The sequence below is a fragment of the Vibrio sp. CCUG 15886 genome, assembly GCF_028570825.1.
Lineage (GTDB): Bacteria > Pseudomonadota > Gammaproteobacteria > Enterobacterales > Vibrionaceae > Vibrio > Vibrio vulnificus_B.
This window is the reverse complement of sequence record NZ_JAQQBT010000001.1, coordinates 288,358-749,730: the sequence shown is the minus strand read 5'-3', so window position 1 is coordinate 749,730 and position 461,373 is coordinate 288,358. Positions and strand designations below refer to the sequence as shown.

The window sequence follows — 461,373 nt, the reverse complement described above, 5'->3', positions numbered from 1 at the left end:
ATGGGTGAGGTAAACCTTAATGCCCAAGGCGGTGAGTACAGCGGCCGTGTCGTGAGCAAATTGCTTCGAATCGGTTCGGCCATCATAGCCAATCACCACGCCACGAGCAGCGGCATCACGAATCGTCTCGATGAGATAATGTCCGAGTCCTGTCGCGGTTTCTTGAATTACAAGTCGGTTCATGCGATTTGGTCCCGAACCGACTTTTCCACGTAATCCGGCGGTACCAAATTCAAGCCTGCCGCGAAAACGGTCTTGCAATTCTTCCGTCATCTTCTCATCAATGAGGTACTGAAGTTCTTCACGGGTGCGTGGATCCGGATCTCTGGCCAACCAGTCAGTGACTTGTTTTAGCATACGATTTTTCCTTACTCTCTCAGTTTTCTCTAAATTAAATGATAATAAATATCATTTCCGTGATGCCAAACGATTACTGAAATCATAAAAATTTCATTTGTTCTAAAGATAGACAATTTCTCTACCTTAAGTGTTCTTATTGACAAGATTGTTTGTTGTTTTGTGGATATTTTCTTGAAGAAAGCCATAACTGAGTCTAGCTTTTTAACATAAATATAACAAAGAGTGTTGAAATCAGGGTTTTTCCCTTTTTTTACTGGTTTGTTCGGTAGTTGCAGTCCGAAATGATCAATCTCAACGTTGGCGCGGTGAGTCAGAGGAGATAGCTTTTGAAGAAACGATTTCTCACACTGATGGGGCTGTTTGACCTGATGCTAGTCGGCTTCGGTGCGCCAGCCATTGCATCGCAAACAGACTTCAATATGACCCAAGGGGTCACACAGATCAGTCAGCAGGTGTATGAGTTGCACATGCTGATTTTTTATATCTGCTGTGCCATAGCACTGATTGTGTTTGGGGCTATGTTCTATGCCATTTTTAAACACCGAAAATCGAAAGGGGCCGTCGCTGCGCATTTTCATGAAAGCACCAAAGTGGAAGTGATATGGACGGTGATTCCGATTTTGATCCTCGTCGCGATGGCGATTCCAGCCACCAAAACGTTGGTGGCGATGGAGGACACATCTCAATCTGATCTGACGGTTAAAATTACCGGTTCTCAGTGGAAATGGCACTACAGCTATTTCGGGGAAGATGTTGAGTTCTTCAGTTTACTGGCGACCTCGCAAAAGCAGATCGAGGGTCTTGAAGTCAAAGGGGCCAATTATTTGTTGGAGGTGGATAATCCTCTGGTTGTCCCCATCAATCGTAAGATCCGTTTTCTTCTCACTTCTGATGATGTCATTCATTCGTGGTGGGTGCCCGATTTTGCGGTGAAGAAAGATACCATTCCCGGTTTCATCAATGAAGCATGGACACGCATCGACCAGCCCGGGGTATACCGTGGCCAGTGTGCTGAGTTGTGTGGTCGAGCACATGGTTTTATGCCCGTGGTGGTGCATGCCATGGAAGAGAGCGATTTTGAACAATGGCTTGCTAATAAGAAAACCGAGTTAGCCGAAGCGAAGCAAGCAGCAGCATCGGCACTGACGCAAACACTGTCGTTGGATGAGTTGATGGCTCAAGGTGAAGCGATTTACAGCGCGCGATGCGCGGTTTGCCATCAAGCCAATGGCATGGGGATCCCCGGAGCCTTTCCCGCCATTAAAGGCAGTGCGATTGCCACTGGGGATCGCGACAAGCACATCGACATTGTTCTTAATGGTAAAGCAGGAACCGCAATGCAGGCTTTTGCCAATCAGCTTTCTGAGCAAGAGATTGCTTCGGTGGTCACGTATCAACGCAATGCCTTTGGTAATGACACAGGTGATGCGGTGCAAGCGGCTGACGTCAACGCCCATAAAGCGCAGAGTCGCGGGGAGGGACAATGAGTCAATTTGAAAAACCGGTCAAATCTGCGTCGGCAGAAAGTGAACTGTCTAGTGCTGTGGCGGTGGAAAGCGACGCTCATGAACATCATCAACCTTCTGGCATAGGCCGTTGGATCTACTCCACCAATCACAAAGACATTGGCACGCTCTACCTTTGGTTTAGCTTCATCATGTTTTTAACCGGTGGTGCGATGGCGATGGTGATTCGCGCGGAACTCTTTCAACCTGGTTTGCAATTGGTGGATCCGCAATTCTTTAATCAAATGACCACAGTTCACGGTTTGGTGATGGTGTTTGGTGCGGTCATGCCAGCCTTCACTGGCCTCGCCAACTGGATGATCCCGATGATGATTGGTGCGCCGGATATGGCGTTGCCAAGAATGAATAACTTGAGCTTTTGGATTTTGCCTTTTGCCTTTTTAATCCTCATCGGTTCGCTGTTTTTACCCGGCGGCGGCCCTGATTTTGGTTGGACTTTCTATGCGCCGCTTTCGACCAAGTATGGCCCCGATAGCACGGCACTGTTTGTGTTCTCTGTGCACATTATGGGGATCAGCTCCATCATGGGCGCGATCAATGTGATAGTGACCATCGTCAATATGCGTGCACCGGGTATGACCTGGTTTAAGCTACCGATGTTCGTTTGGACATGGTTGATTACGGCGTTCTTGTTGATTGCTGTAATGCCAGTGTTGGCAGGGGCTGTCACCATGGTGCTAACAGATAAGTATTTCGGCACCAGTTTCTTTGACGCGGCAGGTGGTGGTGACCCTGTGATGTTCCAACACATCTTTTGGTTCTTCGGCCACCCTGAAGTTTACATCATGATTTTGCCGTCTTTCGGTATTGTCTCCGCCATCATCCCAGCGTTTAGTGGCAAAAAGCTTTTTGGCTATCATTCTATGGTTTACGCCACCTGCAGTATTGCACTGCTCTCGTTTGTTGTGTGGGCACACCATATGTTCACCACTGGCATGCCGGTATTTGCCGAGCTGTTCTTTATGTATTGCACCATGATGATTGCGGTTCCGACTGGGGTTAAAGTGTTTAACTGGGTTGCGACTATGTGGCGCGGCTCGTTGACGTTTGAAACACCGATGTTGTTTGCGATCGCCTTTATTGTGTTGTTCACCATTGGTGGTTTCTCCGGCCTGATGTTGGCGATTGTTCCTGCGGATTTTCAATATCACGATACCTATTTTGTAGTGGCCCATTTCCACTATGTGCTGGTTTCTGGTGCGGTGTTCTCCATCATGGCGGCGGCCTATTATTGGCTGCCCAAGTGGACAGGGCATATGTACGACCAGCGGCTTAGTTTGTGGCATTTTTGGTGCTCGGTGATTTCGGTCAATATCCTTTTCTTCCCTATGCATTTCCTTGGCTTGGCGGGGATGCCACGACGTATCCCGGATTACGCGATTCAGTTTGCTGATGTGAATCAGATTGTCTCGATTGGCGGATTTGCCTTTGGCTTGTCGCAGCTTATCTTCCTTTGGCTGGTGATTAAATGTGTCAAAGGGGGCGACAAAGCCGCAGCCAAACCGTGGGAAAGAGCGGAAGGGTTAGAGTGGACAGTTCCTAGCCCAGCCCCACATCACACCTTCTCGACACCACCAAAAGTGGATTGAGGTGACATGATGACTGGGGGAAGATCGAACCGCATTCTCACTCTTAAGCTGACGATGGCGGCTTTGGCGATGTTTGGTTTCGGTTTTGCGTTGGTGCCTCTGTATGACGTGATGTGCGATGTGCTTGGCATCAATGGTAAAACCGATAATGTTGCCGTGGCGGCTCCGGTAGGGTTGCAGATTGATACCAGCCGAACCATTCGCGTCGAGTTCATGGCGCATGTTGCACCAGATATGCCGTGGAGCTTCAAACCACAATCGGTCACTCTTAATGTGCATCCGGGGGAAGTGATTCAAACGGCGTATTTGGCGCAAAACCTCAGCCAAGAGATCTTAGTTGGTCAGGCCGTGCCGTCGGTGTCTCCGGGGCAGGGTGCGGCATTTTTCAACAAGATTGAGTGTTTTTGTTTTAATCGCCAACCCATTGAAGGAAATCAGTTGGCACAGATGCCGTTGATTTTCTACGTCGAACCTGACTTACCCGCCGAAATTCACACATTAACGCTCTCTTACACCTTGTATCGCTTACCCGTTGAACAAGCCGACAGAGAGAAACTCGCGCAATTATCTGGACTCAAGGAGGCAACCAATCCACTGCCTCAGGGAGCTGAGCTATGAGTAACAAACATCCGTCATATTATGTTCCTGCCCAAAGCAATTGGCCGATTCTTGGGGCTTTTGCGCTCTTTATGATTGCCGTTGGAGCAGGCATGACCGTTCAAGGAACGCAAATTGAAGGGCCCGTGGGGCCAATTGGCAATGTGATTTTAATCGTCGGTTTTGTCACCTTGCTGTATATGCTGGCAGGGTGGTTTAGCAACGTGATTACCGAATCACTCACCGGAAAATACAGCGATCAGATTGCCCGCTCATTTCGACAAGGAATGAGTTGGTTTATTTTTTCTGAGGTGATGTTTTTCGGGGCGTTTTTTGGTGCGCTTTTCTACGCAAGAATGGTGGCAGTGCCATGGCTTGGCGGGGCAGACAACAATGCTATGACGCATGAGATTTTGTGGCCAAGCTTTGAAGCCCTTTGGCCTCTGACCACCACACCATCTGGTCAAGAAACACAAGCAATGCCATGGCAAGGGATCCCTTTGGTTAATACCATCATTTTGTTGACCTCATCGATTACCCTGCATTTGGCGCATACCAGTTTAGAGAAAAATCAGCGTATGGCGTTGATTGTTTGGTTGGAGATCACCATCGTCCTCGCGGGCTTCTTCCTTTTCTATCAAGCAGAGGAATATGCCCATGCTTATCAGGAAATGGAGCTGACACTGCAATCGGGCATTTATGGCAATACCTTCTTTCTCTTGACGGGTTTTCACGGTATGCATGTGTTCTTAGGTACGACGTTTTTGATCGTGTTACTCGGACGCATCGCCAAAGATCATTTCACGCCGAAAGATCATTTTGCCTTTCAAGCGGGTAGTTGGTATTGGCATTTTGTTGATGTGGTTTGGCTCTGTTTGTTTGTCTTTGTCTACGTTCTGTAATGCTATCAATTTAGTATGGTCTTGGGTTGGGTTCTACCCAACCCGTTGTTAACGCGATCAGCAGAAACAGCACCACCAATGCAGAGAGCATCACTCTGCGCCCCAAATAGTGGCTCATGGATTTCCCATTGGGAGAAGAGTCGGCACGCACCATATGGAATAGGGCTAAACCCAAGTTGGCAATAATGAACAATAGCAGAAGAACCAGTATCAATTTGAATAGAAATATCGGCATAGTGACTCCGAAAGCTGCGTTGATCCGATCGCCCGGCGCCATTGTCGCCGCGTTGTTAACTTTGGTCGTATTTACCCTGTTGGTCAAACTGGGTTTATGGCAGCTCTCGCGTGCAGAGGAAAAATCACAACTTGAAATAGAGTTACAACAGCGTGCTTTGCAAGCGCCGCAGCCCTTACTTGATGTGCTCAATGTAGAACACGCAGCCGCGTTTTCGGTGACGGGAGTGAGAGTGGAAACCAATGTCGCGCCAAGTGCGTTGCCCATCGTGCTGCTCGACAACCAAACGTGGAACGGGAAAGTGGGTTATCTCGCTTATCAGGTGATGGCATTGATGGATGAACCGGGAAGTTATCTGCTGGTGGAGCTCGGTTTTGTCGACGGCGGTTTACAACGCCAATCTCTCCCCAAAGTGCAAGGCTTTCGCGAACCTCTGTTTTTAACCGGGAGGTTGTATCAAAAATCCGTTAACCCATTGAGTGACCAACTCCATTTAGAACCGAGTGATCCAATACGAGTGCAAAACATGGTGATAGCGGATCTCAGCAAGCAACTCAACGTCAGTCTCATACCGACATTGTTTCAGCCTGATAACCTCACCCATTGGCCCTATCCTCAACCTTGGCAGCCACTGAGCATGGGGAGTCAAAAGCATTTTGCCTATGCGATGCAGTGGTTTGCGATGGCGTTGGTGTTATTGCTGATCTCTTCGATGATTTTTGTTCGCTACCTACGCATTCGCCGCAAGGAGGTGTCGCATGATTTCCACACAAAATAGAGGCCGTTTCATGCTGCTGCTGTTGGTTCTTACCTTTGCTTTGCCCGCCATTGTCGCGAAAGTGGTATTGGAACAACATTGGTATCAATCCGGGGTCTCAAACAAAGGGGAGTTGATAGAACCCTATACCACCTTACAAAGTCTCGGGCAGGTGAATCCATTTCATGGAAAAGGGTGGCAACTGGCGTACTTGCTGCCCACGTCTTGTGAAGCACTTTGCCAGCAGCAACTGCATCTCTTAGGCCAAAATCATCTCGCTTTGGGCAAATATCAAGAGAGAGTCGAAGCAGTAGTTTGGGCATTTTCTCCAACAACAACTAATCTTAAATATGAGCAGGTTGTGATAACAAAACAGATTGAAAGCGTTTTGAAACCGGGGGATATGGTGATCGTCGATCCACTAGGTCAGTTGGTGATGCGCTACCGACTGAACACCACCAAGTCACTCATAGAGCAAAATAAAGAAATACTCTCAGATCTGAGGAAGCTGCTTAAACTTTCGCGAGTTGGTTAAAGGGGAGGGAACCATGAATCTTCATCGGATTATGGTACAAATTGCGTTGGTGTTAACCTCGGTGGTGATACTACTTGGTGCTTACACGCGGCTTTCTGATGCAGGGTTGGGATGCCCTGACTGGCCCGGTTGTTACGGCCATCTCACGGTGCCGAATACCGCGGCGGAATTGAGCGTCGTAGAGGATAACTTTCCAGGCATGCTGGTTGAGCCAAACAAAGCGTGGCTGGAAATGATTCATCGCTACTTTGCAGGTAGCTTAGGCATTCTCATTTTCGCCATTACGTTGCTCTGTCTGTTTAAAGCCAAAGCACCGAAGGTGGTGCCGATTGTGCTTTCATTGTTGGTTGTTGCTCAGGCGTTGCTAGGCATGTGGACTGTGACCATGAAACTCATGCCAGTGGTGGTGATGGCGCATTTGCTCGGCGGCTTCTTACTGTTTGTGTTGCTTGCGATACTCTATTGCCAACTCAAACCAACCGAATTTATGGTGGACTGGCAGTTTGTCGATCCAAGACTCCGGTTTTTCTCATTTTTTGTAATCGCTGTGGTGGTTTTGCAAATCCTTTTAGGTGGATGGACGTCATCTAATTACGCGGCACTAATGTGCAGTGAACTGCCGATTTGTGAAGGGGATTGGGTAAGCTACCTAGATTGGAAGAACGCGTTCGATTTTTGGAATTTAGGCCACCACACCTACGAGTTTGGCGTTTTGGAATATCCAGCCAGAATGACCATTCACGTCACGCATCGTATCGGCGCCATGGTCACGTTTTTCTGTGTTATGACCTACTGCTTTTGGCTCTATCAACAAAGCGAACCTATCGTTCAGCAACTGGCCATTGCGATTGGGTTGGTTTTGCTGGCACAGGTGGGGTTGGGCATCAGTAATGTTCTCTATCAGTTACCACTCTCTGTTTCGGTAGCTCACAACCTAGGTGCCGCACTACTGATTATGTTGGTGAGTGTAAGCAGCTACGTGCTTTGGCAAGAACAGCCAGGTATAGAGCTCAATATCGAGGGGTTTAAATATGAGTAAAACGTTATCCGTCGACAAGTCGCAGTTACGTTCTCCATGGAGTACTTACTGGACCCTCACCAAGCCCAAAGTGGTCGCGTTGATGTTATTGACGTCGGTGGTTGGTATGAGCTTGGCACCTCATGAGCACTTTACTTGGCATCAGGCATTGATCGCTTTGGTCGGCATTGCGCTCATGGCGGGATCGGCGGCGGCGTTTAATCATCTGATTGATAGAAGAATCGATGCCAAAATGGCAAGAACGTATCGTCGGCCGCTTCCTAAAGGGGATGTCAGCCCTTTCAATGTGCTGTTGTTTGCGCTTCTCATCGGTTCGTTAGGGTTTCTATCACTAATGCTCTGGGTAAATAGCCTCACTGCCTATCTCACCTTTGCCAGTTTGTTGGGCTATGCGGTGGTTTATACACTCTATTTAAAACGAGCGACCCCTCAAAATATCGTGATTGCAGGTATTGCTGGCGCGATGCCGCCCTTACTAGGCTGGACATCGATAACGGGTGAGTTACATCCTCACGCATGGTTATTGGTGATGATCATTTTCATTTGGACCCCTCCGCATTTTTGGGCATTGGCGATTCACAGAAAAGAGGATTATGCCAAGGTGAACATTCCCATGCTGCCAGTCACGCATGGTGTTGAATACACCAAAACGTCGATTCTTCTTTATGCCATTCTGCTGGCGTTGGTTTGTATGCTGCCCGTGTTGGTTGGAATGGCCAGCTATCTCTATTTATTCAGTGCCCTGGTGCTGAATGTCTGTTTTGTTCGCTATGCAATAAAACTCAAGTTTCGAGCCGAAGAACGTACCGCGATCGAGATGTTTCGTTTCTCTATCTACTTTTTGTTGCTGCTGTTTTGCGCTTTATTACTTGATCAGCAACTGGCCTTGTAAGTCGCTACTCATCTTCTTTGTCTAGTGATGGAGAAGCACGCCGAGAATCGATGTGATGGTTGCTAAGATGGCAAAAAGGGAGCAATTTGCTCCCTTTTGTCATGATGCCACAGGCTTACTGTGCTGGTTGCTGTAGCTCTTGGTACTCAAAGCTAGGAATCGTCACTTCTACACGACGGTTTTGAGCACGACCTTCAGCCGTTTTGTTTGAAGCGATAGGTTGAGATTCACCTGCGCCACGCACCTTAAGCTGCTCTGCTTTCACGCCTTGCTCGACCAAGTAATCCGCGACCGCTTGAGCGCGCTGTTCAGAGATACGTTGGTTCACTTTTTCAGAGCCGGTTGAATCGGTATGACCAACAATTTCAGCTTCTGCATCTGGGTATTTAATTAATACTTCAGCCAATGGAGTCAACGCTTGTTTACCACCAGCAGACAATTTGCTGCTGCCTGTCGCGAATAGCTCTTGGTTGTATTGCTGATTAGAGAATTTGGTCACCCACTCTGGTTTAGGTTCAGGTTTTGGCTCTTCAGCTAAAAGAATCGGTTCAGCAACTGGCTCTTCTTGCTTCACTTCTTCAGCAGGTCTTGGCTCTACTGCCGTTTCATTAGCTGCCGCCGCCGCAGTGGCTGCTGAGCTAGCACCGCCAAACAGATAGGTAATACCGATACCAAAGAAATTCGCGTCCATATCTTTCACGATGTCATCGGACATATCTTGATAACGCTGGTACTCTGCACGCGCCTTAAAGCTTTCGGTTAATGCGTATTCAAGACCCAAAGAGCCTGTAGGAACAAGGTCTTTATCATCGCCATAGATCATGTATGCCGCACCAATTTTGGCAAAAGCATCGAGTTTTTCATTCAGTGGTAGGCTGAATTTAGGCGCCAGTGTGTAAGCGGCCAGTTTTGCTTCAGAGAAATAACCGTTAGAGAAGTTTGTTTCATGTTCACCAAGAAGGTCGATTCCTAGCTCAGCAGAGATATGTTTGCTGAAGTTGTAGCCGTAATAAAGGCCAAAACCTGCGGAATCGTCGTCACACGGAGAGCTTACGTAACAAGCGTCGTCTAGGTTTACATAGCCAATTTTGCCTCCGAAATAGAGATCTGACCATGCTGCGTTCGCTGTTGCTGAGAAAAAACCACTGCTAGCGAGCACCGCGGATAGGGTGACGGCTAATTTTTTCATATATTTTCCTTACTGATCTCAGGCTGAATAATTTCCTTTTGCTCACAAGATGAGCACATTGAATGCGATTAGCGACGATAAGTTGTACGTAATATGCATTCAAGTTGTTTCATTCTAGTAACAAAGTGTTTCGTAACATATACCTAGCCATAAAAATGCATCTAAAGTCTCATTTATGAGGTGAATGGTTGTGAGCAGTTTCCTAGTTTTGAGATCATGAGCTTAGAATTCTCGCTTTATGTAATTATTTTTTTACATTAAGTGTAAAGCGTAAAATTCTTTAAAAATTTGCCTTCTTTTAAAAAAAGTGCTTGCGGTATTGTTTTTCTACCGATAAGTTACTTGCCTATACCAAGAAGAAAGGGCGGTCGGTAGCCGTATCCCTAAAATTTTCGCCCAGAGATAGTGATAGGAAGAAGCAATGTTCCAAACAGATGATGTAAGAATTAATAACGTTAAAGAGTTACTTCCACCAGTAGCTGTTTTAGAGAAGTACCCAGCGACTGAAACCGCTTCTTCGACAACTTTCCAATCGAGAAACGACATTCACAACATTCTCATCGGCAAGGACGATCGCCTGCTGGTTATTGTCGGCCCTTGCTCTATCCACGATCCTGTGGCCGCGGTTGAATACGGCAAGCGTTTGAAAACGTTGCGTGACGAGCTCAAAGGTGAGCTCGAAATTGTTATGCGCGTTTACTTTGAAAAGCCACGTACCACTGTGGGTTGGAAAGGTTTGATTAATGACCCGTACCTTAACGACACCTACAAGTTGAATGATGGTTTACGCATGGGCCGAAAACTGTTGTTGGATCTTACCGATATGGGTCTTCCAACGGCGAGTGAGTTCCTTGACATGATCACACCACAGTATGTGGCTGATTTGATCAGTTGGGGTGCTATTGGTGCACGTACCACGGAATCTCAGGTTCACCGTGAACTGGCGTCGGGTCTTTCTTGTCCGGTTGGTTTTAAAAATGGCACGGATGGCAACATTAAGATTGCAAGTGATGCGATTCGCTCAGCAAGTGCTTCTCACCATTTCCTATCGGTAACGAAATACGGCCATTCTGCTATCGTTGAAACCGCGGGTAATCCAGACTGCCACATTATTTTGCGTGGTGGTAAAGAGCCAAACTACAGTGCAGCGCATGTTTCAGCGGTAAAAGAAGAGCTAGCTACATCGGGTTTACCACAAAAAGTGATGATCGACTTCAGCCACGCCAACAGCTCCAAGCAGTATAAGCGTCAAATGTTGGTCGCCGACGATGTCTCTGAGCAGCTAGCGGCCGGTGAAGAGGCAATCTTTGGGGTGATGATCGAATCACATCTTGTGGAAGGTCGACAAGATCTTGTTGATGGTAAAGCGGCGACTTATGGTCAGTCGATTACCGACGCTTGTATCGGTTGGGAAGATACTGAAACTGTGCTTCGCCAATTGGCAAATGCAGTGGCAGCTCGTCGAGCAAAATAGCCCTATTTAGCCACCCATTTTATTGAGTAAGCCAGCGATTCGCTGGCTTTTCTTTTTCAATGTGATGCGTAATGAGAAGGGCGATAAGAGTCCTGCTTTTGCGAGCCATCGAGAGGGGGCTAACTTCTGTATATTAAATTCACTCATGCCTTTTGTTCTCATTTTAGCTCACACCATATTGATATTAAGAAACTGGATGTGTGTGAAATGTGTTGGTTAGTTTAAAATTTGATATCAACATTTTGTAATAATGAGAAATATTGTGTATATATCTGCCCACAATTACTCTTCATAACAAAAGTTTATAATGTCAGCACTTATTTCTAATTCAGCTCATGAAACCCTCTTAAAAGAGCACGAACAGCTCGTTTCTACGACCGATTTAAAAGGTGTGATCACCTACTGTAACGAGGCATTTTGCCGAATCGCCGAATTCAGTGAACAAGAACTGCTGGGTGAAAACCACAATATTGTGCGTCACAGTGATATGCCCAAAGCGGCGTTTGGCGATATGTGGCAAAACCTAAAGCAAGGGAAAGCTTGGCGAGGTATCGTGAAAAATCGAACTAAGTCAGGTGGTTTTTACTGGGTTGATGCCTATGTGACGCCCATTTATGAAAATGGGGTGATGTCTGGCTATCAATCAGTGCGCGTCAAGCCAAAACGCGAATGGGTTGAGATCGCTTCCAAAGCCTATCACTCTTTACTGGATGCGGAGCGAAATGGCCGGCAGTGGTCACTCAAACTGAATGATTCACTTCGATACGCGATCTTGCTGGGTTCTATCTCGGCACCGGTGCTTGCGCAAATGCTGAGTTTAGATGGTACGTATTCTACTTTGGCCAACTGGATGCCTTTGACTACATTGGCACTGTTGTTTAGGCAAGAGTTAATTGACACACCTCAGCAGTTGAAGGCGCTACAAAGTAAATTTGATAGTGTGAGTCGTCTAATTTATTCCGGCAAAAATCAATTCTCTATCGCTGATTTTCATTTAAAAATGGCGTCTGCTCGCATTCGCACAGTTCTGGGGCGCATGACGGATTCTGCTAGGCCTTTACAGCAACTGGCAGATGATTTGAGTGCGACGACAGAAGAAGTGTCGCAAGCGTTGGGTCAGCAAGCGTCGGATATTCGCCAAGTTCAACAAGCGACGGACTCGATGGAGGTGGCGGCTCAATCGGTAGTGAGTAGCACGCAAGACGCAGATCGACTTATAGAAGCAACGACTCAGCGCTGTGTTACGGCCAAGCAAAGTATCGATCAAACCCATCGGAACTTAGAACAGCTGATGTTACAGGCTGAAAAAGCGACAGCAACAACGTATCAGTTATCCGAACAGGCACAGAAAGTCAGTCAGTTTATGGAGGAGATTGGTGGTATTGCGGAACAAACGAATTTACTGGCTTTGAACGCTGCGATTGAAGCGGCTAGGGCCGGTGAGCAAGGTCGAGGTTTCGCAGTGGTCGCTGATGAAGTTCGTGCATTGTCGGGCAGAACGTCAAATGCCACACTGCAAATTAGAAGCAGTATCGACACCATGCTGGCAACCATCCAATCTTGGCAAAACGACATTCTAGAGAATAAACAGCAAACGGAATCGTGTTCAGAAGTCGCTGCAATCAGCGCTGAACGATTATCGGAGGTGGAGCAAATGATGCGCTCTATGAGCCAATTGATGGCGACGGTAGCAGCGTCGGCGGACAATCAAATGCAGCTCTCCAGCCAGGTGAATCAACACATTCATTCGATTGTGACCACTTCGGAACAAAATCTTGCAGCGACCTATTCAGTGGAAGAAAACAGCCAGAAGCTGAAGTCTCGAGTGGACGATTTCTATCAGCTTGCCTATCGATTTGAAGAGAAATAGGTGCAGCGGTGATAAAAACAACACTCGCCGCTGTTTGATTCGGCGGGTTCTAACCTTTTTTCTGCACACTCTCCACCATGTATGGGTTCGATTGCATCCACTCTTCTCGCCATGCAATAAATTCTTCCAAGGCTATTGGTTTGCTTACACAATAGCCTTGTATTTCATCACAGCCTAGCTCTCTAAGTGATGTAAATAGGGCGTAGGATTCCACGCCTTCTGCCACCACCTGTAACCCTAGACTGTGCGCAAGGTGGATGGTGGAACTCACGATCACCTTATCATTTGGGTTTTCCAACATGTTTAAAACAAACGATTTGTCGACTTTCAATTCATTGACGGGTAGCCGCTGTAGATAGCCAAGGGAAGAATAGCCGGTACCAAAGTCATCGATAGAGAGATGAAAGCCCATTTGAGACAGCTGCAGCAAGGTCAGTTCTGATGTTTCTGGATCCTCCATGATGGCGCTTTCTGTGATTTCTAAACAGAGGCCACTGGCAGGGACATGGTATTCGCTGAGCCAGTGTTGTAAATCATCGAGAAGCTGTGGGTTAATCAAATCCCATGTCGAGAGATTAACCGAGAGAGTTAATTGACCGGAATGAGGCTGCAACTCGTGCCAATGCTGGATCACTTGTTGTACCATCCAGCGTGTCAGTTCTCTTACATAACCCGTTTGTTCAGCAAAAGGGACAAAGAAGAAGGGAGCAAGCAGCCCTTTTTCAGGATGCTGCCAGCGAATCAGCGCCTCTGCAGACGACACCACTTTGGTCGTGGCCATGACTTTGGGTTGAAGAAAGACGCGTAACTCGTTTTGTAATAGCGCTCGCCTCAACTCTGACAACAGAGACAGATTCTCGGGAATGGCGGTGACTAAGGCGCTGTCGTAGAAAACAACCTGTTCTTTTTTGCGCTTGGCGCTGTACATGGCGATCTGTGATGCGTTAAGTAAGCTATCAACGTCCCCGCCATCGCTTGGCCAAGTGGCGACCCCGATAGAGACACTGATATCAATTGGGGTATCGTTGACATAGAAAGGGATATCAAGACGTTGTTTGATCCTTGTAACACTGTCAGCCAGCTCATCACTGCCGGTTTTTATTTCACCCACAAACTCGTCACCACTGATTCGAGCGGCAAAAAGAGGAATGCTTTCCGAGGTTAACGTGAGTCTTTGCGCCATCTCTTGTAACACCGCATCGCCCACATGGTAACCCAATACATCGTTGATGTGCTTAAAGCGGTCTAGGTTGATGGTGATGACCGAAATTGACTTGAGCGATGGATGGGCCAGCTCTTGTTTTAAGTGTTGTCTGAAGTGTTCCCGGTTCGGAAGATGCGTCAAAGTATCGAAGTAAGCGAGTTGAGTGATGGTCTGTTTTTGCTCCTGAAGACGTCCGCGCATTTGATCAAATCCCCGAGTCAGTTGACCAATTTCATCAGGACGCTGTGTACCTTCAATCGTTGCTGTGTAGTTACCTTCGGCCAGCGCTTCGGTTGCTTTGGTGAGTGTGATTAAAGGGCGGATAACGCGATGAGATAAGGCAAGAACGGCAAGAGTAAAGAGCACAATCGCCAATCCAGATACCCATAAATATTGAGACGCCAGCTTGTCAAAGCGAAGGCTTGCCGCATCCAAAGATTCAAGGAAAACAACGTAAATCCAATGCTGATTCGGAAGCTTTTCCGTCAGAGTTTCGGTAACGAAGACTCTGTCGGCGATGGCTCGATCCTGCATAGTTGAACTCGCGGTGGGGCGAGGTTCGGCTAAGGAAGAGAAGTAGGCTTTGATTTGCGCTTCGTTTGATACCACGTAAATGTTTGATGAATCACTGAGGGATGAAAGTAGCGCAATGTCGACGCCAGCCAATTGGCTTGCAAGGCTGATACGCTGGTGGGTGATCTCAAAACCAAACAGCACATAGCCAATAATGCGCGGTGCTCTGATTGGCGCGAGGACAAACTGGGTCGGCTTACCTTTGTAGATCATGAGATGGTATGGCCTAGCGGTAGAAAACTGTTTAATCGCGGTGACGAGCTCTTTGCGTGAGGCTTCGGAAATGTCGTCTTCAGACAGCGCCTGCAACGCCCATTGATGATCGATAAGCACAGCAATAGAGGCATCCACTCTGGCGGCGTTATTTTGCAGTGCTGAGGTAATGGTCTGTTGATCTTGGGTGGCTACCGCAGTGCGAAAGCCAAAATCAGACGCCAGTAGGTCGGCGTTTTCTTGTAAACGGAAACTGGCTTGAATCAATAACTGATCCCATACTCGCTTCGAAACTTCGAGAGTTTCTCGTATCTCTTCGCGAATGTGGGCATCTACCGTCACTTGCACCAATGCGTAACTAACAAATTGAATTGAAATGAGAAAGGCAAGAACGAACGTGATAAACCGACGGGAAAGGCTGGTGCGTAGGTAGTGACCAAATAGCGAATTCACAGATTCCCTCCTAACGCGGGCATCACTATTTCGACAGCAGCATTGTTTGCCGTTAAGCGTGTGCCTTGAGTGACGAGGGGAGAGCCAAAGGGTAACGCAGAATGCCACACTTCAATCTGATACGTATCCGCTGGTTGCTGAGTGAAATGCACTTCGCCATTGTTGTTCGTTTTGGCAAAGAGTGGTGTGTCGGAGACTAAAATCCATGCCAGCATGCTATCGTGAATATTGCAGCCAATCTCGACAACTCCCGCCTTATCAAACACGACGGTTTTTTCTGGCCGACCTGAATAGAGTTTGAGTTCAAATGTTTTTGCGTTTGAGAACGAGTAAACGTGGTGTCGAACTCTATCACGATTAGGGAATTCAACAGCACTGCCTTTGGTGATCACCAATACATTCGGGGTAAAAGTTCGGTGGTTCTGGCTTAATTCGGCTACTGGCATCGGCTGGAGAGACTGAAGAAGCGTGTCTGACTTGAGAAACACGACCGCGTTTTCAAGAGGGTCCCCTTGCTGAGTGAATACCCGTACTGTCAAATCCGCGGCGAAGCCGGGCAAGGAAACTAGAGACAACCACAATAAGTGAATAGTTCGTTTGCTCACGATGGTACTTCCTAAATAGCTCATTTGTGTTTTTGGATCTGTGCATCGCTTTTCGTGACGGCTTGATAGCGGTGATGTTTTAACTATAGATGAAAGATGGCAAACAGAATGTTTGATGCAAGTAGAAAGAAACTTGTGCGCTTTTTTAGCCAGCGGAAAGGAGGGCGAAATAGACTGGCGAGTTAGCCTAGTTCGGTATAGTAAGGATAATAAAAAGCCCCGCTAAATAAAGCAGGGCTTTGAGTTTGATTTGGTCAGAAATCGTGATTACGCGAGAAGTTCTTTCGCTGTGTTCACCACGTTTTCTACCGTGAAACCGAACATTTCGAACAGTTGGTCAGCAGGTGCAGATTCACCGAAGGTAGTCATACCGATGATGCGACCATCGAAGCCAACATACTTGTACCAGAAATCAGCAATACCAGCTTCGATTGCAACACGTGCAGTCACGTCTGAAGGCAGTACAGATTCACGGTAAGCCGCATCTTGCTTGTCGAAAGTATCAGTAGCAGGCATCGAAACCACGCGTACTTTCTTACCTTCTGCAGTTAGTTGTTCTGCTGCTTTCACTGCTAGCTCAACTTCTGAACCAGTCGCGATTAGGATTAGCTCAGGCTTACCATCGCTGTCTTTTAGGATGTAACCACCTTTTGCGATGTCTGCAACTTGCTCAGCAGTACGCTCTTGTTGTGCTAGGTTTTGACGAGAGAAGATAAGTGCTGATGGACCATCTTTACGTTCAATTGCTAGTTTCCAAGCTACCGCAGACTCAACTTGGTCACATGGACGCCATGTGCTCATGTTTGGAGTCAGACGTAGAGACGCGATTTGCTCAACTGGTTGGTGAGTTGGACCATCTTCGCCAAGACCGATAGAGTCGTGCGTGTAAACTTGGATGTTCTGAACTTTCATCAGAGCCGCCATACGCATTGCGTTACGTGCGTATTCCATGAACATCAGGAACGTCGCGCCGTAAGGAACGAAACCACCGTGTAGTGCGATACCGTTCATGATTGCAGTCATACCGAACTCACGTACACCGTAGTGGATGTAGTTACCAGAGAAGTCGCTTGCTTCTAGCGACTTAGAACCCGACCACATGGTGAGGTTAGAAGGCGCTAGGTCAGCTGAGCCGCCCATGAATTCTGGCAGCATTTTACCAAACGCTTCTAGCGCGTTTTGCGATGCTTTACGTGATGCGATGTTTGCTGGGTTTGCTTGAAGATCCGCAATGATTTGGTTTGCTTTATCTTCCCACTGCGCTGGAAGTTCGCCATTTACGCGGCGTTTGAACTCTGCTGCAAGCTCTGGATATGCTGCTTCATAAGCTGCAAATTTCTCGTTCCACGCTGCTTCCTTAGCTGCGCCTGCTTCCTTCGCTGACCATTCTGCGTACACTTCTTGCGGAATTTCAAAAGGACCGTGCTCCCAACCTAGTTCTTTACGTGTCGCTGCAATTTCTTCAGCGCCTAGTGGTGCACCGTGACAGTCGTGTGAACCCGATTTGTTTGGTGAACCAAAACCGATGATAGTCTTAGTACAGATTAGAGTTGGGCGAGGATCTGCTTTAGCGGCTTCAATTGCTGCGTTGATCGCTTCCGCATTGTGACCATCCACTGCTGGGATGACGTGCCAGCCGTAAGCTTCGAAACGCTTAGGTGTATCGTCAGAGAACCAACCTTCAACGTGACCATCGATAGAGATGCCGTTGTCATCCCAGAATGCGATCAGTTTGCCTAGACCTAGTGTACCAGCAAGAGAGCAAGCCTCATGCGAGATACCTTCCATCAGACAGCCGTCGCCCATGAACACGTAAGTAAAGTGGTCAACGATGTCGTGGCCTTCTTTGTTGAATTGCGCTGCGAGCGCTTTCTCAGCCATTGCCATACCAACCGCGTTGGTGATGCCTTGGCCTAGCGGGCCAGTTGTTGTTTCGATGCCCGGTGCGTAGCCGTACTCTGGGTGACCTGGAGTCTTAGAGTGCAATTGACGGAAGTTCTTTAGGTCGTCGATAGATAGCTCGTAACCGCTCAAGTGCAGTAGCGAGTAAATCAGCATAGAGCCGTGGCCGTTAGACAGTACGAAACGGTCGCGGTCAGCCCATTCAGGGTTTGATGGGTTGTGGTTTAGGTGGCCGCGCCAAAGAACTTCAGCGATGTCCGCCATACCCATAGGTGCGCCTGGGTGGCCTGAGTTTGCTTTTTGTACGCCGTCCATGCTGAGTGCGCGGATTGCATTGGCTAAATGTTTACGATCCATAATAAATACCGAATATTATTTGAGTCTAAAGAGGAAATAAGTAGGGGAACGTTTGCGTTCCCCTAGTTTGATTCTGTGTGATTACAGTTTCGCTGCAATCATCGCTTCTAATTTGCCTTGGTCAACGGCGAAGTTACGGATACCTTCAGCCAGCTTCTCAACCGCCATTGGGTCTTGGTTGTGCTCCCATAGGAATTCCGCGTGAGTCATTGGTGCTGGACGCTCTGCTGCGCCTTTAGAGTCAACCAGTTTCTCAACCACTTCACCTTCAGCGGCTTCAAGTTCTGCAAGTAGAGCAGGCGCGATAGTCAGACGGTCACAACCAGCCAATTCTAGGATCTCACCGATGTTACGGAAGCTTGCGCCCATAACGACGGTTTTATAGCCGTACTCTTTGTAGTAGTTGTAGATCTTAGTGACAGACAATACGCCTGGATCTTCTTGAGCTTCAAAATCACGGCCTTCTTTCGCTTTGTACCAGTCCATGATACGACCAACGAATGGAGAGATCAGGAATACGCCCGCTTCTGCACAAGCACGCGCTTGAGCGAATGAGAATAGAAGAGTCAGGTTACAGTTGATGCCTTCTTTCTCTAGGATTTCCGCTGCGCGGATACCTTCCCAAGTAGACGCCAGTTTGATCAGAATGCGATCGTTAGTGATGCCAGCATCGTTGTACATTTTCACTAGTTGGCGAGCTTTCGCTACGCTGCCTTCCATATCGTAAGATAGACGAGCGTCCACTTCTGTAGAGATACGACCTGGGATTGTTTTTAGGATTTCTTTACCGATGTTTACTGCAAGCATGTCGCAAGTGTCTTGGATCTGCTGTGCTTTGTCATCGCTTTGAGTTTTTGCATACTCGATAGAAGCATCGATCAGAGGTGCATACTCAGCGATTTGAGCAGCTTTAAGAATCAGAGAAGGGTTTGTGGTTGCATCTTCTGGTTGGTATTTCTTGATTGCATCAATTTCACCAGTGTCTGCTACGACAGTTGTTAGCTTGCGAAGTTGCTCTAACTTGTTGCTCATAATCGATCATCCTATATAACGGGCTATCGCTCGGTGTACACACCCAAGCCAATACATTTGTAAACTGACTAGCGAATAGTTTAGTGCGATTTTTACAATGCACGCTCTATTCATCAGAAAAAATTTAGCGACCGAACATTTGTTTTGAACATTTGCTCGATGGCTGAGTAAATGATGTGTTCATATTTATCCTAACGTGTAGGAAAGTCAATGGTTGAATGAGCTTTAAGGTGATGCTCATCAACGTTTTTTTTCGCGCAAAATCGAACAAACAACAATTAAACGTTTGCCCTTACTCGGTAAGGTTTAGTGAGTGAAAGTCATTAACAAAATCTTTACTGAGAAAATGTCATTTCAATGAGCAAAAGTTGCGGTTAGAATCGTGTGTAACATATGCTAAGTCAATGAGCATATGCTCAATGGCAGATTAAAATAGCACTCTGAAATGAGGGTGAGAGTAAATATGAGCAGTTCAAACCAAGATATATCGATTGAAAGCACGGATCTTCTGACTGAGATCTCGGTCGCTTACTATCAGGATGGCGCTACTCAGGAAGAGATTTCAAAGAAGTTTTCGGTTTCTCGCGCCAAAGTGGGCCGAATGCTTAAGCAAGCAAGGGACGAAGGGATCGTCGAAATCACCGTGAAGTATCACCCGGTGTTCAGCGCCAAAATTGAGCAGCGTCTAATTGAACGCTTTGGTGTGAAGCGAGCATTAGTCGCGCTTGACCAACCCCACGAAGAAGCACAGCGCCAGCAAGTGGCCGGTTTGGTCTCGAACTACCTGACGAGCACATTAAAAAATGGCATGGTGGTTTCGGTTGGGCAAGGACGAAATGTCTCTGCAGTTGCGCACCACGTTGGTGTCATTACTCCGCGCGACTGCAAATTTGTCTGTGGGATTGGTGGGATTCACCCTCGCGGCGGTATGTTTAACGCTGACCATATTTGCCGCCAGTTAGCGAAAAAATATGGTGGCACATCAGAAACACTTTATGCGCCTGCGTACGCAGAAAACCGTGAGCAGAAAATGGCGTTCATGCAAAACGCGACCGTGAAACAGACTCTCGATCTCGCGCGTAAAGCCGACATCGCTCTGATTGGGATCGGCGACATGAGCGAGAACAGCTATATGGTCGATCTTGGGTGGTTTACACCCGATGAAGTGGTGCAGTCGCGCTTACAGCAAGGTGTTGTGGGGGATTTCGCAGGTTATGACTTTTTTGATATTTATGGCAACGTCGCGAATACCGTGATGAGCGATCGTGTGATTGGTTTAGGTATTGAAGAATTTAGGCCGATCTCCCAAGTCATCGCCATTGCGGCTGAGAACAGCAAACCCTTGGCACTGCTTGGTGCGCTAAGGACGGGAGCTATTGACGTTATTGCCACGAGCGTGAGTAACGCGCTTACCGTACTGAACCTTGACGAGCAGATGCAAGGTAAAGCGCAATAGCAGATCAGGTGGCATATTTTTATGCAATTTGTGCAATAAGGCTGTGAGATTTTATAAATGACTCGCAGCCTGATTTGATTTCTAAGCTGAAAATAATCCCGAGGAGTAGCTTTAAACCAGTTACTTGGAGGGACTTATGAAAAAAACATTGATTACCGCTGCTTTGTTCAGCGCGTTTGCTGGTAGCGCTATTGCGCAAGAAAAAGTGGTTGCGGGTTACTTTGCTGATTGGCAATACGCGAATGCTTCAAATCCTTACACGGTGAAAGATATTCCTGCAGAAAAGCTGACTCATGTTATCTACGCCTTTTTAAGCATGTGTGGTCCTCACACTGGAGCATCAGAGACGGTACAAAAGTTGGTAGCCAAGCAGTGCGAAGGCAAAGAGCCATTCAGTGCGATTGTCGTTGATACCGAAGCCGCCCTAGAAAAAGACTTCGGCAAGGTATCGGTGAAGGTGCCATTCAAAGGCCATTTTGCCCAGCTTGCGGAACTGAAGAAACAGCACCCAGATCTTAAAATCCTTCCTTCTTTTGGTGGCTGGACCATGTCTGAGCCTTTTCATGCGATGGCCAAGGATCCCAAAGCAATGGCGCAGTTCTCAAAAACCGCCGTTGAACTTATCAAACAATATGACTTCTTTGACGGAATTGACTTGGACTGGGAATACCCGGGCGGTGGTGGTTTAACCACGTCCCCTTGGAATCCTGCGACGAAACTGTCTGATGAACAGAAAGCGGCAGAGCGTGATGCTTTTACTTACTTAGTCAAAACGTTGCGTGCCGATCTTGATGCGTTAGAAAAGAAAACCAATCGAGAGTATGAACTGTCAACAGCGGTTGGTGTGGGTGCGAAAGCGGCACAAATCGATTGGAAAGCCGCACAGCCCTATCTCACCAACATGTTTGCGATGACCTATGACTTCCTCGGTGGGTGGGGGCAGCAGACCGGACACACCACCAACTTGCATGCCACAGAACGCAGTTGGTGGGGCATGGGCGCAGATGTTTTCATCAATCAGATGATTGAACTTGGCATTCCAAGTGAAAAGCTCGTGATTGGCGCGGCGTTCTATGGCCGTGGATGGCAGGGAACAAAAGACTATGACGGTCAAGCGCCGAAAGGGGATCTGCTCTCTGAACAAGGGGCGCAATTTGGCACTGGCGAGAATGGCTACTTCATGTTCTGGGATCTGGTGAAGAACTATGGGGAGAAACAAGGCTATCAGTACAACTACGACGAACAGTCTCAAGCACCTTATTTGTGGAACCCAGAGAAAAAAGTCTTTATCTCATTTGAAGATCAGCGCTCGATTAAAGCGAAAGCACAGTGGGCGAAGCAATCAAATCTAGGAGGCATCTTTACGTGGGAACTCTCTGGTGATCCAAGCGGTAAATTGGTTGATACCATGCATGCTGAAATGACAAGCAAGTAAAGTTCAATCATTGGCTTTGATATAAAAACCCGCTGCTTTAGCGGGTTTTTGTTTCGCCGTAATTGGGTAATGAGCGTCTATTTTTCCGTCTGTTCGTCCAGATAGCTTTGCAGTTGCTCGACATTGAGCGGTTTCGCGTAGTAGTAGCCTTGCAACAAGTCGCAACCACATTCCGCCAGTTTGTTCGCTTGCAACTCCGTTTCTACCCCTTCGGCCAACACTGCCATGCCAAAGTTTTTCCCGATAGCGATGATGTTTTTGACCATGTTGAAAGACTTTGCGTCATTCTCGATGTTGTCGACAAAGCTCTTGTCGATCTTCAACTCATCGATGGGCAGATCTTTTAGCATGCTCAACGAGGAATAGCCGGTACCAAAATCATCCAGAGAGATTTTGAGCCCTTGTTGGTTCATTTCATTACAAATGGGTTTGAACTGCTCAAGATCTTCAATAAACAAGTTTTCCGTAATTTCGAGAGTAATGCGCTTTCTATCGAGTCTTGCCGTGTCGATGGTGGTGAGAAGGTGCTCAGCAAAATCCTGCTGAATAAACTGTTTTACAGAGATGTTGATTGAGAGATTCAAGTCTTGACGTTGTGGCAATACATAAGTCGCAATATCACTGACACTGCGTTCAATGATGAATTTACCCAGTTTAACCATGAGTCCTGAGCTTTCGGCAACAGGAATAAACAGATCGGGCGGGACAAAGCCGAGCTCTTCGTCCTGCCAGCGAACCAAGGCTTCGACACCATGCAGCTTGCCAGCCATATCGACCTGAGGTTGGTAAACCATAAACAACTTTTGTTGTTCAATCGCAAATCTTAAACGTTGTTCAACTTTCGTTTTGTATAAATGCTGCTCTTGCATTTCAGTGGTGAAAATATTGAACGAGTTACGCTCTTGTTTGGCACGATACATTGAGATATCGGCGGCGCGAAGTAACGCGTCGAGGTCATTGCCGTGAGTGGGATAAACGGCGATGCCTACGCTACAGCTTAATAGGAACTGAACGTCGTTAATCACATACGGCTCGGCCATTTTAGCGATCATGGTAGTGGCCAATGACTTAAGTAACGCAGGATCGCTCTCTTTTACCAATAAAATGAATTCATCGCTGGCTTCACGCACCAACAAGCGTTGGTCGTTGTTGAATGAACCTAATCGTTGCGTGATTTGTTTTAGAACTTGGTCACCAAAATCGTGACCATGAGTGTCGTTGACACTTTTAAAGTTATCCATATCGATGAACAGCAGTGAAAAAGGCGACGTTTTATTTTTGAGCCAACTGTTTACGTTATTGCGCAAATAGAGTCTGTTTGGCAGGCCAGTTAAGGTGTCGTGTGTCGCTTGCTTGTTTAAGCGTTCAATGGTTTGTTGTTCGTTGTTGGCGATCGAGCGCACTAAGCCGTAAAACGCGAGCTGCAAGATAGTGAAGATCAGCAGGTAGAAGCCGAGTTGGCTGTAAAACTGTTGACGAATAAAATGCATTTCAGTCGCAGAAACGGCCCAAACTTTATAATCCGACAGGTATTTCACTGTCATTAGATAGGAGACTTGGGGGCCATTTGTCGTCACTGTGACGGCTTTTTGAGAAGCTTTGAGTTCCGGTTCGGAAAGCGATAACTGAGAAGCCGCCGCGGCGATGACCTCTTTGTAACGATGATCGTCAATGGGTGCATCGTAACGATTGACGAGGGAGGCGTCGGCAGAAACAAAAGTGCGGTACAAGTCTTCTCGTATCAGGCTCACAATATTGTAGGGGTTCGCATGAATATTGTTGCGAAAAACCAGTGTCGACTCGACTTTTAGTCCCGCGGTCATGACGGCTTCCACTTCACCGTGCTGATTGCGAATGGACTTGCGAATGGGAATCACCAAGGAATCGATGGCATCAAAATAGTAGGTATGCCCCAATACCATACGATTGGAATTGAGCGCTTCGGTGAAGCCGACTTTGGTGGCGGGGTTGGCGATTAAGTTTTCTGCTCGCGCTAAATCGACATTGCTGCTGACCGCGATAAAGTCACCGTTAGGATTGGCAAGGCCAAAACCAGCAATAATAGGATGAATACGCATCAAGTTATCGAGTAGCGGCCGGATCTGCATGGCTGCCGTCCGAGTGAAATCGCTTTGCTCGACTAATTGATGCCCAACCACTTCGAGGAGGGATTCTTGGCTTTTGAACAGTGAGTCGACGGAAGCCGCAAAAAGCTCAAGTTGCAGCAGTTGCTTATCTTGGTATTTCTGTAGGTTGGAATGATAGAAATTATGGCCAAAAAGGATAAAAAGCCCCATGGTAACCACCACGAGGACCCAATATAGCAGCCAAATATTTTTCTTCATTCTAGCCATTCTTTGCCTTCTGTTTGACGCTGTCTTCGTTAAGGTTCAATAGGTAATTGAGGGTTGGCTCCCCATTCCGTCCATGAACCGTCGTAGACAGACAAATTTTTGTAACCGATTAGGTATGCGCCTAATAACAAAATGCATGCAGTGACCCCTGAGCCACAACTGAAAATGATCGGTTTACTCTGGTCTAATGGTAGCGACTCGAAAGCCTCTTGCAAACCAGACAAAGGTTTAATATGGCCTTTGTCCATCAGTTGTGAAAACGGCAAACACAGGGAACCCGGAATGTGGCCACTGCGTATACCTTCTCTGGGCTCTGGGACCTGAGCTAAAAACCGTTCCATAGATCGTGCATCGACAATTGAGGCGGAGCGCAAATTACTGTGCTTCAGAACAATATCGGCATTTAAGAAATAATCTGGATCGATTTGTCCATTGAATGTACCAATCTGTGATACTGCTTCAAAGTTGTCTTGGGTTTCAAAGCCTGCGTCAATCCACGCTTTCAGGCCACCATTGAGCACTTGAACGTTATGATGTCCCATCGCTTTTAGCATCCACCAAGCTCTTGGCGAGGCGTAAGTTCCCGCGTTATCGTAGACCACGATATGGCTATCATTGTTTAGACCGATCTGTTGTGCTTTAGCATTGAAGGTTGCTTGATCGGGCATCATATGAGGCAAAGTACTGGAAAGATCGCAGAACTCGTGGTCGTAATCGAATCGACGAGCACCAAGGATGACCTTTCCGAAAATCTTAGGTTCAGCATTGGGAATCGTGAACTCCATGCTGGCATCTAAAATGACCAAATTTTTTTGATGTTTAATCTCATTCAGTTCACTGGCAGAAATAAGCGGGGACATAGAGTGATTTCCTTATGGTTTCTGGCATTCGATAAAGTGATAGCTAGGTTGCTCGGTGAGCGCATTTGTTCCTTTGGCTAAAAGCACTTGCGCAGGTGGCTGACAATCATTGTCGGGTTTGACCGTTAATCTCAGCACGCTGGAGTCGGGGAGCTTGACCGTTAAATAACGTCGATGCCCATCTAAAGATTGAGTTAACGTATTGCTAAGCAGTATTGTGTGAAGCCTCTCATTGTCCGGCTTATCTCTGAGCAGGTGTTGCAGCGAGAGAAGCAAAACGATGCCTGACAACAGTAATCCAAATCCTTTTATGAGTGGTCTCATCGAATGCTCGTCAAAACAATTGGTTATTAGCGTTTAGGGCCAAGATAAAACAATTTCCTTCCGTTGTAACCATTTCCTTCCATCGCAACCACGGCATAAGTGGAGCGTTAAAAAAAAGCCCTCGACAATAGAAGAGGGCCTTTCAATCACGTCTGGCTGGTGCGTTGTGAATCATCGTTACACACTGGGCAAGCGGGCAGTTTCATGAGATTCATTTCTCGCCAAGACATCATCATGGCGTCAAGGATCAAAATTTTACCGCTTTTTGGGGTACCAAAGTGAGCCAACACTTTAATCGCTTCCATGGCTTGTACGGCGCCTATGATGCCAACGACAGGTGCCATGACCCCAGCTTCGACACAACTCAGCGCATTTGAGCCAAACAGTGCGCTAAGACATTGATAGCAAGGCTCGTTAGCGTTTTGATAGGTAAAAACACTCACCTGACCTTCCATGCGAATCGCAGCGCCGGATACCAATGGCGTTTTGGTCGCAAAGCAGAGGCGATTCAATTGATTGCGCGTCTCCACGTTGTCACTGGCATCTAACACTAAGCTGTGGTTTTTGATCAAAGTTTCAAGCTCAGAGTCGCTAAGACGCTGCGCCACCGTTACCACTTCAATGTGAGGATTCAGCTCTCGTAGCGACTGAGCGGCGGACTCGACTTTTTTACGCCCAATATCAGCATCGTGATGCAAGACTTGGCGCTGCAAATTGGATAACTCAACAATATCGTCGTCAATCAATGTCAGCTTGCCGACACCCGCTGTCGCTAGATATTGACTCGCAGCGCAGCCAAGACCACCAGCACCCAAAATTAAGATGGAACTCTGTTTGAGAGCTTCTTGGCCTTCAAAATCAAACTGACGTAGGATGATTTGGCGGTTATAGCGCAGCATTTCCTGATCGGAAAGAATCTCCACCTTCAGCTCCTAAAACAGGGTTGAGTTAAACAATTCGATATTGACGGTTTCGCCCACTTCAACACGTCCACGCTCTCGCTCTAAAACCACAAAACAATTTGCCAAGCTCATTGAACGAAACGCACCGGAGCTTTGATTTCCTGTTGTTTCGACAAAGAACTGACCATTTTCAATGGTGTAAATACCGCGTTGGTAGTCGGTGCGGCCGGGTGCCTTTTTAAACGCCGTACGCGTTGTGGCAGGGATAGACTCCGGAGCTTTCCATTGCGAATGGCCTGCCAATTTGGCCAGCATCGGCTGAACCAAAACATACATAGTTAAAACGGCTGAAACGGGGTTACCTGGCAGACCGCAGAACCACGCGGTGCTGAGTTTACCAAAAGCAAAGGGTTTACCCGGTTTGATCGCCAGTTTCCAAAAACCGATTTCGCCTAGCTGTTCCAAAATGTCTTTGGTGTAGTCGGCTTCGCCCACGCTTACGCCACCAGAAGTGACCACCACATCCGCTAGTGATTGGGCTTTTTCGAAGGTGGCTTTCAATGTTTCAGGGCAATCAGGAATGATGCCGAGGTCGATGGCTTCGCAGCCAAAGTTCTCAATCAGCGGCTTAATACCGTAGCGGTTGCTATCGTAGATCTGACCTTCCAGTAGTGGTTCACCGAGTGATTTGAGCTCGTCACCAGTAGAAAAGAAAGCAACACGTGGTTTTCTGACCACTGTGACGTGGCTGATGCCTAAAGAAGCAATCATTGGAATATCACGAGGCGTGAGGCGAGCCCCTTGGGCCAAGACTAAGTCACCCGCTTGGATATCGTCGCCTGTTGGTCGAATGTTTTCGTTCGGCTTAATCTGGCACTGTTGGATGACAATACCTTCGTCGCTTACTGCGGTGTTTTCCTGCATGATGACGGCGTCACAGCCTGCCGGGATTTTTGCGCCTGTCATGATGCGAATGCAGCTATTTTGCGGCCATTCCCCGTCAAAAGGCTGGCCTGCAAATGACTTGCCCGCAAGCGGTAGTGGTTGGTTGTGCTCTAAATCGGCAATGCGAATCGCGTATCCATCCATTGCAGAGTTATCAAAAGGAGGCACGTTAATAGGGGAAAGAATATCTTCAGCTAAGACATAACCAAGCGCTTCAGCAAGCGGTAGTTTTAACGTTGTTTGAATCGGTTTAATGCGGGAAAGCATTTTTTCCATCGCATCTTCAATTGGCATTAAGCCAGGTGCATCACAACAGCCCATATTGAATTTCCGTTGAATTATGGTTTTAGCGCACTTTAGCACAAATCGATGAGTGGCACGAATGACCCTCAGTAAAATATGGGTGTAATTATTCAAAAATCCGAGTATCCTTGTCAGCCATCCTAAAGGGGTATTCTTCCCTTTATGAGAGTCTTGAGATGTAAGAGGAAGTGGAATGTCAGGTCTTAGCGAATCCGCCCAACTGGTTAAACAAGCGTTAGAAAAGCGCGGTTTGGAAACGCCGATGGTGCCGAACCAATTCAGTCGTGAAGAAAAGAAAGAGAAAATCGAACACCACATGCGTGAGATCCTTTCTTTGCTTGAACTGGATCTGACCGACGATAGTTTGGAAGAGACGCCAAGACGCATTGCTAAAATGTACGTCGACGAAGTTTTTTCCGGCCTTGATTATCAGAACTTCCCTAAGATCACGGTGATTGAAAATAAGATGAACGTCAGCGAGATGGTTCGAGTGAAAGAGATCACCTTAACCAGCACCTGCGAGCATCATTTGGTGACCATCGATGGCAAAGCGGCAGTGGCCTATATTCCTCGCGGAAAAATCATTGGTTTATCTAAGATCAACCGCATTGTTCGTTTCTTTGCGCAACGCCCTCAGGTGCAAGAGCGCATGACACAACAGATTCTAGTGGCGTTGCAAACCTTACTCGAATCGGATGACGTTGCGGTAACCATCGACGCAACACACTATTGCGTGAAGTCTCGCGGCGTGATGGACGCGACCAGTGAAACCACCACAACCGCATTGGGTGGCATTTTTAAGAGTAACCCAGCGACACGAGCCGAGTTTCTGCACGGTCTGCGTTAATGCAAGTGAACACTCAGTTTGATAAAGGATGGCGAAATGCCATCCTTTTTTGTATTGAGTTAATCGTTAAGCAAGCAGCAATATAAATATTTATGGAATTGCGTGTTGACAGTCACATTCGTTGCTTTTAGTATGTGCGCCCAATGAACGACGACAACTTGTAATTGTTTGTTTTAAAAGAAATACTACGCTAAGTTCAGCTGATCTCGGTCAGTTGTCTTTCTATTTTTCTAATAATAGAAAGACAACAAAATTGAGAACCAGCATGACGACACAAAGCACTATCATCACTTCCTCTATTTCTACTCAAGTACCCGAAAACCATTGGCAAAAGAAAGCCATGCTAAGTGTCGCGTTTTTGATGGCGACGACGTCTGTTGGCCCCGGCTTTTTAACTCAAACCGCTGTCTTCACCAACATCTACAAAGTTGATATGGCGTTTCCCGTTTTGGCTTCGATCTTTATCACCTTTGGTATCGTCATGAACTTATGGCGTATTGTTGGTGTTTCTGGCCTGCGCATCCAAGATATTGCGAACAAAGTGGCGCCGGGGATGGGGTATGGCGTAGGTGTTCTCCTTGCGCTTGGCGCTGTGGCTTTTAACTTTGGTAACGTCAGTGGTGCTGCATTGGGCATCAATGTGTTAACAGGCGTAGACACGACGTGGGGAGCCCTGTTTACGGGATTGATCGGTTGCTTGCTATTTGTGGTGCATAACGCTTCCAAACGAATGGACCAAATGGCGAGATACCTTGGCTTATTTATGATTGTGCTGATTGCGTATGTTGCCATGACAAGCCTACCACCAATGGGGGAAACCCTAAGTGCCGCGGTGATGCCTACGGATATCGGCAGTTTGCTACTGCCTACACTGACTATTGTTGGTGGTGCTGTTGGCGGTTACTACACAGGTGCTCAACGTTTGGTCGATATTGGCTTGAAGGGCAAAGAAAATGTACCGTCTATTACATCAACGGCGTGGGCGGGCATTTCTATCGCAGTGGTTATCCGAATTCTGCTATTTTTGGCGGTATTTGGTGTTATCGCAACAGGTGCGACATTGGACACGGCGAACCCCGCTGCTGATGCTTTTCGACAAGGCGCTGGTCAACTCGGCTACTTCATCTTTGGTTTGGTTCTGTTCGTCGCTTCAATCACATCGGTGGTTGGCAACTCGTACATGGCGATCTCACTGATTAAGACGCTGTTCCCGTTTGTCGCAAGAAACGAAAAATCATGGTGTGTGGGTTTCATTGTTCTAACCTCACTTGGCACCGTATGCATGGATATGCCTATTCTTCTGCTGATGCTGGCAGGTTTAGTGAATAGCATTATTCTCCCTGTTGTACTGGGGACCGTTTTGTTGGCAACAAGACGCAAAGATATTGTGGGGGACTACCAACATCCGATGTACTTGACGTTGACGGGCACAGCGATTGTTATCGTAATGGGGGCATCCAGTTTAACGAACATCGGCAACTTCATCGCGAAGTTTGTTAGCTAGAGGGTACATAGGTAAATAGCGAATGGCCTCAAATGAGGCCATCATTATATTGGATTTTTGTTGAACACCTCAGGCCAATACATCTTAACGTAGCCAGCAGATACCCACACAACAAGCACGGTGGCAATGCTCAGTTCAAGAAAGCCAAAATCATGCAGCCATGCCCATTGAGGGTGGGACTCGGCAAAAAATGCGGTTAAGCGATGCATCGCAATGGCACTGATCACCGATGGGAAGGTAACGGCCGCGATGGAGGGTTGGAACTTCAATCTCAGTAATCGAATGTAGCACAGGTAAATCAGCAGAGTCATGGTAATGGCAATGCCCGCTAAAGCGCCTGTGAGGATAGGGTCTGGCTCTTTGAAGTTCACCAAGTATGCGGCTAGCGAAAGGTTAACCGGAGCGGCCATGATGGCTAATGTTGGCCTTGCTCGTTTAGGCAGAGAGCCAAAAAACACCAATCGGTAGAGAACCAGAGGCAGTAGGAAGAAATAGATCCCAATGCAGACCATAGCCAGTGTTTCTGAAAAGACATTGTGTCCAAATTGAGAACCAGCCAATGAGCTGCTGATCAATCCAACTGGGTAGAGGAACCAGCTTGGCACAATATTGGACATCTTGAAATTCATGATTTGGAAACTGAAAAACAGCACCATCATGGTAAAGTGCAGCAAAACCGCCATAAACCAAAGAGGGTAGGCGATCAACGGAGATACGACCGCCAAATAATCGCACAACACCAACAGCGCCATACTCATCGGAGCCATCAAACTTCCACTCAAAGGATGACGAATATCGTTGAGAAAGGTTTTAGCGTTGGTGGCGTATTTGGCTAATACAGGTAAGAGTAATATCGCACCAAAAGCCGCAAGGAAAGGACGAATAGGTACGCCAACTTCTGGTAAATAGAGCGCCCAAGCTTGACCCAAACCAATCATGCCCAACGCTAATGCAGCTTGAGAAGGGGGAACACTTTGGACTTGAACTAGCCTTCTCCAATTCAGCGAAAATTCCATTTGCGAATTTAACCTCAATTCGACGCACTACCTTTCTTGAGTGAGGATCCGTTCCCACTTAACCATGACTTAATAGAAGAATCAGCACCATTTAACCGAGCATTCAAGAAATCAGATGCGCATGAGAAAAATGGGCTCAGGGATGGTATCAACTTTGTGTGGTTGTTGCTTGGAAAAAATCGAATTCAGCGCAAAAAATCGGGATAAAGTCATTTATCCCGATGCATTATTAGTGAGGAATCTTTACGAGTTTTGCTGCTCTGGTAGATCTTGCTGACGTAGCTTATCGTTCTTGATGGTTCTGTGTAGAAGCTGGCTATAGATAGGTTTACCGCCACAAATTTGCGCACAAATTACCGCGCCGAGACTGGTAATGATCAGTGGCAAAATGAGGTAATAGTTGTTGGTCATTTCAATCACGAGCAGAATTCCCGTAATCGGAGCGCGAACCGTGGCGGCGAATAAAGCGCCCATACCCGCAATGGCGAACATGCCCGGCTCGATGGGAAGATCGGGAAGTAGAATTTTCGCTGTGGCACCAAAGGCATAGCCAAACAGCGTGCCCAATGCCAACATAGGCGCAAAAATCCCGCCGGGTGCACCTGAGCCAAAACAGATTAAAGTGGTCAAAACTCGTCCGACAAAGAGCATCACCAGCAGAGAAACACTGTAGTTGCCGTTAGTGACGTCTGGAATAAGATGAATGCCGCCGCCCGTCAGTTCGGGAACATACAGCAATAGCAAACCAAAGATGCCACCAAGACAGGTTCCGGTGATCAAATAACGTTTGCGATCATTCTTGTGCAAGGCAACGAAGGCGTCTTGTGCAACAGTCACCAGTTTATTGAACAGCACACCAAAAACGCCAAAAAGTCCGCCCAATAACAAAAAGAGCCACAAAGCTTTTAGCTCGGGAGGTTGATATTGCGGCATGGTAATGACCGCATCTTGGCCGTTGATGGCGCGAAACACGATATTGGCCATAACAGCAGAAATAATCACAGCTCGAATAGAGATCAGCGAGTAACGAAATTGTGGGCGCATCTCTTCGACCACGAACATGATCCCCGCAAGAGGAGCATTAAACGCGGCGGCCAAACCACCTGCCGCCCCTGACGCAAGTAAAGAGTGGCGAGTGTCGTCATCTTTCACTCGGAAAATATCCGTGACCATGCGACCAACGGCGCCGCCCATCTGAACAGTAGGCCCTTCTCGGCCCAGCACCATTCCTGAACCCAGAGCCCCCATGCCGCCAAAAAACTTCACGGGAATGACTCGCCACCATCTGACCGGGCGGATATTGTCCATCGCCCCCTCGATTTCTGGGATACCTGAGCCAGCGGCCTCTGGCGCAAAGCGATGAACCAGAAAATACCCCACAAATGCAAGCGCTGCACTGATCAAAATTGCGGCGAGCCAAAGGGGCAACAAATGACCAATTTCACTCTTTAACCACTCCGTCCGAGTCTCAGAAACAAAATGCACGGCGATTTCGAAATAGGTTCCAACCAGTCCTGCCAATACGCCAACCAGTGCCGCAAGGAAGAGCACAGAAATCGGGGTTGATCCGTGTGAGAGAAACTGATTAATCGCGTCCTTGGGTACTTTTACTAATACGGACTGAATGATTCTCTCACGTTTGGTCATTTACCTTCTCCGACACGAATAGTTGAAGCACGAATTATAAGCCTGACCACTGTTACGCCTTAATCAGTAAAGATGCAAATTAGCTTTGCAGAAATCGTATTTAACGATGCACTAAATGTGATGGAGGTATCATTAATAAACAGGTGTATCACTTGCAAATTCGCCAATCTGAACCACACTTAAATCGTAAAGCAACATGCTGCTCGATAAGGAGGGATGTGAGGTTTTACACACAATTTGGATGGAATCAAAACTCTACTGTAGTTCCTCGTTTTTTGTCAGGGATGCATCTATAGTAATCCCAAATCGCAGACTCACGATTGAGTAACGAGGTAAAGGCGCACTGCTAGGTGCGCCTTATTAATTTTAGAGTTGAATATAGTTGTAGGCGATGACAATCTCAGCTCCTGCTGCTGGAATAGCCGTTCCGCGGAAGCTAATACTGTTTGTTTGAGGATAATAAGTCCAACCGTTTACTTTGTCTCGGGTTACTTCTACACCATCGACTTTAACTGAAAGAGACGTGGAAATGACTTTACTTGCGTCGTTTATCCCGAGTTTATACCCCACAGTTGACGCTCCAGCATTGTTCGCAATATCGGTCATAAACTGTTTGTACTCGGTTTTCTCATTGATATTGAGAACCAAACCAAGGCTTGTTTGAGATAAGTCATCATATTGACTAACACGAGCATCACTTGGATCAACTATGGAATACACACGATAGCCATTATCTACAAACAGATTGTTATTGACGTCAAAATCTCTTGTCGGATATTGACTTTCTTCATCACTCATAATGATAACTGACAGAGAGGCTCCTGCTCGAGGGTAACCCGCAACGGCAACAGTTCCTGTAGTTGGAGCTAAAGCCATTTCTGCAAAATAGATACCTCTTTCGTATCCGCTACCGTTTGTTCCGGGTTTAAAGTCTAAGGCAATTTGCTCAGGCTCGTGAGTAAATCCATTCCCTCTTAGAGAGTCATTATCAGTTGTAATTGTTCCCACTTTATAATCGAGACCTGAAGCAGAAATTTCATCTAGAAACGTTTGTGTTAGAGTACTGATCTCATCTTGTTCATCTCCCATACTTCCAGAATTATCGATCACAAAGAGAAAATCTGCTTTTGATACTGTCTGCTCAATAGCAGTGATAGTATCGTTTTGTACTTTGATCGTTGCATTTACTGGCGCACGAACACTTTCAGAGGTGGTTGTATCGATCAGTGTTTCGTATTTACTAAAGAGTTCTTTAGCAATAAGAGTACTCGTCATTACCACATTATCTTTTTGTTCATCGAACGAAAGCACAATGTCGAACTGGAATGCGTTGGTATTTTTTTCGTTGTTATCGGCGACGAGCTGGTCAACAACTCCACCCACTTTGTTGGTTCCGATAGTTTGTAGAATCAGCTGGAGTAAGGCCGTAGTTTGTCTAGTTTCACTTAAGGAAATGTTATAGCGAGCAGATATGTCGCCATTTACCAAAGTTTTTTTCGATATTTCAGTGACGTCGTTGCGATAGCCTAATGTTGAATTCAATGACCTCATTAGTGTGTTAAGGATATCAACTGTTGTTGAGCCCTGTGATAGAGAAGGTCTTTCACTGGTAAAGCCAATCAGTTCTGTACCTACTGGTGTTGGTATGCCTGATTTTTGAATTTGCTGTGGAACTTCTCCATACATAACCACTCCTTTAAAATCACCTGTGATGTTTTGGGTCGAGTAGCCTTCAGGGAGTAGTACCTGAGTATTGTCCATCACCACGGATTGAGTTTTACTCGGCGCTTCAGCAATGGTGACGTTGATTTTTTGTGCATGCAAAGTGATCGAGCCATCTTGATGGACTCTTTTTACTTCTAATTTAGCACTCATTACACCAGATGTATTACCTGCGGTAAGTGCAATGACTTGGGGCTGATTGACTGACACTGGGCTAATGATATTATCGTCACTGTCGTACCAAGTCAGAGTATCATTATCACTTAAGTTACTGATGGTGGCTGTAATCGTTGTCGTTTCACTAGGAAGTATTACGGCAGGAGACGCAACAATTGCATTAATTAAAATGTCAGGTGCGATATATTCGCCGTCACTACATAAAATGTGCTCTTCAGAAATTTCTTGCTCACTTAGTTTGTTATTATTGTCAGCATCAATACCAGCAATAACTAATTGTCCACCTAAATTGCATCGAACGTCATTTTTAGCAATAGATAGAACAGAGACAAGAGCATCATTGTTTACAACTAGGTCTCCATCTATGACCTTCACTCCACTGTTGCAGTATGTGTGGCTTTGTAATACTTCTCCATTTTCAAGTATTTTTGAATCATCTTTATCTAGACCAAGATCTATTTTAATTCCACCTGAAGTACATATGGAATCGTTTGTGGGTACAGGGGTTGCTTTGACCAGTGATGAATATGTTTGTGTTGGTGGTGTTGCTGAATCTGTCGCGCTTGAGTTTGAATCTGAGCCGCCACAACCGTATAAGCCAAACAATGCTATTGATAAAACTGACAATTTTAGTTTCATGGTTTCCTACCTTAGTTATAAGATAGGCTGGATTTTATGGAGCAATATCACATTATCAATGTTTGTTATCGCATAATTAATAATTTTAATGAATGTGTTGTTGTTTATTTATTGCCCGTCTCATGTCAGGGTGGTTTTAGGTGATAGATATATAAATATAAGGAGCGAACCTGTGTTTCATAATATGTCTAGATATTGCTTTTCTCCAATTTTGCTCGCTAGTGTTTTAATTTCTTCACGGATTTTGTCTCAAGAGACTGAATATTCAGTGCTTATCTCACATAGTCTTATGGGGGAAATAGCATTGATCAGTGAAACTACCGTTGTTGAATCGCCATTTTTTGACTGTTCACAAAGCGAAGTAGAAAAAAGGTATTGCGTTGACGAACTGACCTACTATCAGCGACCTTTCTTTGGAGAGTTGCAATTAATGGATTCGAAAAATATCTATATGTTGCAAACAGCGTTTGACTTGATCGCTTGGTCGCAACTGCAGTTGAACCTAAGAAAAGATTTGATGCAGATTGCCGAGGTTTCCGTGTCGGGTGACTCATTCGATGTGCAAGCGCAATTATCGAAAGCCAAGACTCAAGAAGAAAGAAACCTTGTTGATAAAAATTTGGTCATTTTTCTCAATAAATACCGAACGCATTCACAAACACAACGTTGGCTCCCAGCTTCGCAGTATCACCTTCAACAACCCAGCGTGTTAGCCGAAATCAGCCATGATAGCGAATGGATAACCTTGGTGATTACTCGTTTTTTGACGCCAACGAAGAACGAGAAATGAACGCGGCCATACCTTCTTGATCTAAAAATCCATCTGCTTTCTTGTGTGCACGTAGGTACTGATAGCCAATTAAGCTGGCTAATCTTTGGGCAAAACTCATCAATTCGTACTCCAGTTCGAATTCCTTGGGTTTACGCGTTGAGTCGACGGCAAAACAAGTCTAGGATTTAACAAGATAAATAAGGAGTACGCAATGGTAGCGAAAGTTGTAACTGCGCCACAAGGGCCAGAGTTTTCGGAGCTGGTTCAAGGTTATTGGCGTTTGGCTGAATGGAACATGACCCCTCAACAGCGTTTAACATTTCTCAAGCAACATATCGAAATGGGCATCACGACGGTTGACCATGCAGACATTTATGGACAATACGAGTGTGAACGCTTATTCGGTGAAGCGCTGGCGTTAGACAAAAGCTTACGTAGCGATATTCAAATCGTGACGAAATGCGACATCAATTTATGTGGGGCAAAGCACCCAGATCGTAAGGTTAACCATTACGATACCAGCGCTGCGCATATTTATCAGTCAGTGAACAATTCGTTGGAACGTTTGGGGGTTGATGAGCTAGATGTGCTACTTATCCATCGTCCTGACGCGTTAATGGATGCCGATGAGGTAGCAGAAGCCTTCAGTGAGCTGCACAAAGTGGGCAAGGTGAAGCACTTCGGTGTGTCGAATTTCTCTCCCCGTCAATTTGAGTTGCTTCAATCTCGATTGAGTAAGCCACTGGTGACTAACCAAGTAGAAATCAATCCTCTTCAGTTTGATGTAGTACATGATGGCACTCTGGACCAACTACAGATGTTACGTGTTCGTCCAATGGCTTGGTCGTGTTTAGGTGGTGGCGCACTGTTTTCCGGCCAAGGGGAGCAGGAGAGTCGCGTGCGTCAAGAGCTAGAGGCGATTCGCGAAGAAGTCGGCGCACAGAGCATTGATGAAGTAGTGTATGCGTGGGTGAGAAAGCTGCCGTCGCTACCGATTCCTATCATTGGTTCAGGCAAAATTGAACGTGTTCAAAGTGCCGTGAATGCATTGAAAATTGAGCTAAGCCGTGAACAGTGGTACCGAGTTTGGGTGGCTTCTAAAGGCCACGGTGTGCCATAGAGAAAAGAATCAGTGGCGGGTGAACCGTCACTGATTCACACGCGTATAACGCATCGCTTGGGCGAGAAAAGGATGTTCGATGACACTAGGATGTGGAAGTTTAGGTCGAAATAAAACCACTTGGCGGACGTTGAGTTATCTTGCTTTGGCCTTAATTTTATTAGGCTGTTCCAATAAATTTCTATACACCAACCTCGATTGGGTGGTGCTCGAATATGTCGATGACTATGTGACATTGGAAAACGAGCAAGAAGCAATGTTGGACGAACGCTTGCAGCAATTGTTGCGCTGGCATCAAGAAGAAGAATTGCCGCTCTACGCCAAACAACTACAACAGTTGGAAACGATCACCTCGGCACAAGTGTCCGCTGAATTTGTTATCAAACAGCGAGCCGCCATTAAACAGCACACAGTAAGGCTCGCCACGCGGGCTGCTCCAGATATCTACGCTTTAACACTTTCCCTCAGTGCCAAACAAGAGCAAGAGTTGTTGAATAATCTGGCAAAAAAATATCAAGAATTGGATAAAAAATACGGCGGCTGGTCGGAGCAAGAACGTCGGCGTCGTTATGTTGAACGCATTGAAGAGAGCCTAGAGAAGTGGATTGGCCGTTTAAACACAGAGCAAAAAGCGCTGGTGGTTCGTTGGGCCAATGAACTGCAAATCACCACGCCACATTGGCGAGAGCACAGAAATAAAATGTTGGAAGTTGTTCGCCAACTGTTAAATAACAAGCATGATCCCCACTATCTACATGAAAATTTGATGCGCCTTCTGTTGCAACCAGAGAGTTACTATAGTCCTGAGTTAAGCGAGAAAGTGAATTTCAATATTGCGTTAGCCAACCAGTACATTCCCCAAATCAGCCAAACCATGAGCGATAAACAGTGGCGACATTTTCGTTCAGAAGTAAAAAACTGGCGTGACTTAGCGAGTGAGTTGAACAATCAAATAGTCGGGCGCTAACAGACATACACTATGGAATGGTTTGCGTAATATTCCTCGTCAATGACAGAAAAACTGATTCAAAGCAATTTCTCATCTTTTCAAGTGCGTAAGATAGTTGCGTCGGGTTGTTCATACCACACTAACTTGTGCCTTCATTCTATGCCCGACAACTCGTAGAGCAGGTGTCTTCACCATAATGACTATATTCACCACTCTCGTTGGCTAAGAAGAAGAGAATTGCCATGAAACATTTAGTACAAAGATTTATTCGCTATGTGACGTTTGATACTCAATCAAACCCTAAAAAGAAATGCTGCCCAAGCACGTCTGGACAAATGAAGTTTGCAGAGCATCTCAAACAAGAGCTGCTTGACCTTGGTCTCAGTCAAGTTGAGTTGGATGAGCATGGTTACTTGATGGCTAAGCTGCCAAGTAATGTGGCGTACCCAGTTCCAGCGATTGGCTTTATCGCACACATGGATACCGCGCCAGACGCCTCAGGCAAAAATGTGAAACCGCAGATCATTGAAGATTATCATGGCGGTGACATCGCGCTCGGCATTGGAGACGAAGTGCTTTCTCCGGTGCAGTATCCTGAGCTGCATGCGCTACATGGCCACAATTTAATTACCACAGATGGCACTACTTTGCTGGGTGCCGATAACAAAGCTGGTATTGCAGAAATCTTATCGGCCATTGAGATGCTGATTGAAAATCCAAGCATTCCGCATGGCGACATTTGTATTGGCTTTACGCCTGATGAAGAGATTGGCCGCGGGGCGGATTTGTTCAATGTTGAACGCTTTGGCGCAGAATGGGCCTACACCATTGATGGTGGGCCGCAAGGCGAGTTGGAATATGAAAACTTCAATGCATCCAGTGCAGACGTTATTTTTCATGGTATGAGTGTTCACCCCGGGACAGCAAAAGACAAAATGGTGAACGCAATGACATTGGCATCGCAATTCCATTGCCGAATGCCAGCAGATGAAACACCAGAAACCACCGAAGGCTACCAAGGTTTTTATCATCTCAAATCAGCCGAAATGGGTGTGGCGCGATCAGAGCTAGGTTACATTCTTCGAGACTTTGAGCGCGACGGCATTGCTCGCCGTAAGGCGTTTATGCAGTCCCTAGCGGACGATATGAACACTCAGCTTAAGCATGGCTCGGTTGAGATCCGCTTCACCGACAGCTACTACAACATGAAAGAGAAAGTTGAGCCTTTCCCACATGTGATTGAATTGGCGAAGCAAGCAATGGAAGTGTGTGACGTTGAACCTATCATTAAGCCTATCCGTGGTGGAACGGATGGAGCTCGTTTATCCTTCATGGGATTGCCTTGTCCAAATATTTTCACGGGCGGGTACAACTTCCACGGTATTCATGAGTTTGCGTCAATTGAGCAGATGGAAAAATCGGTTCAGGTGATCGTAAAAATAGCCGAACTAACAGCGAAAAAATACGCTTAACGCTTCTGTAAGCATCAAAAAATAGCCCAGCATTGCTGGGCTATTTTCTTAATGATTATTCTCAATAACGTGCCGTTTAATGGCTGAGTGATCAACGCACGCCTTCTTCGCCTAGTTCATCGACAGGAAGCCAATTTACTTCGACACCTGCTTGATTGAACATATCTTGGCTTACGGCAATTTTGTCACCCCAGCGGGAAAGAAAATCTTCCGATTGCTCAGGGCAGTGCACGCGCGAAATGCCCGTTTGAATAATCTTTGCAGCACAATTTGGGCAAGGAAAGTGAGTGACCCAAATTTCACATCCGTCCAAATCACGCTTAGAAAACAGAATGGCGTTTTCTTCGGCGTGCAGTGTTTTGAGGTATTTCAACTCACGCTCGTCGGTGTCGACGCTATCGGAAACACCGTGTGGATATCCGTTAAAGCCAACAGAAACGATACGGTTCTGTTTGGTGATCACCGCACCCACTTGAGTGGATGGATCTTTACTCCAAGAGGCGACTAATTCTGCCATTTGATAGAAGCGTTTTGCCCATTTAGAAATCATTCATTACCCTCTCTTCATTAGGCTGTTGGCTGAATAATAACGTATTTTATTTAAAAACATAGTCATCCCTAATGATATCTGCTGAAAAGCGTTCTCTGCACTCATCAATCCGATGGAGAAAATGGTTCTTTAGCCGGTGAATCTTGCTCATGTCCCTCGTGCTTCAAGGGATTCGGTGTTACATCAGTTCAACAACTCGGTGCAGTTGATAACCTTCTTTTCTGCTCGTTTCAGACCTTTACAGTTTGAAACAGTTTTGATTTTTTATCTGATAGTTCTCGGACAATTCTTGTAGCAAGCTTGCGTATTTTAAACAAAACTCCGTTTTATAAGTATGGTAAATGTATGAAATTAAAACCAATTGTCGGACTTATTGTGGCTTCGGCTCTATTGGCTGGATGCGAGGACAAAACGCTTCAACAGCGTAATACGATGGCGCCTCTGGTCGTGACGCAAGAGGTACTGATGTTAGATTACCAACCCAGCAACGCCTATATCGGGCGTGTGGAAGCGGTTGAAGATACCAACATTACCGCACAAGTCTCTGGCTATCTGAAAGCTCGCCATTTTGAGGAAGGCCAGTTGGTTGAAAAGGGGGCGCTACTTTACACTATTGAACCATCGTCGTTTGAAGCTCAGGTTGCCAGTGCGAAGGCATCACTGGCTCAAGCGAAAGCATCATTGAAGAAAGCGGAGTTAGATCATCAACGTGGCAAGAACTTGCTGCCACGTGGCAGTATTTCGCAGTCGGAATTTGATGCTTTGACTGCTGGTCTTCTGGGCGCACAAGCGCAGCTTGAAGCGGCAAATGCACAGTTGAAATTGGCAGACGTTAACCTTTCTTATACTCAAATTCGAGCGCCATTTTCAGGCCGCATTAGCGATTCCAAAGTCAGCACGGGAGATTTGGTTTCTCCTTCTGCAGGCATCTTAACCACCTTAGTCAGCCTCGATCCTATTCATACCGCATTCAGCATTAGCGAGCGTGAGCGTTTAGCTTTAGGCATTGAAAGAATTAAGGGAGATGGCTCTACACCATCGGCTGGTGTAGAAGTCCAGCTGCAACTGGAAAATGGTAAAGAATATCCGCATTTAGGGCGCTTGGATTACTTAGGTAATCGCATTGATACCAAAACGGGCACCATTGCATTGAGAGCGGTGGTGGCAAATCCCGATCATCAATTGCTGCCGGGTCAACACATCAAGGTCAATTTGCGAGAGAAACAAGCTAAGTCGGTGGTGGTGGTGCCGCGCCGTGCAGTGCAGACGGATCTTGAAGGGCATTTCGTGATGGTTATGACCCTGGGGGAGGTGGCAGAGCGTCGAAATGTCTCTTTAGGCGCACAAGTTGAGCAAGGTGTGGTGATTCGTGAAGGCTTGACGCAGGATGATGTCGTTATCACCCAAGGATTGCAGCGTGTGAGAAACGGCATGCAAGTGCGTGTGCAAACGCCAACCGAATCGAAGCAGTAAGGAGGCGTTATGTTAAGTCGTTTCTTTATTCAGAGACCCAAGTTTGCACTGGTGATCTCAATTATTCTCACGCTGGCTGGTGCCATTGCTCTGGCAGTGTTACCCGTTGCGGAATACCCCAAAATTAGCCCACCGTCGGTGAGCGTGACCGCGTATTACACCGGCGCGAGCGCCGAGGTAGTGGAACAGGCGATTGCGGATCCGATCGAGACCTCGGTTAACGGTGTGGAGAACATGATCTACATGTCGTCCAAGAGTGCCAACGATGGTTCTTACAGCCTAAACGTGACCTTTGATGTCGGCACCGATCCAGACATGGCACAGGTGAACGTGCAAAACCGTGTTGCTCAAATTGAGTCAAAGTTGCCGCAAGAAGTACGCATGGTCGGTGTGACAGTGAAAAAACGTTCTCCGGATTTGTTGATGGTACTGAACTTCTATTCGCCCGACGGCAAATATGACGATCAATTCTTAATCAACTACATCAACCTCAACGTTAAAGACCAACTTGCGCGCGTTAAAGGCATCAGTGAAGTAAACGTGATTGGTGGCGGTGAGTACGCGATGCGCGTTTGGCTTGACCCTGAAAAAATGGCCAATCTCAAGCTCACCACCTCGGATGTCTACTCGGCATTAAGCCAGCAAAACGTCCAAGTTGCCGCTGGGCGTATTGGTGCTGCGCCCTACAATAACCCTCAGGAAGTTCAGTTCAACCTAGTCACAAAAGGGCGTTTGGAGAGCGTTAGCGAGTTTGAAAATGTAGTATTGCGAGCCAATTCAGATGGTTCAAGCGTTTATTTAAAAGATGTCGCCAGAGTGGAATTGGGGAAAAAGTTCTACGATGGTAACGGTAAGTTCCGTGGGCGCGATGCGTCGATCGTAGCACTGTCGCTGCAATCTGATGCCAATGCGCTAGAAAGCGGCCAAGCGGTGATGGAGCTGCTTGAACGTTTAAGTGGCAATTTCCCTGAAGGGATGGCGTATGAAACCAGCTACGACACAACGGTGTTTGTGGCGGAATCCATCAAAGGGGTGGTGAAGACCCTGATTGAAGCGATTCTATTGGTGATTGCCGTGACCTACTTGTTCTTGGGGAGCGCACGTGCAACGTTGATACCGGTTGTGGCGATCCCTGTCTCTCTGATCGGAACTTTTGCGGTTATGCTCGCCACAGGCTTCACCATCAACACCGTCACGCTGTTTGGTTTGATCTTGGCCATTGGTATCGTGGTTGATGATGCGATTTTGGTGATCGAAAACGTCGATACGACGATGGCGAAGGATCCAAGTATCTCACCACGCAAAGCCACTTTAATGGCGATGAAAGAGGTGACCGGGCCAATCATTACCTCTACGTTAGTACTGTTGGCGGTTTTCTTGCCAGTGGCGATGCTGCCGGGTATTACCGGCATTATGTACCGCCAGTTCGCGTTGACTATCTGTATCTCGGTGGTGATCTCGTCGATCAACGCCTTGACCTTAGCGCCCGCACTTTGCTCTTTGGTGCTTAAGCAGGGGGGAGAAAACACCGCAAATTGGTTTAAAACCTTCAACCGTGGTCTCGAGCGCGTCACTGAACGTTATGGCCAGGTGGCGGGATTCTTAGTGAAAAAATCACTGTTACTGGTGGCTTTTTTCATGGTTGCTGTCGCTGCGGTGGCGTTCTTTGCCAAAACCACGTCTACCGCTTTTGTACCGCAAGAAGATAAAGGCATCTTGCTGGTCAATGTGCAACTGCCAGACTCTGCTTCTTTGTCTCGCACCGAAGAAGTGACCAATCATCTTCTTAATATGGTGGAGCAAGAGCCGGGAGTGGATGGTGTGACGGTGGCCAATGGCTTTTCGTTTATGACGGGAGCTGCCGCTTCGAATGGCGCTTCACTGTTTATCAAGTTGCACGATTGGGAAATGCGCAACGGGTTAAATGGTAACCACTCGGCGAATGCGATTGCTCAGCGTATTAATGGCCGAGCAGCAATGGAACTGCCACAGGCAGTTGTGTTTGCTATGGGGCCGCCAGCAGTGCCGGGAATGGGCGCCGCTTCAGGATTTGAGTTTGTACTAGAAGATACGCTGGGCCGAAGTCGAACCGATTTAGCGATGGTGATGGGAGAAATGATCCAAGCGGCGAATCAAGCGCCTGAAATTGCCTATACCTTTAGCACGTTTCGAGCGAATGTACCGCATTACTATGTCGATATTGATCGTGAAAAAGCGCAGCAACTAGGCATTCCGCTGTCGTCGATCTTTCAAACGTTACAGGGCAATCTTGGTTCGATGTACGTGAATGATTTCACTATGTTTGGCAAAAACTTCCGGGTGACGATGCAAGCCGATAGTGAACATCGCAGCAGTATGGACGATCTGTCGCGTTTCCACGTTCGTACCTCCTCTGGTGAAATGGTGCCACTCAGTACACTGTTGAGTTATGAACAGGTGTTTGAGCCAGATGTGGCATGGCGTTACAACATGTACCGCAGTGCCATTATTCAAGGCCAACCTGCGCCGGGCTATTCCAGTGGTGATGCCATTGCGGCAATGGAACGCATTGCGGCAGAGCTGCTTCCTCAAGGGTATACCTACGAGTGGACTGGTATGGCGTATCAAGAAGTATTGGCAGGCAACCAAGCGATTTACGCTTTTGCACTGGCGTTAATTTTCATCTACCTGTTCATGGTGGCTCAGTATGAAAGTTGGACCATCCCGTTGGCGATTATTTTGGTGGTACCCGTGGCGACGTTAGGATCATTCCTTGCGCTGAACTTAACCGGGACACCACTGAATCTCTATGCTCAGATAGGTTTGGTTCTGCTCATCGCTCTGGCTGCCAAGAACGCCATCTTGATTGTGGAATTTGCCAAGCAGCAAAGGGAAGAGAAAGAGGTAGCCATCGATGAGGCTGCCGTTCAAGGTGGTAAATTGCGCTTCAGGGCTGTAAACATGACATCTTGGTCGTTTATTCTCGGGATTTTCCCGCTGATTTTCGCGGCAGGCGCTGGTCATGTGAGTCAAAACTCGCTGGGCATCTCCCTTGTTGGCGGCTTGCTGTGTGTGTTATTGGCCGGTACCTTCCTGATCCCTGGTTTCTATGCGTTAGTGCAAAGAAAGCGGGAGCAAGCACACGGAGGCAGCACCAAGCTCATTCCATTGGATGATGAATAGTGCGAAGAATCTTCTCTTCTGACAGATAGTAAAATGCCCCAACTGAGTTGGGGCATTTTTTATAAGCATGAATGCTATTAACGTTGACGAGTTTTAAACTGAGCGACCGCATTGTCCATCGAATGCGCTTGTTCGGAGACAAGGTCAACTTCTCTCAAACACTCTTGTGCTGAGTGCATGTTGTTTTCCGAAATGGTGTTCAGCTCGGTAATGGAGCCGCTTACTTGGCCCATAACCACACCTTGCTCTTCAATGGCTGAAGCGATGCGTTCAGAGTTGGCCTGAATATTGGTCATATCATTGATGATCTGGCGCAGGCTTGAATCAAGCTGTTCAGAAGCATGTAGGGTTTCTTGGCCTTGTTCATTACATTGGTCGATATCCGACACCACTTTAGCCATTTGAGATTGGATCGCTGAGACCACCTTCGTGATCTCTTCTGTTGACTGATGGGTGCGGCTGGCTAGAGCACGAACTTCATCCGCAACCACGGCAAAGCCTCGGCCTTGTTCTCCCGCACGCGCTGCTTCGATTGCCGCATTCAGCGCCAATAGGTTAGTTTGCTCTGCGATGCCTTGAATGATCTCGACCGCGCCGCCAATTTTTTCGACATGGCCATTCAATGAACCAATCGACTGTTGACTGTTGGCTAAGATGCCCGTCAATTGATCGATGTTTTTCACGGTCGACTCCACGACGTTACGGCCAGATTCCGCATTCTTCGCCGCTTGTTGTACACCTTCCACCGCAATATTGGTGCTTTCAGAAATCTCACCAATGGTTGCCACCATTTCTTGAACAGAAGTGGCCATCGTGCTGGTGTGATCCGCTTGAACGTGGAACTGCTCGATCACGCCTTCAAGCTCAGTGTGCATATTATTAGTGCTGCTGGTGAGCTGAGACGATTTTTCTTGGGAGCTGAAAATCAGCTGTTCGATTTTTTCCAACAAAGTATTCAGTTGTTGGCCAATCATCGTCAACTCATCGTTTCCTTTCAGCTCGCTTCGTAAACCAATGTTGTTGGTTTCAGAAATGGCTTTAATCGTGGTGGCAAGGGCATGGACTTGATTGTTAATCGAGCGAGAAATTTGCAAGATAACAATCACCAGCAGCGCCAGCAAACCGAGCGTGATGATCTGTTTTACCACACCCATTTCTTCTTCTTGAGTGGCATTGGCTTCATTTAGTGCTTTAGAAAACGATTTAAACTGCTCTTCAACTTGGTGGGAGAGATTGCGAACATCGCCCAGCAAACCTTTGTTGTAAGCGACACCAATAACCACACGCTGATTCACCACCTCTTTAGCGGCGCGAGTCAATGTTTGTGTGTTGCTAAGACCGGCAAGGAGGTTCTCTTGCAGATCCCCTTTGAGCGTCGCACTATTAAACTCGATGAGTTTCAATAATTGGTCGGCATCGGCATTCTGTTTCACGGCGTCCAGAGCAGTAACGTAGCTGGCGAGCAAACCTTGCTCGTTAGAAAGCCCTAAGGTTTGAGAAGCGGCAACAAGGGTCTGGAAGCCTTTCTGGTACTTGAGTAAGTCTTGTCTAAACTGGGCGCTGGATGGAAGGTCATTGGCGTCCAAAATGGCTTCCAACTGCTTTTCAGTGTTCACAAATATGTCGACGTTTTTATCAAACGAGCTGAGATATTTTGCGTCGCTTCGCAATAAGAAATCTTTTTCGTTTCGACGTAGGTTGAGGAGACGAATTTCCAAGTCACCGACCAATTTAATGGCCTGCTGTAATTGGTTGGATTTATCCACAAAGTGGTTTGAGGTGAATAGAAGGGTAATGATACCGAGAATGGCTATTGCACCTAACGCATAGAGCTTCTGCTTGATAGTCATACTTAACACCTTTGATATGTAAGCAGTATATGATTTGGCGAGATTATACAGCGCTCACTTAAATTGACTAAATTATTAATAACTTTATTTGCACCTAGCTCTAGTTTTTTATCTTTATAACCCACTGTTAAATGGTTAGTTTTAATTTTGAGACAGTCCCAATACAGCGCCATTACCAAATACTAACCTTAATAGTGCATTTTTCCTTTTTGTTCACTTTTGTCTCTTTCAAAGGCCAATTTTTCATTAACTTTCTACGTACGGATTCCTAAAGACTCTTATAAGTGTAGAATCGTTTAATCAAAAATCACGAAATAAGACAGAATTAACCTCATGAGTGAAATCCCTTTTAACGGCTACACCGGCTTTATTTTTGATATGGATGGCACCTTAATTGACACTATGCCGGCACATCTTATCGCTTGGAAAAAAACAGCAGAGCATTTTCAGTTTCCGTTTGAACAGCAGTGGATCCACAGCTTGGGAGGCATGCCGAGTTTTAAAATAGCCGCAGAGATTAATAAAAAGTACGGTTTATCGCTGGTAGCAATGGATGTTTCTCAATTCAAAATGGCAGCTTTTGCGGTATTGGATGAGCACGGAGACGCGATCGAATCTACACACCGAGTCTTAGAAAAGTATTTGGGTCAAAAGAAAATGGCAGTGGGAACGGGCAGCCAAAGAGAGAGTGCGATTCGTCTGCTGGCCAAAGCCAACTTACTTGATAAATTGGATGCGCTCGTCAGTGCCACAGAGGTGCAGAATCACAAACCGCATCCAGATACCTTTTTGTTGGCGGCGCAGCAATTGGGGCTGCCTGCACATGAGTGTGTCGTTTTCGAAGACACCGAGCTTGGAAAGCAAGCCGCTCATGCCGCGAAAATGGACTGCGTGATGGTGGAAAATGGTGAGCTGGTGTTCTATCCGGTGAACTAAAAGTGCTTTGCAGCGAAAAACCACAATGCCACCTGTTGGTGGCATTGTGGTTTATGGTTTTGTATGCGTTTGGTGTTATTGGATTTCCAATAACTCAACATCAAAGATCAACACACTGGCTGGTGGAATTGGACCAGAGCCGCCTTTGCCATAACCTAAAGTGCTAGGGATAAAGAGGCGGACTTTCTCACCTTCAACCATATATTGAAGGCCTTCTTGCCAGCCTTTGATGACTTGGTTGAGATTAAAACTGATTGGCGAACCGCGCTCAACAGAGCTGTCGAATACGGTTCCATCCGTAAGCATGCCATGATAATGGACTTTAACTTTACTGCTCGCGGTAGGGTGCTTGTCGCCGTGACCTTTTTCTAATATTTGGTACTGCAGGCCACTTTCGGTGGTGATCACACCTTCTTTTTTACTGTTTTCTAGCAAGAATGCTTGGCCTTTTTCAAAGTTCACTTCTGCTGCTTTATGATTGTTCCAAGTGCGATAAATCATAAAAACCGCAAGCACTAGAATGATCAGGGGTAGGATTAATTTAGACACGTAATACCTCTATTCCGTTAAGGTTTGCTAAGCAAAAATTTGATGGTGTTACCGATTTCTTCCGCATTTTGGTGTGCAGAAGTGATGACTTGGTATTTACCGTTGACGATGAAAGTCGGTACTGAGTTGATTTGTGCGACCTGCGAAATCTCATCTGCGTTTTGGAACAACTCAAACATTTTTTCTTGCTGTGCTTTTTCAAGCTGGTATGGGCTTACCAAACCACGTTTCTCAAAAGCGGCTTCGAGCGCTTGCTGTTTTTCCACCCCAGACACTTCCGGCCCCATTTGGACTGCGGCAAAAAGCTCATTCATAAAGTCATGATTTGGGATGTCATTTAGCTGCATCACAGCGGTGTAGAAGATGAAGGCACTGATTTGGGCGCTGTCATTGAAAGTCACATGCAGTTTGCCAAACGTTTTGCCCGTTTGTTCTTGCAACTGGGGAATCACACTTTCCATTGTGCGGCAGTGGCCACAAGTCAGTGAGAAGACTTCGGTCACCTCAGGTAGCTGGTAACTTGTTAGAGATTTCGCCAAGGTTTTGTACTGAACGCCTTCAGTGGGTTGGTTATTGTCACTACAAGCGGCTAACGCCAGCGCAGCAAGCAAAAGCAGTGAGATGTGCTTAATTCGGTTTAGCATAATCAACTCAAAATAGTAGAAAATAGACCTAAGTTTAACGGCTTAGCGGCAAGGCGAAAACCGATAATTTTTGATAACTTGCACTTTGAAACAATATCTCAAAGCTCTGGCGATGCTTTGGCAAGCAATCGCGATGAAAACCGAAGAAAAACCTAAAGATTTTGCTAACTGGTCGATACTATACAAGAGGACTAGTTAGAGCTTTTTGGGTTGTGCTGATGAAAAAACAAAGTTTGTTTGCATGTGTATTGTTGTCTGGGTGTGCGAATTTGATCGTACCGCCAAACATGCTCGATGTCGCACCGAAAACCAATGAGGAGTTGGTTTATCCTGAATGGGGTGGTGAAGAGGTTTCTTCTCCACCGCCTCAAATGATGCAAGCACAGAAGCCTCAGGTACAGTCAGACTCTTTACAATCGTTTCTGCAACGTAATGCGATTCAATACCAAATCTTACCTGGTGATCACATCATGATTCATCTTACGGAGACGATTCATTTCAAAACTGGTTCTGCGGAAGTTTCCCCTGTATCTGCTCGATGGATAGGGCTGTTAGGCAACTATCTGAATCAGAGAAGCGATGTGGATATTGTGATTGATGGCCATGCCGATAGCACGGGGACGACAGGTTTCAACAATTCTCTTTCTGAGCGTAGAGCAGAAGAGGTGAAAAAGCAGTTGTTGATGTCGAGAGTACCGGAATCCAGAGTCTATACTCGGGGTTATGGTGAATACCTTCCAGCCTGCAGTAACACCTCAATCAACGGACGCAAGTGCAACAGACGTGTCGAACTAATGCTGATTGTAACCAAATAACACAGCAGCAATACGAGCAAAAATAAGACGAAAAAAAATGGCAAAAGGCACTTAACGTGCCTTTTTTAATATGCGCCTTGGGCAAAATAAACGCTTAAGGGAAAGTTTTCTCTAAGTACGCCACGATATCACTCGATTCATACATCCAACGTGTTTGACCGTTTTCTTCAATTCTTAAACAAGGCACTTTGATTTTTCCACCGCCTTGCTCCAGTTCACGACGATGCTGTGCATCGTTTTTGGCATCACGCAGCTCGATAGTAACGGATTGTCGTTTCATCGCTCTGCGTACTTTGACGCAAAAAGGGCAGGCGGCAAATTGATAAAGTGCGTAGTGCGTTGCCTGCTCATCGACTTTGCTTTGTGCTTCAGGTGAGCGTTTGAGGCCTTTTGGCGAGAAGAGCGTGTCCACTAAAAGAATGAGTTTACCGAGAAACCAACGAATTAACTGCATGATAGACTTCCGTAATGTTTAAGTGGCGAAAGTCTATCAGGCTTTAAGATGTTATAAAACCGGGTGTTTTATGAGGATAAATGGTTAAGAAATCTCTGCCATAGTCTCGGTTTACCCTGTTGGCGTTGATAGAGTGCTTTGCCTTGGTAGAAACTCTGCATCAACTCACTACGAATCACATCGGCGTCTACAGCGAGAAAAGGAGCCGCGTGTTGCGCCGTTTCTGCTGCGTGATCATTGGCAAGGCTGAAATCCATCTTGAGACGGCCTTGAACGAAAATCCACAAGGTGGAAATCATCAGCAGGTCTTGCAACACCACATCGTTAAACTTGTCGCTGGATTGTGCGCCTAGTGAAGTTTGCAAAACGTCTTTCATGACCAAACGACTTTCCTTGTCAGAAACAAATTGAGCCAGTATCTCAATATGGCTTTTAGTGAGAAGCCCGAGTAAATGGAGCGTGGTTGGCGTTTCGGGTTTGTTTTCACATACTCGTTGAAACAAGGCATTCTGCGCGTCGCAAAATCGTGCCAATGCATCTGGGTTGTTGTTGACGTACTCCAACGTGAATACGCCAGCCTCTGCCAGCGCGTCCTTTAACTCACTCATTGCTTTGCAGTACCTGCCAATCGACTTGTTGATGGAACGAATCGCCATCTATAAACACAGAGTTTCCGCTGATCATGACAGACAGCGAGCTGCCACGTTGTAATTGATTGGCGAGTTGTTCAATGGCATCGGCATCAAATTGGCAAACAGAAACGGGTAACTGCTGAAATTTGCCTTTGTGCTTTTCCCACCAAACGGAAGACTTCTGATTAAAGCTATAAACAAACACGGATTTAGCTTGGCGAGTGGCTTTTTTAATTCTATCGGCCTCAGGCTCACCGACGTCAATCCACACTGCGATCGAATCGTCGAGCTCTTTTTTCCACACGTCTGGTTCCTCAATCGTGGATAGACCTTTGGTGAAAACAAGCTCTGGTTGGGCATGCAGGCAAAACGCGAGCAATCGGGCCGCGAGGCGTTCGACTTTTTCTGATGGATGCAGCGCGGTGGTGATAGACAAGGTATCGAAGTGATCGCGATTGATATCAGTGAGATTGATGCGGAATTTGTAGATGGTGGGTTTAAGAGCCATGGTTTCAGTTACTTATCTCTAGCCATAAAAATAGCCAGCACTATGGCTGGCTACCGTAAAAATGTCCAGTCTAATTAAAGCAGTGTGATCTCTTCTGCTTGAGGACCTTTTTGGCCTTGAGAGATGACGAAAGAAACTTTCTGACCTTCAGCAAGAGTGCGGAAGCCATCACCTTTGATAGCAGAGAAGTGTGCAAAAACGTCCGGGCCGTTTTCTTGCTTGATGAAGCCAAAGCCTTTAGTTTCGTTAAACCATTTTACGGTGCCGGTTACTGTGTTAGACATGTGTAAATCCTATCTCTTTAAAAAACTATTGAGTCGGGTTAGCGACTAGTATTGCTTGTAGAAAAAACTCTATTGTGTCGCACACCGAGGGTTTATATGTAATCCAGCGAAATGTGTAAAACAAAGACTTTCTTTCCCACCAGACAAGAGTCTAGGAGATCGGTTGCAGGAGTCAACGACTCACGCTAGGGAAAGTTAGAATCTTTGTAGCGAATCACTGTTTTGTTTCCAATTAATTAGTCTTTTTACAAAATAACGCAGCGTAAAACAGAGGCTTATTATATTTGTTGGGTTGGTTTGCGATATTTTGCAAAATCTTTGCCTGTCTCATCGGGCCAGTAAATGAAAATATGGCCCCTGTTTAAGTGTGTTTTTTAAGAGCGGGGAATTGACAGTGATGATATTTTGCCTTTCAATAGCGCGACTTTATAAAAGTCTCACCATTTATTTGAGGTAACGATGAAAAAGAAACAAGAATATCTCGCAGAAGTCAGTGTAGACACTGAAATCGGGCGAGGAACCATTAACGATAATGCATTAAAAGCATTAGTGACCAGCCAGCTATTTCGAACCCGTGTGGTCAAAGCGAAAAAAGGCAAAGGCAGCTTCCAACGAAAAGCGAAGCACAGAGGCAAAGAGCCCTATTCAAAGTTGATAAGAGAATCAGTTTTGAATAGGGCTCTTTCTTTATCGGCGCTTAGTGTTCAATTTTTGGTGAGTAAATCGCGTACGCGGTGATTTGTCCGGCCACAATCGCAGAAAACATGAACAGCGCTGAGAGACCAATACTTGGGATTGGTAGAATTGACTGCTCAAACACCGATTGGCTGGCGCTGATCAATACCCGGCTGCCAGGGACCAAAATAATAATGCCTTGTACGATATAGATAGAGCCAGTCAGCTCCATTTTCTTTGCCAACCAAGTGCCGTAAAGGGTAATTAGCACCGTGGTCACCCAAGTGCCTACCACCCAGCCACTTTCAAAACCAAGGTAGAACGGTCCCCACATGCCCAGCATGGCAACAGGTAAGCCAAGTAAGATGTCTATTGGGCGCGCATTAAACAAAATGCCGAGTGAAATTGACAGCAAAAATAGACCGAAGATATGCATCCAAAATGGCACTTCATTGGTGTAGGAAATCGACTCCGCTTGTCCCCATATCGCTTCACCGATATTCAGCCCCATGACAATACCCACAAACAGCTTAATTAAGGTGAGCGCACTTTGGCCAAGTAAACTGGTGCCGGAAATTAAATCGTTAAAAGCCAAACATTCCAAAGAGTTAGCAATGGATAGGCCAGGAACAAACAAGATAACCGAGGCGACACACAGTGCCCAGACGGGGATCGGCAATCCACTATTGGCTAAGTACGCGACACAAATACCAGTAAGTAGGGCAGAGAAAAATTCGACTGCAATAGAACGACGAGAATGGAACACTTGCTGGCAAAGCCATACCAGCAGCCCTAGCAAAAACGCAATTCCCACCGCTTCTAATGTGCTGCCCACCAACATTAAATAGGCCGGTGGTATGCCCATGTTTGCCATCGCAATCACCCATTTGGAATAGCCAACGGGTTCAGGGACAGGTTCATGGCTGGGTTGGTTAATGCGAATAATGGTATTTGCCAGCAAACTTAAGTTGATGGATGCTGGTTTTAGGCGTTTCATGACGACGGTGTTGTTTTCATCAGAAAACTGATAGTTAATCGCGGTTGGCGTCGCCTGAATCATGACATCCACATCATGTTTTTTCGCATAATATTGAGCGTACTTTTCTACTTTGTAAGGCGCACAGCCACTACGATGTAGAGTATCTCCAATTTCAACGATTTTATTAATTCGGTACTGCGTTGGCATGTTAAATTGTGAAACGATCAAAAGTGGCGATAAAGTAGCAGAGACGTTAACACTTAGCGAGATCTTTAGCTCGTTTTTGTCATAAAATAATTTATAAAAATCTCTATTGCTTAGAGTTATTGTTCTATCAATAATTAAAAATTCTAACGTTAACGATATCACTACAAACTCTAGAACAACGTTTATAATTGACATGTCGCTTAATTATTTTAATGGCTTAGTTGTACTGACCATATGAATTTGGCGTGTTCATCAATGAAAAATAGCGGACGAGAATTTCTCCTCCTGACAAGGCGCACTCACTTAAAACAATGATGAAAAAATCCGCAATATTACTGCTTGCGTTCAGCTTAATTGGCCTGTTTTCCATTTTTGTTAGCGCTAAAGAGCAAGAAAGAAAAACGCTTCGAGTCGCCAATTCCAAGGCTTGGAAGCCGTTCTCTTATCTAGCAGAAGATGGGAGCCCTAGAGGCATCTTGATTGATCTCTGGAAGTTGTACGGCGAGCAAAACGGTGTCGACATTGAGTTTTTGCTTGTGGATTGGAATGACTCGTTAACCGCGGTGGAAGAAGGCAAGGCAGACGTGCATGCTGGGATGTTGTGGTCTGAGCCAAGAGAGCTAAGGTTTGATTTCGCTGAACCTATTATGACGATCAATACTCAGCTCTATCTAAGTCAAAGGATCATCACTACTGATCTCAATTTTTTTCTATCTGGAGACGGTAATCGAGGTGTGGGTGTGGTGGAAGGGGGTTATGAAGAGTACTTTGTTCAAACTCATTTCCCTAAGTTACCGCTGGTTAGGTTCAAGAATAACCGCTTGATGATGGAGGCGGCGTTTCGAGAAGAAATCGATGCTTTTGTTGCCGATCTCCAAGTCGCAAATTTTTATATCTACACCACTGCTCAAACCGTCACTTTTATTCCTGCGCTTTATCTCTATTCCGGTGAGATTCGCCCAGCGGTAGCAGAGGGGAGTGCACTGCTTTCGACCATTAACGCCGGTTTTAAGGTGGTGGGGGAAGAATTGATAGAGCGAACGATCACCAGTTGGATCACGGTACAAACCGTCTACCCGAAATTTTTGTTCCCTTCGATACTTGCTCTTTTTGGGCTGACTTCCCTTGCTTACATCATCGTGCTGAAGCGAGCCGTCAAAGCAAGAACCCGCGAATTGCAGTTGGCAAATGAAAACTTGCTGCAACTCTCACAACAAGACTACTTAACCCAAATCAGTAATCGCCGTCACTTCATGGAGCAATTGAAAAACCTTTCACCTGAAGCCGTTTCGGTTTCAGTACTGATTTTTGATATTGATGACTTTAAACGAATCAACGACAGCTATGGTCATGCGACGGGCGATCTGGTGATTCAAAATGTGGCGACGCAGGTGGATGAAACGTTGCCGAGTGACGCGCTTTACGCTCGTATTGGTGGCGAAGAGTTTGCCATTGTCGCGTTTGGTTTGGCGTTTACTGATGCACAAGCACTGGCTAAAAAGGTGTGCCATGTGGTCGAGAAGCTCACATTTAATAACGTTCCCGAAGGCGTGACTATCAGCTTGGGCTGTGCGTATTACCCGTTTTCCAATGGCCATATCGACCTAGGGATGGCTGATAAGTTGATGTATCAAGCTAAGCGGCTTGGCAAAAATCAGGCGTGCGTTGCTCGATTATTTGACTGAGTGCACGCAATTTGAGCATCTAGGAAAGAAGTTGGTGCTGAATTAACCGATTGAACTTATTAGGGCTTTTCTTTTATCTAAGTTGTGGCATAGTAGACCCCGTCCTCACGATGCGCGGGCATCGTATAATGGCTATTACCTCAGCCTTCCAAGCTGATGATGCGGGTTCGATTCCCGCTGCCCGCTCCAATTCTCTGATTCAAAATCAATAACTTAATCTGAATTTCTTAGCTAAGCTAACAGCGTTACTGTTCGATTTTACGATCCATCTTGCTACAGAATTTTGCTCATCCGTTTCATCTCATCACGTTGTTCCTACTCTTCTGTTTTTCAGTCTATCGGTTTGCTATTTCTGGGTGCGATTTGTTTGCTTGGAAGTTATGTGTCAGAAAAAGTGACAGAAACGCAGCTCTGCCACTTTCAAATGCATTTACTATTTAACCATTAAACGCACGGGCGATACGCCCAGAGCTTGAGATGGCGTAAGTCTTGACGTACGCCGGAATAAAGGCCGATTGCCCTTTGCTCAATGTTAGGGTTTCACCGTTCGAGGCCACTAAGGTCAAATCGGCATCAATGGCCATGAGTATCTCGGCGCTCGACATTGTCATGGGTTGATTCTCTGGCTTTGACAGTATCGAAAACTGGAAGTCCTTTACTGGCACGGGAAAGTGATGCTCACAACCGACAATGTGCGCGTGGGTGAGCAAGCTCTCTAAGGGTTTGGAGACAAAATCGGTGCATTTCACCAACTCTTCCACATCCATATGTTTGGACGTTAGACCAGCGCGTAAAACGTTGTCGGAGTTTGCCATGATCTCAAGCCCGGTGCCTTTAATGTAGGCATGAGGTGTCCTTGCGTTTAAGAACATTGCCTCTCCGGGTTTGAGTGTTATCACGTTCAGGAGCAACGGTGCGAACAAGCCCACATCATTGGGATATTGCTCGGCCAGTTCAATGATCAGCCGGCAAGTGGGTTGTTGTTGATTGAGTGAGGCATACGTAACCAGCTGATCGAGCGCGTTTTGTTTACGAAGCTCGCTCATCGAGAGCAGCTCGATAAAAAAGCGTCGTAAGCCAGCTTCATTGGTGTTTTGCTCAAACTGCTCGAGATACGTGTTGATCTCCGGGATGTGACATTGGCGAAATCCCACAAGGATCTCCTCGAAAGGTCGGAAGCCGTTCATCGCTTGATAGTCGGTGAGGGCGTAGACCAACTCGGGCTTGTGGTTGGCGTCTTTGTAGTTGCGCCAAGCGGCATCCAGTGGAATGCCCAATTGCTCTTCTCTTGCAAAACCAGTTTGCGCATCGCGTTTACTCGGATGAACTTGAATGGAGAGGGCGCGCTCTGCTGAAAGGATCTTAAACAGAAACGGCAAATCCCCATATTGCTTCGCGGTTGGCTCAGACAGAAAGGCGACTTGGTCGTGCTGGATCAACTCGGCGAGCGAAAGTGAAACATTGCTTCCTTTAATGCTCGAGCAGCCATTGGGGTGCGTGCCCATCCAAACTTCGGCTTGCGGGCGATGATCGTCGTTGGCAAAGCCAAACAAATCGTGAATAGCAGAGCGGCTTCCCCAGTCGTAGTTTTGGATCTTATTGTCCATTTTGAAGAAGCATTTTGATGAAATTATGTTCAAATTCATGAATTTTACCCGTAGAAAACCCTCCGAACTGAATCGGAAGCAAAAAATTGTGGTGGAAGCGGTGGTGAGCGTTTAGCTCACCTTAAGTAAGAAAGAGGTTGTCTCTATAAGCGCAGTTTGGGGGCCAGTGGTTTACGAGACGGTTGAGCTTGAAGAAAGGGCAGCAACAGTAAGCCGATCACCGCCGCACAGATAGAGATGGTGACGAAGAAACCGGTCCAGCTGTATTCTTCCAAAATCAGTGCAAGCGGGTAGCCAGACAACGCCGCGCCCATGTAGGCAAACAGACCAACAAACCCCGTGGCTGCGCCAGCTGAATCTTTGTGAGAACACTCAGCGGCTGCCATGCCGATAAGCATTTGTGGGCCAAACACGAAGAAGCCAATAGAGAATAACCCCGCCGCTTGAAAGGCAAAGTTGGTTAACGGCATTAACCACAGAGCAGCAACAGACAAGAAAATACCGGCGGCAAATAGCAGATTCATCGGACCGCGGTTACCACCGAACAGTTTATCCGAGCCCCAACCTGCTACGAGAGAACCAACAAAGCCACCGATCTCGAACATCGACAATGCAGCGTTGGCGTTGATCAGAGAGTAATGGTGTTGCTCGGTAAGGTAGAGATTGCCCCAGTCATTGATTGCGGTGCGCACGATGTAAACCAGTACATAGCTAAAAGCGAGCAACCAAATGTATTTGTTGTTGAAAACATAGTGCGTGAGAATTTCGTGATAGCTGAGTCCTTGGCCATGTTTCTCTTGAGCCAGTTCGAGCGCATCATGACGCCACTGACCGACGGTGGGCAGCCCCTGAGTGGTGGGTTTATCTCTTAATCGCCAGCAAACAATAAGGCCAAGCAACACGCCGATAATGCCGGGAACAATAAAGCCTTCACGCCAACTGAAATGAAAAGTGAGGTAGCCGACCAATAATGGGATCAGTGCGCCACCCACGTTGTGGGCGGTGTTCCAAATTGCCCACAAAAAGCCGCGTTCTGAGCGCGAATACCAGGTTGTGAGGAGTTTGGAACAAGAAGGCCATCCCCAACCTTGGAACCAAGCGTTGAGCACCCACAAGATAGAAAGCGCAATCAGCGAGCTGGAAAAACCAAATACGATATTGATAATCCCTGAGGCGATCAGGCCCACACCCATAAAATAACGTGGATTAGAGCGGTCAGAAATCGTCCCGGAGATAAACTTCGATAGGCCATAGGTGATGTAGAAAAGCGTGCCGATTAAACCGAGATCGCCTTTGTCTAAGCCCAAATCAACAATCATGGCAGGCGCGGCGTAGTTGAAGGTTTTGCGAGTGAAATAAAAGCCCGCGTACCCAATGTACATGCCGATCATGATATGCAGTCGCCAGTAACGATAACGTTCATCAACTTGGCTTTTGTCCAAGGGAGCTTGTGTGTAGCTCGGAGATTGAAACAGTCCAAACATACGCGTTACACCTTCGGCAATGTGATGGCAATTTGCGCGCCAGTCACTTGATCGTTGAGAGAATAGATATACATTTTTCCGCCCAAAGCTTGCACACGCTCCTGCATACCGCGAATGCCCATGCCTTTCATGCACTCTTCGGTTTTAAAGCCGATACCGTTGTCTGCAATATTGAGAGAAAACTCGTCCCTAATGGACAGTTCGATAACGATGGACGTGGCTTCCGCGTATTTGGCGGCATTGTTCAGTGCCTCTTGGCACAAACGGAAGAGGGTGACTTTCAAAGTGTCACTGAGCGAGTGGTAATCACCTTGCCAATCGAGTTGAACGCGCGTGCCGTGGTTATCAAATTCCAATTCGCGAGTGAGCTGCTCGACGGACTCCTTCAAATCCAAATCATCCAGCATCTTTGGTCTCAACTTGCTTAAGAGACGCTTAGTGGTGTCGTAGACATTGAGAGAGAGCTGCTCAATGGTGTCGGCACAACGAATGTTCATTTCGAGGTTGTCGATACGTTTGATGATGCTCGCCTGCGTTCGAATCGCGGTAATGTTTTGGCCAATTTCATCATGAAGTTCTCGCGCCACATCTCGGCGTACCGATTCTTCCGCTTGAATCAACTGACGGGAGAGCGTTTGGTTGCGCGATAGCTCTCCGCGCAGTTGTTGGTTGAGATCCTTCTGTTTTTGCACCGCCAAGCCGAGCATGATGCCGGTTAGGGTTTGTGCTGACAGTGATAGCAACAAATCGGTGATTTCTAAGTTGGAAACTCCACTGCGTGCAGCAATCAGCGCCACACTGTTCAGCATGGTGGCCAATAGCGCGCCTTGCCAGCCATAGCGTAGCGCCAACACGATGATCGGAATCGCCATGCAAAACGGCGCGAATCGTTTTAATTCATCCGGCAAACTGGTTTGAATCAAAATACTGGTGATGAGTAACACCGTATACAAAACGATGTGGCGCACCTTAAATTCCACGGTATTGGCAAGCAGGTTTGAGGTGAGCGGAGACCATGGACTTTGAAACAAATAGTTCCAGAGCAAATAACACATAGGCAAGAGCATCAAACCGCCAGTAACGCTGGCAAGCCAGACCATGTAAACCGATTGAACATGAAACCCCACCGCCAGCACGTTGATGGACGCAGTGATGACAATAATGACCGCCATGATCGCCAAATGCTGGTTGTGATCGCCTCGGTAGTATTTCTTCGCTAGGCAGACAACCGGGATGCTTAAGACGCTCGCGACCAACACCATTAACCACTGTGGCTGATCAAGCAATAAGGCCAGCGCAACGGTTAATCCCCATTCCGCTAAGTAGATGGTTGGCCAAAATCGGGTGTGAGTGTGTAGCGTGATGCCAAGTCGCAGCGCAAACGGGAACAGCAAAATAGCCAACTCTGCGTCGTTGACAAAGTAGTAGGCGATCACCCACAGACAAAACCAAGCACAAGCGGTCATGAAAAAGCCGCACAGTGATGTGATGGTGTAACTGCGCATTAAAATGACTCTTGAGAGAACAGTTTTGCCAGCTCGACGTTGTTTTTTACGCCCAGTTTGTCGATGGCGTTAGCACGGTGAACATGAACCGTTTTGTGGCTTAACCCCAGCTCGGCAGCGATGGACTTTACATCCAACCCTCGCGCTAGCAACTGACACACTTCGTTTTCTCTGCGTGTGAGTTGGGTGAGGCTGGTGGCTTTATCGTTCGGTGTGGCGAGCTTCATTGCGATGTCTGGAGTAAGGTAACAACCACCTGCCGCGCTGGTTCTCACCGCTTGGACCAATTCATCAGGGCTGCAACGTTTGCTTAAATAACCTTTGGCACCCAGTTTGAGCGATTTTTCCACCATGGCAGGGGAGTCGTGCACGCTCAACATGATGCAGGCAATGCCGGATGGAATTTCACTGAGTAACGTTAGGCCGCTTTCATCCGCCATTGAAATATCGAGAATCACAACATCTGGCTTGCACGCAGGTAAGCCGATTCGTGCGTCCGCGACGGAGCCAAATTCTCCGACAACGCAAATGTCCGCCTCAAGATTTAATAGTTGGGCAAAACCAGAACGAACAATGACATGGTCATCCACAAGCGCTACGTTAATCATCATAACAACCACATTTCAGCAATACACAAACGACAGCGAGCTCATACGAGCTCAAGTAAAAACGGACTATGATACTAAATCGACATCTTGGTTTTAATGATCTAGCGCGCTTTGCAGGACAAAGCGCGCTGATGAATTAAGACTGGCTGGCCGCGAGTTCAAGTTTCTTCTTGTTATGTCGAATCTTTTTCTCTTCTGCGATAGCAACGAAGGCAAGAAGGACAATACAAATCATTGCTGAGGTATCCAGTGCCGCGAAGGTGCCTTTCCAACCGGTCAAACCAAAGATTGGTGTACCGTCTGCAATCATACCAAGACCAAGTTTGGCAAAGCTGTCACCGATTAGGTAAGCGAAGGTGCCTTTTACACCATCTGCCACACTGATGGCTTTCTTAGGAACAAAGCCAACCGCAGCAACACCGATAAGCAGTTGAGGACCAAACACGAGGAAACCAAGAACAAATAGCGATGCTAGGTACATGAACTCGCTTGTCGCGTGTTGGTAGAACTCAAGGGATACGATGATCAAAGCAAGAGACACACACGCCACTAAAGCACGACGACCGTTCGCCAAGTCAGAAAGGTAACCCCACATTAGCGTACCGACGAGTGCGCCCACTTCGAATAGGGTAAAACCGGAGATTGCCGCTTCTTTTGATAGACCAAGTTCTTGGTACGCGTAAACCGTTGACCATTGGTCGATACCGATACGCACGATGTAAAGGAAGATATTGGCAAAGCAAAGTAGCCAGATCACTTTGTTTTTCAATACATACTCAACAAAGATCTCTTTTTTGGTCATTTGATTTTCTTCAGCTGCAGTATCTTCTTCGCTGACGGCTTCATCAAAAAGTTCTTCAACTTTACCTAGGCCATAAGCCTCTGGTGAGTCACTACCAAAGCGCATGCCGATGAAACCCACGATGATGGCGATGATAGAAGGGAAGACAAACATACCAATGACGTGGCCATCGAATAGGTAGTTAGCACCGAACAGGGCAACACCAGCCGCACCAGCACCACCCACGTTGTGCGACATGTTCCAAAGACCTAGATAAGAACCACGTTTGTTGCGTGGTGTCCACTTCGTGATGGTTGAGTAACTAGAAGGGCCACCCGTACTTTGGAAGAAACCACTGAGCGCGTAGAACGCCACCATCAAGAACAAGCTGGCGCTGCCACCGCCCATGCTGAAGCTGAAACCAAGCATGGCAAGACCAGAAAGGATCAGCATGAAAGGGAGAAACTGCTTGGTGTTTTTGCCGTCAGCGTAGTAGGAAACGACGGTTTTACCGATACCGTAAGTAATCGAAAAACCAAGACCAATCAGACCCAAATCGGTCATGCTTAAACCGTAAGTGGAGATCATGTCGTTTTGCGCGACGTTGAAGTTTTTACGGATCAAATACATGGTCAAGTAACCAATAAATACCACAAGGTAAGATTGGATAAACGGCTTAAACCACATTTTGCGTCTTACTTCGACCGGAAGGTCGAGGGTCGGCTTCCGCACTTGTTCAAGGAATTTTAACATTGTGAACTCTCTTGTCATTGTGTCGTACACAGGTGAACTTTTGTCATTAACTGGCGACGATTCTAGAGAGCGAAAGAGCAAACCACATGAGAGGAGGGCTTAGATCGCCTAGGAAAAATTCCTAGAAACAGCAAAGTTGGAGAGAAAGCGTGAAAAGAATCACATTGAATATAAGAGAGGGATCTGAGAATCAAAGTAAATCAGAGCCAAAGGTGGCTCTGATATTTAACAACTAAAGTACGCAATACTTAGCGTAAGAGGTGGCTTCTTTAGCCGTCCAATCGCCTTTGGATTTTTCATCCATATCTTCACACCAACTCTTGCTACCAATCTCGTTGTTGAGTAGGCAGTGCTTGGCAAAGTCTAGCGTATTTTGTCCATTCCATTCGCTTTTCGGCTTATCGCGCATGTCGTTGCACCAGCTTTCACTGCCTACTTCACTGCAAGCTGACAGGGCGAGTACGCTTAGCAGGGCCAATAATGTTGTTCTCATTGCTTCCTCATTTTTGAGTCAATTTCTTTGGTCGCTACTATACAGAATGGATTGGGGTTTGTGTTAAATCATCGCGAAAATAGGTGGTTTTATTCGCATTAGAGGAATAAAAAAAGCCAGCCGTATCAGCGGCTGGCAAAGGCAGTGTTTAAAAGGGATTAATTGTATTGTTGTTCCAGCGCTTGCGCTTTAACAAAGCTTGGGTGACTGGCGAGTGTATCCGCGTAACGGGCAAGGTTCGGATACTGCTCAAGCAAACCAAATTGCTGCACAATCTCGACAATGAACGAGTTCATGATGTCGGCACCGGAGAGCGTCTCACCAACAAGGTAGTTTTTGCCCTGCAAGCTTTGGTCGAGATAACCCACCACTTTGTTGATCTCCGCATCTGCGTACTGAGCAAGAAACTGCGTTTGCGCGCCATCTTTGGTTAAAAAGACTTTAAGCAGCAAAGGCAAAATGCCGGAGCTTTCCGCAAAATGCAGCCATTGCAGATATTCCACGTACTCAGCGCTCTCTGGTGCTGGAGCCAATCGCAGTGGGGCGTGTTTGGCAATGAGGTATTCGGTGATCGCGCCTGACTCAGCAATCACTTTGCCATCGGCTTCGATGACCGGTGATTTGCCTAGTGGGTGGATCGCTTTCAGCTCTGGTGGTGCTAAAAACGTCACGCTGTCTCGCTGGTAGGCGACAACTTGATAGTCAACGCCCAGCTCTTCCAGCAACCAAATGATACGCTTTGAACGGGATTTGTTGAGATGATGTAGAGTGATCATACCTAGCTCCTAGCGTGGTTGATTGGTTTGGACGACCATTTTGCCGAAGTTTTTCCCTTCAAGCAGGCCAATAAAGGCGTCAGGCGCGTTTTCCAGCCCTTGGACAAGATGTTCACGATAGTGAATTTTTCCTTGTGCTAGCCATTGGGTCATGTCCGCGGCAAACTCACCATAGCGATGGCCGTAATCATCAAAAATGATGAAACCTTGCATCTTGATGCGTTTGATCAACAGTTGCGCCATCAGCATAGACATGCGATCTGGACCTTCTGGCAGTGATGTGGCGTTGTACTGGGAAATTAAACCACACAGTGGAATGCGTGCACCAGTGTTAAGCAACGGCATCACTGCATCAAAGACCTTTCCGCCGACGTTTTCAAAATAGATGTCGATTCCGTTGTGGCAAACTTTTGCTAATTGCTCGGCAAAGTCAGCCGCTTTGTGGTCGATACATTCATCAAAGCCCAGTGTATCTTTGGCAAATTGGCATTTTTCTTCGCCACCGGCAATCCCAATGACGCGGCAGCCCTTGAGTTTACCAATTTGTCCCACCATAGAGCCGACCGCGCCTGTTGCTGCGGCAACCACCAATGTGTCCCCTTCTTTGGGTTGACCAATATCCAATAGGCCCATGTAGGCAGTAAATCCAGGCATGCCCATCACACCAAGTGCATAAGAAGGGTGACTAGGCTGTTTGCCTAATTTGATCAAGCCTTCACCGTTGGAAAGCGCGTAATCTTGCCAACCTGTGTAAGCCAACACCCATTCACCCACTTCAAACTCGGCGTGGTTGGATGCTTCAACTTGGCAAACCGTGCCACCGACCATGACTTCATCGATACCAACGGGTTCGGCATACGATTTGGCATCACTCATGCGGCCACGCATGTAGGGATCGAGTGACAGATAAACAGAGCGTAGCAGCATTTCACCTTGGGCTGGCGTTGGGATGTCACTCTGTGTAAGCGCAAAGTTGTCTGCGGTTGGTGCGCCTACTGGGCGGGACGCGAGCACGATTTGACGGTTTGTAGGTTGAGTCATCTATTCTTCCTTTATTAGACCGGTCGTCTAGTGTTTGTTTCAAAAAATCCCGCCAGCAAGGCGGGGTGTCGATAACGTGTTTGAACGTTACCTTTTGAGTATCTGTTTGGTGCTGGCTAAGCACTGTTCTAAATGCGTTTGATCCTGCATTAACTTATTCAACAAGCTGGCACCTAGCCATTGTTGATAAAGCTGTTGTGCGGTAGCCGTGGCATTGTTTACCGAGATCGAACCATCATCAATGCCAGTTTGTACTGCGCTTGCCAACGCCAGAATAACGCGTTGTGCACCTTGCGAAAGTGTATGACGCATCGCTTCAGATAGGTCAGATACCTCAGCACTGAGCTTCACCACAAGACAGCGATTGGCATTACACACACCATTTTCAATGGAAAGCCAACGAGAAAAATACGAGATAAGGTTGTCAAAACCAGAGTCATTTTGCTGGTTAAAATGCGCCTCTAAGCGAGCAAGGTATTGATGAAAATATTCCTCAATCAATGCTTGGCCAAATTGCTCTTTCGACTTGAAGTAATGATAAAACGAGCCTTTCGGCACGCCTGCTTCTTTCAACAATTGCGACAATCCCACGGCAGTAAAGCCCTGGTTGACGACGAGTTGATAGCCAACGTCAAGAATGTGTTGGCGAGTGTCATTGGTTTTCGTATTCATGAGCGCCACTATAAAGGATATTAGACCAGTCGTCTAGTGTTTAACTGGTGTTTGATCTTATGACGATCAATTTGTTTTCTTTTCTCGTGGTTTGGTAATAGAATAGCGCCGCTTAAGGGAGTAGCCTTCCTCATGGTTTGAGGAGTGAATATCAACAGTCTCCGAGCTTAATGCTTGTGGTATTCACGTTCATCTGTTCTGGCAAGACTTAAGCAAAGTTTGAATTTGGGTAGCAATTCGAACTTTGCTTTGGTTTAAGCCTACCCGTAATGCGAGTAAACACACGAAAGTGTTGGCTTGTCATTGGGTCGTTCAGATGCAGAAACTCGCTTGATGCCTTTTCTCTTTCCCCTCGATGACACGCTTAAGTCCTCTTTCTCGAACCGTTTACTCGCCTGTGTGATTTATCTTTTCAGGATACAAACATGTTATTGGCAAGTGTTGCAATTGTATTGGGTTTTGCGCTTCTGGTTTGGAGTGCAGATAAGTTTGTCGAAGGGGCCGCTGCGAGCGCTAAGTATGCTGGCATGCCCGCACTATTGATCGGTATGCTGGTGGTTGGTTTTGGTACTTCAGCGCCAGAAATGGTGGTTTCGGCGATGGCGGCATTGGATGGTAATCCGGCATTAGCGTTGGGTAACGCGTTGGGTTCTAACATCGTCAATATCAGCTTGATTCTTGGTACCACTGCGCTGATCGCACCGATTGTGGTTCATTCCAACATCATTCGCAAAGAGATTCCGTTGTTATTGCTCATTACCCTATTGCTAGGGGGCATGTTGTGGAATCAAACCATTAGCTTGATGGAAGCTTTAGTGCTGTTAGCGGGCTTCTTTGCCGTGATCGGTTGGTCTATCTGGAGTGCAATGAGAGCGAAAAAAGACGCTCTAGCGACGGAATTTGAACAAGAACTGGATGTACCACAGCTTTCTAAAGGGATGGCGATTTTCTGGTTGATCGCCGGTTTAGTTCTGCTGATCGTCAGTTCAAGAATGCTGGTGTGGGGCGCTGTGAACATTGCTCAGCAATTGGGTATCAGCGATTTGTTGATCGGCTTAACCATTGTGGCATTGGGAACGTCGTTGCCTGAACTCGCTGCATCGATTGTGGCTGCAAGAAAGGGTGAACACGATATCGCCGTGGGTAACGTTGTTGGCTCAAACATGTTTAACTCATTGGCGGTAGTGGGCATCGCAGCCAGTATTGAGCCGATCGAAAATATTGGTTTAGAAGTCTTTTGGCGAGATTGGTCAACCATGCTGTTTGTTACGCTGCTATTACTAGTGACCGCAGTGCGCTTTGGTAAAAAACAGACCATCACCCGAACGGAAGGTGCTGTGCTATTAGGTTGCTATGTGGTTTATAACGGTTACTTGGTTTACGGTGCGTTGTAGGATTTCAACGGTAGATTAACCGCTAGAGCAAGTTGAACAATCCAGTTACCAATCAGAGTTGTGCATGGCAGGGCATGGTTGGTAACTGGAACACTTAAAGTGCATACCGTTTCTCGAATTCTTTCTGTTCCAAAATGTCTTCAATTCGCTTTCGAGTTTGGTGCTGTGTGAGTGGCTTTTGCTCATCAGCGTCCAATGTCTCTTTCTTGCTGGTTTTTTCTTTTTTCTTATCCATTTTCGCTCTCTTTCTGTGTTTTTCTTTGATGCTATCTATTGATGAAATACACCTAAAAGACCGAGAATGCACCTATTTTATTTCCACTGAGTGAAAAAATACTGCCTTGGTTCGATTTTTCACAAAAATCAAAGTTTAAATCGAAAACGCCGAGCTGAGTTTTGAGTGCAACATGTCGCGTTAATATATCACTGTTAAGTTGATGTATTTCTGCAGACCAATTTAAATTATCTTTGTAAATATTAAAGTTTATTTTGAACATGCTTTAAATTTTCTTCCTTTAAGTGTTTTTCACGTAATAGTTGATACCAATGACGTTGGCGAGTGGTTCTACGAGACATAAGTTCTCCGATGAATTTGATTAAATGAATATACAAAACCAATATGACACAGATGTGTCTACTCCTGTTCTGTTGGCAACAAAAAAGTCTTTAAAACTGTCGACAAACAGATCAGAGGTGTCTAATGAAGGTGATTGATTTTAAATGGATTAAACGATGGGGCAGAGCAGGAGATGGCGTGGCCGTGGTGACCACGCCATTAAAATTATAGCGCAGTTACGTTTGCAGCTTGTGGGCCTTTTTTGCCTTGCTCAACTTCAAATGTTACGCGTTGGCCTTCTGCCAAAGTTTTAAAACCTGTTGAAACGATAGAGTTGAAGTGAACAAACACATCGTTACCACCGTTGTCTTGAGAAATAAAACCGAAACCTTTCGTTTCGTTAAACCATTTTACTGAACCAGTTACTTTATTAGACATAGATACCTCTAAGTATTAAATTTTTCGATTAATTAATTGCTGATAACAAAAGCTATTATGGGTATTAAGGAAAAGCTGTCGCAGAGGCTAAACGAAGGGTATCGAAAGATAACTGAGATTAAACTTGAACTAAATCTATCATGAATAGCTCATTTGGTAAGAGCTGATGATTACTATACACACTTTTTATTTATTAGATAGCTTTATTTTGTTTTTAAGCAAATTATTTTTTAGCATGGTTAAAAATAAAAGAGAGGTGCTTTTAAACCTCTCTCTTTTGTGACATGCCTTTGCTGGTTGGTTTTAGCCTTGCTTACGAATCAAGTAATCAAACGCTCCCAAGCTCGCTTTTGCCCCTTCGCCCATTGCGATGATGATTTGCTTGTAAGGCACGGTTGTCGCGTCACCAGCGGCAAATACACCTTCTAGGCTGGTTTCACCACGGCTACCGATCTCGATTTCGCCGCGAGCAGAAAGCTCAACGTCAGAATCTTTTAGCCACTCGGTATTCGGCACAAGACCAATTTGAACAAAGATACCAGCAAGATCTAACTGCTTGATCTCATCAGTGTTGCGATCTTTGTATTTCAAGCCAGTCACACGTTTACCATCACCAACCACTTCAGTGGTTTGAGCCATGGTGATGATATCGACGTTAGGCAGAGAGTTCGCTTTATTGATCAGCACTTGGTCAGCGCGCAATGTGTCAGCAAACTCCAAAACCGTCACATGTTCTACAATACCTGCAAGGTCAATGGCCGCTTCGATACCGGAGTTACCACCACCAATAACAGCGGTTTTCTTGCCTTTGAACAAAGGGCCATCACAGTGTGGGCAGTACGCCACGCCTTTATTGCGATAATCTTGTTCACCAGGGACGTTCATTTCACGCCAACGAGCACCTGGGCTGAGGATAACGCTGTTACTTTTAAGCGTTGCACCACTTTGTAGATTGACGTGAATTTTGCCATCTTCCGTGTATTGCGCGCCCATCAGCTTTTCAGCTTGCTGCTCTGTGATGATATCAACACCGTACTCTTTCAAGTGCTCACCAAGGTTAGCCGCCAGTTTTGGACCTTCCGTGTGTTTGACTGAAATAAAGTTTTCAATCGCCATAGTGTCCATCACCTGACCACCCAAACGCTGAGCAACAATACCGGTGCGAATGCCTTTACGCGCTGCGTAAATCGCAGCGGCTGCACCTGCAGGGCCACCACCGACAACGAGAACGTCATACGGATCTTTGTCATTAAGGCTTGCCGCCGCTTTTTCTGCTGCGCCATCGTCCAATTTGTTAAGAATTTCTGTCAATGACATGCGGCCTTGACCAAACAGCTCACCGTTTACAAAGACGCTCGGTACCGCGAGGATGTCACGCTGCTTCACTTCATCTTGGAACAGGGCTCCATCAATCATGGTTGCGCGAATTTTCGGGTTAATCGCCGCCATCATGTTGAACGCTTGCACCACATCCGGACAGTTTTGACATGAAAGGGAAATAAAGACTTCCACATCGAGTTCTTTGTCTAGTTGTGCAATCTGTTCGATGGTTTCTGCATCCAGTTTGATCGGGTGACCACCTGAATGAAGCAGGGCAAGAACCAAGGATGTAAATTCATGACCCATTGGCAAACCTGCAAAGCGAAGCGCAGTGCTTTTCTCTGGGTTAGTCACCGTCATAACGGGCTTGCGTGTGCTCGCAGCATCATCACGGACAACGGTGATCAGCGGGCTTAGTTCCGCGATTTCATTGGCGAGCGCAAGAATATCTTGTGAGCCTTTACTGTCATCTAGGCTGACCACTAAACGGACGTCTTGTTTTAGATTTGTTAGATACTGGGTTAACTGTTGCTTGATCGCTTGGTCTAGCATACTCGAATACCTTTATAGTTTTTTTAAATTGGAGAGCGGTCACTCTGGATATCAGGGGAGAGTGAGCCGAGCATTTAGGTCGTCAAGTAAAACGCCCGGCCCACTCTTTAACTTAAGGGGTAATCAACGCAAATGGTTAGATTTTGCCAACTAGGTCTAGTGAAGGAGCTAGAGTTTGTTCGCCTTCTTTCCATTTAGCAGGACATACTTCGCCTGGGTGTGCAGCAACGTACTGAGCTGCTTTGATTTTGCGTAGTAGGTCCTCTGCGTCACGGCCGATACCTTCTGCTGTAATTTCAACCGCTTGGATAACACCTTGTGGGTCGATAACGAAAGTAGCACGGTCTGCAAGACCTTGACCTGGGCGCATTACACCAAAGTTGTTGGTGATGTTGCCAGTTTGGTCGCCCACCATGAAGTATTTGATTTTGCCGATAGTGTCAGAGCTGTCGTGCCACGCTTTGTGAGTGAAATGCGTGTCAGTTGACACTGAGTACACTTCCACACCGCGAGATTGAAGCTCTTCGTAGTGGTCTGCTAGGTCACCAAGTTCAGTCGGACATACGAAAGTGAAGTCCGCTGGGTAGAAGAAAAATACCGACCATTTGCCCAATACGTCTTGTTCAGTGATGTCAACGAATTTGCCATCTTTGTATGCTGTTGCGCTAAATGGTTTGATAGTAGTGTTAATCATATTCTTGATTTCCTTTAAGTTTGTTAGGTTTGGCATCGCTTGCCTTCGGGAGGTATATTCCCATTCTGACCCACGAAAGGAAAATTGCTTGTGGCTATTCTATTGATAGGCTTTTTCTATTTTACCTGAGGGATTAAAGGCGTTATTTGAAAAGTATTGCCTATTAATGGCAGTGTTTTGATAGGTGCTATCGGTATGGTAGCGTTGTGGAACCATTCTCTAAAGCGCTTCTGCTCTGCTGGCTTAGGGCTTTCTGGGCTAAGGCTTTCTGGCCAATGAAACTTTTGAGTTCGGTTGCTTGTTGAGCTGACGGCTGATTTGCCAACCAGTTTGGATGAGTACATCAAGATCGACACCAGTTTCTATGCCCAATCCTTGACACAAATAGACCACATCTTCACTGGCGACATTGCCCGACGCCCCGAGAGCATAAGGGCATCCACCTAGGCCAGCCACACTGCTGTCTATCGTATTGATGCCCATCAGTAGCGATTGATAGATATTGGCAATCGCTTGGCCATAGGTATCGTGAAAATGCACGGCAAGGTGTTCACATGGCACTTGTTTCATCACTGTATCGAGCATGGTGGCGACTTTACGTGGCGTGCCTGTACCAATGGTATCGCCAAGTGAAATCTCAAAGCAGCCTAACTGATATAGCGCAGAAGCTATGGAAGCCACTTGGCTGGGCGGGGTTGCACCATCGTAAGGGCAGTCAATGACGGTAGAAAGGTAACCTCGTACGGGGATGTTGAGCTGCTTGGCTTGTGCCATTACAGGTTGAAAGCGCTCTAGGCTTTCGGCAATGGAGCAATGAATATTGTGTTGGCTAAACCCTTCACTGCAAGAGGCGAAGACGGCGACGTGATCCACTTGGGCAGAAACAGCGGCTTGAAAACCCTGCAAGTTAGGTGTGAGGGCACTGTATTGAACTCCCAGACTGCGGTGAATTTGTTCAAACACAGCAAGAGAATCTGCCATTTGTGGCACTCGTTTAGCAGAAACAAAGGCGCCCACTTCGATGCGCGTTAATCCGGTTTGAGAGAGGGCGTTGATCAGCGACACCTTGTTATCGGTGGAAACGGCGTGTTCGTTTTGTAAGCCGTCACGAGGGCCAACTTCAACAATCGTGACGTGTTTAGGCAGGGTTAAGTTCTCTGCAGAGAAGCGTCTCATTCAAGCTCCCTTTTGGCCGGACACCAACTGGGTAACCTTTTGCTGAAAAATGCATTGAGCCCTTCTTGGCCTTCTTCACTGCAACGAATATTGGCGATCATGGCACTGGTTTTGTCGATCAACGGCGATTCGATGGGCATGGATGCGCAATCTTGGCAGAGCCGTTTTACTTGTTGCATCGCTTTTGGACTGTTGTGCAATAGGCGCTGGGCCATCGATTGTGTGGTCTGCGGCAACTGTTTCTCGTCGTTAACCACAATGTGCACCAATCCCATTTCCAGTGCGGTATTGGCATCAAAGGTTTCGGCACTGAGCATGTAACGTCGAGCATGTCGTTGCCCCAAACTTCGGCAGACATACGGCCCAATGGTGGCAGGAATCAACCCTAATTTAACTTCACTCAAACAGAAGCGGCTTTCCGCGGTGGCAATGGCGATATCGCAACAACAAATCAACCCAAGTGCACCACCAAAAGCCGCACCTTGAACACTGGCGATGGTGGGGGCAGGGAAGTGGTCGAGGGTTTGCATCAACTTGGCCAAGCGTTTTGCATCTTCAAGGTTAGCGACTTCGTCTTGCTCTGCCATGGCACGCATCCAGTTGAGATCGGCCCCAGCCGAAAAGTGTGGCCCGTTGGCGTTGAGAATCAAAACCCGCAATTGTGCGTGTGAAGTGAAGGTTTCTAGCGCTTCAATCAATGCGCGGATCAGGTCGGCATCAAAGGCATTGTGCTTTTCAAGCCGATTAAGGGTTAACGTGGCAACCCCTTGCTCATCGATATTGGTTAATAACGCCTGTTTAACCATGGGCTAACTCCCCAACGTGTGACTGTTTACATACGGAAAATACCAAACTCACTGTCACCAATCGGCGCATTCAAGCTTGCGCGTAATGCACGACCAACGATGGCGCGAGTCTCTATGGGATCGATGATGCCGTCATCCCACAATCGCGCACTGGCGTAATAGGGATTACCTTGGCTTTCATAGAGTTCAAGAATCGACTGACGATAATCGTGTTCATCTTGCTCTGGCCAGTGTTCCCCTTGGCGTGCTTTTACGTCACGACGCACCTGCGTGAGCACCCCTGCCGCTTGCTCGCCGCCCATGACCGAAATACGGGCGTTGGGCCACATCCACAACATAGTGGGATCATAAGCCCTGCCACACATGCCGTAATTGCCCGCACCATAGGAGCCGCCGATGATCACGGTAAACTTAGGCACGTCGGCACACGCCACCGCCATCACGAGTTTGGCGCCGTGCTTCGCAATGCCTTCTGCTTCGACTTTTTTCCCCACCATAAAGCCAGTGATGTTCTGTAAAAAGAGTAGTGGAGTTTTGCGTTTTGCGCACAACTCGATGAAATGTGTGCCTTTTTGCGCCGATTCAGAGAAAAGAATGCCGTTGTTGGCCACAATCCCGATCGGGAAACCCAGCAAATGCGCAAAGCCACACACTAAAGATGGGCCGTACATCGCTTTAAATTCGTCAAAGTCGGAGTCGTCGACCATTCTGGCAATCACTTCACGAACATCAAAAGAGAGCCGCAAATTAGCATTGACGATGCCGTAGATCTCATCGGCTGGGTAGCGTGGTTCAAGAACGGCTTTGGGCGCGCATGGTAGAGCGGGGACGTTGCAACTCTCGATGGCTTGGCGAGCCAGTTGCAGAGCGTGTTGTTCATCCAAGGCGTAATAATCCGCCACGCCTGATTTTTTGCAATGCACGTCCGCGCCACCCAACTCTTCTTCGCTGACAATTTCACCCGTTGCGGCTTTGACCAGCGGTGGGCCACCTAAAAATATCGTGCCTTGCTGGCGAACTATGATGGATACATCGGCCATCGCGGGGATGTATGCGCCGCCAGCGGTGCATGGGCCAAGGACAACGGCAATTTGAGGAATGCCAGCGGCCGACATGCGAGCTTGATTGTAGAAAATTCGCCCAAAGTGATCTTTATCGGGAAAGACTTCCGCTTGATGAGGCAGATTCGCACCGCCGGAGTCCACCAGATAGACGCAAGGCAGCTGACATTTCATCGCGATCTCTTGCGCTCGGAGGTGTTTTTTCACCGTGAGTGGGAAATAGGTGCCGCCTTTGACCGATGGATCGTTGGCGATCACCATGCATTCGATGCCCTGAATCTGACCAATGCCCGCCACGACGCCCGCACAGGCGATGGGTTCGTCATAGACATTCCACGCGGCAAATTGGCCGATTTCAAGTAGTGAGGTGTTCTCGTCAAGCAGCTTGGCGATCCGCTCACGAACGGGTAACTTGCCTTTCTCTCGCTGGCGCTGCTGCGCTTTTACCCCTCCGCCTTGATGCACTAAGTTTAAGTTAGCACTCAGCTTGCGCACCAATTCCGCCAAGGTTTGGTAGTTTGATTGATAGAGGGCATCTTCTTTGCGTGCTTTTGTCGGTAAAACAGCCATGTTCCTTCCTTAGCGGGCATCGCTTCGCCTCGCTGACATTAGCGAGATTCGTTAAACAGCTCTCTGCCGATGAGCATGCGGCGGATTTCCGAAGTTCCAGCACCAATTTCGTACAGCTTGGCGTCACGAAGCAGGCGGCCAGTGGGGAACTCGTTGACGTAACCATTGCCGCCGAGCAGTTGAATGGCATCAAGTGCCATCCGAGTGGCCAGTTCGGCGCTGTAAAGGATCACGCCAGCAGCGTCTTTGCGTGTCACTTCTCCGCGATCGCACGCTGCCGCGACGGTATAGACGTAACTGCGTGCCGCGTTCATTTGGGTATACATGTCCGCCAATTTGCCTTGCACTAATTGGAACTCGCCAATCGGCTGGCCAAACTGCTTACGATCGTGAATATACGGAATCACCGCATCCAAACAGCTGCGCATAATGCCGAGAGGTCCTCCGGCCAACACCACGCGTTCGTAGTCCAAACCACTCATTAACACCCGCACGCCGTGGTTGACTTCACCCAACACGTTCTCCTTAGGCACAAGGCAATCTTCAAACACCAATTCGCTGGTGTTTGAGCCGCGCATGCCCAATTTGTCGAGCTTCTGAGCCGAGTGAAAACCGGGGAATGCACGTTCAACAATAAACGCGGTAATGCCATGCGCCTCGGCTTTGGGATTGGTTTTGGCGTACACCACCAATGTGTGCGCATCGGGGCCGTTGGTGATCCACATTTTGCTGCCGTTGAGCACAAAATGATCGCCTTTCTCTTTTGCTTTCAACTGCATGCTCACCACGTCAGAGCCGGAGTTGGCCTCGCTCATGGCGAGTGCGCCAATGTGCTCGCCAGAAATCAATGCAGGCAAGTAATGGGCTTTTTGCTGCGCGTTGCCGTTACGGTAGATTTGGTTAATGCACAGGTTGGAGTGGGCACCATAGCTCAGTGCCACGGAGGCGGAGGCGCGACTGATCTCTTCCATTGCAACGACGTGCGCGAGATACCCCATATCTGCGCCGCCATATTCTTCACTGATGGTGACGCCGTGCAATCCCATTTCACCCAGCTTAGTCCACAAATGATCGGGGAAATGGTTGGCACGATCGATGTCTGCCGCCAGTGGCGCGATATGTTCGTTAGCAAAAGCATTGACCTGTTCTCTGAGCAGATCGATGGTGTCGCCAAGTCCGAAATTGAGTGGTTGAAACCTATCTTTCATAGCGCCTCCTGAGCAGCCATGCGGGTGTTTCACTACCTATCCCGAGGGTGGATTTATCGCACTGGTTAAGCCCGTTTTGAGCGGCTGGCAAGTTCATGCAGTGCGTGTTGGCAGCGCTGTTTGGCTGCATCGAGCTCGCTCATGACCACGCTAATATCGTCGAGCTGGCGCTGCAAAATCGCTTGCTTCTCATCAATGATATTGAGCATTTTGACCAATTGAGTTTCGCTTTGGCGCAGATCATACAGCTCGAACAGTTCACGTATTTCCGCTAATGAAAAGCCGAGCCTTTTCCCTCGCAAAATCAATTTCAGCCGCGTTTTATCACGGCGCTGATAGATTCGGGTGTTGCCTTTGCGCTCTGGTTGTAACAAGCCAACGTCTTCATAGAAACGGATACTGCGCGTCGTGATGTCGAACTCTTTTGCCAGTTCGCTGATTTTAAACGTTTCCATTTCAGACCCCCTTAGAGGTATTTATGCGATGTTGATGAGCCACAGCATGGCACGCGAGGTGTTCATGAAAATTGCCATTGTTAAAAAAATGCTTCTTTACGTTTACGTAAATGTTAGTGCTATGCTTACGTAAACGTCAAGAAAGCCGCCAGAGCGAATTTGAGTAAAACGCGTTTCTCGCGGCAGGGAGCGAATATGGCGAAATCAATTTGGATAGTGGCAGCAAAACGTACCCCGATAGGGCGATTCCAAGGGGCGCTTGCAGCGCTGAGTGCACCGCAATTAGGCGCTGCCGCGATTCATGCGGCGATGGATGCCGTTTCGTTGTCCGCGCAACAAGTGGATGAAGTGTATATGGGCTGTGTGTTGCCCGCAGGGTGTGGTCAAGCCCCCGCACGGCAAGCGGCACTGAAAGCCGAATTGGGTTATTCCACGCCTTGTACCACAGTCAATAAAGTGTGTGGCTCTGGGATGAAAGCGGTGATGTTGGCCTATGATCAGCTCAAAGCGGGTGATAAGTGCTGCATGATTGCAGGGGGAATGGAGAGCATGACCAATGCCCCATATCTATTGAAAGAGTCGCGCAGCGGCATGCGAATGGGCCACAAAACCACCTTCGATCATATGTTTCTTGATGGATTGCAAGATGCCTATGAGGGCCATTTGATGGGCGTTTATGCGCAGCAAATCGCTGACAAACTCAATTACACCCGAGAGCAAATGGACACTTGGGCCATTCAATCGGCGCAGCGTGCGACTCAGGCACAGCACGAAGCGCAGTTCAAAGAGGAAATCACCCCGATTTTTCTCGAAGGACGCAGCAGCATGACGCTGGATCATGATGAGCATCCAACCACCATTCAGCTCGACAAAATTCCCAAACTGAAACCCGCGTTTGCCGATGACGGTACGGTGACCGCCGCCAATTCCAGCTCGATTGCGGATGGCGCAGCAGCACTGATATTGGCCGATGGTGATTGGGCCGAAAAACAAGGCTTAACACCGCTGGCGATCATTCGCGGCCACGCAAGCCATGCTCGCTTGCCCGCCGAGTTTACCGTCGCACCCGTTTACGCGATTGAGCAACTGCTCAGCCAGCTCGATTGGGGAGTCGACGAGGTGGATTTGTGGGAGATCAACGAAGCGTTTGCCGTCGTGACACAAATTGCTATCCAGCAGCTCGGCTTAGCCGCGGATAAAGTGAACATCAAAGGGGGGGCCTGTGCGTTAGGCCACCCTATTGGCGCCAGTGGTGCCCGAATTTTAGTCACTTTGATTCACAGCTTGCGTCAACTACAAGCGTTGGGCACCAATGGCGACGCTAAGTGCCGTCGCAGTGTCAAAGGTGTGGCTGCGCTGTGCATTGGTGGTGGTGAAGCGACCGCTATTGGTATCGAAATTCCCGTGTTTTGAGCGGCCAATACAGCTGTGACATTAACACGATGCAACGAATGAAAACGACGCAATGAACGCAGACGCAAACAGAATCAGGGCGAATGAAACCATAAGGAAAGCCAACATGACCCAATCAGTACCTCTTTTTATCCAAGGTTCGTTTGTCGAATCTCAGAGCAACGAATGGATTGATGTGACCAATCCAGCCACCGGCGAGGTGATTGCTCGTCTGCCTTGCGCCACGCCAGCAGAAATGACCAGTGCGATTACCTCTGCAAGTGAAGCGTTTCAATTATGGAAAGAGGTTGCGGTCTCTGAACGAGCCAGATTGATGTTGCGTTATCAGCATTTGCTCAAAGAAAACCACGATGCGCTGGCGCAATTGCTCTCTCAAGAAACGGGCAAAACCCTTGCCGATGCCAAAGGCGATGTGTGGCGAGGGATAGAAGTGGTGGAACAAGCGGCCAATATCTCCAGCAATATGATGGGAGAAACGGTGGAAAATGTGGCCACTGATATCGACAGCTACTCCCTAATCCAGCCACTGGGTGTGTGTTGTGGTATTACGCCGTTTAATTTTCCTGCCATGATCCCGTTGTGGATGTTCCCGATTGCCATTGCCAGTGGCAATACGTTTGTACTGAAACCTTCTGAACAGGTGCCGTTGACGTCGGTGCGTTTAGCGCAACTGTTTGCCGACGCTGGTGCGCCGGATGGGGTGTTGCAGATCGTGCATGGTGGTAAAACGCAGGTCGATTTTCTTCTCACGCATCCTGATGTTCGCGCCGTTTCGTTTGTTGGCTCGGTGCCGACCGCGCAATACATCTACCAAACCGCCACGCAAAACTTCAAGCGTGTGCAGGCGTTTGCTGGAGCGAAAAACCATATGGTAGTGATGCCCGATGCCAATAAAGCGCAGGTACTCAGTAACCTAGTTGGTGCCTCGGTAGGAGCCGCTGGGCAACGTTGTATGGCGATCTCCGTGGCGGTATTGGTTGGTGATGCCAAACATTGGGTGGCGGATCTCAAAGCTGAGCTGGCCAAAGTCAAACCCGGTGCGTGGGACGATGCCACGGCAGCCTATGGCCCGCTTATCAGCGCCGCCGCCAAGCAGCGCGTGTTGGGCTTAATTGCTGAAGGCAAAGCGCAAGGCGCGGTGTGTGAGCTCGATGGCAGTCAATGCCAAGTGGCAGGATACCCTAACGGCAACTGGGTTGGCCCAACGCTATTTAGTGGTGTCACCACCGAGATGAGCATCTATCAGCAAGAGATCTTTGGCCCGGTGCTGGTGTGTCTGGAAGTAGACAGCTTGGAAGAGGCGATTGCGCTGATTAACCGCAATCCGTATGGCAATGGCACCTCGATTTTCACCGCCAATGGCGCCGCGGCGAGAAAATTCCAACATCAGATCCAAGTGGGGCAAGTGGGCATCAATGTGCCAATCCCAGTACCACTTCCTTTCTTCTCATTTACCGGCTGGCGCGGCAGTTTTTATGGGGATTTGCATGCTTACGGCAAACAGGCGGTGCGTTTTTATACCGAGACCAAAACCGTCACGGCACGTTGGTTTGAAGAGGACTTGCCTAGCGGGCCAAACATGACCATTCAACTGCGTTAGCGGCCAATGCACGCCTTGAGGAATGAGGAAAAGAAAGATGGATTTTGAACTCAATGAAGATCAACGCGCCTTTGCTGACACGGCAGCGCAGTTCGCCCACGAGAAATTAATGCCCAACGCGGCAGTGTGGGATGAGACGCAGTTTTTTCCTGTTGAGGTGCTCAAAGAGGCCGGGGAGCTCGGCTTTCTCAGTCTGTATGCGCCGGAAGAGCAGGGCGGTCTGGGCATGAGCCGGTTGGATGCGGCGATCATTTTTGAACAACTGTCGATGGGTTGCACCTCCACCACCGCCTTTATGACCATTCATAACATGGTCAATTGGATGGTGGGAAGTTTTGCCACGCAGGAAGTGAAATCGCTTTATTGCCAAGGGCTTAACTCAGGTGACTTGCTTGGCTCCTATTGTTTGACCGAACCCAACTCAGGCTCTGACGCCGCATCATTGAAAACCACCGCTACGCGCCAAGGGGATGAATATCGGATTAATGGCGCGAAGGCGTTTATTTCAGGGGCGGGGGAAACGCAAGTGTTGGTTGTGATGGCGCGTACAGGGGGCGAAGGGGCAAAAGGGGTCTCGGCGTTTGTGGTCCCAGCGGATGCGCAAGGGGTCAGCTATGGACGAAAAGAACCGAAAATGGGCTGGAATAGTCAGCCAACCCGTTCTATTACTTTTGATAACGTGCGAATTCCGCTTAATCACCGTTTAGGCGAAGAAGGGGAAGGTTTTCGCTTCGCCATGAAAGGGCTTGATGGCGGTCGTATTAATATTGCGACCTGCTCGGTGGGCACCGCGCAGCAGGCGCTGAATTTGGCCACGCAATACGTTCAAGAGCGAAAACAATTTGGCCACACGCTCGCTGATTTCCAGACGGTGCAATTTCGTTTGGCGGATATGGCGACAGAGTTGGTTGCCGCAAGACAACTGGTGCGTTTTGCGGCCAGCAAACTGGATAAGGGCGACCCAGATGCGACAGCGTATTGTGCGATGGCCAAACGCTTTGCCACGGACGTTGGCTTTAAAGTGTGTGATGAAGCGCTGCAACTGTATGGCGGCTATGGCTACATCAAGGAGTATCCGCTGGAGCGTTTTTTCCGCGATGTACGCGTGCATCAAATTTTGGAAGGCACCAATGAAATTATGCGTTTGATTGTGGCTCGTCGTTTGCTGTCACAGCAATCCAGTTTGCTCTAGCGACTAACAATCCAAGGAGAAAAGGAATGTCTGACATATTTCCACCGAGTGAAAACGGTATTTCACTCTCCCTCAATGGTCATGTGGCAACGATCACCATGGTCAATCTTCCTGCCAATACATGGACGGCAAACTCTCTGATAGAGCTAAAAAAGACGGTGTTAGCACTGAATGACAACAAGGCGATTTACGCCTTAGTGCTGACCGGGGACGGCGAAAAGTTTTTCTCCGCTGGGGCCGATCTTAAATTATTCGCTTCGGGAGACAAGGGCGTCGCGGTGGACATGGCGCGTATTTTCGGTGAAGCGTTCGAGACACTTTCTGCTTTTCGCGGCGTTTCTATTGCGGCCATCAATGGTTATGCCATGGGCGGTGGGCTAGAAGTCGCACTGGCTTGTGATATTCGCATTGCCGAAGAGCAGGCGGTACTCGCCTTACCCGAGGCGAAAGTGGGGCTGCTGCCTTGTGCGGGGGGCACGCAAAACTTAACGGCCTTGGTCGGCGAAGGGTGGGCCAAACGCATCATCTTATGTGGTGAGCAAGTGAGCGCGGAAAAAGCGCTGAGCATCGGATTGATCGAAGAAGTGGTGGCCAAAGGGGAAGCGCTGAGTGCAGCACAAGCGTTGGCGCAGCAAGTGGCCAACCAGTCCCCCAGTTCAGTTTCTGCCTGTAAAAAGCTGATTCAGAATACGCGCCAAGCGCCGCTGTCGATGGGGCTGATACGTGAGCGCGAGTTGTTTATTCAGTTGTTCGACACGCAAGATCAGCAAGAAGGTGTGCAAGCATTCCTCGAGAAACGCGCACCACAATGGAAAAATCAGTAGTCACGCTGAATAGGAGGCACTATGACAGGCCGAGTCAGCTTTGAAGAATACCCTTGTAGCGAAGGCGATTATCGCATTGCCGTTGCCACACTCGAAAACCCATCTGCTCTCAATGCACTGAGCGAAGAGATGCTGGCGGCATTAAAAAACTCCCTGGAGAAATGGCACGAAGATGAGCAAATCATTTGTGTGATCCTCAAAGGCGCGGGTGAAAAAGCATTCTGTGCGGGTGGCGATGTAAGAGCCATGCATCACGTAATGAGTAGCGAGAGCAAAGCGACGGCTCGCGCCTTTCTGACCGGCTACTTCACCTTGGAATACCAGTGTGACTACCTCATTCATACTTACACCAAGCCGATTATTGGCTGGGGGGCAGGCATCGTGATGGGCGGTGGCATGGGGCTTTATATGGGCACCAGCCACAAAGTCGTCACTCCGCACTCGCGTTTGGCTATGCCGGAAATCAGCATCGGCCTATACCCAGATGTGGGGGGCACTTGGTTCCTCAATCGTCTCGATCCGGGTATTGGTCTATTTCTCGCGTTGACGGGCGTCATGGTTAACGCCAGCGATGCGCTGAAGATTCACTTTGCCGATCATTTACTGCTGCCAGAAGAGTTGGATGTGCTACTGGATCAAATGCAACACGCGCATTGGTCGAGCGCAGAGGATCACTACGAAGTGGTGACCGAGCTTTTGGAGAACTTAGCGGAGCACGCGTTGTCGCATCAACCTTCTCACCAGCTTATGCCCTATTTTGAGCAAATCCAGCAGGCGTGCGAAGGGGAAAATGTCACGCAAGTGGTGCAGTCCATTTTGGCTTTGGAAGGCAGTGACTGGTTGAAAGGGGCGCAGCACAACTTGGCACAAGGTAGCCCAATCACTGCGCACATTTGCTATCGCCAAGCGCGAGACTATCACGAACTGTCACTGGCGGATTGCTTCCGCCTTGAACTCGGTATCTCGGTGCAGTGTGGCTTATTGGGAGAGTTCCAAGAAGGCGTTCGAGCGCGTCTGGTTGACAAAGATGGCCAACCGAATTGGCTTTACCCAACCGTGGCCGATGTAGACAGCAGCGTCATTGATGCGCTGTTTACCTCATTGTGGTCGGAGGACGATCACCCACTGGCACGACTGGGGAAATATTAGTCGCTCACAGTGCGCAAAGCTGGTCCCTCAAAATCTTGCCAATCAGGCATTATAAACCGGCGTGGAATGCAGCACGCGCAGAGTCACAGCCAAGCGTAAAGAACATGGAGAACGTTATGCAAAACATCGGCTTTATCGGACTGGGTAATATGGGCGCGCCAATGGCGGAAAATCTGCTTAAAGCAGGCCATCAGGTCAAGGTGTTTGATCTCAACCAAGCCGCGTGCGAGAAGTTGGCGCAGCAAGGGGCGAGCGTGTGCGCAAACCTTGAAGAGCTGGCTCAAGACGTAAGTTGCGTCATCACCATGTTGCCCGCAGGTGAGCATGTTCGCAGTGTCTATCTTGGCACCCACCAAGGCGACAAAGGGTTGTTGGAACTGGTGGTCGAAAACAGCTTACTCATCGACTCATCGACCATTGATCCGCAATCGGCACGATTGGTTGGGGAAGAGGCGGCTAAACGAGGTTTGGATTTTGTGGATGCACCGGTTTCCGGTGGCGTCGCGGGGGCTCATGCGGCCACGTTGACCTTTATCGTTGGCGGTTCTGACAACGCATTTGCTCGCGCCGAAACCATTCTCAAAAATATGGGTAAAAATATCTTCCACGCAGGCCAAGCGGGTGATGGGCAGATGGGCAAAATCTGCAACAACCTGATGCTGGGCATCCTCATGTCTGGGACGTGTGAGGCGTTAAACCTCGGCATTGATAACGGTCTCGACCCGACGGTACTTTCCAACATCATGCTGCAAAGCTCTGGGCGAAACTGGGCTTTGGAGCTTTACAATCCGTGTCCGGGCGTGATGGAAAACGCCCCCGCCAGCCGCGGTTATCAGCCCGGTTTTATGAGTAAATTGATGCTCAAAGATCTCGGTTTGGGGTTAGATGCGGCAGCTAAGAGCCAATCTTCGGTGCCGATGGGGGCGTTGGCACGCAATCTCTACGCGTTTCACAACGCTGCAGGAAATGAGGAGTTGGATTTCTCGAGCCTATTTGAATTTTATGCCAAGAATAACAAAGAGTAAGCGGGTGAAAAGCACCGCGATTTGTTTTAGCGATTGAGGGAATCAAAATGCATCTAAAAGAGAGTGTGATTGCGATTACAGGGGCTGGGCAAGGGTTAGGACAAATGATGGCGGTGACCCTTGCACACGCAGGCGCTGAGCTGGCGTTGCTGGATTTAAACGAAGAAGGGCTACGTCATACTCAGGATCAATGCCACATGCTCGGCACCAAAGCGCTGATTTATCCAATGAACGTGACGGATGAAGGGGAAGTGGAGCGCACCTTCGAGCAGATCGTCGAAGATTTTGGACAACTTGATGGGCTGGTCAACAACGCCGGGATTTTGCGCGATGGCATGCTGGTCAAAGTGCAAGACGGCAACATCAGCAAAATGTCACTGGAGCAGTTTAACTCGGTGATCAAAGTCAACCTCACTGGCACGTTTTTGTGCGGGCGTGAAGCGGCAGTCAAAATGATTGAAACTGGACGCAAAGGGGTCATCATCAACATTTCCAGCGTGTCCCGCGCGGGCAATATTGGTCAAACCAACTATTCGGCATCAAAAGCGGCGGTGGCGACATTGGCTACCACTTGGGCCAAAGAGCTTGCACGTTACGGCATACGCGCTGCGGCGATCGCGCCCGGTGTGATTCACACTGCCATGGCGGATCAGATGAAACCTGAGGCCATCGCCAGACTAGAGAAAATGATCCCCGTGGGGCGAATGGGTGAAGCCAGCGAAATTGCACACACAGTGAAGTTCATTTTCGAAAACGAATACATTACAGGACGAGTGCTGGAAGTGGATGGCGGAATTCGCATGTAGCCAAGTCGAGCGTCACGGCTAAATATCGATATGATTCACTTCGTTAACTTCGGCGATTTTCTCTCCGTCCCAGATCATTTCCAATAAATAGCTCTGGACGATGTCGTCGATAGGCTTTGGAGTGAACAGTGCCCAGCAGGTGCCATCGGCTCGAACGGAAGGGTATTCCACTGCGGCTACTCGCTTCTTTTTCAGTTCTCTGGCTAACTGTTGAGAAGCCACATAACTGTGGGGATCCAAGAATTCGGTTTCGCTGGCACGTTACTTTATGAATCGGAGCGGCTGAGTGAGTGACGACGGGCCCTTCGACATTCGCCCAATATCGCTGTTGATGGTGTTTTACTTCTAGTGCAGCCGTTTGTTCACGGGAAGCAAGGTAAAATGCGCCAAACAATCCATCATTGAAACGCCCGCCTTTGGGGTTGATGTGGGTAACTATAGAACAATGTCTAAGCACTAGGTGGCGAAAACGGACGCTGTCATGACTAAACACAACAAAATAGTGGAGGGGATGAAGGCTGATTGGCTGATTTAAGGCTCAGACTTTTGAATTCTATCCAGAAAAGCGGCTTCTGATTTCATAATGTCGACATACTCGCCACTATCGATCAGTTGTTGTAGGCCCGCATTAAATTCCTGGAGCAGTTGCTTACTGCGTTGCTCATCAAATTTGCTGAAAATGACGTACATTTCCTCTTTTAGGAGGTGTTTGGGATCGAGTCTTATGTATTCTCGCAACTCTTCTGGGACATAATTTTCAAGGATGTACCAACCTCGCTCTACACCTGTCGCGTAGGCATCCAGTCTACCCTTGGCAATTTTCACAAAATTGTCTTCTTCGGCGTTGTTCACTTCGATGTCGACACCGTGTTTCTGTAGAAAAAAAGTAGCTTGATATCCCTGTGTAGCACCTAAGCGATAAGCATCAAGGTCGGTGAGAAGCTGCCAACTAAACTCACTATCTTTGTGGTAAAAAAACTGTATGCGTTGACTGAAAATAGGATTGGAGTAATAGAAATGCTTTATTCTTTCTTCGTTTTTCATCCATGGAAACGAAGCGTCAAATCGGCCTTCGATAGCATATTGATATGATCGAACCCAAGGAAAATACTCCAATTCAATGGTGTATCCGCGGAGCTCGAATGCTCTTCGAACCAATGTCTCAGATATCTTTAATTCTTGTTGGGGAATAGAGCTGGTGTAAGGCTCCCAATCACCAATAGCAAACTTCACCACTTTGTTATTTTGGTCAGCCAGCAAGTGGCAGGGTAAGGCCATTAAAAATGGTAAGAGTATATAACGCATAATCAATCATGAGTGGATTCTAATGTTCTAAGTTTAGTCGCCTTCTTTGAAGATGCCATTACGGGCTTCTCTCCTATGTTTGATGGCAAAACCCGAAATAGTAATGGGCTTTGTTTCTTAATAGTAAATTGTGCTGCATTAAACAGGATTATCCTCTTTTCGGCCCAACTTAGCACACCATGAACAAAGGGATGAGATGTCGAAAGGTGAGGAGCCTAAGATTGAGAGTAGTGATTTATTCATTTAAGAAACAAAGCTATAGCAATGAGCTAAATATGAAATGGACGAGTCGGCTTCATTTTGGGGGGAAGTGACTATACTTTGAGATATTCCAACAACACATAGAGGGAGCAAACGATGCGCTTATTAAGGGAATTTTTATCGGCTCTTTGGTTGAGCGTTCTATTGGTGGGAATGGCACACGCCGACACAGTCAGACTCGCAAACGGAGAATGGGCTCCTTACATGTCAAAATCGCTCAAAGAGGGCGGTTTTATGACCCAGTTTATTAAAGAGGTGTTCGAAAGCGAAGGTTACCAAGTTGAGTTTGAGTATCTCCCTTGGAAGAGAGGGTATGAGGAAACCAAAGCAGGTAACTTTGATGCAACGTTCATTTGGGGAAGGAGTGATGAAAGAGCGCAAGATTTCTACTTTTCAGATACCGTTATTACGCTGAGCACTGCGCTGTTTCAACAAAAAAGTAAACCCATTATGTGGAACAGCCGCGAAGAACTGGGCAAATACCGCATCGGTGGGGTGACGGGATATGCGTATGGGATAGAAGATTTAGAAGAGCAAGGCAAAATCACCGTACAGAGAATCTCTGACGCAGACAATAACTATAAAAAGCTCAGCGCTGGCCGATTGGATATCGTCCTTGAGGATATGGATGTGGGCATGGAATTTCTCAATAACTTAAAGCTTACAGATAAACTGGAGCCCAACAGCAAGGCGCTGGCAGCCCGAGAGTATGTAGTGTTATTTTCGAAAAACTCGCCGAAGGCAAAAGAGTTAAAAGAGGCGTTCAACCGAGGTCTAAATAAGTTGATAAGTGAAGGGCGCCTGGACGCGTATCGCGAAGCATCAACACGTGGTGAGTATAAATAGTACCGTTGAGAGTGAAAACGCGCTTCTAGCGTTTCCACTCTCGGATTTGTTATCAGTGCCTAATGTACGGTATCAAAGGACTATCCGCCCACTTGCTGCTTCCAAAGCTTAGCGTATAAGCCTTGTTGGGCAACTAACTCATCGTGTGTGCCGCTTTCGGCAACTTGGCCTTTATCGAGCACAAAAATGTTATCGGCATGACGAATGGTGTTGAGTCGATGCGCAATACTGATCACCGTGCGGCCACGGCAAATTTCATCCATATTGCTCATGATTGCCGCTTCAGAATTGTAGTCAAGTGCGGAAGTTGCTTCATCGAGCAACAAGATTCTCGGGTCCACCAGTAGGGCTCTTGCCAAAGCAATACGCTGTCTTTGACCACCAGACAGTGCTGCGCCCTTTTCACCCACTGGTTGGTTAAAACCGTGAGGAAGTCCTTCAATAAATTCTAATGCGCCTGCTAATTGCGCAGCGTGGCGAATCTCTTCGTTGCTGGCTTGCGGTTTACATAAACGAATGTTGTCCGCCACACTGCCGGAAAAGAGGATACTCTCTTGCAATACCACGCTCATGTTGCGACGCAGAGAAACGGGATCGGCAATCGCGAGATCCATTCCATCGACCAACACTTGCCCATGCTGAGGAACGTATAAGCGCTGTAGCAAACGAGTGAGCGTGCTTTTCCCTGAGCCTGAAGGTCCAGTAACGCCGATAAACTGCCCAGGCTGAATCTTGAGGGACAAATTGGCCAACACTTCTGGTGCATCCTCGTGATAGCGAAAACGAATGTTACTAAACTCAATGCCACCTTCGAGCTCGGGTACCGAGGCTAAGCCTTGTTTACTGTTCTCTCTTGGTTCATCGAGAATATCGCCCACGCGTCTTAAAGCGATGAGTGTGTGCTGAAAATCTTGCCAAATTTGTGCCAGACGTAAGACAGGTTGCGTCACATGGCCAGCAAGCATGTTGAATGCGACTAATTGGCCGGGCGTGATTTCCCCTTTAAGCACCGCGCTCACGCCCCACCAAAGCAGTAGCGCGGCGGTGAGTTTCTGCACCAACGCGATAGCTTGCCCTGCAACCAGCCCCGATTTTTGCGCGTCAAAGCTTCGGTTTAATTGTTGGCTAAGAATACGTTGCCACTGTTCGAGAAAACGATGCTCTGTAGCAGTGGTTTTGATGGTTTCAATGCCAGTCACGGCCTCGGTCAAAAACGTGGTTGCATTGGCGTCGGACTCGTACTCCGATTCCACTTTTTTGCGGATCAGCGGCCCTGCAATGAGCCACAGTACAAAGTAAATCACCAAGGAGCCAATCACCAACCAGGTGAGCGTGCTGGCGTAATGAAACATCACGGCAAGGAAGACGGTGACAAAAATCAGATCAAGCAGCAGCATCAGTGTCGACCCCGTCAAAAATTGACGGATTTGTGCCATCTCACGCACTCGAGCAATGATTTGGCCGGTTTGACGCTGCTTAAAATAGGTTAATGGCAAACCGACTAAGTGGCGATAAAGCCGACCTGAAAGCTCGGCATTCACTTGGCTGGCAAGGTGGCCAAACACTGTGTTTCGTAAATAGCTGTATGCTGGCTCGGCAATGGCCAATGCCAACATCGCCAGCGCCAGTACGTGCAAGCTGGATAAACTGCGCCCAACCAGTACCTTATCGATGACATTTTCAAACAACATTGGGCTAACGAGTGCAAACACCTGTAACGCGATGGCGTAAAGGAACACATCACGCAGTTGGCTCTTTTGCCGCAGAATCGAAGGCGCAAACCAGCTCAGACCAAATTTGACCTCTTTGCTGCTGAGTTGCTCATCGGCGAGCAACATCACTTTGTGCTTTCGCTGAGATGGGTTTGACGATACAGGCTGTGTTTGCAGCTGTTGCGTCGAGGGATCATAACATGTCCAATGCCCATCACTGACTTGGGTTATCACTTGCCAGCCATGGTTACTCTCGATAAGGGCAGGGAGCGGCAAAGTGTCGAGCGCTTGAGTATGCAGCGTGGTGACTTGGCTTTTAAGGCCCAGATAGTCCGCCGCTTCTCTCATCTCCATGTCACTCAGGTGAGCATGACTTACGCCTAATGCGTGCTTAAGCTGTGAACTGGACGATTTCTTATGGAACTGTTGGCCAGCGTAAACCACGGCCTCGATTCCCCAGTTATTACGTGTGGTTTCTTCTGGTCGCACTTGCCCTATGGTGTCGATATGCTCATTGGCTGATAACGTGGCAGTCATCTCTATCTCTCCCTCAACGCTTCAGCTTGGTACTCGCGAATTGGACTGAGTAGGTAGTCGATAACGCGTCGCTTATCGGTCTTAATTTCAGCAACGACCGACATGCCAGGAGTCAGCTCAACCATTTGACCATCGATGACGATATTGTTTTTGTTCAGTTGTACTTGAGCAGGAAAGACCAGCCCAAGCTGTTCGTCGGTTGTGGAATCACGTGAGATACTCAGCAGCTCAGCGTCGATTGTTCCGTATCGTGTGTAGGGAAACGCATCCACTTTGACCGTGACCGACTGGCCCGGATAGACAAAGCCAACGTCTTTATTGAGGATCTGAACTTCCGCCAGCTGCACGCTGTTTTCCGGTACGATGATCATTAAATTTTGCGCAGGTTGCAGCACTGCGCCTAGGGTATAGACGCTGAGTTGTTGCACGGTGCCATCGACAGGAGAGCGAATGATTTCCAACTGTTCGCGCTCACGCACTTTAGACAGCTCTTGATTCAACGCGGCCAACTGCAATTTTGCTTGGCGGCGCTTTTCCAGCCACTCTCGATGCTTTTGCGCTTTGAAGCCCGTTTGACGCTCTTCGAGGCTTTGATATTGCGATTTCAGCACTTGTAGCTCTGCTCGTTGCTGAGCGACTTGGCGCTGTACTTCTAGTAACTCTTTCTCTTGTTCTAGATACTCGACGTGGCCAATGACTTTAACCTGATTGAGCGTTTTACGCGCAGCCAGACGTTGGCTGATGTTCTCGGTGAGCTGAATTAGAGCGTTGATGTCGCTTTGACGAGCGGCTTGAGAGGTGCGATTGACCTTCATTTCTGCACTGATGCTCGCTAACGTGGCGTCAAATTCTCGTTTCTCACTGAGATAGTTTTCATTGATCAGCGCCTGTTGCTCTGTTGGCAAGGCGGTGAACATTGGGTCTTGAACCAGAGGTTGGTCGTTGAGTAAAGTGCGGTAACGAATGAGTTCATTGGTTTGAAACTCGGATTGAGTGATCAAACGTGTGATGTCTTGATTCACCCCGAGCGTATCCAAGGTCAACAAAGGTGCACCTTTTTCCACCCGCTGGCCATCCCTCACATGGATGCTCATTACGCGGCTTTGCTCATAAGATTGGATAACTTGTGAGCGACCTGAGACCACAAGGCGGCCCGTGGCAGTGGCTTGTACATCCAGTTTCCCCCAATACGCCCAAAGCAACGCAGCCAGTACGCCAATACTCAGTGTTATCGCGGTTAGCCGTGCAAAGGGCGATGGCGGTTTTTGAGCCAAAGCAAGATGCGCAGGCAGAAATTCATAGTGGTGTTCGGCACTTTGGCGAGGTTGCCTTTTGCCCAAGAAACGCTTAATGATGCTGATCATGCGGTGGTTTCCTCTTGTTTGAGCTCTTGCTGAAGCTGCCATAACTGTTTGTATTGTTTGCCGTGGGTGAGTAACTGCTGATGCGAGCCTTGCTCAACAATCGCGCCTTGATGAAGCACAATGATGCGATCGCAATCGCGCACGGTAGACAAGCGATGAGCGATAGTGATCACGGTGCGGCCTCGGGCGATGTTGGCCATGTTGGATTGAATTAACGCCTGAGATTCATCGTCTAGGGCGCTGGTGGCTTCATCCAAAATCAATACTTTTGGATCCGACAGCAGTGTCCGTGCAATCGCGAGTCGCTGCCTTTGGCCGCCAGAGAGAGATTGTCCGCCTTCCGCTAAAATGGTGTCGTAACCCATGGGTAACTTGAGGATGAATTCGTGCGCGCCTGAGAGTTTCGCCGCTTCAATAATTTCTTCTAAGCTGGCATCGGGCTTCGACTGGGCGATGTTCTCACTCACACTTTTGTTAAATAAGAAGTTTTCTTGTAGTACCACCCCCACTTGTTGTCTCAACTGCTGAATGTGGATGTGATTGAGTGGAATGCCATCAATCGTGATGCTGCCTTGTTCTGGACTATAAAGTCGCAACAGTAAGCGAGCTAAGGTGCTTTTTCCTGAACCTGACGTGCCGACAACGCCCAATGTTTCACCCGCTCGTATGTCCAATGACAAGTCGTTGATGGTGGGGGGAATGTCCGGTTGGTAACGAAAGAGGATATTTTTAAACGAGACGGCTCCATGAAGTGTGACAATGTCACTTCCTGTGTGTTGTTCTACTGGCAGGTTGAGCATATCCCCGAGTTTTTCGACGGCGACGCGGGTTTGAATAAATTGCCCCCACAATTCGACCATACGCGCTAGCGGTTGGGCGATGTGATTGGTCATCATATTGAAAGCGATCAATTGACCGATGGTCATTTCAAGAGAGAGTACTTCCGTTGCCCCAAGCCACAAGATCGCCACACTGGTGATTTTTTGCAGCAATTGAACTAGGTGGTTTGAGCGATTATTGAGCTGTTGAACATCGTAACCGGTTGAGACCATTTTTTCGGTTTGTTCATCCCAGCGACGAATAAAGCGCGGCTCAACCGCCAAACTTTTCAGTGTTTCACTGCCTGCTACTGTTTCGGTAAGAAAGGATGTGTTTGCCGCAGCATGTGAAAACTGCTTTTCAATCGCTGCCTGCATTCTTGGTGTTAACCACCAAGCAAGAAGGGCGTAACACGGTATTGTGGCGATGAAAAGCCAAGTGAGCGGGCCGGAAAGTAAACTCATTACATACAGGAAGACGAACATAAACAGCAGTTCGACCGTTAGAGTAAACATGGAGCCAGTCAAAAACTCGCGCACGGTGTCGAGTTCTCGTACACGTGTGACAATCGCCCCGACTTGGCGGGACTTAAAAAACATTAACGGTAGACCAAACAGATGCTTAACCAGTTTTAGTCCGAGTTGTATGTCAATGCGATTGGCCGTGTGGGCATACTGATATTCACGTAGACCACGAAGGACCACTTCGATCACCCCGGTAACCACGAGGCCAAACACCAGCACATCCAGTGTTGACCAAGCTTGGTGAACCAGCACTTTATCCATTACCACTTGGAAAAAAAGGGGCGAAATAAGTGCGAGGATCTGCAGAACAAAAGAGAACAACAGAATCTCACCCAAGACTCGTTTATGCTGAAGAAATTCGGGAATGAACCAAGTGATGTCAAAGCGAGCTTGTGCTTGTTTTATTTCTAGGGACTTTTTGTTCCAAGTCGAGTTAAGTTCGTGATAAGAGACCACTTCCGGACTTTCTTTATTAGGTCTTTGTATTAAACATTTATCTTTATTAGCCTTTGCTAGAATAAATGGTGCACCTTGTGAATCAAATAAAATGGCGGGTGTTTTTATTTTCTCTATGTTTTTAAATTGTGAATGTTTTGTGGTTATTCTTACTTTGTTTGCTTTTTGTATTTTTTCGAGTTCTTCTTTGTAATTATTAGTTTTTGTTAAATTAGCATTTTCTTTAAATTGTTCTCTATTACCGCTGATGATACTTAAATAAAAGTGAATACATATCAGCGTCAACCCTTCATTGTTGGACATAATTAAATTACTTAGCCGATGTTTATTGCAGCGTTTTTGAAGGGGCGGAATCCTATCACCGCTTGTTAACACGATCAATCATCAATTGCGGACTGTTTTGCTCGTTTATTGGTCTTTATTGTGTGTTTATTGCACAAATTTGATTCAAATGAATGATGCATATCACGTTAATAGGTAATCAAGGTGATTGTTACATGAATATGGAATTGAGTGAATAATGGTCGATAAAAATAGAATAATTGCTCTAATATAATCGATTTAAGTCTATTGATGACCACTGTTTTACGATGTAATATTTCGACACAAAATAAACATTACAATAATTATTTATGGCTGAATTCTTATATTTTGCCTTTTAATTGAGCTTGCAGGCGGAGAGTGATTCCTTTTAAAAGGAACAATTTTCGTCTTATCTATATAAAATAAGTAGGGGAAATTTATGACTGAGAAGTTTGTTCAAACAGTATCTAGTGTTAACTACAATAAAGGTGTTTTTTCTCTTTATTTCGTAGGTCAGGATCAAAAAAATATGGCGAATGGCGTAATGGCTGAAAGCGATAATGATCTTGAACTTAAGCAAGTTGTCCATATGCCTGCCTCTGGTTTTATGTATATGGTATCGATGATTAAGAACATGCTAGAAGATCCAAGAATGGAAGCTGAATTTGACAAGCTTGTTGCAGCCGGTTTTCTACCAGCAGGTGATGCTGCGGTAAATCAGGCGGAAGAATCATCAGCGGAAACTCTCGTGGAAGAGAAAGCCGCTCCGAAAAAACGCACTTCCCAAGCAAAAAAATAACAGCATATTGGTTGATATAGGGCAGATGTCTATTACACATCAACCAGCAAATCTCACATTAGCGCAAATGCAACAGATGATAGGTGGTGTCATGCTGCTCAGCCAGCATTCGCCCCTTCATCGTCGCTACGTGGTTGCAGAATGGCAGCAGCGTATTCTGCCTGCTTTTGAGCTAAACCAGTTTTGCTACTACGAAGATGAGCACGGACGCCCAATTGCATTTTGTAATTGGGCGTTTGTCTCTGAGCAGATCCGAGATGAGCTGTTATCTGGAGTGCGTGAAATATCTTCATCCGACTGGCGTTCAGGCCAGCATATCTACATTCCAGAGATGATTGCTCCATTCGGGCATGGCAGAGAGGTCGTTAACGATCTTCGTCGCCGTGTATTTTTACCGTGGAAAGGGCAGAAGGTCTGCACTGTTCGCGGCAAAGTGGATGCTCAAAATGACCGCTGTATCAGAAAGATACAGTGGTTTTCTATTTAACTCCTAAAGAAGAGTTTGGCTTATGGGAAAACCATTTTGGAGAAGTGTTGAATACTTCTTCACAGGGAACTATTCCGCCGACGATGGAAACAACAGTATTGTTGCTATCGGTTTTGGTGGAGAAATCCATGCCTACGGTGGTGATGATCATGTCACTGTCGGATCGATTGGTGCAACGGTTTATACCGGCAGCGGCAATGATACGGTCGTAGGCGGTTCGGCATATCTAAGAGTGGAAGACACCACTGGGCACCTTTCTGTAAAAGGCGCAGCTGGGTATGCAGACATTAATAAAAGTGGCGATGGCAATGTGTCATTCGCTGGTGCCGCTGGTGGTGTGTCGATTGACCACTTAGGTAATCATGGTGATGTCAGTTACGGCGGTGCCGCGGCTTATAATGGCATTACCCGCAAAGGTTTGAGCGGCAACGTCACCTTTAAAGGCGCTGGCGGTTACAATGCCCTTTGGCATGAAACCAACCAAGGTAATCTCTCTTTTGCTGGCGCAGGAGCGGGCAATAAACTAGATCGTACTTGGTTCAACCGTTATCAAGGCTCGCGCGGTGATGTGACGTTTGATGGCGCTGGCGCGGCAAACAGCATCAGTTCACGTGTTGAAACCGGCAACATTACTTTCCGTGGGGCTGGTGCTGACAACCATTTGGTCCGTAAAGGCAAAGTGGGCGATATTACCTTGCAAGGTGCGGGCGCATCAAACCGCATTGAGCGTACACGCCAAGCGGAAGATGTTTACGCGCAAACACGCGGTAACATTCGCTTTGAAGGTGTCGGTGGTTACAACAGCCTTTACTCCGATGTGGCACACGGTGACATCCATTTCTCCGGTGGCGGTGCTTATAACACCATTACACGAAAAGGCAGTGGTAGTAGCTTTGATGCTCAAGGTATGGAATACGCGAAAGCGGAAGAGATCGTTCTCACCGTGGCGCAGATGCACGGCTTGTCGATTGATAACGGCAACAAGTTCCATACGGTTACCGCTGTAAAATCAGAGCGAGAGCCAAATACTTATCTGTTTGCTATCGCAGATGGTACTTACACCAAAATCAACAAAGTTCGTCTCTATAACGATCCAGAAACGGGCAAACTCAAATACTACTCTGAAGCTTGGTTCAAGCGCGGTAATCATTTAGCGGAGCTTGCTCGTTCTGATGTCTCTTCTGCTGGTGGTTTTGAAGTCAATCCAATCAATGGTGGTTACACCCTTTCTAATATTGCCGTTGAGCATCAGCAATCGTTAACCGTTCATGCTGTCGAGAAGGACCTGACCGAATATGAGTGGGTGACCTACGCCAATGGCGCACTGATTGATGCGAAAGATGTGGCATTATCAGAGGCGAAAATGGGCGGTCACGCCATCTCGACCGATGGGACGACAGTCGATGTTCAAGCGGTGAAATCAAACCGAAAACCAAATACTTATGTTTACGCAAAAGTGCTTGGGCCTTACACAAAAATTGTGGTGGTTGAACTTGCTAATGATCCCAAAACAGGGGCGCTTAAGTATCAAGCTCGCTCTTGGTACAAAGAGGGTAATCACACCGCAAACCTAGCCAATGAAGATATTTCGTCTGCAAACGGATATCACTCGATGGGCAAAGGCGGCTACTCACTCAGCGATCTGCATTACAGTGTGAACGCGGTAAGAAGCACCAGCGAAACCGTGGCCGACATCGACGAGTACACCGATCAAACCTTGTTTAAGCCAGCGACCGATAGCGGTGAAAGCTCTGGTGATGTGCGCTTCAATGGTGCGGGTGGCGGTAACGTCATCAAGTCCAATGTGACTCGCGGCAATGTCTACTTTAATGGTGGCGGTATCGCTAACGTCATCCTCCACAGTTCGCAATTTGGTCATACCGAGTTCAACGGTGGTGGCGCGGCAAACGTGATTGTCAAAAGTGGCGAAGAAGGGGATCTCACCTTCCGCGGCGCGGGTTTGGCGAACGTGTTGGTACACCAAAGCAAGCAAGGCAAGATGGATGTTTACGCGGGCGGTGCGGTAAACGTACTGGTTCGTATTGGCGATGGTCAATACCTTGCGCATTTGCTGGCTTACGGCAACATTTCCGTGCACAAAGGCAATGGCAACAGCCGTGTCGTCATGCTCGGTGGTTACAACACCCATACCCAAATTGGTTCCGGTAACGGCTTGTGGTTGGCGGCGGGCGGCTTCAACGTGATGACGCAAGTGGGTAAAGGTGATGTGGCATCGGTACTGGCTGGCGGCGCGAATGTGCTCACCAAAGTGGGTGACGGCGATCTAACCGCAGGTATGTTGGGCGGCGCAAACGTGATTACCCACATCAGCGGCGACAATGAAACCTCGAATACCACAGCCGTAGCCTTGGGCGGTGCCAACATTCTCACCAAAAAAGGCAAAGGGAATACCCTTGCGGTGATGGGCGGTGGCGCAAACGTGCTGACGCATGTGGGTGATGGTACAACAACTGGCGTAATGGTCGGCGGTGCGAACATTCTCACCAAAGTAGGTAACGGCGACACGACCGGCATAATGCTTGGTGTTGGCAACGTGCTAACGCATGTTGGTGATGGCCAAACTCTTGGTGTGATGGGCGCGGCGGGTAACATCTTCACCAAAGTGGGTGATGGAACCTCTATTGCGGTCATGATTGGTGCCGGCAACATCTTTACCCATGTGGGCGAAGGGAATGCTTGGGCGCTGATGGGCGGTTTGGGTAATGTCTTTACCAAAGTCGGCAACGGTGATGCTCTCGCGTTAATGGTGGCAGAAGCCAACGTCTTCACTCACATTGGTGATGGTATGTCGGTCGCACTGATGTTAGCCAAAGGCAACGTTGCGACAAAAGTGGGTAATGGAACCACACTCGCTGCAATGGTTGGTAACGCCAATATCTTCACTCACGTAGGCAGTGGCAGTACGTTTGCTGCAATGATCGGCCAAGCCAACATCATGACCAAAGTGGGCAATGATCTCACCGCGGCACTGATGGTCGGTAAAGCCAACATCTACACCCATGTCGGTGATGGAACCAGCCTAGGAATATTCGCGGGCGAAGTGAACGTGATGACCAAGGTCGGTAACGGCACAACCTTGGCGGCGATGTTCGGTAAAGCCAACATCATGACGCATGTCGGCGATGGTCTAACGGGCGTGTTAGCACTGGGCGAAGCCAATATTGTCACCAAAGTGGGTGATGATTTCATGGGTGTTGTGGCGGCAGCAAAAGCCAACGTCGTGACTCATGTTGGTGATGCAACAACCGCGGCTGTGTTGGCTGGTAAAGGCAATGTCCTAACCAAAGTGGGCGAAGGCACCACGGTAGGGTTGTTGATTTCCGATATCGGCAACGTAATGACCCACGTCGGAGATGGCACGACCATTGGTATTGCCAAAGGCAAGGCAAACATCATTACCAAAGTCGGTGATGGTTTGGGCGTCAATGTCGCTTGGGGGCAAGCAAACGTGTTTACCCAAGTGGGCGACGGTGATCGCTATAACTTTGCCAAAGGTGAAGCCAACATCATCACCAAAGTAGGTGATGGCCAAGAAGTCTCCGTGGTGCAAGGTAAAGCCAACATCATTACTCATGTGGGCAATGGCGACGACTACACCGGAGCTTGGGGTAAAGCGAACGTTATTACTAAAGTGGGTAATGGCCGTAACGTGGTACTGGCAAAAGGTGAAGCCAACATCGTGACCCAAGTGGGTGATGGCGACAGCTTTAACGCACTTTGGAGCAAAGGCAACATCGTCACCAAAGTGGGTGATGGTATGCAGGTGACGGCAGCAAAAGGCAAAGCCAATATCACTACCACCGTTGGTGATGGCTTGAGTGTGACAGCCGCCTATGGTGATGCCAACATCAATACCAAAGTCGGTGATGGTGTCTCCGTCAACGTCGCTTGGGGCAAATATAACATCAACACGAAAGTGGGTGATGGCCTGAATGTTGCCGTGATGAAAGGCAAAGCTAACGCCAATATTCACGTGGGCGATGGCCTCAACATCAATGCCTCTTACGCACAAAACAACGTTGCAATCAAAGTTGGTAACGGCGATTTTTACAGTTTGGCTGTTGCGTCAAGCAACACCAGCAGCAACAAGCTCTCGGCACTGTTTGATAACATTAAACAAACCCTACTTGGTGTGGGTGGTAGCCAAGCAATCAACTACTTGGTTCAAGGTGATGAAGCATCGTCATCCGGTACGCAAAAAGGCCGTGGTGCGATTGCAACACCGGAAATCACCAAGCTGGATGGTTTCCAAATGGAAGCCATTGAAGAAGTGGGCTCGGACTTGGGCGATAGCCTAACCGGCAGTGTCACTAAGGTAGATACCCCAGATCTCAACAAGATGCAAAATGCACTCGACGTTGACGGATCTTCTGATCAAACTCAAGCTCAGAATCTCATTGTGAATGGTGATTTTGAGCAAGGTGATCGTGGTTGGAAATCGACACACGGTGTTGAAGCTTCCTATTCGGGCAATGTCTATGGCGTGAACGGTGAAGGCCACGGCGCACGTGTGACGGAACTGGACACCTACACCAACACCAGTCTCTATCAAGATCTGACCGATCTTACGGAAGGTGAAGTCATTGCTGTGAGCTTTGATTTTGCGAAACGTGCAGGTCTATCGAATAACGAAGGCATTGAAGTTCTTTGGAATGGCGAAGTCGTTTTCTCATCGTCTGGTGATGCCTCTGCTTGGCAGCAAAAAACCTTAAAACTGACCGCGCATGCCGGCAGTAACCGAATCGAATTCAAAGGCACAGGCCACAATGATGGACTGGGCTATATCCTAGATAATGTCGTGGCGAAATCGGAATCGTCGCAACAAGCCAACGCAGTGAGTGAGCACGCGACACAAAATCAAGCGTCGCAGAATGCCCTATCAGATAAAGAGCGCGCAGAAGCGGATCGCCAACGTCTTGAACAAGAAAAGCAGAAACAGCTTGATGCTGTCGCAGGGTCACAAAGTCAGTTGGAGTCGACCGACCAACAAGCGCTAGAAAATAACGGTCAAGCTCAACGTGATGCGGTGAAAGAAGAGTCGGAAGCCGTGACCGCCGAGTTGACAAAACTGGCGCAAGGTCTCGATGTGCTTGATGGCCAAGCAACGCATACTGGCGAGTCAGGCGACCAATGGCGCAATGATTTTGCCGGTGGTCTGCTCGATGGCGTTCAAAGCCAGCTCGACGATGCCAAGCAACTCGCGAATGACAAGATTGCTGCAGCGAAGCAGACGCAGTCTGACAATAACAGCAAAGTCAAAGAATCCGTTGCGAAATCTGAAGCGGGTGTGGCACAAGGTGAGCAAAATCGCGCAGGTGCAGAGCAAGACATTGCCGAAGCTAAAGCCGATGCAGAAACACGCAAAGCCGATGCTGTGGCGAAAAGTAACGATGCGAAACAGGCCGAATCTGACGCACACAGCGCCGCAAACGACGCGCAATCGCGTGGTGATCGCGATGCGATGAATGCCGAAAACAAAGCCAACCAAGCGCAGAATGATGCCAAAGGGACCAAGCAAAACGAAGGCGATCGCCCTGACCGTGAAGGCGTGGCTGGCAGCGGTCTTTCAGGTAACGCTCATAGCGTGGAAGGTGCTGGCGAAACGGGCAGTCATATCACCACTGACAGCCAAACAAACGCCGATGGTCGATTCAGTGAAGGTCTGAGCGAACAAGAGCAAGAAGCGCTGGAAGGTGCGACAAACGCAGTGAACCGTCTGCAAATTAACGCAGGTATTCGCGGAAAGAACAGCGGTAGCACAATCACCTCAATGTTCACCGAAACAAACTCCGACAGCATTGTGGTACCAACCACTGCGTCTCAGGATGTGGTTCGAAAAGAGATTCGCATTTCTGGGGTGAATTTAGAGGGGCTTGGTGAAGCTTCGCATGACTCTGCTGAATCGCTTGTGGCTGCTCGCGCGGAAAAAGTGGCGAATCTATATCGCTGGCTAGACACTGATAATGACGTGGCGACGGACAAGTATGTACCTGTCCCTGGCTTTGAACGCGTCGATGTTGATGTCTCTGATGAAGTCAAGCAGCGCATGATTCAATCTATGAGCGGTTACATCGAACACACCGACAATCAAGTACCGAAAGATCAAGCGGAAGCATTAGCCACTTTGTTTGTTGAATCGACGCTCGATTATGACTGGGACAAACGCGTTGAGTTTCTCACTAAGCTTGAGAGCTATGGTTATAGTTTTGAAGCACCACACGCAGAGAAAAGCATTGTTTCCTTCTGGTCTGGTAAAAACTTCAAGCAATACCGAGACATTCTCGACAATGCCCAGACTGATGGCAAAAAGGTCGTGTACGACATCGATGTTAAAGGCAACGCATTTGCAATCGACCTGAATAAGCATTTAATGCGTTGGGGCGGCCTGTTCCTTGACCCAGATAACGCCGAGCAAAATCAGTTGAAATCATCAATCGATGCAGCAACGTTCAGCAATACAGGTTTTTGGAGTTCGGTCTATGCGACGGGGGCACAAAATGATGTGTATGTCATCGCAGAAGGTGGTGTGCGTCTTGGCAACTATTTCTGGAATGTTGAGCTACCTGCATTACGCCAATTGCAGCGTGAAGGGTTAGTCGGTGAAATTCGACTGCTTGATAAGCCAGTATCCGAGTACAAAGATCTACCAGCAGACCAGATTGGACGCCGACTTACCGATGCAGGTGTTGCCGTTAAAGTACGCTTTGATGCGTTGAGTCACGAGAGACAAGCTGAGCTTTTGGCCGACAATCCAGATGGTTACAAAGCCGATACGCTGGTTGAGTTGGATGTGAAGCTAAGTGCGATCGATAGCATGTTGCGTGAATCTCTACCATTCTATTCACTTCGTACTGAGCGCAACCTCTTAGTGCAAGAAGGCGAAGAAGGATTTGAAGTTCGCTCATGGCCGGGAATCGATGGAAAGAGCAAGACTATTCTGCTTGATAACCCAGAAGATGCAGCTCAACAAAAATCCATTGAGCGCTTTATCTTGGCAAACTTCGACAACTTCGAGCAGATGCCAGATGAACTTTTCTTAGTGGATAACAAGGTGCTCTCGCATCACGATGGCCGCACGCGAATTATAGCGCAAAAAGAAGACGGTGCTTGGACGTACAACACCAATGTTGAACTGGTGTCTGTCACTGAGCTACTCGATGCTGCTCATGTGAACGGTAAAGTTCGCGGTGATAGTTACCAACAAGTGATCGACGCCCTGACGGAGTATCATGCGAGTACGGTTGAACACGCAGATTACGAACTAGAATCTGTGGAAAAACTGCTCAACCTGCGTAAACAGATTGAAGGTTATGTACTCGGGCATCCGGATTCTGGCCGTGTGGAAGCAATGAACTCACTGTTAAATCAGGTGAATTCTCGTCTGGAAGAAGTCTCTGTTCTTGCGGTCTCTGAGCAAAGCATCAAAGCGCACGATAGCTTTAGCCGCCTATATGACCAGCTTGATAATGCCAACTTAAAAGAAAGTAAACATCTGTATCTGGATGGAAACGGCGATTTCGTCACTAAGGGCAAAGGCAACCTAGCCACTATCGATCAGCTAGGTGGTAGCGATGCTGTACTTGAAAAAGTAAAAGCAGCCGTAACTCATGAGTATGGTCAAGTCGTTGCCGATACGATCTTCGCAAGGCTTTCTGCAAACGATCTGGCAAAAGATGGTAAAGGCATTGATATTGCTGGTTTAAACAAAGTACACCAAGCGATTGAACAGCACATGTCGCCAGTGAGCGCGACCATGTACATCTGGAAGCCGAGTGATCACAGCACACTAGGTCATGCCGCATTGCAAATTGGCCAAGGTCGCACGCAGCTTGAAGGTCAAGCCGCTGCTGACTTCAATAAGCAGAATTACGTGAGTTGGTGGCCACTCGGTAGCAAGTCATCCAATATCCGCAATATCTTCAACGTTGCTACAGAAGATCAGCCGGATCTTAAACTACGTTGGAGCGATTTCAGCCAACCTGCTCATCAAAATGACACACTTGAGCACGATATGGCATCGGAAGAAAACGACGGCTTTGGTTTGAAAGATGGTGAAACTAAGCTGAAGCGCTTTATCGAAAAACTCAACGCCGCGAAAGGTATTGATGCTTCATACAAAGATGCTTCTGAAGGCTATGCGAGTGTACTACTGGGCAATCCAGATATGCTTGCATCGACAGGCATTCCAGCGCATGTTTTCCAGCCATTCGTCGACCAATGGAATGACACCAGCTACGACATGATGGACGTAGCAAATCGTTTTGCTGAAGAGCTACAGAAACAAGCTCAGGCAAGCGGTGACACAGCCCTTGTGGAAAAACGTATCGACAACGTGGTTCGTCTGTTTGCTGAAAGAGCGCTAGAAGAAATCGAAGCCTTTAAGGCCAGCCAAGCAGATGAAGGCCGAGTGTTCCGCATTAACCTAGAAGGGTTGGATGTGGCGGCGATGCAAGCTGAATGGAACCGTCTAAGCAACGATCCGGATGCTCGATATCAGTTATTGACCAAAAACTGCTCAAGTACCGTCGCAAAAGTGTTGAAAGCGGGTGGTGCTGACAAACTTATCGGCCACACATGGCGACCTAAGTTTGGTGTTTGGACGCCGACAGAGCTTTTCAACTTTGGTCAGGCGCTGCAGGAAGCTCAGCTTGAAATTGCCGCGAAGAAGCAAAGTCATCAAGTCACTGATGTCCTTGATGCCTTGTCAGGTAATGAGAAGCACAAAGAAAACGTGGCGATTGAAAATGATGGCACGCCACCGCGCGATAAAGAATCTCTTAGCCCACTGACTCGATTCCTCAACAATGAGTTATATGGTGAGAAAGACGCACGTCGTAAGATTGGCGAAATCACGCAAACCTTACTTGACCATGCGGTAGAAAATGGAGAATCGCAGAAAGTTACCCTCAAAGGGGAAGTGGGCCGTCTAACGGGGTATTACCATCAGGGAGCGGCTTCAAGCGAAGGTGAAACAAGCGCGACAAGCGGCAAAGTCGTGTTGTTCCTGCATGGTTCTGGTTCTTCTGCTGAAGAGCAAGCGAGCGAGATTCGCAACCACTACCAAAAACAAGGTATCGACATGCTCGCAGTCAACCTGCGTGGCTATGGTGAAAGCGACGGCGGACCAAGCGAAAAAGGCTTGTACCAAGACGCTCGCACCATGTTCAACTACCTAGTGAACGACAAGGGTATTGACCCAAGCAATATCATCATTCACGGCTACTCAATGGGTGGTCCAATTGCCGCAGATTTAGCACGTTATGCCGCGCAAAACGGCCAAGCGGTGTCTGGCTTATTGCTTGACCGTCCTATGCCAAGCATGACCAAAGCCATCACCGCTCATGAAGTGGCGAATCCAGCGGGCATTGTAGGGGCTATCGCGAAAGCGGTTAACGGTCAGTTCTCAGTGGAGAAGAACCTAAAAGGCTTGCCAAAAGAGACGCCGATTCTGCTGCTAACGGACAACGAAGGTTTAGGCGAAGAAGGCGAGAAGCTACGAGCTAAACTCGCGATTGCTGGCTACAACGTCACGGGTGAACAAACCTTCTATGGCCACGAAGCGAGCAACCGCTTGATGGGGCAGTACGCGGATCAAATTGTCTCCGGTCTGTTCAATGCAGAGCAAGCAGCGGTAGAAGCGGGCGAAGTGCTGAAAGGACTAGAGAAAGACTTTAAACGCTATGGCGATGCGCTGAAACCAGATACGAGCGTACCGGGTAAATCGAAAGACATTCGCACCACTAAAGATTTCCTAAATGGTTACAAAAACGACCATGCAAAAGAAATCGTTGACGGCTTCCGCTCAGATATGAGCATCAAGCAACTGGTGGATCTGTTTGTTAAAGGCAACTGGAGTGCAGAGCAAAAAGGTGCGCTTGCTTGGGAAATTGAAAGTCGTGCACTGAAAGTGACGTTCCAGAACAAGTCTGAGAAGTACAACCGATTGTTCCGTGAGATTGCTTCTGCTGGCGTGGTGGATGCGAAAGCGACTGAACAGCTTGCGCCACAGTTAATGCTGTTGAACCTATCGAATGACGGTTTTGGTGGACGTTGTGATCCACTTTCTAAACTCGTTTTGGTTGCTAAACAGCTTGAAAACGATGGTCAAGTTGGCGTGGCAAGACAACTGCTAGAGAAGATGTACTCTGCGGCAGCGGTGCTGAGCAATCCAACCCTTTACTCAGACAGTGAAAAAGCCAATGCAAGCAAGTTGCTCAGCAGCTTGGCGGCCATTCATGCGAAGAACCCAATGCATGATACGTCGATGAAAGTGTGGCAGGAAAAGCTGGAAGGGAAGCAAGCACTGACCGTAAACGGTGTGGTTGAGAAAATCACTGATGCATCGGCTAACGGCAAACCTGTGTTGTTGGAACTTGATGCTCCGGGGCATGCGATGGCAGCTTGGGCAAAAGGCTCAGGCGACGATCGTGTTTACGGCTTCTACGATCCAAATGCTGGCATTGTTGAGTTCTCATCAGCAGAGAAGTTTGGCGACTACCTAACGCGTTTCTTCGGCAAGTCCGATCTGAACATGGCTCAAAGCTATAAGCTGGGCAAAAACGACGCAGGTGAAGCAATCTTCAACCGCGTGGTGGTAATGGATGGCAACACGTTAGCAAGCTACAAGCCAACCTTTGGTGATAAGACCACCATGCAGGGGATCCTCGATCTACCTGTGTTTGACGCTACACCGATTAAAAAGCCTACGGGTGGAGTCGCGAGCGATCTCGAAGCATTGGGTAATAAAACCAAGGTCGTGGTTGATTTAGCGCAAATCTTTACGGTGCAAGAGCTGAAAGAAAGAGCAAAAGTTTTTGCTAAACCGATTGGCGCATCCTACCAAGGTATTCTCGATCAACTCGACCTTGTGCATCAGGCTAAAGGCCGCGCTCAAATCGCAGCGAGCTTTGAGCTTAATAAGAAGATTAATGACTACATCGCTGAACATCCAACTTCGGGGCGTAATCAAGCGCTAACGCAGTTGAAAGAGCAGGTCACCAGTGCGTTGTTTATCGGTAAGATGCAAGTTGCCCAAGCGGGTATTGATGCAATCGCACAAACAAGACCGGAGCTTGCCGCTCGTATCTTTATGGTCGCGATTGAAGAAGCCAACGGTAAACACGTAGGTTTGACGGATATGATGGTTCGTTGGGCCAATGAAGACCCATACTTGGCACCGAAGCATGGTTACAAAGGCGAAACGCCAAGTGACCTTGGTTTTGATGCGAAGTACCACGTAGATCTAGGTGAGCATTACGCTGATTTCAAACAGTGGTTAGAAACGTCCCAGTCGAACGGGTTGTTGAGTAAAGCGACGTTGGATGAATCCACTAAAACGGTTCATCTTGGCTATAGCTATCAAGAACTTCAGGATTTGACGGGTGCTGAATCGGTGCAAATGGCGTTCTACTTCCTGAAAGAAGCGGCGAAGAAAGCGGATCCGATTTCTGGTGATTCAGCTGAAATGATACTGCTGAAGAAATTTGCAGATCAAAGCTACTTATCTCAACTTGATTCCGACCGAATGGATCAAATTGAAGGTATCTACCGCAGTAGCCATGAGACGGATATTGACGCTTGGGATCGTCGTTACTCTGGTACAGGCTATGATGAGCTGACGAATAAGCTTGCTAGTGCAACGGGCGTTGACGAGCAGCTTGCGGTTCTTCTGGATGATCGTAAAGGCCTCTTGATTGGTGAAGTGCATGGCAGCGACGTCAACGGCCTACGCTTTGTTAATGAACAGATGGATGCACTGAAAAAACAGGGAGTCACAGTCATTGGCCTTGAGCATTTACGCTCAGACCTTGCGCAACCGCTGATTGATCGCTACCTAGCTACGGGTGTGATGTCGAGTGAACTAAGCGCAATGCTGAAAACAAAGCATCTCGATGTCACTCTTTTTGAAAACGCACGTGCTAACGGTATGCGCATCGTCGCGCTGGATGCAAACAGCTCTGCGCGTCCAAATGTTCAGGGAACAGAACATGGTCTGATGTACCGTGCTGGTGCCGCGAACAACATTGCGGTGGAAGTATTACAAAATCTGCCTGATGGTGAAAAGTTCGTTGCTATCTACGGTAAAGCGCATTTGCAGTCTCACAAAGGGATTGAAGGGTTCGTTCCTGGTATCACGCACCGCCTCGATCTTCCTGCGCTTAAAGTCAGTGACTCGAACCAGTTCACAGTTGAACAAGACGATGTGAGTCTACGTGTTGTCTACGAAGATGTTGCTAACAAACCGAAGATCACGTTCAAGGACAGTTTGAGTGGCGCAAATACCGCTCTTCACAACCAAAATGTGAATGACTGGGAACGTGTTGTTGTGACTCCGACAGCGGACGGCGGTGAAAGCCGTTTTGATGGTCAAATCATCGTGCAAATGGAGAACGATGATGTCGTGGCAAAAGCCGCTGCGAACCTTGCGGGTAAGCACCCAGAAAGCAGTGTGGTGGTGCAGATCGATTCAGACGGCAACTATCGCGTGGTGTATGGCGATCCGTCAAAGCTGGATGGAAAGCTACGTTGGCAGTTAGTAGGTCATGGTCGAGATGACTCAGAAAGTAACAACACGCGTTTAAGTGGCTACAGTGCTGATGAGCTGGCAGTGAAATTGGCCAAGTTCCAACAGTCGTTTAATCAAGCGGAAAACATCAACAATAAGCCTGATCATATCAGTATTGTTGGTTGTTCTTTGGTGAGTGACGATAAGCAAAAAGGCTTTGGTCATCAGTTTATTAACGCGATGGATGCGAATGGTCTTCGTGTCGATGTCTCTGTACGCAGTTCTGAACTGGCCGTAGACGAGGCAGGGCGTAAACATACCAAGGACGCGAATGGCGATTGGGTCCAAAAAGCAGAAAACAACAAAGTTTCGCTAAGCTGGGACGAGCAAGGTGAAGTTGTTGCCAAGGATGAACGTATTCGCAACGGTATTGCGGAAGGCGACATCGATCTCTCTCGTATTGGTGTCAGCGACGTTGACGAGCCAGCTCGTGGTGCAATCGGTGACAACAATGATGTGTTTGATGCGCCAGAAAAACGCAAAGCGGAGACAGAAACCTCATCTTCTTCTGCAAACAATAAACTCAGCTACTCAGGTAACATTCAAGTCAATGTGGGTGATGGTGAGTTTACGGCAGTGAACTGGGGCACATCAAATGTGGGCATTAAAGTCGGCACGGGTGGCTTTAAGTCGCTGGCCTTTGGTGACAATAACGTCATGGTTCACATCGGCAATGGTGAGAGCAAGCACAGCTTCGATATTGGTGGTTATCAGGCACTGGAAGGTGCGCAAATGTTCATCGGTAATCGTAATGTGAGCTTCAACTTAGGTCGAAGTAATGATCTGATTGTGATGATGGACAAGTCGATTCCGACTCCGCCATTGGTTAATCCGTTCGATGGTGCCGCTCGTATTTCGGGCGTACTGCAAAGCATTGCCACCTCGGGTGAGGGCCAAGATTGGCTAGCGGCTCAAGAGCAGCAATGGACATTATCTGGCGCCAAGAAGTTCGTCAAAGATATGTCTGGTTTGGATCAGAGCAGCAGTGTTGATTACACCAGTTTGGTTGAACTAGACTCGCAGAACGAGCGAAGCAGCCGTGGCTTGAAGCACGATGCAGAAGCGACTCTGAACAAGCAGTACAACCAATGGCTAAGTGGTAACGGTAATAACGACACCAGCAAGCTCAGCCGCGCAGATAAGCTTCGTCAAGCCAATGAAAAGCTTGCGTTTAACTTTGCCGTGGGTGGTCAAGGTGCGGATATCCAAGTCACGACAGGTAACTGGAACTTCATGTTTGGTGACAACATCCAGTCTATTTTGGATACCAACCTAGGTTCACTGTTTGGCCTCATGACACAGCAGTTCTCTGCTACGGGTCAGGCCAAGACAACCTTCACCTACACGCCAGAAGATTTGCCTCGTCAGCTTAAGAACAAGCTACTTGGGCAGTTAGCGGGTGTAGGAGCCGAGACCACGCTAGCGGATATTTTTGGTGTGGATTACACCGCGTCAGGTCAAATTGTTTCGCGTAATGGTGAAGCTGTCGATGGTGTAGCGATTCTCAAAGAGATGTTGGATGTCATTGGTGAGTTCAGTGGTGATCAACTGCAAGCCTTTGTCGACCCAGCTAAGTTACTGGATAGCTTGAAGTCGGGTATCAACATGGGGGCGGATGGCATTAAGTCTTTTGCTGAAACTCATGGACTGAAAGAGAAGGCGCCAGAAGAGGAAGAGGACAACTCTTCGGTTTCTGTTAATGGTGCGAACGTAAACAGTGCACAAGGCGCGACGGTGGCTGATGGCAGCACTGAAACAGCAGAAACACCAGATCGTGCCTTTGGCTTTAACTCGCTTAACCTGCCGAACTTGTTCGCCACTATCTTTAGTCAAGACAAGCAGAAAGAGATGAAATCGCTGGTGGAAAATCTCAAAGAGAATCTCACCGCTGATCTGCTGAATATGAAAGAGAAAACGTTTGATTTCCTTCGTAACAGTGGTCATCTCCAAGGTGATGGTGATATCAACATCTCCCTAGGAAACTACAACTTCAACTGGGGTGGTGATGGTAAAGATCTCGGAGCGTATCTAGGAGACAACAACAACTTCTGGGGCGGACGAGGCGATGATGTGTTCTACGCAACAGGCACGTCAAACATCTTCACGGGCGGCGAAGGCAACGACATGGGCGTTCTGATGGGACGTGAAAACATGATGTTTGGCGGTGATGGCAACGACACAGCAGTGGTTGCAGGACGCATTAACCATGTCTTCCTTGGTGCCGGTGATGACCAGTCGTTTGTCTTTGGTGAGGGCGGTGAAATTGACACCGGTTCAGGCCGTGACTACGTGGTGACGTCTGGCAACTTCAACCGTGTGGATACGGGTGACGATCAAGACTACTCCGTTACGATTGGCAACAACAACCAAGTAGAGCTAGGCGCTGGCAATGACTTTGCTAATGTCTTCGGTAACTACAACCGCATCAATGCAAGCGCTGGCAACGATGTTGTGAAGCTAATGGGCTATCACGCCGTGTTGAATGGCGGTGAGGGCGAAGACCATCTCATCGCAGCGGCCATCTCTAAGTTCAGTCAATTCAACGGTGGCGAAGGGCGCGATCTGATGGTGTTGGGTGGTTATCAAAACACGTTCAAAGGTGGCACGGATGTGGACAGCTTTGTGGTGAGCGGTGATGTTATCGACAACCTTGTTGAAGACATTCGCAGCGAAGATAACATTGTCTTCAATGGCATCGATTGGCAGAAACTGTGGTTCGAACGCAGCGGATATGACTTGAAGTTGTCTATTCTTCGTGACCCGGCAAGCGACAGTGACCAAGCGAAGTTTGAGCATATTGGTTCGGTGACGTTTAGTGATTACTTTAACGGTAATCGAGCGCAGGTGATCATCGCAATGGGTGAGAAAGACGCGACGGGTGAACGTGAGTACACCACCTTGTCTGAGAGTGCAATTGATGCGCTGGTACAAGCCATGAGTGGCTTTGACCCTCAGGCGGGTGACAATGGATTCATCGATAACCTAGACAGCAAATCTCGCGTGGCGATTACCACTGCGTGGGCAGACGTTGTCCATAAAAAGGGTATAACGGTGTAATATTCACCAACCATTAACATCAAAGCCGCCTGAATAAAGGCGGCTTTTTTATGGCATCAACGTTATCTCATTTGTGGTGTTCAACGAGGCACGAGTATAGAGTCTTAGTTGTTATACCATTCTCTCTAATCAATCCGCTTTTACCTGTTTCACTTCACATAGAAACGTGGGTTGCTGGTGCCCCAAATGGTGTAAAGCTCTGGGAAAATTACCTCGGCGTTTTCTTCCATTTCACCGACAGAGATGTGCTGGTTTTTTTGAGCACCAAAGAGCGTCACCTCGTCGCCGGGTAACACGCCTTTGATATTGGACACATCCACCATCGTAGTATTCATTGAAGCAACGCCCACCACATTGGCGCGCTGGCCGTTGATCAGCACTTGCGCTTTGTTGCCCATTTTTCGTGGGTAGCCATCGGAATAGCCGACTGTGAGGTTTGCCATCACCGCATCATTTGCTGTGGTAAACGTGCTGTCGTAACCCACGGTGCTGCCTGCCGGAAGCGAATGAAGTGAAGCAATGCGAGTTTTAAACGCCACAATAGAAGGGTACTCAGGGTTGGTCGGGAGATCACCATAGAGCACGCCACCTGGACGAACCATATCCAACTGCGCTTCAGGGACATTCAACGCGGTGTAGGAATTGGCCACATGTAGGGTGATCTCTTCACGTTTTAGCCCTGCACTTTCCATTAACCACTGTGCATGTTGGTTAAAGCTTTTTAGCTTTGTTCGTACATCCTCTGCATTGTAATTCGGGAAATGGGTCATGATACCGACCACGGCCACCGAAGGGTGCGTTGCAATGGCGACTGCTTCTTTTTGTCCACGTTCGGTACTCATATCAATACCATTACGGCCCATGCCTCCGTCGTTAAGAGCAAGGTGAACTTTAATGATTTGATTGCGCTTTTCTGCCAACGCTGATAAGTCACGCGCTTGTTGCTCGCTGCCGATCAACTCCTCGATTTGAAGATCCAGTCCTTGTTCAATTTCGCTGTAACTCGCAGAACGAACGCGAATCAGTTGTCCGGTGAAACCACTTTCTCGGACGAGTTTAGCCTCCGCATTACTGGCGATAGCCACGCAGGGAATTTGTTGTTCAAGAATGGTTGGCATCAAACCACGAATTCCGTTGCCATAAGCGTCGGCTTTCATCACCGCACAAATTTTGGTTTGTGGGGCAATGTGCGATTTAAATTGTTCAATGTTGCTTTTGAATTGGCCGAGGCTGATTTCGAGCCAAGCATTGGCCCCAGCGATTTGGCTGGTTTGGTGAACCGTGTTGTCGAGTAAGAGAGGTGCGCTGTAAGAGAAAGCCGGAGTGAGACTGGCGCTAGCGATGGCAATGGATAGAAGGGTCTTTTTAAAGTTCATGTTATTTCCCTAAGAAAAACCCCAGCACTCAGGCCGGGGTGGTTGTATTAATTCAATTTGAAACGACTCATGACGTCTTGCAGCGAGACGGAAAGTTGAGTCAATTCACGGCACGCTTGCGCGGTTTGCTGCGACCCTTGCGCAACTTCTTGCGAAGCCATGTGAATGTTCTCTATATTGCGGCTGAGTTCTTCCGCAACGGAATCTTGTTGTCCACATGCGGTGGCAATTTGCGCGCCCATGTCTGCGATGTTCGCGATGGACTTTTCAATCGAGCCCATTAATTCTTGTGCGTTATTACCTTGCTCAACACAAGCACCGATGCTGGTTCTTGAATCTTCGGTCGCGTGTTTGGCTTGTTTTGCCAAATCCTGAAGTTTCTCGATGATAGACGTGATTTCACCGGTTGAATCTTGAGTGCGGCCTGCCAAGGTTCTCACTTCATCGGCAACAACCGCAAAGCCACGGCCAGATTCGCCAGCGCGCGCCGCTTCAATGGCTGCATTCAGTGCCAAGAGGTTGGTTTGGTCAGCAATACCACGAATCACATCCACCACAACGTTGATCTGGTTCGATTGCGCTTCAAGCTCGGCCACCGTGTCGCCCGCTTTGGCAATGATGTCGGCCACCTCTTCGATCGATACCACCATTTGATGCGTCTCTTTCGCACCATCTTGAGTACGGCGATTCGCGTCGTACGCTTGCGATGCAGAGTCTTCGGTATTGCGAGCAACGTCTGCCACTGCGGCTTTCATTTCAGTCATGGCGGTTGCAACTAACGTCACCTGCATTTGTTGATCTTTCATGCCAGAAGCGGACATTTCAGAGATCTGTGTCATCTCTTCTACTGCACTGCTCAATTGGGTTACAGCGGCAATCACGTTGTCGATCACTTGGCGCAAATCGTCTTGCATCTTAATGGTGGCATCTGCCAGCTCGCCCAACTCATCGTTACCGATCGCGTTACGGTCAAGATCTTGTGACAGATCACCACGTGCAATGGCGTTCGCCTGACGAACAACGATATTCAGTGGCCCACAAATGATACGAGTTAATAGTAGCGTCATAATCACCATCACAGCAAAGATAGCGATATTGCTGATAACAGCAGTGGTGTTTAGGCCGTTAACAGACGACAGAATTTGATTCTTGTTGCTGTCCATTGCGCCTTTGAGAATCATCACCAACTTGTTCACTTCCGTCTCAATCGATTCAAAGGTCGACAGTGAGTTGGTGAGGATTGGATAAGCGGCGTCTTTGTCGCCTGCAAGCAATGCGTCGTTAAACTTATCCATGGTGCTGAGGTAACCACTCCAAAGTGACATCAAACGGTTGTAGGTTTGCTCTTCTTCACCTGGCCAGACGCTTTTTCCATACGCGGCGAGTTCCGTTTCGATCTCTCGACGGATACCTTCGTTACGTGTGATGGTCTGTTTGATTTGGTTTTCGTCGTTCATCGCGAACACCGCAAATTGAGTACGTCGCCAATATGAGATTTTATCTCGTACAGCATCCACTTTTTCCATCGCGGGTAGTGTATCTTCGGTGTAGTTTAATAGCTCGGACTTTACCGTATTGAGCTCTGTAGACAAAAATATCCCGAATGCGATATTGATGACGGCTATGATTGAAAATGCTGCTGCGATTTTCTTGCCGATTGATAGATTCTTAATAAACATGAATGAGTTACCTTCTATGCTTGGTATCAATTATTGCCATTGCAACCTACATCCATATATTAAAAAGTGTGATTTCCTACCAAAATTTTGCGTAATTTATCATTTTTATCATTAGTTGGCGATATTTATTTTGAGCTTTAAATGAAACTTGGTGTTTATCACTTAATATTTGAATGATTGCTAGAGAAATCGGTTTGATTTCTCATACTGCTTTAACCTCAATTCGACTTATTGACATAAGCATAGAAAGCAAAGTGCGCTTCATCCAATCGAAGCGTGTTTAATTTTTGATTCGAGACGGCCTACGCTTCGAGCTTGGTACTTTCTAAACAAGGTGTTTTCCAATCGAAGTATTTTTTGAAGCCGAGTGTTGTGTGGCAAATCGATTTACATATTTTGGTAGTTCGGTCCACCACCGCCTTCTGGCGGTGTCCACGTAATGTTCCCTGACGGATCTTTGATGTCGCAGGTTTTACAGTGTAAACAGTTGGCGGCATTAATTTGCAAATAGGGACCACTTTCGCCTTCGATAACCTCATACACACCAGCGGGGCAATAGCGTTGTGCAGGCTCGTCGTACAAATTCAGATGGCGTTTGAGTGCTGTGTCGAGATCGTTCACCATCAGGTGGCAGGGCTGATTTTCCTCATGCTGAGTGGCGGAAAGATAGAGTGATGAAGGCTTGTCGAAGCTCAATACACCGTCCGCTTTTGGGTACGCAATGGGAGTGACAACGGCGCATTCATCCAAGCAAAGGTGATCGGCTCTATCATCCACAATACGCCAACTGGGGGCTTGCCCGGTGAGAGGATACCAAAGATTTTGTTCAAAGGTATTCAGAGCCCCACCAACGAGCGGCCCATAGCGATGTAGGGCGGCAGAGAAGTTTTTCGTCTGCGCGAGCTCATCATAGAGCCAAGAGTGTTCAAATTCACTTTGATAGTCCGCTTCAGTATTTTGCTCGGGCGATTGCCACGCTTTGAAAATGGCCTCAGCGGCGAGCATGCCCGATTTCATCGCCGTATGACAGCCCTTGATCTTGCCACTATTTAGGGTGCCAGCATCGCAACCAATCAGTAATCCTCCAGCAAACTGCTGCTTGGGCAGTGAATGCAGCCCGCCCTTGGTGATGGCTCTGGCACCGTAAGCGACGCGCTCCGCGCCTTGCAATAGCGAGGCGATAGCGGGGTGATGCTTCATGCGTTGAAATTCTTCAAATGGACTGAGGTAGGGGTTGCTGTAGTTCAGGTCGGTGATCAAACCAACGCAAACTTGATGATTATCCATATGGTATAGAAAGCCCCCCCCTTGGCTGTCAGTGTCACTTAAAGGCCAGCCAGCAAAGTGGGTGACGTGGCCTGCTTGATAGGCTGGACTCTCTTGAGGCAGTTGCCAAATTTCCTTGATCCCCAGAGCGTAGTGTTGGGGCGACTTTCCTTGGTCGAGAGCAAAGTGCTCAATCAGTTGTTTACCCAAATGACCACGCGCGCCTTCGGCAAACACGGTAAAGCGCGCTTTTAGCTCGATGCCTGCTTCAAATCCTGCTTTGGGCTGAAATTGCTTGTCCAGGCCCATGTCGGTGGTAATGACACCAGTGACAATGTCACTTTCATTAATTACCACCTCTTTAGCGGGAAAGCCAGCAAACACCTCTACACCGAGGGCTTCTGCTTGTTTGGCCAACCAGCGGCAGAGATTACCCAAACTGACCACATAGTTGTCACTGCTATTATGAAGTGATTTAGGCACCAGAAAGGCAGGCACTTCAATGTGGTTATGCTCGGTAGTGAGGTAAAGCAGGCGATCTTGCGTGATGGGCGTGTCGACTGGCGCCCCTTGATCCTGCCAATCGGGAAAAAGTTCTGCCAATGCGCGAGTTTCAAACAAGGCGCCAGAGAGGATATGCGCACCCACTTCCGAGCCTTTTTCTAACACACAAATGGAGAGGCTTTGATTGGAGGCTTGGGCGAGTTGCGCCAAACGACAAGCGGCTGACAGACCAGCTGGCCCCGCACCAACGATAACCACGTCGAATTCCATGCATTCTCTTTCCATAATGTAAACCTGCCGCTACAGAGTCGTTCATTGGCTTAAATATAGTCCAGTTGACGTAAACGTAAACTTTACTAAGCTGAAATTACCATGTTGCACAAATGTTAATGCAATAAATCTTCGGACAGTTATTTGACGACATTGAAGTAAAGAGATTGAATAAATGGCTTTTATTTCAAATGGTTGGTGATGTCCATTAAGGAGGCTACGTGAAAGTATTGGTGGGTATCAAACGCGTGATCGACCCTTATCTCAAAGCGCGTGTGAAAGCGGACGGTTCTGGCGTTGAAATGACCAACGTGAAAATGACGCTCAATCCGTTTTGTGAAATCGCGGTAGAAGAGGCCGTGCGCCTCAAAGAAGCGGGCCATGCCGAGGAAGTGATCGTTGTCTCCATCGGTGACGAAAGCTGCCAAGAGCAATTGAGGGCTGCGTTGGCGCTGGGGGCGGATAGAGCGATTCATGTCGATCTCTCTTCTGTGGTGGAGAATGCGCAAAATGTGTTGGCTGTAGAACCGCTCACGGTGGCGAAAATTCTGCATCGTCTGATGGAGCAAGAATCGGTTGGATTAGTGCTGCTGGGAAAACAGTCCGTTGACAGTGATAACAACCAAGTGCCGCAAATGCTGGCGGCATTGAGTCAAAGACCTTGCGCGACGTTTGCTTCCAAAGTCGTTGTCTCTGGTGAGCAGGTCAACGTGACGCGAGAAGTCGACGGCGGGTTGGAGGAGTTGCGATTAGTACTTCCTGCCATCATCAGTACGGATCTGCGCCTTAATGAGCCGCGATATGCCTCTTTACCCAACATCATGAAAGCCAAGAAGAAACCGCTGGATGTGATCACACTACAACAGCTTTCCATTGAGGTTAAATCTCATCAACAATTGCTGATGGTGAACACACCAACAGAGCGCAAAGCCGGAGAGCGGGTGGCGAATGTGGATCAGCTCATCGAAAAATTAAAAAACGACGCCAAGGTGCTGTAGTGCCAGCCGTGATAATGGAGAGAGTAAAGTGATGGAAAAGAATGACATAAAAGTGCTGTTCCTGACCGAGCATAATGACCGGAATATTTGTCCTGAAAGCTTACGAGCCATGAGCGCAGCGTTGCAATTGCAACCTAAGGGCATTACGGCGCTGATTATTGGCCATCAATGTGATGCCGTGGTCGAACATGCACAGCGTATCGACGGAATCGCAGAGATCATGGTGCTGGATTCGCCGGCCTATCAACATCGTTTGGCAGAGAACATTGTGCCCGTGATGGCGCAGTTGAGTGAGCCTTATACGCACGTGCTCGCAGCGGCAACCACCTTTGGTAAAAATATACTACCCGGTGTTGCGGCACTGCGCGATGTTGCTCAGTTGTCGGATGTGGTGGCGATTGAATCGGACGATACCTTTGTTCGGCCAATTTATGCCGGCAATGCACTGGCCACGGTGAAATCACTCGATGCAGTCAAAATGGTTTCTATTAGAAGCTCTGCGTTTGAAGCCCTATCTGACAATGGCTTAGGTGAAAATAGCAGCAATCAGGTGCCAGTTGTGCGACTCGACAAGGTACTGTGCGCCGAAAACAGCCAATTTGTTGGTTTAGAGAAGGTAGAAAGTGAGCGACCAGATTTGCCCAATGCGAGAGTCGTGGTGTCTGGCGGGCGTGGCTTAGGGAGCAAAGCACAGTTTGCCATGGTGGAGCAATTGGCCGATAAGTTAGGCGCGGCGGTGGGCGCTTCGCGCGCAGCGGTCGATGCGGGTTACGTGTCGAATGATCTGCAAGTGGGGCAAACTGGTAAAATCGTTGCACCAGAACTGTATATTGCGATTGGCATTTCAGGCGCGATACAGCATCTTGCTGGTATGAAAGAGTCGAAAGTCATTGTCGCGATAAACAAAGACCCAGACGCGCCAATATTCCAAGTGGCGGACTACGGTTTGGTGGGCGATCTGTTTGACATCCTGCCGGAACTGTTAGAGAAGGTGCAGAAAGACGCCGAAGTTTTTGAGAAGCCCAGTTTGTCGAAACGTAGGGTATTTGACAGGCTTTGTCGCCGATTCTTGCGTGCTTAACTTTGCATTTTCATCATCGATTCTCACCAAGCAAACAAGCAAAAGGGCTTCATCGTGGAAGCCCTTAATTATTAGCTATTACTTATTCGCCTTATTTCATTAGTCTTTATGCACTGCCTGAGCAACAAGTTATACACTGGGTTTTCTTAAATGCTCTGCCAATGCTTTAGTAAAGCGCGCGGCTTCGCCACCCGTACAAGCACGATGGTCAAAGGTGATCGACAAAGGCATTGCTTTGACGGCCACGGCTTTTCCTTCCCGAAGCACCACTTTCTCAATGATTCGACCCGCCCCCACAATCGCCACTTGCGGCGGTGACACCACAGGCGTGGCATAAATTCCGGCGATGGCACCAAAATTTGATAGGGTGATCGTAGCGTGTTGCAACTGCTCACGGCCAATTTTGCGCTCGCGAATTCCTGAAACGGTTTGATTTATCCAGCTACGAATGTCGTCAGGTGAAAACTCATCGGCATGTCGCATCACAGGAACATACAAACCGTGGGCACTGTCCACGGCCACACCAATATTCACGGTATGGTGAACGCAACGTGTGACGGTATCGGCATCAAACCATGCGTTTAATGCCGGTTCTTGCTGGCAGGCGTAAACGACTGCTTGAACCAAACGAACGGTAATGTCTTCTTGACTGCTCCAATGCTCTAACAGCGCTTCTTCAGTAATGGTGACCGCAGCCACTTGCAGATGAGATTCGGTCATCGTGGTCATCATGGTGCGTCGTGCTCCTTTGAGCACTTCCGTACCGGGGCGTTGTTTGCCCGCTTCGTCGTAGACATCGTGATCCATAATCAAACCGGATGGGCCAGTACCAGACACCATCTCCAAGTTCACCCCGAGTTTTTGCGCCAGCAAACGAGCCGATGGCAAGGCGGTCACCCGTTTCTCTGTGGTGTGGTTTTGGTTGCCCCCGATCCAAAAATCGTCCACTTTCACTTGATGCATCTGATTGGACACATGACCCACCACCGTGGCAGCATCTTCGCGTTGTTGTACTTTTTGGTCGCTGTTTTCGGTCACATCACCGTCTTCGATTTCCAGTAACAGCGCACCTATGTTAACCACATCGCCTTCATTGCCATGCCGAGTAATAATGGTTCCTGCCCATGGGGCTGGTACATCAACCGTTGCCTTGGCGGTTTCCACGGTGAGGATCACTTGGTCGACTTCCACTTTGTCACCGACGCTGACGTGCCACTTAATAATTTCCGACTCAGCGAGCCCTTCGCCAAGATCCGGTAGGATAAAGGTTTTCATTTCCAGCCCTCCATAAGCTCACGAGCGGCGAGCACAATATCTTGCTCTTGAATCATGAAGTAATCCTCATTGCGGTAATAAGGCATGACGGTATCCATACCCGTCACGCGTTTAGGTGGTGCTTTCAGCAAGCACATTGCCTGCTCAGCGACGCGGGCAATGATCTCGCCACCCACACCGCCACTGCGACTGGCCTCGTGCACCACCAATAAACGTCCGGTTTTTTCTAAAGATTGGAAAATGGTCGCCATATCAAGCGGCTTGATACTGGCTAAATCAATCACTTCTGCCTCAATGCCTTGTGAAGAGAGCGTTTGAGCAGCTTGCAGAGATTCCACCACGCACGCGCCCCAAGTCACTAGGGTTACATCGCGGCCTTTACGTAAGGTGAAACAGCTATCAAGTGGTAGCGCTTCGCCGTTATCCACCACCTCCGATTTAACGGTGCGGTAAATGCGTTTGGGTTCAAAGAACATCACAGGATCATCACTGCGGATGGCGGCGAGCAGAAGGCCGTAAGCGCGCTGAGGTGAAGAAGGAATCACCACCTTAAAGCCGGGAATATGAGCAAAGAGCGCTTCGATACTTTCAGAGTGGTGCTCTGGGGCGTGAATACCGCCGCCAAAAGGGGCGCGAAACACCGCAGGACAGGTGAGGCGTCCTCGAGTGCGGTTTCGCATTCTTGCCGCGTGACAAATCAGATGCTCCATCGCTGGAAACACAAAGCCTTGAAACTGAAATTCAGCCACCGGCCTCAATCCTTGTGTTGCCATACCCACCGCCACGCCACCAATTAACGCTTCGGCCAGTGGTGAGTCCATTACGCGCTTTAGGCCAAATTTCTGTTTGAGACCGACGGTTGCGCGAAACACGCCGCCGTTGTCTCCCACATCTTCACCAAGCACCACGACGTTTGCATCGCGCTCCATCTCGTGATGAAGGGCGAGGTTGACTGCTTCAACTAGGGTTAGTTCAGCCATGCTTGCCTCCCTGCATGCGCATTGCTTTATTAATTAACATGTCTCGTTGAGCATGAAGCTCGACCGGCAGCGAGGCATAGAGATAATCAAAGGCACTTTCGGGGGCTTGTGGCGGAAGTGAAAGATAGTGTGCGACGGCTTGCTCCACTTGTTGTTTGCAATGGGCTAACCATTGTTGCTCGAGCTCTTCATTCCAAAGCCCTTGAGCGGTTAAATAGGCTTGAAGGCGCTTAATTGGTTCATACTGCCATGCTTGTTTTAACTCATCGGCGCTGCGATATCGGCTTGCATCGTCGGCAGTGGTGTGATCACTCAGGCGATAGCTGATCGCTTCAATCAATGTCGCGCCTTTGCCTTTTCGTGCCCTGTCTAGAGCGTTGTTAACGGCATCATAAACAGCGACCACATCATTGCCATCCACGGTGATGCCGGGAATGCCAGCTCCTTTGGCTTTCTCTGACAACAAATCCGCCGCACATTGCAACTGACGAGGAACGGAGATCGCCCACTGGTTGTTGTTAACGACAAACACCAAAGGCAAATGCCACACGCCAGCGCAGTTGATGGATTCCAAAAAATCGCCTTTGGAGGTTGCACCATCGCCACAGGTCACTAAAGAGGCGTCATGATTACCTTGAATTTTGAGTGCGGAGGCCACGCCAACCGCGTGCGTGCATTGGGTGGCAATGGGGACACAGAAGGGTAGATCGGAACAGTGTAAGTGACTTTCCTCGGGACAAAAATCACTGCCGCGTTCATCTCCGCCCCAATATTGCAGGTTTTTCTCCATACCAATACCACGAACCCACATGGCGGGCATGTCTCGATAGTAAGGAATGAACACGTCAGAAGGTTTGAGCGCGTGACCAATGCCAACCCCAAACGCTTCAGAGCCAAGGTGGGATGGGTAGGTGCCAAGTTTCCCCGTTCTTTGTAGCGCCACCGCTTTGTTGTCGTACGCTCTGGTGATGAGCATGTCACGGTAAAATTGGACAAGACGCTCCCCACTAGCCCAAGAAGGGAGTGGGCTTTGCACATTCCCTTCATAGTCGAGGAATCGGTGCATTGGCAGTGCCTGAATATTCATCTCAAGCTCCTTTTGATAAGCCTATCGCCACAGGAGATAAGCTGACACAAGACTGAAAGAGAATGTCCAATTCACATCACATGAGATGCGCTAGATATGCGCCATTTCTTAAAATTGTCTCCTGTGAAAGCGAAAGTGGCTATTTGATGCTTCTGCATTTATCCACTTCCACAGTGATCCATCTTGGGACATCCGATTTACTGTAAGTGTAATCAAAATGTTAAATTTCGCTAAGATTAGTTTGTTTTCAAGCAGTAAACTCTGCCTTACACCGCTGAGAATTAGGACAATGTTTCAGCTTTGGCATTTGGGCTTGTTAAAATTTGAAGGAAATAACTAGGGTTGACAGAAAACATCTCAGAATATTCGTGAAAAAAAGATGAGTGTTTGCTGTGGTGGAATGAAAAACGCCTTCCGTTGGGAAGGCGCATTATCGATATCGGTTTGCCTAACGCTTACTGAGCGAAGCTCAATAGATGCTGTTTAACTGCATCAGATGTGAAGGCATTGTTGACACTGATAGTGTAGATATCGAAGTATTCCGCTTCTGTCAGTTCAAATGCTTCAACGACTTTACGCACTTCGTCGGTCATCGTGGTGTTCGACACGGTACGGTTGTCAGTGTTGATCGTGACGGCAATACCGTCTTTGTAGAACGCTTTAATTGGATGTTCACTCAAGCTGTTGACGGCTTTGGTCTGAACGTTACTGCTAGGGCAGGTTTCCAGAGCCACTTCTTCCCCTTTAACGAGCTGGTAAGCTTCTGGGTGGTTGTGGATGAAGATGCCGTGGCCAACACGCTCCGCGCCAAGCAAAGAAATCGCGTCATGGACGTTTTGTCCTGCACCTTGCTCACCTGCGTGAATAGTGATGCGGTAACCCAACTCTTTTGCGTATTGTGCGTAAGGAACAAACTCGTGACAGAATCCAGGAACTTCAGAGCCAGCAAGGTCAAAAGCCACAATGCCATCGTTAAGGTGTTTTGCGCCTGCTTCTAAAACCGCTTTAATTTGGTCTTTTGGCATGGTGCGTAGAATAGACAAAATGTAGTTACCGTGGATGTCGTATTGTGCTTCCGCACGTTTCATTCCACGAACCACGCTGTCCATGATGTCGTCAAGGCTCAAGCCTTTTACTTGGTGTAAAAGCGGGCCAAAGCGAACTTCTAAATATTTGACGTTCTCGTTTGCAGCGTCTTCGAATAGCTCAAATGAAATTCTCTCTAGCGCTTCTGCCGTTTGCATGACCATACCTGACAACTCAAAGCGTTTCAGATACTCATCCAAATTTGGGCAAGTTTCTGGTGCAACCATCATCTCTTTGATCACGTTAATGTCACGTGATGGCAGAGTGAGGTTTTGTTCGTCAGCAAGGTCAATAATTGTCTGCGGGCGTACGCTACCATCTAGGTGGCAGTGCAAATCGATCTTCGGCAGGTCAAAGTAATTCATGAGTCTTCTCTTTATAAAATTTCGGATAAAGCGACAGACTTCATAATCAAGAGTTTAAGGCTCTTGGTAGAAACTCCCAAACCATATCATTAGGATTATATGAAGCGTTGATCGCCGAAAGTCTAGCACCTGTTTTTCGCCTCAGCAATGTGACAAAAGGGGCTTTTTCATCGGGATCTTCGATTTTTTTGATAGACTCTATCGATATCTGTTGATTGGAAACGCTCAACAAACCGCTAGAATGAAACAAATTATTTCAAAAGGTTACTCTGTATGTTTCACGCCCATGTTTATTACCCCCTGATTCGTCGTCAAGATGCGTTGAAGATCCATCAGCAGATCCGCAATGAACGCCAAGATGTCACAGCGATATTTCCGCTGGTCGATCGTCTCGTTGGCCCGCATAAGATGCCGATGTTTGAACTGCACTTTCGTGATAATCAACACGGTTTGATTGAATGGTTGGATGCACATCGCGGCGATCTGTCCGTATTGATTCATCCGGTCAGTGACGAGCATTTGCTCGACCACACTGAACGCGCTCACTGGCTAGGCAAAGAACTTGGCATTTTTGAAGAAACGCTAAGCGATTGAAACTCATCATGCTGTTTTTGTGCTTTTGCTCCTCTTTCTCTGTTGGATTTGTGCTAAACCTAGAGTGTGAGTAACAAAAATGGAGAGGGTGACAAATGGACTTGTTTGCAGACCATCGTGCAGAAAATCAACCTCAGGAGCCTACACAGAGCCTTCGCCTATGTAAGCCATGGAAAGTTTTGCTGGTGGATGATGATGAACAAATGCATCAAGTCACTCGATTAGCGCTGAGTGGTTTTCAGTTCCAAGAGAGGAAGTTGGAACTCATCTCCGCGCTATCAGGGCAAGAGGCTCGGCAGATTTTGCAGCAGCAGACGGATATTGCCGTTGCGTTTGTCGATGTGGTGATGGAAACCGAGCATGCGGGCCTTGAGTTGGTTAAGTTCATTCGCGAGCAAATGAAGAACCGCTTGATTCGTCTCGTGCTCAGGACGGGGCAAGCAGGGCAGGCTCCAGAAGATATCGTCATCAAGGAATATGAGATTGATGACTATAAAGAGAAAACTGAGCTCACCACGCAAAAGTTGAAAACCGTTCTCTATTCCATGTTGCGCGCTTATCGCGACCTTTGTTTGATAGAAGAACAGAAAGAAGGTTTGAGTAAGGTGATTCAAGCCTCTGCCTATGTACAAAATACCACCTCTCTGCAGCACTACGCGTCAGCCGTGTTAGAGCAGCTCACTTCATTGCTCAAGTTAGAAAAATCCGCTTTTTATTGCATTGTTAAGCCCGACCCTAACGGCGAGGTTTGCCGAGCCATGACGCTGGCAGCGACGGGTTCTTATGTTGATCTCTATTCAGAATGTGCGTTTGAAAAACTGCCAGAGCTGGTGGCAGAGCGATGTCAGCAAGTGTTGGAGAGCCATCAAACCACGCACTTTGGTGATGCGTTTGTGTTGTATAGCCATGATGAGCAGGGCGTGGACAACTTACTCTATGTGAATCTCAATAAGCAGTTGTCTGAGTTAGATCGACAACTGCTTGAAATCTATATGCAAAATATTGGGCTTACCTTTGAAAATCTTAATTTGTTGCTTGATGTCCGAGAGACCTCCAAGGAGTTGGTCTACAACCTAGCCAATGCGGTGGAAGCACGCAGCAAAGAAACTGGCGCACACGTACAACGCGTTTCGTTGATTTCAGAGAAACTGGCGCAGTTGTACGGACTCAGTGATTTTGAAGTCAATTTGATCAAGCACGCTTCACCGTTGCATGATGTGGGTAAAGTCGCGATTCCTGACAACATTCTTCATAAGCCCGGTAAGCTGGATGCACAAGAGTGGGAAATCATGAAAAAGCACGTCGAATATGGCGTCAACATCTTGAGTAAATCCAAACGACGCCTCTTCGCCATTGCGAAAGAAATCGCTGGGACGCATCACGAAAAGTGGGACGGTTCAGGGTATCCGATGGGGCTGAAAGGAGAGGCGATCCCGATCAGTGGCCGAATTACGGGCTTGGCGGATGTGTTTGATGCGTTAGGGGCAAAACGCAGCTACAAAGAACCGTGGTCTGATGAACAAATTCGCCAAGAAATCGAAGCGCAAAAAGGCAAACATTTCGATCCCCGATTAGTGGATTTGTTGTTGGAAAATTGGCAAGCGTTTATCGATATTCGTATTCAGCATCCTGACTAGCGAGCCCTTTGGTTATCCTTTCTTCTCTCTCTACTCTTTTTTTTCTGCGACCCCCGAGCTATTTAGCTCGGGGTTCTTGCCGTGGAATCAGGCACTTTTTTGAGCAAGCTCTATCTGCATTGGCAGTTCTTTGGGCAGTGTAATCACAAAATGCACGCCTTGGTTTGGCTCTGAATGAAAAGAGAGCTCACCTTTGAGCTTTTGTTTGACTAAATTAAACACCAGATTTAAGCCTAATCCAGAACCGCCTTTTCCTCGCTTGCTGGTATAAAACGGCTCGAAAATCTTTTGATGTAGAGATTGGTCAACGCCGGAGCCGTTGTCTTGATATTCCAATATGACGTTTTGTTCTTGTTCAGAAATGCGGACAAGAATCTCGGGGTTTGGCTGAGTACCGAAGGCGTGATTGACACTGTTGAGGACAAGATTAGAGACGATTTGAGTGAGAACACCGGGCAAACTGTTCATGACCACATCCTCTGGCGAATCCACGACTGGAGCCACAGGCACCTTGCGTGTTTCGGGATGCAGGCTGGCAATTAACGCATCAAGCACTTGTTTTACATTGAACTCGCTGCGGCTTTCGGAGATTTGATCGACCGCCGTTTGTTTGAAATCTCGGATCAGTTTCGCCGCACGGTTAAGGTTGTTTTCCAGCATTTGGCTGCTGTCAGAAATTCTCTGCATCACGTCGGCAAATTGTGCGCTGGTTAAGGTTTGATTGGAAAAGGCTTGATTGAGCTCAATAGAGGCATCTCGAATAATCGAAGAGGCTGTCACGGCGATACCAAGTGGGGTATTGACTTCGTGTGCAACACCAGCAACAAGCCCGCCCAATGCTGCCAGTTTTTCTGATTCCACTAGCTGTTCTTGTGTGGCTTTGAGCTGTTCCATGCTTTGCTTTAAGTCGAGGGTTCTTACCGCCACTTCATGTTCAAGGTTTTGGTTGAGTTGTTGCAGTTCGATCTGCGTGAGTTTGAGGTCTGTAATATTAATCGTGGTACCACGAAAACCGAGAAATTTGTTCTCTTCATATTTCGCGATGGCTTGAAAAAGAAAATGGTAAGTAATGCAGTTTAAGGTGATGCTCTCTTCACACATGGCAAAGTCGTTACGCTTAAGCATGTAACTGGTGAGATTTTTGGCATCAGATAAGGCTTCAATTTCAATCAGTAACGGCTTTTCTAAAGGTTCGATACCCAACTGTTCCATCATGGCTTCTGAACAATATATCAGCCTGCCCAGTTCGTCGGTTTCCCATAACCAATCTGAGGAGACGTGGGTGAAATCCGCCAGCCGCTCTTGTTCCTGTTTGATATTGCGATACAAGGTGGTGACATTGCCAGTGATGCGGTTGGTTTCTTCACCTAACCAATCGAGCTCGTCATCGTTTTCCATGATCCATTGGTAATGCGCAAGTTGAAGCGGATCAGACGGATGGCGTGGATTGTAACGCCGCAGATACTGAGCGATTTCGAAGATCCGACGGTTCACGCTGGCGTGAAAGATCATCAATATAATGTAGCAAACAAAGGCTGTTTTTAACGCGTTGAGTGTGAGGGTCACGAGGAACTGTTTCAGCAAATAGTGATAAATCTCTTGCGCGTCGGATTCAACATAGATGGTACCTATGGTTTCCATATTGCCGTCCATGGCGTTGTAGTAGGTCAGTGGGTAGGTATCGGCAATGGCGCCTTGTTCTACACGTTCTCCTGCGCTGAAAGTGTAGTCTCCCGATTTGATTTCAAGGTAGTCAATTTTCGGTAGGTTCACTAAACCATCGAGCCGTTCTTGCAAGAGCACCAAATCGAATGACCACAAAGACGCCGACAGCAGCCCTGCATGGACGTTTTGAATTTCGTAGTGACGTTGCTCAACATCATTAAACTCTTTGTCGTAGTCCCAGTAGAGCTGGAGCAGGGTGGTAAACAAAGTAAAAAGACCACTCAACAATATCATGATGAGAATGATTCGCCGGCCAATTCGGCTAAACAGCGGATTATTGATACTTTCTTCATAATTGTGTTTACGGCTCATAGCATCCCAGCTTTTCTTGGTCCTAATAGCTTCATTATAGACACCCATGCTGAACTCGATTGAAATAAGCGTAATTCACGAAGTTTGACTACACTCAGTTCATGACGTCATCGAGAGGCCGCCACATGAGAGCCGTTTTAGCGTTAATAATACTGAGTTGGATCTTTGTTCCTGCTTTCGCTTACAGTGCAAAAGTGCTGATCATTGAGAGCTACCATGCGCAGTATGAGTGGGATGAAAGCTATTTGTATGGGATTCGGCAAGAGGTCGGTGAGCGCGCTCAGATAGCCACTTTTGAAATGAACACTAAGCGGGTCCCCAAAGAGCAATACGCCGCAATGGCGGAAAAAGCGTTTGCGAAGTACCAGGCAATGAAGCCAGATATTGTTGTGCTGGGTGACGATAATGCGCTGAGCTATCTCTATCCGTATCTGTATGATGAACCCATTTCCATGGTGTTTCTTGGTATTAATTCCAACCCTCGTAAGCTGTTTGCGGACTATCCCGGACAAGCCAAAGTGACCGGCATTTTAGAGTTGCCTCTGTTTGTGAAAAACGTTGGGGAAATCAAGCGGATCCTCGGTCGCTCACCATTGAAAATTTGGGTGCTGTTTGACTCTGGCGTGACCTCTGCCATTGCAGGGGAATATATTGAAAGCCAATATCAGATGATTAAAAAGAGTCTGGGGGTCGAAGTGGCGATTCATCTTGTCGATACTCAGGCTCATTGGCAAGAGACGGTAAGACGAGCGAAAGAGGAAAACGTCGACGCGATTTTAGTCGGGCTGTATCACACGCTTGTGGATGATAAGGGGAAAAGTGTTCCTTCTGATGAGATCTTATTTTGGACCAATCAACATTCGGAAGTGCCTTTGTTTGGTTTTTGGGACTTTTCGGTTGGCAAAGGAAAAACGGCAGGTGGCGTAGTGCTGTTTGGTGAAGTACAAGGTCGACATGTTGGTCGAATTATCAATCAACTGATTGATGGTCAATCGGCTGACGCGATTCCCATCCAAATTGGTAATCAGGGAAGGCCCCTTTACAGTGATTCGGAAATGCGCCGCTGGAATTTACTCCCCCCCAAAGGCTGGGAGGGAATTGAGTAGTTAAATCACGAGATGGTTATTTAGGCGATTTCGACCAGTTTGTTAACCAGTTTCTCGATCCCTGATGCGGCTTCGACAATCGAACCTGCAAGCATATAAGCTGGGGTAGAGAGTACCTTATGTTGTGAGTCGAAATGCATCTCTTCGACTGAGCACTCAACGTGCTTACCTCCCATTTGATTAAATGCCGCCGCGGTTGCGACATCGCTGCCAATGGTCCCTTCAACGCCCGAAGCGTAGACCATAGGGATAATGGTTGGTGCAATGCACAGATAACCCGCAGGCTTGCCCGCTTGGGCAAAGTCGCGACAGGCTTTGGCGACACTTTCATTGACTTGGCATTCTGCGCCAGAAATCGCGAAATTGGTTAAGTTCTTTGCAGCGCCAAATCCGCCCGGCAAAAGCAGCGCATCGTAATCGTCGACCTTTAGTTTACTGACATCATCAATATTGCCACGTGCGATGCGGGCAGACTCCACCAAAACGTTTCTGGATTCATCCATCTCTTCACCGGTTTTATGATTGATCACATGCAGTTGTTCGATGTTTGGCGCATAACAATGCCAACTTGCACCTGCTTTCTCAATCGCATAGAGGGCTAGAACCGCCTCGTGAATTTCGCTGCCATCAAACACACCACAACCACTGAGTATCACCGCTACTTTTTTCATTTCTTACCTTCCTTTTGACGGAGTTCCGTTTACTCAGCTTAACCAACTTTGCCTGTGAGTGGAAAAGAGCGATATCGATTCTGTGCGGCTATTCAATGTCGACTTTGAGACTTTCATGCTCGATTTCTTGGCGAGGCTCGTCACTGTGCTGAAGGGAGGTTTCTTGTTCTTGATGCTCCGGCTCTTCTTCTTGGTAATAACGGACAACGAAGGGGGTAAGCATGACGCTAGACGGAAGAAAACGTTTCATAGTAACTCCTAACTGACGGGATCGTTTTGTTTATATCGAGTTTGGTGGTGTTTGTTTTTGAACTAGGTCAGTTTTGCAGTAAGCTCTTCGTTTGATATGCCGTTGCTGCGCTAGGGATCACAGATAATGACAACAACCCATCGATACACCTTATTTGGTTTGCTCGCCATTTTATTTTGGAGCTGTTTACTGGCCATGACGCGTATGGTTGCGGAATATTTTGGCCCGTTGGGTGGGGCGGCTCTTCTCTACAGCTTGAGTGCGATTTTGTTGGTGATCGTACTTGGCATTCCAAAGTTGAGTTATTTTCCCAAACGCTACCTTTTGGTTGGTGGTGCCTTGTTTGTCAGCTATGAAATTCTCCTAGCACTGGCGTTGGGTTATGCCGATAGTCGATTGCAATCTATTCAAGTTTCAATCGTCAATTATCTTTGGCCAGCTTTGACGGTGTTGTTTGCGGTGTGGGGGAGCGCCAAGAAAACCAGTTTGTGGCTTTATCCAGCGGTTCTACTGGCCTTTGTTGGTGTAGCTTGGACGGTCAGTGGTGATGATGGTGTATCACTGACAATGATTCAGGCGAATGTGATGGCCAATCCTTTGGTGTTTATCATGGCTTTTGCTGGCGCAATCATCTGGGCGATTTATTGCAATGTGACGCAAAGAGCGCGCTGCAAACATAACGCAATCACGCTGTTTTTTATCGCCACGGCAATGACCTTATGGGTGAAATGGTGGCTCTCTGATTCTGTTCCCTCGTTGCATTTTGGGTGGCAAGGCGTGGGGATTCTGTTTGTTGCCTCGGCATTGATGGCGGGAGGATATGCGTTGTGGAATGTCGCGATCGTTGGCGGGAATATGGTTCTGCTTGCGACAATGTCTTACTTTACGCCAATTCTTTCTTCTTTATTCTCTTCGATGATTCTTGCCGTGAGTTTGCCCAGCACATTTTGGCAGGGCGTCGCTATGGTAACCATTGGCTCGCTGACATGTTGGTGGCTTACCAGAAATAAAAACGCCGTCTAGCAAGACGGCGTCATGTGGAAGAGCAGTGAGTTAGAAAGCGACGTTCACGTTGAGCTGTAATTTGAACGGATGCTTAGAGAGCTGCTTCTTCAGTTTATTTCGAGTACTTTCCAGTTCTGCCAGGGCCAACGTCTTGTTCTTGACATGCAAGTCAACGTTAACGCGTAATTCTTGCCCGACTTTAGCAACACCTGCAAGTTTCAGATGTTGGGAAGTTTGTTTCTCGATGAACTCGATATCACTGCCGACACTTCGACAAAGTTCTTCGTCTGGGGACATCATGAGCAGCTCACGCAAAGCTTCTTTCAACATTCCCATTGGTACTTTGATGAAGTAAAACGACATTGCCAGCATCATGACTGGGTCCGCATAGGCTGCAAATTCAGCATATGGGGTATACGTCACGGCGATGGACATGATAAATCCAATCGTAACAACGGCACTAAGCAACGCATCCATTTGCCACTGTTTTACTTCAGCAGCAATGAGGCCAGAGGAGTATTGGTGACTTTTTCTCGAGATATACCACCAGACATAAGCACAACCAATCACACACGAAGTCTCAAAGAAAATCGCCACAGAGGCATTGACTTCACGACCACCGTTGAATAAATCAAACACGGCGGAATAAAGCGAGTAAGCAACCACCATTAAAATCACTATTGCCTTGATTGCGATAACAATCGGCTCTACGACAGCTTTACCAAAAGGAAACAAACGTTGAGAAGGTGTGTTGATATAGTAAGATGCTGCCAGCGACAATAAAGTTAACAGTAGGCTGACGAGGGAATACACCCCATCAAACATAATTACCAGTGACCCTGCGAACATGCCAAGCACCAATCCCGCGACTGCAAAGCCCGATGCAGCAAGGGCTGAGAAAGTCAGAATACGGTTTTCGTTCTTAGTTGTCCTGTCACACATAAAATATTCCGGTTGCTAAACACTCTGTTATTGTTTGCGTAACGGCGAAATTTTACAAATGAAAAGTCAGTGAATCAAATGTGTCAATTTAATGTATCTTAATATTATCTTTTTAAATCAATATTTTAACTTAACAAATGAGCGTCATTAATATTGACGCTCACTGTGTTCGAGTTAGAAATCGAACAAATAGTCGTTGATTTTGTCTGCCAACCACGACATCGCAGGGTGCTCACTCATGCCGCTGTGGGTCAACATACAGTAATCCTCTTGTGTCAAACCATAAGTGTGTTTAATCACGGCCAGTTTTTGCTCACGTAAATAAAGCCTGATGAGAGGTTCAGGTAAAACGCCCCACGCATCTTCTTGCAAAATCATGTTCAACATATAGTCAAAGCAGGAGAAACCGATGTGTTTGAGTGAAAAAGGGCGCAATTCGGGATTGTCTTTCTCGTTGAGATAAACCATGAGTGCTTGCATTTGCGCGCGTAGATCTTCGTCCGAAACTCGACGCATTTTGGTCAAGGGATGATCAATGCGACACACTGACATCATGCGTATTTTGCCCAAAGGACTATAGGTGATTTTAGGGCTATCAACGCGTTCATAATCTACACCAAATGCAAAGTCGACTTGGCCTGTTTCAACCAAGTTTGCTAAATCTCCGCTCGAGGCCAGCACAATATTAAAAGCCGTTGACGGGTACTGCTTACTCAGTTGGTGCGAAAATTCTTGCCAAATTTCATCGGGTAACGAATCGTCTCTGGCGATCCACATTTCGGCATTAAATACCCCAGAGACATCTGCGCAGGTTTGCTTGATGCGTTGTGCGGTAACGAGCAAGTTTTCACAGTCTTTGAAGATAGCTTTACCGGCTTCAGAGAGGGTAAGTTGGTTGCCTGAGCGTACAAAGAGATCAATATCTAGCTCTTTTTCTAGCGATTTTATCGACATACTTAGCTTGGTTCTGTTGCAGTCGAGATGTCTGGCGGCTTCAGAGACGGAGCCCAATTCAGCAATGCTGCAAAATGCTTCGATTTGTGAAAGATTCATGCTCTACTCGAAAAAATGTACTTGGCGATAGCATAGCGAAAATTCATCCTGCATGCTAAGTCACTTTCGGCATAGAGGAATTTCAATAATAACTCTATGACGTAAGGAATATTTTGAGTTAATCTATCCACGTTGCAAGAAGTAATTATGGAGGCCGTGATGGCACACAATTGGGACGAAGCCGCGAAGGAGTGGGAGAGCAATCCAGCAACGGAACAGTTTTCACAATCTGTGTTCAATCAGTTAAAGGATTTAGTGAGTTTAAACGGCGCTAGAGTCCTTGACTTAGGATGTGGTACTGGCTTGTTAAGCCAAAAAATATCACCACTAGCAAAAGATATTGTCGCTTTGGATTCTTCTGAAGAGATGATCGAAGAGCTTGATAAAAAGCAGTTGCCCAATGTCGAACCCGTTGTCGACGGTTTAACTCGGGGATTGGTGGCGCAACATCCTGCATTCAGAGGGCAATTTGATGTGGTGGTGGCGTCTTCGGTTTGCGCATTCATTGATGATCTGGAAACTGCTTTAGAGGTTTCATATAGCCTGCTCAATATTGGCGGCACGTTTATCCATTGGGATTGGGTCGCGCAATCGGATGAAGAAGGCTTAACGATGCAAAGAGCAGAATCGCTACTAAAGCAGACTGGTTTTGCAGACGTTGCTGTGGCGCCCGCTTTCGAAATGCAGTTTGAAGGGGAGACACACTCTGTGTTTGTTGGTCAGGGGAAACGTTTAAGTTAGCCCACCAAGACCCAAGACGCAAAGTATCGACACCAAACTTAATATGCGAATGACAAAAGGCGAGCCAACAGTAAGGCTCGCTTTTTTTTTGTTACCGACTTTGCTTGTTGCAAAGAAAAGCTTAGCGATAAGCTTGTGTAACGCGTTTTATTTCCTCTAGAACTTCTGGGTTAGCGATCGCCCCGAGGTTTTTCACTTCTTGCCCATTCACCACTTGTTTTACCGCCAATTCGACCAACTTCCCTGAGCGCGTTTTGGGAATATCCGAAATAGCGAAAATTTGACTGGGAACGTGGCGTGGTGAGCAGTGGTTTCTCAGCGTTGAACGGATTTGTTCTTCAATGCTATCGTTCAAGTCGAAACCCGTCGCAGGTTTTACAAACAGCCAGATCTCTTCGCTACGGTTTTGCACTTTCCCCACCGCAATGGAATCGTCAATGCTGTTCAGTGCGTTCACTTGTTGATAGAGCTCCGCAGTGCCGATTCGAACGCCACCGGGGTTAAGTGTAGTGTCACTTCGCCCGTAGAAGACAAATCCACCATGACTTGTCATGATCACATCATCACCGTGATGCCACACATTGGGATACTTGCTCCAGTATGATTGGTGATAACGCTCGCCATCATCGTGCCAAAAGCCCAACGGGAAGTTAGGCAGAGAGTTGGTACACACCAGCTCACCTCGTTGTCCAACGACTGGTTGTCCGGAAGCGTCGTAAACGGCGATAGAGACACCTAAGCCTGCGTACTGTACTTCCCCACGGTAGACTGGCGAGATGGGGTTGCCCAGTACAAAACAGCCACAAATATCGGTGCCACCAGAGATAGATGCAAGGTGAACGTCGGATTTGATAGACGAATAGACAAAATCAAATTGCTCCGGATAGAGCACGGAACCTGTCGAACAGATCGTTTTTAACGTACTGAGATCATGGAATAGTGCTGGCTCGTAATGCGCATGTTGAATCGCTTCTAAGTATTTGGCTGAGGTGCCAAACAGTGTTACTTGGCAATCATCCACCATATCCCACAAAATCGATTGGTCTGGGTAAACGGGGCTACCATCGTAGATCACCAGCGTTGCCCCACTGGCGAGTGTGGACACATGCCAGTTCCACATCATCCATCCACAGGTAGTGTAGTAAAAAACGCGATCATCAGGCTGAATATCGCAATGCAATTGATGTTCTTTTAGGTGATTGATAATGGTTCCGCCCACCGTGTGAATGATGCACTTTGGTTTACCAGTGGTCCCGGAAGAGTAGAGAATAAACAAGGGCGAATTAAAAGGCACACGTTCGTAGATGATACCTTTGGCATCGTAGTTTTCTAATATAGCAGCCCAAGTGGAGTAGTTGGTGTTGTAGTCCGTCTCGGGAGATTCCAAATACTCAATTTCACAAATATTGAGTAAGTCTGGCAGCTGTTCAGCGATTTTGCGGTTCTTTTCTGACATATCGAACGTTTTGCCATTGAATGAGTAACCATCGCAGCAAAACAGAATTTTGGGGTTCACTTGTCCTAATCGTTCGATAACGCTGTCTGTACCAAAGTCGGGAGAGGTGGAGGTCCAAACCGCACCAAGGCTGGTTGTTGCCAGCATGGCAATGACGGTTTCTGGCAAATAGGGAAGATAGCCAGCCACCACATCACCTTTACCGACACCATTGCGAATTAACCATTGCTGCAATATTGAAACGTGATCACACAGCTCTTGCCAAGAGAAACAGGATTCTTCATTCCGTTCATTCCGGAAGATGATGGCGGGCTCTGGCGGCTTTTGGTAAGCGGAAGAAAGTAAGTTTTCAGCGTAGTTGAGTTCCGCTTGAGGGAACCAAAGGTTGTCTCTTTGCGAAAAGTAATTTCCCCATTTTGGCTTCCCTTCACCGACGATACAGTCACCTTGGTAACCAATCACATCGCAGAAGGTCCAGATTTCCATCCAAAACTTTTTATTTTCGACAATCGACCACTGATGCAACTGCGCATAGTTTTCGATCGCTTCGCCTTGCATGTTGATGTGTTCTATGAACTTTTTGAGGTTGCTGGTTGCAATTCTCTCTGGAGAAGGGGTCCAGATAGGGCTTGATGTTGGCATTGTTATTCTCATTGTTAACCATTCATTAACACAAATAAGTTTTATTCTATTTTGCTCAAAAGTCAAACAGTGAACGAGGATACATTTATTTGATATGTAAGGGTTTGAGAGAGTGTTGTAAAGAAAATGTTACACTGGATTTTGCTGGCAAAAGCGTCAGTAGGATTGGAAGTGTTCAGTGCAAAAGATAGGCTTGTTGTAAATGGATTGTTAAATTGAGGCTGTGATGAGTCATTATCATTCAAAGCCCGTCGACTCCGAAGGATTCGTTGAGTGGACGGAAGAAGAAGACGCGATTTGGCAGGATCTGATCACCAGACAACTGAGTATGATTCAGGGACGTGCATGTTCTGCCTATATCGATGGATTAGCGCTACTCGATCTCCCAACCGATCGCGTTCCCCAGTTACCGGAAATTAATCAAGTGCTTGCAGAGAGTACGGGTTGGAGTGTGGAGCCTGTCCCTGCTTTGATCAATTTCGACCGTTTTTTTAATCTGTTGGCTAACAAAAAATTTCCAGTCGCTACGTTTTTGCGAACCAGAGAAGAATTTGATTATTTGCAAGAGCCCGATTTTTTTCATGAAATCTTTGGTCACTGTGCGATGTTGACGAATCCTGATTTTGCCGCTTTTACGGAAACCTATGGCAAATTAGGCGAGCAGGCGACACCTAAGCAAAGAGCCTACCTCGCTCGTCTTTATTGGTTTACGGTCGAATTTGGCTTATTGAGAGAAGAGGGCGAGTTGAGAATTTATGGTGGCGGTGTTCTCTCATCTCCTGGTGAAACGGTGTATGCGCTTGAAGATGAACGTCCAGAACGAGCAAAGTTTGATATCCAAACGGTGCTCAGAACTCCCTATAGAATCGATATCATGCAACCCAAGTATTTTGTGCTGGATGAAATCAACGCTCTTTTCAAATTGAGCAAAATTGATTTAATGAAAGAAGTAGAGTTTGCAATGAGTGCTGGCTTGCTTCCACCCCTGTTTGAACCAAAGGAAACTGTAGATGCTTGATGAATTAAAATGCGAAGCTTGTAGTATCGACGCGATAGCGTTAACGACACAACAGCAGCAAGAATTACTGCTAGAGTTGGAAGGGTGGCACCTAATGGAAAGAGAAGGCATTCCTCAACTTGAAAAAGTGTATAAATTTAAAAACTTTATGCAGGCTTGGCAGTTCAGTAATCAGGTGGCTGAGCTCGCTGAACAAGAGTTTCACCATCCTTCCATTTTGCTTGAGTGGGGGAAAGTAACGGTGACATGGTGGAGCCACTCTATTAAAGGCTTACACAAGAACGATTTTATCTGCGCCGCGAAATGTGATCAGATCATTCGTTAACAAATTGTCGATTTGAGGGTAACGTTTGTGTCCCAACCCTCACCAGCTTGATAGAGTATCCCTTCTCAGTAATCACAAGCGTGTGACTACTTTTCTCTATCAAGCTATTTTTTTTAGGGTAATCGTGCCAAACAATTGCTCTAACTCTTCCAAATTCATAGGCTTTGCCGTGAGGTAGCCTTGGATGTAATCACAATGGAATGTTTTGAGAATTTTTAACTGTTCAAGTGTTTCAACACCTTCTGCTACTACTGAAAGATCAATCGTATGAGCCATGTTGATGATCGCAAAACAGAGTTGGGCAGAACGGTGGTGGACATCATCAACGTGCTTTACAAAACTGCGATCCATTTTGACTACGTCGATGGGGTATTGATTCAGCATCGCAAGTGATGAATAGCCCGTGCCGAAATCATCCAGTGAGATGGTAATGCCGAGTGCTTTGATCTTGTTCAGTACGTCGATTGTGGCTTTGCTATCGGATAATAAACTGGTTTCGGTGATCTCAATTCCTATCAACTCAGCTGGACAAGCAAAACGTGCTAAATGACTGTTGAGACTGTATAAAACTTGCCCGTTGATAAACTGTTTCGCAGATACGTTAATATTAAAACGTGGCAATTCTTGAGCGCAGTAACGCTCACTAAGCTGAGCAACGATATGGCAGGTACGCTCAATCACCCAGTCACCAATTTTGTTGATCAAACCTGCTTCTTCGGCAATCGGAACAAAGTCTGCGGGTGAAATCCAACCATTGTCTGGATGATACCAACGTAATAACACTTCAACGCTGATCAGCTCTTCGCCATCATTGCTAAAAATGGGCTGGTATTTGAGGTGTAACTGTTCACGTTCAATCGCAAAAGAGAGCTCTTGCTCAAAAGTGAATCGTTTAGTGGCTTGAACAAACATATCGTTGTCGAAGAAGACCACTTTACTGTCTTCTGATTTTTTTGCTCGATACATCGCTGTATCGGCTTCGCGCAAAATTTTTGCCAAGGTGTATGAGGAATCCGCAACAGTGGCAATTCCAACACTGACGCCGATTTGGCAAATTTTTTCTTCAATATTATAAGGTTCGCAGATCAACTCTGCGTATCGGCGAGCAATGCGCGCGAGTGTTTCTTGGTTATGCAGGCCAGGTAAGCAGATGACAAATTCATCTCCGCCAAATCGATAACAGGAATCTTGTTTGCGGGCATTGAGAAGCAGCCTACTGGCGACTTGCTTTAAGACCAAATCCCCAATCAAATGTCCCATGGAATCATTGATGACTTTGAAACGGTCCAAATCAATGAAGAGAACGGAAAAGGCCTCGTCAGGGTCTTTGGCCAATTTTTCCAATTTCTTGTTGATATAAGTATTGAGAGCATGCCGATTGTAAAGGCGGGTCAGATTGTCTTCCACCGCTTGCTTTGCCAATGTGCGGTTTTTTTCTTTTGCTAATCGCTTCGAAATTGCCGTCCATTGTTGGTAGCGGTGCAACCATAAACTAACCACAAGAGTGAGTAGAATGACCAGAATAAAGGCACTACCACCATAAAGTATGGGAGGTGATATAAGGTGTTGACTGAGCTCTACTCGTTCCCATTCCCTATGAGATTCTATATGCCAAATGGCTAAGACACTGAAAGAAGCAAGGAGTAATCCTAATAGCCAAATACCAAAATAGACGTGACTAAATCGAGGTTTTTTCAAAAGAGCAGAACCTAATTAATAAATATATAAACAGCGTGAATAGTAAACGTAACGCTTAAGGTTGTAAATGATAGTCGTTATTAATAAAAAAGCTGAGGTTTTAATGGGTTAGCTTGTGTTGGAATTGGTTTGAAACAATTTTCTACGTTCAACTCGATAGCATGGTTGCTGATAAGCATACTTACTGGGATAAATGGCTTGAAAAGGGATGACAAAGCGATTAGTTTTTTGACTCTTTAATCACACTGTACAGGAAGGATAATGAGTTTAAAGGATTTACTGGCTAAGTTGGCTGAAACGCCCGAAAAAGTGGAGTTTCAAGAGGTTATTGATGTCATTGATAGCCATTATGTATTTGTGCCTGCGGCATTTCAAAATGGCGACACACATAACGAAGCGGGCCAAAACAATGGATCATGCAAGATTTTTTCTTTCGCACAATTGAATGAGTTAAACGAAGAACAAACGCTTGCGTGTTTTGGTCGCTATTACCGTCATGATGTATTGTTGCATCCCGAGAACGATGACCATCAAAATATTCGCAATTTCATACGTTTTGGTTGGTCAGGTGTTCAGTTTGACACGGCAGCACTCACAGAAAAGTAGTGACATGAGCGCTGATTGTTTAGGCAATCGGTGCTTTCTCTAAACAGCGTCGACAAAGGCATAGACCTTCGCTAGGTACGCTCACTTCTCTTTCTTCTAGATCAAAACACCAACAGTGTGTTTTTCCTTGGGCAATGTCACATTGCGTTGGTTTCGTACAGCTCGGGCACTCGTGGGTCGCGGTGCGGCCATCGAGCTGAGCCATAATCTCTTCTCTTTGCAGAGGGTTAAATTGAGACCAGTTGGCTATCTCGGTGACTGTGCGCAGGCAACCTTCGCAGATGCCATTATTGTTTTTACAGGCTGCAACACAGGGGGTCTTCATGAATTTCTGTCCTTGGTGGTCATTGCCGGCTAATGGTAAGCTTGTTGCGCAATAAATTAAAGGACCAGAACATGCTTGCCAAAGAAAATCTCATCAAGTTAGCGCGAATTCAAATGCCATTTGGGAAATATGCGGGAAGGGTGCTGATTGATTTGCCTGAAGAATACTTGCTTTGGTTTGCACGCAAAGACGAGTTCCCGCAAGGAGAACTTGGTGAGTTAATGCAGCTCTGTCTTGCGCTCAAAATTGAAGGATTAGATAGTGTTGTTAAACCCCTTAAGCGCGAATTGGATTGACCTTTATTACTTAATTACAAGCTCGGTGTAACCAGTCTTTTCGTCCCAAGCTCGCTCAAAATACAACGTAGGGTAGGCGTGAACAATCAGCTCAACGGTGGTATCAACGAGGCAACCTTCGAGTAGGTGCCCACCGTACACACGACCGTGTTCATCCGCAATAGCAAGATGAACATGCTGATGCTCAGGGGTCAACGTGGCAGTAATGGCGATAATTTCAAAGCATGCTTTCTGTTGGAATTCACTTTGCGCGCCAGCCAACCTAAGTTTCACTTCGCTTAGGCAGCCAGTACAGGCCGCTATACTTCCCGCGGTGATGCCATGCTCTGTCACGATATTGGCAATCGCGCGTTTTAAGTCTGCACCATATTCCAAACGTTTTGCGATGACGTTGATGCTCATTGACGTGGATCCAACTTGATGAGCGCGAGCAGCGTCTGCAGCGCGATTTCTAAATCATCATAGCGTTTCGTTTTGCCCATAACGCGCATTCCTTGCATTTGGTTAAGGACCAACTTTGCCAGAGCGCTTGCAGGAATCGTGGTTGTAATTTGTTGACTTTTTTGACCATTGTCTATGGTGTTCGTCAATACTTCAAGCAGGTGATCAAACAGGCGGTTGCCTTTCTCTAGTACTTCATCGTCATCACCAGCGTGCTCAATCAACGCATTTTGCATAAAGCAACCGCAGCTTCTTTCCCTTTGAATTTGAGCAAAATGATTTAAGAAAGCTTCAAGCTCAGCAAGTGACGCACTTGGTTGACTTACATCACCTAAAGAAGGAAAGGAGATCGATGTTAAGTACATCTCAAGCGCTTCGTAATACAGCTGCTGTTTATCACCAAATGTGTTGTACAAACTGAATCGATTTATTTTGAGCTCATCAACCAAATCTGAAATGGCGGTGCTGGCGTAGCCTTTCCTCCAGAAGAGATCCATAGCTTCTAGTAGCTTATCGTCTCGATTGAAATTTGCCTTTCGTGCCATAACAAAACCTCAATGGATAAAAATTATTCTTGACTGAACGTTTAGAAAACACGTACATTCTAACCTAAACGATCGTTCTGAAAAAGAGAAAGGACTAAAAATGAAACTGTATGAAACAGAAATGACCCCGAGTTGTCGCCGAGTAACGCTATTTTTGGCTGAAATTGGTGCAAGTGTTGAACGTGTCCAGCTCAATGTAAGAGAGGGCGATAACCTCACCCCCGAATTTTTGCAGAAAAGCGTCAATGGTAAAGTGCCGATGCTTGAATTAGACGATGGCACAACGCTGTGTGAAAGTGTGGCAATCTGTCGTTATTTTGATGAGATTCATCCGAATGAAATGGCGCTGTTTGGGCGTGATGCTTTAGAAAAAGCGCAAGTCGAAATGTGGCACCGTGTTGTCGAGTTTCAAGGTCTCTACGCTGCATTCCAAGCTTTTCGCAATATTACGGCTATATATCAAGACAGAGAAACGTGTGTGGAAGCATGGGGCGTAGAATCTAAAAAACGTGTTGAGGCATTTTTGCCAGTATTGGAAAAGCGCCTTTCTGAAAGTCCTTATGTTGCGACAGAACACTTTACGATTGTCGATATCACCGCGTTCATTTTTGTTACGTTTGCTGTAAAAGGGCTTGAGCTTGCGGTCTTTGAACAATTCAGCCACATTGAGAAGTGGTATGAGCAAGTCTCCAACAGAGCGGCATTCCAGCCTTTGTAATTCGGTATACCTACACTAAAACGGCCAAAGCGGGTGACGCTTTGGCCGTTTTTTGTCGGCACCTTAGCCTCTAAAGTCGGTACTGTCGACTTGCTGCAGCAGTTCGTTTGCCTTTTTCATCGCGTTTCGTGCACTGACTGATTGGCGTTTTCTCAGCAGCATATCTGAAAACTTCAGGTACTTGTTGGCAGTTTGAAAACGCAGATCAGAGATGTTTGGGAAATTTGGCGGGAAATCCTTGGCGAGGTTATCGATATCGGCCACCAACTGATCGAGTGAGTTAACGGTTGTCGCGTTTTCAAGCTTTTTATGTAATGAGGTAAACTTGTGCCCATAAAGAACCTGCGCTGCATCATAGGGGTATACCGCCTGCTGCCCATTTTCTTCCGCTTGTTTCCACTTCTCCATGGCAATGACGGCTGAATTCACTTCCTTAGCATGTAGCAATCTCTGCTGAGAAGCTTCATGAGTACTAAAAAACGTCGCGCCTATCGCCAGCAGTTCTGTGAGTGCAATTGAGTTACGCTGCTCAATAGCGTCAATAAGATTTTGCTCAAATACTTCCAATGCCAGTGATGATGGAGTGAGCGGATAATTCTTTTGAATGGAATTTAAATCATTGTTGAGATCAACGATCGATTTCCCATCCTGTTGAGCATCGTATTGACCTTTTTCGAGTACAGAATTGATGTGTCTTTCAATTGACAGCAAGGTTGAACGCTTGCTCGAGCGCATGTCAAGGTTGAGCAATTCAAGCTTGTGGGAATCTGGGTAGTAGATAGCCGCGTGCTTCAGGACAGATTCGACTTGATCGTAATCGGGATACTCGTTATTGCTTTGGTTGAGAATTTCATCAATCTGTTGCTCGAATTTCGCGAGAAGCGTTTGCTTGTGATGCCGCAGTAATCCGGCTTTTAAAACCGGATGGATGGTATCGGATGCGCTAAGTTCGAAGACTGACTCAGGTTGGCTATTAATGATCTGTTGTTGCGTTTGTAGCGAATGAGCCAATTGGCGATTGGTTTCTTCCAACTGCACGATCTGCGAGTTTAAGTGATGCGCAACACCAAGAGAGGTGGATAAACCGAGAACAATCAATGCAGCTATCGCATATTTTGAGTGATTATTTTGGTTGAGTCTCTGTTTCAGTGACTCGGCACTGAGCTTGTACTGACCGCTGGTGTCGGTGAGAATCGTTTTAATATCGGGCCATAGGGTATTTGGAAAACCAGAGGGTTTCTTTAGCGGAATCGCATTTTTCTTAGCCAAATCGATAGGGGTTCGATTATAGGGATGCTTGCAAGAGAGTAGTTCGTATGCGATGCAGGCAAACGCAAACAGATCGTCCTGTCTGCACGGCTTATTACCGCTAATAATATTGAGGGATGCATAATTTGGTGTATATCCCAATACTTGATGATCATCGACTTTACGCTTGGCGGCGTACTGATCTTGTTTGAGGCGTTCAGTTTTTGACACACCAAAGTCGAGCAATTTTACCGTACCGGCTGAATCGATCATGATGTTAGCGGGCTTCAGGTCTGCGTGTACGATATCAAGCGAATGAGCATATATCAGAGCATCGAGTATTTGGTTTAGTAGGACTTTGGCATTAGGAAACGCCAAGCCATTGGGTCTGGAACGCTGAATCAACTGTTCGATGGTCTCTCCATCTAAGTATTCCATCACGATAAAATAAATTTTGTTATCGACGCCAAAATCAAAAACACGAATGATGTTGGGGTGGCTCAAGGTTTGAGTATGCTGCGCCTCTCGGATAAGCATTCGCGCAGTCTCTGGTTGGTCGATGTATTCGTGTTGCAATACTTTGAGTGCGACAAAAGGACTAGCAACTCCAGATGATTCAAGAACTTTATCTTTGGCTCGGTAGACGTCACATAGGCCACCATGCCCAATTAGGCTGTCAATCACGTAACGATTTTTAACTAAATGGCCTTTCTCTAGAGTTTGATAACCGGGAGAATTGTTTTCCCCCGTCACAGTGGTGTTTACCTCTGTTCTTGTTGAGGGGTGAGCTGTTTTTGATTCGGGTCTTTTAGTGTGAGATTTGTCGTTAATACTGTCTTCTTTATTTATTTCTTTAACACTAACTGGTTCTATTCTACTTTTTTCTACATTCTTTTCTGGACCGATTTTTTGTGAACGCGCAATAAATTTAGTCTTGTCATTTTTCTCTTCTTGCGTGTTTTTCTTCTCATTATCAACTGACATATACAACCCCTAAAACGGTAAAGAGTGACATCATATACTCAAAAAAGTTTGATTTGGCTGCGAATTAAAAGCTTTCGTACTAATTAACAGGGGACTAATTCTTTGTAACATCGGTTCTCACTAAAAATTTGAACTGTGTTCTATATTTGTTTTGTTGCATGATTTTGGCTTTGTGTTAAATCAGCAAAATGCTCATTATCGCAAGCAATAAATATATCTAAAGTAGTAGTGCATTCTAATACCGAAAACAAAATCGAGTTTGCATTTTGGGTTTTGTTGATAAATGCATTATTAATAAAGTGGCTAGAGGATGTTATGGGAATAGTGCTTTCGATTACTAGTTTCCACCGTTTTACACCAGAAATAAAAAGTGTGTATTCAATACCCACCAATGAAGAACACTTTTGTATGAAATTTGGTCGCTCTGAGAGCTGTGATTGGGTATTACCTGATCCTGAACGAATTATTTCTGGTGTTCATGGTGAAATAACTAAGTTTGGTAATGATTATCTACTTAGAGATCTCTCTACAAATGGTATTTTTGTTAATAAGTCAGTCAGCCCAGTAGGAAATGGTGTCGAGGTGGCTTTAAATGACAAAGATGTGATTAATTTTGGAGATTATGAAATCGAAGTATCATTTAAAAATAGTGAAAACCATAACGTAACCCAAAGCCACACCAATACTCTGTCACCACGTGAAGTAAATAAAGATCCTGTCAGTGGTAATGACAATTTTATGGATTTTGGTTTTGATGCAAACCTATTTTTGGCAGAAGAAGAAAAGCAGCAGCAAAATCTGTCGCCAGAGCTAGGTGATTTGGATGACTTTCTTGATGCTCCCATATTAAGCCCTCACATAGAGCCGACTTTGAAAGAAGAGAGAGCAACCGACTATCCTCGTGATGAGAAAGTGGCTAAGCGATGTGAGCGTGTTGACTCGGATTTGAATGCCTTTCTCAACGGGGCTGGCATCGATTTAAGCTTAGTTCCAGAACAGGAAAGAGAGCAATGGTTTAATCGATTAGGTCGCTCTTACTCTCTTATGTTAGAAGGTCTGATGCAGACACTGCATAATCGTGCAGAATTTAAACAGGCGAACAAATTAAACCATACCTCTTTTCAGAAAAAGGAAAATAATCCTCTTAAGTTTTCGGCGAATTTAGAAGATGCAATTCACAATCTATATAACAGACGCAGTGCGAGTTTTCTCTCACCGGAAGCTGCAATTCAATCTGCATTCAATGATATAGAAGCTCATGAAAAAGCAATGATAGAAGGTGTTCATGGTGCTGTATCTGGGGTGTTACGACTGCTTGAGCCGAATACCATATCCGGACATGTGTCTCAAAGTGAAAAAAATGGATTGACATCAATATTTTCGCAACTCGATAAAAAACGATGGAAGAAGTATGAAAATATCTATTTTCAAATAAGAAATGAAATTGACATTGATGAGAAAGGGTTTTATTTGGAAGACTTTTCCAAATCTTATGAATCGGCAATAAGAAAAGTAGGGAGAGAATAAATGAAAGCCATGGCAAAAATAATTACCACAATAATAGTGTTTTTATTAGTGGGTTGCAGTGCGGCAAATATGGTTGTTTCTCCCTATTCAAATTTGGAAATAAAGACGGGGTTCAATGTCAATCCAGATATGAATGGCAGACCTTCACCTGTCGTAGTTTATGTCCTTGAACTCACTTCTGATACCTTATTTACGAGTCAAGACTTCTTTTCTCTATATGAAAATACAGCCCAAACGCTAGGTCCGGATCTGGTGAACAAAACAGAATTGTATCTCTCCCCAGGCCAAAAAACACTTTATGAATCTACGATGAAACCAAGTGTTGAATATATCGGCATTGTAGTGGCATATCGAGACATCGAAAATGCAAATTGGCGCAAGGTGATAAAGGTCGACCGCAAGGGCTATAATACCTACGAGCTTTCACTAGATGAATTGTCTTTGGCTATAAAATAATAACAACGTTGGCAGGATATTAAATGAGTGTTTATTCACCGATTGTTTGGAGTGAAGGGATGTTTCTGCGTCCTCAACACTTTCAGCAACAAGAGCGAGCGTTGTCTCATGAATACAAAGGTCTAACGCGTTTAGTGGGGTGTTATGCCCGAGGAATTGAATCGTTTTCTCTCGACAAAGAACAGTTGAAAGAAGGGGTTGTATCGCTAACTGAGTGTGTTGGAATTTTCTCCGATATGACATTCGTTAACATACCTATTAAAGAGCAGCTTCCTGAGCCACTCAAAATTGATCCAGGGATTGAAAATACTTTGGTTCAGCTTGTGATACCTGCAGAAAAATCCCAAGGCCAAAACGTTTCCCATTCCGAGACTTCAATGGTAACGCGCTATAAGGTGGTTGATCACACCTTAACCGATAGCGTATCTGGTGATGAAGAAGTACTTCAACTCGCTGCGCTTAAGTGCGAGTTAAAGGCAACCAATGACAATTTGCCGGGCTATGTCTCTTTGCCACTGGTGAAAATTCGTCATGTTGGTAGCGAAGGTCAAGTCATTCTTGATGAAGAGTTCGTACCACCTTTCCTTAATGTCCACCATAGTTCGCTGCTTACTCGTTATTTGAATAACGTTTTAGCCATGATCAAAATTAGGGCAGACGCCATTGCAAGTCGTCTCGGACAAGGCAAGTCAGCGTCTTCCTCTGCAGTAGATTTCATTATGCTACAAATGCTGAATCGTTATGAGGCTAACTTAAGACATTTATCGAAAGGGAGTGAGCTTCATCCACATGAGTTAGCGACGGCCTTATTGAGCTTAATTGGTGAGCTGTCCACTTTCTCGAGTAAAAATAAGCGAGTCCCTAAGCTTCCCGAATACCAACACAGTAATTTGGGGCCTGTCTTTTCTGAGATGAATCAAATCCTCAGTCAATATCTGAGTGTGGTATTGGAGCAAACTGCGACCAAGATGCCCTTGGATATTCGTCAGTTTGGGATTCGCGTTACGCCATTACCAGATAAAAGTTTGCTTTCACTTTGTCAGTTTGTATTGGCCGTTAAGGCCGATGTCTCTGCCGATGAAATTAGAAAAAAGTTACCAGGACAAATCAAAGTTGGACCCGCAGAGAATATTCGCGACCTTATCAATAATCAGATCAACGGTATTGCCGTTTCGCCACTGAATGTGGTGCCAAGACAGATGCCTTACGCAGCAGGCTACGTCTATTTTGAGCTGGTTAAACAAGGCGCTTATTGGGCTCGTTTAAATGAAAGCGGGGGAATGGCATTTCATGTCTCTGGTAATTACCCAGGGTTAGAAATGGAGCTTTGGAGTATTAACCAATAAGTGAAGCTATGGACGAAACGATTGTAAAACCAACCCCTGGGCGTAAAAAAGCACCGCAGTCGACACCTGTTGCATCGCTTGAAAGCGATAACACGGTTCTCTTTACGCAAAATAGTAAAGAAACGCGTGAAACGAGTATCGTCGCGTTTGGCAATAACGTACTGCTGGCAGAAGCGAATGTCATTGTTTCCTTGCTTGGCCAAATTAGAGCGACGGCCACGCACAGTGATGTCAAACAGTTACGTGAAGCATTTGTGCAAAAAATGCGTGACTATGAAAACCGGTTGAGATTACAAGGCGCAAATAGTAAGCGGATCGATATCGCACGCTACTGTTTATGTTGTGCTATCGATGAAGCCGTCCTAAATACCGAATGGGGAAGTCAATCCGTTTGGGGACACAACTCGTTATTGTCGACATTCTATTCCAATACTCAAGGCGGTGAGCAGTTCTTCATACATCTCGATGAAAGCCTTGCCGAACCCAATAAGCACTTAGATCTGCTAGAAGTCATGTATATCTGCATGAGCTTAGGTTTTTTGGGGCAATTTCGAGTTCGAGAAAATGGAATCGAGCAACATCGTTCCTTAAAAAACCGCGTAATGGATGTCCTTAAATCGCACGGTCGGGACTACAGTCCTTCACTCAACGATGATGCGTTAGCCAAAGTATTGGTTGGTGAGCAGATCGCAGAAAAAGCACCATTGTGGGTTGTTTTATCAATTACCGCAGCTGTGTTAGCCAGTGTGTACATGTACTTAAGTTATAGCCTAAACGAAAAATCCGATCAGACCTTTAGTCAGTTAATGAACTTAGTGCCGAGCAAAGAGATAGAGAACCAGAGTGCGGATTATATTTCATCTCTTGCCGTAGCAAATCAAATCCAACGTTCGTTGGCAACGGAAATAGAAATGGGTTTACTAAAAGTCGATGCATTACCCGATAGAGTGCGTATTACTTTTCAGTCCAATGATCTGTTTGAATCGGGCAGTGCGGAGCTTGTCGCGCATATATTCCCTGTGGTTTCGAAAGTGGCCAGAGCACTCGAGGCGACCAATGGAAAAATATTGGTTGTCGGACATACCGATAATAACCCCATTTTTACCAGTAAATTCCCTTCTAACTGGCATTTATCTCTCGCCAGAGCGACAGCGCTTACCGATCGCTTAGCATCAGCAGGCAAATTGAGTGGGCGTGTCATTCCAGAAGGAATGGGAGAGGCGAGACCTTTGGTATCAAATGAAACCGCAGAAGGAAGAAGCATCAACCGTAGAGTCGAAATCGATCTCCTAGTTCAAACCCAATCAAAAATGGATGCAAACAATGGCAAAGATTAAACGTTTATTGGGGCAAAAATGGCTGATTAGCTTGATCGGGCTTGGGGCAATTTCTATTTTTATTTGGTTTGTCGGACCATTGATCGCGATAGCAGGCATAGAGCCACTGAAATCAGACTTTAACCGTTTGTTGGTTATTGTGGTTTTAGTCTTCATTTGGGGCGTGACGAATGTTGTCCGTCAACAGAAGGAGCGAAAGGAACAAGATGAAAGCATCCAAAGCCTATTAGAGGTGGATGCCCTGACCGATAAAGAAGCGGCGGCAGAAATAGACGTCATGCGCGAAAGAATTGAGAAGGCGATTCAAGTCGTGACGAAAGGTGGAAAGCGTAAGAGTCATCTCTACCAGTTGCCTTGGTATGTACTTATTGGCCCTCCTGGAACAGGTAAAACGACGGCATTAAAAGAATCGGGTCTCGAGTTTCCTCTATCAGATTCAATGGGTGTTGACTCGGTTTCTGGTATTGGCGGTACGAGAAATTGTGATTGGTGGTTTACCAATAAAGCGGTGTTGATTGATACGGCTGGCCGGTACACCACGCAAGATAGCCAAGCTCATGTCGATTCAAAAGCATGGTATGGATTCTTAGGCTTATTAAAGCAATACCGTAAACAGCGTCCCATTAATGGTGCGATTGTTACCGTCAGCATCGCCAGTATGCTCACACAAACTCGCACCGAACGAGGCATGCATGCAAGAGCGATAAAAAATCGGCTACAAGAACTGAAAAATCAATTGGGTATGCAGTTCCCAATCTATGTTGTGTTGACGAAGGCTGATCTCATTGCGGGTTTTAGTGAGTTTTTTACGGAACTGACCAAGGAAGAGCGAGAGCAGTTATTAGGATTTATGTTTCCACCTTCAACAGAAGACGAGCGAGGCGTCATCTCTCTATTTAACAAAGAGTTTCATGACTTACTGGAGAGACTTGATCGCCGCATGATGCAAAGGCTTGAAACGGAGCATGACCTTGACAAACGATCTTTAATTTTTGAATTTCCAAAACAATTGCGTTGTCTTCAAGCGAATCTAGACGAGTTTCTGAACGACATTTTTGCCCAAAACAAGTTTGAAGAATCTTCAATGATTCGCGGCGTCTTTATTGTGAGTTCATTGCAAGAAGGCACGCCGGTTGATCGTATCATGTCTGAAACATCCCAAGGACTAGGGTTGGGCAAACCTCTACTGCGGTTAAGTTCCAAAGAATCAAGTAGCTATTTTGTCAAAAACTTGTTTGAAAACGTCATCTTTAAAGAACAGTTTTTAGGGACGGTCAATCGTCATCATCAAAAGCAAAGTGGCTGGATTCGAAAAGGCGTCTACTGCTCGTGCCTAGCGCTGTCTGGGGCTGCCATCACTCTGTGGATGATGAGTTATCAGTGGAACAATCAACTCATTGATGAAACGGATCGTCAAGTAGCTGTGGTGAATGACTTACTTGCTAAGTCTGGTCTGGACTTCGAAAACGACTTGATCCCCTCGATAAACATTCTCAATCACATCATGCGTTTCCCTATGGGTTACAGACAGCAAGATGACGAGAGAGATCGTGTGACATCGTTTGGTTTGTTTCAAGGTGAAAAAATTGGCCAATCAGCTAAGAGTGCTTATCACCAAGCACTGACAAATTACTATTCATCTTATGTTGAATCGGTACTTCTCAGTGAAATGAAGAACAATGAACAGCACCGAGAATATCTGTACGAAACACTCAAAACATATTTGATGCTCTTCAACGATGACAAATTTGAGCGTGAACATGTTCTTGGTTGGTTCAATTATTTCTTTGAAAGGCAGTATCCCGGTGAACTGAATGAAGATTTAAGAGAGCAACTCTACGCTCATACCGAGAACTTTTTGTCGCAGGCAGACAGAGGCTTATATATCAACAACGATTCAGTAACCGCTGCCAGAATGGTTCTAACAGAAATGTCGTTGTCGGAAAGAGCCTACCAAAGAATGAAACTGCAGTTCCTTAAAAGTCATGTGCCTTCATTTCGTTTAACGGACGTTCTAGGGGCTAGGGGAGTTGAGCAGTTTGAGCGAAAAAGTGGCAAGCCATTATCGATGGGGATTTCTGGTTTCTACACGTACAACGGTTTCCATAGCATCTTCCAATTGCAACTGGGTCGTATGGTAAAAGCCTTGATGGAAGAAAACTGGGTGTATGGGGATGAGATCGACGCCCAAAACATCGACCATGATCTCGCTTTGCAAGGTGTGAGAGAGCGCTACTATCGTGACTATGTCTATGAATGGAAGACACTGCTCAATGACATCCAACTCAAAGCGGCACCAAGTTTGAAACTAAGTTTAGAGCAGAGTATGGCATTAGCGGGCTCTGAGCGACCAATTGAATCGCTGCTTAAAGCGGTACAAAAAGAGGTGGCATTAACGAAAATTTCGCTAAGCAACAACGAAAAAGCGGCGGCTGAAGTCGCTGGTAAAGTCGCCAAAGTGAAATTTTCAAATACGGCAGACAAACTTGATTTATATCGTCCGGAAGAGGGCAATACGTTTGATATTGCGCTTCCTGGAAAAGAAGTGGAAGCCGAGTTTGACGATCTTGTTAGGATGACAGACCAGGACTTTGACGATATTCATCTTGCACTGAGCGGTTTAAAAAGTTATTTGGCCGATCTCTCTAGCTCAGGAAACAATCAGAAAGTCGCCTACAAGAGCATCTTAAATGGCACTGTGACAGGAGAAGTTGCCGCGTCAATTGAACATGCTAAACAGCTTTTACCCGCTCCGTTTAACAACTGGCTAGGTGAACTTTCCGAGGAATCGGTCAAGTTAGCGGAAAAAGGATCGCGATCTCACCTTAATACGCTATGGGTTAACAAGGTTCTTAAACCTTATGAGCGCAGCATCAAAGGTAGGTATCCCTTTGAGCCAAGAGCGAAAACAGAAGTGACGTTAAAGGACTTCAGTCGATTCTTTGGCTATGGCGGAACACTTGATGCGTTCTTTGTCGAATACTTGGAACCGTTTGTCGATACGTCGAGAAGTGTGTGGCGCTTCGAGAAGGAAATCGGTGTCAGTCAAGAAACACTCGCTGTATTTCAACGCGCAGATCGCATCCGACAGTCATTTTTTGAACTCGACAATACATTAAAAGTCGATTTTGCAATGAAACCGATATACCTAGACCAACATATAACCAGCTTTGTACTGGAAGTTGGGGGGCAGAATCTTGCATACCGACATGGGCCAGCAAGAGTAAAAAATCTCTCTTGGCCAGCTAAGCGTTCAGCAACAAGAGTGGTTTTCACACCACCCGATTCGATTCGTGAAATTGCTTATACCTATGAAGGTGAATGGGGCATTTTTAAGTTGCTTGATCAATCTCTGAAAGCAAGGCCGCAATCTCGCAAAGACAACATCGTCATGATTGATTTGAAAGGCAACAAAGTTCAACTGGAATTGATTCCTAAGAGTACGATGAACCCATTTTGGTCGAGTGATATGGAGAGTTTCCGATGTCCGCAAACGCTATAACACCAAGCTGGGGCTTTATAGGCAAAATTCCTGCGAAAGGGGATTTTATAAAGCAAGACTTGCCGAAACCTTTTGCGGATCTTTTCCACGACTGGCAGCAGGCGATTATCGCCGTTAGCAAAGAACAGCTACAGGAAACATGGCAAAGCCATTTTCTAAACGCGCCAATTTGGCATTTCGCATTGGACAGTGGTGTAACCAATGACGCCACGATCATCGGAACGATGATTCCTAGCGTAGATGCTGCTGGACGGTACTTCTTTTTTACATTAGCCAGGCCCGTTCTTGGTGATGCCGTGAGCTATTGGAGCTGTCGAGATTGGGCCAACGAATCGCAAGAGCTGGCGTTAACCGTGCTGGACGACCATTTTACATTCGACGTTTGGAGTCAGAAACTACAGTCCGGTACAGAGTTAATTAACGCTATTTCGACAGAAACGTTACCGGTTTCCCAAAAGAAACTGAGCGGAGAAAACCTCTTTATTAAGGAACATACAGAAACCAATGTGATGAGTTTGCTCTCTCATGTTGTTCGACAGCAGTTCCCTAAACCGTGCTACTGGTGGACGGATGGTAATGATGCCATCGAGCCGATGATGCTCGTCATGGATGGTTTACCTCAAATTGGCAAATTTGCCGCAATGTTGGATGGACAGTGGCAGAAATGGAATTGGTAACGGTGATCGAATGAGTTGGAGTTTCTTTACATTTTCCAAGACACACGCAGGTAAAGTCCGCCCTTACAACGAGGATGCGTTGTTGGATATGACCGCAAGGCGTGTATGGGTTGTTGCAGATGGGATGGGTGGGCATTCAGCTGGCGATGTTGCGAGCCAAATGCTTGTCGATCGCATTGAAAGATTTGTTCTCGACACACCCGATTTCGGCATCGATGAATTGCGTCAGATGATCGAAGTGGCCAATAGGGAAATTTTCCAGTACGCCCAAGTTCACCTCGATGGCAAAACCATGGGTTCCACAGTTGTGCTGTTGTTCCTACAGGACGGTTATTTCCATTGTCTGTGGGTTGGTGATAGTCGCATTTACCTACTCAGAGACAATCTCTTGGTACAAAAGACGCGAGATCACAGCCAAGTGATGGAGTTAGTTGAGCAAGGACTGCTAGCGGAAGAAGATGCAGAAAAGCATCCTTTAGCCAATGTGATAACGAGGGCGGTTGGCGTCGAAGAGACGGTGAGAATTGACCAACAGTCGGGGCAGTTGCTTCATGGCGATCAGTTTCTCCTTTGCAGTGACGGTTTGACTAAAGAGCTTAGTAATAGCGAAATACATCAGATTATGTGTGCAGACTCGGTTAATCAGTCAGGTCTTGCACTTCTTCACGCAGCGTTAGTGCGGGGGGCAAATGACAATGTTACATGCGCATTGATCAAAGTGGCCAAAGAAAAGCAATTGGTTCAAGAGGGCGTGTCTCATTCCTCTGATGCAACGGTGCCAGTTTATGCAAGAAGGAGGGTGTAATGAGTCATCACTATGAGGACTTCACTTGGTTTGAGCCTGCCTTACTGCCAATTTCTGACGAGCAGCCAGCAGGTGTGGATCCAAGAAGTGATATTACGCCTCAGTCACTCTATTACCGACTGAAAGACCAGAGAATGCAGGCGAGAAATATTGAGCGAAATGCCATTATTGAAGAAGAGCCTATTCTTAACTATGCCAACCTCTGGCAAGTGTTTCTTGATGAAGTTCCGCAGGCACTGACGTCACAAACCAAAGATCTCGAGTACGTGGCATGGCTTATCGAAGCGTTAACTCGCCTTGATGGTTTTAAAGGAATGGCGGTTGGCTATGAGCTGGCCACCTACTACTTAGAAAATTATTGGGCAGATCTGTATCCAATGCCGGATGAAGATGGCCTAGAAACAAGAATTTCGCCCATCATCGGCCTGAATGGCATTGATAATGAGGGGACGCTCATTTTTCCGTTATCGTGCATACCCATGACCGAAGGGCTGTCAGAACAACCTTATGCGTATTGGGAGTATCAACAAGCTTTGGACTTGGAGCGCTGTGATGAGGATAAGAAACGAGCCAAACGCGATCAGGGTGTCCCTGAGTTATCTGACATTACCCTAGCCGTCAAATCGTCGAGCAGTCAGTTCTACCAAAGACTGATAGAGGATCTAAATAGAGCGATAAGTTCTTTTGAACGATTTTCACAGGCTTTGGATAGTGCGTGTGAAGAAGTCACCCCAAGTTCCTACATTTCTCGAAAATTAGATGCAATACACTCGGCAATTATGCATTTGGCGAGTGACAAAATGATCAAGGTTTCAAAAGAAACGAATTCAGATGAACCATCGCACTCTGCTTCTAGTCACGAAGGCGAGAGCGATGGACGAGGGCAGGGCGAAGCTAATTTTCAGTTATTGGCCGCTAATATGCACTCTCGTGAACAGGCCATAGTGCAGTTGCAACGAGTGGCTGATTTTTTTCGTGAAACAGAACCACATTCACCCGTTTCATACACGATTGAACAAGTGATTCGATGGTGTGGAATGTCTTTGCCAGAACTCCTGGCAGAGCTTATTTCCGATGGAGACGCCAAGAAAGGCTATTTCCGTTTGGTTGGCATAGCAGACAAAAATGAGTAATTAAAGGGAGAACGATATGACTAGTATCCACTCGAAATTATCGCGAGTACGGAAGCCACGTGTTCATATTACCTATGATGTTGAAACAGAAGGCACATCACTGAAGAAAGAACTTCCGTTTGTAGTGGGTGTGATGGGAGATTTTGCTGGCCAAAATACTGAAGCCCTCAAACCACTAAAAGACCGTCGTTTTATTCAAATTGATCGAGACAACTTTGATGATGTACTCAAGAAAATGAGTCCATCAGTGGAGTTTAAAGTGAAAAACACGATGGTGGATGACGGAACGGAATTTGCGGTCAATCTGCAGTTCCAATCGATGAAGGATTTCGAACCCGCCTCGATTGTTAGACAAGTTGATCCGCTTCGTCAATTGATGGACACACGCAATAAATTGCGCGACCTAATGACGAAAGTTGACCGTTCAGAAGAGCTAGAAAACGTGCTTGAAGCGGTTTTGAACAACACCGACAACCTATCTAAATTGGCTGATGAACTCAAGTTAGGCCAAGAAGAGAAAGCGGAGTAAGGGACTGCACAATGACAACACAGCTTGAAACCCAATTAGACCCTACCGTTGAAGGCCAGAGTTTTTCCTTCCTCGAACAAGCGATTGGCGCGACCAAACAAACGGAAGCGTCGAGAGCAGAAGAGTTAATCAAAACATTAACAGAAGAAGCTTTAAAAGGTACGGTAACGTGGAACAAAAACCTAACCGTGACGTTTCGTGAAGCCATTACCGCTTTGGACAAAAAGATTTCTGAACAGCTGTCTGCGGTGATGCATCACCCTGAGTTGCAAAAGTTGGAAGGAACGTGGCGTGGGTTGAATTATCTGGTGATGAATTCGGAAACGAGCTCCACGTTAAAGATTCGTATGGTGAGTATGACCAAGAAAGAGCTGCACAAAGATTTGAGTAAAGCAGTGGAGTTCGATCAAAGCCAGGTCTTCAAGAAAGTCTACGAATCAGAATTTGGTAGTGCTGGTGGTGAGCCATATGGTGCGATCATTGGTGACTATGAATTTACGAATCATCCAGAAGATATTGAAACGCTGCGTCTTATGTCGAATGTTGCGGCCGCCGGTTTTTCTCCATTCCTTTCTGCCGCCTCACCTGCGTTGTTTGGTTTTGACGAATGGACGGAATTGTCGAAGCCTAGAGATTTAGAGAAAGTATTTGAGTCGCTCGAATACACTCAGTGGCGCGCATTCCGTGAAAGCCAAGACTCACGCTTTGTCAGCTTGACGATGCCGAAAGTCCTTGCTCGACTTCCTTATGGACAAGCGACATCGCCAGTCGAAGAGTTTGGTTTTGAAGAGTTTTCCGTAGACGAAACCACCGGAATTGCGGTGAATGCGCAGCACAACGACTACTGTTGGATGAACTCGTCGTATGTACTGGGAGCGAAGCTCACTGACGCATTTGCCAAGTATGGGTTCTGCACGGCAATTCGTGGTGCTGAGGGTGGTGGCCGTGTCGACAATCTGCCAACGCACTTCTTTATGAGTGACGATGGCGATCCGGATATGAAATGCCCGACCGAAATTGGCATCACTGACCGTCGCGAATCCGAGTTAGGTAAACTGGGCTTCCTGCCTTTATGTCACTATAAGAATACCAACTACGCCGTATTCTTTGGTGCGCAAACCTGCCAAAAACCAGCCAAATACGATTCGCCAGATGCCACTGCGAATGCTGCAATTTCTGCGCGCTTGCCTTACATGATGGCGACCTCTCGTTTTGCGCATTATCTCAAGGTCATGGCGCGAGATAAGATTGGTAGCTTCATGGAAGCAGAAGACGTTGAGTCATGGCTAAATCGATGGATCCTTGGCTACGTCAACGCGTCGGAAGGCGGTGGTCAAGAGATCCGTGCGAAATACCCGTTGGCGGATGCGCGAGTGCAGGTCAGAGAAGTTCCTGGCGCACCGGGTGCTTACAACGCGGTCGCGTGGCTTAAGCCTTGGCTGCAAATGGAAGAGCTTACAACGTCTCTCCGTTTGGTAGCGAAAATCCCTCAGTCTGGCGGATAAGAGAGGCTAGGGGCTGGCATAACAAGCCAGTCCCTCATATTGATATGAATTTCATCGAAATTGAGCAGCTTTCCCACGATTTACCGACACCAGAGTCTGCTTTGGAGAATGGTATTTGGATGGCGCATTTTCTTGATGCAAAGACGATGACGCAGATGGTGGGCTATTGGGTTGAGATTTCTGGAGCGAAAACGAAACAAGAGTTTGTTCACAGCATCATCAGTGCCATTGAATCGATTGACAGGGAAGTGAGCGCTCAACTGGATGAGATTCTGCATCACCGACAAATGCAAAAGCTTGAAGCGACCTGGCGAGGCTTAAATTACCTTGTGCAGCAGAAAGATCACAATGCCGGAGATCTCGTAAAGGTCAAAGTCCTATCTTGTACATGGGAAGAGCTGAAGAAAGACAGTGAGCGAGCGATAGAGTTCGATCAATCCGCGCTGTTTAAGTTGGTCTATCAAAACGAATACTCGATGCCAGGTGGAGAGCCGTTTGGTTTATTGATTGGCGACTATTATCTCTGCGGCGGTCAAAATGCCATGGTGGTTGAAAGAGAAATCAACATATTAAGGAAAATTGCGCAGTCAGCAGCGGCGGCGTTTAGCCCTTTCATCATGTCGGTCGAACCGAGTGTTTTTGGTTCAGATTACTTTGAAAACATCGCATCGATGACGAACGTCTATGCCCAATTTGAGCAAAACGAATACGTGAGTTGGAAACGACTACGAGCCGAAGAAGATGTTCGGTTTATTGGTTTAACGCTACCCAACCTTTTATATCGTCAGCCATATCAAAGTGACGGCTCGAGATCGGATTCTTTTGTTTATAACGAACGAGTTCGAGATTCGCACCAAGATTTGTTGTGGGGAAATGCCGCCTATTCTTTTGCCGCGGTCATTGTTAGAGCATTTCAAGAGCACGGTTGGTTTACACACATACGTGGACATAAAACAGGGGACTACTCTCAAGGCATTATCCAGCCTCCTTCTTTATGTCAGGTTGATTTACCAGGAAAGGGAGGGCGATATCGCGCACCTCTCAACTTAAAAATAACGGAAAAAAGAGAGCAAGAGTTGGCAGATTGTGGATTTATCCCTCTGTCTCCCGTCGCTGAAACGCCTTTTGTTAGCTTTACGTCGAACATCTCTTTGCACAAACCTCAGCAGTTTGCTTCCAAGGGAGCCAGTGTAAATGCACGTTTGTCTTCGATGTTGCAATACACCTTATGTGTTTCAAGAATTGCTCACTATTTAAAAGTGATGGGAAGAGATCGGATTGGCAGCTATCAAGATGCCCAATCGATAGAACGAGATTTTCAGGCGTGGCTTCATAAATATACCACTGCGTCTGATGAGGCTTCGGATGAACTGAGAGCAAAATATCCGCTTAACGAAGCCAAAATAAAAGTCACTGAAAAGCTAGGTAGCCCAGGAAAATATTATTCGGTGATCCACCTACGGCCCCATTTTCAACTGGATCAAATGGTTTCATCGATCAAGTTGATTACGGAGTTGTCTCCTGAGCATATTGTATAAGGAAATAAACATGTCAGATTGGCAAGACCACCTCAGTCGAAGCGAGCTCGAACTCGCCAAAGAAGCGCTGATTAAAGAAATTAAATTGGCGCCCAAAAACGCCACTATTCGCAGCAAGTTTATTGAACTGCTATGCATCATGGGCGAGTTTGAGCGCGCGGATGAACAGTTAATGCAGTCCATTAAGTTGTTTCCTGAGTATTTGCCCGGCGCAAGCCAAATTCGTCATCTGGTTAAAGCTGCTCAAGCAAGAAAGGACTTTTTTGCAGGCGCCGCATCAGCGCAATTCATAGAGGGTACCGAAAAACTGGGTGAAACGATTGTTCAGTTCATTTTGGCGCAAAAAGAGAACCACAATGAGGAACTGCTCTCGGTGTGTGAGCGTGCAGAGCAATCCCGTCAAGCACTCCAATTTGAAATTAATGGTGTGCGCTATGATGATGTGAGAGATCTCGATGATCGATTGGGGGGCTTCATTGAGCTCTTTTCTTCCGCAGGTAACTATTTCTTAGTTCCGATGGACCATATCCATTACTTGGAACTTAAACCCGCCACCAACATGTTGGAAACACTATGGCGACCATGCGAGTTCGATATTCAAGGACTTGGCGAAGGTGAAGCTCATTTCCCAATGACGTACGTAGATTCCGAAAGTGGCAACCAAAAACTGGGCAGAGAAACGGACTGGAAAAATGTTCTAGGTACGGATCACTGCATCGGTCAAGGGCAAAAGATGTGGTTAGTTGGTGACAATGCGCTGGCTTTGAGCCAATTAGAACGAGTCGCCTTGGCTGTGGAAACCACGATTGAATGAGTGAAACAGGTCTAGTCCCATCCCTCATGGATAAATTGACGGACAGTGATCCTCTGAGCAGCATTGATAGAGACTTTCCATTAACGCGACATGCGTTGATGGATTCACTCAGACGAGATCTTGAATCATTACTGAACAGCCGTATCAACTGGATGACGTTGTCAGATGAGCTACGTGAAATACAGACGTCTATCTTGCGATATGGTTTGCCAGATTTCTCATCAATGCCATTTAGCAGCGCGGATGGGCAACAGGTTCTGTGCCAACGAGTGAAAGAAACCATTCAACAGTATGAACCTAGGCTCAACTATGTGTCGGTCGCCATTGCAGAAGACAAAAATCCGTTAGATCGAATTTTAAAACTCAGAATCAAGGCGACCTGCATGATTGATAATAACGAGCAGGAGTTGGTTATGGATTCGGAAGTTGAGCCCGTCAGTCTAGGGATAAAACTGAGTAGAGCGAAATGAGTGAAGATTTTCTGAAATACTACAATCGAGAACTCGCGTATTTGCGTCATAAAGGCCATGAATTTGGGGAACAATACCCTAAGATTGCCGCTCGATTGCGAATGAATGATGAAGTCGTTGAAGACCCTCATGTCTCAAGGCTTCTCGAAGGGTGTGCTTTTCTCTCTGCTCGTATACGACAAAGCTTGGATAACGCGTTTCCACAGCTAACCGAAGCGTTAATTGGGCAGCTATTTCCCGATTTTCACGCCCCCATTCCGTCAATGTCGATTGTTCAGTTGAAAGGAACGACCTCTTCGTCGTCGGCGTTTACGGTGGCCAAAGGGGAACGCGTCACGATCACGGCACCGGGATACCAAGAGTGTGACTTCAAAACATGCTGTGCCACACAAGTTCATCCTTTTGATGTCACTGACGCCCAGTTTGAAAATGCCCCTTTTAGCGGCACAGAATGTCGTATGGAGCTCGCTGCCAAGTCAGTGCTCAAACTCGAAATTCAATCGAACAATGCTGAGTTGAGCCTATCCACTCTGGATGATTCATGCCTGCGATTCTATCTGAGTGGTCAACGACAAGCGGCTCTGCAGCTTTATCAACAAATTTTTCAATCCTGCATTGGCCTAAGCTTGGTACAAGGAGGTCGATGCAAAAAAGAGCTCACGCCACGTCACATACGTTCATTGGGCTTCGACGACCAAATACAGGCGGTTCCATACAGTAAGCGTAGCTTTTCTGGTACGCGTCTATTGATCGAGTACTTGCACTTCCCCGAAAAATTTCTCTTCTTTGAGCTGACAGACTTAGATCTCTCAGTCCTCGCTAGCGAACAAGGGAAAGTGGAAATCTGGCTCTATTTTGCAGAGGGCAACGACTGGTTGGAGAAACAAGTCTCTGTCGAAAATATCGCCTTAGGAGCGGTTCCGGTTGTCAATCTTTATCAAGCGAAAATGAAGCCAATGAGGGTGCAAGCCTCTGAATATGAATATCAACTGCATCCAGAGCACTGCGATCCAGAGTCGAGTGAAGTGGTCAGTATTGATGACGTTACTTTAAGAAACTGGAATAAGGTCTTCGAAAACTTGCCCCCTTACTATGCGGGGACGCATACCCACTATCAAACGCAATATGATCTGTTCTGGTTAATGCGTAGAGAAGATAGAAACTGGGCTGGTGGTTTTGATGAACCCGGGCGGGAAGTGTTCGTATCACTGGTTGATCGTAAGCACCAATTGTTTGCCCCCGATGCGAAAGAAAGTTGGTTGATGTCGATCGACACGTGGTGTTGCAATCGTAATCTCCCCGCCAAAATTCCGTTTGGTGGAGGGCTTCCTTTGGTCACATTGCCCGAGAGTCAGGACAATTTTAGTTGCGTTCGTTGCTTAACCACGCCAACCGAAACCATTCGCGCCGAAATGGATGAGACGACTCGATGGCAGTTTGCAAAACTGATTACATTGGATCATTTCTGCAATCAACAAGGAGCGGAAACGCTTAAGCAAATCTTAAACTTGCTGGCTTTTAGAGGTTCGCCAGAAACCAAAGCATTGATCGATTCAATTAAAGGTATGTCGACAAAGATGACGACTGGTCGTGTGGTACAAAATGGTCGGGTCGGCTTTTGCCACGGCAGCGAAATCACCTTAACGATTTCCGATCAGATTTTGTCTCGAGAACAGATCTTTTTGTTAGGAAACGTGCTATCGAGTTACTTCTCACAATTCGCTGAAGTCAACACGTTCACACGGCTACTGATTAAGCTCTCCTCCACTGGGGCGTTATTCCATACATGGCCATCGATGGCGGGAGAGAGAGAGCTGTTATGAAAAGTGAAGATTTTCTCGCTGAGATTGAATCGCTACCTCTCTTTACCGCGATACATTTGATCGAGACTCATCTACTGCAGGCAGATAGTCATCTGGGTTCTGATGCGTTACCAAAGAATGAAAAAATCCAGCTCACAGTCTCGCAACGTTTAGGTTATGAGGCGCGAGAGCTGATAAATGTCGTGTCAAATTGCCAGAGCAATAAATTAACCTTACAAACCAACATCATCGGTTTAACCGGTGAGCAGGGGGTACTGCCGAGTCATTACAGCGAGCTGGTTATGCAAAGGGCGCGTGAAAATGACACGGCAATGAAGGATTTCTTCGACATTTTTAACCACAGACTGCTCTCTCTCTACTACCGGTGTTGGCAGTCATACCAATTGCCCGCACAACTGCGAACGCAAGATAAGAAATCAGCGGCGTCGCCCATTCAGACCGTCCTCTCCTCTCTGACTGGCAACCAGGACGATGAAGCGATTTTCTTTGGCGGTATGTTTACGTCAAAGCGCCGAAGCCGTGCATACATCAAAAGCGTCATTGAGTTTTATACCGGATGTGATGTGCGTTTGCATGAGTTCAAAGGTCGCTGGTTTGACATTAGTGAAGCAGAGCAAACTCGCCTTTGCAGCCGTGATAGGCCGGAAGGGCAGCACGCACAACTGGGATTGGGGGCCATGCTTGGTAAGCAAAGCTGGAACATGAGTTCTGGATTTGATGTCGAGTTGATTGCAAAGGACCCTGATTCATTGGCGGCGTTACTCCACACCGAACGATTGGGTGAGACCAAGCATTTGATGTGCCGCATGTTGGGGACGAGTAAGCGTATTCGTTGGACTTTAACCGCTCGTAGAGCACAACTTCCTAGCGCTAACTTAGCAAAAGGAAGAGGTCGATTAGGCAAAGGCAGTATCTTAATGCCGAGCCTATCGAACGCAAATAAACAAATAACGATAACAATTTAAAAAGGATTTAAGAATGGCATCTCTTTCACTATCCGCGTTAGTTGACAAGTTAACCCCTGAAGCGAAAAGAGCATTAGAGCAAGCCGCTGCTTTGGCAAGCTCAAGAACCCACCACAGTATTGAAATGACACATTGGCTGCTTACGCTAGTGCAAAGTGCTGGGCCTGATGAAATCGAACTGTATCGTTCGTTTAAGGTTGATCTGAACCAACTGCAGACAGATTTCACTTTGCAATTAGAGAAGTACAAAACGGGCTGCCAAACTGTACCGGGGTTGTCATCCCATACGGTCACCATACTACAGAATGCGTGGATGACAGCGACGATTGCGTTTGAAGCAGAAAAAATTGCTGCTGTTCATTTGCTTCATGCCTTCCTCTCTGACGACACGCTGTTTGCCCTATCTTCGACAGTAAGCAAAGAGTTAAGCAAAATTCAACCTAGCGCGTTAATCGAATACGCACAGACTCATGTTGAACTGGCTAATCAAATTCCCAACCACAGAGCTTCTACACAAGCGTTGGATCAATTTACGATAGATCTGACAGAGCAAGCAGAGCTGGGGCAAATTGATCCGGTGATTGGTCGCGATGATGAAATTCGGCTGATGACGGATATTCTTCTGCGACGCCGTCAAAATAACCCTATCCTGACGGGTGAGGCGGGGGTAGGTAAAACCGCCGTTGTCGAAGGACTTGCGCTAAAAATCGCTCAAGGGGATGTGCCTCCCGCGCTTAAAGCAGTGAGAATTAAATCACTTGATTTGGCGCTACTCCAGGCCGGTGCTGGTATGAAGGGCGAGTTTGAAAATCGATTGAAGAACGTGGTCAAAGAAGTCAAAGAGTCTGCGGTACCTATCGTACTGTTTATCGATGAAGCGCATGGATTGATTGGGGGAGGGGCGCAGGCTGGTCAAGGTGATGCTGCGAACATACTTAAGCCCGCCTTAGCCAGAGGGGAGCTACGCACGATCGCCGCAACCACATGGGCTGAATACAAAAAATATGTAGAGAAAGACGCAGCTCTGACCCGTCGTTTTCAAGTGGTTAAAATAGAGGAACCTTCACCTGAATTGGCGATAGAGATGCTGCGTGGCCTCGTTCCTGTCATGGAAAAACATCATGGCGTCCACATTACTACCGAGGCACTCAAGGCTGCCGTCTTTCTTTCTTCTCGCTACATTAGCGGCCGTCAGTTGCCAGACAAGGCGGTATCGGTTTTAGATACCGCGTGCTCTCGTGTTGCTTTGAGTCAAAACTCGATACCAGGGCTGCTTGATCAGAAATACAAAAAACGCCAAATGATAGAAGCTCAACAGCTTCAGCTCACCAATGAACTTGCATTTGGTCATTCTCATCAAACAGCTCTTGACGAACTTGAGAGCAAGTTGTCGCTCCTTCAAAATGAAATTCACCAACTAGAGACAACGTGGCGAGATGAAGAAGGCGCAGTCAAGCAGGCCAAAGCGCTCCGTGATTCCATTTTGGCAGAACCATCTGCAGAGAAAGCCAATCAGCTGCAATCCATTGAACAGCAGTTATCGTCTAACCCGATGCCTTTGGTGTTTTCGCATGTTAACGAAGCCCTAATCGCTGAAATTATTGCAGGCTGGACAGGCATACCATTAGGCAAACTAAAAAGCGATGAAATAAAAGCGATTCTAGACTTACAGCAACATCTGCAAGAGCGAGTGGTCGGCCAAGATCACGCGTTGAGTAAAATGGCGGAAGTGATCAAAACCGCGAGAGCACAGCTCAATGAAGAATCAAAACCTAACGGTATCTTTTTCTTGGTAGGCCCAAGTGGTGTCGGTAAAACGGAATCTGCGTTGGCCATTGCTGAGCAAGTGTATGGTAGTGAAGAAAACATCACCGTCATTAACATGTCTGAATTTAAAGAAGAGCATAAAGTCTCGTTACTGCTGGGCTCTCCTCCGGGCTACGTTGGGTATGGCGAAGGTGGTGTGCTAACGGAAGCCGTAAGAAGAAAACCTTACAGCGTCATATTGCTTGATGAAATGGAGAAAGCCCATCCGGGTGTACAGGATATTTTCTATCAAGTGTTTGATAAGGGCATGATTAAAGACGGTGAAGGGCGAGACATCGATTTCAAAAACACCATCATTATCATGACTTCCAACTCTGGGACGGAAACAACAATGGAGTTATTCCAAGATCCAGAGCTTGCTCCGGATCCGGAGGCACTCAAAGAAGCGCTACGAGATGATTTATTACAGGATTTCAAGCCCGCTTTTTTAGGTCGAGTGAATGTCATTCCTTATATCCCTTTGCACCGTGATGTATTGGAGAAAATCACCGCGCTGAAACTCTCCAAAATTCAGAAGAGGATAAAAACAAACTATAAAGCAGAAGCGGTGATCAACGATCGCTTAATTAATAGTATTGTTGACAGCTGCAATGAAACGGGCAGTGGCGCGCGTGCTCTTCAAAATGTGATTGAAAATAAGGTGCTGCCTAAAATATCTGAATCCGTATTAAATGCCATTCTTAATGATATAAGAATAAATAAAATTGAGATAGAAGGTGAAGTTGATGACTTGTCTATCTCAATCGTCTAATACTTTTTTATGATTTTTAGTTAATTGAGAATTGCATCTAACATGTTTAACAGATGTTCGTTATTCACTACAAAATAGCGAGCATCTCAGTTATAAAAGTGTGTATTTAATTTTACCTATTTAATACATTTATTATTAATTCTAAAGTTCTTATTCTAGTAAGAAAATCTGACTCTTTTTTGAGTTTTATTAATCAAATGCTATAGGAGACTAGCATGCAGTCAAATACCTACCTGAAATATGCTGATATTAAAGGTGAAGCTACCGCAGAACAGTACAAGGATATGATTACTCTTCTTTCAGTTGATTGGAGTGTAGGTCGTGAAATTTCTTCTTATACTGGCACCGCAATGGATCGTGAAGCAAGCTCTACTCGTCTTTACGATATGACCATTACCAAACTTCAAGACAAAGCATCCCCAGATCTGTTCAAAGAAGCCACGATTGGTAAGGGTAAACCCGCTGTATTCCATATCACTAAGCAGGGTGAAAAAATCGAAGAAATCATGAAAATTCAACTAACGGATGCCATGATTTCTAACTATGCAGTGTCAATTCAAGACGACCGTCCAATTGAAACAATCACCATTTCTTACACAGAGATGATGATGACGGTGACGCCTACTGATGACAAAAACAACACATCTGCTCCGTTGGTATACGGTTACAGCGGTGTTAAAGGTCAACAAATGTAAATCATTTGGAGGGTTCGAAAGTGCCCTCCTTATTTGTTTATAAAGAAGTTTGTAATGAAAAAAGCGACTCAAGATAATAAATTTATAAATATTTCCACGCCTTATGGGAAAGATGCGATTATTCTCAATTCTTTTGAATATAGAGAAGAAATGTCAGAGCTATTTTCATTGCGAGTTTATGCTTATTTTAATGGTCAAAAAGGCGAACTGAATCAAATCGTGGGTCAGCCAGTTATTATCAAAATGGATAATAATAGCCAAGTCATGTTGGAACCGAGATACTTCCATGGGTTTGTTGCAAAGGCAACACTAGCAGGAAGCCGAGTGACCAAATTTGAAGATGGTGAAAATTACAAAAACATTGAGCTTGTTGTTGTGCCAAAATTGAATTTTGCGGACTACAAAATCAACAGCCGAATCTTTCAAAATAAAGATATAAAAGAAATCATTTCATTAATTCTTGGTGAGCATGGCGTCGACTTTTCTTTTTCTCTGACCAAAAGCTATGCCAAGTATAACTACAAAGTTCAGTACGAAGAATCGGATCTACAGTTTGTTAAAAGACTCTTATCTGAGGAAGGGCTGTCGTTCTGTTTCAGCCATACTAAATCTTCACATGTGATCGAGATATTTGATGATGCCAGCTATTACAAGCCAGGTGCTGAATTTTTAATTGATTTCAATTCAGGTACCGCAGAGTTGGGTCATATCTCTTCGTGGCATGAAGCTCAATCGATGGTGATCACGCGCAGTCACAAAAGTGGCTATGATATGAAAAAGCCAGCTTCACATCCTAACAATACGGCAAAAGGGAGCGAATCCTTATTTACCGTTCCGAGCAGCGAGCATTATGAATATCTGGGTGAAGCGGAGTCGGGTGATCAGTACAAAACGAGAAATACCCACACGATCGAATCATTACAGCAAAACGCATACGTTTGTTCTGGAGAGTCGAGTTGCCGCTCCTTTGCGGTCGGCAGAAGTTTCAAATTTGGTAAGCATGAAGACCCTAGCCGAATCGGCAAAGAGTTCGTGCTCTCATCGATTGTTATCAACGCTGCTGTTTTCAACCAAGTAGGTCATGGTGGCCCTTCAAATCAAGGTGTTAGGAGTTATTTTACCTGCATTGAGTCAGGGAAAGTGCATCGTCCGGCGGTGAACTTTGTGAGGCCAGTTATTCGTGGAATCCAAACTGCGGTTGTGACAGGTAATAAGCAAGGTGAAATCTACGTCGATAAATATGGGCGGATAAAAGTTCAATTTCACTGGGATCGTGAAGGTAAGTTTGATACGACGAGTTCGTGCTGGATACGTGTCGCACAACAAATTGCAGGGAATGGCTGGGGAAGCTCATTTCTGCCACGAGTAGGGCAAGAGGTCATCGTTGAATTTATCAATGGGGATCCGGATCAGCCAGTGGTGACAGGGTCTCTTTACAATGGGACGCAAGCGCCACCTTTTTCGTTGCCAGAGAAGAAAACCCAAAGTGGTTACCGTAGCCAGTCTGTGGAAAAAGGGGCGAGTAACTTCAACGAATTACGCTTTGAAGACAAACCGGGTGAGGAACATGTCTATCTTCATGCGGAAAAGAACTTCCAAATGGTCGTCGAAGATTCCGCTGATGTCCTAGTTGAAAATAATAAGACCCAGAAAATTACCAACAACCTAACGGAGGAGGTTGGACAAAACGCCTCTGGGAAGATTGGGAAAAACTATTCACTCGATATTGGCGAAGTCCTTTCTCTGACCGCAGGCAAAAGCATTGAAATTAAAGTGGGCGGCGCTTCGATTCAGATGTCGAGTTCGGGGGAGATCAATATTAAAGGCAACAAAATAGCCATTAATGGTGCCTCGATTGCCTTAAAAGCTGGCCAGATTTCACTGAACTAGGAAGAACACATGGGTAAACCTGCATCTGTCATTGGTTGTTTTCACGTTTGTCCGAAAAAGACAGGGAAGATTCCCCATGTTGGAGGCCCTGTCGTCACGGGCTCGCCGAATGTGAAAATAGGAGGTATACCTGCCGCGAGAGAAGGAGACAAGCTGATATGTGTTGGCCCTCCCGACAGTATTTCAAGCGGTTCATCGTCAGTAAAAATTAACGGCAAGCCAGCCGCTCGGATGGGTGATAGCACTTCTCACGGTGGCAAAATATTGGTTGGCGTACCTACCGTGTTGATTGGAGATTAGATGGCGCTCGAACTTAATCCACACGCTGTTTATGTTGGCTCTCACAATCTGGCGACTCAAGATAATTTAGGAACGATTGAGCCACCTCAATGGTGCGATGATCTGTTTTATTCTGGAAATAGCTATAAAACATTCGCACATCAATCAGCGTCTCTATTGGTTCGTTTGGAGGAGCTGATTGCGCATTATTCAGTAGACATTTCTAGGATCCCGAAACAAGCGACGATTTTCTTCTTGCTGCCTGAACTAGCGACACAAGATGAGGTACTGAAGCTGGTGAAGAAACTCAACGAGGTACTGGGTGACACGCCTAGCGGTCAGCGTTCTATATTTTGTTACCCCTATGGGAATGCCTCTTTTTTGGTTGCCTTCGAGCGTGTCATGCATTGTCTTGAGCGCCATGAGTGCTGGGTGCTGTCTGTGGATACTTCGTCTCTATTTTGTGTAGGCAGTGAATATCAACTTTTTGAAGACATAAAAACTGACTCATTACTCTTGGTGCATATTGCACGCTCTACATACGGTCTAGAGCTATCGAAAGTTCAGTTTGACCGTTATTCCAGCCATTATGAAAGTGGCATTCCCAGAGTGATGGCGTCGTTGTCTCAAATGTGTCAAAGAGAATTAACAGAACTCATGTTACCTCTAGACGGTGCTGATATGCCTATTTGGCATTCCCAGCTACACCGTTTTTCGCCTTGGGTAACAGAAAACACAGGCTATTTGTTCTCCAGCACATTGGTGGGGCAACTCGGTGCTGGAACCGGGTTATATAAGGCGCTTCATGCCTATCAAAAACAGTTGCAAGACCCACATAAACCCTTTCATGTCTTACAGATTGATGCTGAAGAGCAGGGGTTAGCTGTGGGTATTTTGTATCGTTGGAGCAGTCGTTCGGAAGATAAGTAAATGAATGGACAACGGATAGTCAAAATCTCTGCCTACGATGGATCGTTACACTATTTCTCAGACCAGCCAATCGCTGAAGGGAAGACACTGCACTTCCCGACAGAGTTGGTTGCTCAACAGTTTGTCGAAAAATTTAAGCTTGCTTCGTTAGAAGACATCGCCGAGGTAAGCGGTTGGTTGGGAGATAATATACCCCAAAGTCCCTTTCGCGATGAAAAAGTCTTTGAAGATTACGTCACGTCACTGAGTGCGGCACTGGCAGCAAGAAGGCTGCATGTCGTTCAGTTTGAAAGCGTGACGCCAGCATCATTCAAACCAACGATTTTAACACCACCACCTCAAGACCAAGCGTCAAAACCCGCGTCAGATGGGAAAACAGAGAGCCAAACCAGTGATGATAAAACTTGCGACGAAGCGCAAGCCGAAAGCAGTAAACATCATGAAAAAGCCGGCGATCCGGTTTCTATGGTGACGGGTGAAGAAATCCTAACACTTTGTGACTTAACACTTCACCATCGATTGAGTTTTTCTCGCACCTATCGTTCCTCGTTTTGTCTTTTAGACACTGGCTTAGGGCATGGTTGGCGACATTGTTTCGACTATCAAATCCACGAAGTACACTCTGAAAAAGGAAAGCTAACGGGTTGGCATTTTTGCGATGAGATAGGCGATGTCATTGCGTTTCCTGTCGTGAACCAAGGTGCGGTGAGTTACCAAACTTACGTAGGAGCAAGTTGCTTCCATCACGAAAATGGTTATTTGCTGGTCACGTTAGCGAATGGTACCCAGTACAAGTTTGAACGGAAGAATGAAACTTGGTTAATTAAACAAATCAGAACGACAGCCATTGATCTAATTGATCTGGATTATTCCTCAAAACAGCGTTTGGTAGGCATTCGCTATAACAAACAGCACTGCGCAGAGCTTCAATATGATCGAAGAGGCCATCTGGTTGAAGTCCGGCTCCCCGATTCCGGGAAGGTGCTGGCGAGCTATCAATATGACGCGCAAGACAATTTAACGGCGGCAACCAATCAGCATGGTCAAACAGAAAGCTACTTCTACTCAGAGAGTCATTTGCTCAAAAGAAGGCAGCGTCAGTCGGGATTTAGTCACTATTTTGAGTGGTCAGCAGAAGGGCCGGAAGCCAAATGTCTTCGTAATTATGGCGATGACGGCACTTACGATTATCAATTTCACTACCAAGATGAAACGTCAAGTTATCGCGATACCTTGGGGCATCAATGGTCATTTGAACACAATGCCCATGGCAAACTAAGCTCAAAACGCAGCCCAGAAGGGCGTGAGTGGCGCTGGGAATACGATGACAACGGACGACTCGTGCGCGCGATACAACCCAGCGGTGAGACGGTGTGCTACCAATACAATGCATATGGTCAGAAAACAAAAGAGCGTCATTCCAGTGGAGCCACAACAGGTTATCAATACAACGCACTAGGTCAGCAAACGGCCATTCGTTATCCAAACGGCGCATTAGAGCAACGCCAGTACAATATATTAGGTTTACTGACGGCTTTGAGCGATGCAAACGGTAAACGGACGGATTGTCGTTATGACAAGTTTGGACGTCTGATCGAACGTAAAGCATCGGATGGTGAAAGCCATCAATGGTGGTGGAATGATGCCCATCAGATGATCGCTCATCAAGCCAATCAAACATTGCTACGTTACAGTTACAACCAAGAACATCGGCTCGATGGCATTGCATTTCCCAACGGAATGGTGACCGCATTTGAGCATGATACCTATGGCCATCTGACCAAAACCTTTACCTACAGTGAAGAGGATGACTTACAGCATGAAGTGCGTTACCGGTATGACGAATGCGGCCGAGTAACACACCTTATTACCCCTGCAGGGACGAGTACGATTGAGTGGGGCTTGCTGGCACAGCCGAATGCAATCATCCGCCCCGATGGTGGAGAGCTTGCTTTTCGTTATGATGGAGAAAGGAACCTCGTTGGAATTTCTCGCAGCGATGCATGTGATTTTCTGTTTACGCTGTCGCCAGACGACTATGTCACTGAAACGCAGAATTTTGATGGTGTCACTACTCAGTATCACTATGATTTAGCCGGAAGACTCTCCCGCTTAGAAAGTTGCGAACGTCAAGTTGTCTTTTCCTATGATGCTGAAGGCAATCTTTGTCTGGTCAAGGCGGGCGCGACACATGGTGTGTCGGAAAACCGATACCAGTTTAGTCACGGGTCGCAACTGCGTTTGGCAACCAACCAAGCGTGCACTATTCAGTACCAATACTCGTCTGGTGGTCAGCTATCTCAACAAATTCAGGGTCAGCACAGGATTGGTTATCACCATAACGCATCAGGGCAACTTAGCCAGTTGCTTCTAGCAGATGGCAGTCAAGTGAACTATGCGTATACCGTGTACGGTCAATTAGCGGCTATTTCAATGGGTGAGAAGCCGCCTTGTGTGCATTTTGACTATGATTCCATGGGACGAATCTGCTCGGTTTACTATGGACAAGAGCAAGAACAGAAACGGTTTGATGGTATTGGCCGACTGTCTCAACAACAGTGGAACAACCGAAGCAGGAAATACCATTATGATACCGCTCACCAGCTCGCCATTATTATCGACAGTGTACAGGGTGCATCACATTATCAATACGACAGCCTAGGTCAGCTCACTCGCGCCAAAACCGCGCATCAGGAAGAAACCTACCGATTCGACAGTTTTGGCAATCCAAGTGAAGCGGATTGTCTGCTAATGGGTGACAGATTGGTGGAACACAACGGTTGGCGCTTCCAGTATGACGCTCATGGCAATCAGATTTGTGCAGAGGGCGAGGGGAGCGCGCAGTATCGATGCTTCAACGCACTCAATCAGCTCGTACAAGTCGACAGTGATGGGGTACTTTCTCATTTTGAATACGATGCGCTGGGGCGTCGTAGTCGCAAAGTGACAGAAAGTGGCACTACCGAGTTTATCTGGCAGGGGAGCCAGTTAATTGGTGAGTATCACAACGGAAAGTACCGTTGGTATTTTTATTTGCCCAATAGTCACACGCCAATCATGCTGGTGGAAGATGAGCAATGCTACTTCTACCAATGTGACCAAATTGGCACACCTTTGGCTCTGGTGGATGAACAAGGCTCGGTTGTTTGGCAAGCCCGTTACGACATATACGGACGTGCGCACATTGAGGTGGAGAGCGTTGGCAACCCGCTCCGTTTTCAAGGGCAATATCACGATGTGGAAACAGGGCTTCATTATAACCTTGCCCGTTACTACGACCCAAGAACCGGGCGCTTTATTCAGCCAGACCCGATTGGGCTTTTAGGCGGCATAAACCATTATCAATATGCCCCCAATCCGGTGATGTGGGTAGACCCGCATGGCTTATGTCCCAAAGAGGACGCTCCTGCAATAAAAGCCGGCGTGAACGATACCCAGCCGCAACAGCCAATGTTTTACGCGATGGGCTCAGGCAATTACGCCAGTGCGGTGAAAACAGCCAGCCCGACTTATCAGTTACATGCCATAGCGCCAGATGCTGTTCAGCAAGTCGGCATTGATTATGCGTTGGGTGCGACAGAAATGCTGGCGGCAGGTGCTTACAACACAGCCGTTGACGCGGCGGCTGGCTTAGCTGGGTTAGCGCAACTCGCATTTGGTGATTTAGAGCAATCTTCTGCGCTCATTCAATCGATTCAAGAGAAATATAGCTATGTTCCGCAGTCTCGGGGCGCACATCAAATTATTAACAACGTATCTGGATATGTTGAAGCCTATGCAGATACAATGGAAGGGCTTGGGAGTGCAACACTAGAACATACAGGTTCCCCCTTGGCGGCAACACTCGTGCAGTTAGCCCCAGAAATAGTGATGACCGCATGGGGCGGTAGAGTTGCTATGAAGTCTGTGGGGAAAGGGGTAGTTCCAAACAAGGCTTTAGTATCTCCTGCAGAAGTTAACTGGAATAGTTCCAGAGCCTTGGGTATGGAAATCAGTGACCCAAGAGATTATGCAGTTGGCCAGCAAATGTTTGAATCTTTGCAACAAGCGGGTGTGTCCCCAGATAGGGCATTGCTTATGTCTAGGGATATGTTGGAGTCTGGCGTAGACTTACCTTCTACGGTATCACTACAGCAAGGTGATCAACTATTTAAGCTAGTTCCAACTGGGGCTCCACCGAGTGGGTCAACTCCATACTTTGTGACCAGGGATGTACTGGAGCGTTTGCCTAATAACCCTCAAGCTATTGGAGAAATGCTTGGATTGCCACAAGTTCCAAGCAGTTTTGAGTTATATTCAATTACGGCAAAAAGTAATGTTGATGTTTTCCAAAGCCAGATTGCAAAATTCTCTGTTAACAGTGGAGAGTATTTGAGAAGCGGCGGAGAGATTCAAACATTAGTGACAAGACGTGATTTATTTACAGAAGCTCAGCCTTTAAATCGTTACATAACGGGTCAATGATATGTCAGAAGATAAACTTAAACGGCTAAAAACAGAGGGACAATTGCTAGAACAGATTCTTAAGCAAGAGTCTAGTTCTAGTGAAAATGCGGTTGTAGCTTTGAAGGAGCTTGAAGGTGTATTTAACCAAGTTAAGAGTATGAATCAATATTATGTATTGGGGCGTATAAGGCTTGATCGTTTGTTTATTGAGGGTGACTTAGCCAATAATATTGAGTTAGCTGATTGTTATAGTCGATTTGCGAATTTGGCTGAGGGACTTGAGGTGTAGTTCCAGACAAGCTTGATCGACCAACAATAGGTACACTGATTGATGATCAGGTAAGACTTGTAGAAACAGACAAGGGCTTTGTTGCGTAATTCGAGGGAACTAAATCAGAAGGTTACGATCTGATCGGTTAAGTAAGTTAATTCCCCTAGTCTCATGCCGAAACCTCGCTACAAAACAACGAACTGGAAACAGTACAACAAAGCCTTAATCAACCGTGGTTCACTCACTTTCTGGATTGATGAAGAAGCGATAAGAGAGTGGAAACAAAGCAAACAAAAAAGCGTGGAAGACCTCGTTTCTTTAGCGACCTGGCGATCACAACTGCGTTGATGATGAAGCGTATCTTTTCAATGCCGTTACGCACTCTGCAAGGATTCATTGACTCCGTATTTCTGCTTGCTCGTGTTCCATTGCAGTGTCCACATTACACCTGTATCAGTCGCCGAGCTAAACAGGTTGAAGTATCATTCAAACCTCAAACGTCTGGTGTGATAAGACATTTGGCCATCGATGCTACTGGTCTCAAGGTTTACGGCGAAGGGGAATGGAAAGTCAAAAAGCATGGCACAGACGGTAAACGCAGAGTTTGGCGAAAGCTCGATCTTGCCGTTGATACGAATACCCACGAAATTATCGCTGCGGAATTGAGTTTATCGAACGTGACTGATGCTGAAGTGCTGCCAAATCTACTTAAGCAAACACGCAGAAAGATCGTTGAAATATCAGGTGACGGTGCTTATGACACCAAGGCCTTTTACGAAGCTATCCGTATAAAGCGAGCAGTCGCACTCATTCCTCCACGAGACGGAGCCGCATTCTGGGAGCGAGGTCACCCCCGAAATCTTGGTGTGGCCTGCCAGAAATTGTATGGTTCAAATAAACACTGGAAACAGAGGTATGGTTACCACAAGCGTTCTCTGTCAGAAACAGCGATGTATAGGGTGAAGCAGTTGCTAGGTGGAAAATTAAGTCTGAGAGACTACAACGCTCAGGTTGGTGAGACTTACGCCATGATAAAAGCGTTAAACAAGCTTACAGGGTTAGGTATGCCTAAAACTTGTCGTATTGGCTAAAAAAAGCGCAAAATGAAGTCGCTTTACTTTTGTACTGAATTACGCAACAAAGCCGGAAACGGATGGAAAATAAATGGGCGGAAGCACTTAGTGGAAACCCACCTAAAGAAGTTAAAGTTGAGATAAACTCGATTTTTAAAGGCGAAAGCAAAAGGCCCACTGCATTTGAAATAATATATGAAATTGATGGTAAAAAAGTGAAGCGTTTTTTAAGGAATATGCCCAATGGAAAATAGCGTAGAAAATTTGTACTTAACCATAGCTCAATCAATTGTCAATTCTATAGATGATGATTGGTCAATCTCAGTAATTCGAGCAGAACTTACAGAGGGTTCTATCGAATTTCAAAGTGAATACATTCCAACCTTATCACCTGAACAGCCAAAATATTTCGATGTTCCTTTTGAAATATTTGAAGCATTTGAAGAGCTTCATGCAGTAACAAGTGGAACTGATAACAATTGGAACAGAGCTACATTTAGCCTCGAACCCTCAGGAAGTTTCAATATTGACTTCGAGTGGGATCAAGCCCTTGCTGATGACATCGAAAGCTTGAACAACGAATAATGACTTATTTGTTAATATCTAATAACTTCTACTCTCAAACAACATGAATGCCGCAAAGTCTGCTAAGTCGGTTGGCGGGCTTAGCTTTAACGTTTGTCATCCAACCTCAAAAGTCCCCAAATAGTTAGTTTTTGAGATGAGTACTCTGCGTTACTGTCAATGGCTCCGTTGTTTGGCAAGCACGTTACGACACATACGGATGTGTGCACATTACGACGAAGAGTGTTTGTAGCTACCTACATTTTCAAAGACACACCATGGTTAATTGGAAACGACTATTTTCAACAATAAGCAAAGTATCTTCCGTATTAATGATTACTCTTCTTAGCCTATTAATCGGCTGCAAGTTTGAAGGAAAAGATATGAAAGCGGATTTATTTTTTGATGCGAAGATGGTCATTTTATTACGTGCGATTCAACGGCATGATGCCGCAGCAGCTAAATCAATGTTAGCGCAAGGCGTTGAGCTGAACGTACGCGGAAAAGAAGGCATTACACCATTACTGTGGCTTATCATGCAAAAAGACCTCAGTGCCGTTGAACTGGCATTGCAACTGGGGGCGGACCCTAATTTCCCTGCCATGATTGAGATTAACCGCACTGGGCCTAAACCCGCGCAGCCTTTGGCAATCATTGCGGGTGATGGAGACAATCAACTATTTAGTTTATTACTAAAATACGGCGCTAGCCCGGACTCCCGAGACGAATCTACTGGCAGACCCGCTATCTTTGGCACCATTGGACATGATAATTGGCAGCAATTCGGCCTACTTTTAGAGTACGGTGTCGATATCAATGCGAAAGATAGAAGCAACAGTAATAGCGCCCTGTATGCTGCCGATTTAGGTAAGTATGACTTTGTTTACAAACTTATTAACGAAGGTGCATCAGCAACAGAACCATCGACAACAGGCGCTTCAGTGGCATGGCGTGTACATTTAGCACTCGAAAAGAACGCTAAAAATCCAGCTTTTAGGGGGAGTGAAGATACCCACAAAACGAAAGCCTTGCTCGAAGAGAGAGGCGTTGTGTTTCCACCACCCACTCCCCAAGAAGTACGAGAGGCGTTAAAGCAAGGGCAATAAAGATGCATTAGCGCGTCGTAGTCGCAAAGTGACAGAAAGTGGCACTACCGAGTTTATCTGGCAGGGGAGCCAGTTAATTGGTGAGTATCACAACGGAAAGTACCGTTGGTATTTTTATTTGCCCAATAGTCACACGCCAATCATGCTAGTGGAAGATGAGCAATGCTACTTCTACCAATGTGACCAAATTGGCACACCTTTGGCTCTGGTGGATGAACACGGCTCGGTTGTTTGGCAAGCACGTTACGACACATACGGACGTGCGCACATTGAGGTGGAGAGCGTTGGCAACCCACTCCGTTTTCAAGGGCAATATCACGATGTGGAAACAGGGCTTCATTATAACCTTGCCCGTTACTACGACCCAAGAACCGGGCGCTTTATTCAGCCAGACCCGATTGGGCTTTTAGGCGGCATAAACCACTATCAATACACCCCCAATCCGGTGATGTGGGTAGACCCACATGGTTTATGTGCCAAAGAGGACGCTCCTGCAATAAAAGCCGGCGTGAACGATACCCAGCCGCAACAGCCAATGTTTTACGCGATGGGCTCAGGCAATTACGCCAGTGCGGTGAAAACAGCCAGCCCGACTTATCAGTTGCATGCCATAGCGCCAGATGAATACAAAGGTGCTGCACTTGAGGCAATACACTTGGCGCTTGATGGTGCCGGTATGGCTCCTGGAATTGGCATTGTAGCGGATTTAATTAATGCGGGGCTGTATGCGCTGCGCGGCGACTTTTTGAATAGTGGCTTGTCTTTATTGTCTGGCTTGCCAATCGTTGGGCAGGGAGTGACAGCGGCAAAATATGGCAACAAAGCACTAAATGTAGCTACGGAGACAGCAGCAAAAGGAAGTGATAGCCTAACATCAGCTGCCAAGCAACTGGATGGTTCGAAAGGGAATGAGTTGCCGGGGGCTCAGCTTGCAAAACGCGTTCGCAATCCAATTCTTGATAAGCATTACCAAAGTCTTGCAGAATACGAAACTAAGTATCAGAAAAAACTTGATGATGCGCTAGCAAACGGTGCTTCTGCTAGAAAAATTGGTGCCTATAAAGCCAGACTCACAGAAGTAAAAGGTGAACGTGCTGCCAGTGCCTATATGGAAGAGCACTTTGCCAAGCCTCCACCGCCAGCACAAATGGAACTGGGATTTGGGCCAGGCCCCGGCGTTGACCAGGTTTGGGCGAAACGTGATAATGACGGTAACGTGCTGGAGTACTTTATTGTTGAAGCCAAAGGGCCGGGGGCGAAGCTGCAAGAAACCCAAACCAACGGTATGCAAATGTCTGACAAATGGATTAAGAATAACCTCAATCGCATGAAAAACTCCAAGAAATACCCTGAAAGAAATCAGCTTGGTGATGACTTGTTAGATGCTGAAAAAAACTACATTGAGGTAAACAAGTTGGTTATTGAAGCTGTTGAAGAAAACGGAAAAGTTACCGGTGGCAAATTACAGCCCTTACCAAAGGAGTAAATAATATAATGCTTAATTTGAATAAAATAGAACTTAGTGAGTTAAATGAATACATTGAAAAAAACCCTAATTACATTTCACTAGGCCTAGAAAAATTTACGGATTCCAACAGTCAGGAAAAATTAAAGAAAAGAGCAGTCTTCAATTTAACCTCTTGTTATGTTGAACTCGCCTATGCGAACTACGCCCTTGAAAGCTATTCTGACGTCAAACCCAATCTGATTAAAGCGGCCCCCTTTGCTTTTTTGCGCGGGTTCGATAGTGAGCTAAGAACGCACAATAATGACTGGACAATTCAGCAAGAGCTCAATATCTGCTTAATATTTGGCGATGCTGACATTATTAACAAAATGTCTAAACTAGCAAATAGCTATAAACCTAGCAGCATCATGCACAACGCGTGTTATTTGTATGACCTTTTACTAATCAAAATCGGCACTCATCAACCGCTTGAGCTGAGTGACATTGATGACGCTTTATCTGAGGCTAAAAACACCAAAAACAAAGATGTTCAACAATACATTTACTCCTTAATCGAGGCCATCCAAGCACTGACCACGAGCAACCAAACGTTATGGCAAGAGAGTATTGATAAAGCCATTGCTTGGCATACCGATGAATGTAAGTTTGGTGATTATAAAGATATGCTTGACGGCTTTATGTGCTTAAACGCTCTCACGATGGCAAAACTCGGTAAAGAGTTACATGGCTGGCACTGCACCACCAACTCGTTATACTTGCCTTTATTTTTAATTGATTAAACGGATTTAAACCAAACAATGAGCAGCTTAATTCACCTATACCTTGTTGATGAAGATGATTACCCAACCTCAGCATCAGGCTCTCACGAAGATATCTATCAAACGCTAGTAGAAATTACCCAAGAAGAAGGCATTCGCTGGCAAACCCTTGAACTCAATATGCGCGGCTTTGAGCCTGCCCTGCAAACATGGGACGCCGTCGCCGGTAACAGCAGGCTTTTGCTCATCGCCACCTTTAATTTTTACCCGCATAAGTTGTTACCACCTGACGCAGATACCAGCGGCACCTTTGGCTTTTTCCCTGCCGACATGGTGCGTGATTTATTCACAGTGATGGAAGAAGAATACGATTTTGATATCGACAGCGAAGAAGGCCAGCAACTGATTGCTGAAATAGAAGAAAATGAGCTTGAAAAGCTTAATTTCGATGCTTACGAAATGGTAAGAGACAAATACTTCGTCACCTTTAGAGATGCCACACAACAAGGAAAAAGTATCGTGGTATTAATAGAGCAATAGGCTTGTACTTGCGACTAGCTGCAATCTTTCTACTTTGGCTCTGACAGACACACAACACACCATTGTTTAGCAAGCGCGTTACGACACATACCGACGTGCGCACATTGAGGTGGAGAGCGTTGGCAACCCGCTCCGTTTTCAAGGGCAATATCACGATGTGGAAACAGGGCTACACTACAACCTTGCCCGTTACTACGACCCAAGAACCGGGCGCTTTATTCAGCCAGATCCGATTGGGCTTTTAGGCGGCATAAACCATTATCAATATGCCCCCAATCCGGTGATGTGGGTAGACCCGCATGGTTTATGTGCCAAAGAGGACTCCCCTGCAATAAAAGCCGGAGTGAACGATACCCAGCCGCAACAGCCAATGTTTTACGCGATGGGCTCAGGCAATTACGCCAGTGCGGTGAAAACAGCCAGCCCGACTTATCAGTTACATGCCATAGCGCCAGATGAATACAAAGGTGCTGCACTTGAGGCAATACACTTGGCGCTTGATGGTGCCGGTATGGCTCCTGGAATTGGCATTGTAGCGGATTTAATTAATGCGGGGCTGTATGCGCTGCGCGGCGACTTTTTGAATAGTGGCTTGTCTTTATTGTCTGGTTTGCCAATCGTTGGGCAGGGAGTGACAGCAGCGAAATATGGCAATAAAGCACTAAATGTAGCTACGGAGACAGTAGCAAAGGGAAGTGATAGTCTGACATCAGCAGCCAAACAACTGGATGGAACGAAAGGGAATGAGTTGCCGGGGATTAAGCCTAAACGCCTAGAAATGAACAAACATAAACCACCTTGTTTTAAGCCGGGTGATGATCTACTCAAAGCTAAACGCTTTTCAGGTAATAAACCAAAACTTGAAAAAGAATTCTATCGCCAGCTTAAAGATCAGCAGACAGGCATTAATAAAATGACTGTTGGTAAATACTTACAAAATAGGCAAGTTCTCAAAGATTTAATTGATGAACATGGTCACAAGAAAGCGCGTCGAATTTTAACAGGTGGCAGTAAAGCACAAAATGCAGCGAGAAAAGATTACACCAAGGAAATTCGAGAGTCTCTAATAAAGAGTTACCGTAAACAAGGGAAGTCAGCAAGGGAAGCTGAACGGCTTGCGATCACAGAAACAGAAAAAACATTAGAGGAATTAGCAGCACTCCACGATCCTGATATGATCGCAGGCGGTGATGATAAAATAAACCGTTTGGGTAACACAAATGTAAACTCGTCGCTTGGTTTGCAGTGGTCAAAAGCAGGCAGGATAACAGGTATTGACGAAGCGGCAGAGAAAGCTTTAACTGAGTTTGGTCCAAATGCGCAAATGAATGTAGAACTTACACGATGCAAATAAGGTAAATAAAAATGACATCCTCATTTAAATTAGACGAAGACTTTGAATACTTTTTGGAAAAGTTTTCAACTCCGTTTGAACAAGTGCCATGTAGCACAGAGATTATTAATAGATACAAAGGTAAACTTCCTTCGCGTTTGCTAGAATACTGGCGAGAATATGGGTTTTGTGGTTTTCATGATGGAATTTTTTGGATAGTAAATCCAGAAGATTTCGAGGACATAGTAGATGAATGGTTGTCACCAACAGATATTCCTGATCATGACATTTACCATGTATTTGCTCGTAATGCCTTTGGTGATTTATTTCTTTGGGGTGAAGAAACGGGTCAGAAATATAAGCTTTCGACTTCAAAAGGATGGATTATAGAGCGCGAGGGAGATCCAAGATCAGAGCATAACTCTCGCATCGAGTGGTTCTTTGGCGGACAAACAATCGACTTGCATGATATTGATGATGAGGACGATAATCCCCTCTTTGAACAATGTGTGAAAAATTTAGGTGCGTTAAAATCCGATGAAATTTTTGGCTTTGTACCCAGTTTAATTGCTGGTGGTGAAACCAAGTTAGAAAATATTCACAAAGTGAATATTTTCGTTCATTTATCACTATTAGCTCAATTTGGCCAAATTGAAGTTCTGGACAAGAATGCATTACGTAAAAAAGCCTTTGGCTTATAAATTGAGAAGACTCCGATGTGGCTAGAATATTATTCAATACCGCTTTAATAATTTAGAAATGATAACAAATTCAACAACATAAACCTACTTAACTTAGTGAAAAAATGTATGCTTTTGAATCGGTTTTTTTCTTAGTGGATAATTAATATCGAGAGTGCCTCTAAAGTGAACAGTTTTGCGCATAAAAGCACAATATCTTCCGCTCTTTAACAACACGGATGTTGTTGAGCCTGTCAAATATATTGGCAGGCTTAGCTTTAAAACTTGGCTCTGAGGAGTCCAAGTTTTAGGTTGAGTGAAGATATGCATAAGGCGAACGCCATGCTCGAATAGAGAGGCGTTGTGTTTCCGCCACCCACTCCCCAAGAGGTACGAGAGGCGTTAAAGCAAGGGCAATAAAGATGCATTAGCGCGTCGTAGTGGCAAAGTGACTTGGCGAGTATCACAACGGAAAGTAGCGTTGGTATTGTTATCTGCCCAACAGTCACACGCCAATCATGCTGGTGGAAGATGAGCAATGCTACTTCTACCAATGTGACCAAATAGGTACACCTTTGGCTCTGGTGGATGAACAAGGCTCGGTTATTTGGCAAGCCCGTTACGACACATACGGACGTGCGCACATTGAGGTGGAGAGCGTTGTCAACCCGATCCGTTTTCAAGGGCAATATCACGATGTGGAAACAGGGCTTCACTACAATCTTGCCCGTTACTACGACCCAAGAACCGGGCGCTTTATTCAGCCAGACCCGATTGGGCTTTTAGGCGGTATAAACCATTATCAATATGCTCCCAATCCGGTGATGTGGGTAGATCCGCATGGCTTATGTGCCAAAGAGGGCTCTCCTGCAATAAAACCCGGCGTGAACGATACCCAGCCGCAACAGCCAATGTTTTACGCGATGGGCTCAGGCAATTACGCCAGTGCGGTGAAAACCGCTAGCCCGACTTATCAGTTACATGCCATAGCGCCAGATGAATACAAAGGTGCTGCACTTGAGGCAATACACTTGGCGCTTGATGGTGCCGGTATGGCTCCTGGAATTGGCATTGTAGCGGATTTAATTAATGCCGGGCTGTATGCGTTACGTGGCGACTTTTTGAATAGTGGCTTGTCTTTATTGTCTGGCTTGCCAATCGTTGGGCAGGGAGTGACAGCGGCAAAATATGGCAACAAAGCACTAAATGTAGCTACGGAGACAGTAGCAAAGGGAAGTGATAGCCTAACATCAGTTGCCAAACAACTGGATGGGCCGAAAGGGGTTCACCCGATAAAAGCTCGTATGAAGCCTTTCAAGGTGCCATGCTTCAAACCCAGTGATACATTACTTAAGAAAAACAAAGACAATATAAAAAGCTTTGAACAGAATTATGCAAGGCAACTGAAGCATCAAGAAAATGGGTTAAACGATTTAACCATTGGTGAGTACTTAGAAAACCGTGAGCGTTACCGAAACATAAAGCGTAAAGGAACTGGTTCAGCTCAAAGTGATTTTAGAATGGAATTCGAAGATGATTTATTAGAATCCCTTGAAGCATCATACGGTAAGACAAAATCACGCGTGGAAGCTAAAAAACTAGCCAAGCAAAGAGCTACTGACATTATGGCCAATTTAGCTGCATTACATGACCCAGATATGATAGCTGGAGGCGCAGATAAAGTCTCGCGCATGGGCAGAAAGGATGTCAATGGTTCTCTAGGGCCACAATGGGCGAAAGCACCTGCTGGTAGTGTCAAAGACGCAAAAACCCGCGTGCAATTAATCGATGAGCAAGTAGAAAAAGCATACAAAAACCTAGGGGCTGATGCTAAGTTAAACATCCAGCTTGAACGCTGCCCGTTAAATAAAAAGTAGAGAAATATGATAGAAACTAACGATGAAGATTTAGCTTTTTTCTTAAGCGAACTTGGCCAACCAACTAGAGTGATACCCGCTAGTCAAACAGACATAGAAAAATATCGCGGTAAGTTGCCTGAACAACTGCTGGAATATTGGAAAATTCTTGGCTTTAGTGGTTTTGCTGATGGCTTGTTTTGGCTGACTAACCCTGCTGAATATCAAGACATTCTTGATCGTTTTTTAGAAGATACGCCCTTTGAGCAGCAAGATGTTTATTACGTTATTGCCCGTAATGCTTGGGGTGGATTAAAATTATATGGGGAAAAAACCGGTCATTCGTTAGAGATCAGTTCATATCTTAACTGGATGCGAACAAAAAAAGGGAGTGAACATGACATTAAAGTAGGAAATGCTAACCAAACTATAAAAGACTTTATAGCGTTACAAGATCCAGATCGTCTAGACATTAAAAACAACCAAGGCAAGCGGATGTTCCCTGCCACATTTAAAAAACATGGTGCTCTCAACGCAAATGAAGTCTATGGCTTTGCACCATTCCTATTTGCAGGTGGTGAGAAAAAGATAAGCAACATTGAAAAGTGTAATATTTTTAACCATTTAAACTTGATTGCTGATATGGGTGAGATGGAAATAATCGATATGGCTAGCCTCGTTTCAAGAGCAATATAAACAAACCAGGTGGATAAATGAAAAGTCTAGAAGATATTTATGGCGATATTGCCTCACACGTTATTAAACAAATTGATGAAGAATGGAAATCTTGCATTATTAACGCAACTTTCATGCTTGATGTTGCCGAATTCGATATTTTCTACATGAATGAAAATGGGATAAACAATGATCTTGATGGAGGCTATAGTCTATTCAAGCTTTTTGAGCTGTTGCACGAAATAACGACCGTAAACCCTGATAATAACTGGAACAGAGCAATATTTACTCTCGAGTCGACTGGCGATTTCAATATTGATTTAGTATGGGATCAAGCCCTTGCTGATGAAATCGAAAGCTTGAACAACGAATAATGACTTATTTGTTAATATCTAATAACTTCTACTCTCAAACAACATGAATGTCGCAAAGTCTGCTAAGTCGGTTGGCGGGCTTAGCTTTAACGTTTGTCATCCAACCTCAAAAGTCCCCAAATAGTTAGTTTTTGAGATGAGTACTCTGCGTTACTGTCAATGGCTCCGTTGTTTGGCAAGCGCGTTACGACACATACGGACGTGCACACATTGAGGTGGAGTGCGTTGGCAACCCACTCCGTTTTCAAGGGCAATATCACGATGTGGAAACAGCGCTACACTACAACCTTGCCCGTTACTACGACCCAAGAACCGGGCGTTTTATTCAGCCAGACCCGATTGGGCTTTTAGGCGGCATAAACCATTATCAATACGCTCCCAATCCGGTGATGTGGGTAGACCCGCATGGCTTATGTGCCAAAGAGGACACTCCTGCAATAAACGCCGGCGTGAACGATACCCAACCGCAACAGCCAATGTTTTACGCGATGGGTTCAGGCAATTACGCCAGTGCGGTGAAAACAGCCAGCCCGACTTATCAGTTACATGCCATAGCGCCAGACGCTGTTCAGCAAGTCGGCATTGATTATGCGTTGGGTGCGACAGAAATGCTGGCGGCAGGTGCTTATAACACAGCCGTTGATGCGGTTGTTGACTTAGCGCAACTCGCATTTGGTGATTTAGAGCAGTCTTCTGCGCTCATTCAATCAATCCAATAGAAGGCATGCGTCGAAGTCCTCAGACCCTAATTTCGGGTGATAATCCAATTTTGAAAGAGGTTTACCGTGGTAAATATTGGGAATACAACAAACAATAGTTTGGATTCGTTAGATCAGGAGTTAGTAAAGTTAGGTGTTCCCAAAAATTACTATTCTCTAGGTCTAGAGAAAAATGAAAGAACATGCGTCATCGAGGAGGAAGGCGTTTGGCTGGTTTATTATTTTGAAAGAGGGAGTAGGGAGGGTTTACATACGTTTTCTGATTTCTCATCGATGAAAACATATGTGCTTGGAGAGTTAACCAAGTAAGGTAAGTTGTTACAAAAAAAGCAGTTCTTCCTGACAGTCTGGAAGAAGCTAAAATTGCTGAGAGCAAGTCGCGGAGAAGGGGTGTTAGCCCAAGTATAGCGATGCTGAGCTAGCAGAACTCGCACAATATGGTGATGTTGGTAGTGAGCGATTTCAGGTGCGCTTCACGGAAGAAGGCTTTCTCAATGACCGTAATACCCCCGACATTGCCTTGATCGGGAAAATGGGTATGGTTATGAAGACCGAAAGTGGTGAAAGTACAATAAAAAAATGCCAGCTGTATTCGCTGGCATATTATTGGCTCACATTGATGGTGCAGTGTGCCACTATCGAGATTTAAACTGGATTAGAACTGAGCTTGAATCCAAATCATTCGGTGGTCTGAAGAGACGTCTTTACCATTGCCAAATTTGCCAATTCTCGGGTCATTAAACAGCTTGCGCCCCTCTTCGTATGATGCCGCCCAGTACACTCCTGAATTGACCACATTCAAGTTGGCAGATGGCAGAACATAGTCAACGCCAAGACCAAATGTTGATGTGATGCGGTTTGGAATAGGGTGGGTGGATTTACTATCAACCGCATGTTCTGCAGCGCCATAGCTAGTTGGGTATAGGTTACCGTTCATGACATTCTGGTTCACTAATGGATCATTATGTAATGCCTGCATAATGTCGCTAAATCCATCGCCGGCTAAGGGATCAAGGTTTTGATCTCCCATCATGATGAATTTAGCGCCTGTTGCGAGACCGCCTGTTTTCCCAGAATCGTCGTAGAAGTATGCTTTGCCTTGGATATAGTGATGCCAGAACTGCACTTCGGCACCATTTTGTGCCTTGTTCTTGCCTGGATCAAACACAGGTGGCGTCGGGTGAGACATTAGTAGGTGAACCACTTCATCCCCTTTTTCGGTTGGAATGATGATTGGAGCATCAACGTGGTTTTTCGATGACAGACGGACTTCTTGCCACTCTTCTGTCGTGTACCAAGCATCACCACATTGCATGCCATCTGGAATTTTCTGAGAACCGTCGCAAATGGTAATCGTTGGTATCTGAGCGCCTTCCATATCTTTCCACTTAAACGTTTGGAATGTTCTTGTGTTATCTGTATCAATTTTATACTTCGACATTAAGGCAAAGGCGTATTGGCCATGATAGAAGCCAAAGCCCCATGCGTCGCCGGGAAGTTGGCCAGCAGTACCATTATTGTCTAGGTCGAAGGGGCTGACTAAGCCAGTATTCGTTGAGTACGATTCGGCATAGGGATATTCAATCGGCTCTAAATTTGCGTTACCACCAGCGCCATCAATGCTTTGGGCCACAGAAAGATAGTTGTTTTGAAAGCCCACCAGTGCTGCTTTATTTTCACCAGTGCCATCATTGTTGTATTCAGCCATTAGCAATACATCAGGTCGATTTTTTTGGATGATTGCAGCAACATTTCGGATTTGGATGACTTTTTCTGCTCTCACTTTATCTTGTTCTGCGATGCTGCCATCTAAGTAGGATGTGACTAACAGATGTTGCTGTTCTGGCGCTACTTGCATTTCATCCACGAGATCTTTAAAGGTGTTTCTATCAAACGAGAGATTAAAAGTGGCAATTTTTACCTCTTTAGGATGCACATCAATGTAATCGGTATCGTTGCTACAGCCTCCAAGTAATGCAGTGCTAATGAGGAAAGCGAGGGTCGTTTTAGAGTGTTTCATTCTTCTGTTATACCTTATTGTGATTTCGGGCAAATACTAAGGTTATCAATAAGTTCTGTAAGCGATGTGTGTCACATAAAGATTTTCAAGTTTGCAGTTGAATACATAATTTGTGTGATTGCTGCAAATAAATGCATCACTTTCAACAGCAAAAGGTTATATCCAAATAGTGGAAGAGGTTTTATCGTTGTTAGAACGTTGGGGGGGGCTTGGATGACAAACTGCATCTTGAGTCTGAACTATGAGCAACGCGATAGCGTGAATACAGGATGCATTAGGAGGATAAGGGGTTATCTCGAGTATTAAAAGAGGATGCTCATGAGCATCCTCTTTTAATGAAGGGCCTAAGATGACATGGTTAACGGTGGGACCGGAACTTCAAGAAAGCACGCAATGACTCGATATAACTCGCCTTCAGCGACGCTAACTTGACCGTCGGACTCAATGGCTAATCGGCATGCCTTAACAAATGCTCTTCTATCTGCAATCTTGAGTTGCAAGAGTAACTCTAACGCAGCACGGCTTAACTTCCAGTTATGATGGGCGGGTTCAAGAGGGTGTGATGCTAGCCCTAATAGTGCAAGTGATTGATTATAAGCGCTTTGCGCACTCATTGGATCGGTGTGGCACACCCACGCTAATTCTCTGAGCAACCACACCACACTCTCTTGGAGTTGCTTGATTGATTTACGTTGAGGCGCTTTACCAAAGGAGGTTAGGAGCTGCTTCTCCAACAAATTGACGACGCACCACTCTGCGAGTGAGTAGTGATCATCCACGAGGGCAAGGTCACGCAATACTTGGCAGAATCGCGCTCTTTGTCCTTCACTGAGCGCTTTCAGGGCAGGAATTGAAAGCTCAAGAAGCGGTAAGCGCAAATGAGCGGGAATGTCATGATCCAACCAAGGGAGCAGTTGAGGCTGAGAGGCTGGCGGTACATGGCATTTTATCATCTCTCTTTGACGGTCACTTCCATCATGAATTAAAGCGAAGGCAATAAAACGTGCGCTGTAGGGTTCACGAGCAATGTCGATCAACGGTTGGGGCAATTGACCAATGAGTTGTTGACCAATTTCGCTGAGTTGATCAGAAGATGGCACTTCTTCTACGTATTGCGAATGTTGTTGAGACGAAAATCCACTCGACATTTGGCTGTCAAAGGCTGGGGCCTGTTGCGATGATGCCCTTTTAAAACTGCCGTCCCACTGAGGTTCAATACGTCGAATTCTTTCTTCTAGAGGTGGGTGAGTTGCAAAAAATCCCGACAGTCCAGAAAGTTGGGCTTGCCCAAACATCATATGGCTAAATTCACTCGTGGAACGAGCATCGAGTGTTGAGCCATACGAATAGCCGCCAATTTTTTTTAGTGCACCAGCGATCCCTTGATCATTACGAGTGAATTGCACGGCACTGGCATCTGCAAGAAACTCACGTTGCCTTGAAATCGCCGCTTTGATCATTGAGCCAAACAGAGTGCCAAGCCAACCTAAAACCAAGCAGACCAGTGCAATCATAAAAATGATGGCAAAGCCTTTGTCTGAATCGGATGAACTACGTGATACCCGGCTTGAGCGAGGCATGTTGTCGAGAACCAGATGACCAAAGTGCGCGATACAAGTGATGCCAAACAATATGCCGATTAGACGTGTATTCAGGCGCATGTCACCGTTTAATATATGACTAAACTCATGAGCGATGACCCCTTGCAGTTCATCTCGGCTAAAGCTGTCTAGTGCACCCTGAGTGATACCAATTACGGCGTCATCAATGCTCATTCCAGCAGCGAAGGCATTGATTCCCCGTTCGTGTTCCATCAAATAAACCGGCGGCACAGGAACACCTGCGGCAATCGCCATCTCTTCAACGACGTTCAAAAGTTGACGATGTTTGCTACTCGTGGTGTCGGTTGAAATGAGTTTCCCACCCATACTCTCGGCGACACCACGCCCCCCATTGGATTTGAGATCTGAGAGGCGAATTAAGGAGCTCATAGCGATGACAAAAGCGACACCGGCAAAGCAAATGAGACTGTAGCTTACCGCAGTGTGCGGATCGAAAGGGGCTTCTGTTACCCCCAAATAGATCGCGATCGACAGAGTACTCACCAAAGCAGTGATGGTGAGCACGGCAAAGATAAACAGAAAAACCAACAGCCCAGTGCGCTGCCGAGCGACATCTTGATGCTGAAAGAAATCCATTAGAAGGTCACCTTAGGCGCTTCTTGAATCGCTTCACTGTCGGCAAACTCAAGGAGTTTTCCATCAAGGAAACCAAACATATTTGCAAATAGCACAGGGGGGAAGGTTTGTTTGTATGTGTTGTAACTGGTGACGGAGTCGTTAAAAGCTTGGCGAGCAAAGGCGACTTTATTTTCGGTGCTGGTGAGCTCTTCTTGGAGCTGGGCCATGGTTTCATTCGCTTTCAGTTCTGGATAGGCTTCCACCACGACATTGAGTTTGCTTAGTGCATTTTGTAATACCCCTTCCGCTTGGCTGAGTAAGCTGATCGCAGAGTCGCTGTCTGGCGCAGCGCTCGCCGCTTTTAAACCTGAAAGTGCTTGGTTACGAGCTTGAATCACACGTTCAAATGTCTCTTTCTCGTGTTCCATATACCCTTTAGCGGTGTTTACGAGATTCGGGATAAGGTCATAACGTCGTTTGAGCTGCACTTCGATTTGGGCGAAGCTGTTTTTAAAACGGTTTCGCAAAGTCACTAACTTGTTGTAGATGCTGATCGCGTATACAACGATCAGCAATGTGAGAACAATAAAAACGATGAATGTAGTCATGATAAATCCTATTTGTCTATGCTTTGGTTTTTTTATATAACTAATTGACATGAAAGGCAAATTTCGAATCTTATACCGTATTGCAACCGCGACTGATTGCACATTTATTTCTATGAATAAGTCGATATTTTCCCAACATGAAAAAGGCCAAGCAGTAGAGCTTGGCCTTGAAGAAAACAGAGGTAGGATGAAGAATATGAGGCGATTAGGCGCTCATTGGTACCAATATCATTGTGCCAAGGATGACGGTAATCAAGCCCGCTAGCACAGGAACAGAGGTGCGTTTTACTACTTCAAATGGGCTGATGTGTGCCATACCAGAGGTAGCCACTACCACGCCAGAAACAGGAGAAATGGTGCGACCAAGGTTAGAGGCTTGCAACATTGGAATAATCAAGAATGCTGGATTCAGTCCCATTTTTGCGGCCAGAGATGGGGCGAGCTCCACAAACGCGTAGAAAGGGGCATTACCCGATCCCGTTGCGATAGCGGCTGCAACCGTAAGACCAGTCAAAATCAGCATGAGCGCGATACCACCTGCACCTGCGGTTTCTGCAAGATGAAGAAGGTTGTCAATCGCGCCGATCGACATAAGGCCTTGGGCAAATACGCCAGCGGCAACTAATAACATCACAACGCCTTTGAAGGCATCTGCCATGCCGTCGTAACACGCATCGAGATCTTCAAGTGATTTCTTACCATCAAACTTGTTCACCACGTAGTGAACCAAAGCACCGATAAAGATCGACAGTACAACAATGGTATAGATATCGAGGCTTAATCCAGGAATGGTGCGGCCATTAAATAAGAAAACACCAATGATCGGTAGGAATGGAAGCAGCGCATAGAATGCAGGTGCATCGGCTTTGATTTCCGAAACATCGATCTTTTCCATTGGGGTGTTGTCTTTCTTATCAAGGTATTTGTTCCAGAAGAAAGCGGCGACCGACATGACAATGATTGCACAAATGGAGACAGGCAAAACGGTTTGAACTGCAAAGACATCCAAAGCGAGGCCTGATTTTTCCGCAGCAATAACAACGTCACCAGAAGTCGGGGACAAAATGATCGCGGCGGGTGACGCACACACGGCCGCTGCCGCCGGGCGAGAAATCCCCATTGCAGTCATCATTGGGAAAAGGGTTGCCATCAAAAGCACACCCAGACCAGTTGCAGAGCTCACGGCAAGAGACATTAAGCACGCAACAATATAGGCGGCTACCAACAAAACGTAAGGCGATTTAATGACGGAAAGAGGTTTAGAAAACTGTTTTACAACGACATTATTCGCGCCGATATGTGTCATGTAAGCGGCGAAACCGCAAAGCAACATGATCTGCATCCCTAAACCGCCACCCCGATTTTGCAGCATAAACTTCACGTACTCTAATGAGTCTGTGATCATGTTACCTGTTGAGGTGATTTTGGCAGGCAAGACAGTGTGGCCAAGAACGCCTGTTAGGATCAGTAGAAGAACACCCGCGGTCAGTAGCACACCTGCCGCTTTGTAACCCTTGACAATGAAGTAACCAACCGCAACGGTCACTACCAGTCCAATTAAGAGCTCTAGCATAGAAATCTCCATGAAATATTAAAAAATGAGGAAGAACTGTTTCAATATGTGTCAATGAATGTACAGAAAAGCGTTCTGTAGCACGAGGGCTAGTTGAGCTTTGAATGATCTAAAGCAAATTTTGCTTTAATAAAACTCAATAGAGAGATGTCATGTATATTGGTGGTTTAAATGGTGTTATATGTTGGTGAAAGTGATGCGTGCAATATATGATAAATATCAAACTTGTTCGATTTACATCAATACGGGCGCAAAGATCGGCACAAGAGTTAAAAATAAGGCCAAATGAGGTAACTCTGTCATTTGGCCTTAAATATCATCAACAACGGCTGAAACTGCCGAGCGTTAAGGGCAGGGTAGGACTTCCAGTTCGTATTGTGCATTTGCTGTTGTCGGTGGCGCATAGCGAACGCCACATTGTGTCATGCTGGCATTGGCATCACCACGTACAGCCACCACCACTTCTCGTGGTTTAGGATTGTTCTCGTCATAAGGGTGGCGAAGTACTTGCCAGTCCGAGCCTTCCCCTTTGAGATTCGCGACCACAATGGTTAAGCCAGTGTCATCGGCATCAGGATAACCATATAGAAATGTACAATGCTCAGAGCCACCAATCTGGCAATCCGTAAAAGGTAAGCTGGTTTTTGGGGTTGGCGGTGTGACATCTGGGTCAGTTGCACTGTTCGAGATGAAACGATAATGCTCTAAACCCGCCATGGCCATTTTGCCGTATCCCATTGCCAAACCAGCAGCGATGGCGCCTCGCATGCCTTCTAGCCGTGCCACTTTGGCATCGTCTTGAAGGTTTAAGAATCTTGGTGCCACAGTCACGGCGAGTATGCCCAATATGACGATGACGACCACCAATTCGATCAGAGTGAAACCCGCGTGTTTTTTCATCCGTACTCCACTACTCAGATAAAATGTCGCTTCAAACAAGCTCAAAGCGAACGGCGGAGCGATTATATTCCTCTGATAGAAATAAAAATAGAGTTGAAACTCTAAGTTGAGTATTTGCAAGTGTATTGTTTTGATGACAAGTGGAGATGAGCAGAAACGAAAACGGAGGGAAACCCCTCCGTGAATTCAAATGACCACACTAGGAAAGTGCGAGGTCGACAATAATGGCGTGTTTCGCGCTATTTCCCGCCTATGCTCAAGCGAGAGAAACGTACCTTTGGTGCGAAGAACGAGCCGCCGTCGTTGGATTCAAGTACCGACCCTAACGCATCAACCTCTTTCAACATTTGATAGAAATTACCTGCGACCGTAATGCCACGTACGGGTTGGATTCTTTGGCCGTCTCGACAAAGGAATCCGCTTGCGCCAAATGAGAAATCGCCACTGATAAAATCTGCGCCAGAGTGTACTCCTTGCAGCTCAACAAGCTCGAGATACTCGCCAGCAGTGACTTCTGAGAAGCTACTTGTGCCAGCGTTAATCACTTTATGGTGTGCTGAAATTTCCAAGCCTTCTTTTGGTCCACGTGATGCATGCCCAGTGTTTTCAACACCAAAGAAAGAGGCCGTTTGACTGTTGTGCAGCAGAGAGTTGAGTTCACCATCGCCGATCAATACCAAATCACGCGCGGCAAAACCTTCGCTGTCAAAGCTATGGATACGGAACCCGCCTTCTACATAGGCTTTACTGGAGAAAGAAATAAGTGGACTGGCGATCACGCTGCCAACCTTATCGCGCAGAGGGCTCAAGCCTTTCATCGCCACAGAGGCAGAAAAACAAGCTGAAAATGCGCCAAACAATTCGCTTAGGGCATCAATGTCGAAAATGACCGCATAGTTATCCGTCGCCACCGCTTCGCCATCGAGCAGATCTTTGGCGAGTTGGTAACCTGCTTCAATGCAATACTCGGGATCGAGATCGATATAACGTCGGCCAATGCTCATCGCCCCCGCCATAGATTGCTTGCCCTCTTTTTCAAACAGCGTGTAGGCGTAAGCCGAGTGATAACGTTCCGCCTGCTCGCAAAGTGTCCCTTGGCTGTTTGCAATCAAAATCTGCGAGCGGTTATCGCTGTAGCCGTTGTACGGCGAGCTTGTTGCGTGTGGGCGGCTTACGACACCTTGCTCCAAGCGCAAGCTCAAAGCGATTTTGTCATCGACTGTGGCATCACACTCTTGATTAAGCTCCGCGTAGTCGCTGATGATTTGATTGCCGACCACGCTGATTTTTTGGTGAGGGTCAATCTTGGCGTATTTGGCACTTTCTAACGCATTATTAAGCATCATGTCGAGGCTTTCTGTTGCGAGAGACTCAGAGTAACTGGTTGCTACACGGTCATCTTTGACCACCCGAATACCGATAACCTGTGAAGTACTGACTTTGTATTCATCTAGCTGGCCTTTGTTGGCTTTGAGCGAAAAGTTGTCATTGGCTTGCGCGATGATGTCCGCTTGTGCGCCACGCTTTTGGGTTTCCGCCAAAAGATGATCGATGGCGTTAAGCAGTGTTTGTTTCTGACTCATTAGTTACCACCTCCAACGAGAATCTTATCCACTTTCAACGAGGGCTGGCCGACGGTGGTCGGAACTGAGCCACTGACCGAACCACACATACCAGGTGCAAGAGCCATGTCTTTACCTACCATGCTGATCTCTTTGAGAACTTTGGGCCCGGTGCTAATGAGGGTCGCGGTTTTTAATGGTTTAGTGATTTTTCCATTTTCTATGAGGTACGCTTCACGTACGGCGAAGTTAAATTCACCTGTACCGGGTTGAACCGAACCACCGCCCAACTTTTTCGCGTAAATGCCTTTCTCAATGCTTGAGATCATCTCATCGAAAGTACTATCACCTTCTTCAATAAAGGTATTTCTCATGCGAGAGGTTGGTGCGAATTTATAGTTTTGGCGTCGGCCTGAGCCCGTTGGCGCGTAACCGGTTTTTAGGCCACCCATTTTGTCGACCATGAAGCTGGTAAGCTTGCCATCTTTAATAAGCTGAGTGCGTTGAGTCTCCATGCCTTCATCGTCAATATGAATCGAGCCCCATTCGTTGGTCATGGTGCCATCGTCGACGGCGCTCACAGCAGAATGTGCGATCATTTCGCCCATTTTGTCATGGAAAACAGACGCTTTTTTGGCAACAGAGGTGGTTTCTAGTAAGTGACCACAGGCTTCATGGAAAATAACGCCACCAAAACCGTTGCCAATCACGACGGGCATTTCACCAGAAGGGCAGACATCGGCATTCAACTTCACCAGTGCTTGTTCTGCCACTTCTTGTCCTAGTGCTTTGGCGTCCAATTGCTGGCTAAATTCCCAGCCCATTAATGCGCCAGGGCCTTCCATACCAACGCTTTGCTCGCTGCCATCTTGGGCTACAGCGTTTGTTGCAACACGGGTATAGTGTCGTGTATCACCGATATGCAAACCTTCTGAGTTAAAGATCTCAATTTGCTGCTCACGTTGTAACACTGAGCCCATGAACTGCGTAATCTTGTCACTTTGTGCTCGAGCGGCAAGATCCGCTTGATGCAAGAAGGCAATTTTTGAATCCAAATACGGGTCTTTGCTGAGTGGCTGATGTGAGACGTGTTGTACGGGATATCGAATGAGATTCAATGAGCCAGCTTGAACGATTTGATCGCGCTTGTCTTTTGCCGCGAGGAGGCTAGTCACGCGTTTCAACTCACTTTCTTCGGTGCTGTTGGTAAAACCATACAGGACTTTATGGCCGAAGAAGAGTCGGATACCAATACCAAAATCGATACCAGAGTTTATTTTGTCGACTTCCTGAGAGTTGAATTGAATGCTGTTTGTCTGATGATGTTCGACAAACAACTCTGCAAAGTCGGCCCCTAGAAATAGGGCATGATCAATAACCGCTTTCGCGGTAACGGGGTTAAGCATGAAATCTCCTTGCTAGATTATCCGGAATGTCATTTCTCCGGAGCAAATAATGTTTTGACTTCAGCGTAGTCAATCTGCCAGAGAATCTTAACATTTTATTAAAGTATTTTTGTCCTGAAGCTAAGTGTTTTACTCTAATGCGATCTGGATCTTACGCCATAAAGTGACGATTAGTAAGAAAAAAGCTCGGCAAAACAGCGTCCTAAAAAGATAAAGGCTGGCAAAATGCCAGCCTTAAAGGATTAAGTCATTATAGACTGTAGGGGAATTACTGCTGCTTTTCTAGGAAAGCAACCGCTTTATCCGGAAAATCGGTGAACAATCCATCCACTTTGACTTGGTTGTAAAAGACGTCGAGCATACCCTCGAAATCGGTCGCATAAGGGGCAATCCGACCAGGATCGGCACGGAAGGTGTAGGGATGAACCGCTAGCCCTGCTTGTTTGGCTTCATTCATGAGTGGTAACACAATGATGTTCTCTTTCGTGGATTTGTCATCGACCAGCATCGGTTTCCAAGGGCCAATTCCTTCCGCGTATTTCGCGACTTCTTGCATCGCACCGGGTTTAAACATCCAATCGTAGTCATAAGGTGATGCTTGGTTGCCCTTATACACCATGGTTTCGTTCCAGTCTGTGTAGGCCATGAGCTGAACCAATTTTAGGTCCATTTTCATCGCTGGCATCAACTCATCGTTAATGCGTTTTAGTTCAATCGGATCGAAACACTGCAAATAGACTTTACTGTTCTTATCGGTATAGCCATACGCTTTCAACGTATTAAGAACCGCTTTACTGATGTCTTTACCTTCGTGACGATGGAACCAAGGTGCTTTGATCTCAGGATAAATGCCGATGTTATAGCCTAGGGTTTTGTTTAAGCCTTGAATCAGCTCAATTTCTTCGGCCAGTGTCGGGACAGTGAAATCAGACTTCCACATAGGGAAGCGAGTTGGGTAGCCCTGCACTTTGTTGCCTTTATCATCGATGTTGAAGCCTTCGGTCACTTTCAAGGTTTTGATTTCAGCCAAAGTGAAGTCGATGGCGTAGTAGCGGCCGTCAGCACGTGCGCGATTGGGGAATTTCTCAGCAACATCGGTCACGCGATCCAGGTAGTGGTCGTGCAAAACAACCAATTGGTCGTCTTTGGTCATGACAACATCTTGCTCGATGTAGTCAGGCTTCATGGCATAAGCCAAGGTTTTCGCTTCCAGTGTGTGCTCAGGCAAATAGCCCGAAGCACCACGGTGAGCAATAACAAGAGGTTCGGCAAAAGCAGAAGTGGTTAACAGGCCAGCAAGGGAAAGAAAAAGAGGGGTAAGTTTCATGATGAGTTCCTTGTTCTGATAGCGATATTTTGGTTGGGTATATATCAGAGGCGCTTATGGTGACGGAGGAATATGAATGCTCCATGACACTCGCGCTTATTTCTTTTCTACTAGAAGCGGTTGAGGTTTTGGTTCGCTTTCGCTCGTGGGTGTCACTCACTTTCCGTCTGCCTGCCACTCCGAGTAGTCTGGACATAAAAAATGGCCCATCAGTTCGACTAAGCAAAAAGATGGGCCTGAGGAAGTTCAGTTACGCGATGGCTTCTTGTTCTTTTTCCTTCTCTTTTTGTTTGGCATCATGATGGGCTTTTTCACCCAGCAATGCGTAAGTCAAACAAACGATAGAAGTGATACAAGAACCAACCAGAATAATGAAGCCGCCATCCCAGCCGAAATGGTCTACGGTGTAACCTAATACCGCGTTGGCTGCCACGGCACCCCCTAGGTAACCAAATAGACCAGTCAAACCTGCTGCTGTACCTGCCGCTTTCTTCGGAGCAAGCTCAAGCGCATAAAGGCCGATAAGCATGACAGGACCGTAGATCAGGAAGCCGATTGCTACCAGCGCCGCCATATCAATACCTGGGTTGCCCGCTGGGTTAAACCAGTAAACAAGAACCGCCAGAGTGACAAGGAACATAAATAGGATGCCAGCTGGTGCGCGGCGGCCTTTGAACAGTTTATCTGAAATCCAACCACACAATAGCGTGCCTGGAATACCCGCCCATTCGTATAGGAAGTAAGCCCAAGATGATTTATCTACCGTGAACTCTTTCGCTTCTTTTAAGTACACTGGCGCCCAGTCCAATACACCGTAACGAATCAAATAAACGAAAGCATTAGCAATAGCTATCGACCACAAAAGTTTGTTTGAAAATACATACTTAAAGAAAATTTCTTTTGCGGTCATCTCTGTTTCATGAGACGTGTTGTAATCATCTGGGTAGTCGTTTTTGTACTCTTCAATTGGCGGTAGGCCACAGGATTGTGGAGTATCACGCACGGTGAGCCAGATGAATACTGCGACGATCATGGCGAAAAATGCCGGCACATAAAACGCAGTGCGCCAGTCATCATTAAACATCCACAAACCAAATAGGAAGATAGGACCAATCAAGCCACCACCGACGTTGTGTGCCACGTTCCACACTGAAACGATCTCACCACGCTCTTTACGTGACCACCAGTGCACCATGGTGCGCCCACACGCAGGCCAACCCATACCTTGGAACCATCCGTTGAGGAACAGCAAGATAAACATTGCCGTGATGCTGCCAGTTGCCCATGGCATAAAGCCGAAGCAGAACATGACCAAGGAAGACATCACCAAACCCGCACTTAAGAAATAGCGAGGATCAGAACGGTCAGAGACGCTGCCCATTAGAAACTTAGACAGACCATAAGCAATGGAGACGGCGGCCAAAGCCACACCAAGATCGCCACGGCTAAAGCCTTGCTCAATCAGGTAGGGCATCGCCAAACTAAAGTTCTTACGGACAAGGTAGTAGCCAGCGTAGCCGACGAAAATACCGATGAACAATTGCCAGCGTAGACGTGAGTAGGTGCTGTCGAGCGAGTCGCTGGAAACGCGATCGATATGCGCCTTAGGTTTGAATATACCAAACATGGAAAGCCTCTTATTGTATTTTGCGATGGTATCGAAAGGAGCCCGAAGTAAGGTGTAGGGTAATCAGGAACTCATTTCGTTAGTGTGCGAACGAGCAAACGGTTTCGTTCGAAAGCGTGGGAATTTTCGTATTCTATGAAAGTAATTTCTGTGAGAAATGTTACATTTCAATTAATTAATTTACAAAATAGAGTATTAACTTGAGGTTATGGATTGCTGATCTCACTTTCAACAAAGTTCGAAAATCCAAAAAAGAGACAAATCGAACGATAAATGAGCAAACGAAAGCAAAAGGTCACTGGCTAGACCGTAGAGAAGAAAACAAACTCAATCACGTAGATCGGGATAAAATGAAGGAAAGTCGATGACGAATAGATGGCGAATAAAGAAAAACGCTCCCTAATATACGGGGAGCGTTTGGTTATCGCTAAGGCAACAGAGCCTAGAGTTTGACTTGTTGTAATGTGGGTTTCCAACGCGCCTGATTTGCTTCATTTTCAGGGGTTACTTGAACATTACGACCACCAACAATATTTAGAAGGTAGCGAGTATTACTGCCATCAACATAGCGGCTAATGAGCTTATCGCCTTCCCAATACCATTTCTGTGCTAAGTTCGCACCACACTGTTCGACTGTGAGCGTTTTGTCAGCGTTTACGGTCAAACAACGATCGGATGCCACTCGGCTACGATAACGTTCTTCTTTATCTAGGCCCCAAACTTGGTTCCAACTGCCGTGACAGCTCCAGCCGTTAACCGAACCACCCGCAACCGTTTTGTCACCGTTCTCACCATAAACATCTAGGCAGAGATCGTTGTTGCTCAATGACTGCAGTGTAACGTGTGCTTCCGCTTCAAACAGTGGATGATTCCAGTCGATGCGAATACGTTGTTTCACAGTACTGCTGTTGGTTGACGAGCCCGCAGAGCCGTAAACCGAAAACAGCGCTGAAGGAAGAACGGTACCAAAGCGTGCACGATAGTTGAGTTTCACGCCCATCTCAAAATCCGTTACGCCAGTTTCAGACACGGGCGCTTCGTACAAAACGTCATAGTTCGGTTTGAAGTTGGAATAAGAGATAGGGTTGAACTTCGTCTTATCAAATACCCAGCCACTGCCCCAGTGAGCGGCGGTGAAATAGCATCCAAGCTCTTGGCGGCGCAGTTCATCACATTCCCCAAATTCACGCTCGAATGAAATATCAAAATCACTCAATGATGAACGGTTGTTGATGCGATAGTCTTTTGTATCAAACACCAAGGTCTTCGAGTAGTTGTAGGTAAATGAGCCACTGACTTCGCCACCCACTTTCGGGCCGTCTTTGTTCACTTCCGCACCTACTTTGCCGTTAATACCGATGGAGTAACCGTAAGTATCGCGGTGTTGGTAGTTTTTGTTCTCATTCTGCGGTAGGTCACGGGCTTTTTTCGGTGTGTAACCAGAAACGGGTTTCACCCAAAGGTCGTAACTGCTGGCGAATGGACCAATGTAAGTGCGGCGGTTTGCCCAACTCTGGAACCAGCTGTGATCTTGCTGTAGCTCGTTAACCAAATGAATACCCGTGCCAGGCTTGTCGGCATCGACGGTGAAACGGACAATTTTGGCGTCAGGAGTAAAACCATCTGACGTTGCCGATTGTACCGAGCGCATTTGTGCCACATTGACGCGAACATCGATGGAAGCACCCGCATTACACCAGTCTCGTGTGGCGTTGAAATCACCGCTTGTGTGCAACACACACTTAATCTTTGAGCTGGTGATGTAAATAGGTTTCTCAACAATCGGCACATATTCTTGTGCGCCAACCTGTACCGCGGTAGCTAAAAGAGAAAGGGTAAACAGAGTCATTTTTTTCATCTTATTTTCCCTCAGATTGGAAGCGGTCTAGGGCATGAGTGAGAGAAAGTTTAACGCTCTCTAACTCGGCTTGGGGATCGTTGATTGGGTTGTCATTCTCGTCGGTGACATCGCTGACAATCGCATTGACTAAGGCGTCGCCTTGATAAACCCCCGTAACCACAACAGGCGCTGACAGTCCTAAACCAGTGAGTTTTTGGCTCCAATCAAGCCTTGCGTCGTCACCAGCAATTTGAGTCAAATCAATCACCACGGTGCTACCGGAGATGATATGACTTTTTGCTTGAGTGATTTCGTCACCGGTTGCTGTTCCTACATTGACATACAACACATCATTACTGTTTAGCTGGCCGTTAAACAGCGTGACATTTTGTTGGTACTGATCGGCAATGGTTTGTGAAAGCTCACTTTCGCTGCCCAAAATTTGAACATCAGCAAAAGTATTCGCCGCAAACAAACAGCAGAGTAGGGTAAGGCGTCCTACATTTCTATTTTTGTTATTAAGCATAGATTCCTCATTACGAGTAAGGGTTATTATTGTTATTTTCTCCATAACATTAATATTTGTATGGAGATTGTTTGGTTCGTCCTTGAGAATAGATATGCACCAAAATCCTGTTGGCTATTTATTAATAATCCTGAAAATATTTCATATAAATAAAATAAAAGTATTTTTTGGCTCACTGTCACAAAATCAACAGATTAATATCTGATCTATTATTGTTTTAAAAGTGATCTAATATAAGCTTACTCTAAATTTAATTTATTGATTAATGTGGGTGTTGTTATTTTATCTTATTGTTTTTATGTGATTTTTGCTTTTGGTTTTTATGTGTAAGATTTGACTAAAAAAGAGGGTGGTTAATTAGTTGTTTTTAATTTAACTATTTCTTAATTATTGGCTTGAATTTTTAAATTGATAAAAATGAAATCTATTTATTCATATTTGTCATCACTAAATTATTTAATGCAGAAATTCATTTTTAGAATTATTGCTCTAAAATAAGTTTGTTTTTATTCAATGAAAAAGCGAAATAGGTTTTGATTGTTATTTCGCTATTTTTGGTATGTTTTAACTCTCTTAAGTCCTCAGGAAAAATTTACGGGTATAGTGATTGGATGTTGAACGTTGGATGTTGAAAGTTAAGAGCTTGGTCATGATTTATTTTTAGCTTCGAATTTATAATGTGCGGGAACACTGGCATCGAGGATGCCCAATCACTTTTGTGTGAGGGCGGTGACAGGTGTTGAGCTAAATCAATAACAAAGAGCAGGATTACAATGCTTAGAAAACTTTCTTTAAAAAACAAACTCGCTGTTTCAGCGAGCGCTGCCATTATTGTCGGGGGACTTTTGGTTGAAGCGCTATCATTTAACGCTTCGCTAAATCGGTTGGAAGTCGAGGTGCAACAGCGCTTGACCAGTACCACCGCGTCATACAATCAATATGTAACGGACTGGCTACTGTCAAAAGAGCGAGCGTTAACGGCGCTATCCTCTGAAGTCGACAAACAGTCCATTGTGACTCATTTAAAACAGGTGAAAGATTCGGCCAGTTTTGACAATGTCTTTCTCGCCTACCCAGATGGTGCGCAAGACAACGCGAATGGTGTGGTTTTACCGCCGGGGAACGATGATCCTCGCCAATGGGGTTGGTATAAAAACGCCATGGCGAATCCAGCTAAAGTCTTTATGGATAACCCAACTGTCGCCGCGGCAACCGGGGCAAATGTGGTCTCATTAGGTAAAGCTCTTTCATTGCATGGTCAGCAAGTGGTGCTGGGCGCGGATGTGGAAATCACCGACATTCTTAACAGTATGGCTAAGGTAATCTTACCCGGTGAAGGTTATATGTTCATTGCCAACCAGCAAGGCAATGTGTTTACCCACTCCGATACCAAGTTGCTGAATCAACCAGTCAGTCAACTTGGCTTGAAGTTTAATGACATCACCCAAGCTGCGCGAGACGGCAAAGATATCTATGTGGATGTCTTTGGTGAAAAATCCGTGGTGTATGCAAAAGCGATAGAAGGCACGCAACTGACGACCGTGAGTGTTATCAATTACAACTCGTTGGTTGAGCCGTTGTTTGATGCTGTCATCGGCCAAATTCTGGTCACCGCGGTGGTGGTGATTGTGTGTACGCTACTGTTCAATATGTTATGTAATTTGCTGTTCCGTCCACTCAATAACGTGTCTGTTGCGCTTGAACAGATCGCCAACGGCAGTGGTGATTTAACGCAACGTATTGTGGTTGAAAGCGACGATGAAGTGGGTAAATTGGCTCATAATTTCAATACATTTGTCGCGAGTTTACAGCAACTGATTGGCCACATTCGCGAGCAGTCTCATCAGCTTACTCAACAGTCGGATAAAAGCACTTATCGAGCAAACAGTGCAGTGAACGAAATTCATCACCAACAACAAGAAATCACCATGGTTGCGACGGCGGTGACTGAACTGGCCAGTGCCACGCAAGAAATCGCATCGCATGCGGAGCAAACCGCGCGCGCAGCACAGGATTCTGCTGCCAGCACCAACGATGGCCATGCCTTGGTGCTGCATACCAAGTCTTCGATCAATAGCCTAGCGAGCGAACTGGACCAAGCGAGCAACGTGATTTCGGATCTTAATCGTCATGCTCAGGAAATTTCGACCGTACTTGCCACGATTCAAGGCATTGCGGAGCAAACCAACTTGTTGGCATTGAACGCGGCGATTGAAGCGGCTCGCGCTGGGGAGCAAGGGCGTGGCTTTGCGGTTGTGGCGGATGAAGTGCGTGTGTTGTCGCAGCGTACTCATTCTTCGACAGAAGAGATCAAATCCACCATCGATGCCTTACAACAAATTACGCATCGTGCAGTGAACTTGATGGAAAACAGCTCGAAGTTAGCCGGCAACTCAGTTGCTGATGCGGATAAAGCGACGCAGGCATTGGAAGAAATCAACACAGCGGTCACACTCATTAGCGACATGGCGACGCAAATCGCCACTGCGGCTGAAGAGCAAACCCATGTGACCAGCGAGATCACCCAAAACATCACGTCGATCAAAGATGTGGCCGATCAGTTGGTAGTCAGCTCGCAAGACAGCTCCGTGGAGTCGAACCAGCTAAAAGAGCAAGCAGAGGAACTCAGCGCGAAAGTGGCCACGTTTAAGTTGTCATAACTATTTGTTCTTAAAAGAGTATGTTTAAGAAATAAAACGGCGTCTTCGGACGCCGTTGTTTTGAAGCAAGATCACACAGTGATAAATCAATCAAACTGGTTGAGTATAAATTTAGAGTTAAAACCCAGAAATTTGTAAAGCGAAACGTATATTCTCAGTTATTCAACAATGTTTATAACTACAATGAGAGTCAACTATGCAATTTAGTTTGAAGAGGAAGATGGTTTCCTCGGTTGTTTTGGCTATTGCAATCACATCTGCCACTTTACTATTCGTCGGATACAAAACGTTTAACACTCACAGCTGGCGTGCGATTGAAAGTGAGAGTCGCAACACGCTTGAAGCGCATGCCAAAGGCATTGCCGATTGGTTTCATGATAAGCAATTGGCGGTGAAAGGTTTAAGAGAAGAGATTGAACGTAACCCAAACCTGGATATTGTGCCTCATCTACGTCAAACCCTTATCGCTGGCGGCTTTGGCTTAAGCTACTACGGTAACGAACAAGGTGAAATGTTTCGTCATGATCCTTCGCTAAACAAACCCGGCTACGACCCGCGTGCGCGTGGTTGGTACAAAGAAGCAAAAGCGGAAGATCGCGCGATTACCACTGCGCCTTATGTCAGTGTGACCATGCAAACTTTGGTCGTTACTTTGACAGATCCAGTGCGTCAAAACGGCAAGTTAATTGGTGTAGCGGCATCCAACCTTGCGTTGGATAAATTGATCAAAGACGTGCTAGCGATTCAAGTGCCAGGGAATGGTCAGGCCATTCTGGTCAACCGTAAAGGGGCGATCGTGGCACACCCAAATAAAGATGTGCTGCTGAAACCCATCCATGAGATCGCTTCTGAGCTGAATATTACCCAACTGATTCAAGCGGCAGACAGCGATACCGCCATCTACGCGACAGTGAATGGTGCTGAGAAAGTGATCATGGCGCAGCCGATCGAGTACACAGACTGGTTACTTGTGATGGAGATGGACAAAGCCACGCTTGAAGAGCCGATTACGGACATGCTGTTTAGTCAGGCGTTAATCGGTTTGTTGGTCTTGGTGATCATGGCCGCTGCAACCTCTTGGTTTGTTGCAAGACAGTTGATCGAACTGGGGCGTGTTAGCGAAGCGTTGGCGGATATTGCCGAAGGTGATGGTGACTTAACCCGTCGTTTGCAAGTGACCAGCCAAGACGAAGTGGGCCAACTGGCTGAGAAGTTCAACAAGTTCGTCGACCGCTTGCATGTGATGGTGAAAAACGTGCGCGACGTTTCTGGAGCATTGAACCTCGGAGCTGACGAAGCAGCACGTACTGCAACCCAGCGCAGCAACAGCATTCGCCAGCAGCAAGATGAAATTACGATGGTGGCCACCGCGGTAACGGAAATGGCGTCAGCGACGGCGGAAATTGCAGGCAACGCAGACAACACCGCGAAGAATGCCAACCAGTCGGTGGAACTGAGTCAGCATGGTTTCCAACAAATGACCAAGAGCCAAGATTCTATCCACTCATTGGCGAGTGAGCTCAACAGTGCAGTCGAAATTATTGGTGAGCTGGAAGCACATGGTCAGCAAATCTCGACCATTCTTGCAACGATTAGAGACATTGCAGAACAGACCAACTTGTTGGCGCTGAATGCGGCGATTGAAGCGGCGCGTGCTGGTGAACAAGGCCGCGGTTTTGCGGTGGTTGCTGATGAAGTTCGTGTTCTGTCTCAACGTACTCATGCCTCAACAGAAGAGATCCAAAGCAAGATTCAAGGGCTGCAAAAAGCCACAAACGATGCGGTGTCTGTGATGAAGCAAAGCCATCAATTAGCCGAGACCAGTGTTGCGGATGTGAATCTAACGGGCGAGAGTTTGACTGCGATTGGTGAAGCAATTCAAACCATCAGCGATATGGCAACGCAAATTGCGTCGGCGGCTGAAGAGCAATCGCTGGTGACCGCCGATATCAATGGCAACACGGAGTCGGTGCGTGAGGTGAGTGATCGACTCGCACACGACGCCATCGACGCGGTTGAACAAGCCAAACGTCTGCATGCGCTTGCGGGCGACTTGGATAGAGAGATTTCTCGCTTTAAGTTGTAACGTCGAGCTTCTAGAACCATTGATTGGAATAGTAATGATAAAATCGGCACCTCAGGTGCCGATTTTTTTGTGTCATACTCGCTCTACGTTTAGAGCATGTACATGCGCGCGCTGCGAGCTGGAATTCGGAAGGTGTGGTAACGCGAACTCACGGTTTCAGTCACGCCAGTGAGTGTATCTGTGTAAGGCTGATACCAGTTGAACTCATGCTGATAGGTGTCAACGGTATGAGAACGCTCTTCACCGCATTTATTAATGCCGACCACCCCTTGTTTACCGCGCTTAAACATCAGTAGACACTGGTCGCTGTACAGCATCGTCATCTCTTGCCCTTGCATTTGGTTATGGAAGCGCAACATGTTCTTCATCAGGTCACGGTTCCAAACGCCTTCCCAACGGCGATTGTCGCGATCTTCGTTATCAGGTAAGTTGTCGCTGTAAATCAGAGGTGTGCCGCCATCTTTACCGAGGATATAAGCGTAAGCCAACTCTTCATCTTTCGGATCCATGATTTGATAACGGAAACCGTCGTTCGTTGGGATGTCGTGCGTGATGGTAAAGGTAATTGAACGTGCGTTTTCAAGCCCTTGACCATAGGCTTGTGGATCATGAAGCATATTCATGCCACCGCTGTAGGAGAAGGCGTTGCGAATAGAGGCAAACAGTGGGAAATCGTAAGCCGAATGGTTGGTGGCGTTGAGATAAGGCGCTAAGAAATTCTCATAGCTGGAGTCGCCTTTGCCACCACTGGTGATCACTTCACCAAATACGTGCATTCCGGCGGTAATCTCTGCAGTGAAAATCTGGTCGATTTGATATTGGCTCATGTGTTTAACCGCATCAATGCGGAAGCCTTTCACACCTAAACCTTTTAGCGCATTCAAATACAAACGTTGCTGTGACACCACCCAGTTGTTCGGATCTAAGTCTGGCAGCCCTCGGTCACCAGCACCGCCACAAAGACGCCAGTACTGAACATTGCCGGCATCATTCCAATCGCTAATACAGCCTTCTGGGTGGAAGTCAAAGCCAGAGAATAGGTTTTCCGTTAAATTGCCAAAAAGCGTTTGGTCCGCATAATAACTGGTGTTAGCTGCGTATTGTTGCAGCACTTCACTGCCAGGGTAATTTAAGTCTTCACGCTTCCATGTTTCATTGGCCATATGGTTAAGCACCACATCGGCATACACATCAACGCCGACCGCCTTCAGAGCATCAATCATGGATTTTAAGTCACTTTTGTTGCCAAGTGGGGAATCGATCACGCGCAGATCTTGCGGTTGATAACGTGCCCACCATTCATTGCCACTCGATTTCAGTGCTGGCGAAATCAGCACTTTTTTATAACCCGCCGCCGCGATTTGCGAGGCGTTTTGCGTGACGTCGGAGTACTTCCAGTTAAATGCATGCAAAATGGCGTCAGCATTGGCGGTACTGGAGAGGCTGCAAGCGATGGCAGCAGAGAGAAAAACGAATTTTGACGGTTTCATAGGGTATGTCTCTTATTATCGGTATGACTTCAAAAGGGTTTGCCTGCGTGAAGTGTGGTCGCTTTAACGGTGTGACTTTAAGCAACAACGCTTAGTAGCTCGGCGTCATTAATGATAAAAAATCCATAAATAATATGAATATCATTAATAGGTGTGCGGAAGCTAAATCACACTGTGTAGGGGTGGGATTTATAAAATTGTGCACTTGCATTTATTTTGCACACTTTGCCAAATGTACAATTTGTGTTAATGCAAGTTGTTGTATTTAAACGAATTGATCAACATCACTTTTTGTATGCATCTAGAGCTAGTCATCACTTGCGTTCTCGGTTAAGGTTACGGCCATTAACCCTTTCTTGGCGAACGAGATGAGTCTTTCTTTTTCAAATATCCAACGTTCACAATTGCCCGATATCGAGGCGATGGAAAAACAGTTATTCGCTCAACACGGTTATCCTGCGTTCTTTTTACGTCAAGCTTATGATTGCTGGCGTAGTGGTTTTATTGTGGCTGAGTGTGAACATCAGATTGCGGGGTATGTGCTGATTGTACCTAAGGCAGACAAGTGCAATGAAGCTTGGATGCTGTCGTTGGCAGTATCGCCAGCTTACCAAGGGCAAGGAATTGCCAAACAATTGGTGAAGTATGCGCTGGCGCGTCAGTCGCATTACCAACAAATCTATTTGACGGTTGCGCCAGACAATCTGCCAGCGCGCGCCATCTATCAATCCTGTGGCTTTGAAATCCTCACCGAGGAAGAGAACTATTTTGATGATGGTGAAAGCCGTTTGGTGATGTGTCGCACAGCGTTTAACACAGTCTCTACAGGTGCACAATAAGGCAACATTGTGCACCGCCATTGTGCATTATCAGCATGGGCATGGTGATAACAGTAAGCTAATTGATTGAAATAATTACACTGTTTGGTTTGGCACTTGCTTTGCTATTACTTTTTACAGTCACGCGTCGCGCGCTGAACAATAAAACAAACTAAGCAACGTCACGGCAACGAAGCCTCTTCTGGAAACAGAAGGGGCTTTTTTCATTTTAAAGGAGTTATCTATGCATGGATGCAGCAAAACAACGTGTCCTTACTGTGGGGTAGGTTGTGGTGTGGAGGTGAAGCCAGATGAGCTGGTGGGAGACAAAGAACATCCTGCCAATCATGGCGCATTGTGCGTCAAAGGCGCGGCGTTGGCGGAGAGTTTAAACATGCCGAGCCGTTTGCTTTATCCCAAGCTCGCTGATGAGCAAATCAGTTGGGAGCAGGCGAGCGATTGGATTGCGCAGCGAATTCATCAGGCGATGGAAGAATACGGTCCGGATTCTGTGGCCATGTACGTATCAGGGCAATTGCTGACCGAAGATTACTACGTTGGCAATAAGTTGATGAAGGGCTATGTGGGCAGCGCAAACATCGACACCAACTCGCGCTTATGTATGTCCTCTGCGGTCGCCGCTCATGTACGAGCGTTTGGTGAAGATGTCGTCCCCGTGAGTTATGACGATCTCGAACATGCGGAGCTGATCGTGATCAGTGGTGCCAACACGGCGTGGACCCATCCCGTGTTGTTTCGCCGCATTCAGCAAATCCGTGAGAACAATCCAAACGTCAAGTTGGTGGTAATTGATCCACGTAAAACCGTCACCGCAGAGCAAGCGGACCTGCATTTGCCCATCGCCAATGACAGCGATGTCAGCTTGTTTCATGGTTTGCTTGCTTATTTGCTCGAGCAGCAAGGCAGTGACAAGGGCATCGATACCGAGTTCATTGAGTTACATACCCAAGGGTTTGCCGCGCTACAGGCTGTAGTCTCGAGCGGGGCATATCAATTGGAGCAAGTGGCGTTTCACTGTGGCATCGAAGTTCAAGCGCTGCGCACTTTCTATCAATGGTTTTCACGCAGCAACGCGACGATGACGCTGTTTTGCCAAGGGGTCAATCAAGCGCAAAACGGGGTGGATAAAGCCAATGCCATCATCAATGCACATCTCGCCACGGGGCAAATTGGTAAGCGCGGCGCAGGCCCCTTTTCGTTGACGGGCCAGCCCAATGCCATGGGGGGAAGAGAAGTGGGTGGGCTCGCTAATCAGTTGGCGGCTCACCGAGGTTTTGATCCTGATTCCATCCGTGCTGTGCAGCAGTTTTGGCAATCGCCGCGCATTGCAGAACAACCCGGTTTAAAAGCGCTGGATCTATTTAAGGCTGTCGAGCGAGGGGAAATCAAAGTGTTGTGGATCATGGCCACCAATCCGGTGGTCTCAATGCCTGATAACCGATGGATACGCCAAGCGCTCGAACGATGCCCGTGTGTGATTGTGTCAGACATCACTGCCGATTCAGACGTTGCACACTACGCTGATTTGCTGCTACCCGCCGCTGGATGGGGAGAAAAGCAAGGCATGGTCACCAATTCTGAGCGGCGAATGTCGCGTCAGCGTCGATTTATCTCCCCACCAGGAGAAGCTAAACCCGATTGGCAAGCCATCTGTGAAGTAGGCGCGCGTTTATCGCTAAAGTTGCAGGCGAAAAATGGCTTTGCGTTTGACTCTGAAGCGGCGATTTTCCGTGAGTTTGCAGGGCTCACGGCCATCAATAGTGACAGCCATTACAAGTTGGATCTCGCTCAATATCAGAATCTCAGTGACGAAGCCTACGAGCAGTGGCGCCCAACCCAATGGGGAGGAGAGTCACCCTACGCGGATGGTCGCTTTTCTCATCCCGATGGCAAAGCCAGATTCGTCGCCGTGACGGAGTTGGCAAACAGCAGTGATGAGCCTATAGGCAGAGGGCTCTGGCGCTTAAATAGCGGACGTCAGCGTGATCAATGGCATACCATGACACGCACGGGTCATATTGAGAAACTGGCTGCAAGCGAGCTTGAGCCTTCCGTCTATCTAAATCGTCTGTCGGCTGAAAAGCTTGAACTGCAAGCAGGAGAGCTGGCATACATCACCAATCCGCAGACTCTGCAATCCCTGTTGGCTAAGGTGGTCATTGATGAGTCGATGGCGTTTGGTGAGCTGTTTATGTCCATGCATTGGGCTGGACGCTATGGCGGTCAGAGCCAAGTCAACGCTGTGGTCAGTGCCACGGGCGATCCCATTTCGGGCCAGCCTGCGTTTAAATCCAGCCTTGTTGAGGTAGAAAAAGCACCGGTCGTCAGCTTTGGTGTGATGATCAGCGATTTCTCGCCTGCGATAGCAACAGACTATTGCGCATACCAACATCAAGACCAATCCGGAGTATGGCGCGTTGCAAGCTTAACGCTGCCACCACAGCAACTGGCGGAGATAAATCTGCCGCCGGGTAGTCAGGTTCGCCGCGTGACTTGGCAGCATGAACTCGGTTGGATCACACTGCAACTGCAAAGTGACACAGACGAAGCAAACCAAGCCAAGTTGCAAGCGGTCTTCATCGCCTCTTCACAGCCACTCAAAGCGGACTATCAACAGTTACTAAAGCTCATTGGTGAGCCCATCAACTGGCAAGCACTGATGCAAGCGGGCTTCGCCACACGAGTTAGCCAGCTTGTGTGCAGTTGTCTGCGCGTGACGGACAGGCAAATAGAACAAGCGATTGAGCAAGAGGGCGTGACTACGCTGACGCAATTGCAAAACCAGCTCCAGTGCGGCACCAATTGCGGGTCGTGCATTCCGCAGCTCAAACAATATTTTGCCCCTGCCATCGCGCAGCCAAGCCGTTAATCCACTCGGCAACGAAGGAAAGCATTATGGATACAAGCATCAGCACTCAATTACGCGATCGCAGCTATAGCGAACATGCGATTTGTTACCACTCATCACGAGGTTTGCAAGCCAAGAGTCACCCAACGTCAACTGGGGCAGCCGCATCGGGTTTTGTCTACTTAGTCGGCGCAGGGCCGGGCGATCCTGAACTGCTGACGGTGAAGGCGGTCAACGCGCTGCAACAGTGCGATCTGTTGGTTTATGACCGCTTGGTCAGTAAAGAAATTCTGGCACTGGTGCCAGAGCACGTGGACAAAATTTATGTGGGTAAACGCTGTGGCGAGCCGAGTCTAAAGCAAGATGAGATCAATCAGATCATCGTCAGCTTTGCGCAACTTGGGCGCAAAATCGTTCGGCTCAAAGGGGGCGACCCCTTCATCTTTGGCCGTGGCGGCGAAGAGGCGTTAGCGCTGGTCGAGCACAACATTCATTACTGTGTGGTTCCCGGCATCACGGCGGCCATCGGCTGCGCGGCGAGCTGTGCCATTCCGCTCACGCACCGAGAAGTTGCGCGCAGTGTTACGCTCGTGACTGGTACTGTGGTGACGGGGTCACTTCCTGCTTGGTCTGCAATTGTTGGAGCGGGGCAAACACTGGTGTTTTACATGGGGTTAGAATCGGCACGCGCGATCGAACAAGGTTTGCTTGGGCAGGGGGTTCGTGCAGATTTCCCTGTCGCTATCGTGACGCAAGGTTCGACACCTGAGCAGAAAACGTACGTGACAACCCTGGCCACGTTGGAAAAAACAGCAGTGGCGCTAAAAGGGGTGAGTCCGGCATTGATCATTATGGGGGAAGTCGTCAAACTGCGGGAAAGATTAAAGACCACCCTTGCGGCAGTCGCGCCCATGGCTAACGCCTCATTTGTTAATGAGTGATTGATGAATGAGTGTCGCAGCCAGAAGGACGACCGCAGCTAAGCAGCAAAAGAACAACGAGGAAGTATGAGCACAATTTTGGAATGTATCCGCACGGTTGGACGCGGTGAGCGTGGACGCAAACCCCTGACGTTTGAACAAGCCTATCAAGTCATGGATGAGTATCTCGATGGTCAAGTGGGTGATGACCAGATGGCGATGCTGCTGATGCTGATCCGCGTACAAAATGAGACTCGCCAAGAGATCGCGGGATTTGTTAAAGCTTTCCAAAGTCGAGTACCTAACCTTGGTGCAGACATTGATTGGCCTTGTTATGCGGGAAAACGCGCCTCTGCGGGTAAGCCTTGGCATCTTCTTGCGGCAAAAATTTTTGCCAATAATGGCTACAAAGTTTTGCTCCACGGATACAACGACAAACCCGCAGGGCGTGAACATGCAGAGCATTATTTAGAGGCGGTAGGTGTGCGTGAGGCGGGCTCTACGCAAGAAGCGAAAACAGTGCTTGAGCAAGATGGTATCGTTTATCTGCCGCTGCGAAATTTTGCGCCGATGGCGGAGAAAATGATTGGTTGGAAAAGCCGTTATGGTCTGAGAACACCGATCAACACCGTGGTTCGAGCGCTTAACCCAGGCGGGGCGAAAATCGGCCTGCGTGGCAGTTTCCATCCCGGGTTCCAGCAGTTGCACGCGGAAGTGGAAGATGAAATTGGCTATACCGAGCACGGCGTGATCTCATTTAAAGGCCAGTCGGGAGAGTCGGAGTTTAATCCCAAAGTGAGCCAAACCGTGTGGTTCAGTGGTCAGGAAGGGGTCACCTCTCATTATTGGACTGAGCAAATGTGCTCAGACATCGCGATTGTGCAGAACTGTCCGTTTGCAACGCCGGACGACGAGAAGAACCTGATGGCCAACACCATCGTGGCAACCTTAGCCGCGCTGCTGTTTACCGAACTGCAAGATCGAGAAGCGGCACTGGAAAAGGCGCATGATTTTTGGCGTCAATACTGCGCGGCGGTCAATATCTCGGCCTAGTATCGCAGCCTAGTTCGCGGCAACTTACCGCGCGGGGATATTTGTCGAATACAAGGGTGTTAACTATCTTTAAAGCCAAACGGTGCCTATTTCCCCCGTTTGGCTTTTCCATTTCTAGGAGTGAACACCATGGTTGGCAAAACATCGAATTCAGCAACAAAGCAACCCATCCCACAAGAAGCCTTTGATTGGTATGACGAGTATGCGCACGGCAAGATTGACCGCCGTGAGTTTTTAAATCGCCTAGCCGGGTTGGCGGTGCTTGGCTTTAGCGTTGCGACATTAACCGAGGCACTGCTGCCGGATTACGCAAAGGCGGAGCAAGTGTCGTTTAATGACCCCGATATCAAAGCCAGTTATCAAACGTTCCCCTCACCAAAAGGCCATGGCGAAGGCAAAGGCTATTTAGTGGTGCCAACGCAACTGACCACGCCGCTACCAGTGGTGCTCGTGGTGCATGAAAATCGTGGCCTCAACCCCTACATCAAAGATGTCGCACGCCGTTTAGCCAAGCAGGGGTTTGTCGCTTTTGCACCGGATGCATTAGCGCCTGTCGGCGGTTATCCGGGTAATGATGACCAAGGCCGTGAGCTGCAAAAGAACCTCGATAGAGCAAAAATAGAGCAAGATTTCATCGCCGCGGCGCAATACCTCAAAACGCATACTCTGAGCAATGGCAAGCTAGGAGCGGTTGGTTTCTGTTTTGGCGGCTATGTGGTGAACATGTTGGCGGCCGTTATGGGTGAACAGTTAAATGCTGGGGTACCGTTTTATGGCACGCCAGCAGACAAATCGTTACGAGCCGACATCAAAGCGCCCCTTCAACTCCATTTCGCCGAACTCGACCAACGAGTGAATGCCACTTGGCCTGACTATGAGCAAGATTTAAAAGCCATTAATGCTCGCTACAACGCCTTCATCTATCCGAAGGTCAATCATGGCTTTCATAACGACTCGACCGCCCGTTATGCGCCAGAAGAGGCAGAGTTGGCTTGGCAAAGAACCGTGGAGTTTTTCCGTCGCGAGCTCAAATCCTAGTAGCGCATCGCCACGAATCCATTAATCCACACAGCCCGTTAATCCACACGGCCAAGGTCAGTCTGCCTTGGCTGTTCTTTTTGCACTGTTTTCGTTCTATCGATGGGCGCGTTCTCCAAGGTGGCACATTCCTTGTTATGTCATAGTGAAATAACGAAAACGACAAGGAATGTCTATGACGAAAAAGCCTTATCAAAGGACGATGATTGTTTGCTGCGATTCATTAACACAACAAGCGCATTTAGCCGAGCGATTGGCGAAAGAATATGACCAAGTGCTGGGGTGTCAGCTTGGGCAATTGGAACATATCCTGCGGCGAGAAGCTGAAAGCTGCGTCGTCGTCGGATGGTCCGCCCCTTGTGCTGAAGTGCGGTTGATCATTGAGTATTGTCGTCAACAAAAGCGGCCGGTTCTGGTCTTGTTTCGTCAAGTTTTTTCTCAACAATTCAATCAGTTAAAAGATTGTCACGACTGTGTGTTTTTACCAGAAGAAAACACTTTGCCCTTAGCGCCTTGGATCGACTACGCCGCGCAACTAAGAGAAAGTTACTTGCTGGTGGAGGAGAAAGTGGCGCTTTTAAATGACAAATTGCAAGAGCGAAAAGTGATTGAAAAAGCCAAAGGTCTACTGATGAAGTTTCAACAAGTGGACGAAGAAACCGCCTATCAAGCGATGCGTCGTTCCGCGATGCAAACCAGTCAACCCATGCTGCAAGTTGCGAAAAACGTGATTGCGACGTTAACCACACTGTAAGGTTGTTCTACTACTTTGGGGGTAAGAGAAAAAAGTGCAATTGGTGCGACGTGCACTAAATCAAAGCAGTGATGCAGGAAGCAGCAAAGAACATAACGATAACATACTGATTTTATGTAAATATATCGTTGGCACACTAATTGAATAGCTTTATTTAGACACATTGTTGAATGGCGAATCTCAATTATCAACGGCGGTAATTGCAGAGAAAGCAACGGCGCTACGACTCCTCGGAGTCGTGGCGCTTTTTTTTTGGAGAAAATCGATGAAAAAGAGATGGACAGTTGGCGTATTAACAAGTTGGTTGGCGTTTGCTTCACCGGTTGTACTCGCAGAAGTCGGCGAGGCTGAAAAAGAGGACTTAAAGTTTGGCTTTATCAAATTGACCGACATGGCACCGTTGGCGATCGCTTATGAAAAAGGATTTTTTGAGGATGAAGGGCTGTATGTGACGCTAGAAGCGCAGGCCAACTGGAAGGTGCTGCTCGATCGCGTGATTGATGGTGAACTGGATGGCGCGCACATGCTGGCAGGCCAACCACTGGGTGCCACCATCGGCATTGGCACGCAAGCCAAAGTGATCACCGCATTCAGTATGGATCTCAACGGTAACGCGATCACCGTGTCGAACGATGTTTGGCAGCAAATGAAACCCAATTTGGCCAAAGGCAGTGACGGTAAACCCGTTCACCCCATCAAAGCCGATGCCCTTAAACCTGTCGTAACAAGTTACCGCGACCAAGGCAAAGCGTTCAATATGGGCATGGTGTTTCCCGTTTCAACGCATAACTACGAGCTGCGCTACTGGCTCGCGGCTGGGGGGATTCATCCTGGCTATTATGCGCCGCATAAAGGCGACAACAGTGGCCAAATTAATGCCGATGTGCTGCTCAGCGTTACGCCGCCACCACAAATGCCAGCCACCATGGAAGCGGGCACCATCAAAGGCTATTGCGTTGGCGAACCTTGGAACCAACAAGCGGTGTTTAAGGGCATCGGCGTGCCCGTGGTGACCGACTATGAGATCTGGAAAAACAACCCAGAGAAGGTATTTGGTGTTGCACAAGATTGGGCGGAAAAGTACCCCAATACCCATATCCGCGTGGTCAAAGCCCTGATCCGTGCGGCGCATTGGTTAGATGAAAACGATAACCGCAATCGCGCCGAAGCCGTGAAGCTGCTTTCACGCAGTGAGTACGTCGGCGCCGATGCGGAAGTGATCGCCAATTCCATGACTGGCACGTTTGAATACGAAAAAGGCGATAAGCGACAAGTGCCCGATTTTAATGTGTTCTTTCGCTACAACGCCACCTATCCCTACTACAGCGATGCGATTTGGTACCTCACACAAATGCGCCGTTGGGGACAGATCGAACACCAGAAACCGGACTCATGGTACATGGACATCGCCAAGCAGGTGTATCGACCAGAGATTTATCAACGCGCGGCAGAAGCGTTAATCGAAGAAGGGACATTGAGCGCCAGCGATTTTCCTGACTTTGCCAAAGAAAGTGGTTTTCGCCCACCGCAAACTCACTTCATTGATCAGATCCACTATGACGGCCGTAGCCCCAATGCGTATCTGCAGCAGTTCGCCATTGGCCTGAAAGGCGCTGAGTCACTTTAACGCATCAATGAATAACAAGGAGTCGTTATGTCAGGAAATGTTATTTCGCTTATTCCCAGTTCACAGGCGGTGGCGGACAAAAGTCGGCTGATTCTGCTGCCCATGATTGGCTTACTGGTGTTTTTGTTGGCGTGGCACTTAAGTGCACGTCAAGTCGAAACGTCGCTTGGCACATTGCCAGGTCCGGTGGATACCTTTCAACAGTTTTCTAATTTGCTCACAGAGCACCACAATGAGCGCGAAAAGGAGCAGCGCTTTATTGAGCGGCAGGAGCAACGCAACGCAGCCAAGCTGGCAAAAGATCCTACAGCGGAAGTGAAAATTCGCCCATATACCGGCAAACCGACCTTTTTCGACCAAATCATCACCAGTTTGGTGACGGTGGCTTGCGGGTTTATGTTGGCAAGTCTCATTGCCATTCCACTTGGCATTATTCTTGGGCTGAACCAAGGGCTCTACATGGCGTTCAACCCAATCATCCAATTGTTAAAGCCGGTTTCACCTTTGGCGTGGTTGCCGATTGTCACCATGGTGGTCAGTGCAACCTACGTCAGTGATGACCCGCTTTTTGCCAAGTCTTTCGTCAACTCGCTGTTTACCGTGGCGTTATGCAGCTTGTGGCCAACCTTGATCAACACAGCGGTTGGCGTAACCAGCGTCGATAAAGATCTCCTCAACGTGAGCAAAGTATTGAGACTTTCATGGTGGCGACACATCCGCATCATTGTGCTTCCATCGGCCATCCCAATGATGTTTACCGGATTACGCCTTTCGTTGGGCATTGCATGGATGGTGTTGATCGCCGCAGAAATGTTGGCGCAAAACCCAGGGCTAGGAAAGTTTGTTTGGGATGAGTTTCAAAACGGCAGCTCTGATTCACTTGGCCGCATCATGGTGGCAGTGATTGTGATTGGCTTGATTGGTCTTCTGCTCGATCGCGGCATGTTGCAATGCCAGCGTTGGTTGTCGTGGAACAAACAGATGTCGTTAAGATAGGAGTCGGCACTATGTCTAAATCGTTTTTAGAACTGACGCAACTTGGGATGCGCTTTCCTACCCCTCAAGGGGAGTTTATCGCGCTGAAAAACGTCGATATGCAGATCCAAAAAGGGGAGTTCATTTCACTGATTGGCCATTCTGGCTGTGGAAAATCAACCGTGCTGAACTTGGTCGCTGGGCTGCACCTGCCGACCGATGGTGGTGTGATTGTCGATGGTAGAGAAGTGAGTGGCCCGGGGCCTGAGCGCGCGGTGGTGTTCCAAAATCATTCACTGTTGCCTTGGTTAACCGTTTATCAAAACGTTGAGTTGGCCGTTAAGCAGATTGCCCAAGGTCAGAGCAAAGCGTGGGTGAAAGAGCAAGTGCACCACTATTTGGATTTGATTCAAATGGCGCACGCCGCCGATAAAAAGCCGGATGAAATCTCAGGCGGTATGAAACAGCGGGTGGGCATTGCCCGAGCGTTGGCCTTACAACCTAAAGTGCTGCTGATGGATGAGCCGTTTGGCGCGTTGGATGCGCTGACTCGTGCGCGATTGCAAGATGCACTGATGGCCATTCAAGCCGAGCTCAACAACACGGTGATCATGATTACGCACGATGTCGATGAAGCGGTTTTGCTTTCCGACAAAATTGTCATGATGACCAATGGCCCCGCGGCGACGATTGGTGAAATTCTCCCGATTGAGTTGCCAAGACCACGTGATCGCGTCGCTTTGGCGGACGACCCGCAATACCAACACTATCGCCAAGCTGTGTTGAGATTCTTATACGAGAAACAAAGCAAAGGCGAAGCGGCAACGGCGCGCACCGCACAACACTCGCAAGCAAAACCGATAAAAACAGCCTGAGGACAAACGCATGGAAAGCATAGTGATCATTGGCAATGGCATGGTAGGCCATCAACTGGTAGAGCAGCTCGTCGCCACTGGCAGCCATTTAGAAAAAAGAATTATCGTGATTGGGGAAGAGCGATTCGTCGCCTATGACCGCGTTCACCTCTCGGCGATGTTTTCAGGACAAAGCCACCAAGACTTATTACTCAGCAGTGAAGAGTGGTATCAGAAGCATGGCATTGAGCTGATATTGGGCGTTGCGGTGGTGGGCATTGACCGACAAAGCAAAAGAGTCACATTGGAAGATGAAAGCCAACTGAGTTATGACCAATTGGTGTTTGCTACCGGCTCTTACCCATTTGTGCCCCCGATGGCAGGGCGTGAGCGCAGCAAGGTGTTTGTCTACCGAACCTTGGATGATCTGTCGCAGATTAAGCAAGCGTGTCTTGGTGCGAAGAAAGGTGCCGTGATTGGAGGAGGGTTACTTGGTTTGGAGGCGGCGAATGCCCTAAGGCTGCTTGGTTTAGAAACGCATGTTGTTGAATTTGCGCCACGCTTAATGCCAGTCCAACTTGATGAGGGTGCAGGCGCGGTGCTGAAAAGCAAAATTGAGCAACTTGGCTTAACGGTGCATACCTCAACCGCCACCGAAAAAATCATTGATGGTGAAACGGCTTACCATCGCATGGTGTTCAAGGATGCCCCGCCGCTGGAAGTGGATGTGATCGTGTTCTCGGCGGGCATTCGACCGAGAGACCAACTGGCTCGCGATTGTGGCCTTGAGCTGGGCGAGCGCGGTGGCATCGTGGTCAATAACGCGTGCCAAACCAGTGATAGCGAGATTTACGCCATTGGCGAGTGTGCACTGTGGCAAGGAAAAATCTTCGGCTTGGTGGCACCTGGATATGCGATGGCGAGAGTAGTGGCGCAGCAACTGAGAGGGGGCAGCGAGGCTGAGTTTAGCGGCGCAGACATGAGCACCAAGCTCAAATTATTGGGGGTGGATGTGGCATCGATAGGTGATGCGCATAAAGCCACACCGAAGGCGACGGAAATGGTACTGCACGATGCGGCTGCGGGCATCTACAAAAAATTGGTGGTGGATCAAAGTGGCACCACCTTGTTGGGCGCGATCTTAATCGGCGACAACCAAGATTATGATGTGCTGCTGCAAAGCTACTTGAATAAAACCCCACTGCCGCAGCCTGCGGTCAGTTTGTTGTTTGACGCCAGTGCGCTAAAAGGGGATGTCAGTGACAACACGGTGATCTGTTCATGTCACAACGTTACCAAAGGCGATCTGATCAGCGCGATTCAGGCGGGTGCGCATGAGCTTGGCGAGTTAAAAGCACAGACCAAAGCCGGTACTGGGTGTGGCGGTTGCAGTGCCATGGTCAAATCGGTGCTTGATCAGCAACTGAGCGTGATGGGCTTAGAAGTGAATACCCAGCTTTGTGAGCACTTTAGCCAAACGCGGCAGGCGCTTTATCACATATGCCAAGTCGAGAAAATTCGCGATTTCGATAGTTTGTTGGCGAAGCACGGTAAGGGGCATGGTTGCGACATATGCAAGCCCACTGCAGGGTCGATTTTCTCGTCATTATGGAATGAGCACATCATGGAGCCGGAACATTCACCTTTGCAGGATTCCAACGATGCGTTTATGGCCAATCTGCAAAAAGACGGTTCTTACTCTATTGTGCCCCGTATCCCTGGTGGCGAGATTACCCCAGAGAAGCTCATCGTGTTAGGGGAGGTGGCTCGCCAGTACGACCTCTACACCAAAATCACCGGAGGTCAACGCGTTGACCTGTTTGGTGCTCAAGTGGAGCAGTTACCGGAGATTTGGCAAACCCTGATCGATGCTGGATTTGAAACCGGCCATGCTTACGGAAAATCCGTGCGCACGGTGAAATCTTGTGTCGGTTCAACCTGGTGTCGTTATGGCGTGGATGACTCAGTGGGTCTAGCCATTGAACTTGAGAATCGTTACAAAGGACTGCGAGCGCCGCATAAACTGAAGTTTGCTGTATCAGGGTGTACGCGTGAATGTGCTGAAGCGCAAAGCAAAGACATTGGCGTGATCGCGACAGAAAAAGGCTGGAACTTGTATGTGTGTGGTAACGGTGGCATGCGTCCAAGACATGCTGATCTGTTGGCGGCTGATTTGAGTAAAGCAGAGCTGATTAGGCTGATCGACCGTGTGTTGATGTTTTACGTGCGCACGGCGGATCGTTTGCAACGCACCTCCGTGTGGTTGGAGAATCTTGATGGCGGATTGGATTATCTCAAAAGCGTCGTTCTGGACGATTCGCTCCATCTGTGTGAGCAACTTGAGCAGCAAATGGCGCATGTCGTGGACACGTATCACTGTGAGTGGAAGCAAACCTTAACCAATCCTGAAAAATTGATGCGTTTCAGACCGTTCATTAACTCAACCCAGCAGAGCACGCTATTGGGCTACCAACGTACGCGTGGCCAGCGTATTCCTGTCAAACTGGAGGATTAAGCGATGCAAACTAAACAATTTATCTGCCATCTCAATGAACTGAAAAGTGACCATGGCCATCCTGTGTTATTGAATGATGAGCAAGTGGCGATGTTCTATGTGCCTAAGGAGGGGGTGTTTGCGATACAAAACTGGGACCCGATTGGCAAAGCTTTTGTATTAAGCCGCGGCATTGTCGGGGATATCCAAGGTGAGCTCTGCGTTGCCTCTCCGTTGTATAAACAGCATTTTTGCTTAAAAACAGGTAAGTGCTTTGAAGATGATGCGGTCAAGCTAATGACATGGCCAGTGCTGGTGGAAAACGACGCCGTTTACGTTCTAGGCTAGTGCTCCGAGCGACCTAAAACGACAACAAAAAAGACAATAAAAAGGCCAAGTGAAAACTTGGCCTTGGTTTTTATCTGCTGGATAACGTTCAACTACGGCGTGGGAGCCTCAATAAAACCGTAGTCAATCAGGGCTTGCTCAGATTCAGGGTGGATAAAGAGCCCATCCCAAATCTCACCTTGAGAACCAATGGTGTTGCCATTCCATTCTGTCGAGACAGTAAAGCCTTTGACGTTAAACTGAATACCATTACTGTAGGCAAAGCCCATGTAGGTGGTATTGTTTTGCGTCACTTGGTTATCGTCAACGAAGGAGTAGCTCAAGGCTATGATGCCATTTTCAGCGTCATGTTCTTCCCAAGTAAACTGGATATTTTCATCCGTGCTGACAAACGTACCAGTTTTATTGGCTAAGAACGTGAGTGTGCCATCTTCATCTTTCATTACCAATTGTTCACCAATGAAAGTGGAGGTGAATTTGGCCGCGCGATAGGCGGTATCATCCACACAACCTTTCAGTGCATCAGCGTAGGTGTCGAAGGAGAAGAAGGTGGTTGGCACTTCGTTCACCTCATCCCAGTCACTATTGGAGGTTTCGCAATAGGTAAATGGTTGGCTGAGATCCACTTCTTGATAGAGACCAAGTGAGATTTCACCCGTTTCTGGATCAAACGTTGCCATGGAGAGAATGCCATCTTCATCCACATCCATGATAGCGCGTTTGTAATCCCAGATATTCTGAGCGTCGTCGCCAAACTCAAGCGTGCCTTCTTGGTTTACCATCCAATATTTCGTGCTTGGCGTACCATTTTTGAAGCGTAATGCTTCGTTGTTGGCGGCATACGCTTGGACTCGCGTTTCCCCACTGCTATTGACGCGATAAAGTACCGCACCTTCAGGATCCATCACGGGTAACTGACAGTCGGCGATTTGCGCTTGGAAATCCGCAAGGGTTGCACCAGAGGCGACTTCGGTGATTGGACACCAACCGGGTAGATTAACCGCACCAATCAAGGCTTCTTTCGCGGTTTCGTTCAGTAGGTAGCCCTCATCATCGTCTTCACTTTGTCCTGCAAGTAGATAGTCGCCGCTATGAACAATCCCACCGTACACAGAAAGAATGAGTTGTTGTGAGTCGTTATCCCAAACGTCGCCCCATGCTTCAACCACACTATCCGGCACGCTATAGCGAATGATGGTTTCACCGTTGACAACCACTTGACTCCACGTGCCAGTGCCGTTAATGGTGACTGTTCCAGGGGCTTGAGTACTTTCGTTCCACCAATCAAGCGTCATAAAACGCGTCGTACCATCAGAGACAAACTGGACACCAACGTGCATGCCAATTGAAATGCCTTTCGCGGTATGTACATCGTCACCCGTTTGAGAAATGTCCGCTGGGGCGACTTGAATTTCCGTTAGGTTGGTGGCGTTATGACCGTCGTCACTCGTATTGCCGGATGCTCTCCAGAACCAAGGTTTGAACCATAGGAAGTATTGGTCAACGTCAGCAGTGAGTTTAACGATGCCCCCTTCCGCTCCTTCTGGGAACACAGCGTCTGCGTCTACGTAATCACCGAGTTCACCAGAGTGCTCAGCCATGTTGAGGCCACTTAGGTCTTTAACGTAACCATAAGCAGTATTTGTTAGGCTTGGAACCTCTTCCGGATACACCGAAACCGCATCACTGTTGATGGCGATAGCGTAAGTGTCGTTGAATGTTTGCCATCCATTTGGACCCAATACAATATCGTCTTCATCGTTGGCATCAGGCTCGTCGGCCACTTTACGACCATCAGGCAACATTTGATATGCTTCGGTTACCGTACCTATGTTGTTGGCCAAGGTGAATTTTTCAACATAAATTTCGACGCTTTCGGTGCCAGTAGCATCGTTGTACTCATGATCAGCCCATAGTGCGTAGAACATAGAGTTGTTTTGCATAAACTGGATAACTTGTTCTATCGGGTTGAGATCAGGCACGGTTGGGTTGCTGTCATCGACGTCCAAGATACCGTCGTTGTCATCGTCGGTGTCTGCATTATTACCGATGCCATCTTTATCTGTATCTATCGTTTCCTCAGGGTTGAGCGGGAACGCGTCGTCACCATCAAGTGCACCGTCGTTATCATCGTCAGTATCGGCGTTATTACCAATGCCATCTTTATCGGTGTCGAGAGTTTCTTCGGGGTCTAACGGGAACGCATCGTCAGCATCGAGGGTGCCATCGTTATCATCGTCGGTATCGGCATTGTTACCAATTCCATCGTCATCAGTATCTGTTGTTTCCTCTGCGTCGAACGGGAAAGCGTCTTCGACATCGAGGGTGCCGTCGTTGTCATCATCCGTATCGGCATTGTCGCCAATATCATCTCCATCACTGTCTAACCATTCTTCGCTATTGTCTGGTGCCCAGTCTTGACTGTTGGCAACGCCGTCACCATCGCTATCATCTTCGAATGTGACCGTGCCCGTTTCTGGGTCAAACGTGCCCACTTTGTCATCGAGGTTGAGCTCTTCACCTTCGCCCAGTGCTGATTTCTCTGTTTCAATGTGCTCTTTGGTTTCGGTGTTGACGGTTTGCGCTTCGGTTAGAAATGTACTCGTGGTTGTGGTTTCTTCATCTGCTTCTGATGCAAGCTCCTCTGGGGTTTCCGGTAGTACGCCAGAAGAAACCAGTGTTTTCGCGCCGAACGCGGCTTCGACATCGTTATCCTCAATGTAGTCACCAAGTACGTCATCGCTCGTGATGCCAAGTTGAGTGGCGACGGTTTGGACTGCTTCATCTTTGGTTAAGGTTTCGTCACGTTCGAGTAAAACATGAACCATTGTAGAAAGTGGGGTAATATCTTGTTCACCAGCTGGGGCAGACATGACGTAATCTGTAGCGATCGTGTTACCGGTGTCTTCGTCTACGGTTTTCCCTTTGATTGCTTTTACCACGATCGGGTAGCTTTCAGGGTTATCTATTCCTGTAACATCTAGGGTCGCCTTACCTCCGGCGCCAGTGGTCGCTTTTGGTTCACCGGTATCCCAAATGAAGTTCTTGTTTAAGTCCAACCAAACCTGTGCATTTTGTAAGTAGCCATCGATTGCTGTTACGGAGTAGGAGCTGGAAGAGCTTCCTCCAGAGGAGCTTGAGCTTCCCCCGCCACAGCCCAATAGGCCAACGCTGACACTGAGTCCTAGTGCCATAACGATTTTGTTTTTATTCATAAGCCACCCTTAGCTTTACTGTTTAGCCATATAAACCGTAGGAATGCTTTTAAAAGGCGTCAAACACAAAATGGCTTAGAAAGTATGAGAGGTAACTTTGAGTTTTTTAAGTAAAATATATTTTAAAACAGTTGGTTATAATTTTGGTTGAGTCTTTGCTTTTTTAGTAAATGATTGATAAGTCAATCATTGGTTTATTTTGATCGGGTAACCAATTTAGGCAAAAGTTTGAGATTTATCACTAAATGTATGCTACTTTCGCCGTAATTTTCAGCAGCCACGATATCGTTTTCCTGAATGAATATGATAAGTGTTTGAAGTTTTAGACAAATGAATCTACGCCATTCGATCTGATGAAAAACAAATCGAGGCTGTTGTAGTGAACCGACAAAGAGAGTCGACATTGATATGCACAAAAAGCTCGCTTTTTCTCTATTAATTTTACTTCTTCTCGCTTTGTCTATCGTGACTTGGGACGTGTTTGTTGATCAAGATACGGCTTCATATCCCCAAACCCGCTCGGTAAAAACGTTAGCCTCCCCCGAAGAGCAGCTCAAAACCTTTTCTGCTCATCATCCGTTACTCAACATCATGCCATTGGTTCAGATAGAACCCGATAAAGCGCAAGCGTTACTCGCTGAATGGGAGAAGGGGACAAAGTGGGAAACTCAGCATCACAGTGCAAGAGCGGATCTAGAGCATATTTATACCTTGCTGATTAAACGTGAAATCGCCAAAACACAACAATCTCAAGAGCGAGTTGACCAGTTAACTGGCCAGTTAGAGCAGTTTGCGTCTCAACGAAAAATGGCTTGGTTGAGTGCCCAGTTGATTATCGAAAAAGCGGGACGAGAGTTGAAGCAAGGCCAGTTTGATGAGGGGTTAAAACACGTCGAACTCGGTATGGCGATGGCAAATGAAAACGGCGCCGATTTCCTGTTACTGGAAGGTTTTAACACCTTGGGTATCTTGTACAATGCCACCAATCAACTAAAGCGCTCACAATTGGCGTTTTACCAAGGGTTAGAATTAAGTGCAAGGTTTCCTAAGAGCGCGTTTATTGGCCGTTATCTTAACAACTTGGGGCTGCTTTATGTTCATTTAGAACAGTGGGATAAGGCATTGGATTTTCTCCAACGGGCCGAAACATTCTATGAAGCGATCGGTGTAACTCAGCCCAATCGCCAACTGGTGATATTGCTTAATCAGTCGTTTGTTTACCAACAGCTTAAACAAAAGGAGCAAGCCAAAGCCGCGTACGATAGGGCCTTACGTTATTTTGGCGAGAACACCTCGACGTATTATCGGATTTTGAAACTTAAAAGTGAGGCTCGGCTGTATTTGCTTGATGAAGAGTTCGAACGTGCGATTGATGTCGCCATCGCCTGTGTCAAGCTCGATGCAAAAAATACCTATCCTTTGCAAAATGGCATTTGCACTTATATTCAGGCGGAAGGCTATCTCGCGGGTAAACAGTTGGATGCGGCGCAAAGTGCAGTGGATAGTGCCATTGCCACATTTGAACATTTACAACATGCTCGTTGGACCATTCGTGCCCATTTATTACGGGCCAACATTCTCGAAGCTAAAGGGCTGCATGCAGAAGCGTTAAGCCTTTATAAGAAGTATTACGCCCAAGAGAAACAGCAAATTATTGGTGAAGTTCACGCTCTACAAACCTCCTTTGAAGTACAAGAAGTCGCGAAAGAGCGCGATCTATACGAAGCGCAAAATCAGCTGCGCGAATTAGAGCGTAGTTTGAATGAGCAGCGTCAGCGCATTCTAATGATTTGGATTGTGATTGTCGGGCTACTCTTGCTTTTGGGAGTGCGCAGAATGGCCATTATTCGTAAGCACAACCTTCATCTACAAACACTGTCTTATGTGGACCCGCTGACAGGGGCCAACAATAGACGTTTCTTCCAAAGGGAAATTGAAACACCAAGTCTGCTCAATCGTGCCCACCTCTATCGAATTGTCCTTGTTGATCTTGACTGGTTTAAATCCATCAACGATACGCATGGTCATGAGATTGGGGATTTTGTCCTCGTTGAAACCGCCAAACGCATCAAACAACAGTTGGCATCCGATGAGTTGTTTGTACGCTGGGGTGGTGAAGAGTTTCTTCTGGTACTCAAAAATGACGATGATCTTCCTTTACGTTTGCAAAAGCTGGTGGAGTCGATTCGGACTTCCGATTATCAATTGAAAGGGAAAAGTTACAACATCACTATTTCAGTAGGGGCGAGTGAACCTTGCGGTCTCAATGAGTTGAAAAACAGCTCTGACGCCTTTGTTACCGCGGATATGTGCCTTTACCAAGCGAAAAGTTTGGGACGTGATCGCGCGATTACCCCTGAGCAAATTAAGTGAGCGCGACAAATCGCGACGCACTCTCTTTGGGACTAATGGGACTGGGCAAGTTTAACTTGTTGATATGCCTGAATGATGCGCTCAACCTCTTCGCCATGGCCACGCTTTAATCGTTCGTAATGAGCAATGGTTTTCTGTTGGTAGCGTACAGCCAAGCGCGAATCGGCCTCATGCCATAACTGTTCACCAGTGACACTGATTGGCGTGGTAACTGTTGGAGCATTACTGATGTGTAAGATTTCGTAGAAGCGTCGATTGTCTTCGACCAGTCGCTCCGCGATAAGCCGGAAGTTCATACCGTGCAATGCGTCTCGCAAAGTGTAAAGGTGATGGACAGGGCAGAGCAGAAACTCCAACTCTGAGTGTGGATGGTTATCCTGAATACGCTTAACCAGATCTAAAGCCAGATCCCCACCAACGCCTGCTATGATGATCAAATGTTTACCAGTGTGCTTGGCGAGAGGTAGATCACCCACGTCCATGCAGTGCACTTGCCAATTCGCAGCCTGTACATCGCCAAATTGCGCAAGAGTGTGAGAGATTTTGTCGGTCAGTGTTGGGACGATGTCAACGAAGTGAACTATAGTGCTTGGAGAGCGTCGTAGCAGTTCAAAACCAAGGTAGCCATGATCACAACAGCAATCCCAAATATGGTCATACTCTTGATTCACCATTTCAGCGATAGCTTGAATGCGTTTGCTCAGTTTCAAATGGGCTCTCCGGTGTGTTGCTTAATCGTTGGGACGCGGATTGTAAAATGATTTTAGAAAGAGACGAAGAGAAATCGCAATGCCAGTTGAGCTTTAGTCATGGCAAAGTACAATACAGACAGCAAGTAGCCATCGCAGAGCGGAGATAACGATGAACAACAAGGTTCCGGCGAATATCATTACGGGTTTTCTCGGTGTAGGAAAAACCACCACCATTCTCAATTTACTGAAAGAAAAGCCAGCCAATGAAAAGTGGGCGGTTTTGGTGAATGAGTTTGGCGAGATTGGCATTGACGGTGCAATGATGACCGACAGCGGCGCGCTGATCAAAGAAGTACCGGGTGGCTGTATGTGCTGCACCGCAGGCGTGCCGATGAGTGTTGGTATCAACACATTGTTGCGTCAAAAGCCCGAACGTCTGCTTATCGAACCAACAGGGCTTGGTCACCCGAAACAAGTGATTGCCACATTGACGTCTGCGCAATATGAACCGTATGTCGATCTCAAAGCGACCATTGCGCTGGTGGACCCACGTAACCTAAGCGATGAAAAGTACCTGAGTAACCAGAACTTTAATGATCAACTCGACAGTGCGGATGTGGTGATTGGCAGTAAAGTGGACCTTTGTACTTCGCATGACATTGACGTTTTCAATGATTGGGTGACCGACCAATCGCCTTCCAAAGTCTTTAGTAAGTTGATTCATGATGGTCAGTTGCCGATAGAAGTTCTGGATATTGAACGTGTTTACGGCAGTGCTTCAACGCATATTGAGCCGCATCACCACCATCATGCGGAGATGGAGCCACAGTTTGAATTGCCACCTGGTCGTGCTTTTGTGCGCAAAGAGAATAAAGGCCAAGGGTATTACAGCTGTGGTTGGTTGATTGGTGCTGAATATCGCTTTGAGTTTGAAGCGCTTTTTTCAATGTTCTCTGCATTAACTGCAGAGCGAGTGAAAGCGGTGGTGAACACAGATCAAGGCTGTTACGCTTTTAACGTCGCCAATGGCGTTGTGTCGGTGAATCAAATGAGCTTGGAAGGATTCGAATCCAGAATCGAAGTTATCGACTCGCAGCTAATGCCATGGGATGAGCTTGAAACGATCCTGCTGAAATTGGCGAATATTCACGGATAGAAAGTGAATGAATCGTGTGAAAGCCAGTGATTTTCATCACTGGCTTTTTTAATGGCTAGAGAACACCCGTCAGATTCGGCTCACCACGGAAGATGATTTTGTCGTGACCACGATGAATCCCGAAAGTGACAACGGTTGAAGGATCTTCTTCTCCATCACTTGTTTTGTCCCAATCGTATTGCAGCCAAGGCAAATTGTTTTGCGTTGAAGTTAAATCCAACCAAAAGCGAATCTGTTCGCGAGCAGGGACTTTTTGTGTTGCTTTGATGCCTTCAGTACTTCCGTAATGCATCTTGCCGATACCAGCGAGATAGGCGTTGTTCTCAAGGCTGTGTGACCAAATGGGTTGATGGTAGTGTTTTGCGCCATCAGCGAGAGTGAAATGGTCATGTTTGTTGTTCACAAACTCACCCGCTCGCCAATATTCCACATCCAATGGTACGACGATGGTTTGTCCCTGATATCCACCCACATCTTCAAAATTGAGCCGTCCAAATCGCACATCGGGTTGAACGGGCAAAATATGCGTGTCGTCGTAAAAAGCCACAGGGTCCGCGTTTTCAAGATAGACGAGGCCAATTTTGCTTACTGCAGAGTCAGAGTAGGTGTTAAAAGGCCCATCAGGGTAATTTTGGCCAATGTCGTCCTTAAGCCAACAAGCGCTGTTGGCGCAATGATCCTGTTTCACGATGCGAATGCGGCCGATACTGCTGCCTTGCGCCTCGCGCCATTGAGTAGGCGCAAGAGAAGGCGTGACAAACCGCTCTAAGTGATCGCCGAGTTCTGCCAGTTCAAAGTGCGCCGTGGTTGAAAAATAATGGTAGTTGGCGATGGGTTCTTTAAGGCTATTTAACGCGTCGATATCGACGATCACCTGATCAAATGGCTGATTCATGTAAGCAAAGGTTTGGCTATTTGGATAATCCCACTGTTGGTTATGTACCTTAAAATACTTGGGATAGAAACGCCCAATGTAGCGATAACCTTGGTTGACCTTCATTCCAAGATAAGGATCAACGAGGTCGGATTGCACTCTGAGGCTGCCAACTTCACGCCATCGCAACCCATCAAACCAATACGCACCATTGGTAACGTCATCATGCGCTCTCTCCATTCCTGAGTCGCTTTCCAGCAGTCGAGTTTGAGCTGTCGCCGTTTCGACTGGTGTTGCCTGTTGACTGCTGAGTTTTACCCGCGCAGCAGGGGCGTTGGACAGATAAAAGTTGTGCGTTACTGGTGTAGAGCAGAGCGCTTGAGTGTTAACTGCCTGGGTGAGGCTACCATTGGCGACCCATTGAATAGGCATGAGATTGAGAGAAAAACGTTCGCCTGCAGGAAGGAAAGGCGAACCGCCTAGCGCATCGCCAGATTCAAGGGCTCGATCGCCTTCGCAAATAGCGAGGGTCCAAGGGCGAACTTTGAGTGATAAACGACCAGATACTTTGTTCTTTCCTGATGGCGGGCACTGGTCGAACCCAGCACAGTCAAAAGTATCGTGGATGTTTAACGCAAATAGCCCAGACTCAGAAAGTGAAATCGTATTTTCACTTATGCCGCTGGTAAATATAGGTTGATAGACGCGTTCACCATCACGACCACCCTGTTGTTTTGACGGCGTAGTCACGGTGTGAGTGATGGTCGGGTTGCCGTGATAGCTGCTCGCAACAACGGGGTTCCCTTTGTCATTACAGGCCAACAGTCGAACACCTAAAGGCTCTGGTTTTGCCGCAACCAGAGCGAGTTCGTTGATGGCTTGGCCAGAATTAGGATCATACGTTTCAAACATATAAGGCGTGAACAAGAAGCGCACAGTCTTGCGCTTTTTGGGCTCACCATTTGGGTACACGCTTAAGGTGTAATGCCTATCCAACTTGATGGCGCTGATGTTCTTAGGTCGAACGACAAGGCGAAGCTGCCCCTGACTGGAGGAGACAAAGTTCGGGTAAGCGCCGGAACCGATGCCATTGGCGATCACGACATCAAATAATGCGGGATCAGAGACCTCAGCAAACATGCTGACGCTGGCTAATTCCCCATTATTGGAGGTTGTTATATTGAACTGAGGAAGGTTTTCTCCACACATCAACGCCATGTCGTTTTCAGGGCTAATGACAAACTCGTAATCGTGATCAACCGGGGGCTTGATCTCACACAATGGGATACTTTCTGGCACAGGGCACGCTGTGTTAGCCCCTTGGTTGGAATAATCACAACCGAGATCGCTTATACCACAGTAGTTTTCCACATTACGAATATTGGATTGATGGGCGGTGATCTCGCCGCAAACGACGCCGTTTTCCACCAAACCACTTTGGAGCAAATTGAGCGCCGTTTTTTGCGCGTAAACCGCACTACCGGAGAGATCTAAATGTGCGCTGCTTCCTTGAGAGTGTATTTGGCCATAGACATCGATGTTGCGGAGATCAAGCTTGTTGAGGGAGGTGATATTTCCTACAACGTAATGCGTCGCCTTGTTCGAAGTAATGAATATCTGGTGCCCTAGAGAAGCAATATCGCCGCATACATTGGTGTTGTTCAGAACCACTTTGTGATGGCCAAAAACATCACCATTGATGATGTTATGATCACCATGTGTCATCACATCCAAGCCTTGAGTGGCAACATTTCCATCCACCTCTGCGTTGGTCATATGAATGAAATTCTGTGAGTTCAAATCACCAAATATTTGGCTGCGATGGTACTCCTTAGGTTGAGGACCATGACTCGGTTGCAAAATGGAAATGCCGGTAGATAACGCCGTGATTGAAATACGCTTATCTGGCGAGCCGACTTGGTTGTTACCATGCAAAATTGCGCCGCTAAACGCAGAGAGTGTCACGCCATTCTTAGGCGCTTTCGAAGCAATCAGCTTCGCGCCATTTGGTAGTGAAAATTCGCCGTTGCAACGGAAAATATCCCCCTGCTGTGACGTGCTTTGGTTACAAAGTTGGTTAAAGTGTTCTGCATTATAAAGATCATACTCGAGCGCATTGCTGGTAAAAGGCAGTGAAATAGACAACGCGAGCAAATGCCATTTGGACATCTAAAATTTCCTACAAACTTAATGGAAACAATGGCAGTAAGCGAAAAATAGTGTTTATATTTTGTGTTTTGTATTGTTTTTATGGGCCGAATTTAACCATGAGGTCTGACCAATAATCAATACTATACCGTTTGTTGTTCTGTGTTTTTGGGCCGATTAATTGTTGAAGAATGTGTCTGCGGTGGTGAATTGCACCAAATTTGACCCATTTGCCGCAGAACCATTTAGAATCAGGGAAGCGTATTTTTCAAAATCCTAAAAAATTTTCACTAGATTGAGATATATCACTCATTTTCATGTAGAATGTGCGGCCATTTGTATCGGCGAACCATTATTGTCTGTTTAAGGAAACGCTCAATGTCATTTGCATCTCAAGGTTTTGCTCCGGAAGTCGTGAAAGCGCTCGAAGAGTGCGGTTACGAAAAGCTAACCCCAATTCAGCAAAAAGCCATTCCTGTTGCACGTCGCGGGCACGATATTTTTGCTACCGCTCAAACAGGAACGGGTAAAACAGCGGCTTTTTCTCTTCCACTGATCCAACAATTGCTCGAAAGCGGAAAGTCTGCTTCGCGTAAAACGGCGAGAGCACTGATTTTTGCGCCAACTCGAGAGCTGGCAGAGCAGATTGCGGATAACATTAAGGCCTATACCAAGTACACAAATCTCTCTGTGGCGGCGATCTTTGGTGGTCGAAAAATGTCGAGCCAAGAGCGTATGCTTGAGAATGGCGTCGATATCCTCGTTGCGACACCTGGTCGTCTAGAAGAGCACATCGAGTCAGGCAATGTGTCAGTGGCCAACATCGAATTCCTTGTCTTTGATGAAGCTGACCGTATTCTCGATATGGGCTTCATCAACGCTGTGCGTAAGATCATGTTGGATGTTGAAACCAACCCACAAATCATGATGTTCTCAGCAACCACATCAAGCCAATTGAATGAATTGTCCAAAGACATTCTTCGCAAGCCAAAACGTATTGCGGTCGAGCGCGAAAACACCACGGCGCATACGGTAGCGCACGTGTTGTATCCTGTTGATCAAGAGCGTAAAACAGAACTGCTTTCTGAGTTGATCGGTCGTAAAAACTGGCAACAAGTGTTGGTATTTGTTAACTACAAAGAAACGGCGAACGACATTGTCAAAGAGTTGAAGCTCGACGGCATCAAAGCAAATGTGTGTCATGGTGATAAAGCGCAGAGTGCGCGTCGCCGTGCGCTTGAAGAGTTCAAAGAAGGAAAAGTTCGTGTGATGGTTGCGACCGACGTGGCGGCACGCGGTCTGGATATTGAAGATCTACCACACGTGGTCAACTACGACATGCCGTTCTTGGCAGAAGACTATGTTCACCGCATTGGTCGTACTGGTCGTGCTGGAAAACAAGGTCATGCGGTCTCTTTTGTCAATCGTGAAGAAGAGCTAACGGTGGTTCAAGTTGAAAATCTGATTCAACAACGTATTCGCCGTATTGAATTGGCGGGTTACGAGCCTAAGAGCCGTGAAGCATACATTGATAAGCTCAACAGCAAGCCATCATTTAAGAATCGTCAAGGCCGTCGTAACAACGCGAATGAGCCAACGGATCAAGCGGCAGCGGAACGTCGCTTAGCGATGATGAAGCGAATCAAAGCTCGTCGTAACTGATGAGAGAACAGAAATAGAAAATCACCCGCGAGGGTGATTTTTTTTAGGCTGCATGATGAGCAAACTCAGTAAGCTGCTCCAATTCTTCTAAGATCGCTTTGCACTCTCTTGAGAAAATCAAGCCATCGCGAGAGCCAATCAACTGAATGAGTGACACTTTGCCAGAAACAATACATTGGCGCAGCGTTCTCAGTACCATTTGAATATCCAGTGTATGGTGATTATCGATATTGGCTTTGGTGACAAGAGAAGCCAAATCGATAGAGAGAACGAGCTTGTCACAATGGTCGATAAAGTTCCCAATTTGTTCTTTCACATCATAACGATGACGGAAAGAAAATTCTTTCTCCGTAAGCCAATTGGACCCGAGATCTTCCGCGTACTCAAACAGCTCGTTTGCAGTTGATTCTTGACTGACGCCAACAAAAAACGCTCGGCTGTTTGGGTAGCGAGTGAGCGCAAAATGGTAGGCGGAACCTAACTTCACATCCAGCGTCGATTTCAGTCCCATGTTGTGGTTGATGTTCATTAAACCAACTTCTTCATGTCCTGCCAGTACGACGGGTAGGGCAGAGAGCAGGGTTTCATGGCAATTGGTCAACACGACAGGGATGGCATGGCGCGAGACCATTTGACTCAACGTTTCTTGATAATGCCCGTTTTCGACATCGTGATGACTAAAATGCGAGCACAACGCAATATTGCGCTTTTGATGGCTCTGATAAAGCCATTCGCTTGCGTTTTCTAAGCTCTGTTGGGCAGATTCAAACTCTACTAATGTCATCGGTTTGATGTACTCACTGACGGTGATAAACGAGTACGGATAGTGATGATGTTGAACTGTATGGTTCTTTTGATAGCGTTTGAAAAAGCCTAACATGACTGCATTACCTTTCTGGTGGAAGCGCTCTCGCTGCCTGCAAAACATGTAAAATGATACGCTGCTTATCCGCTTCAACTCGATGAGCTGGAGCCATGACGGAAACCGCTCCGATCAATTTACTTCCTTTCATTACCGGGGCGCTGATGCCAGACACGCCGGGATCTATTTCTGATGTGCTGACGGCATAACCGTTTTTACGAATCATCTCTAATTCGGTTTGCCACTCGTTTAGACGAGCTTCTTGGCCGAAGTAGCGTAAAATCCTTTCACATCGTTCAGGTGGCATAAATGCCAACATGACTTTCGATGAGGCGCCACGCAGTAGAGGTTGACTTTGACCCTGGACGTAGCTACAGCGTAGCGCCTGCATACTCTCTTTTTGACGAACGCACAAAGCGCGATAACCCACGGGCACCATGTACGCCGCCAACTCGCCGGTTTGATGCTGCAAACGCGCCAAAATTGTCTCGACAGATTCAAGACTGTGTTGAGATGTTTGGTAACTACGCATCAAAAGTAACGCGGCGGGTCCCACGATAAAGGTTTTTTCATGGGCACTTTCTTCAATCAGGTTCCACTCTTTTAGGAGCTTTAAATGGCGATACAAGCTGCTGAGCGGAACAGCAAGCTGTTCACTTAAGGTCTTGGCTGAAACGGGCTCGTCGTTCACCGCGACCTGCATCAGCAGTTGTAGGGTTTTCTCATTAACCTGATTGGCGTTCATCTTGTTGTCTTTCATCATTTTTTATCGTGTACAAATCTATAACACAAATATAATTCTTATTAGATAGGAAAAGGAATGAAATAAATTTATCTTTTTCTCGAATGGTGAGAATTTATTGTAAGGGAGTAAGTTAAGGCCAAACGCGAGAGTGACAAGAGCGGCGATGAATAGGCAAAGAAATAAGAAGAGAAAAAGCATAGAAAAGGGGCCGCAGCCCCTCAATATAAACAGTGAAAACGCGAGTTAGATCTGTTCGTACAACTCATCAAACTGCGCTTCGGCAATGCGATTGCGGCCAGTACGTTTGGCGCGATACAAGGCTTCATCGGCCTTTTTTAGAAGCAATCGTGGGTTGGTGTCGATTTCTGGCACGATGGAGCAAACGCCGAGACTTGCCGTTACGTATGGCAAGGTTGCATGATGGCTATGGGTGATACTTAGCTCTTCTATCGTGGTGCGAATGCGGTTAGCAACGTGTTTCGCGCCTTCCATTTCTGTTTCAGGCAATATTACGGCAAACTCTTCACCGCCAATACGCGCGATTTTGTCGAGACAGCGAAGCTTCATGCTACGAATGGCTTCCGCAATCATACGTAAGCACTCATCTCCTTGTTGATGGCCAAAGGTGTCGTTGTATTTCTTAAAGTGGTCTATGTCAAAAATGATCATCGAAATAGGGACACTTGAACGTTGTGAGCGGTGCCATTCGTCTTGGAATATCTCTTCAAAACGACGGCGGTTATTCAGGCCTGTTAAACTGTCTGTGGTTGACAGCAATAATAATTGTTCGTTGGTCTCTTCGAGTTGCTGCTGCAACTCTTCCAATTCGGCCAATTTCTGATCGAACTCTAAGGTTTTTTTCTTAAGCGCATGTCGCTGCTCGTAAAGCTCGAGAAAAACACGCACCTTACTTTGAAACACCAGGGTATTCAGCGGCTTTAATAAGTAATCAACAGCGCCATGCTCATACCCTTTAAAAATGTGTTCATCGGCCTTGGATGCAGCTGTGACAAAGATAATTGGGATATTGCGCGTCTTGCGATTACCACGCATCAACTCGGCGACTTCAAAGCCATTCATGTTTGGCATTTGTACATCAAGCAGGACCAGGGCAAAGTCGTGGTCTAAGGTATGAGCAAGCGCTTCTTCGCCTGACGTGGCACGCACCAAATTGACATCAAAGCATTCTAGTAAACCTTCTAAAGTCAGTAGGTTTTCGATTTTGTCATCAACGATGAGTAGGGTTGGTTTATCAGGCATGTTCAGCAATCACATAAAGTATTTAAATAATGACCAATATCTTCCAAAGAAAGGATGTGGTCGACATCAACGGCAGCCATGGCCGCGGCAGGCATGGCTTTCGCTTCTGCACTATCAATGGATTGGACTAGGGTTAGTCCACCCAGTGTTTTGATTTTTTTGAGACCTAAGGCACCGTCGGAATTAGCGCCTGTCAATACGATACCGATCAACGCGTTTCTATAATAATCAGCCGCCGTTTCGAACAGCACGTCGATGGAAGGCCGTGAAAAATTGACGGGCGGATCGACCGACAGTGCGATACAACCATCGGTCTCTATCATCATATGGTAATTGGGTGGTGCGATGTACATGTTGCCGTTTTTGATTGGCTGCTTGTCTTCTGCCTCATGGACCGACAAATGGCTCTTGCTATCAAAATGGGCGGCAATGTAACTCTCAGGAGAGGCACTGATATGCTGAACCAACAAAATAGGGATACAAAATGAATCCTTAAGTCGCTGTAATACCGTTGCAACGGCGGCCAATCCTCCAGCGGATGCCCCGATTACAACTGCTTCATATTTGTGCCTACAACAATCCATGCTTACCTTATCCGTTTCTTGCGATAGATCTTTTCTTTTTCGGAGACCAGATCAAACTTGTCCGCGATAGAAGAAAAACGCATTGATTCTTTAGAGCCAAGACATAGGAAGCCCCCCGGCATCAAACTGTCGTAAAACAGACGAAAAACTCGGTCTTGAAGCTCACGATTAAAGTAGATCAATACATTTCGGCAGAATATAACATTCATTTCCCCAAAAACGCCATCGGTCGCCAAATTGTGAGGGGTAAACAAAGTTTTCTCTCTCAGGGCTGTCTTCATGATTACGCTGTCGTAATCCGCCGTATAGTAGTCAGAAAACGAAGCGCTTCCTCCAGCAGCTTGGTAGTTGGCCGTGTACTGACGAATCAGGTCCATCGGGTAAATGCCTTGCTTGGCTTTCTCTAAAATCGCTTCGTTGAAATCGGTCGCGTAGACTTGCGCGCGATCCTTCATGCCTTCTTCTTCCAACAAAATGCCCATTGAGTACACTTCTTGCCCAGCAGAGCAGCCGGCATGCCACACTTTGACAAAAGGGTAGGTTTGCAAGTGCGGGATGATCACCTCACGCACTCGTCGATAGAACCAAGGGTCACGGAACATTTCGGTGACGTTGATGGATAAGTCCAACAGCATTTGGTCGAAGAATCGCGGCTCATTGATCACTTTGTGCTGCATTTGCGAATAATTCGACATGCCCTCGATGGCGCGTCGATACTCTAATCGACGCTTGGTATGGGCAAGCGAATACTCACGAAAATCGTAGCCATATTTGCGGTATATCGCTTCAAGTAACAACTGAATTTCCAGTTGTTCGTTTGACAATTCAGTGACGCTTTCCATATCAGTACAACCAGACTCTTAACATTGAAAGTAACTTATCGGTATTTACCGGTTTCGCTAAATAATCACTTGCGCCCGCTTCGATGCACTTACTTCTGTCGCCTTTCATGGCTTTCGCCGTCAAAGCAATGACAGGCAGCTTTTCATACACTTTTTGTTTGCGGATCTCTTCCATTGCTTCATAACCGTCCATCTTCGGCATCATGATGTCCATGAGCACCACATCGATGTCTGGGTTTTCTTTGAGCTTGTCTAGGCTCTCTACGCCATCGCGTGCAATTACGATGTCCATTCCTTTGTCTTCAAGAATGCTCGATAGCGCGAAGACGTTTCTCATATCATCATCCACCAGCAAGACTTTCTTGCCCGTTAAGACGGACTCTTTGTTGTGCACGGCTCTTAAAATACCGCGTTGCTCACTAGGCAAGTTAGCTTCTACACGGTGCAGGAAGAGGGCAGATTCATCCAAAAGACGCTCTGGCGACTTCACTCCTTTGATAATAATGCTCTCTGCATAGCGATTGAGTTCGCGCTCTTCTTCTTTACTTAGCTCGCGTCCGGTGTAGACGATAATCGGTACTCGAGCAGCCGTTTCACTTCGACGAATACGTTCAAGTAGCTCAAAACCGGTCATGTCTTCCAAGCCCAGATCCAACACCATGCAGTCGTAGCGATTGGACTCCAATTCTTCGAGTGCTTTTTCACCAGTTGGAACCGCCACGATATGAATGTCATCTTCACCGATTAGCTGGCGAATAGACTCTTGTTGGATGGCGTCATCTTCAACCACCAACAAACGTTTTACGGGTTTAGAGAGAATATCTTCGATATTACCAAACGCTTTTTCGAGCTTTTTCATATCGACTGGTTTGGTTAGGTAGCCAATTGCTCCCATGCGCAGTGCATCGAGGTTTGCGTCATTGGCAGACATAAAATGAACCGGGATATGGCGCGTTTCAGGGTTTTCTTTGAGTCGCTCCATGACGGTCCAGCCATCGATGCCAGGTAGGCCGATATCAAGAATGATGGCGCTGGGCTTATAGTACTGAGCAAAGTGCAGGCCCGTTTCTCCGGTTTCCGCCACAATGCATTTGAAGCCACGTTCGCGGCCAAAATCACGCATAACGCTGGCGAACGCACGATCATCTTCAATGATCAACAAAGTACGATCTTCTGGCACCACGGTTTGTCGGTCATCTTCGACATAGCTATCGTTGTCCTGTTTGATGCTGTCCGCTTTTTTGAATCCATTCAATTGGGGAACGGGCTCTTTTTCAACAGAGGGTGCATCTTGAGCAGGAGGCGTTGGCTCTTCGCGTTCAACAACGTCCATTGGCTCCATTGGAGCTAAGCTAATCGGCGATAGGGTCGGTTGCGATTCAGAGTCTTTGACTTCATAACGAGTAGGGAAGATCACCGTAAAGATGCTGCCTTTTCCTTCTTCGCTCTTGAGGTGAATACGTCCGCCAAGTAAATGCGTCAACTCTTTCGAAATCGACAGGCCTAGCCCTGTACCGCCATATTTACGACTGGTACTGCCATCGGCTTGCTGGAAGGCTTGGAAGATAGCCAACTGCTGCTCTTGTTTAATGCCAATGCCGTCATCTTTGACAGAGAATGCGATCAACGCTTCACGAGGTTTATCGAGCAGCTTCGCTTGTTCAGGAGAAGGCAAGGCCATATTCAATGTCACGGCACCTTCGTGCGTAAACTTGAAGGCGTTGGTCAGTAAGTTGCGCAAGATTTGCTGTAAACGCTGAGCGTCTGTTTCAAGCGTTTGTGGCAAGTTTGGTGCGCAAATCACTTGGAAGTCCAAACCTTTATCATCGGCGATGTCTTGATAAAGTCTCAGAAGATCTTGTTCCACCGTTTGTAGGGGCACGTCTTCAATGTGCAGATCGATCTTGCCTGCCTCAACCTTTGATAGGTCAAGAATTTCATTGATTAGGGAAAGAAGGTCTGAGCCCGACGAGTTAATGGCTTTGGCTGATTCAATCTGCTTCGCTGTTAAGTTGCCGTCTTTGTTATTGGCAAACAACTGAGACAAAATCAGGATGCTATTTAGTGGAGTGCGAAGTTCATGGGACATGTTGGCCAAAAACTCAGACTTATATTTGCTGGCAATTTCCAGCTCTTTGGCTTTCTCTTCGACAACAAGTTGCGCCTGATGAAGTGCCTCGTTTTTCTCCTTCATTTCTACTTGTTGCGATTCTAGCGCTTTAGTGCGTTCTTCCAACTCTTCATTGGTCACACGCAGTTCTTCTTGTTGCGCTTGCAGTTCCGCTTCAGAAGCACGCAGAACTTTGGTTTGCTCTTCTAGCTCTTCGTTAGTGACGCGAAGTTCTTCTTGCTGCGCTTGCAGTTCTTCTTCCGAGACGCGCAGTGCCTGTGTTTGCGCTTCGAGATCTTCATTCGCTTTGCTGAGATGTGCTTTTTGCTGTTGCGTCTCTTCAAGCAGGGATTTAATCACTAAACGCGCTTTTGTGGCGTTGAAAACGATAGCCAAATTGCCCACGACTTCGTTAATAAAGCGTCTCTGAATAGGGGAGAATTCATGGAAAGCGCCGAGTAACACCGTGCCGATCAGTTGCTTATCCACACACAGTGGAATGGCTAAGAAATGCGTTGGAACACAATCACCCGCGGCGAAGTTGTAAACGGGTGCCTCGTCTGTAACTTGGTTAAACGCAATCACTTGTTGCTCCAAGCTGGCTTGGCCAACCATTCCTTCGCCAATTTGAATGCGATTGAAATTACCGGCGCGATCAGAAAACGCGTAGGAAGCATTCAACTCAAGTTGCCCATTCTCGAAGAGATAGAAGGCGCCCAATTGGGCATTCAGATGACGCGTGAAAAAACGAATAAATCGGTTAGACAGCTCGCTCAGCTCAATATCGCCACGAAGTTCATTATCTAGCGTTTCTTTCCCCGATTTTAGCCAATCAAGATCACGCAACTGTGAAGCCATGTTATTGAGTGAACTCCCTAACTCACCGAGTTCATCTTTTCTATCAATAGTCAGCGAGGAATCGAGCTTTCCTTTGGCAATGTGCTGCGCGAAATCCATACTGGCCAACAAGGGCGAAGTTACGGAGTTGGAGAATTTGATCGCAACAAAACAGATCAACACAAAAATCATCGCAGTAATAATGGTCAGCGCTTGATAGATGCGAGTAATTGGTGTGGTGACTTCATCTTGATTGATCTTTGAGATCAAATACCAATCGTAGCCGGGTACTTGAATACGATTAAATGTGACCAAAACAGGGCGGCCAGCACTGTCGATGTATGTGCCTTGGCCTCCAGTGTCACCTGCTGAACGGGCATCTGTCCAATAGTCGAGATCGTAGCCAAGTCGAAAGCCGACCACATAGCGGCCATTGCCCATGGTAACGATGTCAGATCGCAGGGTAAATTGATTGCTGGTGGCGTCGAGACCCAAAAGGTACGATTCGCCCGTTTCACCCATTCCGACTCGCGAGTCGACGATTTTAGTCACCAACTGTGGGGAAACTTGCATGGCTGCAATGGCAATCAAATTGCCGTCGTGATCGAGGATTGGGGCAGAAAAGTAGGCAACATATTGCCCTTGTGCCGCTTTACTTTTTGCAAAATCAGTAAAATATGTCGTGCTCTTTGCCACAGTTTTGGCCCACACTTTCGCCAGTGACGGATCGGTGTTTTCGTAGCTTAAGCTGTTCGCATTGATGCGGCTCTTATCGTGCAGAGCGTAGAGGATCTTTCCTTTGTCTGGGGAGAGTACGAAAAAATCATTGTAATCATAGGCGCTGGTGAAAGAGCTGATCACAGAGTCTTCGACTTCTTCAATCGAGTAGTTGACGCTAACCCCTGTCGTTAACCCCATCGCGAAATCGCGCAGCTCGTCTGTGCCAGCTAAAGTGCCAATATCGAGTAATCGTTTTTCAAAAAAGGTATCAATCGAGGCGCTTCTTAGCGTCTGAATAGCAAGCAATTCTTGGAAGGATTTTTTTATTAGGGCTTCCGATGCCATGCGGCCACTGAAAAGGGTGACGCAAACCATGGGTAAAATGCCAAAAATTATTAAGAGGGCAATCAATTTAGGACGAATACGTAAGTCCGCAAAGCTAATCATTTCAACATCACTATAATTACTGTTATACAACAAGTTTCTCTTATCTTGGACATCCGTTCAATTACGCATGCAACGAGGCTTGATAAGGATCTTGTTTTCTGTATCTCAAATCAATAACTACTTGATAAAGTTCTCAATATATGAGCTCGAATGTGCGAGTAATATTGGGTTAATCAAAGCGGTTTTTCTCTTGTTTACAGGATGAAAACAGCTCGCTCGCTGTTTGGCATGTTATTTGAACGTAATTATTTGGTGATGAAAGGGGCTTTGCATACTTGTGACCGCACAAAAATACGCAAAATAGTAAATAAAACTAGAGTTTTTACTCGTATTGTCTAAAGACAATAAAATAGTGTTTTATTTCTATCGTTATGTTTTTAATGGATTATTTGACTTTGAGATAACAGTTGTGCGCCCGAAAGTATTTGCAAGGTTATGTGAAGTAATTCAAAATTAACTGGTATAGCCAGTTTGAAGATTATGAACCAAGGTTTTTATGAAAGTCACAAATCTATTTAAAGACAAAGTAGACGCATTTTCTGCGCATCATTCTGAGTTTATTAATTGGATGTCTCCAACTCTTCGTGAGTACTGGGGTGATTTTCTAGGAAAGGCGCAAGGAAGTTTTCTTTTCTCGAAAGTACGCGATCATCAGCAGCCTGCGGTGAATGAAGAAGTGTCATTGCCTGAGCCGATCGTACTCAAACCAGAAGCGCAGCTTGTTTACAACGAGTTAAGTGAAAAAATAGGTCAAGTGATTCATGTTGGTGATTGGATTCATGTTGATCAAGAGCGTATCAATCAATTTGGTTTGGTGACAGAAGACATGCAGTGGATTCATACGGATCCTGAGCGTGCAGCGGTAGAGTCGCCATTCAAAACCACCATCGCTCATGGCTTTTTAACATTGGCTCTATTGCCGAAGTTGACCGATTCAGTTAATCCTGAAAATAACCTCTTCCCGACGGCGAAGATGGTTGTGAATATTGGCTTGAACCAAGTGCGTTTCCCATACCCGGTGAAATCGGGTAATAACTTACGTGCTTCAAGCACACTGACCAAAGTAACCCCAATCAAAAAAGGGTTAGAGATAGAGCGTGAAATCAAAGTGGAGATCGAAGGCGTTCGTCGTCCTGCTGCTGTAGTGGTTTCTGTTATTCAGCTCCATTTTTAAATTTTTGGGTCTATCGATTCTATAAAGAGCGCTCAAAGCGCTCTTTTTTATTGCGTTTTTCTTGGCTTCCGATTTTCCGCCACGTCAACCTGATGTCCCCATACTGAGAATGCATTAAATTAGTGCGTCTTTTACTCAGTCTTTGTTCGTAACTGCCCGCAAGTTACAAAATTTCCGAATTTCAAACTGATACGCTCCAAAGCAGTGACTTATATCAAGGAGTACATATGATCGGTTTTGAACCCATGGCCATTTCGCCCCATCTGGGATGGTTGCTACTGTTGATCCTAAGTTACCCTTTCATACTTGTGGGAATACAATTGGCCGTGTTCGATATACGGGTGAGAGCGAAAGTGAATCGCTATTTCAATTGGGGATTTGTGGTCGTGGTGGGCGCTTTACTGTTTTTTCACATGCAAACGGAAGTGGTTTACGGAAAATATTTTTTAGATCTTTGGCAATCAAAGTGATGAACTGCGTATGGAATGATGGAAAATCATGATTGCTAGAACCTAGAACCTAGAACCTAGAACCTAGAACCTAGAACCTAGAACCTAGAACCTAGAACCTAGAACCTAGAACCTAGATAAGAGAGTCGGCTGCTTTAAAATCACTTTGTATGACAAAGCAACAAATCGATCCGATATTGTCCAATCAACACAAAGAAACGAAATTATTAGTTGATCTCTCATGAGAATACGTTAAAGTGCACCCCGTTCCCGAGACAAGCACGGGCAACACAGTAAGGCGCGTTGGCAGAGGGGCTATGCAGCGGATTGCAAATCCGTGGACCTCGGTTCGACTCCGGGACGCGCCTCCATTATTTAGAAAAGCCGACACTGAGTGTCGGCTTTTTGCATTTAAGCACTTTTCATCTTTTTCCTTTTTTCAATTGATTCGTGAGAGTTTGCTCTACTCTTAGGGGCTCGCACGTTGTCATCTTTTTGATTGCTCTATACATTCCCATACAAATAGGGACATGAATAATCAATAAAACAGTGTACATTAACTTGGTTCTATTCATTTTATCTATGTGCACTGATGGAAAATTATCTATGAAATATACGCCGCTCGCACTTTCACTTGCCGCGCTATTCGCTTTGGGGGCAGGGACTCCTTCTCAAGCCTACGCGCAATCTGTCGCTTGGGATCAAGCAAACGAGACATGGTTAACGCAATCGACGGATCACTTTGTTATCCACTTTAGAAATGGCCATGAAAAGCAAGCCGCAAGAGCGCTTGATTTGGCTGAACAATCCCATAAAGAACTGGTGCCATACTTTGGTTACGAGCCGAAAGAAAAAACAGAATTGGTGTTGGTGGACGAGGTGGATTATTCAAACGGTTGGGCGACGGTGGTGCCTTATCCACAAATTCGTTTGATTATGAGTCCACCAGATGAAGCAAATGGCTTGGAAAATAACGATGAGTGGATGCATCTCCTCATTAAGCATGAGTACGCGCATATCATGCACATGGAAATGGGCGGCGGCGCGGTCAACGTTTTTCGTAAAATATTTGGTCGTAACCCATTTCTTTATCCTCACCTCATGACGCCTTCTTTTATGCTCGAAGGGCTTGCGGTTTATCTGGAAACCAATGAACAAGCTGGCTATGGGCGCTTGCAAGGCTCTGGTTATGACATGGAAATGAGAATGGAAGTCGCCTCTGGTAACGTGAAAGATCTCAACCAAGTTGCCGTGGCAGCAAGAGAATGGCCGCTAGGCTACAACTATTTGTACGGTGCCTATTTCGTGCAATACCTAGCCGATAGCTATGGTGATGCTAAGGTGCAAGAATTTTTGCAGGGTTACAGCCGCAAGCTTATTCCGTTCTTTTTGCTCAACAGCACGGCGAGAAAAACGTTTGGGAAGGATTTTGAACAGCTTTGGTCTGATTTCCAAGCTCATATATATGAGAAATACCAAGGCGATCTTGCCACCATGATGGAGCAAGCCGTCATTGGTGAGGGGAAATATACCGCCCCATTTATGCAAGTGTTTACCACAACGGACAATGGTGTTTTGGTTAACGTCGACAATGGTGATGATGCGAGTGAATTGATGCTGTTGGGCGATGGCAGTGATGAGCGCGCGGGAGCCTCACTGACTAAAACGAAAAACATCAACTCGCTCGATTTCCATCCTCAAAGTGGGGTGCTGGCGACGCGCTCTATCGCTTATGCCGATGGTCGAGTGCTGAGCGATGTTTATCTCTATCAAGATGATCGTTGGCAAGCGTTGACAGAGAAGCAGCGTTTTCGCAGCGCTAAATGGCTCCCTGATGGCCAGCGCTACTTAGCCACACGTAAGGTGAATGGTCTCAGTGAACTTTGGTTAATGGATGCGCAACAACCAGAAAGCGGTCAGCAAATTTGGCAAGGCACGATGGGTGACGTGTTAGGTGGATTTGCCGTGTCTCATGATGCTCGTTTTATCGTGGCGAGTGTCAAACGATCGAGTGAAGGTTGGAACCTTGAAAAATTTGACTTAGCCGCGTTGCAATGGACCCCGCTAACGCAATCTCGTGCCGTCGAAAATTCACCGGCATTTACCCCAGATGGTGAAGTGCTGTTTAGCGCCGATTACGACGGTGTGTTTAACATCTACTCGCTCGACATAGTGTCTGGCGAAATAAAGCAGTTGACCAGTGAAGTGGGTGGCGCGTTTACACCACAAACCCGCCGTAATTCAGGTTTTGTTTATCAATCGTATGATGCCAACGGCTATACCTTGAAAGAAAAATCGGACAAGGTACCAGTGACCACTTTCACGGTTGCCGACAAAGATGGCCAATATCATTATGTCGATCCCGTTGAGCAGGTAGCGGAAAAAAGTGAGATCAGTGACTACTCTCCTTGGTCCAGCTTGCGCCCAAGAACGTGGTTGCCGATTGCAGCTCAAGATGAAAATCAAAAATTAGCCGGTTTCATCATTAATGGTGCCGATGCATTAAGTCGTCATCAATATCAATTGGGTTTGTCATGGGATTTTGAAAACGATCTTGCACAGTTCAATTTGGGGTATTTGTATGATTCGCGTTGGCTCGTTCAAGCATCGCGTACACACGATTTCACAACATTTAAGCAAGGTACAGCAGAAACCTATCGAATAGAACAAAGTGACAGTGCGTTGATCCAACGTAATCACATCTTTACTGCTTTTGAAGACCAACTCAGTGTTGCTGCGGGCGTTTACTGGGATAAAGACTCAGAAGCGAAAGCGCCATCTTTTGGTGCGATCACGCCGTATCGAGAGCAAGAAGAAAGCTTGGTAGGGCTGGCCGTCACTTTTGATAATCGCGAAAGCTATCTTAATGTGCCTGGAGTAGGTTGGGGGCATTACCTCGATGCGGTTGTGGAAACTAACGACTGGCTAAGCAGCGACTACCAAGGGGAGAAGTTTCAGGCGCAGTGGCAAATGACATTCGATTTGCCTAGAAGAAGCACATTATCACTTCGCCTTGCGGGTGGCTATGCGGATGAAAAAGCCAAGCCTTTCCGTTTAGGCGGCTCTGATCAAAGTGACGAACATGCCCTGTTTGGCCGCGAGTCACAGTCTCTAAGGGGATATGATGAAAACGTGCAAAGAGGCGATCGTTATTTCACACAGCGACTGACGGCAACCACGTGGTTAGCACGCGTAGAGCGCAACTGGGGGCTTTACCCAATTGGTTTGGGTGATATTTCAGCTTCGGTGTTCGCCGACTCAGGGACGGCTTGGAGTGAAAAAACGAGTAGAAATCAGCTGAGTGGAGCGGGTTTGTCAGTCACGGTTGAAACGCGTCTGGGGTACAATCTCGTGCTGCCGATCACCTTAGGGTATGCCCATGGCTTTGATTCGGAACTGGGTAAAGATCAGTTCTTCTTCTCGGTGGCGGGTCAGTTTTAAACAGCAGCGAGAACCAATTAATAAGGCAGCGTTACGCTGCCTTATTTGCTGTTGCGATAAAGGGGCTAGACAAACTGCTTCATCAAACGCTGTAAGTCTTCAATACTGTCCACTAAGTGGCTGGTGCGTTGTACAGAGCTGTGGGACGACTGAGAAGTATCGTCAGCGAGCTGCTTAATGTTGACGATGTTGCGATTGATCTCTTGCGTTACACTGGCTTGTTGTTCTACCGCAGTGGCGATTTGATGGCTGCTGTCTGTTACCGCGTCCAATTTATCGCGAATAACGGAAAGAACATCGCCTGTTGCATCGGCTTGTTTCTTACAATCCTGAGACAAATCAAACCCCGTATTCATTGCTTCTACTGCCTGTTTGGCCGTTGTTTGAAGCTGATTGATCATTGCATGGATCTCATTGGCACTGCTGCCCGTTTTTGACGCCAAATTCCTAACTTCATCGGCCACCACGGCAAAGCCACGGCCCGCTTCCCCGGCGCGCGCGGCTTCAATTGCAGCATTTAACGCCAACAGATTGGTCTGCTCAGAGATGGTGGTGATCACTTCTAAAATACTGTCGATTTTCTGAGTATGGTTCGATAACTGCTCAATCACGGCTTTAGAGTGTTCCAGCTCTTTGGCCATGGCATCCACCACTCGTATGGTGGTTCCAATACTCTCCAAGCCTGTTTGAGACGCCTCATTGGCTTCTTCCGTAAGCATGGACGCGGCAGACGCCGCATTCGCCACCTCATTGATCGAGTGAGTCAGCTCCTCAACGGCGGCGGCCACTTGCTGCGTTTCGTGGCATTGTTGATCCAAGCTGGCACCGATGGACTGAATGGTGGCAAATTCCTCTTCTGCTGAGATCAGAATTCCGCCGGAAGTTTCAGTGGCACGAGCCGTCACCGCGCGCAATTCCGCCTTTTTCATCATTAACGCCAACTCGATTTGTGAGTAATCGTCAAAGTGATTGGTATAAGGCTTCTCCATGAGGGGATTATGATAGGCATCGTGAGCTAGGGTTCGAAGATTGCTAAATCGTTTCGCTTGGTAGAGAGCGTTCGCCCCCAACAGTAAAGCACAACCCCCGCTTAGAGTGAGCAAGACGTTAGAAGCGGTGAGAGTGCCAGCAAAAATTAAGCTCGCAGTGGCAAAGGAACCAAGAGTAGAAAGGTGGTGGAAAGTGAGCCTTGGTTTTGCACGATGTTTATTCGCTCGTAGCTGATCGTAAAGCGCCTGTGCTCGTTCTACTTGCTCTGCGCTTGGTTTAGAACGGACGGATTGAAATTCAATGATGTCGCCATCAGCACTTTTGATCGGCGTAACGAATGCTGAAACCCAGTAATGTCTGTCATCACTGCATTGGTTTTTTACTAACCCCATCCAGCTTTTTCCTGAGCGTAAGTATTGCCACAGCTGAGCAAACGCTTGTTTTGGCATATCAGGATGACGAACCATGTTATGAGGATTGCCAACTAACTCCTGCTGTGAGAACCCGGCAATATCACAAAACTCGTCGTTAGCGTAAGTAATGATGCTGTCTGGGTTGGTGGTTGAGATTAAATTGGCACGTTCTGAATAGTGTTTGTTGAGCGTAGATTGGGTGGTCATTTTGATTATTATTTCTCTTAGAATGTGTGATAGAGCAAGTCGTGGAAAGGTGCTTATGAATACACCAGTGCATATGATACAGCTCGAATAATCGTTGTATTTATGACCTGAATCAAAGCTTTAGAGATATTAACAAAATGATTATTAAAAGGTGATTCGCTTCAACTTGGTGTGAAAAATAGAACACTTGAAACAATTTGTTACATTGGTATCGTGATGTCGATCGTATCAATTGTTCGTTTTTGATCACTGACGGCCAATAAGATGGGATAAAGTGTGAAAAAATATTACACAAAATTTGCTTTAATACGATCTTCTTTTCTAAATATCGTTGTACATCTTGGTATAAAAAGCGTCCAACCCTACATTTTCAAGGGTTTATTCATCTAACCCTAAAGTGTCTACCCCTTTAGAGTAGTTTAATTTCGTAATTGATTTACATCATATTTTCATTTTCTTTCATAATTAACAATGCGCTCAGATAAGAACCTAACCCTTAGGAAGTATTATGAGCAAGTTGAAGCTAGTGATTGTCGGTAACGGGATGGTCGGCCACCGTTATATCGAAGATCTGGTTGATAAAACGGATGTTTCTCAATACGACATCACCGTATTTTGTGAAGAACCACGCGTCGCGTACGATCGCGTCCATCTCTCTTCTTATTTCTCACATCACACTGCAGATGAACTCTCATTGGTGAAAACGGGCTTTTATGAAAAGCACGCGATCAAAGTGCTGCTAGGTGAGCGCGCGATCAATATCAACCGTGAAAAGCAAACGGTGTATTCGAGTTCGGGCCGTGAAATTCAATACGATAAGCTGATTCTTGCGACAGGTTCTTACCCATTTGTTCCACCAATCAAAGGCAATGAAAGTAAAGATTGCTTTGTTTACCGCACCATCGAGGATCTAAAAGCCATCGAAGCATGTGCGAAGAAGAGCAAAAGCGGTGTGGTGATTGGCGGTGGTTTGCTTGGTTTGGAAGCGGCGGGTGCGCTAAAAGCCCTCGGTATGGAAACACATGTTGTCGAGTTTGCCCCTAAACTGATGGCTGAACAGCTGGATCAAGCGGGTGGTGACCAACTTCGTCAAAAAATCGAACGTATGGGCGTGAAAGTCCATACCAGCAAAAACACCTTGGAAATCGCCGCGGAAGGTCAACAAGCACGCAATGTGATGCGTTTTGCCGATGGCACTGAGCTTGAAACTGACTTCATCGTGTTCTCTGCGGGTATCCGCCCTCAAGACAAATTGGCTCGTCAAATGGGCCTAGGTATCGCACCTCGTGGCGGTATTGAAATTAACGATCACTGTCAAACCACAGACAGCAATATCTACGCCATTGGTGAATGTGCATCATGGAATAAGATGTTCTATGGGCTGGTTGCGCCGGGCTACAAAATGGCCACCGTTGCCGTGGATCATCTACTAGGCAACGTTGACAGTAAGTTTGAAGGGGCGGACATGTCTGCCAAGCTCAAACTGCTGGGTGTCAAAGTAGGCTCGATTGGCGACGCTAATGGTCGCACTCCTGGTTGTAAGAGCTACGTTTATCAAAACGAAGAGCTTGAAGTCTACAAGCGTTTGATCGTTTCAGCAGACAACAAGAAATTACTCGGCGCAGTAATGGTAGGTGACACGTCGGATTACGGTGACTTACTGCAACTGATGTTGAATGAAATTGAGCTGCCACAGCATCCAGATACTTTGATCCTGCCAGCGCACGCTGGTGCTGAGAAGCCAAAACTCGGCGCAGATTCACTGCCAGATTCTGCGGTGATCTGTTCGTGTTTCGATGTGACTAAAGGCAAAATCGCGCAAGCGGTGGCTGACGGTCATCACACCATCGGTGACATCAAAGCGGTTACTGGTGCAGGTACTGGCTGTGGTGGCTGTATTCCACTGGTTACTTCGGTATTAAACGCCGAGCTTGCAAAAGCGGGTGTTGAAGTGAAAAGCGATATCTGTGAGCACTTCGCGTACTCTCGCCAAGAGCTGTTCCACCTCATTCGTATCGAAGAGATCAAAACTTTTGATGAACTGTTGGCCAAACACGGCAAAGGCTATGGCTGTGAAGTGTGTAAGCCAGCAGTGGGTTCAATTTTGGCGTCATGCTGGGGTGAGCACATCCTGAAGCCTCAGTTAGTGAAGTTGCACGACACCAACGACAACTTCCTCGGCAACATGCAAAAAGACGGCACTTATTCGGTGATCCCACGTATGGCGGGTGGTGAAGTGACGCCACAGGCACTGAAAGTGTTGGCGGAAGTGGCGGCCGAGTACAACCTCTACACCAAAGTAACGGGTGCTCAGCGTATTGGTCTGTTTGGTGCACAAAAAGACGATCTTCCAGCCATCTGGAAAAAACTGATTGCCGCTGGCTATGAAACTGGCCAAGCGTACGCCAAAGCACTGCGCATGGCGAAGACCTGTGTGGGTTCAACCTGGTGTCGTTACGGTGTTCAGGATTCGGTAGGTCTTGGTGTGTTTATCGAGAACCGCTACAAAGGCATCCGCACTCCGCACAAGATGAAATTTGGCGTATCAGGCTGTACGCGTGAATGTGCGGAAGCGCAGGGTAAAGACCTTGGCATTATTGCCACCGATGCAGGTTGGAACATGTACGTGTGTGGTAATGGCGGTATGAAGCCTCGCCACGCCGATTTGCTGGCTAGCGATCTAGACCAAGAAACGCTGATCAAATACATCGACCGTTTCATGATGTTCTACATCCGCACTTCTGCGCCACTGCAGCGCACTTCTGTGTGGCTAGGCAACATGGAAGGGGGTGTGGACTACCTACGCCAAGTGATTGTTGAAGACAAATTAGGCATCAATGAACAGTTGGAAGCGGACATCGCGAAATTGGTGGAAGCGTATCGCTGTGAATGGAATGAAACCATTAACGATGAAGCTCAGCTAACACGCTTTGCGCACTTTATTAACTCAGACAAGCGTGATGAAAACGTCGTGTTTGTTTCAGAGCGTCAACAACATCGCCCAGCAACGTTTGCAGAGAAACACCCGGAGTTGAAAGGTGACATCTTGCACGTAGCGGTAACGGAATAATAGGAGAAGCAAACATGGCTTTCGAACAAGTATGCGACATTAACGACATTATTCCAGGTACGGGTGTTTGTGCCTTGGTCAATGGGCAGCAAATTGCGCTGTTTAGACCAAGTGAAGAAGAGCAGGTATTTGCTATCAGTAACATGGACCCATTTGCGCGCTCAAACGTGTTATCTCGCGGTTTGATTGCCGAGCACAAAGGTGAGCTTTGGGTTGCGAGCCCACTGAAAAAGCAGCGCTTTAACTTGGCAACCGGTGCGTGTATGGAAGACGAACGTTTTAACATCAAAGCATATCAAGCGCGCGTCAATAACGGCATTGTCGAAATCTCTGCTTAGCTAAGCGTTAGGTGAGCTGATACGAGATTCAATAGCACAAAGGTTTCTTGTTCCCTTAACGGATTTTTGTAGGGAAAAGACGAAAATGAACAGGAAGCCTTTCTCTATTCAATCTTTCACTTTTAATTTTAACTTTTATAAAGGGACGCATTATGTCTGACTTAAGACCTGCAGAATTCGTACAAACCATGATCGATGTTGGTGAAGCGAAAGTAAAAACCTCGACCCGCGATTTGGTTTTACGCGGTATGATGGCAGGTATCATTCTGTCGTTGGCGGTTGTGGTGGCGATTACAACCATTACGCAAACAGGCATTGGCATTGTGGGCGCGTTAGTGTTCCCTGTGGGTTTCTGTATTCTCAGCCTTATGGGCTACGACTTGGTGACAGGTGTTTTTGGTCTTGCACCGTTAGCCAAATTTGAAAACCGTCCGGGTATTACTTGGGGCCGTATCTTACGTTGTTGGGGCCTTGTTGGTCTGGGTAACTTGATTGGTTCACTGCTAGTGGCGTTTTTAATTGCGCTTTCGCTAACCATGAACTTCAGTGTTGAACCAAATGCGGTTGGTCAAACCTTTATTAAGGCAGCGACTGCTCGTACAGTCGGTTTTGAAAACCTAGGTGCTGACGGCTGGATCACCTGTTTCGTGCGCGGTATTTTGTGTAACTTGATGGTGTGTCTGGGCGTGATTGGTAACCTTTCTGCACGTACCGTTGCAGGTAAAATTGCGGCAATGTGGCTACCTATCTTTATCTTCTTTGCGTTGGTTTTCGAACACGCGGTAGTGAACATGTTCCTATTCCCGCTAGGTATGATGCTGGGTGCGGATTTTGGTATCGCGACTTGGTTAAACTTCAACCTGATCCCAACCATTCTTGGTAACATCGTAGGCGGCTTGCTGTTCACCTGTATTCCTCTGTACCTGACTCATGCGAAAACAGCACCAGCGATTGATGTGACTGAAAAGCAAACTGAAATCAATGCAGAACCTGCGCTGAGCATCAAATAAACCATATCGCCCTGAGGTGTTTCCTCAGGGCGACGATTCAACACTGAGAAAACCGCCAACACAGTAACCATCATTCATTCGTTTTGCTGATAAAAAGTAAACATTTCCCTCACAGAGAGGCGCTGAGTGGTACTCTTTATCATCAAATTTATTCAATAGGCTCAACCATGACGCTAACTTCTTCATCCTCATTGCAAAATCAAGGTTTTGTTTCTCTTGTCGGCGCGGGCCCTGGCGATCCGGATTTGCTCACGGTAAAGGGCTACCGAGTGATTCAACAAGCGGAAGTGGTGGTATACGACCGTTTGGTTTCACCGGAGATTCTCGCGTTAGCCAACGAAAAGGCGGAAATGATCTACGTGGGTAAGAAGCTTGATTTTCATTGTGTTCCGCAAGAAGAGATCAACCAAATTCTGGTGAGAAAAGCGTTGGAAGGAAAACGCGTGGTTCGCTTGAAAGGGGGCGATTCGTTCATCTTCGGTCGTGGTGGAGAAGAGCTTGAAGAGTTAGCGGAACATGATGTGCGTTTCGAAGTGGTGCCAGGCATCACCGCAGCGGCGGGGGCAACGGCCTATGCAGGTATTCCACTTACCCACAGAGATCACGCGCAAAGCGTGCAGTTTATTACTGGGCACATTCAAAAAGATGGCAAAGAGATAGAGTGGCCATCATTGGCGCAGGCCAACAACACTTTGGTGTTTTATATGGGGTTAAAGCAGTGCCGCTATATCGCGGAGAAATTGCTTGAAAACGGGTTGGATGCGTCAACGTCGTGCGCGATTATTGAAAATGGCACCCGTCGCGAACAGCGCGTATTGACGGGCACCCTAACACAACTCCCTGAATTGGCCACTCAAGCAATCAGTCCCGCGTTGATCGTGGTCGGCAGCGTGACTTCGCTGCATGACAAACTCAAGTGGTTTTAACTCCATTTATATTGCACAGCGGCTTGGATTCCGCTGCATTTCTTGCTGGCGAAGAGGCATTTGGTCAATCACCTTTTTCAACAATGTCCAATCCGTCTTTTCGCCCCAACGCAACTTCTCCCGTCCATCTTTGCCGACTAAAATCCCGGTGTGTTGACCTTTCGGGATATCATAAAACGCATTGAGTACACTTAAATCAAAGGCGTCTTGTGCCCAAACGGGAACGGTACTGCCATCTTCTTTGATAACTAAGGTAACGATGTCGCGTTCCTGCAAAGAGCACTCCTCCATCAGGGTTTCCAGCAAAAATTGTTGAACATACTGATCATGAGACGGGGCAAAAAACATAATGCTCCTGTGCTGCCATTTTTCGGAATCAGCCGGATACGAATGAGCCAGAGCACTGAATAAAATTAAGACGATCGACCAATAACGCATACCGCTCCCTCGTAAGATGTTTTACTTACTATACGTAAGCATAGCTAAATGGATTAATTTCGTTTTTCGCCTCGCTTTTTCGCCGGCTATCGAATAGGGTTAGGACTACATTTTTTAGAGAGTAAATGCGTGTTATGACCAGTAAAGTGGCGATTTTTGTCGACGTTCAGAATATTTATTACACCTGCAAAGAAAAGTACCGCAAACATTTCGATTACAACCGTTTTTGGCAGTCGGCCACTCAGGGTAAACAAGTGGTGGTCGCTCATGCGTATGCGATTTCAAGTAAGGATCCGGGTCAACGTCAGTTTCACCACATTTTGCGGGGTATTGGTTTTGACGTAAAACTGAAGCCATTTATTCAACGCTGGGATGGCAGTGCAAAAGGGGATTGGGATGTGGGCCTCGCGTTGGACGCTTTTGAGCATGCGCCAATGGTGGATGAGGTCATTTTATTATCTGGCGACGGCGATTTTGAAATCCTTGTTGAACGCATTCAGCAAAAGTTTGGCAAAAAGGTCACGGTTTATGGCGTGCCGGGCTTAACAGCACAAAACCTACAAGCGGTCGTAGACAAATATATCCCAATCGAAGATGAGTTACTTTTGCCTTAAAATACGGGTACACCATTGAGGTCAGGTTTTTAGCAGCTCTTTTTAGGTACCGCTTGCTAAGGATTGCGCGACACTGGTTTCGCGTTACTCATGCCGCTGCAGCCGAACGGTCGACAACACGTTGGAGATGGCAAAATAAACACGGATTTACTATTCATACGATTTGGTATTGCGAGAAAATTCCGTTACAATGCGTCGCATTGATAATGCGAATAAATATCATTTATTGTTTTGGTAGTCACTTTAGGTAACAAAAACGTCTATGTCTGGATATAAAGCAGGTGCTGCGTTACTTCTTTGGGCCGTAAGTTCTGGCGCGATGAGTAACGACCTTGAACAAGCACAGAAAATTCAAAATCGTACTCATACCGCGGCCAGTAAGAGCCAAAGCGTTATAAATGCGAGTGCCGATAAAAGTCAGTTACTGCAAGCAGAGATTGAAATCCTAAAGGAAGAAGTTCGTAACCTAGAGCTCTATCAGCGTCACTTGACCAGCATGATTGCCAACCAAGAACAAGAAAAGAGCAGCCTAGCAAAACAGATTCAAGACATTCAAGTGACTCGTCAAGGCATTGTACCGCTAATGTATGACATGCTGGACACTCTCAAAACAACCATCAATCAAGACATGCCGATCAAATGGCAGCAACGCCAAGAGCGTATTGAAAAACTGGAACAGATGATGGTCCGCGCAGATGTGGCGGATGCAGAAAAGTTTCGCCGCATTCTAGAGGCGTATCAAATTGAGTTGGATTACGGCAGCAAGTTGTCTGCTTACCAAGCTCCTATTACGCTCGCCGATGGTAAGCAGATTGAGGTGGAACAACTGCATCTTGGTCGCGTGTCGCTTATTGCTCGCACTCTCAATGCCAATCAGTTCTGGTATTGGGATCAAAACCAACGTCACTGGTTATCGCTAACCACCATTCCTAGCACAGATGTCAATCGTGCCTTTGATATTGCCGCTCAAAAAGTCGCGCCCGCGATGTTGAATATGCCCGTTGCATTAGCGACAGCGGAGGCCAACTAAATGAACAAATGTCGATTAATCTCACTCGCTTTACTCGTTTCGTTGAGCCTCCCATCATTTGCTCAAACGCAATTAGTGCCAAAAGCAACTCAAGAAAGCCACCAACAACAGGCAGAGAACCAACAGCGTGAAAATGCGTTTCTTAGCCAAGAGCAGCAATTGGCCGAGTTAAAACGCCAACTGGAACAGCAAAAATCGACGTTGGAAGAGAAAAACGCGCTACTTTCTAGTCAGTTCAGCGATAATGAAGTGACCTTGTCACACTTGGAGGAAGAGCTTCGTGTCGAAACGGGTTCGCTTGGCGAGTTATTTGGTGTTGTTCGCCAGCACGCGAAAGAACTCAAAGCCGATCTCAACGACGCAGTCACCGCGATTGGACAAACAGAACAAGTTGAAACGGTCAATCAAATTGTCGCGGCACAAACGCTGCCCGATATAGCGCAACTTAAAACGCTTTGGCATGTCATGCAGCAACAAATTGTGGCAAGCGGTGAAATGCGAGCGCTTCAAGTAAACCTTATCAATGCTGAAGGTGCGGTTGAACCCACTGATGTTATGGCGTTGGGGAATTTCGCTTTGCTTGCACCGCAAGGTTTCGTTAACTGGAAGAGCGACAAAGGTTTTGCGATTCCTTATGCCAAACTTCCTGAAGGCGCGCCGACACTCGACACGCTTCGTTCACAGCACGAGATTTCAATGACACCTGTGTTGATTGATCCCACTCGCGGGGTGTTGCTCGAGCAATACGCGCATTCGCCAAGCCTTGCCGATCGCTTTGCAGCGGGTGGCGTGGTTGGCAAAGTGATCTTTGCCTTGCTTGCGGTGGGGCTCGTTATCGCTTTGTATCGCGGTATTCTGCTGCTGACCACCAAAAGCAAAATTCGTCTTCAACTTAAACAGCCGAATCAGTTAGGTAATAATCCGCTTGGCCGTGTGCTTGCGGTGTATGACAAAGACAGGCCACGTAGTGTCGAAGCTCTAGAACTGCGCTTGTTAGAGACCATAGTGGATGAGCAGACCGGGCTTGAAAAAGGGCTTTCGATGCTCAAATTGTTGGCGGCTTTGGCACCGATGTTGGGGCTGCTTGGTACGGTGATCGGTATGATCGAAACCTTCCAAGTGATCACTCAATTTGGTAACGGTGATCCAAAAGTCATGGCCAGCGGCATCTCGATGGCTTTGGTCACCACCGTGCTAGGCTTGGTGGCGGCGATGCCGTTGTTGCTCGCACATAACGTGCTCAGTGGTTGGGCGGAAGAAATTCGCAGCATCCTTGAAAAGCAAGGTATTGGTTTGGTGGCACAACAAGCAGAGCAGCAGTTACCCAGCCTCACGCCTACCATGGATAAAGTCGGCAACGCGGCGTGATCATCATGGACCTTCATTCCGATATTTGGCCAGAACTACTGACTTCATCTTCATGGTGGAATGCGCTCTATTCCTTCATGCAACAAGGCGGAGAAGTGCTCTGGTGGTTAGCGGCGGTCGCGGTGATCTTTTGGCTGCTGACCATCGAAAAATTGCTGTTTATCTACTGTGCTTACCCTCGTTTACGTGCAGATACATTGCAAAAATGGCAAATGCGACACGATCACCTTTCATGGTTTGCTCGCTCGCAAAGAGAAGCGTGGTTAGATGACGCGCATCAGCAGTTATTCAAACACTTGGCCTTTATCAAAGTGCTGGTGGCCATTTGCCCGATGCTTGGTTTACTTGGCACCGTGACAGGCATGATCTCCGTGTTTGATGTCATGGCGACACAAGGCAGCAGCAATCCAAAGCTCATGGCTTCTGGTATTTCATTGGCCACCTTGCCAACGATGGCGGGCATGGTGGCAGCGTTAGTAGGTATGTTTGTTCACGCTCGCTTGGTAAAACTGTGCCAAAACCGAGAAGTGAAATTAGAGCAGTCTTTGAGGAGTGACTCATGAGATTAGGCAGACGTCAAAGTAAAAGCGACGAAGCACAAATTGACCTAACTTCAATGCTCGATATTGTGTTTATCATGTTGATTTTCTTTATTGTCACGAGCTCCTTTGTACGTGAGTCTGGTGTCGAAGTGAATCGCCCTCAAGCGGCCAACGTTTCGGCGCAGAAAGATGCGGGTATTTTCGTTGCGATCACCGCCGCCAATGACATCTATATCGATAAACGTATGGTGGACGTAGAGCGCGTACAAGCGAGCATTGAACGCCTGTTGCTTGAACAGCCGGATGCTTCGCTCGTGATTCAAGCGGATGAATACGCCTACAACGGCGTCGTCGTTAAAGTGATGGACGCAGCCAAAGCCGCTGGGGTGAAAAACATCGCATTAGCGGCGGAGAAATCGTAATGATGCGTTTTGTGATCGCGTTTCCCGTGGCGTTAGCGCTGGTCTTTGCCTTATTTTCCGCCATGGCGTTGCTCGTCAATAGCGGCAAAAAGCAAGCAATCGATCAGACGCCTTCACTGAGTTTCAACATGGTGATGGTAGAGCAGGATACCGAAGTCACGAGAAGGCAGCGTAGTGTTCCGCCGCCGCCCGAGATCCCTGAGCCGCCACAACCGGAAACGCCGAAAATGACGCAAACTCCGATGCAAGTGACGTCGACACAGGTTGCGACGCCCAATATTGATATGCGCTTTAATGTCAGTGGTTTGGCGGTTTCTATCCCTGCGACGGTCAGTGCGCCAACGCAAAACGCCACCAATACCACCAAACAGTTGATGCCATTAAGTCGGGTAGAGGCGGTGTATCCGGCTAAGGCGAAGAAGCGTCGTATTGAAGGCTATGTCATACTCAAATTTGATATTGATGAAACAGGGCGAACCAAAAACATTGAAGTGGTGGAAGCGCAGCCAGCGCGCTTTTTTGAGAGAAATGCGATGGATGCAATTAAGCGTTGGCGCTACCAGCCACAGATTGTGGATGGACAAGCTCAAACCATTTACGGCTATACCACTAAGATAGAATTTAAGATGGCACAGTGATGAAAAAACGGATACTGACATTACTGCTCACTCAATGGTTATGGCAACCCGCTGTTTTGGCGGCCTCTGGTACCAATGTCAGCCAGTACACCGCACGCGTGATGCAAAATGCACAACAGCTTGCAGACAATAATGCGCTCGCAGATGCCATCGCGAAGCTCAATAGCGCAGAGGTCTCTCGGCCGGATGATGTGGCAGCGCTATCAAAATTGTTGGGGATCTACTATTGGCAAGCGGAGCAATTCACGCGTTCGATTGCTTCGTTAGAGAAAGCGCTATCGTTCAAATTATTCACGTTTGAAGAAGAGTGGGTCACGCGACGCATGTTGACGCAACTCTATCTGACGCAAGGTGATTATAAAAAGGCGATTCCTCAGCTCAACAAACTGCTCAAACAGGTGCCTGAAAACGAGAGTGCTGCGGAAATTTGGCGTTATCTCGCGCAAGCCCAATACAGTGTTGAAAACTGGCGTGAGACCATTGTTGCGACAAAAGGGTTTCAGCGGGTTGAGAAAAAACCAGATACAACGATTCTCTCGCTAGCGCTTGCCGCTCATGTTCAGTTAGAACAATGGAAGTCCGTGATTCCGTTGGCCAAGCAGCTCATTGCTCTTGAGCCGTCGAATAAAAACTGGTGGCTACAAGCCTACAACGCTTACTTAAACCTAGGGCAGGGGAAATCTGCGCTCGATATGCTGACACTCATAGAGTTGCAAGGGCTTGAACTCAACGAGGCGGAAACGAAATCGCTGGCCTATTTGTATGCAGCGCAAGGTATCTATCAAAAAGCGGCACAAACCTTGGCCAGAATTGAGAACTCACAGCAAGATCCTAAGCTCATCAAGTTGCAAGCTCAGTATTGGCAAGCGGCAAAAGAGTGGCAACAAGCGCTCGAATTTTGGCAACGGTTAGCAAAACAAGAGAGCCAGTACCAGTGGGAAGTGGCGCTATTGGAAAACCAGCTGCAGCGCTATCAACAAGTGCTGATTTCTTTGGCTGAAATGAACAATCCAAAGCGTCAGTTCGACGCGCAGTTACTCAAGATAAATGCGCTCTATCGACTTGAAAGAATTGATCAGGCGTACGCACAAGCAAAAAAAGCGGATGCTTTACGTTCTACAAAGCAGACGCAGAATTGGTTGAAGTTTTTGAGTCACAAACTGAAAAGCAGTGAAGCCAAACTTGATAAAGCGAAGGGTGAGCAAGTAAGCGAACGTGAGCATCTCACCCAACAACGCAATGTGGTCGCCGACAAAAACGCCGATTCACGTTCCTAGCTAACGCCTCACTGTTTAGCGACAAATAAAGTTTAGCGACAAATAAAAAAAGAGCGGTATCATTTCAGGCTTGATATCCGCTCTTTGTCGTTATGGGTTATAGGTTACAACACGGTGGTTAACCGATGATCATCTGTCCTAGCAGATAGCCTAAACAGCACGCGCCAATCACGCCAATCAAACCAACCGACATAAAGGAGTGGTTGAAATACCACTTACCAATTTTGGTGGTTCCCGTGTTATCAAAGTTCACCGTCGCGATATCTGACGGGTAGTTTGGAATAAAGAAGTAGCCGTATAGGGCAGGCATTAAGCCAACCAACAAGGCCGGTTCCAAACCCAGACCAAGACCGACAGGAAGCATCATGCGCGCTACAGCGGCTTGAGAGTTCACCACAACCGAAACAATGAACAACGCCAGTGCGAATGTCCATGGGTAGTTGTTTACCATCTCCACAATGCCCGATTTGAATTGCGGCATCGCGTATTGGAAGTAGGTGTCAGACATCCAGGCAATACCGAAGATGGCAATTGCCGCAACCATGCCCGATTTGAATACCACGCCATTTGGCACGCTGCGTGGGTCGGTCTTGGTTGCCAATAAAATGATACCGCCGAAACAGAGCATCATCATTTGAATGACCACGGCCATACTGATGGGTTTCGAGCCTTCGCCGATGATGCGAACTTCAGGAATCATCGCGATAACCACAATGGTCAAAATTGACAAAATGAACAGTAGAACCGAGTTGCGTGCTGCTGCAGGTAGATGCTCATCCAACGATGTCGCGGTGGTGTTGAGGATCTTCTCGCGCCAAACAGGATCTTTCAAACGTGCTTGATACTCAGGATCGTCTTCCAACTCCTTGCCGCGTTTCATGCTGTAGAGTGACATCAGCAACGTACCAAACAGCGTCGCTGGCACGGTCACAAGCAGAATAGAAAGGAGCGTAATCTCATGATTGATATCAGAAAGCTGTGCAAGGTAGTACACCACTGCCGCTGAGATTGGCGAGGCCGTAATCGCGATTTGTGACGCAACGGATGCGGCTGCCATCGGACGCTCAGGTCGAATACCATTTTTCAGTGCAACGTCACCGATGATTGGCATGATTGAGTAAACCGCGTGGCCAGTACCCAACATGAATGTCATGGTGTAGGTGACAAAAGGGGCAATGAGGGTAACGCGTTTCGGGTTTTTGCGCAGCATTCTTTCAGCAACTTGCAGCATGTACTTCAAGCCGCCCGCCGCTTCCAAAATAGACGCACAGGTCACGACCGCCAGAATGATCAGCATTACCGTGACTGGCGGGGACGTTGGAGGCATTTTGAAAACAAAAACTTCAATCACCAAACCGATGCCGGAAACGACCCCAAGACCGATACCGCCGTATCGAGAGCCGATGTATAACATCAGCAAAAGGAACAGGAATTCCAAATACAACATATTGTTTATCCTTAACGAAATATTGGTGATTTCATTCTCGCGCGTTATACAAAAAAAATAGTAAACGCGGTTCACATAACACTTTTATGCAATTTTGGAATGCAATTTCTCGGTGTTAACTCACGGAAAATCGGGCGTTCGTAAAGGTCAGGTAAGGAAGGTGTTAATGGATAATTGAGAGATTAAACAGATAGAGTTAACAATGGTGAATTTGTGTTCAGGCGATGTTTAATACAATTACTTAGTGATGTGTTTGCTTTTTGTAACGTGTGGACCGTATTTTTCTTTTTGTTTAGTGATTTGTGCTTCAAATTGCCATTAAAGCTAACAGTTTTGATTACTAATTTGCATAAGAACGTGATTGAAACTGACTTTATGAAACCCATAGATAACATGTGGTTAAAATCGTGATATGCATCCTTTGTCTATTCAATTAAACAGGTAAAAATCAGCGTTTCAGAAAAACATGACTCAGTTGGCTTTATTTATAAAAATGGATGCTTAAATGAAATTAAGTAATTTGTCTGTTAAGTACAAACTTCTATCGCTTGTCTTACTCGCGGCGTTATTAATCGCGGTCACTTCACTCTATAACCTCAATGAACAGCGAAAAACATCCCTCGCTGAACGGGAAAGCAAACTCAGTGCTCAAGTCGAAACGGTAGCGAGTCTGATAGAGCATTATCGCACTTTAGCCAAAGAAATTGGTTTGGATGAAGCGCAGGCGCAAGCGAAAGAGGCGGTGAATCAGTTGCGCTACGATGGGGATAATTATTTTTGGATCACCACACCGCAACTGCAGGTCGTCGTGCATCCTGTTAAGCCAGAACTCAATGGGAAGAGTGCTCGGGATTTTAAAGATGGCGCGGGTAAATTTCATTGGCGAGAGATGGCGAGCGTCACGTCCACGCAAGGGCGAGGTTTTCTCGACTATCAATGGAAAAGCCCTCAAGGTGAACTAAAAGAGAAAATCTCTTATGTCACGCTGGTGCCAGAATGGAACTGGATCATTGGCTCGGGCATTTTGGTTGCTGATATTCACGAAGCGTTTTACCTGCAAATGGCTAAGGCGGCCCTCGTTGCGGGTTTGATGGCGGCCGTTCTTCTCGCGATGGGGTACGTTATTTCTTCCAACATCGTCCTGCCTCTTAATCGATTGATTGAGAACACCAATAACATTGCTGATGGTGATCTTCGTGTCCGTTTGAATGCAAAACGCAAAGACGAACTTGGAGTGATGAGCAATGAAATCGATCGAATGCTGGAGAAACTGCAGTACACCTTAATTGCGGCTCATGAGGCTTCCGCACAATCGGCGTCGATGGCACAGAATATTGCACAGGCAAGTGAAGAAGCCGCAACCAGTGTCGGCAGTCAACACGCTCAGTTAGAACTGCTTTCAGCGGCAATGACAGAGATGAGCACCACGATTGCTGATGTCGCCAACAACGCGGAAAACACAGCGCATACGACGGGTGTGGTGACGACGCATGCAGAACAAAGTGGGGAATCGATGAGCAAAACGGCAGAGACGATCTCGCACGTCTCTCAGGAAATTTCTGCCGCCGATCAACTGGTGACGGAGCTGAAACTTGGCGTACAAGAGATCAGTGCCGTTGTTAGCGTGATTCGTGAAGTCTCTGAGCAGACAAATTTGCTCGCGCTAAACGCAGCGATTGAAGCGGCGCGTGCTGGAGAGCAAGGGCGCGGGTTTGCGGTGGTGGCGGATGAAGTGCGTAACTTGGCCTCACGGACTCAGCAATCCACCACGGAGGTACAGCAAACCATCGATCAGTTAACCGAACGTACCGCACGCACCGTCAAAGCGATGGAGCGCAGTAACAGTAAAGTTGAGCAAAGTGTGACAATTACGATTGAAACGCAAAAACAGCTGTCTCTAATGGTTGAAGAGTTGGTGAAATCCAATGATATGGTGGCGCAAATTGCCGCAGCCTCTGAGCAACAAGGCTTGGTCGCGAATGAGATGACGGAAAATGTCACCAGTATTCACTTAGCTGCGAATGAAGTGATGCAATCGTCCCAGTTACTTGCACAAGAAAGCCAGTCGATGGCCGCTGCAGCTGAAATTTTGAATGACCAATTGCGTTACTTTAAGGTGTAAGCCTGTTCAAAGTTACCCTGAAATAAAAGAAACAACGAAAAAGAGAATGAAAGAAAAACCGCTCAATTTGAGCGGTTTTGCTATTCTGTGGCGTTAAGCGTTTCAGCCTCGGCTGAGTGCTTTGCGTCTGCGCTATTTTCCATTGCGTCTAACTTTTCCATTGCATCTAACTTGGCGCGCTCTGCTTTGGAAATATAGCGAGGCTTGTTGCTTTTGTGCAGTTTAGCGTTTTGCTTTTTCTGCTTGGATTTTAAGATTTGATTGATTTTCTTTTTGCGGTTCATGTTTGCCCCCGTTAAAGGTGGCAGAGAATAATCATTTGTGCTGAAAAGTACAAGCGAGTTTGATTTAGATAAATGAAAACAATTCTCGAACAGACCTAAAATTGACAATGTTATTGATAAGAATTGGAAGAACGATGACTTCAAACATGCTGATGGGTGCACTGGCGACAGAATTTAAAACAGTGACTGCGATGATCAAGATTTATTGCAAAGATCATCACCAAAGCGAAGGGCTGTGTGATGAATGCCAAGCGTTGATGGAGTACGCCGAGGTGCGTTTGGATAGATGCCCCTATGGTGAAAATAAGCCGACCTGCAATAAGTGTCCCATTCACTGTTATAAGAAAGCGCAAAAAGAACAGATGCGTTTGGTAATGCGTTACGCAGGCCCACGTATGTTACTTGTTCACCCCATACTGGCCGTGAGGCACTTGCTGCATGAAAAAAAAGCGGTGCCAGAGAAGCCGGCACCGGAGAGTTCAAACCGGCACAAACGGTTGGCTAGCAAGTCGTCACCACAGTCAGGTTCTTGATCCAGAATTTCTGTGTGTAGCGACGATAACAAAGCGCCAGCTTGACCACTTCTTCCGCTAACATCAGTGAGTAAACCACTTTAAACTCCATGCCTGCGATGAACGCAGCAAAAGCGCATAAGGGAATACCAGTCATCCACATGGCGATAAAGTCCATTCTCAAACAGAAGACGTTGTCGCCACCTGCGCGGATGATGCCGTTGATGATGGTCATGTTCAGCATACGAATCCAAATGCCACAGCAGAGGATAATTACAGCGGGTGCGGCAAGTGGGCGTAACTCCTCAGTATTCAAATTGAGGCCAGCGAGAATCCATTCACGGTTTAACAACATAAACGCACCAACGGATAAACCAACAATAAACACCACTTTGATAAAGTACGCTGCCATGGCTTGAGCGCGTTCAAACTCATTTCGCCCTAAGGATTGGCCAATCAACACAGAGCAGGCGACGGACAATCCAAAGAAAATCGCATAACAAAGAGATTCAAATGGCCCCAACATGCTAAATACGGCCAGTTCGGTCGTTCCCATGTGACCAAAAATAATTTGGTAGGCCATGGTACCAATACCCCACAGCACAGCGCCTAACGTGACTGGCAGAGCTAATCGTCGATAGGACAGCCATAAAGAAGGTCTTTCAGAGGAGGCTTCGGTCGTTAACAACCAATGTTGCTTTAATTTCATCAAAGCCAGCATCAATAAGACTTGGATTGCGCGTGAAATCGAGGTGGCTAATGCTGCACCTGCTACGCCCATCGCCGGTATGCCAAATCCACCCTTAATCAACCAATAGTTCAACGCAATGTTAATCACAATGGTCAATGAACCGATGATAAGCGGAGTGACGGTGTCACCGGATGAGCGCATGCTTGATTCAATCACAATCACGATGTGGGTTAACAACAGTACTGGGAACGCATACCAAAGATACACGGAGCCGAGACCAATAACGGTTTGGTCATTGGTTTGGAGCATCATGATAAACTGTGAACCCAAGGTGATCAGCAGTGTCACCGGGATCAGGACTTTTAAGCCAAAGCTCAGCGCAATGAGAGACACCGCTTTTGCACTTCGTGCATCATCTTTGCCCCAATACTGAGCCACTAGCGTGCCATTGGCTGATGCCAAACCTGCCATAATCATGATGGCGATAAAGTGCCATTTTGAGGCAATTCCCACAGCGGCAGTTGCTTCTTTACCAAAGTCGCTTACCATAAGCACATCGGCTAAAGCCAAGATAGCCACCAATGCACTTTGAATGGCAACGGGGAAACCTAGCTTGGTAATGGTTTTCAATAGACCTTCTGGCAAGGTTTTTGGATTATTTGTCTCTGAGTGAAGTGCGTTCATTTTCTCTCCTCTGTTGCGGTGGGAATATATCGGGATTGCTGAGGAGTTAACATGTTTGAAAAATCACAAAACCTGTGCGAATCCGTCATTGATGGCTATTTGCCCAAGCAGGAATGGATTGATGAGGTCTATCTGGCCGACCGATGCAAAGAGCGTTTTCTGACACAGACCGAAATTCCTGAATGGCAAAGCGCCGAGATTTTTATGGCGGGTATCGCAGAGCTAAGAGATGGCTACTACGTTGAGCGTTATGGCGTTGGCGTGCATACCTTGCTTTTTACCTTGAAAGGGGGCGGCGTGCTGATCACCAAAGATCGAGTGTGGGAAATTGCCCCTTACAGCCTCACGATTCTGCCTGCCCATACACCGTTTCGTTTTGAAATGAATCCCCGATTAGGCCATTGGGATATGATTTGGCTGCTACCTAAACCAACGGAAAAGTGGCAACACATTGAGCGTATGGGACAAACGGTGGTCAGTTTTCATGAAACGGAGTTAATTTGGTCGTTAATGTGTTTGTTGTATGGCGAGATAGGTGGAAGGCCCAGTTATCGCAGAATGTTGGTTAGCGAGGCTGCACGTATGTTACTGGTTATTGAACCTACGATTTCAACCTCTCTCTCACGAGTGCAAACATTATTCAATGAGGTGGAAAGTCAGCTGCATTTACCATGGAGCGTTGCGGATATGGCGTCACGCTGTTTTATCAGCGAGGAGCAGTTTAATCGCCTGACTAAGCAGTTATTTGGTGTCTCCCCGCGTACGCGGCTTATACAACTTAGAATGGAAAAGGCAGCCGATCTCTTGCGTTACAAAGAGTGGACGATAACCATGATTTCTCATCGTTTGGGATATAAAGACCCTTACAACTTCACCCATAGGTTTAAGAAATACTTTGGCATATCGCCAACTCACTTTCGTAAAAATCAGCAGTAAACGCGTTATTCGCCGAGAGACACCACTTTGCGTGTTTTCAGGGCGGCAAACAACATGTAGATCGTTGTGGGTACTAGAATGGCAAAAAGGTAGCCAAGCAAGCCATGAGGCTGAGTCATGAATCTACCAGCCAGAGCAGGGCCAACCACTGAGCCAACGCTGTAACTGAACAGCATCACTTGAGTGGCGGAAACAATGAACTTGTTGTCCAACTGTTGGCAGCCAAGCGTAATCGCAACGGGATACAAAGCAAACACCGCCATGCCTAAAATAAACAGTGCCACCGCGAGGACAATCGTTGAGCTGGTAAGCAAAGTCATACCGATGGCAAAGACACCCACTAAGCAGTAAAACGCCATCAGCAGCGTTTTGCCTGTCCACTTGCTGAGTAATGTCACTGTGGGTTGAACCACCATTCCGCCGAGGATAACCAGCGCCATTAGACTGCCGATCTCGCTATGAGAGATATGACGATTTGCCAGCTCTAGCGGCATCAAACCGTAAATGGCGCCCAAAGTGAGGCCGGAAACAATACAACCAATCACCGCAGCATGGTTAAGGTTGATGATCTGTTTAAACGACAGGCTTTCCGACTCGGCGCTATTTGGTTGAGTGGTTCTGAAACAGAGCAACGTGATGACTGCCAGTGACAATGTCACGCAAATAGTAGCAAAAGGCAGTAAACCTTGGGTACCAAGGAAGGTAATACCGATTTGCCCAAACGCCGTACCACCGTAAAGAGAGATCATATAAAAGCTCAAGCGTTTCGCACGCGAGCGCTCGTCACCATCAAGCAGCCATGATTCCACGACAACGAAGATACCCGCTACGGTAATGCCCGCTATAAAGCGGGCCGCCAGCCAAACCGGGCTAGAAGCGAAGAAAGGTAAAACAACGATCGTGGCAATAAAAATAACCAAGCAGCTAACAAAGGCAAACTTGTGGCCGATGCGTTGAACCAAAGGCTCAAAAAACACAGATCCTAATAATAGGCCAGCGTAAAACGCACTAGCGAGCCAACTGGCTAAAGAAACGGGAAGTTGATATTCACTCGTGACCAGTGGGATCAAACTCATCAAATACCCAGACGCAATAGAGTAGAGCGTTAAAGCAATGATTGGTATAGCAATACCGAATGATTTGTCACTGTGTTGGTTCACGCGTTGTAATCTCCAAATTTCACATGGTTGTTGATGAAAGTGGCGCGACTATGCGACTAAAAAACAGACATGTAAAATTAGAGATATTTGTCGTCAGGGATGTAAAATTTTATTGATGTGCTGGCTGGATGTTTAAGGGGAAAATATCGATAACTTGAATGTAAGCCAGGCAAAAACAGCGCTTGCCTGGCATTACGATTACTTAGTTAACGCTTGATTTAGCCATTGGTCGAACTGGCTTTTAGGCAGGGCACCGTTAATCACATCCACACGTTGACCGTTTTTAAATACCATCACGGTTGGAATGCTGCGAATTTGAAATTGTGCTGCGAGTTGCTGTTCGATTTCGGTGTTGATCTTAATGAAACGGACTTTGCCTTTGCGCTCTGCTGCGACATCTTGGAAAACAGGAGCAAAACCGACACAAGGATTGCACCATGGTGCCCAAAAATCGACCACGACAGGTTGATCGCTTTGAAGCAAATGGGCGAAATTGTCGTTGGTCCCTTCGATAGGTGCGCCGTCGAGTAGATCAGATTTGCATTTACCACAGCTCGGGTTATCTGATACACGCTCGACAGGTAAACGGTTCATACCGCCACATGATGGGCAACGTGAATGAAAGGTGGACATACTTTACTTCCTTTACTGATTTAACTTTTTATATCCTGCTGACTTGAAGTGAAGGCAGTATTGGCTGCTATGGCTCGTTTCAGAGCAAGGCGTTTCACCATGCACATAGCGCCATTTTTGCCACCGACTGGCCACAGCAAGTTGTTTAGGTATATATATGGGTGACAAGTGCCAAGTTCAATGAGGGAATCAAAACTGGACTTACCAGCTCCTTCGATAAAGCGTATACTTGCCGATACCACATGACCTGATGTCAGGTTATTAAATTCCAAAACAACAATAAATAGGTCTAAGATGACAAATTATTACGCGGAAATTACCGGTTGGGGGAAATGTTTGCCACCAGCTGTCTTGTCAAATGACGATCTGAGTACCTTTCTTGATACGTCGGACGAGTGGATCCGAACTCGTACTGGTATTGAAAATCGCCGTATCAGCCATGTAAATACTTCTGACTTAGCCACCGTAGCAGCAAAACAGGCGTTAGCGCGTGCAGGCATTACGGCTCAAGATATCGATTTAATTATTGTTGCGACTTGCTCGCCAGATTCTCTGATCCCTAACATTGCATCAATGGTGCAAAAGAACCTTGAAATTGAAGCGGCCGCGGCGTTTGATCTTAACGCGGCATGTACAGGCTTCGTGTACGGTTTGGAAACAGGAACGCGTTTAATCCAATCTGGCGCATACCGTCATGCATTGATTATTGGTGCAGAAAGACTGTCGTTTTACATTGACTGGGCAATGCGCGATACCGCGGTGTTGTTTGGTGATGGTGCTGGTGCGGTGGTGCTGTCTCGCACTGAAGAAGCGGTTGGTTTGCAAAACGCCAAGATCGGTTGTGACGCACAAGGTCGTGACATTCTTTCTGTGCCTAAGTTTGGTACTTCTATGGATCGTTTTGCTGCAGACAACGGTTACTGGGATTTCAACTTTGTCGGTAAGGAAATCTTCAAACGTGCGGTAAAAGGCATGGGAAGTGCTGCGGCTCATGTTCTTGCACACGCAGGGATGAGCAAAGATGACATTAATGTGGTGATCCCACACCAAGCAAACATCCGTATTATTCAAACCTTGTGTGACCTTTCTGGTATTGATCAAAGCAAAGCGTTTGTGAACATTCAGAAATATGGCAACACCTCTGCTGCCACTGTGCCTATCGCATTGTGTGAAGCGGTAGAACAAGGTCACATCAAAGCGGGTGACAACATTCTGTTAGCGGCATTTGGTGCGGGTTTGACGTGGGGTGCTGGCTTAGTGAAATGGGGCCAACGCGTCGAGGCAATCAGTGAAAGTGATGCCGCCTTACCTGAGTGCGACAAGAGCGCACTAGAGCTATTGAAAAACGCGATTGAGCTATGTAACGCTCGCAGAGATAAGTAACTCTCTAATCAAAAACAAATAGGGAACCATTTTGGTTCCCTATTTTTATTCTCTATAAATAGTCGTGCTTTATAAAAAACCGAGATCACCGTCTGGAAAATTAGCGAGATTAGGAAGTATATAACGCATCAATTGATCATCGTGAACCCCCATCCATTTTGCCAATGTCCCATGTACCTGATCGGCAGCGATGCGTGGAATTAAGCGACCTTTCGAATAATCATCCTCACCATCAATTTTCAACGTTGGCCAGTGACCAATGGCATTTTCACTGAGTACACCTTTCCCCATAATAATTTGGTGTCCTCCCCAACCATGATCGGTACCGTTACCATTGCTCGCCATGCGACGCCCAAAATCGGACATAGTAAAAGTGGTGACGCTGTCACTCAGTTGATGTTCCCCCAAAGCCTGGTGCAGAGCGTACATATTGTCGCTGAGGTCTTCCAGTAGAGCTGGGTGTTGAGTCAATTGCGTATCGTGCACATCGTAGCCAGTTTGTTTTACAAAGTAGATTTGGCGACTTTGTCCCAATGCTTGATGTTGGCTGATAAGCTTAAACACAGTATTGAGCTGCTTACCGAGATCAGACGAAGTAAACATCGGGTTATCGGGCACTGAATCGAGTGTTTGGCTTAAAGTATGGCTCACCGCTCGTGAGTGATTGACCATGCGGCGGAACTGACGTTGGAAAGGTGACTCACTCTCAAAGGCCAGCATCTCGTCATAAAGATCGCTAAGCCCAGAATCGGCAAGGCCATTTAACTCTACAGCACGATCTTTACGAAGCACCACTTGCTGATATTCAGAGGCACGTAGCCACAACGAATCTCCGTGTACGCTGTATAGCGGTGTCACACTGCTTTGGCAAGACAGCGCGTCCAATAACCGGCCTGCCCAACCCAGGTTTATGCCTGAGTTGGCGGCACCTCGCATCCACTCATCGGATTGCGAATTATGGGAAAACAGTTGCTCTGGCAACATGGCGGTGCCATCGAGAATTTGCTGTTTTGTTGTGGGTTGACACAGGATCCCGGAATTAAGCACCACATTGGCGTCACCTTGGTTAAACACGTTAGCAAGCTTACTCATCGCAGGATGCAGTCCCAATGTAACGGGTTTGCCTTGGTTGTCTTGCGCTTTGAGTGACAGAGGAATGATCTGTGATTGGCTTAGTGCAAGGTTGCCACGAACATTTTTGTATTGCAGGTAGTGTTCGTTGTCTTTTGCCAATACAGTATTGATCGCATCATTGCCACCAGCAAGGTAGATACAAACCAATGCTTTGAAATCCGATCCAGCATGAGCCGGGAGTGAAAAGCCAAAAGTGCCAGCAAAACTAAGCGTTGCTGAAGCGTGTAAAAAATGTCTGCGTGAAAGTTTCATTTTCTTATCCTCACTTTTGGATAAAGAATTCTTCGCTCGATAGGGCGAGGAATAGAATCTGTGAAAGCTTGGTTTTGGCGACATAGCTTTCTGGATAGTCATTTAGCGTGTTCAGCAATAGGCTTTTTAAGGCATCTGACATCGCATCACCAAATAAACGCTCATTGATAAGATCGACCAAAGCCTGATGCTGATCTAAACGCTCGTAATAAGGAGCTAGGTTCATGCTCATGGTCGGATCGTTATTACTCTTGATGGCGTAGTACATGTAGTTCACGACTTGGGTGTAGACGTTCCAATCTAGAAGCTCAAACTCTGGCGCGACTAAGCCATTTTGCTCAAACTCCCCTTGAGGTGCGAAGTCTGGAGAATAAAAGTTAAATACGGAAGGCGCACGTAAGCCACCTTGATTGGCCACATTCAAAAAGGTTACTGCGTTAATAAGCCTGTCGCTGGTGGGGGTGAGCTCAAAGGCTCGATGAAATTGGGTTAACACTAAAATCGGCTCTTTGATTTTGCTCGCGCCGGCTTGGGCTTGCGGATCGGTCAGGATGGCGGAAAGCACCGCTTTGAGATCCCCACGAACCCCGGCGCCATTATTGGCAAACACATTGGCAACACGCTCGATGTACTCGGGACTCGGGTTTGAAGTGGTAAACCGCTGAATCAAAAGTCTCGATATAAAGGGAGCTACGTTAGGGTGCTGAAAGATAATATCCAGTACCAAATCAAGTTCGGCTTCTGGTTGCATGCCTGCAGGAATGGTGTGGCCTAAAAACAACTTTTCACCACTATCGTGCGTACGTGCATTGGCCTTCATTGGCAGCAGGTAACTATAGTCCGATCTCGACCAGCCAGTCAGCGCGCGTGCCAACTCCTGAATATCGTGCTGATGATAGGTGGCGAGTCGCTTACCGTTGGTGGTTTTGAATGAACCGTCCATATTGATCTGATACAAACCAAGAGTGAACAATTGCATGAGTTCGCGAGCGAAATTTTCGTCGGGTAGAGCACCGGTTGAGGTATTTTCTTTTTTACTGCCCATCATTGATAGGTAGCTACCCATGACTGGACTAATGGCGATCTCTTTTAATAACTCACGATAATTACCAAATGCATGCTCACCCAGTTGGTCATAATACTGGCTAAGTGCTTGAGCTCTTGAACCAAACTGTCCGCCATAACGGGATACCACAACAATTTGGCTTAAAGCAAAAGCCATGCGTTGCCGTAATTGATCTTCCGCTTGTATCGAAATTTGATACCAAGCGTTTTCACGATTGGCCTGTTCTCCTTTCGGGAATGGCGTTAAGTAAAGGGTTTGATGTGAGGTAAATGGCAGTGAAAATTGATATTCAAGCCATGCTGTAATGCCCAGAGAATAAAGCTGTTGTTGATTTTGTGGTGTCGGCCCAAAGGTGGTTTGATATAAAAATTGATATTGTTGTTGCTTGGTAAGATTATTGTTCTCACCGGCTATTACGACAGGTATAGAAATTAAAAATAAAATACCTAACAGCAGAGCATTTTTAATATTAATGATCTGACGTTGTCTCATAATTGACTCTCTTACCATCCAAAAATGGTAGCGTGGTTTTTAGCTCTATGAGCTGTAAAATAAACTACTAATCATTGGAAGCGCTTCTCCAAAATTATAGAGCGATAAAAAGAATGCAGTGCAATTTTTTGTAAAAAATAAAGTAATTTGCTCTATCTTGCTGTTTCTTAAAGAGTGTGCGGTCTTTTCTAAAATACTAGTGTCTATTGATGGTATTAGAGTCGACTTAAGGAGTGATAGCAATCGTACGAAAGTACCAAATTTCGTTATATTATTTGAGCTTAATAAGAATGTAATAAAAAATAAGGGAAGCGATGCTTCCCTTATTTAATGCACTAATGAAATTAACATTTAGAGAACATATAAGTTCGGTAGCCACCCAGTAAATTACGGGCTTTATAGCCGTTATTCACCAGTTGTCGATAGGCGACGTTACCACGCAAGCCCACTTGACAGTAGATGATGATCTCTTTGTCTTTTGGTAGTTCATCCATTCGTTGGCGAAGTTGGTCCACCGGAATATTAATCGCACCAGGCAAATAACCGCCTGCTTGCAGTTCACCAGGGTTGCGCACATCAAGCAGTAATTGGTCATCGTTCAGGTGTTCAATCTCATCAAAATGAATCGCTTTTGCGTCGCCTTTGATTAAGTTGTTGGCGACAAATGCTGCTTGGTTGATGACATCTTTTGCACTGCCGTAAGGAGGCGCATAGGTCAGTTCAAGATGCTGAAGTTGTTCAACCGTCATTCCCGCGCGTTGAGCGACGGCCATGACATCGATACGTTTGTCTACACCGTCTTTTCCGACGGCTTGCGCACCAAAAATTTTGCCGGTTTTCGGATCAAACAACATTTTAAATGACACGATTTCAGCGCCTGGATAGTAACTCGCGTGGCTCGCGGTATGGACGTAGACTTTTTCGTACTCGATACCATCGCGTTTGAGTTGTTTTTCGTTTTTACCTGTTGATGCAACGGCCAAATCGAAGATCTTACAAATCGCGGTGCCTTGAGTACCTTGGTAGCGCTCACTGCGGCCAAGCATGTTGTCTGCTGCCATGCGACCTTGACGGTTTGCTGGGCCAGCAAGGGGGACAAGTGTTTGTTTTCCTGTCACAAAATCTTTTTCTTCTACTGCATCGCCAACGGCATAGATAGAAGGATCGCTGGTTTGCATCATGTCGTTGGTGTAGATGCCGCCGAGCTCACCAATTTGCAGGCCTGCTTGCTGAGCCAGTTTGGTTTCTGGACGGACACCAATTGCCATAATCAGAACATCAGTGTTTAACGTATCCCCTGTACTCAGGCTCAGCGCCAAATGGCCGGAAATATGCTGATGTTGGATATCTTCACCCGCATTTTCGCTGGCAACATGATCATTGGCGATATACTCAACGCTGGTTAACGCAGTACCTAAACGTAAATCGATGCCTTTGGCGCGAATTTCCGCATGCGCAAATCCGGCCATCTCGCGATCAACAGGAGTCATCACTTGATCAGCCAATTCGAGTAACGTGGTCTTAATGCCTAATTGATGGAAGGCCTCCATCATTTCTAAGCCGATAAATCCACCTCCAACCACCGTGGCATGTTCAACGTTGTTGGTTTGAATCGTTTGAATGATGCGATCCATATCAGGAATGTTGCGCAAAGAATGGGTAAGCGGGTTATCGATACCAGGAATCGGTGGCACAACTGGCCCAGCTCCAGGGCTCAATAGAAGGAAATCATAACTTTCAGCGTATTCGCTACCATCGATTAAGTTTTTGACGGTGACCGTTTTTTCGTGACGGTTGATCGCAGTAATCTCGTTCATGACACGTACGTCAACATTAAATCGTGCGAGAAAGCTCTCTGGTGTTTGCAGAAGTAGCTTGCTGCGCTCTTTGATATCGCCACCAATGTGGTAAGGCAAGCCGCAATTCGCAAAAGAGACAAAAGGACCACGTTCAAACATGATTATCTGTGCATCTTCACTCAAACGACGTGCTCTAGCTGCTGCTGAAGCACCACCTGCGACGCCACCAACGATCACGATTTTAGTCATAATATTCAACCTCTGATTTTAGGATTGGACCGAATTGTAGAGTGAAAAGGCAAATAACTCTGACAACTCGGTCAAATAAAACGAATTACTTAAGGCCGAGCTTTTTAAGGAAAAAGACGGCTGGGCAAAAGCCCGTAAAGGCACTTTGAATCAAATTCAGGCCTACAAATACGGTCAACCAAACAAAATTTTCGTGAACGTATTGGGTAAGAACTAGGGATAGCAACACCATGCTACCGGCCAAAATGCGAACTCCGTTTTCAATCGTCATAACAAGCACTCCTCGTTGTTGATAGGCATACCATACATACTTGAATTAGTAATGTCTAATAAAAATAACTCTAAATGTAAAATATCTAAATTAGTGTTGACTAATGTTTGTGTTTGCGTAAGATTTAAACCAATGCAGGGGAGGTGGTTGTGATGAGCAATGACAAAGTAATTGATTTAGAACAGATGAGAGAGAGCGCGGAAAGCGTTTCTGAGCTGTTAAAAATAGTCGCGCATCCTGAGCGATTGATGGTGTTGTGTCAGCTAACAAAAGGTGAAATCGGTGTGGGTGAGCTTCAACAAAGCTCAACGTTGAGCCAATCCGCATTCTCACAGCATCTCACCGTCTTACGGAAACATGGTTTAGTCAAAGCGCGCAAAGCGTCTCAGCAAGTTTTTTATTCTTTAGCTGATCCCCGAATCGAAAAGTTGATCGGCAGTTTACAGTTTATTTTTTGTTCCTAATTTTGCGAGGAAGATATGACGTTTGTAGTACCTTGGGAGTCGTTGGCAGGAGGCATTTTACTTGGCATTTCTGCCTTAACCATGTTGTTGGTTAACGGCAAAGTGGCAGGGATTAGCGGTATTTTGACGGGATTACTCACCCCTAAATCAAGAGATTTTGCGTGGCGTTTGATGTTCGTCGTCGGCATGGTGAGTGGTGGTGTTCTGGCCGTGACTTTCGGTGCGGCGAGCGCATCGGTCGCGTTACCCACATCAGGCGTATTAATCGCTGCGGCTGGGTTGTTAGTGGGCATCGGCACACGTTTAGGAAATGGATGCACTAGTGGTCACGGGATCTGTGGCATTGGCCGTTTATCAAAACGCTCTATCGTCGCAACGGCGATTTTTATGGCGGTAGCTGCCATGACAGTTTTTGTTCGACTTCACTGGATTTCTTAAGCTAGGGCATGAATAAAATGAATAATTTTGTCTTTCGATTGACGTCATTGATGGCGGGTATTTTGTTTGGTTTGGGGATGGCGATTTCAGGCATGACGGACCCCAATAAAGTGATCGGTTTTCTCGATATCGCAGGTCAATGGGACCCAAGCCTTATGTTTGTGATGGGCGGTGCATTGGCGGTGTTCATGCCTGGTTACTTCTTGCTGATACGCAAACAAAAGAAACCACTCAATGCCGAGACATTTTGTTTAGCCAGTCAGCAAACCATCGATAAACGTTTAGTCGCGGGTGCAACGATCTTTGGTATTGGGTGGGGCTTAGCTGGGATTTGCCCTGGCCCTGCTGTGGCCAGTTTGGGGCTTGGTAACATTCAAATCGTGCTTTTCTTTGCAGCCATGATGGTGGGATTAGGTGTCACCAACTTACTGATTTGTTTTAAAAATGCGCGAGAAGTCAAAACAGAACTTGCATAACAAGACTATGCTGGCGTAAAGATCAAGGGAGATTATCTATGCAATGGTTTAAACACTCAGCACTCGCAATGGGATTGCTTTCTGCTGTGCCAGCGATGGTGCACGCTGAAACCTACATCACCGAACTGAAGACAGTGGAGCAATCCGTTGTCTTTGATGGTGTTGTCCAGCCCGTCAATCAAGGTACTGTAGCAGCGCAAACCTCGGGTACAGTCGTAGCGTTGAATGTGGATGTTAACGACTTCGTCAAGCAAGGGACGGTGTTGTTGGAAATCAGTGCGGTGCAGCAGTCGGCGGCGCTGGATTCTGCTTTAGCCCAGTTGGCGAGTGCCAAAGCGCAAAACACGGAAGCTCAAGCTCAAGTAAAGCGCTTTCGTCAGTTGATGCCAAAAGGAGCCATCTCCCAAGATCAAATGGATGCAGCGGAATCTCGCGCCAGAAGTAGTGCGGCTGCGGTCAAATCTGCAGAAGCCGCCGTTGCGCAAGCGAAAGAATCTCTCGGTTACACAAGTGTCACTGCACCTTATGATGGCGTCGTGACCAAGCGTTTTGTTGAGTTAGGTGAAACGGTGGCTCCGGGCACACCTTTACTCAGTGGGTTCTCGTTACAACAACTTCGTGTCGAAACACAGATCCCGCAGGATTATCGCGCTTATGTTAAAGAACCGACTCAGTTTGTGATTGATAACGGGGCAGGTGAACAGGTTTCACCAAGCTCTTTCAATCTTTTCCAATACGCAGACTCGGCTTCTCATAGTTTTCCGATTCGCTTAAACCTACCGGAAAATCAGGCAAATTTCGTTCCTGGTTCTTGGGTTAAAACTCGTTTTACCTATGGGCAAAGAGCACTTTTATTAGTGCCTAAGCAAGCGGTGATCCGTCGTGCAGAACTGAGTGTGGTCTATCGGCTTGATGACAACAATAAACCCATCTTGAATCCGATCCGTTTAGGACAAGAGTTTGAGGATAGCTATGAAGTGCTTTCCGGCCTAGAAATCGGTGATCGAATTACCACGGACCTCATCAACGTCAAAGGTGAATAGTATGGATACACGACTCGGAATTTCGGGTCGCATTGCCGCGGCCTTCCAACATTCAGCCATGACACCTTTGCTCGCATTGGTGGGGTTATTGATGGGGTTATTTGCTGTTATTGTCACACCCAAAGAGGAAGAACCACAAATAGATGTGACTTTTGCTGATGTGTATATCCCGTTTCCGGGCGCATCTCCTCAAGAAGTGGCCAGTTTGGTGACGACGCCTGCTGAGCAGGTGATCTCAGAAATTCAAGGCATCGATAAGATCTACTCCTTTTCTCAGCCTGATGGCGCGATGATCGTGGCGATCTTTGATGTTGGGGTCACGCGTAATGATGCCGTGGTGCGCATCTACAACAAACTCTATTCAAACAAAGACTGGATGCCACAAGGTGTTGGTGTCGGCGAACCCGTGATAAAACCTCGCGGTATCGAGGATGTGCCCATTGTCACTGTGACCTTATCTGATAAATCAGGGCATTATACTGGCCAGCAACTCACGCAAATTGCTCACGGGCTTGAAACAGAGCTGAAAAGAATAGAGGGAACTCGCGATATCTACACTGTGGGCGCGCATTCCACTATTGTGGATGTACGTCTAGACCCCGTCAAAATGAACGCTTATGGCATTAGTATTAGTCAGCTAAACCAAGTGTTGCCATCTGCGAATCGACGCTCACCGATGCTTAGCTTAACTCATGATAATCAGCAAATACCGTTACAGATCGGTGAGTTTCTCACCCATGTTGACCAGATTAAGCAGTTGGTGGTGGGTGTGGCGAATGGCGCGCCAGTCTATTTCTCGGACATTGCTGACATTGAACTTGGGGTAAACACGCCAACGCAAAATGTGTGGACTAGCGATAAGCAAGGCCTTTACCCAGCTGTGACATTGGCAATCGCGAAAAAGGGCGGCGAGAATGCGGTTGATGTTGCACAAACGATAGAAGATCGCCTAGAGGTTTTGAAAAATCAGTTGATTCCGCATGACGTTGATATCGCCATCACACGTGATTACGGAAAAACCGCAGCGGATAAAAGCAACACGCTGATAGGCAAACTTGCTTTTGCAACCACGGCCGTGGTGTTGTTGGTACTGCTGACGATGGGGTGGCGCGAGGCTCTGGTTGTGGGTATTGCAATCGTTGTGACCTTGATGATCACACTCTTTGCCTCTTGGGCTTGGGGATTCACGCTCAATCGTGTCTCTTTATTTGCCCTGATCTTCTCCATCGGCATTCTTGTGGATGACGCCATTGTGGTGGTTGAAAATATTCACCGTCATATGTCGATGGGTAAGAAAAAACTGGCAGAGTTGATCCCCGTAGCGGTGGATGAAGTGGGTGGGCCAACGATATTGGCAACACTGACGGTTATCGCTGCGTTGCTGCCGATGGCGTTTGTTTCTGGCCTTATGGGGCCCTACATGAGCCCGATTCCGATTAATGCTTCAATGGGGATGTTGATTTCGTTAGCTGTGGCTTTTGTGGTTTCTCCTTGGCTGTCGGGTAAGCTGCTGAAGTCAGGACAACACGAAGAGTCACACAAAGCCGATTCTATCTTCCATAAAATCATGTCGCCGTTTATTACCGCCAGAGCGCAAGGGCGCAATCGCTTCTTGTTATTGCTCGGTATTGTCGGGCTGATTGCTGCATCGGTGGCGTTGCCAGTGATGCAGGCGGTGGTGTTGAAAATGCTGCCATTTGATAACAAATCCGAGTTCCAAGTGGTGCTCGATATGCCAGAAGGCAGCTCGTTGGAGAAAACACAACGTGTGCTTTTTGAAATGGCGCAAAGTCTTAATGACGTGCCCGAAGTGAGCGATTATCAGATTTACGTCGGTAGCGCCGCGCCAATCAACTTTAACGGTTTGGTTCGTCACTATTTCTTACGCAATCAAGCTCATCAGGGGGACATTCAAGTGAACTTGTTGGATCGCCGTGAGCGAGACAGAGACAGCCACGAGATTGCCAGTTCAGTGCGTCCAATGCTTAACCAGATTGCCAGTCAGTTTGGCGGTAAAGTGAAAGTGGTGGAAGTGCCGCCGGGGCCACCCGTTTGGTCACCCATTTTGGCTGAGGTGTATGCGCCTACGGCAGAATTGCGTGCAGAGGCTGCGCGCCAAGTCAGAGACATTTTCCGAGAAACGCAAGATATCGTCGATGTCGATATGTACTTGCCTGAAATTCATCAAAAATGGCAAGTGGTGATCGACCGAAGTAAATCGGCCAATTTAATGGTGCCCTATAGTGACATCGTTGATGCTTTGGCGACGGCAGTCGGTGGTAAGCCAATAACTTATCTGCACGCTGAACACAGCAAGTATCCAATCCCCGTGATGATTCAAGCGAATGAAAGTGCGAAAGTGCGCCTTGAGCAAGTGTTAAACATGCAGGTCGTTAGTCAAAGGGGCAACCGATACCCATTGTCTGAGCTCGTGAGCATTCGTCAAACCAAAATGGAAGACTATATCGTGCACAAAAACCTTGTGCCTATGGTCATGGTGGTGGCGGATATGACTGGGGAAACGGACAGTCCGCTCTACGGTATGGCGGCTTTATCAGGAACCTTGTCTGAGCGTATGCCGCTAGAGCAATACTTCATTCATCAGCCAGATGGCCTTCAAGGTATTTCCATCATGTGGGATGGCGAGTGGACCATCACTTATGAAACCTTCCGCGATATGGGGATCGCCTATGCCGTCGGTATGGTGCTTATCTACTTGCTGGTGGTGGCACAGTTTAAATCCTACTTAGTGCCATTGATCATCATGGCACCCATTCCACTGACCATTATTGGTGTGATGCCTGGGCATGCTTTGTTGGGCGCGCAATTTACCGCAACCTCGATGATCGGCATGATCGCTCTTGCGGGGATTATCGTGCGAAATTCAATTTTGCTGGTCGATTTTATTAACCAGCAAGTGGAAGAAGGGGTTGAGTTTGCGGAAGCGGTGATGCAATCGGCAGCGGTTCGGGCGAAACCGATTATGCTTACCGCGTTGGCTGCGATGATTGGAGCTGTGTTTATCCTTGATGATCCCATTTTCAATGGTCTGGCAATCAGCTTAATCTTTGGTATCTTCGTTTCGACGATTCTTACCTTGATTGTGATTCCAGTGCTCTATTACGCGGCAATGAAAAAGCGCTTTGTCTAGGTGTTTGCGTGCGAACGAAATTTAACCGTTGAAGTGCAACAGACCCGAGTAATCAACGAACGAGAGCCCCGACGTCGGGGCTCGTCTCTTTATTCCCAATTTCTTTGTTTCTAATTTCTTTATCTCTCATTTTTTCTCTATTTCTTTCTCTTTCTCTTGCTCATCATGATGATGGGCTAAGGTAAGGTCACTGTGGTTGAGACCGGGCAGTGATCGCTCAATTGATACTTCAACACATCGTTGCTGGTAAACAACCTCTGTTCTGCTTGTGAGGCACTTAAACCTTCGCTGACGATGATGTGGTCGATAAGTGAACGAAAAGAATGAACCTTATTGGGTTGTTTTTTGGAGCGAACCTTACAGTTTGCTTTGGTGTCTTCCGTCAACAAATGAATTTTGCCGGCACTGGTGAGTTCATTCATCAGCCAGTCATTACGATAAGCAAGGTTATGGTTGAAGTCACCAAGGACAAGATAGGTTTGTTTGTTGCTCTGCCTTTGGCTAATCCATTGGCCAAGTGCTTGGCTTTCAAGTCGGAGTGTTCGACAAGCATCATTGCCTTTATAGGCTCCACTACACCCGGCCTTGAGATGAACGTTTAACACATGTAGCTCATTTGAGGTGTTACCAATAATGACATATGAGGCAAAGCGCAACTTACTGTTGCCTTTGTTGAGTTGGATGTCACCGACGTCGCGAAAAGGAATGCCTTTCTTGATGGCAAATCCCGTGTATTGATTGATGTCATCGAATTGAAAACGCTGATAGCGCGGATTAGAGCGATCCGAAAACAAGATCTGATAGTTGGTTCCGACGACTTTTTTAATCGCGGCCAAGTCATTGACTTCCTGAAAGGCCAAAACATCGCTGTTGGTTTTTTGGAAGTACATTGCCAATTTGGCGAAATCTTCTTCATTACGGTGACTTTCTTTGACTCGTGCTGAAGGTGTGGATGAAAGCCATTCCATGTTCCAACTGGTGAATGTCATTGGTTGAGCAGCCAAAAGGGGCGTTGGCAAGAGTAAATAAACCAAGCCGGTGAAAAAGAGACCAAGCGCGTGCTTCAACATACGTAAATATTCCCTGTGTTTTTAGGCAGCCTTTATCATACAAGACCTCCAAAAATTTCAAGTAGAAATCGCCACATTTTTGCAATTTTCATGGTTTTCTTTATATCTGAGATCTCAGCCAATAAGATCGATTTGATCTTAATCCATCATCTTATTTTGTTGATCGAAATCAATACTTTTGCCTAGTGCTTTTCGTTTAATACGCCACAATATATAGTGCCAGTCGAATAAAAAATAACCCTATATAGTGTGTTTGTGGATAACTCTGTGAGTATGCTTAGGGTAAGGAGAATAAAGTGAAACCAATCGTAATCAAGCGTGATGGCTCAAGGGCTCCGTTTAGCAGGGATCGCATTCAGGCAGCAGTTGAAGCGGCCGCGGAAAACGTTGATAAAGAAATTGCTATTTATGCGCTCAATGTGGCGTTGGCAGTTGAGCTACAGCTAAAAGATCACGATGAAGTTCATATCCACGAAATCCAAACCCGCGTTGAAAACGAGTTGATGCAAGGCCCATACAAGTCTTTAGCTCGCGCGTACATTGAATATCGTCATGACCGTGATATTGCACGCGAGAAACAAAGCACCTTAACACGCGAAATCGAAGGCTTAATCGAAGAAAGCAACGTTGACTTGATCAACGAAAATGCCAACAAAGATGGCAAAGTGATTCCAACCCAACGTGACTTGCTTGCGGGTATTGTGGCGAAGCACTATGCCAAAACGCACATTTTGCCACGTGATGTGGTTCAAGCGCATGATGAAGGTGATATTCACTATCACGATCTCGATTACGCGCCGTTTTTCCCAATGTTTAACTGCATGCTGATTGACCTAAAAGGTATGCTGACTCACGGCTTTAAAATGGGTAATGCGGAAATTGACACGCCTAAGTCAATTTCAACCGCAACTGCGGTGACTGCGCAAATTATCGCGCAAGTGGCGAGCCACATTTATGGTGGTACCACCATCAATCGCATTGATGAGATCCTAGAGCCGTATGTTAACGCGAGTTACGAAAAGCACTTAAAAATTGCCCAAGAGTGGGATATCCATAATCCAGAAGGTTTTGCCATCGCACGAACTGAGAAAGAGTGTTACGACGCATTCCAATCTTTGGAGTACGAAGTGAATACGCTGCACACTGCAAATGGCCAAACACCATTTGTGACGTTTGGTTTTGGTTTGGGTACAAGTTGGGCATCGAAATTGATTCAACAATCCATTTTGAAAAACCGTATTGCGGGCCTTGGTAAAAACCGCAAGACAGCGGTATTCCCGAAACTGGTATTCGCCATTAAAGATGGTCTGAATCATAAACCAACCGATCCAAACTACGACATCAAACAATTGGCGTTAGAGTGTGCTTCTAAGCGTATGTATCCAGATATCTTGAACTACGACAAAGTGGTTGAGATCACCGGTTCATTCAAAACGCCAATGGGCTGCCGTAGCTTCCTAGGTACCTACGAAGAGAATGGCGAGCTGATTCACGAAGGTCGTAACAACCTTGGTGTGGTAAGCCTTAACTTGCCAAGAATTGCACTAAAAGCAAATGGCGATGAAGAGAAGTTCTATGCGCTATTGGATGAAAAACTGAAGCTAGCTCGTCGAGCTCTCGAAACGCGCATTAGCCGTTTAGAGAATGTTAAAGCTCGTGTAGCACCAATTCTATACATGGAAGGTGCTTGTGGTGTGCGTCTGAAAGCCGATCAACCTATCGCAGATATTTTCAAACATGGGCGTTCGTCCATTTCGTTAGGTTACATCGGTATTCACGAAACCATTAACGCGCTGTTTGGTAATCAAACTCATGTTTACGATGACAACGAATTGCGTGAGAAAGCGTTGAACATTGTTAAACGCATGAAGAAAGCGGTAGAAGCGTGGACGGAAGAAACGGGCTATGGCTTTAGCCTGTATGGCACGCCAAGTGAGAACCTCTGTAGTCGCTTCTGCCGAATCGACACCAAAGAATTTGGTGTGATTGAAGGCGTGACAGACAAAGGTTACTACACCAACAGCTTCCATTTGGATGTTGAAAAGAAAGTAAACCCATATGACAAGATCGACTTCGAGATGCCGTACCCTGAAATTTCGAGCGGTGGTTTTATCTGTTATGGCGAATTCCCTAACATGCAAAAGAACATCGAAGCGTTAGAAAATGTGTGGGATTACAGTTACAGCAAAGTGCCTTACTACGGTACCAATACGCCGATTGATGAGTGCTACGAGTGTGGTTATACCGGAGAATTTGATTGTACGAGCAAAGGGTTTACCTGTCCGAAATGTGGCAACCATGACTCATCCAAAGTATCGGTCACTCGTCGTGTTTGCGGTTATTTAGGTAGTCCAGATGCGCGCCCATTTAACTTCGGTAAACAAGAAGAAGTGAAACGTCGCGTAAAACACCTGTAAATAACGCATTAGGTTTCATCCGTTATTCAATGAGCCAACCCCATCCGGTTGGTTCATTTTTTCCAGAGGTCAATATGAATTATCACCAGTATTATCCCGTCGATGTGGTTAATGGACCAGGTACGCGATGCACGCTGTTTGTTTCAGGCTGTGTTCATCAGTGTCGTGGTTGCTACAATCAATCGACGCAGCGTTTAGATTCTGGTGTGCCGTTTACCCAAGAAGCGGAAGATCAAATCATCGCGGATCTTAATGACACTCGTATCAAACGCCGTGGTTTATCGCTCTCTGGCGGGGATCCATTGCATCCTGCAAATGTGGCCGATATTTTGCGTTTGGTAAAGCGCGTCAAACAGGAATGCCCGGAGAAAGACATCTGGGTTTGGACGGGATACACTCTTGATGAGCTCGACGAAGCTCAACGACAAATACTGCCATACATCGACACATTGATAGACGGCAAGTTTGAGCAAGACAAAGCGGACCCAAGCTTGGAGTGGCGGGGAAGCGCGAATCAAATCATTCACTGCTTTAAGCTGTAAGTCAGGTCTAACCAGTCAACTAAGTGTTAAGATTCAACCACCTTGGCGGTTTAGGCTGACTCTTGAAGGTGCGAATTCGTTATGACTTTAATTTCTATTCGCGCTCACTTATATCGCTGACTACACTCTACGTATATTAATTCAAACATTTTCGCTCAGTTGGTTCTTTGGGGATGCATTTACTCAGGAGCCGCTGTCGCGGTCAGGTTTGAATATGAAAATTGCTAATAAGATTATCTTGGTCTCAACAGCGTTGTGCGCACTGGGCGTCATTTTTACTGGTGCCATAGTTGGTTTAAAATCTGCAGCCCTTTCTGAACAAGCACTTATCACAAGAGCGTCGCAACAACTGGTTTCCGTACGCGAAATTAAGAAAAGTGAAATTGAAAGCTACTTTGAACAAATTCACTATCAAGTCGAAACCTTAGCGGATGACATTGCGACTAAAGACGCAATGAAAGCCTTTACTCAAGCGTTTCAAACGTATCCTTCTCAACAGATCGCATCGCAAGACGTCAATGCTTTGCGTAATTACTACAGCAATCAATTTGGGCAAAAGTACCGAGAGCTTAATGAAGGGGCAGTTGCCAATGAAATTAGTATGCTTGATCAAATTGGTGAGGTGGGTAAAGCACTTCAAGCGCGATACATTGCGATCAATCCGAATCCACTTGGCGAAAAACACCAATATCTCAGTGATACGCTAGGCACTACTTACGATCAAATTCACGCCAAATATCACCCTTCCATCAAACACTTTTTAGAAGCTTTTGGCTATTACGACATCTTTTTCGTCGATAACGATGGCAATGTGGTTTATTCCGTCTTTAAAGAGTTGGATTTTGCCACCAATCTTAAGCAAGGGCCTTATTCGAACACAGGCATTGCAGAAGCCTACAAAAAAGCGGCGGCTTTGAGCAAAGGTCAATACTATCTTGATGACTTCAAACCGTATTATCCCTCGTATGAAGCGGCCGCCTCATTTATCGCCACGCCAATAATGGAAGGTAATTCGCGCTTAGGTGTGCTGATTTTCCAAATGCCAGTGGATGTGATCAACAACATCATGACCTTCAAGGGAAATTGGGCTGCATCGGGTTTGGGTGAGAGTGGCGAAAGCTATCTCATTGGCCCAGACAAAAAAATGCGTAGCCAGTCTCGCTTTCTGTTGGAAGCGCCTGACGACTATTTGGCTGTAATGAAATCGGCGGGTGTTTCGCCGCAGCTGCTGGCACAGATTGCCAGCAAAGGCTCGACCATCGGTCGACAAGAAATCGACAGTGATGCCGCACGTAACGCGTTAATGGGCAGGTCGGGATTTGAGATCATCGACGACTATCGCGGGGTGCAAGTCATGTCTGCGTACAGTCCGGTTACCGTTGCCGGTTTGAAGTGGGCAATATTGACCGAAATTGACTACGACGAAGCACTCCAGGATTTAGCGATATTGGAAGACTCGGTGAGAAACACCGTTTTAATGAGTATTGTGGGGATCATTGTCGTTTCAGTGCTGCTTTCTTATGTGTTAGGTAACAGTATCTCTCGGCCTATTCGCCTTGCTTGTGAAAAAGTAGAGCGCATTTGTGGTAATAACGACTTAACTGAGCGACTTGATGTCCAAGGCAAAGACGAGGTCACTGAGCTTTCCGCGTCACTCAACCACTTGTTCTCGCACCTACAGCAAATGATCGGCCAGTTTTCCAGCGCAACGGATACGTTGAGCAACAACTCCCTCAATATAACTAACAATATGCAAGCAACGCGTCAGGCGGTTGCCGAGCAAAACGCGAAATCCGATTCTGTGGCTACCGCAGTCAACGAAATGAGTGCGTCGATTGCAGAAGTGGCGCAGTTTGCCAATCGCGCCGCCGATTATGTTAAAGGGGCGAATGAGCAAGGCGTGAAAGGTGTACAGGTTGGCAACGACTTGGGGGAAGAGATCGGTAAATTGCATGACGAGATGCAGGTAGCCGTCGAAGCCATTGGTCGATTAAGAAATGAAAGTGCTTCGATTGCTGAGGTGCTCGATGTGATTCAAGGTATTGCGGAGCAAACCAACTTGCTCGCTCTGAATGCGGCAATTGAAGCAGCGAGAGCGGGCGAACAAGGGCGAGGTTTTGCAGTCGTCGCTGATGAAGTACGTTCGTTGGCTGGTCGGACTCAATCTTCGACAGAAGAGATCCGTCAAAAAATCGATGCGTTACAACGTGAAACAAACAGCGTGTCGCAGTGTATCGATAATGCCAACAAAACCGTCTCGCGTGGGGTTTCAACCTGTAAAACAAACACCGAGATGATTGAACAGCTTGTCTCAATGTTAGAAGAAATGAACGAGATGAATATCCAAATTGCGGCGGCAACTGAGGAGCAACGAGCGGTCACAGAAGACATCAGCAGCAGTATTACCTCGATCGCCGATGCTTCGGTTTCCGTCAATGAAAAAGTGACTCAGGTGGATGATGTGTCACGTCAACTTGCTGATGAAGCCAAAGGGCTGAGTCAGGAAATGTCGAAGTTCCGTTTTTAGAGACGCCTTCTACAGAGAGAGAATTCGACACGGAATAAAACGCTATCGGTGAGTGCCTGGAAGGCAAAGGTGCGCTTGCTGATAGCGTTTTATTCTTTAATTACCGTCGTCAGAAAAAATATGTTTCGAAGTTAGACGCTTTGATGTTAAGTTTTATCGCACTATCTGGAGATAACTCCGTAACTTGAATTTCAAAGGGTTGTGACTTTCATGTTCTCTCAATTACCAACACCAGCTTTAGATCCTATTCTTTCTCTAACCGTTGCTTTTCGTAACGATCCGCGTGACCAAAAAGTAGACCTTGGCATTGGCGTATACAAAAACAACAAAGGCGAAACGCCAATCATGCGTGCGGTGTCCCAAGCGCAAAAAATCGTTGCTGATACACAGACAACCAAGTCGTACGTCGGCCTAGCGGGATGCGAAGAGTTTAACCAATCGATGGTGAATTTATTGCTTGCGGGTACTTCCGTACTTGACCGAGTGAGTGCGATTCAAACACCGGGAGCCAGTGGCGCACTGCGTATGCTCGGAGATTTGATGAAAGTGGCACAGCCAGACACCACCGTTTGGATCTCTAACCCTAGTTATGTGAACCATAAGCCAGTGATGGAAGCTGCCGGGTTGAAAGTGCGTTATTACCGCTACTTCAGCCCAGAAACAAAGCAAGTCGACATCGGCCAGATGTTAGATGATCTTGCTACTGCAGGTCCAAAGGATGTCGTACTGCTTCATGGTTGTTGTCACAACCCAACGGGAGCAGACATTGATTTTGCTGCTTGGCAAGCCATCACCGATTTGGCAGTAAAGAACGGTTTCACACCCTTTGTTGATATTGCCTACCAAGGCTTTGGTGATGGCCTTGAAGAAGACGCAAAAGGGCTGCAGTTCATGGCTGACCGTGTTGAAGAAATGCTGATTACCACTTCATGTTCGAAGAATTTTGGTCTTTACCGTGAACGTACTGGCGCGGCCATTGTGATTGGCAAAAACGCAAAAGAATCATCAAACGCGAAAGGTAAGTTGCTGACACTCGCACGCTCAACTTACACCATGCCGCCTGATCACGGTGCTGCATTGGTCAAAACAATCCTACAAAATGTTGAACTTACAACCACTTGGAAGCAAGAATTGTGTGAAATGCAGCAACGTTTGTTAAACCTGCGTCAAACTTTATGTAATGAATTGAGAAATCAACACAATACGTCACAATTCGACTTCATTGAAAGCCACAAGGGTATGTTTACTGTGCTAGGCTTTACACCTGAGCAAATGGGAACGCTACGAGATGAATATGGAATTTATGGTGTAGGTGACGGGCGAATTAACATCGCTGGCCTTACAGAAGCTCACATTCCATACGTGGCAGACGCGATAGTCAAAGTCTCACAACGTTAATGCAGGTGATTGGATGAAGAAATTGAAACTTATTTTGCCTTTACTACTTAGCGGCGGCTTAACTGCTTGTGCAGTGACACCAGCAACGGTAGATGCTTCAGCAGAAAATAAGTCGGAAATTAAAGAAGAACCAGTAAAGCAGACAAAGCCTCAGCCCAAACCAGAGCGCCCAGTGCTTGAACTTAAAGCCCATAAAACATCTGACGGGAAGTTGATTCTTGGTGAAGAAGAGTGGGTGTACGTTCCGGGGTTAAATGAGGTGTTTAAGTCTCGAATTGATACTGGAGCAACAACTTCATCCATCAGTGCGGTTGATTTGGTTGAGTTTGAGCGTGATGGCAAAGATTGGGTTAAGTTCAAAATCGAGCATGATGGCATCAATAGTAACGAAATAGCGTTACCTGTTGAACGCTGGGTTCACATTCGCCAATCCAGTGCGGAAGGAACGCAAAAGCGCGCTGTCGTGCTAGCTTGGATTCAAATTGGTGATCTCAAAGAAAAAACCGAGTTCACGCTAACCGACAGAACGCATTTAACTTTCCCTGTATTGCTAGGGCGCAGCTTCTTCAAAGACGTCGCAATTGTCGATGTTTCACAGAAATACGTTCAAGATAAGCCGACAACGAAGTAGCAGAAAGCGAACACGATAAGTACTACGAACAAAGGGCCAATTTGGCCCTTTGTTTTCGCTCAACGCTTGTTATGTGTAGCTTCTAAAAAGAAACTAGAAACTAGGCGATAGCAGGCAGTTAGAACATAAAGTTGACCGACATTAGGATCTGATGTCCATAAGTGCCGTTATTACGAAGGTCTGCCCCGATAGAAAGTTGTTGAGTTGAATGGAATCGAGCGCCAATACCGACAATAGAGTTGTTACTGTCATTGGAGATCAATTGCCCCAATCGTCCATGAACTTCGACATTTTGCATCAACCAAACACGAGCACCAATGTTGACTTCGGTTTTCCATTCATCACCGATTTTATCGCTCGATTTGTTTTTAATGTTGTGAATCAGCATTTGGCCATAAATATCGGCAAACTGCCCCATAGGACCATTAAAACCAATACCACCAGCAAGATCCCAGTCCCCACTAAATTCACTGTCAAAGCGTCCGACAAAGTGTGTATTTTCCGTGAAGTAAGTGTTGAACTCCGCACCGAAAGTGCCTGGGCTTGACCCCATACGCACCTCAAACATGTTGTAGTTGAAGTTGTTTGCACTTGCTGTTATTGGGAGCAAAGTACATACACCCAACAAGGTTGTTTTGAGAGCTTTACCTAGCATGAGATCTCCAAAGCCAAAAAATTAACGCCCGTATTTTACAAAAAAAGCCTGCAAATAGCAGGCCAAACTTAAAAATAATATGACGTAAATGAGTGTATTAAGCGAAAAAGCAGCGTACTCGTACCACTCTGGCTATTTGGTGTGTTAAAGCAGCGTCAAACTATCGACTTCAATCTCAGGGGTATTGCCGCCCTCAAACTCACCAAACAAGCGCAGGCGTGTATTGCTGTTAATGGTTTGTGTAAAACGAATATCGTCATCGAGTTCAACTTGAATCTCGGCGCTGCCATCGGTGAAAATATAGGTATCTTTATTGAGTTGACGGACCAAAGTTCCTTCAACGACGACATCTTTCTCCGTAAACATATTTGAATCTTTCAGCAGTTCGGAAACGACCGATACATTCACCGGACCGTCAAAACTGATACCTTGTACTGTTGAAGAGTTGTTGGCGAGCGCGATGGCTGGTGTGGTTGTCAAAGCAGCGATTGCGATAATAAGTGTTTTGTTCATGTTCTTTTCCTATGTTTAACCGAGGTTGTTTCGATAAGGGTATTAGAACAAAACAGATTTGAATGATTGCTTAGCGCTTGATTCATATTGGATTCATTTTCTAAAGTGTCAAAAAAGGCTAAAATAGGCCTCCCTTGAATAGCGACGATAAAAAATGGAAGCAAAAGTAACCACGCTCATGGTGCAAGGCACTACCTCTGATGCGGGAAAAAGCGTATTGGTGGCAGGTCTCTGCCGCGTATTGGCTCGTAAAGGCGTAAACATTGCCCCTTTCAAACCACAAAATATGGCCCTCAATAGTGCGGTGACGAAAGAAGGTGGCGAAATAGGCCGAGCTCAAGCTGTTCAAGCGCAAGCGTGTCGCATTGAGCCGAGCGTTCACATGAATCCGGTTTTGATCAAACCCAATAGCGATACTGGCGCACAGATTATTTTGCAAGGTAAGGCATTGACCAATATGGATGCCTATGGCTTCCACAATTACAAAAAAGTGGCGATGGATACGGTGATGGACTCTTTCGCTCGTTTAAAAGATGAATATCAAGCCATCATGATCGAAGGAGCCGGCAGTCCTGCTGAAATCAATTTGCGTCAGAATGACATAGCCAACATGGGCTTTGCCGAAGAAGCCGATGTCCCAGTGATTATCGTCGCTGATATCGATCGCGGTGGCGTTTTCGCACACCTTTATGGCACCTTGGCATTGCTCTCTCCATCGGAACAAGCGCGAGTGAAGGGATTCGTCATCAACCGCTTTCGTGGTGATATTAAGTTGCTTGAATCGGGTCTCGATTGGCTCGAAGAGAAAACAGGTAAGCCCGTCATTGGCGTTCTGCCATTTCTTCATGGATTGAATCTCGAGGCAGAAGATGCGATTACCTCACAACAAGCGCTCTCTGATGAGGTTAAGCTAAAAGTCGTGGTTCCTGTGCTGACGAGGATTAGCAATCATACGGATTTTGATGTGCTCAGACTGCATCCCCAAATTGACTTGCGTTACGTGGGCAAAGGAGAGCGATTAGAGCACGCGGATTTGATCATTTTGCCTGGTTCCAAATCAGTGCGTGATGATCTTCGATACCTTCGAGAACAAGGATGGGACAAGGATATTCTAAGACATTTGCGCTTTGGTGGTAAGGTGTTAGGGATCTGTGGTGGCTACCAAATGTTGGGGGAGTCGATTAGCGATCCGTTTGGTGTGGAAGGTGAACCAGGTGAAAGCGTAGGGCTCGGACTCTTAAAAACGCGCACGGAACTTACCCAAGATAAGTGTTTGATTAACACTAAAGGGCAGTTATCACTAAACGGAAAACACGTTAACGTGACTGGCTATGAGATTCACGTTGGGCGATCGCAAGTGAATGAATATCAACCGATCACCAAAGATGATGGCCAGCTTGAAGGCGCACTAAGCGAATGCGGGCAGATCATGGGCAGTTATCTACATGGTTTCTTAGACTCCGAAGCCGTATTAGAGCTGATTTGTGAGTGGGTCAATGGAGTGCGAATCAAGGCTCAGAATCACCAACAACTTAAGGAGCAGGCGATAGACCGAATCGCCGATGCCATTGAAGAACATTTGGACCTGAGTCAATTGGGCATATAGGGAGCGAAGTATGATGAACAAATGGCTGAGTTTACTGCTACTAATGCTAGCGCCTGCGGTGAGTGCACAACAAACAACGCGCGTTTATGCCGCATCGTCACTGACGAATGCCATCAATGATGTGATAGAGAGTTACGAACGTCAGAACCATCACAAAGTACAGGCAATTTACGGTGGCTCCTCATCCCTCTCAAGGCAGTTGCTCAGCGGTGCACCGGGTGACATTTTTATCTCTGCCAATAACCAATGGATGGACTACCTGGTCCAACATAAGGTTATTAAAAGCGACAGTGTCACTAATTTGCTTTCCAATGAGTTGGTTGTTATTACCAATAAAAACAACAATGTAACTCTTGATGTTTCATCCAAAGCCCAGTGGCAGAGGCTTCTAACAGGCAATTGGCTCGCCCTAGGCGATACCAACTCTGTACCTGCTGGTATGTACGCCAAACAAATGTTGCAAAATGCCGATGTGTGGAATGCGGTGTCGAGCCATGTCGCGCCGAGCAAAAACGTTCGCTTAGCCCTAGCGTTAGTAGAGCGAGATGAAGCAAAGTTAGGCATCGTTTACCAAACTGATGCGCGAATGTCACAGAAAGTGAAGATACTCGTGACACCTGAGCAAGCGCTCTACGATCCCATCACTTATCCTGCTGGGTTGATCACTCAATCCGAATCCGCCAAGGCGTTCTTCAATTATCTTATGGGTCCAGAAGCCACTGCCATATTTCAAAAGCATGGCTTTACAACGTTGGAGAAACCGTGAGCGACCTCGAATACCAAGCGTTAATACTTAGCCTAAAAGTAGGTTTTTATACGGTGATCTGGTTACTGCCATTTGGCGTGTTTTTCGCTTGGCTATTGGCACGAAAATGCTTTCCGGGCAAAACCCTACTTGATAGCGCAATACATCTTCCTTTGGTTCTTCCTCCGGTTGTGATTGGTTATTTGTTGCTTATTGCGATGGGGCGCCAAGGCGTGCTAGGAAGTTGGTTGTATGAAATGTTTGGCTTGTCATTTGCGTTTAACTGGAAAGGGGCGGTATTGGCTTGTTGGGTCGTTGCGCTGCCTTTGATGGTGCGTTCTATTCGAATCAGTTTAGAAAGTGTCGACAGCAAACTAGAGCAAGCAGCGGCGACGCTCGGTGCATCACCAATAAAAGTCTTTCTCACCATCACATTACCTCTGATGCTGCCCGGGATCATTTCGGGATCGATGTTGGCTTTTGCACGCAGTCTCGGAGAGTTTGGGGCAACCATCAGTTTTGTTTCCAATATTCCTGGCGCAACACAAACTTTGCCTCTTGCCATGTTTAATTTTATCGAGACACCGGGTGCAGAAGCGCAGGCGGCAAGACTATGTGTGATTTCAATTGCTATCGCACTGTCTACTTTATTGGTATCAGAGTGGTTGAACAAAAAAGCCAAACGACGATTGGGAGCAAAGTGATGAAGGGTCTCCAAGTTGCGTTCAAACAAACGTTGGGTCATGTTGTTTTCGATATCGAATTACAACTTCCGAGCAAAGGTGTTAGCGCGATTTTTGGTCGTTCTGGTGCAGGTAAAACGTCAATCATCAATGTGATCAGCGGACTAACTCAGCCCGAACAAGGGCGTATAGCGCTGAACTCGGACGTGCTGTTTGATTCGGTTTTAGGTATTAATGTCCCCGTACACCAACGGAATATTGGTTACGTATTCCAAGATTCTCGTTTATTTCCTCACTACCATGTTGAAGGCAATTTGAAGTATGGCATCAAACAGTTTGATGCAGATATGTTTGATAAAGTGGTGACGTTGCTCGCGCTACAACCATTACTAAAACGCTATCCTGCTTCTCTGTCTGGCGGTGAAAAACAACGCGTTGCGATTGGCCGTGCACTGTTATCATCACCCAAGATTCTATTGATGGATGAGCCGCTGGCCTCGCTCGATATGCCGCGGAAAAAAGAAGTGCTTCCCTTTCTTGAGAAGCTTTCGGAAAGCTTCGAAATACCCATTGTGTATGTCACCCATAGTCTGCAAGAGATCTTGCGACTAGCGGATCACCTCACGGTGTTGGATAGAGGTCAGATTGTCGCTTCCGGTGTGTTGTCGGAAGTGTGGTCTTCGCAAGCAATGCGCCCGTGGCAATCATTCTCCGAACAAAGCACTTTGTTTAATGCCAACATTGCAGAACAGCACCCTCAATACGCCTTGACTCGTGTCATGTTGTCGTCAACAGCGTCGCTGTGGGTGCAAAAGATTGACGCGCCCCTCGGTAGCGATATTCGTCTCCAGGTGCGGGCGAATGATGTTTCCATTACGCTCGTTCAACCGCAGAAAACCTCAATTCGTAATATTATTGAGGCGAAGGTCGAGCGCGTTGAGAAAAGACACCCTGCAGAAGATAAAGAGAGCATCGCGGTTAAACTGGCGTTGACCCAAGATTGCTTTCTATGGGCGACCATTACCCCGTGGGCGTTGGCCGATCTTAATCTTAAACAGGGGGACCGTGTTTTTGCACAGATCAAAGGGGTGAGTGTGACTCAAAGGGATATCGCACTCACACATTAGTCTATTGATGTCATGAATTTCTTGGTGACAATGTCACCTTTTGTCGCTTCTGACGTTTTTTAGAAGAGAGCAACCCGACAATTTGCGGCAGAAGTGACATTAAAATCATCCCGGCCATGAGGGAAAACTGATGAAAAGTATAAGATTCGCCAACCAGCAGAACCCCACACACGATACCAGCAACAGGATTTGCAATCCCGCCGAACGTAAAATCGACCACAGACATTCGTTGTAATAGCCAAACGTACAAGCCATATCCCAGCGCCGTATTCATTAAAACTATCCAACCGAGGCCAATGAAATTTTGGCCATCTAACTGCTGCCATGCTTGATAGTAGGGAGTGGGCTCAACAACGAACTGAGCGAACGATGCAAGCGACAATACAATGCCACCAAAGATCAACTGCCAGGTAAGGATAAGCCACCAGTGCATCTCTGTTCCGAGTGATTTGGTGATACGACTGCCAATAATAATGCAGAAAATCGCAGACAACATGGCCAACAATCCGATGGGACTAAGAGCCAAGTGGCTAGGATCAAACAAGAACCAAGCAAAACTAATCAATCCGAAACCGCATAAAGCTTGAACTTTACTTGGCGCTTGTTTGGCGACAACCCAATGAAAAAGCATCGCGAAAACAGGCACTGATATCATGCCTACACCAGAGATTGCAGATGGTAGCGTCAACGCCATCACAAAAATGAGTGCAAAAAAGGCCGCAATGTTGATGCTTCCAAGTTTAAGCAAGGTGATTATTTGGTGACGATTCGGCAACGTGGGTTTAACCAATAGTAAAAGCAATCCTGCGGGGAGCGCTCTTAACGCACCCAGTAACAGCGGTGGCCAGTCAGCCAACGTTGCTTGTGTAACAGCGTAGGTCGTTCCCCAAAAAAAGGCAGGTATCATAGCGATAAGTATGTTCATATTAAATATCTTTACATTGAGATAATTAAACTCAATGTATGCCTATTTTTGATGAAAGTAAAGTATCTTTATATTAAGATATCTCGCAAGCTAATGATTGAGATAAGATGATGGATGCAATTGATCGTGTAGTAGAGCAATGGGATAGAGAGCGACCAGAGTTAGATACCGAGCCTATGGCTATCATGGGGCGCATATTCCGCATCACCAAATACTTGGAAAGCGCAGTGGGTGAGGTGCATAAACGTTACGATCTCAAGATGGGCGAGTTTGACGTGGTTGCGACTCTGCGTAGAAGTGGCGCGCCATATCGTTTGACGCCATCGGAGCTATTGGGGTCTTTGATGCTGACCTCAGGGGCAATGACCAACCGTTTAGATAAGCTTGAGCAAAAAGGCCTGATTTTACGCCAACACAGCAAGGAAGATCGACGCAGCGTTACTGTTGAGCTTACGGAGCATGGTTTGGTGACAGTGAATAAGCTGATAGAAGAGCATGTCGCGATTCAACATGCGCTATTAAAGAATCTTTCAAAGCCTCAGAAGCAAGCTTTGAATGCTGTGCTTAAAGAGTGGTTGGGGCAGTTCGAATAAGATAAAAAAAGCTGCTCATGTGAGCAGCTTTTTACATTACTTAGCGAATACGTCGCGGAAATCGCGTTTCAGAATAGGGTCGCGACGCGCTTTCTTAAGCTGTTTTACCATGTCCTTAACACAATTAAAGAGCACGTGGTCTAGCAGTTGAGCGCGGTAGGCATCTTTCTCTTCTTCACTCATGCCTTCTGGAAGATTCATTGTAGGGAACTCTTCCATCACGTTAACGCCGGCGAACGCTTGGCTTACAGAGATCAGTGCGTGGAACTGTTCAAAATTGTCTAGTACGTTTTGCGCGCTTGCTGGTAGTGAATCCCAAGCTTCACGGACGGCTTCTTCAGAAACTTCATGGATAGACGTTACCATCTCAAACATTGCTTCTGGAACCTGGTCAAACTCGATAACCTGACGTAATTCAGGTGAAATCGTTGCTAGGTCGATGGGTTGTTTTTCTGGAGTATTTGCTTCTGACATGACACGTCTCTCATTTAAAAAAGCGGAATAGTAAGGTGATCTTCAAAAAAGTCAACGTATTACGGTATAAGCTGGATGAAACCAGCAAGTTGATATGATATACCTTTAGTAACAGATGTGAAGTCCGATAGAGGAAACGATGATATCAACTGGCTCATCCATGCGCATTATGCTGGTCGATGACGTGCAACTCGATAGAATGCAGCTTGCCATTCGCTTGAAACAGCTTGGGCATATTGTCGAGGCGGTTTCGAGTGGTAGAGAAGCATTGCGCTTGTACGAAGAGTTTGACCCTGAGCTGGTTTTGCTTGATATCAGTATGCCAGAAATGGATGGCTTTGATGTTTCCAAAGCGATTCGCACTCAGTTTGAAGAGTGGGTACCCATTATATTCCTCAGTAGTCATGAAGAACCTGAAGTGATCGCAAAAGCGATAGAAGCCGGGGGAGATGACTACTTAACCAAGCCAGTCGATAAATTGGTACTCAGCTCCAAGTTGATCGCGATGCAGCGTATTGCACATATGCGTCGAGAGCTAAAAAAGAAAACCGCGAAACTGGCTGAGCTAAATGCGTTATTGCAACAGCAGGCAAACGAAGATGGCCTAACGAAGATATACAATCGCCGTTATATCGATGAGCAGTTGGGGCAAATGTTAGGCTGGTACGGACGGCACCGTTTACCAATCAGTGTCATCCTTTTGGATATCGATAACTTCAAATTGTTTAACGACAACTATGGCCATATTGAAGGGGACAAATGTCTTCAAGCCACGGCGAATACAATTAAGAGTTTGTTTCAACGTAATGCTGACTGTGTTGGCCGCTACGGCGGTGAAGAGTTTGTCGTGTTACTTGGTGGCAGTGATGCAGAGCAAGCCGTTAAAGCTGCGGAAAGAATTCATAAAGCGGTTGCGGACCTTAGTTACCCGCATGCATTTTCTGCTGTATCTGATGTTGTTACCTTGTCACAAGGTGTCTACACTTTTATTCCAAATGGTAGGGAAGAACTGCAGACAATTTATCAGTTTGCTGATAAAGCGCTTTATCAAGCCAAGTTAGAAGGTAAAAACCGTTACGTGACTTTCAGAGCATCTTAATTATGCTACGTTTTCCTTTTGCTGTGAGTACCTCAGTTTTTGCCATAATCTTGCTGCCTTCCTTTGCATTGTCTGCCCAAGAGCTCAATGACCTAATCCAAAAAGAGCTGGAGCGAAACTTTGCAACGGCCATTGTTCTTACCGACAGTGATGTTTTTACTGTTGGCTTTCACGACTTTGACCCGAATGAATGGCTAAATCTCGACAATGAAGAGCTGGGAAGTGCCGATTCAGTCAATTTGCGCAAAAAAATTGGTGTATCAACGCTCCCTTTTGAGTTTGCCTTGTACGAGGATCCCGACAGCCAAATAAAACACAGCCTGCAAGGTCGTTTATCTGCCCTAGGCATTGAACAAGACGTTTCTATTGCAGACACTATTGTGTCCGATAGTCATCGCGAGTATGTGCTTGGCGCGTTTCTTGAGTACACAAACTCGCGACAACTGAGCGAAAACTGGACTTTTGATGCTTCCATTGGGGCTCATTTAATGTATTACCGCAGTGACTATACCTATCGCAGCGATGCATTGGCGGATTATAAAAGTGTCATCGATGGTTATTTGGTTAATACCGATGCTTGGGCTTTGGTCGCTGAACCTAATGTACAAGCCAAGTACTTACAAATGAAGCCTTGGGGAAAGTGGTATTACTGGAGCTCGGCACATTATTTTTATGGCCAAGGTTGGGGCGAAGCAAACAGAGGGCAGGTTGGTAACCCAGAAGGTTGGTATTGGGTTAACGGTGTCAAAATGTTCTACGACTTCGAAAAGTGGGGACGTGCAGTTCAATCTGTTTATACGAGTTTTAATCGGGTTGATGTTGGAGGCGATACTTCCGAGTCGTTAGGTACGCGTCACTATTATGAAGCGAGTGTTGGATGGTTAATGACACCGCCTTTCAAAACGCAGTGGGTAGACAATGTTGGTATCGGCTTAAGCCTTAATTATGGTAGTGCCCTGAAGGGCGGGAGTTTAGTGCTCTTCTTTAACCAAGATTGACGCCATAAATTTCAAATATTTGGCAAGGGAAAGAGTCTGACAAATCGGTATTTATTCGACCTTCGTCATGACTTGGTTTCTACCTGCTTTCTTCGCTTTATACAAGGCTTCGTCTGCCAAGCTACGAATGGTATCTGGATCTTTCGAAGAACGGCTGTCTGACACACCAATACTGACCGTTACATTGACCGTGTTCATTGTATTTTCTTGAGTTCCACGACGTTTCTTTCCTTCACTCGCTTTGCTTGGGCGTGTCGTGTCATTCCTTAAAACGAGATCGTAGTTCGCAATATCTTCTCGAATGTCATCTAGGTAACCTTGTACTTCTTTCGAGGTTTTCCCTTTAAATACCACGGTAAATTCTTCTCCGCCATAACGATAAACCTTTGCTCCGCCCTTAATTAAGAGCAAGCGAGAGCCAACAAGTTTCAAAACGTCATCGCCAGTGTCATGCCCATAGGTGTCGTTAAATTTCTTAAAATGATCCACATCGATCATGGCGATAGAAAAACGTCGACCTAAGTGTTTAACGTCCATTTCTAACGCGCGGCGGCTTGGTAGCTGTGTCAGCACATCGATAAATGCCAGCTCATGACTGGCCTGGACCACATGCATAATCAGCAAAATTCCTGCCAAGGTGAACATGGTACTGGAGATGAACTTCACATCAAAAAACGTAAAGGTGGTTGAAGCTAAGAGCAAACACGTATAAATCGACACCTCAATAGGGCGATTGTGCTTCAGAACCAAAATCGCCGTGGCCAACACGATGGCAGTGCAATAGGCCACAAGCAAAAGAGGCAATTTTGAAATCGCAGCGACAGAGAAGAGCAATCCATTATTCCAATGCTCAAAACCTGCTTCTTGAAAGTAGCTAAGGAAGATGAAAGACCAAACTGTTAACACGCCAAGGACCAATCCGTAAGTGGCAATGGACTTGCTGTGCATGCCTGAAGCGTTAAACAGATAGACGACAAAACAAGCCACTGGCAGTAAGAAAGCAAGTAAAGAGAGCTCAAGTAAAACACTCCCACTGCTTAACGGAATTTGCAGGCGGTTTTGAATAACAAAGTAGGTAATGATCATTGCCATTGCGATCATCGCAATGCGGCCTTGTTTGAATACACTACAGAGTAAAAAAACGGTCCCGAGCAAGATATAAGGCAAGTTTGCAGCCAACCCCCAGTTTGCCTGTGTCATGACGATGATGTTATCCATCCCCATTGCCACAATCCCGAGTAAACCGACGGGAAAGAAGATTTTAAACTGAGCACTACTAACTACCGGAGACGTCATTAACCGCTGACTTCCTATAACACTAACGAATGGGTATGAAGAACCTAGTAGAATACGATTATTTCTGGATTTTCCAAGCCTTTTGCTAAACTTAAGTAGTGATTTATTGATAATGACAGTAAAAGTGAATGACAAAGCTTGGTTTCAAAAAGTCGCTGCGTATACTGTTGATGTACCGAGCATAATAAAAACAAGGAGATGCTTTAATGCAAATCAGTGTCGATGTTCATAATTACATGGAAACTCTGGTTGGTCAGGTTCTCGCTCAGGATGAGTATGTGAGTAAGTACACGTCGGAACAATTGGCCGATTTAGCGTGTTTAGCGCTTGTGCAACTCAAACCTGTTTATATCCGCTTTGATATCGATTTTTTATCTGCACTACCTGAAGAGAGGCTGGTTCAGTTCAAACACAACAGTGAAGTTGCCGTTAAAAATGCGGAAAGCATGATCGTTGAAGATAGAAGACAACATCGTTCAGACGATATTCCCGTGGTTTTCTCTCACGTGAATTACGATGACAACGCGCCGCTTGAATGGTTTGAGAAACCGATATTGAAATTCAACAAACCACATGAGTGAGGAATAATGGGGTTATTTTCACGCCTGTTTGGGTCTTCAAAAGATAGTGAAGCAAAGAAAGAAATTGAGCCAATTGAGCATAAAGGCTTTCTGATCTATGCCGAGAGTTTACAAGAAGGCGGTCAATTTCGCGTTGCTGGTAGAATTACCAAAGAGGTAGAGGGCGAATTAAAAAGTCATCGATTCATCCGATCGGATGTTTTGACCTCTGAAGCAGATGCAAACGAATTGATGGTCAAAAAGGCGCAAATGTTCATTGACCAGATGAGAGGCGAGATATTTAGCTAAAAGTTTCTCGGGTTTTGATTCCTGTCATCATCACAAGAGCCATTAGTGTTTATGCTGGTGGCTCTTTTTGTTTTTTACGCAAAAATTTAATCTATGTGGTTGTAAAATAACCAATAATTCAAGGTCTGGTAGGACCTCTGTCTTGTTGATATGTCGTTGTTTTATTTCGCGGGGTGCGTAGAGTTCCTTCATTACATAGGGTTATATGTAATGAAAATTTGTATTTTAACTACAAAACACTTGAAGTCGCATCCTGCGTTAGATACAAAAAGATGATTAACAAGGCCAATAGTCAAGGAATAGCTATGCAAATTGGTGTACCAAGAGAACTACTCGCGGGAGAAACGCGAGTCGCTGCTTCGCCAAGTTCGGTTGAGCAGCTAATTAAATTGGGGTTTGACGTTGTTGTCGAAACCCAAGCGGGGGCGTTAGCCAGCTTTGATGATTCAGCATATGAATCAGCTGGTGCGAAAATGGTTTCTAAAGAAGAAGCTTGGAATTCTGAGCTGATACTTAAAGTCAATGCGCCAATTATCGATGAAGAGAAAAGCATTGACGAGATTGCGTTGATCAAAGAAGGCGCAACGTTGGTTAGCTTTATTTGGCCAGCTCAAAACCCTCAGTTGATGGAACAACTCTCTAGTAAGAACATCAATGTGCTGGCTATGGATGCGGTGCCACGTATCTCTCGTGCTCAGGCACTGGATGCGTTGTCTTCAATGGCCAACATCGCCGGTTATCGAGCGGTTGTTGAAGCAGCACATGAGTTTGGGCGTTTCTTTACAGGGCAGATTACTGCTGCAGGTAAGGTACCACCAGCGAAAGTGTTTGTCGCCGGTGCGGGTGTTGCTGGTTTGGCTGCTATCGGTGCTGCTGGTAGCCTAGGTGCTATTGTTCGTGCTTTTGACGTTCGTCCAGAAGTTAAAGAACAAGTGGAATCCATGGGTGCAGAGTTTCTTTCTGTTGATTACCAAGAAGCTGCTGGTTCTGGTGACGGTTATGCGAAAGAGATGTCTGATGACTTCAACAAGAAAGCTGCGGAGCTGTATGCTGCACAGGCGAAAGATGTTGATATCATTATCACAACCGCACTGATTCCAGGTAAGCCAGCGCCTAAGCTGATTACCAAGGAAATGGTAGATAGCATGAAAGCGGGCAGTGTGATTGTTGACCTTGCTGCTGCTAACGGTGGTAACTGCGAATACACAGTCGCAAACCAAGTTATCACGACGGCTAACGGCGTAAAAGTGATCGGTTACACCGACATGGTTGGTCGTTTGCCGACTCAATCTTCACAACTTTATGCAACAAACTTAGTTAACCTTTTCAAACTGTTGTGTAAAGAAAAAGATGGCAGCATCAATATCGATTTCGAAGATGTTGTACTACGTGGTGTCACGGTGGTTAAAGATGGTGAAATCACCTGGCCTGCGCCACCAATTCAAGTTTCTGCTCAGCCTCAAGCCAAACCAAAAGCGGTTGAAAAGCCAGCACCAAAAGTACAAGAGCCCGTTTCTCCAGTAAAAAAACTGGCTGGACTTGCAGTGGGTGTCGGTGCATTCGCATGGATTGCATCCGTTGCACCAGCCGCTTTCCTCGCACATTTTACGGTATTCGTTTTAGCCTGTGTTGTCGGGTACTACGTGGTATGGAATGTCACACACGCACTTCACACTCCGCTGATGTCGGTAACCAATGCGATTTCGGGGATCATCGTTGTCGGTGCCTTGTTACAGATTGGCCAAGGAAATGGGGCAGTAACGTTTTTGGCGTTTATTGCTGTGTTGATCGCGAGCATTAATATTTTTGGTGGCTTTACGGTAACCAAACGCATGCTCGAAATGTTCCGCAAAGATAAATAATAGGGAGTAACCAATGTCTGCAGGATTAGTACAGGCGGCCTATATCGTTGCTGCACTATTTTTTATTCTGAGCCTTGCTGGTCTATCTAAGCAAGAATCAGCAAGATCAGGGAACTACTACGGCATTGCCGGTATGGCAATTGCGCTACTTGCAACCATCTTCAGTCCTAGTGCGGAAGGTTTTGCTTGGGTCATTGTTGCTATGGTGATTGGTGGTGGTATTGGTATCCACTACGCTAAGAAAGTTGAAATGACAGAAATGCCAGAATTAGTGGCCATTCTACATAGTTTTGTGGGTATGGCGGCTGTTTTGGTTGGTTACAACAGCTATCTTGAACCACCTGCGCCAGTCTCTCTTGACCCCGCGGGAATGCACGCAGAACACGTAATTCACTTAGTTGAAGTATTTTTGGGCGTGTTCATTGGTGCGGTAACCTTTACTGGGTCGATTGTCGCATTCGGAAAGTTACGCGGTATCATTTCTTCATCGCCACTTAACTTGCCTCATAAACACAAGATGAATCTCGCAGCTATCGTTGTTTCGACACTGCTTATGATTCACTTTGTTAACGCAGACGGCAGTATGTTTGCCTTAATTGTGATGACGCTGATTGCTTTCGCATTTGGTTACCACTTGGTGGCATCGATCGGTGGTGCGGATATGCCAGTTGTGGTCTCTATGCTGAACTCTTACTCTGGTTGGGCAGCTGCCGCGGCAGGTTTCATGCTAGCAAACGATCTGTTGATCGTGACTGGTGCTCTCGTTGGTTCTTCAGGTGCAATTCTTTCGTACATCATGTGTAAAGCGATGAACCGCTCGTTTATCAGCGTTATCGCCGGTGGCTTTGGCCAGGAAGTCGTGATTTCCGGTGATGAAGAGTATGGTGAGCATCGTGAAATCAATGCAGAAGATGTAGCGGATATGCTGAAAAACTCCAAGTCAGTCATCATCACTCCTGGATATGGCATGGCAGTAGCACAAGCTCAATACCCAGTTCACGAGATCACAGAAAAACTGCGTGCGCAAGGTGTGAATGTTCGTTTCGGTATTCACCCAGTAGCGGGTCGTCTACCTGGTCACATGAACGTGTTGCTCGCTGAAGCAAAAGTGCCTTATGACATCGTTCTGGAAATGGATGAGATCAATGACGACTTCTCAGACACGGATACCGTGTTGGTTATTGGTGCGAATGACACCGTTAACCCAGCTGCGCTAGAAGATCCAAACAGCCCAATCGCCGGCATGCCAGTATTGGAAGTTTGGCATGCAAAAAACGTTATTGTTTTCAAACGTTCAATGAATACTGGTTATGCTGGAGTTCAGAACCCATTGTTCTTTAAAGAGAACACATCAATGCTCTTTGGTGATGCCAAAGATAGCGTGGATGCGATTTCAAAAGCGTTATAATTTACCTAAAAGACGAAGGCCAGCTGAAAAGCTGGCCTTTTTGTTATTTTTCTAATCGATCCAATCAAATACCGAATCCCACAAATGTAAACTTTCATGAATATGTTGTATATTGGGGGCAATAATAACGACGTCGTACAATGTTTTGATTAAAAAACTCTGCTTATCATTGCTGCTTTCTGTGAACCTAGTACCCAGTGCTCTGGCAGACTCTTTGCCGGAGCGCATTGATTTTTTCACAGAGTTATTTGATTATGATTCCGCAAGCAAAACATACGACATCCGCGATTTACAGTCGTCATTCCCTACTAAACTTCTTTCGCCTGACTCAATGCTGCCGCAAACGGCGAATTACCCACTGAAAGACATACAACAACTGTATCAACTGTCCAAAACCTGCAATGGCAAGCTACCACTCAGCCCATTGATCACGGAGCCATTAGTTTTCACTCGTTCAGTTTGTAAAGGGGTGAAGCTTAATACTCGCTGGTTTTCTCGTTCGGCATTGATTCATCCGGGTGGCGGGACTTACGCCGCTCGCTACATTCAAAAGTTTCCAGAAGAGCATGAAAATCTAAAAAAATTCATGCACATCAAGGAACGAATGGATGAGGAAGGTAACGAACTATTAAGCAGTCTGAGAGCAATGGATGATGAAACCATCAATGCTTTGATTGCTGGTTCGATCATGTTTTTAGATAAAGATGATCTTTGGCTAAGGCGAGGGGACTATTACCACGTATTCGACAAGAGTGTTTGGTCTACCAACGTTGAAACTGCGGGATTGTCCTTAAGTGTTCGCGCGGATAACGCAAGTTGTTTTGTTCAGCGAGGAAATATTTGCTGGGATGTAGAAGACCATTCGCAAATCTTACGTTTCTCTATGATCGTATTGGTTATTGCCAATATCATGCTGGTGGCCGGATGGGCAGTGTACCGTTGGAATAGCAAGCGCCAAGAGCTGAGAAGTCGTATGTTGGTACTTCAGATTCTTACACATGAACTTCGCACTCCGATTGCCAGTTTATCACTAACGGTAGAGGGCTTTCGTCGAGAGTTTGAGCACTTACCGGAAACAGTTTATGATGAGTTTCGACGTTTATGTGAAGATACTCGCCGACTAAGACAACTAGCCGAAGCGAGTAAGGATTACCTCCAGTCGGATAACCAGCAGCTTGCGACCGATTGGATTCCTTCTGTAGAAGAGTGGTTGCTTTTTAAAATTGAAGACGAGTTTCCAGAAGGTGTTGAGTTTAAAATTAACCAAGATGTATCAGCAAAAATTAATGTCTATTGGTTAGGAACCTGCGTTGATAACTTGATTAGAAACGCAGTGAAATACGGCGTTGCCCCCGTGACACTGGATGTACAAACAGGTGACAGTAAATTAACAATCCGAGTCACCGATAATGGCAAACTCACCAGCAGGGACTGGTCACATTTACGCAAGCCATTTGTCAGCAAAAGCGGTTTGGGACTTGGCTTAACAATTGTTGAATCTATGGTCGGGCGAATGGGCGGTAAAATGAAGCTCGTTGGTCCACCAACTACGTTTATTTTGGAGATACCTTGTGAAACAGACGTTGCTTCTCGTTGAAGATGATAAAAACCTAGCAGACGGTCTATTAGTAAGTTTAGAGCAGGCCGGTTACGAGTGTTTGCACGCCGAGCGTATTTCTGAAGTTGAATCGCTTTGGCCTCAGGCCGATCTGGTGATCCTTGATAGACAATTACCAGATGGCGATTCTATTTCGCATTTACCTGGCTGGAAGAAAACTAAGAACGTGCCAGTGATTTTGCTTACGGCACTGGTTACTGTAAAAGATAAAGTCGCAGGCTTGGATTCCGGTGCTAACGATTATTTGACCAAACCGTTTGCAGAAGCAGAATTATTTGCGCGAATTCGTGCCCAGCTTCGCTCACCTGAATCCAGCGAGCAAGGGAGCAGCGACAAAGTAGAGACAGAAAACCTAGTCATAGATAAATCGACTCGTGAAGTCTTTTTTAAAGGTGAGCAAGTTACTCTGACAAGAACAGAATTTGATCTCCTATTATTTTTGGCGAGCAATCTAGGTCGAGTCTTTACTCGCGATGAGCTGTTAGATCATGTTTGGGGTTACAACCACTTCCCAACTACTCGAACCGTAGACACACATGTATTGCAGTTGCGACAGAAGCTTGCAGGCTTAGAGATCGAAACACTTCGCGGTGTTGGCTATAAGATGAAAGGTTAATGCGTAAGTCACTTTTAGTTCCATTCTTTGCCATTTCACTTACTCAACCAGTCTACGCTGTAGACTGGTTTGAACAAAACACCCCTCTTACGCAAGCACACCAACATCTGTTGGAAGATAATTTGCCCGGCATGTTCGAGTCGTTAGTCGAAGTATGGCAATCATCACCAACAGATACGTTGAAAGAGCATTTAAACAGTTTGTTAATCCAATCTTTGAATAGGGATTGTGGCAAATCGCTCACTAAGAAAACGCTGCCGAATTGGTTGACTGGAGTCAAAGTTATCAGGCAAACCATTCAAAGCCCAGGAAGAGACACCTATCGTTTAGTGATAGATATCCGAGCCAATGTCGAAGTAAAAAGCCTCGCGGTGAGAAAGTGGGTCGATCGAAGTGTCTCATCAGATAGTGTTTTTACTGAAATAAGTGGTGACGGTGTCACAAATGGCGACGACGAAAAACAATATCAGAAGCGCTATAACCTCACTGGTAAGCTGGACTCAGGCCTTTACCAATTAGTGGTTCAACCAGCAGGGCAAGAAGTGTGGAGTGGTTGGGTGATATTGGGAGAACCAATTGCCCCACAATATGTAAGATGGTCATCAAAAGAAAATTGGACCGTAGAAAAAGTTGCTTTAAACAACCCATACTGTCCACTGCCCGAAATGAATGTTGGTTTGTATGACTATGTTGATGGTCAGTATCAACGAGTTTGGAATAAAACCTATGAATCTGACTATCCGAATAGTCTCGAATTAGAGGGGATTCCAAACGAGCGTTATGTACTCGCGGTTAGTATGAACACAAAACGTTGGCAAGGTGAAATCCTCGTTGAGCAATCACAAACCATCAGCCGTACATACGACATTACACAAGAATAAAAACTTGAAAAATCTTTAATCCTGCCGATATTACTAGAAAAGGAATCTAAGGGTTGTCTTAGGATGAAATTAAACAATCGATATTTATACGCAACGATGCTTTTTTGTGGCACAGCAAATGCCGCTAATTATTCAATCGAAGCACGAAGCGACGCTATGGGTGGAGTAGGTACTGTTTCCGCCACTTATCTCACAGCGCCCTTTTTTAACCCAGCTCTTGCTGCTGTGTACCGACGTAATGATGATGCTGGCATGCTTATTCCCAGCTTTGGTATCACTTATAATGATCCGCATGATCTTGTAGATCAAATAGATAATTTAGGAAAACTCATTGCAGCTGGTAGTCCAGATGCGTTGCCCGCCCTAACTGCGATTGATGGTGATCAACTAGATCTTGAACTTGGCGGAGCGCTGGCAATTGGAATACCGAATCGTTTCTTATCTGCAACGATTTATGGAAAGCTCTATACCGAATCTTTTATCACGCCTAAAGTAGCAGCAGGTCCAGATCCTGATAATAGCTACGTACAAGCAGTTTCTGTATCAGTAACTGAAGTCGGCGTTTCACTGGCCAAATACCAAACTTTCCTTTACCAGCATATGGCTTTTGGTGTGACACCAAAACTTCAACGAGTTTATACCCACTCATTTGCTTCAACATTTGCCAATTTTGATCTTGGAGATGTTAGAGAAAACGAAACCGGCGAAACAATTTTCAATTTAGACGCTGGTGCTTTGTGGTTTTACGGCCCATTTCGAATTGGTGTGGCTGCAAAAAATCTTATTGGAAGAGATATCCAAACTAAAGCTTATGACTTCACAGGCACAACACCAGCTACGGCGATTCCTTCGTACGACTACAGTATGAGACCTCTTTATACTGTCGGGGCAGGGATCGTTGCTGATTACTTTACCTTATCAGTTGACTACGATCTTAATGAAGAGAAAAAGTTTTCATCATTTGATGACAATAGCCAAATGTTGAGAGCGGGTTTTGAAATTGATGTCTTAAGACAACTGCAGATTCGTGGTGGTTACATGAAAAACATGGCACGCGATGTAGACGATACAATTACAGCCGGTATTGGTCTTTCACCTCTCAATTTATTTGAAGTGGATATCTCCGCCAGATATACGAATGAAAACGCGATGGGGGCATCCATCAATTTTCTTGCCACCTATTAAGCATCTCGTTATAGTCGGCTCCTAAACAAAGGAGCCGATTTTTTATGTTTGACGATCTCCCACCGCTATCTCATCAAGAACAACAAAGAGCAGTCGAAGAAATCCAGAAGCTAATGGCTGAAGGCATGAGTACTGCCCAAGCGATAAAAATCATCGCGGAAAAGATTAGGGCAGAGCACAAAGCTCAAAGTTCAGAGTAAGTATCTACTTTCTCTAAATCAACCAATGAAACGAAGCAGAACCTTTTGGTTCTGCTTTTTTTTGACATTAAAAAACAAGTAAAACTTTTACCAATTACCTTTACCTGAATCTTTAGGTGGGTGGTGTAATTTGATGCTGGATAGGGGTGTGATGATTTATTTTCTTATATATCAACAGTTTGCGTTGGTCTATTTTGCTGTTCTGATACGGCGTAACGTCCGTTATGTAATTAAATTACAGAGCGAGTTTGTGAGCAGTAATTGGTGCAGCATAAAATGTTGGGAAGTGCACTAAGTTACGCTGTAAGTACTTACTCTTATGTGGTTCCTTTATAATTCGAGATTAGAGTGTCTAAACTTTGAAAATTTAACGAATGTCTAAAATGATTAATGAAAAAAATTCGGTATTGAGAAAGAGTGAGAATTGATCAAAGTTGATCAAATACGCTGGTGTGAGTTGAGTCGTGCTGGGTTGAATTGAATAGGTAATGATTAGCAGTTTATCTTGAGTTGCTAGGCGGTACATCGCTTAAAACATGGCTAGTTGTTTTTGCTTTTCCTGATTCACGCGAAAAATCGAATGCTTATCGCAGTAGAACGCGACGGGCTTGCCGTATTCATTAAGATATTCTCTCGTTGTTAGCATCTAATCAAAGGCCGACTCGGCTTTGCTGAACCTTAAGTTCATCAGGCGGGCAGTCGTATACGAGCAACGTGCGCGAGACTTTGAGCTCCTAAAGTGGAGCGTCGATTAAGTGTGCACCTGATATGACAAACAAAACAGCTAGAGTAACTGCAGCATCAACTAGCCGTAACTGCCTTGTACTGATGAAAGACAGAACCCCAAATCGATAAATGTCTTTTTCACTCGTCGTAATCAACATCGGCTAAAGCCTCGAAAGCAAACAATGTTGTTAATTTTAGGAGGACATTTTAAAGTGGCTAAACCGGACATTACTAACTGGCACTTACAATTATAAGTGCGCATTATGTACGTTATGTTAAATGCAATATAACGCTACGTGAAATGTTTGAACCTCTACCACCCTTTACTGGTATTGTTGCGCTTATATTCATGATTAAACATAATTCCTATTTACCATAAAATACCTAATATAGAACCTTATTAATCAAAGATTTAAGGTTCTATATTGGTTGCTCTGATTGCTGATTCATTATGTCGATTAATGTGAACTGGTCACTTTGAATGAGATTAAAAAAGGAGCTTTGAAAGCTCCTTTGAAATTAACCACCGGCAAGTTTTACTTTCATGCCTTTCTTTTCAAGATGCGTTTTGATTTTGTCACGAGCATCACCTTGAATCTCTATGTTGCCATCTTTAACACTACCACCACAACCACAGATTTTCTTCAACTCTGCGGCGAGAAGCTTCAATGGAGCATCATCGAGGTCCAAGCCAGTGACAACGCAAACCCCTTTGCCTTTTCGGCCTTTGGTTTCTCGTTGAATTCGAACAATACCATCGCCTTTTGGGCGTGAAGCTTTAGGTTCTTCTGGTTTGATTCGGCCTGTTTCTGTTGAATATACAAGAGTCATTACTATTTCTTCTGTTGTTCGGCCTTTTGTTTCGCGATCAAATAAGCTTCTATATGTCGCTGAATAGCCGCTTTGGAACCTTTAATGAGTTTGCCATTAAAGAAACAATACCAAGCGTTTGGTTCACCTGTATCGTTTTTAATGGCAAAACCATTAAAGTTTTCTGCCTGAGGAGAGCCTGTCGCTTCTTGCTTTCTGTCAAGCGAAGAAAACTCTCTAGGATCAATGATCGATGCAGTATCGCACCACCAATCAATGCTCTTTTTCACTGCACTTAAGCTTCCTTGAAGCACTCGATTCTTAATCTTTACTTGCCAGATGTTCGTATCATTTGGTGCAGACTGTAAGTTAAAACCACGGTAATGAGATATAGCCATGTAACTGAATCATCTATTAATTAAGTCTTACTATAATCATAATAGTAATCAGACGCTTAGCAAGTATAAAATTCTTATAATAGCGTGCTTTGGTGCAATGAAATGAAAAAAAACCTTTTCCACCATGAAGATACTCTTCAATCAATCACATATTAGTAGGTGTATTGTCTGGTTTTTAAGGTGCTATTTCGTAAAAAGAATGACGGATTAGATAATTGAATTCCCATGATTTACTGATTATAAAACGGCGCTTTTTGTTGAAAAACAATGTTAAAAGCGCCGATTTTCTTTAATGCTTAAAGTGAGCGTTCAATGCAGTCCGCTAGGAATTCATGAAACTTATGTCCATTGTGTTGGAGCATTTTGGGGAACATGGAAATTTTTGTCATTCCAGGAAAGGTATTCACTTCATTAAGGTAGATCTCTCCTTCACTGGTTAAGAAGAAATCGATTCGAGACAAATGACGAAGGTTCATCTGACGAAAGACTTTCTCGCTGCACAGTTGAATCGTCGCTAGCTGCTGTTCGGTTAAGTTTTTCGCTTCCACTTCTGTGATTGAATGGCTACCCGCACTGTATTTCTCATCGTAGGAGTAAAAAGCGCCGTCTGGAGCAATAATTTCACCTGGCTTTGAAATATGAAGTTGACCGTTCATCTCATATGCGGAAACTTCTAATTCTCTTGGTTTTACTGCCTTTTCAACCAATACCTGATGAGAGAATCCGAACGCTTTATCAATGGCATCAGAAAGCTGCTCTATTTTGGTTACACTGTAACAACCAACAGATGACCCCTGTCTCGCCGCTTTGACAAACAGTTTGCCCCATTTATCGAATGCCTCTCTACTGAGCTGGTGAGACTCTTCGTTGTTCTCTGTTAGGAAAAGATACGGTGTGTTAGGAATGCCAATCGCGTCATACCATAGTTTCGACGTGATTTTATTGAAGCTGTTACTGCTAGCTTCAGGCCCACAGCCCAGATAAGGAATACCTGCAAGCTCAAAAAGTGATTGAATATCCCCTGTTTCACCCGGAAAGCCATGAATACAAGGTACAATGAAATCGATGTGTATCGATTCATTAAACTCATCGCTTTTCACGCTTTTCGTATGGATATCGAGATACACAAGTCTCTCTTTTTGGTCAAACCAACCTTCGTTCTTAATCTCAACCTTTAGGACATTTACATTCTCAATTAAGCCAAGTTGTTGCTGAAGGTATTCAGAAGAAAGCAGCGAAATTTCGTGTTCTGAAGAACCACCGCCGCATAAAAGTAGAACATTTCTCATCATTGTTAAATCTTTCCGTGATAGAAGACACGCTGTCTCAATGATAGCGATACCTTGCTATTCGTACAGTCATTTATTGGTAAAAAATGGCTTTTACCCACTGAATGACTAGTTGTTGTACAAAAACGAAAGGAGCGCTAGGCTCCTTTCGTTTTTATGTCGTTGTCACTTAGTTTAGTTTGTTGAGTGTTGGGTATTCAGAGTTTTTGATGGCATCAATGCTTTTTACAAAAGGCTGCAATTCTTTAAACTCTTGGGGCAATTGTGCAATGGCTTTCTTTGCTTCAGTGCTTGTTGCGAAGTCACCATATAATACTGTGAACCATTTAGTACCATTGACAATCTTATAGTTTTCCCAAATAGGCTGGCCGTCTTTAGGCAGTTTAGAAGCAAAGTAGTCAACTTTTGCTTGAGAGCCGACAGCAACAACTTGAACCGTGTAACCAAAACGCTGCATTTTGTCTTGTTGCTTTTTGCTCGGCGGGACTATCTTCACTGCTTTGGTGGTTTCGGACTGAGGGCTGAGTTTAACGACTTTTTTCTCTTCAGTTTGTGGCTCCATTTTAACCACTTGCTGCGGAATACTCACCTCTTGAACGGTTTCTTCTTGTGCCATCAAAGGCTCGGGAATAGGTTCAATTTTAAATTCTTCGCGGTGGCTCTCGGTCGTTACGTTAGCAACGTAGTTATCTGACGCACAAGCAGACAGCAAAACAGAAAGAGTGATAATGGCAACTTTTTTCATGGAATGACTAACTCTTAAAAAATTTATCTTAAATCATGCCGATAGCGATGCAGAGAATCAAGCCTAGATGTCAATAATCCGCTTAGAACATGTGACTTATTACACAATCTACATACGGCGTGCTGTTTTTGTAAGCATAGTTCTATTTATAAACATTTCACTATCGACGATTTTGTTTATGATGAACTCCACAAGGTCATGCGACGAAGCAGGGAGAAAGCCAAGTGCATAAGCTACAGAAACTGTTTAAACCCACTTCAATCGCGGTTATTGGTGCGTCACAACGTCACTTAAGTGCAGGTAACATAGTAATGAAAAACCTGCTTCAAAGTGGGTTTGATGGCACGATTATACCGGTCACGCCAAGATACAAATCTGTCGCTGGTGTTCTCGCCTACCCCTCTGTTACTGAACTGCCGCTTGTCCCCGACATTGCTATTCTGTGTACTCGCTCAGAGCGCAATGTAGCGCTCTTTAAACAACTGGCAGAAATTGGTACTGAGTTTGTCATAGTGTTGGCGTCAGATACAGATTACCCCCATCAAGACGATCAGTCTGTCGCCGATGCGTGTTTGCGCATTGCGCGCGAAAGTAATATGCGAGTGCTTGGACCAAACAGTCTTGGTTTGATCCTACCTTGGCAAAAATTTAACGCCTCCTTCTCTCCTGTAACGGCAAAGCCGGGAAAGATAGCATTTATTTCTCAGTCTGCCGCAGTGTGTACAACAATTTTGGATTGGGCCAATGACAAAGAAATTGGTTTTTCCGCTTTTGTTTCGATTGGTAATGGTCTCGACATCGATTTCGACGAACTGCTTGATTACCTTTCGACAGACAGTAAAACCGACGCCATCTTGCTTTATGTTGACTCAATCACTGATGCACGACGATTTATTTCTGCAGCCCGCGCAGCCTCGCGTAATCGACGCATTCTCGTTTTGAAAGGCGGACGTTCGATTCTTGGTCGAAGAGCATTAAATAAATCGGGCGCGGATACACTTGATATCGTTTATGACTCAGCTATCCGACGCTCGGGAATGCTTCGAGTCAACAACACACACGAACTGTTTGCAGCAGTAGAAACCCTCACCCATTCGGTACCATTGCGAGGCGAGCGACTTGCCATTATTACTAATGGTGCGGGGCCCGCATTAATGGCCGTCGACACACTATTTGAACGAGGTGGGCAGTTAGCCAACTTATCTTCGGAAACGATAGAGATGCTTTCTCAGCATCTACCAAGTAGTTGGTCCCACAATAATCCTATTGATATTGTGGGCGATGCGGATAAAAAACGTTACGTTGCAACTATTAACGCCATCCTTGATAGTGATTGTGCAGATGCAGTCCTGATTATGCATAGCCCTTCTGCGGTTTCAGACTCCGTAGAAACAGCGCAAGCGATTGTCGATGCAATACAGAGTCATCCGCGACACAAGCGTTTCAATATATTAACGAATTGGTCTGGTGAACAAACTGCAAAGCCAGCCCGCATGATACTCACTAAAGCGGGAATACCAACTTATAGAACACCAGAAAGCGCGGTTGTGGCTTTCATGCATTTGGTGGAATACCGCCGCAATCAGAAACAACTGATGGAAACGCCGACAACCGCAGAACCATTGCACGTTTCCGACGTCAATGCTGCGAAAGCGTGGGTTTCAGAGCATTTAGTGGATAAAGAAACAGCCCAGCTAGATACCCACCAATTGGGCAGTTTGTTAAAGCTGTTCCACTTTGATGTTTTGCCGACCTGGATTGCAAGTGATACCTCCGAGGCCGTGCATATTGCCGAGCAAATCGGTTATCCCGTTGCGGTGAAGTTGCGCTCTCCTGACATTGCACATAAGTCTGATGTCCAGGGCGTCATGCTGAATCTGCGTAATAGCCAAGAAGTAGCGTCAGCGGCTGACGCTATTCTCGATCGTACAAAACTTGCCTACCCTAGCGCCAACATACATGGGCTACTGGTCCAAGGCATGGCTAAACTTGCCGGAGGGGAAGAAATTCGCGTAAAAGTCATAACGGACAAAGTGTTTGGTCCAGTAATTCTACTTGGTCAAGGAGGTTCGGAATGGAGCGAAGCTCGTGATGCAACGGCAGCGTTACCGCCTCTAAATATGACGCTGGCACGCTATCAGATTGTGCGCGCGATTAAAGAAGGCCATATACGCCTACAAAAACTGCCTGAACCAATGGATGTTCTTGGACTGGCAAAATTTTTGGTTCGCATTTCTCAAATGGTGGTTGAGCTTCCGCAGATTAAAGAACTGGATATTCATCCAGTTCTGGCAAATGGCGAGCATTTTACCATCTTGGACGCGGATCTGACCTTAGAGAACTACCAAGGCCACGGTCAAGAGCGCCTTGCTATACGCCCTTTCCCTGCTGAATTTGTAGAAACCATGCAACTGAAAGATGGAGAACCCATTCTACTAAGGCCGATATTGCCTGAGGATGAACCTTCGCACGCTGAGTTCATCAATAATGTTTCCAAAGAAGATCTTTATAAGCGATTTTTCAGTGATGTCGGTGAATTTAATCACGAAGCCTTGGCGAATCTGACCCAAATAGATTACGACCGAGAAATGGCCTTTGTCGCCGTATCGTTTTCATCCGGAGAGGCAAAAATCATTGGCGTTGCGCGAGCCTTGATTAATCCTGAAAATACGGAGGCGGAGTTTGCGATATTGATTCGTTCTGATCTAAAAGGCAAAGGTTTAGGAAAAGTCCTGATGAATAAGATCATTGATTATTGTCGTCAGAAAGGCACGAAGAAGATGACTGGCATGACCATGCCAACAAATCGTGGCATGTTAACGCTGGCTCAAAAGCTTGGTTTTAGCCTGGATATCCAATTTGAAGATGGCGTTGCAGATATGGTGTTGCCACTGAATCCCTGAGCGGATCGACGAGAGCGGCTGTCAAAGCCGCTTTCTTCACATCAACGTTTATTTTAGCTTCCAGTTTTTCTTCAAATATTGAATACACCAGGATTTCGCTTCTCCCATTTGGTTGCGCTTCCAAGCCAGAATGATCTCTAGATGTTGCTGCTCTGCACCTTCGATTTCCTTGAGCTTGCCTGCTTCGATCAATGGAGTTGCGATATCTGTGGGTAGTGTGCCGATTCCGAGGCCAGTGACAAGCGCATCAACTTTGGCTTGAAGATTAGTGACGGTTAATCTCGGTTGTTTCTGGATGATATTGACCGTAATAGCCGGTTGCTCACGTGCAGTATCGGCGATAGCGATAATGCGATACTTCTCTCTTGCTGTATCATTAAACTCACCACTTCGTTTGTGGACGTAGTGATTGGGTGCCGCCACCCAAGTCATACTCATTTTTCCAATGGTGTCTGCTTTCACGTCATGTGGCAGGACTTCTAGTTTTGGACACACGAGCAAATCTGCCCTGCCGGATTGAAGGGATTCCCAGCAGCCTGCAAGAATTTCTTCCTGTAATCTGACTCTGGTTTTACTCACGTTCCCTAACGCATCTACAAGCGAAAAAAAATGGTGAATACCGATAATGCCATCATATGCGATGGAAATATCCAGCTCCCAACCATTGGCTAGCAGTGTCGCGTCGTTAACAAGTTTTTCTGTTGCAGCGAGAATCGTGCGGCCACGTTCTAAGATAAGTCGACCAGCGTCTGTGAAATTCGCTTTGTGGCCAGAACGATCAAAAATCATGATGTCTAGATCTTGCTCAAGCTTTTGAATTTGATAACTCAAAGACGAAGGAGCGCGATCAAGCTCATTGGCAGCGGAAGCAAAACTCCCTCTTCTGTCGATGGCATCTAAGATATGTAATGCTTCCAAGGTTATTGGGCTTTGCACTTCAACTCCTTTGGTGATCAAGATCACAGATGTGAATTTTGTAAAGTGGCGTTATAAATTCATCATTCTCAGTATATCGTATTGATATTCTGCAATTTTTCATTTTAAGAAACACGGAACGACATGAGAGCTATGGTTAAAAATATTTTTACGAATGATAGTAATTATCATTAGCATCCAATATCATAGCGACGATTATTCGCCTACTATGGATTTAAGGTAGTAAAAATGTACAACAGAACGTTCCTTTCAGCCTCAATACTATTCGCTCTCGCTACGCCAGTACAAGCACAAGATGCTGGTTTATTTGATGAAGTTGTTGTTTCTGCAACGAGGACAGAACAAAGCAAGCAAGACGTATCTTCCTCTATAGAAACGGTTTCCTCTGACGATATCGACGCTCAGTTAGCCAAAAACCTACATGATGCCCTTATTTACACCCCCGGTGTCAATGTAACAACATCGAGTCGATTTGGAATTTCGGGGTTCAATATTCGTGGAATGGAAGGAAGCCGAGTTAAAGTAGTCGTGGATGGTGTCTCACAAGTTACTCCTTTCAACCCAGGCGCAAACGTTCAAGCTATCTATCCAAATACTGTTGAATTAGATACGCTTACTTCAATTGAAATCAATAAAGGTGCATCTTCTACCCTATATGGTTCTGATGCGCTCGGTGGTACTGTTGTACTCCGTACCAAGCAGCCTGCCGATGTATTAAATGAAGGCGATGGTACGCACTTCGGCATCAAATCCAGCTATTTCTCAGCCGATACACAATTTAAAAACACACTTACTTGGGCAATGAGAAGAGGTATATTCGAGACGATTGTTATAGGTACATACGCGGATGGTAATGAGCTGCAAACGTACTCAGATGATGCGGATATTGATGGTTCAATGCGTGGAACAGCTAATCCGGCGGATAAAAAGCTGTCTAATCTTTTGGCGAAAGCCTATCTCAATATTGGTGAGCACAATCGTGTAGGCGTAGTTTATGAACAATATAAACACGAATATGACGAAAATAACCGATCCGGCAACTACACGCTGAACTTCGGTCCTACCCCTGGCATTACGTATTCAAATTCACGCAACAATGATGAAGCAACTCGTTCTCGAGTGGGTTTAACTCATGATTTCAATGGTAACGCTGTTTTATTTGACTCATCTAGTGCCGCACTTAATTTTCAGGTGAGTGAATCAATTAACGGCAACTTTGCTCATATCACTGATCATACGGGTAAAGTCGGTTACAGCGGAAATAGAACACGAGAACGAATCGCCAAAGAAGAAACGGTTCAGTTTGATGCTCAATTTGACAAACTCTTAGTGCTCGATGGTTCGACACATGAGATTACGTATGGTTTGAACTTTCAACATACTGACTTTTCGCTAAACAATGTTGACTATTTTCATGACAACAACACATCAAAACCAGCAAACACAACGGTTCCCAACGCGAAAACGGTAAAAAATGGACTGTTTATCCAAAACAATGCATTCTTGCTGGATGAGTCTCTTGTGGTTAATGCTGGTGTGAGATACGACTCGTTTGAAACAACACCAGAGTATTCCGCCAGTGCAACGACAAAGCGTGACAAAAATAGCAGTGATGCCATTACTGGAAAGATCGGGGCCGTGTATCACTACAACGCCAACATCAGTAATTTCGCGCAAGTTAGTCAGGGATTTAAAGCCCCAACGGTTGAACAACTTTATTATGAGTATAATACGGGTGCGGACTTTGTCCCAAATCCGGACTTAAAAGCGGAACGTAGTACCTCTTATGAAACTGGCCTGAGAGCAAAAAATAGCTGGGCTCGCATTGAACTTGTTGGTTTTGTTAACCAGTACAAAGATTTTATTGATGAACAAGATCTAGAACGTATCGATCCAAACAAAGAGCGTTTCACCATCGTGAACCGAGATCGCGTTGAGATTAAGGGCTTAGAGTTTAGCTCCGATGTTTTACTTGATGAAGCGATAAATGCGCCGAGAGGTATGTACAGCAAGCTAACGATTTCGTACGCCAAAGGTAAAGATAAATCGACAGGTAAGGCCTTGGATTCGGTCGCACCATTAACTACGGTGATAGGTCTTGGCTACGATAATCACAATCGAAATTTTGGTGGTATAGCGAATGTAACGCTTGTGGATAGTAAGGACGATTGGTCTGACGAGGATAGCTTCGACAGCGCTGGTTATGGTGTTATGGATATCGCTGTATATTATAAACCAATCACCGATCTGACATTGCGTGCTGGTATTAACAACGTTTTTGATAAAGAGTATTGGACATACCAAGACGTTCGAGACATTACGTCAAGTAACAACAAAGATATGTTCTCACAACCTGGGCGAAATTGGGCTGTCAGCGTTGACTACAAGTTCTAACCAACGACAAAAACAAAAGCCAGCATTTGCTGGCTTTTTAAGTTTCATTCAAAAATGTACAAAGAGAAAAAGTTGATGAATGATAACTTATTGTTTTGACATTTCTTTTTTTACCATCACAACAGAAGCAACGATAAAAGCAACAATTAGAGCAAGTTCCATAGGATCCTCAAAGAGAAACAAATTTTTTATCACAAATTAAATTCCATCTAATTGTAACAGTTCATCAACAAGATGCGAGCGATTTGCTCAAAAGTTGCGGTATTTCCGATTTAGATCAAAGTTTATTCCGAAGTAACGTCGCTTAAATATGCCTCTCCGACCTCAGAGCCGATCAAAATCGCCTGCCCTTTGCCAGACTTCTTAGCCTTATACATTGCGGTGTCAGCGCTTTTTAAGATCCTTTCCATATCCTTCTCTTGTGGACCTACCAATTTAACGCCAATGCTACAACCAACTTGCATCGTTTGATTCAAATACTCAATGGGTTGGCGCAAGCTTTCTAAAATACGTTCACTCAGTAAAGTGACGGAATGATTATCTGCCCGCTTAATCAAAAGAACGAACTCATCACCCGATAATCGCGCGACTAAATCGCCACTACGAACTTCGTTAAGTAACCGTTCTGATACAACCTTTAACACATGATCGCCAGCGTCATGACCAAAGGTATCATTGATGAACTTAAACCCATCTAAGTCCATATAAAGTAAAGCAAACTCGCTGTGAGTAAAGTTGCACAACTTCAATTCATCTTCTAGCGTACGATGCAATTTGGCACGATTTGCAAGGCCCGTTAATGCATCATGGTGGGCTAAATACTCCAGTCTTTCCATTTCTTTTACGCCAGACAGATCCGAGAGGATAATCACCATGTCAAACACCTCTTGAACACCGACTTTTTTAGAAATTCGGCTCACTTTGGCGAACATTGGTATTAAATTGCCATTGTAGTGTTTTTCCAGCACCTCACCTTGCCACTGTCCGTAATGCTCCAGCGATTCTTGGATGGTTGGCATAATGGTTTGGATTTGTTGCCAGTCAAACGCTTTTAATAATGACTTCCCAATGAGAATTTCCTGTGGATAGCCCAGCATTCGTGTCACAGCCGGGTTTGTCATGGTGATGAGTCCGTTATGATCAAGTACCACAAGTCCGTCTTGGCTGTTTTCGAATACACCAGCAGCGATGCGCTGACGATTCAACGCGGTTTCAATTTCCGTTACATCTTGAATTGAAAATAGGGTCGCCCTCCTCTTGCTTAATATCCGTGTTGAAATTTTGACCAGTAATTTGGAGCCTGTTGGTAGCCTGCATTCAACTAATCGTTCCTCTAATGGACTCTTGCTAGTCAACGCATTGGCGACGAACGAAGGCTCTTTGCAAAGCATGAGTTCGGAAAGCTTGTGTTGCGCAATACGTTGTGCGTCTGATTGAAATAGCATCCGTGCAGCAGCATTGTGGTGCAATATATCGCCATGTTCATTGACAACTAACAACGCGGTTTGAACGGCTTCAATCACATCCGTTGCAAATGCTTTTTCGTGTTCCAATCGATCGAGCGTGTGATGCACTTGGCTGTCACGAAGAGCAAGGCGCTGACTCATCGCATTAAAGGCGTTCACCAACTCCCCCATCTCATCGCTGGACTGAGATTCCAGTGACCCACCCTTTATTCGTCCTTCAACCAAATCTTGCATTGACTCATTGAGTTTATACACCGGGTCAATCACGACTTTTTGCACAATCAAATAAAGAGTACTTCCGGAAAGCAGTAATATGGCCAAAAACACCACACTACTTTCGAGTAGCCGCGTGAGCATTTGTTCAAGCGTTTGAGTTGATGCGGTGATACTGAGCGTCGCTATCGCATTTTGTTCAACGTCTATTCGTTGGCTATAGGTTATATAGGTTTCGAAAGGATATGGAAGAGATAAAACGTGGTTATCGACGTTAACAGGCACGTCACGCTGGTAACGAGCAAGCACATCACCTTCAAGAGAACGAAGTTCAACAATCAATATGCTCGGATCGATAGAAAACGAATCTAGAATCTCTTGCATCACTTTTTGGTCGTTGAATAACACGGAAGCCTGTAAGTTTTGTGCTGCGCCGTAAGCAAGAATAGAGATTCTATGGTTTTGCAACTGTTGATCTTTTTCGTAACTCGCCCAAAAGTGAAAACCTTGTGCGATAAGAAAAATCAGCGTGCCGAACAGCAAAATGGGCAACAATAATTTATTTTTGATGGAAAGGCTTTTTAGCGAACACATCTTTTAGCCTCCTTTACATCGGCGATTCGCATGAGCGAAGCATCAACGGTAAAATCTTTCTCCTGCAATGCCCTTTGGCATATTCCTATCGCTGCACGCCCTTGTGCTATTGTCAGTTCAACCACGCCACCTATCTTCAAAAAGTCTTTCTTGTCGCTTATCGTCACCGTGGTATTGGTCTGTGCTTTCAGTATCTGAAAACGCGTTTTTTCATGAAAGTAGATAAAGTCACACTGTTTTAGGTTGTTGCTTATGAGGAACTGACGAGATGTGTTCTGCTTGTTCTCTAGAATCATTTCTAATGCTTGTTGCACTTTCTTATCGCCTTTAATACAAAAACGTATCGGCTCGTCTGGTGATCTATCTGGCCAACGAACAAAGTGAGAGGTTCGATAAATTGCAGCTGCTTTGAGTTGTGATTCGGATGGAATTTCGGAAGCAAATACTTTTTGAAAACAGAGCAATAATGCTAGCGTGAGCAAAGCAACGTAAAAATGAAAAAATGAACGAGAAATCAACAAATAATGATATTTAGGATGGCGAGTAAGGTGATTAATCAATAAATTGGCTTTCATAGATATCTATCAACTTTTGCTCTATAGGTTACAAATAGGTGCGAAACGCTTCGACATCCCCCTAATACCACTGTTCAATTGATAAAGGATGAGGTTGATCATTGCCATTCAGCGCGTTTTCAGCCAACTTAAGTAAATTAATAGCAAGGATGGTTCAAATAATAGTGGATAAGCAAAGAGTAACGTTAAATTGCGACATGGGCGAAAGCTTTGGAAATTGGAAGATGGGATCCGATGAATTAGTGATGCCTTGGGTTGACATGGCCAATATCGCTTGTGGGTTTCACGCTTCTGATCCGAGTGTGATGTCGAAAACCGTCGCATTGGCAAAACACTACAAGGTCAAAATAGGCGCTCATCCTGGATATCAAGATTTGGTTGGGTTTGGTCGACGCTCTATTCCACATACACCAGCTCAAATCAGCGAGATCGTGCTCTACCAAGTAGGAGCCTTAAAAGCGGTTTGCCAATACCACGATGTACCTCTTCATTACGTAAAGCCACACGGTGCGCTTTATAACGATATGATGGAGAGTGAAGCAATTTTTCGCGCGATTTGCGAAGCGGTATCGATTTTTGGCATCCCTTTGATGATTCTTGCCACGAGCGACAACCAACGTTACCTCGATATCGCTGACATTTATGATGTTCCTTTGCTATTCGAAGCATTCGCCGATCGCCAGTATCAAGAGGACGGAAAACTCACGCCTCGAAGCCAAGCTAATGCGGTCTATCATCAACCCGAAGACATTTATAATCAGGCGCTACAAATCGCGACATACGGCAGTGTCAATACCGCCAATGGCACTCGATTGTCTTTGGAGGCCGATACCATTTGCGTGCATGGCGACAATCCAGAATCCATCGCCTTAGTGCAACGAATTAGCCAAGCGATAGCCAAAATGTAAGGAGAAACTTTGAATAATAAATGGTTCACAATTTCCCCAGTTGCCGAATGTGCATTGATGCTTCATTTTGATGATGCGATTTCCGAGCAACAAATAGGTTTATATGCTGGAGCCATTGGTCAGCAGCTTCAAATGGCAGTAATGAATGTTGTCCCAGCCTATCATACGATTCTGGTAGAATATTTGCCTTTTCGACTTGATGAAGTCTCCATCATTTTAACAATCGAAAAATTACTGAATGAGATAGCCGATAAGAGGGTTGCCACTTCTTCACAACACCATGTTATTCCCGTCCTTTATAGTGAAGAAACGGCGTTAGATCTGCCTCGGTTTGTCGAAAAAGGCGTTCACTTGGAACACTTAATTTCACTCCATACCACTCCTTGTTATTCCGTCTCTGCGATTGGTTTTACACCTGGTTTTGCATTCCTCTCGGATGTGGATGAGCGCATTTCACTTCCGCGCCTTAGCTCTCCTCGCCTACAAGTGCCAAAAGGAAGCGTCGCCATTGCAGACAACAAAACCGCCATTTACCCAAGCGCAACGCCTGGTGGGTGGAACATCATTGGTCGAACGCCACTGGAGGTTTATCAACCTAACCATATTCCGATTACACCTTTTAATATTGGTGACACTGTCGCGTTTAAAGCCATCTCTGAGAAAGAATTTTTGAATTTAGGAGGGATGCTATGAGCGAAACAGGATTAAGAGTCATTAAAGCTGGCCCATTAAGTTTAATTCAAGACTTTGGCCGTTTTGGCTTAGCGCATTCTGGCGTGACACAAGGCGGACCGGTGGATGATTACGCTTACAGTTGGTCAAACTATTTGCTCGGTAACTCGGTCAATTGTAGCTCTATCGAAATCACCTTTGGCCAGACTGCGTTTGAAGTGATGAGTGATTGCCATTTGGCAATTTGCGGAGGTGATTTGTCAGCCACGCTGAATGGCCAGCCGCTTAACAATTGGAGCGACTTCGTTGCACGTAAAGGGGAAATTCTGATGTTTGGCTTACCCAAAAACGGCCTAAGAAGTTACCTTTCTGTCAAAGGCGGCTTTGATGTTGCCCCCCATCTTGGCAGTAGCAGTACGGTCGTTCGCGATCACCTTGGTGGTTTGTCGGCCAATGGCGAAGCGCTCAAAGCGGACGATTACTTAGCGTTCAATCCCCATGTACTGCCAACACAAAAATCTCGCGCACTCACCTTTCGTTTTAAACCGGATTACAACTTGCCTCTTAAGCTTAGAGTGATTGAAGGGTTCCAAGTAGATGATTTTGATGATCATGAGCGAGAACGTTTGTATCAAACCCGATTTGAAGTGGACACAAATTCCAACCGAATGGGCTACCGATTGGCTGATGGGAAAATTACGCCGCCCTACAGCGGGATTTTGTCTGAAGGTATTACTTTGGGCGCGATTCAAATTCCCCCCAATGGCCATCCCATCATCTTGTTGAACGATCATCAAACCATTGGGGGCTATCCGAAAATTGGCTGTGTAGCTCGTATTGATCTTCCACGTTTGGCTCAAGCCAAACCGGGTCAGGAAGTCCGTTTTATTAAAGGTGATCGTGAAGGCTTACAAGACGTTTGGTGCCAATGGGCCAGATTTTTTGGCTATTAATCTGGCCTCTAAGTTACAGGTTTTTATAAAGCCCTTCTCCCGTCGTTTTCGCAAGAGCGACGGGATAACCACGTAATTGAGCCAGTTCAATTGCTTTCTCTTCAATCTCTTGTGGACTCAATGTCAGCGTCACTGGGTGTTGCCCCTCAATATCAAGTGACGGTGTTACACCAAACCAATGTTGGGCGGTTTTCTGCGCTGCCTGTAACGTTGACGATGCTTTCACTATCTCTATGCACGCATAGTTGTTTGCTGAAAACGAGACATCTGCAGCTCGTAAAGTGACGTCATTACCTGGGATTTGCTGAGCACCAAACAAGGCCTTGCCAGCGGCTTGTGCGTTAGAAAATGTAGGTACAAATTGGCTCATATGTTCAATCGCACCTTGGGTTCGCGAGATGAGAATCTCTTTATTCCAGCCTTGTTGAATTTTTTTCACATATTGCAGTGGCAAACGAGGTTGAGATGAGCCTTCTTCACTGCTGACTAAACCGTCTTTAAACAAGGTGATGTCTTGTGTCATACCATGCAGCTGAAAATAACCGTCGCCGTAAGGTGTCAATTGGGCCATCCCCTGTGGCGTGCCTCTTGGGCCATGAAAAATCACTTCAGGCCATTCTTCGTTACACTTGGGCCATTGGGTGACATAAGCCGCCTTAAATTCCACTAAGCGTTGTGTTTTCACGCCAATATGATCGTCCAGCGTCCCGGTTTCAAATCCACAGGCATTCACCAAGTAGTCAACCGTGAGCGGCTGAGAGGTATTGGAACAAGTCAGTTGCCACTGTTTGCCGTCCCATTGACATGTCCGCAACTCGCTATTGCATCGCACCTCGGTTGCAGGAAACTTGTCTAGAGCTAGACTTGCAATGGCTGACAACCTAAAGACACTCCACCCGTACTCTTGCACCATAACCACGGGATACTTGAGACTGTTTAAGTCTGCGTGTTTTGCAAACGGAATCATCCATTCATCCATCGAACGCGGATTCTTTGGTTGAGTCATTGACGCTAATGCTGCCAATTGATCGCGTGAGTAGAGTTTGTAATAGTCTTCAGGCTTACCAAGTACTTGGTTACGGCAATCTTGCTCAACAAGTGCTTTGTATTCGGTGGCGACCGCTGCCAAACGAGGAAGAAGATCGTTTGGCTCGCCGTCATCAGAATGCGGAATCGCAATGACCGTAGGACGAATATTGATGCTATGAGGAAAAAGTCTTACGCTTTCGATGGACTGCCTGAGCAGTTCAATACATTGTTCGGTCGAAATTTCACGATACAAATTACCACCTGCGTGCAAATGACAGATAGGTGGACCATTAACCAACGATGGCCCTTTTTCGAGCAACGTGACTTTATAGCCGAGTTCAGAAAAGTGTATTGCCGCTGTAGCACCCGCTACACCACCACCGACGACTGCGATATGGGTATCGCAATTAGGCGTATTTAACTTATTCATTTATAAACTATCACTATGAATTCTGACGTCAGATTCTACCCCTGTTCGAGCGTGAATAAAATCACAAATTCCCTGAGGTTACTGGCGGTTGACGCTTTTTTATTCGCTTTATTTTTTAGCGACGAAGACAAAAGATTTTTCGCAAAAAAAGCTTGACGAGATTATGTTGATTCTTAAATAAATTTGATTTGTGAATAACCCCTCTTCGCTAACTCAGATGCCTCAACGACTCGGCAAAGATTGCACTATTTTGGGCATTCACTTATCCCAAAAGTTATCCACTGATTTTGTGGATAACTGGGATAAGTGAAGTGTGCAATTAGGCGTAACTGTTGTTAACAGGCGTCAATAACTGCTTGATTAAACTTAAGACAACCGCGAACAACGTCAGTAACGCCAACAGTGGCAGCATTACCCATAACTGCGGATGAATTTGAGTGGAGAGCTCGAAGCCAAAGTGCATAACGCCTGCGACGGCCAACTCTGCACCGAGTGTTGCCACCAAGCTCGCAATGATGGCCATCAAGCCAAATTCCGCCCAGATCGTCTGAGTTACCCGCTTTTTCGATGCACCTAACGTACGATACAAACGAATTTCTTGTTGACGCTGCGATAAACTCAACCGGAGCAAGGTAAAGATCAGCATAACGCCGGCAATAACTCCCAAAATGGCGAGTATCGAGATCGACCAAACAATTTGCTCGATCAGGCTTTGAATTTTCGTCGCCATAGTCCGAATATCAAGCACGCTGACTGTTGGGTGCTGACGAGAGAGTTGGTTAAGAATCCCGCCCTGATTTTCTTCAATTCGATAGCTCACTAAGTATGAACCTGGCATGTTTGCCATCACATCGTTTGAGAAGATGAAATAGAAGTTTGGCTTCATGTCCCGCCATTCTACTTTCCGTATTGTATTGACGGTTGCCTTAATAGGCTGACTGTTGATCACAAACGTCAGTACATCGCCGATTTTGATGCCCAGCTCACTGGCAACTTCGGATTCTACTGAGACCGCATTTTTGGCTTGCCATTCACCTTGCAACACTTGGTTATAGTTTGGTAGCTGATCAGACCACGTCAGGTTGAGCTCACGGCTGATCGCATCGCTTCGCTCTTGGCGACCTTGTTGCTGATCTTGTTGGACGTCGACACCATTAATTTCGGTAAAGCGTCCACGAATAATGGGATACGCTTCAGAGCGTAACACTTGATTTTCATCCAGTGCGTTTAAGTAGCTCTCTTTTTCATAGTCAGCGATATTGAGCGCAAAAACGTTGGGCGCATCCGCAGGTAATGTACGTTGCCAATCAAGTAGCAAATCAGTCCGAACTAGCCAAATGATCGCCAGCAACATCAAAGAAAGTGCAAATGCCCCCAATTGCAAGCCACTCGCCAATGCAGAGCGATTTATCCGGCTTAATGCGAGCTTAATCGGCGTGGCCAAAGGAAAACGCATCAGCCCCCGACTGACCAACAGTCCAAAGGCAGCGAGTACCACAAATAGAATCAAAATTGCCGCTAAAACAACCCATACCATTACGTTGTTGTAGTAATTGACTAACATCGGCACCACAGGAACCAAAACCAGCCACCCACTTTTGCCTATTTTTTGTTGCGAACCGTCATCGGGTTGCATCACGCTAACAGCCGAGGTTTTCAATAATGATGAAAGCGGGATCCCCAACGACGGTACAGCAATACAAAAAGCCGTTGCTAATGACACCAAGAACGGCTCAACACCAAAGCTAGGCAATGGTTCTGGAAGCAGATCTTTGAGTGGAATTCTCAATAGCTGTTCAAGCCCCAGCCCGATGAGTAAACCAACCAGCGCGGCAAAAAGAAACAGCAGTAACAATTGAATGGCCAACCAGCGAATAATCCAGCCGCGTTGCGCGCCAATACTTTTTAACATCGCGATGGTTTGCTTTCGCGTGACAACGTAATTTTGACAAGTCAGCACCAAAGTCGTGGCTGCCATAATGATGACAATCGCAACCGTTAGAGAGAGGTATTGGCTGGTACGCTCAAACACTTCGCTAGAGCGATCCGCATTTTCTTGGTCTCGCCAACGATCGCTTGGGCTGAGCTCTACAGCGGATTTAATCGTGGTTAACGACGGCCTTTCACCAACCAGATAGACGCGATATTGAACTCGACTACCTACTTGAATCGCACCCGTTTTATCAACGTCTGACTGATGAATGTAAACCGCAGGCATTTGTTGGAACGGGTTAAAACTTAATCCAGGTTCCGCCTCTATCACGCCAGTGACCGGAAAATTGGCATCACCAATGGTGACAACGTCACCCACGTTGACCGACAATCTTTCCATAACTCGACCATCAAGCCAAAGCTCTCCTGGTTTGACGTGTCGTTGTTTCTCTTCGCCGCGAGATAAAACCAACTCTCCGAGCAGTGGATAACTTTCTTCAACTGCTTTTACGGTGACTAACTGCATTTCGTTGTCGCTAAACGCCATAGTCGCAAAACGAGTCATTTTCGAGGCTTGCACATCTTGCGCTGCGATGGCCAGATCGAGCGTTTGCGGTATCGGATTGGCAGAAACGAAAACGGTGTCCGCTGTTAACGCATCTTTGCCCTGCTTAACAATCACTTGTTCCATGCGAGTAGCCAGCGCGGACAACGCAAAAACAGACGAGATGATGAGAATCAACGCCACGCTTATTGGCCACAAATTACCGTGCCGAATCTCTTCGAGGCTCCAAAGGGTTAACCTCCGATTGAGAGAGTACTTAATCATATTACCCCTCTCCAACAAGTTGGCCAGCATCCATTTTAATGACCTTCTGACAACGCCTGGCCAGATTGTCGTCGTGCGTCACAAGCACTAACGTCGTACCATGTTGTTGATTCAGTTCAAATAACAGATCGATGATTTTTTCTGCGGTGTGTTGGTCTAAGTTGCCGGTTGGTTCATCTGCAAACAAAATTTTAGGTTGAGTCATGAATGCGCGAGCTAAGGCAACGCGCTGTTGCTCGCCACCCGAAAGCTGGCTTGGGAGATGTTGAATACGAGAAGCCAGCCCTACCGAGGCCAACAGCGCTTTGGCTCGCTCGTGGTCTTCTTCCTCACCTTTTAACAAACATGGCAACGTGACATTTTGTAGGGCTGTTAAGCTAGGGATTAAGAGAAAACTCTGAAACACAAAACCAATATGTTCGCTACGAATTTGCGCTCGTTGTTCATCATCGAGCTGAGATAATGCTTGTCCTAACAACGTGACGCCACCGGAGGTCGCCACATCTAAACCAGCCAGAAGCGTCATCAGAGTAGACTTACCGGCACCAGAGGTACCGACAATCGCAACGCTTTCACCTTCTTCAATGACAACATTTACATTTTTAAGGATTGTTAACTGCTCATTATTAGTAGAGACTTGTTTACTAACGGATTCCGCTTTAATTACTGGAGATGGCATGGTCAGATTGTTTTCCTTACTTATTATGTTTTTCCTTTCAAACGTCGCACACGCAACCGAGAAAGTGTTAATTCTTGGTGACAGCCTAAGTGCAGGATACAACATGTCTGCAGAGCAGGCTTGGCCTAATTTGTTACCAGAAGCATTGAATACATACGGAAAAAACGTAGAAGTGATCAACGCCAGTATCTCTGGAGACACAACCGGCAATGGATTATCTCGTCTGCCTGAGTTGTTAAAAACGCACTCACCAGACTGGGTGCTTATTGAGCTGGGGGCCAATGACGGCTTGCGAGGTTTTCCACATAAAGTGATCTCTTCAAACCTTTCGCGAATGATTCAATTAAGCAAAGCCTCAGACGCTAAAGTCGCACTGATGCAAATTCGTGTCCCACCGAACTATGGCAAGCGCTACACCGATGCATTTGTTGAACTCTATCCTACGCTTGCCGAACATCATCAAGTGCCACTCCTGCCGTTTTTCTTAGAGCAAGTGATCGTCAAACCGGAGTGGATGATGCCTGATGGCTTACATCCAATGCCCGAAGCTCAGCCTTGGATCGCTCAATTTGTTGCAAAAACGTTTTACAAACATCTCTGATTTTAATGGCCTAGCTCAAATCATTTTACGTTTCTTTACGTTAGCCTAATGCAATCCTCCCCGAATCAGGAATAGTGCATGCGTATAGAACCGATTATTCAAGGCGTTGTTGCTCGTTCTGCTCATCCTTTTGGTTGTGAAGCAGCAATAAAAAAACAGATAGCATTTGTTAAAAATGCACCACAGATTTCACAAGGACCTAAACGTGTCCTTATTCTCGGTGCGTCTTCTGGTTTTGGCCTTGCCGCTCGGATAGCCCTAACTTTTGGTGGTGCACAAGCAGACACCATCGGTGTTTCATTTGAACGAGGCCCTTCTGAAAAAGGAACAGGCAGCGCGGGCTGGTACAACAATGTTTTTTTTAAACGTGAAGCTGAAAAAGAAGGCCGTATTGCAATTAATATTGTTGGTGATGCTTTTGCTTCCGAAACTCGTACCCAAGTGATTGAGGCGATCGAAACCTATTTCGAAGGTGAGGTTGACCTCGTTATCTACAGCCTCGCAACAGGCATGCGACCGATACCAAATCAACCGGGTGAATTTTGGCGAAGTGTGATTAAACCTATTGGCCAAACAGTGACCGGAGCATCGCTCGACTTAGAGCATGATCGCTGGATAGATACCACCCTCGAATCGGCTACAGAAGAAGAAGCATTGCACACCATTAAGGTCATGGGCGGTGAAGATTGGGAAAGCTGGATCGACACGCTTATTAATGCCGAATCCATTGCTCAAGGATGCCAAACCATCGCGTTTTCCTATGTAGGGCCTGAAATTACTCATCCAATTTACCTTGATGGTACCTTAGGGCGTGCAAAGATCGACCTTCATCAAACTAGCCATTCTTTGAACTTGAAACTGGCCAATTTTGACGGCGCAGCGTACGCCACGGTTTGTAAGGCATTGGTGACGAAAGCCAGTGTATTTATTCCTGCATTGTCCCCTTACCTGCTCGCACTTTATCGAGTGATGAAAGACGAAAAATGCCACGAAGGATGCATTGAGCAAATGCAGCGCTTATTCGCAACGAAGTTTTATGGGCAAGACCACATCAGCGTTGATGGTGAGCGATTGGTCCGGATGGATGATTGGGAACTGGCACCACATATTCAAAATAAAGTGAACCAGATTCTAGAAAAAATGGATGCCAATAACTTCCAAGTAATTGGTGATTACCAAGGATTTAAAAATGAGTTTTTACAGCTCAATGGTTTCGGATTTGAAGAAGTCGACTATTCACAAGACATTGACTTACAAACAATTTTGAAATTAACGCCTTAGCCACACAGTGTTCCATTATTGAGATTCAATCTTTTATTTACCCGTCCCGAACGATTTCGGGACTTTTTTTTGGGTAACGCTAACTCTAGCCCCTATACTAACAAGGATGTTTGCCGTCATTATAAATTTAAAACATGAGCTCAAAGCTCATTCAAACAAGGATGTTTGCTCAATGGCAAAATACAGAACGTTGGATTATGAGATTCCAGAAGCAATGCAAGAAAGTTGGCAGAGAATTGTCAACCTATTGGCGTATATCGTTGATGTCCCCGCCGCATTGATTATGCGTATCCAACCCGAACACATTGAGGTGTTTTCCTCCAGTCAAAGTTCATTAAACCCTTATCATCAAGGAGATAGCGAATCGCTAGGCCATGGTCTTTACTGCGAAACCGTGATTGAAGACAACACGGAATTGCTGGTGCCTAACGCTCTAAACGACAAGGAGTGGGATCACAATCCCGATATTAAATTGGGAATGATCGCCTACTGCGGTTTGCCCTTGCTTTGGCCAAATGGTGAGGTGTTTGGCACCATTTGTATGCTCGATGACAAAGAAAACAACTTTGGCCAAACATATCGAGAATTGCTCGCTGGTTTTCAAACTTCGATAGAAGCGCAACTGTCTGTGGTCTACCAACATCAAAAATTACTGCGCCTCAACGAACAGCTAAAACAACGAGTTGATAAGCGTACAACCAATCTTGCTCAACTTAGTTTTAGCTTAAACCAAGAAATTGACCGTAGAAAAGCCGCAGAACAGCAAGCGCACTATCAGAAACATCATGACCACGGTACAGGCTTTCTGAATCGATGCGCGTTAGAGCAGCATTTACAGAGGATGTTAGACGAATGGCATCTTGGGGATTCCAGTTTGGTAGTGATCCATATCGGATTCACCAATGCCCGTTCAATTCAAACCAAATATGGGTTTGCCCTATTGGATGATTTGCTGAAAATCTACCGTAACCAAATCGGTGTCATTGAATCTGTCGATTCCATTACTGGCCGCCCAAGCTCGCATGATCTTGTGATCGCGATTCGTGCGGATGACGTTACTGATATCCTCGACAACCTGCTTAACCGGATCATCAATGCCGGACAACGAGGCTTTAAAGTGGGCGAAAGCGAAGCGCATTTGCACGCATTCATTGGTTTAGCGGTGGCGGATTCAACAACCGAAAGTGCTCAACAACTGTTAAGGCATGCCAATCAGGCCATGGTTTTGAGCAAAGATTCTGGCCAGCAATACGCATATTTTTCGGCAACTCACGCAGATGCCTTACTTCACCACAATCAAATCGAAAGCTACTTACTGCAAGCAGTAAGAAACGACGATTTAACGCTCTATTTTCAGCCGAAAGTTTGCCCTCAAACGCATAAGTGGATCGGCGCAGAGGCGTTGTTACGTTGGAGCCACCCTGTTTTGGGGGACATTTCCAATGAAGCCCTGATTCATATGGCTGAGCAGAATGGGCTGATCTTTGAAGTCGGTGCGTTTGTATTACGCTCTGCGATCGAAAAAGCAAAAGAGTGGTCAGCGATCGTGGAACATTTTCGAGTAGCGGTGAATGTGAGTGCGATTCAACTTAAAAATCCCCTCTTTGCTGAGCAAGTTCAGGAGTTGCTCATCGCCTATCAACTTCCGGCGCAATATCTTGAACTTGAGGTAACAGAAAGCGGTTTGATCAGTGATGAAGTGGTGGCACGTGCTACCTTAGAGCGGTTGCATGAACTAGGAGTGACATTGTCACTTGATGACTTTGGTACTGGCTACGCCTCTTTCAGTTATTTGAAAAAATATCCGTTCGATGCGATCAAAATTGATAAGAGTTTTGTTCAGCATATTGATAAGTCGGAAGAAGACAAAGAGATCATCCGTTCAATTATCCATGTGGCTAAAAAGCTCGATTTAGAGGTGGTGATGGAAGGCATCGAATCCGACCTACAAGAGGATTTCTTGATCCGCGAAGGATGCGATATTGGCCAAGGATTTCTGTATGGCAAGCCAATGCCTGGCAGTGAATTTGTTCAAGGCTTATACAGTCAGAACTTTTTAGGCACCCCTCGCTTCGCGTATCACACATAATTGCATCGCTTTTAGGGATTATTTCGACAAGCAGACGCCACACACCATATAGTTGCTTTACTCTTACGTCGGCGATTTCTATAATCGCCGCTTTTCTGTTTCTAAAAGGCTGTTTGTTATGGACCAGTTGATTGCAAAACTCAAAAAGCTTGAAAAGCAAAATTATCGTGCATACCAGCAAATCAAAGGGCAGTACAATTTTACCGATTTTGATCTGTTTATTGATCATATCCAATCTGACCCTTACGCTTCTGCTTCACGCTTCCGCGCTTTTCGTGCTTGGTCCTTAACTGGGCTTTCTTGGTTAAAAGAGGAGTCTGCAGCGTTCCAACTTGGCGCAAGAGATTTCATTGCACGTAGCTTCGCCGAATTCGCCAAGCAAGAAAACGCCATCGCCATTTCTTTGCATGGACAAACCGTTTTAGACAGCACTTCCGTATTATTTACGGAAGAAGGGATTGAACTGCGTTTTCGAGTCAACCTGCCCGCTGAAGGCCGTGACATTCTGGCAAAGAAAGCGATTAATATCATTACCTTCCACTTACCGAAGTTTATCCGTCGTTCCACCATCGAACGTGAACTTGATAAAGAGGCACTATTGACGCACTGTCAGGTTGTGGAAGACCAAGAGGCATTACGCGAACAGCTTGAGGTCAATGGCCTTGTTTCATTTGTTGCCAATGGAAGTATCTTGCCTCGAGTGGCTGGTAACTGCGATCTACCAATGAAAGACGCCGTAGAATTCACCGCACCAGAATCACTGCAAGTCACGTTACATGCACCAAATCGCGGCTATGTCACTGGCTTAGGGATTCCGAAAGGGATTACTTTGATTGTCGGTGGTGGTTTTCATGGCAAATCTACCCTGCTAAATGCCATTGAACGTTCGATCTACAATCACATTCCTGGTGATGGCCGTGAATACATTGTCACCGATGGTTCAGCAATGAAAATTCGCGCTGAGGAAGGCCGCTGCGTTCATCATTTGAATCTTTCCAACTACATTAATCATTTGCCAATGGGCAAAGATACTGCAGACTTCACCACGCAAGATGCATCAGGTTCCACCTCTCAGGCAGCGTGGTTACAAGAATCTGTCGAAGCGGGCGCTTCAACGCTATTGATTGATGAAGATACATCAGCCACAAACTTCATGATTCGCGACGAGCGCATGCAAGCGCTTGTGGCAAAGGGTGACGAGCCAATCACACCGCTGGTGGATCGTATCGGTCAATTGCGCGATGAATTGGAGATCTCCACCATCATCGTGATGGGCGGGTCAGGCGATTATCTGGATGTTGCCGACAACGTTATCCAGATGCATGACTATCAGGCATTAGATGTGACCGAGAAAGCGAAAGAGGTGATTCAGTTGCACCCTACTCAACGTCACAACGAATCTGAGGCACCTTTGGTGACATTCCCTCCTCGTGCACTCCATTGCTCTGCGTTGATGAACATTCTAACGGATGGAAAGTTCCGTGTGTCGGCGAAAGGTAAAGACAGCCTTCGCTTTGGTAAAGAGTTTACAGACCTCTCCGCGCTTGAGCAGTTAGAGTCAAGTGATGAAGTCAATGCGATTGGTTGGGTTTGGTATCAGCTTGCCCAACACGCTGGATGGAACTCAAACCCCGCTAAACAGATCAACGAATTATTGGGCGATGCTTGGTTCCAGAATATGCCTCAGCATGGTGATCTCGCCAAACCACGTCCAATTGATGTGATGGCAGCTTTAAATCGCATGCGAAAGTCACAGTTTCGTAACAACCATTAACGGATAACGTGTGTCCATAAAAAGCGCAGTTTATACTGCGCTTTTTCTTTAGTTATTCTTAACTATCAGTGAGATGGGCCATCTGTGACATTTACCATTACAACCGAACGATTGATTCTGCGTGATTTCACGCCTCACGATGTTGAAGCGTATTTTCAACAGTGCCAAGACCCAAAATACCAACGTTTTTATTCCGATGAAGATTGCTCAGCAGAGAAATGTGCATTCTTAGTGAACTTATTCTATGAGCAAGCACAGCAATCTCCTCGGCAGGCCTACCACCTTGCTGTCACAGATCGCTTTACTGGCGAGTACATGGGTATTGCAGGACTGAGACTGGAAAATGATCAACAAGCCTCAAGTGGTTGCGGTTTAAAACGCACTTTTCATCACAGTGGTTTAGCGGTAGAAGCGATGTCTGCCCTACTCGATTTCGCTTTTAACCAACTGAATGTCCATCGGGTTTACGCCGAAACCATTGCGAAAAATCGCCCAGCAATTAAGTTATGCCGTCAACTTGGTATGACACAGGAAGCGGAATTCATAGAAAACCGCTTCTTTAAAGAGACTTGGTGGAACACGGTGGTGTTGGCAGTTCGAAAATCGCAGTGGTCACCCAAATAACTCAAAGATAACCAATAGACGTTATTGGCTCCGAGTGGCTATTGGGTGTCAGTGGCGTAAAACGTTCCACGCTTCGCACAGCACGCGAAATCGCTCTGCATTGCCGTTGTCACGGTCTGGATGCCAACGCAGCGCGAGCCTTCTCCAACGCTTACGAATATCAACGGCCGTTGCGTGTGGATCGAGTTCAAATAACTGCAACGCTTTTTCTCTGTCGATGGGTTCTCCTTCATGGTGCCCAACAAAACGACGATAACGCGTCCAGAACTCGTTCAAAAGACGTTTAACTTCCCCTTCATTCGCTTCGTAATTTTGCCACTGGACGTAGTATTCTCTTAAAGGATCATCGACGTCTATGGTATGGCCAGCGCAGGCGTGACTCGACATCAAAACGATGTTCATCGCCTCGACTTGGAGCCAATGGTCTGGGTAAAGCGTTTCTTGTAACTGATAAAGCGCATTCATGATCAAAAAGTTGCGCTTAAAAAGATCTTTGTCGGGAGAAGGATCAAGTTGGTGAATCAATCCCAGCTCACCTAAATGTGAAGCGAGAGTGTGTACCTTCCAGCCACTTGGCTGCTGACGTAATACTTCTAAAATCGGCCATAACAACGGGTTTTCCATGTAGGTTTGGAAAGTGGCCGCCAAATTCGTTTGCTGCATCCTATTCGCCTATCTGAATTTGCTTGCTCCTTTTATTCAAAGTCAGGATAGCCAATTTGTCGAGCAAGATTTCATTTTGACTGTCAGTTCGTGAAGCAGTGTTGAAAAAAAGAGACAGCACATTGGCTGTCTCTCAAAGTCTGTGATGTGAAATAAGGCTTAAATCACACCAAGCTCTCTTAAACGCTCCATCAAATAGCTATGCGCGGTGTAGCGCTCAGAAAGAACTACGTCAGGTTTAGGATGAAGGAACAATGGCAGTGAAATGCGCGACTGTGTTTGACGTTCACCCGTAGGGTTGATTACACGGTGTGTTGTTGACGGAAAGTAACCACCTGACGCCTCTTGTAGCATGTCGCCGATGTTAATAATCAAGTTGCCAAAGTCACACGGCACATCAATCCAGCTGCCATCTTTCGCTTTCACTTGAAGGCCAGGCTCATTTGCCGCTGGTAATACGGTCAACAAGTTGATGTCTTCATGCGCAGCCGCGCGAATAGCGCCCGGCTCTTCATCACCCGTCATTGGTGGATAGTGCAATACACGCAATAAGGTTTTGTCACTACCATTGATCATCTCAGACAAAGCAACAGAAAACTTTTCCTGAACCTCTTTTGGTGCGTGGGCTTCAACCCAGCCTAGCAGTTCGGAAGCAAAGGCATTTGCGCGCTCATAGTATTCCATGATTTCTGCTTTGAGCTGCTCTGGCATTTGACCCCAAGGATAGACGTGGAAGTATTCCTTGATGTCTTTAACGCTATGCCCTTTCGCCACTTCAGAAACCGACGGTGGGAAGTAACCATCTTGTGTTTCAACATTAAAATGGAAATCGTGCTTTTGCTCCGTTGAGAAAAACTCGTACCAGTTCTTATAAATCGATTCCACCAACTCTTTCGGAATTGGGTGATTTTTCAGGACGCCAAACCCAGTTTCGCGCAGCGATGTGACAAATTGTTCTGCTGCATCATCAGCAAGATAATCGACAGTTTCCAGTTTCATGACTTCACTTTCTTTTTGTTTTTTGAATTAGAGTCCGGATTCTAGTGGTACAAGCAAATGTAAATCAAACTTTAATGAAATGTATTTCCGCAAACGGTTAAATGTTGTGCCAACGCGCAAGCTATCAACACATTTCGTAATCGATATACCCGCTTACTCTCTCTAATTACATCGCCCAAACCATCAGGGTGAATGGTGCGTCACACAAATTAATTGAACAATGTTCAATAAGCTGTCATCATTTGACGCGATTTACGCGAAAACTAAGGGAATAGAATCACGATGAAGAAGGAAAACTTAATGACAAAACAAAATCCTTTGCTGCTCTTGACGCTCGGCTATGCTGTCATCTTCGTTTTCTCTGCGGTATCGCCGACCTCTCACGCAGTGTGGATTGCCGAAATCATTCCAGCCGTTGCCATTCTTGCGACGATCATTTGGCTCAGTCGACGCTTTACCTTCAGTCGCACCGCTTACTTACTGATGTTTGTATGGCTTTGTCTACACACCATCGGGGCAAAATACACTTTCGCCGAAGTGCCATTTGATTGGTTCAACCAAATGATTGGCTCAGAAAGAAACAACTATGATCGCTTGGCCCACTTTACTATCGGCCTTTACGCTTATCCCATTGCAGAATACTTGGTGAAACAGCATAAACAGTCGTTCACTTTTGCTTCTTTGTTTGCCCTGTTCGCGATTATGAGCTTAGCCGCTGCCTATGAAATTATTGAATGGTGGTATGCTGCCCTCGCCGGTGGTGACGAAGGCATCGCTTTTCTCGGCTCTCAAGGTGATATCTGGGACGCACAGAAAGACATGCTGTGTGACACCCTCGGTGCACTTACCTCGTTAATGCTTTTGCGTCTCCAAGGTGTTGGCCGCGATCCAGCTTAAATAGGGCTGAAAGCCCGCGGCGATGTCGAGTTGTACAATTTGCGGCACTTCGTAGTTGTGCAACTCACGTATCGATTCTTCCACCAGCGTATAAAGCGATTTTTTGCTTTTTATCACCAGCAGCGTTTCACTGTCGTGGCAAACCTCTTCTTGCCAAACATAATGGCTAGTCATCGGTATTTCTTGAATACACGCAGCAAGTTGTTTGCTCAATAGCGCCTTAATGATCGCATGTTTGTTCTCATCATCATTGGTGGTGGTCAACACCACACAAAAGTCATGGTTTGAATCACTCATAATGCTCTCTCAATAACTGGATAAATTGCGTTGTTTTTTCATCAAGTTCGCCTTTTGCGGTATAGATTCCGACATTACCGAGTTGCTGGCGATTGATCACCAACGTTTCGATTTCCTTTGCGGCCATCCATTCGCACATACGATCACTATAGGGCATGATCGCATCGCTGCACTTTAATAGGTCTAAACTTGCGAACAATGAGTCAACATCATAGATTGCTCTGTCTTCTAGCCTGGATGCTGAAAGTTCAAAGGGTGATGTCATGTGGTCAGCAAGCACTGAACGGTGACGGGCATGATCGGGCGTGACACGCAGCAGCGGATAGCCTTTCTGCTGTTCGAGGCGCTTTTCATTCTCTTTCGAGCGAATTTTCAGTAACGGGTGGTCACGACGCACAAAGTAAGCCTCGTTGTCTTGAAATAATGGGATGAAATGTACCTTACAACGATCATGAAGGCCTTGAACTTCATGGCCAACAAAAAGGTCCAACTCCCCTTGAACCAGATGATGCATAAGCGACAAGTTGTTACCAAATTCGAGGTGTAGCGAGGTATTGGGAATACGCTCTTGATAGGTTTCTACGCTTTCTTTGACAAATAGCTCCCACCAAGCCTCACCCGTACCAACTTTTAGCTTACCAAAATGACGCTGCTGCATATCGGTAAAACGGTGCATCAACTGAGCGTGTTTTTCTTGCTGCTCTTGGGCATAAGATTTAAACATCCGGCCATATTCCGTCAACTCGACACCTTTGGATCGGCGATGAAATAGAGAGACACCAATATCACTCTCGAGCTTTTTGATGGCGGCGGTCAGCGTTGGTTGGCTAATATGCAGTTTTTCCGCCGCTTGTTTGATATTCAGTTCATGAGCGACGGTTAAGAAATAACGGTAGTTTTTGTTCATGGTTCATCTCTCGCACAGCACACATCATCGGAGCGCACGGCGTTAAACGGTGAAGATCACATTTCTGCTGGCTAATTTATCCTCAATTGAACTTAGCACGGCATGCGTTGCTGATGATATAAAAAAAACCTATATCAAACCAAGTGTAATCTATTTTTATTGTGAACTCAGAAAGACTACATTGACACTAACAAAAAGCTTAAAGAGGTTTTAGCGAATGGAAAACAAATGGTGGCACGATGCGGTGGTCTATCAAATCTACCCGCGTAGTTTTTGCGACTCAAACAACGACGGCATCGGTGATTTAAATGGCATCATCAGCAAACTCGATTACCTGAAAACACTTGGCGTAAACGTGCTTTGGCTCTCGCCCGTGTATAAGTCGCCTATGGACGACAACGGCTACGACATTTCTGATTATCAAGATATCGCTGCGGAATTTGGCACCATGGCCGATATGCAAAACTTACTTGCTCAAGCAAAAGCACGTGATATCCGCATCGTAATGGATCTTGTTGTCAACCATACCTCAGATGAACACCCTTGGTTTGTAGAAGCGCGTAAATCGAGAGACAACCCTTATCGTGACTACTATATTTGGCGTGAGGCAAAACCAGATGGCAGTGTGCCCGATGACCAAGGTTCGATTTTTGGAGGCAGTGCTTGGCAATGGGATGAAGCAACACAACAGTATTACTTCCATCTATTTTCTAAGCGACAGCCGGATCTCAATTGGGAGAATCCTAAAGTCCAGCAGGAAGTACACAAGATGATGAACTGGTGGATTGACCAAGGCATCGGTGGATTTAGGCTCGACGTTATCGACTTGATTGGCAAAGAGATCGACAAAGGTATTACTGGTAATGGCCCAAGGCTGCATCCACTATTGCAGGAAATGAACAGAGCGACATTTGGCGACAAAGATCTGCTGACCGTTGGCGAAACATGGGGAGCAACCCCAGAAATTGCAAAATTGTATAGCGATCCTGAGCGTCATGAACTCTCCATGGTGTTCCAATTTGAGCACATCACGCTCACTTGGCAACACGGTGACAAATGGAACCCTATTCCTCTTGATCTCAAACAATTCAAACACGTACTGACCAAGTGGCAAACCGAGTTATCGAACCAAGGTTGGAATTCCTTGTTTTGGAACAACCATGATTTACCTCGTGTGGTCTCGAAATATGGTGATGACAAACGTTATCGTGTTGAGTCAGCGAAAATGCTGGCAACGGCGTTGCATTTCCTCAAAGGCACGCCTTACATCTACCAAGGTGAAGAGATCGGTATGACCAATGTCGCGTTTGAGTCGTTAGATCAATACAAAGACATTGAAACGCTAAACTTCTACAAAGTGAAAACAGAATCAGGGGTGTCACATCAACATATGATGGACGCGATACATGAGAACAGCCGTGACAATGCTCGCACCCCAATGCAGTGGTCCGCATCTCAGAATGGTGGCTTTAGTCAGGCGAAACCTTGGATTGAAGTGAATCCGAACTATCCAGAGATCAACGTGGAACAAGCCTTGGCAGATTCAGATTCCATTTTCTATCACTACCAAAAGCTGATTGAACTGCGCAAAGAGCACCCAGCGATCGTCTATGGCGATTTCACCCCACTGTTTGCAGAGCACGATAGTGTGTTTGCTTATGTCCGCTCACATCAAGATGAGCAACTGCTGGTCATCAACAACTTTAGCGATCAAGATATTTCAATAGCGTTGCCTGAGAACTTGCAAAACAAAGAAGTTAACTGCCTGATTTATAACTACGATTCGTTGTGCATGCTCGGAGTGACATTGTCACTAAAGCCGTATCAGTGCTACGCATTTAAACTTAGATAAAGTGATATTCAATCAAATCAAAAAGGGAAACCACGTGGTTTCCCTTATTTTTACTCTATTTCAGCTTGGCTTTCCCACCAATAATTTTATAAGCGGGTGTGCCTCTGATGAGGCTATCACGCGCAAACTCACTATCACAGTTGGGGCAATGGCATGCTTTTTCACAGTAATTGTCGATGATACGCTCTTTAAAACATTTCACTAAAGCACCCTTTCCTCCTTTTCGATATTTAAACAGTAAGGCGCGACATTTACTGCAAATAATCTCAACCGTTCGTTCGGGGGCTTTTTTGTTTGGCTTGGCCATCAGTTATCTAATTCCGGTTTCACCCACACTTGGCTGAAGTCAAACCAGCCTAGCGCATTGCACTTCGCGTTTTGCAGTGCACCACTGTGATCTTTATTAACCCCTAGCCAACAATGGAACATCGGGATAACTTGGCAACTACGCACTAACTGTCGACCGATTTCACGTGCGGGAAACTCTTCGCAGCCTCCTTCCCGCCACAGGTCTACGAGTTGACTCCAGCGTGCAAAGTCACCATCTGTGCTCATCGACTCAATGTTGCTGTAATCCAATAACCAACCCGCCAGTGCGTCATCGCGATTCGTCGCAATACCCATGGCTTTGATCCAAACATCCACACACTCAGGTTCTTGCAAAGACGCATCGTATTTCACGAAATCTACATCGATGTGATAGCGCTTAAGGATGGTCTTAATGGTTTTCGCGATCACAGGAAACATCGGATGCTGAGCTTGATACGCCACTGAAATTCGTTCTAGCTCTGTCGGCGGCTCTATATTGGGTTTCGGGTAAAGATCGATCCAGCCGGGTTTGATACCAAACGCTTGCAGCAATCCGAGTTCGATCACTTTCTCTTGCGGGACGTAGCTAAACAGCTGATAGCCGTTCAGAACGGAAGCTAAAAACTCCGCCCAACGGGGATCTTTTGCTACACCACTACGCTTATTGAGCAATAGAAAAGTGCAACCGGGGTCGAGTTCCACTTCATCTGATAACGAGGAAGCGTCCATGATGGGTTTGCTTAAGCTTGGGTAGACCATCGAAGAGTACGCTTCGTCAATCACCCACACTTCCACTTGGTCCAGTAGCGGACGAAAGCCAAAATAGCCGTCAAATGCGCGAAGAATTAGCCTTTTATCGTCGTTCGATTGAACCATATAGGGGCCCGTTCCGACTGGGCGAATGTGGTAATCCTCACTGCGCAGCCTTTCAGGCAACAATATCTTGGCTTGAGACTCACTCAGCGCCAAAGGCAGATGAAAATCGTCTTTAAACAGGTGAATATCCACCACCCACGGACTGGGTGTGGTCACAGATTGAAGATGAGAAAAAAGGTTGAGTCTGCGCAGCTCTAGTAAGCTTTCGATCACCATATCGGTGGTTAGCAGCTCACCATTGTGAAAGCGAACACCCGGTCGCAGGTAAAAACGCCAGTGTTTGGCACTGCGCATTTCCCATGTATGTGCCAGATCGGGTTGCAAAACGTCGTTATCATCGAGCTTGGTTAAGCCACTAAAGATTTGCCGTGCAATGTGAATTTCCGTTCTACGCATCTGTAAATGCGGATTGAGCATGGAGAGTGGTCGGTAATAAGGTAGACGAACCACCTGTTCCCCTTCTCGGTGCTGCAAACCAAGATAGCCTTGGATCACCTGTGTGAGTTTTGCCGCGTCGCTGTCTAATACTTCTAGCGCTTGGCCAATTTTCCCTTCTTCTAAATAGCGCTTGGCAAGATTTTCACTCACGTCTGCTTTGCTACGCTTAAAAATAAGCTGGGAGAGCTTGCCTCGCCCTGCCGCGGGATGCCACTCAATCCAGCCTTCTTCTTCAAGTTTGTTTAGAACGATGCGAGCGTTGCGACGGGTGCAGAACAGAATTTCAGTGATGTCTTCAAGCTGAACATCGCTGTTTTTACCGTCGAAGTGTTGGAAAAGCGTTTCAAATTGGACTCTTAGACGCGGGCTACTCATAAAATGGGAAATTTCGTCGTTGAATTCGGTAGCCCTAAGTTTCCTTATTTTTGCTTAACAGTGCAAACGATTTTCACGCATCGATTGCAATGCCTAATTGCTGCGAAATTTCAATGAGTTGAGATGCAGAATCTAACTTGATTGACCATTTACACTCCGCACCGTTCGCCACCAAAACATTGGCGCCACGACCAATCAGTTGAACAGCATCGACCTGAGCGCTTAAAGTGACACTGTGACCACCTTGCAGCCTCACAACGACTTCATGTGGCGTGACGATGATTTTACCGTGGCTAAATTCGATCACCATATTAAACACCACGCTCTTTGTGCTGTTTAACCGCTATGGTCAAACGGCTGGTGCAAACCAATCTCTCACGTTCATCTGTAATCGTGATTTGCCACACTTGCGTTGATACACCGAGATGGATTGGCGTCGCCGTACCAATCACATAACCACTGCGCATCGGGCGAATATGGTTGGCATTAATATCAAGCCCAACACAATAAGAACCGGCAGCCACGCAAAAATTGGCCGCTAAAGAGCCGAGTGTTTCAGCAAGCACCACCGATGCGCCACCATGTAACATCCCGAGTGGTTGATGAGTAAAACTGCAAACCGGCATGGTTGCAGTCAGAGAGTTTTCGGTAAACCCGGTGTATTCGATTTGTAAGTGTTCAATAAGCGTATTTTTTGAGGTTGCGTTTAGGGTCGCTAAATCGATCGGTTTTTTCCAAATGCTCATTCTTTTGCCAGATTTTCGTTACAATTGGCGCTAGTATATACCCAAAATTATCGATATGGAGATTGTTATGTCATCGTGGTTGAAAGCTTCTGCACTCATCGTCGTTGCTGGGCTTACTGCTTGCACTTCTTCCCCTACTGGGCGTAATCAACTGCTGATGTTTTCAGATAGTGAGATGTCCACACTTGGTGCGAACTCTTTTGAGCAGATGAAAAAAGAGATTCCGATTAGTCAAAACAAAGCGACCAATCAATATGTGCAGTGTGTTGCCAAAGCGATTACCGACACCATTCCCCCTCAACCCGGTTTCAAAGAGTGGGAAGTGGTGGTATTTGATAGTGACCAAGTGAACGCTTTTGCCCTGCCAGGGGGAAAAATTGGCGTTTATACTGGCTTGCTGAATGTCGCGGTTAACCAAGACCAATTGGCGACGGTCATTGGCCATGAAGTGGCGCACGTGCTCGCAGAACACAGCAATGAACGTCTCTCTCAAAGCCAGCTTGCCAATGCCGGATTACAGTTGGCCAACGTTGCCATAGGTGCGTCTGAGTATAAGCAATATCAACAAATTACCATGGCAGCGTTGGGTGTGGGCGTGCAATATGGGGTAATTTTACCTTACGGCCGAACCCAAGAATCCGAAGCCGATATTGTCGGCCTAGAATACATGGCAAAAGCAGGATTCGACCCAAAACAGAGTGTGGAACTGTGGAAAAACATGGCGAAAGCCTCAGGCGGAAACCAACCACCTGAGCTACTTTCAACCCACCCATCTCACAGTACGCGTATCAAAGATTTGCAGGACAAAGCCAGTAAATTGCCCGTTTACCAAGGTAAATCTCCGAGCTGCAAAGCTTAAACGTAAAGAGCTCCGTAAAGGAGCTCTTTCTTATTGGAAATACGACACTTTTTCTATAAGCAACGGATTAGCTAGGAGCCAAGGATCAATAGCGGTAAACGCATCAAATCATCACCGGTTGCCGCAAAATACCAGATGATCGCGACAAAACCCGCCACAGACATAAGATACCAAGCAAATGCAAAGCACTGGCCATAACGCGTCAGAGGAAGAAGATGGCTATGATGTCGGCCACGCCATTCCATCACAATCTCTAACATCCCCATAATGAGCAGAAAACCAAACAGCGTTAAACCTAATGCATAGGAAAGATACACACCCGCAGCCGCGGTGAGTACCCCGCCGACGAGCCCCACCCAACTGTTCATCGAAAACGTGATGCTTTTGAGAATATGCCCACCATCTAATGGGAGAATGGGCAGTAAGTTAAACAAGTTTAATAAGGCGTTAAACACCGCTAGCGCTGCGAAAAAAGCCTCGCCCGTCAGCCAATAGGTCACCACCAGAATTACGCTGAGGATCAGACCAAAGAACGGCCCCATAATGGAAATTACCACATCCTGCCAACGGGTATTGATCTTATCGTCGCTGAGCGCCATACCGCCAAAAAACGGAATTAGGTAAAACCCTTTGGTTTGCATGCCAAAGTATTTCATTGCACGAACATGGCCATATTCGTGAATCACCAAACAAGCAATCAACGCCAGCGCAAACTGGAATGAAAACAGCCATGAATAGGCTGCCAAACTCATTGAAGCAAGGGCAACTTTGATGATCTTGGCACTTTTAAGTGCTTTCATGCCCAGAGAAATCAAGCCAATAAGACTAAAACGGCGCTCTTCTTGGCGTGGTTGCACAGGGACTTGCTGCTCGATGTCTTTTTCGTTTCGACTCCCCTGTATCACAAGCTGATCATTGACACCACATTGGTAGTCCAATTGGAATGGCTGCCACGTCAATTGACCTTTGAGCTGGCAGTTTAGCGTCTCTTCGCCCGCCATAAGTTGAAACTCATGAACAAACTCCCCTTGTTGTCCGTGCGTAGCATCACGCTGAGAAACCAGAGTGTTGTCCCAAAAAAGCTGCTGCCAACCTGCCATTGAGCCTTCAAGTCTCAACGAGCGCCCAAGAAATTCGATATTTAATAATTCCAACGTTTACTCGGCTATCCAAATAGACAAAGGCCCCATTATGCCTGTGCACAAAGGGGGTTAAAAGCGCCCTTCTTCTGAACAGCGCACAATTTGAACAGATAGCACGCTATTTCCCCATAAAATAATCAAAATGTTTCTGGTCAAACCATTCATTGAAAAAATATCTCCATAATACATCGCCTTAGAGATACAGACTTGATCTATGCATCAAATTTACTGTTTAAAAAGCACACTAACTTTGACACTTTCGCTTACATTAAATTAACATCCATGTTACATAATAGAATTAATACTCAACTCAATAAGTCGAGTTGCATAACAAACAACAATTACAAGGACATCTGTCCACAATCACACACCCTAGGAGGGTCAAGGATGAACAAGAAGAACTGCTCTCTGCTGACGATATCGATATTGTTTGCCTGCCATGCTAATGCCGCTGGTTTTCAAGTTGCGGAACATTCAGCGTCTGGTCTTGGTCGAGCGTTTTCCGGTGAAGGGGCTGTTGCTGACAACGCTTCGGTATTGGCGAGAAACCCAGCTGCGATGACACTATTTGAAAACGCACAGTTTTCTGGTGCCCTGTCTATCGTAGATCCAGAGGTCAATGTTTACGACAAAACGAATGGCGAACAATCTGATGACGTTGCGCCTTTGCAACTTGTTCCAGCAGCCTATTACATCAGCCCTATTAATGAGAAGTGGGCATGGGGTATTGGTATGTTTACCAACTACGGTGTGGCGACTGACTACCCAGACGACATTTCAGCTGGCGACATGGCTGGTGATACGGCGTTAGTTTCAGTGGGGATCAACCCCAATATCGCCTATCGCGTTAACGAAGCGTTGAGCGTGGGTGCGGGTGTGAATTTTGTTTATGCGCACGCAGAGTTGACTCGTCACAAGGGTTCTCTCGCACCTCTGTTTGGATCGACCGATAAATCAGAAAACTTGATCGGTATGACTGGCACGACCTTTGGTTACGGCTGGAACGTTGGCGCACTATACGAACTCAGTGAAAAGACGCGCTTTGGTTTGGGTTATCGTTCCAAAGTCGATCTGGATTTCGATGATGGTGAATTCAGCAGCTACGACTCAGGCATCGCCACAGCCCCTAAAGTCGATGGCCGTTTACAGATCAGCCTACCTTCCATCATTGAAGTCTCGGCATACCATGAATTTAACGAACAATGGGCGATGCACGCCGGTTGGCAACAAACCGAATGGAGCACATTCACCGAGCTAAAGGCAACGTCTCCACAGTGTAACGATGGTACCGCTGGTCAATGCTTCTATAAACCAGAGCATTACGAAAACAACAATCGTTATTCACTTGGTGCAACCTATCAAATGAACGAAAGCTGGACTCTTCGCGCAGGCTTAGCATTTGATGAACAAGCCGGTGAAGCAACCCTCAGCATTCCTGACAGCGACCGTTTCTGGTACAGCGCAGGCTTAACTTACTTGATGAGCGACAACATGACGATCGACGCGGGCTTTGCACTGGTTAAGAGCCGTTCTGGTTCATTCAAAGAAACCAACGCAGCAGATGAAGTGCTTGAATTCGAAGCAGAAGGCACGGCTTACATCAGCGCGATTCAAATGAACTACACCTTTAAGTAATTAGGATTGATGGAGTATAACGATGAAACATACCTTTAAATTATCGCTACTATGTTCAGCAATCCTACTTGCGGGTTGTGGTGACAACACAGAAAGCTCAGGCACGACAGGTTCAGTGACTTTTGAACCAAGCGTTCAGGAGTTGTTGGGGCGCGATGCGTCAATTAAGTTCGCCTTGAAAGGAACATCTGCGGCGGTGCCGCTACCCTCGTTCTTGCTGTTTGATACCAATGATCACACCTTGAATATCCCACTTAGTGCGGGTTCTTCTAAAGGCTTGGATAACCCTCAAGTTGCAATGGGCGAGTCGGATGGTTGGAGTACCATTATGCCATTTAGCATCCCTCTAAACCTTGCTGATGGTGTCACGCTTCTCAACGATTTGATCATCACTCCTAATGGCACCCCATTTAGCCAAAACCTAAATGCTGGTATTCGTGTGGCTAAGGTTGATGTCGATCTTGCGACTGGCGCTATGACTAATTTTACTGCCCTAACTCCGGGTGTTGATTTTCTTGCGGTCACAACCGATCTGAAGAGCATTAACGTTGTTCCTCTCAACGGTTTGGATCCTGCGTCAAACTACATCTATGCACTGACAGAGTCGATCAAAGACAGTAACAACAATCCGCTCGGTACATCCAGCTCCTATGCCAGCTTGAAGAGTTCAATGGCTCAGTCTGGTCTATTGGCGACACCGCAAAAAATTATCTGGAACATTGAAAAAACCTTCGAAGATAACGCACAAGTTACCAATAAAGATGAAATTGTTTACTCTTCTTGGTTTACGACTGCGTCAGCCGGTAATGTAATGCAGGGAACAAAAGCAGCGATAGCTGCTTCAGCAAATCCTGCTGTTAAGCCGGCTGGTGTTTGGAAAGGCACCGCGAACCCAAACAACCTCTCCGTTGACGATCTCAACTCGCTTTACAGCATTGATGCTCAAGACGTTGGTTCGGATTTTGATGTAGCGGTGAGCAATGACCCCATATTTGTCAGTGCAGTTGGGCAAGACAAAGCCGACTTATTGGCAAATAGTTACAAACAGCTGATCAATCATCCGGCGCTGGATTCTATTCAAGTGTTTCGTGGAACAGTCAAACTGCCCTACTTCCTGAGTGATCAAGTTGATGGTAAAGAATGGAAGACGCTTCCTTGGCGTAGCGGTATGCCAAGTGTGTTTAAGATTCTAAAGACTTTGAGTTCAGGTTCAGACGCAGATAAGGCTGCAATCAGCCAGCAGTTAGTCGATTTAGGCTTTACGGATCTCCCAGCTCAGCTCTACTCCACACCGCACCAAGCGCTGCTTGTGGGGGCGAAACTGACATTAGCCGATGGTACTCAGCTTGACGCCGATCGAATTCTGACGAGATACAGTGCAGTGCCGCAGATCCGTGCAGTCAAAGAAGTGCCTTTCATCATGTTTGTTCCTAAAGGTGCTGGCGCAGATAATGTACCTCTACTGCAATATCAGCACGGAATCACCAACCTAAAAGAAAGTACTTATGCATTGGCACTAAGCCATATCAGTACCGCGATTCAAACGGGCAAAACCCCTTATGCATTAATTGCTATCGATCAGCCATTGCATGGTCAACGTGCTTTGTCCGATGGGACCGTAACGACGCCCCAGACACCGACTGTCTTTATGAATCTTGAATACTTGCCAGTGGCAAGAGACAACATTCGTCAAGGCGCAATCGACGGTTTAGGACTGAGATATGCACTCAATTACGTAAATCCAACAGAAGTTGCTTTCCAGACAGTCAATCAGTCGGATGTTTCCCTGATCGGTCATTCTATCGGTGGCATTACTGGCATCAGTAGCTACGCTGTTGCTAATACCTCGGTCAATCCAGTGATTGATCCGATGTTTGCTTACAAGACAGCAACATTAGCCAATCTAGGTGGCGGTATTGCACCATTTTTGTTTGAGTCTGGTTCATTTTCACCCATCATCAAGCACAGCATCACTGCGGCGGCAGTTCCAAGTTACTTAAATTACTACGCGAATACATGTCCGACCAAAGACAATCCTGGCACATGTTTCAACAACTTCTATAGCGCGGCGGATGCCGAAGCGAAAAGTCAAATCGATAGTGCATTGACCTCATTTACTTACGCTGCGCAGACCGTGTTGGACAACGTTGACCCATTCAATATGGCTTCTCAAGTGAGCGGTTCTTTGTTGGGCATTCAATCCAATGGCGATGCAACCATTCCCAATAAAGTGTCGAAAATTCCGACCGCAGGGACAGAGCCTTTGTTTAAGAAACTAGGATTAGTAAACACAGCGACCAATGCTTCTGGTTCGCGTGTTGCGTCGTACTTTGATTCGTCATCTAACGCAGCCCACTCGACGGTGATTGCGCCGGAAACGGATGAAGAAGCATTGGCTCACAGTGAAATGAGTTCTCAAATCGTTCAGTTTACGCTCACCAAAGGCAACAGTGACGGTTTGTTAGCAGTCGACGCAGCGTTTTTAGATGCCAGCAAGTAAATCATAAATTTCAATGTTCGAATCATGCCCAGTGTTACCTGTAATACTGGGCATTTTATTGGAAGCCATATAACTTGATTGCTCCTCACTTAAACCAAATCTTCTTTTTGGGTTGGAATATTGTAAAATCCCCACTTAAATTGGCGAAGACCCTTTTAATTCTCAGGATAAAGTGGATAATACCGCCTCAAGTTAATACTACTAAGGTGAGTTCTTATGTCTATCGAAGCAACTCTGCTGGATCGTTGCCAGTCTAAATGTGAATTGTGTTCTTCTGAATCTTCGCTTACTGCTTATGCAGTACCGCCTCACGGTCACGTGACCGTTGACACAGCCATCATGGTTTGTGACAAGTGCCTTAGCGAAATCGATGAGCCAAAAGACATTAATCACTGGCGCTGCCTTAATGACAGCATGTGGAGCCAGGTTCCTGCGGTACAAGTGACTGCATGGCGCCAATTGACTCGCCTAAACTCTGAAAGCTGGGCTTTGGACGCTCTTGACATGATGTACATGGAAGAAGAGATCAAGACTTGGGCTATGAAAGGAATGTCTGCGGACGACAAAACCGTTGACTGTAACGGCGCTGAACTGAAAAAAGGCGACGATGTTACGGTTATCAAAGATCTGCCAATCAAAGGCACTAACCAAGTTATCAAACAAGGTACCGTTATCCGTGGCATTAGCCTAAGTGACGATCCTAAATTGGTTTCTGGTAAAGTGAATGGCGGCCAATCTATGTACGTTATCGCGGAATACTGCCGTAAAAAGTAATGTCTCGCTAACGCTAAATGATCTTGGGTGTTCGAATGAACACCCATTTTTTATCCCATGAACGTGACGCGTTTAATCAGTCCATTTTCCACTTCATAAGCGGCCACCACCTTAATGCTGCGGTTTATTTCCCGACTTGCCAAATCTGAAGATTCCGCCAACTCATGGTCGACCAAATATTGCTCATGAACGATACGTTTTAACGAGGTCGCACGTAAATACGTTAACCCGCCAAACTTCTCGCCATAACGTTTGATCAAAGTCTCCCTACCCGAATAAAGCAACCCTTTTGAAAAATGGGCAATTTCAACCTCTGGGTGATACGTGGCTGCAAAGGCCTCAATATCACGGCGGTTGTATGCTTCGAGTTGTCGCTCAACAATATCAATGGTTTGCTGTTCTTGCTCTGCGTACATCGGTTGTCCTTTCCAACGTTATCATTGTGTCGCTACTGCCTAAAACCCCAAACACTGTCGATCAATTTAATCATCAGTTCTTTTGATACCCCTGATTCATCCAGCTCAGGCAGATATTCAACAAAGTCCGCTCCAACAAATTTTGGGTGGGCCGCTACAGCTCTCACCAGATACAACGCTTCTCGCGCTGACAACCCGCCGACATTCGGTGTGGCACAAGCACGAAATTGCGCTCCATCCAACGCATCATAATCAAAACTCAAGTAGATGTGGTCATAATGGCAATCAAGATGGGTGAGCAGCATATCGACGATGGTGTGGATACCCTTATGCTCAATCATATCCATCGAATAATGGGAGATTTGCCATTGGGTCATCAATTGTTGTTCCGCTGGCATTAAATCCCTTACACCAATCAAGTAAACATCGCTGGGCGACAAGGCAGATGATGTTTCGATCTGCCAGCCATTATGTGGATATTGGTTCATCAGTAGCGCGATGGGCTTACCGTGAAGATTACTCGCCAGTTGGTTGTTGCAATCGGCATGCGCATCAACCCAGATCACTGCAACTCGCTTCTCTTGTTGGTGTTGATAGAAATTGAGCGTGGCCTGCACCGTGCCGACCGCAATCGAGTGATCGCCGCCAATCGTAATCGGCACTCGCCCCTGCTGATAGCTTTTAAGCAGCCTCTGTTGTAACTCACTGCTATAAAGAGCCAAGGCTTGCTCTTTGTTATCGGATGCCAACATGTCGAGCACATCAGAAGAGGCGGCAACATCCCCGCAATCGTTGATATCCGCATCCCAGCGATTATTGCGAATTGCTATCCACTGAGATAAGCCTAGCCCTGTTTTTTCATCCAACTGGCGAAATTGCTCGACAGGGTTCTGACTTGTAACGTAACAACCAAGCTGATTGAATGGCGCACCAATGATGTCATAGCGACGTGCCCTTGGTGTAACTTGAGTTTGGTAAGACACTTGATAACAACGTTTTGCCGAACGTGTAATTTCGGCCCAAGCAGAAATGGCTGTGCGTCGTTGATGCTCATCGAAAGCAAACTGACAGGTGAATGCTTCCTCGACGTGAAACAAGCAAGGATTGACAGGATCTTGGCTTACACTAAACGTTAAGCAGCCCGGTTCCTTGCGTGTAAGTTCCATGTGTAGAGGCAGTGCCTGTATCACCTTCTCTAGGTCGGCTTCATTAACAATTATGTGACCCTGTAATGAAATCATTCTCCACCCTGTTCTTTCACTATGCTGCAACAGACTGAATTAGTAGCACATTCTCTAAAAGAGTCGACAAGAACATTCTCTTATCGGAGAACAATGAGAGTCAGATCCACCTAGTCCAACACGTTTAAAAGGCGATACTAGAATATGGCAGTTCTGGATGACGCATTCTTCTTTTCGCTTCTAGCAACTAGCGATTCGCTAGCCACTTGGATTTCGGTCCAAATACGTTGATCAAAGCACCTGTTACAATCAATGAACCACCCAACAACGTCCAAATTGAGGGAACCTCATTAAACAGTACAACGCCTAACAAAGCCGAAAAAACGATCTGTACGTAAGAATAAGCAGAGGCATTACCTGCAGTTTGAGTTTGCATCGCTTTGGTAAGACCAAACTGGCCAACTTGAGTGAAGATACCCACCAAAATCAGTATCAAAATCAGAGTAATATCGGGCACGACAAAGTCGTCACCAATGAGCATGGCTGACACTGGCAGTGCGACTAAAGGAAAATAGAAAATGATCACAGAGCTGTCTTCTGTGCGGCTCAGTTTCCTGACTATCACGTAGGCAATCGAACTGCCAAACGCCCCCAATAGCGCAATACCCACACTCAACATCGGTAACTCACCGACACCCGATGCATCAAAGCTTGGGTAAACCATGGTGAAAACCCCTAATAAGCAAAGCGTGATACACGCAAGGGTCGCAGGCTGTACGCGCTCTTTCAAAAAGAGTACCGCCAGTAACGCAGTGAAAACGGGGTGTACGTACTGAAGAATGGTCGCTTCCGCCAAAGGTAATGCCGTTACGGCATAGTAGACACACATCAAAGCGAGCGTTCCGACTGCCCCGCGAGCAAACAACCAGCGTTTGTTGTTCCCCCAAACCGATATCCCTTTTCGTTTGACATCCAGATAGCTGATGATTAGTGAAACCAAAGCACGGGCCGCGACAATTTCAAACAAAGGAATACCGTGTACACTCACGTACTTAACACTGGCAGACATTAGAGCGAAGCCCAAAGCCGATAGAATCATGTAGCGGACGCCAAGGGGAAACGCTGACTTCAAATTCGATAACATAGGAAAACTGATGTGGGAGAAACAGGAATATTCACTCTACCACAGCGAGAAATTTCGAGTAAGAGCGGGATGCGTTAGCATTAAGCATGAATGCCATTATTTTTTGCAAACAAAAAGCCGGCATAAATGCCGGCTTTCAACTTTTGATTAGACTTAGCGGTACATACCGATGTCTTTTTGTAGATGCACTGGTAGCTCATCTGCGTAGTAGTTACTCTGAGTCGAGTTGTCTACAAAAAGAATGTCCAATAGGTGAGCAATCAATCCTTTGAAGTTAACCGAATAGGTTTTCTTATCCATAGAGGTTGGTAAAGCTACAGAATTCATTTGCATTGCTTGTGCCATGATTGCCTCTCTTAAATCTTTCAACGTACTTCGTTTCGATGGTTGAATCTTAGTGCTTTTTTTTGCGCTCAAAAAATGACTATTTTTCTACATTCGGATTATATTTTCTAATGAAACAAGTGCGCAACAAATTAAAATCGTAAACAATACGCAACGATGAATAATTATGCAAAACCAAACCACCCCGTCTGCATATTCATCATTTCCAAGCATTCAATCAAGACCTTAGGTCACAATTCGTTTACATAATTTATTTTCATTGGCGGTAGTGGCTTTATAAATCCGCATTATTTGTATTAGATATTTTCAGGCTTTTCTCATTCATTTCGATGTCCTTTTTGTTGGCAATAACAGAGGCAACAACGGCCGTTGTCATCACAATAAGTAAGAATGAGAGCGACCAGATGGTCGGAATTTCATACGCCGTGCCCACCAGCAGCATTTTGACCCCAATAAACATCATAATCACAGCCAAAGCTGGCTTTAAATAGATGAACTTATCGATCATGGCTTGCAGTACAAAATAGAGTGAACGTAAGCCCAACAGCGCAAATACATTGGCAGCTAACACCAAAAACGGCTCACGAGTGACCGCAAAAATTGCGGGAATGGAGTCTAGCGCAAACATCACATCCATAACGGCTATCACTCCGATTACAATCAACATCGGGGTTGCCCACCACTGACCGTTTTCTCGGGTGAATACCGCGTTGCCATGATAATCGTTTGTGACGTTGAAAAAGCGTCTGATCAGCTTTTCTGGCATTGGACTTAGTTCTTCTTCTTCCTCTTTATCTCGTGCAAGCTGAATCCCTGTCCAGATGAGGAAAGCGGCAAACAAGTAAAGAATCCAATGGTATTGAGCCAGCAACTGTGCACCTACCGCAATCATTATGGCACGTAACACTAACGCACCAATCACCCCCCAGAGCAAAGCGCGAGGTCTAAGTGATTCGGGGACTTTGTATTGGGCAAAGATGATGGCAAACACGAACAAGTTATCCACACTCAACGATTTTTCGAGCAAATAACCAGTAATGAACGCCGTCGTTGCTTCTTGGTGGGTGTACAAGCTGTCTGGCGCGTAAAAATCCCAGAAATGGAAGATGGTGGCCGCAAACAGAAACGCGAGCAAAAACCAGAATAGGCTCCAGCCCACCGCTTTCTTCATTGAAATGGCACCACCACGCGTTTGCCAAATATCGAGGCAAACCATCGCAATGGTGAGCAGCGCAAAACTGCCATACATGAGATCAGTATTGGACATTAAAGATGACGAGGTGTCGAATAGGGACATAATTTCCTCCAATGCGGAAGAAAACCCAATCGTCCGAGCCCTTCCGCATACATGACAAATCGGCACAGAATCGTTCCTAATTCTGTACTGTGTATGAATGCGTTGGTCTCGTTGAAGTGAACTGGAATGCTTTCTCTGTTTCTGTTGATGACAAAGAAACAAAGAGAGGATAACTCACCTTTATTTGCCGGAAAGGCTTTGGCCTAACGAGATGACGACAAATAAACTTACGCTAACTACTCCCCAAACGTTCGATATTGTAATCCCACAAAACTTCCAAGGCTAATGCCAAGCGCAAGTTTGGGTAATTTTGACATTATCCTGACAAAAGAAAGGAGCACAAAAGCGCTCCTTGATTCTCTCTTAGGCGGCTCACACACCATTTAGCGGCACGAGATAAACAAGTGTTGACCAAATTGCGATCCACCCAACCACCACCGCTGTATCCATCCAATCTTTCCACATAAGCGCTCCCCCGCTGTTAAGCCAAAGAAGCTGAGCAAAGTTTATACCAAGTTTGATGAACTAGACGTGGCGAGCACGATCTTGTTGATTTAACACGTTCGGCAAATCCGAGAGATACTCGATGAAACAGTCTGCCATGGACAAATTACTCACCCAGCCTTCCCCTTTCATTTGGCGTATCGCTTCGTAGCCCTCTTTTCCTTTCATCGTATATGCAGATGAACAGCCTCGATACCACTGTAGCGGAGAAACTGGCTGCCAACGCCCATCTAGACAAATTTGCAACGCTTCGATGCGATGGCCTGCTGGATTTTGCGGACAATAGCGATAGCTTAATCCGTAAGTGTATGGGTAACTGCCCGACCCGGTTCCTTCTACTCCATTATTGGTCGCGTTGTTGATTGCCCCTTCTAATGCAGCGGCAATCGTCTTCCCCTGTACGTCATAACAACCAATAGGAACGGCAAAAGGCAGTAATTTGCCAGCCACATCGGCGACCGAAACATCGCCCGAATTTAGTGAGTTTCTTACCCCACCGGCGTTATGAATGGCAAACTGAACCTGACGTTGACGTTTGTTTAACGCATGAACAAACGACGCCGCGACCATTGGCGCCAGTTCACTGGGACCGACTTCATCGGGAATACGAACATGGCGAAGTGCGCGATCGGTATGCGCGATAATCGTCTTCTGCAGTTCACGTACGCGAGGAATGTATTTATTCTGCATCAGATGCTGAATATCAGGGTCTTTCTTGCACACGACAACATTACATTGGCCATCAATAAAATCGGCGGCCTGATTGTACCAATCCTCATCACTTTGCTGATTCAGTCCTGGGTCTAAGAACATGCGTCGACCAATCAACAACTCATTGCGTCCAACAAAGCGCTTTACACTGCCATCGGCGGCAAACTCAATTTCACAATGCCCCATAGTGAGCGCATGAAACCCTGCCTGAACCACATAGGTATCGTTAATTTTTAAACCATAGTCATCATCTTTACCCAGTCCAATTGCACTAAAGTCACCCTGTAACCTATGGCTATGACCACCAACAATCAAAGCGATACCCGATACTTTGCTGGCAAGTTCTATGTCACCCTCATAGCCTAAGTGACTGAGTAAAATGATTTTATTAATGCCCAGCGATTGCAACAAGCGCACAGTGGCCGTTGCGGTTTCAACCGCATTCTCAAAAGGCGTGTCAGGATCTGGGTTAGCAATGTCTGCCATTTTATCCAGTGATAAACCAAACAGCGCGACCGGCTCACCGTTGATTTCTTTGATGATATAGGTCGCCGCACGCGTTTCTGTATCAAAGCTTCGAATATTGTCGGCATCACTGATTTTTAGCGTTTTCTCATCACTCTCCGCGCTGAGATTCCAGTTTCCTGCTAACAATGGGAAATCAATCCGACGGACAAACTGCGCCACTGGCTCATTGCCCATATCTAACTCGTGGTTACCCAAAGCCATTGCATCAATACCCATTGAGTTGAGCAGATCGGCATTGGCTTTTCCTTTGAACAGGGAAAAGTAGAGCGTTCCTTGGAAACAATCTCCCGCATGGACAAATAGAAATCCTTTATTTTGTCGTTCTGCTTCTTGCTTGATTTGTTGCGCGCGGGTCGCAATGCGAGCGAAACCACCAGCACTGACGTAAGGCTCGATTTGCGCATCTTGGAGTTGGATTTTGAGTTGTAATGACGTTGGCTCAAAGTAGGAATGAGTGTCATTGATGTGTGCCAGTTTCAGCGTGACTGGCTTATTTGTTTTTATCATAGTCACCTTCTCTTTCTTCATCCCTTTATACTTAGAGCAGAATGATGACAGAATCGTGAATTTTATGAAACTGTTATGCAAAGAAATCGTCGGGAGCGCGTAAAGCATCACAGCTAACTTTCTCTATTTGCTCAACAAATCATCAGTCAAATGAAAAGTGTGACACCATAACAAACAGCCAGCTTAATTTTGTCATATTCTTTCTATAAGCGCCTTTCACTTTACATTCAAATAATTACGGCGCGCATGGAGGAGAGTTATGCTTTTAGAACGAATTGAAATCTCCGGTTTTCGCGGCATACGGCGGTTATCTCTTTCTTTTGATGAGCTCACTACCCTGATTGGTGAAAACACTTGGGGCAAATCGTCACTTTTGGACGCTCTTTCCGTCGCTCTTCCAACGGATGCTGAGTTATACCAATTCGAGATGTCTGATTTTCACGTTGATTATTCCATCTCTCATCCTCAAACACAGCATCTGCAAATTGTGCTGTGCTTCCGCTCTACCGATAGACATGAGACAAAAGCAGGACGTTACCGCCGTTTAAAACCAGTGTGGTGTAAAGATGACAATGGCGATCATCGAATCTTCTATCGCATTAGTGCGACCCGAGATGGTTACGACATCACGACACACTACGCATTTTTAAATAACGACGGTTCAACCAAGGCGCTTCATCACTCCGAAAAGATCGCTCAAGAGCTCATGTCTCTGCATCCGGTCATTCGCTTGCGAGATTCTCGCCGTTTCCCTGAGTTGAAATCCGATGCCAACGGCAAAAATGCGCGCATCGAGAAACGCATCGACAATACCTGTCGTCGTTTATTGGCGATACCTGGCCATGTTAACAAAGGGGAAATGCGCAGCAGTTTAAACTCAATGCATTCGCTGGTTGAGCACTACTTCTCTTTTAAAAGCATCAACCGAAATGATCCGCGAAAGCCTCGTGATGGCCTGTTTTATAACGCCACTTCGGCAGACAAAAACTTAAGTCAGTTCATACAAGAAACCAACAATAAGCAAACACGCCTGTTGTTGATGGGATTGCTCAACGCTTATCTGCAAGCCAAAGGGCCTGCCGACCTCAGACGTTGCGCCCGCCCTATCTTGATCATCGAAGATCCAGAAGGCCGTTTACACCCCACTCATTTGGCCAGAGCGTGGAGTTTGCTGCAGATGTTACCGATGCAGAAAATCCTCACCACCAATAGTGGTGCATTGCTTGGCTCCGTACCACTTCATTCTATTCGGCGCTTGATTCGACAATCGGATAAAACCGTGGCAAAAAGTATCCATCCGCAACGTTTTAGCGTAGATGAGCTGCGGCGGATTGGTTTCCATATCCGTTTTCATCGTTCGGGGGCCCTATTTGCTCGTTGCTGGTTGCTGGTGGAAGGGGAAACGGAAGTTTGGTTGTTCAATGAGTTGGCCAATCAATGTGGCTATAATCTCGCCGCAGAAGGCGTGCAGATCATCGAGTTTGCCCAATCCGGGTTACGCTCACTGATCAAAGTAGCGAAAGCAATGGGGATTGATTGGCATGTGGTGACCGATGGTGACGCAGCAGGTAAAAAATACGCCGCGACGGTGAAAGGCATGCTCGGACACGATCAAGAACGTCACCGACTCACCGAGTTGCCCGATCACGACATAGAACATTTTTTATATAATCATGGCTTTGATAAATTCTTTAAGGATCTTATCAAAATTCCTTATGAACACCCTATTCCAGCGAAAAAAGTAGTGACCAAGGTTTTGAAAAAGCACGCCAAGCCCGATCTGGCCTTATCGATTGTGTCCCACTGTGAAGAAAATGGCATTGAGTGTATCCCTGTATTACTGCGTTGGACACTAAAGCGCATTGTGACCATGGCCAATGGCAACACCTAACCCATGCTTAGCTTAGATGGCGCGGCCTGTTGGCGAACGACACACAAAGGGCGCAACAACAGAGATATAGAGTGGCTGAAACATAAGCAGGAATAAAAAAAGCGCATCAAACGATGCGCTTGTACCAAATATCATAAATTTTGATAGCGAATACAAAGCGGGATTCAAACTCAGCATTCTAGATACAAATAAGATCGGGGGGGCTACCTCATGCTTGTCGAGCAAGCTGTGCAGCGGCTGATTTCTGGTGTAACCACAAGCCAGAGGCTTTCATCAAGTATCCAAACACACCGCCTAATAACAGAGATGGCACAACTAGCTGCCAATTGCCATCTGCTGCAAACGTTGCACAAGAACCGATGAAAGTACCGGGTATATAGGCCAACCAAGTTTGTTTCGCTTGAATACACATCGCAAACGCCACCACGGCTGTAATGACATAACCTAGAATTTCTAGGCCAGCATACGTGGAGCCATATATGATGACCATCGCCCAAAAAACGCCAGACATATTTGTCAGCAAGCTTTCCGCTAGCCCTTTCAACCCAGAATTAGGTGAAGCGAAGTAGCTGGTACAACCGAGAAAGCCCGCCCATGATAAAAGGCCCAGTGAGATGGCAATCCATCCCCACAATCCAGACAAAATACCAGTGGTTAATGATATAGCGACTAATGTACTCATTGTTTGCAACCCAAACTTGTTGGAGCGGCCTGTGCCTACTCACATATCAATCAGGCAATGAATACTAGGCGAAATCTCGCCATATAAACATGAGAATGATCACATATGGAGTTGCAATAATTTAACTGTTGCACGTAAAACATGACGCAACCGTTAAATCAACAGATTTAGAAAATAACCTAATTTCGCTTTTCGCTTATAAAACCGACGGTTTTCCTTTCATCATTCGCAATCCTTCACGCTTAATGCATTCTACTAGCGGGTTTTCCGCCATATCTGCGCGCCATATAAAAGAGAGCGTTCGCTCCATATGGAGGTCCGGAACATTCAGTGCGACCAACCTTCCTGCCTCAATATGACGTTCTACGTCGAGATAAGGCAAGCAAGTCAGATAGGAGCCGTTTTCCACCAAGCTTCTGAGTACTGGAACGTGTTCGTATTCGCGCCACACATCAAGATCTTCAACCAAATGGTGAATCGAGCTATCAAAAATCTTGCGCGTACCTGAGCCATGTTCTCGTAATACCCATCGAGCTTGTTCTAGCTGCGCCAAACTCACGGTTTCACGTTTGGCAAAAGGGTGATTCGCGGAGGCAACGACGGTTAAATGGTCACGGCACCAAACTTCTTGATGCAGACGGTTGTCATCACAGCGCCCTTCTATAATCCCTAAGTCATAACGGTAATCCAGTACGCCTTCGATAACCCCATTGGTACTCTTCACCCCAAGAGAGATACGCATCTCAGGAAAGTCATTATCAATTATGCTGATGAGGTCTGGCACAAGGTGTTCTGCAGGCGTTTGACTCGCCCCTAAACGAATCTCTCCGCTCAGTAAATGTTGCTCGTAGAAACCCATTTCTATTTGTTGAGCATCTTGGAGCAATCGCTTCGCTTTTGGCCTTAACCACATGCCCCAATGGGTCAAAGCCATTTGTTTTCCTTGTCGCTCAAACAAAGGCCGGCCCAACATCTTCTCTAATTGTGCAAGAGACATACTGGTTGCCGATTGAGTTAAAGCGAGTTTGTCAGCCGCTTGGCTCACACTTCCTGTATCAGCGACCGCATCAAAAACGGCCAACTGTTTTAACGAATAACGCAAGTTTTGTTCCCCTAATTACTACAGCAATACATCAAATTGATGAGCAATGGGTTTCATTTTACGCCTCTCTTTGGGCATATCAAATAATTTGATGAGAAAACTAAAAATTATCAATTTTACCTGTAGCTGTTCAAGCGCTTAATCTGATTGTGCGGTTCGGGAACACCGCACTCACTAACAACGTCAGGGCTTTCAACATAACCAAGAACAATATTAAGGAGTATCAATGAACTCAGATAAAAGGAGTCAACATGTCAGTGGCTACCTCTGAAAACACACAATACTTTTCACCCAAAGAAATGATGGCAGAAGCCGAGAAATTTGCCCTCAGCAAAGCCAATAAAACCAGCGCCATGACGTTAGGTTTGGCGATTATGGCTGGCGCTTTTATCGGTCTCGCGTTTCTTTTCTACATCACGGTGACAACAGGTAGTGCCAACGCGGGATGGGGTCTTAGCCGCTTCGCTGGCGGTTTGGCTTTTAGTATGGGCTTAATCCTGATCGTGATCTGCGGGGGGGAACTGTTTACCAGTTCAGTATTGTCGAGTATTTCGTGGGCAAACAAACAAATCAGCTTTACGAAAATGCTGGCAATCTGGGGCAAGGTTTATATCGGTAACTTTATCGGTGCAATGTTTCTTTTGCTTCTGGTAACAGGTGCAGGTTTATACCAAATGGACGGTGGTCAATGGGGTTTGAATGCGTTGAATATTGCTCAGCACAAACTTCACCACACCACGATTCAAGCATTCTCTTTAGGGGTGCTATGTAACCTGCTGGTTTGTCTCGCTATTTGGTTAACGTTCAGTTCTGCCAACGCGATGACTAAAGCCGTAATGACCATGTTGCCGGTCGCCATGTTTGTCAGCAGCGGTTTTGAGCACTGTGTCGCCAACATGTTTATGGTGCCACTAGGTATCGTGATTGCCAACTTTGCACCAGACGCGTTTTGGGCACAAGTCGGAGCCAATGCAAGCCAATATGCGGACCTCAATATTGGTCACTTTATTACTGCCAACCTTATTCCCGTGACTTTGGGCAATATCGTCGGCGGTGCTGTGTTAGTCGGCTTAGCGAACTGGTGTATCTACCGTCGCCCAGAACTAAAAGCAGCAAAAATCAGCACAATTACACAAACAACACACATTACGTCAGTTAAGGAATTTACTATGAAAAACGCAGCAGTAGTTAGAGACATCATGGATGCACAACCAGTGGTACTAGGCGTAGAAATGCCAATCGCAACCGCACTTGATACTCTTTTAGACAATCATATTATCAGTGCACCTGTGGTTGATATTGAAGGTCGTCTCGTCGGCTTCCTCTCTGCACACGACGTCATGGTTGATCTTTGGTGCCAAGATTACCTACCAAGCACTGGCCAAAAAGTTGTGGATTTGATGAGCCGTGACGTGGTCGCGATTGATGTCAATGATCGTTTGGTCGATGTGGTTGAATTCCTTTGCATCGACAAAGAACAGTTATACCCAACCTCTAGCATGGGCATCGCTACTCGTATGACATCACTGTCACTTGAAGAACGTGCGAAAAGCATGAAAGTGAACAAGCCTCATGTTCTGCCTGTTCTAGAAAATGGCAAGTTTGCCGGTGTTGTGTCTCGTCAAGAAGTGCTGAACGCGTTGCGTCCAATTTATGGTGAGCGTTTGAATCTCGTAGAAACGCGTCAGTTAGAAACGGCGTAACGAAAACAGTAAACAACTTGGCTTAAATAAGCAGAAAGCCTCCATTGGAGGCTTTCTTTTTGTGCTTTCTTATTGTGCACAGCAACGTAATCTCATGCGAAGAAATTACTTCTTAATGCCTTCTACGTGCAATTCCATATCAACGTAGCTTGAAGTCCCCATCACTGGGATATTGAAATCAGCAAGCTCTAGGCGAGTCGTACCGATAAAGCCCGCACGTTGGCCACCCCAAGGGTCTTGACCAGCGCCAACAAACTCAGCAGCAATAGTAATAGGCTTTGTTACGCCGTGGAGCGTCAAATCACCCATCACATCCAGTTTACCATCACCTTTATCCATCACTTTGGTGCTAGTAAACGTGGCAGTATTGAATTTGCCTGCATCAATAAAATCGCCGCTACGAATGTGCTTATCACGCTCTGCATGGTTAGAGTCTAAGCTACGGGTATCAACGACTACGTTTACTTTCGACGCAGCGATGTTGTTTTGATCGTAAGAAAAGTCACCAGAGAAGGTATTAAAACGACCTTTAATAAAGCTATAACCAAGATGGCTCACTTTAAAGTTAATAGACGCGTGTGCCCCTTTGGTATCAATAACGTAATCAGCAGCGTTTGCAGCAAACGGCACTGCCATCATCAACGCTAAACCTGTCGCAATAACTGACTTTCTCATGTTCGAGCTCCTATCATTTTTCTTAATGTATTGTCCTTGTCGACAAAGTGATGTTTTAAAGCGGCAAGTGCATGGAGTGCAGCAAGGCCGATTAATGCCCAAGCAACATAAAAGTGAATCGCTCCTGCTATATCAGACTGATTAGCGAACAACTCACCGGCTGCCGGGACGGTAAACCAATTAAATACTTCTATTCCGCGTCCATCAGACGTCGAAATTAAATAACCAGAGATAAACAGCACCATCAGCAATAAATAGATCGTATGGTGTGCTGCTTTTGCGGCTGCTACTTCGGCTTTTTTACCTTCGATGGTCGGTGATGGCTTCACCAATTTCCATACCAAACGAAACAGTGTCAAAACGAGTAGTAAAACACCGACAGACTTATGCCAATTCGGCGCAACGCGATACCACTCGCTGTAATATGACAAATCAACCATCCACAAACCGACGGCAAACATACCAACGATAACCGCAGCCGATACCCAATGAATCAGCCGAGCAATGGCGTTGTACTGCGTCACATGATTTTCCATCGTGTTATCCAACCTTATAGACAATAGAGAATGAGAATAGGTAGCAGTACGCAATATAACCTTTCCCCTACAAACTGAGTGAGATTATTTACCAAGTTTTACAAACGGGCTACCTGTGGCGGTGGAACAACTTGTTCGAAAAAATTGAAGGAACTTTTCATTATTTGTTCGTCATTGACCCATCTCCCCTTTTAGCGCCTTGTCTCAAATCAATTCAGTTATTGAAACAATCAGTCAGCATTGAGGAAGGTAAAAATATGATGTTTTGATCAAGAACTTGTAAGCGAATGTTAGTTGCCTGTTTTTAAACATGCTAACCTCAAAAACGTGATGACTGTTTCGATTTCTATAAGGACATATCTTGCTACTCGACCTTGTGATTAAAAGCGTCAACAACTTTCAGGACGATTGTTTAAAACTGTGTGAAAAGCACTATCCCGCCGTACATAACCAAGGTATGAGTGAACACCACTTAGGATTGGCTTTTGCACGCCGTATGCAGAACACGTTTAAGCAATTTGCTCATGAAAGCGTGATTGAGCCGCTGGAAAAAGTGGATGTGGGCGAGTTGCCACACCAATACCGGGTAACATCAGAAATCGGCACGGTTTGGGTGTTATCTCACCATATGGTCAGTGCGGGCAAAACATGCCGAGACAATTTATTGGCCGATGTCACTGAATGGCAAAGTGAGTACGGGTTTGCAATACAACCCAATGATTTATTGTTCCTTATCGGTGATCACTGGATCAGCCGTAGTAAAACAAGCCGTGAACTTCTTTATTGGTGGATGGGTGAGCTACCAGACCAAATCAACGAGTACAGTGAACAAGGAATTTCGCTCTACACCAGTGATTCACAGCTGACTCAATCATTAGAAAGCCGTTTCAACATTTCTCCTTGTTACCTAAAGTTTGGCCACCCGCTAAGGCGCTCAGGGAACAAACAGATGGTGCGTAAATATGTGCAATTTTACGCAGTACTCCAGTGGTAAATCGATCTAACTGCGCAAATCACCCCCAAGTTTTAACGCTTATGCAACACAAAATTTGAGCTGCTTCGACAATTATAAGTTTGGCATGCAACTTTACTTGATAAGCAAAACAAGCGCGGGTTAGATATTAACTTTAGAAGTATTAATTAGGGTCAGTTGACCTAGAGGTTCATTGAACCAAAGTATGTGGCTGTGCATCCATTAGAAAGTTAGACAAAGATTTGACTCAGCACAGAACACTGTTTTTCGCATGGTAGGAACAAGGAGCTGTTCTACCACTAATTCGAGCCGTAAGATGAACACGTTAACTGCAGAGAAGCTGAACGAGTATATATTTTCTGAGCAGGGTGGACAGTTTGTTTCACGCTATAAGGAAATGACACTTCGAAGTGTTTTTCAGCCAATTTACAAAAAAGACCTGACTGTTGTGGGCCTTGAAGCACTGGTCCGAATCCAGTGTGATGACGGAAGTATTATCCGTCCCGACCATTTTTTTCATTCCGATGAGATCTCACCAATCGATAAGCTCAACGTTGAACGTTTGAGCCGCATCATGCACATACGCAATTTTGCTCAATCCAGTTATCGAGATAAGAAACTCTTTCTCAATGTATTGCCACATGCGGTTGAAAGACTGGCGTTAGAAGAGCTGAGCTACCATTTTTTGCTAAAAACCATTCGAGAAGTCGATCTGTGCCCAGAGCAAATTGTCATGGAACTGATTGAAATCAAAGTGAACTGTGAGCAAGAACTTCAATGCGCGACTCGTTCTTTGAGTAAAAACGGTTTTTGGTGGGCCATTGACGACTTTGGCATTGCGGCCTCCACTCAGGAGCGCACGCGCAATATCCTGCCCAACATCATTAAACTTGATCGCTCTTTGCTTCAGCGCTATGAAGAAGGCGATACCAACTTACTGTTGTGCGCATTGGCTTTTGCCCGAGAAATGGAATCGCTAACCGTGATTGAAGGGATTGAAACCGAGCAGCAGCTTAGCCTGATGAAATTGTTGAATCTGGATATGTACCAAGGTTACTTTTTGGCGATGCCGCAATCTCTTGAAGAAGAACCCGCGTTTTCTTTGGCCTCCTTTGGCTAGGGTTAGTAATAAAATAGGTCGGAATGGTGTGCCCGTTCCGACCTAACTTTTTGTGCTCTAACTTTTGTGCGTTAACTTAAGCGATAAGTCCGAACAGCAATCAGCGCTTTTTACCACGGCCTTGGTGAATTTTTAACTTTTGCTTAAGCTTACGTTTTTCTGCTGAACGACTAGTGCGCTTGCTAGGTGTATCTTCAACGTAGTTCTCTTTTTCACTGGGCTCAAATCCCGCTAACCATTCTTGAGGTAAACGGGTATCCAGCAGATTTTCAATCGCTTGCAGCAAGTATTCTTCATCTCGTGACATAAAAGATACTGCGAGCCCCGTTTGCCCTGCTCTCCCCGTTCGGCCAATTCGGTGCACGTAATCTTCTGCCTTGTAAGGCATATCGAAGTTTACGACTTGCTCTAGCTGAGCAATATCCAAACCGCGTGCGGCAACATCGGTGGCGATCAACGCGCGTACTTTACCCGATTTAAAATCATCCAGAGCTTTCTGACGTGCACCTTGCGATTTATCGCCATTGATGGAAGCGGCCTTGATGCCATCCAGCTTTAATTCACTCACCAAAGCATCGCTGCCTTGCTTAGTTTTGGTAAATACCAGTACTTGCTGCCAATTACGAGAGCCAATGAGATACGCCAACAACTCGCTTTTGCGTTTTTTGTCGACCGGATACACCATCTGCTTAACGGTGTCGGCGGTGCTGTTGGCAGCGGCAACTTGAACTTCGACGGGCTCTTTCATTAAACGATAAGCCAATGCTTTGACACGTGTTTCAAACGTAGCGGAAAACAGCAGCGTTTGACGCTCTTCAGGCATTCTTTTCATAATGCGCTGAATGTCGGGCAAAAAGCCCATATCCAACATGCGATCGGCTTCGTCTAACACCAGCATTTGCAACTGGTTCAATGAGGTTTTCTTGGTAAAAAGATGATCCAATAGACGTCCAGGCGTCGCAATGAGGATATCAACACCTTTTGCCAATTGTTCTTGTTGAACACGGATACTGGTTCCACCGTATACGGTAACGATAGCCAACTCAGTGTGTTGCGCATACTGTTTCAAATTGTCGAACACTTGCTGCGCCAGCTCTCGGGTTGGCGCTAAGATCAGTGCTCTAGGATGTTTGGGTGCCGTTTCTTCTCGCGACTGTCGTGACAACATTTGGATCAGTGGCAAGCCATAAGCGGCGGTTTTTCCTGTCCCTGTTTGAGCGGCAGCCAGCACATCTCTACCTTGCAAAAGATGTGGAATCGCTTGCTGTTGAATTGGTGTTGGTGTGTTAAATCCTAGCTGAGAAAGATGATCGCTTAACGAAGAATCAAGTCCAAGCTCAATGAAAGTATTTGTCATTACGGCCCCCAAAAAATGAGCGCGGATTGTAGCAGAGCCAGATAAATATCTCTATCTACAAGCCAAACTCTTTCTGTTGGTTGCAGCTAAATTGCAATGTGTCGGCATAAAGCGTTTCGAAGGCGCTAGAAAAATGCTCATATTCGTCTTGCAATGTGGCGTGACATTCAGACAGTGGCGACAATCTGGGTCGACGCTGTGACATTCTGTGCAGCGCAAACTCGATATTGTCCATCTCACGATATGACTGCAACCACTTGCCTTGCCACATGCGTTGATTCAACAGTAAAAAAGAGGGTGGCAGATCTTTGGTGCCGTGTTTGGCCACTTCTCGTTGCGCGTAATGCACAAACGAATCTAAAGAGATATCGCTGTATCGGTGCCAATGCATCGCAAGGCAATGATCCCAAAACATGTCTAAAGCGATTAACGCAAAACGTCGCTGCTGTTTTGGGAAACGTTTTTTGCACGCTCGTACGATACCGTGTGTATCAACAAACTTATCGATGGCGCGATGCAAACGAATCCCTTGCACGATTTCCTGTGAATATTGTTTGCTTGGGTCACCCTTGGCGAAGTCGCCCAGTAAGTTGCCTAACATGTCACTGTTGGCAACGTCCGCTAAATGTAGGTGGGCAAGGTAGTTCATTATTGTTTATCAGGGGGGAATCAACAGACATCGCTGTCTGCGTCATTCTCTTCATTTGGGTATTGCGACAAATCGATTCCAATTTCCATCGCGTCCAGCCACTCTAGTGTCTCATCATTTTTTAGTTCAAATTCTGACATGACCACTCCTTAGTATGTGTGGGGAAATAGTGTGTAACAGGTTGCATCACGCAAACCTTCTTTATACATCCTGTTATATGTGGTTATACCGCAGCGATCACAATATTAAAATGTTACATATCATTAATTGCATACAACCTTGAGCTTCCTCTCATAAAATCTTTCGGTATCACTATAACTTTAGCGACGAATTGATCTCAATATGGAGCAGATATGAGAGAAGTTGAATTTAGGACCATCGACCGCTTGTTTATCAAAATGTCGATCAATGACAAAATCTGGGTCATCGTCACCCTGTTTATCCTCGCCCTATCCTGTGTTTCAGGTGCCCGTTATGTTAACCAACTCGAGCAGATAGAGGTGCAGGCTAAAATCGCCGCGCAAAATCGCTTACAAGGGATCGTCAGCCATCCTAACAGTGACGCCATTTTGGCCATCAGTGGCGTATCTAAAGCCGCAAGTGCAACTGATGCAAAATACAAAGATGGCATGACTACCGTGTCATTAAAAGGAGCCGATGGTCAGTTTTATCAGCTTACTGCGAATACGAAACAATCTGATGAGAAGGCAAGATCCTCTGCCCTCACTACCTTTTTGCTAAGCTATTTGTGGCTCGCTCCTTTCGGTTTGTTTTGTTATTGGGTCGCAACTTTCCTTGGTGGCGCGCTGTGGGTCCTCTACACCACGACACAGAAGATTGGTGAGGGCGATTTAACCTCTCGTCTCGGCTTCCATCCTGGTCGTGATGAATTTGGTACCATTGGCTGTGCGCTAGACAAAGCCATGGACACTCTGACCGATCTAGTAAAAAGTGTAAAAGAGAATGCAAACACGATGGGTGAAACCAGTGCTTCGTTTGAAAAAGAGATGAAGCTCAGCGAAACGCAAATCCAAAATCAGTATTCCTCATTAGACTCAGTGGCGACCGCTATGGAGCAAATGACCGCTTCAGCCAAAGAGGTCTCTTCGATTTCTCAGCAAGCGACGCATCAAACGGAGCGCGATACCCAACATATTGAAGGCAGTCATAAACGCGTTGTATCCGCGATTGCAGAGATTGATAAGCTTTCTAGCTACATTGAGCGAGCATCGACATCAGTATCCACGTTGAATGACAACACGACACAAATCAATGATGTGATCACCACCATCAATGCCATCTCTGAACAAACAAACCTGCTGGCACTTAACGCAGCGATTGAAGCGGCGCGAGCGGGTGAACAAGGGCGAGGTTTCGCCGTAGTTGCAGACGAAGTTCGAACCTTAGCCAGCCGAACTCAGGCGGCCACCGTTGAAATTCAAGCCATGATAGAGAAGCTGCAAACAGAGAGTCAAAACATCGCTTCGATTACCGCTCAAACGGTCAGTCAAGCGAAAACCAGTAGTGATTTGATTGCAGAAATTGGTACGGACGTTAAATCGATTGCCGACTCAGCGAAAGTGCTGATGGACATGAGTATTCAAATTTCCACCTCTGCTGAAGAGCAAAGTGCGGTCGCTAACGACATTGCCTCAGAGCTCAGCGATATTCGCAGCCAATCAAATACGATACGCACCGTCGCACAGCAGTCGTCATCGGGAGTAGCGAATCTCACCAAGGCCACCATCTCACTGTCACAAATCCTTAAACAATATCGAACACAATGACAAAAGCTCCTTCGGGAGCTTTTTTATATCCTTGAGTTGTTTTATTCGTTTTGGAGCATGTTTGTTTACGCCGTACTTCTTATTGGGAATAAGCATTCAATTTCATTTTCGGCTCAAGAAACAAATTGCAATGAAAATATCTAACTTCTCATACAATACTGGGATATCACTCTCAAGAACTTGTTTATTAGAGTGAAAAAATGCCCTGTTATTAAACATTTCGCTATTCTAATAGGGCCTATTTTGCTGCTGGTGATTAAAAAATGAATACTTATAAATATATCGACGTAACCGAAAATACCGTATGCCCACTTTGTCAACACGATGAGTACTTCATCTCTGGAGATGGGGAAAAGTTCACATGTGCATCATGTGGTTTCCATACAAAGAACTTCAGCGCCATTCGTTGTCTCCAAATGGCACCTATTTATCAAAATCGACCTGCTTACGTGCATTCCATCAGTAACAGTTGTCACTAATTTGATTCTTGACGAATAATCTCTATCAGTTCTTCCAAATGCCCGATCTGTCTGACTCGGGCATCTGTTATTTGGTTAATGTCATAACCGTTAAATAACTGAAACGTTCTCATGCCTGCATTGATACCGGCTTCCACCCCTTTCGGCGTATCGTCGACATAGATACACTCATCCGCTGCAAACCCCATATGGAACGCACTGTACATCAAAAGATCAGGATCTGGTTTCCACGCATTCGCTTCAAATGCCGAATACATTTTCCCTTCAAACCGTTCTAACAATCCCGTCAGCCTTAAAGAGAGCGCGATCTTGTCTTTCGGGCCATTCGACGCAACACAATATTCAATCTTTTCTCGTTCGAGAAAATCGAGCAAGCTTTCAGCCCCAGGCATCACCTGCAATTTCTCGTTAAACAAGCGGTTTAACTCATTGCGATAAGCAGGCTCTAGTAAATCTAACGATATTTCGAGCTCAGCCAATGCCATCGCATCGGAAAGCACATCAGCCAGTTTCCCACCGCGAAACTGAGCAAGGCATTGTTCTAAGGAAATATGAGAGCCAAATTGTTCAAAGACATTCACGAGAGCATGGCAGCACAGCTTTTCACTGTCGACCAAGGTTCCGTCGCAGTCGAAAATGACGCATTTTATTTTTGTTTTTATCATTCGCATTCCCCAGTTTATAGAAATCAGCGTGAACGAAGGGCGTTCACTTAAATTCCCTTTACTATATGAAGCAAAGTGCTCAGAAAACCGGAGTTCTCCGACAAAAATCATAATCTATGTCGGAGAATGATCATAAATGCGCAGAGTGTAGCGAATTTAGCTCGCCTGCTTGAATTCATTAAGATTATCTGGATAACAGTTTCGAATCTCGACAAAATGGTCGATGTTGTTGAGTAGCAAATCCGTTAAGTACGGATCAAACTGCTTACCTTTCTGCTGTTCAAAGAAGTCGATCACACGATGAATGTCCCAAGCCGCTTTATAACAACGCTCACTGAGTAACGCGTCAAACACATCAGCAATGGCAGTAACCCTTGAGAAAACATGAATTTCATCTGCTCTAAGCTGATATGGATAGCCGTGGCCATCCCAGTGCTCATGATGCTGTAACGCGACCAATGCGGCTAATTTCATGATCTTAGCTTTGTTGTTATTAAGGAGGCGATAACCTACTTCACAATGGGTCTGAATCACTTCTCGCTCTTCTAGGCTAAGTTTACCGGGCTTGTCCAGTATGGCTTCGGGAATGGCGATTTTACCAACATCGTGCATCGGGCTAATGATTTCTAGCATCTCCAACTCACGGTGGCTCAATCCGCATAAACGCCCTAACCCAACGGATAATTGCGCGACACGTTTAACATGGTTACCCGTTTCTCCAGAACGTGTTTCAATGGCTTCACCTAGCACATGGATCATCTCTTTTTGCACTGCTAATGTCCTTCTCTGCAGAGCAACAATTTTGCGATTTTTCAAGTTGATCAGTTTTTTCTGCTGAATCGTCATGTACTGCATGGCGATCACCATAGACAACGACAAAATAATCACACCCGCAACCAGCAATACCTGTCGATGTTTCACCAAATAAGAGACGGGTTCATTCAATAACGTGGCGTTAGACGGTAACTTATCTAAATCGATGTCGTACTTGTCTAGTGCGTTAAAATCAAAGACAAGTGAGGATGGTCTTTCATCCATCATCGCCTCTGGCAAGGTGTAGCCCATTTGCTCAGCCAGCATCAACATGCCCTGATAACCAAATTTCTCTGAACAATTAACGTAGCCACCGACAATGCCTGGCTGCCCAAGATAGAGGTCCCACAAAACAAAAACCGGTGCTCGGCTACTGTCGCCTATTGTGTTCGAGATTTTTTTGTAGGAATGAAATACGCCAGAACTCAGCTCCGTGTTGTAGTGCGTGAGTAACACCGCATCGTCCGGATCAATCTGAGCTAAAAATTGGCTGGCCTCGTCGAGCGATTTATCTGAGATGTCGACAAGTTCAATGTTTGCATGCTGACGCATCGAATGATTAAGGTCGGCGCGAATCAGATCGGAGGTAATACTTTTGTCCGCAAGATAATAAAGTTTTTGAATATTGGGACGAAGGGCTTCAATCAGAGCGAGGTTTTCATCTAAAAGGTCTTTTTCATAAATGACTTGGAAGTTGTGCTTACTCGATTGACTTTGCCACTGTGTATCATTGATCGCAACGGCAACGACTGGGTACTGTGTGAGCTGCTGTGAAAAGTACGTCTGTGCAAAGCGCAATGCGTTATCATCGGTGACCAACACACCATCCCAGTGATAACCTCGATATTTCGCGGTCATATACTCAGCGGTCTTTTGTAAGTAGTCCGCAGAAGAGATTCGTTTGGTGTCAAGATATTCAACGGATAAACGAACATCACCGTCAATACTGTCAATGGCTTTCTCAATGCCTCTCTGCATCTCTTGAGTCCATTGATAAGAAGCATCGTAGGAATGGAGAATGAGCACTTGGCGCGTTTGCCATTGTGTCGAAGCGAATGCGGAATTCATCAACAGCACAACAACGGACATCAAAATAAGCCTAAGCGTTCTCATATGCATCCCAAGTAATAAATGGTGGGGATATGATAGTGGCTGATTAGGAACTTATTACGACATTGATCAAATTTCGATGAGAATTTTCTCTACCGCTGACATTTCTTTGGTGACTTTTTCAAGCAAACAGCTCAAATAACCCGCAACTCGTTCTTTATCGAAAGCTTGTTTGTACACGATATCGGAAACCAAAAGTTCTGACTCCAAACGCGTCACCATCGCTGCGCCTACTGGCTCACCGTGAGAGAAACTCACATAAAGATCGTGTTCGGGCGATAGAATGATTTGCGTTAGAAATTCAACAATTAACGATTGTTCACTTTCGTCAGACCAACGCTTACTTTGCAGCAGTGCAAACATAATGGTCAGACGGTGAAAGTCGACCAAGTAGTGTTCCATCTCCTCACATTCGGTCACCGCGATAGAAAATGGCTCGGTAATGCGCTGCTCGGCAGAAGCGCGGTAGAGTTGCAATCCGTCAATACTTTCTTTGGTGGGAAACTCACAATCAACTTGATCGGATAACCACTTGTTCTTTTTATTCGTTATTGCCGGAGTTTGATTCGACATGATTAATTCCAAATATCACAAATTTTTGGTGTACAGATGGTAGATTTCGGAGGTGCTGAACACCCGGCAAGTAAGCCTAACGAAATCAACAGCACAACACATGTTCTCTTCATACTGATAACCTCTTCGTTTTCCTACTTTCCTGCAAGGCTCATACCATACCATGCGGTTAAGATTGGTTCTAATCAATTTATGATTCAAACGTTTGCATGATGCAAGTTTGACCGAACTAGTTAGAGACAGCTGAGGGTCAAAACTGGTAAGGTAAGATCATTCAGTTGACAAGGTCAAAAAGGATAAGACGATGAAATTAAAACTACTTACCGCTGTTTTCGCGACAACAGCCCTGCTTTCAGGGTGTGGTGGCAACGAGGTCGGTGACGTAGGCTTGGGTTGGTTTACCCTAAAGGACATTAAAATCACCTCGCTACAAGATGAAGTGGTCACCGGCGTAACGTGTCACATCGCTTCGATTGAGGCAAACTTAAGCCTATCCGATCCGAGTGACAGCTCTATCTCTTGCCGCCAGACTGGCAGTATTACACCGGAAATGATCGCTAAGATCGACAAAAGCTCGTCCGGCGAAGTGGTGTTCAAGCAGTCAAAAAGTATCTTTTTTAAAACAATGAAGGTTCGTCGTATTTACGATCAAAAGAACCAAACCCTACTCTACCTTTCGTACACAACCAAAGAAACCGAAGGTAGCTTCAAACATAGCTTATCAACGGTCCCACTTTGGGGGACTGACGCCTACGTTGATCCGAGCAAAACAGAAGCACTAACTCAATAATATCTGCACAAAAACCACTTGGCCGAACAAAAAATGTTCGGCCAATTTTTCGCGTAACAAAAAGAGCCTTGTTTCAAAAAATCTGTGATATGATGCGCCTCTTTTTTCTCAATCTATCACTAGTATGAAGTTTCCTGGTCAGCGAAAATCTAAACACTATTTCCCTACAAACACTCGAGATCCACTCGTTACTGAACTTAAAGTGGCACCTAAGCTCTACCGCCCAACCATCGTTGGTGTTGGTCAGACAATCGTAGATATCGAAGCGCGTGTAGATGACGCATTTTTGGCGAAATATGAGTTAAGTAAAGGACACTCGCTAGTTCTTGAAGAAAGTAAAGCTGACGCTCTCTACGAAGAGTTAGTAGAACGTGGCCTAATTACTCACCAATACCCTGGTGATACCATTGGCAACACCCTTCACAACTACTCAGTCTTAGCAGACAGTAAGTCTGTTCTACTGGGCGTTATGTCGAAAAATATTCAAGTTGGCTCGTACGCCTATCGCTATTTGTGTCGTACATCTTCTCGCATGAACCTCAACCACCTACAAACGGTGGATGGCCCTATTGGTCGTTGCTACACCCTTATCTCTGAAGATGGTGAGCGCACCTTTGCGATCAACGAAGGCCACATGAACAAGCTCGCTCCAGAGAGCATTCCAGAAGAAGTGTTTGAAAAAGCAGCAGCGCTCGTGGTTTCGTCGTACCTAATGCGAGGTAAGCCGGAAGATCCAATGCCACAAGCGGTACAACGTGCTATTGAATACGCGAAAAAGCATTCCGTACCCGTCGTACTGACTCTCGGAACGAAATACGTGATCGAAGGCAACCCTGAATGGTGGCAAGAGTACATCCGTGAAAACATCACGGTTGTGGCGATGAATGAAGAAGAAGGCCAAGCTCTGACCGGTGAATCTGATCCACTGAAAGCGGCCGATAAAGCACTCGACTGGGTTGACCTTGTCCTTTGCACTGCGGGTCCAGACGGCCTTTACATGGCAGGTTACACCGACAACGATGCGAAACGCGAAACGACGCACGACCTTTACCAAGGTGCGATTGAAGGCTTCAACATGTACGAATTTAGTCGTGCAATGCGCCGAGCTGAATGTAAAGAGCCAATCCGCGTCTACTCCCATATTGGCCCTTACTTAGGTGGCCCGGCCGAAATCAAAAACACCAATGGTGCTGGCGATGGCGCACTCTCTGCCCTTCTTCACGATATGGCGTCCAACGCGTTCCATCTGAAGAATGTCCCGAACTCAGAGAAACACCAGCATATGTGCCTGACCTATTCGTCATTGTCACAAATTTGTAAGTACGCAAACCGAGTCAGTTATGAAGTACTGACCCAGCATTCACCTCGCCTATCACGTGCTTTACCAGAACGTGAAGACAGTTTAGAAGAAGCTTATTGGGATCGATAGATTCCGTACTTAATGCTCTTAAGGCTGCTATTATGCAGCCTTTTCTTTTTGATCTAAGCCAATTTTTCTCAAATTAAACTAAGCTGTAGCACAACTAAGCTTATATAATACTTTACTCAATTATGCATTTAAGTATCATGCCACCGCAAACGTTTGCGTGATTGTTAGATAAGGGTTTTGCATGCTTTCAGATATCGATATTTGTCGTACGACACCTCTTAAACCAATTGAACAGATTGCCGCAAAAGCAGGACTGCTGGCAGATGAGTTTGAAACTCACGGTTTATATAAAGCGAAAGTGTCTGCCCGATGTGTAAAACGCCTTGCTGAGCAACAAGATGGCAAACTTGTTTTGGTCACGGCAATCACACCAACCCCACTTGGAGAAGGCAAAACCGTCACCACTATCGGTCTAGCGCAAGGGTTACAAAGCCTCAATCAATCGGTGATGGCGTGTATCCGTCAACCTTCTATGGGGCCTGTTTTTGGTGTAAAAGGGGGCGCTGCGGGTGGTGGCTATTCACAGGTCGCCCCGATGGATGAACTTAATTTGCATCTTACTGGCGACATTCACGCCGTTACTGCGGCGCACAATCTCGCCGCAGCTGCCATTGATGCCCGCATCTATCACGAACAGCGCGCTGGTTATCAAGCCTTTGAAGCTCGCACCGGGCTTCCTGCATTAAGAATTGACCCAGATCGCGTGGTTTGGAAACGCGTAATGGACCACAACGATCGCGCACTGCGTAAAGTTCGCGTTGGAATCAATGACGAAGGCAAGACCATCAACGGATTTGAACGTGAAGAAGGCTTTGATATTTCAGCCGCATCTGAACTGATGGCAATTTTGGCGTTGTCGAAAAACCTTCAAGATATGCGTGAACGTATTGGTAAAGTGGTTCTCGCTTACAATCTGGATAGCGAACCTGTCAGTGCAGAACAGTTACAAGTGGCAGGTGCGATGACAGTAACGCTGAAAGAAGCGATCAAACCGACGCTGATGCAAACGCTTGAAGGTGTGCCTACCCTTATTCATGCGGGTCCATTTGCTAACATTGCACACGGGAACTCATCCATCATCGCTGATGAGATTGCCTTAAAACTGTCGAGTTACGTTGTCACCGAGGCCGGTTTTGGCTCAGATATGGGGCTTGAAAAAGCATGCAACATCAAATCTTCAACTTCGCACAAAGCCCCCGATTGCGTGGTGATTGTTGCGACTTTGCGCGGTTTGAAAGCAAACTCAGGGCTGTATGACCTAAAACCTGGTATGCCATTACCAGACGCCTTATTTCAACCGGATCGCGCTGCGCTGGAATCCGGCTTTAGTAACCTAAAATGGCATATTGATAACGCGCAAAAATACGGTTTACCAGTGGTCGTTGCTATCAATCAGTTTCCACAAGACAGCGCAGAGGAGCTTGGGCAACTCAAGCTTTGGATCCAGCAACTGCCACTCAATGTTCGTGTCGCGATCAGCGAGGGCTTTGCCAAAGGTGGTAAAGGCATGGAGGCGGTAGCTCGTGAAGTGATTGAAGCATGTGATGCGCCAGCAAACTTTCGCCCACTGTATCGAGCAGAGCAAACGCTCGAGGAGAAAATCATCACCGTTTGTACTAAAGGTTACGGTTGTGGTGAGGTGCAATTTAGCGATACCGCAAAACAGCAGTTAGCTCTTTATCAAACATTAGGATTTGGCGAGTTGGCCGTGTGTATGGCAAAAACCCCCCTTTCTATCTCGTCCGATTCCTCTCTCAAAGGTGCACCAAGTGGATTTACCATCATGGTCCGTGAAGTTAGGCTCTGTGCTGGCGCGGGTTTCGTTTACGCGCTCACTGGTAATGTGATGACTATGCCAGGTCTGCCAGACATCCCCGCTTTTATGGCACTGGATATCGATGAAAATGGCGATATTGTTGGCCTAAGCTAAGCCACGATTTCAATATCACATTATTTATCTCATTGTTGAGGATCCTATTGAGCCCCCTTAAGCGCCTTGCAACAAGGCGCTTTTTGTTCGAATCTAACGCATACTAGATTGCAGAAATTCTTTTATTTTTCAGTTTATTACTCCGATAACACTGAGAAATCCCACCCAAAGCCTTGTCTAGCACAGCCCGTGCAAGCCACTCGTTTAGTACTTGTGATTTTCTGCTATTTACAGTGTAAAACCGCTAAGCGCCAAGATCTTAGATGCCGACCTTTTTTATCATTGCGACGCACTAACACGGTGCATGCCCCAAGCTCACTGCTTACTTTTTGTGCACAACAATGGATTATTTAATGAAAACGTCATGATTTCTCAATAAAAAGGTTTTGGCTCAATTCTTGTACTAATCTCTATGATATTGCACACATTCAGGGAGAATACGCATGCAGGACATTTTGACAGTGATACTGGCCGGAGGCATGGGATCACGACTCAGTCCATTAACGGATGACAGAGCAAAACCCGCGGTACCATTTGGTGGAAAATACCGCATTATCGATTTCACGCTTACCAACTGCTTGCACTCCGGCCTGCGTAAAATTCTCGTCCTCACCCAGTACAAATCGCATTCGTTGCAAAAACACCTTCGTGATGGTTGGTCCATTTTCAATCCTGAACTGGGCGAATACATCACCTCCGTACCACCACAAATGCGCAAAGGTGGCAAATGGTACGAAGGCACAGCCGATGCCATCTATCACAACTTGTGGTTGCTCGAACGCAGTGAAGCCAAGTACGTCATGGTGTTATCCGGTGACCACATCTACCGAATGGACTACGCACCGATGCTGGAGGAACACATCGCCAATAATGCGGCGCTGACGGTCGCTTGCATGGATGTAAATTGTAAAGAAGCCAAAGCCTTTGGTGTCATGGGTATTGATGAGCGCCATCGCGTTCATTCGTTTGTCGAGAAACCGCAGAATCCGCCCCATTTACCCAATGATCCCGAGCGAAGCTTGGTCTCGATGGGGATTTACATATTCAGTATGGAGGTGTTGCAGCAAGCACTGATAGAAGACGCCGACGATGACGCGTCATCCCATGATTTTGGTAAAGATATCATTCCTAAACTCATCGATACTGGGTCTGTGTTTGCCTACAAGTTCTGTGGTAGTAAAGGGCGGGTAGATAAAGATTGCTATTGGCGCGACGTGGGCACCATTGATTCCTTTTATCAGGCAAACATGGACCTTTTAGAGCCGATTCCTCCGATGAACCTCTACCAAAAAGACTGGGGGATCCGTACCTATGAACCCCAATATCCACCAGCAAGAACCGTTTCTTCAGGCAGCGGTAATGAAGGAATTTTCATTAACTCGATCATTGCCAATGGTGTCATCAACTCGGGAGGATCAGTGCAGCACTCCATCGTTTCTTCCAATGTACGCATAAACGACAGTGCAACGGTGGTCGACAGCATCATTTTTGACGATGTTGAAATTGGTGAAGGATGCCAGTTGGTCAACTGCATCATCGACAAACATGTCAAAGTCCCGCCCTACACTCAAATTGGCTTGAACCGCTTAGAAGACGCACAACGTTTCAAAATTTCAGAGAATGGCATTGTTGTTGTACCTGAAAGCTATCAGTTCTAAATTCACTAAGCTTCTGTTTAACAATAAAAAACACCCCAGAATCAATCTGGGGTGTTTGTTTGTAGTGCAATGAATTATGGACAGGTTACTTCATCCCAAAACCAGTTGGTTTGTGTTGGAGACTCCCAAACCCCTGGGCTGTTTTTCGCAACAAAACACTTACCGTTAAAGGTCACTGTTTCGCCATTATTCACTTGCGTTACACCTGGTTCCCATTGGATAACCGTACCGCTACCTGTATTGCCACCAGTGTCACCACCTCCGGTGTTACCGCCGCCAGTATCACCACCACCCGTATTGCCACCGTTGCCTGCAGACAAATCAGCAACTGGCAGATCAGGTTGTTCAAACTTGAACGCGTAGTCCACACCGTTGATGTTCACGCTGTAGTTTGCCGGACCAGAAATTGGTAGGTAGTAAACCATATCCAACTCGTAAGTCCCGCCTGCTGGTAGCTCTTTCCACGCAGGAAGCGAGAACGCCACACGATGCATTACGCCATCCAGACCACCTATGTTGTTCGCACGTGTGTGACCAGAAGCAATCACTTTCAGGCCACCACCAGATTGATCTTTCGCGTTATCTGGCGCCGACACTGGAATGTCGAACTGGAACTCAGTGCCGCCCGGAATTGCTGTACCGGTATTGTTGGTAAAGGTCACTTTCGGGTTGATTGGGTAGTTTTGATCACCCACTTTGAATCCACCGACAGAAACAGCGATGTCCAGTGTCTCTGAAGGAATTGCGCCCGTTGCGACCGTGTTGCCGTATGGGGTTGCTGACTTAAACTTATCGTAGATAGCTTTGGTCATCGAGTTACCCATGTGGAATTCACCGTTGCCCGTGGCACATGCCTGCTCGGTTTCATCGATGGTCGTGCGGTTGCCATTGGCATCAAGCACGTAACAGTTATAGTCACCCGCCAGTTCCCAGAACATGATACCGCCGATCTCTTTATCGATGACGTAGTCGGCTTTCACGCTGACAGACGCTTTGTCTTCCGTTGATAGGAATACCGCTTTTTCCGCGTTCCACAACCAAGGCGCGACAGCTACACTGTCGTAGTTACGAACATAGCTACCAACCAGTTTATCTTGCGGATCGTTGACTGGATCAAGTTTGTACGCTGACGCATAGGAACCAAAGATGCCTTTTTCTAGGTTCTTCGCATGCCACATTGGGTTTGAACCCGCGCCCATTTCGTTACCTTTTGGATCGGTGTCGTGCCACATGTTGTCGATACCCATCGCACCATGGCCACAGTTATTCTTCTCACCTTCACCTGTACCCGGAGCACACTCAGCCTGGTTTGGTAGCGCCGCTCGGCCCCATAGGCCATTGGTACCACCCGTCACACCTTGCCAACCACGAGTATAGTAAGGCACACCGATGTTAATACGGCCTGCTGGCATTGAGCCACGGAAGTAGTGGTATGCCCAGTCTGTATTGAGGTAACCGATGCCACCATATTGTGCCGTGCCGTAAACATTCCACTGCGCTAATTCTGAGTCTTCACCTGTATCGTACAGCGCCGCGTTGTGGCCAACATGATCGTTCCATGCACCGTGTAGGTCGTAAGACATGATGTTGACGTAATCGAGGTACTTAGTCACATCAAACGTTTCCATACCACGCAGTAGGTAGCCCGAAGATGGTGCAGCGATGGTAAGCATGTAGTGAACGCCATCTTGTGCAGACGCTTGGTCAAGCTTTTCACGCAATACGCGCATTAACTCTTGGTATGAAGCCCATAGATAAGCACGACGTGGTTCCATGAAGGCTTTATCATCTGGGTTACCCGCACCCGCCATTGAAGTTGGGTACTCATAATCGATATCCACACCGTCGAACTTGTACTTACGGATCATTTCGACCGCTGAGGTGGCAAATTTCTCAATGCCCGCATGGTTGATGGAACCATCCGCATTGGTTGTCATAGTGTAGAAACCACCGTCTGCGACACGTTTGCCATCCGCACCAAAGTGACCGCCCGTTTCCGCCCAACCACCGATAGAAATCAGCGTCTTAACGCCATATTTTTCTTTGTAAGTGGCTAGCGCACCAAAGTGACCTTTGAAGCCCAGAGTCGGATCGATTTCAACGCCCGGCCACTCTTTTCCTGTTGCAGCGTTAGTCGGATCGTTCACGTCACCAACGTTGACTTTGCCGTCAGAGCCAATGCTGACAAACGCGTAGTTAATGTGCGTTAATTGCTCCCACGGAATATCTTTAACCAGATAAGCCGCTTGTGGGTCATCACCGCTACGCCAGCTGGTAAAGTAACCGATCACACGACGTGGGTGGTCTGCCCCCATCTTCTCACGACCTTCTTCATCGTAAATCGTACAGTAAGGCACATTAACGCCTTCTGTTTGGTACAGGCCGTCAGGGCGACACGATGCCACTGGTGCCACACCGTTGACTTTCAGCGTCTGTGCAGAGGAATCCGTGGTTGCACCAAGGTTATCCGTCGCACGAGCAAAGACCGACAAAGAGCCAGCTTGAGTGGTGGTATAGTCAAGCGTATAAGGAGCGGTTGCTACCGTACCGACAAGTACGCCACCAACAAAAAAGTCTACTTTTTCAACAGTACCATCGCTGTCTGCTGCATTTGAGGTCAACGTGACCACTGCACCCTGCTCAACCGTGGTTGCAGAAAGTGCAAGATCGACCGTTGGCGCCGTATTGCCAGGCTGAGTGGATTCCACTGTCAACGTCACGTTGCTTGGTTGGCTTACCGCGCCTTTATCGTCATAAGCGACAGAGCTGAAAGTATGAGCGCCTGCGGTTGCAGTCCATGACGCGGAGAATGGTGCCGATGTATCTTGACCAACCACAACGCCATCAACCAAAAACTCAACTTTGGCGACGGTGCCATCTTGATCCGCTGCCGTTGCTGCAAGAACAACGACCTCACCTTCTTTCACAACATCCGTTGCAACAGGTGAGGTCAAAGCGGTGGTGGGAACTTGGTTAACTGGGTCAACTGGGCCATTGTCACAAGCACCGAGTGCTTTCCATTGTGCCCAATCTCCCGAGAATTCTGCTGGGTTATTGTTTTGTGTCCAGTAACGGGCTTCATAAGCGCTACCCTGATACTGAACCTTGTCTCCGCCGTTATAAATGGCGGAAGAGTTCCATTCTTGTAGAGGTGAACAATCAACAGCCGCGTAGCTATTGAATGCCATCAGACATGAAGCAGTCAAAGTACTGAGTGTAAACACATTCTTTGCTGCCTTTCCGTTTTTAAAACGCATACAGGCTCTTCCCTTAAGTTGTTGTTTCGCCGTTTAAATCATCATCAAAAGCAATCCCTTGATGACTTATATTTCGCTGTAAAATAACTTAAGTACAGTTTGAAGATTTCACACCTATCAATTGCAATAATTGAACATTGACTCGCAAGAAACTAGTGTAATAGTGCAACGGCTACACTCTTATTTTGTACCGATAACTAATTTCTGATTAATTTTATAGAACATAATAAATCGCGTTCACTACCGATAAATACTTAATTTTTAAAATATGTCACTAAATATCGCTTCAATATCGGCATAATATTTGTGCAAATTGTTTTATATATAAGAATGCCACTTACAATCTCATTCATTTGATTGACACACTTTTATGCACTTTTCGGCGTTTCATTGAAATGGCGTTTGTATTCACGGCTAAATTGTGAAGTGCTGTTGTAACCCACTAGACGTGCGGCATCATTAACTCGCTTTCCCTCTAACTTGATGAGATCCCGAGCTTTATTAAGCCTTACTTTCTTGATGTATTGAATCGGAGACTCCAGCGTCACGCTACGAAAAGCGGTATGAAAGGCGGAAATACTCATGTTCGCTTTAGAGGCAAGATCTTGCACCGTCAATGGCTCCGAGTAGTCTTGGTGAACCTTATCCAGCACTTGTGCGATTCTCGAATAGTTGCCCTCAGCATGTGCCAGCTCAAACAGCACATAGCCTTTAGGGCTCAGTAACGCACGATAAACCACCTCTTCTAGTAATGATTGGCCTAGCACTTCAGTTTCAAGAGGATCACACAATCCGCGCATTAAGCGCTTGCAAGCGTTAAGCATGCTCGCTTCCATTTTCACCGACTTCAAGCCGCAGCTTTCTTCTTTGCCACTGCAAATATTTTGGTAGCCGTGCTTTTCTAGCTTCTGAACCATTTGGTGCAGCAAAACCATTGGTACATCAACAGAAATCCCCAGCAAAGGCTTATCGTCATCCGCAAACGCTTCACATTCGAGCGGCATTGGCACCCCCACCACCAAATAATCGTCTGCGCCATAGCACACAGCATGATCACCAATATGAATATTTTTGTAACCCTGCCCGAGTACAATAATTCCAGATTGATAAACAAATGGGTGCCGTGGATTACCTCGGCTGCTTCGATAAAAACGAACCCCAGGTATGTCGGTAGGAATGATCTCTTCGAGCTTTTCAAGGCCTTTGACATCAACGTATCGCTGCATCAGTTCTGCAAGGGTTTCCATAGCGCACACTCTCACTTTGTAGTAATAGGCATTTAATTTAGAGTTTTGAGGCTATAAATATCAAACTCACAGTACTATTATGCACACAACGAACACAACTCCAATAACGATGTGAGGTTAACAATGAAGTTTACTTATTCCAACCCTACGCAAATCTTCTTTGGCCAAGGTCAGATCCAAGCGATTACTCAAGCGATTTCCCCTGAGAAAAAAGTGCTCGTCATTTATGGTGGCGGCTCAATTAAGAAAAACGGCGTGTATGATCAAATCGTGGCGGCTCTAGACGGCTATCATTGGCAAGAATTTTCCGGCGTTGAACCTAACCCAACCAAAGAAACACTGGACAAAGCAGTGGCTATCGTAAAAGAAGACAACATCGATTTTATTCTCGCTGTTGGTGGTGGCTCTGTGATCGACGGTTCTAAATACGTAGCGGCATCTGCCCATTACCACGGTGATGGCTGGGACATCCTCACCGGTAAGCATCACGTTACGTCAGCAACACCACTGGGCGCGGTGTTAACACTTCCGGCAACAGGTTCAGAGTCCAACTCTGGCGCAGTCATTACTAAGGCTGAAACCCAAGACAAACTCGCGTTCTTGAGCCCTTACGTTCAACCGACCTTTGCTGTAATGGACCCAGACGTGATGAAAACACTGCCTGAAAAACAACTACTCAATGGCATCGTTGATGCTTGGGTACACGTTTGTGAACAGTACATTACTCGCCCATCCGGTGCGATGGTGCAAGACGCCTACGCAGAAGCATTGTTGAAAACGCTGAAAAATCTCGGTGATCGCTTTGCAGAGCGTGACAGTGATGAATGGCGCGCAAACCTGATGTGGGCAGCAAACCAAGCCCTTAACGGCTTAATTGGTTCAGGTGTCCCTCAAGACTGGGCGACGCACATGGTTGGCCACGAACTGACGGCACTTTGGGGCGTGGATCATGCGCGATCGCTCGCCATTGTTCAGCCTTCTCTGCTTCGCAATCAAATTGAGCACAAACGCGCGAAGTTAGAGCAAATGGGCCGTGAGGTCTTTGGTTTAGAAAACGGCGAGCAGCTAGCAGAGCGTACGATTGATGCTATCGAAGCCTTCTATCATTCCCTTGATGTCTCAACAAAACTCACTGAGCATAAAGAGAGCAAAGAAGAGGCGATCGAAGCGGTGGTCACACAACTGACCAATCATGGCATGGTGGCACTGACAGAAAACCAAAGCGTGACACCAGAGCAAGTTCGTAAGATCCTTGCAGAGGCGATCGCCTGATCCCCTTCACGTCTATCACTCAAGACTAATAAAAATCCGGCATTCGTATGCCGGATTTTTTTAACGCGATTTGTAGTTATCCTTATCGATATCGTGCTTTTTCATGCGCAAATAGAGCTTTTTACGCGGGATCTGCAGGTACACCGCTGCTTCCGTCACTTTTCCGGAATGCAAAAACAGCGCATCTTCAATGATCTGCTTTTCAAAATCGTCCACCAGCGTATCCAATGGTGATTGAAGCTCGTTTTGGTTCACCAGCCGCTCTTTCCCTGTCAGTTTGACAATGCCAATGGCATACAACTCTGCGACATTTCTTAACTCACGCACATTTCCTGGCCACTGATGATTACGCAACAACGAAAGATAGCTCGAATCAACGGCGGGCATCGGCTTACCCAATTTCTGGCAACTGTGCTTAAGAAAGTGATGGAAAATAGCGGCGATGTCATCCGGCCGATGGCGTAAGCTCGGCACTTGAATCGCCCCTTGATTGAGCAGATAGTACAGCTCGGGTAACAACTGATTTTCCGACATCAGCTGTTCTGGGCTCGCGTCAAACAGGGTGATCACCCGCGTTTTGCTGGCACTGCCACGCTCTTGCGCTAACAGCAGTTGGACAAATTCTCGCTGCGTCTTTTCATTCATCGATTGAACGTTCTCAATCACCAAAGTAGCCACGCTTCCGCCATGGAAATAGCGCGCGATGGCCTCTTTGTCGTGGTCAGCGGTGAGATACAGCTCTTCCAACGTTTGATCTTTACGCGGCTGGCTCATGTCATGCAGTAGATGAGCGATGCTGTGACGGCCTGAGCCCGATTCGCCACATATCACCACATTGGTGTTGATCAAAGCAAATCGCGCGACGTGCTGACGAATTTGCTCAATTTGCGCCGACTTACCGACGAGTGCTTTGCCAACAGACTGCGACACGTTGCTCTTTTGCGCGGTGTAAGCTTGGCGCTCCTTGAGATACGATTTCACTTTCGTGAGCAGATCGGGCGGAGAAATCGGCTTTTCAAAAAACTCACAAGCGCCTTTTTTCAGTGCGTCCACCGCCATCGGTATATCGCCATGCCCAGTGATGACCAGCACCGGAATGTGTTCATCAATCTCTTTGATGAGCGCCAGCAGCTCCATGCCATGCATTTGTGGCATATACATATCGAGTAAAACTACACCGGGCCAATCTTCAGTGAGATATTGGCACGCTTGCGTCGGATCGTTCACCAGTTTCGCGGTCAAACCAGAAATGGACATCAGATGCGCGTACGAGTCGAGTACATCCTGATCATCGTCAACCAAAAGCACATCATATTGATTAATCGTCATGAGGCATCTCCAATACCACCATGGCTCCACCTTTTGCGTTGGAAGCCAAGTAAATGTTTCCGTTATATTTTTCTATGATTGATTTACAGATGTTCATACCAAGTCCGAGACCGATTTCTTTTGTAGTCGTAAATGGGGTAAAGAGGCGATCAACAATGTCCGGCGCAAAGCCCTTACCGTTGTCGCATACCGCAATCGCATGGTGCGTTTGCGTGGAATACAAATGGCACAGTTCAATCACACGCTCTGCACCATTGGCTTCGCTCAACGCATCGCAACTGTTCACCATCAAGTTGATGAGTACCTGTTCGTAGGCGACCAAGCTGCCCTGCACCATCAGGGTTTTATCTAACTGGTTGCGAATTTGAATTTGCTGCCTTTTGGCTCGCGTGTTAACGAGCAACATTGAGTGCTCTGCGACATCGTGCAGTTCTATCGATGCTGACGTTGGCTCGCCATCCGATTTCTTCGCAAAGTGACGCAAACCATTGACGATTTTACTCATGCGCTCTTTGAGGCTTTCGATGTGCGTTAATGACGTTGCGACCTGTTCACTGTCCGCCTTCTGGTTAAACAAATTGGCGCTATAAAGATAGGTAGACATCGCATTAAGCGGCTGATTTAACTCGTGCGCCAAACTGGTCATCGCTTGCCCTACCACCGCCATTTTTGCCGCTTGAATCAGCTCGGATTGCGTTTTCTTCAAGTGCGATTCCGCTTTTTGACGCTCTTGAATTTCCAGCTTGAGCTGGCGATTTCGCTCCGTCACATCGCGGGTTTTCTCAGCCACTCTTTGCTCTAAGATGCGATTCGCCTGAATCTGTTCGGTTACGTCGGTGATGGTGATGATCACTTTTTCACAATGACCGTGAGTAAATAAACTGAACTCGCAATGTAAAAAACGCCCATAAGGATCATCAGCCAATGACATGGTGAGTTCACTTCGGCACTCGCGCATTAAGGTGGAATCTGTATTAAATTGTGCGCGTAACGCCTCAAACCAATGCTCAGGAAACGCCGACCAAATCGGCAACTCAGTAATGGCGTCGTCTAGATCCAATAAGCGTCTAGCGCTAACGTTCGCCGATTCAACCCAGCCACCCAAGCTGACGGTCATCAGACTGGCGCTGGTGTTGTTGATTAAGCTCAGGGCGTTGGTTCGCTGCATCTCTTTCACTTTGTCCCCGTATTCGATCAGCTTGGCACTTAAGCGGCCAATCTCATCGTTGCCGTCAACACGAATGGGATGGTGTAAATCATCATTGATGATTGCATCAATGCTGTTACTCAAATTGGCCAAACGTGCCACGATACGCTGATAAATGAAGTAGTATGCCAAAATCAAACTGGTGAGGATCGACACCGCAAAGCAGATGAGCAAAACACGGTTACCCACATTAACCATCTCAGTGGTGTCCTGTTTAACTTCGTAAAATGCTTTATCTGCCGACGCAACGATGCCACCAATTTGGTTGTGAATCGTCCCGATTTGGCGATCAATATCGCGCTGCTGCACTTCAATTCTCTCGCGGATGGAAACGTAATCGAGCAGTTGCTGGTGCAAGAAACCTTCAATTTGCAGCAAGGTCGTTAACTCACCGACTAACTGTTGGTATGCGATAGACGATGGCCATTCAAAAATGGGCTGACTCAAACGATGAAGCTCTTCGGTACGATACTGAATCACTTTCATGCCGTTATTCACATGCCCCAACTGCGTTGCGCTCACCACATCTAACGCCAATTCGTAAATCGTGGATTCGAGATCCAATACCTGTTGAATCACGTTCAGCTGTTTAAGTAACGCATCGGTTTTGGCCTGTTTCTGATTACGTGACATCTGCCAATCTATCTCTTGGCGTAAAGGCATCAGTTCGGTGCGGATGTCTTGATGAATCCAATCAAGTTGCTCTTTCAGTAGATCAATTTTTCGCTGCGCATCAATGCGTTTAGACACCAGATAACCATAGAGGTCAATACTGCTCGCGAGCGAGGTGTACGACTCAGCAAGGGCACTCAGCGAGTCATGCGTGGCTTCGTCGGCGCGTTGCACGCGTTCCACAATCTGCTTGGTATCGCTTAATTGCTTACTCAAGGAAAGTAAGTGGTTGTCGAGTTGAACTTTGCTTGTTACTCGTTCGATCTGAGAGATTTTACGTCGCACTTCACTGCTTTTGCTCTCAAGCAAATAACTGGCGTTGTAGCGCGGCACGTTTTCTTCCAACAACCCGCTGACTCGCAGATCGAGCTGATTCCAAGTCATCCACGCAATGACACAAACGAGAGTCAACAGCAAGGTACTACCAGTAAACGCGGCGACCAGTTTTACCCCAATGGTGTTGTATCTACGCATCTATTCTTCACCCTGCTTTTTTAGCGTTTGCAAACGTTGATTTGCTGATGCTAATTGGCGATGAAGCGCGCCGCTGACACGATGGCTAAACTCCGCCATCACAGCCTGAGCATAGCCATCGTCCGTCATCTCTTGCTGGGAAGAGAGAGCCAGTTGCTTGCTCACTTCTAGCACCTCTGCTTCGCTCACTGGAATATCAAAGGCAAGTTGACGAATAGACTCGAGCTGCGTTAACACAGCAGGGTTATCGGCGTACGCCTTACGCAGTTGAATAATGGTTTGCCACGTGTCTTTTAGTTCAGGTAGGCGCTTGGTGATGGCCAAATCAAACAGGCGATTGGTCAGCACTTCTCTTTGCATAATCGCGCTAATGTTCAATGCCGGGTGATCACCATCTTTGCGCTCGGTATCATGCAAAGAGAATTTGGCGAAACTGTTTTTGCCTAACGACGCTTGCATTGGAGCAGAAAGCAGCATCGCCATAAAATCGTCCACCAAAGGATCGGCGCTGGCGCGTTGCGTTTTGGCAATGTACGTCGGCATCAGAGTAAAATCCGATTCAAACGCAAAGCCGACATGGTCAAATTTTCGCTGGATCAACAAAGCATAGCTATCGATGGTTGGGCCGAGACCAAATTGCCCTTTTGCAATGTAGTCGCTCACGCCAAAGCTGCGCGAAGAGATGGTCGCTAAGTTGGCACCAATGTTAATCAAGATGCGCCAGCCATCCTGCCAACCGTATCGACTTAGGATGCTTTCTACCATCATTTGTGTCGTGCCAGAGCGACTTGGCGTACTCATGGTGATGTGACCAAAATATTGAGAACGGGTGAGATCGATAAACCGCTCAGGGATGTTCAGTTGGTGTGCTTGCAGGTAATCGCGATTCCACACAATACCAGCACCCGAATAACCAATAGTCAGTACCTGCTGCTGAGGAGGCAATACATAAGGCGACATCCAGCTTGGTAGGGTTTCGTGCTGAGCAACATCACCAAGGCGCTCACTCTCAGAAAGTTTCTGCATCAGAAACGGCGACGAGCTCAAAACTAAGTCAATATCCTGCATATAGGTTTTGCCCAGCAGTTGGATACTCGATTCACTGCGACGGTGAATAAAACGAACTTCTGCATCAGGGTGACGCAACTTGAACTCATCAATTAGGATGGACAACGGCTCTTGGGAAAACGTCGTCAATACAACGATCTCTTTGTCCGTCGATGCCGCACTGGCACCAAAACAGACCAAGCTAAACAACCAACTAAACCGACCTAACACGGCAAATCGCTTTTTACTCACCATCGATAACCTTAAAAATTGTGCGTTCAATCAAAACTCTACACTTTACTGAAAATCACTTGAAACCCTGACTGAGTCACTACTGACGCAATTTTCCCTTCTTGCTAGTAATTTTATCAGCAATCGAACAGCAAACGTTATGCGGTTAGGTTCACTTTTGACTCATCGTTTAAAACAAATTGGGTCAAATGTGCCCCAAAAACGCCCTTTTGTACGGATGAACGGGCCGATTCATCATGCTCCCGACAACACATTTTTGTTGATTTACATGGAGAGCAATCATGCTTAATTTCTTTAAAACTCGTCCGGATGCGCCGTTATCAGACAGCTCCAACGAGGGAATGCTAAAGCGCTACAAGAGCTACCAATGGCAGGTATTCTTAGGCCTTATTTTTGGTTACGCCGTCTTTTACGTAGTACGAATGAGTTTGGGTGTTGTGAAAAAGCCCATGCTCGATGCGGGCATCGTGACCATCGAAGAACTCGGTATCATGGGTTCGGCGTTCTTCTTCACTTACGCCTTCGGTAAGTTCTTAAACGGCTTCCTATCTGACTACGCCAACATTGGCCGCTTTATGTCGTGTTCCCTACTGGTATCGGGTGTACTCTCGGTTGTGATGGGGATGAACACCGTTGGCTTCTTCTTCGTTCTGCTTTGGGGCTTAAACGGTTGGTTCCAATCAGTGGGTTCCGCACCTTCGTGTGTATCGCTTTACCAATGGTTTTCGCCAAAACAGCGTGGTAGCCGTTACTCCATTTGGGGTGGTTCACGTAACATCGGTGAAGGTATCACTTGGATCCTAACGGCGACACTAGTGAGCTACTTCGGCTGGCGTGCAGGTTTCATTGGCGCGGGTATCGCTGCGGTCGTTGCTGCATTGATCATGCTGAAAGTACTGAAAGACCGTCCACAAACTTACGGCTTGCCAGATCCAGGTACTGCGTTTGGCGAAGGTACCGAAATCAAGAAAGCGAACGATCCAAAAGAAACACGTCGTGCGCAGATGTTTATCCTAAAACAACCTGTGGTATGGCTGATTGCCCTGTCTTGTGCGGCGATGTACATCTCTCGCTACGCGATGTCTTCTTGGGCGGTATTGTTCCTACAAGAAACAAAAGGTTACTCACTGATTGACGCAGGTTTTGCCATGTCAATGTACCCAACGGCGGGTCTAGCGGGTGCGATTCTGTCGGGTATCCTTTCAGATAAAGTGTTCAAAGGTAACCGTAACATCCCTAACCTACTGTACGGATTGGCAAACATTGCCGGTATGTGTTTGATGTTCTTTGGCCCAGATAACCGTGTTATCGACGCAGTGGCACTGAGCATGATCGGCTTCTCTATCGGTGGTCTAGTGGTATTCCTTGCGGGTCTGATTGCTTGTGACCTGATGCCGAAAAACGCGGTTGGTGCGGTAAAAGGTTTGATTGGTCTCTGTTCTTACATTGCAGCGTCAGCTCAAGAGCTTATCTCTGCATCTCTGATCACCATCACTGAAGTCGATGGCGTAAAACACTACGACTTTGGTAACGCTCAGTACTTCTGGCTTGCCGCTGGTGTGGTATCGGTTCTACTCGCACTGACGGTATGGAATGCGAAGAAAGTGGTCGATATCGACGAAGAACAAGACAAAAAGCTACAAACACGCACAGCTTCTTAATGTTCATTGAGCAGGGGCGAAAGCTCCTGCTGTTTCTCTTACCCCTTTTTTAGTCTCGTCGTTATAGGAATTGAAGATGTGTAAAACCAAAATCGTCGCTACGCTCGGCCCAGCCAGTCAAACACGCGAAAAACTCACTCAACTCATCCAAGCGGGCGTGAATGTAGTGCGCTTAAACTTTTCGCACGGCAGCGCTGAAGAGCACATTGCCCGTGCTGAAATGGTACGTGAAATCGCGCAAGATCTTAACGTCAGCGTTGGCGTACTCGTTGACCTACAAGGTCCAAAAATTCGTATCGCTTGCTTTGAGCAAGGCTCAATTCAGCTCAAAGCAGGTGATCCTTTCATGCTCGACGGCACACTCGACCGCGAAGCGGGCACGCAAGAACGCGTCGGTTTGGATTATCCAGAGCTGATCGATGACCTGCAAGTCGGCAATATTCTGCTGCTTGACGATGGTCGTATCCAGCTCGAAGTAACGGCCGTTGATACGCAAACTCGCCTAGTTAACACCATTGCATTGAACGGGGGCAAACTCTCAAACCGTAAAGGAATTAACTTACTCGGTGGTGGTCTTTCCGCCCCCGCGTTAACCGACAAAGACAAGCAAGACATTCTTACCGCGGCCGAACTAAAAGCAGATTTTCTTGCCGTGTCGTTTCCTCGTAACGCTGACGATATCGAATACGCTCGCTCCCTTGCTCTGCAAGCAGGCTGTCACGCACACATCGTCGCGAAAGTAGAACGTGCTGAAGTGGTTGCCAGCGAAGAAGCGATGGATGGTGTGATTCGTGCCTCCGACGTCATTATGGTGGCACGTGGCGATTTGGGCGTGGAAATTGGTGACGCGCGCCTGCCTGGCGTACAAAAAGCGCTGATCGCTCGTGCGAAGTACTTAGGCAAACCAGTTATCACGGCAACCCAAATGATGGAATCGATGATCGAGAATCCATTACCAACACGTGCAGAAGTTTTAGACGTTGCCAACGCGGTACTCGATGGCACCGACGCAGTAATGCTCTCTGCTGAATCAGCGGCGGGCTTGTACCCAGTTGAAGCGGTTGAAGCCATGGTTCGAATTGCACAAGGTGTCGAACACGAAACCAGTTGTGCACAAGGCTGTTGGGATAAGCTGCACCACCTGTGTAACGACGCGGGCAAGAGCTTTGCTCTCTCCTCGATGATCTCGGCAACGAAAGTACACAAAGATCTTGGGGTCGCTATCGTGACTCAACATGGTGAAACGCCACTATTGATGTCACGTTGTCAAAGCCAAGCAACCATTTGGGCGGTCTCGAACAAACCTGAATTGCTACGTAAACTGGCGATTCTGCGCGGCGTAACCCCGGTTTATCTACCCACTTTGGACAAACGCGGTGACATTGCGCATCAACTCATCAGCCTACTGGGTGCTGATGCCAAACAGAAGCAAATCTCATCCATCATGATGACCCAGTTAGAATCCGTTGAAGGCGTGGGCGATATGAATGTCTGCCGCTTACTAAACCTAAACGAAACACCCATAACAACCGCCATTGCGGCATAACCATTTAATCACCCCCCTCCTGCTCCACAGGGATCTTGGCCTGCCTTTTCGGCAGGTCCTTTTTTTGCATCTAGCGTCCCTTATCCACTTTGCTTTTTTCGCTTCTAAAAATATTTCGCCTCAAATTTGTGACAACCCTAAATAAAATGGCATTCAGTCTCGCGTTTGGTCAAATTTTATTATGTACTAAGTTAGAAACGACCTATGATTTTTGAACGCAAATCAAATTTACGCGTTCGCGATAAACCACAGTTGTTTTGTTGCTTTACTCAGTTGATCAAAGTGTTACATTTTTCAGTAGATATTCTTTAGGGTTGTGAATATGCAGTTAATCACTCAATCAGACTACGAGCAGTACATTCGTCAAAAGGACGATGGTGATTACATAATGCGGCTAAACAACCTGACCTTTTCGAGCGTTTTTCAACCAATATTCAATCAGTTAATGCAACTTATTGGCTTTGAAGCTTTGTTGAGAATTCAAGACGAGAAACAGAATTTCATCCGGCCAGATCGTTTCTTTGCCGATCCTAATCACAGTGATGAATACATTCTTTCGGTTGAATTTCTCTCTCGTGCCATTCACATTCGCAACTTTTCTAAGCACTACACGGCGAAAGGTGTGAAGCTTTTTCTTAACGTGATGCCCAATTCTTTGATCACCATGACCAAAGACCTCGAATACGTCGACAGAAGCCTCTTATTTCGCCGACTAAAACAACTTGGTATGGCACCGTCTGATGTCACCTTTGAAGTCATTGAAGAGCTTTGCTATCAGAACGACGATTTACGCGAAGCCGTGAAAGTACTGCGTTCCAAAGGTTTTCACTTTGCGATTGATGATTTTGGCGCCGGCCATTCCGATGAAAAACGCGCCGTTGAACTGACACCCGACTTGATAAAGATCGACCGCGGCTATCTATTAAGTTATTGCGCAGGGCAACAAGAGGAGTTACTTCACGCACTCAACCTTGCACAACGTATTGGTGCCAGAGTGATTGTGGAAGGGGTTGAGGAAGAAGAACAGTATCAAGCCATGCGTGAACTGGGGCTGGAATTTTATCAGGGCTATCATTTTGGTCGCCCTGAGAAGATCGACTACTGGGCAGCGCAGCCTATCTCCTTAGCGGTTGACGATGATCATCGCTAGCTGAGAGCGTCACCGCTAGAAGCAAGAAGCCCAAGATTCAAAAAAGCCGCGATTGCGGCTTTTTCGTTTAGCTACTGACCCGACAAGGTTAGAAGAAATCGATCGAATTGCGGCCACTCTTCGGATCGCGCGTCGCTTGAGGCTTTTCTGCTTTCTGGCCTTTCTTCGCTGACTGTGACAAGGCTTCTTTCTGCGCTTTACGCTCTTTATGTGCGGCTTTTCGCCCAGTTGATTTTGGACCAGTGCCTTTGGGTTTGGCATTTTTGCTTTGGCGAGATTTCTCTTTACGCGCAGCTTGGGCTTGTTTTTGCGTTTTCTTGTCGGCTTTCTCTTGCTCGGTTTCAGGTTCGGTAACAGGCGCGTCACACACGACCACATAGTACTCTTGGTTGAATTCAAAGAAATCACCATCGTACATTTTACGACGTTTGCGGGTTTCGAGTTCGCCATTCACGGCCACATACCCTTCAGCAATCACATGTTTTGCTTCGCCACCACCACTGACTAGATTGGCGATCTTAAATACTTTGTAGAGTTCGATAGGCTGAACGGAAACTTCGACGCCAATGGCTTCAATTTCAATTTCTTCACCAAACTGCTCTTCTTCGTATTCGTGATCTTGGCTTAGGTGTTCTTGGCTCATGGGGGTACCTCGCAAAAAATTTGCCGCAGTTTAAACCCTCAAACCACAAATAGAAATAACTATTACGATTTCTTCAGCAAGGATTTGTCCCCCTTAAGGCCAAGTAAGCTAAAGTTATAGAACGGTAAGAGCAAATGGTTGTGGTATGGAAATCAGCACAAAAGCGAAAATCACCTTGGTCAGTGTACTCTACCTAAATGCTGCTCACCTTATGGCCAGCGAGGAAGTCATTCCCGTCACCATTTACAGCGACGATGCCTATCCCCCATACAGCTACCAAATCCAAGGGAATGCCGTTGGCATCTATCCTGATATTCTCAGACACGTTTTTGATCAGATGCCTCAATATCGTGTAACCATCAAACCCGTGCCTTTTGTGCGCGGTTTACGACTGTTGGAAACCGGGAAAGGCTTTGCCCTTTTTCCGCCCTACTATTATGAGAATCGACGCCCTTATATTCACCCTTACTCTAAGCCGATTCTCAAAGAACAAGTGGTGGTTTACTGTCACAACGAAGTGATGTTAAAAAACGTCGCTGAGTTAGCCAAATGGCCAGAAGACTTTTATGGGTTGACCATAGGCATAAACGCAGCATTTTCTATTGGAGGTGATGCGTTTTGGATGGCCGCGCATGATGGCAAACTCAAGATCGAAGAAGCCAAAGACAATCAAGAAAACATCTTGAAAATGCGCGCTAAGCGCGTCGATTGCTATATCAATGATCGCCTTTCGATCGCGTGGGAAATTAAACGCCTAAAAGACGTAGGGCGCATCGACCACTCGGAGTATTTCCCACTGGCAGCGTTTGTTAGCGAAGAGTATGGTTATTTGGGCTACAGTGCCTACGCTGAGCGATTTCCTTTCAAAGAACGTTTTACCACACAGTTCGACCAAATATTGCAACGTCTTCAAGGTTCGGGCATTGTGGAGCAAGTCATCAGAAGTTACGTCGACTAGGAATTCCGCATTTTGATTACCATTGCCAGTTGCAACCTATTTAATTTTCTCGCTCCTCCTGGAGCCTATTACGAGTTCAGCAACATTCTCACCGACAACGAGTGGAACAAGAAAACCACTTGGCTCACACAGCAATTACAAGCAATGAACGCAGATGTGGTTGCCTTTCAAGAAGTGTTCAGTCCGGACGCGCTCAACACTCTGACGAGCGAGTTTGGCTACCCATATTTTGTCTGCCTAGATACGCCTCATGTCACCGACGAGTTTATCTATTCCAAACCCGTCTTGGCGATAGCTTCTCGTTGGCCAGTGATTGAAAGCCGTTTGGTTCGCTTTAAGGATTGCTTTGGGGATTATTCTGAAAATAGTGACAGCGTAACTGGAAGTAAAGAATTTAGTCGACTGCCCCTGCACGCGGTTATTGAAATGCCGATCATTGGACTATGCGATGTCATCACTCTGCACCTTAAATCACAACGCCCAACCCGATGGCAAACGCAGCAGATCGAAAAAGCGGATGATACGCCACCTTCTGATCCGGTTGGCAGTTGGTTATCCACCGTGCAACGTGGTTGGGAAGCCGTGCTACTCAGCCAATACATCAAGAAAATTTACGCCAGCCATGCTCGTCCGATGGTGATTATGGGCGATTTTAACGCCAACATAAACAGTACCGAGCTTAAGCCGCTCATTGATGAAAGCAATACACCCTTATTGAAAGACGTGCGTGATTGGCTACGCGAACAGCCTATTTTCACCGATGAAGCGCAAAAGGCGACTCACTATCATGGCAGCCAAGGTTTGATTCTCGATTATCTGCTGCTCTCTGAAGAATTTGCTCAACAAAACGCGCAGCAAAGGGGCAAAATCACCCATCTTGTCGTTTGGGATAAACATCTGGTCAACCCCAGTTTTGAGATTGACCAATTTGCTAGTGACCATGCGTTTGTTGCTGTTACGATCGATGCGTTGGACGCCTAATCACTAGCTTGCCTCGCGATGAGATTTAAAAGCGACGCACAATTTTACGTGGGATCAATTCAACGCCCGGTTTGTAGCGTTTCGCTGAGGCATTGAGTGCCAACTCCAGCGCGCTGTCGGCGATCAATTCAAATTGCTGCGGCAGTGAGTTCACTTTAAACGGTAAGAAGTCCAGCAAGCGGTTATCACCGAATGTGGCCAGTTTGACTTTATTGACCAGTTGCGGTTGTTCCAATAGCACATCCAACACCCCTTCTAATAAGGTGTACGAGGTGGTCACAATCGCATCCGGAATGGTGTCTGCCAACAGCCAGGCGTGCATAATGCGGTAGCCCTCTTCGCGGTAAAAGTGCTCACCGTAGCCCGATTGTGCTTGTTTACCCATCTTCTTCACCGCAGAGAGATAACCTTGGTGGCGCTCACGTGAAATATTCAACTCGGGCAATGCGCCAATCAACCCCACGGTTTGAATCTCGTCACTCATTAAAGACGATGTCAGCTCAAACGCAGCACCAAAATCTTCGCTGACCACACAACTAAAGAATTCATCGTCTAACGGACGGTCAAGCGCTATCACGGGTGTACCTGACTTTTGCATCGCCAGGTAAAATTCATTGGCATCCGCCATACTGGTTGCGACAAACAGTGCATCAATGCGTCGGCTCACTAAAGCATCGGCGACCTTGCGCTCTGTTTCAGGATCATCATCCGAACAGGCAATCAGGATTTGATACCCCGCTTTACGTGAATTTTGTTCAAGCAGCTTAGCAAGGCGTGCGTAACTGGTGTTCTCTAAATCCGGAATGATCAAACCAAACGAGCGCGAGTTTCCTGCTCGAAGTGACGATGCTGCGTGATCGGGACGAAAATTGTATTCCTCCACCACCGCCATCACTTTCATCTGCGTTTTTTCGCTGATGCGGTATTTTTGCGCCTTACCATTGATCACATAACTTGCCGTTGTTTTCGAAACACCTGCCAACTTGGCTATTTCATCCAGTGTCATATTACCTACCCTAATCTGTGCGCCTGATCATAGATTCGAATTCCAGATCTTAGCGTCTGTTGAATTATACGCTGAATCGATTCAGTATAAAAGCTGAAAGGATTCAGCAAAATCTGCAAATAGACATACATCACCTAATTGAATGATTTTGTCGAATTGAACAGCATTCTCGGTATTGAACTCGTTGGCCGTGTCCACGTTGTAAATAAAAGTGCCGTTTGCTGAATTTTTTTAAATCAATTGCTGAATCGGTTCAGCTTAAGTTAAGCAACAGTTAAGCAACGCTGTGAAAGTGCTTAACGCTCCAAATCTAAGGGTCTGCTTTTAACCAAAGACGTTTTTAGGCAAAGACAGTCTGTTAAGCAAAGCAGACTTCTTAAACAAAGAAGACCTCTCACACCGTAGAGAAACAGGTTGAACCGAGAGAAATGACGACGCGATACGCTAAGAAGGCAACATGCTCAAATTAACTTCATCAGATATTACGCTCCAGCAGAGCGCCGACAACAAACTTGATGCGATCAAAAGCATCGCTGCCGCTCTCACCGCAAAAGGATTAGTTGAGCAAGGTTACGTCGAAGGTATGCTCAACCGTGAAGCGCAAAACTCCACATTTTTGGGTAATGGCATTGCCATCCCTCATGGCACGACTGACACGCGCGATTTGGTGCAAAACACCGGGGTGGCCGTACATCACTTTCCTCACGGCGTCGATTGGGGCGATGGCAACAAGGTTTACCTTGCGATTGGTATCGCGGCGAAATCCGACGAACACTTAGGCATTCTCAAGCAACTGACTAAAGTGCTCAGTGCAGACGGCGTAGAAACGCGTTTGCAGCACGCCACAACGAAACAAGAGATCATTGCTTTGTTGAATGGCGAAGTTCAACTTGAAGCCGACTTTGATGCCGCCAGCATCCAACTGCTCTTCCCTGCCAGCGACATGATCCAGATGAGCGCGGTTGCCGGTGGTTTGATTAAAAACAGCGGCAATGCAGGTAGCCCATTTGTGGCAGAGCTCGTCACCAAAACCCCGACGCATCTGGGCAAAGGTTTGTGGCTTGTTGGGAGCGATGCCAGCGTCACTCGTACTGCCGTGTCGTTTGTGACGACTGCGAACGATTGTGAGTATCAAGGCACACCCGTAAAAGGCTTACTGGCATTTGGCGCTTGCAACAACGCGCACCAAGCGATACTCACCAACCTAACTCAACTGGTTTATCAAGGTCAGCAAGAGACGTTACTCAGCGCGAATGCCGAACAAGTGATTGCCATGCTGACAGGGGAAAGCGTTGCCAATACCTCTCAAGAGCCAGCAACGTCCGAGAATACCGCGGTATTTAAAATCAAAAACGCACACGGTCTGCATGCGCGCCCTGGTGCCATGTTAGTGGCAGAAGCGAAGAAATTTGAATCCACCATCAAAGTGGCAAACTTAGATGGCGACCGCTCAGTCGTCAACGCGAAAAGCTTAATGAAAGTAATCGCGCTTGGCGTGAAACACGGTCACCAGTTGCAATTTACCGCGGAAGGCCCAGATGCTTCTCAAGCACTTGAAGCAATTGGCGCAGCGATCGCCTCTGGTCTTGGTGAAGGTTAAGGTGCTGCTATGACCACTCAAATGACCAACAAAGTTGTCACTATTACGCTGAACCCCGCGCTGGATCTAACAGGATCATTAGAGCAGTTAAACATTGGCTCAGTCAGCCTTGTGAATCACAGCAGCTTGCACGCGGCTGGCAAAGGGGTAAACGTCGCGAAGGTGTTGAGCGAACTCGGTGCACAAGTCACTGTGACAGGGTTTCTTGGCAAAGATAACCCTGAAATGTTTAGCCAACTGTTTGCCGATATCGGTGCAAGCGATCAGTTTGTGCGCGTCGAAGGTGCAACGCGCATCAACGTCAAATTGGTCGAAGCCGATGGCCGAGTCAATGACATCAACTTCCCTGGCGTCACGGTGAACGAACAAAACATCGTTGAGTTTGAGCAGCGCTTAACTCGCCTGATGACGGATCACGATTACTTTGTGTTTGCAGGCAGCCTACCTCAAGGCGTGACGCCTGAGCAGTGCGCAAAGTGGATAGCGTTACTGCAAAATGCAGGCAAGAAAGTGCTGTTTGACAGCAGCCGAGCCGCGCTAAAAGCGGGACTCGACGCCGCACCTTGGCTAATCAAACCCAATGACGAAGAACTCAGCGAGTTCGTGGGAAAAGCACTGCACAGCGCTGACGAATGCCAGCATGCTGCACAGAGCCTTGCCAACAAAGGCATCGCCAACATCGTTGTCTCTATGGGGGCGGACGGTGTGATGTGGCTTCATGACGGTCAATGGCTACGCGCCATGCCACCGAGAATGTCTGTGGTGAGCACCGTTGGCGCAGGCGACACCTTAGTGGCCGGCTTATGCTGGGGCCACATGCAACAAATGCCAAAAATGGATTTACTGAAATTTGCCACTGCACTGTCCGCGATGGCGGTCTCGCAGGTTGGCGTGGGATTAACCAGCCAGCAAGAGCTGGAAAGCATACAACAAAGAACGCAAGTTCAATCGCTTGACGACGTGCAGAACTCTGCTATCGCAAGCTAAGAGACATAAGGTTACTACTATGAAAATTGCGATTATTACTGCCTGCCCTAGCGGCGTAGCAAACAGCATTATCGCTGCGGGATTACTCGAACAAGCAGCGAAAAGCCTCAACTGGGATGCATCGATTGAATGTCAATCGAGCGTCATGCCAACCACACCACTTTCTGCGCAGCAAATTGCGGACGCGGATGTGGTTGTGATTGCTGCCAATACCCCTATCGATGAAAGTCGTTTCGTTGGCAAAAAACTGTATCGCTCAGAGATCAGCGCGGTCACCAGCGACGCCAACGCCTTTTTACAAAGCGCGGTCGAGAAAGCGCAACTGCTGCAAGCCAGCGCTGGCATTCAACCAACAGTGCAAACTGCGGCGAAGAAAATTGTCGCCATCACGGCTTGTCCAACGGGCGTTGCACACACCTTTATGGCGGCAGAAGCTCTAGAGGAAGAAGGCAAACGTCGTGGCCACCAAATTAAAGTGGAAACGCGCGGTTCTGTGGGCGCGAAAAACCAGCTAACCGAGCAAGAAATTGCTGATGCGGATCTGGTGATCATTGCAGCAGACATCGAAGTGCCACTGGATCGCTTCAACGGCAAACTGATGTACCGCACCAAGACAGGCCCAGCATTGAAGAAAACAGGCGAAGAGATGGACAAAGCGTTCGCTCAAGCAACGGTTTATCAACACACTGCTTCGGCTGGTAGCAGCAACGCTTCTGAAGAGAAAAAAGGCGTTTATAAGCACCTGATGACGGGCGTCTCTCACATGCTTCCTGTGGTCGTGGCAGGTGGTTTGATCATCGCTCTCTCTTTCGTTTTCGGTATCGAAGCGTTTAAAGAAGAAGGTACATTGGCTTCGGCACTCATGACCATCGGTGGAGGCTCCGCTTTCGCACTGATGATTCCCGTTCTTGCTGGCTTCATCGCGTTTTCAATTGCAGATCGCCCAGGTCTGGCACCAGGTCTCATTGGCGGTATGTTGGCAAGCTCAACTGGCGCGGGTTTTCTTGGCGGTATCGCGGCGGGCTTTATTGCCGGTTACTCAGCGAAATTCATTGCAGATAAAGTGCAACTGCCACAATCAATGGAAGCGCTCAAACCGATTTTGATCATCCCGTTCATTGCGAGCTTGTTCACTGGTCTCACCATGATTTACATCGTAGGTGGCCCGGTTTCCAGCATCATGTCCGCGATGACAGAATTCCTCAACAACATGGGCTCTGCGAACGCAGTGCTGCTGGGTGTGATTCTTGGCGCGATGATGTGTTTCGACCTTGGCGGTCCTATAAACAAAGCGGCTTACACCTTTGGTGTTGGTCTACTGGCTTCTCAAACTTATGCACCAATGGCAGCCATCATGGCGGCAGGTATGGTACCTGCACTGGGTATGGGCTTAGCGACATTCCTAGCGAGAGACAAGTTTGAACCAAGCGAGCGCGAAGCAGGCAAAGCCTCTTTTGTCCTTGGTCTATGCTTTATCTCTGAAGGTGCCATTCCTTTTGCAGCGAAAGACCCAATGCGTGTCATCCCTGCTTGTATGGCTGGTGGCGCACTAACCGGTGCCCTATCCATGCTGTTTGGTGCTAAATTGATGGCACCTCACGGTGGTCTGTTTGTACTGCTGATTCCAAACGCGATTACTCCAGTACTGATGTACCTAGTCGCTATCGCAGCAGGTACTGCATTAACCGGTTTTGGTTATGCCTTCCTGAAAAATCGTGCTGAAGCAAAAGAAGCAGCAACGGCCTAAGTTTTATCCTTACCTTGATGCCAGTTCCCCCTCGAATTTGGCTTTCAACACCTCCCTTGCGGAGGTGTTTTTTTATACCTCGTCCGTAATGACAAAACCATACATATCAATACTTTTCAGTTAAATCAGCAACTTATAATATACGTCGCGTAGGGTGCGGAGGTTATTGATGTAAACAACCTTTCTATCACTTGTATCAATAATAAGACTTGTATCGCATAAGTCGCGCCTTATAATGCACACCGTTTTATTGAACATAACAGAGTGAATTACAAAATGAAAAAAGCTGTATTTTTGTTAGCTGCTGTCTCTGCATTTGCGCAGGCAAACACCAACGACATCGAGAAGAAAGATGTTTCTGGTTTCTATCTAGGTGGTGGTATCGGTACGACAACCGCATTCGACGATGGTGTGGGCACAAACGATTTAAACCTAAAATCAAACGATTCAACGTACAAACTGTACGGTGGTTACCAGTTCAACCGCATTGTGGCAATCGAAGCGCAATACACGCGTTACGGCGATATTTACAGTAAAGACGACGCAGACCGCCACATGGTAAAACCAGAAAGCATCGCGTTGATGGCAAATCTTGGTTACACCTTTGATAGTGGATGGCGTCCTTTTGCAACAGTGGGCCTTGGCCGCACTGAACTCGATTTTGGTCCTCTATCAAAGACAGAAACCTCATTCCGCGCTGGTGTGGGTGGCGAATACTCACCAAAAGCAATTGAAAACCTCAACTTCCGCGTAGCCTACGAAGTGGACAGCTTTATGTTCGATAACGGCCCACGTGATGACATCAACATCGTGCTTGGTTCACTTTACGCAGGTGTGTCATACAAGTTCTAAGCCTTCAACAACGTTTAGTTGAAAGCTAGGAAACCGCATAAAAGAACAATTTCTGATTCTTACACGGAACAAGAAAGCAAAAACAATGCGGAAAAACGATTTGGGGCAGTCACACTGCCCCATTTTTTATCGATAAAATTGTGCCATTGGTAAGTCGGATTAAGACTTTGCTGGCTTGATGCCAAACAAAATAGCAAACATAACGGGCACGACAACTAAGGTTAGTACCGTCGCGAAACCCAATCCGGCCATGATAGTAATGGCCATAGAGCCAAAGAACGCATCAAACACCAACGGAATCATACCAAGTATGGTGGTCAATGCCGCCATGCTGACAGGGCGAACACGGCTCACCGCGCTGTCGATGATGGCAAGATACGGATCTTTCCCAGAATCTAGTTCCAGATTTATCTGATCCAGCAACACAATGCCATTTTTTAGAATCATACCGCTAAGGCTCAACAGGCCAAGAAAAGCGGTAAAACTGAACGGCATGTTGGTGGCTAACAAGCCAAACGCCACACCAATGATAGACAGCGGCACCGTGAACCAAATCACCAACGGTTTTTTGAACGAATTGAAAAGCAACATGGTGATGATGAACATCAACAAATAGCCCATTGGCAGTGAACCAAACAGCCCTTCTTGCGCATCTTTCGATGATTCGTATTCCCCACCCCACGTGATTTCATAGCCATGTGGGATAGGCAGCGCCATCACTTTAGGTTGCACGCGGGCAAACAAACTTGCTGCCGTGTCCTCGCTTAGCACATCGTGGTCAGCCAACACGGTCAACGTGCGTTTACGGTCGCGACGTTGTATTAACGGCTCCTCCCAATCTAAAGTCACACCATCGATGATTTGATCAACCGGAATGTAGCTTTGCAACGATGGGCTCCAGATGCTGACGTTTTGTAGCGATTCAAAGTCCACTCGTTCTGTTTCTGGCAATCGCACCATAATCGGCAAAATATGTGTGCCATCTCTGAGTAGACCCAATGTGCTGCCACCAAAACTCATCTGCAAGGTGCTCGACAAATCTTCTTTTGAGATACCTAAACGGCGCGCTTTCGATTCGTTGAAAATCGGCACGATTTGCTTCGTTCGCTCACGCCAATCATGGCGTATATTACGAGCACCCGGATCGGTATGGAGAATGTCTTCCACTTGAACCGCCAACGCTCTAAGCACTTGCGGATCCGGGCCAGTAATGCGCGCTTCAATCTTAGATGCCGGCGATGGGCCAAACTCCATCAGCTTTAATTGGAAGGTTGGCTTATCAAAGGTTTTGGCTAAGCGGCTATCCAGTTCGTTAAGCAGCACAAACATGGTGTCGCGATCCGTTGTTCGCACTTGAAATTGCGCATACGCTTCGTAGTTCTTGGCCGGCTCATAGGTCAAAGCAAATCGCTGCAAACCCTGACCAATCGATGCTGATACAAAGTCGATGTTTGCTTGTTGGCGAATGTAACTTTCCACTTCACTGGCTTGCTTCATGGTTTCACGAATGTCCGTCCCTTCTGGCATCCACATATCCACGTAAAACATCGGCGTGTTCGATGGCGGGAAGAACTGCTGCTTAACATTACCAAACGCCACTACCGCGCCAACGAGCAAGGCCACCATGCCTGCGACCGTCAGCCAACGAAAACGCAACGCCCACTTTAGCGACGCGCCAAATGCGACAAACAACCAACCTTTGTATGGGTCTTCTTCATCGGCAGCGAGCGTTTTGTCTTGCTCTTTCAAGAGCAGATCCGCCAGAAACGGGGTCAGCGTGATAGCGGTGATCCAGCTTAAGAATAGCGAGAAACACAAAACCCAGAACAGCGACCCCATGAACTCACCCGTTGCGTCCTGTGATAAGCCAATCGGCGCAAACGCGGTGATGGCAATCACGGTCGCCCCCAACAATGGCCACTGAGTTTGTTTCACAATGTCGGTCGCGGCTTGGATTTTTGTGCGCCCTTTCTTTAGGCCCACCAAGATCCCTTCCACCACCACAATGGCGTTATCCACCAGCATACCTAGGGCGATAATCAACGCCCCTAGCGAGATTCGGTGCAGTTCAATGTCGTAATGGTTCATCAGAATAAATGTGCCAAATACCGTCAGCAGCAACACCAAGCCGATGATCACCCCACTACGAAGCCCCATGGTGAACAGCAGAACAATAATCACGATTGCCACCGCTTCCGCTAGGCTGATCACAAAGGCTTTCACTGAATCATCCACTTCTTGTGCCTGATTGTAGAAGTAGCTCATGTCGATGCCTGCTGGTTTGATGCTTTCTAGGCTGGCCAGTTCCGTTTCAATACGCTGGCCCACTTCCACCACATTCACGCCTGAAGCAAATGAAACGCCGATGTTGATCGCTTTCTTACCGTTAAACAGCAGCACATTATCGGGCTTTTCTTGAATGCCGCGGGTAATGGTCGCCACGTCTTTTAAGCGAATAAGATTCCCAGTATCGCGGCCATGAATGATCAGATTTTCAAGCGCGTCGACGGTGTTCAACGTGCCGCTTGGGCGAATCATCAAACTCTCGCCATTGACCATCACTTCACCGGCAGAGACCACGTTGTTCTGCTTATTGAGTAAACCGGAAATGACGTTCATATCAAGGTTAAGCGCCGCAAGGCGATCGAGGGAGATTTCAACAAAGAGTTGCTCTTGTTGATCGCCTGCGATGTCCACTTTGCCCACACCATCAATCAGTTCAAGCTCACGAGTCAGTTGGTCAGCGTAGCGTTTCAGTTCCACATAATCGTAATCGTCGCCCGTGAGCATCAGCATCACACCGTATACGTCACCAAAATCATCAATAATTTGCAGAGATTGAACACCTTGCGGTAGCGAGGGTTGCAGATCATTGATTTTACGGCGCATCTCATCCCAGATTTGTGGCAGCTCATCAGGGCCGTAATCCATCTTCATGCTCACCATGATCTGCGACAGACCATTCGATGAGGTGGACGTGATCTTATCGATGTAAGGCAGCTTGCGGATCTCTTTCTCGAGCGGATAAGTCAGCTCTTCTTCAACCTCTTTCGACGTCGCGCCCGGGTACGTAGCAATGACCATCGCATCTTTAATGGTGAACGCAGGGTCTTCCAAACGCCCCAATTCTAAGAATGACGTGACCCCGCCAATGGCGAGAATAACGATAAACAGCCAGCTGATGACTTTGTTCTTGATGGAATATTCCGCAATGCTCATTCTTGTTCCTTCTCTACCACATCCACGTGTTTGCCTTCGCGCAACTTGCGTAAATTCGAGTTCACCAACACATCACCTTGTGCCACTCCCGATGAGACAATCGCCCCATCGCCGTGGATTTGTTCAATGGCCACGGGCACTTTAGTGACCGCGTCACCATTTAATTTCCAAACAAAGAACTCCCCTTCATGACTTCCCGCTTGCAGTGCTGTCATCGGAATGGTGTAGCCATCAATGGCGGTAATGCCCGCTGCCGCCATATCAACCAGCACGCTGACACTGGTACCAGGCAGGATCTCACTTTGCTGCAACGGCTGTGGCATCGATAAGTACATTTGGTAAGTTTGGGTTTGCGCATTCGGTTCACTGGTGTGTTCCAAATAATTGAGTGCGAACGTTTTCTGCACGCCAGAAAACGTCGCTTGGGGCTGGTAATCCATACTTTGTGTGTTCGGGTTCACCAAAGCTAACACGTTGTCGGACAACTCAATTCGCACGTACACCTTGTCGTTTTGATACAAACTGACGATCGGTTCACCAATCGCGACGCGCTCAAAACGTTCTTTGTACACGTCCGAGATCTTACCGGTGAACGGGGCAAACAATCGGGTGTAGTTGAGTTGGTTTGTTGCGTTGTAAAAATTGGCTTCAGCCAATGCTTTGCTCGCCGTGAGCGCATCTAACTCCGCGTTAGAAATCATCCGTTTGGCGTAGAGCTCGTTACCACGTTTCAGCTGACGAATCGCCAAGTTGTATTGCGCTTGTGCATCGTTCACTGCTTGTTTTTCTTTGCTGTCATCAAGCTTAGCGATCATCTGACCTTGCTTGACGAGATCGCCCGCGTTGACCAATACATGCTGAATTTCTCCTGCACGGCGAAAGGCGATCGGTGTTTGCTCGGCGGGCACAACTTGCCCCTTAAAGGTGCGATACAGGCTCTTAACAGGCGCATCAACAGAAACGGTTGAAACGTACAATGGCTGCTCATTAAACGACTGTGGCTGGGAATCACACCCTGTCAGCACGGCCAACGCTATTGCTGAAAGTAGTAATAAAGGACGTTTCATTAGATACCCTCCTCGCGTACCCACGCTTTGACGACTTGGCCTTCCACCAAACGCTCGACACCCGCAATGACCACGTAGTCGTTGCTGTCGAGGCCAGATTCCACGCCACCATGAGCATTTAAAGAGAGCGTCACTTTGTTGACTCGCTGCGTCTCACTGTCCATCACCCACACCTCTCCTTGCGAGGCCTGTTTTGTCACCCACGCGGTGTTTGGCAGCATCACCGCGCTGGAGAGGTTTTGCTTAGCAATGTGGACTTGCCCCGTCATTCCCGTTAACAAATTGCGATCTTCTGGTCTGTCGATGGTGACGATCACTTGGTAGCTGTTTGTGTCTGGGTTTGGTCGAGTTGAGATCTCTTTAAACTGACCAGAAATGCGCTTATTGGGTTCGCTGTCCATCGTCACCCATATCTCAGCATGTTTGAGCGCCGCCAGAGAAAGCGATTCAACATAGGTCACAGGCAGTGCAAACGACACATCCAACACACTGTTGTCAATAAGATTGAGGATCTCTTGTTTTTCCGCCACCAGTTGATGAGGTTTGACATAGGTGTAAGAAACCACGCCATCAAAAGGCGCGTGAATTTTGGTGTAACTGAGATCGGTTTTGGCTTGCTCCCAATTGGCGAGCGCCGCTTTGTATTGGGTTTCTTGCTGATCATAGCTATCGGCGCTGACGAGTTTTTTCTCATACAGTTGCTTAGCGCGTTGCCATTCCGTCTTCGCCAGTGAGTATTGCGCCTGAGCGGCGTTAAGTGCCAATTGCAAATCTTTCGGGTCAAGCGTCACCAAAACATCACCTTGGCTCACCTCTTCCCCCATCTTGACCAACAATTGCTTAATTTCACCGCCCACTTGGAAAGAAAGCTGAGCGCGATACGTTGCGTCGATTCGCGCTAAAAAGGCATCCGATTCAGCAACGCTCAGATCGTCCACCGCCAGTAACTTAACGGGTTTGATCAGAGGATCGGCAGGCTCCGATATGGCTTTGTCGCAGCCCGTCAGCAGTGTTGATAGACCAAGCATCACCACAACAGCGACAGACGTGCGTGTTATCTGGGGTTTGCGCACTGAGATTCTCCATTTCTTTATTTTGCTATACAGGTGTGCAGTATATGGAGAATCAAAAAATGATCAATATATTTTCCACATGGACAATATAAGAATTGGTCAAATTGTCTCGTTTCTGGTAAAAATAGGCGCGTTGATGGATATCTGAGAAAACTCGAACGATGACTGAAAGAAAGCAAGGTCGAAGAAGTGCCGAAGCGGCCGAGCAAACTAAGTGCATGATCCTTAAAGTAGCAGCCGATATGTTCTGCGAATTGGGTTACGAGCGCATATCTCTGCGAAACATCAGTGAGAAGGCAGGCGTGTCACACAGTTTGATTCGCCACCACTTCGGTAGCAAAGAGAAGATTTGGCAAGCCGTCAGTGATGGTATGGACGAGTTTTTGCAACTCTACATGGCTGAACTCATCAACCAAATGCCAAAAGAGATGCCATCAAACCGAAAAATTTATCTGTTTATGGTGCGCATGCTTGCCTTTGCTTTGGTCAATCCTCACCCAATCCAAATGATTGCCGATGCGATCCGCCAGGGTGACGACGCCCTACTGCAATACTTCCTCAGATCAAAAGACGAGTTCGCTGAAATCTTTACCAAGCTATTTGCCGACTACAATGTGGAATACCCAGAAACACCCATCGATCAATGGGAATCCAAATGGCAGATGCTGATCTTCGCTCATGGCGCCATCACACTCGCTCCGATGATGAAAGAGACGTGGCCTGACGATGCGGAAAACCGTGATCAAATGCTGATCAATCATTGGGAGCTATTTAATACCATCATGGCGAACCAGTTTGGTGTAGAAAAAGCACAAATGATTCACCCAGCGAAGTTGAACGATATCGTCATCGATATGTTCTGCCCAATTGAAGATCTCACTCCTTAGAGCGCTTCAGCGAAAAAATAGACTCCCGAACACGAGTCAAACAGGCATGCAGTAGGTAGCACATCAACAGCCATAGCCCTACTGCGCCGCCCCCCGAGGAACTGCCGAAACTCATTGGGGCCTCTTCATTGTTGCCAGATGACCCTGTGTCATCGACACTGCCCGTGTCGCCATTCATGTAATCCAATCGCATCTGTTCCGTCACGGTCACTTTTGCCGTTTCATTGCCTGCCAATACACTGTCTATCCAGCCGGCGTAATCGGTAATTTCGGTAAACACCGACGTCACGGCCCAATTGGGATCGCCGCAAATATTTGGGCCAAAGCTGGTCACGCCCACTTGCATCATCACCCCATTGTTCTCCCAATACACTGGCCCACCGGAGTCACCCTGACATGTGCTGTTTTTCAATTGGCTGCTTTGGCTAAAACCGCCATCAAAACAGATCTGCTTGCTGGACAAATAATTTCCGGCGGAAAACACATTGGCACACTGAGTGTTACTGATGTACGTGAGTGGTGTTTCTTGCAGTTGCGATTCGCTGTCAAAGCCCGAGCGCGTATTGCCATGCCCTACGGCAAAGAAAGTTTCCGAGGCATTGCGGTACACCTCATTTTGCGGACGTCTAATCACGTCATTGACCGAATCAATATTCATCGACGTTTCTAGCTTGAGAATGGCAATGTCGTTTGGAAACAGCGTGGAAGAACTGTTTGAGAAATTATCGGGATAGAAAATTTTCGCCACTCGGTGGCGCTGAATGTTGCCAAAGGGATAGTCGTTTTCATCTTGAAGCTGTGGCACCACCACCAGAAACAGCGCTAATGAGCCCAACTCTTCCACACAATGGGCAGCCGTTAGCACATGGTCGACATCGAGAATGGTGGCTCCACAAGAAGCACCAGAATAGTAACCGCCATCGTATTCAAGGGAATCGTAGAAAAGACTGGCAAAGGAGGCGTATCGGTTTACATCAACGACCGTGCCATTGACGATGCGGCTTTCCACTTCACCCGCTATTGTCGCTGCGGAGAAAAGTACAGAAAGGAAGGAAAACTTCGCTAAAGATTGTGCTGAAAACATAACACCGCGCCCCTATGTTAGAAGCGCGGTGCCAATCATTCGCAAAAATAAACGTCGTATTTGCGGTAACTTAGCTCAACGCTTCATTAACCACGGTAGTAGCGTTGTGGTACAAACGGCATTTTCTCTACCGTCATTGGTAGCAGTTTGCCACGAACTTCAGCAAACACTTCAGTGCCGATTTCCGTTAGGTCTGAACGTAGGTAAGCCATGGAAACTGGCTTGCCCGCATTTGGACCTGCGGTACCACTGGTTACTACACCCACTTTATTACCTTCTCCATCAAACAGCTCTGCACCTTCACGGACTGGTGCTTTGGTTTGACCAACCAGACCAACACGCTTGCGAGATACATCCTTGGTTTCAATCTGCTTAAGGATGATGTCTGCCCCTGGGAAGCCACCTTCACGCTCACCACCTGCGCGGCGAACTTTCTGAATGCCCCACAATAGGCTGGCTTCTACTGGCGTGGTGGTTTCATCAAGATCATGACCGTACAAACACAAACCACACTCTAGACGTAACGAATCACGTGCACCAAGACCGATCCATTCGACTTCTTCTTCCGCGGTCAATGCACGAGCAAGCGCTTCTGCTTTGTCTGCTGGTATAGAAATTTCGTAGCCGTCTTCTCCAGTATAGCCGCTGCGAGAGATGATGCATTCTACGCCAAGCAATTCAAGCTTTTGCACGTCCATAAACAGCATCTCAGCCACGGCAGGTTGGAAGCGGCTCAACACCTCAACCGCTTTTGGACCTTGAATAGCAAGCAATGCGCGATCGTCAATGATTTCAAGTTCAACGTCTGATGGAATATGCGCTTGCAGATGGTTGATGTCTTGCTCTTTACATGCAGCGTTGACGACAACAAACAGATGATCACCCAGGTTAGCCACCATGAGGTCATCCATAATGCCGCCCTGCTCGTTGGTGAAAAACGCGTAACGCTGTTTGCCTTCACCCAAATCAACGATATCCACTGGAACCAGTGACTCAAGAAACGCTGCTGCGCCCGCACCGTGCAGTCTTAGCTGCCCCATGTGAGACACATCAAACAGGCCTGCCGCTTCACGCGTGTGCAAGTGTTCTTTCTTCACACCTAACGGGTATTGAACTGGCATGTCGTAACCAGCGAATGGCACCATTTTCGCCCCCACTTCAATGTGCAATGCGTGAAGTGGTGTTTTAAGTAGTACTTGGTCTGAGTGTTCTTGAGTCATTTTCGTCTCCATTAGCTAGACCCATCACAGCGATCTATCAGCAATTAATTGTCCAGATTTCCACTCAAAGGAAACTGTGTTTCCAATAATAAACACGTGTTGTGCTAATTTGCACGTTCAACCTACTGGGTCCTGCTCAAAATGTGACTTTTAACAATTTAATCACATTAAGCAGCCACAAAAAAAGCGCCGCATTGAGGGAATTATCATCAGAGCGGCGCTATTCTAATCTTGTTTCAAACAAAAGCAAACGTTTGCTTTCACTATAGGAAATTTACATCTTTTTAAAACTATTTTGCTGTCACCCACAAAATATGCGCATCTTCCTCACTAACGGAGACCAACATATGCCCCATGTTCGCATCGTAATAGACGCTGTCGCCTTCGCTCAGCACCACAGGCTCATAGAACTCAGAATAGAATTGCACCGCGCCAGATAAGATCAGCAAGAACTCTTCGCCATCGTGACGAACCCAATCGCCATACTCTTCAAACGTGCGCGCATGCACCACACTTTTAAACGGCATCATCTTTTTATTCGACAGCTGAGTGGCCAACAGCTCGTGCTCGTAAGTTTGTGTTGGGTGCGGTTTCCCTTGCCCCGCCAACGTTATATCACGACGACCAGTAGCAACCTTTTTCCTTGGAGGTTCAAAGAGTTGTGGCATGTCAATTTTCAAACCGTGCGCGAGTTTCTGCATTGCTTGAAAGGTAGGAGAAATCTGTTCGTTCTCGATTTTGCTCAGTGTTGAACGCGCCAAACCGGTTCGTTGGCTGGCTTCTTCAAGCGTAATGCCAAGGCGTGAGCGCACTTCTTTAATGCGTTGGCCAAGCTTCAATGGCTCGATATTTTGCTCTTGCGATTCTTTCGCTAATGTCAGGGACGGGTACTCGTCATACAATTCTTCCGACATAAATCCCTCATGTTTCTTATACGCTTCCTGTTTACAAAACATTGTGCATGAAGCGTAAAGTGGAGAAAAGTCCACCAAGTTAAATAAAGCGTGCTCCTGTTAACAAAATCCGAATCTCTGTTTCCTATAGGAAATTTTTGTTGATTGTTCACTGAACAACGGGTATGTTACCGACTTGTTAGATGAAGAGATGCTTTTTCCGCTTGAAATAGACAATGGATTTGATGCTATTCAGCGGCCTTTTGAACCCATTTGGGACGGAATTCACTCTGTTTGGTGTGTGAAAACAAATCACAAAAACAGCGCCAAACGGTTGTTATAAAGGACGGTCGGATCGTAAAGCAAAGACGCCGATTCGACGGATGATTGAAAGGTTATCTACCATGAATAGTCATTACCAAAATCACAGCTTGGAAAACTTTTTCTCGACTAACTTGTCTGCAACGGATGATGCCGTTTTTGCTGGTATTCAAGCCGAATTTACTCGTCAAAATGAACAAATCGAATTGATCGCTTCTGAGAACATCGTGTCTAAAGCGGTCATGCAAGCACAAGGCACCTGCCTCACCAATAAATACGCAGAAGGTTACCCAGGCCGTCGTTACTACGGTGGTTGTGAACACGTTGATACCGTGGAAGCCATCGCTATCGAACGCGCGAAAAAACTTTTTAATTGCGAATACGCAAACGTTCAACCGCACTCTGGCGCTCAAGCCAACGGCGCGGTGAAACTGGCGCTATTGCAACCTGGCGACACCATTATGGGCATGTCGCTCGATGCAGGTGGCCACTTAACTCACGGTGCGCGCCCTGCTCTTTCGGGCAAATGGTTTAACGCCGTTCAATACGGTGTTGATAAAGAGACGCTCGAAATCAACTACGATGATGTTCGCGCACTGGCGGTAGAACACAAACCAAAAATGATTATTGCTGGTGGTAGCGCGATTCCTCGCGTGATTGATTTTGCCAAGTTCCGTGAAATCGCTGACGAAGTTGGCGCGATTTTAATGGTTGATATGGCGCACATCGCTGGTTTGATCGCTACAGGCGCACACCCTAGCCCACTGCCTCATGCACACGTGGTGACCACCACCACACACAAAACGCTACGCGGCCCACGCGGCGGCATGATCCTTACCAATCACGAAGAAATCATTAAGAAAATCAACTCTGCGGTATTCCCTGGCCTACAAGGCGGCCCGCTGATGCACGTGATTGCAGCGAAAGCAGTGGCGTTTGGCGAAGCACTCGGCCCTGAGTTTAAAACTTATATCGATTCGGTGATCGATAACGCAAAAGTTCTTGCTGAAGTGTTGCAAACTCGCGGTTGTGACATTGTGACTGGCGGAACGGACACGCACCTAATGCTGGTTGATCTTCGTCCTAAGGGATTGAAAGGTAACAAAGCAGAAGAAGCACTAGAGCGTGCGGGGATCACATGTAACAAAAATGGCATCCCATTCGACACAGAAAAACCTATGATTACATCGGGTGTTCGTTTGGGCACGCCAGCGGGTACAAGCCGAGGCTTTGGCGCAGAAGAATTCAAATTAATAGGTCACTGGATTGGTGACGTTCTCGACGGGTTAGTTGAAAACCCAGAGGGCAACGCAGAAGTAGAACAACGCGTGCGTAAAGAAGTAAAAGCACTCTGTTCACGCTTCCCACTTTACCAGTAACCACAAATTTAAATCCTAATACGATATTTTGGAGATTATGCAATGGACAAAACACTGAAGTTTACAGAAAGCCACGAGTGGGTTCGCGACAACGGTGACGGCACTGTAACTATCGGTATCTCTGAGCACGCTCAAGAAATGCTGGGTGATGTGGTATTCGTCGAGCTACCTGAGCTTGAAGCGGAAATCGAAGCGGGTGAAAGCTTTTCACTGGTTGAATCCGTAAAAGCGGCGTCAGACATCTACGCACCAGTAACCGGTGAAGTCGTTGAAGTGAATGAAGAGCTTTCTGATAGCCCAGAGCTAATCAACGAGGAACCGTACGAAGGCGGTTGGATTGTTAAGGTGAAACTGTCTGATCCTTCAGAGCTTGATAATCTGAAAGATGCAGAAGAGTACCTAAACTCAATCGAAGAAGATTAATAAAGGAATTTTGATATAAAGCTGCCTCCTCCCGTGGGCAGCTTTTTTTCAAGGCTGTGTTTTTAGCGTTAACGCTTTCTCAGCTCTCTTGAAGGTAAAGGACCATGACTGAATTACTTCAAAGCCTCAACACACAACACGAGTTCGTTGGTCGCCACAACGGACCAAACCACGCCGATCAACAAAAAATGCTTTCTACCATTAACGCAGAAAGTCTAGATGCGTTGATCGCACAAACCGTTCCAGCACAAATTCGCCTTGAAAAGCCAATGCAACTGGCAGAAGCGCAAAGCGAAGCAGACATGCTGGCATCGATCAAAAAGTTCGCTGATTTAAACCAAGTTAAGCGCACTTTCATTGGCCAAGGTTACTACAACACCTTCACGCCAAACGTTATTTTGCGTAACGTACTGGAAAACCCAGGCTGGTACACGGCTTACACGCCATACCAACCAGAAATTTCTCAAGGTCGATTAGAATCATTGTTGAACTATCAACAAATGGTGATGGACCTAACGGGCATGGACATCGCAAACGCCTCTCTACTCGATGAAGCCACCGCAGCCGCAGAAGCGATGACGCTTTGCCAGCGCGCTGGTAAGAGCAAGAGCAAAGTCTTCTTCGTGGCAGACGATGTTCACCCACAAACCATTGAAGTGATCAAAACTCGCGCAAAATACTTCGGCTTTGACGTAGTGATCGGCAATGTTGATGCACTCCCACAAACAGAAGCCTTCGGTGCCCTACTTCAATACCCAAGCACAACGGGCGAAGTACGCGATCTCACCGATGTCATCGCGCAAGCGCAAGCCAACAAAACACTGGTTTCAGTTGCTACCGATCTCCTTGCTTCTGCACTTGTGAAGCCAGCCGGTGAAATGGGCGCAGATGTTGTCATTGGCTCAGCACAGCGCTTTGGCGTACCTATGGGTTACGGTGGCCCACACGCAGCCTTCATGGCAACGCGCGAACAGCACAAACGCACCATGCCAGGCCGTGTGATCGGTGTTTCTATCGACGCCAAAGGCAACCAAGCACTGCGCATGGCAATGCAAACACGTGAGCAGCATATCCGCCGCGAGAAAGCGACCTCGAACATCTGTACGGCGCAAGCACTGCTTGCCAACATGGCATCGTTCTTTGCCGTGTACCACGGTGAAGAAGGCATCCGTACCATCGCGCGCCGCACTCACCACATGACGGCCATTCTTGCTGCTGGCCTAACCAAATCCGGTTACGAGCTTGCGCATAACGCGTTCTTCGACACCATCACCATCAACACTGGTGACAACACTCAAGCGCTTTACGCTAAAGCACAAGCGGCAGACATCAACCTACGTCTGCTTGACGGCCAAATCGGCATCAGCTTTGACGAAACCACTACCGTGGCAGACATCGACGCACTATTCGCAATTTTCGATGTGAAAGAGAGCGTAAACGCACTTTCAACCGACATCGCAGGCAACGAGTTTGCCGCAATTCCAGAAGCGTGTCGTCGTACTAGCCGTTTCCTAACTCACCCTGTGTTCAACACTCACCACAGTGAAACACAGATGATGCGTTACCTAAAACAGCTAGAAAACAAAGACTTCTCGCTTACTCACGGCATGATCCCACTGGGCAGCTGTACGATGAAGCTCAACGCCGCCGCAGAGATGATCCCGGTGACTTGGCCTGAATTTGGTGCGCTTCACCCATTTGCGCCAATTGAGCAAGCTGCGGGTTACACTGCACTGGCTGAAGATCTCAAAGCGAAGCTGTGTGAAATCACTGGCTACGATGCGTTCTCACTACAACCAAACTCGGGTGCTTCTGGCGAATACGCTGGCCTTATCGCGATTCAGCGTTACCACGAGAGCCGTGGCGAAGGTCACCGCAACGTGTGTTTGATCCCAAGCTCCGCGCACGGCACCAACCCAGCAACGGCTGCAATGGTTTCGATGAAAGTGGTGGTGGTGAAATGTGATGAAAACGGCAACATCGACCTTGTCGACCTTGCTGCGAAAATCGAAAAACACCAAGAAAATCTATCAAGCATCATGATCACGTACCCTTCAACGCACGGCGTTTACGAAGAGCAAGTGAAAGAAGTGTGCGAAATGGTTCACGCGGCTGGTGGTCAGGTTTACCTTGATGGCGCAAACATGAACGCGCAGGTTGGCCTAACGTCTCCGGGCTTTATCGGTTCAGACGTTTCGCACCTTAACCTACACAAAACCTTCTGTATCCCACACGGTGGTGGCGGTCCGGGTATGGGTCCTATCGGTGTGAAATCGCACCTAGCACCTTTCCTACCTGGTCACATCGAAAACGGTGTAGAAGGTAAAGAGTTCGCAGTTTCGGCAGCGGATCTCGGCAGTGCATCAATTCTGCCAATCTCTTGGGCTTACATTGCAATGATGGGCGCAGATGGCCTAACAGAAGCAACCAAAGTGGCGATTTTGAACGCGAACTACGTGATGGAGCGTCTGCGCCCGCACTACCCTGTTCTTTACCGTGGCACCAATGGCCGCGTGGCGCACGAATGTATTATCGATATTCGTCCGCTGAAAGAAGAAACAGGCATCAGCGAAGAAGACATTGCAAAACGTTTGATGGACTACGGTTTCCACGCGCCAACCATGTCGTTCCCTGTAGCAGGCACACTGATGGTAGAGCCAACGGAATCGGAAGATCTGGAAGAGCTAGACCGTTTCTGTGACGCGATGATCGCCATCCGCGAAGAGATGACCAAAGTGAAGAACGGTGAATGGCCACTGGAAAACAACCCTTTGGTTAACGCGCCACACACGCAAGTAGACCTAATGGAAGAGCAATGGGATCGCCCATACCCACGTGAAATCGCGTGCTTCCCATCTGCTGCGACTAAGCGTTCTAAATACTGGCCAACCGTGAACCGTGTAGACAACGTCTACGGTGACCGTAACCTAGTATGCTCATGCCCAGGCATTGAGAACTACGAAGAGTAATTTTGTAGTAACTGAAATAGCAAAGGCGAACCGATGGGTTCGCCTTTTTGTTGTAGATCACTTTGCATCTTAGCAAGTTTGTCTCGCTGGGAAATCAGTACCCATCTTGAGATCAATGCAAGCGAGCCAGTTACTCTTTGTCTTGCCAAAGAGTAACCAGAAAATTGCTTTTTTCCTTTGGTGCTGGCCGGCACGGTTTTAGGCGTTCCCGACGCCGAAAACCTAAAATTTCGTCCTGAAATTTTGCCTAGTACCGTGAATGCCTTGGCTAACTCGTTTTTGGACAGGAATCCGTTAGAGTCCGAGTTCTAATCCGTTTACTTCGGATAACTTTAGTTGAGGCAAAATAGAGTAAATGGCTTTGCCGTGCGAGAGCATTTGGCTGCTGACGCAGCCAAAATCGATGCTTAGGCCTATTGGCCAGCTGAAGGCAGGGCAAAGAACCTGCCCCAGTCTCAATTTTTTCCACTAACATATTTAGCTTTCTCGAAAATATCCTTTTCTCTCGCAATCAAAATCAAGGAAAAAATCGAAGGTCACGCATAATGCGAAGCGTTCGCTATACTGCCTTCGCCCATTATTCTATCAACTATTGAAGATAGGCTCTACCGGCACAACAACGCCAAATTTTTTCAGTTGAAGGAACTTTGAACCAAAAATCTCCGTCGGAATTTTTCGTTGGAGCAAACCAAAGAAATTTTCATCATGTGTCGATATTATGAGCTGCTTGTCAAACTGCAAGCATATACTACGTAAAAGGTCTATCGTCGAAAGGACGTTAATCGAATCCATTGATTGGATTGGATCATCGATCAGAATAACATCAATAGGATTTCCTTCATCATCTGTCGCGTGGAGCGCATTCGCAAGGAATACACTCAAGCTCAGAATATTCGTTTGGGCTGCACTGAAATAGAGAATTGGGGATATCATTCCATCTGCCCCATCGCTTACTAAAATGTTTAAACTTGGCTTTTCCGTCTCAAAGCTAACTTTGAACTCTACTTTTTTGAATGTAGGATGTGGGTCTATTTTCTTGTAAATAGCGTTGATAAGATCTTCGAAGAAGAAGTTATTAATGAGCACTTCTAGCTTTTCTATTATGACCGCCCTTTCTGCAACTAAAGCCTCGTCAACTTGATTTCTCCGTTCTATCTGCCCCTCTAAGGCCTCCAATTCTTTCTGAGTAGATATGTGTTTTATGTAAGGCTTGAATGAGGTCATAAGTTCCATTAGCAACTTAACACCACTTAACAACTTTTCTAGGTCATGAGCACGAATCTGACAGTCGTCAGCCTTAGTTGTTATTAGCACTTTTACTTGCTCTAATGTGTCATCAGGGCGAATGCTAATAATGTTGGATAAACTCTCATAAAACGCATTAACTACCGATTGAGAACTGGTAAGAGCTACCTCTAAGGCTTCCTTCTCTTTCTTCAAATGTGAAAAATCCACCCATGTTCCATCTGCAATCATCTCTTGTTGTAAGTCATGGCACTGACTTACTAGGGATTCACATGAAGTTCTATATCCTTGCACAACTGCATTAAGCTCATTTTTTTTCATTTCGCAGTGCTTGTTTATCTCTTGAGCAGCAATAGCATTTTCATTTAGATATGCCAACACTGAGACATAAACATGAGCACTGCTTTTAGTCTCCATCTCAGACTCTAACTTACTGTACTCAACGCGCTTGGCTTTAAGCGACTCATTAGCTACTTGAATTTGCGCAGTTAAGTTTTCTTGTTGTTGGGTCAGATTAGGCCGCTTCACGGATAATTGATAAAGCTCTGCCTCTACTCTAGTTACAAGCTCTTGATTCGAAAGCCCCCAAACTGATCTGTCTAGTTCAGCATTTCTATGCTCTAAGTTCTTGCTCTCACCTTCAAAGGTATTCTTATCTTGCTCAGCTTTAGCAAGTTTAACTTCAATTTCATATAACTTATTGCGAAAGCCTGTGAGTTGCTGAGCCTGTGATTCAACCGCTTGCTGCGTAATTTCTTGAATTTCACCTCTAAGTTCTTTCTCCCGAATTGAAGACTGTGAGATTTTTTTAGAGTTTTCTTGACTCAGTTCAGACAGCAGATTTTGGCTCTTAACTTTATCTATAAGTTCCCCTGGAGATGAATGAGGAGTTGTACATAAAGGGCAAATATGAGAAGGCTCAACACTAAGATAATCCAAGCCTATGGAAATCAACCTTTCATGTAATTCCATCTGTTCTGTTAAGGCCTTCTGAGTAGCATGCAAGGTCTGGTTATGTACTTCGAGCAAATCAAGAGCCGCGTAACATCTTCCAAGCTGTTCTATTTTTTCTTTTTCAAAAGCCATGACTCCCATACTTCCAGCTAATAAAAAACTAGATGTAATCTTTAAAGCTGATAATTCGCTCAGTTCACGACTCAATTTATCTTGCTGGGCCTTATCTACCTGGATTTCATTATTTTTATCGGTGATTTGCTGATTTAAAACATCGATCCGTTTTCGATTATTCGATAGCTCCGCATAAACTGGACCAGAGTTATCCAACGAGCTTCTAAGCTGGGAAACTCTGTCGTCATCTATCTTAAGCTCGTTATTTAACTCTGTTAGGCTCTTCTGAAAGCCAGCTAATTCAGCATTTAGTCTGGAGCATTCTTCAGTCAAAGCGCTTTTAGTTTTAGTTATCTCTTTAAGACGCAATTCGGTTTGTAAAAAACACTCAGCACTCTCAGCTATTTCAATCAGACGATTTAGACGCACATTCGCCTGTTTCTGCTCCTCTACACATTTCTCGTACGAGTCTAATAAACCTTTATACTTGTCAGCGTCAGTAACACCTTTCAAAAGCCGGGCAAGTTTAGTTTTTTGCTCTATTTCATAGCCCGCATGAAGCTCTATTTCGGGTATTTTGTTTAACCTTTCTGACAATACTTCAAGCATTTTACTATTGGCATGGATTGATGTGTTCAGTTCATGCTGTCGCGAAACAAGGTTGGCATCAAGTGTATGAACGGTCTGAAGTGAAAGACTCTCATCAGGTAATACAATGCTTTCACCCATAGAGTTGAGTTCAGTCGCAACTGAATTAAACTGCTCAAATATAGAAAGATCAATTGGTTGCTTCAATTCCTCTAGCAAAGATTTACGTTTCTTATTGAGGGCACTTAGCTCAGATTTATTATCATTTATGAGTGCAGACAACTCCTTGCGAGCAGTCTCAATATCGCCACCAAAGCTTTCCATGAACTTGGAGTAGCGCTCCTGTGGCTTTGCTTCCCGAAGAAATCTATCAATTTCGTCTTGGCTAAGAATTACACGTCGAAAGAAATCATTTTCTCGTTTTTCGTCATTTCCTATACGCAAATCCATCTGATTCTTACGAATCTTAGAAAGCTTACGCTCAAAGACGTTCTGACCACTTGTAGTTACTACTACTTTGGTATCTACACTTTCATCTACATACTTGTTTCGTAGAATCTTTAGCCCTTCATTTTGGCTTTTGGTAGACTTAGCTGCGCTTAGATTATTTGCTTTATTATATTCTCCACCAAGCCTTTCTAAATGATTGGTAACAGCCCACTCTACTGCATCATAAAAAGAGCTTTTCCCAAAGCCATTTGGAGCATAGAGCGCAACAAAGTTAGCAGGCTCTTCTCCATCATTTGTAAAATCAAAAGTTCCATCTGACTTTAACTGGTAGGCTCGAAACGCCTCAATCTCAACTTTTTTAATTTTCATTACTGTTCAAACTTTCAACTATTTTATCGATCATTAATGCTCGCTTATCTCTAGACTCGCTTTTAGAATCTAAAGGAGCGCCACGATAGTAGTTTTCTAGATACGGTAAATCTTCTTCTAGCTGGAATGATCGACTTTCGAGTGTTAGATCTGAACCCAATAACTGTTTCTCTAGCTCAATAATTAACTGTTCAATGTCTGGAATTTCTTGAAAATCATCCAGTACTATTTTACGCGCAGAAAACTTGTTATTTTCGATTTCATATTTTTCCCATACGGGAATGCTTTCAACAGAAACAAACGCCAAATACATGTTCCAGGCATCAAAGCCACCTGAGTGTTGATGATAGACGGCCACCATATTTTGGATAGATCGCCAATTTTCTATGATGTCATATGCTGTATCACATACGCATACAATACAAGATATAAAAGAAAGACGATCATCAGAACAAAGCATATAAAACTGAATGTTTTCATATTGGTCAGATAAAAATCCTAGGTCAATTTCTTTAATTAATAATTTCACTTAGCTTTTCTCTCAACAAATCCGATTGCGACTTACCTGCTTGTAAGTTTGGATATTCATCTTCAATATCTACTACGCACTTATTGCGAAGACCTTCTAAGTGGGTCAATTTGAAGCTCGTAAAGATCGCACTTTCAGTTGAATCAATAACAGGGAATGGACCTTGATTTGGCACAACCGAGATGTCGCTTATAACCTTTTCTAGTCGAAATGTTGGGGGCAATACTCTTGCTGCTGGTTCAGGAGAAGCAACGATCAAAGTCCCATCTTTATCTAAAAGCCTGCGAGCGGTTTTGAGTAAGTCTTCCAAGCGACTGACCCAGTTAGTACCATTGCTTGTATATACTAACCGACGCTTCCGCTCTAAACCTCTCAGATAGTCATCATCTGCACTCCCTGATTGGTCAATCAATACACAAATGACTAAGAACTCCAAATATGCCACCCACAATTCATAAGTTTTAAGTTCCCCAAGCATTGTAGGATCGACTAAGAGGTCAGAATGATATTGTTCCATTACTTTATAAGGTGGAAGTAAACCATTTTTGATTAAATAATCGGCTGCTCCTTCAAGTTCTAGTTTAAGTTTAGATACGTTATTTGGATCAATAACATTAAACGAGAATATCCTGTCCCGCATATTTGAAAAGCACTCCAAATAGGCAGGGATCATTGGTGCACTTGAATACGCAGTGGTTAATTCTTCGAACTTTGCAAGACTGTGGCACTGAGAACGACCATACTGTTGCTCACGACCAGTACCATCCATTTGAAATTCAACACCGATGAGCAATGGTTTATCACCTTGAACATGATAAACGCCACCACCAGACATTCCTCTGATCGTTGTTGTTCCAGGTCCACCGTCAAGAGACATAATAACAAGTTCATTAGCCACACTAATCTTATGCCCAGTATATTCTTTAATAGGATCCGCGGAGTTTCTCTCTGTTTCTGGGAACCCGACAAGGGTAAGTGGGGCACGGTCACTCAAGTCTGAAGCAGAAAGGCATTTTTGTGACAATCTTTCCTGATAATCTACTTTTAAAATTGCAAAATCATAACGCTCGGACTTTGACTCTCTCCACTCTTGAGGGATGAGTACAGATAAAACTCCAAGCGGTTCATCTTGGTAATCATGGACAACGATATCACCCTGTTTTTCTGGAATTACATGAGCAGCAGTCAGTACATAAGAATAATCTCGTGTCATTGCATTTACTAATACGCCACTACCACCATTCACTTTGACACAGTATGACTGCATGATTTCAGATACTGTCATATTATAGTTGGATCTCCTCACCCAACGCCTCTAGACGAGAGGCATAGCCTTCTACTTCATGGTCTAAGAGCAGTGGCTTGATCACATCGCTGTAATTGAAACAAATCTGACCATTTGTTTCCTTAATAATCCTAGCGATGGTTCTTTTGTTTGGCAGACCATGCCTCGAGCCATTGGTCGAAATTACGTAACGAGGTGACTGAAGTAAGGAAAGAAACTCAGAACTAGTATTGTATTGACTACCGTGATGTGAAACTTTCACAAGGTCAAGGTGAAGCTTATTTGTCTCACTAAAGCCTAATTCTTTGAGATTCTCCACTATAACTTGGTCGTGAGCATCTCCAAGAAAGAGCATTTTTGTTTTATCGACTTCCAACAAGAATGCGATTGAACTGCCATTGTAAACGGATGAGTCTGACTCAAATTCGTCCGCAGCCCAAATTTCTTCTAGAGAAAGCTGGTAATCATTATTGTGACCTGCTGTAGCACCTGACTCAACTTCAGAAGGCCATTTATGCAATAACCGCTCTAGCTGATCTCGCCCGGGAGACAGTACTGTCAATGTGAACGGACCAACAGCATGCTTTTGCCCTGCCATTATGAGAGGAGCTCGGTTACATCCAGTTTCATAAAGTAGTGTTTCAAGCTCTTTTCCCTGACGTACACTTGTTTGAGGAGAGTCGTCGGCCAGTAGAATATTATTCTCAGAAATCTCAGGGACATCGAAATGTTGTGTAATCAAGCGAGATGAGTTAAACCAAATTGATTTGACGAGTTCACAAAGGTAACCAGGTGTTTCAAAGCCTTTTATCAAACCATGAATATGGTCGTCATCAATATGAGTCAGTACCGCAAGATCGATGTGCTGCCCTTTACTTTTGAGATCATCTAACGCTTGGCAAAGTGCTCCGTCATAACGCTGCCTCAAGCCATATTTAAAAGTCGTTGATGTCCCTCCGTCAATCAAAATATTAACAGTACCCGAAGCATCCTCATGACTGACTAAAATGCAATCTCCATGATTTGCTTCAAGAACCCTAACAGAAACACCCATAAATACCTCTTATGTTTAACAGCTAAATTGCTATTAACTTCATGGTGCATGAATATACCACAGAGCGCATAAATTGTGATCTGATATAGATCTCATCAGCGTTTGACTGATTAGGTTTGCAGCGAAATGCCGCTATTAACTAATTGTTTCAAATAATTTTTGTGAATGACTTGGTCTATACAATGCAAACTCCACTCCAAAAGGACCAGCACGAGTTTGGGCAAAACCAAGTTACCCCATCAGACTCATTTCTCCACAATGTAGCTAAGGGTTACGAATGGTGTCACCCCATCCAATGCTGTGGTTGTCTTCGTCATGTGATTGTGGAGCTAGAATGATAGAAAGCTGATCAGACGGCTTTGTTAATTTGTTCTTGCTAAATGATAGGATCAACTTCTTTTATAAATAAGGCGCTTAGTTATCTCAAATAGTGTTAGATTTTTTCAATTAGCGACGCGGCAATTCGCTTGAATGAGGCAAAGCAGGTATCAAAATCATGGGGCTCAGTGTTAAACACCATTGGTGTGACAAAGTCCTGAAAACGTTGGCGGAAAATGGGATTTTCCTCAAGCTCTTTGAGGCCAAGTTGTAGCTCTTGTTTAGGGTTGGCAACAAACTCTGCATGTTGATTGCCAAAGCGGGCAATATCTTCTTCCAAGACCGCTTTGAATAGGCCGTCAATCGAGTTGAGTTCAGACATTGTGAGCTTTGTTATGCAATGCACATCGTAGATATGGCGAACTAGAGCAACATCATCGCTTCGCTCCGTATTGCGTTTTACCGACATGGTACGGCGCAGCATCGAAATGATTTTTTCAACCAACGTGGCATAGACAGAGACGCAATCAAATGAACTCACTTCGTGCGGTTGTTGGTACAACTCTGCAACCAGTGATTGAATGCTGCGCGACTCCACGTCCAGTAATGGAATGGTTTCGATTAACTCTAACTTAATGATGGGACGAAGACAGGGAACTTGACTAAACTGTTGCGGATATCTGAGTTCAAATTCAACGTAACGGTACTCATCTCGCACAGATCGCGTTTCAACGGTAAATCGTTCTGAATGAGTGATCGCCTGTTCAATCTCGTTAACCCATGCCTTTCTAACGGCTTTCTTTTTTGCACGACTCAGTTCATCAAACGCTTGGTTGGGGATGAGTTTTATATCCACATCTTCCGACATTCGTAGAATTTTAACGTTTGATTTCGCCAACGCCGTGCCACCGGAAAAGACCATTTGATGATATTCAGGAGAAACTTTTGCTAGCTCGGCAAGTAAGGCAACGACCCAGAAATCTTTTTCAATGATGGCAGGGTTTCCGAGCTCAAGCGCGTCGGAAACCTCAAGAAATTGTTGTTTTAGTGCGTTCATACTAACTTGGCAAGTTCAACACACGGCTACCAACCACCAGTTTGCGATTAAACTGTTTTGGGTTCCATGAATAGTGAACAGAGGATGGAATTTGGGTACTCGCACCTGAAAGACTTTGTTGCGATAGACTATCCATTTCAAAATCAACGCCTTTCATTTTAAGAATTTCACGCACAAGAGCATCGGTGCCACCTGGCTTGGTAGGCATAGGCTTACCAGTGAGGCTATTGATTCTTGCTTTGGTATACAAACCATAGCCAAGCTTCATTAGCTCCCCTTGCTGTACAAGCTGCCTCAATGCCCGACCTATTTGGTCGTAACTTGCAAATCCGTCAAAGTCTTTGCGTTCAAATACATAACGTCTTGAACGCTTTATCTTTTGACAAATGCGGTCTACTGCTGTCATTTGAACCTCCTTACGTACAATAACCGCAGTATAGCTGACCGTGCACATTCAAGGAATAGATACGGCATAGTGCTATGAAAAAAAACGGCATGATGAGATACAAACATTGAATCTAACTAACTGTTTTTAACTTAATTTTGATGCAGTTCATTTTAACTCACCTTTAATAATTAAAAAGAATGACCTATTTCACGAGTCGGTACTCTCAGAGATACTTAATGCAGCTTCGATTTAAAGACGAGTACGAATTCGCCAGACTAAGCGCCCCTTCCCTAGCCTCTCTTCCCAAACTCGCTTACTATGCCAAGTACCCAATAGCTTTGTGAGTCATTCATGAGCAGCAAAAACAATAAAAACCTCGGCATTCTTCTTAAACTCAGTACCTTTGTTTCACCTTATAGATGGCGGGTTGCTGCCGCTTTGGTGGCGCTTGTCGCCACGGCGAGCCTTACCCTTTCTGTTGGGTATGGGGTGCGTATGCTTATCGACCAAGGGTTTGCCCAGCAATCGTTGCATGAGCTCACCAATGCAATTCAATTTATTGTTGGCGTGACTCTGTGCATTGCGATTGGCACTTTCTTTCGCTTTTATTTGGTCTCATCGGTTGGGGAGCGTGTCAGCGCCGACATTCGCCTTGCGGTGTTTAACCATGTGATAACCTTGCACCCGAGCTACTTCGAGACTAACAGCAGCGGCGATATTATGTCGCGCCTCACCACAGACACCACCTTGCTGCAAAGCATTATTGGCTCGTCGTTTTCCATGGCGATGCGCAGCGCGCTAATGTGTGTGGGGGCGATCATCATGTTGTTTGCCACCAACTTTAAACTCACGCTGATTGTGCTGGCTTCCGTGCCATTTGTGTTGGTGCCGATTTTGTTTTATGGCCGACGCGTGCGTGCCCTCTCTCGCCAAAGCCAAGATTCAATGGCCGATGTGGGCAGCTACGCCGGAGAAGCGATAGAACACATTAAAACCGTACAAAGCTTTAGTTCTGAGCAACATGAAAAAGCCGCCTTCGCGGTTGAAGTTGAAAAGGCGTACGAAATCGGCAGACAGCGTGTAAAACAGCGGGCGATTTTAATCTCTGGCGTGATTGTGATTGTCTTTAGTGCCATTGCAGGCATGCTTTGGGTTGGTGGTAGTGATGTGATCCACGGAAAGATGTCGGCAGGCGATCTCGGCGCTTTTGTCTTTTATGCCATTATGGTCGCCTCTTCCACCGCCACCATTTCTGAAGTGCTTGGCGAGCTGCAAAGAGCGGCGGGCGCAACCGAAAGGCTGATTGAAATCCTGCAAGTGGAAAGCGACATTAAAGCGCCTAGCCATCATCTATCTATCCCCGCAGACATCCCTGCCGAAGTAAGCTTCGATTCGGTGAACTTCAACTACCCTTCTCGCCCCAATCAGCCTGCGATCAAAGGCTTAAATCTCAACGCGGAACAAGGCAAAGTGCTGGCCTTAGTCGGCCCATCGGGCGCAGGAAAAACCACGTTATTTGAACTACTGCAACGCTTTTACGACCCACAACAAGGGCAAGTGCTGTTGGGTGGTATCGATATTCGCCAGTTTGACCCTAACGAGCTACGCCAACAAATGGCGCTCGTGCCGCAGCAACCTGCGTTATTTAGTCACGATGTGTTCCATAACATTCGCTACGGCAACCCAGACGCGACTGACGAGCAAGTGATTGAGGCGGCAAAAAAAGCGCACGCGCACGAATTTATTGAAAAGCTGCCAGAAGGTTATCACAGCTTTTTGGGTGAGCGCGGGGTCAGGCTCTCTGGCGGGCAAAAACAGCGCATTGCCATTGCTCGCGCGATTTTAAAAGATCCCAAAATTCTCTTGTTGGATGAAGCCACCAGCGCACTGGACAGCGAAAGCGAACACCACGTTCAGCAAGCACTTGAAGCGTTAATGAAAGGCCGCACAACGTTGATCATCGCGCATCGCCTTTCCACCATTCAACACGCCGATAAAATCGCCGTGCTGGACAATGGCGAGTTGGTCGATATCGGCAATCATCACGCCTTGATGCAAAGCTGCGAGCTATACCAGCGCTTGGTCGCATTGCAGTTTAAGCATCTGAATTAAAACATTGTTATTAAAACACATTGTTTAGCCCGCGGTAGCTCGTGGGCTTTTTGTTTTATTGGCAAGGCATAATGGCTTTGCTAAGACGACGATAGAGCGCGAATGCGTCACTTTTTGAAGTCAGATTCCCCAACGCAAATTGATAGGCCAATTCTAGATCGTCACTTTGATTTGGATAATATTCTTTCACCACTCGTATGCACAGCGATAAGTCGGTGTACCAGCTTCCGTCGTTCTCCGCCACAAAGTAATACGCGGCACGCACCAATTTCTTACCGAGCACTTTTGCGATGTTTGCTTCGCTCATATCCGCAAAATTTGGGGCCATTTGTTGTAAAAAATGCGGTAAGTCGCCATTTAACGCGAGCGCAATCTCTAGGCTGGGTTTGTAGGGTTGAAACTGAACCGACAAATCGTTCCCCCAAATGCAGCAACAGTAATGCTTTAACCAAAATTGCCAGTGATACTTTTCTTGTAGCGTGAGGATGTCATTTAGGTATCCAGGATCGATATCAAGTTTACTCACTTGTGGATACGCTTTGGCAATGGCCGCCGAAATCGTTTGGAAGATCGCGCGTTGGGTTTGGCTGATGGGCGTTTTTAGCACGATGGATATATCGAGATCGGAGTGTCCCGCTACGGCATTACCCCTCGCGACACTGCCATAAAGATAGATGCCATCAATTTGATCCGGAAGCCGAGACAACAATTCTGCCACCACCGCATCGACAACCGTTTTGAATTCAGGCTGGATGTGTGTTGGCGAATAGGCATTGAGAATAAAGCCCCGTTTATCGAGCCCTCTGTCTTGCTCCTGCATGTGATTTCCCTTGTTGCGTTGTGAGAGGTATTAAGTGTCAATCTGAAGCGATATCGCTGATCCTAATTATGCTGCACTTTTGTTGCCCATGACCACCGAACGGAAGCAGCGAAATGTAATCCACAAATGATCGAACCCGTCTTAAACGTTGCCACATTGCTTTGCATTGATGATTCCTCGGTACCATTAACATTTCGCTCCTAACTTCGCTCGTCATCCTCGCGAATGCTGGGAACCATCGTACAACAAGTGCCACAGGTCTGTATTACCGCTGCGTTGACATCTTGCTGTCGATTTGTGCTATTGCGGGAGGTGCACTTGCAAACGCAGCATACGGTGGGCACCGATGAATGGATTCCCGCGTGCACGAGAGTGACGACAGGCGATGTGGCTCGATGTTTTAGTGCATTTTCGTTGCTGCTGTCCGTTTGCGATTGCTCAAACGGTATCGAGTTCCCTTCTGTTTACCACCCGTTATCGACATGTCGGTATCGCTCTTTAGGCGTTTCTAACGGTAATATCACCACCGGAAATGGTGCATAAAATAAGGCCCGCTTCTTTTGAATCGGCTTCTGTCAGGCGCTTTCCTTGGGCATTCCAGATAGAACTTTTGCCACAAGTTACCCAGCCGCCCGTCGGTGAAATATGGTTGCTCAATAAGACAGGAAAAGCGTGCTCTGAAGCAATGTCAGAGAGGATTTTGGCATCCGTCTCATAGCCATTTTCAGAGATCAGCGCACTGACGAGGTAAAGGCCAGCACCCAGTGCTTTTGCTCTTTGGGCGTGTTCTGCATGAGTAAAATCCGCACAAATTGCCAAGGCGATTTGCTGCTCTTTGACGTTAAAAACGTAATCCGACGAGCCTGACGAGCAAAACTGCGCCTCACCTTCGTGCAAATATTGCTTGTCATAATATTCCACCCTGCCATCTGGAATGCAGATCACCGCACCGATTGTCGGCTTTGCAGCGTCATCATGGCGTAATGGGCAACCGGCAATCACGATGACGTGATGTTCAACGCTCGCTTGAGACAACGACTGAATGCTTTCCGCCTCAGGCAACAGCGCCAACTCGTTCGCTAAATCGAGCTCATAGCCAGTCAGGGAAAGTTCTGGAAACACCACCACATCGGCATCGTGCTCTGCAGAACGTTCAATCATATAAATGTGCTGTGCAAGGTTGCTTGGGATATCCCCTCTTACCACTGGAATTTGCGCCAAACTTATCGTGATCGCTGCGTTCATGTTTTCTCCCTTTTTCACGCCCAACACAAGGTTGCCATGGTGCCGACTTTTCATTCACAACACAATTTCAAATCAATGCGTTAATTCACAAATAACAGACTGATTCACGGAAACAACAAAGCCGAAAAAACAAAAGGCGAACCCAATGGCTCGCCTTTTGTTTTATACCCAATTAACACCGAATCATTATTACGCTTCAGGGTTCTCTTTGGCGTTGATTTCCGCATACGTGTGCAGCAGATCGGTCAGTGTTTTCACCCAAGCAAACACATCATTGGGTGTGTTTTCGAGCAGTTTTTCGACTTGTGCGCAGTGCGCTTCAAGCGTGATCGCTTCTTCCAAACGAAATGAGATGGCGTAGAAATGCCAAAGCACAAGGCGAGTCATACGCTCACTGTTTTGTTTGGCGTTTTCTGAATCATCAAACGCTTGCTGAATTTCACTCAGTGCGATTGCCGTCATACGCAACATGGCATCAAGACGCGCCGACAACATGCGGTCTTCACTATCCACTTCTTCTTGATCAAAAGTAAACAGTTCGCTCATCACGTCTTCAGGTACCATTTTACTGATCATGCGCACGCTGAACTCTTCCAGTTCATGACGAGGCATGGGGACAAGACAATCGAAGGTGTAATCACGAAGCATAAAATCACTCTACATCAGTTATCACTTTTAGTGTGCGCATTCTAAGTGCTCAAATTTCAATTACCACTGTTTATTACTATTGACCCCAAAAATGGCCAATACTCAGCGATTTTAGTAACGAGTTACTTCAGCGGATCGTTATCCGGCAACGCGGCGTGAATCCAGAGTGCTAGGCGGTGCTTGATGTTTGCGCCATCGAGCTTGCTGTCGGGTAACGGTGCGATTTGTTTGGCATCCACTAAGAATAGGTAGACAGCTTTTACACGCACGGGTTGAGGTGATTGAGGTAAATCGAAGCCCTGCATTTTGGCCATCTTACCGCCTATCTCTAAGGCCTTTTTCACTAACTTTTCTTCGTTATTCAGCTTCGCGGTTTTGGACATGCTTTTCACCTATTCTTTTTCATCCTGCAAGGAGTATATCAGCGCTGAAAACACACGGTTTTATTCGGCGTTAAAATTGAGCGCAGCACGACAGAATAAAGGTTGTTTTTCGATTTATCGCTCGTAGGTTTGTACAAGATAAGAGCAGCAGGTAACAGGGTAAAGCGGCCCAATGTTGCTGATACATTGGGCCATAAAGCACTTACGGGTTATTCATGCATCATCGCGGTGGCAAGCGCAAATCGATTCCACGCGTTGATCATGATGATCTGCATCATTGCTTGAGCTAAGCGCTCTTCTCCAAGTAACTCAAGGCAGGTCTGATAGACACTATCTGATACGCCAGCATCGGCAATTTTTGTCATGTCATCTGTTAGGTGAAGCACTGCTCGCTCTGCCTCATCAAACAGTGGCGACTCTTTCCATGCAGACAATGCAAACAGCTTTTGCTGAGCGATCCCGTTTTTCAGAGCCTCGGTGGTGTGCATCTGAATACAGTAAGCACACCCGTTGATCATTGACGCTCGAATTTTGATGAGCTCTTTAAGCTCAGTAGATAATGCGGTATCCGCAAGGTAGTTTTCTATTCCTAACATTGCCGTTAACGCTTGAGGTTGTACTTGAGCAAGATTGATACGTTTGGCCATTTTCCCATCCTTATTTCAGTGATAAATACCGCCTTAGTGCGATGGGGTTATTGTGCAGAATTCGATATTTCGGTGGAATGGGTATAAAATCTCAATCAGTTATGCATAAAACGCAAAGGTAAACACGTGCTAGAGTTACTCAAAGTGTTTGATCAGGTGGTCGAGTCTGGCAGTTTTTCTCAGGCAGGAAGATCGCTAAATATGGCCCCCTCGTCGGTGGCAAGAAATATTGATAGCCTCGAAAACAGAATCAAAACGACACTGTTTAAACGCAGCACGCGTCAGTTGATTTTGACCGAGGAAGGGCAATATTTTTATCAGCAATCGAGCAAGATCCTGCGCGACAGCGATAACTTATTGGCGGAAATGAGAGGAAATCATGGTGTGCCTGAAGGAATACTGAGAATCTCGGTATTCGAAAGCTTCGGCAATTTATGCCTCACTCCATTAATTCCAGAGTTCCTCGAGCGCTACCCCAAGATACAAATTGAACTTGAGCTGGATAACAAACTTGTGGATTTAAACAGCGACAATGTCGATATGGCGATCCGTATTGGCACCCCACAAGACAGCCGACTGAAAGCTCGGCACTTGCTAACCAATTACACCGCGTTGGTTGCTTCGCCTGCATATATAAATACGCACTCCCCCATAACACAACCAGAAGATTTACAGCAGCACAATTGTCTATTGATAAGTCACGAACGGCAGCGGAATTATTGGTACTTCCGCCAAAAATCGATCACTAGAAAAGTCATGGTCGCTGGCAATTTGATTTCAAAAGGCGGCTCTCCTCTTTTATGTGCAGCGCTGCAAGGTACTGGCGTACTTCTGTTGTCGAAGTGGATGCTCAAACCCTATCTGGAAAGTGGGCAGTTAGTGGAATTACTGCCGTCCTGGACGGCAACGCACGGTGAGCTAGGCAGTGGTGAGATCTTCGCTATCTACAAAAACACGCAATACCCCAAACCTCACCTGCGTGTGTTTTTGGACTTTTTGCTTGAGAAGCTTAAACCGATGCAAGAAACATTCAGTTCAAGCCAACCCCTGTGTGAACGATTTTTCGGCTATGGTCGATCTCTTCGTGAATCACGCCGTTTGGTCGCCAATCTTTGGCAAATGATAACGTGTGCTCCGGCCACCAGCGTCAGATTTAATCAGGCAGCCAAGCTCAACAAGCGCGGCCAAATGCCTTGTGGCGGTGGGTTTACTCACTTTCGCAACCTTGTGGTATTGCGATGTGTTGATCCCCTCAGGGAAATCACCATCGAGCATTCGATTAAGCACTTTGGTTTGTTCACTCAACAACCGTGTTTGGTCGATGTGTCGCCAGTAATTGGTTTTAAATACCGTTTGTTCAATCTCTTTTAACGCAACATCAAAGGTTTCATTCAGCGTGTCTAAAAACCAACGTAACCACGCGGTGATGTCCAAATCCCCTTTCTGCGTTTGCTCTAAGATCTCGTAATAGCTTTTTCGGTTAGCAAGAATCGCTACCGACATGGCGTAAAAGCGCACGGATTGGTGCTCCGCTTGTGCCAGTGCGAGATCGGTCAGCACTCGAGTAATGCGGCCATTGCCATCATCCAATGGGTGTAGTGTGACAAACCAAAGGTGGGTGATGGCGGCTCTTAATAGAGGATCGAGTGAGGTATCCCTCTTTGAATCGTTAAACCACTGTATAAACGTGTTCAGTTCTGCGTCTAAGCACGCTCTACCCGGTGCTTCAAAATGGACAACGGGTTTGTCTATCCGTCCAGATACCACTTGCATGGGCGTTTCGCTTCTTAACTGCCCACCAATAACAGGATTGAACAGCGTGTATCCTTGGGGGAATAACAAGGCATGCCAATGCAAGACGCGTTCTAAAGTGAGTGGAACTTCGAGGTTATCGACCGCATCGAGCATGATCTCTGCCAGACCATCGGTCTGTTTCGTTGTCGGGAACGGATTCTCTTCACTGATGCCCAATTTGTTCGCAAGTGAAGAGCGCACAGAAAAGGCGTTGAGTTTTTCCCCTTCTATCGCGCTAGAGTGCACAATGTTGGCGAGCAAGGTATCCAGCATATTTTGGGTTTGATCAAGTGGCTGACAGAGCATTTTCCCTAACAAGATACCTTGATTTAGGCGTGTGGTTCTCACAAGCGGCTCAATCACACTTCTGTCCCACTCAAATTCAGGCCATGACGCCTGTTGCCAGATCCACATAACGGCTCCTTGATTCGAAAACCCTACATATTCGAATCACATTATGATTCGATTAATGCTTTTTTTCAAATCATATGGTGATGAGATTAAGTGTTGCATTCACATCAACCACCCTGCGCTTGTCGGAAAGCGCTTAATCGAAAAGCTGACACCGCCAGCGCGTTACTTGGAGCCACTTAGTGAATTGGAAGCTGCCTCTCCGGACAGCGTCGGTTATTTGAAGAAAATGCTGGCTCAGATGCAGGCCAAAAATGAAACACAAAGCTTTGGTATTTGCCGTACTTGCCGACACCACGAAGATCGCCCGGGCAGTACCTTTTATTGTCGCCTAACCGAACTGGAGCTCGATAAGAAGTTCGGCGAGTTGATCTGCTGGTAGCATCAGTATCAATCTTGAATTAGTATGGCGGATACTCATATTCGCCTTTATTTCAATCAGTTAAAATACGTCCTCTCACTTTTACCTATCACGAACAGTAATGCTTTGGGTCACCATTAATCACTGCGATTGCTTACTTTTCTTGCGCATCTTTCAAACACATTAGCAACATTCAAAATTGGATCTTAACCTTGCAGATCATTCGGTTGTTCGAGAGTGGGAAAATCCTACACTGATCACAAAATTTACCACTTGGACAATATAATGAGCGACACTATCGCGAACAAAAGCAAATCAAAATCCAAATTGACCAAAACCCTTTTTCTTGCTGCTTGCGCCATTGCCTTTGGCGCGATGTATCTTTCTTGGCAATATTCCGATAGCCATCCAAGCACCGAAGATGCTTACGTTAGAGCGAAGATCCTCTCGGTTGCTCCTCAAGTACAAGGCCAAGTGGTTGCTGTGGAAGCGAAAGATTTCCAAGCCGTGAATAAAGGCGATTTACTGCTGAAAATTGACGCCCGCCCATACTTATTGGCCGTCAAACAGGCTAAAGCAGCGTATCAGTTAGCCGTTCAGCAACACGATGTGGCGGACAAACAAGTGACGGAAGCAGTCGCAGGATTAGACGCAGCGCGCTCCAACTTGACGGAAGCTCAGTTGGAATACAAACGTATTGATTCTCTCGTGACGCGTAAATTGGCTTCTGCTCAAGATCTCGATACCGCTAAGAACAAACTGGCTAATGCTCAAGCCAGCCTAGAACAAGCGCGGGCATCGGTCGAAAAAGCAATTGCGAACCGTGGTGAAGAAGGGGCTGAAGCCGCAGTGGTTCAGCAAGCGGCCGCTCAATTGGCTCAAGCCGAGTTAAACCTGAGCTATACCGACATCACCTCGCCTGTGGATGGGATCGCTGGCGAAATCAACACGCATGTGGGTTCTGTGGTGGCAGTGGGACAAACGCTGTTTCCGGTGATCATCAAAGACAGCTATTGGGTACGCGCCAACTTCAAAGAAACGGACCTTACCCATATTAAACCCGGCATGGAGGCAGAAGTGGTGATCGACATGTATCCAGATCGGGTTTGGAAAGCAACGGTCGAAGAACTTTCTCCAGCCAGCGGGACTTCTTTCTCTTTGATGCCACCTGAAAACGCAACGGGTAACTGGGTCAAAATCAAGCAGCGCTTCCCTGTTCGTTTGGCGCTTGACGTGCCAAAAGACGCCCCTCAATTACGCGTGGGAGCCAGTACTGAAGTAACGGTTGATTTGCAAAGTCACCCACTTTGAGTGCTGAGCGATGAATAATCAAATAACAGCAGACAAACGGGGAATTGCCACCGTCGCCGTGATGCTATCTGCCATCATGGTGCTGATTGACATGACCGTGGCCAACGTCTCCCTTTCACATATGATGGGTGCGCTGGGCGCAACCGCAGACCAAATCACTTGGGTGCTGACAGGCTACAGTATGGCGGAGGCGATCTTCATCCCGATGACCAGTTTCTGGGTCTCTCGATTTGGTGAGCGCAAAGTGATGCTGGTGGCGGTGATTGGCTTTGTGATTGCGAGTGCCCTATGTGGCCAAGCCACCTCACTCGAAGAAATGGTGCTATTTCGCATCATTCAAGGTGCGTTTGGTGCATCGGTCATCCCACTCGCACAATCGATGCTGGTGCAGATCTACCCTTCGGAGCAAAAAGGCAAAGCGATGGCGATTTTCTCCATCGGTATTTTGTTGGGGCCGATTCTCGGGCCAGTCGTAGGCGGAATCATTACCGATAACATCAACTGGCGTTGGATTTTCTACGTCAACCTACCCTTTGGGCTGGTATGTGCGACGCTGATTTATCGCTACATTCATATCAGCAACAAAACAAAGCCGAATTTCGATTGGTGGATCATCGGCTATATGGCGCTCGGCGTTGGCGCGCTTCAATTTGTGCTGGATAAAGGCAACGACGAAGATTGGTTTAACTCACGCATGATTCAAACCGCGGCGTTACTTGCCGTTATCGGCTTGATTATGTGGGTCTATCGCAGTTGGAAAACCAAAAGTCCGATTGCGCCACTGTGGTTGCTGAAAGACAAAAACCTTATGGTCTCCTCGTTGATGATTGCAGTTGTCTCGATGGCGATGTTCGGCTTGACCACACAGCAACCCATGCTGTTGGAGAGTCTGTTGCACTATCCCGTTTCGACTACGGGCATGTTGATGGCTCCGCGAGGGTTGGCGTCAGCAGCCATGTTAATTCTAGTGATCAAACTCAATCCGCAATTTGATCCTAGATTGAAGATCATCTTCGGCTTAACTTGCATCGGTATTGGCAGCTACTTGATGACCTTGTACTCGTTGGAAATCGATACTTTCTGGATCGTGATGCCCAGCATGATTCAAGGCATGGGTTTGGGATTAACCTTCTCTACCCTATCCACATTGGCGTATCTGACACTACCCAAAGAGCAATCGGTCGCGGGCGCCAGTATCTATAATTTGTTTCGCACCATTGGCAGCTCGTTTGGTATCTCCATCGCGACCACTTTTCAATATCGCGACAGTCAACAGCAATGGCATGCGTTGGGAGAAGGCATCAATCCTTATAATCCGGTACTGCATGATTGGGCGGCGCAGCAAGGGCTCTCTATTACCGATCCCGCGGCGCTTGAGCAGTATCAGACCATGCTGCATCAACAATCACAAATGGTGGCGTTCATTCATACCTTCCAGCTCGTGGGGGTCATGTTCGTTATCATGATGCCAATGCTGATATTGATACGTTCGAAATAATCCTTAAATAGAGCGTATAAAAAACGAACCATCGGGTTCGTTTTTTTATCGCTTGCTGCAAATACGTCACAGGATTGTCGGCACATCCGCCAATCATGACTTCAAAGATGCAAGAAAGCTTATTGATTTTGTTTAAAAAAGCGCTCTGCAGAAGCAAACAATGCATTACAGTGTTTTTCTTGCTGGCTATATTCTTCACTTCCCTTGGACATGGATTCTAATAGCGCTTTAGCTTCATGGTATTCTTTAACCATTTGTTCAAACTTGGTTTCATAACCGCTTTTTTTATTATGATGTTTTACGCGTTTTTTACTCATTTATTTTTCCTTCATCGAACATCATAATAACTCATAATTTAAATATATTTTCGTCTACAGACTGTTTATAAACTCAACTCTAACTAGCGCCCTACCGTATAAAAACGAGAGAACACAAAATCGTGAGTCGCAAACGCCCAGATGAAAATATATGATAACAATCAGCAATATACCGATCGTTTAATATCAATAAACCATCAATTATTATGATATAAAAACTGAGGCTATTTAATGGAAGATAAAGAAGAAGTAACTACAGATGTAATATAACGAAAGGAATCGAAAGAAAACTAAGAATAGACTTGAACTATATATTTCATAAATAACACATGTTTGAAAACCATGTGCACTATACTCCGATCATTCGAAAATGATAGAAATTTCTCTGATTAAATTTCTGCTGCTTTTCCTTTTTAAAGAGTTCAAAAGTCTATGAACTCGCCACTGCCTAGCTGAAACGACAAGTAGCTTGGGCAAAAAATGGCATGACGCTGAAATGGCAACCTAAAAAAACGCCAGCAATCTTGCTGGCGTTCTTTAAATTCGTTCAATTAGGCTGGAAGACGTTGCCCTGGCGCTTTGGTTTTTTTCTGGCGGTAACTGAACCATAGGTACGTCACCACAATTGAGAAGAACAAGTACGAAAGCGAGAAGATGAATGGCGAGCCAATCAAATCTTGTGATAGTCCCCAAAATACGCCAATAACCGTCACTGCTAACTTAGACAGCATGCCGCAAAGCAACAGGAAAACCGCCAGTTGAGGGAAACGCGAGCTGCGGAATGCAAACCAGTAACAACTGCCTACCGCCAGAGATGAAATATAGAGACCAAACAAGAAAGAGTGGATGTGGTCAGCAGAGGCATAACCCGCCGTAACAGATATCAGTAGAATAAGGAAAATCTTCATATACACCTCGCTATAAAAGCCTAAAAAGCATCCTTTCAATATTGCAATCTCAGTTTCCGCTATATTTTGCCAAACTAGTTTCAGAGATCAAGAGGCCAAACCTGTACAAAATGCGTACAAACATTAATCAAACCAACTGATTTTACATATGATTAACACAATGATTTTTAAGAATCCTTTGTCTACGGCATTTCGAGAGAAAAGTGTAAATTTAGAAAAGGATTGTTACATTCATTTAACAGCAGAAAATATTTTGTCTTTTTTTTAGCAATGTGAACTCAGTACCATATCAACTCTCTTCCGCATATCTAAGCCCCGTCAGATAAGCGCTCAACATCCAAAGATCACAAGATTTTCACAAACGAGTGTTAATTCAGAAAACTCTGTAACAACACTTTTTTAACGTATCAAAATATTTTCAGATCTGGCCTTAAAAAGAGATTCCAATCACAAAAGGATTGGTTATAATCCGCGCTCATTGCGTTATCTGTTGAAAAACGCAAACTAATTTTGAGTTTAACCACCTTTTTATTCGCCCCCTTTTGGTATTACCAGAAGCAACACTGAGAACAAAAATGAGCAAGATTGATAAAGCTATGCGCATCCTGCTTGCAGGATTCTGTATCAACCTTTGTCTTGGCATCCTGTATGCTTGGAGTGTATTCAACAAAGCACTAGTGACTGAGTCAGGCTGGAGCGCTGCAGAAGCGTCTGCCCCTTACGCAACCGCAACGATCACGTTCTCTATTTGTCTTCTTGTTGCTGGTATTCTTCAAGACCGCATGGGGCCACGTATGATTCTTATCCTAGGTACTGTTCTTACAGGTCTAGGCATGATTGCATCTGGTTTTGTTGACTCACCACTGATGCTCAACATCACGTTTGGTGTGATCACCGGTGCGGGTATCGGTTTTGGTTATGCTTGTCTATCTCCATCGGCGATGAAGTGGTTCCACGCATCGAAGAAAGGTATGGTTAACGGCATCATCGCAGCAGGTTTTGGTCTTGCAGCGATCTACCTTGCGCCACTGACTTCAGCTCTGATCACGAACATGGGTATTCAAACCAGTTTTATGATTCTTGGTGTTGGTGTTCTTGCTATCGCGGTACCTCTAGCGGCAACCATCAATAACCCACCAGCAGATTACACCCCAGCAGAGCCTAAAGTAAAAGAAGGCCAAGCACCTAAAGCGGTGAAGAAATCTGATGACCTAACGTGGAAAGCGATGCTTAAAACGCCACAGTTCTACGCACTCTGGATCATGTACGCATTTGCAGCGTCTGTTGGCCTGATGATCATCGGTAACATCACCACCATCGCAAGCGTTCAAGCAAACCTGCCTAACGCGGTTTACCTTGCGTCTATTCTTGCGGTATTTAACTCAGGCGGCCGTGTTGCTGCAGGTATGCTTGCAGACAAGATCGGCGGCGTACGTACGCTTCTTCTCGCGTTCGTTCTACAGGGCATCAACATGGTTCTGTTCGCAACGTTCCAATCTGAGTTCACTCTGATCATTGGTACGGCTATCGCAGCAGTTGGTTACGGTACTCTTCTAGCGGTCTTCCCTACTCTAACCGCAGAATTCTACGATCTGAAAAACTACGGCACTAACTATGGCGTACTTTACACAGCATGGGGTATTGGTGGTGCGATTGGTGCTGCAGTGGTTGGTTTCTCTATGACCAACGGCACTGGCTACACCTTGGCTTACACAATTTCAGCCGTAATGATGGGCGTTTGTATTGTGCTTGCACTGGTAACGAAACCACTTTCAGAAGCGAAAGTCGCAGAGCTGAAAAAGGCGTAATTACGCGTTGATTTGAACATGAAAAGGCTTAACCTACGGGTTAAGCCTTTTTTATTGTTGGTCGTTTATGGAAAACAGCGTTGAACTCGCCCCGGATTACTATCTCGATAACTTTTTTAAGCTTACGCGCCACGCGCTGCAGTGGTACCAGGATTTGCTGACAACAGACGAACAGCAATGGCTTTTGGCGTTCACTGAGCTTGATAAGCGTGCGCAATGCCTTTTGGTGCGTTTGTACAGTCGCAAAGGCTGTTGGTTTCGCAGTGATAAACTGCATTATGCTGAAATTCCCCAACTTGATCACACCCTAGACATACTCAGCCAAGGCGAGTTTGTCGAACTCTCTCCTGTACTTTCTCACCAAGAGCTCGCTCTCTACTTACTGACAAAGCCAGAGCTGCTTTCGCTCTACCCTCATCTTGCCAAAACGCAAAAGAAAGAGGCACTGGTCAGTTGTCTAAGCGACGGCGTCTTCACTCAGTTTAAGGAATTAGCATTCACCGTTATCAAGCTTAACTCCGCTCACATGATCGACCTGTTACTAACGTTGTTTTTTGCAAACACCCATCAAGATCTGAGCCAATTCGTTTTGGATGATCTCGGTCTGCATCAATTCGAAGCTTACCAGTTGAGTAAAGAACGGCGATTCTTCGATAGCCGAGAACAGATTGACCGCTTAATCGACCTTAGCGAACTTTCGAACCGTTACTGGCTTTGTGATAGAAAACAGAAGGAGAATCTGGAGCAACTGCTGGCAGCACTGCCTAGCCCTGTGGCACATCCCTATGTCGACCGTAAACGCGAACACCTGCTTAATGACATTGCCCGAGATTTTGAACGGTTTGGTGAGTTCACCACGGCGCTAACACTGTTTGAACAAACCACACTGGCGCCGAGCCGAGAACGCCGTGCGCGTATCTACGATAAACTGGAACAGAACCAGCCATTTAGTGACATTGTCACCGAAATGCTCACCCAGCCAATTGACGTCTCTGAATTTGAAGTAGCCCAGAAGCTAGAACAGAGACTAAAACGCAAGTTGGGCGAAAAACTGCCGCGAGCCAGCAAGCCTCAATGCGACGAATACCGCCTCTCGCTCGATCTGTCGCAACAACGCGTCGAACTCGCAGCGTTGACGCATTTTGAGCGTTTAGGTTGGCAAGTGTTCTACAGCGAAAATGCGCTGCTCAACGGTTTGCTCGGGCTCACTTTCTGGCCTGCCTTCTTTGCTCCCGTCGAAGGCGCCTTCATCAATGCCTACCAACATCGCCCTCTTGATTTGTATCATGACGATTTTGCGCACAAGCGTGCCGCCGAAATCGAACAGGCGTTTACTCAGTTATTAACCGGTGATAATGCGTTTATTTTGCAGCGTTTTCGCGAGAAACAGGGAATTGCGAACCCACTGGTGCAGTGGTCAGCACTCTCAGAAAGCCTACTTTTGCATGCCTTAGAGAGCATACCGCGTGAAAGTTTGGTGGCGTTATTTAAGATCCAGCTCAGTGATTTAAAACTCTACCGCAATGGCATGCCCGATTTGATCGCTTTCAAAGATGGTGAGTATCAATGGATTGAAGTCAAAGGGCCCGGTGACAAACTGCAAGATAATCAGTGGCGTTGGATACACCATTTCAAGCAATTAGCGATTCCTTTCGCTGTGTGTTACGTAGAGCATCAAGCTGCTGAGGCAGACTAGCCGCGCGCCGACATTTTGCGCTCGTCTTTTTTCTGTTTGATCTGGTCGATCACGTACTCTGGTGCGACTTTTTGCAGCTCTGTCAAACAGAGTTCTGTCTTGGGATTGTCGTACCGTGCGTAGATATCGCACACCGCATAGAGTTGCTCTGGGGCTCCTGATATTAAGTAGGCTTGTTCAAAAGCACCAACCGATTTCTGCAAATCAAACGGCTCTTGCAACACACCATTGAGATACCAGTAGTAGCTGTTGTTTTCGGCCATGTTGGCAGCCAATTCCATCTCTTGCGCAGCCCCATTTTTGTCATCCAAACGAACCAACGTCAGCGCTTTAGAATAATGCAACGCCGCATTGCTTGGATGTCGTTGAATAGCGTCGTCTAGCGTTTCTATCGCCTCACCATCGTTTTTCTGTGCACGGTAGTTATCTGCCAAGCTGAGCCAAACTTGCGGGTTATCTGGCGTTTGCTCAGTCAGTTGCTGATAGAGTGGCTGCGCTTTGTCCCACTGCTTATACCAACGATAAACGTCCGCCAGCAGCAATTGAGAATCGGTGTCTTTTTTCTGCGCCAAATAACGAATAAGCGCCTTTGTCGGGGCATTTAACGCTTGCTGTTGGCTCTCACTGAGATTGCCATAGTCACGCAGCAAATTCGCCGTGGCCGCCAATCTCACCATTTCGGTGTCATCGGTGAGCAATGGCGAAACCATGCGCCAACGGTGAACAATATTGTATGGGCCAGCACCAACAATGGCCGCTTCACGTAATGCTGGGTCACTTTCTTGCAGGTTACGACTGACCGCCACCAGCGCGTTTTGGCTTGGGTAATTGGCCAGATTTCTGAGCGCGCCTACACGCAGCTCGGTCGGCAAGCTTTTGTCTTGCGCTTGGTAGGAGAGTTTCGACACCACTTCCTGAGGAGAAGTGGCGTGAGTGAGCTCATGAGTTGCACTTTTACCTGCGCTTTCCCCTGCACTAGGCGACTGCATAAAAGAGACATCATGCGCGCTTACTTGCGCGGTGAGGCCCAAGGCCGCGAGTAAAAGAGTGTGGGAACGTGTCATCATTTTTACCTCAAAGCAGGATCTCAAAACTTAGTCTCAAAACGCGGTGTGCGGCTTGCCAACTGGTGCATCGCTTGATCACTGTATTGACCGTGAACCACCGGATGGCCCGTGGCGCGTAAAACATACGCCAGAGCTTTGTCTGCGTGAGCGAAAAACTTTTTCCAACCCGCACAAAGATAGTTAAGCCCCGGCTCACCCTGTTTCGTGCGGATAAAACGGTTTTTCGGACATTCACCAAAGCAAGCAAATTGATACTCACATTGTTGGCATTGGCTGGTTAACGAACGCACCTTGGCGTAACCAAATTTTTGTTGCTCATCGCCATAGGCCAAGCGCTCTAATGACTGCTGATGAATGTTGCCTATTTTATATTCGGGATAAACATAGTGGTCACACGCAAACACATCGCCATTCGGTTCCATGGCTAAGCCTTTGCCGCAAATTTCTCCTAGTGTGCACAGCGGGTTCTTTCGCCCCATCCACGTTTCGACACTGGCTTCAAAATATTGCACAAAAACCTTACCGATATCGTGTTGAATCCACTCATCGAAGATGGCAATGAGAAAATTGCCCCATGCCTCGTCTGCGACACACCATGGCTCCATTACTGAATCTTTGTGGCCGGGAATGAGACGCTTATCTCCTTGCTTGAGCTGCGCTTGCGGTTGCCATGTTTGTGGGGCGGTTGTACGAAAGCTTTTCTGCTCGACAATTGGGATAAATTGCATTTGTGGCGAACGCACCTCATCTCGTAGAAAGCGATACACTTCTAACGGGTTACGGCTGGTCAAATTGTTCACACAAGTTAATGTCGCGAACGGCACTTGATGTTTGTGCAGCAGCTCCACCGCGTTCATCACTTGTTTAAACGTGCCTCGTCCCGCACGGTTGGTGCGGTAGGCGTTATGCATCATTTCAGGGCCGTCAATGCTCAGCCCCACCAAGAAATTGTGCGCTTTAAGAAATGCACACCAGTCGTCATTCAGTAAGGTGCCATTGGTTTGCAGATCGTTGGCGATGGTTACCCCTTCTGGCTGGTATTTGGCTTGGAATTCAACAATTTTTCGGAAGTAATCCAAGCCAAGCATCGTCGGCTCTCCCCCTTGCCATGAGAAGATGATTTCAGGCGTATTTTGCCCTTCAATGTACTGACGAATATAGGTTTCGAGCGTCGCCTCATCCATCACGGGCGTACAGCCCTTCTTATACTCAAGTAAGTCCTGTTTACTTAGGTAATAGCAGTACGTGCAGTCGATGTTGCAGGCAGCACCAATCGGTTTTGCCATCACGTGTAAACGCTTTGATGCTTTACCATTAAACTGTGGGCCCTGAGTAATCTGCATAATTCACCTTATTTCTTCGCGCTGAGCGCCAAGTCTTGTTTGAAGAAAATATCGATAAATGCATCTTAAAAGGCTTTCCGAACAAGGGCTTGTTATACCCGTTATAACCTTTTTTCATGGCAACAATGCGTAAGCTGGAAGCTCGCTGACTTAAGGAGCATTTCGGATGACTTTATCGCCTCGTCACTGGCTTTTTCCCCTATTTCCTCTCACGGTGGCTTTGCTGGCCAACGGCTGTAGCTCAACGCCCCATCCCGTCGCCATGGCCATTAACCAAGATATGGTGTTGGTCGAAGGCGGCACTTTTGAGATGGGTTCTGAACATCCCAGTGCAAAGAACTCTGAAACCCCTGCGCATCCAGTGACAGTGGATAGTTTTTACCTTGCCAAATTCGAAGTCACTCAAGCGCTATTTGAATCGGTGATGGGTTCTTCACTGAGCTATTTCCCAAATCCAAACGTTCCCGTCAACAACTTAAGTTGGCAGCAAGCGAACTACTTTATTGAACGCTTGAACACCCTGACAGGCGAGCACTACCGCTTACCGACGGAAGCTGAATGGGAGTTCGCCGCTCGCGGTGGCGTGCATAGTCAAGGGTTCACGTACGCAGGCTCAAACAACATTGATGAGGTGGCTTGGTATGCGAGTAATGCCAATAACCAAGCTCATCCGGTGGGATTAAAGCAACCCAATGAGCTCGGACTCTATGACATGACGGGCAACGTGGGGGAATTTGTCATCGATGCTTTTGACGCGGGTTACTACAAATACGCCCCAAGCCACAACCCAAGTAATGCCAAAGAAGAAACGGCGGGCTTGGCGCATAAATCCGTTCGCGGCGGCAGCCTCTCTTACGCCGCAGACGAATCGGAAAACTTCCGACGTGATTTCGCCAGTCAATCGATACGCATGGCCGATATGGGCCTAAGACTGGCAAAAGACATTGATTGATCGACAACATCAAAGAGGACGACAATGAAAGCAGTTTGGCTCACTGGCGCATCGCTACTTTGCGCTTTCACCCCCAATGCAATCGCGGCAGCAACCGAAAAGCCAGCCTTAGTATTGCAAATTACCGTTGATGGATTGCGTGGCGATTTACTCGACCGATACAAGCATAACTTCGCGGAAAAAGGCTTTCGCTATTTGATGGATGAAGGGGTCTATTACACCAATGCGCACTATCAGCACGGCAATACCGAAACCATCGTCGGTCATGTGTCGCTAGCAACTGGCGCGCCGCCGTCGGTTCACGGTATGGTTGGCAATGTATGGTACGACAGACAGAAAGAGCGCCTTGTTTACAATGTCGAAGATGAAAACTACGCCATGCTCAATAGCCATGCTGGTGTCAACAAAGCGACCGAAATCGACCCAACTCAAAAAACCGCGCTGAAAGATGGCCGCTCACCACAACCCATTTTGACGACGACGTTTAGTGATGAACTGGCGCTCTCTTCCAACGGCAAAGCTAAGGTGTTTTCGGTCTCCGTCAAAGACAGAGGCGCAATTTCATTGGGTGGCCATGCTGGCAAAGCGTTTTGGTTTTCCAAAGCAACCTCAGAATTTGTCACCAGCAACTATTATTATGACCAGACACCACAATGGGTGACTCACTGGAATGCCGAGAAAATTCCCGCACAATACTCAGGTCAAAAATGGTCACTCACTCTGCCGCAAGAACGCTACACACTCCAAGAGATCAGCCAAGAACATAAGGTGGACCTTGCTGGTTTTGCCCGCACTTTCCCCCACCCTTATGGCCCAGCCAGCTTTAAGTATTTTTCCACCATGCTGACCTTGAGCCCGGCGGGTGATGAGATCACGGCCAACTTCGCACAACGAGTGTTGGAGAAAGAGCAATTAGGTAAGGGCGACACCACCGATTATCTTGCGGTGAGTTTTTCGTCAAACGATTATGTGATTCACATGTACGGTCCTAACAGTCTGGAAACCGAAGATAACTTGATCCGGCTTGATCGCACCTTAGCGAAGTTGTTTGACGCAGTGGATAAGCAGGTAGGATTGGACAATACGCTGATTGTTCTCTCCGCTGACCATGGCGTGCCCGAAGCATCACCGAATGCTCGTCAAATTGGCTTGCGCCAAGCGCAGTATTTCGACCAAAAGACACTGTTCTCAACCCAAATAGAGCAGCGTTTAAAGCAAGAATTTGGTTTAAGTAAAGACGCCATTCGCCTCTACGCGCAGCCTTACATCTACCTTAACCATGAGGTGATTGCCAAGAGCAAGGCAAGTTTAGCGGATGTGCAAGCGCTGATCGCCGAAGAAGTCTCGAAGGTGGAAGGGGTTGCTTACGCCATCACCAGCAGCGACATCGAAAACAATCGAGTCGTGGATAGCCGCATAACGAAGTTGATCAAAAACAACTATCACCCACAACGCTCGGGCGATATCTATTTGGTGTTTGGTGCTCGTAGCTACATCAATGATATGGACGGCTTAACCATTGCATCGACGCACGGTTCGCCATGGCGTTATGACACGCATGTGCCAGTGATTTTTGCCGGCTATGATGTGAAAGCGCAGCGCGTTTCTCGAGCGATCACTCCGTATGACGTTGCGCCAACCTTATCCAATAAGCTTGGTATTACCCAGCCCAGTGGGGCGACTGGTCAGGTGCTCAGTGAGGTAGTGAGAGAGGTGGTGAGATAGGTGGCAACGCCTTAAGCGCGCCATGCAAACCGGCACAAAAAAACGGCAGGGATGGTATCATCACTGCCGTTTTTCTATTTGCTATCGTTTCAACACCTTAACTGCCGCTTTGAGTTGATTTCGCAGCCATTGATGCGCACTTTCGCTGCTGCGGCTTGGATGCCAAATCGCACATAAATCGTAAACATCGTGATCAAAAGGCAAAGACACCGCTTTGATGTTGTAGGTCCCGGCAAAGGCATTAATGGTCGACTCTGGCAACATACCAATGTACTCACTGCCGTGGATAACGGGTAACATTTCCAATGCCCCGGACGCACGATAGACAATTTTTCGTTGCGCTAAATCGGCAATATCTTCTGCACTCATTAAGCTTTTGCGCGCGTGCCAGCGTGAAACCACCACATGCTCTTCTGCCAAAAACTGCGCGACGGAACACGCGTCAGCAATACGTGGATGATCCGCACAACAGACCACCATTAATCGCTCGGAAAAAATGGGCTCCACTTTTAGGGGCGTCCACCCTCTTGGCGCCATGTCGATGATCAAATCGTAACGCTGCAATCGCAAGTCACTTTCGTAATCTTCCGTAAACAGGGGGTGCACTTCCAAGGAGATGTTGGGTGCGTGCTGACGAATTTGCTTCAAAAGCTGTGGCATCAACTCGTAACTGGCGACCGAAACACAAGCAATCGAAAAAATCCGATTGGACACTTTGGCTTCAAATTCACTGGATGCGGATAAGGTCGAGGTGAAGTTTTTAAATGCTGTCAGCATTGCTGGATAAATGTCCACGGCGAAACTGGTGGGCTCTACGCCAGATGGGCTGCGGTGAAACAACGGCTCATCGTAAATATCACGCAAACGTGCCAGCGCTTTGCTCACCGCAGGCTGGCTAATATCCAAACGCGCCGCCGCTTTCGAGAGATTCTGCTCTTCAAAAATCGCAACAAAAATAGGGATGAGATTCAAATCGGTATTTTTCATGGCAAACCGGGAACACAAACGAATGGCCCAATTTTACCCAACCCCACGCCATGGCACGATGAGCGTGCTGTAAAAGTTAGTGACAGAACGCATTTTAGCGAGATTTAACCCGTCATTGACCCAAACTGAGCCCATCTCCGCTAGGGTCCACTCGACAAGGCCGTGCAGTTGAAAGCGATTCTTAAAAACAGTCGTTACAAGCGCTAACGTAGAGCGACGATTCTTATTCTATTGCTATGATTTCTGCCCATTCTTTTTCGCTTGATTATTTTTCGCCTGCTGCTGGCGGTGCAAATTAGGCAATGCCTTGGGCAAAGAAATACGCCAGTAACCTCGTGACTTTGCTTGTACGCCTTGCCAAAGCTGCTTCATCAGAGAAACGTCTTCTACACCTTGATGAAACTGCGCCGTGCTCTGTTGCCAAGGTGTTGAATTATGCGCTTTAGCGATCTGCAATTCGCCATCATTGACTCGTAACTGCTTGTACAACAACGCCCGAACAGCCGGCCAACGCTTGGCTTTAAGCAAACGGCGAAACACCAACCATGTCGGCAATGGCCGCGAACGATAATGGCGTTTCACCATGACGATCACCGCCATAAAGCTAAACAGGAATAATCCGCCTGCGACAAGCCACTTTGAGTAGGCACGGATAAACGACTGAAACGTATGTTTCGCATGAAAGGTGTTGCCTTCAATCACCACAGTCTCCAGCGTCTGGCTATCACTGTTCCACCACTGAAATTGGCGATCAGGTAAGTTCAAATCCCCACCTTGCTGAATCACATACACCGTTTCTTCTGTGCGACTCGAACGATAGTCACCCCTTATTTGGGTATCCTCAAGACGATTGGGTTGAGGATACGCTTGATAGCGAGGCGTGGATTCGTTGCTGAGAAGTTTGGGGAGCAACACAGAAAGGCTATCTTTGGCGCGAATGGTGATGGTTCTGGTTATGGCATCCCCGACTTTCAACGGTTCCGAGGAGATTTGCCATTGCTGCTCTACCTCAACGTCACTGGCACTAAACCAAGCCGATTGTGGCTGTATCAATCCCGAAGGCATAGAAGCGTCAAACGAAATCGGCGCAGTGTAGAGCGTCCCCGAGACGTTTTCTCCATTGGGCGCAGAGACTTGCACGCTCACTGCTATGGGGGGAACGACAAAGCGCCCCGACGCCTGCGGGTAAAGCGTGATTTCCCAGCGCTGACGCGACCACGTATGGCCGTCCTTACGCTCGGTATAGTTGGTTGCCAACGGATTACGTTGCTTAGCGATGACGTTCGGGATTTCAACGTGACCAATGCGAGTGCCCGCGGTAAACCAGCGTGGTGTCGCGACTTCGATAGTCAAAATCACCTGCTCATTAACGCTGAACACGGGAAGCGTTTTCGTCTCCTGCGCCTTCGGCGGCTGGCCAACCCAAGCCAAAAGCTCAACATGGTTGCTGCGCTGCAAATCCTCAATATCCTGCGCGCACGTTGTCGCACTCAGCACTAGGCTAGAAAGGGTGAGAAACATCGCCATTAGCCACTTATGTGGAAACGGAGTAGCAAATTTGGCGTACATCATCATTGCTTTTGCTCCTGTTGTTCGAGCGTTGTGTCACTTGTTTTAGCCCCTTGATGCAATTGAATTTGGAACTTAGCCGCTAGAAAGTATTTGGGGTCAGCTTCCACACGTTTTAACCATTTGTCTGCTAATGCATCACTTCCCAAGATCTCGTTTGCATTTAACGTTTCTTTAAGCATCATTTCGGCAACGGTTTGCTCGTCTACGCCGTCAGCTGTTTGGGGATTATCCCCCAACTCGATCGACTCTTCTGGGCCATCCGTTGAACCTGCTTGGCTTGCACTGGTGCGATTGATTTCTTCAACAATGCCACCAATCACGCGAAGATTGTGTTCCACGTCAGCTCTTAACTTGCGGCTCAAGGTTTCTTTATCCGCAAGTGACTGTAACAAGTTACGCGCGGCCAAGTATTCTCGCTGGCGAGCCAGCGCGCTGGCTGCATAGTAAAGTCCGAGGTCTTTGGCTTCATCTGACGGATTGTTTTGCATGGTTAAAAACGCGCTGTGTGCTAAGGCGTATTCTCCTGCGTAGTAATAGGCCGTGCCTTTGCGTAATGGGTCATTGAAATGTTTGGCGGCTTGCAAGTATTGCCCTTGGTTCCACCATCGTTGACCTTGCTGATCAGGAGTGAGCCAGAGATCCCACCACCACTGCTCCGTCTTATCCCACATCGTCTTCATGTGTGGCTGAGCTGTTTTTTCCACACTGAGCGAAACGGTTTCTGCCATGGCATTAGGCGTTGCAAGTAGCGACGTAGACACCATAGCCACCAAGCACCATTGCACTAACCAACCTTTACGAAACCAGAGCATCATAATGATGGCGATGGGTAACAACAGCGGATAACCCATATCTTGCCACGGCATCGACGAGTCACCATTGAGCTGCATATTCCGTTCAACGTATCGGTTGAGGGTTTCAATATCACGATTATCGACACTGGTTTGCACTAAACGCCCCCCCGTCGCGTTAGCCAATTTGTTCAGTGAACCTAAATCCAATGGATTGTCGGACACAACATTTGAATTGCCCGCCGCCAAGATCAGTAATTGATACGGTTTTTCTGCAAAATACGCTTTGTACGCGTCGATGGTGGCCGGATTTACCCCATCACTCACTAACAGTACGCTAGAGCCAGCTTGCCCTTGCAGTTGTTGATCAATCAGAGGCAATGCTTTTTCCGCAAGCTTACCTTCTATGGGCATAATCTCGGGGGTGATTGCCGCTAGAAACGGGTCAAAGACTTTACTGTCTTGCGTTACGGGCATTGCAACATGCGCAGAGCCAGCAAACACCACTAACCCCGTGCTGCCTCCTTTTCTTGCGACTAACAAATCGCGAATTTTCTGTTTTGAGCGTACTAAGCGACTGGGGGGAAGATCATTTTGTAGCATCGAGTCGCTGTTATCCAATATCACCAGCAGGGTGCCTTTGTCCTCACCAAATGGTGAGGCTTGGCGCTGCCAAGTAGGGCCTGCACAAATAATAATGGCTAAGGTGACATTGACCACCAATAACTTGAGTGGCAGCTGCTTGCGCCAGCCGTGTTCACCTATCGTTAACACTTGGCGTAAATGCGTTGGCAAAATGGCTTTCCAACTCGGAACACTCTCCTCCCGCCACCTCATCCATAACAGTAGTAACATCGGCACAAACGCCAATAACCATTCCGGTCGCAGGAAGTGAAACTGAGAGAAAAACGGCGTCACTGTCATGCCGAATAAAGAGGTATCAAGCATGGTGTTCCCCCTGTTCATTTTCCACCGTTGTTGCTTTGACCTTCGCGTTGCCTATCCGTCGCTTCAACGTCACCACACTAAACGCAACAAGATAGAGGCCCACCACGATACCCATTAATCCATGATGCAAGCTCTGCTTAGGGCGATAGGTGATGCTTTGGTACAACTGCGGCTCGAGTTTACCGATATCATCGTATGCGCTAGCCAACTCGTCGCGGTTCAAAGCTTGAAATGCTTTGCCGCCAGATTCACTGGCAATGCGTTCGATCGTTTGCAGGTCGAGTGCACTTTCCCCGACCGTACTGGGATCGCCCATCGCAATCACATGAATTCTGACCCCTTTTGCTTTAGCCACCTTGGCCGCGTCTATCGGTTCAACAAAGCTTCCGGTGTCATTGCCATCCGTGAGCACGATCGCCACTTTTTGCCGGGGCTTTGAAGACGCCGCTTGGCTTGGTTCACTTTGCTCAAACACCTTGATGGCCAAACCAATGGCATCGCCCAAATGCGTACTCTGCCCTGCCATTGCAACATCGGTTTGGTTGAGCAGCGCTAACCATACTTTTTGATCCGCGGTGAACGGCGTTTGCACAAAGGCAGCATCTCCAAACAAAATCAGACCAAGACGATCCCCCTGTCTGGTTTTAGCAAAATCCGCCAGTACCTCTTTGGTGGCATCAAGACGAGAAATTTTTGCACCCGACGCACTGGTAAAATCCTGCTCAGCCATAGAGCCAGAAAGATCAACCACCACCATGACATCGCGGCCCAAACTTTCGCGTATTTGCGGCGCGCCCAAAATGGTCGGTTTGGCAAGCGCACTGACCACCAGTAACCAAGACAAGACTAAGGTGGCACGTTGCCAACCGCTGGGTGTTAACTGGCTGGCGCCTTCTGAGGGCGTTTCCCCCATGGCTTCCACCAGCTGATGAAAGAATGGCACCTTAATGGCGGTTTGTTTGGTGCGGTACGCTGGCACAAAGTAATAAACCACCAATGGCAGCGGTAACGCCAGAAACCACAGCGGAGAGTCAAACTCGAGATGAAGAAAACTCAACATTGACGATAGATAATCAACCATGACGCCGCCCTTTTAACCATTGCCATGGAGACAACGCACTGCGTTGTTCAACACTGGACGCCTTCTCTTGATGAGATTTGACCCAAAGTGCCGCACGCTCTTTCAGTGTTGCTCGCGCTGATTCATTCAAAGGCACATTCGGGTTCACGGTGCTTTGCACCCACTGTATTGCTAACTCATCGTCAAAGAGGGGTTGTGTTGGCATAAGCTGATTCAGCGCAGCCAAAAACGCATCGCCAAACAAGCGGGCATAGCGGCTGTCATGGTAGATCAATACCTGTTTTACAATCGAAAACAGTTCGCTCGTCATGGCAGGATCTTTTGGATCTAACGGCACGATTGCCTGCAAAGCTTCCGCGCGATATCGGTTATCCCAACGAAAACGGGCGTATCGATAACCAATGTAGAGCAGCACCACGCCACCAATGATGGCCAACACTTTCCAACCCACCGTTTGTGGCAACCAACTGACACGCTCGGGCACCGCCACATCGTGCAGTTCACGCAGAATATAGGTACTTGGTGGTGTGTGTTGAATCGTCATCTATCGCCCTCCTACCCATTTTTGGAAGTGCGCAATGTGCTCGCCTCTGGTGTCCAGTTCGATGTGGGGCAAGTTTTTCATCGCCATGAGTTGTGCGAGCGACTGGCGCTGCTGTTGTGACTTTTCCGCCAAGCTGACACTGGCTGTGTCGATTTTGGCTTTGCTATCCATATTCAGTTGATAGCGTCCATCACCAATCACCCAGTTAATGCGAGCAAGCTCTGGTGGCAGGGATTGTTCAAGTGGATCCCCCACCATCACAACGAGAATATCGTTGTGCTGCTGGAGTTGCTTTAAATGGTCAAGATGATGAGTTTCACAGTCACGCCAATCACTGATAAAAATGAGGGTCGAATGCCTTGGCTTGACGCGTTTGATCAGTTCAAGCCAATGACCAAATGAGACCGAGGTGGAGTCCGTGGACTCGACGTTGAGGCTCTGATTTATCTGCGCTAAACGCTTTAGCTGCGCTAACAAATCATTTTGCGCGCGCTTCACTTTGCTGAAGTACAACTCTTGATGCGATGCAATGACAAAGCCGACACGATCACCATCTTTCAATGCTCGCCAAGCGCACATAGCGGCAATTTCCGCTGCCACCACCGATTTCATTATCTCGGTCGAGGCAAAGAACATTCCGCTACGCTGATCGACGCACACCAACACATTGCGATCTTTTTCTTCCGTATAACGACGCACGTGGGGCTTTCCGGTACGCAACGTGACTTTCCAGTCGAGATTACGGATGTCGTCACCAAGCTGATAATGGCGCAACTCTTCAAAGTTTAAACCTCGTCCCCGAAACAAGGAGCGGTGCCGCCCAGAGAGCACGCTGCCAGCCCTAAGATGCGGCAGCAAGCTAAAGCCGTCGGCTTGTGCTTGCAAACGGACAAGCCTTGCGTAATCACAGTAGACTCGAGGGTCGAGTCCTTGAGGCTGAGGGGCGATCGTTGGCTTGACCATACTTGGTTCCCCCTATCCGATTTCGACGCAATCAAGCAGCGCTTGCACCACCGCTTGATGATCAACACCATCGGCAATCGCATCATAGGACAGTGAAAAACGATGCCCTAGCACGCATGGCACCATTGCACGCACGTCATCAGGCGTGACGTGGTCACGTCCTTGCAACCAAGCGTAGGCACGAGCGCACTTATCCAGCGCGATTGACGCGCGAGGGCTCGCCCCCACTTCAATCCACTTTGATAAGGCAGAATCGGCATAGCGCTCTGGTTTACGCGTCGCCATTACAAGTGCCACGATGTAGTTTTCGACCAATTCAGACACCGCGATGGTTGGCAATTGTCGACGGGCTTCTAACACTGTATCGGGGTCAATCGGTTGCATCACTTGATCACCACCGACTTCTTTCTCTCCCATCTCTTCGCTGCGAACTAAACGAATAATGTCTCGCTCAGCCTCATCTTCTGGGTAGTCCACCGTGACTTTCATCATGAAGCGGTCCATTTGCGCTTCTGGGAGAGGATACGTCCCTTCTTGCTCAACGGGGTTTTGCGTGGCAAGCACCATAAAGAGCTCTGGCAGTTGGTGCGTTCTGTCCCCTACCGTTATCGTGCCCTCTGCCATCGCCTCCAGCAGTGCTGCTTGGACTTTCGCCGGTGCTCGGTTCACTTCATCGGCCAGTACAATGCTGTTGAAAATTGGCCCCGCTTGAAAATGGAGCTGAGGCTTACCCTCGCGCTCTTGGTACACTTCTGTGCCCGTCACATCGGAAGGCAGCAAATCTGGCGTAAATTGGATGCGGCCAAAGCTGGTGTTAAGCCGCTTCGCCAGCGATTTCACCGATCGCGTTTTGGCGGTGCCGGGCAATCCTTCAAGCAACACATGGCCGTTAGTCAGTAATCCAATCACCAACGCCTCAACCACATGCCTTTGGCCAATGACGCTTTTTTCCGTTTGTTGAATGAGTAGATTGATGGCTTTCTGTGCGTGATTCATCGGCGTTTTCCGGTTTTGTAAACGAAAGGAAGAGATTGAAATCAGTATAAAAACAATTTGAATAACTAAAGGTTATAACGTCTATATGCCCCTTGCGGCGCGCTGCTATTCACGCCGATCATGAGGGGCTTTGAGGATTTGAGTAATGCCAACCAACATTGGCAATGCATAATCAAAAAAGGCTTTGATGCCCGGACACAGGTAGTTCAATCCAACTTCACCGTCAGGGGATTTGATCAAGCGATTCTTAGGACATTCACCCCAACAATATTGAAGATAAGGGCATTGCAGACAATAGCTCGGCAGCGACTCTCTTTTGGCCATACCAAAGGTGTACTGACGCGTTGACATGGCCAGCTCACTCAAATCATGCTGCTGAATATTGGCCAGTTGGTATTCGGGATACACATAGTGATCGCAACTGAACACGTCACCATTGTGTTCTATCGCCAAGCCTTTGCCGCAGAACTCTGATGTCACGCAAAGTTGCGAAGGCAATCCCATCACTTGCGCAACAGCGGTTTCAAATAGATTAACGAGGACACGTCCTAAATCGTTATTCACCCACTCTTCAAAGGTCGCAATAAGAAATTCTCCCCACTGCTGCGGGTCCACGGACCAATCTGTGACCACAGACATAGGATGCCCAGGCTTGGCCAGTTCACTGCCCACGACAGGGATCATCTGTTCATTCCAAAATTGCGGCGCTGTGGTTTGAAAACCATTGGCTTCGACAACAGGTGTAAATTGGAGATACGTGGCACCCAACTCTTGGGTAAGAAAACGATAGACCTCGCGTGGGTACTGAGCATTGTGGCGATTCACCGCGACCAAAGCGTTAAACTTCACCCCGTATTTTTTGAGCGTTTCAACCGATTTCATCACCAAATCAAAGGTGGGTTTTCCGCTTCGTGTTCGGCGGTATTTGTCATGAATTTCGCGCGGACCATCGATCGACAGCCCCACAAGAAATTGGTGTTCGGCTAGAAACTGACACCACTCATCATTGAGCAAAATGCCGTTTGTTTGCAGATCATTTTCTATGCGAACGCCAACTGGCTGATATTTTTTCTGCAGTTCAACCACTTTGCGAAAGTAGTCGAGACCGAGCAGTGTCGGCTCTCCACCTTGCCATGAAAACACGATTTCATCGCCATCCTGGCTGGCTATATAACTTTTGATAAACGTTTCAAGTAACTCCTCACTCATCTGAGGCTGTTTCTTTTGATGCAACAACGCTTCTTTATGAAGATAGAAACAATACTGGCAATCAATATTGCATTTGGCACCGCCGGGTTTCGCCATCACATGAAAACGACGTTGATAACTTTGATTGGCTTCAGGCTTCGCCGCGGTTTTCAAGGGCACAATAGGCATCGCAGTTGAATGACGAGGAGTGACTTTTTGCATCAGTATTTCTCTTTTCTGCTGTCTGAGTATGGGCAAGACGATAAATTAAGAAGAGATAGCCTCTCCTTTTCCAAAGAGGCTATCGGTTAGACAGGGTTATTTGGGTACAAATGAACCCGGCGCCATGCGAGGTGGGTACGCTTTGAATGTTCCCATGACTTCTTGAACTTTCTCAATGGCTGGCATCATGAGGAATGAGCGTTCATACATCCAAGTGTCATATCCCATACCTGTGTCTCCACGTTCGAACGGGTCGATACTCAAGTCGAATATCTTAGGTACACGCAGTTTGGTGAAAGGCTTCTGCCAAATCGCGAGACCAGTTTCATTCTCTTGGATCATGAAGTGGTATTTGTATTTGCCGTAGCGCAGTGCCAACAGATCCCCATCATCACTCCAATAAACGAACTCATTGCGTGCGGATTGGTCGGTTTTACCCGTAAGGTAAGGCAATTGGTTGTAACCATCCAAATGCACCTTGTAGCTGATATTGTCGACTTTTTTGCCTTTAAGTAGCTCTTCTTTGACCTTGCTGTTGCCTGCCGCTGCCACAAGTGTTGGGAAGAAGTCCTCAAGAGACATCATGCCATTGAAGGTTTCTCCAGCTTTGATTTGGCCCGGCCATTTGATGAGCGCAGGAACGCGGAAGCCACCTTCCCAACCGGTATTTTTTTCACTGCGGAATGGCGTCATGCCGGCATCCGGCCACAAGTTGATCATCGGCCCATTATCAGTGGTGTATACGATGATGGTGTTGTCATCGACACCCAGCTCTTTGATTTTATTCAGTAGGTGGCCAATTTGATCGTCATGCTGCTTGACCCCATCTGCGTAAAACCCCGCACCCGTTTTGCCTTGATACGCTTTTGGTACATGGGTGAAGTTATGCATACGTGTGGTATTGAACCAAGTAAAGAACGGTTTATCCGCTTTTACTTGTTTTTCGATAAACTGCTCTGCCGCTTCGAGGAATTCGTCATCCACCGTTTCCATACGCTTGCGCGTCAGTGGCCCTGTGTCTTCGATCTTTCCATCTGCGTAGGAGTGAATGACACCACGCGGGCCAAATTTTTTCTTGAACTCGGGATCTTTCGGGTAGTCGACATTTTCAGGCTCTTCTTCTGCATTTAAGTGGTACAAGTTGCCAAAGAACTCATCAAACCCGTGATTGGTTGGCAGATGTTCGTCGCGGTCACCTAAGTGGTTTTTACCAAACTGGCCTGTCGCATAACCGAGTTGTTTGAGCATAGTGGCGATGGTTGGATCTTTTTCTGAGATACCTTGCGGTGCGCCTGGCAGACCCACTTTAGATAACCCAGTGCGCTTAGGCATTTGACCGGTGATAAACGCAGAGCGACCTGCAGTCGAACTTTGCTGTGCATAAAAGTTAGTGAATTTGGCGCCTTCTTTGGCAATGCTGTCGATGTTTGGCGTGCTGTACGCAAGCATGCCACCGTTGTATGCGCTTAGGTTCCAATAACCGACATCGTCACCAAAGATAACCAAAATATTGGGTTGTTCGGCTGAATATGCGGCGGCAGAGGCTGTACCGACCGCGAGAGCACAAGCATTCAACACGAATGTCTTGCTGAGATTTTTCTTACTGTTGGGCATAAAAACTCCATTACTCCGCTGGTTGTTGACACGTTTTGGACAAAACAAAGATTTAATTAATATAAATATTGTTATTTTGCGGATAAATAGAGTTAAAATTCGCTTTAGCATAAATCTGATTTATGAGTAATACTATGGATCTCAACTTAATTCAGACCTTTTTGGTGGTCGCGGAATATCAGTCCTACACCAAAGCCGCCGATCATTTGGGCTTAACTCAACCGGCGGTGAGCGCTTCCATTAAACGCTTAGAAAAGGTGGTCAATAAACAGTTGTTCGTTAAGAAAGGACGCGGCATCGAGCCGACCGCTTCGGCTTATCAACTGATCCCTAAATTCCATCAAGCCATCAGTATCGTAGACAACGCAATTTCTGAGCGTTCCGCTTTCCAAGTCTGTTGCTCTGAAACTCTTTTGCATAGCCTAACGCCGATAGAACATACCGTGTTCCACGAATCTCCACCGGAAAAATATTTGCTGTTTGAACAAATCCGCCAGCAGAAAATGGATCTCATCATCGATACCGTCATCACCAAAGATTCCTCTTTCGTGATCGAGAACGCCTACCAAGAGCCCGCTGTCGTCATTTGCCGTCAGGGCCACCCTCGTATTCAAGGACAACTTAGCAAAGCCCAGTTTTACCAAGAGAGCCATTGTCTGTTTTCCGGTAAATGGAACAACACCACAGGGTTTGAGCAGCTCGCCAACGAGCCTATTGAAGAACGGATTGTGGAAATTGTGACGACGTCACTGTCGAGTATGGCACTCTATGTCGCCCAACGAGATTGCCTCGGCGTGGTCTCTCGTTCGTTTGCCTTAAAATGGAGTAAGGCACTGAAACTGCAAATTCTCGATTGTCCAATTGCTATTAGCCTGATTCCCTATAAGTTCATTTATCATAAGCGCGAGCTAAACAACCCTGCTCACCAGAGGTTGAGAGAGAAGATAAAAGCGCAACTCGAACAAGCACACGCCCATCCCATAGAGCTATAAACACAAGCGTCGAAATCACAGCCGCTTTCGACGCTCACTTAGGCTGACACAACCCGGTTGTAAAAACGTGATTGAGCGTTCATTTTTCATCATAGCGATCGGCACGGCATTCCACCGCTCTCCTTGTCGATGAAGGCGTCAAGCGCATCGCATAACCATTGGTTATATTGACTATAAAGCGACAATTTCCAGCCACATCATTAGCTTATTAGCCATCTTAATGCAGGAAAACCTCGTTTTTCTGCTTCCTCTACCCCTTATTGGAGTTTCTATGGCAAACCAAATAAGCAAACTGGCGATCGGTATTGGTGTTCTTGCAACCTCTGGTGCCGCTGCAGCTGCAGACAAGCCAAATATTCTGGCCATTTTTGGCGACGATGTTGGTTACTGGAACATCAGCGCCTATAACCAAGGCATGATGGGCTATCAAACGCCGAACATTGACCGCATCGCCAACGAAGGCGCACTGTTCACCGATCACTATGGTCAGCAATCTTGTACCGCTGGCCGTGCCTCTTTCATTACTGGCCAAGAGCCGTTTAGAACAGGGCTGTTAACCATCGGTATGCCCGGCTCAAAACACGGCATTCCTGATTGGGCACCCACCATTGCAGATTTGTTGAAAGAGCAAGGCTACATGACCGCGCAGTTCGGCAAAAACCATTTGGGCGATCAAGACCAACACCTGCCAACCAATCACGGGTTTGACGAGTTCTTTGGCAACCTATACCACCTCAATGCCGAAGAAGAGCCAGAGACTTACTACTATCCAAAAGATCCTGAGTTCCGCAAAAACTACGGCCCTCGTGGCGTGATCAAATCTTATGCTGACGGCAAAATTGAAGACACAGGCCCAATGACGCGTAAACGTATGGAGCACGCAGACGAAGAGTTCTTGGAGTCCTCGCTCGCCTTCATGGAAAAAGCGGTAAAAGCCGACAAACCGTTCTTCATTTGGCACAACACCACGCGCATGCATGTTTGGACGCGCCTTCAAGAGAAGTACCAAGGTAAATCGGGTGTGAGTATTTACGCAGATGGCATGTTGGAGCACGATGACCAAGTGGGCATCCTACTCGATAAGCTCGACGAACTGGGTGTTGCTGACAACACGATTGTTATCTATTCAACCGACAACGGTGCAGAAACCGTGACATGGCCTGATGGCGGCGCAACACCATTTTATGGCGAAAAAGGGACAACTTGGGAAGGCGGTATGCGTGTTCCTCAACTTGTCCGTTGGCCTGGTGTCATCAAGCCAGGAACCAAAATCAACGACATGATGGCCCACCAAGACTGGTTGCCAACCTTAATGGCAGCCGCAGGTGTACCGAATGTGAAAGAGAAACTCGCCAAAGGCTATAAAGCGAACGGTAAAGAGTGGCGTGTTCATATCGATGGCTATAACTTTAAGCCTTATTTCGAAGGCAAAGAGAAGAAAGCCCCGCGCGAATCGCTTCTTTACTTCACGGCTAACGGTGAACTGAACGCCATTCGTTGGAACGATTGGAAGCTAAACTTTGCGGTAATGGAAGGCGATATTTCAAACGCGATTCGCTTCTCTCCAAACTGGCCTCAAATCATCCACTTGCGTGCAGACCCATTTGAGAAAGCGCCACACGAATCGGGCATGTACCTACGTTGGATGGCAGACAACATGTGGTTGTTTGTACCCGTTCAAGACGTTATTGGGGATTTCTTCAAAACATTGCCTGATTACCCAATGCAACAAGGTGAAACGATGAACCCTGCGTCCATCAGCTATCAATCACTGGGTTTGCAAGGAAAGATGAAGCAACTTGAGCAACTGCAAAAAGAAGTGCAGAAAATCAAGTAACCTTATCTCCCCTCTCTATCAGCCGCTCCAACGTGAGCGGCTTTTTTTGTTGTATGGGCCGTTGTATGGGCAAAAAATGGTGCTAAACAAAAAAGGCCCAGTCACTCAAGTAACTGGGCCTATCAATCAGCAGTAAAGAGCTGTCATTACAGCAGTTCAACCGACTGCTGGGCAATCACAAATTCTTCATTGGTTGGGATAACCATCGCTACTGCGTTTAGTAATGCCGATGTTGCAATCACACCTGCGTTGCCAAAACGAGCATCTTCGTTACCTTTTTCATCTTCAACAAAACCAAGAAGTTTCAGATTCTTAAGGATCTCACGACGAATTGGTAGTGAGTTTTCGCCAATGCCGCCAGTGAAGATGATTCCGTCAAAAGAATCTAGCGCAGCTAGGTATGACGCAATGTATTTCGCGACACGGTAGGTGAACACTTGGAATGCCAGCGTCGCGCCTTCGTGGCCCTGTTCCATCGCTTCTAGAATGCCACGAGCGTCGCTAGTTAGGCCGGATACACCTAAGAAGCCAGAGGCTTTATTTAGCGAGTTGAACACTTTCTCTTGAGACCAACCTTTCTTAAGTAGGTATTCAATGATGCCAGGGTCTAGGTCGCCACAACGGGTACCCATCATGAGACCAGAAAGTGGCGTGAAGCCCATAGAGGTATCGACAGATTCACCATTGTTAATCGCACACACTGAAGCACCATTGCCAAGGTGTACAGAGATGAAGCTAGACTCTTCAATTGGCTTGTTCAGCATTTTCGCTGCTTCACGACTTACGAAGTAGTGGCTGGTGCCATGGAAACCGTAGCGACGAATGCCGAAATCCGTGTACAGCTCGTTCGCAATAGCGCCTGTAAACGCGCGCTTTGGCATAGTTTGGTGGAAAGCGGTATCAAACACAGCAAACTGAGGAAGTGCAGGAAAGGCTTCCATCGCCGCACGAATACCGATAGCACCCGCAGGGTTATGCAGTGGAGCAAGATCGGCAAGCTTCTCGATCTCTGCCGTCACTTCTTCATTAATACGTACTGTCGATGTGAACTTCTCACCACCGTGTACAATTCGGTGCCCTACAGCAACGATATCTTTCGTCAAACCTAATTCTTCAGTCAAACCAACCAGTTTGCCGATAGCGATTTTGTGGTGGTTATCTTCACCTTCAATGGCAATCTCAGTTTTTTCGCCAGAGTATTTCCAGCCCATGCGAGCATCTTCAAGACCGAAACACTCACCCAAGCCACTCAACACGGCTTCACCAGTGACAGAGTTAATAACTGCAAACTTGAGAGAAGAGCTACCCGAGTTGATAACCAATACGAACGAATTAGACATTAAGTTTATTTCCTGTTGTGGAGCGGAATATAAGGGACCGACGCCAAGGCGCGATGTTCATTCATTGTTGAAACCATTATTCAATAATTTTTGAATCTTTCAACTATCTTTTAGTTCAATTATTTAGGTCACGACTTTTTTGTTGATCTACCGCAATTTTTGATTTTATTTGAAGCGAAAAATTATATAACAGTCGTGCAAATGGCATCATATGTTATAAGCATTCATCGCCCTCAACTTATAGCAATGTTATTCACTTAATCCCATAATGGTTCGGTTCTTTGAAAATTTGAGCGAAAAAAAACCGGGTTATCACCCGGCTTTCTTTAAATCGTATTGGATTAGTCTTCGTTGCGACGTGGACGACCGTGACCACGTTCACCACGATGGTTACCACGGTGATCACCACCACGGTTGCGGTCAAAACGACGCTCACCGTCACGGTTACCACGGAAACCACCTTCGCGACCACCTTCACGGTTACCGCGGTAGCCACCTTCACGACCGCCTTCGCGATTGCCACGGTAGCCGCCTTCACGACGACCGCCTTCGCGGAAACCACCTTCACGGCGAGCACCATCACGACGACCACGGTTTTCGTTGAAATCGTTGAAATCACAAACAACGGCACCCACTTCTTTCTGACGAATACGCAGTTTACGAAGTTTGCTTGCAGCTTGTGTGCTCATCGCTTTTGGTAGCTGAACAAACGTGTGCTCTTGAGCCAGTTTGATTGCACCAATTGAACCTTTACCTAAGCCAAGTTCGTTTGCCAGTGCGCCTACGATGTCTTTCACTTGAACACCTTGCTCACGGCCAACTTGAAGTTGGTAAGTATCCCAATCTTGGTTGCTGTTAAAGCTTTCACGACGACCGCCATTGTCACGATTTTCACGACGCTCACGACGGTTTTGCTTATCGCGCTCAATCGCTTCGATCATTGGGTCTTCGCCAATGTAGAATAGCGGACGTTTGCCTTGCTGACGCTTCAATAGAATCGCCGCTAGAACGCTTGAGTCGATCTCTAGACGCTCTTCTAGTTTTTCGATCAGCTCTGCGAACTTATCAAGCGCTTTATGCTCGATGTCAGCTTGAAGCTCAGCGGCAAGTTTATCTAGACGCGCTGCTGCAACTTTGTCACGAAGTGGCAGTTGGATCTCTTCCATAGAAGACTTAGTAACACGCTCGATAGTACGAAGCATGCGAATTTGGTTAGTGCGAACAAGAAGGATCGCTTTACCTTGACGTCCTGCACGGCCAGTACGACCGATACGGTGGATGTATGACTCAACATCGAATGGGATGTCGTAGTTAAACACGTGAGTAATACGTGGCACATCTAGACCACGAGCAACAACGTCTGTCGCAACAAGAATATCGATAACACCTTGTTTGATGTGATCAACTGTGCGCTCACGTAGAGACTGAGGAATATCACCGTGTAGTGCTGCTGCTTTGAAGCCGCGTGCACATAGCCAATCCGCTAGACGCTCAGTGTCTTGACGAGTACGTACGAATACGATTGATGCATCTGTCTCTTCTGTTTCTAGAAGACGAGACATTGCTTCATCTTTTTCTACGCCTTTAACAACCCAGAATTGCTGTGCAACTTTATCTACAGTGTGGTTTTTACCTGCAACGTCGACAGTGACTGGATCACGCAAGAAGCGCTCAACAATGTTTTTCAGCATTGGAGGCATAGTTGCAGAGAACAGTACGCGTTGTGCAGATGATGGAGCGTGCTCCATGATTTCCGTTACATCGTCAACGAAACCCATGTTTAGCATTTCGTCTGCTTCATCAAGAACGAAAGTATGCACTTCACCTAAGTCTAGGCGTTCGCGGTTGATAAGGTCTTGAACACGGCCTGGAGTACCCACGATAACGTGAGCGCCATTCTTAAGAGCACGCATTTGATCAACGATAGATGCACCACCGTAGATCTCTAGCACTTTCAAACCACGGATGTTTTGACCAAGGTTTTTCATCTCTGCCGCAACCTGGATCGCTAGCTCACGAGTTGGAGCCAGTACGATTGCTTGAGGTTTACGCTGTGCGAGATCAAGTTTGTTGAGAAGAGGCAGAGAAAATGCTGCCGTTTTGCCCGTACCCGTTTGTGCTTTACCTAGCGCATCCACACCTTGTAATAGATGAGGAATCGCAGCTGCTTGAATCGGTGTTGGCGAAACAAAGCCCATACCATCAAGAGCGGAAAGGATAGCATCATTCAGCTCTAAATCGCTGAATTGAATTACAGAATCTTGCATTGGGATCCTACTGTATTAATTGTAAAAATGGGTCCCACAAGCTCTTCTCATTCGATACTGGTCCATTCAGATGCTGCTTTTTAATTCAAAGCAACACAGTACTAAAACGCTACAAGCCATTGGGGACGACTTAAGGGAGGCGGATTATTCCCTAAAAGCATAAAAAAAGCCAGAAAAAATTGAATTTCATCACAATTATTTCTTTGAATTCTCTTCACATACGCTTGCTACTCGCTCAGCCCCCGAAAAACAAGGCTTCAAGACGAATATTATTTGCACAATTTTTATCGAGACTGGGGGATTAAACCGGGTTTTGGTAGCAATAACGCGGCGCAATGATTATAGTGTGCCCAATTTCAAACATAAGTTTAGTAAAGATGTTTCAAGATAACCCACTTTTAGCCCAGCTTAAGCAACAAATTCAGGAAAATCTGCCAAAGAAAGAAGGCACGATTAAAGCAACCGAAAAAGGTTTTGGCTTTCTCGAAGTCGATAGCAAGACAAGTTTCTTTATTCCACCAGCCTACATGAAGAAATGTATGCACGGTGATAAGGTGATCGCCATTATCCGCACCGAAAACGAACGCGAAGTTGCCGAGCCACAAGAGCTTGTTGAGCAGATGCTAAATCGCTTCATCGGTCGTGTGAAAATGTTCAAAGGCAAATTGAATGTTGTTCCTGATCATCCGCAACTGAAGAAGATGTCTCTCAAAGCCAAAACGAAGAAAGGTCTTAACCCTCAAGAATTTGCTGAAGGCGACTGGGTTGTCGGCCATTTGATCCGTCACCCACTAAAAGATGACAACGGTTTCTTCGTGGAAATCAGCGAAAAAATTACCGATGCCGATGACAAGATCGCACCTTGGTGGGTAACGCTAGCGGAAAACGATCTGCCTAACTCTGAGCCTGCAGGTATCGACGATTGGCAAATTAAAGACGATGCGGATCTTGAACGTATCGACATGACACATATCCCTTTTGTGACCATCGATGGTGAGTCAACAAAAGACATGGACGATGCGCTTTACGCGAAGAAAAACGATGCTGGCGATTTTGAATTGACGATTGCCATTGCCGATCCAACCGCTTACATCACACCAGATGATGAAATGGACAAGGTTGCACGTGAGCGTGGCTTTACCATTTATCTTCCAGGACGCAATATCCCGATGTTGCCTCGTGACCTTGCTGATGAACTGTGTTCGCTAATCGAAGGTGAAATCCGCCCTGCCCTTTGCTGCACAGTGACCGTCAGTAAAGACGGCGTGATTGGCGATGATATCCAGTTCTTTGCGGCAAACATCAAGTCGCACGCCCGTTTGGCGTATGACAATGTCTCCGACTGGCTTG

366 protein-coding genes, 2 tRNA genes, 10 pseudogenes and 1 riboswitch (2 of these 379 cut by a window edge) are annotated in these 461,373 nt (G+C 46.6%); of the genes and pseudogenes, 199 read left to right on the top strand and 179 right to left on the bottom strand.

The genetic code is table 11. From position 1 onward, the window contains the following. Positions 1–357 carry the beginning of a phospho-sugar mutase gene (locus PQQ36_RS03160; RefSeq protein WP_225470342.1) on the bottom strand. 1,350 nt of this gene lie to the left of the window's left edge, so 357 of the gene's 1,707 nt are visible here — the first part of the coding sequence; the start codon lies at positions 355–357; its stop codon lies off the left edge, out of view. A gap of 353 nt (positions 358–710) precedes the next feature. On the opposite strand from PQQ36_RS03160, the gene coxB reads away from it, so the two are divergent. The 4 genes from coxB to PQQ36_RS03140 are packed head-to-tail and all read left to right on the top strand — an operon-like array spanning position 711 to position 4,974. Continuing rightward, positions 711–1,847 carry a cytochrome c oxidase subunit II gene (gene coxB, locus PQQ36_RS03155; RefSeq protein WP_225470432.1) on the top strand — a complete coding sequence of 379 codons (1,137 nt, stop codon included), beginning with the start codon at positions 711–713 and terminating at the stop codon, positions 1,845–1,847. Further along, positions 1,844–3,475: a cytochrome c oxidase subunit I gene (gene ctaD, locus PQQ36_RS03150; protein ID WP_011081510.1), complete on the top strand. Its 1,632-nt coding sequence runs from the start codon at positions 1,844–1,846 to the stop codon at positions 3,473–3,475. The genes coxB and ctaD overlap by 4 nt, the downstream gene beginning before the upstream one ends. Positions 3,476–3,481: 6 nt before the next feature. Continuing rightward, a complete protein-coding gene (locus PQQ36_RS03145; protein ID WP_225470341.1) occupies positions 3,482–4,093 on the top strand; it encodes a cytochrome c oxidase assembly protein in 612 nt (203 codons plus the stop codon). Further along, entirely contained in the window at positions 4,090–4,974 is an 885-nt protein-coding gene (locus tag PQQ36_RS03140) for a cytochrome c oxidase subunit 3 (RefSeq protein WP_225470340.1), read from the top strand. Before PQQ36_RS03145 ends, PQQ36_RS03140 begins: the two co-directional genes overlap by 4 nt. Before the next feature lie 10 nt (positions 4,975–4,984). Here PQQ36_RS03140 and PQQ36_RS03135 read toward each other — a convergent pair whose 3' ends face one another. Continuing rightward, entirely contained in the window at positions 4,985–5,209 is a 225-nt protein-coding gene (locus PQQ36_RS03135; RefSeq protein WP_015728103.1) for a DUF2909 domain-containing protein, read from the bottom strand. Between PQQ36_RS03135 and PQQ36_RS03130 the strand changes: the two genes are divergently transcribed. Genes PQQ36_RS03130 through cyoE form a run of 4 tightly spaced genes read left to right on the top strand, consistent with a single transcriptional unit; the run spans position 5,208 to position 8,432 of the window. Continuing rightward, positions 5,208–5,987, top strand: a complete 780-nt coding sequence (locus PQQ36_RS03130) for an SURF1 family protein (protein WP_409374495.1) — start codon at positions 5,208–5,210, stop codon at positions 5,985–5,987. The two genes, PQQ36_RS03135 and PQQ36_RS03130, sit on opposite strands and share 2 nt — an antisense overlap. After that, a complete protein-coding gene (locus tag PQQ36_RS03125) occupies positions 5,968–6,501 on the top strand; it encodes a hypothetical protein (RefSeq protein WP_225470338.1) in 534 nt (177 codons plus the stop codon). The genes PQQ36_RS03130 and PQQ36_RS03125 overlap by 20 nt, the downstream gene beginning before the upstream one ends. 13 nt (positions 6,502–6,514) lie before the next feature. Beyond that, entirely contained in the window at positions 6,515–7,540 is a 1,026-nt protein-coding gene (locus PQQ36_RS03120) for a COX15/CtaA family protein (RefSeq protein WP_225470337.1), read from the top strand. Then, on the top strand, positions 7,533–8,432 hold the full coding sequence (gene cyoE / locus PQQ36_RS03115) for a heme o synthase (protein WP_011152381.1): 900 nt from the start codon (positions 7,533–7,535) through the stop codon (positions 8,430–8,432). Before PQQ36_RS03120 ends, cyoE begins: the two co-directional genes overlap by 8 nt. Positions 8,433–8,547: 115 nt before the next feature. On the opposite strand, the gene PQQ36_RS03110 is transcribed toward cyoE, so the two are convergent. Further along, positions 8,548–9,621 carry an OmpA family protein gene (locus PQQ36_RS03110; protein WP_011081503.1) on the bottom strand — a complete coding sequence of 358 codons (1,074 nt, stop codon included), beginning with the start codon at positions 9,619–9,621 and terminating at the stop codon, positions 8,548–8,550. A 421-nt stretch (positions 9,622–10,042) separates the two neighbouring features. Between PQQ36_RS03110 and aroG the strand changes: the two genes are divergently transcribed. After that, on the top strand, positions 10,043–11,095 hold the full coding sequence (gene aroG / locus PQQ36_RS03105; protein ID WP_011081502.1) for a 3-deoxy-7-phosphoheptulonate synthase AroG: 1,053 nt from the start codon (positions 10,043–10,045) through the stop codon (positions 11,093–11,095). Positions 11,096–11,402: 307 nt separating this feature from the next. Next, on the top strand, positions 11,403–12,965 hold the full coding sequence (locus PQQ36_RS03100; protein ID WP_072615671.1) for a methyl-accepting chemotaxis protein: 1,563 nt from the start codon (positions 11,403–11,405) through the stop codon (positions 12,963–12,965). A 49-nt stretch (positions 12,966–13,014) separates the two neighbouring features. Here the strand turns inward: PQQ36_RS03100 and PQQ36_RS03095 are convergent, their stop codons facing one another. From PQQ36_RS03095 to tal, 4 genes are all read right to left on the bottom strand, one after another. Continuing rightward, positions 13,015–15,408: a putative bifunctional diguanylate cyclase/phosphodiesterase gene (locus PQQ36_RS03095; protein WP_225470336.1), complete on the bottom strand. Its 2,394-nt coding sequence runs from the start codon at positions 15,406–15,408 to the stop codon at positions 13,015–13,017. Further along, positions 15,405–16,013, bottom strand: a complete 609-nt coding sequence (locus PQQ36_RS03090; RefSeq protein WP_273660315.1) for a methylamine utilization protein — start codon at positions 16,011–16,013, stop codon at positions 15,405–15,407. The genes PQQ36_RS03095 and PQQ36_RS03090 overlap by 4 nt, the downstream gene beginning before the upstream one ends. Positions 16,014–16,280: 267 nt before the next feature. Continuing rightward, on the bottom strand, positions 16,281–18,272 hold the full coding sequence (gene tkt / locus PQQ36_RS03085) for a transketolase (protein WP_273660312.1): 1,992 nt from the start codon (positions 18,270–18,272) through the stop codon (positions 16,281–16,283). An 81-nt stretch (positions 18,273–18,353) separates the two neighbouring features. After that, the gene (tal, locus tag PQQ36_RS03080) at positions 18,354–19,304 is read right to left on the bottom strand and encodes a transaldolase (RefSeq protein WP_011152375.1); all 951 of its coding nucleotides are present in this window, start codon (positions 19,302–19,304) and stop codon (positions 18,354–18,356) included. 463 nt (positions 19,305–19,767) lie between these two features. On the opposite strand from tal, the gene PQQ36_RS03075 reads away from it, so the two are divergent. Beyond that, positions 19,768–20,760: a sugar-binding transcriptional regulator gene (locus PQQ36_RS03075; RefSeq protein WP_015728093.1), complete on the top strand. Its 993-nt coding sequence runs from the start codon at positions 19,768–19,770 to the stop codon at positions 20,758–20,760. Positions 20,761–20,896: 136 nt separating this feature from the next. After that, on the top strand, positions 20,897–22,195 hold the full coding sequence (locus PQQ36_RS03070) for a glycoside hydrolase family 18 protein (RefSeq protein WP_043877553.1): 1,299 nt from the start codon (positions 20,897–20,899) through the stop codon (positions 22,193–22,195). Between the two features lie 77 nt (positions 22,196–22,272). On the opposite strand, the gene PQQ36_RS03065 is transcribed toward PQQ36_RS03070, so the two are convergent. The 5 genes from PQQ36_RS03065 to moeA form a co-directional block, all read right to left on the bottom strand. Continuing rightward, on the bottom strand, positions 22,273–24,549 hold the full coding sequence (locus PQQ36_RS03065; protein ID WP_225470334.1) for a bifunctional diguanylate cyclase/phosphodiesterase: 2,277 nt from the start codon (positions 24,547–24,549) through the stop codon (positions 22,273–22,275). A gap of 29 nt (positions 24,550–24,578) precedes the next feature. Then, positions 24,579–25,409, bottom strand: coding sequence for a sulfurtransferase (locus tag PQQ36_RS03060; protein ID WP_045619334.1), 831 nt, complete (start codon positions 25,407–25,409; stop codon positions 24,579–24,581). Between the two features lie 12 nt (positions 25,410–25,421). Further along, entirely contained in the window at positions 25,422–25,733 is a 312-nt protein-coding gene (locus PQQ36_RS03055) for a hypothetical protein (protein ID WP_225470333.1), read from the bottom strand. Positions 25,734–25,879: 146 nt separating this feature from the next. After that, positions 25,880–26,656: a molybdopterin-synthase adenylyltransferase MoeB gene (gene moeB / locus PQQ36_RS03050; RefSeq protein ID WP_053542514.1), complete on the bottom strand. Its 777-nt coding sequence runs from the start codon at positions 26,654–26,656 to the stop codon at positions 25,880–25,882. A gap of 9 nt (positions 26,657–26,665) precedes the next feature. After that, positions 26,666–27,901 (bottom strand): molybdopterin molybdotransferase MoeA, encoded by a 1,236-nt coding sequence (gene moeA / locus PQQ36_RS03045; RefSeq protein WP_225470332.1) that lies wholly within the window; start codon positions 27,899–27,901, stop codon positions 26,666–26,668. Between the two features lie 175 nt (positions 27,902–28,076). Between moeA and folE the strand changes: the two genes are divergently transcribed. Next, positions 28,077–28,730: a GTP cyclohydrolase I FolE gene (folE, locus tag PQQ36_RS03040; protein ID WP_011081489.1), complete on the top strand. Its 654-nt coding sequence runs from the start codon at positions 28,077–28,079 to the stop codon at positions 28,728–28,730. A gap of 265 nt (positions 28,731–28,995) precedes the next feature. Then, positions 28,996–30,234: an NRAMP family divalent metal transporter gene (locus PQQ36_RS03035; RefSeq protein WP_273660311.1), complete on the top strand. Its 1,239-nt coding sequence runs from the start codon at positions 28,996–28,998 to the stop codon at positions 30,232–30,234. A 44-nt stretch (positions 30,235–30,278) separates the two neighbouring features. On the opposite strand, the gene PQQ36_RS03030 is transcribed toward PQQ36_RS03035, so the two are convergent. From PQQ36_RS03030 to PQQ36_RS03020, 3 genes are all read right to left on the bottom strand, one after another. After that, positions 30,279–31,250: a TDT family transporter gene (locus PQQ36_RS03030; protein WP_011081487.1), complete on the bottom strand. Its 972-nt coding sequence runs from the start codon at positions 31,248–31,250 to the stop codon at positions 30,279–30,281. A 243-nt stretch (positions 31,251–31,493) separates the two neighbouring features. Then, entirely contained in the window at positions 31,494–32,897 is a 1,404-nt protein-coding gene (gene clcA / locus PQQ36_RS03025; protein ID WP_011081486.1) for a H(+)/Cl(-) exchange transporter ClcA, read from the bottom strand. A 366-nt stretch (positions 32,898–33,263) separates the two neighbouring features. Next, the gene (locus tag PQQ36_RS03020; protein ID WP_015728089.1) at positions 33,264–35,435 is read right to left on the bottom strand and encodes a vWA domain-containing protein; all 2,172 of its coding nucleotides are present in this window, start codon (positions 35,433–35,435) and stop codon (positions 33,264–33,266) included. Between the two features lie 304 nt (positions 35,436–35,739). On the opposite strand from PQQ36_RS03020, the gene PQQ36_RS03015 reads away from it, so the two are divergent. Beyond that, positions 35,740–36,225, top strand: coding sequence for a hypothetical protein (locus PQQ36_RS03015; protein WP_225470330.1), 486 nt, complete (start codon positions 35,740–35,742; stop codon positions 36,223–36,225). On the opposite strand, the pseudogene PQQ36_RS22590 reads toward PQQ36_RS03015, so the two are convergent. Further along, a pseudogene (locus tag PQQ36_RS22590) lies at positions 36,188–36,298 on the bottom strand (XRE family transcriptional regulator); the annotation flags it as partial. The gene PQQ36_RS03015 and the pseudogene PQQ36_RS22590 overlap by 38 nt on opposite strands. 120 nt (positions 36,299–36,418) lie before the next feature. Here PQQ36_RS22590 and PQQ36_RS03010 point away from each other — a divergent pair. The 3 genes from PQQ36_RS03010 (at position 36,419) to pepT (ending at position 39,748) form a co-directional block, all read left to right on the top strand. After that, positions 36,419–37,327, top strand: coding sequence for an aldo/keto reductase (locus tag PQQ36_RS03010; protein WP_011152359.1), 909 nt, complete (start codon positions 36,419–36,421; stop codon positions 37,325–37,327). A gap of 79 nt (positions 37,328–37,406) precedes the next feature. Continuing rightward, on the top strand, positions 37,407–38,294 hold the full coding sequence (locus PQQ36_RS03005) for a DUF6279 family lipoprotein (protein WP_225470329.1): 888 nt from the start codon (positions 37,407–37,409) through the stop codon (positions 38,292–38,294). A 224-nt stretch (positions 38,295–38,518) separates the two neighbouring features. Beyond that, positions 38,519–39,748: a peptidase T gene (gene pepT / locus PQQ36_RS03000; RefSeq protein WP_273660310.1), complete on the top strand. Its 1,230-nt coding sequence runs from the start codon at positions 38,519–38,521 to the stop codon at positions 39,746–39,748. 91 nt (positions 39,749–39,839) lie between these two features. Here pepT and PQQ36_RS02995 read toward each other — a convergent pair whose 3' ends face one another. Next, the gene (locus PQQ36_RS02995) at positions 39,840–40,298 is read right to left on the bottom strand and encodes a dCMP deaminase family protein (RefSeq protein WP_015728084.1); all 459 of its coding nucleotides are present in this window, start codon (positions 40,296–40,298) and stop codon (positions 39,840–39,842) included. A gap of 345 nt (positions 40,299–40,643) precedes the next feature. Here PQQ36_RS02995 and PQQ36_RS02990 point away from each other — a divergent pair, with 345 nt between their 5' ends. Together PQQ36_RS02990 and vmeZ are read left to right on the top strand one after the other, a co-directional pair. Continuing rightward, on the top strand, positions 40,644–41,771 hold the full coding sequence (locus PQQ36_RS02990; RefSeq protein WP_225470328.1) for an efflux RND transporter periplasmic adaptor subunit: 1,128 nt from the start codon (positions 40,644–40,646) through the stop codon (positions 41,769–41,771). A gap of 9 nt (positions 41,772–41,780) precedes the next feature. Then, entirely contained in the window at positions 41,781–44,933 is a 3,153-nt protein-coding gene (vmeZ, locus tag PQQ36_RS02985; RefSeq protein WP_072603790.1) for a multidrug efflux RND transporter permease subunit VmeZ, read from the top strand. Between the two features lie 77 nt (positions 44,934–45,010). Here vmeZ and PQQ36_RS02980 read toward each other — a convergent pair whose 3' ends face one another. Further along, on the bottom strand, positions 45,011–46,783 hold the full coding sequence (locus PQQ36_RS02980) for a methyl-accepting chemotaxis protein (RefSeq protein WP_026130893.1): 1,773 nt from the start codon (positions 46,781–46,783) through the stop codon (positions 45,011–45,013). Positions 46,784–47,116: 333 nt separating this feature from the next. On the opposite strand from PQQ36_RS02980, the gene PQQ36_RS02975 reads away from it, so the two are divergent. Continuing rightward, positions 47,117–47,719: a beta-phosphoglucomutase family hydrolase gene (locus tag PQQ36_RS02975; protein WP_225470327.1), complete on the top strand. Its 603-nt coding sequence runs from the start codon at positions 47,117–47,119 to the stop codon at positions 47,717–47,719. Positions 47,720–47,794: 75 nt separating this feature from the next. On the opposite strand, the gene PQQ36_RS02970 is transcribed toward PQQ36_RS02975, so the two are convergent. Both PQQ36_RS02970 and PQQ36_RS02965 read right to left on the bottom strand, forming a co-directional pair. Beyond that, positions 47,795–48,268, bottom strand: coding sequence for an FKBP-type peptidyl-prolyl cis-trans isomerase (locus PQQ36_RS02970; RefSeq protein WP_061058015.1), 474 nt, complete (start codon positions 48,266–48,268; stop codon positions 47,795–47,797). 17 nt (positions 48,269–48,285) lie between these two features. Then, positions 48,286–48,912 (bottom strand): thiol:disulfide interchange protein DsbA/DsbL, encoded by a 627-nt coding sequence (locus PQQ36_RS02965; RefSeq protein ID WP_225470326.1) that lies wholly within the window; start codon positions 48,910–48,912, stop codon positions 48,286–48,288. A 218-nt stretch (positions 48,913–49,130) separates the two neighbouring features. Between PQQ36_RS02965 and PQQ36_RS02960 the strand changes: the two genes are divergently transcribed. After that, the gene (locus tag PQQ36_RS02960) at positions 49,131–49,727 is read left to right on the top strand and encodes an OmpA family protein (protein WP_225470325.1); all 597 of its coding nucleotides are present in this window, start codon (positions 49,131–49,133) and stop codon (positions 49,725–49,727) included. Positions 49,728–49,821: 94 nt separating this feature from the next. On the opposite strand, the gene PQQ36_RS02955 is transcribed toward PQQ36_RS02960, so the two are convergent. The 4 genes from PQQ36_RS02955 to PQQ36_RS02940 form a co-directional block, all read right to left on the bottom strand. After that, positions 49,822–50,181 carry a glutaredoxin family protein gene (locus PQQ36_RS02955; RefSeq protein WP_015728076.1) on the bottom strand — a complete coding sequence of 120 codons (360 nt, stop codon included), beginning with the start codon at positions 50,179–50,181 and terminating at the stop codon, positions 49,822–49,824. A 68-nt stretch (positions 50,182–50,249) separates the two neighbouring features. After that, on the bottom strand, positions 50,250–50,789 hold the full coding sequence (locus PQQ36_RS02950; RefSeq protein ID WP_225470324.1) for a hypothetical protein: 540 nt from the start codon (positions 50,787–50,789) through the stop codon (positions 50,250–50,252). Then, positions 50,782–51,321: a YaeQ family protein gene (locus PQQ36_RS02945; protein ID WP_011081468.1), complete on the bottom strand. Its 540-nt coding sequence runs from the start codon at positions 51,319–51,321 to the stop codon at positions 50,782–50,784. The genes PQQ36_RS02950 and PQQ36_RS02945 overlap by 8 nt, the downstream gene beginning before the upstream one ends. A 74-nt stretch (positions 51,322–51,395) precedes the next feature. After that, entirely contained in the window at positions 51,396–51,605 is a 210-nt protein-coding gene (locus tag PQQ36_RS02940; RefSeq protein WP_011081467.1) for a cold-shock protein, read from the bottom strand. Positions 51,606–52,064: 459 nt separating this feature from the next. Between PQQ36_RS02940 and PQQ36_RS02935 the strand changes: the two genes are divergently transcribed. Beyond that, positions 52,065–52,343, top strand: a complete 279-nt coding sequence (locus PQQ36_RS02935; RefSeq protein ID WP_011081466.1) for an alternative ribosome-rescue factor A — start codon at positions 52,065–52,067, stop codon at positions 52,341–52,343. On the opposite strand, the gene PQQ36_RS02930 is transcribed toward PQQ36_RS02935, so the two are convergent. Next, complete coding sequence (locus tag PQQ36_RS02930) at positions 52,303–53,466, bottom strand: threonine/serine exporter family protein (RefSeq protein ID WP_072615662.1); 1,164 nt, start codon at positions 53,464–53,466, stop codon at positions 52,303–52,305. The two genes, PQQ36_RS02935 and PQQ36_RS02930, sit on opposite strands and share 41 nt — an antisense overlap. A 311-nt stretch (positions 53,467–53,777) precedes the next feature. Between PQQ36_RS02930 and PQQ36_RS02925 the strand changes: the two genes are divergently transcribed. Then, positions 53,778–55,151: a transporter substrate-binding domain-containing diguanylate cyclase gene (locus tag PQQ36_RS02925; RefSeq protein ID WP_058645627.1), complete on the top strand. Its 1,374-nt coding sequence runs from the start codon at positions 53,778–53,780 to the stop codon at positions 55,149–55,151. A gap of 114 nt (positions 55,152–55,265) precedes the next feature. Next, a tRNA-Gly gene (locus PQQ36_RS02920) sits at positions 55,266–55,340 on the top strand. Positions 55,341–55,588: 248 nt separating this feature from the next. On the opposite strand, the gene manA is transcribed toward PQQ36_RS02920, so the two are convergent. The 9 genes from manA to PQQ36_RS02875 all read right to left on the bottom strand — a co-directional run bounded on the left by manA (position 55,589) and on the right by PQQ36_RS02875 (position 64,871). Continuing rightward, a complete protein-coding gene (gene manA, locus PQQ36_RS02915; protein WP_182291672.1) occupies positions 55,589–56,797 on the bottom strand; it encodes a mannose-6-phosphate isomerase, class I in 1,209 nt (402 codons plus the stop codon). Between the two features lie 104 nt (positions 56,798–56,901). Continuing rightward, positions 56,902–58,242: an MFS transporter gene (locus PQQ36_RS02910; protein WP_011081462.1), complete on the bottom strand. Its 1,341-nt coding sequence runs from the start codon at positions 58,240–58,242 to the stop codon at positions 56,902–56,904. Between the two features lie 5 nt (positions 58,243–58,247). Beyond that, positions 58,248–59,747: a signal transduction histidine-protein kinase/phosphatase UhpB gene (uhpB, locus tag PQQ36_RS02905; protein ID WP_273660309.1), complete on the bottom strand. Its 1,500-nt coding sequence runs from the start codon at positions 59,745–59,747 to the stop codon at positions 58,248–58,250. Beyond that, entirely contained in the window at positions 59,747–60,355 is a 609-nt protein-coding gene (gene uhpA / locus PQQ36_RS02900) for a transcriptional regulator UhpA (protein WP_026130890.1), read from the bottom strand. Before uhpA ends, uhpB begins: the two co-directional genes overlap by 1 nt. 136 nt (positions 60,356–60,491) lie before the next feature. Further along, complete coding sequence (gene uhpT / locus PQQ36_RS02895) at positions 60,492–61,889, bottom strand: hexose-6-phosphate:phosphate antiporter (RefSeq protein WP_011152339.1); 1,398 nt, start codon at positions 61,887–61,889, stop codon at positions 60,492–60,494. Between the two features lie 232 nt (positions 61,890–62,121). Further along, complete coding sequence (locus tag PQQ36_RS02890) at positions 62,122–62,382, bottom strand: DUF3012 domain-containing protein (protein ID WP_011081458.1); 261 nt, start codon at positions 62,380–62,382, stop codon at positions 62,122–62,124. Positions 62,383–62,540: 158 nt separating this feature from the next. Beyond that, positions 62,541–63,158 (bottom strand): glutathione S-transferase family protein, encoded by a 618-nt coding sequence (locus PQQ36_RS02885; RefSeq protein ID WP_045598129.1) that lies wholly within the window; start codon positions 63,156–63,158, stop codon positions 62,541–62,543. A gap of 9 nt (positions 63,159–63,167) precedes the next feature. Further along, complete coding sequence (locus PQQ36_RS02880) at positions 63,168–64,199, bottom strand: NADP-dependent oxidoreductase (protein ID WP_111416273.1); 1,032 nt, start codon at positions 64,197–64,199, stop codon at positions 63,168–63,170. Between the two features lie 87 nt (positions 64,200–64,286). Next, entirely contained in the window at positions 64,287–64,871 is a 585-nt protein-coding gene (locus PQQ36_RS02875; protein WP_011081455.1) for a TetR/AcrR family transcriptional regulator, read from the bottom strand. A 425-nt stretch (positions 64,872–65,296) separates the two neighbouring features. On the opposite strand from PQQ36_RS02875, the gene PQQ36_RS02870 reads away from it, so the two are divergent. Then, a complete protein-coding gene (locus PQQ36_RS02870; protein WP_011081454.1) occupies positions 65,297–66,265 on the top strand; it encodes a calcium/sodium antiporter in 969 nt (322 codons plus the stop codon). A gap of 94 nt (positions 66,266–66,359) precedes the next feature. Here the strand turns inward: PQQ36_RS02870 and PQQ36_RS02865 are convergent, their stop codons facing one another. The 9 genes from PQQ36_RS02865 to PQQ36_RS02825 form a co-directional block, all read right to left on the bottom strand. Then, positions 66,360–66,500, bottom strand: coding sequence for a hypothetical protein (locus tag PQQ36_RS02865; RefSeq protein WP_167524325.1), 141 nt, complete (start codon positions 66,498–66,500; stop codon positions 66,360–66,362). A 546-nt stretch (positions 66,501–67,046) separates the two neighbouring features. Next, positions 67,047–67,259, bottom strand: a complete 213-nt coding sequence (cspE, locus tag PQQ36_RS02860) for a transcription antiterminator/RNA stability regulator CspE (RefSeq protein WP_011081453.1) — start codon at positions 67,257–67,259, stop codon at positions 67,047–67,049. Positions 67,260–67,562: 303 nt separating this feature from the next. Next, on the bottom strand, positions 67,563–69,131 hold the full coding sequence (gene ahpF / locus PQQ36_RS02855) for an alkyl hydroperoxide reductase subunit F (RefSeq protein WP_273660305.1): 1,569 nt from the start codon (positions 69,129–69,131) through the stop codon (positions 67,563–67,565). 136 nt (positions 69,132–69,267) lie between these two features. Further along, entirely contained in the window at positions 69,268–69,825 is a 558-nt protein-coding gene (gene ahpC / locus PQQ36_RS02850; RefSeq protein WP_011081451.1) for an alkyl hydroperoxide reductase subunit C, read from the bottom strand. Between the two features lie 258 nt (positions 69,826–70,083). Continuing rightward, positions 70,084–71,001, bottom strand: coding sequence for a hydroxymethylglutaryl-CoA lyase (locus PQQ36_RS02845; RefSeq protein WP_273660304.1), 918 nt, complete (start codon positions 70,999–71,001; stop codon positions 70,084–70,086). Continuing rightward, positions 70,998–71,807: an enoyl-CoA hydratase-related protein gene (locus PQQ36_RS02840; RefSeq protein ID WP_017791000.1), complete on the bottom strand. Its 810-nt coding sequence runs from the start codon at positions 71,805–71,807 to the stop codon at positions 70,998–71,000. Before PQQ36_RS02840 ends, PQQ36_RS02845 begins: the two co-directional genes overlap by 4 nt. Before the next feature lie 26 nt (positions 71,808–71,833). Continuing rightward, the gene (locus PQQ36_RS02835; RefSeq protein WP_017790999.1) at positions 71,834–73,438 is read right to left on the bottom strand and encodes a carboxyl transferase domain-containing protein; all 1,605 of its coding nucleotides are present in this window, start codon (positions 73,436–73,438) and stop codon (positions 71,834–71,836) included. Between the two features lie 38 nt (positions 73,439–73,476). Further along, the gene (locus PQQ36_RS02830) at positions 73,477–74,646 is read right to left on the bottom strand and encodes an isovaleryl-CoA dehydrogenase (RefSeq protein WP_015728057.1); all 1,170 of its coding nucleotides are present in this window, start codon (positions 74,644–74,646) and stop codon (positions 73,477–73,479) included. 65 nt (positions 74,647–74,711) lie between these two features. Further along, positions 74,712–75,101: a MerR family transcriptional regulator gene (locus PQQ36_RS02825; RefSeq protein ID WP_011081446.1), complete on the bottom strand. Its 390-nt coding sequence runs from the start codon at positions 75,099–75,101 to the stop codon at positions 74,712–74,714. A gap of 195 nt (positions 75,102–75,296) precedes the next feature. Here PQQ36_RS02825 and PQQ36_RS02820 point away from each other — a divergent pair, with 195 nt between their 5' ends. The 7 genes from PQQ36_RS02820 (at position 75,297) to PQQ36_RS02790 (ending at position 83,110) form a co-directional block, all read left to right on the top strand. After that, positions 75,297–76,514 carry a thiolase family protein gene (locus tag PQQ36_RS02820; protein ID WP_108653476.1) on the top strand — a complete coding sequence of 406 codons (1,218 nt, stop codon included), beginning with the start codon at positions 75,297–75,299 and terminating at the stop codon, positions 76,512–76,514. Between the two features lie 106 nt (positions 76,515–76,620). After that, the gene (locus tag PQQ36_RS02815) at positions 76,621–78,114 is read left to right on the top strand and encodes a CoA-acylating methylmalonate-semialdehyde dehydrogenase (protein ID WP_182291666.1); all 1,494 of its coding nucleotides are present in this window, start codon (positions 76,621–76,623) and stop codon (positions 78,112–78,114) included. 37 nt (positions 78,115–78,151) lie between these two features. Further along, the gene (locus PQQ36_RS02810) at positions 78,152–79,306 is read left to right on the top strand and encodes an acyl-CoA dehydrogenase family protein (protein ID WP_182291665.1); all 1,155 of its coding nucleotides are present in this window, start codon (positions 78,152–78,154) and stop codon (positions 79,304–79,306) included. Positions 79,307–79,332: 26 nt separating this feature from the next. Further along, positions 79,333–80,130: an enoyl-CoA hydratase gene (locus PQQ36_RS02805; protein WP_225470321.1), complete on the top strand. Its 798-nt coding sequence runs from the start codon at positions 79,333–79,335 to the stop codon at positions 80,128–80,130. 21 nt (positions 80,131–80,151) lie between these two features. Then, on the top strand, positions 80,152–81,279 hold the full coding sequence (locus PQQ36_RS02800) for an enoyl-CoA hydratase/isomerase family protein (protein ID WP_182291663.1): 1,128 nt from the start codon (positions 80,152–80,154) through the stop codon (positions 81,277–81,279). Between the two features lie 116 nt (positions 81,280–81,395). Next, complete coding sequence (gene mmsB / locus PQQ36_RS02795; protein WP_045598102.1) at positions 81,396–82,304, top strand: 3-hydroxyisobutyrate dehydrogenase; 909 nt, start codon at positions 81,396–81,398, stop codon at positions 82,302–82,304. A 47-nt stretch (positions 82,305–82,351) separates the two neighbouring features. Then, complete coding sequence (locus tag PQQ36_RS02790) at positions 82,352–83,110, top strand: SDR family oxidoreductase (protein ID WP_011081439.1); 759 nt, start codon at positions 82,352–82,354, stop codon at positions 83,108–83,110. An 18-nt stretch (positions 83,111–83,128) separates the two neighbouring features. Here the strand turns inward: PQQ36_RS02790 and PQQ36_RS02785 are convergent, their stop codons facing one another. The 3 genes and pseudogenes from PQQ36_RS02785 to PQQ36_RS02775 all read right to left on the bottom strand — a co-directional run bounded on the left by PQQ36_RS02785 (position 83,129) and on the right by PQQ36_RS02775 (position 84,415). Then, positions 83,129–83,350, bottom strand: coding sequence for an RES family NAD+ phosphorylase (locus PQQ36_RS02785; RefSeq protein WP_250647428.1), 222 nt, complete (start codon positions 83,348–83,350; stop codon positions 83,129–83,131). Between the two features lie 88 nt (positions 83,351–83,438). Next, positions 83,439–83,567 (bottom strand): annotated as a pseudogene (locus PQQ36_RS02780) (RES family NAD+ phosphorylase); the annotation flags it as partial. Positions 83,568–83,641: 74 nt separating this feature from the next. Next, positions 83,642–84,415: a substrate-binding periplasmic protein gene (locus PQQ36_RS02775; protein WP_223370890.1), complete on the bottom strand. Its 774-nt coding sequence runs from the start codon at positions 84,413–84,415 to the stop codon at positions 83,642–83,644. A gap of 357 nt (positions 84,416–84,772) precedes the next feature. On the opposite strand from PQQ36_RS02775, the gene PQQ36_RS02770 reads away from it, so the two are divergent. After that, positions 84,773–85,522 (top strand): substrate-binding periplasmic protein, encoded by a 750-nt coding sequence (locus PQQ36_RS02770; RefSeq protein WP_043921138.1) that lies wholly within the window; start codon positions 84,773–84,775, stop codon positions 85,520–85,522. Positions 85,523–85,602: 80 nt separating this feature from the next. Here PQQ36_RS02770 and PQQ36_RS02765 read toward each other — a convergent pair whose 3' ends face one another. Genes PQQ36_RS02765 through rtxB form a run of 3 tightly spaced genes read right to left on the bottom strand, consistent with a single transcriptional unit; the run spans position 85,603 to position 91,237 of the window. Beyond that, complete coding sequence (locus tag PQQ36_RS02765) at positions 85,603–87,771, bottom strand: type I secretion system permease/ATPase (protein ID WP_182291662.1); 2,169 nt, start codon at positions 87,769–87,771, stop codon at positions 85,603–85,605. A gap of 2 nt (positions 87,772–87,773) precedes the next feature. Continuing rightward, on the bottom strand, positions 87,774–89,135 hold the full coding sequence (locus tag PQQ36_RS02760; protein ID WP_015728048.1) for an HlyD family type I secretion periplasmic adaptor subunit: 1,362 nt from the start codon (positions 89,133–89,135) through the stop codon (positions 87,774–87,776). Further along, positions 89,132–91,237: an RTX toxin T1SS ABC transporter subunit RtxB gene (gene rtxB / locus PQQ36_RS02755; protein ID WP_165386943.1), complete on the bottom strand. Its 2,106-nt coding sequence runs from the start codon at positions 91,235–91,237 to the stop codon at positions 89,132–89,134. Before rtxB ends, PQQ36_RS02760 begins: the two co-directional genes overlap by 4 nt. Before the next feature lie 439 nt (positions 91,238–91,676). Between rtxB and rtxH the strand changes: the two genes are divergently transcribed. From rtxH to rtxA, 3 genes are read left to right on the top strand one after another with little or no spacing between them, the layout of a single operon-like run. Further along, a complete protein-coding gene (gene rtxH / locus PQQ36_RS02750) occupies positions 91,677–92,036 on the top strand; it encodes a protein RtxH (RefSeq protein WP_011081432.1) in 360 nt (119 codons plus the stop codon). 25 nt (positions 92,037–92,061) lie between these two features. Beyond that, positions 92,062–92,523: an RTX toxin-activating lysine-acyltransferase RtxC gene (gene rtxC / locus PQQ36_RS02745; protein ID WP_039507923.1), complete on the top strand. Its 462-nt coding sequence runs from the start codon at positions 92,062–92,064 to the stop codon at positions 92,521–92,523. 22 nt (positions 92,524–92,545) lie between these two features. Next, a complete protein-coding gene (gene rtxA, locus PQQ36_RS02740; RefSeq protein WP_273660302.1) occupies positions 92,546–108,166 on the top strand; it encodes an MARTX multifunctional-autoprocessing repeats-in-toxin holotoxin RtxA in 15,621 nt (5,206 codons plus the stop codon). A gap of 149 nt (positions 108,167–108,315) precedes the next feature. Here the strand turns inward: rtxA and alr are convergent, their stop codons facing one another. The 3 genes from alr to PQQ36_RS02725 form a co-directional block, all read right to left on the bottom strand. Continuing rightward, on the bottom strand, positions 108,316–109,542 hold the full coding sequence (alr, locus tag PQQ36_RS02735; RefSeq protein WP_182291660.1) for an alanine racemase: 1,227 nt from the start codon (positions 109,540–109,542) through the stop codon (positions 108,316–108,318). A 47-nt stretch (positions 109,543–109,589) separates the two neighbouring features. Then, complete coding sequence (locus PQQ36_RS02730) at positions 109,590–111,221, bottom strand: methyl-accepting chemotaxis protein (protein ID WP_011081428.1); 1,632 nt, start codon at positions 111,219–111,221, stop codon at positions 109,590–109,592. Positions 111,222–111,608: 387 nt separating this feature from the next. After that, on the bottom strand, positions 111,609–113,276 hold the full coding sequence (locus PQQ36_RS02725; protein WP_273660301.1) for an electron transfer flavoprotein-ubiquinone oxidoreductase: 1,668 nt from the start codon (positions 113,274–113,276) through the stop codon (positions 111,609–111,611). A gap of 206 nt (positions 113,277–113,482) precedes the next feature. Between PQQ36_RS02725 and PQQ36_RS02720 the strand changes: the two genes are divergently transcribed. Continuing rightward, on the top strand, positions 113,483–114,259 hold the full coding sequence (locus PQQ36_RS02720; RefSeq protein WP_206628855.1) for an electron transfer flavoprotein subunit beta/FixA family protein: 777 nt from the start codon (positions 113,483–113,485) through the stop codon (positions 114,257–114,259). A gap of 31 nt (positions 114,260–114,290) precedes the next feature. Then, positions 114,291–115,253: pseudogene (locus PQQ36_RS02715) on the top strand (electron transfer flavoprotein subunit alpha/FixB family protein); the annotation flags it as partial. A 216-nt stretch (positions 115,254–115,469) separates the two neighbouring features. Here PQQ36_RS02715 and PQQ36_RS02710 read toward each other — a convergent pair. The 4 genes from PQQ36_RS02710 to add all read right to left on the bottom strand — a co-directional run bounded on the left by PQQ36_RS02710 (position 115,470) and on the right by add (position 120,133). Further along, complete coding sequence (locus tag PQQ36_RS02710) at positions 115,470–116,615, bottom strand: dihydrolipoamide acetyltransferase family protein (RefSeq protein ID WP_072611110.1); 1,146 nt, start codon at positions 116,613–116,615, stop codon at positions 115,470–115,472. After that, positions 116,612–117,595 carry an alpha-ketoacid dehydrogenase subunit beta gene (locus PQQ36_RS02705; protein WP_011152306.1) on the bottom strand — a complete coding sequence of 328 codons (984 nt, stop codon included), beginning with the start codon at positions 117,593–117,595 and terminating at the stop codon, positions 116,612–116,614. The genes PQQ36_RS02710 and PQQ36_RS02705 overlap by 4 nt, the downstream gene beginning before the upstream one ends. Further along, a complete protein-coding gene (pdhA, locus tag PQQ36_RS02700) occupies positions 117,588–118,682 on the bottom strand; it encodes a pyruvate dehydrogenase (acetyl-transferring) E1 component subunit alpha (protein ID WP_263139870.1) in 1,095 nt (364 codons plus the stop codon). Before pdhA ends, PQQ36_RS02705 begins: the two co-directional genes overlap by 8 nt. A gap of 455 nt (positions 118,683–119,137) precedes the next feature. Then, positions 119,138–120,133 (bottom strand): adenosine deaminase, encoded by a 996-nt coding sequence (gene add / locus PQQ36_RS02695; protein ID WP_273660299.1) that lies wholly within the window; start codon positions 120,131–120,133, stop codon positions 119,138–119,140. Between the two features lie 23 nt (positions 120,134–120,156). Continuing rightward, positions 120,157–120,256, bottom strand: a riboswitch (purine riboswitch). Between the two features lie 150 nt (positions 120,257–120,406). Between add and PQQ36_RS02690 the strand changes: the two genes are divergently transcribed. After that, positions 120,407–120,727: a DOPA 4,5-dioxygenase family protein gene (locus PQQ36_RS02690; RefSeq protein WP_011081419.1), complete on the top strand. Its 321-nt coding sequence runs from the start codon at positions 120,407–120,409 to the stop codon at positions 120,725–120,727. A gap of 95 nt (positions 120,728–120,822) precedes the next feature. Continuing rightward, on the top strand, positions 120,823–122,364 hold the full coding sequence (locus PQQ36_RS02685; RefSeq protein WP_065091221.1) for a DUF3369 domain-containing protein: 1,542 nt from the start codon (positions 120,823–120,825) through the stop codon (positions 122,362–122,364). Positions 122,365–122,451: 87 nt separating this feature from the next. On the opposite strand, the gene PQQ36_RS02680 is transcribed toward PQQ36_RS02685, so the two are convergent. Beyond that, positions 122,452–124,449: a PAS domain-containing sensor histidine kinase gene (locus PQQ36_RS02680; RefSeq protein WP_263139873.1), complete on the bottom strand. Its 1,998-nt coding sequence runs from the start codon at positions 124,447–124,449 to the stop codon at positions 122,452–122,454. A 77-nt stretch (positions 124,450–124,526) separates the two neighbouring features. Between PQQ36_RS02680 and PQQ36_RS02675 the strand changes: the two genes are divergently transcribed. Then, a complete protein-coding gene (locus tag PQQ36_RS02675) occupies positions 124,527–125,507 on the top strand; it encodes an ABC transporter substrate-binding protein (RefSeq protein ID WP_225470314.1) in 981 nt (326 codons plus the stop codon). A 20-nt stretch (positions 125,508–125,527) separates the two neighbouring features. On the opposite strand, the gene elbB is transcribed toward PQQ36_RS02675, so the two are convergent. Further along, positions 125,528–126,178, bottom strand: a complete 651-nt coding sequence (elbB, locus tag PQQ36_RS02670) for an isoprenoid biosynthesis glyoxalase ElbB (protein ID WP_011081415.1) — start codon at positions 126,176–126,178, stop codon at positions 125,528–125,530. A gap of 88 nt (positions 126,179–126,266) precedes the next feature. Continuing rightward, positions 126,267–126,428: a hypothetical protein gene (locus PQQ36_RS02665; protein ID WP_011152296.1), complete on the bottom strand. Its 162-nt coding sequence runs from the start codon at positions 126,426–126,428 to the stop codon at positions 126,267–126,269. Positions 126,429–126,554: 126 nt separating this feature from the next. Here PQQ36_RS02665 and yddG point away from each other — a divergent pair, with 126 nt between their 5' ends. After that, positions 126,555–127,451 carry an aromatic amino acid DMT transporter YddG gene (gene yddG / locus PQQ36_RS02660; protein ID WP_045619390.1) on the top strand — a complete coding sequence of 299 codons (897 nt, stop codon included), beginning with the start codon at positions 126,555–126,557 and terminating at the stop codon, positions 127,449–127,451. Between the two features lie 30 nt (positions 127,452–127,481). On the opposite strand, the gene PQQ36_RS02655 is transcribed toward yddG, so the two are convergent. Continuing rightward, positions 127,482–128,375: a cation diffusion facilitator family transporter gene (locus tag PQQ36_RS02655; protein WP_225470313.1), complete on the bottom strand. Its 894-nt coding sequence runs from the start codon at positions 128,373–128,375 to the stop codon at positions 127,482–127,484. A gap of 174 nt (positions 128,376–128,549) precedes the next feature. Next, entirely contained in the window at positions 128,550–129,428 is an 879-nt protein-coding gene (locus PQQ36_RS02650) for a LysR family transcriptional regulator (protein ID WP_011081412.1), read from the bottom strand. 147 nt (positions 129,429–129,575) lie between these two features. On the opposite strand from PQQ36_RS02650, the gene PQQ36_RS02645 reads away from it, so the two are divergent. Next, positions 129,576–130,169 carry a class I SAM-dependent DNA methyltransferase gene (locus PQQ36_RS02645; protein WP_322788925.1) on the top strand — a complete coding sequence of 198 codons (594 nt, stop codon included), beginning with the start codon at positions 129,576–129,578 and terminating at the stop codon, positions 130,167–130,169. Positions 130,170–130,290: 121 nt separating this feature from the next. Here PQQ36_RS02645 and PQQ36_RS02640 read toward each other — a convergent pair whose 3' ends face one another. Further along, a complete protein-coding gene (locus PQQ36_RS02640; RefSeq protein ID WP_225470311.1) occupies positions 130,291–132,267 on the bottom strand; it encodes an acetoacetate--CoA ligase in 1,977 nt (658 codons plus the stop codon). Between the two features lie 226 nt (positions 132,268–132,493). Between PQQ36_RS02640 and phhA the strand changes: the two genes are divergently transcribed. Both phhA and PQQ36_RS02630 read left to right on the top strand, forming a co-directional pair. Next, entirely contained in the window at positions 132,494–133,285 is a 792-nt protein-coding gene (gene phhA / locus PQQ36_RS02635; RefSeq protein WP_011081409.1) for a phenylalanine 4-monooxygenase, read from the top strand. Continuing rightward, the gene (locus tag PQQ36_RS02630) at positions 133,278–133,610 is read left to right on the top strand and encodes a 4a-hydroxytetrahydrobiopterin dehydratase (protein ID WP_011081408.1); all 333 of its coding nucleotides are present in this window, start codon (positions 133,278–133,280) and stop codon (positions 133,608–133,610) included. Before phhA ends, PQQ36_RS02630 begins: the two co-directional genes overlap by 8 nt. A gap of 99 nt (positions 133,611–133,709) precedes the next feature. On the opposite strand, the gene PQQ36_RS02625 is transcribed toward PQQ36_RS02630, so the two are convergent. Further along, entirely contained in the window at positions 133,710–135,308 is a 1,599-nt protein-coding gene (locus PQQ36_RS02625; RefSeq protein WP_225470310.1) for a putative bifunctional diguanylate cyclase/phosphodiesterase, read from the bottom strand. A gap of 261 nt (positions 135,309–135,569) precedes the next feature. On the opposite strand from PQQ36_RS02625, the gene PQQ36_RS02620 reads away from it, so the two are divergent. Then, a complete protein-coding gene (locus PQQ36_RS02620; protein ID WP_011081406.1) occupies positions 135,570–135,914 on the top strand; it encodes a HopJ type III effector protein in 345 nt (114 codons plus the stop codon). A 19-nt stretch (positions 135,915–135,933) separates the two neighbouring features. On the opposite strand, the gene PQQ36_RS02615 is transcribed toward PQQ36_RS02620, so the two are convergent. Further along, positions 135,934–136,239 (bottom strand): cysteine-rich CWC family protein, encoded by a 306-nt coding sequence (locus PQQ36_RS02615; RefSeq protein ID WP_011152290.1) that lies wholly within the window; start codon positions 136,237–136,239, stop codon positions 135,934–135,936. A gap of 71 nt (positions 136,240–136,310) precedes the next feature. Between PQQ36_RS02615 and PQQ36_RS02610 the strand changes: the two genes are divergently transcribed. Beyond that, positions 136,311–136,535: a DUF3820 family protein gene (locus PQQ36_RS02610; protein WP_015728024.1), complete on the top strand. Its 225-nt coding sequence runs from the start codon at positions 136,311–136,313 to the stop codon at positions 136,533–136,535. Positions 136,536–136,541: 6 nt separating this feature from the next. On the opposite strand, the gene PQQ36_RS02605 is transcribed toward PQQ36_RS02610, so the two are convergent. Together PQQ36_RS02605 and PQQ36_RS02600 are read right to left on the bottom strand one after the other, a co-directional pair. Continuing rightward, positions 136,542–136,937 carry a PPC domain-containing DNA-binding protein gene (locus PQQ36_RS02605; protein ID WP_015728023.1) on the bottom strand — a complete coding sequence of 132 codons (396 nt, stop codon included), beginning with the start codon at positions 136,935–136,937 and terminating at the stop codon, positions 136,542–136,544. Further along, positions 136,934–137,521, bottom strand: coding sequence for a TetR/AcrR family transcriptional regulator (locus PQQ36_RS02600; RefSeq protein ID WP_015728022.1), 588 nt, complete (start codon positions 137,519–137,521; stop codon positions 136,934–136,936). Before PQQ36_RS02600 ends, PQQ36_RS02605 begins: the two co-directional genes overlap by 4 nt. Positions 137,522–137,621: 100 nt before the next feature. On the opposite strand from PQQ36_RS02600, the gene PQQ36_RS02595 reads away from it, so the two are divergent. After that, positions 137,622–138,239, top strand: a complete 618-nt coding sequence (locus PQQ36_RS02595; protein WP_015728021.1) for a glutathione S-transferase — start codon at positions 137,622–137,624, stop codon at positions 138,237–138,239. A 63-nt stretch (positions 138,240–138,302) separates the two neighbouring features. On the opposite strand, the gene PQQ36_RS02590 is transcribed toward PQQ36_RS02595, so the two are convergent. Next, the gene (locus PQQ36_RS02590) at positions 138,303–140,471 is read right to left on the bottom strand and encodes a serine/threonine-protein kinase (protein WP_273660298.1); all 2,169 of its coding nucleotides are present in this window, start codon (positions 140,469–140,471) and stop codon (positions 138,303–138,305) included. 315 nt (positions 140,472–140,786) lie between these two features. Here PQQ36_RS02590 and tagH point away from each other — a divergent pair, with 315 nt between their 5' ends. The 37 genes and pseudogenes from tagH to PQQ36_RS02405 all read left to right on the top strand — a co-directional run. Continuing rightward, a complete protein-coding gene (gene tagH / locus PQQ36_RS02585) occupies positions 140,787–141,998 on the top strand; it encodes a type VI secretion system-associated FHA domain protein TagH (protein ID WP_015728019.1) in 1,212 nt (403 codons plus the stop codon). Continuing rightward, on the top strand, positions 141,999–142,454 hold the full coding sequence (gene tssJ / locus PQQ36_RS02580; protein WP_011081398.1) for a type VI secretion system lipoprotein TssJ: 456 nt from the start codon (positions 141,999–142,001) through the stop codon (positions 142,452–142,454). Positions 142,455–142,477: 23 nt separating this feature from the next. Then, the gene (gene tssK, locus PQQ36_RS02575) at positions 142,478–143,800 is read left to right on the top strand and encodes a type VI secretion system baseplate subunit TssK (RefSeq protein ID WP_225470309.1); all 1,323 of its coding nucleotides are present in this window, start codon (positions 142,478–142,480) and stop codon (positions 143,798–143,800) included. An 8-nt stretch (positions 143,801–143,808) separates the two neighbouring features. After that, on the top strand, positions 143,809–145,137 hold the full coding sequence (tssL, locus tag PQQ36_RS02570; RefSeq protein ID WP_015728017.1) for a type VI secretion system protein TssL, long form: 1,329 nt from the start codon (positions 143,809–143,811) through the stop codon (positions 145,135–145,137). Further along, the gene (tssM, locus tag PQQ36_RS02565) at positions 145,115–148,639 is read left to right on the top strand and encodes a type VI secretion system membrane subunit TssM (protein ID WP_225470308.1); all 3,525 of its coding nucleotides are present in this window, start codon (positions 145,115–145,117) and stop codon (positions 148,637–148,639) included. The genes tssL and tssM overlap by 23 nt, the downstream gene beginning before the upstream one ends. After that, complete coding sequence (tagF, locus tag PQQ36_RS02560; RefSeq protein WP_130247120.1) at positions 148,621–149,316, top strand: type VI secretion system-associated protein TagF; 696 nt, start codon at positions 148,621–148,623, stop codon at positions 149,314–149,316. Before tssM ends, tagF begins: the two co-directional genes overlap by 19 nt. Before the next feature lie 10 nt (positions 149,317–149,326). Next, positions 149,327–150,121 carry a PP2C family protein-serine/threonine phosphatase gene (locus PQQ36_RS02555; protein WP_225470307.1) on the top strand — a complete coding sequence of 265 codons (795 nt, stop codon included), beginning with the start codon at positions 149,327–149,329 and terminating at the stop codon, positions 150,119–150,121. Next, positions 150,121–151,254, top strand: a complete 1,134-nt coding sequence (gene tssA / locus PQQ36_RS02550) for a type VI secretion system protein TssA (RefSeq protein ID WP_225470306.1) — start codon at positions 150,121–150,123, stop codon at positions 151,252–151,254. Before PQQ36_RS02555 ends, tssA begins: the two co-directional genes overlap by 1 nt. 16 nt (positions 151,255–151,270) lie before the next feature. Further along, entirely contained in the window at positions 151,271–151,783 is a 513-nt protein-coding gene (gene tssB / locus PQQ36_RS02545; RefSeq protein ID WP_011081391.1) for a type VI secretion system contractile sheath small subunit, read from the top strand. An 11-nt stretch (positions 151,784–151,794) separates the two neighbouring features. Continuing rightward, positions 151,795–153,288: a type VI secretion system contractile sheath large subunit gene (gene tssC / locus PQQ36_RS02540; protein ID WP_011081390.1), complete on the top strand. Its 1,494-nt coding sequence runs from the start codon at positions 151,795–151,797 to the stop codon at positions 153,286–153,288. Next, positions 153,219–154,826, top strand: coding sequence for a type VI secretion system contractile sheath large subunit (gene tssC / locus PQQ36_RS02535; protein ID WP_225470305.1), 1,608 nt, complete (start codon positions 153,219–153,221; stop codon positions 154,824–154,826). Before tssC (PQQ36_RS02540) ends, tssC (PQQ36_RS02535) begins: the two co-directional genes overlap by 70 nt. A gap of 10 nt (positions 154,827–154,836) precedes the next feature. After that, positions 154,837–155,640: a type VI secretion system accessory protein TagJ gene (locus tag PQQ36_RS02530; protein ID WP_225470304.1), complete on the top strand. Its 804-nt coding sequence runs from the start codon at positions 154,837–154,839 to the stop codon at positions 155,638–155,640. Next, positions 155,637–156,110, top strand: a complete 474-nt coding sequence (tssE, locus tag PQQ36_RS02525) for a type VI secretion system baseplate subunit TssE (RefSeq protein ID WP_011081387.1) — start codon at positions 155,637–155,639, stop codon at positions 156,108–156,110. The genes PQQ36_RS02530 and tssE overlap by 4 nt, the downstream gene beginning before the upstream one ends. Continuing rightward, entirely contained in the window at positions 156,107–157,933 is a 1,827-nt protein-coding gene (gene tssF, locus PQQ36_RS02520; RefSeq protein ID WP_225470303.1) for a type VI secretion system baseplate subunit TssF, read from the top strand. The genes tssE and tssF overlap by 4 nt, the downstream gene beginning before the upstream one ends. Next, complete coding sequence (gene tssG, locus PQQ36_RS02515; RefSeq protein WP_108679038.1) at positions 157,930–158,898, top strand: type VI secretion system baseplate subunit TssG; 969 nt, start codon at positions 157,930–157,932, stop codon at positions 158,896–158,898. The genes tssF and tssG overlap by 4 nt, the downstream gene beginning before the upstream one ends. A gap of 13 nt (positions 158,899–158,911) precedes the next feature. After that, positions 158,912–161,476: a type VI secretion system ATPase TssH gene (tssH, locus tag PQQ36_RS02510; protein ID WP_225470302.1), complete on the top strand. Its 2,565-nt coding sequence runs from the start codon at positions 158,912–158,914 to the stop codon at positions 161,474–161,476. Between the two features lie 215 nt (positions 161,477–161,691). Then, positions 161,692–162,171, top strand: coding sequence for an Hcp family type VI secretion system effector (locus tag PQQ36_RS02505; protein ID WP_011081383.1), 480 nt, complete (start codon positions 161,692–161,694; stop codon positions 162,169–162,171). 54 nt (positions 162,172–162,225) lie between these two features. Further along, positions 162,226–164,061 carry a type VI secretion system Vgr family protein gene (gene tssI, locus PQQ36_RS02500; RefSeq protein ID WP_273660297.1) on the top strand — a complete coding sequence of 612 codons (1,836 nt, stop codon included), beginning with the start codon at positions 162,226–162,228 and terminating at the stop codon, positions 164,059–164,061. A gap of 9 nt (positions 164,062–164,070) precedes the next feature. Then, a complete protein-coding gene (locus tag PQQ36_RS02495; protein WP_011081381.1) occupies positions 164,071–164,361 on the top strand; it encodes a PAAR domain-containing protein in 291 nt (96 codons plus the stop codon). Further along, on the top strand, positions 164,362–165,270 hold the full coding sequence (locus tag PQQ36_RS02490; protein WP_273660296.1) for an NAD/NADP transhydrogenase subunit beta: 909 nt from the start codon (positions 164,362–164,364) through the stop codon (positions 165,268–165,270). Next, positions 165,271–169,734, top strand: a complete 4,464-nt coding sequence (locus PQQ36_RS02485; protein WP_225470301.1) for an RHS repeat-associated core domain-containing protein — start codon at positions 165,271–165,273, stop codon at positions 169,732–169,734. Position 169,735: 1 nt separating this feature from the next. Then, positions 169,736–170,005, top strand: a complete 270-nt coding sequence (locus tag PQQ36_RS02480) for a hypothetical protein (protein WP_015728008.1) — start codon at positions 169,736–169,738, stop codon at positions 170,003–170,005. Positions 170,006–170,158: 153 nt separating this feature from the next. After that, a pseudogene (locus PQQ36_RS02475) lies at positions 170,159–171,078 on the top strand (IS5 family transposase). Positions 171,079–171,140: 62 nt separating this feature from the next. After that, complete coding sequence (locus PQQ36_RS02470) at positions 171,141–171,314, top strand: DNA/RNA non-specific endonuclease (RefSeq protein ID WP_225454683.1); 174 nt, start codon at positions 171,141–171,143, stop codon at positions 171,312–171,314. Continuing rightward, positions 171,304–171,645 carry an immunity protein YezG family protein gene (locus PQQ36_RS02465; protein ID WP_040110842.1) on the top strand — a complete coding sequence of 114 codons (342 nt, stop codon included), beginning with the start codon at positions 171,304–171,306 and terminating at the stop codon, positions 171,643–171,645. Before PQQ36_RS02470 ends, PQQ36_RS02465 begins: the two co-directional genes overlap by 11 nt. Before the next feature lie 257 nt (positions 171,646–171,902). Beyond that, on the top strand, positions 171,903–172,730 hold the full coding sequence (locus PQQ36_RS02460) for an ankyrin repeat domain-containing protein (protein ID WP_206629739.1): 828 nt from the start codon (positions 171,903–171,905) through the stop codon (positions 172,728–172,730). 1 nt (position 172,731) lies between these two features. Next, positions 172,732–173,358 (top strand): annotated as a pseudogene (locus PQQ36_RS02455) (RHS repeat-associated core domain-containing protein); the annotation flags it as partial. Positions 173,359–174,224: 866 nt separating this feature from the next. Further along, a complete protein-coding gene (locus PQQ36_RS02450; RefSeq protein ID WP_072603821.1) occupies positions 174,225–174,977 on the top strand; it encodes an Imm49 family immunity protein in 753 nt (250 codons plus the stop codon). A gap of 18 nt (positions 174,978–174,995) precedes the next feature. Beyond that, positions 174,996–175,496, top strand: a complete 501-nt coding sequence (locus tag PQQ36_RS02445) for a hypothetical protein (protein ID WP_206629801.1) — start codon at positions 174,996–174,998, stop codon at positions 175,494–175,496. A 61-nt stretch (positions 175,497–175,557) separates the two neighbouring features. Continuing rightward, positions 175,558–175,953 (top strand): annotated as a pseudogene (locus tag PQQ36_RS02440) (RHS repeat-associated core domain-containing protein); the annotation flags it as partial. A 54-nt stretch (positions 175,954–176,007) separates the two neighbouring features. Continuing rightward, a complete protein-coding gene (locus tag PQQ36_RS02435) occupies positions 176,008–176,850 on the top strand; it encodes a polymorphic toxin type 15 domain-containing protein (protein ID WP_337249688.1) in 843 nt (280 codons plus the stop codon). Between the two features lie 11 nt (positions 176,851–176,861). Further along, the gene (locus PQQ36_RS02430) at positions 176,862–177,530 is read left to right on the top strand and encodes a GAD-like domain-containing protein (RefSeq protein ID WP_045598015.1); all 669 of its coding nucleotides are present in this window, start codon (positions 176,862–176,864) and stop codon (positions 177,528–177,530) included. A 431-nt stretch (positions 177,531–177,961) separates the two neighbouring features. Beyond that, positions 177,962–178,507, top strand: a pseudogene (locus PQQ36_RS02425) (RHS repeat domain-containing protein); the annotation flags it as partial. A 54-nt stretch (positions 178,508–178,561) separates the two neighbouring features. After that, on the top strand, positions 178,562–179,386 hold the full coding sequence (locus tag PQQ36_RS02420) for a polymorphic toxin type 15 domain-containing protein (protein WP_307796336.1): 825 nt from the start codon (positions 178,562–178,564) through the stop codon (positions 179,384–179,386). A gap of 6 nt (positions 179,387–179,392) precedes the next feature. Continuing rightward, positions 179,393–180,061 (top strand): GAD-like domain-containing protein, encoded by a 669-nt coding sequence (locus PQQ36_RS02415; protein WP_061058067.1) that lies wholly within the window; start codon positions 179,393–179,395, stop codon positions 180,059–180,061. Between the two features lie 17 nt (positions 180,062–180,078). Further along, complete coding sequence (locus PQQ36_RS02410) at positions 180,079–180,414, top strand: hypothetical protein (protein ID WP_072614785.1); 336 nt, start codon at positions 180,079–180,081, stop codon at positions 180,412–180,414. Between the two features lie 149 nt (positions 180,415–180,563). Next, positions 180,564–181,130 (top strand): annotated as a pseudogene (locus PQQ36_RS02405) (RHS repeat-associated core domain-containing protein); the annotation flags it as partial. A gap of 658 nt (positions 181,131–181,788) precedes the next feature. On the opposite strand, the gene PQQ36_RS02400 reads toward PQQ36_RS02405, so the two are convergent. The 11 genes from PQQ36_RS02400 to PQQ36_RS02350 form a co-directional block, all read right to left on the bottom strand. Further along, a complete protein-coding gene (locus PQQ36_RS02400) occupies positions 181,789–183,153 on the bottom strand; it encodes an endonuclease/exonuclease/phosphatase family protein (RefSeq protein WP_015728003.1) in 1,365 nt (454 codons plus the stop codon). A gap of 344 nt (positions 183,154–183,497) precedes the next feature. Then, the gene (locus tag PQQ36_RS02395; protein WP_015728002.1) at positions 183,498–185,351 is read right to left on the bottom strand and encodes a M48 family metallopeptidase; all 1,854 of its coding nucleotides are present in this window, start codon (positions 185,349–185,351) and stop codon (positions 183,498–183,500) included. Next, positions 185,351–185,941 carry a LemA family protein gene (locus PQQ36_RS02390; protein WP_011081368.1) on the bottom strand — a complete coding sequence of 197 codons (591 nt, stop codon included), beginning with the start codon at positions 185,939–185,941 and terminating at the stop codon, positions 185,351–185,353. Before PQQ36_RS02390 ends, PQQ36_RS02395 begins: the two co-directional genes overlap by 1 nt. A 205-nt stretch (positions 185,942–186,146) precedes the next feature. Beyond that, complete coding sequence (gene dcuC, locus PQQ36_RS02385; protein ID WP_015728001.1) at positions 186,147–187,514, bottom strand: anaerobic C4-dicarboxylate transporter DcuC; 1,368 nt, start codon at positions 187,512–187,514, stop codon at positions 186,147–186,149. Positions 187,515–187,859: 345 nt separating this feature from the next. Beyond that, positions 187,860–188,414: a type II secretion system protein gene (locus PQQ36_RS02380; RefSeq protein WP_011152267.1), complete on the bottom strand. Its 555-nt coding sequence runs from the start codon at positions 188,412–188,414 to the stop codon at positions 187,860–187,862. Between the two features lie 239 nt (positions 188,415–188,653). Next, on the bottom strand, positions 188,654–189,997 hold the full coding sequence (locus tag PQQ36_RS02375) for a TldD/PmbA family protein (RefSeq protein ID WP_015728000.1): 1,344 nt from the start codon (positions 189,995–189,997) through the stop codon (positions 188,654–188,656). Further along, positions 189,997–191,382 (bottom strand): TldD/PmbA family protein, encoded by a 1,386-nt coding sequence (locus tag PQQ36_RS02370; RefSeq protein WP_015727999.1) that lies wholly within the window; start codon positions 191,380–191,382, stop codon positions 189,997–189,999. The genes PQQ36_RS02375 and PQQ36_RS02370 overlap by 1 nt, the downstream gene beginning before the upstream one ends. A gap of 268 nt (positions 191,383–191,650) precedes the next feature. Beyond that, positions 191,651–192,709, bottom strand: coding sequence for a glycerophosphodiester phosphodiesterase (gene glpQ, locus PQQ36_RS02365; RefSeq protein ID WP_011152264.1), 1,059 nt, complete (start codon positions 192,707–192,709; stop codon positions 191,651–191,653). A gap of 250 nt (positions 192,710–192,959) precedes the next feature. After that, on the bottom strand, positions 192,960–194,336 hold the full coding sequence (gene glpT / locus PQQ36_RS02360; protein WP_011081362.1) for a glycerol-3-phosphate transporter: 1,377 nt from the start codon (positions 194,334–194,336) through the stop codon (positions 192,960–192,962). Between the two features lie 442 nt (positions 194,337–194,778). Next, on the bottom strand, positions 194,779–196,194 hold the full coding sequence (locus tag PQQ36_RS02355; RefSeq protein ID WP_011152263.1) for a leukocidin family pore-forming toxin: 1,416 nt from the start codon (positions 196,192–196,194) through the stop codon (positions 194,779–194,781). A 1-nt stretch (position 196,195) separates the two neighbouring features. Beyond that, complete coding sequence (locus PQQ36_RS02350) at positions 196,196–196,747, bottom strand: cytolysin secretion protein (RefSeq protein ID WP_273660295.1); 552 nt, start codon at positions 196,745–196,747, stop codon at positions 196,196–196,198. A gap of 728 nt (positions 196,748–197,475) precedes the next feature. Between PQQ36_RS02350 and PQQ36_RS02345 the strand changes: the two genes are divergently transcribed. After that, positions 197,476–199,362, top strand: a complete 1,887-nt coding sequence (locus tag PQQ36_RS02345) for a methyl-accepting chemotaxis protein (RefSeq protein WP_011152261.1) — start codon at positions 197,476–197,478, stop codon at positions 199,360–199,362. A gap of 196 nt (positions 199,363–199,558) precedes the next feature. Then, the gene (locus PQQ36_RS02340; protein ID WP_011152260.1) at positions 199,559–201,448 is read left to right on the top strand and encodes a methyl-accepting chemotaxis protein; all 1,890 of its coding nucleotides are present in this window, start codon (positions 199,559–199,561) and stop codon (positions 201,446–201,448) included. An 89-nt stretch (positions 201,449–201,537) separates the two neighbouring features. Here the strand turns inward: PQQ36_RS02340 and PQQ36_RS02335 are convergent, their stop codons facing one another. Beyond that, entirely contained in the window at positions 201,538–202,938 is a 1,401-nt protein-coding gene (locus tag PQQ36_RS02335; protein WP_011081357.1) for an alpha-amylase family protein, read from the bottom strand. A gap of 368 nt (positions 202,939–203,306) precedes the next feature. Here PQQ36_RS02335 and PQQ36_RS02330 point away from each other — a divergent pair, with 368 nt between their 5' ends. From PQQ36_RS02330 to nirD (PQQ36_RS02280), 11 genes and pseudogenes are all read left to right on the top strand, one after another. Further along, on the top strand, positions 203,307–203,777 hold the full coding sequence (locus PQQ36_RS02330; RefSeq protein WP_108694685.1) for a GNAT family N-acetyltransferase: 471 nt from the start codon (positions 203,307–203,309) through the stop codon (positions 203,775–203,777). A 223-nt stretch (positions 203,778–204,000) separates the two neighbouring features. Then, positions 204,001–206,646, top strand: coding sequence for a nitrate reductase (locus PQQ36_RS02325; RefSeq protein WP_176301622.1), 2,646 nt, complete (start codon positions 204,001–204,003; stop codon positions 206,644–206,646). Positions 206,647–206,672: 26 nt separating this feature from the next. Continuing rightward, the gene (gene cobA, locus PQQ36_RS02320) at positions 206,673–207,566 is read left to right on the top strand and encodes a uroporphyrinogen-III C-methyltransferase (RefSeq protein WP_273660294.1); all 894 of its coding nucleotides are present in this window, start codon (positions 206,673–206,675) and stop codon (positions 207,564–207,566) included. 63 nt (positions 207,567–207,629) lie between these two features. Continuing rightward, positions 207,630–208,598 (top strand): annotated as a pseudogene (locus tag PQQ36_RS02315) (glycosyl transferase family protein); the annotation flags it as partial. A 129-nt stretch (positions 208,599–208,727) separates the two neighbouring features. Continuing rightward, positions 208,728–209,636 (top strand): dienelactone hydrolase family protein, encoded by a 909-nt coding sequence (locus PQQ36_RS02310; protein ID WP_011081352.1) that lies wholly within the window; start codon positions 208,728–208,730, stop codon positions 209,634–209,636. Positions 209,637–209,811: 175 nt separating this feature from the next. Then, positions 209,812–210,390, top strand: coding sequence for an ANTAR domain-containing response regulator (locus PQQ36_RS02305; RefSeq protein WP_045622506.1), 579 nt, complete (start codon positions 209,812–209,814; stop codon positions 210,388–210,390). 265 nt (positions 210,391–210,655) lie between these two features. Next, positions 210,656–212,017 carry a CmpA/NrtA family ABC transporter substrate-binding protein gene (locus PQQ36_RS02300; RefSeq protein ID WP_237282529.1) on the top strand — a complete coding sequence of 454 codons (1,362 nt, stop codon included), beginning with the start codon at positions 210,656–210,658 and terminating at the stop codon, positions 212,015–212,017. Between the two features lie 27 nt (positions 212,018–212,044). Next, the gene (locus PQQ36_RS02295; RefSeq protein WP_065091185.1) at positions 212,045–213,013 is read left to right on the top strand and encodes an ABC transporter permease; all 969 of its coding nucleotides are present in this window, start codon (positions 212,045–212,047) and stop codon (positions 213,011–213,013) included. A gap of 11 nt (positions 213,014–213,024) precedes the next feature. After that, positions 213,025–213,867 carry an ABC transporter ATP-binding protein gene (locus PQQ36_RS02290; protein WP_011081348.1) on the top strand — a complete coding sequence of 281 codons (843 nt, stop codon included), beginning with the start codon at positions 213,025–213,027 and terminating at the stop codon, positions 213,865–213,867. 10 nt (positions 213,868–213,877) lie between these two features. After that, positions 213,878–216,361, top strand: a complete 2,484-nt coding sequence (gene nirB / locus PQQ36_RS02285; RefSeq protein ID WP_273660290.1) for a nitrite reductase large subunit NirB — start codon at positions 213,878–213,880, stop codon at positions 216,359–216,361. Positions 216,362–216,364: 3 nt separating this feature from the next. Then, positions 216,365–216,688, top strand: a complete 324-nt coding sequence (nirD, locus tag PQQ36_RS02280) for a nitrite reductase small subunit NirD (protein WP_045597989.1) — start codon at positions 216,365–216,367, stop codon at positions 216,686–216,688. A gap of 92 nt (positions 216,689–216,780) precedes the next feature. Here nirD (PQQ36_RS02280) and PQQ36_RS02275 read toward each other — a convergent pair whose 3' ends face one another. Then, entirely contained in the window at positions 216,781–219,903 is a 3,123-nt protein-coding gene (locus tag PQQ36_RS02275; RefSeq protein ID WP_273660289.1) for a hypothetical protein, read from the bottom strand. Positions 219,904–220,311: 408 nt separating this feature from the next. On the opposite strand from PQQ36_RS02275, the gene PQQ36_RS02270 reads away from it, so the two are divergent. Beyond that, a complete protein-coding gene (locus PQQ36_RS02270) occupies positions 220,312–222,276 on the top strand; it encodes a tetratricopeptide repeat-containing diguanylate cyclase (RefSeq protein WP_273660287.1) in 1,965 nt (654 codons plus the stop codon). A 32-nt stretch (positions 222,277–222,308) separates the two neighbouring features. Here the strand turns inward: PQQ36_RS02270 and PQQ36_RS02265 are convergent, their stop codons facing one another. Continuing rightward, on the bottom strand, positions 222,309–222,986 hold the full coding sequence (locus PQQ36_RS02265; protein ID WP_061058080.1) for a tRNA (adenine(22)-N(1))-methyltransferase: 678 nt from the start codon (positions 222,984–222,986) through the stop codon (positions 222,309–222,311). A gap of 151 nt (positions 222,987–223,137) precedes the next feature. Here PQQ36_RS02265 and PQQ36_RS02260 point away from each other — a divergent pair, with 151 nt between their 5' ends. Next, entirely contained in the window at positions 223,138–224,124 is a 987-nt protein-coding gene (locus PQQ36_RS02260) for a CobW family GTP-binding protein (protein WP_015727986.1), read from the top strand. A 55-nt stretch (positions 224,125–224,179) separates the two neighbouring features. On the opposite strand, the gene PQQ36_RS02255 is transcribed toward PQQ36_RS02260, so the two are convergent. After that, positions 224,180–227,167, bottom strand: coding sequence for a DUF6701 domain-containing protein (locus PQQ36_RS02255; protein WP_108677630.1), 2,988 nt, complete (start codon positions 227,165–227,167; stop codon positions 224,180–224,182). A 357-nt stretch (positions 227,168–227,524) separates the two neighbouring features. On the opposite strand from PQQ36_RS02255, the gene PQQ36_RS02250 reads away from it, so the two are divergent. Further along, positions 227,525–228,808, top strand: a complete 1,284-nt coding sequence (locus PQQ36_RS02250; protein ID WP_011081340.1) for a DEAD/DEAH box helicase — start codon at positions 227,525–227,527, stop codon at positions 228,806–228,808. A gap of 43 nt (positions 228,809–228,851) precedes the next feature. Here PQQ36_RS02250 and PQQ36_RS02245 read toward each other — a convergent pair whose 3' ends face one another. The 6 genes from PQQ36_RS02245 to PQQ36_RS02220 all read right to left on the bottom strand — a co-directional run bounded on the left by PQQ36_RS02245 (position 228,852) and on the right by PQQ36_RS02220 (position 237,215). Beyond that, complete coding sequence (locus PQQ36_RS02245; RefSeq protein WP_011081339.1) at positions 228,852–229,688, bottom strand: arginase family protein; 837 nt, start codon at positions 229,686–229,688, stop codon at positions 228,852–228,854. Between the two features lie 7 nt (positions 229,689–229,695). Continuing rightward, on the bottom strand, positions 229,696–230,430 hold the full coding sequence (locus tag PQQ36_RS02240) for an IclR family transcriptional regulator (RefSeq protein WP_026130873.1): 735 nt from the start codon (positions 230,428–230,430) through the stop codon (positions 229,696–229,698). Between the two features lie 228 nt (positions 230,431–230,658). After that, the gene (locus tag PQQ36_RS02235) at positions 230,659–231,675 is read right to left on the bottom strand and encodes a GGDEF domain-containing response regulator (protein ID WP_011081337.1); all 1,017 of its coding nucleotides are present in this window, start codon (positions 231,673–231,675) and stop codon (positions 230,659–230,661) included. Positions 231,676–231,677: 2 nt separating this feature from the next. Continuing rightward, positions 231,678–232,259: a chemotaxis protein CheB gene (locus tag PQQ36_RS02230; RefSeq protein WP_026130872.1), complete on the bottom strand. Its 582-nt coding sequence runs from the start codon at positions 232,257–232,259 to the stop codon at positions 231,678–231,680. A gap of 2 nt (positions 232,260–232,261) precedes the next feature. Next, positions 232,262–233,101, bottom strand: a complete 840-nt coding sequence (locus tag PQQ36_RS02225) for a CheR family methyltransferase (RefSeq protein WP_011081335.1) — start codon at positions 233,099–233,101, stop codon at positions 232,262–232,264. Position 233,102: 1 nt separating this feature from the next. Continuing rightward, on the bottom strand, positions 233,103–237,215 hold the full coding sequence (locus tag PQQ36_RS02220) for a response regulator (protein ID WP_273660286.1): 4,113 nt from the start codon (positions 237,213–237,215) through the stop codon (positions 233,103–233,105). Positions 237,216–237,711: 496 nt separating this feature from the next. Between PQQ36_RS02220 and PQQ36_RS02215 the strand changes: the two genes are divergently transcribed. From PQQ36_RS02215 to PQQ36_RS02200, 4 genes are all read left to right on the top strand, one after another. Beyond that, on the top strand, positions 237,712–238,389 hold the full coding sequence (locus tag PQQ36_RS02215) for a MaoC family dehydratase (protein WP_011081333.1): 678 nt from the start codon (positions 237,712–237,714) through the stop codon (positions 238,387–238,389). 227 nt (positions 238,390–238,616) lie between these two features. Next, complete coding sequence (locus tag PQQ36_RS02210; protein WP_011081332.1) at positions 238,617–238,859, top strand: hypothetical protein; 243 nt, start codon at positions 238,617–238,619, stop codon at positions 238,857–238,859. A gap of 276 nt (positions 238,860–239,135) precedes the next feature. Next, positions 239,136–239,209: transfer RNA gene (locus tag PQQ36_RS02205), tRNA-Cys, on the top strand. Positions 239,210–239,444: 235 nt separating this feature from the next. Next, positions 239,445–242,279: a hypothetical protein gene (locus tag PQQ36_RS02200; RefSeq protein ID WP_243357182.1), complete on the top strand. Its 2,835-nt coding sequence runs from the start codon at positions 239,445–239,447 to the stop codon at positions 242,277–242,279. A 65-nt stretch (positions 242,280–242,344) separates the two neighbouring features. Here the strand turns inward: PQQ36_RS02200 and PQQ36_RS02195 are convergent, their stop codons facing one another. Continuing rightward, the gene (locus PQQ36_RS02195; RefSeq protein WP_225470286.1) at positions 242,345–243,889 is read right to left on the bottom strand and encodes a methyl-accepting chemotaxis protein; all 1,545 of its coding nucleotides are present in this window, start codon (positions 243,887–243,889) and stop codon (positions 242,345–242,347) included. 508 nt (positions 243,890–244,397) lie between these two features. Between PQQ36_RS02195 and nirB (PQQ36_RS02190) the strand changes: the two genes are divergently transcribed. The 4 genes from nirB (PQQ36_RS02190) to cobA (PQQ36_RS02175) all read left to right on the top strand — a co-directional run bounded on the left by nirB (PQQ36_RS02190) (position 244,398) and on the right by cobA (PQQ36_RS02175) (position 249,233). Then, positions 244,398–246,959 carry a nitrite reductase large subunit NirB gene (gene nirB / locus PQQ36_RS02190; protein ID WP_040110814.1) on the top strand — a complete coding sequence of 854 codons (2,562 nt, stop codon included), beginning with the start codon at positions 244,398–244,400 and terminating at the stop codon, positions 246,957–246,959. 14 nt (positions 246,960–246,973) lie between these two features. Beyond that, positions 246,974–247,297, top strand: a complete 324-nt coding sequence (nirD, locus tag PQQ36_RS02185; protein ID WP_011081328.1) for a nitrite reductase small subunit NirD — start codon at positions 246,974–246,976, stop codon at positions 247,295–247,297. Between the two features lie 152 nt (positions 247,298–247,449). After that, positions 247,450–248,307: a formate/nitrite transporter family protein gene (locus PQQ36_RS02180; RefSeq protein WP_011081327.1), complete on the top strand. Its 858-nt coding sequence runs from the start codon at positions 247,450–247,452 to the stop codon at positions 248,305–248,307. A 167-nt stretch (positions 248,308–248,474) separates the two neighbouring features. Then, entirely contained in the window at positions 248,475–249,233 is a 759-nt protein-coding gene (gene cobA / locus PQQ36_RS02175; RefSeq protein WP_273660285.1) for a uroporphyrinogen-III C-methyltransferase, read from the top strand. Between the two features lie 6 nt (positions 249,234–249,239). On the opposite strand, the gene PQQ36_RS02170 is transcribed toward cobA (PQQ36_RS02175), so the two are convergent. Then, a complete protein-coding gene (locus PQQ36_RS02170; RefSeq protein ID WP_011081325.1) occupies positions 249,240–249,671 on the bottom strand; it encodes a DUF4174 domain-containing protein in 432 nt (143 codons plus the stop codon). A 125-nt stretch (positions 249,672–249,796) separates the two neighbouring features. On the opposite strand from PQQ36_RS02170, the gene PQQ36_RS02165 reads away from it, so the two are divergent. The 7 genes from PQQ36_RS02165 to PQQ36_RS02135 all read left to right on the top strand — a co-directional run bounded on the left by PQQ36_RS02165 (position 249,797) and on the right by PQQ36_RS02135 (position 255,562). Beyond that, positions 249,797–250,285: a LabA-like NYN domain-containing protein gene (locus PQQ36_RS02165; protein WP_011081324.1), complete on the top strand. Its 489-nt coding sequence runs from the start codon at positions 249,797–249,799 to the stop codon at positions 250,283–250,285. A 262-nt stretch (positions 250,286–250,547) separates the two neighbouring features. Next, positions 250,548–251,315 carry a DUF3450 domain-containing protein gene (locus tag PQQ36_RS02160; protein WP_273660284.1) on the top strand — a complete coding sequence of 256 codons (768 nt, stop codon included), beginning with the start codon at positions 250,548–250,550 and terminating at the stop codon, positions 251,313–251,315. Further along, positions 251,316–252,683, top strand: a complete 1,368-nt coding sequence (locus PQQ36_RS02155; RefSeq protein ID WP_273660283.1) for a MotA/TolQ/ExbB proton channel family protein — start codon at positions 251,316–251,318, stop codon at positions 252,681–252,683. A 5-nt stretch (positions 252,684–252,688) separates the two neighbouring features. Continuing rightward, positions 252,689–253,246 carry a MotA/TolQ/ExbB proton channel family protein gene (locus tag PQQ36_RS02150; RefSeq protein WP_103193978.1) on the top strand — a complete coding sequence of 186 codons (558 nt, stop codon included), beginning with the start codon at positions 252,689–252,691 and terminating at the stop codon, positions 253,244–253,246. After that, complete coding sequence (locus PQQ36_RS02145) at positions 253,243–253,647, top strand: ExbD/TolR family protein (RefSeq protein WP_011081320.1); 405 nt, start codon at positions 253,243–253,245, stop codon at positions 253,645–253,647. Before PQQ36_RS02150 ends, PQQ36_RS02145 begins: the two co-directional genes overlap by 4 nt. After that, complete coding sequence (locus tag PQQ36_RS02140; protein ID WP_273660282.1) at positions 253,647–254,285, top strand: energy transducer TonB; 639 nt, start codon at positions 253,647–253,649, stop codon at positions 254,283–254,285. The genes PQQ36_RS02145 and PQQ36_RS02140 overlap by 1 nt, the downstream gene beginning before the upstream one ends. Continuing rightward, positions 254,285–255,562: a tetratricopeptide repeat protein gene (locus PQQ36_RS02135; RefSeq protein ID WP_273660281.1), complete on the top strand. Its 1,278-nt coding sequence runs from the start codon at positions 254,285–254,287 to the stop codon at positions 255,560–255,562. Before PQQ36_RS02140 ends, PQQ36_RS02135 begins: the two co-directional genes overlap by 1 nt. Before the next feature lie 118 nt (positions 255,563–255,680). Here the strand turns inward: PQQ36_RS02135 and PQQ36_RS02130 are convergent, their stop codons facing one another. Next, positions 255,681–257,009: an anaerobic C4-dicarboxylate transporter gene (locus tag PQQ36_RS02130; RefSeq protein ID WP_011081317.1), complete on the bottom strand. Its 1,329-nt coding sequence runs from the start codon at positions 257,007–257,009 to the stop codon at positions 255,681–255,683. Between the two features lie 505 nt (positions 257,010–257,514). Between PQQ36_RS02130 and PQQ36_RS02125 the strand changes: the two genes are divergently transcribed. Next, on the top strand, positions 257,515–259,131 hold the full coding sequence (locus PQQ36_RS02125) for a methyl-accepting chemotaxis protein (protein WP_040110806.1): 1,617 nt from the start codon (positions 257,515–257,517) through the stop codon (positions 259,129–259,131). An 80-nt stretch (positions 259,132–259,211) separates the two neighbouring features. On the opposite strand, the gene PQQ36_RS02120 is transcribed toward PQQ36_RS02125, so the two are convergent. Then, positions 259,212–259,415: a DUF2986 domain-containing protein gene (locus PQQ36_RS02120; protein ID WP_273660280.1), complete on the bottom strand. Its 204-nt coding sequence runs from the start codon at positions 259,413–259,415 to the stop codon at positions 259,212–259,214. A gap of 107 nt (positions 259,416–259,522) precedes the next feature. Here PQQ36_RS02120 and PQQ36_RS02115 point away from each other — a divergent pair, with 107 nt between their 5' ends. Then, positions 259,523–259,948 carry a nitrous oxide-stimulated promoter family protein gene (locus PQQ36_RS02115; RefSeq protein WP_040110805.1) on the top strand — a complete coding sequence of 142 codons (426 nt, stop codon included), beginning with the start codon at positions 259,523–259,525 and terminating at the stop codon, positions 259,946–259,948. On the opposite strand, the gene PQQ36_RS02110 is transcribed toward PQQ36_RS02115, so the two are convergent. Beyond that, complete coding sequence (locus PQQ36_RS02110; RefSeq protein ID WP_040110804.1) at positions 259,917–261,302, bottom strand: MATE family efflux transporter; 1,386 nt, start codon at positions 261,300–261,302, stop codon at positions 259,917–259,919. The two genes, PQQ36_RS02115 and PQQ36_RS02110, sit on opposite strands and share 32 nt — an antisense overlap. A 51-nt stretch (positions 261,303–261,353) precedes the next feature. Between PQQ36_RS02110 and PQQ36_RS02105 the strand changes: the two genes are divergently transcribed. Continuing rightward, positions 261,354–262,238: a helix-turn-helix transcriptional regulator gene (locus PQQ36_RS02105; protein ID WP_026050834.1), complete on the top strand. Its 885-nt coding sequence runs from the start codon at positions 261,354–261,356 to the stop codon at positions 262,236–262,238. Between the two features lie 5 nt (positions 262,239–262,243). Here PQQ36_RS02105 and PQQ36_RS02100 read toward each other — a convergent pair whose 3' ends face one another. Together PQQ36_RS02100 and trxC are read right to left on the bottom strand one after the other, a co-directional pair. Beyond that, on the bottom strand, positions 262,244–263,398 hold the full coding sequence (locus PQQ36_RS02100) for an MFS transporter (protein ID WP_011081311.1): 1,155 nt from the start codon (positions 263,396–263,398) through the stop codon (positions 262,244–262,246). 198 nt (positions 263,399–263,596) lie between these two features. After that, positions 263,597–264,031 (bottom strand): thioredoxin TrxC, encoded by a 435-nt coding sequence (gene trxC, locus PQQ36_RS02095; protein ID WP_011152214.1) that lies wholly within the window; start codon positions 264,029–264,031, stop codon positions 263,597–263,599. Positions 264,032–264,325: 294 nt separating this feature from the next. On the opposite strand from trxC, the gene PQQ36_RS02090 reads away from it, so the two are divergent. Further along, entirely contained in the window at positions 264,326–265,414 is a 1,089-nt protein-coding gene (locus PQQ36_RS02090; protein ID WP_011152213.1) for a ketoacyl-ACP synthase III, read from the top strand. A gap of 69 nt (positions 265,415–265,483) precedes the next feature. On the opposite strand, the gene PQQ36_RS02085 is transcribed toward PQQ36_RS02090, so the two are convergent. From PQQ36_RS02085 to PQQ36_RS02070, 4 genes are all read right to left on the bottom strand, one after another. Further along, positions 265,484–266,800 carry a DUF1501 domain-containing protein gene (locus PQQ36_RS02085; protein WP_108678608.1) on the bottom strand — a complete coding sequence of 439 codons (1,317 nt, stop codon included), beginning with the start codon at positions 266,798–266,800 and terminating at the stop codon, positions 265,484–265,486. A 10-nt stretch (positions 266,801–266,810) separates the two neighbouring features. Next, positions 266,811–268,376 (bottom strand): DUF1800 domain-containing protein, encoded by a 1,566-nt coding sequence (locus PQQ36_RS02080; RefSeq protein ID WP_337249686.1) that lies wholly within the window; start codon positions 268,374–268,376, stop codon positions 266,811–266,813. A gap of 326 nt (positions 268,377–268,702) precedes the next feature. Then, positions 268,703–270,406: an FAD-dependent oxidoreductase gene (locus tag PQQ36_RS02075; protein WP_263138892.1), complete on the bottom strand. Its 1,704-nt coding sequence runs from the start codon at positions 270,404–270,406 to the stop codon at positions 268,703–268,705. An 85-nt stretch (positions 270,407–270,491) separates the two neighbouring features. After that, the gene (locus tag PQQ36_RS02070) at positions 270,492–270,677 is read right to left on the bottom strand and encodes a YgaP family membrane protein (RefSeq protein ID WP_011081305.1); all 186 of its coding nucleotides are present in this window, start codon (positions 270,675–270,677) and stop codon (positions 270,492–270,494) included. A gap of 152 nt (positions 270,678–270,829) precedes the next feature. Between PQQ36_RS02070 and PQQ36_RS02065 the strand changes: the two genes are divergently transcribed. From PQQ36_RS02065 to PQQ36_RS02045, 5 genes are all read left to right on the top strand, one after another. Further along, the gene (locus PQQ36_RS02065; protein WP_038941075.1) at positions 270,830–271,141 is read left to right on the top strand and encodes an ArsR/SmtB family transcription factor; all 312 of its coding nucleotides are present in this window, start codon (positions 270,830–270,832) and stop codon (positions 271,139–271,141) included. Between the two features lie 15 nt (positions 271,142–271,156). After that, complete coding sequence (locus PQQ36_RS02060) at positions 271,157–271,579, top strand: YeeE/YedE family protein (protein ID WP_011081303.1); 423 nt, start codon at positions 271,157–271,159, stop codon at positions 271,577–271,579. 8 nt (positions 271,580–271,587) lie between these two features. Then, positions 271,588–272,055, top strand: a complete 468-nt coding sequence (locus PQQ36_RS02055; protein WP_045597947.1) for a YeeE/YedE family protein — start codon at positions 271,588–271,590, stop codon at positions 272,053–272,055. Between the two features lie 95 nt (positions 272,056–272,150). Beyond that, positions 272,151–273,098 carry an efflux RND transporter periplasmic adaptor subunit gene (locus tag PQQ36_RS02050; RefSeq protein WP_273660599.1) on the top strand — a complete coding sequence of 316 codons (948 nt, stop codon included), beginning with the start codon at positions 272,151–272,153 and terminating at the stop codon, positions 273,096–273,098. Position 273,099: 1 nt separating this feature from the next. Beyond that, the gene (locus PQQ36_RS02045) at positions 273,100–276,249 is read left to right on the top strand and encodes an efflux RND transporter permease subunit (protein WP_273660278.1); all 3,150 of its coding nucleotides are present in this window, start codon (positions 273,100–273,102) and stop codon (positions 276,247–276,249) included. Positions 276,250–276,425: 176 nt separating this feature from the next. Here the strand turns inward: PQQ36_RS02045 and PQQ36_RS02040 are convergent, their stop codons facing one another. Then, positions 276,426–277,319, bottom strand: a complete 894-nt coding sequence (locus PQQ36_RS02040) for an endonuclease/exonuclease/phosphatase family protein (protein ID WP_017789179.1) — start codon at positions 277,317–277,319, stop codon at positions 276,426–276,428. A gap of 296 nt (positions 277,320–277,615) precedes the next feature. Between PQQ36_RS02040 and nrdD the strand changes: the two genes are divergently transcribed. From nrdD to PQQ36_RS02015, 5 genes are all read left to right on the top strand, one after another. Then, positions 277,616–279,736, top strand: coding sequence for an anaerobic ribonucleoside-triphosphate reductase (nrdD, locus tag PQQ36_RS02035; protein ID WP_045622460.1), 2,121 nt, complete (start codon positions 277,616–277,618; stop codon positions 279,734–279,736). Between the two features lie 74 nt (positions 279,737–279,810). After that, positions 279,811–280,278, top strand: coding sequence for an anaerobic ribonucleoside-triphosphate reductase-activating protein (nrdG, locus tag PQQ36_RS02030; protein WP_011081297.1), 468 nt, complete (start codon positions 279,811–279,813; stop codon positions 280,276–280,278). A 214-nt stretch (positions 280,279–280,492) separates the two neighbouring features. Beyond that, the gene (locus PQQ36_RS02025) at positions 280,493–282,805 is read left to right on the top strand and encodes a methyl-accepting chemotaxis protein (protein WP_273660277.1); all 2,313 of its coding nucleotides are present in this window, start codon (positions 280,493–280,495) and stop codon (positions 282,803–282,805) included. Between the two features lie 210 nt (positions 282,806–283,015). Beyond that, positions 283,016–284,203: an amino acid aminotransferase gene (locus PQQ36_RS02020; RefSeq protein ID WP_011152202.1), complete on the top strand. Its 1,188-nt coding sequence runs from the start codon at positions 283,016–283,018 to the stop codon at positions 284,201–284,203. A gap of 13 nt (positions 284,204–284,216) precedes the next feature. Beyond that, positions 284,217–284,834 (top strand): ATP-dependent zinc protease family protein, encoded by a 618-nt coding sequence (locus PQQ36_RS02015; protein WP_011081294.1) that lies wholly within the window; start codon positions 284,217–284,219, stop codon positions 284,832–284,834. A 118-nt stretch (positions 284,835–284,952) separates the two neighbouring features. On the opposite strand, the gene PQQ36_RS02010 is transcribed toward PQQ36_RS02015, so the two are convergent. Continuing rightward, positions 284,953–285,489 (bottom strand): hypothetical protein, encoded by a 537-nt coding sequence (locus PQQ36_RS02010; RefSeq protein ID WP_015727953.1) that lies wholly within the window; start codon positions 285,487–285,489, stop codon positions 284,953–284,955. A gap of 144 nt (positions 285,490–285,633) precedes the next feature. Beyond that, positions 285,634–286,002, bottom strand: a complete 369-nt coding sequence (locus PQQ36_RS02005) for a YgiW/YdeI family stress tolerance OB fold protein (RefSeq protein ID WP_011081292.1) — start codon at positions 286,000–286,002, stop codon at positions 285,634–285,636. Between the two features lie 154 nt (positions 286,003–286,156). On the opposite strand from PQQ36_RS02005, the gene PQQ36_RS02000 reads away from it, so the two are divergent. From PQQ36_RS02000 to modC, 4 genes are read left to right on the top strand one after another with little or no spacing between them, the layout of a single operon-like run. Then, positions 286,157–287,608 carry a cobyric acid synthase gene (locus PQQ36_RS02000; protein ID WP_273660276.1) on the top strand — a complete coding sequence of 484 codons (1,452 nt, stop codon included), beginning with the start codon at positions 286,157–286,159 and terminating at the stop codon, positions 287,606–287,608. Positions 287,609–287,618: 10 nt separating this feature from the next. After that, positions 287,619–288,374 (top strand): molybdate ABC transporter substrate-binding protein, encoded by a 756-nt coding sequence (modA, locus tag PQQ36_RS01995; protein ID WP_045622455.1) that lies wholly within the window; start codon positions 287,619–287,621, stop codon positions 288,372–288,374. After that, the gene (modB, locus tag PQQ36_RS01990) at positions 288,371–289,057 is read left to right on the top strand and encodes a molybdate ABC transporter permease subunit (RefSeq protein ID WP_065091160.1); all 687 of its coding nucleotides are present in this window, start codon (positions 288,371–288,373) and stop codon (positions 289,055–289,057) included. Before modA ends, modB begins: the two co-directional genes overlap by 4 nt. Continuing rightward, on the top strand, positions 289,057–290,163 hold the full coding sequence (modC, locus tag PQQ36_RS01985; protein ID WP_045597937.1) for a molybdenum ABC transporter ATP-binding protein ModC: 1,107 nt from the start codon (positions 289,057–289,059) through the stop codon (positions 290,161–290,163). The genes modB and modC overlap by 1 nt, the downstream gene beginning before the upstream one ends. A 10-nt stretch (positions 290,164–290,173) precedes the next feature. Here the strand turns inward: modC and PQQ36_RS01980 are convergent, their stop codons facing one another. After that, entirely contained in the window at positions 290,174–291,088 is a 915-nt protein-coding gene (locus PQQ36_RS01980) for a DMT family transporter (protein ID WP_225470271.1), read from the bottom strand. Positions 291,089–291,198: 110 nt separating this feature from the next. Here PQQ36_RS01980 and PQQ36_RS01975 point away from each other — a divergent pair, with 110 nt between their 5' ends. Continuing rightward, a complete protein-coding gene (locus PQQ36_RS01975) occupies positions 291,199–291,681 on the top strand; it encodes a MarR family winged helix-turn-helix transcriptional regulator (protein WP_039547087.1) in 483 nt (160 codons plus the stop codon). A 36-nt stretch (positions 291,682–291,717) separates the two neighbouring features. Here the strand turns inward: PQQ36_RS01975 and PQQ36_RS01970 are convergent, their stop codons facing one another. Continuing rightward, positions 291,718–292,155 (bottom strand): DUF3069 domain-containing protein, encoded by a 438-nt coding sequence (locus PQQ36_RS01970; protein ID WP_011081285.1) that lies wholly within the window; start codon positions 292,153–292,155, stop codon positions 291,718–291,720. A 139-nt stretch (positions 292,156–292,294) separates the two neighbouring features. Between PQQ36_RS01970 and PQQ36_RS01965 the strand changes: the two genes are divergently transcribed. Further along, positions 292,295–293,254, top strand: coding sequence for a GGDEF domain-containing response regulator (locus PQQ36_RS01965; RefSeq protein WP_011081284.1), 960 nt, complete (start codon positions 292,295–292,297; stop codon positions 293,252–293,254). A gap of 2 nt (positions 293,255–293,256) precedes the next feature. Next, positions 293,257–294,252, top strand: a complete 996-nt coding sequence (locus PQQ36_RS01960; RefSeq protein WP_206624999.1) for a Solitary outer membrane autotransporter beta-barrel domain — start codon at positions 293,257–293,259, stop codon at positions 294,250–294,252. 51 nt (positions 294,253–294,303) lie between these two features. Here the strand turns inward: PQQ36_RS01960 and PQQ36_RS01955 are convergent, their stop codons facing one another. Further along, positions 294,304–295,548: a GGDEF domain-containing protein gene (locus tag PQQ36_RS01955; RefSeq protein WP_015727947.1), complete on the bottom strand. Its 1,245-nt coding sequence runs from the start codon at positions 295,546–295,548 to the stop codon at positions 294,304–294,306. 206 nt (positions 295,549–295,754) lie between these two features. Here PQQ36_RS01955 and PQQ36_RS01950 point away from each other — a divergent pair, with 206 nt between their 5' ends. The 9 genes from PQQ36_RS01950 to PQQ36_RS01910 all read left to right on the top strand — a co-directional run bounded on the left by PQQ36_RS01950 (position 295,755) and on the right by PQQ36_RS01910 (position 304,187). After that, positions 295,755–296,129, top strand: coding sequence for a late competence development ComFB family protein (locus PQQ36_RS01950; protein WP_011152132.1), 375 nt, complete (start codon positions 295,755–295,757; stop codon positions 296,127–296,129). Positions 296,130–296,135: 6 nt separating this feature from the next. After that, positions 296,136–296,417 carry an HlyU family transcriptional regulator gene (locus tag PQQ36_RS01945; protein ID WP_108693927.1) on the top strand — a complete coding sequence of 94 codons (282 nt, stop codon included), beginning with the start codon at positions 296,136–296,138 and terminating at the stop codon, positions 296,415–296,417. 305 nt (positions 296,418–296,722) lie between these two features. Next, positions 296,723–298,279: a Re/Si-specific NAD(P)(+) transhydrogenase subunit alpha gene (locus PQQ36_RS01940; RefSeq protein ID WP_080609768.1), complete on the top strand. Its 1,557-nt coding sequence runs from the start codon at positions 296,723–296,725 to the stop codon at positions 298,277–298,279. A 13-nt stretch (positions 298,280–298,292) separates the two neighbouring features. Next, positions 298,293–299,687, top strand: a complete 1,395-nt coding sequence (gene pntB / locus PQQ36_RS01935; protein WP_011081278.1) for a Re/Si-specific NAD(P)(+) transhydrogenase subunit beta — start codon at positions 298,293–298,295, stop codon at positions 299,685–299,687. 124 nt (positions 299,688–299,811) lie between these two features. Then, positions 299,812–301,284, top strand: a complete 1,473-nt coding sequence (vxrA, locus tag PQQ36_RS01930) for a sensor histidine kinase VxrA (RefSeq protein WP_301280324.1) — start codon at positions 299,812–299,814, stop codon at positions 301,282–301,284. After that, positions 301,259–301,921: a response regulator transcription factor VxrB gene (vxrB, locus tag PQQ36_RS01925; protein WP_130191104.1), complete on the top strand. Its 663-nt coding sequence runs from the start codon at positions 301,259–301,261 to the stop codon at positions 301,919–301,921. Before vxrA ends, vxrB begins: the two co-directional genes overlap by 26 nt. After that, positions 301,921–302,802, top strand: a complete 882-nt coding sequence (locus PQQ36_RS01920) for a DUF2861 family protein (protein ID WP_130250767.1) — start codon at positions 301,921–301,923, stop codon at positions 302,800–302,802. The genes vxrB and PQQ36_RS01920 overlap by 1 nt, the downstream gene beginning before the upstream one ends. 63 nt (positions 302,803–302,865) lie before the next feature. Next, positions 302,866–303,987: a conjugal transfer protein TraF gene (locus PQQ36_RS01915; protein WP_011081274.1), complete on the top strand. Its 1,122-nt coding sequence runs from the start codon at positions 302,866–302,868 to the stop codon at positions 303,985–303,987. A gap of 44 nt (positions 303,988–304,031) precedes the next feature. Continuing rightward, positions 304,032–304,187, top strand: coding sequence for a YoaH family protein (locus tag PQQ36_RS01910; protein WP_015727942.1), 156 nt, complete (start codon positions 304,032–304,034; stop codon positions 304,185–304,187). Between the two features lie 1,245 nt (positions 304,188–305,432). Here the strand turns inward: PQQ36_RS01910 and yciH are convergent. The 4 genes from yciH to PQQ36_RS01885 form a co-directional block, all read right to left on the bottom strand. Next, complete coding sequence (gene yciH / locus PQQ36_RS01900; RefSeq protein ID WP_072603843.1) at positions 305,433–305,744, bottom strand: stress response translation initiation inhibitor YciH; 312 nt, start codon at positions 305,742–305,744, stop codon at positions 305,433–305,435. A gap of 2 nt (positions 305,745–305,746) precedes the next feature. Beyond that, positions 305,747–306,121 carry a DUF3319 domain-containing protein gene (locus PQQ36_RS01895; RefSeq protein WP_011081250.1) on the bottom strand — a complete coding sequence of 125 codons (375 nt, stop codon included), beginning with the start codon at positions 306,119–306,121 and terminating at the stop codon, positions 305,747–305,749. Positions 306,122–306,417: 296 nt separating this feature from the next. Next, on the bottom strand, positions 306,418–307,413 hold the full coding sequence (locus PQQ36_RS01890) for a D-alanine--D-alanine ligase (RefSeq protein ID WP_011081249.1): 996 nt from the start codon (positions 307,411–307,413) through the stop codon (positions 306,418–306,420). 166 nt (positions 307,414–307,579) lie between these two features. Beyond that, the gene (locus tag PQQ36_RS01885; RefSeq protein ID WP_011081248.1) at positions 307,580–308,155 is read right to left on the bottom strand and encodes an SPOR domain-containing protein; all 576 of its coding nucleotides are present in this window, start codon (positions 308,153–308,155) and stop codon (positions 307,580–307,582) included. Positions 308,156–308,379: 224 nt separating this feature from the next. Here PQQ36_RS01885 and PQQ36_RS01880 point away from each other — a divergent pair, with 224 nt between their 5' ends. After that, a complete protein-coding gene (locus PQQ36_RS01880) occupies positions 308,380–311,058 on the top strand; it encodes a bifunctional acetate--CoA ligase family protein/GNAT family N-acetyltransferase (protein WP_040110767.1) in 2,679 nt (892 codons plus the stop codon). Between the two features lie 48 nt (positions 311,059–311,106). On the opposite strand, the gene PQQ36_RS01875 is transcribed toward PQQ36_RS01880, so the two are convergent. Next, positions 311,107–311,994, bottom strand: a complete 888-nt coding sequence (locus PQQ36_RS01875; protein ID WP_011081246.1) for a LysR family transcriptional regulator — start codon at positions 311,992–311,994, stop codon at positions 311,107–311,109. Positions 311,995–312,222: 228 nt separating this feature from the next. Between PQQ36_RS01875 and PQQ36_RS01870 the strand changes: the two genes are divergently transcribed. Continuing rightward, positions 312,223–314,388: a TonB-dependent hemoglobin/transferrin/lactoferrin family receptor gene (locus tag PQQ36_RS01870; RefSeq protein ID WP_130191117.1), complete on the top strand. Its 2,166-nt coding sequence runs from the start codon at positions 312,223–312,225 to the stop codon at positions 314,386–314,388. 284 nt (positions 314,389–314,672) lie between these two features. Here PQQ36_RS01870 and PQQ36_RS01865 read toward each other — a convergent pair whose 3' ends face one another. Together PQQ36_RS01865 and PQQ36_RS01860 are read right to left on the bottom strand one after the other, a co-directional pair. Next, complete coding sequence (locus PQQ36_RS01865) at positions 314,673–316,661, bottom strand: diguanylate cyclase (protein WP_225470269.1); 1,989 nt, start codon at positions 316,659–316,661, stop codon at positions 314,673–314,675. Then, positions 316,649–317,236 (bottom strand): YfiR family protein, encoded by a 588-nt coding sequence (locus PQQ36_RS01860; RefSeq protein WP_131070309.1) that lies wholly within the window; start codon positions 317,234–317,236, stop codon positions 316,649–316,651. Before PQQ36_RS01860 ends, PQQ36_RS01865 begins: the two co-directional genes overlap by 13 nt. Before the next feature lie 149 nt (positions 317,237–317,385). Here PQQ36_RS01860 and PQQ36_RS01855 point away from each other — a divergent pair, with 149 nt between their 5' ends. The 3 genes from PQQ36_RS01855 to PQQ36_RS01845 are packed head-to-tail and all read left to right on the top strand — an operon-like array spanning position 317,386 to position 319,769. Continuing rightward, positions 317,386–318,144, top strand: coding sequence for a 5-oxoprolinase subunit PxpA (locus PQQ36_RS01855; protein WP_273660275.1), 759 nt, complete (start codon positions 317,386–317,388; stop codon positions 318,142–318,144). A gap of 9 nt (positions 318,145–318,153) precedes the next feature. Next, on the top strand, positions 318,154–318,837 hold the full coding sequence (locus PQQ36_RS01850) for a 5-oxoprolinase subunit B family protein (RefSeq protein WP_225470268.1): 684 nt from the start codon (positions 318,154–318,156) through the stop codon (positions 318,835–318,837). Next, positions 318,834–319,769, top strand: a complete 936-nt coding sequence (locus PQQ36_RS01845) for a biotin-dependent carboxyltransferase family protein (protein ID WP_225470267.1) — start codon at positions 318,834–318,836, stop codon at positions 319,767–319,769. Before PQQ36_RS01850 ends, PQQ36_RS01845 begins: the two co-directional genes overlap by 4 nt. Positions 319,770–319,782: 13 nt before the next feature. Here the strand turns inward: PQQ36_RS01845 and PQQ36_RS01840 are convergent, their stop codons facing one another. From PQQ36_RS01840 to PQQ36_RS01830, 3 genes are all read right to left on the bottom strand, one after another. After that, positions 319,783–321,228, bottom strand: a complete 1,446-nt coding sequence (locus tag PQQ36_RS01840) for an FAD-dependent oxidoreductase (protein ID WP_225470266.1) — start codon at positions 321,226–321,228, stop codon at positions 319,783–319,785. 319 nt (positions 321,229–321,547) lie between these two features. Further along, positions 321,548–324,019 carry an ABC transporter permease gene (locus PQQ36_RS01835; protein WP_225470265.1) on the bottom strand — a complete coding sequence of 824 codons (2,472 nt, stop codon included), beginning with the start codon at positions 324,017–324,019 and terminating at the stop codon, positions 321,548–321,550. Then, a complete protein-coding gene (locus tag PQQ36_RS01830; RefSeq protein WP_225464338.1) occupies positions 323,991–324,668 on the bottom strand; it encodes an ABC transporter ATP-binding protein in 678 nt (225 codons plus the stop codon). Before PQQ36_RS01830 ends, PQQ36_RS01835 begins: the two co-directional genes overlap by 29 nt. Between PQQ36_RS01830 and tesA the strand changes: the two genes are divergently transcribed. The 5 genes from tesA (at position 324,667) to PQQ36_RS01805 (ending at position 331,037) form a co-directional block, all read left to right on the top strand. Then, positions 324,667–325,269 (top strand): multifunctional acyl-CoA thioesterase I/protease I/lysophospholipase L1, encoded by a 603-nt coding sequence (tesA, locus tag PQQ36_RS01825; RefSeq protein ID WP_043877511.1) that lies wholly within the window; start codon positions 324,667–324,669, stop codon positions 325,267–325,269. The genes PQQ36_RS01830 and tesA overlap by 2 nt on opposite strands. Before the next feature lie 78 nt (positions 325,270–325,347). Continuing rightward, the gene (fabV, locus tag PQQ36_RS01820) at positions 325,348–326,550 is read left to right on the top strand and encodes an enoyl-ACP reductase FabV (RefSeq protein ID WP_045598423.1); all 1,203 of its coding nucleotides are present in this window, start codon (positions 325,348–325,350) and stop codon (positions 326,548–326,550) included. A 172-nt stretch (positions 326,551–326,722) separates the two neighbouring features. Beyond that, positions 326,723–328,639: a bifunctional diguanylate cyclase/phosphodiesterase gene (locus PQQ36_RS01815; RefSeq protein ID WP_045598421.1), complete on the top strand. Its 1,917-nt coding sequence runs from the start codon at positions 326,723–326,725 to the stop codon at positions 328,637–328,639. Between the two features lie 118 nt (positions 328,640–328,757). Beyond that, positions 328,758–330,413 carry an ABC-ATPase domain-containing protein gene (locus PQQ36_RS01810; protein WP_103200322.1) on the top strand — a complete coding sequence of 552 codons (1,656 nt, stop codon included), beginning with the start codon at positions 328,758–328,760 and terminating at the stop codon, positions 330,411–330,413. Between the two features lie 84 nt (positions 330,414–330,497). After that, positions 330,498–331,037 carry a GNAT family N-acetyltransferase gene (locus PQQ36_RS01805; protein WP_080539169.1) on the top strand — a complete coding sequence of 180 codons (540 nt, stop codon included), beginning with the start codon at positions 330,498–330,500 and terminating at the stop codon, positions 331,035–331,037. A gap of 48 nt (positions 331,038–331,085) precedes the next feature. On the opposite strand, the gene PQQ36_RS01800 is transcribed toward PQQ36_RS01805, so the two are convergent. Together PQQ36_RS01800 and PQQ36_RS01795 are read right to left on the bottom strand one after the other, a co-directional pair. Next, the gene (locus PQQ36_RS01800; protein ID WP_011081231.1) at positions 331,086–331,700 is read right to left on the bottom strand and encodes a DNA-J related domain-containing protein; all 615 of its coding nucleotides are present in this window, start codon (positions 331,698–331,700) and stop codon (positions 331,086–331,088) included. 159 nt (positions 331,701–331,859) lie between these two features. After that, positions 331,860–332,699: an isopenicillin N synthase family dioxygenase gene (locus PQQ36_RS01795; RefSeq protein WP_011081230.1), complete on the bottom strand. Its 840-nt coding sequence runs from the start codon at positions 332,697–332,699 to the stop codon at positions 331,860–331,862. 282 nt (positions 332,700–332,981) lie between these two features. Here PQQ36_RS01795 and PQQ36_RS01790 point away from each other — a divergent pair, with 282 nt between their 5' ends. After that, positions 332,982–333,596: a DUF2238 domain-containing protein gene (locus PQQ36_RS01790; RefSeq protein WP_411106980.1), complete on the top strand. Its 615-nt coding sequence runs from the start codon at positions 332,982–332,984 to the stop codon at positions 333,594–333,596. Here PQQ36_RS01790 and cutA read toward each other — a convergent pair. Both cutA and PQQ36_RS01780 read right to left on the bottom strand, forming a co-directional pair. Continuing rightward, the gene (gene cutA / locus PQQ36_RS01785) at positions 333,552–333,893 is read right to left on the bottom strand and encodes a divalent-cation tolerance protein CutA (RefSeq protein ID WP_011152092.1); all 342 of its coding nucleotides are present in this window, start codon (positions 333,891–333,893) and stop codon (positions 333,552–333,554) included. The genes PQQ36_RS01790 and cutA overlap by 45 nt on opposite strands. Then, entirely contained in the window at positions 333,886–334,800 is a 915-nt protein-coding gene (locus PQQ36_RS01780) for a LysR family transcriptional regulator (RefSeq protein WP_130247174.1), read from the bottom strand. The genes cutA and PQQ36_RS01780 overlap by 8 nt, the downstream gene beginning before the upstream one ends. Positions 334,801–335,017: 217 nt before the next feature. Here PQQ36_RS01780 and PQQ36_RS01775 point away from each other — a divergent pair, with 217 nt between their 5' ends. Further along, positions 335,018–336,652 (top strand): glycoside hydrolase family 13 protein, encoded by a 1,635-nt coding sequence (locus PQQ36_RS01775; RefSeq protein WP_225470264.1) that lies wholly within the window; start codon positions 335,018–335,020, stop codon positions 336,650–336,652. Between the two features lie 55 nt (positions 336,653–336,707). Here PQQ36_RS01775 and PQQ36_RS01770 read toward each other — a convergent pair whose 3' ends face one another. From PQQ36_RS01770 to PQQ36_RS01755, 4 genes are all read right to left on the bottom strand, one after another. Next, entirely contained in the window at positions 336,708–336,959 is a 252-nt protein-coding gene (locus tag PQQ36_RS01770; RefSeq protein ID WP_011081225.1) for a hypothetical protein, read from the bottom strand. After that, positions 336,959–338,650: an SgrR family transcriptional regulator gene (locus PQQ36_RS01765; protein ID WP_011152089.1), complete on the bottom strand. Its 1,692-nt coding sequence runs from the start codon at positions 338,648–338,650 to the stop codon at positions 336,959–336,961. The genes PQQ36_RS01770 and PQQ36_RS01765 overlap by 1 nt, the downstream gene beginning before the upstream one ends. Before the next feature lie 73 nt (positions 338,651–338,723). Further along, positions 338,724–338,960 carry a DUF3389 domain-containing protein gene (locus tag PQQ36_RS01760; protein WP_065091135.1) on the bottom strand — a complete coding sequence of 79 codons (237 nt, stop codon included), beginning with the start codon at positions 338,958–338,960 and terminating at the stop codon, positions 338,724–338,726. Position 338,961: 1 nt separating this feature from the next. Next, positions 338,962–339,396 carry a hotdog fold thioesterase gene (locus PQQ36_RS01755; protein WP_011081222.1) on the bottom strand — a complete coding sequence of 145 codons (435 nt, stop codon included), beginning with the start codon at positions 339,394–339,396 and terminating at the stop codon, positions 338,962–338,964. A gap of 67 nt (positions 339,397–339,463) precedes the next feature. On the opposite strand from PQQ36_RS01755, the gene PQQ36_RS01750 reads away from it, so the two are divergent. Then, the gene (locus PQQ36_RS01750; RefSeq protein WP_086016958.1) at positions 339,464–340,255 is read left to right on the top strand and encodes a M48 family metallopeptidase; all 792 of its coding nucleotides are present in this window, start codon (positions 339,464–339,466) and stop codon (positions 340,253–340,255) included. 71 nt (positions 340,256–340,326) lie between these two features. On the opposite strand, the gene PQQ36_RS01745 is transcribed toward PQQ36_RS01750, so the two are convergent. Next, complete coding sequence (locus PQQ36_RS01745) at positions 340,327–341,409, bottom strand: site-2 protease family protein (RefSeq protein WP_011081220.1); 1,083 nt, start codon at positions 341,407–341,409, stop codon at positions 340,327–340,329. 375 nt (positions 341,410–341,784) lie between these two features. Between PQQ36_RS01745 and PQQ36_RS01740 the strand changes: the two genes are divergently transcribed. The 3 genes from PQQ36_RS01740 (at position 341,785) to PQQ36_RS01730 (ending at position 346,306) form a co-directional block, all read left to right on the top strand. Next, a complete protein-coding gene (locus PQQ36_RS01740; RefSeq protein ID WP_011081219.1) occupies positions 341,785–343,032 on the top strand; it encodes a porin in 1,248 nt (415 codons plus the stop codon). Positions 343,033–343,054: 22 nt separating this feature from the next. Continuing rightward, positions 343,055–345,532: a VolA/Pla-1 family phospholipase gene (locus tag PQQ36_RS01735; protein ID WP_225470263.1), complete on the top strand. Its 2,478-nt coding sequence runs from the start codon at positions 343,055–343,057 to the stop codon at positions 345,530–345,532. A gap of 216 nt (positions 345,533–345,748) precedes the next feature. Beyond that, a complete protein-coding gene (locus PQQ36_RS01730; protein WP_011081217.1) occupies positions 345,749–346,306 on the top strand; it encodes a PhnA domain-containing protein in 558 nt (185 codons plus the stop codon). A 50-nt stretch (positions 346,307–346,356) separates the two neighbouring features. Here the strand turns inward: PQQ36_RS01730 and PQQ36_RS01725 are convergent, their stop codons facing one another. The 6 genes from PQQ36_RS01725 to PQQ36_RS01700 all read right to left on the bottom strand — a co-directional run bounded on the left by PQQ36_RS01725 (position 346,357) and on the right by PQQ36_RS01700 (position 352,960). Then, entirely contained in the window at positions 346,357–346,722 is a 366-nt protein-coding gene (locus PQQ36_RS01725; RefSeq protein ID WP_011081216.1) for a nuclear transport factor 2 family protein, read from the bottom strand. A 32-nt stretch (positions 346,723–346,754) separates the two neighbouring features. Then, positions 346,755–347,963 carry an arginase family protein gene (locus PQQ36_RS01720; RefSeq protein WP_337249685.1) on the bottom strand — a complete coding sequence of 403 codons (1,209 nt, stop codon included), beginning with the start codon at positions 347,961–347,963 and terminating at the stop codon, positions 346,755–346,757. 187 nt (positions 347,964–348,150) lie between these two features. Continuing rightward, complete coding sequence (locus PQQ36_RS01715) at positions 348,151–349,047, bottom strand: DMT family transporter (RefSeq protein ID WP_040110745.1); 897 nt, start codon at positions 349,045–349,047, stop codon at positions 348,151–348,153. Positions 349,048–349,200: 153 nt separating this feature from the next. Next, complete coding sequence (locus PQQ36_RS01710) at positions 349,201–349,392, bottom strand: hypothetical protein (protein ID WP_011081213.1); 192 nt, start codon at positions 349,390–349,392, stop codon at positions 349,201–349,203. A 274-nt stretch (positions 349,393–349,666) separates the two neighbouring features. Further along, entirely contained in the window at positions 349,667–350,689 is a 1,023-nt protein-coding gene (locus PQQ36_RS01705; RefSeq protein ID WP_176308210.1) for a TerC/Alx family metal homeostasis membrane protein, read from the bottom strand. Positions 350,690–351,214: 525 nt separating this feature from the next. Continuing rightward, on the bottom strand, positions 351,215–352,960 hold the full coding sequence (locus PQQ36_RS01700; protein ID WP_015727896.1) for a bifunctional metallophosphatase/5'-nucleotidase: 1,746 nt from the start codon (positions 352,958–352,960) through the stop codon (positions 351,215–351,217). Between the two features lie 238 nt (positions 352,961–353,198). Here PQQ36_RS01700 and PQQ36_RS01695 point away from each other — a divergent pair, with 238 nt between their 5' ends. Continuing rightward, positions 353,199–354,830, top strand: coding sequence for an ATP-dependent endonuclease (locus PQQ36_RS01695; protein WP_103200332.1), 1,632 nt, complete (start codon positions 353,199–353,201; stop codon positions 354,828–354,830). Positions 354,831–355,038: 208 nt separating this feature from the next. On the opposite strand, the gene PQQ36_RS01690 is transcribed toward PQQ36_RS01695, so the two are convergent. Continuing rightward, the gene (locus PQQ36_RS01690) at positions 355,039–355,512 is read right to left on the bottom strand and encodes a DUF1097 domain-containing protein (RefSeq protein ID WP_011081209.1); all 474 of its coding nucleotides are present in this window, start codon (positions 355,510–355,512) and stop codon (positions 355,039–355,041) included. A gap of 196 nt (positions 355,513–355,708) precedes the next feature. Beyond that, positions 355,709–356,614 (bottom strand): LysR substrate-binding domain-containing protein, encoded by a 906-nt coding sequence (locus PQQ36_RS01685; RefSeq protein WP_011081208.1) that lies wholly within the window; start codon positions 356,612–356,614, stop codon positions 355,709–355,711. Positions 356,615–356,865: 251 nt separating this feature from the next. On the opposite strand from PQQ36_RS01685, the gene focA reads away from it, so the two are divergent. Next, a complete protein-coding gene (gene focA / locus PQQ36_RS01680) occupies positions 356,866–358,317 on the top strand; it encodes a formate transporter FocA (RefSeq protein ID WP_108653765.1) in 1,452 nt (483 codons plus the stop codon). Between the two features lie 105 nt (positions 358,318–358,422). Here focA and PQQ36_RS01675 read toward each other — a convergent pair whose 3' ends face one another. Together PQQ36_RS01675 and PQQ36_RS01670 are read right to left on the bottom strand one after the other, a co-directional pair. Continuing rightward, on the bottom strand, positions 358,423–358,992 hold the full coding sequence (locus PQQ36_RS01675; RefSeq protein WP_011081206.1) for a YceI family protein: 570 nt from the start codon (positions 358,990–358,992) through the stop codon (positions 358,423–358,425). Next, positions 358,989–359,528, bottom strand: coding sequence for a cytochrome b (locus PQQ36_RS01670; RefSeq protein ID WP_108678626.1), 540 nt, complete (start codon positions 359,526–359,528; stop codon positions 358,989–358,991). Before PQQ36_RS01670 ends, PQQ36_RS01675 begins: the two co-directional genes overlap by 4 nt. A 361-nt stretch (positions 359,529–359,889) precedes the next feature. Between PQQ36_RS01670 and PQQ36_RS01665 the strand changes: the two genes are divergently transcribed. Continuing rightward, a complete protein-coding gene (locus PQQ36_RS01665) occupies positions 359,890–360,522 on the top strand; it encodes a hypothetical protein (RefSeq protein WP_017422876.1) in 633 nt (210 codons plus the stop codon). A gap of 295 nt (positions 360,523–360,817) precedes the next feature. Continuing rightward, the gene (locus PQQ36_RS01660) at positions 360,818–361,621 is read left to right on the top strand and encodes an EAL domain-containing protein (RefSeq protein WP_011081203.1); all 804 of its coding nucleotides are present in this window, start codon (positions 360,818–360,820) and stop codon (positions 361,619–361,621) included. Between the two features lie 100 nt (positions 361,622–361,721). On the opposite strand, the gene PQQ36_RS01655 is transcribed toward PQQ36_RS01660, so the two are convergent. Together PQQ36_RS01655 and PQQ36_RS01650 are read right to left on the bottom strand one after the other, a co-directional pair. Beyond that, positions 361,722–362,978: a DEAD/DEAH box helicase gene (locus PQQ36_RS01655; RefSeq protein ID WP_011081202.1), complete on the bottom strand. Its 1,257-nt coding sequence runs from the start codon at positions 362,976–362,978 to the stop codon at positions 361,722–361,724. Between the two features lie 55 nt (positions 362,979–363,033). Continuing rightward, complete coding sequence (locus tag PQQ36_RS01650) at positions 363,034–363,627, bottom strand: acyl carrier protein phosphodiesterase (protein ID WP_103193940.1); 594 nt, start codon at positions 363,625–363,627, stop codon at positions 363,034–363,036. A 353-nt stretch (positions 363,628–363,980) separates the two neighbouring features. Between PQQ36_RS01650 and PQQ36_RS01645 the strand changes: the two genes are divergently transcribed. After that, the gene (locus PQQ36_RS01645; protein WP_011081200.1) at positions 363,981–365,414 is read left to right on the top strand and encodes a methyl-accepting chemotaxis protein; all 1,434 of its coding nucleotides are present in this window, start codon (positions 363,981–363,983) and stop codon (positions 365,412–365,414) included. Positions 365,415–365,677: 263 nt separating this feature from the next. Beyond that, the gene (locus tag PQQ36_RS01640; protein WP_072611899.1) at positions 365,678–365,893 is read left to right on the top strand and encodes a hypothetical protein; all 216 of its coding nucleotides are present in this window, start codon (positions 365,678–365,680) and stop codon (positions 365,891–365,893) included. Here the strand turns inward: PQQ36_RS01640 and PQQ36_RS01635 are convergent. From PQQ36_RS01635 to PQQ36_RS01625, 3 genes are all read right to left on the bottom strand, one after another. Next, positions 365,890–366,558: an HAD-IA family hydrolase gene (locus tag PQQ36_RS01635; protein ID WP_273660274.1), complete on the bottom strand. Its 669-nt coding sequence runs from the start codon at positions 366,556–366,558 to the stop codon at positions 365,890–365,892. The two genes, PQQ36_RS01640 and PQQ36_RS01635, sit on opposite strands and share 4 nt — an antisense overlap. A gap of 156 nt (positions 366,559–366,714) precedes the next feature. After that, entirely contained in the window at positions 366,715–368,490 is a 1,776-nt protein-coding gene (locus PQQ36_RS01630; protein WP_337249684.1) for an HD domain-containing phosphohydrolase, read from the bottom strand. 60 nt (positions 368,491–368,550) lie between these two features. Then, on the bottom strand, positions 368,551–369,054 hold the full coding sequence (locus PQQ36_RS01625) for a hypothetical protein (protein WP_045619564.1): 504 nt from the start codon (positions 369,052–369,054) through the stop codon (positions 368,551–368,553). A gap of 304 nt (positions 369,055–369,358) precedes the next feature. Between PQQ36_RS01625 and PQQ36_RS01620 the strand changes: the two genes are divergently transcribed. From PQQ36_RS01620 to glgC, 4 genes are all read left to right on the top strand, one after another. Continuing rightward, entirely contained in the window at positions 369,359–369,844 is a 486-nt protein-coding gene (locus tag PQQ36_RS01620) for a CreA family protein (protein ID WP_011081196.1), read from the top strand. A gap of 124 nt (positions 369,845–369,968) precedes the next feature. Continuing rightward, positions 369,969–371,273, top strand: a complete 1,305-nt coding sequence (locus PQQ36_RS01615; protein WP_224635262.1) for an inosine/guanosine kinase — start codon at positions 369,969–369,971, stop codon at positions 371,271–371,273. A gap of 181 nt (positions 371,274–371,454) precedes the next feature. Then, the gene (locus PQQ36_RS01610; protein ID WP_011081194.1) at positions 371,455–373,203 is read left to right on the top strand and encodes a formate--tetrahydrofolate ligase; all 1,749 of its coding nucleotides are present in this window, start codon (positions 371,455–371,457) and stop codon (positions 373,201–373,203) included. A 443-nt stretch (positions 373,204–373,646) separates the two neighbouring features. Further along, positions 373,647–374,861, top strand: coding sequence for a glucose-1-phosphate adenylyltransferase (gene glgC / locus PQQ36_RS01605; protein ID WP_011081193.1), 1,215 nt, complete (start codon positions 373,647–373,649; stop codon positions 374,859–374,861). Between the two features lie 74 nt (positions 374,862–374,935). On the opposite strand, the gene PQQ36_RS01600 is transcribed toward glgC, so the two are convergent. Together PQQ36_RS01600 and PQQ36_RS01595 are read right to left on the bottom strand one after the other, a co-directional pair. Continuing rightward, the gene (locus PQQ36_RS01600; protein ID WP_045622379.1) at positions 374,936–378,118 is read right to left on the bottom strand and encodes a chitinase C-terminal domain-containing protein; all 3,183 of its coding nucleotides are present in this window, start codon (positions 378,116–378,118) and stop codon (positions 374,936–374,938) included. A 368-nt stretch (positions 378,119–378,486) separates the two neighbouring features. Continuing rightward, complete coding sequence (locus tag PQQ36_RS01595) at positions 378,487–379,365, bottom strand: AraC family transcriptional regulator (RefSeq protein WP_040110730.1); 879 nt, start codon at positions 379,363–379,365, stop codon at positions 378,487–378,489. A 123-nt stretch (positions 379,366–379,488) separates the two neighbouring features. Here PQQ36_RS01595 and PQQ36_RS01590 point away from each other — a divergent pair, with 123 nt between their 5' ends. Then, positions 379,489–380,637 (top strand): iron-containing alcohol dehydrogenase, encoded by a 1,149-nt coding sequence (locus tag PQQ36_RS01590; protein ID WP_040110729.1) that lies wholly within the window; start codon positions 379,489–379,491, stop codon positions 380,635–380,637. Between the two features lie 60 nt (positions 380,638–380,697). Here PQQ36_RS01590 and PQQ36_RS01585 read toward each other — a convergent pair whose 3' ends face one another. The 3 genes from PQQ36_RS01585 to PQQ36_RS01575 are packed head-to-tail and all read right to left on the bottom strand — an operon-like array spanning position 380,698 to position 385,621. Next, a complete protein-coding gene (locus tag PQQ36_RS01585) occupies positions 380,698–381,966 on the bottom strand; it encodes a sigma-54-dependent transcriptional regulator (RefSeq protein WP_225494486.1) in 1,269 nt (422 codons plus the stop codon). Further along, on the bottom strand, positions 381,956–384,319 hold the full coding sequence (locus PQQ36_RS01580; protein WP_108694274.1) for an ATP-binding protein: 2,364 nt from the start codon (positions 384,317–384,319) through the stop codon (positions 381,956–381,958). Before PQQ36_RS01580 ends, PQQ36_RS01585 begins: the two co-directional genes overlap by 11 nt. Further along, positions 384,320–385,621 carry an ABC transporter substrate-binding protein gene (locus PQQ36_RS01575; RefSeq protein WP_040110726.1) on the bottom strand — a complete coding sequence of 434 codons (1,302 nt, stop codon included), beginning with the start codon at positions 385,619–385,621 and terminating at the stop codon, positions 384,320–384,322. A 278-nt stretch (positions 385,622–385,899) separates the two neighbouring features. Between PQQ36_RS01575 and PQQ36_RS01570 the strand changes: the two genes are divergently transcribed. The 3 genes from PQQ36_RS01570 to PQQ36_RS01560 all read left to right on the top strand — a co-directional run bounded on the left by PQQ36_RS01570 (position 385,900) and on the right by PQQ36_RS01560 (position 389,975). Beyond that, complete coding sequence (locus PQQ36_RS01570; protein ID WP_015727878.1) at positions 385,900–387,279, top strand: MFS transporter; 1,380 nt, start codon at positions 385,900–385,902, stop codon at positions 387,277–387,279. Between the two features lie 76 nt (positions 387,280–387,355). Next, positions 387,356–388,825 (top strand): pyruvate kinase, encoded by a 1,470-nt coding sequence (gene pyk / locus PQQ36_RS01565; RefSeq protein WP_273660272.1) that lies wholly within the window; start codon positions 387,356–387,358, stop codon positions 388,823–388,825. 322 nt (positions 388,826–389,147) lie between these two features. Then, on the top strand, positions 389,148–389,975 hold the full coding sequence (locus PQQ36_RS01560) for an EAL domain-containing protein (RefSeq protein WP_243356842.1): 828 nt from the start codon (positions 389,148–389,150) through the stop codon (positions 389,973–389,975). Between the two features lie 88 nt (positions 389,976–390,063). On the opposite strand, the gene PQQ36_RS01555 is transcribed toward PQQ36_RS01560, so the two are convergent. After that, the gene (locus PQQ36_RS01555) at positions 390,064–390,618 is read right to left on the bottom strand and encodes an RNA-binding S4 domain-containing protein (RefSeq protein WP_045619572.1); all 555 of its coding nucleotides are present in this window, start codon (positions 390,616–390,618) and stop codon (positions 390,064–390,066) included. A gap of 145 nt (positions 390,619–390,763) precedes the next feature. Here PQQ36_RS01555 and PQQ36_RS01550 point away from each other — a divergent pair, with 145 nt between their 5' ends. Continuing rightward, positions 390,764–391,576, top strand: coding sequence for a substrate-binding periplasmic protein (locus tag PQQ36_RS01550; RefSeq protein WP_243356843.1), 813 nt, complete (start codon positions 390,764–390,766; stop codon positions 391,574–391,576). 12 nt (positions 391,577–391,588) lie between these two features. Beyond that, the gene (locus tag PQQ36_RS01545; protein WP_273660271.1) at positions 391,589–392,557 is read left to right on the top strand and encodes an endonuclease/exonuclease/phosphatase family protein; all 969 of its coding nucleotides are present in this window, start codon (positions 391,589–391,591) and stop codon (positions 392,555–392,557) included. Positions 392,558–392,582: 25 nt separating this feature from the next. Here PQQ36_RS01545 and cra read toward each other — a convergent pair whose 3' ends face one another. Continuing rightward, positions 392,583–393,563 (bottom strand): catabolite repressor/activator, encoded by a 981-nt coding sequence (cra, locus tag PQQ36_RS01540; protein ID WP_224635256.1) that lies wholly within the window; start codon positions 393,561–393,563, stop codon positions 392,583–392,585. Positions 393,564–394,020: 457 nt separating this feature from the next. On the opposite strand from cra, the gene fruB reads away from it, so the two are divergent. The 4 genes from fruB to PQQ36_RS01520 all read left to right on the top strand — a co-directional run bounded on the left by fruB (position 394,021) and on the right by PQQ36_RS01520 (position 398,749). Further along, complete coding sequence (gene fruB / locus PQQ36_RS01535) at positions 394,021–395,163, top strand: fused PTS fructose transporter subunit IIA/HPr protein (RefSeq protein WP_273660270.1); 1,143 nt, start codon at positions 394,021–394,023, stop codon at positions 395,161–395,163. Between the two features lie 9 nt (positions 395,164–395,172). Then, the gene (gene pfkB / locus PQQ36_RS01530) at positions 395,173–396,150 is read left to right on the top strand and encodes a 1-phosphofructokinase (protein WP_273660269.1); all 978 of its coding nucleotides are present in this window, start codon (positions 395,173–395,175) and stop codon (positions 396,148–396,150) included. 19 nt (positions 396,151–396,169) lie between these two features. After that, on the top strand, positions 396,170–397,897 hold the full coding sequence (gene fruA, locus PQQ36_RS01525) for a PTS fructose transporter subunit IIBC (protein WP_273660268.1): 1,728 nt from the start codon (positions 396,170–396,172) through the stop codon (positions 397,895–397,897). A 276-nt stretch (positions 397,898–398,173) separates the two neighbouring features. Then, positions 398,174–398,749, top strand: coding sequence for a porin family protein (locus tag PQQ36_RS01520; RefSeq protein ID WP_015727868.1), 576 nt, complete (start codon positions 398,174–398,176; stop codon positions 398,747–398,749). Positions 398,750–398,908: 159 nt separating this feature from the next. Here PQQ36_RS01520 and PQQ36_RS01515 read toward each other — a convergent pair whose 3' ends face one another. From PQQ36_RS01515 to PQQ36_RS01505, 3 genes are read right to left on the bottom strand one after another with little or no spacing between them, the layout of a single operon-like run. Next, complete coding sequence (locus PQQ36_RS01515; RefSeq protein WP_015727867.1) at positions 398,909–401,968, bottom strand: efflux RND transporter permease subunit; 3,060 nt, start codon at positions 401,966–401,968, stop codon at positions 398,909–398,911. After that, positions 401,965–403,035 (bottom strand): efflux RND transporter periplasmic adaptor subunit, encoded by a 1,071-nt coding sequence (locus tag PQQ36_RS01510; protein WP_072603904.1) that lies wholly within the window; start codon positions 403,033–403,035, stop codon positions 401,965–401,967. Before PQQ36_RS01510 ends, PQQ36_RS01515 begins: the two co-directional genes overlap by 4 nt. Further along, complete coding sequence (locus tag PQQ36_RS01505; protein WP_263134256.1) at positions 403,035–404,063, bottom strand: efflux RND transporter periplasmic adaptor subunit; 1,029 nt, start codon at positions 404,061–404,063, stop codon at positions 403,035–403,037. Before PQQ36_RS01505 ends, PQQ36_RS01510 begins: the two co-directional genes overlap by 1 nt. A 206-nt stretch (positions 404,064–404,269) precedes the next feature. Between PQQ36_RS01505 and PQQ36_RS01500 the strand changes: the two genes are divergently transcribed. Further along, entirely contained in the window at positions 404,270–404,995 is a 726-nt protein-coding gene (locus PQQ36_RS01500) for a TetR/AcrR family transcriptional regulator (RefSeq protein ID WP_011152037.1), read from the top strand. On the opposite strand, the gene PQQ36_RS01495 is transcribed toward PQQ36_RS01500, so the two are convergent. From PQQ36_RS01495 to PQQ36_RS01485, 3 genes are all read right to left on the bottom strand, one after another. Continuing rightward, a complete protein-coding gene (locus PQQ36_RS01495) occupies positions 404,985–406,079 on the bottom strand; it encodes a S1 family peptidase (protein ID WP_088428415.1) in 1,095 nt (364 codons plus the stop codon). The genes PQQ36_RS01500 and PQQ36_RS01495 overlap by 11 nt on opposite strands. An 86-nt stretch (positions 406,080–406,165) precedes the next feature. Further along, positions 406,166–407,299, bottom strand: a complete 1,134-nt coding sequence (gene gcvT / locus PQQ36_RS01490) for a glycine cleavage system aminomethyltransferase GcvT (RefSeq protein ID WP_273660265.1) — start codon at positions 407,297–407,299, stop codon at positions 406,166–406,168. 290 nt (positions 407,300–407,589) lie between these two features. After that, positions 407,590–408,213: a helix-turn-helix domain-containing protein gene (locus PQQ36_RS01485; protein WP_011081169.1), complete on the bottom strand. Its 624-nt coding sequence runs from the start codon at positions 408,211–408,213 to the stop codon at positions 407,590–407,592. 383 nt (positions 408,214–408,596) lie between these two features. On the opposite strand from PQQ36_RS01485, the gene PQQ36_RS01480 reads away from it, so the two are divergent. The 3 genes from PQQ36_RS01480 to gcvP all read left to right on the top strand — a co-directional run bounded on the left by PQQ36_RS01480 (position 408,597) and on the right by gcvP (position 413,284). Beyond that, positions 408,597–409,892: a serine hydroxymethyltransferase gene (locus PQQ36_RS01480; RefSeq protein ID WP_011081168.1), complete on the top strand. Its 1,296-nt coding sequence runs from the start codon at positions 408,597–408,599 to the stop codon at positions 409,890–409,892. Between the two features lie 42 nt (positions 409,893–409,934). Then, complete coding sequence (gene gcvH / locus PQQ36_RS01475) at positions 409,935–410,315, top strand: glycine cleavage system protein GcvH (RefSeq protein ID WP_011081167.1); 381 nt, start codon at positions 409,935–409,937, stop codon at positions 410,313–410,315. A 104-nt stretch (positions 410,316–410,419) separates the two neighbouring features. After that, on the top strand, positions 410,420–413,284 hold the full coding sequence (gene gcvP, locus PQQ36_RS01470; RefSeq protein ID WP_015727862.1) for an aminomethyl-transferring glycine dehydrogenase: 2,865 nt from the start codon (positions 410,420–410,422) through the stop codon (positions 413,282–413,284). Between the two features lie 585 nt (positions 413,285–413,869). Here gcvP and PQQ36_RS01465 read toward each other — a convergent pair. The 6 genes from PQQ36_RS01465 to PQQ36_RS01440 all read right to left on the bottom strand — a co-directional run bounded on the left by PQQ36_RS01465 (position 413,870) and on the right by PQQ36_RS01440 (position 421,653). Then, complete coding sequence (locus PQQ36_RS01465; RefSeq protein WP_273660262.1) at positions 413,870–417,004, bottom strand: AAA family ATPase; 3,135 nt, start codon at positions 417,002–417,004, stop codon at positions 413,870–413,872. After that, the gene (locus PQQ36_RS01460) at positions 416,994–417,533 is read right to left on the bottom strand and encodes an ABC-three component system middle component 1 (RefSeq protein ID WP_044024053.1); all 540 of its coding nucleotides are present in this window, start codon (positions 417,531–417,533) and stop codon (positions 416,994–416,996) included. The genes PQQ36_RS01465 and PQQ36_RS01460 overlap by 11 nt, the downstream gene beginning before the upstream one ends. Beyond that, positions 417,517–418,818: an ABC-three component system protein gene (locus PQQ36_RS01455; protein ID WP_044024052.1), complete on the bottom strand. Its 1,302-nt coding sequence runs from the start codon at positions 418,816–418,818 to the stop codon at positions 417,517–417,519. Before PQQ36_RS01455 ends, PQQ36_RS01460 begins: the two co-directional genes overlap by 17 nt. A 1-nt stretch (position 418,819) precedes the next feature. Next, entirely contained in the window at positions 418,820–419,872 is a 1,053-nt protein-coding gene (locus PQQ36_RS01450; protein WP_015727857.1) for a ComEC/Rec2 family competence protein, read from the bottom strand. 433 nt (positions 419,873–420,305) lie between these two features. Beyond that, entirely contained in the window at positions 420,306–421,247 is a 942-nt protein-coding gene (locus tag PQQ36_RS01445) for a nucleotidyl transferase AbiEii/AbiGii toxin family protein (protein ID WP_130247198.1), read from the bottom strand. A 1-nt stretch (position 421,248) separates the two neighbouring features. Continuing rightward, positions 421,249–421,653, bottom strand: coding sequence for a DUF6088 family protein (locus PQQ36_RS01440; RefSeq protein ID WP_015727855.1), 405 nt, complete (start codon positions 421,651–421,653; stop codon positions 421,249–421,251). A 333-nt stretch (positions 421,654–421,986) separates the two neighbouring features. Here PQQ36_RS01440 and PQQ36_RS01435 point away from each other — a divergent pair, with 333 nt between their 5' ends. After that, complete coding sequence (locus PQQ36_RS01435) at positions 421,987–423,747, top strand: ABC transporter ATP-binding protein/permease (protein ID WP_273660261.1); 1,761 nt, start codon at positions 421,987–421,989, stop codon at positions 423,745–423,747. Positions 423,748–423,802: 55 nt separating this feature from the next. On the opposite strand, the gene PQQ36_RS01430 is transcribed toward PQQ36_RS01435, so the two are convergent. From PQQ36_RS01430 to PQQ36_RS01410, 5 genes are all read right to left on the bottom strand, one after another. Beyond that, the gene (locus tag PQQ36_RS01430; RefSeq protein WP_273660260.1) at positions 423,803–424,567 is read right to left on the bottom strand and encodes a nucleotidyltransferase domain-containing protein; all 765 of its coding nucleotides are present in this window, start codon (positions 424,565–424,567) and stop codon (positions 423,803–423,805) included. 498 nt (positions 424,568–425,065) lie between these two features. Beyond that, a complete protein-coding gene (locus PQQ36_RS01425; RefSeq protein ID WP_273660259.1) occupies positions 425,066–425,812 on the bottom strand; it encodes a carbon-nitrogen hydrolase family protein in 747 nt (248 codons plus the stop codon). A 189-nt stretch (positions 425,813–426,001) separates the two neighbouring features. After that, positions 426,002–426,460, bottom strand: coding sequence for an exoribonuclease R (locus PQQ36_RS01420; RefSeq protein WP_273660258.1), 459 nt, complete (start codon positions 426,458–426,460; stop codon positions 426,002–426,004). 122 nt (positions 426,461–426,582) lie between these two features. After that, the gene (locus PQQ36_RS01415; protein ID WP_011081156.1) at positions 426,583–426,843 is read right to left on the bottom strand and encodes a DUF5062 family protein; all 261 of its coding nucleotides are present in this window, start codon (positions 426,841–426,843) and stop codon (positions 426,583–426,585) included. A 209-nt stretch (positions 426,844–427,052) separates the two neighbouring features. Then, positions 427,053–427,490: a carboxymuconolactone decarboxylase family protein gene (locus tag PQQ36_RS01410; RefSeq protein WP_038940976.1), complete on the bottom strand. Its 438-nt coding sequence runs from the start codon at positions 427,488–427,490 to the stop codon at positions 427,053–427,055. A 126-nt stretch (positions 427,491–427,616) separates the two neighbouring features. Between PQQ36_RS01410 and PQQ36_RS01405 the strand changes: the two are divergent. Then, a pseudogene (locus PQQ36_RS01405) lies at positions 427,617–428,531 on the top strand (LysR family transcriptional regulator); the annotation flags it as partial. A 48-nt stretch (positions 428,532–428,579) separates the two neighbouring features. Here PQQ36_RS01405 and PQQ36_RS01400 read toward each other — a convergent pair. Further along, a complete protein-coding gene (locus PQQ36_RS01400) occupies positions 428,580–429,698 on the bottom strand; it encodes a Fic family protein (RefSeq protein ID WP_065091106.1) in 1,119 nt (372 codons plus the stop codon). Positions 429,699–429,753: 55 nt separating this feature from the next. Here PQQ36_RS01400 and PQQ36_RS01395 point away from each other — a divergent pair, with 55 nt between their 5' ends. The 3 genes from PQQ36_RS01395 (at position 429,754) to PQQ36_RS01385 (ending at position 432,865) form a co-directional block, all read left to right on the top strand. Then, a complete protein-coding gene (locus PQQ36_RS01395; RefSeq protein WP_273660257.1) occupies positions 429,754–430,077 on the top strand; it encodes a transcriptional regulator in 324 nt (107 codons plus the stop codon). Between the two features lie 264 nt (positions 430,078–430,341). Further along, on the top strand, positions 430,342–431,367 hold the full coding sequence (locus PQQ36_RS01390) for an HlyD family secretion protein (RefSeq protein ID WP_015727845.1): 1,026 nt from the start codon (positions 430,342–430,344) through the stop codon (positions 431,365–431,367). Positions 431,368–431,377: 10 nt separating this feature from the next. Beyond that, positions 431,378–432,865: an MDR family MFS transporter gene (locus PQQ36_RS01385; RefSeq protein ID WP_103198041.1), complete on the top strand. Its 1,488-nt coding sequence runs from the start codon at positions 431,378–431,380 to the stop codon at positions 432,863–432,865. Positions 432,866–432,984: 119 nt separating this feature from the next. On the opposite strand, the gene PQQ36_RS01380 is transcribed toward PQQ36_RS01385, so the two are convergent. Both PQQ36_RS01380 and PQQ36_RS01375 read right to left on the bottom strand, forming a co-directional pair. Next, positions 432,985–433,182, bottom strand: a complete 198-nt coding sequence (locus PQQ36_RS01380; RefSeq protein ID WP_011081149.1) for a hypothetical protein — start codon at positions 433,180–433,182, stop codon at positions 432,985–432,987. Positions 433,183–433,733: 551 nt separating this feature from the next. Continuing rightward, positions 433,734–434,090, bottom strand: a complete 357-nt coding sequence (locus PQQ36_RS01375; protein ID WP_011081148.1) for a hypothetical protein — start codon at positions 434,088–434,090, stop codon at positions 433,734–433,736. A gap of 575 nt (positions 434,091–434,665) precedes the next feature. Between PQQ36_RS01375 and PQQ36_RS01370 the strand changes: the two genes are divergently transcribed. Both PQQ36_RS01370 and PQQ36_RS01365 read left to right on the top strand, forming a co-directional pair. Further along, positions 434,666–435,898, top strand: coding sequence for an L-lactate MFS transporter (locus tag PQQ36_RS01370; protein ID WP_273660256.1), 1,233 nt, complete (start codon positions 434,666–434,668; stop codon positions 435,896–435,898). 67 nt (positions 435,899–435,965) lie between these two features. After that, positions 435,966–437,594, top strand: coding sequence for a VRR-NUC domain-containing protein (locus PQQ36_RS01365; RefSeq protein ID WP_273660255.1), 1,629 nt, complete (start codon positions 435,966–435,968; stop codon positions 437,592–437,594). Here the strand turns inward: PQQ36_RS01365 and PQQ36_RS01360 are convergent. Together PQQ36_RS01360 and PQQ36_RS01355 are read right to left on the bottom strand one after the other, a co-directional pair. Then, positions 437,591–438,661, bottom strand: a complete 1,071-nt coding sequence (locus PQQ36_RS01360) for a tetratricopeptide repeat protein (protein ID WP_065091101.1) — start codon at positions 438,659–438,661, stop codon at positions 437,591–437,593. The genes PQQ36_RS01365 and PQQ36_RS01360 overlap by 4 nt on opposite strands. Before the next feature lie 20 nt (positions 438,662–438,681). After that, on the bottom strand, positions 438,682–440,004 hold the full coding sequence (locus tag PQQ36_RS01355; RefSeq protein WP_060533809.1) for an anaerobic sulfatase maturase: 1,323 nt from the start codon (positions 440,002–440,004) through the stop codon (positions 438,682–438,684). A gap of 166 nt (positions 440,005–440,170) precedes the next feature. On the opposite strand from PQQ36_RS01355, the gene PQQ36_RS01350 reads away from it, so the two are divergent. After that, positions 440,171–440,956, top strand: coding sequence for a formylglycine-generating enzyme family protein (locus PQQ36_RS01350; RefSeq protein ID WP_238792464.1), 786 nt, complete (start codon positions 440,171–440,173; stop codon positions 440,954–440,956). A 24-nt stretch (positions 440,957–440,980) separates the two neighbouring features. Then, positions 440,981–442,681: an alkaline phosphatase family protein gene (locus PQQ36_RS01345; RefSeq protein ID WP_238792463.1), complete on the top strand. Its 1,701-nt coding sequence runs from the start codon at positions 440,981–440,983 to the stop codon at positions 442,679–442,681. A gap of 81 nt (positions 442,682–442,762) precedes the next feature. Here PQQ36_RS01345 and PQQ36_RS01340 read toward each other — a convergent pair whose 3' ends face one another. The 9 genes from PQQ36_RS01340 to PQQ36_RS01300 all read right to left on the bottom strand — a co-directional run bounded on the left by PQQ36_RS01340 (position 442,763) and on the right by PQQ36_RS01300 (position 453,587). After that, positions 442,763–443,668: a LysR family transcriptional regulator gene (locus tag PQQ36_RS01340; protein WP_015727837.1), complete on the bottom strand. Its 906-nt coding sequence runs from the start codon at positions 443,666–443,668 to the stop codon at positions 442,763–442,765. Between the two features lie 234 nt (positions 443,669–443,902). After that, the gene (locus PQQ36_RS01335; RefSeq protein WP_206624962.1) at positions 443,903–445,243 is read right to left on the bottom strand and encodes a BatD family protein; all 1,341 of its coding nucleotides are present in this window, start codon (positions 445,241–445,243) and stop codon (positions 443,903–443,905) included. Continuing rightward, positions 445,240–446,997: a vWA domain-containing protein gene (locus PQQ36_RS01330; protein ID WP_411115534.1), complete on the bottom strand. Its 1,758-nt coding sequence runs from the start codon at positions 446,995–446,997 to the stop codon at positions 445,240–445,242. The genes PQQ36_RS01335 and PQQ36_RS01330 overlap by 4 nt, the downstream gene beginning before the upstream one ends. Then, a complete protein-coding gene (locus PQQ36_RS01325) occupies positions 446,972–448,060 on the bottom strand; it encodes a vWA domain-containing protein (RefSeq protein ID WP_273660252.1) in 1,089 nt (362 codons plus the stop codon). Before PQQ36_RS01325 ends, PQQ36_RS01330 begins: the two co-directional genes overlap by 26 nt. Beyond that, positions 448,053–448,604, bottom strand: a complete 552-nt coding sequence (locus PQQ36_RS01320) for a DUF4381 domain-containing protein (RefSeq protein WP_225449137.1) — start codon at positions 448,602–448,604, stop codon at positions 448,053–448,055. Before PQQ36_RS01320 ends, PQQ36_RS01325 begins: the two co-directional genes overlap by 8 nt. Beyond that, positions 448,605–449,567 carry a DUF58 domain-containing protein gene (locus PQQ36_RS01315; protein ID WP_225470238.1) on the bottom strand — a complete coding sequence of 321 codons (963 nt, stop codon included), beginning with the start codon at positions 449,565–449,567 and terminating at the stop codon, positions 448,605–448,607. Positions 449,568–449,579: 12 nt separating this feature from the next. Continuing rightward, positions 449,580–450,563, bottom strand: coding sequence for an AAA family ATPase (locus PQQ36_RS01310; protein ID WP_072616167.1), 984 nt, complete (start codon positions 450,561–450,563; stop codon positions 449,580–449,582). Between the two features lie 105 nt (positions 450,564–450,668). Further along, positions 450,669–451,973: an anaerobic sulfatase maturase gene (locus PQQ36_RS01305; RefSeq protein ID WP_015727831.1), complete on the bottom strand. Its 1,305-nt coding sequence runs from the start codon at positions 451,971–451,973 to the stop codon at positions 450,669–450,671. A 96-nt stretch (positions 451,974–452,069) separates the two neighbouring features. Then, positions 452,070–453,587, bottom strand: a complete 1,518-nt coding sequence (locus PQQ36_RS01300; protein WP_072616168.1) for an arylsulfatase — start codon at positions 453,585–453,587, stop codon at positions 452,070–452,072. Between the two features lie 122 nt (positions 453,588–453,709). On the opposite strand from PQQ36_RS01300, the gene PQQ36_RS01295 reads away from it, so the two are divergent. Continuing rightward, positions 453,710–454,579, top strand: coding sequence for a LysR family transcriptional regulator (locus tag PQQ36_RS01295; RefSeq protein WP_011081132.1), 870 nt, complete (start codon positions 453,710–453,712; stop codon positions 454,577–454,579). Between the two features lie 271 nt (positions 454,580–454,850). Beyond that, positions 454,851–456,416 (top strand): arylsulfatase, encoded by a 1,566-nt coding sequence (locus PQQ36_RS01290; protein WP_015727828.1) that lies wholly within the window; start codon positions 454,851–454,853, stop codon positions 456,414–456,416. 146 nt (positions 456,417–456,562) lie between these two features. Here the strand turns inward: PQQ36_RS01290 and PQQ36_RS01285 are convergent, their stop codons facing one another. After that, entirely contained in the window at positions 456,563–457,756 is a 1,194-nt protein-coding gene (locus tag PQQ36_RS01285) for an acetate/propionate family kinase (protein ID WP_011081130.1), read from the bottom strand. Between the two features lie 341 nt (positions 457,757–458,097). Next, complete coding sequence (locus PQQ36_RS01280; protein WP_011081129.1) at positions 458,098–460,023, bottom strand: DEAD/DEAH box helicase; 1,926 nt, start codon at positions 460,021–460,023, stop codon at positions 458,098–458,100. 377 nt (positions 460,024–460,400) lie between these two features. Here PQQ36_RS01280 and rnb point away from each other — a divergent pair, with 377 nt between their 5' ends. Then, positions 460,401–461,373 carry the beginning of an exoribonuclease II gene (gene rnb / locus PQQ36_RS01275; protein WP_072616170.1) on the top strand. Its footprint extends 1,022 nt past the window's final position, so the window shows 973 of its 1,995 coding nt (coding positions 1–973); the start codon lies at positions 460,401–460,403; its stop codon lies beyond the right edge, outside the window.

What these genes read in the sequence shown, in the direction of transcription:
- coxB (WP_225470432.1), top strand. Translation starts at nt 711, where the DNA reads ATGGGGCTGTTTGACCTGATGCTAGTCGGCTTCGGTGCGCCAGCCATT.
- ctaD (WP_011081510.1), top strand. Translation starts at nt 1,844, where the DNA reads ATGAGTCAATTTGAAAAACCGGTCAAATCTGCGTCGGCAGAAAGTGAA.
- PQQ36_RS03145 (WP_225470341.1), top strand. Translation starts at nt 3,482, where the DNA reads ATGATGACTGGGGGAAGATCGAACCGCATTCTCACTCTTAAGCTGACG.
- PQQ36_RS03140 (WP_225470340.1), top strand. Translation starts at nt 4,090, where the DNA reads ATGAGTAACAAACATCCGTCATATTATGTTCCTGCCCAAAGCAATTGG.
- PQQ36_RS03135 (WP_015728103.1), bottom strand. Translation starts at nt 5,209, where the DNA reads ATGCCGATATTTCTATTCAAATTGATACTGGTTCTTCTGCTATTGTTC.
- PQQ36_RS03125 (WP_225470338.1), top strand. Translation starts at nt 5,968, where the DNA reads ATGATTTCCACACAAAATAGAGGCCGTTTCATGCTGCTGCTGTTGGTT.
- PQQ36_RS03120 (WP_225470337.1), top strand. Translation starts at nt 6,515, where the DNA reads ATGAATCTTCATCGGATTATGGTACAAATTGCGTTGGTGTTAACCTCG.
- cyoE (WP_011152381.1), top strand. Translation starts at nt 7,533, where the DNA reads ATGAGTAAAACGTTATCCGTCGACAAGTCGCAGTTACGTTCTCCATGG.
- PQQ36_RS03110 (WP_011081503.1), bottom strand. Translation starts at nt 9,621, where the DNA reads ATGAAAAAATTAGCCGTCACCCTATCCGCGGTGCTCGCTAGCAGTGGT.
- aroG (WP_011081502.1), top strand. Translation starts at nt 10,043, where the DNA reads ATGTTCCAAACAGATGATGTAAGAATTAATAACGTTAAAGAGTTACTT.
- PQQ36_RS03100 (WP_072615671.1), top strand. Translation starts at nt 11,403, where the DNA reads ATGTCAGCACTTATTTCTAATTCAGCTCATGAAACCCTCTTAAAAGAG.
- tkt (WP_273660312.1), bottom strand. Translation starts at nt 18,272, where the DNA reads ATGGATCGTAAACATTTAGCCAATGCAATCCGCGCACTCAGCATGGAC.
- tal (WP_011152375.1), bottom strand. Translation starts at nt 19,304, where the DNA reads ATGAGCAACAAGTTAGAGCAACTTCGCAAGCTAACAACTGTCGTAGCA.
- PQQ36_RS03075 (WP_015728093.1), top strand. Translation starts at nt 19,768, where the DNA reads ATGAGCAGTTCAAACCAAGATATATCGATTGAAAGCACGGATCTTCTG.
- PQQ36_RS03070 (WP_043877553.1), top strand. Translation starts at nt 20,897, where the DNA reads ATGAAAAAAACATTGATTACCGCTGCTTTGTTCAGCGCGTTTGCTGGT.
- PQQ36_RS03065 (WP_225470334.1), bottom strand. Translation starts at nt 24,549, where the DNA reads ATGGCTAGAATGAAGAAAAATATTTGGCTGCTATATTGGGTCCTCGTG.
- PQQ36_RS03060 (WP_045619334.1), bottom strand. Translation starts at nt 25,409, where the DNA reads ATGTCCCCGCTTATTTCTGCCAGTGAACTGAATGAGATTAAACATCAA.
- PQQ36_RS03055 (WP_225470333.1), bottom strand. Translation starts at nt 25,733, where the DNA reads ATGAGACCACTCATAAAAGGATTTGGATTACTGTTGTCAGGCATCGTT.
- moeA (WP_225470332.1), bottom strand. Translation starts at nt 27,901, where the DNA reads ATGGGCTGTTGTGATGCACCTGGCTTAATGCCAATTGAAGATGCGATG.
- folE (WP_011081489.1), top strand. Translation starts at nt 28,077, where the DNA reads ATGTCAGGTCTTAGCGAATCCGCCCAACTGGTTAAACAAGCGTTAGAA.
- PQQ36_RS03035 (WP_273660311.1), top strand. Translation starts at nt 28,996, where the DNA reads ATGACGACACAAAGCACTATCATCACTTCCTCTATTTCTACTCAAGTA.
- PQQ36_RS03030 (WP_011081487.1), bottom strand. Translation starts at nt 31,250, where the DNA reads ATGGAATTTTCGCTGAATTGGAGAAGGCTAGTTCAAGTCCAAAGTGTT.
- clcA (WP_011081486.1), bottom strand. Translation starts at nt 32,897, where the DNA reads ATGACCAAACGTGAGAGAATCATTCAGTCCGTATTAGTAAAAGTACCC.
- PQQ36_RS03020 (WP_015728089.1), bottom strand. Translation starts at nt 35,435, where the DNA reads ATGAAACTAAAATTGTCAGTTTTATCAATAGCATTGTTTGGCTTATAC.
- PQQ36_RS03010 (WP_011152359.1), top strand. Translation starts at nt 36,419, where the DNA reads ATGGTAGCGAAAGTTGTAACTGCGCCACAAGGGCCAGAGTTTTCGGAG.
- PQQ36_RS03005 (WP_225470329.1), top strand. Translation starts at nt 37,407, where the DNA reads ATGACACTAGGATGTGGAAGTTTAGGTCGAAATAAAACCACTTGGCGG.
- pepT (WP_273660310.1), top strand. Translation starts at nt 38,519, where the DNA reads ATGAAACATTTAGTACAAAGATTTATTCGCTATGTGACGTTTGATACT.
- PQQ36_RS02995 (WP_015728084.1), bottom strand. Translation starts at nt 40,298, where the DNA reads ATGATTTCTAAATGGGCAAAACGCTTCTATCAAATGGCAGAATTAGTC.
- PQQ36_RS02990 (WP_225470328.1), top strand. Translation starts at nt 40,644, where the DNA reads ATGAAATTAAAACCAATTGTCGGACTTATTGTGGCTTCGGCTCTATTG.
- vmeZ (WP_072603790.1), top strand. Translation starts at nt 41,781, where the DNA reads ATGTTAAGTCGTTTCTTTATTCAGAGACCCAAGTTTGCACTGGTGATC.
- PQQ36_RS02980 (WP_026130893.1), bottom strand. Translation starts at nt 46,783, where the DNA reads ATGACTATCAAGCAGAAGCTCTATGCGTTAGGTGCAATAGCCATTCTC.
- PQQ36_RS02975 (WP_225470327.1), top strand. Translation starts at nt 47,117, where the DNA reads ATGAGTGAAATCCCTTTTAACGGCTACACCGGCTTTATTTTTGATATG.
- PQQ36_RS02965 (WP_225470326.1), bottom strand. Translation starts at nt 48,912, where the DNA reads ATGCTAAACCGAATTAAGCACATCTCACTGCTTTTGCTTGCTGCGCTG.
- PQQ36_RS02960 (WP_225470325.1), top strand. Translation starts at nt 49,131, where the DNA reads ATGAAAAAACAAAGTTTGTTTGCATGTGTATTGTTGTCTGGGTGTGCG.
- PQQ36_RS02955 (WP_015728076.1), bottom strand. Translation starts at nt 50,181, where the DNA reads ATGCAGTTAATTCGTTGGTTTCTCGGTAAACTCATTCTTTTAGTGGAC.
- PQQ36_RS02950 (WP_225470324.1), bottom strand. Translation starts at nt 50,789, where the DNA reads ATGAGTGAGTTAAAGGACGCGCTGGCAGAGGCTGGCGTATTCACGTTG.
- PQQ36_RS02945 (WP_011081468.1), bottom strand. Translation starts at nt 51,321, where the DNA reads ATGGCTCTTAAACCCACCATCTACAAATTCCGCATCAATCTCACTGAT.
- PQQ36_RS02940 (WP_011081467.1), bottom strand. Translation starts at nt 51,605, where the DNA reads ATGTCTAACACAGTAACCGGCACCGTAAAATGGTTTAACGAAACTAAA.
- PQQ36_RS02935 (WP_011081466.1), top strand. Translation starts at nt 52,065, where the DNA reads ATGAAAAAGAAACAAGAATATCTCGCAGAAGTCAGTGTAGACACTGAA.
- PQQ36_RS02930 (WP_072615662.1), bottom strand. Translation starts at nt 53,466, where the DNA reads ATGCCAACGCAGTACCGAATTAATAAAATCGTTGAAATTGGAGATACT.
- PQQ36_RS02925 (WP_058645627.1), top strand. Translation starts at nt 53,778, where the DNA reads ATGATGAAAAAATCCGCAATATTACTGCTTGCGTTCAGCTTAATTGGC.
- manA (WP_182291672.1), bottom strand. Translation starts at nt 56,797, where the DNA reads ATGAATTTGAACATAATTTCATCAAAATGCTTCTTCAAAATGGACAAT.
- PQQ36_RS02910 (WP_011081462.1), bottom strand. Translation starts at nt 58,242, where the DNA reads ATGTTTGGACTGTTTCAATCTCCGAGCTACACACAAGCTCCCTTGGAC.
- uhpB (WP_273660309.1), bottom strand. Translation starts at nt 59,747, where the DNA reads ATGCGCAGTTACACCATCACATCACTGTGCGGCTTTTTCATGACCGCT.
- uhpA (WP_026130890.1), bottom strand. Translation starts at nt 60,355, where the DNA reads ATGATTAACGTAGCGCTTGTGGATGACCATGTCATTGTTCGTTCTGGT.
- uhpT (WP_011152339.1), bottom strand. Translation starts at nt 61,889, where the DNA reads ATGTTAAAATTCCTTGAACAAGTGCGGAAGCCGACCCTCGACCTTCCG.
- PQQ36_RS02890 (WP_011081458.1), bottom strand. Translation starts at nt 62,382, where the DNA reads ATGAGAACAACATTATTGGCCCTGCTAAGCGTACTCGCCCTGTCAGCT.
- PQQ36_RS02885 (WP_045598129.1), bottom strand. Translation starts at nt 63,158, where the DNA reads ATGATCACTCTACATCATCTCAACAAATCCCGTTCAAAGCGTATCATT.
- PQQ36_RS02880 (WP_111416273.1), bottom strand. Translation starts at nt 64,199, where the DNA reads ATGACTCAACCTACAAACCGTCAAATCGTGCTCGCGTCCCGCCCAGTA.
- PQQ36_RS02875 (WP_011081455.1), bottom strand. Translation starts at nt 64,871, where the DNA reads ATGAATACGAAAACCAATGACACTCGCCAACACATTCTTGACGTTGGC.
- PQQ36_RS02870 (WP_011081454.1), top strand. Translation starts at nt 65,297, where the DNA reads ATGTTATTGGCAAGTGTTGCAATTGTATTGGGTTTTGCGCTTCTGGTT.
- PQQ36_RS02865 (WP_167524325.1), bottom strand. Translation starts at nt 66,500, where the DNA reads ATGGATAAGAAAAAAGAAAAAACCAGCAAGAAAGAGACATTGGACGCT.
- cspE (WP_011081453.1), bottom strand. Translation starts at nt 67,259, where the DNA reads ATGTCTAATAAAGTAACTGGTTCAGTAAAATGGTTTAACGAAACGAAA.
- ahpF (WP_273660305.1), bottom strand. Translation starts at nt 69,131, where the DNA reads ATGCTAGACCAAGCGATCAAGCAACAGTTAACCCAGTATCTAACAAAT.
- ahpC (WP_011081451.1), bottom strand. Translation starts at nt 69,825, where the DNA reads ATGATTAACACTACTATCAAACCATTTAGCGCAACAGCATACAAAGAT.
- PQQ36_RS02845 (WP_273660304.1), bottom strand. Translation starts at nt 71,001, where the DNA reads ATGAGACGCTTCTCTGCAGAGAACTTAACCCTGCCTAAACACGTCACG.
- PQQ36_RS02840 (WP_017791000.1), bottom strand. Translation starts at nt 71,807, where the DNA reads ATGGTTAAACAGGCGTTATTAACCAATATCGATGAGCAAGGGGTTGCC.
- PQQ36_RS02835 (WP_017790999.1), bottom strand. Translation starts at nt 73,438, where the DNA reads ATGGCTGTTTTACCGACAAAAGCACGCAAAGAAGATGCCCTCTATCAA.
- PQQ36_RS02830 (WP_015728057.1), bottom strand. Translation starts at nt 74,646, where the DNA reads ATGAAAGATAGGTTTCAACCACTCAATTTCGGACTTGGCGACACCATC.
- PQQ36_RS02825 (WP_011081446.1), bottom strand. Translation starts at nt 75,101, where the DNA reads ATGGAAACGTTTAAAATCAGCGAACTGGCAAAAGAGTTCGACATCACG.
- PQQ36_RS02820 (WP_108653476.1), top strand. Translation starts at nt 75,297, where the DNA reads ATGGCGAAATCAATTTGGATAGTGGCAGCAAAACGTACCCCGATAGGG.
- PQQ36_RS02815 (WP_182291666.1), top strand. Translation starts at nt 76,621, where the DNA reads ATGACCCAATCAGTACCTCTTTTTATCCAAGGTTCGTTTGTCGAATCT.
- PQQ36_RS02810 (WP_182291665.1), top strand. Translation starts at nt 78,152, where the DNA reads ATGGATTTTGAACTCAATGAAGATCAACGCGCCTTTGCTGACACGGCA.
- PQQ36_RS02805 (WP_225470321.1), top strand. Translation starts at nt 79,333, where the DNA reads ATGTCTGACATATTTCCACCGAGTGAAAACGGTATTTCACTCTCCCTC.
- PQQ36_RS02800 (WP_182291663.1), top strand. Translation starts at nt 80,152, where the DNA reads ATGACAGGCCGAGTCAGCTTTGAAGAATACCCTTGTAGCGAAGGCGAT.
- mmsB (WP_045598102.1), top strand. Translation starts at nt 81,396, where the DNA reads ATGCAAAACATCGGCTTTATCGGACTGGGTAATATGGGCGCGCCAATG.
- PQQ36_RS02790 (WP_011081439.1), top strand. Translation starts at nt 82,352, where the DNA reads ATGCATCTAAAAGAGAGTGTGATTGCGATTACAGGGGCTGGGCAAGGG.
- PQQ36_RS02775 (WP_223370890.1), bottom strand. Translation starts at nt 84,415, where the DNA reads ATGCGTTATATACTCTTACCATTTTTAATGGCCTTACCCTGCCACTTG.
- PQQ36_RS02770 (WP_043921138.1), top strand. Translation starts at nt 84,773, where the DNA reads ATGCGCTTATTAAGGGAATTTTTATCGGCTCTTTGGTTGAGCGTTCTA.
- PQQ36_RS02765 (WP_182291662.1), bottom strand. Translation starts at nt 87,771, where the DNA reads ATGACTGCCACGTTATCAGCCAATGAGCATATCGACACCATAGGGCAA.
- PQQ36_RS02760 (WP_015728048.1), bottom strand. Translation starts at nt 89,135, where the DNA reads ATGATCAGCATCATTAAGCGTTTCTTGGGCAAAAGGCAACCTCGCCAA.
- rtxB (WP_165386943.1), bottom strand. Translation starts at nt 91,237, where the DNA reads ATGTCCAACAATGAAGGGTTGACGCTGATATGTATTCACTTTTATTTA.
- rtxH (WP_011081432.1), top strand. Translation starts at nt 91,677, where the DNA reads ATGACTGAGAAGTTTGTTCAAACAGTATCTAGTGTTAACTACAATAAA.
- rtxC (WP_039507923.1), top strand. Translation starts at nt 92,062, where the DNA reads ATGTCTATTACACATCAACCAGCAAATCTCACATTAGCGCAAATGCAA.
- rtxA (WP_273660302.1), top strand. Translation starts at nt 92,546, where the DNA reads ATGGGAAAACCATTTTGGAGAAGTGTTGAATACTTCTTCACAGGGAAC.
- alr (WP_182291660.1), bottom strand. Translation starts at nt 109,542, where the DNA reads ATGAACTTTAAAAAGACCCTTCTATCCATTGCCATCGCTAGCGCCAGT.
- PQQ36_RS02730 (WP_011081428.1), bottom strand. Translation starts at nt 111,221, where the DNA reads ATGTTTATTAAGAATCTATCAATCGGCAAGAAAATCGCAGCAGCATTT.
- PQQ36_RS02725 (WP_273660301.1), bottom strand. Translation starts at nt 113,276, where the DNA reads ATGGAAAGAGAATGCATGGAATTCGACGTGGTTATCGTTGGTGCGGGG.
- PQQ36_RS02710 (WP_072611110.1), bottom strand. Translation starts at nt 116,615, where the DNA reads ATGAAAACCTTTATCCTACCGGATCTTGGCGAAGGGCTCGCTGAGTCG.
- PQQ36_RS02705 (WP_011152306.1), bottom strand. Translation starts at nt 117,595, where the DNA reads ATGGCTGAACTAACCCTAGTTGAAGCAGTCAACCTCGCCCTTCATCAC.
- pdhA (WP_263139870.1), bottom strand. Translation starts at nt 118,682, where the DNA reads ATGAATATTCAGGCACTGCCAATGCACCGATTCCTCGACTATGAAGGG.
- add (WP_273660299.1), bottom strand. Translation starts at nt 120,133, where the DNA reads ATGAATTACTTTGACCTGCCGAAGATCGATTTGCACTGCCACCTAGAT.
- PQQ36_RS02690 (WP_011081419.1), top strand. Translation starts at nt 120,407, where the DNA reads ATGTTTCACGCCCATGTTTATTACCCCCTGATTCGTCGTCAAGATGCG.
- PQQ36_RS02685 (WP_065091221.1), top strand. Translation starts at nt 120,823, where the DNA reads ATGGACTTGTTTGCAGACCATCGTGCAGAAAATCAACCTCAGGAGCCT.
- PQQ36_RS02680 (WP_263139873.1), bottom strand. Translation starts at nt 124,449, where the DNA reads ATGGGTGTCTATAATGAAGCTATTAGGACCAAGAAAAGCTGGGATGCT.
- PQQ36_RS02675 (WP_225470314.1), top strand. Translation starts at nt 124,527, where the DNA reads ATGAGAGCCGTTTTAGCGTTAATAATACTGAGTTGGATCTTTGTTCCT.
- elbB (WP_011081415.1), bottom strand. Translation starts at nt 126,178, where the DNA reads ATGAAAAAAGTAGCGGTGATACTCAGTGGTTGTGGTGTGTTTGATGGC.
- PQQ36_RS02665 (WP_011152296.1), bottom strand. Translation starts at nt 126,428, where the DNA reads ATGAAACGTTTTCTTCCGTCTAGCGTCATGCTTACCCCCTTCGTTGTC.
- yddG (WP_045619390.1), top strand. Translation starts at nt 126,555, where the DNA reads ATGACAACAACCCATCGATACACCTTATTTGGTTTGCTCGCCATTTTA.
- PQQ36_RS02655 (WP_225470313.1), bottom strand. Translation starts at nt 128,375, where the DNA reads ATGTGTGACAGGACAACTAAGAACGAAAACCGTATTCTGACTTTCTCA.
- PQQ36_RS02650 (WP_011081412.1), bottom strand. Translation starts at nt 129,428, where the DNA reads ATGAATCTTTCACAAATCGAAGCATTTTGCAGCATTGCTGAATTGGGC.
- PQQ36_RS02645 (WP_322788925.1), top strand. Translation starts at nt 129,576, where the DNA reads ATGGAGGCCGTGATGGCACACAATTGGGACGAAGCCGCGAAGGAGTGG.
- PQQ36_RS02640 (WP_225470311.1), bottom strand. Translation starts at nt 132,267, where the DNA reads ATGCCAACATCAAGCCCTATCTGGACCCCTTCTCCAGAGAGAATTGCA.
- phhA (WP_011081409.1), top strand. Translation starts at nt 132,494, where the DNA reads ATGAGTCATTATCATTCAAAGCCCGTCGACTCCGAAGGATTCGTTGAG.
- PQQ36_RS02630 (WP_011081408.1), top strand. Translation starts at nt 133,278, where the DNA reads ATGCTTGATGAATTAAAATGCGAAGCTTGTAGTATCGACGCGATAGCG.
- PQQ36_RS02620 (WP_011081406.1), top strand. Translation starts at nt 135,570, where the DNA reads ATGAGTTTAAAGGATTTACTGGCTAAGTTGGCTGAAACGCCCGAAAAA.
- PQQ36_RS02615 (WP_011152290.1), bottom strand. Translation starts at nt 136,239, where the DNA reads ATGAAGACCCCCTGTGTTGCAGCCTGTAAAAACAATAATGGCATCTGC.
- PQQ36_RS02610 (WP_015728024.1), top strand. Translation starts at nt 136,311, where the DNA reads ATGCTTGCCAAAGAAAATCTCATCAAGTTAGCGCGAATTCAAATGCCA.
- PQQ36_RS02605 (WP_015728023.1), bottom strand. Translation starts at nt 136,937, where the DNA reads ATGAGCATCAACGTCATCGCAAAACGTTTGGAATATGGTGCAGACTTA.
- PQQ36_RS02600 (WP_015728022.1), bottom strand. Translation starts at nt 137,521, where the DNA reads ATGGCACGAAAGGCAAATTTCAATCGAGACGATAAGCTACTAGAAGCT.
- PQQ36_RS02595 (WP_015728021.1), top strand. Translation starts at nt 137,622, where the DNA reads ATGAAACTGTATGAAACAGAAATGACCCCGAGTTGTCGCCGAGTAACG.
- PQQ36_RS02590 (WP_273660298.1), bottom strand. Translation starts at nt 140,471, where the DNA reads ATGTCAGTTGATAATGAGAAGAAAAACACGCAAGAAGAGAAAAATGAC.
- tagH (WP_015728019.1), top strand. Translation starts at nt 140,787, where the DNA reads ATGGGAATAGTGCTTTCGATTACTAGTTTCCACCGTTTTACACCAGAA.
- tssJ (WP_011081398.1), top strand. Translation starts at nt 141,999, where the DNA reads ATGAAAGCCATGGCAAAAATAATTACCACAATAATAGTGTTTTTATTA.
- tssK (WP_225470309.1), top strand. Translation starts at nt 142,478, where the DNA reads ATGAGTGTTTATTCACCGATTGTTTGGAGTGAAGGGATGTTTCTGCGT.
- tssL (WP_015728017.1), top strand. Translation starts at nt 143,809, where the DNA reads ATGGACGAAACGATTGTAAAACCAACCCCTGGGCGTAAAAAAGCACCG.
- tssM (WP_225470308.1), top strand. Translation starts at nt 145,115, where the DNA reads ATGCAAACAATGGCAAAGATTAAACGTTTATTGGGGCAAAAATGGCTG.
- tagF (WP_130247120.1), top strand. Translation starts at nt 148,621, where the DNA reads ATGTCCGCAAACGCTATAACACCAAGCTGGGGCTTTATAGGCAAAATT.
- PQQ36_RS02555 (WP_225470307.1), top strand. Translation starts at nt 149,327, where the DNA reads ATGAGTTGGAGTTTCTTTACATTTTCCAAGACACACGCAGGTAAAGTC.
- tssA (WP_225470306.1), top strand. Translation starts at nt 150,121, where the DNA reads ATGAGTCATCACTATGAGGACTTCACTTGGTTTGAGCCTGCCTTACTG.
- tssB (WP_011081391.1), top strand. Translation starts at nt 151,271, where the DNA reads ATGACTAGTATCCACTCGAAATTATCGCGAGTACGGAAGCCACGTGTT.
- tssC (WP_011081390.1), top strand. Translation starts at nt 151,795, where the DNA reads ATGACAACACAGCTTGAAACCCAATTAGACCCTACCGTTGAAGGCCAG.
- PQQ36_RS02530 (WP_225470304.1), top strand. Translation starts at nt 154,837, where the DNA reads ATGTCAGATTGGCAAGACCACCTCAGTCGAAGCGAGCTCGAACTCGCC.
- tssE (WP_011081387.1), top strand. Translation starts at nt 155,637, where the DNA reads ATGAGTGAAACAGGTCTAGTCCCATCCCTCATGGATAAATTGACGGAC.
- tssF (WP_225470303.1), top strand. Translation starts at nt 156,107, where the DNA reads ATGAGTGAAGATTTTCTGAAATACTACAATCGAGAACTCGCGTATTTG.
- tssG (WP_108679038.1), top strand. Translation starts at nt 157,930, where the DNA reads ATGAAAAGTGAAGATTTTCTCGCTGAGATTGAATCGCTACCTCTCTTT.
- tssH (WP_225470302.1), top strand. Translation starts at nt 158,912, where the DNA reads ATGGCATCTCTTTCACTATCCGCGTTAGTTGACAAGTTAACCCCTGAA.
- PQQ36_RS02505 (WP_011081383.1), top strand. Translation starts at nt 161,692, where the DNA reads ATGCAGTCAAATACCTACCTGAAATATGCTGATATTAAAGGTGAAGCT.
- tssI (WP_273660297.1), top strand. Translation starts at nt 162,226, where the DNA reads ATGAAAAAAGCGACTCAAGATAATAAATTTATAAATATTTCCACGCCT.
- PQQ36_RS02495 (WP_011081381.1), top strand. Translation starts at nt 164,071, where the DNA reads ATGGGTAAACCTGCATCTGTCATTGGTTGTTTTCACGTTTGTCCGAAA.
- PQQ36_RS02490 (WP_273660296.1), top strand. Translation starts at nt 164,362, where the DNA reads ATGGCGCTCGAACTTAATCCACACGCTGTTTATGTTGGCTCTCACAAT.
- PQQ36_RS02485 (WP_225470301.1), top strand. Translation starts at nt 165,271, where the DNA reads ATGAATGGACAACGGATAGTCAAAATCTCTGCCTACGATGGATCGTTA.
- PQQ36_RS02480 (WP_015728008.1), top strand. Translation starts at nt 169,736, where the DNA reads ATGTCAGAAGATAAACTTAAACGGCTAAAAACAGAGGGACAATTGCTA.
- PQQ36_RS02470 (WP_225454683.1), top strand. Translation starts at nt 171,141, where the DNA reads ATGGAAAATAAATGGGCGGAAGCACTTAGTGGAAACCCACCTAAAGAA.
- PQQ36_RS02465 (WP_040110842.1), top strand. Translation starts at nt 171,304, where the DNA reads ATGGAAAATAGCGTAGAAAATTTGTACTTAACCATAGCTCAATCAATT.
- PQQ36_RS02460 (WP_206629739.1), top strand. Translation starts at nt 171,903, where the DNA reads ATGGTTAATTGGAAACGACTATTTTCAACAATAAGCAAAGTATCTTCC.
- PQQ36_RS02450 (WP_072603821.1), top strand. Translation starts at nt 174,225, where the DNA reads ATGCTTAATTTGAATAAAATAGAACTTAGTGAGTTAAATGAATACATT.
- PQQ36_RS02445 (WP_206629801.1), top strand. Translation starts at nt 174,996, where the DNA reads ATGAGCAGCTTAATTCACCTATACCTTGTTGATGAAGATGATTACCCA.
- PQQ36_RS02435 (WP_337249688.1), top strand. Translation starts at nt 176,008, where the DNA reads ATGGCTCCTGGAATTGGCATTGTAGCGGATTTAATTAATGCGGGGCTG.
- PQQ36_RS02430 (WP_045598015.1), top strand. Translation starts at nt 176,862, where the DNA reads ATGACATCCTCATTTAAATTAGACGAAGACTTTGAATACTTTTTGGAA.
- PQQ36_RS02420 (WP_307796336.1), top strand. Translation starts at nt 178,562, where the DNA reads ATGGCTCCTGGAATTGGCATTGTAGCGGATTTAATTAATGCCGGGCTG.
- PQQ36_RS02415 (WP_061058067.1), top strand. Translation starts at nt 179,393, where the DNA reads ATGATAGAAACTAACGATGAAGATTTAGCTTTTTTCTTAAGCGAACTT.
- PQQ36_RS02410 (WP_072614785.1), top strand. Translation starts at nt 180,079, where the DNA reads ATGAAAAGTCTAGAAGATATTTATGGCGATATTGCCTCACACGTTATT.
- PQQ36_RS02400 (WP_015728003.1), bottom strand. Translation starts at nt 183,153, where the DNA reads ATGAAACACTCTAAAACGACCCTCGCTTTCCTCATTAGCACTGCATTA.
- PQQ36_RS02395 (WP_015728002.1), bottom strand. Translation starts at nt 185,351, where the DNA reads ATGGATTTCTTTCAGCATCAAGATGTCGCTCGGCAGCGCACTGGGCTG.
- PQQ36_RS02390 (WP_011081368.1), bottom strand. Translation starts at nt 185,941, where the DNA reads ATGACTACATTCATCGTTTTTATTGTTCTCACATTGCTGATCGTTGTA.
- dcuC (WP_015728001.1), bottom strand. Translation starts at nt 187,514, where the DNA reads ATGCTAGAGCTCTTAATTGGACTGGTAGTGACCGTTGCGGTTGGTTAC.
- PQQ36_RS02380 (WP_011152267.1), bottom strand. Translation starts at nt 188,414, where the DNA reads ATGAAAAAACACGCGGGTTTCACTCTGATCGAATTGGTGGTCGTCATC.
- PQQ36_RS02375 (WP_015728000.1), bottom strand. Translation starts at nt 189,997, where the DNA reads ATGAGTCAGAAACAAACACTGCTTAACGCCATCGATCATCTTTTGGCG.
- PQQ36_RS02370 (WP_015727999.1), bottom strand. Translation starts at nt 191,382, where the DNA reads ATGCTTAACCCCGTTACCGCGAAAGCGGTTATTGATCATGCCCTATTT.
- glpQ (WP_011152264.1), bottom strand. Translation starts at nt 192,709, where the DNA reads ATGAAACTTACCCCTCTTTTTCTTTCCCTTGCTGGCCTGTTAACCACT.
- glpT (WP_011081362.1), bottom strand. Translation starts at nt 194,336, where the DNA reads ATGTTTGGTATATTCAAACCTAAGGCGCATATCGATCGCGTTTCCAGC.
- PQQ36_RS02355 (WP_011152263.1), bottom strand. Translation starts at nt 196,194, where the DNA reads ATGAAAAAAATGACTCTGTTTACCCTTTCTCTTTTAGCTACCGCGGTA.
- PQQ36_RS02350 (WP_273660295.1), bottom strand. Translation starts at nt 196,747, where the DNA reads ATGGAGAAAATAACAATAATAACCCTTACTCGTAATGAGGAATCTATG.
- PQQ36_RS02345 (WP_011152261.1), top strand. Translation starts at nt 197,476, where the DNA reads ATGCTTAGAAAACTTTCTTTAAAAAACAAACTCGCTGTTTCAGCGAGC.
- PQQ36_RS02340 (WP_011152260.1), top strand. Translation starts at nt 199,559, where the DNA reads ATGCAATTTAGTTTGAAGAGGAAGATGGTTTCCTCGGTTGTTTTGGCT.
- PQQ36_RS02335 (WP_011081357.1), bottom strand. Translation starts at nt 202,938, where the DNA reads ATGAAACCGTCAAAATTCGTTTTTCTCTCTGCTGCCATCGCTTGCAGC.
- PQQ36_RS02330 (WP_108694685.1), top strand. Translation starts at nt 203,307, where the DNA reads ATGAGTCTTTCTTTTTCAAATATCCAACGTTCACAATTGCCCGATATC.
- PQQ36_RS02325 (WP_176301622.1), top strand. Translation starts at nt 204,001, where the DNA reads ATGCATGGATGCAGCAAAACAACGTGTCCTTACTGTGGGGTAGGTTGT.
- cobA (WP_273660294.1), top strand. Translation starts at nt 206,673, where the DNA reads ATGGATACAAGCATCAGCACTCAATTACGCGATCGCAGCTATAGCGAA.
- PQQ36_RS02310 (WP_011081352.1), top strand. Translation starts at nt 208,728, where the DNA reads ATGGTTGGCAAAACATCGAATTCAGCAACAAAGCAACCCATCCCACAA.
- PQQ36_RS02305 (WP_045622506.1), top strand. Translation starts at nt 209,812, where the DNA reads ATGACGAAAAAGCCTTATCAAAGGACGATGATTGTTTGCTGCGATTCA.
- PQQ36_RS02300 (WP_237282529.1), top strand. Translation starts at nt 210,656, where the DNA reads ATGAAAAAGAGATGGACAGTTGGCGTATTAACAAGTTGGTTGGCGTTT.
- PQQ36_RS02295 (WP_065091185.1), top strand. Translation starts at nt 212,045, where the DNA reads ATGTCAGGAAATGTTATTTCGCTTATTCCCAGTTCACAGGCGGTGGCG.
- PQQ36_RS02290 (WP_011081348.1), top strand. Translation starts at nt 213,025, where the DNA reads ATGTCTAAATCGTTTTTAGAACTGACGCAACTTGGGATGCGCTTTCCT.
- nirB (WP_273660290.1), top strand. Translation starts at nt 213,878, where the DNA reads ATGGAAAGCATAGTGATCATTGGCAATGGCATGGTAGGCCATCAACTG.
- nirD (WP_045597989.1), top strand. Translation starts at nt 216,365, where the DNA reads ATGCAAACTAAACAATTTATCTGCCATCTCAATGAACTGAAAAGTGAC.
- PQQ36_RS02275 (WP_273660289.1), bottom strand. Translation starts at nt 219,903, where the DNA reads ATGAATAAAAACAAAATCGTTATGGCACTAGGACTCAGTGTCAGCGTT.
- PQQ36_RS02270 (WP_273660287.1), top strand. Translation starts at nt 220,312, where the DNA reads ATGCACAAAAAGCTCGCTTTTTCTCTATTAATTTTACTTCTTCTCGCT.
- PQQ36_RS02260 (WP_015727986.1), top strand. Translation starts at nt 223,138, where the DNA reads ATGAACAACAAGGTTCCGGCGAATATCATTACGGGTTTTCTCGGTGTA.
- PQQ36_RS02255 (WP_108677630.1), bottom strand. Translation starts at nt 227,167, where the DNA reads ATGTCCAAATGGCATTTGCTCGCGTTGTCTATTTCACTGCCTTTTACC.
- PQQ36_RS02250 (WP_011081340.1), top strand. Translation starts at nt 227,525, where the DNA reads ATGTCATTTGCATCTCAAGGTTTTGCTCCGGAAGTCGTGAAAGCGCTC.
- PQQ36_RS02245 (WP_011081339.1), bottom strand. Translation starts at nt 229,688, where the DNA reads ATGTTAGGCTTTTTCAAACGCTATCAAAAGAACCATACAGTTCAACAT.
- PQQ36_RS02240 (WP_026130873.1), bottom strand. Translation starts at nt 230,430, where the DNA reads ATGAAAGACAACAAGATGAACGCCAATCAGGTTAATGAGAAAACCCTA.
- PQQ36_RS02235 (WP_011081337.1), bottom strand. Translation starts at nt 231,675, where the DNA reads ATGCCTGATAAACCAACCCTACTCATCGTTGATGACAAAATCGAAAAC.
- PQQ36_RS02230 (WP_026130872.1), bottom strand. Translation starts at nt 232,259, where the DNA reads ATGGATTGTTGTAGGCACAAATATGAAGCAGTTGTAATCGGGGCATCC.
- PQQ36_RS02225 (WP_011081335.1), bottom strand. Translation starts at nt 233,101, where the DNA reads ATGGAAAGCGTCACTGAATTGTCAAACGAACAACTGGAAATTCAGTTG.
- PQQ36_RS02220 (WP_273660286.1), bottom strand. Translation starts at nt 237,215, where the DNA reads ATGATTAGCTTTGCGGACTTACGTATTCGTCCTAAATTGATTGCCCTC.
- PQQ36_RS02215 (WP_011081333.1), top strand. Translation starts at nt 237,712, where the DNA reads ATGAAAGTCACAAATCTATTTAAAGACAAAGTAGACGCATTTTCTGCG.
- PQQ36_RS02210 (WP_011081332.1), top strand. Translation starts at nt 238,617, where the DNA reads ATGATCGGTTTTGAACCCATGGCCATTTCGCCCCATCTGGGATGGTTG.
- PQQ36_RS02200 (WP_243357182.1), top strand. Translation starts at nt 239,445, where the DNA reads ATGAAATATACGCCGCTCGCACTTTCACTTGCCGCGCTATTCGCTTTG.
- PQQ36_RS02195 (WP_225470286.1), bottom strand. Translation starts at nt 243,889, where the DNA reads ATGACCACCCAATCTACGCTCAACAAACACTATTCAGAACGTGCCAAT.
- nirB (WP_040110814.1), top strand. Translation starts at nt 244,398, where the DNA reads ATGAGCAAGTTGAAGCTAGTGATTGTCGGTAACGGGATGGTCGGCCAC.
- nirD (WP_011081328.1), top strand. Translation starts at nt 246,974, where the DNA reads ATGGCTTTCGAACAAGTATGCGACATTAACGACATTATTCCAGGTACG.
- PQQ36_RS02180 (WP_011081327.1), top strand. Translation starts at nt 247,450, where the DNA reads ATGTCTGACTTAAGACCTGCAGAATTCGTACAAACCATGATCGATGTT.
- cobA (WP_273660285.1), top strand. Translation starts at nt 248,475, where the DNA reads ATGACGCTAACTTCTTCATCCTCATTGCAAAATCAAGGTTTTGTTTCT.
- PQQ36_RS02170 (WP_011081325.1), bottom strand. Translation starts at nt 249,671, where the DNA reads ATGCGTTATTGGTCGATCGTCTTAATTTTATTCAGTGCTCTGGCTCAT.
- PQQ36_RS02165 (WP_011081324.1), top strand. Translation starts at nt 249,797, where the DNA reads ATGCGTGTTATGACCAGTAAAGTGGCGATTTTTGTCGACGTTCAGAAT.
- PQQ36_RS02160 (WP_273660284.1), top strand. Translation starts at nt 250,548, where the DNA reads ATGTCTGGATATAAAGCAGGTGCTGCGTTACTTCTTTGGGCCGTAAGT.
- PQQ36_RS02155 (WP_273660283.1), top strand. Translation starts at nt 251,316, where the DNA reads ATGAACAAATGTCGATTAATCTCACTCGCTTTACTCGTTTCGTTGAGC.
- PQQ36_RS02150 (WP_103193978.1), top strand. Translation starts at nt 252,689, where the DNA reads ATGGACCTTCATTCCGATATTTGGCCAGAACTACTGACTTCATCTTCA.
- PQQ36_RS02145 (WP_011081320.1), top strand. Translation starts at nt 253,243, where the DNA reads ATGAGATTAGGCAGACGTCAAAGTAAAAGCGACGAAGCACAAATTGAC.
- PQQ36_RS02140 (WP_273660282.1), top strand. Translation starts at nt 253,647, where the DNA reads ATGATGCGTTTTGTGATCGCGTTTCCCGTGGCGTTAGCGCTGGTCTTT.
- PQQ36_RS02135 (WP_273660281.1), top strand. Translation starts at nt 254,285, where the DNA reads ATGAAAAAACGGATACTGACATTACTGCTCACTCAATGGTTATGGCAA.
- PQQ36_RS02130 (WP_011081317.1), bottom strand. Translation starts at nt 257,009, where the DNA reads ATGTTGTATTTGGAATTCCTGTTCCTTTTGCTGATGTTATACATCGGC.
- PQQ36_RS02125 (WP_040110806.1), top strand. Translation starts at nt 257,515, where the DNA reads ATGAAATTAAGTAATTTGTCTGTTAAGTACAAACTTCTATCGCTTGTC.
- PQQ36_RS02120 (WP_273660280.1), bottom strand. Translation starts at nt 259,415, where the DNA reads ATGAACCGCAAAAAGAAAATCAATCAAATCTTAAAATCCAAGCAGAAA.
- PQQ36_RS02115 (WP_040110805.1), top strand. Translation starts at nt 259,523, where the DNA reads ATGTTATTGATAAGAATTGGAAGAACGATGACTTCAAACATGCTGATG.
- PQQ36_RS02110 (WP_040110804.1), bottom strand. Translation starts at nt 261,302, where the DNA reads ATGAACGCACTTCACTCAGAGACAAATAATCCAAAAACCTTGCCAGAA.
- PQQ36_RS02105 (WP_026050834.1), top strand. Translation starts at nt 261,354, where the DNA reads ATGTTTGAAAAATCACAAAACCTGTGCGAATCCGTCATTGATGGCTAT.
- trxC (WP_011152214.1), bottom strand. Translation starts at nt 264,031, where the DNA reads ATGTCCACCTTTCATTCACGTTGCCCATCATGTGGCGGTATGAACCGT.
- PQQ36_RS02090 (WP_011152213.1), top strand. Translation starts at nt 264,326, where the DNA reads ATGACAAATTATTACGCGGAAATTACCGGTTGGGGGAAATGTTTGCCA.
- PQQ36_RS02085 (WP_108678608.1), bottom strand. Translation starts at nt 266,800, where the DNA reads ATGAAACTTTCACGCAGACATTTTTTACACGCTTCAGCAACGCTTAGT.
- PQQ36_RS02080 (WP_337249686.1), bottom strand. Translation starts at nt 268,376, where the DNA reads ATGGTAAGAGAGTCAATTATGAGACAACGTCAGATCATTAATATTAAA.
- PQQ36_RS02075 (WP_263138892.1), bottom strand. Translation starts at nt 270,406, where the DNA reads ATGACTAAAATCGTGATCGTTGGTGGCGTCGCAGGTGGTGCTTCAGCA.
- PQQ36_RS02070 (WP_011081305.1), bottom strand. Translation starts at nt 270,677, where the DNA reads ATGACGATTGAAAACGGAGTTCGCATTTTGGCCGGTAGCATGGTGTTG.
- PQQ36_RS02065 (WP_038941075.1), top strand. Translation starts at nt 270,830, where the DNA reads ATGAGCAATGACAAAGTAATTGATTTAGAACAGATGAGAGAGAGCGCG.
- PQQ36_RS02060 (WP_011081303.1), top strand. Translation starts at nt 271,157, where the DNA reads ATGACGTTTGTAGTACCTTGGGAGTCGTTGGCAGGAGGCATTTTACTT.
- PQQ36_RS02055 (WP_045597947.1), top strand. Translation starts at nt 271,588, where the DNA reads ATGAATAAAATGAATAATTTTGTCTTTCGATTGACGTCATTGATGGCG.
- PQQ36_RS02050 (WP_273660599.1), top strand. Translation starts at nt 272,151, where the DNA reads ATGGTGCACGCTGAAACCTACATCACCGAACTGAAGACAGTGGAGCAA.
- PQQ36_RS02045 (WP_273660278.1), top strand. Translation starts at nt 273,100, where the DNA reads ATGGATACACGACTCGGAATTTCGGGTCGCATTGCCGCGGCCTTCCAA.
- PQQ36_RS02040 (WP_017789179.1), bottom strand. Translation starts at nt 277,319, where the DNA reads ATGTTGAAGCACGCGCTTGGTCTCTTTTTCACCGGCTTGGTTTATTTA.
- nrdG (WP_011081297.1), top strand. Translation starts at nt 279,811, where the DNA reads ATGAATTATCACCAGTATTATCCCGTCGATGTGGTTAATGGACCAGGT.
- PQQ36_RS02025 (WP_273660277.1), top strand. Translation starts at nt 280,493, where the DNA reads ATGAAAATTGCTAATAAGATTATCTTGGTCTCAACAGCGTTGTGCGCA.
- PQQ36_RS02020 (WP_011152202.1), top strand. Translation starts at nt 283,016, where the DNA reads ATGTTCTCTCAATTACCAACACCAGCTTTAGATCCTATTCTTTCTCTA.
- PQQ36_RS02015 (WP_011081294.1), top strand. Translation starts at nt 284,217, where the DNA reads ATGAAGAAATTGAAACTTATTTTGCCTTTACTACTTAGCGGCGGCTTA.
- PQQ36_RS02010 (WP_015727953.1), bottom strand. Translation starts at nt 285,489, where the DNA reads ATGCTAGGTAAAGCTCTCAAAACAACCTTGTTGGGTGTATGTACTTTG.
- PQQ36_RS02005 (WP_011081292.1), bottom strand. Translation starts at nt 286,002, where the DNA reads ATGAACAAAACACTTATTATCGCAATCGCTGCTTTGACAACCACACCA.
- PQQ36_RS02000 (WP_273660276.1), top strand. Translation starts at nt 286,157, where the DNA reads ATGGAAGCAAAAGTAACCACGCTCATGGTGCAAGGCACTACCTCTGAT.
- modA (WP_045622455.1), top strand. Translation starts at nt 287,619, where the DNA reads ATGATGAACAAATGGCTGAGTTTACTGCTACTAATGCTAGCGCCTGCG.
- modC (WP_045597937.1), top strand. Translation starts at nt 289,057, where the DNA reads ATGAAGGGTCTCCAAGTTGCGTTCAAACAAACGTTGGGTCATGTTGTT.
- PQQ36_RS01980 (WP_225470271.1), bottom strand. Translation starts at nt 291,088, where the DNA reads ATGAACATACTTATCGCTATGATACCTGCCTTTTTTTGGGGAACGACC.
- PQQ36_RS01975 (WP_039547087.1), top strand. Translation starts at nt 291,199, where the DNA reads ATGGATGCAATTGATCGTGTAGTAGAGCAATGGGATAGAGAGCGACCA.
- PQQ36_RS01970 (WP_011081285.1), bottom strand. Translation starts at nt 292,155, where the DNA reads ATGTCAGAAGCAAATACTCCAGAAAAACAACCCATCGACCTAGCAACG.
- PQQ36_RS01965 (WP_011081284.1), top strand. Translation starts at nt 292,295, where the DNA reads ATGATATCAACTGGCTCATCCATGCGCATTATGCTGGTCGATGACGTG.
- PQQ36_RS01960 (WP_206624999.1), top strand. Translation starts at nt 293,257, where the DNA reads ATGCTACGTTTTCCTTTTGCTGTGAGTACCTCAGTTTTTGCCATAATC.
- PQQ36_RS01955 (WP_015727947.1), bottom strand. Translation starts at nt 295,548, where the DNA reads ATGACGTCTCCGGTAGTTAGTAGTGCTCAGTTTAAAATCTTCTTTCCC.
- PQQ36_RS01950 (WP_011152132.1), top strand. Translation starts at nt 295,755, where the DNA reads ATGCAAATCAGTGTCGATGTTCATAATTACATGGAAACTCTGGTTGGT.
- PQQ36_RS01945 (WP_108693927.1), top strand. Translation starts at nt 296,136, where the DNA reads ATGGGGTTATTTTCACGCCTGTTTGGGTCTTCAAAAGATAGTGAAGCA.
- PQQ36_RS01940 (WP_080609768.1), top strand. Translation starts at nt 296,723, where the DNA reads ATGCAAATTGGTGTACCAAGAGAACTACTCGCGGGAGAAACGCGAGTC.
- pntB (WP_011081278.1), top strand. Translation starts at nt 298,293, where the DNA reads ATGTCTGCAGGATTAGTACAGGCGGCCTATATCGTTGCTGCACTATTT.
- PQQ36_RS01920 (WP_130250767.1), top strand. Translation starts at nt 301,921, where the DNA reads ATGCGTAAGTCACTTTTAGTTCCATTCTTTGCCATTTCACTTACTCAA.
- PQQ36_RS01915 (WP_011081274.1), top strand. Translation starts at nt 302,866, where the DNA reads ATGAAATTAAACAATCGATATTTATACGCAACGATGCTTTTTTGTGGC.
- PQQ36_RS01910 (WP_015727942.1), top strand. Translation starts at nt 304,032, where the DNA reads ATGTTTGACGATCTCCCACCGCTATCTCATCAAGAACAACAAAGAGCA.
- yciH (WP_072603843.1), bottom strand. Translation starts at nt 305,744, where the DNA reads ATGACTCTTGTATATTCAACAGAAACAGGCCGAATCAAACCAGAAGAA.
- PQQ36_RS01895 (WP_011081250.1), bottom strand. Translation starts at nt 306,121, where the DNA reads ATGGCTATATCTCATTACCGTGGTTTTAACTTACAGTCTGCACCAAAT.
- PQQ36_RS01890 (WP_011081249.1), bottom strand. Translation starts at nt 307,413, where the DNA reads ATGATGAGAAATGTTCTACTTTTATGCGGCGGTGGTTCTTCAGAACAC.
- PQQ36_RS01885 (WP_011081248.1), bottom strand. Translation starts at nt 308,155, where the DNA reads ATGAAAAAAGTTGCCATTATCACTCTTTCTGTTTTGCTGTCTGCTTGT.
- PQQ36_RS01870 (WP_130191117.1), top strand. Translation starts at nt 312,223, where the DNA reads ATGTACAACAGAACGTTCCTTTCAGCCTCAATACTATTCGCTCTCGCT.
- PQQ36_RS01865 (WP_225470269.1), bottom strand. Translation starts at nt 316,661, where the DNA reads ATGTGTTCGCTAAAAAGCCTTTCCATCAAAAATAAATTATTGTTGCCC.
- PQQ36_RS01860 (WP_131070309.1), bottom strand. Translation starts at nt 317,236, where the DNA reads ATGAAAGCCAATTTATTGATTAATCACCTTACTCGCCATCCTAAATAT.
- PQQ36_RS01855 (WP_273660275.1), top strand. Translation starts at nt 317,386, where the DNA reads ATGGTTCAAATAATAGTGGATAAGCAAAGAGTAACGTTAAATTGCGAC.
- PQQ36_RS01845 (WP_225470267.1), top strand. Translation starts at nt 318,834, where the DNA reads ATGAGCGAAACAGGATTAAGAGTCATTAAAGCTGGCCCATTAAGTTTA.
- PQQ36_RS01840 (WP_225470266.1), bottom strand. Translation starts at nt 321,228, where the DNA reads ATGAATAAGTTAAATACGCCTAATTGCGATACCCATATCGCAGTCGTC.
- PQQ36_RS01835 (WP_225470265.1), bottom strand. Translation starts at nt 324,019, where the DNA reads ATGCTGGCCAACTTGTTGGAGAGGGGTAATATGATTAAGTACTCTCTC.
- tesA (WP_043877511.1), top strand. Translation starts at nt 324,667, where the DNA reads ATGGTCAGATTGTTTTCCTTACTTATTATGTTTTTCCTTTCAAACGTC.
- PQQ36_RS01830 (WP_225464338.1), bottom strand. Translation starts at nt 324,668, where the DNA reads ATGCCATCTCCAGTAATTAAAGCGGAATCCGTTAGTAAACAAGTCTCT.
- fabV (WP_045598423.1), top strand. Translation starts at nt 325,348, where the DNA reads ATGCGTATAGAACCGATTATTCAAGGCGTTGTTGCTCGTTCTGCTCAT.
- PQQ36_RS01815 (WP_045598421.1), top strand. Translation starts at nt 326,723, where the DNA reads ATGGCAAAATACAGAACGTTGGATTATGAGATTCCAGAAGCAATGCAA.
- PQQ36_RS01810 (WP_103200322.1), top strand. Translation starts at nt 328,758, where the DNA reads ATGGACCAGTTGATTGCAAAACTCAAAAAGCTTGAAAAGCAAAATTAT.
- PQQ36_RS01800 (WP_011081231.1), bottom strand. Translation starts at nt 331,700, where the DNA reads ATGCAGCAAACGAATTTGGCGGCCACTTTCCAAACCTACATGGAAAAC.
- PQQ36_RS01795 (WP_011081230.1), bottom strand. Translation starts at nt 332,699, where the DNA reads ATGAAACTGGAAACTGTCGATTATCTTGCTGATGATGCAGCAGAACAA.
- PQQ36_RS01790 (WP_411106980.1), top strand. Translation starts at nt 332,982, where the DNA reads ATGAAGAAGGAAAACTTAATGACAAAACAAAATCCTTTGCTGCTCTTG.
- cutA (WP_011152092.1), bottom strand. Translation starts at nt 333,893, where the DNA reads ATGAGTGATTCAAACCATGACTTTTGTGTGGTGTTGACCACCACCAAT.
- PQQ36_RS01780 (WP_130247174.1), bottom strand. Translation starts at nt 334,800, where the DNA reads ATGAACAAAAACTACCGTTATTTCTTAACCGTCGCTCATGAACTGAAT.
- PQQ36_RS01775 (WP_225470264.1), top strand. Translation starts at nt 335,018, where the DNA reads ATGGAAAACAAATGGTGGCACGATGCGGTGGTCTATCAAATCTACCCG.
- PQQ36_RS01770 (WP_011081225.1), bottom strand. Translation starts at nt 336,959, where the DNA reads ATGGCCAAGCCAAACAAAAAAGCCCCCGAACGAACGGTTGAGATTATT.
- PQQ36_RS01765 (WP_011152089.1), bottom strand. Translation starts at nt 338,650, where the DNA reads ATGAGTAGCCCGCGTCTAAGAGTCCAATTTGAAACGCTTTTCCAACAC.
- PQQ36_RS01760 (WP_065091135.1), bottom strand. Translation starts at nt 338,960, where the DNA reads ATGGTGATCGAATTTAGCCACGGTAAAATCATCGTCACGCCACATGAA.
- PQQ36_RS01755 (WP_011081222.1), bottom strand. Translation starts at nt 339,396, where the DNA reads ATGAGCATTTGGAAAAAACCGATCGATTTAGCGACCCTAAACGCAACC.
- PQQ36_RS01750 (WP_086016958.1), top strand. Translation starts at nt 339,464, where the DNA reads ATGTCATCGTGGTTGAAAGCTTCTGCACTCATCGTCGTTGCTGGGCTT.
- PQQ36_RS01740 (WP_011081219.1), top strand. Translation starts at nt 341,785, where the DNA reads ATGAACAAGAAGAACTGCTCTCTGCTGACGATATCGATATTGTTTGCC.
- PQQ36_RS01735 (WP_225470263.1), top strand. Translation starts at nt 343,055, where the DNA reads ATGAAACATACCTTTAAATTATCGCTACTATGTTCAGCAATCCTACTT.
- PQQ36_RS01730 (WP_011081217.1), top strand. Translation starts at nt 345,749, where the DNA reads ATGTCTATCGAAGCAACTCTGCTGGATCGTTGCCAGTCTAAATGTGAA.
- PQQ36_RS01725 (WP_011081216.1), bottom strand. Translation starts at nt 346,722, where the DNA reads ATGTACGCAGAGCAAGAACAGCAAACCATTGATATTGTTGAGCGACAA.
- PQQ36_RS01720 (WP_337249685.1), bottom strand. Translation starts at nt 347,963, where the DNA reads ATGATTTCATTACAGGGTCACATAATTGTTAATGAAGCCGACCTAGAG.
- PQQ36_RS01715 (WP_040110745.1), bottom strand. Translation starts at nt 349,047, where the DNA reads ATGTTATCGAATTTGAAGTCAGCGTTTCCCCTTGGCGTCCGCTACATG.
- PQQ36_RS01710 (WP_011081213.1), bottom strand. Translation starts at nt 349,392, where the DNA reads ATGGCACAAGCAATGCAAATGAATTCTGTAGCTTTACCAACCTCTATG.
- PQQ36_RS01705 (WP_176308210.1), bottom strand. Translation starts at nt 350,689, where the DNA reads ATGTCCCTATTCGACACCTCGTCATCTTTAATGTCCAATACTGATCTC.
- PQQ36_RS01700 (WP_015727896.1), bottom strand. Translation starts at nt 352,960, where the DNA reads ATGAAGAAAGAGAAGGTGACTATGATAAAAACAAATAAGCCAGTCACG.
- PQQ36_RS01695 (WP_103200332.1), top strand. Translation starts at nt 353,199, where the DNA reads ATGCTTTTAGAACGAATTGAAATCTCCGGTTTTCGCGGCATACGGCGG.
- PQQ36_RS01690 (WP_011081209.1), bottom strand. Translation starts at nt 355,512, where the DNA reads ATGAGTACATTAGTCGCTATATCATTAACCACTGGTATTTTGTCTGGA.
- focA (WP_108653765.1), top strand. Translation starts at nt 356,866, where the DNA reads ATGTCAGTGGCTACCTCTGAAAACACACAATACTTTTCACCCAAAGAA.
- PQQ36_RS01675 (WP_011081206.1), bottom strand. Translation starts at nt 358,992, where the DNA reads ATGAGAAAGTCAGTTATTGCGACAGGTTTAGCGTTGATGATGGCAGTG.
- PQQ36_RS01670 (WP_108678626.1), bottom strand. Translation starts at nt 359,528, where the DNA reads ATGGAAAATCATGTGACGCAGTACAACGCCATTGCTCGGCTGATTCAT.
- PQQ36_RS01660 (WP_011081203.1), top strand. Translation starts at nt 360,818, where the DNA reads ATGAACACGTTAACTGCAGAGAAGCTGAACGAGTATATATTTTCTGAG.
- PQQ36_RS01655 (WP_011081202.1), bottom strand. Translation starts at nt 362,978, where the DNA reads ATGACAAATACTTTCATTGAGCTTGGACTTGATTCTTCGTTAAGCGAT.
- PQQ36_RS01650 (WP_103193940.1), bottom strand. Translation starts at nt 363,627, where the DNA reads ATGAACTACCTTGCCCACCTACATTTAGCGGACGTTGCCAACAGTGAC.
- PQQ36_RS01645 (WP_011081200.1), top strand. Translation starts at nt 363,981, where the DNA reads ATGAGAGAAGTTGAATTTAGGACCATCGACCGCTTGTTTATCAAAATG.
- PQQ36_RS01640 (WP_072611899.1), top strand. Translation starts at nt 365,678, where the DNA reads ATGAATACTTATAAATATATCGACGTAACCGAAAATACCGTATGCCCA.
- PQQ36_RS01635 (WP_273660274.1), bottom strand. Translation starts at nt 366,558, where the DNA reads ATGATAAAAACAAAAATAAAATGCGTCATTTTCGACTGCGACGGAACC.
- PQQ36_RS01630 (WP_337249684.1), bottom strand. Translation starts at nt 368,490, where the DNA reads ATGCATATGAGAACGCTTAGGCTTATTTTGATGTCCGTTGTTGTGCTG.
- PQQ36_RS01625 (WP_045619564.1), bottom strand. Translation starts at nt 369,054, where the DNA reads ATGTCGAATCAAACTCCGGCAATAACGAATAAAAAGAACAAGTGGTTA.
- PQQ36_RS01620 (WP_011081196.1), top strand. Translation starts at nt 369,359, where the DNA reads ATGAAATTAAAACTACTTACCGCTGTTTTCGCGACAACAGCCCTGCTT.
- PQQ36_RS01615 (WP_224635262.1), top strand. Translation starts at nt 369,969, where the DNA reads ATGAAGTTTCCTGGTCAGCGAAAATCTAAACACTATTTCCCTACAAAC.
- PQQ36_RS01610 (WP_011081194.1), top strand. Translation starts at nt 371,455, where the DNA reads ATGCTTTCAGATATCGATATTTGTCGTACGACACCTCTTAAACCAATT.
- glgC (WP_011081193.1), top strand. Translation starts at nt 373,647, where the DNA reads ATGCAGGACATTTTGACAGTGATACTGGCCGGAGGCATGGGATCACGA.
- PQQ36_RS01600 (WP_045622379.1), bottom strand. Translation starts at nt 378,118, where the DNA reads ATGCGTTTTAAAAACGGAAAGGCAGCAAAGAATGTGTTTACACTCAGT.
- PQQ36_RS01595 (WP_040110730.1), bottom strand. Translation starts at nt 379,365, where the DNA reads ATGGAAACCCTTGCAGAACTGATGCAGCGATACGTTGATGTCAAAGGC.
- PQQ36_RS01590 (WP_040110729.1), top strand. Translation starts at nt 379,489, where the DNA reads ATGAAGTTTACTTATTCCAACCCTACGCAAATCTTCTTTGGCCAAGGT.
- PQQ36_RS01585 (WP_225494486.1), bottom strand. Translation starts at nt 381,966, where the DNA reads ATGACGATTAATCAATATGATGTGCTTTTGGTTGACGATGATCAGGAT.
- PQQ36_RS01580 (WP_108694274.1), bottom strand. Translation starts at nt 384,319, where the DNA reads ATGCGTAGATACAACACCATTGGGGTAAAACTGGTCGCCGCGTTTACT.
- PQQ36_RS01575 (WP_040110726.1), bottom strand. Translation starts at nt 385,621, where the DNA reads ATGGTGAGTAAAAAGCGATTTGCCGTGTTAGGTCGGTTTAGTTGGTTG.
- PQQ36_RS01570 (WP_015727878.1), top strand. Translation starts at nt 385,900, where the DNA reads ATGCTTAATTTCTTTAAAACTCGTCCGGATGCGCCGTTATCAGACAGC.
- pyk (WP_273660272.1), top strand. Translation starts at nt 387,356, where the DNA reads ATGTGTAAAACCAAAATCGTCGCTACGCTCGGCCCAGCCAGTCAAACA.
- PQQ36_RS01560 (WP_243356842.1), top strand. Translation starts at nt 389,148, where the DNA reads ATGCAGTTAATCACTCAATCAGACTACGAGCAGTACATTCGTCAAAAG.
- PQQ36_RS01555 (WP_045619572.1), bottom strand. Translation starts at nt 390,618, where the DNA reads ATGAGCCAAGAACACCTAAGCCAAGATCACGAATACGAAGAAGAGCAG.
- PQQ36_RS01550 (WP_243356843.1), top strand. Translation starts at nt 390,764, where the DNA reads ATGGAAATCAGCACAAAAGCGAAAATCACCTTGGTCAGTGTACTCTAC.
- cra (WP_224635256.1), bottom strand. Translation starts at nt 393,563, where the DNA reads ATGACACTGGATGAAATAGCCAAGTTGGCAGGTGTTTCGAAAACAACG.
- fruB (WP_273660270.1), top strand. Translation starts at nt 394,021, where the DNA reads ATGCTCAAATTAACTTCATCAGATATTACGCTCCAGCAGAGCGCCGAC.
- pfkB (WP_273660269.1), top strand. Translation starts at nt 395,173, where the DNA reads ATGACCACTCAAATGACCAACAAAGTTGTCACTATTACGCTGAACCCC.
- fruA (WP_273660268.1), top strand. Translation starts at nt 396,170, where the DNA reads ATGAAAATTGCGATTATTACTGCCTGCCCTAGCGGCGTAGCAAACAGC.
- PQQ36_RS01520 (WP_015727868.1), top strand. Translation starts at nt 398,174, where the DNA reads ATGAAAAAAGCTGTATTTTTGTTAGCTGCTGTCTCTGCATTTGCGCAG.
- PQQ36_RS01515 (WP_015727867.1), bottom strand. Translation starts at nt 401,968, where the DNA reads ATGAGCATTGCGGAATATTCCATCAAGAACAAAGTCATCAGCTGGCTG.
- PQQ36_RS01510 (WP_072603904.1), bottom strand. Translation starts at nt 403,035, where the DNA reads ATGAAACGTCCTTTATTACTACTTTCAGCAATAGCGTTGGCCGTGCTG.
- PQQ36_RS01505 (WP_263134256.1), bottom strand. Translation starts at nt 404,063, where the DNA reads ATGCTTGGTCTATCAACACTGCTGACGGGCTGCGACAAAGCCATATCG.
- PQQ36_RS01500 (WP_011152037.1), top strand. Translation starts at nt 404,270, where the DNA reads ATGACTGAAAGAAAGCAAGGTCGAAGAAGTGCCGAAGCGGCCGAGCAA.
- PQQ36_RS01495 (WP_088428415.1), bottom strand. Translation starts at nt 406,079, where the DNA reads ATGTTTTCAGCACAATCTTTAGCGAAGTTTTCCTTCCTTTCTGTACTT.
- gcvT (WP_273660265.1), bottom strand. Translation starts at nt 407,299, where the DNA reads ATGACTCAAGAACACTCAGACCAAGTACTACTTAAAACACCACTTCAC.
- PQQ36_RS01485 (WP_011081169.1), bottom strand. Translation starts at nt 408,213, where the DNA reads ATGTCGGAAGAATTGTATGACGAGTACCCGTCCCTGACATTAGCGAAA.
- PQQ36_RS01480 (WP_011081168.1), top strand. Translation starts at nt 408,597, where the DNA reads ATGAATAGTCATTACCAAAATCACAGCTTGGAAAACTTTTTCTCGACT.
- gcvH (WP_011081167.1), top strand. Translation starts at nt 409,935, where the DNA reads ATGGACAAAACACTGAAGTTTACAGAAAGCCACGAGTGGGTTCGCGAC.
- gcvP (WP_015727862.1), top strand. Translation starts at nt 410,420, where the DNA reads ATGACTGAATTACTTCAAAGCCTCAACACACAACACGAGTTCGTTGGT.
- PQQ36_RS01465 (WP_273660262.1), bottom strand. Translation starts at nt 417,004, where the DNA reads ATGAAAATTAAAAAAGTTGAGATTGAGGCGTTTCGAGCCTACCAGTTA.
- PQQ36_RS01455 (WP_044024052.1), bottom strand. Translation starts at nt 418,818, where the DNA reads ATGACAGTATCTGAAATCATGCAGTCATACTGTGTCAAAGTGAATGGT.
- PQQ36_RS01450 (WP_015727857.1), bottom strand. Translation starts at nt 419,872, where the DNA reads ATGGGTGTTTCTGTTAGGGTTCTTGAAGCAAATCATGGAGATTGCATT.
- PQQ36_RS01445 (WP_130247198.1), bottom strand. Translation starts at nt 421,247, where the DNA reads ATGAACGCACTAAAACAACAATTTCTTGAGGTTTCCGACGCGCTTGAG.
- PQQ36_RS01440 (WP_015727855.1), bottom strand. Translation starts at nt 421,653, where the DNA reads ATGACAGCAGTAGACCGCATTTGTCAAAAGATAAAGCGTTCAAGACGT.
- PQQ36_RS01435 (WP_273660261.1), top strand. Translation starts at nt 421,987, where the DNA reads ATGAGCAGCAAAAACAATAAAAACCTCGGCATTCTTCTTAAACTCAGT.
- PQQ36_RS01430 (WP_273660260.1), bottom strand. Translation starts at nt 424,567, where the DNA reads ATGCAGGAGCAAGACAGAGGGCTCGATAAACGGGGCTTTATTCTCAAT.
- PQQ36_RS01425 (WP_273660259.1), bottom strand. Translation starts at nt 425,812, where the DNA reads ATGAACGCAGCGATCACGATAAGTTTGGCGCAAATTCCAGTGGTAAGA.
- PQQ36_RS01420 (WP_273660258.1), bottom strand. Translation starts at nt 426,460, where the DNA reads ATGCTTCGTGATTACACCTTCGATTGTCTTGTCCCCATGCCTCGTCAT.
- PQQ36_RS01415 (WP_011081156.1), bottom strand. Translation starts at nt 426,843, where the DNA reads ATGTCCAAAACCGCGAAGCTGAATAACGAAGAAAAGTTAGTGAAAAAG.
- PQQ36_RS01410 (WP_038940976.1), bottom strand. Translation starts at nt 427,490, where the DNA reads ATGGCCAAACGTATCAATCTTGCTCAAGTACAACCTCAAGCGTTAACG.
- PQQ36_RS01400 (WP_065091106.1), bottom strand. Translation starts at nt 429,698, where the DNA reads ATGTGGATCTGGCAACAGGCGTCATGGCCTGAATTTGAGTGGGACAGA.
- PQQ36_RS01395 (WP_273660257.1), top strand. Translation starts at nt 429,754, where the DNA reads ATGCTTTTTTTCAAATCATATGGTGATGAGATTAAGTGTTGCATTCAC.
- PQQ36_RS01390 (WP_015727845.1), top strand. Translation starts at nt 430,342, where the DNA reads ATGAGCGACACTATCGCGAACAAAAGCAAATCAAAATCCAAATTGACC.
- PQQ36_RS01385 (WP_103198041.1), top strand. Translation starts at nt 431,378, where the DNA reads ATGAATAATCAAATAACAGCAGACAAACGGGGAATTGCCACCGTCGCC.
- PQQ36_RS01380 (WP_011081149.1), bottom strand. Translation starts at nt 433,182, where the DNA reads ATGAGTAAAAAACGCGTAAAACATCATAATAAAAAAAGCGGTTATGAA.
- PQQ36_RS01375 (WP_011081148.1), bottom strand. Translation starts at nt 434,090, where the DNA reads ATGAAGATTTTCCTTATTCTACTGATATCTGTTACGGCGGGTTATGCC.
- PQQ36_RS01370 (WP_273660256.1), top strand. Translation starts at nt 434,666, where the DNA reads ATGAGCAAGATTGATAAAGCTATGCGCATCCTGCTTGCAGGATTCTGT.
- PQQ36_RS01365 (WP_273660255.1), top strand. Translation starts at nt 435,966, where the DNA reads ATGGAAAACAGCGTTGAACTCGCCCCGGATTACTATCTCGATAACTTT.
- PQQ36_RS01360 (WP_065091101.1), bottom strand. Translation starts at nt 438,661, where the DNA reads ATGATGACACGTTCCCACACTCTTTTACTCGCGGCCTTGGGCCTCACC.
- PQQ36_RS01355 (WP_060533809.1), bottom strand. Translation starts at nt 440,004, where the DNA reads ATGCAGATTACTCAGGGCCCACAGTTTAATGGTAAAGCATCAAAGCGT.
- PQQ36_RS01350 (WP_238792464.1), top strand. Translation starts at nt 440,171, where the DNA reads ATGACTTTATCGCCTCGTCACTGGCTTTTTCCCCTATTTCCTCTCACG.
- PQQ36_RS01345 (WP_238792463.1), top strand. Translation starts at nt 440,981, where the DNA reads ATGAAAGCAGTTTGGCTCACTGGCGCATCGCTACTTTGCGCTTTCACC.
- PQQ36_RS01340 (WP_015727837.1), bottom strand. Translation starts at nt 443,668, where the DNA reads ATGAAAAATACCGATTTGAATCTCATCCCTATTTTTGTTGCGATTTTT.
- PQQ36_RS01335 (WP_206624962.1), bottom strand. Translation starts at nt 445,243, where the DNA reads ATGATGATGTACGCCAAATTTGCTACTCCGTTTCCACATAAGTGGCTA.
- PQQ36_RS01330 (WP_411115534.1), bottom strand. Translation starts at nt 446,997, where the DNA reads ATGAACAGGGGGAACACCATGCTTGATACCTCTTTATTCGGCATGACA.
- PQQ36_RS01325 (WP_273660252.1), bottom strand. Translation starts at nt 448,060, where the DNA reads ATGGTTGATTATCTATCGTCAATGTTGAGTTTTCTTCATCTCGAGTTT.
- PQQ36_RS01320 (WP_225449137.1), bottom strand. Translation starts at nt 448,604, where the DNA reads ATGACGATTCAACACACACCACCAAGTACCTATATTCTGCGTGAACTG.
- PQQ36_RS01315 (WP_225470238.1), bottom strand. Translation starts at nt 449,567, where the DNA reads ATGGTCAAGCCAACGATCGCCCCTCAGCCTCAAGGACTCGACCCTCGA.
- PQQ36_RS01310 (WP_072616167.1), bottom strand. Translation starts at nt 450,563, where the DNA reads ATGAATCACGCACAGAAAGCCATCAATCTACTCATTCAACAAACGGAA.
- PQQ36_RS01305 (WP_015727831.1), bottom strand. Translation starts at nt 451,973, where the DNA reads ATGCAAAAAGTCACTCCTCGTCATTCAACTGCGATGCCTATTGTGCCC.
- PQQ36_RS01300 (WP_072616168.1), bottom strand. Translation starts at nt 453,587, where the DNA reads ATGCCCAACAGTAAGAAAAATCTCAGCAAGACATTCGTGTTGAATGCT.
- PQQ36_RS01295 (WP_011081132.1), top strand. Translation starts at nt 453,710, where the DNA reads ATGAGTAATACTATGGATCTCAACTTAATTCAGACCTTTTTGGTGGTC.
- PQQ36_RS01290 (WP_015727828.1), top strand. Translation starts at nt 454,851, where the DNA reads ATGGCAAACCAAATAAGCAAACTGGCGATCGGTATTGGTGTTCTTGCA.
- PQQ36_RS01285 (WP_011081130.1), bottom strand. Translation starts at nt 457,756, where the DNA reads ATGTCTAATTCGTTCGTATTGGTTATCAACTCGGGTAGCTCTTCTCTC.
- PQQ36_RS01280 (WP_011081129.1), bottom strand. Translation starts at nt 460,023, where the DNA reads ATGCAAGATTCTGTAATTCAATTCAGCGATTTAGAGCTGAATGATGCT.